This window comes from Lentzea sp. NBRC 105346 (genome assembly GCF_030269605.1).
Lineage (GTDB): Bacteria > Actinomycetota > Actinomycetes > Mycobacteriales > Pseudonocardiaceae > Lentzea.
Window position 1 is genome coordinate 1 of the sequence record NZ_BSTQ01000004.1, and the last position, 461,373, is coordinate 461,373.

Genomic DNA, 461,373 nt, shown 5'->3' on the forward strand with positions numbered 1-461,373 from the left:
TCGCATCGCACCTGAGGCAGCCGCATCCGAGACCCCAGGTCAAGCGAAAAGCGTGCTTGACCTGGGGTCTCGGATGCGGCAGGGCTTCGCCTGCGATGCGACGGGAGGGGCCCACCACCTGGTGGTTTTGTGCGCTGGCGCGCGGCTTGCCTGGCGGTTCCGTAGGTGGTTGCTCGCTTCGCGTCGCGAGTCGTGCGTTCCCGGCCCCCGAGCTGTACGTTCCCGTGGCTCGCGCTTCGCGCGTCGTGTGGGGGCGGAACCCTTGGCGGGGCTCCTGCGTTCTGGTAGGCGGGACCGAGGTGCGAGAGGGCGCGCGAAAGGCGTCTGACCTGGGCATGTGTGGCTACGCGCCGCAATGTGCCTGTGTCTGTGCGCACACCTTGGCGACTTGCCTACGATGGGCAGGGGAAAGGCGCCCGTGGTGGGCGCGTCGCGATGAGGTAATGAGGTCAAACCGAGATGGTGCTGTCCCGACTGCTCCGCGCCGGCGAGGGCAAGATGCTCAGGCGCCTGAGCAAGATCGCAGACCACATCAAAGACCTCGAGCCCGAGGTAACCGACCTCACCGACGCCGAGCTGCGCGCCAAGACCGAAGAGTTCAAGAAGCGCTACGCCGACGGCGAGAGCCTCGACGAGCTGCTGCCCGAGGCGTTCGCCGTGGCGCGGGAGGCGGCCTGGCGCGTGCTCGGGCAGAAGCCGTACCCGGTTCAGCTCATGGGTGGCGCGGCGTTGCACCTCGGGCAGATCGCCGAGATGCGCACCGGTGAAGGTAAGACGCTGACCTCGGTCATGCCGGTGTACCTCAACGCGTTGTCCGGCGACGGCGTGCACGTCGTCACGACCAACGACTACCTGGCCAAGCGCGACGCGGAGTGGATGGGTCGTATCCACCGCTTCCTCGGGCTGAAGGTCGGCGCGATCCTGTCCGAGATGACGCCCGTGCAGCGGCGCGAGGCCTATCACGCGGACATCACCTACGGCACGAACAACGAGTTCGGCTTCGACTACCTGCGCGACAACATGGCGTGGAGCCTGGACGAGTGCGTGCAGCGTGGGCACAACTTCGCGATCGTCGACGAGGTCGACTCGATTCTCATTGACGAGGCGCGCACGCCGCTGATCATTTCTGGGCCCGCCGAGCAGTCGGCGCGGTGGTACGTCGAGTTCGCGCGCCTCGCGCCGCGGATGAAGCGGGACACGCACTACGAGGTGGACGAGCGCAAGCGCACGATCGGTGTGTCCGAGCAGGGCGTTGCGTTCATCGAGGACCAGCTCGGCATCGAGAACCTCTACGAGGCCGCCAACACGCCGCTCGTCGGGTACCTCAACAACGCGCTCAAGGCCAAGGAGCTCTTCGCCAAGGACAAGGACTACATCGTCCGCAACGGCGAGGTCATGATCGTTGACGAGTTCACCGGCCGCGTGCTCGCCGGGCGTCGTTACAACGAGGGTATGCACCAGGCGATCGAGGCCAAGGAAGGCGTCGAGATCAAGGCTGAGAACCAGACTCTCGCCACGATCACGCTGCAGAACTACTTCCGGCTCTACGCCAAGCTCGGTGGCATGACCGGTACCGCCGAGACCGAGGCGGCCGAGTTCCACCAGACCTACAAGCTCGGTGTGGTTCCCATTCCGACGAACCGCCCGGCGCAGCGCAAGGACCAGCCCGACCTGGTCTACAAGAGCGAAGAGGCGAAGTTCGAGGCCGTCGCGGACGACATCCAGGAGAAGCACGAGAAGGGGCAGCCGGTCCTCGTCGGTACGACGAGCGTCGAGCGGTCCGAGTACCTCTCGAAGCTGCTGGTGCGGCGCGGCGTTCCGCATGAGGTGTTGAACGCGAAGCACCACGAGCGCGAGGCGTTGATCATCGCGAAGGCCGGGCGCAAGGGTGCTGTCACCGTCGCTACGAACATGGCCGGTCGTGGTACCGACATCGTGCTCGGCGGCAACCCGGACATCATCGCGGACCACGAGCTGCGCGAGCAGGGGCTCGACCCGGTGGAGACGCCGGAGGAGTACGAGGCCGCGTGGAAGAAGCTCACCGAGGAGCTGAAGCCCGAGCTCAAGGCCGAGGGCGACGAGGTGCGCGCCGCGGGCGGCCTCTACGTTCTCGGCACCGAGCGCCACGAGTCGCGTCGCATCGACAACCAGCTGCGCGGCCGCACCGGTCGTCAGGGCGACCCCGGTGAGTCGCGGTTCTACCTGTCGCTGCAGGACGAGCTGATGCGCCGGTTCAACGCGTCCATGGTCGAGATGGTCATGAACCGTCTCAACGTGCCGGACGACGTGCCGATCGAGCACAAGATGGTCACGCGGGCCATCCGCAGCGCGCAGACGCAGGTCGAGCAGCAGAACTTCGAGATCCGCAAGAACGTCCTCAAGTACGACGAGGTCATGAACCGCCAGCGCACGGTCATCTACGACGAGCGCCACCGCGTGCTCGCCGGCGAGGACCTGCGGGAGCAGGTCGAGCACATGATCGAGAGCGTCGTCACCGAGTACGTCGCGGGCGCGACCTCCGACGGTTACGCCGAGGACTGGGACTTCGAGAAGCTCTGGACCGCGCTGAAGACGCTCTACCCGGTCAGCGTGGACTGGAAGGACGTCGTGGAGAGCGACGAGGACGTCACCCGCGAGTACCTCACCGAGGTGCTGGTCGAGGACGCCCTGAAGGCCTACCAGGCGCGTGAGGCGGACATCAACGGCCGCGTCGGCGAGGGCGCGATGCGCGAGCTGGAGCGCCGCGTGCTGCTGTCCGTCCTGGACCGCAAGTGGCGCGAGCACCTCTACGAGATGGACTACTTGAAGGAGGGCATCGGCCTGCGCGCGATGGCGCAGCGCGACCCCCTTATCGAGTACCAGCGCGAGGGCTTCGACATGTTCAACGCCATGACCGAGGCGTTGAAGGAAGAGGTCGTCGGCTTCCTGTTCAACCTGCAGGTCGAGGCGGCCGAGCCGGAGCCCACGCCCGAGCCCGAGGTGCCGGTCCTGCTGGCCCAGACGCCGCAGACGCTGCCGAAGGTCAACTCCGGATCCCGCTCGCGGGCCCGTGCCGCGGCGGCCGCGCAGCAGCAGCGTCAGCAGCAGCCCGAGGTCGCGGCCGGACCGGCCATGGCCCAGCTGCAGGGCAACGCCATCCCGCCGGCCCTGCGCGGCAAGGGTCTTGGTGGACCCGGCCAGCAGAGCCTGAACTACAGCGGTCCCGCCGAGGGCGGCGGCGTCGAGCAGCACGGCGACGCCTCCGAGGACGGCGGGCAGGGCGGCACGCGCAAGGAACGCCGCGCCGCGCAGCGCCAGCAGGCGAAGAACCAGCGCCGCAGCCGCTAGCCGGACGTCGAACGGCCCCCTCGGTGACGCACCGAGGGGGCCGTTCGTGTTCACGCCCAGGAGTGGGTCGTTGGCTGTTCAGGGCTCGTGAGTGGGCCATCGGCCTTTCAGGGCTCGTGAGTGGCCGTTGGCTGTTCACGCCCAGGGGTGGGTCGTTGGCTGTTCAGGGCTCGTGAGTGGGCCGTTGGCTGTACTGAGGGTGTGGTTGCCTGTTTCAGGCTCCTGAGTGGTTGGAGGGGTCTCAGCACCTCCAACCACTCACGAGGCATCGGACTGTCAGACCCGCTCACTAGGCTCGGCTCCGGGGGTGCTCAGCCCTGGAACGGACGGAGCACGGACTCCCGGATCCGAGCGTAGCCGGGGGCACCGACAGTTCCGGTGCCGTCATTCGAGGACGTCGAACTCGACCAGCCACCACCTCCCACCACGCCACTCCGCCCGCGCGGCGACGGCGAGCACGCGGTCGTCCCGCCGCACGGTCGCGGTGAGCTCGGCGACCAGCCGCGCCGGATGCGACACCCGGAGGCGTAACAACCGGGTCGACCGGATCCGCGTCCGCGAGCGCAGCCGCCCCATCACCGGCGGCCGGGCCATCCCGGACAACTGTCCGACGGGTCTGCGTCCGTCGAGCACTTCCAGGGCGAACCGGACCAGGCGGTGCGCGTCGAGCGGCGGTGGCGGGGGTTCCGGCGGCGGAACCCATCTGGGGCGAGGGATCACCGGAGCGGTGATCCCGACCGGCGGCTCGTAGGCCGCCAGCCGTCTGATCACTGGGGACATGCGAGAACGAGCGGCGACCGGCGGAATCGGGACCGGATTCACCCGATAGGTTCACGGGGTGCTGCGAGGACTGGTGCTCGACTACGGCGGCGTGCTCACCGACCACGGCGAGGACGGGGCGGTGGAGCCGCCCCTGGTCACGGCGCTGCGCAAGGCCAAGAAGCACGGGCTGCGCACGGCGGTGCTGTCCAACGCGGACGGCTGGTGGGCGCCGCCGATGGAGTGGAGCCCGCTGGTCGACGTCACGATCACGTCCGGCTCGGTGGGCATCGCGAAGCCGGACGAGGAGATCTATTTGATCACCGCGCGCCGGATGAACCTGAAACCCGAGGAATGCGTCTTCGTCGACGACCTCGCGGTGAACGTCCGGGGCGCCGCCCGCGCCGGCATGGTCGGTGTCCACCATCGGTCGACACGATCCACCCTCGAGGAACTCGAGATCCTGCTAGCCATCGCTCTCCGCGATTAACGGTTCACCGCTCCGGTTAATTGCCGGTCATTCGGCTGCATCAGTAGTTTAAACCCCGCCGGTAGCCGAAAACATAGGGGATGAAATGCGAAGACTCGTCGCTGGTTTTGTGCTGGCCATTGCCGCGACGGCAATCGCCGTGCCCGCCTCGGCCGTGCAGCACGGATGTTTCGAGGAGTACCGGGATGGCCGGACCATCTCGGTCTACTGCAGTGATCACGGTCGCCCTTCGTCGTTCCAGGTGGTCGCCCACTGCCGCACCAGCCTCACGGCGTGGGACGAGTACGGCAGCATCGGGCGCACCAACCGCAAGGCCTCAGAGGCCGTGTGCCCGTCAGGCATTCTCGGCTCCTCCTGGGTCGACGGGTATCACATCAACTGGTTGTAGCCCGCCGCACCAGTTCGAAACACAGCACGGCGGCCGCTGAGGCCACGTTCAACGACTCGACGCTCGCCGCCATCGGAATGGAAAGCCATTCGGTGATGTGCGGGCGTACGTCGTCGGTGATTCCGGAGGTTTCGCTGCCGAGCACGAATGCGGCTCGCGAACCGAAAGAAGCGCTGAAAACAGAATTGCGCGCGTGGGAGTCCAATGCGAAAAGCGGGTAACCCGCCGTGCGCAGGGAAGAGGCGGCGTCGGCCGCGGTGGCACAGCGCAGCACGGGCGCTCGGAACGCCACCCCGGCCGACGCCTTGACCACGAGCGGGTCGATCGACGCGACACCGCGGCGCGGCACCACGATTCCCTCGATCCCGGCGGCCGTCGCGGTGCGCAGGATCATCCCGACGTTCGCGGGCGTCGTGATGCCGTCCAGTACGAGCACCGAACGCGGGTTGTCGCGCAGCCCGAGCTCCAGTGGGCGCATCCGCGGCGCGACGACGTCGGCCAGCACGCCCTGGTCCTGCTTGCCGTTGCCCGCGAGCACCTTCACCCGCTGCGCGGTCGCCCGCTGCACCTGCACGCCGCGGTGGCGCGCGGCGTCGAGGATCTCGCGCGCGGCCGACCCGCGGGCGGTGTCCGCCAGCACCACCTTGTCGACCTCGAGCGCGGGGTCGTCCAGCGCCTCGAGCACGGGCTTGCGGCCGTAGACGGTGACGAAGCGGTCCTTCGGCGAGATTTCCACGCCGATCAGTGTCTCGTACCCGATTGGGGCTTGCTTTCGGGCTGTCAACCATGATGATCGTCACATGACCTCCCGTATGCGCAGCGTCGCGCATGGTCAACATCTCGCCAGCGGCCGTGAGTCGGACGTCTACCTGCGCCCGGACGGGTTGCTGGTCAAGCGCACCCGCACCGGCCGTGACCTGCGGCAGGAGGCGGCGCTGATGCGGTACCTGAGCCGCCACGGCGTGCCGGTGCCGCGCGTGCACGACGTCACAGCGGACGAGTTGGTCATGGAGTACGTGCCCGGACCGCGCATGTCCGAGGAGGTCGGCGCGCATCCGTGGCGGGCCGGCGCACTCGGCCGCGACCTCGCGCAGCTGCACCAGCGGCTCGACGAGGTGCGGGCACCGGACTTCCTCAGCGGCAGCGGAAAGCTGCTGCACCTCGACCTGCACCCCGGCAACGTGGTGCTCGGGCCGGACGGACCGGTCGTGCTCGACTGGGCCAACGCCATGAAGGGCGACCGCAAGGTCGACGTGGCGCTGAGCTGGCTGAGCATGGCCGTCGCGAGGCTGAGGCCGTCGCGCAGGCTGGCGCGGTGGCGGTTCCTCAAGTCGTTCCTCGCCGAGTGCGGGGACGTGCAGGAAGCGCTCCCGGAGGCCGCGGAGATCCGCTTGGCGCGCCACGTGCGCGATGAAGCCGAGCGAGACGCGCTGCGAAAGCTGGTAGCCCTGCATCGCCGATAGGGTGGGGGCATGCCGGACCGACTGTCAGCGCTGGACGCCTCGTTCCTTTACCTGGAGGACTCCACGACGCCGATGCACGTCGGTGGCGTCGCGGTCTTCCGCAGGCCCAAGTCGGGCTTCGACTACGACAAGCTCGTCAGCCTGATCGAGCAACGCCTGTCGCTCGTGCCGCGCTACCGGCAGAAGGTCGTGCACGTGCCCGGCCGCATCGCGCGGCCAGTCTGGGTGGACGACCCGGACTTCGACGTCACCTATCACGTGCGGCGCAGCGCGTTGCCCAAGCCGGGCAACGACTCGCAGCTGCACGACCTCGTCGCGCGCCTGATGTCCCGGCCGCTGGACCACCACCGGCCGCTGTGGGAGATCTACCTCGTCGAGGGCCTCGCCGACGACCAGGCCGCAGTGATCACCAAGACGCACCAGGCCGTGGTGGACGGCATCGCCGCGCTGGAGATCGGCCAGGTCATGCTGGACGTGTCGCCGTCGCCACGCGGGTCGGTCGAGAACCTCTGGATGCCGCAGCCGGAGCCGAGCGGCCTGCAGCTCATCGCGGACGCGGTCACCGAGGCCGTGCAGCGGCCCGGCGTGATCATCGAGAACGTCCGCAGCGCCGCGCTCGACACGGTCGCGACGGTCGAGAAGGTGTTCAGCGCGCTGGGCGGCGTCGCGTCGGCGTTGCGCACGGCCGTGACGCCCGCGCCGGGCAGCCCGCTCAACGTCCGCATCTCCACGCAGCGCCGCTTCGCCGTGGCGCGCGCGAAGCTCGACGACCTGCGCGCGGTCCGCAAGACGCACGGCGGCACGGTCAACGATGTCGTGCTCGCCGCGTTGTCCGGCGCGCTGCGCAACTGGCTGCTGTCCAGGGGCGAGGTCGTCACCGGCGGCACCACGATCCGGGCGATGTCGCCGTTGTCGGTGCGCGAGGCGGACCCGGACTCGGGCAACAACGTCTCCGCCTACCTGGTCGATCTCCCGGTCGGCGAGCCGAACCCGGTCGTGCGGCTCCACCACGTCAGCCACGCCATGCGCGGGCACAAGGAGTCCGGCCAGGCCGTCGCCGCGGACGCGCTGGTGCGGGTCTCCGGCTTCGCGCCGCCGACGTTGCACGCACTCGGCGCGCGGGCCGCCAGCTCGTTCTCGCGCCGCCTGTTCAACGTGATCGTCACGAACGTGCCGGGCCCGCAGGTGCCGCTGTACGCCGCAGGGGCGAAGATGGTCGAGATCTTCCCCGTGGTGCCGCTCGCCAAGGGACAGGCGCTCTCGATCGGTGTCACTTCCTACGACGGCGGTGTTTACTTCGGGCTGAACGGCGACCGCGACGCCATGTCCGATGTGGACGTTCTCGCGGCCATGGTCGAGGAGTCGGTGGAGGAACTGATGGGAACGGCGGCGTCATGAGGGTCTACATCCCGGCCACCGTCGCCATGCTGCGCGACCTCGTCGGCACCGGCGAGCTCGCCCCGCTGGGCGGCACCGCGTTCGCGCTCACCCCGGCCCTGCGCGAGTCCTACGCCGCCGGCGACACCGAGGAGCTCGAGTACGCGGCCATGCTCGACGCCGCGCGTGCGTCGCTGCGGCTGCTCGCGGCCGACGAGAAGTCCGAGCCACGGCGCGCGGTCATCGCCGCCGACTTCGAGAACGTGGACCTGCGGCCCGACCTCGACCACTCGGTCGTGAAGGTCAGCGGACCCGTGACGCTCAAGCAGATCGCGTCCGTGCACCTCGACACGGCCGAGGCCGAGGAGGATGTGCGCGCGGCCGCGGACGTCATCGACGCGGCGGATCTCGGTGACCCGGACGCGGAGTTCACGCTCGGCAGCGCCGAGGACCACGAGCTGGCCTGGTACGCACCCCAAGAACTCGCGTTCGTACTCGAACTCATGTGAGTGCTATGGGGGGAGCTTTCCAAAGCGCTGACCGCTTGGAAAGCTCCCCCCATAGCAACGCGCTACATGCCCTCGGCGGGCTCCCAGAGCTCGATGCGGTTGCCCTCCGGGTCCACGCACCAGCCGAACCGCCCGAACTCGGAGTCCTCGTGCTCCGGCAGCACCTCGACGCCGCGCGCCTTCAGCTTCGACAGCAACGCGGCCAGGTCGTCGACCCGGAAGTTGAGCATCGCGCGCTGGTCGGGTTCACCGATGTAGTCGGTGTCGTTGGCGAACAACGCCATCGTGGTCGTGCCGGGGTTCTCGTGCGTCGCGTGGTCGGCCCAGTGGAACGTCACCGTGCCCCGGTCGCTCATCGGCACACCGAGATTGTCGCGATACCAGGCGGCGAGGCGAGCGGGGTCCCTGGAACGAAGGAAGATGCCTCCGATTCCGGTCACCTGCGCCATCCGACAGACCATAGTGGCGCGTGCCACCATGAGGGAATGGACGCCGTAACGTCTGTACCCGAACCGGTCAACGAGCCGGTGCGCACGTATGCACCGGGCAGCGCGGAACGCGCATCGCTCCAGCGGCGCATCGCTGAGCTGGCGGACATCCGGCACGAGCTCACGTCCACGATCGGCGGCACCGAGCGCATGGCGGGCGGTGACGAGATCACCGTCGTCCAGCCGCACGACCGCCACCACGTCCTCGGCACCACCGCCCAGGCCACGACCTCCGACGTCGCCGCCGCGCTGCGGGCCGCCCAGCACGCGGCACCGGCCTGGCAGGACCTGTCATTCGACGACCGTGCGGCCGTCGTCCTCAGAGCCGCCGACCTGCTGGCCGGGCCGTGGCGCGACACGTTGAACGCCGCCACCATCCTCGGTCAGTCGAAGTCCGCGCAGCAGGCCGAGATCGACTCGGCCTGCGAGCTGATCGACTTCATGCGGTTCAACGTCGCGTTCGCCCGCCGCGTGATCGAGGAACAGCCGATCTCCTCGCCGGGCGTGTGGAACCGCCTGGACTACCGCCCGCTGGACGGTTTCGTCGTGGCGATCACGCCGTTCAACTTCACCGCCATCGCGGGCAACCTGCCCCTCGCGCCCGCGTTGATGGGCAACACCGTCGTCTGGAAGCCCTCACCCACCCAGCAGCTCGCCGCGCACTACACGATGCGCCTGCTCGAAACGGCCGGCCTGCCGCCCGGCGTGATCAACATGGTGACGGGCGACGGCCACGCCGTCTCCGAGGTCGCTTTGACGGACCGGTTCTTCGCCGGTCTGCACTTCACCGGCTCCACGCGCACGTTCAAGACGCTGTGGCAGACCATGGCGTCGAACCTCGACCACTACCGCGCCTACCCGCGCATCGTCGGCGAGACCGGCGGCAAGGACTTCGTCGTGGCCCACGCCTCCGCCGATCCCGCGGCGTTGGTGACCGGGCTGGTGCGCGGCGCTTTCGAGTACCAGGGCCAGAAGTGCTCCGCCGCGTCCCGCGCGTACGTCGCACGGTCGCTATGGGAAGGCGGCGTGCGTGAGCACCTGCTGGACGTCACGAAGTCCCTGTCGTTCGGCGACGTCAGGGACTTCTCCAACTTCGGCGGCGCGGTGATCGACGCGCGGGCGTTCGAGAAGCACAAGGGCGCCATGCTGATGGCGAGCGCGTCCACGTCCGTCGAGGTGCTGGCGGGCGGCACGTGTGACGACTCCACCGGATACTTCGTCGATCCCACGGTCCTGCTCGGCACCGACCCGCACCACGAGATCTTCACGACCGAGTTCTTCGGGCCGATCCTGTCCGTGCACGTCTACGAGGACAACGACTTCACGTCGATCCTCGAGACCGTCGACAACTCGACGCCCTACGCGCTGACCGGCGCCGTGTTCGCGCGTGACCGGTCCGCCGTGGCCACCGCGCAGAAGGCCCTGCGGTTCGCCGCCGGGAACTTCTACGTCAACGACAAGCCCACCGGCGCGGTCGTGGGGCAGCAGCCGTTCGGCGGGTCGCGCGGGTCGGGGACGAACGACAAGGCCGGCGCGATCTTCAACCTGCAGCGGTGGGTCAGCCCGCGGTCGGTCAAGGAAACGCTGGTCCCGCCGACCGACCACACCTATCCGCACATGGGTTAGTACAACTCCGTCGCCGCGTACCGGGGCCGCCAGCCGGTGGCCTCGGTCAGCTTGTGCGTCACGACGCGTTGCGAACGCCCGAACACGCCGGCGAACCGCGCGAACACCTGCGGCAGCCGCCTGAGCGGCATGTCCTTCTTCAACACCGGATCCGCGCCCACGTTGTAGATGCCCGGCGGGGCGTCCAGCACCGCGATGGCGGCCGCGGCCGCGTCGGCCGGATGCACGGCGGACACCCAGCCGTTCCCGACTAGGAACGGCGCCTTGGCCGCATCACCGCCCTGCAGCAGGCCGATGCGCAGGAAGATCCCGCCGGGGTGCCGCAGCACGTTCTCCTGCGCCACCATGGAGCTCCTCGTCTGCGCGATCGCGTCGACCGGGGCCGTCTCGTCGAGCTCGCGGTCGCCGCCGTCGGCGTAGACGAACGAGATGCCCTCCTGGACGACGACCCGCACGCCCGCGGCTTCGGCCGCTCGCGCGACAGCGGCGCTGCCCGATGTGCGGATGCGGTCGTTCTCCGCCCAGCCCTTGGCGGTCAGGCCCTTCAGGCTCAACGGGATGCGCGTCGCCAGGTTGATCACGGCGTCGTAGCCGGTGAGCGCGGCCGTCAAGGCCTGCTCGTCGAACATGCTCGTCGTGCGCCGGTCCAGCAGGCCCACCTCGTGGCCGAGCGCGCGCAGCTGCGGCACGGCCTCGCGGCCCAGGACACCGGTAGCACCGATCACGTAAACCTTCATGCCGTGGAGACGACGCAGCGCCGAACTATGTGACAGGCAGGCGCCGCAACGTCTTCGGCAGCCACTCCTTCGCCAGCTGCTGAACGCGTTGCGCCGATGCCTTCGGCTGCCGTACCGACACCCGCAGCACGTTCTTCTCGGTCACCGCCGCGGTGGACATGCACCACAACTCCCTGTCGTTGGGCTCGCACGACGACCAGACCGAGTGCCCGTCGACGATCTCTTCAGATCCCTTCGGCTCGCCGAAGACCACGTCCTTGTACTTCCTCGGGATCACCTGGACATAGACCGTGACGAGTTCCTCGGAACCGTCGTCGACGGCGTATCGGCAGCTCTTGAATGCCGGCGGCTGCCCATCCGGATTATCGGCCGGCTCCCGGTAGAACGGACCGACGCTCCGCACGTCCTCGGCGGTGAGGAGCTTGCAGGCGTCGATGTCCTTCACGTTGCGCGGGGTGTCGATCCGCGCCGTGGTGGTCGCCGGGGTAGCGGACGTGGTGGCCGGCGTGGACGCCACCGGAGGGGTCGCCGTGCAGGCGGCCAGCAGCAGCAACGGCAGCAGGCGAGAGATCACCGGACGAGTGTGCGGTCACCGCCCGCGTCACCCCGTCGTTTTGGCGAAGTCAGGCAGGAGGCAGGTTGCCCAGCGCCCGGTGCGCCAGCTGGTCGCTGAATGCCGCCAGTTGACTCTCGTTGGCTCCAGGCTGGCCCACAATGATGTTCATCGTGTACTGCGCGGACACGGCGATGACGCGGAGACAGGCCATTCCTTGATCGGAGGTCGGACAGCCGGAGAACGAGGAGTGTCCCTCGAAATCGACCTCTTCAACGTCTCCGTTGACCTTCGCATACAGCTCGATCCACTCGCGGAACGTCGGTCCGAACTCGACGCGAACGTCCAGCACGCCCGCAGGATTGCTGTTCTGGACGTCATAGTTGCATGGCGTGCTTTTGCCCTGTTCCGACTTCGGGGCGGTGGTGAGCGGGCCGATGGTCGCGAAGTCGTCGGCCTTCAACACCTCACACGGGTCGATCATCGCTCTCGGTTTCGCGACTCGTGCGGTCGTCGTCCGTGCGGTCGGCTGCGTCGTCGGTGAAGACGGCGGAGACGCCGGCGTGCTCGTGGTGCACGCGGTGAGTGTGAGCAGAAGAATCCCCAGTCGAGCCCTCATGCCTGAGGAAACTAGCCGAGTCAGTCCGGGTGCTCGTCCAATCCCGCTCGCGACGACAGCAGCCGCCGCAACGACGCCAGGCGCCCGGCGGACGTGGTCACCTCGTCGAGCATGCAGTCCGGATCCTCCGGCGCACCCAGGTGACCGCACCCGGACGGACACTCCTCGGCCGCCTCGGCGAAGTCCGGGAACGCCTTCACGATGTCGTCCGGCGTGATGTGCGCCAGGCCGAACGAGCGGATGCCCGGCGTGTCGATCGCCCAGCCGCCCGCGGGCAGCCGCAACGCCACGGCCTGCGTGGACGTGTGGCGCCCCTTGCCGACGCCGGACACGACGCCGACCGCGCGGTTGGCGTCCGGCACCAGCTTGTTGACCAGCGTGGACTTACCGACCCCCGAGTGGCCGATGAGCGCGGAGACGCGGCCGTTGAGGCGGGACTCCAGCTCGCGGGGCTCCTCGTCGAACCGCGTCACGACGACCGGGACGTCCAGCTCGGTGTACAGCGCGAGCAGGTCGTCGGGGGAGGCCAGGTCCGACTTCGTCAGGCACAGCAACGGTTCCAGGCCACCCGCGTAGGCGGCGACCAGGCAGCGGTCGATGAAACCCGTGCGCGGCTGGGGATCCGCGAGCGCGGTGACGATCACCAGGGTGGCGGCGTTGGCGACGACGACGCGTTCGAAGGGGTCCGTGTCGTCCGCGGTGCGGCGCAGCACGGACGAGCGTTCCTCGACGCGGACGATGCGGGCCAGCGTGTCCGGCGCGCCGGACGTGTCGCCGACCAGGCCGACCCGGTCGCCGACCACGACCGGCGTGCGGCCCAGTTCGCGGGCCCGCATGGCGGTGACGACCACGTCCGAGTCGAGCGCGCACGTCCAGCGGCCCCGGTCCACTCCGATGACCATGGCCGTCGATGCGTCGGCGTGCTCGGGACGGCGCTTGCTGCGCGGCCTGCTGCCCTTGCCGGGGCGCACCCGGACGTCGGTCTCGTCGAGCTTGCGCCAGTCGCGCCGGGCCACGTCAGTTCCCCAGCATCTTCGTCCACATCCCTGGGAAGTCCGGAATGGTCTTGGTCGTGCTGCCGATGTCGTCGACCGCGACACCCGGCACCACCAGGCCGATGATCGCGCCCGCCGTCGCCATGCGGTGGTCGGCGTAGGCCTTCCACACCCCGCCGCGCAACGGCTTCGGGTCGATGATCAGGCCGTCGTCGGTCTCCGTCGCGGCACCGCCCAGGCCGTTGATCTCGTTCACCAGCGCGGCGATGCGGTCCGTCTCGTGGCCGCGGATGTGTGCCACGCCGCGAACACGCGACGGGCCGTCGGCCAGTGCCGCCAGCGCGCACACGGTCGGCGTCAGCTCGCTCTCGTCGTGCAGGTCGATGTCCACACCGGACAGACGGTCCGGGCCGCGCACGGTCAAACCCTGCTCCGACAACGACACCGTGCAACCCATGCGTTCCAGGATCGAACGCACCGCGTCGCCGGCCTGCGTGGTGTGCGCGGGCCAGCCGGGGATCGTCACCTCGCCGCCGGTCGCCGCGGCCGCCGCGAGGAACACCGTCGCGTTCGACAGGTCCGGCTCGACGTGCCACTCACGCGAGGCGATCGGACCCGGCAGCACGCGCCACACATCTGGCGATGTCTCGACCGTGACGCCGACCGAGCGCAGAACGTCGACCGTCATGTCGATGTGCGGCAACGAAGGCACGGGCGCGCCGACGTGCCGCACGGTCACGCCGTTCTCGAACCGGGCGCCGGAGAGCAGCAGTCCGGACACGAACTGCGACGAGCCGGAGGCGTCGATCGTCACCTCGCCGCCGGGCACGGAACCCTTGCCGCGCAAGGTGAACGGCAAGGCGTCGCCGTCGACGTCCACGCCGAGCGCGCGCAGGGCGCCGAGCACTGTGCCCATCGGGCGGGTGCGCGCGTGCGGGTCGCCGTCGAACCGGATCTCGCCCGACGCGAGTGCGGCCAGCGGCGGCAGGAAGCGCATGACCGTGCCGGCGAGCCCGCAGTCGACGTCCACCGGGCCGCGCAACGGGCCGGGCTGGACGTGCCAGCTGCCGTCCGGTCCGTCTTCGACCGACACCCCGAGCGACGCGAGCGCACCGGCCATCAACACGGTGTCGCGGCTGCGCAACGGCGCGTGCACCGTGGACGGTCCATCGGCGAGCGACGCGAGCACCAGCACGCGGTTGGTGATCGACTTCGAACCCGGCACGGGTACCGTCGCGTGGACGGGGCCGGCCGCACTGGGGGCGGACCACTGCACAGTCATGCCCCGAATGATCCCGCATCGGCCGGAGGGTGGCTCGCACCGGCCTTGCCGACGTGCGACGATGACAACTTCGGAGGTGATCGGTTTTGTGCGGTAGGTACGCCTCCACCAAGGACCCGGCCCTGCTGGCGGCCGAGTTCGACGCGGTGGACGGGACCGGCGACGAGGCGCCGGGAGCCGACTACAACATCGCTCCCACGAAGCACGTCCTCGCCGTGGTCGAGCGCAAACCTTCTGAGGAAGAGGACGTCGAGCGCAGCATCCGGGTGATGCGCTGGGGCCTGGTGCCGCACTGGGCCAAGGACCTGTCCGGCGCCGCCAAGATGATCAACGCGCGGGCCGAGAGCGTGCTGGAGAAGCCCGCGTACAAGCAGTCCGCGATCAAACGGCGGTGCATCCTGCCCGCCGACGGCTGGTACGAGTGGCAGCCCGGTGAGGGCCGCAAACAGCCGTACTTCATCACTCTCGGCGACGGCGCGTCGCTCGCGATGGCGGGCATCTGGTCGGTGTGGTGGAAGGACGACGTGCCGACCGTGACGTGCGCGGTGCTGACCACGGACGCGATCGGCGCGATGACCGAGGTGCACCACCGGATGCCGTTGCTGCTGCCGCACGACCGGTGGTCGGACTGGCTGGACCCGGCGAACACCGACCCGTCGAAGCTGCTGGCCTCCGAGCCGTCGCTGGTCGACGCGCTGGAGCTGCGCCCGGTGTCGACGGCGGTGAACAGCGTGAAGAACAACGACCCGTCCCTGATGAAGCGCGTCGGACTGGCCGAGGACGAGAAGCCCGCCCCGACGTTGTTCGAGCTGTCGTGACCAAGATCCTGGTCGAGACGCCACACGGCCCGGCTCGGGCCGAGCTCCACTGCGCCCACGAGCCGCGCGCCGCGCTGCTGCTCGGTCACGGCGCGGGCGGCGGCATCGAGGCGCCCGACCTGGTCGCGGCCTGTCACGCGGCCAACGCGGTCGGCGTGCACGTCGCGCTGGTCGAACAGCCCTACCGCGTGGCCGGCCGCCGCGCGCCGGCTCCGGCCAAGCAGCTGGACGCGGCGTGGCTGGCGGTCGTCGACGACCTGGGCGAACGCTGGTTCGACGGCCTGCCGCTGGTGTTCGGCGGCCGCTCTTCAGGTGCGCGCGTGGCGTGCCGGACCGCGTCGGAGGGCCAGGCCGTCGCGGTGCTGTGCCTCGCGTTCCCGGTGCACCCGCCGGGCAAGCCGGAGAAGTCGCGGATGCCGGAGCTCGACGAGGTCGAGGTCGCGACGCTGGTCGTGCAGGGCGAGACGGACCCGTTCGGCCGGCCGGAACCGGCGCACCACCGCGAGATCGTGCTGCTCGAAGGCGACCACTCGCTGAAGAAGTCGGTCGGCGACGTCGGCCGGGCCGTGGGCGAGTGGCTGGACCGCGTGCTGCGCCCGCTCGACTAAAGTCATCGGATCTGAACGTTTCTTGACACGGCAAATCCCCTGATTCGACACTGTGAGAGTGATCTCACACCCTGCGAAGATCCGATGTCTGCTGGCCGCCCTGCTGATGCTGGTGGCTGTGCCGGTTCCTTCGGTGTCGGCGGCTGAGCCCACCTGGTTCTCGAAGGCGTCGATCGGCTGGTTCCCGCACTGGGGTCTCGGCACCGGCCGCCCCGCGGACCGGGTCGAGGGCTCGAACTACGTCTACCGCAACGCCGAGGAGTTCGAGCGCGCCGCGGAGACCGCCGGTTGGAGCGCCGACCGGATGGTGAACGTCGCCAAGCGCATGCGGGCGTCGTACATCACCATCGCCTCGCTCCACAGCCGGCTCGGCTACGTCAAGATCTGGCCCTCCGGCGTGCCGGGCAGCGTCGCCACCAAGCGCGACTTCCTCGGTGAGCTCATCGCCGCCGCGGACCGCCAGGGCATCAAGGTCGTCGTCTACATCACCGGCGACCCGTTGTGGTGGAACGACAACCGCAACGACCAGCAGGCACCGCCGCCCGCGTGGCTGCCGTACGGCGACACCGGCTGGCTGGACGTCCGCGGCTACCAGGCCTACAAGGGCGACCCGTCCATCGACATCCGCAGGCGCGTCGACTGGAAGCGCCACTACGCCAAGGACGTCATCGACGAGATCATCACGCGCTACCCGAAGGTCGCGGGCTTCTGGTTCGACGGCTGGGGCGCCTCCGGCGCCGAGGGCCAGGCCGCGGTCGAGGTGTTCAACCACATCCATTCACGGCTGCCAGGCGCGGTGACCATCAAGAACAACGGCAGCGGCGTCGCCGTCGAGGGCGAGGACGTGCCCGCGATGGAGGACTGCGCGTCCTGCCTGGACCGCAAGGAACCCGACTACGACATCACCACGCAGCACGCGACCGGTCCGTACCGGTTCGAGAGCGCCTTCGAGACGCTCGGCTGGTGGTACCGCCACTCCGACACCGCGGCGTGGACACCTCAGCAGTACGCGTTCCACCTGAAGAAGCCGATCGTGTCGATCGCGAACGGCTGGGTGCCCGGCTGGGGCATCGGCAACGACATGAGCGGCGGCCTGCCGCCCGCGCCCGAGGGCATGGTCGCGCAGATGGACAAGTACATGTCCTGGGCGTCCGAGTCGCTCGTCGGCGTGCGTGGGGGCGGCTACGCGTTCGGTGGCTTCGACCCCGGTTACTGGAACGACGGCGCATACGGCGTGACGACGTTCCGCGGGCGCAACACCCACTACCTGCACGTGCTCACCCCGCCTTCGGGCAAGCAGCTGGTCGTGCCCGACTCCGGCTACGACGTGCTGTTCGTGCGTGACCTGAAGACGGGCCGCTTCCTGCCGTTCAAGCAGGCGAACGGGAAGCTGACCGTCGACGTGCCGTCGTGGGACGGGGCGCTCACCGAGGCGTCGACGGTCCTGAAGGTGCAGACGTTCCGCAACCGCGCGCTGCCCACCACGGGCTGGCCGGCTTCGGCGGCGGTCGACGGCGACTACAACACCGTGTTCCGGTCGGCCGACAGCGCGTTCACCGTGGACATGGCTCAGGCGCGGAAGGTTGCCGGACTGCGGGTCGTGCAGCCCGAGGAGAGCAAGATCACCGCGAGCACCCGGATCAAGGACTACACGCTGTCGGCCTCGTCCGACGGCGTGACCTGGACGCAGGTCGCCGCTGGTCAGCTGGCCAACCAGCGCGGCAGCCAGACGATCTCGTTCGACCCGGTCAGCACGCGGTACCTGCGCCTGTCCGTCGGAAGTCTGCAGAACGGCGCCGCGGGCAAGATCGCCCTCGCGGAGGTGAAGGCGATCGCACCTAGGTGCTGATCGGCGCCACCACGGCGTTGGTGAGCCGGATCAGGTCGGCCGGCGCGATCTCGACTTCGAGGCCGCGCCGGCCGGCACTGCAGAACACCGTCTCGAAACCCTGGGCCGAGGCGTCGATCACCAGGGGCAACCGCTTCTTCTGACCGAGCGGCGAGATCCCGCCCGCGACGTACCCGGTGGCGCGCTCGGCGGCGGCCACCTCGGCCATTCGAGCCTTCTTGCCCTTCAACGCGGCCGCGAGTCCCTTGAGGTCCAGCTGGCCGGTCACGGGCACGACGCCGACCGCGAGGGCTCCGTCCACTTCGGCCACGAGGGTTTTGAACACCCGTTCCGGGGCAAGCCCGAGAGCCGAGGCCGCTTCGAGGCCGTAGGACTCGTGCCGAGGGTCGTGCTCGTAAGCGTGCAAGGTGTGCGCCACGCGCTGCTTGTCCAGCAGAGCTGTGGCGGGCGTCCCACGTCCGGCCATGGTGGGAATGTGTACCACCGTGCCGCTGTTGGAAAGCCACGTGGTGACAACGTTGCTCGAGCGGCCCCGCGTATCCTCGGACGCGACCCTGATCCGGTGGGAAGGGAGCGCGGTGCCCGCCACCCGTACTGAAACGTCGGCTGAGCGCGCCGCGCGATTCGAGCGCGACGCCATGCCGATGCTCGACCAGCTCTACTCGGCTGCCCTGCGCATGACGCGCAACCCCGCGGACGCCGAAGACCTCGTGCAGGAGACGTACCTCAAGGCCTACGCGGCGTTCGACTCCTTCTCGGAGGGCACGAACCTCAAGGCGTGGCTGTACCGGATCCTCACGAACACCTACATCAACGGCTACCGCAAGAAGCAGCGCCAGCCGATCCAGCAGCCGACCGACGAGATCACGGACTGGCAGCTGGCGCAGGCGGAGAGCCACACCTCGACCGGGCTGCGCAGCGCCGAGGTCGAGGCCATGGACAACCTGCCCGACACCGACGTCAAGGAAGCATTGCAGCGACTGCCGGAGGAGTTCCGGATCGCGGTCTACCTGGCCGATGTCGAAGGCTTCGCCTACAAGGAGATCGCAGACATCATGGGCACCCCGATCGGCACCGTGATGTCCCGGTTGCACCGGGGCCGCCGCCAGCTTCGCGACCAGCTCGCCGACACCGCGCGTGAGCGCGGCTTCCTGCGGAACAACGGCTCGGAGGCGTCGTCATGAACTGCGGCGAACCCCACGAGACCGACTGCTCCGAGGTCCTCTCCGAGGTCTGGCTCTTCCTGGACCACGAGTGCGACGCGAAACGGCGTGAGGCGCTCCAGACGCACCTCGACGAGTGCCACCCGTGCCTGGAGCAGTTCGGGCTCGAGGAGCACCTGAAGGCCCTGCTCGCCCGCAAGTGCGGCGGCGAGCACGCGCCGGAGAACCTCAAGGCGCGGATCAGAGCCACGATCGTGGAGATCAAAACCGAAACAAGCTGAAACAAAAGGCCTGGTCACCGCGGTGACCAGGCCTTTTATCACGCGTTGGGGCGCTTCCCGTGGTTCGCGCCGCCCTTCTTGCGGTCGCGGCGCTTGCGGGCACGCTTCGACATCGGTATCTCCTTGGGATTGAACTGCTCAACCCCCAGTGTGACACGGAGGGCTCCGCAGATGTCCAAGCAGGTCTGCGCCGATATCGTCGGCAGCGTCATGCGTGTTGTCGCCCACGAAGGTGACACCATCACCCTGGACACCGACCTCGTCATCCTCGAGTCGATGAAGATGGAGATCCCCGTGCGCTCGGAGTTCGCGGGGACCCTCGTCGAGTTGAAGGTGCATGAGGGCGATGTCGTGCAGGAAGGCGATGTCATCGCGGTCGTGGAGGAGTAACACCTGAGCACGCTCACGGATCTGCTGGCGGAGCACACCAAGCTCTCCGGCGCGGCGGTCGACCACCTGCAGCTGGTCGTGGCCGAGTGGCAACTGCTGTCGGACCTGTCGTTCGCGGACTTTCTGCTGTGGGTGCCGCTGGACGAGGACAGCTTCCTGTGCGTCGCGCAGGCCCGGCCCACCACGGCGCCCACCGCGCACCCCGAGGACGTCGTCGGCAGCACCGTGGTGGTGGAAGAGCACCCGCAGCTGCGCCGCGCCATCGACGAGTCGCGCATCTGCCGCGAGGAGGACCCGCGCTGGCACCTGGGCGTGCCCGTGCGCCGGGAGACGATCCCGGTGCGCCTGGGCGACCGGGTCATCGCCGTGCTGTCGCGCAGCACGAACCTGGCCGTGCCGCGCGTGCCGTCACCGCTGGAGATCTCCTACCTCGGCAGCGCCGCCGACCTGTGCCAGATGATCGCGGACGGCACGTTCCCGACCACCGAGCCCTCGCCGGACGTGCACACCAGCCCGCGCGTCGGCGACGGTCTGATCCGGCTCGACCCGGCGGGCGCCGTGGTGTTCGCCTCGCCCAACGCGCTGTCGGCCTACCACCGCATGGGGCACGCGTCCGACCTGGTCGGCGTGCACCTGGCGCCGTTGACGAGGTCGCTCATCGGCGACCCGTTCGACGCGACCGAGGTCGCCCAGCGGATCCGTGCGGCGCTGGACGGGCAGCCCTCGATGCGCATGGAGGCCGAGTCACGCCGTGGCGCCGCGGTGCTGTTCCGCGCCCTGCCGTTGCGTCCGCGGGGGCAGGCGGCGGGCGCTCTGGTGTTGTGCCGCGACGTGACGGACGTGCGCCGCCGCGACCGGGCCTTGATGTCCAAGGACGCGACGATCCGCGAGATCCACCACCGCGTGAAGAACAACCTGCAGACCGTGGCCGCGCTGCTGCGGCTGCAGTCCCGGCGGATGACGAACCCGGAGGCACGCGAGGCGCTCGCCGAGTCCGTGCGCCGGGTGACGTCGATCGCGCTGGTGCACGAGACCCTGTCGATGTCCGTCGACGAGCGCGTCGACCTCGACGATGTGGTGGACAAGGTCATCCCGATGATGGGCGACGTCGCGGTCACCGAGACCCAGGTCGTCGTGCGGCGCGAGGGCGAGTTCGGCGTCGTGCCGGCCGAGATCGCGACGCCCCTGGTGATGGTGCTGACCGAGCTCGTGCAGAACGCGTTCGAGCACGCCTACGCACCCGGCCAGCGCGGCGAGGTGGTCGTGGTGTCCGAGCGGTCCGCGAAGTGGCTGGACGTCTCCATCCGCGACGACGGGCGCGGCCTGCCGCCGGGGTTCTCCCTGGAGCGCACCGAGCGGCTCGGGCTGCAGATCGTGCGCACGCTGGTGGACTCGGAGCTGCGCGGGTCGCTGAGCCTGCGGCGGCGTGAACGCGGCGGCACGGAAGCGGTGCTCCGGGTACCGCTGCGTCCGCGGCGCTGACCACAACATCGAGTGGTCAGATGTGCTTGCGAAGAGGGCTACGACGCGGTAATGGGGCCGAGTTCAGACCCCGCGAAAGTCAACGCTAAACTCACGTCGTGCACACGTGATGGTCAGCCTCAGCGGCGTCACGTGGTCATGCGGGAGGGTGTGCAACAACCAGAAGAGCCCGACACCTGGCACGGTGTCGGGCCCTTCTTTTAAGACAAACACTGCTGCACTTCAGTTCAGCGGCAGCACGGCCGCCTGACGGGAGGTCAGGCGTTGCTGCGAGCCCGCGTACGGGCGTTGCGGCGCTTGAGAGCGCGTCGCTCGTCTTCGCTCATACCGCCCCAGACGCCGGCGTCCTGGCCGCTCTCGAGCGCCCACGCGAGGCAGTCGGAGACGACGGGGCAACGACGGCAGACGGTCTTCGCCTCGGCGATCTGCAGGAGCGCAGGACCGCTGTTCCCAACGGGGAAGAACAGCTCGGGGTCCTCGTCGCGGCAGATCGCGCGGTGGCGCCAGTCCATTGGAACTACTCCTCAGCTAGGCGCGCCAGGGCACGCCGGTTGTCAGCGGTCGGTTTGGGGTGCTTGTGAATGCTTTCACGAACGGCTGGGATGTCAAGGGGTTAGCACTAACCCGGTGAGTGAACTCACCCAAACGATCGACGTAGTTCACCTGCGGTTTCACGCAGCGCGGTCAGCCGATTGCCGAACATCCCGGATGGGTAGCGAGACGGTCACGCGCCGATCACGGACAGTCAGATGCAGACTGTCAGCGCCTCGGGAACCGCTCGGAACTCCACCTCGGTCGTCGTGCCGAGGAAGTCGCCGTCGACCTGCAGGTTGGCGGGCTCCTCGCACTTCACTTTGACATAAGAAACGTCATCACGCCGAACGAGATTCCCGCCTTTTGGATTCCCGTGCGCCAGGATCTGCGTGACGTACCTCGCCACGGTGGGAACGCGCAGCGTACGCAATGCGGACAACCCGAGTCCGCCGTCGAAACCGGTGCTCGGGTTGAGACGGATCGCCTTGTCGCCGAAGTACGTCCACGGGTCGGTGTTCGACACGAACACCATGCCGAGGTCGGTGAAGGCGTCCTCACCCGGAATCTCCACCGTGAAGCGCGCGGGAGTGCGCAGCAGCTTCGCGTAGGAACGCAACGCGGTGGTCAGGTACAGCAACGGGCTGGCCTCGCGGCCCTTCGCGCGCTTGCGCTCGACACCGGCGACGACGTCGGCGTCCAGGCCGACTCCGGCGTTGAAGGTGAACCAGCGGTTCTGAACCTTGCCGAGCCCGATGCGGCGGCTCGTGCCGTGCTCGATCGCCTGCAGCAGGCGGTGCGTGGCCTCGACCGGGTCGCGCGGCAGTCCCAGCGCGCCCGCGAAGACGTTCGCGGAACCGCCCGGCACGATGCCGAGCATGGGCGCGCCGGCGATGCCGTCGCGCAACAGGCCGTTGACGACCTCGTTGACCGTGCCGTCGCCGCCATGGGCCACGACCAGGTCGAAGCCGTCGACGACCGCCTGGGCGGCGGCGTCGGCCGCGTGCCCGCGGTAGCAGGTCTCGACGATCTCCAGCTTCACGTCGCTCGCGAGGGCGTGCGCCAGCACGTCACGGCCCGCCGGCGTAGTCGTTGTCGCCTGCGGGTTGACCACTAGTAGAGCGCGCACCACTGCAGAGTAGGACAGTGCGTGACCGTTCGCGGCGCGCATGTCCTCCCTCAGGGTGGCTCGTCCCTCACGAAAGTGGCGCAAGTCTCCCTTCCGCTCGGTCCAGCAGCGCGCCTTGCGAAGCGAGTGCACCCCGGCCCGACCGCCGGCTCGCTGAGAAAGGCCCCTTGATCTTCCCCCGAGCGACCGTCTCGATGAGACCTCCAACCGGGTGGCCTACGATCCGTGACCGGTACGCAACGTGAAGAAAGGCCGTTCTCGTGCAGGTTCCTCGCGCGGTGCGGATCGCGGCGGCACTCACCGCACTACAGGGAGTCGGCGGGATCGCGCTCGCGGTCGCGCTCGTCGTGCGTGTTCTCCAGGGCGTGCCGTCCGGCGGCAAGATCCTCGGCGCGGCCGGGCTGCTGGTCCTGCTGTTCGCCGGCGTGCTGGCGGCCGCTTTCCTGCTGTGGCGCGGAAAGCACGGCGCGCGCAGCCCGGTGATCGTCACGCAGCTGCTGCTGATCGGCTGCGCCTGGTACGCCTACGGGCCGTCCAACCAGCAGCTCATGGGAGCGCTCGCGGGCCTCTACTGCGTCGCGGTGCTCGTGCTGCTGTTCACGCGCGAAGGGCGCGCCTGGGCGATGGGAACCGAAGCCGACTAACGGCGGGTGTTCCAGGCCACACCATCGAGTGATGCTGTGAGTGGTGACTTCACCACTCCCTGCACTCATGAGGTGACCATTCATGCGCGTTATCACCGCGATCGCGGGCGCCTTCCTGGCGGCGCTCGCCTTGACCCCGGCCGCCCACGCGGCCCCGTCCTCCACACCGGACGGTGACGTCCAGCCGTTCATCATCGGTGGCGGCAACGCCTCCAACGCACCATGGGCGGCCCGGTTGTTCGTCAACGGCCGGGAGAACTGCTCGGCCACGATCATTGCGCCGACCTGGATCCTGACCGCATACCACTGTGTCGCGAGCTCCGGCACGTACACCTTCCGCATCGGCAGCCTCGACCAGACGTCCGGTGGCACCACCGCGACCGGCACGCAGATCGTGCGGCACTCGTCCGCCGACATCGCGCTGGTGAAGCTCAACAGGTCGGTGCCGGCGACGTACTCGCCGCTCGGCACGACGGCGAACGTCCACGTGAACGACACCGTCCAGCTCTACGGCTGGGGCGCCACCTGCACCGACCGGCCGGAGATCCAGTGCCAGTCGCGCTACCTCAAGGTCGCGAACACGGTCGTGACGTCCGTGTCGTGCAGCGACTACCGCGGCGGCGTAGCGGTGTGTGTGCGCCGTGGCAACGGCATCGCCGCCGGCGGTGACTCGGGCGGCCCGATGTTCGCCGGTGGCAAGCAGGTCGGCGTCGCGTCCACGTCGGACCGTGCCACCCGCTCGGCATACACCAACATCACCCGCTATCGGCCCTGGATCCAGTCGGTCGCAGGCGTCTGACAGGTAACGCGGGAGCCCGGCGCTCGCGTGGGCTCCCGCGTTATCAAAACGCGTCTCAATCACCCTGCGTGTTCACGAATGGTGGATGGACACGAACGGAGTAGCCAGCTACCGTTCTGCCAGCGTTCGCGCCGCTCCGGGAGCAGGGTGAGGTGCGCAGTGCAGGACCGCCCGAAGCGGGTGACGACGAATGGCGATTCCGAGCGCCCGAATGTCGCCCGGTTGTTCGACTACTACCTCGGTGGTGCGCACAACTTCGCCATCGACCGGAAGCTCGGCGAGGAATCCAGCGACTTCCCGGCCGCCGAGATGGTGCGCAGCATCCGCTCGTTCCTGCGCCGCGTGGTGAAGATCTGCGTCGAACGGGGCATCCGCCAGTTCCTCGACCTCGGTAGCGGCATCCCGACCGCGGGCAACGTCCACGAGATCGCGGTCCCCCTCGACCCGACGTGCCGCGTCGTCTACGTCGACTTCGACCCGGTCGCCGTCGCCCACTCCCGGACCATGCTGCGCGACAACAAGTCCGCCACGATCGTCGAGGCCGATCTGCGCGACGCGCGCGCCGTCGTCAACCATCCCGAGACACGCAGCCTCATCGACTTCAACGAGCCGGTCGCCGTGTTCCTGATCGGCGTGCTGCCGTGCCTCACCGGTCCGTCCGAACCGACCGAGGTGATCGAGGCCTACCGTGCCCTGCTGGCTCCCGGCAGCATCATCGCGGTCACGCACCTGACGAACGACGTCGAGCCCGAGCTGATCGACAAACTGATCAAGGTGGCCGACATGACCGACACTCCGCTGGTGCCTCGGTCCAAAAAGGACGTTGAGGAAGCGGTGGCTGGGTTGGAACTGCTCGATCCCGGGCTCGTGCTGGCCGCGCACTGGCGGGCTGATGGTGATCTGCCCAGTCCGAGCCCGGCGGCGGACGCGACCAGCTACGGCGCCGTCGGAGTGGTCCGCTAGGACATTTGGTCCGGTACGGTTGTCGGCTCACGCCGCAGTCGTACAGGGGCATCGATGGATTCACGCCGCACGTCCGTCCTGGTGATCGAGGTTGTTCTAGTCGTTGTCAGCGGCCTGTGGATCAACGCGGCGAGCGAGCACTTTCCGGGGTGGATGCAGGATCCGGTATTGGTGTGGGTCGGACTGCTCGCCTTGCTGTTGTTCATGATCGCGTTCACCATCGCGCCAGTCCTCGCTGATGCGGTGGGGTCCCGGCCGCAGGTGTGGAACACGCCGGCGCGCAACCCGAACTTCACCGGCCGCCAGGAGGATCTGCGCCGGCTGCGCGACCTGCTCAAGGGCAACCGAACCGTTGCGGTGCACGCGGTTCGCGGTATGGGCGGTGTCGGCAAGACACAGCTGGCCGTCGAGTACTGCAACTGGCGCGCCAAGGACTACGACCTCGTGTGGTGGATCTCGGCGGAGGACCTGGCGCTGGTTCCCGGTCAGCTCGCGCAGCTCGGCAAGGAGCTCGGACTCGTGCTCTCCGACAACGCCGCCGAGTCAGTGTCGGCGGTGATGTCCGCGCTGCACAACAGGGATCGCTGGTTGCTCGTGTTCGACAACGCGGAGACCGCGGAGGGCATCCGCCCGTTCATCCCGACCGGGTCCGGCCACGTGCTCGTGACGACGCGTCGGTCCGGTTTCGATGCGATCGGCGACGTGATCAACCTCGACATCCTGCCGCGTGTCCGGTCGATCGAGCTGGTGCAGCGGCGAGCACCTGCGGTGTCGGATTCGCAGGCCGAAGAACTAGCCGAGTTACTGGGTGATCTGCCGCTCGCACTGGAGCAGGCCGCCGCTTATCTGCGCCAGTCCAACTGTCCGATCGACGATTACCTCGACGTTCTGCGCCGCGTGCCGGAAGCGGTCGCCGAACGTGGACAGGACGCGCATCGCCGGAGCCACCAGAACACTCTGAAAACCCTCTGGTCGGTCAGCCTGGGGTGGATCGACGAACACCATCCGGCCGCCGCACAGTTGCTGGCGGTATGCGCCTACCTCGCTCCGGAAGCGATCCCACTGGACCTGTTCACCGACAACGCGAACGTGCTGCCCGAGCCTCTGGCCACAGCAGCGGCGAGCACGTCTGGAGACTTCAGTGACGTCGTCGGGGTGCTGGTCGACCATTCCCTGGTACAGCGAGTGGACGGGCAGCTCGTGATGCACCGGGTGGTCCAGCTGGCGGTGCGAACCCACGCCACCCTGGATCCGCATCCAACAGCCATTGCCGCCGCACTGCTCAGAACAGCGCTCCCGTCCAACCTTGAACTGGAACCGAAGTCGTGGCCGCGCTGGCGGCAGATGTTGCCGCATGTCCTTGCCGTGGTGGATCACGATCAGGCGGATGCTTTGGCGGAACCCGCGACGATCAGTTGGTTGCTCGAAAGGGCGGGCAGCTACCTCAGGGAGCTCGGACAGGTGGCTGACGCCAAACCCTTGTTTGAGCGCGCACTGGCCATCGAAGAAGGCCGCCACCGTCCTGACGACCTGCGGATCGCCGTCAGGATCAACAACCTCGGTAGAGTGCTCTACGACCTTGGTCAGCCGAGCGAAGCCAAGCCGTTGTTCGAACGTGCGTTGCGCCTCATCGAAGCCGAGTATGGTCCGGACAGCCCCAAGGTCGTTCCGTACCGGAACTCTCTCGCGAGCGCGTTGCTCGATCTCGGTCGACCAGCCGAGGCCAGGACCCTCTTCGAACGAGCCCTCGGGCTGGTCGAAGCCGATCCTGATCGCGACGATTATGTGCGGGCCGCGTGTATGAACAACCTCGCTTTGGCGCTGGGCGACCTTGGGGATGCCGAAGGCGCGGCCTCGTTGCTCGAACAAACGCTGCGGATCACGGAAACGAGCAACGGTCCGGAGCACATCACCGTCGCGATCTGCTTGACCAACCTTGCGGCGGCCTATTGCGACCTGGGTCGGCTGATTGATGCCAAACCGATTCTTGAGCGTGCGTTGACGATCAGGGAGGCCTGCTACGGCCCAGATCACCCGGCGACCGCCCGTGCCCTGCAAAACCTCGCCGAGGTACTGGGCGGCCTCGGCGAAGCGGCGGCCGCGCGGGCGGCTCGCGACCGGGCCCAACAGATCGAGGATCGTCAGGCCCGGCGCTGATCCTGGCGCTAGCTCGCCTTCACCCGCAGCGCCTGGCCTGAGGTCGACGAGCTGTTGGTGACCTGCTGCCCGCTGCTCTTGCGCCACAGCACGTCGTTAGACCCGGTGGACCGCTCGACCTTCACCCCGTCCAGGGAAACGCCCTGCACGTCATCGGTGACGAACGCAGGCCGCCCGTCAGCCTTGTCGAACTCGATAGTCGACCCGACGAACTTCACGTTCTTGGCGTGCCGCAACCAGAATCCGAACGCGGGCCGCGCACCGAAGATCCGCGGCGGGTACTCCTTGGTGACCTCCGGCGGGACCCGACCAGCGTCGGATTCCTTGTGCCCGCCTGGAACTGAGAACCGAACGTTGTCGAACGTGAGACCCTCGATGGCCGAGTTGGTGTGGCCGGAGATGGTCGACGCGTACTCGGGGTCACCGGGGATGTCGCGTGGCGCGGTGAGGTTCGTGCCGGTGATGTTGCGGTAGGTGATGTTGCGGATCTTGCCCGCCTTGGGGCTGCCGGGGCAGCGGCCGCGCTCGCCGATGTGCAGGAAGATCGGGGACGCGGTCTTCGTCAGCTGGATGTTCTCGTAGGTGACGTTCTCGATCGTCGCGCCGTCCATCGAGACGATGCCGAGGCCCGCCTTCGAGGCGCCGGTGACCTTGAGGTCCTTGAAGACGATGTTGCGGAAGCTGCCGCACGTCTCGGAGCCGAACTGGATGGCGTTGTTCTCGGTCGACTGGATCGTCGAGTTGCGCACCACGTTGTTCTCGCTCAGGAACGTCTTGCCCGTGGCGAAGTCGCTCTTGAACGCCACGGCGTCGTCGCTGGCGATGATCGTGGAGTCGGCGAGCTCGATGTTGGCGCTGTTGATGAAGTTGATGCCGTCGCGGTCGTCCGGGCTGTCGACCTTGATGCGGTTGAGCTTCATGCCGTTGCAGCCGTTCACGATGATCGCGAAGTGGCCGGCCTCGCGGAACGTGACGTCGCTGATGTTGACGTTCTTGCAGAACTTGAGCGACAGCATCTTGTCGCCCTTGCCCGCCGGGATGTTCTCGCCGGTCTCCAGCTTGTTGGCGCCGTCGATGACGCCCTTGCCGGTGAAGCTGAGGTTCTCGACGTTCTCGCCCCAGAGCAGCGCGTTGCGGAAGTGGCTGTGCCCGAAGTCCTGGTACTTCGAGTTCGGGTTCGACTCGGGTGCGTCGATGCCGCTGCCCGACGCGACGATCCGCGCGCCTTCCTGGATGTTGATCGTGACGTTGCTCTTCAGGTGGATCGAGCGGGACAGGTAGGTGCCGGGCGGGATCTCGACGACGCCGTTGCCCGCCGCGCTCGCCGCGGCGATGGCCTTGTCGATCGCCGCGGAGTCGACGGCCTTGCCGTCGCCCTTGGCCCCGTAGTCCTTCACGTTGAACGTGGCCGCGTTGGCGACCCCTGGAACGCAGAATGCCGCGCCCGTGACTAGCGCCAGCAGCGCTCCGGTCGTGCGACGCCTCATCGTTGAGAGGTCCTTCCTCGTGTGCGTCGAGGCGGCGGACTCGGCGTCGATGAAACACACTGAAAACGGTTTCAGAGCTGAGCCTAATAGTGGCCGGGCCCACAGTCCAGGCCCGGCCACGTGGAACGATCAGGCGGTGGCGGCCGCCGGACCGCGGTACTGCGCGTCGCCGAAGCCCAGGATCAGGTAGCCGATCAGGCTGAACAGCCACAGGCCGACGACGCCGAAGCCCGTGCCCTTGCCGAACGACTTCGCGAGGTCGATCGACACGATCAGCAGGATGATGACGTTGACGAACGGGATCAGCAGCAGGACCAGCCACCAGCCCGGACGGCCGACGATCTTCAGCAGGATGTAGATGTTGTAGAACGGGATGATCGCCGCCCAGCCCGGCTGCCCGGCCTTGGTGAAGATCTTCCAGTGCGCGGCGATCGCGATGAGCGCGACGACCGCGGAGATGATGCCGATGGTCACCAACATGCCCGTCAGGGCGGCGGTGTCGACCGAAGTGGTCGTGACGTCAGTGTCCACAACAAGTTCCAATCTGGCGGCGGGTCGCGGGCGCTGCTCGCCCGCGGGTCGGGGGTCCCGTCGCTGGATCCGGCGCGGGACGCTGCCAGCAGGGTGGACTCGTCCGTTGTGGATTGCCCGTTTCGTGAGCCGTTCGAGACCGGCTGTCAATCTTGCGGGTGACCCAGAAGGTTCAGTGCCGCACCGGTTACCCGCATACCGAGCCATTCCGGCGTCGGAACCGCGCCCAGCGACTTGTAGAAGTCGATCGACGGTGTGTTCCAGTCGAGCACCGACCACTGCAGCCGCGTGTAGCCGTTGCGGACGCACTCCGCCGCGAGCTCCTCCAGCAACGCCTTGCCCAGCCCCGATCCGCGCTGGCTCGGCGTCACGTAGAGGTCCTCGAGGTACAGGCCGTGCACGCCGTCCCACGTCGAGAAGTTGAGGAACCACAACGCCATGCCGACGACTCGGCCGTCCACTTCGGCCACGTGCCCGAACAGCTTCGGCTCGTCGCAGAACAGCGCCTTGTGCAGCTGGTCCGGCGTCACGTGGCACTCGTCGCGCGCCCGCTCGTACTCGGCGAGCTCGTAGACGAGGTTCGTCACCGCTTCGACGTCTTCCTCGCGGATTCGCCGGATCATCAGACCTCTTCCCATGCTGGAACGTTCAGCCGTCGTATCTGTGGATCGCCGCGCTCGTCACCGAGCACCGTGATGCCGGCCGGGTCGAGTCCGAAATGGACCCCCTGGCTCGGCGGGAGGTTCAGCCAGGCCGCGATCAGCACCCGGCTGAAGTGGCCGTGCCCGACGAGCACGACGTCGCCCGCCTGGAGTGCTTCCCGTGCTGTTTTGAGTACTGCCTTGGCTCGTTGCTCGACCTGTTCGGCCGTCTCGCCGTGGGGGATCGGGTGCGTCCAGACGGTCCAGCCGGGCACGGTCTCGCGGATCTTCGGGGTCGTCACGCCCTCGTAGTCGCCGTAGTTCCACTCGGCGAGGAGCTCGGTGGTCTCGGTGACGTGCAGCCCGGCCAGCTCCGCCGTCCTCGTGGCGCGCTGCCGGGGACTGGTCATGACGAGCCGCGGCGGAACGTCCGTGTTCCGCAACCGGGCGAGCACCGCGCCGGCTCGTCTGGCCTGCTGTTCGCCCTCAGGGGTGAGCGGGATGTCGGTGACGCCCGTGTGCCTGCCGCTCTCCGACCACTCGGTTTGACCGTGTCGCAGCAGGTAGAGGTGAGTGCTCACGTGTTCGAGTTTAAGTAGTGACCCTATTCACGTTTGGGCGAGCATGGTGGTGAGGTATCCGGTCGGCCATGGCTGCCGATCATCCGGACCCGCGCCCACCTGACGAGGTGGATGCACGCGAGATCCGCGCGTCCTTCGGCGTCCAGATCGCGCGGATTCGCGCCGAGCTGACGTCGACCTGGAACAAGCTGCGCCAGGTGGAGGAGGGGCCGCAGGACGAGGAAAGACCCGCCTGAGCCGCGGACTGGGGGCGCCGGTCGGTTCGGTCGGCGCTTTTTGGCGCGCCGCTACCACGGGCGGCGCCTCGTGCGTGGACTTCGCGCTGTTGAGACGTTGCGTTCCAAAGGGAACGGTGACTTATTCCGCACGGCCTGGTAACTCTGGGTGCAGGTGATCACCTCGGACCAATTCCGACACCATCAGGAGAGCTGCATGGACCACGTCCTGAACCTGCAGGCGCTCGACGTCGAACGAGCCGAGGCCCCCGATCTCGCACCGTCGGGCCTGAGCCTGCTCATCTGCGAAGACTGACGAACGTGAACGGCCCGGCGACACGCGTCGCCGGGCCGTCACACGAAACGATGCTGCTCAGCCCTGCTTCGTCTCCCAGAAGATCTTGTCGATCGAGGCGATCAGGTCGAGCAGTTCCTGCCCCTTGGCCGGGTCCATCGAGCCCTTGGTGCCGGACGCGCCCGCGGCCTTGGTCGCCCGGTTGAACAGGTCGTGCAGCTCGGGGTACTTCTCGAAGTGCGGCGGCTTGAAGTAGTCCGTCCACAGCACCCACAGGTGGTGCTTGACGAGCTCGCTGCGCTGTTCCTTGATGAGAACGGCGCGCTCCCGGAACTCCGGGTCCTCGTTCGCCTGGTACTTCTCCTGGATCGCCTTGATGGACTCCGCCTCGATGCGGGCCTGCGCGGGGTCGTAAACGCCGCACGGGAGGTCGCAGTGCGCGGTGGCCTCAAGACGAGGGCGGAGAATGCGCGACAAGAGTCGCATCGTTCCTCCCTGACAAGTGGATGCTCCGACGTTACGGACCCTACTCCGGCTACCCCAGGTGGTGATCGTTGACACCGGCGTTCAGACGAGTCCTGATCAAGGGACCGTCCATGGTTCCAACCCTCTACGACGGCGACATCGTGCTGGTCAGGTGGGGTGGGGAGATCCGGCCGGACGACATCGCACTGGTGCGATGGGCGTCACGTCCGGATCAGCTGTCGGTGAAGCGCGTGTCTCACCCCGTGGATCAGGAGCACTGGTTCGTGACGAGCGACAACCCGCACGGGTCGACGGACTCCAAGGATCTCGGGCCCGCGGAGGCCGTCGCCCGCGTCGTCGCGCGGTTGTGGCCGCGGCCCAAGCTCATCCCTTGAGCGTCGCGTAGAACGCCAGGCAGTCCTCGTAGCGCGGCAGCAGGCCGGAGGCCAGCGCCGACTCCAGAGACGGGGCAGTGCGGTCCTTCTCGGACAGCACGAGCTCGAGATCGGACGGCCACGGCAGCGCCAACGTGGCGTCGAGCGGGTCGATGCCGTGCTCGGCGCCGGGGTTGAAGCCCTCGGAGCACAGGTAGCTCATCGTCGTGTCGTCCTCGAGCGCGACCATCGCGTGGCCGAGGCCCTCCGGGATGTACACGGCGTTGCAGATCGAGTCGGTGAGCAGGACGGTGTCCCACTGGCCGAAGGTCGGGGAGCCGACGCGCACATCGATCACGAAGTCGAGCATCGAGCCGCGCGGGCAGAAGACGTACTTCGCCTGCGACGGCGGGACGTCGGCGAAGTGGATGCCCCGGACCACACCGCGCCGCGACACGCTGTGGTTCGTCTGGCGGAGTCGCAGCGAGTGACCCACCGCCGCCTCGAAGGCGGCCGATTGGAACGGGGCCACGAAAACGCCGCGGTCGTCGGGAAACGTCCGGGGAGTGAACTCGAAGGCCCCGGAAATTTTCAGTTCACTCGCTTGCATGAACATCACCCTAGGGGGCGCCTGCGTCTTGACCGATCGGGTGCTCCCTGCCTGCGGAAACCGACCGGTCGGTGCAGAAAACCGGACAGACGTTTTGGTAAACAGCCTCTGACCTGCGCAGAAGGTGTGATCCCCGCCGCAGACACGAGGCGCCGACCCTGTCACACTCCTTCACACCGCAGCTCCGGCCGGTGCTTCGGCGTACCTCAAGCCGAACGATCGACCGATTTTCCAGGCCCCGTGGATCCAGTGCGACAACGCTGGAACGGTGCGCCGACTGGTGAAGAACCCGTGCCCTCGGGTTTCGCCGCCCGCACCGCAGGAGGGACCCCGTGACAGCATTGAACGAAGCCGCTACCGACCCCATCCAGCTCACCGACGACGAGATCTTCGAAGCACATGTCGGCGGAAAGCTAGAGATCGGCGTGACCGCTTCACTCACCGACCCCAGGGCGCTTTCCATCGCGTACACGCCGGGTGTCGCGAAGGTCAGCAAGGCCATCGCCGAGAAACCGGAACTCGCGGCCAAGTACACCTGGACGCACCGGCTCGTGGCCGTCGTCAGCGACGGCACCGCGGTGCTCGGTCTCGGTGACATCGGCGCCGCGGCGTCGCTGCCCGTCATGGAGGGCAAGGCCGCGCTGTTCAAGACGTTCGGCGGCCTCGACTCCATCCCGCTGGTGCTCAACACGACCGACGTGGACGAGATCGTCGAGACGCTCGTCCGGCTGCGCCCGTCGTTCGGCGCGGTCAACCTCGAGGACGTCGCCGCGCCGCGCTGCTTCGAGCTCGAGCAGCGGCTCATCGAGGCGCTCGACTGCCCGGTCATGCACGACGACCAGCACGGCACGGCCGTGGTCGGCCTCGCCGCGCTGCGCGGCGCGAACACCGTGCTGGGCAAGGACATCGCGAACCAGCGCGTGGTCATCTCCGGTGCGGGCGCCGCGGGCATCGCGATCGCCAAGATCCTCATCGCGGCCGGCGTCGGCGAGATCACGCTGGTCGACTCGCGCGGCATCGTGATCGACGGCCGGGACGGCCTGAACCCGGTGAAGGCGGAGATCGCCAAGGTCACCAACCAGAGCGGCCTCAAGGGCGACATCTCCGACGCGCTGCGCGGTTCCGACGTCTTCATCGGCGTTTCCTCGTCGAAGGTGTCCGAGGAGCAGATCGCCAGCATGGCGGCTGACTCGATCGTGTTCGCACTGTCCAACCCGGACCCCGAGGTGCACCCGGACGTCGCGTCGCGGCACGCCGCGATCGTCGCCACCGGGCGCAGCGACTTCCCGAACCAGATCAACAACGTGCTGGCGTTCCCCGGCATCTTCCGTGGCGCGCTGGACGCGGGTGCGCGGCGGATCACCGAGGGCATGAAGCTGGCGGCGGCCGAGGCCATCGCGGCCGTGGCGAGCGACGACCTCGGTCCGGACCGGATCGTGCCGAGCGCGCTCGACCCGCGGGTCGGCCCGGAGGTCGCGGCGGCAGTTGCTTTGGCGGCAAAGAATGACGGTGTTGCATAAAGCGGGCGATAAGTTCCTGAAGATCGGCTGAAGAACGACATCGCTGAAATTTCACCCCATCGCGCGGAACCACGAACGTGGCTGTTCGTTAACCCGTGCAGGGGTGGGCGATGACGCTCCGAAGCGCTACCGTCCCTCTCCTCGGGAGAACACCCGAGGAGAGGGTTCGTATTTGCCGCCGTTCGGGTGCCGCCTAACCGGCCACCCCGTTTGCCGTGGGCGGCGAATGCGGGAGAGGGTGGGCCGGTGCCCAAGTGGGTAGGACGCGCTCCGGTGGTGGAAGGGCGCGGTCGCCGGACCGCGACCAGGCATGCCGTCACACTGGACGGTCTCACCCTGCCCGACGCGCCGTCCGTGCTCGTCGACCCCAAGGGCGTCGTCATGCAGGCCAATCCCGCCGCCGTCGAGGCGACGGGCGCCAGATCCGCCGAGGAACTCGTCGGCCGGCCGTTGAGCGAACTCCTTCTGGGCGACCAGTCCGACCTGAGGCTGAGCCGCGTCGACGGCAGTGAGCTGCCGGTCCGCGTCGCCCGTCACCCCGTGCCCGGCACGAGCCTGCAGGCCGTGCTGATGATCGACGTCTCCGACCTCGCCACCGCCGCCGACGACCTGCGGGACGAACAGCGCCGGCTGCGAGAGGTGCAGCGGGTCGCGGAGATCGGCTCCTGGGAGTTCGATCCGGCGACCGGCATGACCGTGTGGTCGTTGACGCACTACGACCTGCTCGGCCTGGAACCCGGCACGGTCGTTCCCGGCGCGCAGGCCGTGCTGGACGTCGTGCACCCCGACGACCTGGAGATGGTCGCCAGCTACTGGGCCAACCGCGAGATCACCGGCGACCCGATCGACATCGAGTACCGGATCCTCCGGCCGGACGGCCAGCTGCGCTGGATCCGCGGTGTCGCCGAGGCCCAGCTGCGCCCGGACGGCACGCTGCACCGCATCACCGGCTACATCCGTGACATCACCGAGGCCAAGCGCTGGGCCACGGACCTCGCGACCGAACGGGCCCGGCTGCTGGAGGCGCAGCGCATCGCGCGCATCGGCAGCTGGTCCTACGAGTTCGAGACACGGGCCGTGCACCGCAGCGAAGTGCTGCTGGAGATGTACGCCGACATCAACACCGAGCCGGACGAGGACCTGCTCTGCGGCGTCCACCCGGACGACCGGCCGATCCTGGAGGAGCTGCGGCACAAGCTGTTGCAATCCAAGGACGGCGAGCCGGTCGAGGCCGAGACCCGCAGCCACGACGGTGAGCACGTCTACATCTGCCGCGCCCGCGCCGAGCTCGGGCCGTCCGGCCAGCTGGAACGGGTGCACGGCACGATCCAGGACGTCACCGAGGCCCGCGCGCTGGAACGGCAGATGCGCGACGACCGGCGCAGGCTCGCCGACGCCCAGCAGGCCGCGAGGCTCGGCACGTGGGAGTGGAATCCCGCGACGGGCGACGTCGTGTGGTCGGACATGCTCTACGAGCTGTACGGCGTGCCGCGTGAGGAACCGCCCGGCTACGACGCCTACCTCGACCTGGTGCACCCCGAGGACCGCGGCTGGGTCGACGACCTGTGGAAGCAGCTGGCCGCGGACGAGGTCCCGGTCCAGTGCGAGCACCGGCTCGTCCGTCGCGACGGCGTGGTCCGCGTGTTCCGCTGCCACGGCATGGTCGTGCACGACAAGCACGGCAAGCAGCTCGCCGTTGGCACCGCGCAGGACATCACCGAGCAGCGTGCCGCCGAGACGCGGATGAAGCGCTCGTCGCAGCGGTTCGCGGACCTCGTGTCCGTGACACCGGTCGGCATCGGCCTGTTCGACGAGGCGGAACGGCTGGTCGACGCCAACGACGCGCTGTGCGACCTGCTCGGCATGGAGCTGGAGCAGCTGCGCGGCATGACCGCCGAGCAGCTCACCCACCCCGACGACACGTCCGTGGGCCTGCGGTCCGTCGACTGGGCGTCGTCCGAGCGCACGCACAAGATCCCGCAGCGGATCCTCGTACGGCCCGACGGCGAACGCGTGTACTGCGAGCTGCACATCGCGTTGTCCGTGCAGGACGACGGCCGCCGGTTCTGGCTGATCGCGTTCCTGGACATCACCGAACGCCGCCGCACCGCGGAGGCGTTGCGCCACCAGGCGACGCACGACGAGCTCACCGGCCTGCCGAACCGCGCGCTGGTCAAGGAGATCCTCGGCAAGCTGCTGGAGAGCGACAAACGCTCGAAGGTCGCGGTCTTCTTCTGCGACATCGACAACTTCAAGCGCGTCAACGACTCCCTCGGCCACGACGCGGGCGACGAACTCCTCGTCGCTCTGGCGCGACGGCTGGAGGGCGGCCTGCCCGACGAGTGCACCGCGGCCCGGTTGTCCGGCGACGAGTACGTGATCATCTGCTCGGACATCGACGCCGTGGGCGGGGTCGACGCACTGGCCACGCGCGTGGCTTCCTTGCTGCGCACGGCTGTTCCGGTGCACGGCCAGTTGGTCCGGGTCTCCGCGTCGATCGGCGCCGCGGTGCCGAACGGGTCCCGCGCGAACGGCGCGGACCTGCTGCGGTTCGCCGACGCCGCGATGTTCGAGGCCAAGCGGTCCGGGGCCGGGCGCGTGTCCTTGGCTTCCGCCGCGCTGATCGCGTCCGCCGACCGCCAGGTGCACCTCGAAGGCCAGCTGCGCGAGGCGTTGCAACACGACGGGCTCGCGCTGCACTTCCAGCCGGTGGTCGGGGTGGACGGTGCCGTGCTGACCGCGGAGGCACTGGTGCGCTGGCCGCATCCGGACCGCGGGTTGCTGCCGCCGGACGTGTTCCTGCCCGTCGCCGAACAGGGCGACCTGATGCGTGAGCTGGACCGCTGGGTGCTGCGCACGGCTCTGCGCGAGGCCTCGACGTGGCCCGCGCCCGACGGCCGGCCCGTGTCCGTCGCGATCAACCTCGCCGGGCTCGTGCCGGGCGACCCGGAGTTCGTCGACATCGTGTCGAACGCGATCGTCGAGTCCGGCGTGCCGTGGGACCGCGTCGTGCTGGAGCTGGTGGAGACGGCTCTGGTCGACCTGCCGTCGCGGGTGCGTCAGTCGATGGACGAACTGGTGCAGCGCGGCGTGCAGTTCGCGGTCGACGACTTCGGTACCGGCTACTCCTCGCTGGCGCGTCTGAAGGACCTGCCCGCGCAGATCATCAAGGTGGACCGCCGGTTCGTCTCCGGTGTGGGCAACGACTCCTCCGACTTCGCCGTCGCGCGCGCGGTCGTCGACATGGCCCGTGCGATGGGCCGGAAGTGCGTCGCCGAAGGTGTTGAGACGGCGACGCAGTTCCACGTGCTGCGCGGGGTCGGCGTGGACGCCTACCAGGGCTGGTTGTTCTCACGTCCGGTGCCGCCCAAGGAGTTCCGTGCGGTGCTAGCCCTCGGACCGTTGCACATCCCCCGCAACGGCTGACGCTATGAAGGGAGCTTTCCAAGCGCTGGGCGCTTGGAAAGCTCCCTTCATAGCGTTACCGAGGTGGCGATCACCGGCAGCAGCTCCGCGATGCGGTGCTTCGGCAGGTCGATCAACCGCAGTTCCAGGTCGTCCGAGTTCGGCGCCGCGTTCTCCACGACCTCCCGCGCCTGCCGCTTGGTCAGCGCCCCGCGTGATGCGGTGATCAACGCCTCGCGCCACACGTTGCCCAGCTTGCCGTGCGCCTTCATCAGCACCTCGCGCACGACCAGGTCACCGGGTTCCAGCGTGCCGGCGAGCACTTGGTCCGCGACCACGATCGTGTGCTTGTTGTCCGGGTTGTTGCGCAGGAACTTCAACGAGAACCGCGTGCGCACCAACGACTGCAGCTCCTGCTGACCCGCCGCCGAGGACACGGCCGGGTGGTTGTTCGGGACCAGCGCGGCGAGCCGAGCGGGCGACGACGCGAGCATCGAGCGCAGCAGCCAGGGGCCGGGGTCGGCGGTCAGGTCCAGCGCCAGGGACGCGGCGCCCTTGCCGATCGGCTCCGCCCAGCCGGGCCCGCGCGGCTTCGGCGGCGGGGACGACTCGGGGCGGGGTGCCAGGTCGCTCAACGTGGACAACGCTTCCCGCGACGGGCCGCTCGACTCCACGGACTGCGCGCCGTGCGTGTAGATGCGGGTGCCCGACGACACGGTGCGGCGCGAGGTGGGGCGGCACACGTACAGGTCGGCGGCGCTGCCGATCGCCTGTGCGCCGTCGAACCGGTTGAACGCGGGCAGGATCGCCTCGAAGACCAGGCCCAGTCTCTGCAGTTCCTGCTGGACTTTCAGGCCCAGCGCCGGGGTGCGGTCGCTGAACCCGTACGCGAGCAGGATGCGGCCGGAACCGGTGTCCTCCAGCGCCTCGATCGCGCGGCCCGCGAACAGGCCCATGCCCTCCGGGGTGTACGGCGGGTCGCTGAACACCAGGTCGGCCGTCTCCACGAGGGACGGCGGCAGGCCGAAGCGGAAGTCGGCGTGCAGGGTGCGGATGCGCCAGCCCCGCTGAGACGTCTTGTGGTCGATGTATTCGAGCAGGCGGTCGTCCAGGTCGACGACGGTGACGGTCACGTCCGGGTTGACCGCGCACACCGCGAGCGAGGTGAGATCGTGATCACCCAGGCACAGCAGGTGCCGTCCGCCCAGCTCGTAGGTGTTGTCCAGCCACAGCGCGCGTTTCAGCGCGGTCTGGGCCGTCGCCTGCACGTGGTCCAGCGCGGACAGCGGCGCGGGCACCTCGGCGATGTCGGCCAGGATGAGCCGCAGCTGGTCGGTGTGCCGCGGGACCAGCGCGTCGACCGGGTCGGCGACGTCCTCGGTCAACCCGAAGGCGGCCCGGTAGTCCGCCTGGCGAGCGGGGTTCACCCGGTAGCGCTCGCCGTCGACGTCCAGGTCGTCGGCGATCGCCTTCAGCAGTTCCTGCACGGTGCGGCGGGGCACCGCGGGCAGGCGCACCAGCTCGGCCAGCGGGTGCCAGTCGGCACTGAGCAGCGCGAGCACGCGCCGCAGCTTGCGGGCGTGCACACCGTGGCCGGTCAGCAGCAGCCGCACCTGATCGATCGTCACAAGCGGGAAACCATAGGCCTGCCACATGCTGGAACGCTGTGCCGGGGTACGCCGAACGAGTTAAGGTCTCAGGGATCTACATCCAGGGCGGCCGGCGAGTGGCCGTCACGACCGGAGGGATCTTCGGGTGATCGAGTTCCGGGCCGTCACCAAGCGGTTCGAGGACGGGACCATCGCTGTCGACGAGCTCGACCTGACGGTCGAGGCGGGGACGATCACGGTGTTCGTCGGCCCCTCCGGGTGTGGCAAGACGACGTCGTTGCGCATGGTCAACCGTATGATCGATCCCACGTCCGGGACCATTCTCGTGGATGGCAAGGACGTGCTGTCGGTCGATCCGCCGACGCTGCGGCGCGGCATCGGGTACGTCATCCAGCAGGCCGGTCTCTTCCCGCACCGCACGGTGCTGGACAACGTCGCGACCGTGCCGCTGCTGTCCGGTTGGGACAGACGGCGGGCCCGCACACGTGCGGCCGAGCTGCTCGAGACCGTCGGGCTGCCCGCCGAGTTCGGAAAACGTTATCCGGCCCAGCTCTCCGGTGGTCAGCAGCAACGTGTCGGTGTCGCCCGCGCGCTGGCCGCGGACCCGCCGGTGCTGCTGATGGACGAGCCGTTCAGCGCGGTCGACCCGATCGTGCGCGAGGGGCTGCAGGACGAACTGCTTCGCCTGCAAGCGGAAATCGGCAAGACGATCGTGTTCGTCACGCACGACATCGACGAGGCGCTCAAGCTCGGCGACAAGGTGGCGGTGATGCGGACCGGCGGGCACCTCGCCCAGTACGCGAAGCCGGCCGAGCTGCTCAGCGCACCCGCCAACGACTTCGTCGCGAACTTCGTCGGCAAGGACCGCGGCTACCGCACCCTGACGTTCCTCTCGGCGGACGTGCCGGTGCACGAGATCGACGCGGTCAAGGTCGGCGACACGGTCACGTCCAACAGCTGGAAGCTCGTGGTCGACGACACGCGCAGGCCGCTCGGCTGGCTGTCCCCTGTGGACGGTTCGGTCGAGGTCACCGCGGACCGGCTGATCGCGGGCGGCTCGCTGTACGACGGTGGCACGTTGCGCAGTGCGCTGGACGCGGCGTTGAGCTCGCCGTCCGCGCTCGGCGTGACCGTCGACGCCGAGGGTGCGGTGGTGGGCGTGGTGCACGCCGACGACGTGCTCAAGGCGCTGGCCGCGGCCCGTGCGGCGGGTGAGGTCCCCTCGTGACCTGGATCTTCGAGAACTGGGACAAGTTCCTGGAAGCGAGCGGTGTGCACCTGCGCCTCGCGGTGATTCCGGTACTGCTCGGCCTGGTCGTCGCGATCCCGCTCGGATGGCTGGCGAACCGGTCGAGGTCGGCGAGCGCGGTGCTGATGCCGTTGTCGAACGTTCTTTACACCGTCCCTTCGCTGGCCATGATCGTGATCATGCCGGTGCTGCTCGGCAGCAAGATCCTCGACGAGATCAACATCATCGTCGCGTTGACGATCTACACGGTCGCATTGCTGATCCGCAACATCGCGGATGGGCTGCACTCGGTGCCCGGCCACGTCGTGGCCGCGGCGAATGCGATGGGATTCCGGCCGCTACGCCGGTTTTTGACCGTCGAGCTTCCGCTCGCCGTGCCGGTCACCATCGCCGGACTACGAGTGGCGATGGTGTCGAACATCAGCATGGTGAGCATCGGCGCGTTGATCGGCCTCGGTGGTTATGGGCAGCTGTTCATCCAGGGCTTCCAGTCGAACGAGGACATCATCTGGGCGGGACTGATCGGCACGCTCGTGCTCGCATTCATCGGGGACGTGCTGCTGCAACTGGCCGGAAGGGTGCTCACGCCCTGGGTGCGGGCGGGAAGGTGAGCGATGGGCTGGCTGTTCGACCCCGCGCATTGGAGCGGTAGCACCGGAATCCCGGTGCGGATCGTGGAGCACTTCACCTACACGTGGTTGACGCTGTTGATCGCTGCGGTGATCGCGGTGCCGTTGGGCGCGTTCGTTGGCCACACCGGCCGCGGAGGCTTCCTGATCGTGGGACTCACGAACGGCCTCCGTGCGTTGCCGACGCTGGCGGTGCTGATCATCGTGGTGCTCTGGGCCGGTATCGGCGACGTGCCGGTGTACACGGCGTTGGTGCTGCTCGCCGTCCCGCCGATCATGGCGGGCACGTACGCCGGCATCCGCGCCGTCGAACCGTCTATTGTGGACGCTGCGCGCGGAGTGGGCATGCACGAGGGTGGCGTGCTTCTGCAGGTAGAGCTTCCGAACGCTTTGCCGCTCGTCTTCGGAGGCTTTCGCGGCGCCGCGCTGCAGGTGGTGTCCACCGCCACGATCGCGGCGTATGTCGGCGCGGGAGGGTTGGGCCGGTTCGTCTTCGACGGGCTGGCGTTTCAGGAGTATGACCAGATGCTCGGCGGGGCGGTGCTCGTGGCAGTGCTCGCCGTGCTCGTGGACCTGGTGTTCGTCGGGCTGCAGAAGCTGACGGTGTCGCCCGGCGTCGTCGGAGCAGGAAGCGGAGGAAATCGATGAAGCGCATCGCCACGGCCGTCGCGGCGGTCATGCTCCTTGCGGGGTGTGGAGGTGATCCGCTGTCCAGTGGCGGATCCGGGCAGTCGTCCTCCGACACCATCGTCGTGGGTTCGGCGAACTTCCCGGAGTCGCGGCTGATCGCGGAGATCTACGCGGAGGCGTTGAGCGCCAAGGGCGTCAAGGTCACCAAGAAGCTCAACATCGGCAACCGCGAGCTCTACTTCAAGGGCGTGCAGGACGGCTCGATCGACCTGATCCCCGAGTACACCGGCGTGCTGCTGCGGCACGTCAAGAAGGAGTCGACCGAGGTCGCGCCGGACGAGGTGTACGAGGCGCTGAAGAAGGCGCTGCCGTCCGGGCTGATCGTGCTCGACAAGTCCACGGCCGAGGACAAGGACGCCGTGGTCGTCACCAAGGCGACCGTCGCGCAGTACAGCCTCAAGTCGATCGAGGACCTGGTGCCGTACTGCAAGAACCTGGTGTTCGGCGGCCCGCCGGAGTTCCAGCAGCGCCCGGACGGCCTGGCCGGCCTCAAGGCGAAGTACAACTGCGAGTTCAAGGAGTTCAAGGCGCTCGACGTCGGCGGTCCGGTGACCGTCGCGGCGCTGAAGGACGGCTCGGTGCAGGCCGCCGACCTGTTCACGACCGACTCCGCGATCTCGGCCAACGACTTCGTGGCGCTCGAGGACCCGAAGAACCTGTTCGCGGCGCAGAACGTCACGCCGTTGATCAACGAGAAGAAGGCGTCCGAGCAGGTGCGGTCGATCCTCAACGCGATCTCCAAGAAGCTCGACACCAAGACCCTGCTCGACCTCAACGCCAAGCTGTCGGCGAAGCAGGAGGCGGACAAGGTCGCGAAGGACTGGCTGGCCTCGGCCGGCATCTGACGTAACGCCGTCGGGGGCCTGTTCGCTGCGTTTTCCGTGGTGAACAGGCCCCCGACGGCGTATCAGCCGGGCGCGGGGTGACCGCCGATGCGGTTGGTCAGTTCGTCGGCCGCCCGGCGGGCCTCGGCGGCCAGCTCGGGCCAGGTCTGGCCGCACAGGGTGTCGCACATGTGCCGGAACGTGAGCGTGATCGCGGCGATCGGGCGTTCGCCGTGGTCGAAGACCGGCGCGGCGACGGACGCGAACCCGGCCGTGACGAACCCGTCCTCGACCGACCAGCCCTGCCTGCGCTCGGTCTGCAGCATCCGGCGCAGCGCGGGCAGGTTGTGCGGGCCTCGCCCGGTGCGGTCGACGAACCCGTCGACGGACGGGAAGAGTGCCCTGACCTGCGCCGCGGGCAGGTGGGCGAGCATCGCTCGGCCGGACGCCGTGAGGTGCGCGGGCAGGCGCACACCGACGTCGGACACGATCGTCTGCGGCTGCCGCGGCTGCTCGCGGACCAGGTACAACGCCTCGGCGCCGTGCAGCACGCCGAGGTGCGCGGTCTTCTCGACGCGGTCGACCAGCCTGCGCAGCAACGGCCGCGCGAGCCGCTCCAGCGGATCGTGCCGCAGGTACGCCGAGCCGAGCTCGAACGCCGCCACGCCGAGCCCGTACCGCTTCTCCTCCGGGAAATGCGTCGCGAAGCCCGCATCCGTCAGTTCGGAAAGCAAGTGGTAGGTCGTCGACCTGGGTAGATTGAGCTCACGCGCGACGGACGCGGCCGACACGGGTCCTGGTCGGCTCGCCAACAGACGCAGTACCGCGAGGCCTCGCCGCAGCGCGGGTACGTCACTGCTGCTGCCCACCTGGTGATTTTCGCACTTTGGAACCGTTGCGAAGTCCATCCAACGGGCGACTCAACAAATATGGATGACAGTGCGTCTCTGGGGGTGTGACGGGTGGAAGAGGGGGCGGGATTGACACCGAGCTTCGATGACTTCGTGGCCGCACAGGTGACCCCGTTGTTGCGGTACGCGACCGTGCTGACCTGCGATCCTCACCTGGCGCAGGACGTGGTCCAGGAGGTCCTCCTGCGTGCGCAACAACGGTGGGACCGGATCAGCCGGGTCGACCTGCCCGCCGCCTACGTCAAGCGCATGGTCACGAACGAGTTCCTCTCGTGGCGCCGCCGCCGTGAGGCGAAGAACGTCGCCCTCTCGACCGACACGCTGGAGCACATCAGCCCGGCGGTCCCCGACACGAGCCACCACTACGACGAGCGGGAAGCGATGCTGCAGCGCATCTCGCAGCTGCCTCGCAAGCAGCGGGCCGCGATCGTGCTCCGCTACTACGAGCACTACGACGACGCCGAGATCGCCAAGACCCTGGGTTGCGCCGAAGGCACCGTGCGCAGCCACATCTCCAGGGCGCTGGCCACGCTTCGTCTCGACTACTCGCCGGAACCCGCCGCCGCGGGGCTCCGGCTGCAGGAGGGCCTGTCGTGAACGACACCGAACAGTTGATCTCCGATGCCCTGAAGCGGCAGGCGGAGCGGGCACCGCATCCGGGGCCGACGCTGGCCCGGCTGCGCCGCCCGGCGCGCAGGCGCAGCAGGTCGTCCCTGTTCCTCATGGTCGGAACCGCCGTCGCGGCCGCCGCCGTGCTGTTCACCGCCGGCGTGATCGTCGGCCGGGGACCCAGCCCGGACGACGGTGCGGCAGCGTTGCTGCCGACCACAGCGCCCGCGCAGACACACCTCAAGTACAGCCCCGGCTGGCTGCCGGACGGGTTCGTCGAGGTCTACCGCTCGGCCGGCCCCGAGGGCATCGTCCGCGCGTGGACGTCGCAGCCTTCCGCGAACCAGCCGTTCGCGACCGGGCAGCCGATGGTGTCGTTGAGCCTCGACGGCGGCAGCCCCGCGGGCTACGAGACGTGGGAGCAGGTCCAGCTGCCGGGCGCGACCGGCTACGTGCAGGTCGCCGACGGTCAGTCGGGCAAGGCGGCGACGGTCGTCTGGAAGGCCCTCGACCTGCTCACGGTCACCGTGCGCGGCTTCGCCGACGTGAAGGCGACGGCCCTCCAGTTCGCCGGGTCGGTCAAGCCGGACGAGAAGAGCGCGGTGAAGTCGGCGCTGGAGTACCACGGCATGTCCCTGCCTCGGGTGTGGGGCGCCTCGCCATCGAAGTGGACATCCGAGATCCGGGTCGAGCCGTTCACCGCACAGGTGTCGACGGAGAAGCCGGACCTCACCGGCGGCCGCCCGGTCGAGGTGCGCGGCAAGCAGGGCACCTACGTGCCGGGCCGGTTCGTGGCCGTGTTCGACCACGACGTCTGGGTGGTCGTGCTGGGTGACCTCGACGAGGGACAGCTGGTCAAGATCGCCGGGGACCTGAAGGTCGACGCGAAGCCCGACTTCTCCTGGATCGGCCGATAGTCTCGGATCTCAGACGCTGTCGGCCGAGCCTGGGTCGCCGGAAGCACCTGGGGGCGCTGTGATGTCCCTATGCGACAACTGGTTGAGGTGGGTCCGAAACCGCTGACCCGTGAGGACGTCGAGGCCGTCGCCCGCGACGGCGCCCAGGTGACGATCACCGAGGCCGCGCGTGAGGCGGTCACCGCCGCCCGGCGCCACATCGACCAGCTGGCCACCGCGGAACGACCGACGTACGGCGTGTCCACCGGCTTCGGCGCGCTCGCCGTCCGGCACATCCCGCCGGACCGTCGCGCCCAGCTGCAGCGGTCGCTGGTCCGTTCCCACGCGGCGGGCTCGGGACCGGAGGTCGAGCGCGAGGTCGTGCGGGCGCTGCAGCTGCTGCGGCTGCGCACGCTGGCGACCGGCCACACCGGCGTCCGGCTGTCCACTGTGGAGGCTCTGGCCGGGATGCTCAACGCGGGCATCACGCCGGTCATCCACGAGTACGGCTCCCTGGGCTGCTCGGGCGACCTGGCGCCGCTGTCGGCGTCCGCGTTGGCGCTGATGGGCGAGGGACAGGTCCGTGACGCGTCCGGCGCGCTCGTACCGGCGGCCGACGCGCTCGCGGCGGCGGGGATCGAGCCCGTGCAGCTGGCCGAGAAGGAGGGCCTCGCGCTGATCAACGGCACGGACGGCATGCTCGGCATGCTGGTGCTGGCGATCGCCGACCTCCAGCGGTTGCTGGACATCGCGGACCTCACCGCCGCGATGAGCGTCGAGGCGCTGCTCGGCACGGACCGCGTGTTCGAACCCGAGCTGCACCAGCTGCGGCCGCACCCCGGCCAGTCCGTGTCCGCCGCGCGGATGCTCGCGTTCCTGCGCGACTCCGAGATCGTGGCGTCGCACCGCGGTCCGGACTGCACCCGCGTGCAGGACGCGTACTCACTGCGCTGCTCGCCCCAGGTGCATGGCGCCGCACGTGACACCGTCGCCTATGCCGCGACCGTCGCCGAGCGCGAGCTGGCGTCCGCGGTCGACAACCCCGTAGTGCTGCCCGACGGCCGGGTCGAGTCGAACGGCAACTTCCACGGCGCGCCCGTCGCGTACGTGCTGGACTTCCTCGCCATCCCGCTGGCGGACGTGGCGTCGATGGCCGAACGCCGCACCGACCGCATGCTCGACGTGGCCCGGTCGCACGGGCTACCGCCGTTCCTCGCCGACGACCCCGGCGTCGACTCCGGGCACATGATCGCGCAGTACACGCAGGCCGCGATCGTGTCCGAGCTGAAGCGCCTGGCAGTGCCCGCGTCCGTCGACTCGATCCCGTCGTCGGCGATGCAGGAGGACCACGTCTCCATGGGCTGGTCCGCCGCGCGCAAGCTGCGCAAGGCCGTCGACGGTCTCACGACCGTGCTGGCCGTCGAGCTGCTGACCGCCGCTCGTGCCCTCGATCTCCGGGCTCCGCTGAAGCCCGCCCCCGCGACCGCCGCGGCCGTCGAGAAGTTGCGGGTCACCGTGCCGGGTCCCGGCCCGGACCGGCACCTCGCGCCCGAGATCGCCGCCGCCGAAGCCCTGATCCGAAGTGGAGTTCTGTAATGGTTCGCGCCGCCCGTGGCACTGACTTGACCGCCCGCAGCTGGCAGACGGAAGCCGCGCTGCGCATGTTCCACAACAACCTCGACCCGGACGTGGCCGAGCGCCCCGACGACCTCGTCGTCTACGGCGGCACCGGCAAGGCCGCGCGCGACTGGCCGTCGTTCGAGGCGATCAGCCGCGAACTGGCCACGCTGGCCTCGGACGAGACGCTGCTCGTGCAGTCCGGCCGCCCGGTCGGCGTGATGCGGACGAACGAGTGGGCGCCGCGCGTGCTGATCGCCAACTCCAACCTGGTGCCGGACTGGGCCAACTGGCCCGAGTTCCGCCGGCTGGAGGCCGAGGGCCTGACGATGTACGGCCAGATGACGGCCGGTTCGTGGATCTACATCGGCACCCAGGGCATCCTGCAGGGCACCTACGAGACGTTCGCCGCGGTCGCCAACAAGCGGTTCGGCGGTTCTTTGAAGGGCACGCTGACCGTCACCGCCGGGCTCGGCGGCATGGGTGGCGCGCAACCGCTTGCGGTCACCATGAACGAGGGTGTCGCGCTGTGCATCGAGGTCGACCCGCACCGCGCGCAGCGCCGCGTCGAGACGCGTTACCTGGACGAGGTCGCTCCCTCACTCGATGCTGCTCTCGAGCGGGTGCTGGCCGCGAAGGCCGCCGGTGAGGCGCTTTCCGTCGGTGTGGTGGGCAACGCGGCGGAGATCCTGCCCGAGCTGCTGCGCCGTGAGGTCGCGGTCGACATCGTGACCGACCAGACGTCCGCGCACGACCCGCTGGCGTACCTGCCGATCGGTGTCGCGCTCGAGGACTGGGCGTCCTACGCCGCCGCGAAGCCCGAGGAGTTCACCGACCGGGCTCGCAAGTCGATGGCGGCGCACGTCGAAGCCATGGTCGGCTTCATGGACCGCGGCGCCGAGGTGTTCGACTACGGCAACTCGATCCGCGGCGAGGCGCAGCTCGGTGGCTACGACCGGGCGTTCGCGTTCCCCGGCTTCGTGCCCGCGTACATCCGGCCGCTGTTCTGTGAGGGCAAGGGCCCGTTCCGCTGGGCCGCGCTGTCCGGTGACCCGGCGGACATCGCCAAGACCGACCAGGCGATCCTCGAGCTGTTCCCGGAGAACGAGCAGCTCGCGCGTTGGATCAAGATGGCGGGTGAGCGGGTCGAGTTCCAGGGCCTGCCGGCGCGCATCTGCTGGCTGGGCTACGGCGAGCGGCACCTGGCCGGGCTGAAGTTCAACGAGATGGTCGCGTCGGGCGAGCTGTCCGCGCCGATCGTGATCGGCCGCGACCACCTCGACTGCGGTTCCGTGGCGTCGCCGTACCGCGAGACCGAGGCGATGGCCGACGGCTCGGACGCGATCGCCGACTGGCCGCTGCTGAACGCCCTGGTGAACACGGCGTCCGGCGCGACCTGGGTGTCGATCCACCACGGTGGTGGCGTCGGCATCGGCCGGTCGATCCACGCCGGTCAGGTGACGGTCGCGGACGGAACTCCGCTGGCCGCACAGAAGATCGAGCGCGTGCTGACCAACGACCCCGGCATGGGCGTCATCCGGCACGTCGACGCCGGATACGACGAGGCCAGGTCGGTCGCGGCCGAGCGCGGTGTGCGCATCCCGATGGAGGGCTGATGCTCGACCAGATCGCGGACGTCGGCAGAGACGCCAGACGCGGCGGCTACTCGCGGCACGCGTTCGACGCGCCCGAACTGGAGCTCCGGCACTGGTTCGTCGAACAGGCCGTGCGGCGCGGGCTCAACGTCGAGACCGACCGCAACGGCAACCTGTGGGCGTGGTGGGGCGACCGCGGCGAGAACGCGGTCGTCACCGGCAGCCACCTCGACTCGGTGCCCGGCGGCGGCGCGTTCGACGGGCCACTCGGCGTCACGTCGGCGCTGCAGGCCGTGGATCTGTTGCAGGCGCGCGGTTTCACGCCTCGCCGGCCGCTCGCGATCGCCGTGTTCGCGGAAGAGGAAGGCGGCCGGTTCGGTGTCGCGTGCCTCGGTTCGCGGTTGCTCACCGGTGCGATCTCCCCGGAAATGGCGTTGAATCTCAAGGATCCCGATGGGATCACGTTCGGCGAGGCCATGGCGAAGGCGGGCTACGACCCGACGCTCGCCGGCCGCGACGACAAGGTGCTGAGCCGCATCGGGCAGTTCGTCGAGCTGCACGTCGAACAGGGGCGCGGCCTGTCCGTGCCCGTCGGTGTGGCTTCGAGCATCCTGGCGCACGGCCGGTGGCGCTTCACGTTCACCGGCGAGGGAAACCACGCGGGCGCGACGCTGATCTCCGACCGGCGCGACCCGATGCTGCCCGCGTCGCAGCTCGTGCTCGCCGCCCGCCGGGCGGCGCGTGACGGTGGGCGGGCGACGGTCGGACGGCTCGTGCCCAACCCCGGCGGCACCAACGTCATCGCGTCCACAGTGGACGTCTGGCTCGACGCGCGCGACTCCGACGACGCCCGCACACGGGCGATGGTCGCGGAGATCACCGAGGCGGCGGCTCTGGCGGCCAAGGAGGAGGGCTGCGAGGTCCGGGTCACCGAGGAGTCCTATGGCGACACCGTGTACTTCGATGCGGCGTTGCGTGATGAGCTTGCCGGTCTGTTGGGCGGTGTTCCGGCGCTGCCGACCGGTGCCGGGCACGACGCGGGCATCCTCGCCGCGCACGTGCCGACCGCGATGCTGTTCGTCCGCAACCCCACCGGTGTGAGCCATGCGCCGGAGGAGTTCGCGGAGGAGGCGGACTGCGCGGCCGGCGTTGAGGCTCTGGCCAAAACGCTCGAACACCTGAGTTCGTGAGACGGCGTACCACTGTGATCGCTAACGTCCGCCCATGCGCAAATGGGGGATCGTGCTGGTGCTCTTGCTGACCGCGTGCTCGGAGCCGCCGCGCTATGACGGCCCCGAGCCGACCACCCCGGCCCCCGAGCCGCCCGCCCAGGGCGCGCTCTACGGCCGGGTCATCCACGAGTCCGGCACCGGTGCGCCGAGAGCGGCCGTCGGGCTGCGGCAGTGGACCGACGGCGAGGTGTTCGCGTTGCTGTTCACCAGCGGGCTCTCCTGCGTGATCACCTGCCCGCAGGCCGACTACGTCAAGCAGACGCCCGAAGGGGCGTACAGCTTTCCCACCGAGAAGGTGCAGGGCAAGGAGCTGTCGATCGTGGCGCAGTACCCCGGTGGCGCCGAGGCCGAGGTGTTCTTCGAGAAGAGCGCAAGTCCGCAGCGCGTGCCGGACCTCGTGCTGTGGGAACCGCGGCCCCAGGTCAAGAAGATCGGCAACTACGCGCTGGTGTCGTGGCCGAACCGCAAGGGCAGCACGTTCACCGTCTACGCGGACAAGAACGGCCAGGTCAGTCGCCCGACGCGAGGTACGGCGAGGTTGGTGCCGGACTGGCGGCTCGGCAGCGACGTGTACGTGCGCGCGGCGAGCAAGGATGGCGACGTGAAGTACCTGCACCGCACCATCGCGGTGCCGGCACCGGTGACCAGGCGGCCGCAGACCGGCGGTGACTGCCTCGAGGTGACGAACCGGCGCCGCGCGGTGCTGCCGTACGGCGACTCGATTCAGATCTCGCGAGACGGTAAGACTTTCACCACGACGAAGGTGCCCGACCCCGAGTGGGGAGTGCGGAACACCGTGCTGTCGGAGGACGTCCGGTACGTGTGCGGTCGAGAGGTGGCCCTGTGGTGAACTTCTGGTGCGAGCGGGCCTGGCTGCCCGACGGCCTCGCCGAGCGCGTGCTGGTGCGCGTCGAGAACGGCCTGATCTCGTCGGTGTCCACAGTGGACACGATTCCGCTGGGTGTGCGGCGGCTGCACGGGGTGGTGCTGCCAGGTTTCGCGAACGCGCACTCGCATGCGTTCCACCGGGCGTTGCGCGGCCGGACGCACGACGGCGGCGGTACGTTCTGGACGTGGCGCGAAGGCATGTACGCGCTCGCTTCGCGGCTGACCCCGAAGAGCTACTACCGGCTGGCCCGCGCGGTCTACGCCGAGATGGCGCTGGCGGGCGTGTCGTGCGTCGGCGAGTTCCACTACCTGCATGACCGCTCGAACGAGTTCGGTCACGCGTTGCGCGAAGCGGCCTCGGATGCTGGCATCCGCCTGACGCTGCTCGACACCTGCTACCTGTCCGGTGGCATCGACACCCCGTTGAACGAGGTGCAGCAACGGTTCTCGGACGGCAACGCCGAGGCCTGGGCCGTGCGCGTCGCCGAGCTGTCCGACGACCCCGTGATGCGCGTCGGCGCGGCGATCCACTCGGTGCGTGCGGTGCCGCGGTCCGAGCTTTCCGTTGTGGCGTCGGCGTTCCCGGACAAGCCGCTGCACGTGCACCTCTCCGAGCAGCCCGCGGAGAACGAGGCATGCATGAACGCGTACGGCCTCACGCCGACCGAGCTGCTGTCGGAGGAAGGCGCGCTGTCGACGCGCACCACCGCCGTGCACGCGACCCACCTGACCACGCACGACATCGCGCTGCTCGGTGAGTCCGGCACGGGCGCGTGCTTCTGCCCGACCACCGAGGCCGACCTGGCCGACGGCATCGGCCCGGCCCGCGAGCTGGCGAACGCCGAGAGCCCGCTGTCGCTGGGCAGCGACCAGCACGCCGTGATCGACCCGCTGCTGGAGGCGCGGGCGTTGGAGCACAACGAACGCCTGCGCACCGGCGAACGCGGCCGCTTCTCGCCGTCCGAGCTGCTGTCGGCGTTGACCAACCACGCCGCCCTCGGCTGGCCGGAGGCGGGCAGCATCTCGGTCGGGGCGCCCGCGGACCTGGTGGCGGTGTCGCTTCGTTCGGCGCGGACCGCGGGTTCGTTGCCCTCACAGGTGATGCTGTCGGCTACGGCGTCCGATGTGGACACCGTCGTGGTCGGTGGCCGAGTGGTGGCGTCCGGCGGAAGGCACGAGACTCTGGGTGACGTCGGCGCGCTGCTGGCGGAGGCGATCGAGGAGCTGTGGGCGTGAGCACGCTGATCACCGGAATCGGTGAGCTGACCACCAACGACCCGTCCGTGCACGGCGACGCACTGGTGATCGAAGGTTCCACGATCGCCTGGGTCGGTACCGGTTCCCCGGCCGCGGACACGCGGATCGACGTCGGCGGCCGGGCCGTGCTGCCCGGCTGGGTGGACAGCCACACGCACCTGGTGTTCGCCGGCGACCGCACCGCCGAGTTCGGTGCTCGCATGGCCGGAAAGCCTTACAGTGCAGGCGGAATCGCCGTCACCGTCGGTGCCACCCGTGCCGCGTCGGACGACGACCTGTCGGCTGTCGTCTCGCGGCACGTGGCCGAGGCGGTGGCGCAGGGCACGACGTTCATCGAGACCAAGACGGGCTACGGTCTGACCGTGGCCGATGAGTTGCGGTCCGCTGTCGTCGCGGGTTCGCATGCCGACGAGGTCACCTTCCTCGGGGCGCATTTGGTGCCACCCGGTGCGGACGCCGACGAGTACGTCTCCCTGGTGTGCGGCGAGATGCTCGACGCCGTCGCGCCGCACGTCCGGTGGGCCGACGTGTTCTGCGAGACCGGTGCGTTCGACGAGGACCAGTCGCGTGCGGTGCTGACCGCCGCTGCTGGGCGGGGTTTGGGCCTGCGCGTGCACGGCAACCAGCTCGGACTCGGCCCTGGGGTCCGGCTGGCCGTCGAACTCGGTGCCGCGTCGGTCGACCACTGCACGTATCTGTCGCAGTCCGATGTGGACGCTCTGGCGGCTTCGGACACGGTCGCGACCTTGCTGCCGGCGTGCGATCTGTCGACCCGGCAACCTTTGCCGGAGGCGCGCAAGCTGCTCGACGCGGGTGTGACCGTGGCGCTCGCGTCCAACTGCAACCCCGGTTCCTCTTATACGTCTTCGATCGCTTTCTGCGTGGCCACCGCCGTGCTGCAGATGCGGATGAGCGTCGAGGAGGCCGTCCGCGCCGCCACCTTGGGTGGTGCGCAGGCGCTCCGGCGTGACGACGTGGGCGTGATCCGGCTCGGTGCGCGCGCTGACGTGCACGTGCTGGACGCGCCTTCGATCACGCATCTGGCGTACCGGCCGGGCGTCCCGTTGACGCACGCGGTGTGGCGGAAGGGCGTACAAGTCATCTGATCGCGTCCCAGCTGACGCCAGTTGCACGCTCGATCATGAGGATGACGATGTCGTGCATCAGCCGGCTGTGTGAGGCCAGCGCGCCGAGGTAGTCGTTGGCCTGGTCGATCTTGCTGTCGTCGATGCGACCTTGCACGAGCAGTGGCCATACAAGCTCGCAGTGCTCGATCGCCTCGTTGCGGATTGATTCGCTCACATGCCTGCCGTCCGGCATGACTTCGACCGTACTGCCTTTCGAATAAGGTTACAACGACCTCAATGGTGGATGCCCCGTTAGGCTGATCTCGTGGACGAGCCGACGTGGGTAGATGTATCGGCGCCGTACCTGACGGCACGGGCGGCAGGTCAACCCGACGCCTGGACGGACGAGACCGCGAAGCAAGGACGTAAGGGCACCCAACGCCTGCGCGAGGTCGTCCAGGTGGTGCCCCCGGAGGACGTGGCCCGTGCATTGGACCTTCCGACTGGCGATCCGGTGGTGGTCCGGCGCCGCACGATGTTCCTCGACGATCGCCCGTACGAGCTGACCGATTCGTACTATCCGCTCGCCATCGCGGGCGGAACCCCGCTGGCGGAACCGCGAAAGGTACGGGGTGGTGCGCCAACTGTGCTGGCCGAGTTGGGACGGCAACCGAGGAAGATCCGGGAGGACGTGTCCACCCGCCCGGCCACCGCCGAGGAACGCGAGTTGCTCGAACTCGGCGAAGATCAGTGGGTCCTCGTCCTGATGAGAACCGCTATGGCGGAGGATGGTGCGCCGGTCGAAGTGAGTGTCATGACCATGGTGCCCACGGATCGACGGCTGAGCTACGAACTGTCCCTGTGACGAGGGGAGCCGGCGTGGTCAAAGGAACGGACGGTCGTCCGCGGCATCAACAGGTCGCGGCCCACCTGCGTGCCCTGATCATGTCGGGCGAGCTGCCACCGGGATCGCAGTTGCCGTCCACGTCCCAGCTCGTCGAACGCTACGAGGCGGCGAACGCGACGATCCAGCGTGCGCTCACCGCGTTGAAGGACGAGGGGTTTCTGCACAGCCGGATGGGCAAAGGCGTCTACGTCCGTGACCAGGCGCCGCTCACCGTTGAGGCCGCCGCGTACTTTGCCCCGTCCGAGAGGGGCTACACCTATCGGCTCCTGGAAGTCGGTGAGGTGACGCCACCTGTGGACGTCGCGGAGCAGATCGGCGAAGCGGCTGTCATGCGGCACAGGTTGTTGCTACACAACGATGATCCAGTCGAGCTGTCGTGGTCGTACTACCCGGCCAAGATCGCGAAGGGAACGCCGCTGGCGGGGCGCGGCAAGATTCCAGGTGGCGCGCCGAGGGCGCTGAACGATCTCGGGTACCCGCAGCGCGACTTCGTTGACCGGGTGTCCGCACGACTCCCGACGACCGAGGAGATGGAGACGCTCGCGCTGCCGGACGACGTGCCGGTTATTCGCCAGTTTCGGGTCGTGTACTCGGACGATGGTCATCCGGTCGAGGTGTCGGTGCTGGTCAAGGGTGGACACATGTATGAGCTGCAGTACCGCGACCGCGTGAGCTGAGTTGGGCCCTTCGGCCCCGGCGAAAACCGGAAAGAAGGCTCACAATCCACCTGTGGAAAACCGCGGGCCGCTGCTCACGTTGCTGGTCGTCGCGGCGCTGGCGGCGGTGGTGCTCGGCATCAACATGAGCCGGGAGGCCACGCCCGCGTCGGCGCCCGGCCCTGCCACGCTCAGCGCGGCGCCGACGACCACGACTACGACCACCACCACGACGAAGGCTCCGTTCGAGGAGATGTACGTCGGCAAGGTGGACACCGGCGCGGCGATCGCCGTAGCGGTGAAGAACGAGAAGGCCGTCGCGTACCTGTGCGACGGGCAGCAGGTCGAGTCGTGGCTGGAGGGGACGCTGCAGGAGAGCACGTTGTCCCTCAAGGCCAAGAACGGCGACGAGCTCACCGGCACCATCCAGGGCGACCAGCTCAGCGGCACGGTGATCAAGCACGGGTTCACCGCGGCGAACGTCGACCCGCCGGCGGGCCTGTTCCGCGCCAGCGCCGGGGTGCTCGACCGGGTCGGCTGGATCGTCGAGAAGGACGGCACCGTCACCGGGCTGCGGCTCAAGGACGGAGCGGTCCAGCAGGCGCCCGCGTTCTCGCCGGACAAGGTCACGATCGACGGCAAGGACGTGCCGGTCGAACGGGTGGCGCCATGACGACCATCGATCGGAAAACCGCCACGGTCGTCGTGCCGTTCGCCATCGGGGCGGCGGTGTCGGTGGCGCTAGGCGTGTACGGCGGGCTGCACCAGCCGCAGGGGTACTCGATCAACATCGCCGGGTTCTCCAGCACGCAGGCGGTGAAGTCGTGGCTCGCGACCGTGGCGTTCGTGCTGGCATTGGTGCAGCTGACCAGCGCGTTGATGGTCTACGGCAAGATCAGGGGGCCCAAGTGGGTCGGCGTACTGCACCGCTGGTCCGGGCGGCTGGCCGTGCTGGCGACGGTGCCGGTCGTGGTGCACTGCCTGTACGCGCTGGGGTTCGATCCGTCGTCGCCGCGCGTGCTGGCGCACTCGTTGCTAGGTTGCTTCTTCTTCGGCGCGTTCACCGCGAAGATGCTGGTGCTGACCCGCAAAGGCGTGCCGGGCTGGGCGTTGCCACTGGTCGGCGGGGCGGTGTTCACCGGGCTCGTCGCGCTGTGGCTGACCTCGTCGTTGTGGTTCTTCACCACGGTCGGCGTGAAGTTCTAGGAGGCAACGGATGGGCCTGTCCCGACGAGCCGTGATCGCGGGCGCCGGGCTCGCCGCCGCGGGGTGCAGCACGTACGGCAAGCCGCCGTCGACGCCCACGCAGAACCCGACCGGTGAGCTGGTCAAGACCTCGGCGGTGCCACCGGGTGGTGGTGTGATCATCGGCGACAAGCAGGTCGTCGTGACGCAGCCGCAGCAGGGCACGTTCAAGGCGTTCAGCGCGATCTGCACGCACCAGGGCTGCACGGTGGCGAACGTCCAGGGCGAGACGATCAACTGCGAATGCCACGGCAGCAAGTACAACATCGCCGACGGCTCGGTGGCCGAAGGGCCGGCGACGCAGCCGCTTGCGGAGAAGAAGATCTCCGTGCAGGGGGACGCCATCCGGCTGGAGTAGCTCCACGTGGCCACGACCTGTCAACCGGGGCAGGCTGGAGGCATGGAGTACACCCACCTCGGCCGCAGCGGCCTGTCCGTGTCCCGGCTGTGCCTAGGCACGATGAACTTCGGCCCGGAGACGTCGGAGGCCGACAGCCACGCGATCATGGACCGGGCCCACGAGCACGGCATCAACTTCTTCGACAGCGCGAACGTCTACGGCTGGCAGAAGGGCGAGGGCGTCACCGAGCAGATCATCGGCCGCTGGTTCGCCACCGGTGGTCAGCGCCGTGAGCGCACCGTCATCGCGACCAAGCTGTACGGCAGCATGGGCGACTGGCCGAACGAGACCTTCCTGTCCGCGTTGAACATCCGCCGGGCGTGCGAGGCGTCGCTGCGGCGGATGCAGACCGACTACATCGATCTCTACCAGATGCACCACGTCGACCGGTCGACTCCGTGGGACGAGATCTGGGAGGCGTTCTCCGTCCTGCGCCAGCAGGGCAAGGTCATCTACTTCGGATCGTCCAACTTCGCGGGCTGGCACATCGCTCAGGCGCAGGAGGCTGCGCGGGATCGGAACTTCCTCGGGCTGGTCAGTGAGCAGTCGATCTACAACCTGTTGACTCGGTGGATCGAGCTCGAGGTTCTTCCTGCTGCCCGGCACTACGGGCTTGGTGTGATTCCGTGGTCGCCGTTGCACGGCGGGCTGCTCGCTGGGGCGTTGCGCAAGCATCGCGAGGGGGAGGGGTCGCGGAGCAAGTCCGGGCGGTCGGGGCAGGCGCTCGAGCAGCATCGGGACACCATCGATGCCTACGAGAAGCTCTGTGCTGATCTTGGGGAGGATCCCGCGAACGTCGGTCTCGCCTGGTTGTTGCATCAGGAGGGCGTGACCGCGCCGATTATTGGGCCGCGGACCGGGGCGCAGTTAGACGGGTCGTTGCGGGCGGCGGAGTTGAAGCTCGATGACGACGTGCTGGCCAAGTTGGACGAGCTGTTCCCGGCGCCGGCGCCCAACGGGTCCAAGCCTGCGCCGGAGGCTTACGCCTGGTGAGGCCGGCTCGCCATCGTGAGGGTGTCTTGCGGGGGTGAAGGGGTCTAACGAACGGGACTGGTTCTGCGGCCTTGCGGTGGCGAGTGTGTCTCGCGATCGTGAGGCCGCTTAGCAGGTGTTAGAGGGTCTAACGGACGGTGCGGGGTCTCGCTCTCGCGACGGTGAGGGCGCCTAGCGCGAGTTAGAGCCTCTAACGAACGCTATGGCGTCTCGCCCTCGCGACCGTGAAGCCGCCTTGCGGAGGTTAGAGGGTCTAACGGACCGCCCGCGAGCCCGCCTCGCGTTCGTGAGGGCGCCTCGCGGGGGTTAGAGGGTCTAACGAACCGCCCGCGAGCCCACCTCGCGTTCGTAAGGGCGCCTCGCGGAAGTTAGAGGGTCTAACGAACCCGCACGGGATACGTACGCCTGGTAGCGGATGACCGCCCGACGTTCGATGATGGCGGTGTGGTGGCGAGGGGGTGAGGGGTGGTGACCCAGCCTGTTCCCGTGCTGCACCGCCTCATCGCCGTCGTGGACGTCGAAGGCTTCAGCGACCCGGCCCGCACCGAGCTACACCAGGACGCGGTCCGCCGAGGCCTGTACGAAGCCCTGCAGCTGTCACTGAGCGAGATCGGGATCGACCCCAACGCGTGCACGATCGAGGACCGCGGCGACGGCGCCCTGATCCTCCTGCCGGTCACCGCCTCCGCCGTGACCGTCGCGGAACAACTCCCCGCCCGCCTGGTGTCGGCGTTGAAACGGCACAACGCGGTGGCGGCCGGCCCCGCCACGATCCGCCTGCGCGTGGCACTGCACGCCGGCCAGGTGCGCGAGGACCGTCAGGGCTTCGGCGGCACCGCGGTGATCCACACGTTCCGGCTCGTCGACGCGACCGAGCTCAGAACCACCCTCAGGGAATCGGACGGGGTGCTGGCGCTGATCGTGTCCGACGAGTTCTACCGGGAGGTCGTGGCGAGAGACCCGGCCAGCGAACCGGAGGTCTACCGCCGCGTCGACATCCAGGTGAAGCACACCCGAGCCCCGGCGTGGCTGCGCACGTTCGACGGCCGACCTAGGAAACAAGAACAGCAGGGCGACCTCGTCGAACTGGTGGACGCGTTGCTCGCCGTACCGACGCTCAGAAGCGAGGACGGCCGCCGCACGTTGCTCGAACTGCTCCGGCCGGAGATCGCGAACGCGGTGCCGTACAACCCGCGGCCGCGGTTGCAGGTGATCGGACTGCTCCGCACCTGTTTGGAATACGAGCGCGGCCTGGAGAACCTGATGGCGACGCTGCGCGACATCGAGGGAGGTGAATCGCTGCCTATCCGTCGTCTGGGGGAAATCGTGCGTCACTGGTTGAGCGACTGAGCGACCGTGCGTTTTTCTGTGTGATCCGTAGCGAGGCAGGGGGTACGGGTGCGTTGGGCCGAGCGACCTCTGTCGGTGGACGAGCTGGAGAGGCTGTGCGACGCCTTTCTCCGGCTGCCCGGCATGCGCGATCGGGCCAACCGCGACCTGTACGTCGAGGCGATGGGCGACCTCTCGCTCACCCGGCACGCCGACGCCTACCACGATGTGTGGTCTCTACTCGTCTCGTGCCTGTCCCAACGGGATGGCGTCACCCGGCTGATGAGCGTCGTGAACGTCTTCCACAAGCACAGCAAGCCGATGAGCGAGCTGGAAGCGCTGATCGACTTCCTCTTCCCGGACGCGCTGCTCGACCAGACAGAGCGTGAGCAGCTCGAAAGCCTGCTCGGGAACGTCGACCGGCGAACACTCGCGCTCGCCTACCGGCAGGCCAGCCCGCCGGCGTGGTGGAACGTCGAGTTCGACCGGGGTGATGTGGACGCGGTCGTGCGGCACCTCGAGACGTGCACCTCGGCGGAGGGCGAGCCGCCGCCGCTGCTGGCCTTCGTGGACTGCGTCGCCCACCAGCTCGACTCGGGCCGGCTCGCCTGTCACCGGTGGCTCGACGCCGTCGGCGCCCGGCTGGGCATCCCGGACAGTGCCATGGCGCGGCTGTGCACGAGGACGGCCGAGTGGCTGGCGGACGCGGAGGAGCCCTGCTACGTCACGGTCGGGCTGCAGCCGGACCTGATCGACCCGAGCCGGTTCCTGTTGTCCGTGTGGTTGCAGCACAACAGGTTCCCGGCCGAACCGTTGCACCGCGACGACGTGTCGCGGACGCTGCCGGAGATCCCGGTGATCCTGTCGCGACTGTTGCACGACGTCAGCGCGGACAACGTGACGATCGAGTTCGTGCTGCCGCGGTCGCTGCTCGGCCACCCCATCGACCAGTGGCAGATCGACCAGGACCTCTTCCCACACCGCATCGGCACGCGATATCCGGTCGTGGTGCGCAGCCTGGACCGCATGCGCCGTGGCGACCTGCACAGCCACTGGCGGCGCAAGTGGCGCTGGGTCAACCACAACGGACACGACCCCGAGCCCACGGCACTGCACTGGGTGCGGGAATCGGACACACCGGACTCGCTCTACTCGATGCTGCTGCTCGACAACGTGCCCGTCGCCGTGGCGCTCACCTCGCCACCCGACGACAGCGCACGGCTCGGCCCGGACGTGCTCACCGCCGCGCTCTACGCCGGGGTGCCGATCGTGTTCTGGTGCCGCAACCGGGAACTGGCGGAGTGCTTCGAACGTGACATGACCGCGAGGCTGACGGATCGCGGGGTCGCGGAGCTGCCGCAGCAGGTGCTGCGGCTGCGCAGGCAGGTCACCGGCGAAGCCGAGCGACCGCTGCTGGGGGAACACCTGACCCTGCTCTGGGACGACGCCGATCGCATCCCGGAGTCGTTCACCCGATCCACGCGGCTACGCGCACCAAGATGATTCGAGGCATGGCATGACCGACTGGTTGATCTACCGAGGAACCGGCGAGCCGCACGACGGCGTCGACCGTCTCCCCGAGCCACCGCCGTGGCGCCGGTTCGACGGCGGACCGGTCACCGCCACGCCGGACTGGGACGACTCGGTCGGGGGACGGCCGGGCGTGACGGACCGGGCCCGCGTCTACCGGCCGGTCGCCGAGGTCGTCGAGATCGTGAACGCCGCCCTGTACCTGCGCAGGCCATTGCTCGTGACCGGCAAGCCCGGCACCGGCAAGTCCACTCTCGCCTACAGCGTCGCCTACGAGCTCGGCCTCGGCCCGGTGCTGAACTGGCCGATCAGCAGTCACTCCAAGCTGGACGACGGGCTGTACCGCTACGACCCGATCGGCAGGCTCGAGCAGGCTTCGCTGGAACGCGACGGCAACGCGCCGCCGGACATCGGGCGCTACCTGCGGCTGGGACCGCTCGGCACGTCGTTCGTGCCGGGCCGCCGGCCGCGGGTGCTGCTGGTCGACGAGTTCGACAAGAGCGACATCGACCTGCCCAACGACCTGCTCAACGTCTTCGAGGAAGGCGAGTTCGAGATACCCGAGCTGAGCCGGCTGCCCGACGACCAGGCCGAGGTCGAGGTGATGACCGCCGATCCACGGCGGACCGCGGTGATCCGGCACGGGCGGGTGCGTTGCGCGGCCTTCCCGTTCGTGGTGATCACGAGCAACGGCGAACGCGAGTTCCCGCCCGCCTTCCTGCGCCGGTGCATCCGCCTCAACATCCAGCCGCCCGATGCCGAGAAGCTCGCCGAGATCATCGAGGGCCACCTGGGACCTGACGCGCTCGACGGCACGCGGCACCTCGTCGAGCAGTTCGTGGAGAAGCGCGACCTCGGAGACCTGGCGACCGACCAGCTGCTCAACGCCATCTACATCGCGACGTCCGGCGTCCGGCCCGAAGCCGCCACCCGTGAACGCCTCACCGAGCGGTTGTTCCGGCCGCTCGACAGCTCGGGTGGCCCCTGATGATCGACCGGCTGGTGGCGTGGGCCCGCGAGGCGGATCCGGACGTCACCGCCGAGGAACTCGCTGACGCCTTGTGGCTCGCCGGTTTCATGAACCGGCTGCCGCGCGCGCCGGTCGAACCGGAGCTGCCCCCAGCCCTTGAAGGCCGGCCGCCCGCACCGGAACCACCTGAGCCGCAACGGCTTCCGCGCCCGCCGGATCACGCCGGTGAGCACACTCCGTCCACCGAGGTGGCGTCGTACCGCCTGCCGCCGCCCGGAAAAATGATCGACGGCGAGTTCGGCGTGATCACCCGCAGTCCCGCCATGCCCGCGATCCCGGACGTGCTGGCGCTGTGCCGCGCGCTGCGGCCGTTGCGCCGCAAGGCGCCGTCGCGCACGGAACGCGATCTCGACGAGGAGCTCACCGCGCGCCGGATCGCGGAGACCGGGCTGTGGGTGCCGCGCACCCGTCCGGTCCTGCAGCGCTGGATGGACCTCGCGGTCGTGGTCGACGCGAGCGCGTCGATGGTGGTGTGGGACCGCATGATCGCGGAGCTGCACGCGATGCTGCGCCGGCTCGGCGCGTTCCGTGACGTGCGGGTGTGGCGCTTCGACGGCGACGCCGAAGGCGCCTGCGTGCTGCACGGCACGCTCTCACCAGCGGGAACGGGACACGACCCGCGTGAGTTCGTCGATCCGTCCGGCCGGCGCATGGTGCTGGTCGTGAGCGACTGCGTCGGCGCGGCGTGGGCCGACGGGACGGTCGCGGCGGCGCTGGAACTCATGGCGCGCGCCGGTCCCGTCGCCATCGCCCAGGTCCTGCCGCAACGGTTGTGGGCGGGCTGCGGGCAGGAGCTGCAACCGGTGCGCCTGCGCTCCGGCGTGCCGGGCGAGCCGAACGCGCGGTACGCCGTCGAACCGCGCGAGCCGTTCGCGGACCTGTCCGGCGCCGGGCTGCCGGTACCCGTGTTCGAGCTGGAACCGCGGTGGCTCGCGGCGTGGACGGGCCTGGTCACCGGGACCGGTTCCTGGGACAACCACATGGCGTTGTTCACCGGGCTGCGCGGCGACCACGAGCCGCTGCCGGAGGCGGCCGGCACCGCGGTGCCGCCCGAGGTCCTGGTCCAGCGGTTCCGTTCCAGCGCGTCCACCGAGGCCTACCGGCTCGCGGTCTGCCTGGCGGGCGCTCCGCTCTCGTTGCCCGTGATGCGGCTGGTCCAGGGCGCGATGCTGCCCGCGTCGCGGCCGTCCCACCTGGCCGAGGTGTTCCTCAGCGGCCTGCTGGTGCGTAGCGCCGATGACGACGAGCATGGCGGTCGGTCACCCGACGAGGACCAGTACGACTTCCGTCCCGGCGTGCGCGGCGAGCTGCTCGCGGACCTTTCCAGCCCGGACGCCCTGCAGGTGCTCGCGAAGGTGTCTGACTTCGTCACCCGCCGCCTCGGGTCCACATTGGACTTCCGGGCGCTGCTCACCGGGACGGCGCCGGTGCCCGGCCTCTCCGAGCTCGGCCGGCCCTTCGCCGAGGTGGCACAGGAGGTGCTGCGCAGGCTCGGTGGACGCTACGCCGACGCCGCCGCGCGTCTGGACCGCGTGATCTCGCCCGAGAAACCGAGCGGCCGCAACGGTCGTTCGCAGCCCGCGATCATGGGCGGAGTTCCGCCGCGCAACCCGAACTTCACCGGCCGCCGCGAGCTGCTGACCCGGTTGCGGCGGCTGCTGACCTCGAACGGCGCGCGCGTCGCGTTGCTGCCCAGCGCGTCGCACGGTCCGGGCGGCGTGGGCAAGACCCAGCTCGCGATCGAGTACGTGCACGCGTACGCGGGAGACTACGACCTGATCTGGTGGATCCGGGCCGATGACGTCACGCAGATCCGCGCGTCGTTCGTCGAGCTCGGCGCCCGGATGGGGCTGCCGCGCACCCGCGACGCCAAACGCGCGGTGGCCGCCGTGCTCCACGCGCTGCGAGCCGGTACGCCGTACCGGAAGTGGCTGCTGGTCTTCGACAACTTCGATAAGTTCGACGCGCCGGAGCTGCGCAGGCAGTTCGTGCCCGAGGAAGCCGGCCACATACTGATCACTACGCGCAACCGTTCTTGGTCGATACTTGCCACCTCGGTCGAGGTCGACGTGTTCTCCCGCGCCGAGAGCGTCGAACTGGTGCGTCGCCGTCGGCCCGACATCACGGCCGACGAGGCCGGTGAGCTCGCCGACCGCCTCGGTGACCTCCCGCTGGCGCTGGAACAGGCGGCGGCGTCGATCGCCGAGACGACCATGCCGGTCGCGGAGTACCTGAGGCTGCTGGAGCAGCAGTTCGGCACGCAGGAACGCGGACCCGGCGACAACTATCCGCCGTCGGTCGCCGCGACCTGGGCGGTCGCGTTTGCGGCGCTGGAGAAGGGCGCGCCCGCCGCGGCTCGGCTGCTCGAACTGCTCGCGTTCTTCGGGCCCGCGCCGATCTCGTTGCAGCTGTTGCGCGACGGCAGCACGGCGGATCTACCAGAACCCCTGGCGGAGACGTTGCGCAGCGACGTCCGTCTGCACGCGGCGGCCGAGCAAATCGCCAGGTACGCGCTCGCCCGGCTCGACCTGATGCGCGACCGGATCGAGGTGCACCGGCTCGTGCAGACGGTGGTGCACGGCCGGCTCCCATCTGGGCAGCACACGCGGTTGCGCGAATGCGTGCACGAGATCCTGGCCGCGGTGAATCCGGGGCATCCGGACGATCGGAGCACGTGGCCGCGGCACCGCGAGATCGCCCCGCACGTGGTGCCTGCGGCGATGATCTATGCGAACGGGTCGGCCGTGCGCACGGCCGTGCTGGACCAGCTGCGCTTCCTGTACTCGACCGGCGACTACGAGGGCAGCCGCGCCCTGAGCAAGCTCGCCGTGATCGCGTGGCAACGCGGGTTCGGGGCCAACGATGAGATCACGCTGGTGGCCACGAGGAACTGGGCCAACTCGCTGCGCGCGCTCGGCGAGGTCGAGACGGCGTGGCAGCTCGACCAGGACACCCACGACCGGTTCGCGCGGATCTTCGGGCCCGACCACGAACACACTCTGGCCAGCGCGAACAGCGTGGGTGCAGACCTGCGCGCGATGGGCCGGTTCGCCGAGGCGCGGCAGCTCGACGAGGCGAACCTCGCCCGGCACCGCCGGAAGTGGGGCGACCTGCACCCGTTGACGTTGCGCACCGCCAACAACCTCGCCGTCGACCTGCGTCAGCTCGGCGACCCGATGGCCGCGTTCGAGCTCGACCAGGGCACCGTGCGCCGGCGCGAGGATCTCGACGGCCCGGACGACCCGGCCACGTTGTGGGTGACCAGCAACCTCATCCGCGACCTGCTCGGGCTCGGCCTGTACGCGGAGGCGTTGCGCCACCAGGAAAGGGTGCTCCCGGTGCACCGCGAGGTGCTCGGCGGCAACAACACGCAGGTGCTGCTGGCCATGCGCAACGTCGTGATCGCGCTGCGCAAGACCGGCGACTTCACCCGCGCGTTGTCGCTGGCGGAGGAGAACTTCCACGCGACGTGCCGCAGGCTCGGCGACGACCACGAGCACACGCTCGCCGCGATGATGAGCTACTGCAACGCGTTGCGCTGCGCCGGCTCGATCGCCGAGGCGCTGCGGATCGGTCGCGAGGCGTACGGCCGGTACCGCGCGCACTACTTCGGCGAGCGGCACCCGTTCACCCTCGCCTGCGCGGTGAACCTCGCGATCGTGTTGCGGCACAACGGCGATGTCGCCGAGGCGCGGGAGCTCAACGCACGCACGCTCGAGGACCTGGACACCGTGCTGGGCCGCGACCACCCGACGTCGCTGTGCTGCGCCACCAACCTGGGCAACGATCTGGCAGCGCTCGGCACACCCAACACGTGGCTGGACTTCGACACGCTGCTGCGGTCGCGGCGGACCAGGGGTGACCACCATCCCGACACGCTCATGTGCGCCGTGAACGCCGGAGAGGTCGAGGAAGGGGTGCGCGAGCTGGGACTGCGGCTCGGTGTGTGGCACCCCGATGTCGTCGCCGCGGCGGCGGGCCGCCGGCTGGACTGCGACGTGGAGCCCGCGCCGAGCTAGGCGTTGGCGGCCTGCCAGGTGGTCCAGTGGCGTTCGACAGCGGCTGTCGCCTCCGGCTCGTCGGGCACGGCCCAGCTGTCCACAGTGGACCGCATGCCGCGGGCGAACCGGCGCCCGGACTCGGTGAGCCGGGTGGTGTCGAGGACGTCCAGCGCCCGGCGCAGCTGCTCGGCCGTGTGCGCGAACTCGAACCGGTTTCCTTCCAGGCGCCAGAACTCGGCGACGCCCAGGAACGCGTAGGTTCCATGCAGCACGCCCCAGTTCGGGCGTGGATCGGCGCGCCAGGGGGAGTAGTAGCGGCGGGTGTCCGACGGGTCGTACAGCTCGACGAGGTCGAGCAGCGCGTCGAGCTTCGTGTGCTGGCACTCGTGCACGAGCGTCACCGCGAAGTCCGTGCCGCCGGTCGGCGTCGTCAGCGCGACCGCGCCGAACGCGTCGCGCGCGGTCGCGCTGAACCGCTGCTGTGCGTTGTGCTGCAAGGGAACCAGCGAGACGATGCACGACGAGATCTCCGCCGCGTGTTCCGCGTGGTCGCGCGCGAGGATCGTCCACGCCTCGGTGAACATGTCCTGCCAGAGGCTCACGGCGTCGTCCGGCAGCCGGCCGGCCGGTGGTAGCCGCGGCAGGTCGCGGTAGGGGCTGAAGTCGTTGAGCAGCAACGAGATCACGTCGTCACCGAACCGGGCTGACAGGTACCTCCGGTGCTCCGGCTGGGAGAGGACGTCGCCTAGGTCCGCCTTCGCGGCGGAGCGCAACGTCCGGGCCGCCCACGCGCCGAAGTGCGGATCGGACACGATCTCGGTGAAGCGGTCGGGAGACAGCTCCTCGAGCGCGTCGAGACACAGGTCCGTCTCGGTCTTCACCAGGCGCAGCAACAGCATGTGCTTGCTGAACTGGCCCGCCTTGAGCGTGGCGAGCGACCGCGCGTCGCTGCGGCCCGTGGCCAGCAGGTCGAACGCCTCCCAGCTGAGCGGAATCCGTTTCACGGCTGGATTCTCCGCAGATCCGCGTGCACTCGGCCGGCGACATGCTTGATCAGCCGGGTGAGGTCCGGGCAGTACACGGATGGGTTCCGGAAGCCAATGCCCTCCCGGTAGCGGTGCGGGTAGTAGCCGCCACCGCAGATGTCGAGGATGTCGCACGACAGGCAGGCGTCGGCGAGCGCACGCGTGCCGATCTGGCGCGCTGCGATGGCCGGGTGCGCGAGCGCGGTGTCCATGCTGTCGTCGAAGACGTTCAGCCCCGTCCGCGCGGCGCCGTGGTACGCCGAGCGCAGCGAGTCGACCTGTTCGAACGAGCCGCCGGTGTCGACGACGAGCAGGGCGACGGGACTCAGGCCCACGCTCTCCACCCGGCTGCTGCCGCCGAGGAACAGGTTGATGATCTCCTCGAACAGCCGGATGCTCGTGCGCCTTGTCGGAGCGTCGTACCAGCGGTCGAACACCGCGGCGAGCCAGTCGCCGTAGCCGCGCCGCGGCGGCGTCGTCCAGTTCGCGTGCGGCAGCAGCAGGTCGATGGCGGGCGGCTCGTGGTCGAGCAGCGCGTCGTAGGTCCGGACCGGGTCCGTGTCGAGCGGGATGACGCACAACAGGCCGCCGTACAGGTGCCGGAACCGCTTGTCCCGCAACAGTTCCAGACCTTTGGCGGTGTGCGCGTGGCTGCCGCGCCCGTCCGCGAACCTGCGGTTGGCGTCGTGCGCCTCCGCCGGGCCGTCGATGCTCACCCCGACCCGGATGTCATGTTCGGCGAACGTCGTCAGCAGTTCCTCGTCGAGCCGCACGGCGTTGGTCTGCAGGCCGACCGTGACGGGCGCGGGCACCCGCGCTCTGAGCGTTGCCGCCGCGGTGGCGAGGAACTCTCCACCGGCGAGCAAGGGTTCACCGCCGTGCAGGGTCACGTCGATTCGCGGCAACCCGTGTCGTTCGACGTGCTCGGCGATACGTGCGGCGGTTTTCTCGAGAACCGTGAACGGCATCCGGCCCGCCGTCGAGCGCCACGTCTGGTCCGCCATGGCGTAAACGAAGCAATACTCGCAGCTCAAGTCGCACCGGCTGTGCACCTTGAGCACGAACTGCTGGAACGGAACCGGCCGGAAACCCCGGGCCAGCAGGGCATCGACGTCCAGTAGATCCGTCGGCCACTCGGCACCCATGATCAGATGCGGTTCTGGAAGCCCGCTATCGCCTCTTCGGGATTGTCGAGCTCTCGTCGAATCCTGCGCAGGGCGTGCGCCAACGCCGAGTCCTCGAGCGTCAGCAGCTCGGCGAGAGGGACGTTGGTGAGGTCGACCAGATCTGTCGACGGCCCGTGCGCAGCACTCACCGCGCGAAGACTAGCTTATTCGGTCCTAGTCTTCGGGGTCATCCTCGTCATCGCGTGCGAGGTAGGTCGCGAAACGCTCGATGGCCGTCTCGAAGTCCGGATTGGCGTCGACGAAGCTGCGGAGCTTGTCGGCGAGCCACGCGAGGGTGACCTCCTCGTCGCCGCGCCGGTCCTCGAGCTCCTCGATGCCGCGATCGGTGAAGTACATCGTGTCTCTCCCTGAAGTGCCGTTAGGGGCACCCTTGCGACGCGGAACGTCGTGAGGGTGCCCCTAACGGCAGAGAACTAGTCGAAGGCGCGGGTAATGATCTCGCGCTGCTCGACCTCGTGCACCTTGCTCGAGCCCGCGGACGGCGCGGCCATCGGCCGGCGCGACACGCGGCGGACGTTGCCCAGCTTGCCCTCCAGCAGCTCGGGCAGGGCCAGGCCGTAGAACGGCCAGGCGCCCTGGTTCGCCGGCTCCTCCTGGACCCACCGGATGTCGGTGAGGTTCGGGTAGCGCTCGAGGATCTCGGTCAGCTTCTTCGCCGGCACCGGGTACAGCTGCTCGACCCGCACGATCGCGGTGTCCTTGGCAGCGCGCTTCTCCCGCTCCGAGTGGAGCTCGTAGGAGATCTTGCCGCTGCACAGCAGGACCTTCGTGACCGCGTTGACGTCGCTGACGGTCGGGTCGTCGATGACCGACTGGAAGCGGTCCTCGAGGAACTCCTCGACCGGGCTGACCGCGGCCTTGAGGCGCAGCATCGACTTCGGCGTGAACACCACCAGCGGCCGGTCGACGCCGTCGAGGGCGTGGCGGCGCAGCAGGTGGAAGTAGTTCGCCGGCGTCGACGGGACCGCGACGGTCATCGAGCCCTCGGCGCACAGCTGCAGCCAGCGCTCGATGCGGCCGGACGTGTGGTCCGGGCCCTGACCCTCGTGGCCGTGCGGCAGCAGGATCACGACGTCGGAACGCTGACCCCACTTGGCCTCACCGGACGAGATGAACTCGTCGATGATCGGCTGCGCGCCGTTGACGAAGTCGCCGAACTGCGCCTCCCACAGGACCAGCGCCTGCGGGTTCGCCACCGAGTAGCCGTACTCGAAGCCCAGCGCCGCGAACTCCGACAGCACCGAGTCGTAGACCATGAACTTGCCCTGGTCGTCCGACAGGTTCTGCAGCGGCGTGTACTCCTCGCCGGTCTTGCGGTCGACCAGGGTCGCGTGGCGCTGCACGAACGTGCCGCGGCGCGAGTCCTGACCGGCCAGGCGGATCTTGCGACCCTCCATCGCGAGCGAGCCGAACGCCAGCAGCTCCGCGAACGCCCAGTCGATGCCGCCCTCGCGCGCCATCTTGGCGCGGCGCTCCAGCACCGGCTTGACGCGAGCGTGCGGCGTGAAGCCCTCGGGCAGGTTCACGTGCGCGTCGGCGATGTGCTCCATCATCTGGCGGCTGATGCCGGTCGACAGCTTCGCCGGGACCTGCTGCTCCGCCTCGACCGACGGGCTCGCCTTGATCGGATGCTTCTCCAGCTCCCGGACCTCGTTGAACACGTGCTCGAGCTGGCTGGAGAAGTCCTGCAGCGCCTTCTCGGCCTCTTCGACCGTGATGTCGCCGCGGCCGATCAGTGCCTCGGTGTAGGTCTTGCGGACCGAACGCTTCTGGTCGATCACGTCGTACATCGCCGGCTGGGTCATCGAGGGGTCGTCGCCCTCGTTGTGACCGCGGCGGCGGTAGCAGACCATGTCGATCACGACGTCCTTGTGGAACTTCTGGCGGTAGTCGACCGCCAGCTTCGCGACCCAGTAGCACGCCTCCGGGTCGTCGCCGTTCACGTGGAAGACCGGCGAACCGATCATCTTCGCGACGTCGGTCGAGTACTTGGACGACCGCGAGTGCTCCGGCGCGGTGGTGAAGCCGACCTGGTTGTTCACCACGATGTGCACGGTGCCGCCGGTGCGGTAGCCGCGGACCAGCGCCAGGTTCAGCGTCTCCGCGACGACACCCTGGCCGGCGAACGCCGCGTCACCGTGCAGGGCGACCGGCAGGACGGGGAAGAAGTCACCGCCCTTGTCGATCAGGTCCTGCTTGGCGCGCACGATGCCCTCGAGCACCGGGTCGACCGCCTCGAGGTGCGAGGGGTTCGCGGTCAGCGACACCTTGGTCTCGCCGTCGCCGAACATGCGGAAGTACTTGCCCTCGGCGCCGAGGTGGTACTTCACGTCGCCCGAGCCGTGCGCCTGGCCGGGGTCGAGGTTGCCCTCGAACTCGCGGAAGATCTGCGAGATCGGCTTGCCGACGATGTTCGCCAGGACGTTCAGGCGGCCGCGGTGCGGCATGCCGATGACGACCTCGTCCAGCTCGTGCTCGGCGGCCTTGTCGAGCACCGCGTCGAGCAGCGGGATGACGGTCTCGCCGCCCTCCAGCGAGAACCGCTTCTGGCCGACGTACTTCGTCTGCAGGAACGTCTCGAAGGCCTCGGCCGCGTTGAGCTTGCTGAGGATGTACTTCTGCACGGTGGCCGGCGGCTTCTCGTGCGGAACCTCGACGCGCTCCTGGATCCAGTTGCGCTCCTCCGGCTCCAGGATGTGCATGTACTCCACGCCGATCGTGCGGCAGTAGGAGTTGCGCAGCACACCGAGGATGTCGCGCAGCTTCATCCGCTCCTGGCCGGCGAAGCCGCCGACCGGGAACTCGCGGTCCAGGTCCCACAGCGTCAGGCCGTGGCTGAGGACGTCGAGGTCCTCGTGGCGGCGCTGACGGTAGTTCAGCGGGTCCGTGTCGGCCATCAGGTGGCCGCGCGTGCGGTAGGCGTCGATCAGCTCGATGACGCGGGCGGTCTTGTCGACCGCGCCCTCGGGGATGTCGGCGACCCAGCGGATCGGCTCGTACGGCAGCCGCAGCGACGTGAAGATGTCGTCGTAGAAGCCGTCCTCGCCCAGCAGCAGCTGGTGGATCCGCTTGAGGAACTCGCCCGACTCCGCGCCCTGGATGATGCGGTGGTCGTACGTGCTGGTGAGGGTGATGATCTTGCTGACACCCATGTCGGTCAGGGCCTGCTCGCTGGTGCCCTGGAAGTGCGCGGGGTACTCCATGGCGCCGACGCCGATGATCGCGCCCTGACCGGCCGTGAGGCGCGGAACCGAGTGGTTCGTGCCGATCGTGCCGGGGTTCGTCAGCGAGATCGTCGTGCCGGAGAAGTCCTCGGCGGTCAGCGAACCGCTGCGGGCCTTGCGGATCAGGTCCTCGTACGCCTGCCAGAACTGCGTGAACGTCATGTTCTCGCAGCCCTTGATCGACGCGACGACCAGGGACCGGCTGCCGTCCTTGCCGGGCAGGTCGATCGCGAGGCCGAAGTTCACGTGCTCCGGCGTGACGACGAACGGCTTGCCGTCGACCTCGGCGTAGTGCCGGTTCATGTTCGGGTACGCCTGCAGCGCCCGGACCACCGCGTAGCCGATCACGTGCGTGAAGGAGACCTTCCCGCCACGCGTCCGCTTCAGGTGGTTGTTGATCACGATGCGGTTGTCCGCGAGGAGCTTCGCGGGCACGGCGCGCACGCTGGTCGCGGTCGGAACGGTGAGCGAAAGCTCCATGTTCTTCGCGATCGCGGCGGAGGCGCCGCGCAGCTGCTTCTGCTCGGGACCCGCGGAGGCCTTCACCGGAGCCGCCTTCGCCGCCTGCGCGGGAGCGGGCTTCGCCGCCGCCGGCTTCGCGGCGGGGGCCTTCGGGGCCTCCTGCGGCTTCGGTGCGGTCACCGTGGTGGTCGCCTTGCCGTTGTCGGCCGGCGGCGTGGTGGGCGCTGCTGCGGAGGCGGCAGCGGTGTTCCCGTTGCCCGCCGCGCGCTGCGTCGGCTTGTAGTCGGCAAAGAAGTCATGCCATGCCGGGTCTACGGATGACGGGTCCGCGAGGAACTGCTCGTACATCTCCTCGACGAGCCACTCGTTCGGCCCGAATTGTGACGCAGGACTGCTGCTGGACACGGCTGGCGCTCGCCTCTATCCATCTCGCTCTTGGTGATTACTCATGCGCTAGTCAGGCTAGTCCCCCGTCGGCTGGGCTTCATACACGGGAGCGGCCTGGCAAGGAGTGCTCTGTCACAGGATCGATCAGGACGGGGCCGGCGTCAGCCGGGCTTGAGCATTTCTTGATGTGTGTCTCAATTCGTCTGCCCTTCCTCGGTCTGTGGATCATCCTGCGGGGTTGTCGGGGGATACGCACGGTGGGCTTCCGTGCGTTCACTCTTCGTGGGTGTGGGCTGGGTTTCTTCGGGCCTCGTGCCGCGCGTGGCTTTCGGATTGCGGCTAGTGCGACACCTGCTCGCGTTCGGCGTTGTGACGATTGCTGGAACCCAAGCTGGACCGGTACGGCTTCGTGTCTTGGGGTGCTCCTGAGCTCCAGACCCCGAGGCTGCTTCGCGTCTCGGGGTGCTCCTGGAGCTCCGCCCCAGACCCCGGCACAGCTCCGAGAGGGGACCGGGGCTGGGTTTGGGTGGTGGGTTGCTTTGGTGGCGGGCCCTCCCGTCGCAGCGCACCAGAGGCGGCAGGGCTTCGCCTGCGCTGCGACGGGAGGGGCCCCATCACCTGGGGGCTTTGCGCGCTGCGCGCGCGTGGGGCTTCGCTTCGCTCGCCCGTTGCGTTGCGTAGTGGGTTGGGATTAGGCGGCTTCGTCTGTGTCTGTGGTGCCGTGGTGCCATAGGTGGGCGTAGGCGCCGTTGGCCTCTAGGAGCTCGGCGTGTGTGCCCTGTTCCAGGACGCGGCCGTGCCCTAGCACGACTATGCGATCCGCCCTTGCCGCCGTTGCCAGGCGGTGCGCGACTACGAAGGTTGTGCGGCTGCCCGATAAGTGGTCGCTTGCCGCCAGCACCGCCGACTCGGTGGACGGGTCCAGGGCTGCGGTCGCCTCGTCCAGGAGCAGGAGATCCGGGTCTACCAGTTCGGCTCTCGCCAGGGCGATCAGTTGGCGCTGGCCCGCCGACAGGGCGTTGCCGCGTTCGCCGACCTGCTGGTGGAAGCCGTTGGGTAGCGAGGCGACCATTGGGAGGGCGCCTACGGCTGTGGTGGCCTGCTGGATTTCGTCGCGAGTGGCCGTGGGGCGGCCGTAGCTCACGTTCTCCGCTACGTCGCCGCCGAAGAGGTGGGCCTCCTGAGGGACTACGCCCAGGCGTTGGCGGTACGCCGACAGGTCGTAGTCGCGGACGTCCACGTCGTCGATCAGGACCTGGCCGGACGTGACGTCGTAGAAGCGGGCGACCAGTTTGACCAAGGTTGACTTGCCCGCACCCGTGGCGCCTACCAGGGCGACGGTTTCGCCTGGGGTGACGGTCAGGTTGATGTCGTCCAGGGCTGGGTGGTCCGTGCCTGGGTACTGGAAGGTGACGTTGCGGAGCTCGACCTTGCCGCGTAGGCGAGGGGGGACCGGGATCGGGGTCGTCGGGGGCTGGACTGTGCTCGGGGTGCGCAGCAGGTCGCCGATTCGGCGTAGACCGACACGTGCCTGCTGGTAGCCGTCGAAGACACCCGACAGGGATTGGACCGGGGCGAAGAAGAGGCCCAGGTACAGCAGGAACGCCAGCAGGACGCCTGGGGTCAGGGTGCCGGTGGCTACCCGGTGGGCGCCTACTGCCAGGACTACCGCCTGGGCTACGCCCGAGAGCATTGCCACGAAGGGGAAGTACGTGGCGATGTAGCGCTGGGCCCGTAGGCGCGTGACTCGGTAGGCGTCGCTGCGCGCTGCGAAGGCGTCGGCTGAGTGTTCCTCCCTCGTGTAGGCCTGGGAGACGCGTAGGCCGGAGACGTTCTCCTGTAGGTCGGCGTTGACTGCGCTTACGCGCTCGCGGGCTTCGGCGTACGCGACTGAGGAGAGGCGCTGGAAGATCACTGTTGCGGCCAGCAGGATCGGGACGGCCGCGAGGGCGATCAGGGATAGCGACGGGTCGGTTGCTACCAGGGCGATCGTGATGCCCACGACTGTGATCAGGCTGATCACTGCGGTTACCAGGCCGGTTTGCAGGAACGTCGACAGCGCGTCCACGTCCGTCGTCATCCGCGTCATGATGCGGCCGGCCATCTCGCGCTCGTAGTAGTCCAGGCCCAGGCGTTGCAGGTGGGCGTAGCTGCGGACTCGGAGCAGGTAGAGCTGGCGTTCGCCCAGGCGGGCGGCCAGCACCGAGCTGGTCGTCGTGGTCAGCCAGTTGATCGCTACCAGTGCCACGCCCAAGGCGGCGGCCAGCCACAGGGTGGAGGTGCGGCCCTGGACCACGCCGCCGTCTACGCCCAGCCGGACCAGGGCGGGTAGGCCCATGCCGACCAGGGCGTCGATCACCAGTAGGGCGCCTACCAGCAGCAGCGCCCAGCGGACCGGGCGGAGCAGGGTGCGCAGGCTGAAGGCGGGGTCCGGGGCGCTTGGGTCCTCGGTGCCCAGCGACGGTTGCTCGGTGGCCGGGGGGAGGGCGTTGACCTTTGCCAGGAGTTCTGGCGTCGGCGGGCCGCCCGCCAGGGCCGCGTTGGTGCCTCCGCCGCCCTTGCGGCCGGAGACGGTTGGGGCGGCCCGGTGGTGTTCGACGATTTCCTGCGTTGGCCCCGGCCACAGGTTGCCGGTGGGGGCGGCGGCCGGGGCCTCGATCGCCTCGCCTGGGCCGGCCAGTAGCTCGCGGTACAGGGCGCAGCGCGCGGTCAGTTCGGCGTGTGTGCCGATGTCTACTACGTGGCCCTTGTCCAGGACCGCGATGCGGTCGGCCAGAGCCAGTGATGAACGGCGGTGGGCGATCAGCAGGGTGGTGCGGTCGGCCGTGACCGAGGCGAGGGTGGCGTGGATGGCCGCCTCGGTGGCGGTGTCCACTGCGGACGTCGCGTCGTCCAGGATCAGGACTCTCGGGTCGGACAGCAGCGCGCGGGCCAGGGCTACTCGTTGGCGCTGGCCGCCGGAGAGTGTGAGGCCTCGTTCTCCTACGACCGTGTCGTAGCCATTCGGGAGGGCGGTGATGAAGTCGTGGGCCTCGGCGGCTTTTGCCGCGCGCACGACGTCTTCCGTCGAAGCGTGCGGGCGGCCGTACGCGATGTTGGCGAACACCGTGTCGGAGAACAGGAAGGCTTCCTCGAAGACCACGCCGACGGTGCCGCGCAGCGAACCCAGCCGCAGCGTGCGGACATCTACGCCGCCGACCCGGACCGCACCTTTGTGGACGTCGTAGAACCTGGGCAGCAGCAACGAGACCGTCGACTTGCCGGAACCCGCCGTGCCCACCAGTGCGAGGGTTTCGCCTGGGGCCACGGAGATCGAGAAGTCGCGCAGCACCGGTTCGCTGCGCGTGTAGCCGAACGTGACGTCGTCGAACTGCAGGCCCACCGGGCCGGTGGGCACCTCGCCGGGACCGTCTACCACCTCGGGCTGTGAGTCGATCAGCTCGTACACGCGCTCGATGCCCGCTCGGGCCAGCTGGGCGTTGACGACCATGCTCGACAGCAGGCGCGTCGGGCCGACCAGCGTGGCGACATACGTGGCGAACGCCAGGAACGTGCCCAGGCTCACCTGCTGGTGCAGCGCCAGCCAGCCGCCCAGCGCGAGGACCGCCACCTGCCCCAGCGCGGGCAGCGCCGTGACCGTCGCCATCGGCTTCGCGGTGAGCTTCGCGGCCCGCATGCGTTCGGCGAACAGCTTGCGCGAGTGTTCCTCCAGCCGGGACACCTCGCGGGCCTCCTGACCGAAGCCCTTCACGACCCGGACGCCGGTGACCGTCTCCTCGACGTGCTGCGCCAGGTCCGCGGCCCGTTGCTGGGCCGACCAGGTGGCCGGGAAGAGCGTCAGGCGGCTGCGGCCCGCCATCCACGCCACGCAGGGCAGGACGATCAGCGCGATCACCGTCAGCGGCGGCGACAGCCAGACCATCGCGCCCAGCGCGGCCAGCGCGAACGCCACCGTGCCGATGGCCAGCGGGACCATCGACAGCAGTGAGTGCACCAGCTGCAGGTCGGTGATCGAGCGGGACACGATCTGGCCGGTGCGCATCGCGTCCTGCTTCGCGCCGTCCAGGCGTTGCACCGAGCCGAAGACGCGCTGCCGCAGGTCGTGCTGGACGTCCAGCGCCAAGCGGCCGCCGAGGTAGCGGCGCAGGAACGCCGAGCCGAACGTCAGCAGCTCCAGGACGACCAGGCCGATCATCAAAGGCACAAGTCGACTTGTCCGCCCGGCCGCGGAGTCGTCGATAGCGGTCTTGAGGAGCAACGGGCCCGCGGCCTGGAGTCCGACGCCCACGACGGCAGCGGCCACCGACAGCACCACCAAGCGCCGGTGCTGCCAGCACGCTGACCAGAGACGTCGGATCCAGCCTTGTTCCACGAACGACAGGCTACGGACGACCTCTGACAAAAGCAGGTTTCAGCAGGTCACGTGATGTCTTTGCGGGCCGTGGCCGCCCACCCGCCGACGAACACGATCGCCGTCCACGACAGGAAGATCAGGCCCGAGAGCCACCAGTCCATCGCGCCCATCGAGCCCGCGACGACCCGCAGCACCTGCTCCAGCTCCGACGGCACCACACCGGCCGACTTGAGGAACAGGTCGACCGCCACGGACCCGGTGAGGCCGTTGACCGACCCGTTGGGCAGGAAGCCGATGATCTTGTCGACGCCCTGCGACGCCAGCACGAGCTGCAGGCCGTTCTCGATCAGCAGCATGTACAGCAGCAGCACGACGGTGGTGCCGACGACGCTCGTCATCAGCGCGCCGACACCGACGCCGAACATGGTCATCAGGATCGACGCGACGATGCCCGCGATGCCCAGCGCGAGCCAGCCCTCGAAGTCCGGCAGCAGGCTCGACGGGCTGCTCAGCGACACGCCCAGTGCGACCGACAGGACGATCACGAGACCGTAGATCGCGCCCCACAGGATGTAGACCAGCATTTTCGCGGTCAGCGCGGAGACGCGGGACGGCGCGGTGAGGAACGTCGTGGTGATCGTGCGGCGGTTGATCTCGTTCGAGATCGCCAGGCCACCGAAGATCATCGGGAAGATCGTGGCGATGTTGATGCTGCGGGCGATGCCGAACAGCGACACCTTCCACTGGTCCGGCGTCACGCCGAGCAGGTCGGACAGCTGCTCCACGTCGGCGTTGCTCGCCAGGTCGACGAACCCCTTGCCGACGAACCCGGCACCGAGCGCCCAGCCGAACGCGAGCAGCACGGTCGGGATGAGCAGGCCCCACCACAGTCCGGTGGTGATCGTCTTGCGGAACTCCGACTGCAGAAGGTTGCCCATCACGCCCATCCGCCCTGCTGAGGGGGCACTTGTTGCTGCACGTAGTAGCCCGGCGCGGCGTACTGGCCGCTGGTGAGCTGGAAGAACAGCCGCTCGAGGTCGATCTGCTCCTCCTGGATGCCGTAGACGGACACCCCGGCCTTCAGCGCGGTGTCCGCGACGTGCTTCGACGTCACGCCCGCGATCGCGATCCGGCCGTCCGGGAGCTGCTCGATCGACGTCACGCCCTCGGCCCGCAGCGCGGTCACCAGGCCGTTCACATCGGACGGTTGCACGATCACGCGGCTCTGCTGCGACTTCCGCAGGTGGTCCAGCGGGCCGTAGTACATGGTCTGGCCGCGGCTGATGATCACCACCTGGTCGACGGTCTGCTCGACCTCGGCCAGCAGGTGGCTGGAGATCAGCACCGTGCGGCCGCTGCGCGCGAACGACTGCAGGAACGAACGCAGCCACGCGATGCCTTCGGGGTCGAGGCCGTTCGCCGGTTCGTCCAGCACGAGCACCTGCGGGTCGCCGAGCAACGCCGTCGCCAGCGCGAGGCGTTGCTTCATGCCCAGCGAGTAGCCGCCCACCTTGCGGTCACCGGCGGCGCCCAGCCCGACGAGCTGCAGCACCTGGTCCGCGCGCCCGTCCGGCACACCGACCGCCGAGGCGTACACCCGCAGGTGGTTTCTCGCGGTCCGCTTGGGGTGGAACCCCTGCGCCTCCAGCACGGCACCGACCACCCGGCCCGGTTGCCCGAGCCGGCCGAACGGACTGCCGTTGATCGTCGCGAACCCGGCCGTCGGCGTGACGAGACCGAGCAGCATGCGCAGGGTCGTGGTCTTCCCCGCGCCGTTGGGCCCGAGGAAGCCGGTCACACTGCCCGGTTCCACCGTGAAGCTCAGGTTCTGCACCGCGGTGACCGGACCGAACTGCTTGGTCAGGTTCTGCACCACAATGCGGCCGCTGCCGTCGTGCATGCGGCCATCCTGCCAAAGCGATCGCCGATTCAGTCGGGAAGCGCGTGTTTCGGGCGGTTCACGACCGGCGCGCGATGGATCTGCGGCGGTTCGTCGGTGATCACGGGCAGCTCGGTCGTCATCTCCGCTTCGGAGATCACACCGCTGCGCGTGAACGGGTTGCGCAACGGACGGCGCCGGTCGCGGTGCGGCAGCCCCTCGCCGATCAGGTGCTGATGCGCCATGTTCCAGACCTGACAGGGCCACTTGCGCCGCCGCAACCAGCCCGGACACGCCTTGCATCGCCCGTCGTCATCCGGTTGGTGCACGGTCAGCAGCAGCCGCCAGCCGTCCGCGAGCCGGTGGATCTCCGCACGGGCCAGCGGCACGAGCGCCTCGGCCTCACCGTGTTCGGCGACCTTGTCGAGTAGAGCCAGCCTCTGCAGTACCGCGTCCCGCAACGTCTGGTCCACGGCGGTCACATCTTCGTCGACGCTTGGTCGAGCAGACTCTGCAACCTGCGGGTCTGGGTGGCGGACATCACAGCCGCCTCACCGGGCGGTGCGACGAGCAGAACTCGGTCATTCTCTACCAGAACGGTCATGGACCGGTCCCGGCCGAACGGGTCGTGACAGTGGATCCACCCCTGTGGTTCAGCCACTTGATCTCCTTCGAGGTACGCCCGACTGGTGGTTTATCGGCCGAAGCACCGGGTAGGCGCACCGTCCTCAGGCGGAATTCACTCGTTTGCTTGAGTCGCCAACTCGGGCAGTGGTCCAGTTGGGGAAACTTTTCGGTCCCGATTCGTGGGGGGTGCTGGGCGGCGCGCCAGAGAGCCCGCTAAGCTTGGTGTCGGCGGCCCGCTCCCAGTGACCCCCAGGCTGGTTGAGCGGGTCGCCCTTTCTCGTTCTCGGCCAGGCTGCTGCGGGCTCGGCTTCGCCATCACCCTCCGCCGCCAGGCCGAGAAAGGTGTCTTCTGGGGGTCGAGCCCCCGGACCCCAGCCGGGGGCTTCGCCCCCGGACCCCAGCCGGGGGCTTCGCCCCCGGACCCCAGCCGGGGGCTTCGCCCCCGGACCCCAGCCGGGGGCTTCGCCCCCGGACCCCCGGCCGGCTCGGCTTCGCCATCGCGGCCCCCCTTTGACCGGCTCGGGGTCGCCATCGCCGCCTTTCTTTTGCGTCACGCGGGAGCCCCGCGATGCATGACACGCATCGCGGGGCTCCCGCGTGACTGGCTTGCCTGCTGATCCCTTACGGCGTACGGTGCTCGTACGACGTAAGGGGGACGTACGGTGTCAGAGACTTTGCAGGCCGCACCGACGGTCGCGCCACACCCGCAGCGGTGGGCCGCGTTGGGCGTGCTGTGCCTGTCCGTGATGGTCGTGGTGCTGGACAACACCGTGCTCAACGTGGCGATCCCGTCGATCTCCACGGGTCTGGGCGCGAGCACCGCCGACATCCAGTGGATGATCAACGCCTACTCGCTCGTGCTCGCCGGCCTGCTGCTGACGACGGGAGCGCTGTCCGACCGCTTCGGCCGCAAGCGGTCGCTGCTGGGCGGACTGGTCGTGTTCGGCGCCGGAAGCGCGGTCGCGGCGTACGCGGGCTCGTCCGAGGCACTCATCGCGGCTCGCGGCTTCATGGGGCTGGGGGCGGCGTTCCTCATGCCGGGCACGCTCGCGGTGCTGATGCAGCTCTTCGACGACAAGGAACGGCCGAAGGCGATCGGCATCTGGGCAGCGGTCACCAGCCTCGGTTTCGCGGCCGGGCCCGTGATCGGCGGATTCCTGATCAACCACTTCTGGTGGGGCTCGGTGTTCCTGATCAACGTGCCGGTGGCGCTGCTGGCCATCGCGGCGGTGGTGGCACTGGTGCCGGAGTCGAAGGACCCGGCCGTGCGCAGGCCGGACCTGCTGGGCTCGGTGCTGTCGACGGTCGGCATGGTCGCGCTCGTCTGGGCGATCATCTCCGTGCCGGAGCACGGCTGGGGCTCGTGGCAGGTGCTCACTTCAAGCGCGATCGGGCTGGTCGCGCTGACGGGGTTCGCGGTGTGGGAACTGCACACGCCGCACCCGATGCTGGACCTCGGGTTCTTCCACAACCGCCGGTTCACCGGCGCGGTGGCCGCGGGCATGCTCGCGTCGTTCGGCATGGGCGGGTCGCTGTTCCTGCTCACCCAGCACCTGCAGGGCGTGCTCGGATACTCCCCGTTGGAGGCCGGTTTCCGCGTGGCGCCGATGGCGATCGCGCTGCTGGTCACCAGCAACGTGCTGGGGCCGTTGACGCTCAAGCTGGGGTCGGCGAAAGCGATGCTGCTCGGCATGGCGATCACCAGCGGTGGCGTGGTGTTCCTCGCCTACGGCAGCACGTACGGGCCGACGCTCGCCGGGCTCATCCTCATCGGCGTGGGTGTCGGGATCGCGCAGCCGGTGGCGGTCAACGCCCTCATGGGTTCGATCCCGCCGGAACGCGCGGGCATCGCGTCCGGGCTCAGCGGCACGCTCACCGAGCTGGGTAACTCGTTCGGCATCGCGGTACTGGGTGCCCTGCTGAGTGCGAGGTTCGCAAAAGAGCTGCCGGACGGCGTGCCGTCCCGGAGTCTCACCGAGGCGCTCCACTCGGGTGCGGACCTGACCGTGGTGCGCGAGGCGTTCGGCAACGGGATGACGATCAGCCTGCTGATCGGCGCGGTCGCGGTGCTGCTCGGTGGCGTGGCCTCCGCCGCGCTGCTGAGGCGTGCCTAGGATCGACCACGTGAGCGTGTGGTTCAGCGAACCGAAGTCGGGCGGCGGTCAGCACCTCGGGCTGAGCCGGGAGCTGATCGTCCGCACCGCCGTGCGGATGCTGGACGAGGAGGGCCTCGCCAAGCTGTCCATGCGCAAGCTCGCGGGACAGCTCGGCGCGGCCCCGATGTCGCTCTACTGGCACGTGCCGACGAAGGACGCGTTGCTGGAGCTCTGCCTGGACGAGCTGTACGCGGAGATCGAACCGCCGGACGACGACGTCGAGTGGGACGTCGCGTGCCGCGGGTTCCTGTACTCGTTGCGGTACATGGGGTTGCGGCACCCGTGGTGCATGCAGCTGCTCGGCAAGTACGTCGGCGTGGGACCGAAGGCCGTCGCGATGTCCGAGGCGCTGCTGAGCAAGCTCGTGGCCGCCGGCATGTCGCACATCCAGGCGTCGCGCGCGGCCAGTTCGATGTCGAGCTACGTGATCGGCTGGACGCTCGCCGAGTCGAACTGGCAGACCGAACAGAACGAGTTCGACACCAAGCCGCTGCGGGAGAAGTACGCCGAGCGGTTCCCGATCTGGACGTCACTGCTGGCCGAAGCCGAACTGTGGTCTCTCGACAAGCAGTTCGACTTCGGCCTCGAGTGCGTCATCGCGGGCGTGAAGGCCCGCGTGCCGATCAGATGACCTGCTCCAGCGGGGTGTGCACGAGGCCGGTGGCCTCGGCGACCGGGCCGTTGGTCAGCAGGCCCTCGTGGGCGTTGAGGCCCAGCGCCAGCGAGCGGTCGTCCTTCAGCGCCTGCTCCCAGCCCTTGTCCGCCAGCGCGACGGCGTAGGGCAGCGTGACGTTGGTCAGCGCGTAGGTCGAGGTGCGCGGCACGGCGCCCGGCATGTTGGCGACGCAGTAGAAGACCGAGTTGTGGACCTCGTAGGTCGGCTCGGCGTGCGTGGTGGGACGCGAGTCCTCGAAGCAGCCGCCCTGGTCGATCGCGATGTCGACGAGCACCGAACCCGGCTTCATCTGGCTGACCAGGTCGTTCGAGACGAGCTTCGGCGCCGCGGCACCGGGCACGAGGACCGCGCCGATGACCAGGTCGGCCTCGCGGACGGCCTGCTCGATGGCGAAGCTGTTGGACGCCAGGGTGCGCAGCCGGCCCTGGAACTGGGCGTCGATCTGGCGCAGGCGGTCCACGTTCGTGTCGAGGATCTGCACGTCCGCGCCCATGCCGACGGCGATCGTGGCGGCGTTCAGACCGGCGACACCACCACCGATGACGACGACGCGCGCGGGGGCGACACCGGGGACGCCGCCGGGCAGCACCCCGCGGCCACCGGAGGGCTTCATCAGCGAGAACGCGCCGACCTGCGGGGCGAGACGGCCCGCAACCTCGGACATCGGGGCGAGCAGCGGCAGCGACCGGTTGGGCAGCTGCACGGTCTCGTAGGCGATCGCGGTCGTGCCGGACGCCAGGAGCGCCTCGGTCAGCGGCTTGTCGGCCGCGAGGTGCAGGTAGGTGAAGAGGGTCTGGCCCTTGCGCAGCCGCGGGTACTCCTCGGCGATGGGCTCCTTGACCTTGAGCACGAGGTCGCCCTCGTTCCACACGTCGTCGGCGGTCGCGAGGATCTTGGCACCGGCGGCCAGGTACTCCTCGTCGGTGATCGCCGAACCGAGGCCGGCGCCGGTCTCGACGAACACGTCGTGACCGCGGCTGGTCAGCTCGTGGGCACCGGCGGGGGTCAGGGCGACGCGGTACTCGTGGTTCTTGATCTCGCGGGGAACGCTGATCCGCACGGTGGCTCCTCTCAGCACTACTGGGTCAAACCCAAAGGTGAGGCAGCGCGGAACCGGTGTCACCGTGCGGACAGCACTATCTAGGGGGTCATTCGTTGTTCGGTTAGGACAATCCAATTCTGAACACCCACGCATGTTGCAGCGTGTTATCCGGAACGTCGATGACTAGTTTTCCGGCGTCCTGGCGCCACTTCAACGGTCCGTCGTGGCCGAGCAACGTCACCTCGTCGCCCTTCCTGATCGGCACGGGTGCGTCGACCACCAGCCGGGATCCGGGCCGCTTCAGCGAGGTGATGTAGAACGCGTCGTTCGGCTTCACCGCGAACCGCAGGTCGCCCAGCTGGGCCATGGTCGGCCAGTACGTCGTGCCGTAGATCGACTCGCCGTTGGTCCGCAGCCACGCCCCGGTCTCGCGCAGGCGTTGCTGCATGATCTCCGGGATGGTGCCGTCGGCGCGCGGGCCGATGTCCAGCAGGAAGTTGCCGTTCTTCGACGTCGTGTCGACCAGCGTGTCCACCACCTCGTCCGCGGTCATGTACATGCTGTCCGGCGTCGCGCGATTCCAGCCGTACGAGCGCGGGTCGAGGCCACGCGACGCCTCCCACTTCTTCACCACGGTGTTCGGGTACGTGGCGTACTCGGGCGTGGTGTAGTCGTGGGTCGGGATGCCGCACCGGTCGTCGACCGTGACGTCCTTGGGCCTGGGGCGGTTCTTGGCCTTGTTGAAGTAGTCGGCCATGACGCGGCGGCTGTCGTTCGCGCCGCCGATGTCGCACCAGATGACGTCCGGGTCGTAGCCGTCGACCAGTTCGGTCATCTGCGGCCCCTGGTAGTCCTTCACGAAGTCGCGCCCGGACTGATAGCCGGTGTACGGCTCGGGCGCGCCCGTGTACGGGTTGCGCGGCGCGTGGCCCTTCCACGGCTGGTCCGGGTTGAACCACTCCGGCATCGAGAAGTACAGGCCGTTGCGCAGACTCGGCGTGTACTTGCGGGACGCGTCGAAGAGCTCCTTCACCAGGTCGCGCTTCGGGCCCAGGTCGACGGAGTCACGGCCGGAGACCTTCGAGTCCCAGAGCGCGAAACCCTCGTGGTGCTTGGACGTCAGCACGTAGTACCGGGCGCCGGCCTGCTGGAACAGTTCGACCCACGCACGCGGGTCGAACTTGTCCGCCGTGAACTGCGGGATGAACTGGTCGTACGCGAAGTCCTTGCCGTACGTCTTGGCGTGGTAGTCGTACACGGCGTTCTTCGGGTTCTGCATCCACTGCCAGTACCACTCCGCGTACTGCTTGCCGGGCGGTGACCAGGCGGGCACGGAGTAGAGGCCCCAGTGGATGAAGATGCCGAACTTGGCGTCGTCGAACCAATAGGGCGACTCGTGTGTGCCCAGCGAGGCGTCCGTCGCGAGGTAGTCCGGGGTACCGAGGGTGAGCTTCGCTCGTTGCGCGGCCTTCACACCCGCCGCCAGGGCGAAGACCGTTCCCTCCACAGTGGACTGCTTCGTCGAGCGGATGCCGATGCGCACGCGCGTTTCCTCGCCCGGAGCCAGCCTGGTGATCATGGCCGGCGAGATGGTGATCGCACCGGGAGCGTTCACGCCGACCGCCACGTTGGTGATCCACTCGTCGCCGAGGTTGACCACGGTCGCCTCGACCGACTGCGTTCCCTTGGCGGGCAACTTGTTCGTGGAACGGGCTCCGCGGACCACGAGCGCCTTGCCGTGCGCGACCGGCTGCATCGTGAGCGCGAACACGTGCAGTGCGGACTTGCCCGCCTCGGCCGGTTGCGTGACCGGCAGCGTGATCGCGACGGCCTCCCGCTTCGGGTCGGCCCACACCTGCGCGGTGCTGATCGACACCGGGTGGTGGTCGATCCCGGTCCGCGTGTAGCGGTACGAAGCCTTCACCGAGCCGCTGCCCGAGTACCAGTCCGCGGAGCCGAGCAGCGCGGTCGTGGTCGTGCCGTCCGCGTAGTGGACGGTCGCCGTTCCGCTCGCGCCGTCCCAGCTCGACGCGACCAGGAAGTGGGCCGAGAAGTAGTGCCCCTTCGGCAGGTCGACGCGTTGTCCGAGTGCGACGACGTTGTTCTTGCCCTGGTGCGCGGGGAACAGATGGGGCAGGCCGTCGACCGTGATCGGCCCGGTCGGCAGTTCCTCGCTGGGGAACGTGTGGCCGTCGCCGTCGAAGTCGCCGTCCCTGATTTGTGCCGTGTCGATGCCGTCGTTGTCGAAGTGGCGGCTGATGTCGATCGGAACCGGTTCGGGCGGTGCGGCGGCTCGTGCGGTGGTGGCGCTGACGAGCGAGGCCAGTAAAGCCACGCTCAACGCGAACGCTCGTTTCATGACTGCTTGTGTACTGAGTGATCACTGGTTGTCAATACCGGTCGCGTTGACACCTGATCGGGCGGGGACATATTTTTTGCGCGTTCGGCCGCGGTGCTCCAGGCACCACAACCCGAGCGGGAGAGACCCCGGACCAGCCGGGGCGCCGAAGGGGCAAGCCTCCCGCACACTCTCAGGCAGCGAGACCGCTCGGGTGAGGCGACTCTGGGGTACACCGCCCCGGACGGGGCCGACCATGGAGTGTTGTGATGACCTTCCCCGAGAACCTCCTGTACACCCCCGAGCACGAGTGGGTCGACTGGACGCCGGGCACCCAGGACCCGCTGACGTGCGGCATCACCTCCTACGCGGCCGACTCGCTCGGCGACATCGTCTTCGTGCAGCTGCCCGAGGTGGGTGACCACGTCGAGTCGGGCAAGGTGTGCGGCGAGCTCGAGTCGACCAAGTCCGTCAGCGACCTGTTCTCCCCGGTCAGCGGCACGGTGATCGCGGTCAACGACGCCGCCGTCGCCGACCCCGGGCTGATCAACTCCGACCCGTACGGCGAGGGCTGGCTGTTCCGGGTCGAGGTCGAGCGGGCCGAGGGTCTGCTCACCGCCGCGAAGTACGCCGAGCTCACCGAGGACTGATCGTGGCGATCAGCGTCTTCGACCTGTTCTCGGTCGGCATCGGACCGTCCAGCTCGCACACGGTCGGCCCGATGCGGGCCGCCGTGATGTTCGTCGACCGGCTGCGGTCGCGCGGGCTGCTCGAGTCGGTCGACCGCGTGCACGTCGAGCTGTTCGGCTCGCTCGGCGCGACCGGGCACGGCCACGGCAGCCCGAAGGCCGTGCTGTTGGGCCTGGAGGGCAACCACCCCGAGCTCGTCGACCCCGCGGCCGCCGGTGTGCGCGTCGAGGAGATCGTGTCGTCCGGCCGGCTGCTGCTCGGCGGTTCGCACGAGATCTCGTTCCGCCACGACGTCGACCTCGTGATGCACCGGCGCAAGTCGCTTCCGTTGCACCCCAACGGCATGAGCTTCGAGGCGTTCGCCGGTGAGTCCGCTGTGGACCGTGCGGTGTACTACTCGATCGGCGGCGGTTTCGTCGTCGACGAGAACGCGACCGGCACGGACCGGATCAAGCGGGACACGACGCCGCTGCCGCACCCGTTCCTCACCGGTGACGAGCTGCTGGCGCGGACCCGCGAGACCGGGCTGTCGATCAGCGACCTGATGCTCGCCAACGAGCAGTCGTGGCGGTCCGAGGCGGAAATCCGTTCGGGTCTGCTGCACATCTGGTCGGTCATGCAGGAGTGCGTCGAACGCGGCTGCACCGAACAGGGTGTGCTGCCCGGTGGCCTGAAGGTGCGCCGGCGGGCCGCCGAGATGCGGTCCCGCCTGGAGAAGGAGCACTTCGCGACGGACCCGTTGCGCGTCATGGACTGGGTGACGCTCTTCGCGTTGGCGGTCAACGAGGAGAACGCCGCCGGCGGCCGCGTGGTGACCGCGCCGACGAACGGCGCGGCGGGCATCGTGCCCGCGGTTCTGCACTACTACACCAAGTTCGTGCCCGGTGCGTCCGATGACGGCGTCGTGCGGTTCCTGCTGACCGCGGGCGCGATCGGCGTGCTGTTCAAGGAGAACGCGTCCATCTCGGGCGCCGAGGTCGGCTGTCAGGGCGAGGTCGGTTCGGCGTGCTCGATGGCCGCGGGCGGGTTGGCCGAGGTGCTCGGTGGCACCCCCGAGCAGGTCGAGAACGCCGCCGAGATCGCCATGGAGCACAACCTCGGCCTGACGTGCGACCCGATCGGCGGTCTGGTGCAGATCCCTTGCATCGAACGCAACGCGCTCGCGTCGATCAAGGCGATCACCGCGGCCCGCATGGCTTTGCGCGGGGACGGCTCGCACTTCGTGTCGCTGGACAAGGTCATCAAGACCATGCGCGACACCGGCAAGGACATGTCGGTGAAGTACAAGGAGACCGCGCGTGGCGGGCTCGCGGTGAACGTCATCGAGTGCTGACGTCGCGCGTTCAGCGCGCGTCGTAGCGCTCCTGCGCCGCCAGCACCTCGGGCATCCGGGTGTGCACAAGTTCGATCAACGCCATCAGCCGCTCGGCCGTCTCCTCGCCGAGCGGCGTGAGGCTGTAGTCGACGCGCGGCGGGTTCGTGGGCTGCGCCTCGCGGTGCACCAGCCCGTCGCGCTCCAGCGCGTGCAGCGTCTGGGCAAGCATCTTCTCGCTCACCCCGTCGACCCGGCGGCGCAGCTCGTTGAACCGCAGCGGGCCCTCGCGCAGCGCGCCCACCGTCAGGCTGCCCCACCGGCCGGTGACGTGCTCCAGCGTGGGCCGCGACGGGCACCCGCTCGCGAACACGTTGAACTCCATGTCACGAGGATAGCGCTAACTAGAAGTTTGCGCTTTCTGATAGTTAGTGCTCTACTGAGGGCGACCAACGACGAACAAGGAGTCAACGATGATCGTGTCGATCGCCTACCACTCGGGCTTCGGCCACACGACCGTGCTGGCCGAGGCCGTGCGCGACGGCGCGCGGGACGCCGGCGCGACGGTTCACCTGATCCCGGTCGACCAGCTGACCGACGAGCAGTGGGAGATCCTCGACGCCTCCGACGCCATCGTGTTCGGCTCGCCGACCTACATGGGCACGGCGTCCGCGGCCTTCCACGCGTTCGCCGAGGAGTCGTCGAAGCGCTGGTTCACGCAGGCGTGGCAGGACAAGCTCGCGGCCGGGTTCACCAACTCCGGGTCCAAGAGCGGCGACAAGCTGAACACCCTGCAGTTCTTCACCGTGCTCGCGGCGCAGCACGGCATGCACTGGGTCAACCTCGGCCTGCAGCCCGGCTGGAACAACTCCGCGGGCTCGGAGCACGACCTGAACCGGCTCGGGTTCTTCCTCGGCGCCGCGGCGCAGACCAACGTCGACGAGGGTGTGGAGGCCGTGCACAAGGCCGACGTCGAGACGGCCCGGCACCTCGGCCGCCGCGTCGCGCAGACCGCGGGCCGGCTTCAGGCCGCCTGAGCGACGATCAGGCTGGTCGCGCCGTTCAACGGCAGGTGCCGGTCGAACGTCCAACCGGCCTCGGTCAGCCAGCCGGTCATCTCCTCGGCGCTGTGCAGGCGCCCGGACTCGCTGGACAGCAGGAACTGCGCGCCGGTCAGCGCGGCGATCATCGGCTGCGTGTGCGTCGGGTCCGTCCAGAAGTCGATGAGCAGCAACGTCGCGGCGGGGTTCGCGGTGCGGATGCGTTCCAGCAGCTTCACCACGTTGCCCGCGGACAGGTGGTGCATCACGTTCGCGACGATGACCGCGTCGTGGCCGGGCGGCAGGGGGTCGACGAGGAAGTCGCCCGCGACCAGGTCGACCCCCGTCCGCGCCAGCGCCATGACCTCGGCCCGTTCGAACAACGTGCCCTGCACGTGCGGGTGCCGGCGGATGATCGCGGTGAGGAACGAGCCGGTGCCGCCGCCGACGTCGAGCACCCGCTGGTGCGGCGTGAAGTCGTACACGGCGGTGAGCGCGGCGGCGGTGCCCGCGTTGATGGCCTCCATGCCCGTCGAGTACACGTCCGTCGGATAGTCCACAGTGGAGCCTTCGCCGGTGCGCGCGGCGTTCTCCAGGTCGCCCCACTGCGGGTAGGTGATGCGGTTCATGAACCGCAACATCGGTCTCAGGTCCGCGGGTGTGGTGCCGCTGAGGAACTTCCGGGACACCTCGCTGTTGCCGTACCGGTCCCCGGCGAGCTCGACGAACCCGAGAGCCACCATGGCGTTCGCGAGCAGCGAAGCCGAGCGTTCCGGCACGCCCATCCGTTCGGCCAGTTCGTCGGACGTGAGCGTGCCCTCGGCCAGCGCCTCGAACATGCCGAGCTCGCTGCAGGCGAGCAACGTCTTGGCGGCGGTGAACCCGTAGGCCACCTGGAAGATCGCGTCCGGCGTCACTTCAGCCTCCTGCGCAGCATGTACCCAACACCGACCATTGCGAGGAAACCGACGGCGGAGATCATGACGATCTCCTCGACGGTCTCGGCATACGAGCCTGCGACCACGTATGCCACGCAGATCGGCACGGTGCCGAGCAGCGTTAGCCAGAAGAACCGGGAGAACGGGGTGTGGCTGATGCCCGCGGAGACTCCGACGGTCTCCGCCATCATCGGCACACCGCGCGCGACGGCGTAAAGCCACCCTCCGTAGGTGTTCCACCAGCGGCCCATGTCCCGCATCTCCTCGAGCGAGATCACCCGGCGCACGAGCCATGGGCGCGCGAACCGGCCCAGCGCGTACGCCGCGGCGCTGGAACCCATGGATCCCGCCACCGCGAGTGCCACGCCTGCCGGCACGCCGAGCGCCGTACCGGCGAGCACGATGAGGGGCGTGCTGGGCACCGGCAGCAGCACGTCCACGACCAGCAGCGCGAATATCACCGCCGCCGTCGTGACCGGATCGACCGCCCGCACCTGCTGCACGACGCCTTCGAAGTCGATGAGCCCGAACGCCTCGAAGACGATCCAGCTCAGCAACACGATGCCGAGCACCACGAACGGGAGCACCTTCCAGCGCACGCCCGTCTCATAAGTCATCGGCAGATGGTCACCCGGCTGTCTTCGCAGGACAAGCCGCCAATAGCTCAGACGTGCAGAGGTCGGGTCACCCTCACGTTCACGTCCATGAATGACCCTTGACGACGTGTCGTGCGTCACGAAAGATCCGATGAATCGCCGCTCCCCGCACGACGAAGTGAGGTGCCCACGGTGGTTGAGGTGAACCGACGCACGCTGATCGGCGGGGCGTTGGCCGGTGTCGCTGGAAGCGCGCTCCTCCCCGGCATCGCGCACGCGGGCGACGGGTTCAGCTGGAAGGACTTCATCGGGTCGGCGGACCTGATCTGGAAGAAGATGCCGACGACGTGGTTCGACGGGCCTTTCCTCGGCAACGGGTTCCTCGGCTCGGGCATCTACCGGGAGCCCGGCGCGAACGCGATCCGGTTCAACGTGCAGCACTCGCAGGTGCAGGACCACCGGCCGGAGTTCGGCGCCCTGTTCGGCCTCGCGCGGCTGCCGATCGGCTACTTCACGCTCGAACCCGTGGGCGCGATCACCGCGATCGACTGGCGCCTCGACATCTGGAACGCCGAACTGGTCGGCACGATCACCACGGCCGCGGGCAGCCTGCGACTCCGAGCGTTCGTCCAAAGTAGACGCGACGTGCTCGCGATCGACGTGCAGGCGAGTGAGGGGGAGCGTGCCTTCAAGTGGGTCTTCCACCCGCTGAAGGCGATCAGCCCGCGCACCGACCCGAAGTGGAATCGCCCGGCACCCGCCGGGTTCACCGGCAACCCGCCGGTGCAGCTGACCAACAGCGGTGACATCCAACTGGCCGTGCAGCCGTTGAACGCCGGCGGCGAGCACGTCACGGCGTGGCGGGAGACGACCAGGGGAACGCGGCGCACGCTCTACACGACCGTCGCGTGGTCGCACCCCGGCAAGACGAGCGTGCGCAAGGCGCTGCGGACGCTGGGCTGCGGCTCGATCGAGGCGCTGGCCGTCGAGCATCGCATGTGGTGGCACGACTACTACCGCAAGAGCTTTCTGTCCATTCCGGACAAACGCCTGCAGGCGTTCTACTGGATCCAGTTCTACAAGCTGGCGAGCGCGGCCCGCAAGGACGCGCCCGCGATGGCGACGTGCGGCCCGTGGTTGGAGAACACGCCGTGGCCCGCGACGTGGTGGAACCTCAACGTGCAGCTGGAGTACTGGCTGATCCACGGCTCGAACCACCTCGAACTCGACGCCGTCACCTACTCAATCGACCGCTACCGCCAGGCGCTCGTCGACCAGGTGCCCGCGGAGTACCGGCACGACTCGGCGGGAATCCCGCGCACCACGGACATGTGGGTCGACAACGGCGCCGGCATCGGCAACAGCGGGTACGGCGTCGGCATCCCGGGCAAGGACGTGCCCACGCCCGAGGTCGGCAACCTGACCTGGACGATGCACAACATCTGGCTGACCTACCGGCACACCATGGACGACCGCGTGCTGCGCGACGTCCTGTTCCCGATCCTGCGCCGGGCGATCAACTACTACTTCCACTTCCTCACCAAGGGCGCCGACGGCAGGCTGCACCTGCCGATCACGTTCTCACCCGAGTACGGCGTCAACGCGCCGGACACCAACTACGACCTCGCGCTGATCCGCTGGGGCTGCAAGACGCTGATCGACTCCGCGAAGCTCCTGCGCATCAACGACCCGCTGGCGGGCAAGTGGCGCGAGGTGCTCGACACGCTGACGCCGTACCCGACGGACCAGAACGGCTACATGATCGGCGCGGGCGTGCCGTTCGCGAAGTCGCACCGGCACTACTCGCACCTGCTGCAGGTCTACCCGCTGTACGAGGTCACGTGGGAGAACCCGGCCAACCGCCAGGTGATCGAGACGTCACTGAACCACTGGATCAGCTTCGAGGGCGCGCTGCAGGGCTACACGTTCACCGGCGCCGCGTCGATCTCGGCGCAGATGCTGCGCGGCGACAAGGCCGAGTTCTACCTCGGTGAGCTGATGCGCCGGTACATCCAGCCGAACACGATGTACAAGGAGAGCGGCCCGGTCATCGAGACTCCACTCTCCGCCGTGCAGTCGATGTACGACATGCTCGTGCAGAGCTGGGGCGACGTGATCCGCGTGTTCCCGGCCGTGCCCGCTTCGTGGGGCGACATCTCGCTCGACAACTTCCGCACGCAGGGCGCGTTCCTGCTCAGCGCTTCCCGGCGGGGTGGCGTGACGAAGTGGATTCGCGTGCGCAGCGAGGCCGGGGCGCCGTGTGTGCTGCGGACGGACATCAAGGACGTCGTGGTGCGGGACCGCTGGGGCCGGCCTAAGCGGTTCACCGTGTTGCCCAACGGCGACCTGCGGATCGAGCTGCGGCGCGGTGAGGAGGCCGTGGTGCACCAGCGCGGTGACCGGCCCGACCTGGAGGTCGGACCGGTCCCTGGCGCTCCGGCCGTTCCGTGGGGACTGCCGGCATAGGCATCGCCGGGGTCCGACTGCGACGGCGGTGCGGTCGGACCCCGGCGAGCAGAACGCCCCCCACACCATTAGAGATGCGAATAGGGAGCCAGATACACGCCTAGAAGCGGAAAACCACTCCCAGGGCTGCGTTCATCGAACAACGGTTGGGGTACTCAGCGCTGCTCCACGACACGGGCTTGCCCTGCCACCGGCCCCTGGCCGACGCCTTGACCGGCTGGAACTCCATCGTGCAGAACTGCAAGTCCGGATCACCGGGGAGCTTCGAGAAGTCACCACCGGCGGTGGTGAGATCGCGGCAAGCGGCCGCTGCGTTGGTGTGCTTGCCGCCGGGTGGGTCGCATTTCAGCTGCGTCGACTCGAGGGTGCCCAGCTGGGTCCCGCGGATCGAGAGCACGAGGCCGGTCTTGCCGTCGGCCTCGGCGGTGGGAGCGAGCGCCATCGGGGCGACCAGCAAGGCGCACGCCAAAAAGATTCGGGTTCTGGCCATGCCCACACAGTGGACCGGCCAGAACCCGGATCTCCAATCAACTCAGGGGTAATACCGGATCGAGTTACCGTGCGAACACGACCGAGGCGACCTGGTTACCGACCGCTGCCATGCCCGCCGCGTTGGGATGGACGGGGAACGCGGGCGAGGTCGGGATGATGCCCTCGACCCACTTCTTCCACGGCGCCGCGCACACGTCGCGGCCGAGGCTGATGTCGTACGGGTTGACGAACGTGGCGCCGGCGAGCCGCGCCTGCGTGCCCAGCATGCCGTTGAGCTGCTGCTGCAGTCCGTCGAGGTAAGGCACGTCGCCCTTCGAGATTGGCACGACGGGCCAGCAGCCGTGCGAGGGCGGCATGATCCGCAGGTAACCGACGACGACCACCAGTGCCTTGGGAGCGCGTTCCTTGATCCCGGCGAGTACGGCCGCCACCTTGGGCCCGGTGGCGGCGATCCGGGCCGCGATCTCGTCGCCGTACTGGCGCTTGCACGGGGAGCCGAGTGGGTCCAGGAGGCTGGCCGTGCCGCAGTTCAGAATGATGCCGTTGTACCCGATGTCGTTACCGCCGATGGACACCGTCACGAGGTCGGTGTCGGGCTTCAACGCGGACAGTTGGGCGACGGACTGACCGGGAAAGCCTTGCTGCGGCGCGAACATGTCGGACGTGTCGGCGCCGCCGCAGGAGATGTCGGTGAAGTTCGTGACCCCGAGCTTTCTGGCCAGGACGGACGGGTAGTTCTGAGTCGATTTGAAGCAGCTCAACGGATCGGTGCGCTGGAACGGGATGAAAGGCCCGGATACGAACGAATCACCGAGCGCGACGTAGTTGCGGTACCGGGGCGCCGCCTGGGCGGTGGGCACGACCAATGCGGCAATCAGTGCTGTGAGCAGGGAGACCACAGTGACTCGGCGCGTCATTGCTACCTCGTTACTCTGCAGTAGGTACGTCTGATCGAGAGTGGCCGCGTGGTCACTCTCTGTCAAGGCTTGACTGATCCAGCACGATTGGGTGATGACCGGTGTACGGAAAGTAGCCCTGGCTAGTGCGGCGGGAAACGCGATCGAGCTCTACGACTTCCTGCTGTACGGGACAGCTTCCGCGCTGGTCTTCGACAAGCTCTTCTTCCCGGCGTTCGACAGCCGCATCGGCGTGCTGCTGGCGTTCGCGACGTTCGGCGCGGGCTTCCTCGCCCGGCCGCTGGGCGGTGTCGTGATCGGGCACTTCGGCGACCGGCTGGGCCGGCGCGCGATGCTCGTGATCACGCTCTCCGCGACCGGCCTGGCGACCGCGTTGATCGGCGTGCTGCCGACGTACGAACAGGCGGGCCTCGCGGCGCCGTTGTTGCTGGTGCTGCTGCGAGTCCTGCAGGGGTTCTTCATGGGCGGCGAGCAGGGCGGCGCGTCGCTGATGGCCGTCGAGCACGCCCCGCCGGGACAGGCCGGCTGGTACGGCAGCTGGATCTTCCTCGGCTCACCGCTGGGCATGATCCTGGCGAACCTGTCCGTGGTGTTCGCGACGAACGTGTCCGGGCCCGACTTCCTGGTGTGGGGCTGGCGGGTGCCGTTCCTGCTCAGCCTGGTGCTGGTGGCGATCGGGCTGTACGTCCGGCTGTCGGTGTCCGAGAGCCCGGTGTTCTCCGCGGACGACGCGGTTCGCCTGCCCATCGCCGACGTGCTGCGCAACTCGTGGCGCACGGTGCTGCTCGGCGCCGGCGTCAACCTCGGGTTCAACATGTTCATCTTCGTGCTGTCGGCGTTCGCGCTCTCCTACGGGCGCAAGCAACTCGGCATTCCGCAGAGCACGCTGCTGTGGGCGGTCGTCATCGGCTGCGTGGGGCAGGCGATCGCGGTGCCGTTGTTCGCGCGGCTGTCGGACCGGATCGGCCGGCTGCCGGTCATGCTCGGCGGCGCGATCTTCATCGGTGTGTTCGCGTACCCGTTGTTTTGGTTGCTGGACGCCCGGCTGGTGCTCGTCGCGATGGTGCTCGGTCTCATCGGCTCCGGCGCGTTGTTCGGGCCGATGCCGGCCTACTACGCGGAGCTCTTCCGCACCCGCGTGCGCTACAGCGGGGTGTCGCTGAGCTACCAGCTGGGCGCGGTCCTCGGTGGCGGGCTGTCGCCGTTCATCGCGACCGCGCTACTCGGCTACGGGACGTGGGCGATCTCGCTGTACCTCGTCGTGGGTGCGGTGGTGAGCGCGGTCTGCCTGGTCGTGATCGGGTCAGCGCACGAGGCGGAGCCGGCGCGCGGTGAGCCGTTGGCCCCAGTCGAGGCGTAGGAGCGGGCGTGGCGTTGAGGGGCATAGATGTCCTCGAACGTTACGTTCGCTGTGGTCCATCACGGTGTGCGGGTCAGCGCACGAGGCGGAGCCGGCGCCCGGCGAGGCCGACCGTGAGCCGCTGACCCCAGCCGAGGCGTAGCGCGTCGCTCTCGATGCCGTCGCCGAACGCCACGAGGCCGTCGGACTCGACGTCGATGTCGAGCGGTTCGCCGACTTCGCCCTCGGTCTGGGTGACGCCGGTACTCGGCGACGGCCACGCCTCGCGCACGAACCAGACGAGCCGTTGCTCGGTCGGTGTGGGCAGGGTGAGAGCGCTGTTGCGCTCCTGCCACACCGACCGGCACCAGCCCGTCGCGCCCGTGCCCGTGCCGATCAGCACGCCGCTGGACGCCTGGCGTTCGCCGCGGACGGTGTAGCGCGCGGTCTGATGGCTCGCATGACCGACGTAGATCTCGTTGAGCGCCAACAGGGTCTGGCCGTCGTCGGTCGACGCCTCGACCATCGTGCGTTCCTCGACCTCGCGGCTGTGCAGCAGCTCGGCGGCGTCCTGTGGCGAGTGCTTCGCGAGGACGCCCGGCGAGGGGTTGATGCCGATCACGGGCTGGCCGTCGAGGTACTTCGCGACGTTGGCGACCAGCCCGTCCTGTCCGACGATCACGACGACGTCCTCCGGCGCGAACAGGAACCGGCTCAGGTCGTCGCGTTCCACCACGCCGCGGCGCCAGTCCAGCGGGATGGCCGCCTCGACCGTCCGGCGGGCCTGGCGCACGTCGTGATCACGTTGCTCCACTTCCTCGAGGCTGCGGTCGCGCGACCGCAGGAAGAACTCGACCTGTCCTCTGGTGCCGTGCCGCGCGAGCAGGTCCGTCAGCTCGGTGCGCCGGTGCACGAGCACGATCCGCGGGGCGAGCGTCATTTCGTCAGCTTCGTGATCAGCGGGGCCAGGAGGTCCGGCGTGATGGTCAGGTTGTCGATGTCCGGCAGGTTCTTAGCGAACTCCTGCGCGGCCAGGCCGAGCAGGACCTTCTCCGGCAGGTCGCGGTAGGCGTTCAGGCGCGCGGCCTCACCGGCGGCCTCGGCCTCGGCGAGCTTGCGGATACCCTCGGCCTTGGCGTCGTCGGCGATGCGGCTCGCGTTCGCGTTGTCCTGCGCCTGCTTCAACGCGTTCGCGCCGCGCTGCACGACCAGTTGCTCCTCGCGGCGGGCCAGCTCGATCTGGTTCTGCAGCTCGTTCTCGCTGATCGCGCGTTCCCGCTCGACGGCGAGCGCGCGGCGTTCGTACGTCGCCCGGTCCGCCTCCTGCTGGACCTTCTCGCGCACGGTCGTCCGCAGCGCCTTCTCCATGTCCGAGTCCGGCCGGATCGCGACGACGCGGACGTCGATCACCTGCAGCCCGGTCTGCTCGAACCGCGGGTCGGCGCCCAGGTTGCCGGTGACGTTCGTGCGGACCGCTTCGACGCCCTCGGTGAGCGCGGTCTCGAGGGTCGCCTGGGCGAGCGTGCGCAGGGCGTGTTGTTGCGTGCTCTCGGTCAGCAGACCGGCGACCTGGTTCAACGGGTCACCGCGCCACGAGCCGCCATCCGGGTCGATCGAGAAGTCGATGCGCGCGGCGGCCGTCTCCGGGTCGGTGAACCGGTACGTGACGGTCAGCTGGACCGTGACGTCCTGGAAGTCCCTGGTGCGCGCGTGGAAGAGCATCGGCAGCTCGCGGTCGTCGACCGGGATCTCGCTGAGCACGGCGGTCCGGGGTCTGAACCAGAAGCTGAGTCCGGTCCCGGCGTGCACGACCTTGCCGTTGCGGACGTGTCGCACGTGGACCGTCGGGGCGCCGCGCAGGTGCCGGAGTCCGGGGTAACCGCTGATGTCGGCCATCGCTCTCTCCTTATCGTCAACTTGACGATAACACTACGATGGGTCCCGTGTACCAGCCAAGTGACTTTCCTCCCTTCGCGGTAACGGTCGACCTCGTCGTGCTGACCATCCGCGACGATCGGCTGTGCGCGCTGCTGGTGCGGCGTGGTTCGGCGCCCTACAAGGGAAAATGGGCGCTGCCGGGCGGGTTCGTACACGTGGACGAGTCGCTGGACGCCGCCGCGGCACGCGAGCTGGCCGAGGAGACCGGCGTCTCACGAGTCCACTTGGAACAGTTGGGCAGCTACGGCGACCCGCGCCGAGACCCGCGCATGCGCGTGGTCAGCGTGGCGTACCTGGCCCTGGCGCCGGACCTGCCGACCCCGGTGGCGGGCACGGACGCGGCCGACGCGCGCTGGTCACCCGTGGACGATCCCGGCAGGCTGGCGTTCGATCACGCCCAGATCCTCGCGGACGGCGTGGAACGCGCACGGGCGAAACTGGAGTACTCACCGCTGGGCACGGCGTTCTGTTCCGAAGAGTTCACGGTCGCGGAGCTGCGGCGCGTGTACGAGATCGTGTGGGGCACGCCGCTCGACGCGCGGAACTTCCACCGCAAGGTCACCGGCGTCACCGGCCTCCTGGAACCGACGGGTGGCACGACGACGCGTGACGGCGGCCGTCCCGCGCAGCTCTACCGCCGCGGCCCGGCCGTCGCGCTCCACCCGCCCCTGGTCAGGTCGTGAGTGGTTTCCGTCGCCATGGCGACGGAAACCACTCACGACCGCTGGTCAGAGGGGGACGACTTGGCCGTTTGCGGCCGACTGCCGGGCCGCCTCGATGACCTCGAGCCCCGTGACCGCGTCCTGCGGCGGCACGGGCGCCTCGCCCGCGGCGATCGCCGCGTAGAAGTCCTGGTAGGCGCCCGGCTCGGTTTCGATCGGCTCGCCGCCGAGCGTGCCCCACGCGTCTTTCTGCTCCGCACCCCAGCCGGGCCCACCGGGCGTGACGCCGGCCTTGAGGAGCTCCTCCTGCGGGTCCATGCCGTACTTCACGTACGCGGCCTGGTCGCCGAGCACGCGGAAGCGCGGGCCGAGGTCCGCGACCAGCGCGCCCATCCACAGGTGCGAGCGCACCCCGTTCTCATGCGTGAGCGCGACGAACGCGTCGTCGTCGGCCTTGGCGTTTTTGCGCAGTGTTCTGATTTCGGCGTAGACGCTCTCGGGCCGTCCGAAGAGCGCGACCGCCTGGTCGATCAGGTGCGTGCCGAGGTCGAACAGGATGCTGCCCAGGTCCGCCGGGTCGCCCGACTCCTTCCAGCTGTCCTTGACCTCCGGGCGCCACCGTTCGAACCGCGACTCGAACCGGTGGACGGTGCCGAGCTTGTTCAGGTGTTTCTGGACCGTCCGGAAGTCGCCGTCCCAGCGGCGGTTGTGGAACGGCGCCAGCAGCAGGCCCTTCTGTGCGGCGAGGCTAGCCAGCGCCCGCGCTTCGCCGGCGGAGCCCGCGAACGGCTTGTCCACCACGACTTTCCGGCCGTGCTCCAGCGCGGCGCGGGCGTGTGATGCGTGCAGCCGGTTCGGCGTTGTCACGACGACCAGCTCGTAGTCGTCCCGCCAGACCTCGTCGAGGTCGTTCAGGATCTTGGTGTCGGGGTAGCGCTCGTTGACTTCGGCCTGGCGCTGCGGGTTGGCCGTGACCACCGCGGACAGCTCCAGGCCGGGCGTCGTCGCGATGAACGGGGCGTGGAAGGCCGAGCCGCCTAGGCCGTAGCCGACTAGAGCTGTGCGCATATCGATCACACTACGGCTGGTCGTCCAAGGAGTCAGTGATCCAGGGCGCAACCGGGAGGTCTCTCGTTTCACACTCGATGGCCAGTTTGAGGGTCCATCTGAGTGCTTGGAGTACGACCGTGGCCAGCTCCTGCGGGGCTCCGTTGGCCAGCGCGATCTCGATCTGCTCGCTGGCCGCCTCCTGGTCGCCGTGGACCTCGGCCAGGAGGGCTCGGATGGCTGTTCTCACCGGCGGGTCGGCGTCGTCGATCTGGACCTCGCGGCCGTCCTCGTCGAAGACCTGCATCTTCACCGGGGTGGCGCCGCCGCTGCCTAAGGAGCCGACCATGGAGCTGCACTCCGCGAAGAGGAGCAGGACCAGCTCGCGGATCTCCTCGTTGCCCTCCGGGGAGCCGCTCAGGTAGCCCGTGACCAGGTCGACCGCGACCGCGTCCTCGCCGGCCTTGGCGGCGGCCAAGGCCTCTCCGGCCACGGCCGTCAGCCTTGACCAGCGGTCTGGATCTTGCTGCGGTCGCATCGCCTCGTCTTTCGGGTGGGCGGGTCTGTGGTCTCGGGTGTCCAGTACTGCCTACCGCTTGTGCTTCCGGTGCCGCAATGCCCCATCTTGATCAGGCCTGGTGGTTCGGCGCGAGTCGTACGTTCGCGGCCTCTGTGTCGTACGTTCCCGGCCTGCGGGGTGGACGGTTCCGCCGCACTCCGTTCCCGTTGCCCGTCTCCGCTCTCGTCGCCGGTCTCCGCCCCGGCGAACCGCTTCTGTCGCTGCTCCCGATCTTGTCGGTGTGGCGTGCTTGGATATTTGCAAGGGGTGCTTCTTGCGGGGGGACCCCTGGCTGGCCGTTGTCCGGCCTCCGCCTTTCGCTTCCCGCCTCTGGCTGCGCCCCTCCCGCCGCGCCCCTCGGCCCCGCCTGCCGGTTTCGTGCGTGGTCGCCTTTCCTTGGCTGCCGGTTGTGTTGGCGCGGCGGCTTTCGTGGGTGGTCCGGTTTGTGTTGACGCGCTGACTTTCCTTGGCTGCCGGTTGTGTGCGTGGTCGCCTTTACTGCTCGGGGCTCCGCCCCGGACCCCGGCTCAGCTCAAAGAGGGGCCCAGCCCTGGGTTGCGTTTCGTAGTGGGTCGCTTTGGTGGCGTGCCCCTCCCGTCGCATCGCACCTGAGGCAGCCGCATCCGAGACCCCAGGTCAAGCGAAAAGCGTGCTTGACCTGGGGTCTCGGATGCGGCAGGGCTTCGCCTGCGATGCGACGGGAGGGGCCCACCACCTGGTGGTTGTGTGCGCTGGCGCGCGGGCTGGTGGTCACGGGGCTCGCGCTTCGCGCTTCGTGTCGTACTGGGGTATGTCACTCCGTGGTTCCATGTGCGTTGCGTTGTACCGGCCTAGCATCTTGGCGTGATGCGCACCCTGCTTCAGGTCGTGCTGCTGCCGGACCGGACTCGGGTGTTCGCCCAGCTCTTCGGACGGTATCGGCGGTTCGGGTACGCGGCGATCGGGATTTACGGGTTCGTCGTGGCGATTGTTGGTGCCACCGAGTTCGTCAAGTACGACGGTCCGGACGGCCTTTGGCCCGTGCTGTTCCTGCTGACGGCGGGTACGTACGCGTTGATGATGCGGTCGCCGCTGGACGCCTGGCGGTTGGCGTTTGTGGCGTTCGTCTTCGAGCACTTGGTTATCGACTACACGCCTGTTGCCACGTGGCAGTGGCTGGCGGTGCTCCCGAGCCTGGCGTTCGTGGCGTTGTTCTACTCACGCGGGGTTGTCGGTTGGGTGACGGGGTTGTCCGCCGTGCTGCTCGTGTGGTGGCCGGGCGAGTTGCAGCCACTGTTGTTCGCCCTCGTTATTGCCGTGGTGGGGTACCTCGTTGGGGCGCGCGGGCGGGCTGAGCAGCGCGTTGAAGAGGAGCGGGCTGCCAAGGGTGCGCTTGTTGAGCGCGCTCGGATTGCTCGCGAGATGCACGACATTGTGGCGCACCACATGTCCAACGTGGTGGTGCGTTGTGAGACCGCGCCTTATCGGATCAGTGGGTTGTCTGAGGACGCTCGGCGCGAGTTCGGGGAGGTGGGGGAGGCTGCTCGTAGTGCTATCACCGATATGCAGCGGCTGCTCGGCGTGTTGCGGGCCAACGGGGACGTTGCCGATCGGGAGCCCTTGCCTGGGATTGAGCAGATACCTGGGTTGGCGCGGAAAAGCGGTGTGGTGGCGGAGGTTGACGCCGACGGCGTGCCCGAGGCCGTGGGGTTGACTGCGTTTCGGGTGGTGCAGGAGGCGATTACCAACGCGCAGCGGCATGCGCCTGGGGCGGACGTGGCGGTGCGGGTCGTGCGGGACGTTGGGGGATTGGACGTGTCCGTGCGGAATACTGCTGGCGGGGCTTCGCTGGGTGGCGGCGGCGGGCACGGGTTGGCCGGGATGCGCGAGCGGGTTGGTGTGCATGGGGGCAGCCTGGAGGCGCACGGGACTGAGGATGGCGGCTTTCTTGTGCACGCTCGGATTCCATTGGGGGGATAAGTGATCAGGGTTGTCGTCGTCGACGACCAGGAGATGGTTCGGGACGGGTTCTCCGCGTTGTTGAACGCGCAGGACGATATTGAGGTGGTTGGGGCCGCCGGCAACGGGCGTGCTGCGGTGGAGTTGGTTCGTAAGGTGTTGCCGGACGTGGTGTTGATGGACGTTCGGATGCCTGAGATGGATGGGCTCACGGCTGCGAAGCTCTTGCTGGAAAGGGCTGACGGGCTTCGGGTTTTGATGCTGACCACGTTCGACCTTGATGAGTACGTGTACGAGGCTTTGCGCGTGGGGGCCAGCGGGTTTCTGTTGAAGCATGCCTCGGCCGGTGAGTTGCTTAACGCTGTTCGCGTTGTGGCGCAAGGGGATGCGTTGCTGGCGCCCTCGATTACCAAGCGGCTCATCGAGGACGTTGTGCGGATGCGGAGGATTGAGAAGGTCAAGCCGGTTGGGTTGTCCGGGTTGACTGAGCGGGAGACGCAGGTTCTTGTGCTGGTGGCCAAAGGGATGTCCAACGCTGAGATTGCCGACCATCTCGTGTTGGCCGAGCAGACGGTTAAGACGCACGTTAGTCGCGTGTTGATGAAGCTGGGGTTGCGGGATCGGGCGCAGGCTGTCATTGCGGCGTATGAGAGTGGGCTTGTAGTACCTGGGTAATGGCTCTGGGGAGTGACGCGTTCGGCGGGGTCACCTTCCTAGCTTCGGGCTATGCCCAAGGCGATTCTCCTTCTGTTGCTGGTTTTCGCGGCGCCGCTGACTCGGACGGTCGGGGACGTCGAGAAGAAGGTCACGGTTATTGGTGACCTTGGCTCTGCGCGCCATATTGCGGTTGTGGTTCCTGGGTCCGATGTGGACATTCCTCGGTTCGAACGCACTGTTGGGCGGATGGCTCGGGATCTATTCAACGAGGCTGGGCGGTCGGATCTGGCTGTGGTGGCCTGGCTCGGGTATCGCACGCCGCAGGGGCTTGGGGTGGATGCGGCTACCGGGCGGCTGGCCGAGGCTGGGGCTCGGGAGCTGGTGGACTTTGTGCGGGCGTTGCCCGCTACAGCGCACGTGCACGTGTTTGGGCACAGCTACGGGTCTGTGGTTGTTGCGTTGGCGGCCAAGGACATGGCTGTGGACGACATTGTGTTCACCGGGAGTCCTGGGGTGCGGGCGGCTTCTGTTGCGGAGCTTGGGACTACTGCGAACGTGTGGGCGGCTCGGGCGTCCGGGGACTGGATGCGGTTCGTGCCGAAGGTGCGGCTTGGGGACCTCGGGCACGGTAGGGATCCGGCTTCGCCTGGGTTTGGCGCTCGGTTGTTCGCGGCCGAGGGGAGTCATGACTCGTATTACGCGCCGGGGAGTGCTTCGTTGCACTCGCTTTCGTTGATTGAACCGCCCCGTCTTTCGTGGAGCTTGATCAGTTGTGTGTTCCAGCCGGGGTTGGCTGGTGTTGACGGTAGTAGAGGGTTTCGATCTCGGTCGGGGTGTGGTGGCCGATGCCGCTGTGCAGGCGTCGGTTGTTGTACCAGTCGAGGTATTCCAGGGTGGCGTATTCGACCTGGTCACGCCCCTGCCAGTGATCGCGTTTGCTGATCAGTTCGGTCTTGTAGAGGCCGATGGTGGATTCGGCGAGGGCGTTGTCGTAGGCGTCGGCGACCGAGCCGACCGAGGCGTCGATGCCGGACTCGAGCAGGTGGTCGGTGAACGCGATCGAGGTGTACTGGCTACCGGCGTCGGAGTGGTGCACCAGCCCCGCACCGACCGGGCGGCCGGTGCGGGCGCGGGTCCACAACCCCATCTCGAGTGCGTCGAGCACCAGCGTGGTGCGCATGCTGGTGTCGGCCTTCCAGCCCACGATCCGCCGCGAGAACGCGTCGAGCACGAACGCGACATAGACGGTGCCCGAGCCGGTGGGCACGTAGGTGAAGTCCGCGACCCACAACGCGTCCGGCCGGGCGGCGGCGAAGTTGCGGTCCACCAGATCGGTGGCCCGGCGCCCGTCGCGGGCCGCGATGGTGGTGCGACGGGGTTTGCCGCGCACCGCGCCGGTGATGCCCAGTCCGCGCATCAGCCGCTCCACCGTGCACCGGGCGACCGGGATACCGGTGCGGCGCAACGCGTGCCAGACCTTGCGCGCCCCGTAGACCCGGTAGTTGTCCTCCCAGACCATCCGGATCTCGGCCTTCAGCACCGCGTCCCGCGCGGCCCGCGCCGAGACCGGGCGGGACTTGGCCGCGTAGTAGCTCGACGGGGCGATCGCCACACCCGCATCACGCAGGACCCGGCAGATCGGCTCGACCCCGAACCGCTCACGATGCGCGTCGATGTACTGGATCACTACTGGCCGGGGCGGTCGAGCTCCGCCGCGAAGAAAGCCGCCGCGGACTTGAGGATCTCGTTCGCCCGCCGCAATTCCGCCACCTCCCGCTTGAGCCGGCGCAGCTCCGCGGACTCCTCACTCGTGGTGCCCGGCACCTGGCCGGCGTCGACCTCGGCCTGGCGCACCCACTTGCGCAGCGTCTCGGTGCTGACCCCGAACTTCGGCGCGATCGAACAGATCGCCGCCCACTGCGACGAGTACTCCTCCCGATGCTGCTCAACCAGCCGCACCGCCCGTTGCCGCACCTCAGCCGAATGCGGTGACGCTCCTGCCATGGACTCCATCCTCCTCAAGGAATGGAGCTCCACCAAAGCTGGGGCGGTTCAGATCGCTGTGGGGGAGCGGCCTTGAGGAATCCGTTTGTGGACGGCGTGCGGTTCGTCGCGGTCGTCGGGGTGGTGTTGGGTCACTGGTTGGTCACCGCGTTCGTGCAGGGTGGCGACGGGTTGAGTGTGGACAGTCCGTTGCGGTGGATGCCTGGGCTCGTGCCGCTGACTTGGGTGTTGCAGACGCTGGGGTTGTTCTTCTTTGTTGGTGGGTTTGCGTCGGCACGGTCTGAGACGCCCTGGTGGGTGAGGCTTCGGCAGCTTGTGGTGCCGGTTGTGGTGTTGCTCGGATGCTGGGTGCTTGTGTTCGCTGGGCTGGCTGTGCGGGGGATCTCGCAGCAGACCGTGATGGCGGTCGGGTACATCGTGACCACGCCGTTGTGGTTCCTTGGGGTGTACGTGGTGCTGCTGGCGTTGCGGCCCGTGGTGCGGTGGCTGGACCAGTACTCGTGGGGTGTGCTGGTGCCGGTTGTACTGGTGTTCTTTGTGCCGTACGCGGTGTGGTGGGCTGCCTGGCAGCTCGGGTATGCGTTGGCGCGTAAGCGGATTCCTGGGCCACCGTTGCTGGTGGGTGGGGTTGTGGCCTACCTGTTGCTCGTGCGGTTCGGCGGGTTTCCCGTCAGCGCGGTGGGGATTCCGGGGGCGGCGTTGTCCAACCTGTCGCCGCCCACCTTTGCGGCGCTTGCGCTGGCGTTCGCGCAGATCGGGTTGGTGTTGACGATCGCGCCGGTGCTGACACGGCTTGGAGAGTCATCCACTAGCCGATGGGTTAACGCTCGGGCGTTGCCGATCTTTTTGGTGCACCAGAGTGCGTTGGTGGCGGTTTCGTTGCTTGTCAGAGCGCCGGGGCTGAGCTCGCCACCAGATCATCCGGGGTGGGTGTGGCAGCGGCTGGCGTGGTTGCCGGTGTTCGCGCTGGTGGCCTGGGGATGCTTGCCAGCAGCGCGATGGCGATCGTGGCGGCGTGCGGCACCACGATCAGTGCCGTCGGCTCCAGCACCAGCAGCGGCGGAACGCACGCCAGTGCCGTGAGCAGCCACGGCAGGCGCTTGTGGCAGGTGCCCGTGCGCGCGATGTGGATCAGGTACCAGCCGAGCAGCAGGTGGATGACGTTCTGCAGCGGGTCGACCGGGAACACGACCAGCGTTGCCTCGTCGCCCAGGAAGCCGGTGACTACGAAACCGAGCACGCCCAGCACCCCGTAGACCGCGCCCAGCGCGGTGGCCAGGCGGGTGCGGTGGGACTCGTGGCTCAGCTTGGGGAACCTTGCGTGCTGCGTCTCGAAGCGGTGGAAGACCAGCAGCAACGGTACGAGCGTCAGCACCAGCGCGACCGGGGCCTTCACGAAACCGAGCAGCGCGACCACCACGCCGAGCACCGCCAGGTACGCCAGGTAGATCGTCATCGGTGCGGTGCGGGCGAACTGGACGACCCGCCACGACCGGCCGTCGAGCCAGCGCGTCACCGGGCCGCGGACCAGCAGGGCGAGGCAGATCTGGCCCAGCCCCAGCACGATGACGCTGCGCGGGTGCCCGCCGTAGTGCACGAGGAGCGCGAACGCGGGGATGGTGACGCCGGTGACGACGGCAAGCGTCCGCTTGGAGATGCGGTCGAGGCTGCCGTCGGCGTAGAAGAAGCCGTACTGCTGCATGAGCAACGCGCCGAGCAGCAACGTCACGTAGCCACCGGTGCGCCACTCGAGGCAGGCGCGCGCGATCTCCACGCCGAACGTCGCCGCGGCCAGCACCGCGGGCGTGGTGAGGCGGCGGTTGCGGTGCAGCCACGCCATCAGCGGCGTCGCGCACACCGCGAGGATGTAGACACCCAGGAACCACAACGGATGCGTGATCAGCCTGCTGTACGCGTCGACCTGCACGTCGAGCAGGTTCAGCGCCGCGAAGAGCACCACCCACAGCAGCACGAACGCCAGCACCGGCCGCAGCAGCCAGCTGATCCGGCTGGACACGTAGCAACCGAAGCCGCCGCGATGCTCCTGCCAGCTGAGCAGGTTCGCGTGCCCGCCCGCGAAGAAGAAGATCGGCACGACCTGCAACGCCCACAACCAGCTCGCGTCGAACCCGGTCCAGTGCGCGACGGTCGCGATCGTCTCGCTGACCACCAGCAGGCCGAGGCTCGCGATGCGCAGGAACGTCGCGTACCGGTCCTGCACCACGGGCAGCGGCGCGGTCGGCTGTTCCCGGCGCCGGTGGCTGGTGCGGGCGAGCAACAGGAACACGACGACCGCGCACCCGAACGCCCACGCGACCGCGGGCTCGTGCCCCGGCGGACCCCAGCGCTGGCGCCAGGAGTTGAACTTCAGTCCCTGCGCGTAGGCGAACGCGACGGCGTGGCAGGTGGTCGCGGCGCCACGCGGGTTGAGCTCGCACTGGGTGTGCAGGTCGTCGGTGAGCCGGTCGTCGAGCGCGCGCCGCGCGTCCTGGCCGAGCGGCTGACCCTTGTGTTCGGCGTACCGGAGCAGGTCGTACCCGAGGTCGTGCGCGCGGCAGGCGACGCTGAAGTCCCACTCGGTGTCGCCGGCGGGACCGGAGCAGCCACCGCCGTCATCGGCGACGCGCAACGTCTTGTCGGGCGCGATGACCGTCTTCGGGTCGCGGTTCTGCTCCTTGGCGAAGTCGCGCGGCAGATCCTGGCGCGGGTCGTGGGCGGGCGACGGGTGCGCGAGGGCGTCAACGGCCCGCGCGGCCTGCGCGACGTCACCGGTGGGCGGCGTCTGGTCGCCCGCGCCGGGCGGACGGCTGAGGACCACGCCGCACACGAAGACGGCGAGCGTCAGCAGCGTGAACCGGAACCACACCGGCAGCCGGAGGAAGTGTGTGCGCGCGCCCATTGGCGAGCCAGGTTACGGAAGCGCAACGGCGCCTCGCCAATTTCGCAGGTCGGAGTGCCGTTATGGCCACCTTCACGGACCTCAGGTCCGCCATGGTGGCCATAACGGCACCAAGGTCAGCTGGCGACCGCGGCGAGATCGGCGGTGGTTAGGGAGGCGAGGGCCATGCGGGTTAGCAGGGTCGCCATCTGGTCGCGGTCGAGATGTGCGCTGTGCGGCGTCGAGTTGATCAACCCGAACACGGCGTGCGCGGCCGCCCGTGCCGTGGGCTCGTCCGCCTCGGGCACCGTGCGCCGGATCGTCTCCACCCACACCTCGACGTAGCGCCGCTGCAACGTGCGCACCCGCCGGCGGTCGGGATCGGTGAGGTTCGCGAGGTTGCGCATCTGCACGGTGATCAGCGCGGGGTCTTCCAAAGCGAAGTCGACGTGCCACCGCACCAGGGCGCTCAACGCCTCCGCGGCGTCGCCCGCCGCGTCGACGCGTGCCTGCCCGCCGTCGAGCAGTCGTTCGGAGATGGACGTGAGCATCTCCCCGAGCATGGCGTCCTTGCTGCGGAAATGCCGGTAGAGGGCGGGCCCGGAGATGCCGACGGCCGCGCCGATGTCGTCGATGCCGACCCCGTGGAAGCCGTGCCGGGCGAAGAGCTCGGCCGCCGCGGTCAGGATCTGTTCGCGGCGGGACGGTTTGGCTGTCTCAGTGGACGACACACCGGCAGGTTAGCAGGCGTTCACATCCTGGAAAGTGAGGGAGTTTCGCCTGGTGTAGGCCGTCCGGGTTGACTATTGACGAATACTTCACACGGGCCTTACTCGTCGGTAACACTTGCTGTGCCCTGCATCACCCCTGCGTTGTCCTCTGTTAAGGAGGCCTCGATGCGCCCTGCCCGAATTATCCTGTCTGCGGCAATTGCCGCCTTCGCATCGCTCGCTTTCGTTCAGCCCGCCAACGCGGCCACGAACTACGTCGCCCTGGGCGACTCGTACTCCAGCGGCGTCGGCACCGGCAGCTACATCGGTTCCAGTGGCGGCTGCAAGCGCAGCAACTACGCCTATCCCGCCCTGTGGGCCCAGGCCCACGGCGCCACGTTGACCTTCGTCGCCTGTTCCGGCGCGCGAACATCCGACGTGGTGAACAACCAGCTGTCGGCGTTGAACGCGTCCACCGGGATGGTCACGGTCAGCGTCGGCGGCAACGACGCCGGGTTCACCGACGTCATCACGACCTGCACCTTCGGTACCGACCAGGACTGCATCAACCGCACCAACCAGGCCAAGACGTACGCGCAGAACACGCTGCCGGGCCTGCTGGACAACGTCTACGCGCAGATCCGCAACCGCGCGCCCAGTGCTCGGGTGATCGTCATGGGCTACCCGCGCATGTACAAGGTGCCCGGCTCCTGCCAGGCCGGCCTGAGCGAGACGAAACGGTCCGCGATCAACAGCGCGGCGGACGTCCTCGCCACCGTCATCGGGCAGCGGGCGGCCGCGAAGGCGTTCACATACCGGGACATGCGCGACGCGTGGACCGGGCACGAGATCTGCTCGTCGGACTGGTGGCTGAACAGCCTGAGCTGGCCCGTCGAGGAGTCCTACCACCCCAACCGCAACGGGCAGTCGAAGGGCTACTTGGCGCAGCTGAACGCCGTGACCGGCTGATATCCGAGGCTTTCGGCCCCCGCGAGGTATGAACTCGCGGGGGCCGAGGTGTGAACTCGCGGGTTCTGGTGGAAAGTGTGGTTAGGGAGCGTTAACATCTGTAGTTAACGACCGCTAACCCGACCGAGGAGCCCATGGACGCCCCAGTCCTGCGCAGCGCCGCGGAGCCATCCGACCGCTACGCCAAGGAGCACGCGGCGCTCGTCGACGAGCTGCGCGCGAAGCTGGCCGTCGCCGCGCGCGGCGGGCCGGAGAAGGCACGTCAGCGGCACGTCGACCGCGGCAAGCTGCTGCCCCGCGACCGCGTCGACGACCTGGTCGACCCCGGTTCGCCGTTCCTGGAGCTGTCGCCGCTGGCGGCGAACGGTATGTACGGCGACGAGGCGCCTGCCGCGGGCATGATCACCGGCATCGGTCGCGTCGAGGGCCGGGAGTGCGTCATCGTCGCGAACGACGCGACGGTCAAGGGCGGCACCTACTACCCGATCACGGTCAAGAAGCACCTGCGCGCGCAGGAAGTCGCGCTGCAGAACAACCTGCCGTGCATCTACCTCGTCGACTCCGGCGGCGCGTTCCTGCCCAAGCAGGACGAGGTCTTCCCGGACCGCGAGCACTTCGGCCGGATCTTCTACAACCAGGCCACGATGTCCGCGCGCGGCATCCCGCAGATCGCGGCCGTGCTCGGCTCGTGCACCGCGGGCGGCGCGTACGTGCCCGCGATGAGCGACGAAGCGGTCATCGTCCGCAACCAGGGCACGATCTTCCTCGGCGGCCCGCCGCTGGTGAAGGCCGCGACCGGTGAGGTCGTGACGGCCGAGGAGCTGGGCGGCGGCGAGCTGCACTCGCGCACGTCCGGCGTCACCGACCACCTCGCGGAGAACGACGCGCACGCGTTGCGCATCGTCCGGTCCATCGTCAGCACGCTCGGGCCGCGCACCGCCGCCCCGTGGGAGCGTTCGAAGACCGAAGCGCCGGCGATCCAGGACGACCTGTACGGCGTCGTCCCCACGGACAGCCGCACGCCGTACGACGTGCGCGAGGTGATCGCGCGGATCGTGGACGGCAGCCGGTTCCAGGAGTTCAAGAAGGAGTTCGGCCCCACGCTCGTCACCGGGTTCGCGCGCATCTTCGGGCACCCGGTCGGCATCGTCGCGAACAACGGCATCCTGTTCGGCGAGTCCGCGCAGAAGGGCGCCCACTTCATCCAGCTGTGCGACCAGCGCAGCGTGCCGCTGGTGTTCCTGCAGAACATCACCGGCTTCATGGTCGGCCGCGAGTACGAGGCGGGCGGCATCGCCAAGCACGGCGCCAAGATGGTCACGGCCGTCGCGTGTGCGCGCGTCCCGAAGTTCACCGTGATCATCGGCGGCTCGTTCGGTGCGGGCAACTACTCGATGTGCGGCCGGGCGTACTCGCCGCGGTTCCTGTGGATGTGGCCGAACGCGCGCATCTCCGTGATGGGCGGTGAGCAGGCCGCGTCGGTGCTCGCGACCGTGCGCCGCGACCAGCTCGGAGACGAATGGTCCACTGAGGACGAAGAGGCGTTCAAGGCGCCGATCCGCCAGCAGTACGAGGACCAGGGCAACCCGTACTACTCCACGGCCCGGCTGTGGGACGACGGCGTCATCGACCCGAAGGACACCCGCATGGTCCTCGGGCTGGGGCTGTCCGCGGCGGCGAACGCCCCGATCGAACCCGTTTCCTACGGCGTCTTCCGGATGTGAGCCCGATGTTCGACAGTGTCCTGGTTGCGAACCGCGGCGAGATCGCCGTGCGGGTCATCCGTGCCCTCAAGGCGAACGGCATCCGGTCCGTCGCCGTCTACAGCGACGCGGACGCCGACGCGCTGCACGTGCGGCTCGCCGACGAGGCCGTGCGCATCGGCCCGGCCGCCGCGCGCGAGAGCTACCTCTCGATTCCCCGGATCATCGACGCGGCGCTTTCCAGTGGCGCACAGGCGATCCACCCCGGCTACGGCTTCCTCGCGGAGAACACCGAGTTCGCCCGCGCCTGTGAGCAGGCCGGGATCGTGTTCGTCGGACCACCCGCCGGAGCGATCGACGCCATGGGCGACAAGATCCGCGCCAAGCTGACCGTCGAGGCGGCCGGCGTGCCCGTCGTGCCCGGCCGCACGAAACCGGGCATGTCCGACGACGACTTGGTCGACGCGGCGCTGGAGATCGGTTTTCCCGTGCTGCTCAAGCCTTCCGCGGGCGGTGGCGGCAAGGGCATGCGGCTCGTGCACGCCTCGGAGGAGCTGCGTGACGCCATCGAGTCGGCCCGGCGCGAGGCGCGCGGGTCGTTCGGCGACGACACGCTGCTGATCGAGCGGTTCATCACGAACCCGCGGCACATCGAGATCCAGGTGCTCGCGGACCGGCACGGCAACGTGATCCACCTCGGTGAGCGCGAGTGCAGCCTGCAGCGGCGGCATCAGAAGATCATCGAGGAGGCGCCGTCGCCGTTCCTCTCCGTGGTTCAGCGTGAGGCGATGGGCCGGGCCGCGGTCGAGGCCGCGCGTTCCGTGGGCTACGTCGGCGCGGGCACCGTCGAGTTCATTGTGGACGGTTCCTCCGGCGACTACTTCTTCATGGAGATGAACACCCGGCTCCAGGTCGAGCACCCGGTCACCGAGATGGTCACCGGCGTCGACCTCGTCGAGTGGCAGCTCCGCGTCGCCGCCGGTGAGGTGCTGGACCTGGACGTGTCGCTGACCGGCCACTCGGTCGAGGCGCGCATCTACGCCGAGGACCCGGCCCGCGGCTTCCTGCCGACCGGTGGCCGGGTGCTTTCCCTGTCCGAGCCGGGGGATGTGCGCGTGGACTCGGCGTTGCGCGTCGGCCTCGTCGTCGGCTCCGACTACGACCCGATGCTGGCCAAGGTGATCGCGCACGGCCGCACGCGCGCGGAGGCGTTGCGCAAGCTCGACGCCGCGCTCGGCCGGTTCGTGCTGCTCGGCGTCACGACGAACATCCCGTTCCTGCGTTCGTTGTTGCGCGATGAGGATGTCCGCTCGGGCGCGCTGGACACCGGTCTGGTCGAACGCAAGCTGGAGTCGTTGGTATCGAACGAGATTCCCGACGAGGTCTATGTCGCGGCGGGTCTGGAACGTTCGCTCGTGCCGCCCAGTGGAAACTCAACTTTGGACGACCCGTGGGAGCTGCCCGGCGGCTGGCGCGTCGGCGAGCACGCGTGGACCCAGTGGCGCATCAACGACGTCGACGTGCGGGTGCGCGGCGACGAAGTCGTTGTCGGCCAAGCGGATCCGGTGTGCGCCGCCGCACGACTCGAAGGCGACGACCTGATCGTCGGCACGCGCCGCTACGCGATGGCCCGCGAGGGCGACGTGCTGTGGCTCGGCCGCGACGGCCACTCGTGGGCGCTCACCGAGGCCGAGTTCCTGGTCGGCGCGTCCGGCCCGGCCGCCGGTTCGGGCGGTCCGGTCAAGTCGCCGATGCCCGGCACCGTGCTCGTCGTGCGCGCCGCCGCGGGCGACCACGTCACCGCCGGCCAGGCCCTGTTCGTGGTCGAGGCCATGAAGATGGAGCACACCGTCACCGCACCCGTGGACGGCGTGCTCACCGATGTACAGGTCCAGCCCGGCCAACAGGTCGCCCTGGACCAGCCCCTTGCCGTTGTGGTCCCCCACGAGGAGTGACACCCATGTTGGACTTCCGCCTGCCCAGCGAGTACGAGGAACTGCGCAAGACCGTCGAGGAGTTCGCGCACGAGGAGGTCGCGCCGGTCATCGGCGACTTCTACGAGCGCGAGGAGTTCCCGTACGGGATCGTCGCGAAGATGGGCCAGATGGGCCTCTTCGGCCTGCCCTTCCCCGAGGAGTACGGCGGCATGGACGGCGACTACTTCGCCCTGTGCCTCACCCTCGAGGAACTCGCGCGCGTCGACTCGTCGGTCGCGATCACCCTCGAGGCCGCGGTCTCACTCGGCGCAATGCCGTTGTACCGCTTCGGCACCGAGGAGCAGAAGGCCCACTGGTTGCCGCAGCTGACCACGGCGTCGCGCCTCGGCGCGTTCGGCCTCACCGAGCCGGGCAGCGGCTCGGACGCGGCCGGCCTCACGACGACCGCGAAGCTCGTCGACGGCGAGTGGGTCATCAACGGCACCAAGGCGTTCATCACCAACTCCGGTACGGACATCACCGGTCTCGTCACGGTCGCCGCGGTCACCGGCGTCGGCGCGGACGGTCGCAAGGAGATCTCGTCGATCATCGTCCCGTCCGGCACGCCGGGCTTCTCGGTGTCGAAGAAGTACTCCAAGGTCGGCTGGAACGCCTCCGACACGCGTGAACTGTCCTTTTCGGACTGCCGTGTTCCGGAAGCGAACCTGCTCGGCGAGCGCGGCCGTGGCTTCGCACAGTTCCTGCGCACGCTGGACGAGGGCCGCATCGCGATCGCGGCGCTGTCCGTCGGCCTGGCGCAGGGCTGCATCGACGAGTCGCTGAAGTACGTGAAGGTGCGCGAGGCGTTCGGTGCCTCGATCGGCACGTACCAGGCGATCCAGTTCAAGATCGCCGACATGGAGGCCCGCGCCCACACCGCGCGCCTCGCCTACTACCAGGCGGCGGCGAAGATGCTGCGCGGCGAGCCGTTCAAGAAGGAGGCCGCGATCGCGAAGCTCGTGGCGTCCGAGGCGGCGATGGACAACGCGCGTGAGGCCACGCAGATCTTCGGCGGGTACGGGTTCATGAACGAGTACCCGGTCGGGCGTTTCTACCGGGACGCGAAGATCTTGGAGATCGGTGAGGGCACCTCGGAGGTCCAGCGCATGCTGATCGCGCGGGAGCTGGGCCTGTAAGGCCGCTCACTGGACAATGGGGCCGACGGTTCGTATCGTCTGTCCGCGATCCTCTACTGGGGGAGGATCCATCACGCTGGGGGGCGTCCGCACGCTGCAGTCGATCTTTCGTGATCGGCTTCTTCGTGCTGCTCGTCGCGTGATGAGGACAAGTGAACTGGGGCACCGAAGTGAAGAGACTTGCTCGTTTGGCCGCGGCGTTCGCCATGGTGTTTCCCGCGGTGCTGGTGGGTACGGCGCAGCCCGCGTCGGCCCAAAACGACCTGAGGGCATCCTGCGGCGAGGGTTACTACTGCACCTACAACGATGCCGGCTGGCGCGGGTGCATCGCACTGTTCGAGGGCAACGACGCCAACTACTCCGACAACGCGTGCTACGACGGCTATGTCCCCTTCCCGGTCGACAACCGCATCACGTCCGTCTACAACCACGGTTATCCCGGTTCGCCCGACGACATCCGCTCGTTCCGGCACCCGAACTACGTGGAGATGATCTGGTTCGTCCCGCAGGGTTGGTACTACTCGAACGTGGACGAGTGGTGCGGCGCGTTGCCGTGCAACGACCAGGCGTCCTCGCACATGTGGGTGTGAACCACTTGAAGGCGGTGGTGATCGGGACGGTCCTGTGCGCGCTCGCCGCGTGCTCGACGCAGTCTGGTGAGACAAGACCCGAGCCCGCACTGGGACCGGTCCCGGTCATCCAGGTCGACGCGGACGTCAGGTTCCCGCTCGACGACTACCTGCTCTCGCCGGAGCGGCGGGTCACGCTCCGCAGGGGGCAGGATCTGTTGGTGCAGAAGTGCCTGCGCCGACTGGGCTTCGAGATGAACCTGCCGGACCGCGAGCCGGACGAGGTGAAGGGCCGCGTCATCGGTGTCGTCGACGACGCGGAGGCGGCGAAGTACGGCTACTCCGATCCGGAGACGCTCGAAGCCGTTCGCAGGGCCGAGCAGATCAGGAAAGAGCAGAAGCCCTGGCCGGCGCAGATGATGGTCGCGTTGAACGGTGGTGGGCCGAACGCGCCGAAGAAGGGCGACATCCCGCAGGGCGGCTGCACCGGCGAAGCCCGCCGCGCCCTCGGGCGCGCGTCGCAGCAGGCGGACCAGGCCGGCGACGAGAACTTCGTGATCGGTCTGTCCGGCCGGTCGACCAAGCTCGCCGAGGCGGACAGCCGGTTGAAGGCCGTCTGGGGCAAGTGGAGCGCGTGCATGAAGGAGTCGGGCTACGACTACGCCGACCCGTGGGGCCCCAACGACGACAAGAGGTTCGCCGGTGACGACGCCTCGCCGGAGGAGATCGCCACGGCCCGTGCCGACGTCGCCTGCCGCAGGAAGCACGACGTGAACGGCATCTGGGTCGCGGTGCGGACCGCCTATCAGAACCGGCTCATCGGCGACAACGCCGAGGCCCTCGACAAGCACCGGCGGCTCGTCGACGAGCAGGTGCGCAAGGCGGCCGAGGTCGTGTCGGGCAAGTGACGAGGGTTACGCCGTTCTATGTAAAGAATCCTGAATCGGTCGACTCCTATTGACGGATCCGGTTACCGTCGGCTGCCTTCCGCGCGGCGAAGAGGGAACAGATGACAGGTAGTCGGCCCGAACCGGTCTTCCCCGGATTACGAGAACTCCTCGAAGTCATTCGGGGACTGTGCGACCGACCCGGCTTCTTCTACCGCAGCAAGACCGAGGAAGTGGTGGGTGACCAGCCACTTCCCTTGCTGTACCTGGAGAGTGAAGCCAGTCCGACGCCATTCCTGCGTGCCCTCGAGGCGAAGCTCGACGAAGGTGTTCCGCAAATACCGCACGCCTACGTCGACGCCACGACCGCGAGTGCGGAAGTGGCCAAAAGATGGCCATCCGAGGTGCGGGAAACGCAGCCGTTGCTGCCATTGCTGGACGAGCTGCGCCATCAGCTCGCGGCGGTCAGTGTCGGCGGCGAGCGGCTGACGCGGTTCGACCACTACCGGCTCGTCGACTGGCTCACCGGGCAACGGCTGCCGCGCAAGTCGGGGCGTGACGAGCGGGCCAACGTCATCGGGCTGATGCGGCGCTGGACCGGGAGGACCGACGAGAACGGTGACGCGGTCAACCGGGCGGTGGACGCGTTTGTCCCGAACCTGGTGACCAGGCTGGGGCTCGGGCTCGTCGCGTGGGTGGGCGGCAAGATCGGGTTCCGCTGGCTGGGCAAGCGAGTGCCAGGGCTGTCGCGTGAGGCGAAGTGGTTCATGCGCAAGCAGAACTTCGCGTTGCCCAACCACTCCATCGAGTTTCTCGGGTTCGCCGAGCGGCTCACGCTCGGCCGGCGCGAGTGGGAGAACACCGAGCAGATCAAGCTGCTGCTGGTGCACGCGTTCCTGGAGGATCTGCGCATCGCCTACCGGCGGCGGCGCTGGCGGTTCGTGCCGCGCCGGGCCGGGTGGCGGCGCACCGCGTACATGCCGGTGCTGCTCGACGGCGTGTCGCGGGACAACGGCGGCTGGGAGCTGCTCGAGCTGATCAACGTGGTGCGCAACGAGACCGGCGAGCTGGACCCGTTGCTGGTGATCGCGGCGAGCGCGGCGCAGCCGAAGCTGTCAGCTCAACTCGGTGCCACGCCCGTGTCGCCCGAGGAGGCGGCCGAGGCGCTGGCGACGTGGCGGGAGGAGCTGCCGCGCAAACGGCAGATGCTCGCGCCGGACGCCCGGTACCTGCTGATCGAACTGCCGTTCCCGCACACCGCGAAGCGGCAGCGGTGGACCGGGGTGCCCGTCTTCCAGGCCGCGCCCGTGCACTGGCTGGCCCGGTCGCGCCGGCTCGAAGCGCTCATCGCGGCGGCGGCCGTCGTGTTGCTGGTGCCCGGTTTCATGACCGTGCAGAGCCATTGGTCGGCGAACTGTGCGTTCGTCGGTTCGGCGGTGTCGAGCGGTGTGTCGACCCGGCTCGTCGACATCGACGGGAACGCCGAGTGCGTCGGGTACAGCGACAACAGCGCCCAGGTCTTCGGGTCCAACGAACGGCTGCGGTGGACGCAGCTCGCGGTGTACGCGCAGAACGAGGAGGCCGAGCGCCTGCACGCCGCCGACCCGGCGCGGCCGTACGTCACACTGCTCTACTTCTCCAGCCTTACGCATCCCGACACCAACCCCGACGCCGACCACTCCAGGGCCGAGGAGCTGGAGGGGATGCTGCTCAAGCAACGGCAGCAGAACGACAAGTCGCAGTCCGAACCGTTGCTGCGCATCGTCGTCGCGAACGGCGGGTCGGCGATGAAGCGGGCGCCCGAGGTGTTGCGCGACATGCTGACCCCGTTGCTGGAGAACGATCCCGGCATCATGGGCGTGGTCGGCCTCGACCGCAGCGTCCAGGAGACCAAGGAGGTCATCACCGAGCTCGGTGTGCTGGGTGTGCCGACGATCGGCACGACGCTCACCGAGGCGTCGCTGCCGAACCGCTCGGCGTTGTACTTCCAGCTGATCCCCGGCAATCTCCGGCAGGCGCAGCTCGTCACGAAGTACGCGCAGCACGTGCGGGCGACCAAGGTGACGATCTACCACCCGCCGTTGAACCGCGGCGACATCTACCTGACCGACCTGGTCGGCGAACTGGCCGAGGAACTGCCGAAGGTCGTGCCGCATCAGGACTTCCCGTGGAACGCGAGCGCGCAGGAGCTGCCGTCGTTGTGCACGGAAGACCACGGCTCCGAGCTCGTCTTCTACGCGGGGCGCGAGGAGGGCTTCGGTGACTTCCTGCGGGCGATCGGCAAGGACTGCTACGACAAGAACCGGTTGCCGCGCATCGTCGCCGACGACGCGGTCATGCGGTTCGTCGCGCAGAAGGTCAACCGCGTGCACGACTCGTTGGCCGGCATGCGCGTCGCGTACGTGAGCATGGCCGGGCTCGTCGTGCTCGCGGGCAAGTCGTGCCTCGACGGCGCGCCGGACCCGAAGGTGCGCGGCGGCCGGCCGTTGGACGTCTTCTGCGCCGGGTACAGCAAGCTGCACCAGGAGATCCAGCAGGCCGCGATCCCGGACGAGGACAAGCCGAGCAAGCCGTGGCCGGGCGAGCACATGGGCGTTTCCTATGACGCGACCGGACTCTTCCTGGAGGCCGTGCGCGAGACGCAGCGGCGTCTCGACGGCCTGCCGGGCCGCATGCCGCAGCGTGGCGCGGTCGGGCAGGAGTTCCGGGAGCTGAAGTTCAACGGCGCCACCGGTCGTACGGACTTCGGCACCTCACGCGTGGGTGAGCGGCGCAACCTGTCCATCCTCGAGATCGCCAACATCCACGACTACGACCAGCAGCCCACATGCGTGTTCCTCACCGGCGATCTCTACGACGAGAACTCACCGCGTCAGCCCAACGGTTGCCCGGTGGTCGGCTAGCGTCACGCGGCCGTCTTCAATGCGGCCGCCGCCGACGTGTCGATCATGGAGTCCAGGACGTCTCGGTGGTGCGACGGGCCGGCGAGCTGATGCAGCAGGTCACGAGCCTGGTTCCGGAAGGCGACGAGCCTGCCGTCATAGCCGCTCGTGATCCGCGGGTCGAGCAGCATGCGGCGAAGTTCCGTTAGCGCGCCGGGATCCCGGCGGGCGAGGCGGCGGACCGTGTTCAGCTCGGCCGGCCGGTCCGTCACCTCCAGCGCGTGAGCCAGCAGGAGGGTCGGAGTGCCGTTGCGGATGTCCTCCGCGAACGCCTCGGGTCCGCCGTTGTCGTTGTGGACCTGGCGCAGCACGCCGAACATCCGTCCGAACGAGCGCCAAGCGTGCAGCACCCGCTCGTCGGCGGTCACCAGCCGTGCGGCCATCGCCGCGTCGCCGCCGTACGCGGCCCCGGTCTTGCCGACGTAGGCCCGGATGACGCTCGGCCACGTGATCTCGGTCCTCGCCAGGTCGGCGAGCTGGCCCTCGGCCGCGTGCACGGAGTAGGCGACGAGCTCGCGGCGCCAGAATTCGCGGACCTCGCCGGACACGTCAGCTTGTGTGATGACGACTTGTGGGAACAGGGTGAGGCAGGGAATCGCCGCCAGCAGGGACTTCTGGTCCGTGTCCTGGTCGATGAGGTCGTCCAGCGCCTCGGCTCCCGCCCACCAGAACCGGGAGATCGCGCTGATCGGAACCGCCGCGCTCGGGTCGCCGGTCAGTGATCCGAGCACGCCCAGTGCGAACTGTCGAAATACGTTCCGATCGTTTTCCCGGAGAATTTCGACGGCGCGCGCATTCAGTTCGCCAGGGTGCGGACAGGTTTCTTCGAGTGCGCTCTGCACACACGTCGAAACCTGTCCGCTCCACTGGCTGAGCGGCGCTGTCAGCACCCTTCGGAGGCCCGGAAGTGGATGGTCAGCTCACCGTCCACCTGGGCGGACGGGGTCTGGCCGGCCAGGCTGTCATCGATGGCTGTCAGCGCTTCGGAGAAATTCATGTGCGAAACCTTTCTTGAGGTGTCGCACAAGTGGACATTTGTTTGTTTGCGATGTCAACGGTGACCAGATGAGATGTATCTTTTGGCTCATCGGGTCGGGGATTTTCCGCATTGTTACTGATTCTTGGGAACCGTGCGGTCGAGAATGGCGGCGAAGTCGGTGCCGCGCGGCAGCGTGCCGAACGCGACGCCCCAGTCGCCGCCCAGCCGTGACGCGCAGAACGCGTCCGCGACCGCGGGGTGTCCGTGCTTCACCTGCAGGGCGCCCTGCAGGATCAACGCCATCCGCTCGACCAGCCGTCGCGCCTGCGATTCGTCCACATCGGACAGAGACGCCTTCAGTGCCGCGACCGCCGCGTCCACTCGGTGATCGACGCCGGTGACGAACTCCAGATACCGCTCGACCTCTTCCGGTTCCTTGGTCATGGCGCGCAGCACGTCGAGCGCGGCGACGTTGCCCGAACCCTCCCAGATGGAGCTGAGCGGCGACTCGCGGAACAGCCGCGGCATGCCCGAGTCCTCGATGTACCCGTTGCCGCCCAGGCACTCCAGCGCCTCGGCCGCATGCGCGGGGGCGCGCTTGCACACCCAGTACTTCGTGACCGCCAGGCCCAGCCGTGACTTCGTGGACGCCAGCCACATCGCTGTCGTCGTCGCCGCCTCGGACTCGACGGCCAGGTCCGCCAGTACGTTGCGCATCGCCGGCTGGTCGACCAGGTACGCGCCGAACGCCTTGCGGTGCGCGGCGTGGTGTGCCGCCTGCGTGACTCCCAGCCGCATGCCGGACGCCGAGCCCAGGACGCAGTCGAGCCTGGTCATGTTGACCATCTCGATGATCGTCCGCACGCCGCGGCCCTCCTCGCCGACGAGGTGGCCGACCGCGTTCTCGTACTCGATCTCGGCCGAGGCGTTCGACTTGTTGCCCAGCTTGTCCTTCAGTCGCTGCAGGAAGATCTTGTTCAGCGTCCCGTCCGGCAACACGCGCGGCACCAGGAAGCACGACAGGCCGCCCGGCGCCTGCGCCAGCGTCAGGAACACGTCCGACATCGGCGCCGAGGTGAACCATTTGTGGCCCGTCAGCAGGTAGCCGTCCTGGGTGGGCACGGCCGTGGTGGTGTTCGCGCGGACGTCCGAGCCGCCCTGCTTCTCGGTCATCGACATGCCCGCGATGAGCCCGGACTTGGTCAGCGGCGGCCGCAGCCCGAAGTCGTACGACCTGCTGGCGAGCAGCGGTTCGTACTGGCTCGCGAGCTCTGGGTTCTGCCGCAGTGCCGGCACGCTCGCGTAGGTCATCGAGATCGGGCACCCGTGCCCGGCCTCGACCTGGCTCCACACGTAGAACTTCGCCGCGCGCAGCAGGTGGTCGCCCTCGCGCCACGGCGCCGCGTGCAGGCCGTGCGTCACCGCCACGTCCATCAGCTCGTGCCAGGCCGGGTGGAACTCGACCTCGTCGATCCGGTTGCCGTACCGGTCGTGGGTGTGCAGGACCGGCGGGTTGGCGTTGGCCAACCGACCCTTGTCCTGCCACTCGGCGGTGCCGGCCAGTTTGCCCAGGGCGCGCAGGTCCGGCTCGTCCACCCAGGTCAGGAGGGCGGGGTCGGCGGAGACGTCGTGGCCGGCCAGGGGCGGCACCTGGTTCGTCACTGCGTGGGTCGCCATGACGCCCACGCTACTACTGGTCGGTAACTTCGGACAGGGTTCGCCGGTCAGGCGGCCGGTCGCACAGGGTTCGCCGGTCAGGCGGCCTGTCGCGAGTTTGGCCGACGGCTGGTGCCACGCCGGTGTGGAACTCGACGCCCGCCCGCCGCGGCGTCACGCCCGCCGCGCCGCCCCGGAACCGCCCGCCGCGCCGCCCCGGAATCGCCCGTTGTACGACGCGATCTCCGCGTAGAACAACCTCCCAGAGCCAGGCCCGGTCGATCATGTCCACTCGATCGACGTACCCGCGATGCCCGGCCACGTCTCGCTGCCCACGTCACGCCCGCCAGGTCGTGCCAGCCGCCGCGCCACCTGCCAGGTCATGCCCGCCACGCCGCCCGGCCCGCTGTCCGGCCCGCTGTCCGCCGGGTCACGTCCGCCGGGTCACGCCCGCTACGTCACGCCCGCCGCGCCGACCGCCCGCCACGCCGCGCCCGTGCGCTCCGCCGATCACGCCGCGCCCGCGCGCTCCGCCGATCACGCCGCCTCGGCCCGCCGTCGTCTCGTCCGTGCCGCCCGCTCACACCGCTCTGAACGCCGCTCGCCCCGCGCGCTTCATATTTGCTCAAGCGTACCGCCGAGGTCTGACAATTTTGCGTTACCGCAGGTCAGAGAGCTGATCAATTACCGCCTGAGTCCGAATCCGCCCCAGATGGTGCCCGCTCTGAAGGTGCAGAACCATGGCCTCCGAAGCGTATCGCCGAGCCTGATCGGCATCCCCGGACTGAAGACAGATCTCGGCGAGCGCGGTCAACGCCGAAGCCTCCAGCAACTTGTACCCGACCGCCCGGGAGATCGACAGCGACTGCAGCGCGGGCACGACATCGCCCAAAGACTGAGCGAGACCGATCAGTGCGGCCGCCTCGCCGTGCCGGTACCCGGTGCGCCGGGCGAGCGTGATGGCACGTTGGAAGTGATCTCGGGCCTCGGGAGAACGGCCGGTCAGCACGAGTACGGAGGCGATGCTGGTGCGGGCGTCGGCCTCCGCGCCGGGGTCGCCGATGTCGAGGGCGATGTCCAGGGCCTCGTGGCCGGTCCGCAGGGCGAGGTCGTAGTGGCCGGCGTCGCGGCACGCCCACGAGAGGTCGTCGAGCATGTACGACGCGTGCGAGCGCGCGCCGTGCTCTTTCAACACCCGCACCGACTCGGTCATGTGCGAGATCGCGGTCTCGACGTCGCCCAGGTCGCGCAGCGGGCCGCCGACCACGCCGAGGTAGAAGCCGATGAAGTACGCCGAGCCGTCCTGCACCGCCAGCTCGTGCGCCTTGCTGTGGAACTCGTACGCCTCGGCCAGTCGGCCCTGCTGCCAGCACGTTGCGCCGAGACCGAAGTAGTTGGACGGCAGCCCGTCGTGCAGGCCGTTCTCGCGGTTCAGATCGATGGCCTCGGTGTAGTACGCCAGCGCGGTGTCCACGTCACCGATCTCGCGGTAGACGTGCCCCAGCGAGTTGAGCACGCGGGCGCGCGCGGTGGGCCACGCGATTCGCAGCGCGGCCTCGCCGTACTCGATGGCCTTCTGGTGCTGGCCGCGGCTCCAGTGCACGTTGCTGAGGTTGTGCAACGCGGTCAGCCGCCCGCGGTCGTCCGGAGCGTGGTCCAGGGCGGCCTGGGCTACGGCGAGCCAGTCGGCGCCGTGCCTGCCCAGTTTGAAGAAGCCGTGCAGGTGGTCGGCCAGCAGCACCTTCACCGAGGGTGGGCTGCAGGCGCTCACCGCGACCAGGTTCGCGCGCTCCGACTCCAGCCACGCGAGTGCGTCCGCGCTGGAGCCGAAGCGGGACGACTCCGGCGCCTCGGAGAGGTGCATGAACTCGGGGCCCGCGAACTTCGCGGCCTGCAAGGTCATCGAGAGGTACCAGTCGTAGAGCCGCTGGCACGCATCGCGGCGGTCCGACGAAGTGTCGTCGGTCTGAGCCCGGTCGTAGGCGTAGAGCCGCAGCAGGTCGTGCAGCCGGTACCGCGAGCCGTGCTGTTCTACGAGATTCGCGGCTACGAGCTCGTCCAGCTGAGCGTCCTCACCGGCGAGGCAGGTGGCGGACTCGGCGGTGAAGTCCAGGCCCGGCACCAGCCCGAGGCGCCGGAACACTCGGCGCAGACCTGGGCGTAGCGCCTTGTACGACAGGTCGAACGCCGATCGCACGGCGACCTGCTCGTCGTCTTCGATCGCGAGTGCGGCCAGCCGGTTCTCCTCGCGCAGCTCCGCGACTACGTCGGCGATCGGCATCAGCGCGGCGTTGGCGGCGGCGATGCGCAGCGCGAGCGGCAGATAGCCGCACAGCCGCGCGAGCTCACGAGCGGCCGCCGGCTCGTCGTCGACGCGTTCGCCGAGCACCTCGCGCAGCAGCGCGACGGCCTCGTCCGGGTCGAGCACGTCGAGGAACAACGGGTGCGCGTCGAGGTCGGCCAGGCGGTTGCGGCTGGTGATCAGCACGAGGCACGACTCGGTGCCGGGCAGCAGCGGGCGCACCTGGTCCGCGTCGGCCGCGTTGTCCAGCAGCACGAGCAGGCGCCGGTCCGACAGCAGCGTCCGGTACAGCGCGGCCTGCTCGTCGAGGCTGATCGGCACGCGTTCGGGTTTGATGCCCAGCGCGCGGAGGAACTGCGTCAGCACCTCCGCGGGACGCAACGGCCGCACGTGCGGGTCGAAGCCGCGGAGGTTCACGTACAGCTGCCCGTCCGGATACCGCTCGGGCAGGCGGTGCGCGAAGTGCAATGCCAGTGCCGTTTTCCCGACGCCGGCGGTGCCGTCGATCGCGGTGATCACCACGGTCTCCGCGCACTCGGCGAGCTCGTTGAGCTGTTTCTCCCGGCCGGTGAAGTCCGGGATCGACGCGGGCAGCTGGTGCGGCACCATCGTCGGCGCCACGGGCTCGGACTCCGCCTGCGCGAGTTCCTCCTGTGCCGCCTGGCGTTCCGCGAGCAACGCCGTGCGAACCGAGTCCCACCACGGGGTTTCGGGCAGACCCGAAAGGGGTGCGCCCTGCCACAGGCCGAGCGCGGAGCGCAGCAGCTGAATGGTGAGCGCCGGATCGTCGCTCGTCCGCGCCTCGGCCAGCAGCCGGCGGAACCGGTGCAGGTCGACGAGTCCGGGATCGATCTCCAGCGAGTACCCGTCACCGACCGTGGCGAGTGTGATGTCACTGGTGTCCGCGAGCGTGCGCCGCAATCGGTGGATCTGCGTGCGCAGGGCGTTCTGCGGCGTGGACGGCTGATCGTCGCCCCACACCGCGGCGAGCAACCGCGGCACGGGCACGGCCCGGCCCGGCTCCAGCAGCAGTGCGGTGAGCAGACAGCGTTGCCGAGTGGTCAGCGGCGTGCCCTGGACATCGACGCTGCCGAGCAACTGGATGTGCACCCTCCCATTCAAACATCAGGGTGACATCGGCTCATTAGGACATTTGGGCGTGCCAACGGGGCTGACGCGGAATAACGTCGAGACCGTGAGCGAGTCTGAGACTGAGCACGGAGCGGCCGTCACGGCCGTCAGCGCGCAGTTCGCCGCCATGCGCGAAGGAGCGCCGGTGCGGCTGGCCAAATCGACGTCGAACCTCTTCCGCTTTCGCGCCGACCAGTCCGGCGGCCTGGAGGTCGCGAAGCTGAACCGGGTGCTGTCGGTGGACCCGGTGGCCCGCACCGCGCAGGTGCAGGGCATGACCACCTATGAAGACCTCGTGGACGCCACGCTGCCGCACGGCCTCATGCCACTCGTGGTGCCACAGCTGAAAACGATTACGCTCGGCGGCGCGGTCGCCGGGCTCGGCATCGAGTCCACGTCATTCCGCAACGGTCTGCCGCACGAGTCCGTTCGGGAGCTGGAGGTCCTCACCGGCGAGGGCCAGGTCGTGGTCGCGAAGCCGGACGACGACCTGTTCCGCGGATTTCCCAACTCATACGGCACACTCGGATACGCGCTGCGACTGGAGATCGAGCTCGAACCGGTCAAACCATTTGTCCGGTTGCGACACCTTCCGTTCGGTTCGGCCGAGGAATGCGCCGCTGTCATCGAGCAGGTGTGCGCCGACGGCTCCGCGGACTTCGTCGACGGAACCGTGTTCTCCCGCAACGAGATGTACCTGACGCTCGGAAACTTCGCCGACATCGGTGGGAAAACCTCCGATTACACGGGCAACCAGATCTACTACCGGTCCATCCAGTCGCGCCGCCACGACAGTCTCACCATCCGGGACTACCTGTGGCGCTGGGACACCGACTGGTTCTGGTGCTCCCGCGCGTTCGGCGCACAGAACCCGGTCGTGCGCAGGCTGTGGCCGAAGCGCTACCTGCGTTCGGACGTGTACCGGCGGCTGGTGGCGCGCTACCGCCGGTTCCGGCCGCCGTCGACCCGCGAGCCGGTGATCCAGGACGTGGAGATCCCCGTGTCGCGGCTAGCGGAGTTCCTCGACTTCTTCCACCGCGAGGTGGGCATCTCGCCGATCTGGCTGTGCCCGGTGCGGTTGCGTTCGACCGACGGGTGGTCGCTCTACCCGATGGATCCTTCGGTGCTGTACGTGAACGTCGGATTCTGGTCGGACGTCGAGTTGCGGCCCGGCGAACGGATGGGCGACCGCAACCGCCTGATCGAGGCTGAAGTGGCCCGGCTGGGTGGCCACAAGTCCCTGTACTCCGACTCCTACTACGAGGAGTCCGACTTCTGGGACAAGTACAACGGACCGGTCTACCGATCGTTGAAGTCGAAGTACGACCCGATGAACCGGCTTCCGGATCTCTACGCGAAGTGTGTGAGGGGGAGATGAGCTCGATGCGGTTGGCGAACATGTTCCAGCGGATCACCGGCGGCGGATCCGACGTCCAGTTCAGCGCCTACGACGGCAGCGAGGCCGGGCCCGCGGACGCGCCCGTCAAGATCGAGGTCCGCACGCCTGAAGCCTTGTCCTATCTGGCTTCCGCACCCGGTGAGCTCGGGCTGGCCCGCGCCTACGTGACCGGGAACCTCGAGATCATCGGCGACGTGCACGGAGCGCTGGCGCAGCTGTCGGAGTTCTCGCTGCGGGAGATCCCCTTCGCGGAACGGTTGGGGCTGCTCAGTTTTCTCGGCAAGGTGCGGCTGAACAACCGGGTCGCGCCCCCGCCCCAGGAGACCCGGCTGCACGGGTTGCGCCACTCGAAGGAACGCGACCGGCAGGCGATCGCGCACCACTACGACGTCTCCAACCAGTTCTACGAGTGGATCCTCGGCCCCTCGATGGCCTACACCTGCGCGGTGTACCCGGCCGCTTCGTCCACTTTGGAGGAGGCACAGTTCGCCAAGCACGACCTCGTCGCGAAGAAGCTCGGGCTGAAGCCCGGCATGCGGCTGCTGGACGTGGGCTGCGGCTGGGGCGGCATGGTCATACACGCCGCCCGTGAGTACGGGGTGCGCGCGATCGGCGTGACGTTGTCGCGCAACCAGGCCGAGTGGGCGCAGAAGGCGATCATCGACGCCGGGCTCTCCGAGCTGGCCGAGGTCCGCCACCTCGACTACCGCGACGTGCGGGAGACCGGGTTCGACGCCGTCAGCTCGATCGGGCTCACCGAGCACATCGGCAAGGCGAAGCTGCCCGCGTACTTCAAGTCGTTGTACGGCAAGCTGAAGCCGGGCGGCCGGCTGCTCAACCACTGCATCACGCGGCCGAACAACCTGCAGCGGGCACGGACCGGTGGCTTCATCGACCGGTACGTGTTCCCGGACGGCGAGCTGGTCGGGCCGGGGCACATCGTGTCGTTGATGCACGACGTCGGGTTCGAGGTGCGGCACGAGGAGAACCTGCGCGAGCACTACGCGCTCACGCTGGCCGCGTGGGGCCGGAACATCGACGCGCACTGGGACGAGGCGGTCCGGGAGGTCGGCGAGGCACGCGCCCGCGTGTGGCGGCTGTACCTCGCCGCCTCCCGGTTGGGCTTCGACCGCAACAACATCCAGCTGCACCAGGTGCTGGGCGTGCGCCTGGACGGCGTGCGCTCGCACATGCCACTGCGGCCGGACTGGCTCTCCTAGGGGGCGGGCACGGGGAAGGCGGCCGGGCTGCGTTTGCCGTCCTTGCCGATGGCGCGCACACCGAAGAACGCGTTGTCCTTGGACAGGTTCACGGTGTGCGCCGTCGTCGCGCCGACCGGGATCCGGTGGGTCCAGTCGGAGGTGTCCGTCGGACGCCACACGACCTCGTACTCGCGGCCCGGCTCGCCGTCCCACACCAGGTCCGTCTCGTTGGTGAGCCGGTTGGTGCGGATGCGCACGTTGCGCGGCGTGCCGGGCCCGCTCGCGAGTGACCACATCACGGCGGCGTTCACCTTGGTGACGCGCAGCAGGTAGGGGAAGTCGCAGAACTGCACGAGGTCGCCGTACTGCACGCCGTTCTCGACGCGCACGTTCTGGTGCTGGTGGGCGTAGTCCTCGTGCGGCTCGGTGAAGCGCGCGGCCGGGAAACCCCGCTCCAGGAACGGAATGTGGTCGCCGCCGCGCAGGTAGCGGTCGCGTCGATGGATGACCTCGACGGTCATGTCCGTGGCCGAGTTGCTCGCGACGTCGGTGACGAACCGGGCGAGCTGCCGGCTGGGCGAGTCGTTCTCGCCGCCGACGGACCGGCGGATCGCGGCCTGTTCCGGCGTCTCCGCCGTCGGGACGCCCTCGGCGAAGAGCCGCAGCACGTTCGTCCTGGACGCGCCGACGATGTCGTTGGTGAACATCGCCTGCAGGTTGCGGCCCTTGAGCTGCTCGGCCAGGTGCGCCGCGCCCAGGAGCCCCTGCTCCTCGCCGGCGACGGCGGCGAAGATGATCGTGGCCTCGAACGTCCGGGTCGCCAGGACCCGCGCCAGCTCCATGACGGCGGCCACGCCGGACGCGTCGTCGTCGGCGCCGGGGGCGTCGCTGGTGAAGTCCATGACGTCGCCGGCGCGGGAGTCGTAGTGGCCCGACACCACGTAGACGCGGTCCGTGGTGCCCGGCAGGGTCGCCAGGACGTTCGTGATGGTCGTGGGGACCGGAACTCTCGGCGTTGGTTGCTGCAGGTAGGACTGGAGCTCGACGGTGAGTCTGCCTCCGTAGCTCTTCAGTTCGTTGAAGATCCAGTCGCGGGCGGCGCCGATGCCGCGCGCCGGGTCCGTCTGGCTGGACAGGGTGTGCCGGGTGCCGAAGCTCGCCAGCTTGCGGACCGTGGCCTCCAGGCGGCGCTGGTCGATTTCGGCGAGCACCCGGCGTAACTCGCGGTCCGGCTGCTGCGGGCGGTTGGGCAGGCCGGGGCCGGTGGGCCAGTCGCGTTCGGCGGCGGTCGCGCTCGTGACGGGGATTGCCGCGACCGCGGGGCTCAGGGCCGCCGCGGTCATGAACTGTCGTCGGTTGGGCATGCCCCTGGTCTAGACCTGGTCGCGACGGCGGGCAAGGGCTTTCCCGGCCCAGCCGCAGTTGGACCGTTGAGGGGAACCGCGAGCCGTCTGATCTCGGTATGAACTATGACGAGGGCACGGGGGGTGCCCAATGACGCCATGGGGGGCTCATGAGACCAAGAGGGTTCATTCAGCGCGCCGTTTTACTGGTGGGAGTCGCGGCGGGCTGTGCGTTGCTGGGGGCGGTGCCGGCGACGGCGCAGCCCGTGACCAGCGGGTCGTGGACGTTCGGCGGGGATCCGGGCGACTACATCAGCGGTGGTCAGGACTACAAGTACTCGCCGCAGAACGGTGACGTGCTGACGGTCGGCGCCAGTGAGGACCGCAACCACATCGGTGTGCGCGTCAGCGGCGTGCAGGGCGACTGGTGGGACGTCGACTTCGCGGCGCCCAGGGGCGAGCCGCTGACGGCGAAGACGTACGAGGGCGCGACGCGGTATCCGTTCCAGGGAGCCGGGCCCGCGCTTTCCCATGGCGGCAACGGGCGCGGCTGCAACACGTTGACCGGCACGTTCACCATCCAGAACGTCGTGTTCGGGCCGCACGGCTACGTCGAGAAGCTCGACGCGACCTACGAACAGCACTGCGAGGGTGGCCCGGCCGCACTACGGGGTGAGATGCACCTTGCCAACGCGCCCGCGCCCGCCGAGCTGGCGCTCGACGCCACCATCGCCGACGAGGGGAAGGCCAATCCGGTCAACGGCAAGGCGATCGTGTCCGGCACGGTGTCGTGCAACGTTCCGGTCAGCGTCACCGTCAGCGGTCAGGTGACCCAGGTGAAGAACAACGTCATCATCCGGGGTGGCTACTGGACCTCCGTGGCCTGCAAGCCAGGCGACCCGGTGCCGTGGACCGCGCAGGCGGAGCCGTCGGGCACCACGCCGTTCCAGAAGGGCAAGGCCGAGGTGCACACGAAGGCCAGTGCACAGGACCCGAACTACAACGTGCCCGTGGCCAAGGAGAGCACGAAGGTCGTAACCCTGAAGAAGGGCACGACGGGACAGTCCACAGAGGAGTGAGGCGGGAGGGGCCGGGGAGCACCCGGCCCCTCTTCGCTAGATGTCCAGGTACACGCGGGAGAACACACCCGAGATGGACTGCGTGACGCCGCCGCTGACCACCGACACCTCGCCGTAGGACATGCTGACGAGCACCACGTGCTGGCCCTTCGGGCACCGCAGCGTCGGCGTGGGCGGGTTGATGGTGAGCGTGCCGGCGACCTGGCCCAGCAGGTCGACCTTGAAGGTGCCCGCGGCGGCGACCGAGCTGACGACCTGCGTCTTCTTCGGGTCGGACGGGAAGTTGCCGCCCTCGTTCTGGCAGGCGTAGACAGCCGTCATCTTCGCGGTCGTCTTCACGGTCACCGTCGTGCCGACGATGAGGCCGCCGATCTTGAAGCTCACCTGCAGCGCCCCGCTGTCCGTCGGGGTGGACGCGGTGGCGCTGAGGAACACCGGGGAGGCCGAGGCCTGCGGCGCCGCGAGAAACGCGAGCAGCGCCGCGCTCAGCACCGTCAGAAATGCACGCATGGGAGAAACCAGCTCTCGTTCGGGGGATCAAGCGGAGTGATCCTAAGGACGAACGGAGCTCCATCCGGGATTTGGTGATCACCGGATCGGTTGTATTTCAGGAAAGGCGGTCGACGATCTTCTGCGCCTGGTTGCCTGGGATAGCGAACCCGATGCCGACGCTGCCCGCCTCGCCGCTGCCGGACGCGGGCGAGTAGATCGCCGAGTTGATCCCGATGAGTTCCCCGTTGGCGTTCACCAGCGGGCCGCCGGAGTTGCCGGGGTTGATCGACGCGTCGGTCTGGATCGCCTGGTACGAAACCGAAGAATGGCGGGTCTCGCCCTGCACGGTCACGGTTCGGTCCAAAGCGGACACGATGCCGGAGGTCACGGTGCCCTGCAGTCCGGACGGCGAGCCGACGGCCACGACGGTGTCGCCCACGCGCACGTTGTCCGAGTCTGCGAACGTGATCGGCGTCAGTCCGCTGACACCGGATGCCTGCAGCACCGCGAGGTCGCTGGACGGGTCGGTGCCGACCACTGAAGCCGCGACGGTCCGGCCGTCGTTGAACGTCACGGTGATCTGGCCGTTGCCACCGGACACCACGTGGTTGTTGGTGAGGATGCGGCCGTCCGCGGACAGCACGACACCGGAGCCGACGGCGCCGGGCAGGTTCACCTGCACCACACTCGGCAGCACCTTCGCCGCGATCGACGACACGTCCACAGTGGACGTGTTCGACGCGGTCTGTGCGGTGACAGCGGGACTGGAAGCCGTGGTCTCGCCCCCGATCAGGGCGCCCGCCACGCCGCCGAACAGGCCGGCGACCAGTGCCGCCGCGGTGACCACACCGGCGGTGCGGCGGCGCCAGAACTTCGGTGCGGGATCCGCGGTCAGCGATCCGCTCATCGCGGGGAAGCTCTTCTCGGTCATGACTCCACTGTGGGCCGCCCAGATGTGAGCAACCTGTGGATTGCCACGGGGGTTTGCTAAGAACCCACCAGCAGGTCGTGGACCTCGGCCGCGGTGAGTGCCGGCCCGAAGAACGGCCCCTGGCCGCCGGAGACGCCGAGTTCGGCGAGGCGGCGCGCCTCGGTCTCGGTGCGGATGTCCTCGGCGTAGCGCGGCACCCGCAGGACCTTCGACCACTCGAGCAGCGCGACCGACGCGCTCTCGTCGACGTGGTTCGCGCCGTCGGCCAGGCCGTGCACGGCGGTGCCGGAGAACTTGACGCCGGTCAGCGGCAACTGGCGGATTTTGTCGACGCCGACGTTGCCGCCGCCCATCTGGTCGAGGACGAGCTGGATGCCGCGCTCGGCGAGGATGGTCAGCTCCTCGATCTGGTCCTCGTTGAGCAACGCGGGCAGGTGCTCGTGCAGCTCGAACCGCAGCAGCGTGGCCGGGAGCCTGGTTTGCTCGAGGACCCGGACGACCTCGGCACCGAGCTCGGGTTCCTGGCACAGCCGGGGTGGCAGGTCGATGCTCAGCACCGGGGTCGACTCACCCAGCTCGGTGAACCACTCGCCCGCCTGGGCACACGCGTGTTCCAGCGCCCAGTGGATCAGGCGCACGATCAGGCCGGTGTCGGCGGAGAGACCGAGGAACTCCTCGGGGCACAGGAGGCCGTATTCCGGGTGGTCCCAGGTCAGCTTCGCCTCGACGGCCAGGACTCTTCGGTCCCGCAACGAGTACACGGGCAGGTAATCGACGCGGAACTGGCCCTCCTCCAGCGCGCCGGGGATGGACGCCGCCAGCGCGAACCGCTCCCTGTCGCGCCGGTCGCGCATCGGGTCGTACAACGCCCACTGCGCCTTGCCGTCGCGCTTGGCCCAGCCGACCGTCACGTCCGCCGCACGCAACAGGTCCGCCGCGTCGCCGCCGCGGGCCGCGCGGGCGACGATGCCGACGCTGGCGGTCACGCCGACGCCGTGGCCGTCGTCGACCCAGACCGGCTCCTCCAGCCGGCTCGTGAACGCGTCCACCAGCGCGATCACGCTGGGCACGTCCACCGGGTCCTTGATCAGCACGCCGAACTCGTCCTCGCCGATGCGCGCGAGCTGGCCCGCGGCACCGAACACCGATCTCAGGTGGTTCGCGACGGTCGTCAGCACGCGGTTGCCCGCGTCGTGGCCGAACGCGTCGTTCACCACGCGGAACCCGTCGATGTCGATCTGGACCAGTGCCAGCGTCTCCGGTCCCTGCGTGCCGACCGCGCTCTCCAGCCAACCGAGGAACTGCGGGCGGTTCGGCAGGCCGGTCTGCACGTCGTTGAGCGACTGCCGGACGAGCTGCGTCTGCAGCGCCCGCACCTCGTCCAGGTTCTCGATCATGGTGACGAAGTAGGCGGGGGTGCCCTTCTCGTCGCGCACCAGCGACACCGCGACCAGCACGGCGATCGTCTCGCCGTCGCTGCGCAGCATCCGCGACTCGGTACGGAAGTGTTCGCCGTCGGAATGGATCAGCCGCTCCGCCAGCTCCCGCGTGGACCGGCGGTCGTCGGGGTGCAGCAGCTCGCGCCCGCTCATCGCCCGCAGGTCGTTCGCGGAGTAGTCGAGCAGGCTCAGCAACGCCTCGTTGAACTCGACGATCTCGCCGTCCAGCCCGCTCACCACGATCGCGACGGGCGACGAGCGGAAGATCGCCCGGAACTTGGCCTCGCTCTCGCGCAGGGCCAGCTCCGCGCGCCGCATCGCGTCCATGGCCGCGGTCCGGCTCATCTCCTGCTGGTCCAGCGTCCGGTCGCGCAGCGCCTCGGTGAACCCGGCCGCCAGCGCCCCGAGCAACGCCGGACGCAGCGGCGTCTGCTCACCGAGGAACCGGATCGACCGCTCCAGCGTGTCCGACGAGATGATGTCGTGCTCCACCATCGAGCGACCGACCTGCCGCGCCGCGGCGAGCTCGTCGGTGAGCAGCGTCTCCACATACTTCGTCAGCAGGTCTTCGACCTGCCGGGGGCTCATGTTGACGAGGAGGTTGTTGGAGATCGCCGCCGCCCAGCGAACGGCGGGCTCTCGGCTGTCGACCATGTTCATTCAGCTCTGGTGGCCATTCCTGGGGACCTTGTGATCCGCTGTACCGGACGTTGTGAAGCGTTCGATACCAGTTCGCGATCGCTCGCCCGCCGGATTCCGCCGAACGAGTGAAAACCGTTTGGTGCACATATACCGAATGTGCGCCGACCATCGAGCTTACTGATCTCGGCCGTCCTGTCCAACCGACCTGGCACTGCCGACCGGGCATCGGCGAAGGATGCCCGGTCGGCGACCGCGTCACGCGATTCGCTTCTCGAACGGCAGGGGCCCGATCGTCAGCGGATCGGCGGACACGTCGAAGAGCGGTGTGTAACCGCTTGCCAGGTACAGGCCGCGTGCTTCCGGCTGCCGCGGCCCGGTCGTGAGGTACAGGCGGCGGTAGCCGAGCTCCTTCGCCTCGCGCTCCAGCTCTGTCAGGACGCGGCGGGCAAGCCCGCGCCTGCGGTGGTGCGCGTGCGTCCAGATCCGTTTGAGCTCGGCCGTGGTCGCGTCGAACCGGCGGAACGCTCCGCCCGCAATCAGTTCCGTGCGGTCGAAGAGGAGCAGGAACGCGCCGTGCGGCGGTGCGAACTCCTCGGGCGGGTGCGCGGTCATCTCGCTCCGGCCCGGTTCGCCGTACCGCGCGGCGTAGTCCTCTGTCAGCGCTTCGATCAGCGGTGCGGCTTCCGGATCCGTTGTGCGGGCCGGCCGGACGTGCAGCACCTGGACAGTCCCGGGCTCACGCGGCGGCGCGGTCGCGCTTGGCGACCTCTTCCCGCACGATCGGGATCACGTGCCGGCCGAAGTCGATCGCGTCGCCGAGCAGGTCGTATCCGCGCGCGGACAGGATCTCGACGCCGAGGTCGTAGTAGTCGAGCAACGCCTGCGCGACGGTCTCCGGTGTGCCCACCAGGGCGTTGGAGTTCCCGGCGCCGCCCGTGGCCGCGGCCGTGGGTGTCCACAGTGCACGGTCGAAGCGCTCACCGCGGTCGGCGACCGCCAGCAGCCGTTGCGAGCCGGTGTTCTGCGGGTTCTTGCGCGCTGGCGTGTGCGCCTTGATCGCGTCGAGCGTGCGGTACGCCTTCTCCCACGCCAGTTCCTCGGTCGGCGCGATGATCGGCCGGAACGCGACCTGGATCTTCGGCACGTCCGTGCGCCCGGCGAGACGGGCGGCCTCGCGGACCGACGAGATCTGCTGCGCGGTCTCCTCCAGCGGTTCGCCCCACAGGCAGAAGATGTCCGCCTCGGCACCGCCCGCCGCGTACGCCGCAGGCGACGATCCGCCGAACGACACGCGCGGACGTGGTTGCTGGACAGGAAAAACATCGCTGACGAAGTCGGCGAACCGGTAGTGCTCGCCGTCGTGGGAGAACCGTTCGCGCGAGGTCCACGCCTTCTTGACGATCTGGATGTACTCCCGCGTGCGGCCGTACCGCTCGTCCTTGGTCAGGTAGTCGCCCTCGCGCTGCTGCTCCTGATCCGTGCCGCCGGTGATGAAGTGCACCGTGATCCGGCCGTCGCTGATCTGGTCGAGCGTGGCGAACGTCTTGGCGGCGAACGTCGGGTACGAGACGTTCGGCCGATGGGCCAGCAGAATCTGCAGTTTGTCCAGTTTGGCGGCGAGATACGCGGCCGCCGCGGCGGGTTCCGGCGCGCCCGAGTGGTAGGCGAACAGCACCCGGTCCCAGCCGTGGTCCTCGTGCGCGCGGGCGAGCCGCACCGTGTAGTCCTTGTCGAACGAACCGCCCGAACGCGCCGTCGTCTCCGACCCGTTGTTCGTGGCGGCGATCCCCAGAAACTCGACCGGCATGTCCCCCATGGCACTCCTGGCGGAGCGGGACCGTCAACGGCGTCCACCTGTCGGGATCGCTTGCCAGTCAGGGGAATTTCGTGCGGTGATCGACGTATGGGGGTGCTGGTTGTCGTCGGAGGCGGGCCGCGGGCCGCCGGGTTGATCGAGCGCATCGGCGCGAACGCCTCGCTGTTCGACGGACCACTGGAGATCCACGTCGTCGACCCGTTCCCCGCGGGCGCGGGCCGCGTGTGGCGGCACGAGCAGTCGCCGTTGCTGCGGATGAACTCGATGGCCGAGGACGTCACGATGTTCACCGACGAGAGCTTCGCCGGCGACGGACCGGTCGTGCCCGGACCGTCGCTCGCCGAGTGGAACCCCGGCCTCGAGCCGACCTCGTTCCCCAGCAGGCAGGTGCAGAGCGCGTACCTGGCGTGGTTCTTCGAGCACGTCGTGAACTCCTTGCCGGACAACATCTCCGTGCGAGTCCATCGCAACCGCGCGGTGCGCCTGTCCGGCCGCAGGGTGTGCCTCGACGACGGATTCCACCTCGACGCCGACGTCGTCGTGCTCGCGCTGGGGCACCTCGACGCGGAGATCGAACCCGAGCACCGCGAACTGCTGGACCACGCATGGCGGCACGGGCTGTTCTACCTGCCGCCCGCGTACTCCGCGGACGCCGACCTGTCCGCGGTGTCCGGCGACGTGGTGCTGCGCGGGTTCGGCCTCGCGTTCATCGACCTGATGGTGCTGCTGACCGAAGGTCGCGGCGGCCGGTTCGTCGATGGCCGGTACATCCCGTCCGGGCGGGAACCACGGATCCACGTCGGATCGCGGCGTGGCGTGCCGTACCACTCCAAGACGGGATACCGGCTCCAAGGTGCCCGGCCCGACCTGCCGAGGTTCTTCGCCGCCGACGTCGTGGAGCCGTTGCTGACCAAGCGGCTCGACTTCCGGGCGCACGTGTGGCCGTTGCTGGCCAAGGAGATCGCGTGGGGTTACTACCACGAACTCTTCACCGGTCACCCCGAACACGTGGACCTGGAGCTGGACGAGTTCGTTGCGGCGTACGCGAAGTTCGACTGGTACAGCGACGAGATGCGCGCGTTGATCGAACGCGCGGTGCCCGATCCCGGCGACCGGATCGACTTCGAGCGGCTCGACCGGCCGTTGGACGGGCTCACCTTTTCTTCCGGAGACGACTTCCAGTCGTACCTGCGTGACTACGTGCGCGCGGACATCGACCGCCGCTCGGATCCCCGGCACAGTGCGGATCTCGGCGCGTTCATGGCGCTGCTGTCGGTCTTCGGCCAGCTGCCGCGGGTGGTGCCGTGCCTGGAGCCGGCGTCGCGGCTGCGGGACGCCGACGGCTGGTGGTACGGGTTCTTCAGCTATCTGGCCTCCGGGCCGCCGCCGGACCGCCTGGAGCAGCTGCTCGCGCTCTCGGAAGCCGGTGTCGTCCGGTTCCTGGGCGCGGACATGTGGGTCGAGGCGGTCGACGGCGGGTTCCTCGCGGGCAGCGCGACCACGCCGGACGTCGTGCGCGCGTCCGGGCTCATCGAGGCGCGGCTGCCCGTGCACAGCCTGTCCCGCACCGAGGATCCGGTGCTGCGTGGTCTGCACGCGGCCGGCGAGATCGTCGAGGAGGTCCTCGACGACGGTGTCACGACCGGGCTGGTCCGCGTCTCCGCGGAGGGCAGGTTGATCGACTCGGCCGGCCGCGAGGACCCGTTTCGCTTCGCGCTCGGGCCTTACACGACCGGGCGCGCCTTCGCGGCGTTCGCCCGGCCGCGCACGAACGCGCCCGCGTTCCGGCAGAACGACGTCATCGCACGGGCGATACTGTGTCAATTGGGGCGGGCACCAGCGCCCTGAGGGCGTCGGCGTCGAGCAGCTCGACCAGCTGTGCGGTGAGCTCCACGGGTGACACAGTGAGCGCGGACTCGTTGAGGAAAATGCCTTGTCCCGCAACGCGTCCGCCGAGCTCGACCAGCAGCGGCCGCAGGTGCAGCTCGACCGCGAGCGCGTGCCGGTCGGACGCGGCGACCTGCAGCGGCACGACGACCTTGCCGCGCAACCAGCCCGATGGCGCCTGGTCCAGCACGGCCTTGAGCAGACCCGTGTACGTGGCCTTGTAGGTGGGGGAGGCGACGATCAGGACGTCGGTCCGGCCCAGTTCCTCCAGTACGGCCCGCACCCTCTCGCCGCCGGGTGCGAACACCTCCTGGGCGAACTCGGCCGCGTCGACGAGCGGACCATCACCGGGAACGTCGAGCACCTGGCGCACGGCGTCGCGCAACGCGAGCGCCGCGTGCCAGGTGCGGGAAGCGGGACGCGGGTTGCCGACCAGCACACCGATCTGAGTCATGGGCCCAGGACATCGGCCGCCGCGGGAAGCGTCAACCCGCGTCCACCACGCGGGAGCTATTGCGTCCTGATCCAGGCCCGTGCGGCCGAGACCTTGGCGTACACCGCGGGCACGTTCGGCGTCGCGCACTTCTCCGGGCCGAACGAAACGACGCCGACGAGCTTGCCGCCCGCGATGAACGGACCGCCCGAGTCGCCGCGGCACGAGTCGTGCTTGCCCGTGTTGTCGCCCGCGCAGATCATCACCTTCGCGTCGTAGAGGTCGACGCCACCGGTGTCCTTGCCGTAGTAGTCGCGGCACGGCCTGTCCGGCTGGACCGGCACGGTCGTCTTCATCAGCAGCGGCGAGTCCGGGTTGTCGTTGACCGTGCGGCCCCAGCCGAGCACGGTGAGCCGCTTGCCGACGGCGTGCAGCCCGGAGTCCTTGGTGGTGGCCAGGGGAATGGCCTGGAACGACAGCTTGCGGTCCAGCGTCAGCACGGCGAAGTCGTTGGCGAAGCCGTCCCATTTCGGGTGCAGCGCGACCTTCGTGACCTTGGCCAGGACGCCGGCGTTCGTGCGTTCGTCGTCGCGACCGGCGACGACGTTGATGTCCGCGGGCGGGGTCGGGTTGCCCTCGTCGTCGTCCGCACAGTGGGCCGCGGTGAGGATCTTGTTCGGGGCGATGACGCTGCCGCCGCAGAAGTTGGTCTTGACGCCCGGCCGGACCAGGAAGACGGCGAACGGGTAGTCCTTTGTGGACGCTGTTGTCCCGCCGATGATCTGGGCCGAGACGTCGTCGGCGACGGCCGTGCCGTTCACGGTGAACAGCACGGCCGCCGCCAGCAGGGTTCCGGTGAGTAAGCGCATGCCGCCTACACGTGAGAGCCCTCTCATGAAGTTCAGCGATGTATCTCTTGGTTCACCCAGTTGTTGATGGCGTTGGTGCGCGTGTAGATTGCCGGCGCGTTCGGGCGGGCGCAGCCCTGTCCGGCCTTGACCAGACCGATCAGCTTGCCGTTCTCGACGAACGGGCCGCCCGAGTCGCCCTGGCATGCGTCGATGCCGCCGGCCATGACGGCGGCGCAGGTCATCGACTTCGTCTGGTAGACGTCCACGCCGTCCTCGAACTTGCCCCAGAACTTCCGGCAGTCGTTGTCCGGGAGGATCGGGATCCGCGCCTTGAGCAGGAACCGTGACGAGCTTCCGCCCTCGGTGGTGTCGCCCCAGCCCAGCACGGTGGCCTTCTTACCCGGCTGGTAGAGCCCGGAGTCGAGCGGTCCGGCCAGCGAGATCGGCTTCTGCGGCAGCCTGCGGTCCAGCGTCAGCACGGCGGCGTCGAAGAACCAGCCGTCCCACTTCGGGTGCAGCACGATCTTGGTGACCCCGGCGACCACGCCATCGCCGGTGTCCTTGTCGTCGCGGCCGGCGACGACCTGGATCGACGACGGCGGCACCGGCTTGGGGCCCGTCTCGCCCTCGTCGACGCAGTGCGCGGCGGTGAGGATTTTGTTCGGGGCGATGATGCTGCCGCCGCAGAAGCTCGACTTCTTTCCGGTTTTCGCGAGGAACACGGTGAACGGGAAGTCCTTTGTAGACGCCCGGCTGCCGCCGACGACCTGGGTCGAGACGTCACCGGGGTCCGCCGCGGCCGTGCCCGTCAGTGTGACGAGCGCGGCCGCGACCGCGATTCCAGCCCGTAAGAGCATGGGTTGTTCCTTTCGCAAGCAAACAGTTGGATGCGAAAGGCACGTGACTTTCGTTATCTCAGTTCAGCTCACGTCTTGACTGGCGGCCCGGCCCGCCACGCGACCCGAGAACAGGCAGCCGCCGAGGAAGGTTCCTTCCAGCGCCCGGTATCCGTGCACGCCGCCGCCACCGAACCCGGCGGCCTCGCCCGCGGCGTAGAGACCGGCGATCGGCTTCCCGTCGTGGCCGAGCACGCGCGAGGACAGGTCGGTGTGCAGTCCGCCGAGCGTCTTGCGGGTGATCACGGACAGCCGCACGGCGATCAGCGGCCCGGCCTTCGGGTCGAGGATGCGGTGCGGTTCGACGACGCGGATCAGCTTGTCCGTCAGGAAATGCCGCGCCTCGCGGATCGCGTTGACCTGCATGTCCTTGCCGAGTCCCGCGGTGACCTGGCGGTCGCGTTCGACGATGAGCTTCTCGAGCGCGGCGGCGTCGATCCGGTCGTCGCCGGTGAGCTCGTTCATCTTCTTCCCGAGCTCGGTGACGCTGGTCGCCTCGATGAACTCCTTGCTGCGCTTGGCGAACTCCTCGACCGGCGCGACGGCGCCCGGCAGCGCGCGCTTGAGCACCGCCTTGGTGTCCTTGCCGGTGAGGTCCGGGTTCTGCTCGGACCCCGACAGCGCGAACTCCTTGCCGATGATCCGCTTGTTGAGGATGAACCAGGAGTACTCGTGGTTGTGCGTCGTGATGTGCTGCAACGCGCCCAGTGCGTCGAAGCCGGGGAACAGCGGGATCGGCAGGCGCTTGCCGTCGGCGTCGAGCCAGAGGGGCGAGGGGCCGGGCAGGATCCGGATGCCGTGCCTGCTCCAGATCGGCGCGTAGTTCGCGATGCCTTCGGGGTAGTGCCACATGCGGTCGGCGTTGATGATCTCGCCGCCGGCCTTGTTCGTCACCTCGAGCATGAGCCCGTCGACGTGGTCCGGGACGCCCGACAGCATGTGCTTCGGCGGCGTCCCCATGCTCTTGGGCCAGTTGCGGCGCACCAGGTCGTGGTTCGCGCCGATGCCGCCGGACGTGACGATCACGGCCTGTGCGGTGAGGTTGAAGTCGCTCTTCACCTGGCGGGAGCTCGGCTCGCCCCGTTGTGCCGTGCTGTCCTCGAGGATCTCGCCGCTGACGCCGTCGACCTTGCCCTCGGTCGTGGTGATCTCGGTGACGCGGTGCCGGAACTTGAGGGTGACCAGTCCCTTGGCCACCGCCTCGCGCACCCGTCGTTCGAACGGCTCGACGACGCCGGGCCCGGTGCCCCACGTGACGTGGAAGCGGGGCACGGAGTTGCCGTGCCCGTCGGCGAGGTAGCCGCCGCGTTCCGCCCACTGCACGAACGGGAACCAGCGCACCCCCATGCCGTGCAGCCAGGCGCGTTTCTCGCCGCTGGCGAAGTCGACGTAGGCCTCCGCCCACCGGCGCGGCCAGTGGTCGCATTCCCGGTCGAAGGCGGCGCTGCCCAGCCAGTCCTGCAACGCCAGGTCGTGCGAGTCCTTGACCCGCAGCCTGCGCTGCTCGGGTGTGTCGACCATGAAAAGGCCGCCGAACGACCAGAACGCCTGGCCGCCGAGCGACGCCTCGGGCTCCTGGTCGAGCAGGATCACCTTGCGGCCCGCGTCCGCGAGCTCTGCGGTGGCGACGAGGCCTGCCAGGCCTGCGCCGACGACGATGACATCCGCGTCATGTGCCATCGGCCGAGTCTAGATCCACCGCTGGTCACGCACGAGACCTGAATAGGTTTCAGATTTGTCGCGAGCGTGAACGGACAAGTCAGAGGTGCTGAGTGGGCGACACCAGCACCGCCTGAGGTGCGAAGTCGTCGGGCTCGAACGTACGGCTCGGGGGTCCGGAACGTACGACACACGGGGTGGGAACGTAAGACACGCGCCCGCCTGGTTGTGGGGCGCCGTCGGCCGGGACCGGAGAGGGGGGAGACCGGTTCGGCCGACGGCTGGCTGCCCTCGGGCGAGCGGGGTGCTCAGTGGGGCGCGCTGGCTGGGGGTCCAGCGGTTCCCGGCACCGGGCTCCAGCTCCGAGGGCAACCACTAGTTGAACGCGCAACGAGGCGAGAGTGTTCCGCCCAAATTCGGGTATTCGCCGGATTGTGACCCAAGACATGCCCACGCTGCGCACGCTGGACGACCTGGCGGCACTCGTCGAGGGCCGCGAGGACCTCTATGTGCGCTGGTCGAAGGGGCCGGACGAGGACGCGGCCGAGGCCAGCAAGGACGCGCTGACCGGCGTCGAGCTGCCCGGCCTCTCGGCCAACCCGCTGGCCGTCGAACCGTGGTGGGAGGACCGGCCCGTGCGGCTCTGGGTGGCGCGGCGCCTCTACGACTACCGCCACCTGCGGGAACTGCGCGGCCCGGACGTCCGCGCCTGGGTGCTGGCCGGCCGGGAGCAGGGCCGCGGCCCGGACAACGAACCGCTCGTGACCTGCGACGAGGCCGTCGCCTGGATCGCGGACGAGGCGCTCGCCGAGTGCGAGCAACTGGTCGGTGACTGGGGACCGCTCAGTCGGTGAGCTCGGCCAGCTTGCGGGTGGCGGTGGCGTGGGCCTTCGCCGCCGTCTTGACCTGGCGTTTGGCCTCCTCCAGCTGCTCCAGCGCGCGGTCGTGGGCCCGTTTGGCCGCGCTCTCGCCCAGCTTGGCCTCGCGCAACGCCTCCTCGGCCTCCTCTACCGCCGCCGTGGCCTCGGCGATCTTGCGCTCCTGGCGCTCACGGCGTTTGCGCGCCAGGGCGTCCTCGCCGGCCGGTGGGGCGGGGGCCGCGAACACCTCCGCCGCGCCGAAACCGGAGTACTCCAGGCCCTTGGTGAGCCGTCCCGCCCGCACCTGGTCGGCGAGCTCCGGCTCGGCCATCGCGGCACCCAGGGTCGACCGCACCTGTTCCAGCGCGGCGTCCGCGAGCGGGCCCGTCAGCTCCAACGTCCGGTAGGTCAACGTCTCCAGCAACTGCTTGCGGCGCTTGCCCAGCTCCCGCATGTCCAGCCCCGCCTGGCTCAGGCCGAGCGCCTCCACGAGCTCCTTGGGGTTGTCACGCGCGAGCAGGTTGACCGCCCACGCGCCCACGGTCGGCTTGCGCAGATCGGTGATCGCCTTCGCGAGATCCTTGTCCTTCGCCTCGCGGGCGCGCTGGTTTCTGACCGCGGTGAAGTCCTTGGGCGTCAGCCCGTAGAGCTCGTTGGCGACCGAATCCAGGTCCATGCGCGCAAATTATCGTGTCCGAACGTTTCCGGCATGCTTCGATGACGCCGATGTTGGTGGAACTCGCTGTCGGTGACGCATACGGCGCGTGCTTCGAGTACGCGCCCGCGAAGTTCGTCGCCGAGCACAACACGTTGCGCGGCTACGTGCCGCACCCGACGCACCTGGAAATCACCCCCGGCGCGTACACCGACGACACCCAGATGACGCTCGCGATCGCCGAGCTCCTCGCCGAACGGGCCGACTGGACACCGCGCACCCTCGCCGACCGGTTCGTCGAGGTCTTTCACCGCGACCCACGCGCGGGCTACGCGGGAAGGTTCCACGCCTTTCTCCAGGAAACCACCAGCGGGACCGAGTTTCTGCGCAGGATCCGCCCGGACAGCGACAAGAGCGGCGCCGCGATGCGCGCCGCCCCGATCGGCCTGCTGCCCACCACCGCGGAAGTCCTCGAACACGCGGCGGTCCAGGCCCGCGTCACCCATGACACGCCATCGGGAATCGCGAGCGCTCAGGCCGCCGCGCTCGCCGTGCACTACTGCCACCGGAAACTCGGCCCGGTCGGCGAAACCGCCGGGTGGGTGGCGGAACTGCTCGGCCGCGAGTGGGCCGAGCCGTGGCGCGGCAAGGTCGGCTCGAAGGGCTGGATGAGCGTCCGGGCCGCGCTGACCGCGCTCACCACGTCCACGAAGCTCAGCGAGATGCTCAAGACGTGCGTCGCCTTCACCGGCGACGTCGACACGGTGGCCACGATCGCCCTCGCCGCCGCCTCCAGGTCCGCGGAGATCGAGCAGGATCTGCCGCGGAACCTGGTGGACGGCTTGGAGGACGGGCCCTACGGACGCCAGTACCTCGAAGCGCTCGACGCCCGGCTCAGTGCGGCGTGAGCACCGCCATCGGGATCTCCCGCTCGACCTTCGCCTGGTAGTTCGCGAAGAACGGCGCGCGGCCGACCAGCTTGTCCCACAGCACCTTGTGCTGCTCGGGGTCGGCGACGTGCACGTCGACGTCGATCTTCCGGTCCCCGACCTCGATCACGGCGTGCTCGGCGCGGCGCACGTTGCGGAACCACTGCGGCTCCACCGGCTGGCCACCCGCCGATCCGGTCACGACGTAACCCCCGGCGTCCTCGAAATAGGAGACCGGAGTCGTGTGCTCCGCTCCCGTCTTCCGGCCCTTCACCGTGAGCAGCAGCACCGGGACGCCCCGGATCTTGCCCATCACGCGGCCTTTCGAGGCCCGGTACAGCCACACGTTGAGCGCGGTCATGGCCCGCCAGACCGCTTTCCCTACTGCCATCGCGCCCTCCTCAGCTGGGACGACGCGTTAATTGTGCTCCTGAACGCCGCGGTCAGCCGAGCCAGCGGACCATGTCGAACACGAGATCGGGCCCGTCCTGCTCGCCGACCTTCTGCCTGAGCTTCAGCCACACGACGTTGTCGCGCGTCGTCACCACGCAGAACGCCTTACCCACGGTGAGGTCTTCCTTCATGACCCTCGCGAGCGCCTTGCTCTGGGCCGCGCGCTGACAGTCCTCGCCCGACGCGGGCTCGGTCTCGGGGCCCACGCCCAGCGAGGTGAAGTCGTAGTGGCTGAGGCTGCCGGTGTAGCCGCAGGACTCGTACATCACGTCGCTGTCGCCGGTCTTCTCCGTCATCTTGGGGACGTCGAGGTCGACCCACGTGTAGCAGGACGGGAACGGTACCCGCAGCTCCGTGACGGCTTCCTTGTGGAACCGCGAGGAAGCCGTCGTCGGAGCAGCGGAGGTGGGCGTGGAAGCACCACCGGTCGTTGTCGCCTGCGCCGTCGTCTGCACCGTTGTGGTGGTCGCCGTCGAAGCGGGCTTGTCGGCCATGCACTTCGTCAGCGTCACCGTGAGGATCGTCGTGATCACCCCGAGCGCGCCCGCCGTCAACCAGAACGTCTTGACCGCGCTGTGCTGCTTGGTCGTGCCGGGTGGCTGGTACGCCACAGCTCTCCCCCTGTCGCCTGAGATAGCGACAGATTTTTCCGGTATGGCCGCAACGATGACAACGAAGTTGCTCCGTTCACACGAACGGAGCAGTCACGGCCGGCTGGGACCCCAACCCGCGCCCGTGCGCTCGATGGCCTCGGCGATCTCGGAGATGTCCTCGGCGGACAGCTCCAGCGACGCCGCCGGCAGCCAGCCGTCGATCTGCGCCGGCCGCCGCGCGCCGACGATCGCGGCCGTCACGCCGGGCCACGCGAGGGTCCACGCCACGGCGACGGCAGCGACCGGCACGTCGTGGCGAAGCGCGATCGGCTCCAGTGCCGCGGCCAGTTCGAGGTTCGCCGCGAGGCCCGTGGAGAAGTCGGGCGACTGACGCCGCCAGTCGTTCTCCGGCAGCGATGCCACTCGCGCAGCCGAGAACGCGCCGGTGAGCAGCCCGGACTGCATGGGGGAGTAGACGATCACACCGGTGTCGTGCTCGGCGCACCACGCGATCTCCGGCGCGTTCTTGCGCTGGATCGCGGAGAACGGCGGCTGCAGCGAGTCGACGTGCGAGACCTTCTCCGCCAGGTCGAGCGCCGGAACGTCGTGATTGGACAGACCGATGTAGCGGACCTTGCCGGACGCCTTGAGGTCCGCGAGCGTCTGCCAGTACTCCTCGATCGGCGTGCCGTCGTCCGTCGGCCAGTGCACCTGGTAGAGGTCGATCGTCTCGACGTTCAGCCGGCGCAACGAGTCCTCCACCTCGCGGCGGACCGACGACGGCGCCATCACGCGGGCCGGTGGCTTGGCCGTGGGCGACTCGGCGTCCCAAACGAGACCGCACTTCGTGAACACGAAAGGACGATCGGCGTCGGACAAGCCCGACAAAGCACGCGCGACGACTTCCTCGGAATGCCCGAGCCCGTAGACGGCCGCGGTGTCGATCCAGTTCACGCCTTGCTCGATCGAGTAACGGATCGCGGCGATCGACTCGGCGTCGTCCTGCTCACCCCAGCCGTAGGCCCAGTCCCCGCCGCCGACGGCCCAGGCGCCGAACCCGACGCGGGTGATGTGCAGATCCGTGTTGCCGAGGCGGTTGGTGGGCAGGGACACTTCGCGCTCCTTTGCGCTCGAGGCTGTGGTGCCCAGCCTCGTCGCGCGAGCCCGTTCGTGTCCAACACAAATAACTGCTCGGACCGAGCAGTGGTGGCGATCAATGCATCGGCGGTAGTGTCGAATTCGTTACCCGGCAAGCATGTTCACCGTTAACAGCGGTTGACATTCCCGCCCATCAGCTCTTGACTGGATGGTAGTTGCGCGTTCCACGGAAACGCAGCATATTCTTGCGTGTCAAACAAGACGCTGAACAGTCCAATGTGGAATTCCGCATTGCTCCACCTGTCTGATTGATCGCCCACGCGCGGGGAGATGTGCTTGCCGCATTCTCTCCCCACGAAGGGTTTTGCGCCGTGATCAACTCAACGTCTCGGTGGAGACACCGCACCGGAGCGGCCCTGCTCGCCGCGGTGCTGGGTACTTCCGGGCTCGGCTTCGCCGCCACCCCCGCTCTCGCGCAGGAGCAGCCGCAGCAGACCGAGCAGAAGCAGCTCGACAAGAACGACCGTGAGCTTCTCGCCGAGGCCGCCGCGCAGGGCAAGCCGACGGTCGACCTGCTGGTCGCCGCCGAGGACGGCAAGACCGACGCCGCGGTCAACGAGCTGAAGGCGCTCGGCGCCACGGTCCAGAAGACCGAGAAGGACGTCGACTACGTCAAGGTCACGATTCCCCGGGACAACGCCGAGAAGGCCGCCAAGCTGAAGTCGGTCGAGTCGGTCGACGTCGACGGCCTCATCGCGCTCGACAACCCGAAGCCCGAGGGCGCGGAGAACCCGCTGCCGCAGACGCCGCCGAGCGCGTCGACGCCCAAGGACAACCCGTACATGCCGATCGGTGACACGAAGGCATCGGACTTCACGGCGGCGAACCCGAAGTGGGACGGCCGCGGCACGACGATCGCGGTCCTCGACACCGGTGTCGACCTCGACACCCCGGCGCTGGCCACCACCAGCACCGGCGAGCGCAAGATCATCGACTGGTACAACGCGAACGCCACGAACTCCGGTGACGGCAGCTGGGTCGCGATGACCAAGACCGGCACGACCGGCAAGTTCACCAACGGCGGCCGCGAGTGGACCGCGCCGTCCACCGGTGGCCCGTACTCGTTCGGTCTGTTCAAGGAGACCGCGGGCGACTTCGGCGGTCCGGGCAGTGAGACCGGCGGCGACATCAACCGCGACGGCGACCGGCTCGACTCGTGGGGTGTCCTGCAGGACATCACCACGAAGGAGGTCTTCGTCGACCTCGATGGTGACGGCAACTTCACCAACGAGAAGCGGATGATCGACTACAAGGTCAAGCAGGACTTCGCGTTCTTCGGTACGGACAACCCGGCGACCCCGGTGATCGACCGCATCGCGTTCGTCGTGCAGACCGACCGCTCGATCTACGACAACGCGGGCACCCCGTACGTCAACCTGGGCATGTCCGCCGCCGCGCACGGCACCCACGTCGCCGGCATCACCAGCGGCAACAAGCTGTTCGACGGCAAGATGACCGGTGCCGCCCCCGGCGCGAAGATCATGGCCGTCAAGGTCTGCCTCTCCACGCCGTCCTGCACCAGCTCCGGCCTGATCGACGGTGTCCTCTACGCCGCGCGCAACGGCGCCGACGTCGTGAACATCTCCATCGGCGGTCTGCCGGCCCTGAACGACGGCAACAACGCCCGTGCGGAGCTCTACAACCGCACGATCAACGAGTACAACGTCCAGCTGTTCATCTCCGCGGGCAACAGCGGCGCCGGTGCGAACACCGTCGGCGACCCGTCCGTGGCGACGGACGCGGTGAGCGTCGGCTCGTACATCACCAAGCAGACCTGGCTGTCCAACTACGGATCGGTCACCAAGGACACCCAGAACCTGCACGGCTTCTCCTCGCGTGGTCCGCGTGAGGACGGCGGGTTCAAGCCGAACATCGTCGCGCCGGGCTCGGCGATCTCCACCACGCCGCGCTGGCAGGCCGGTGGCCCCGTCGCGGGCACCTACGCCCTGCCCGCCGGGTACTCGATGTTCAACGGCACGTCCATGGCCGCCCCGCAGGCGACCGGTGCCGCCGCGCTGATCGTCGGCGCCTACAAGGCCACGCACAACGGCCAGCGCCCGACCTCGGCCGCCGTGCGCTACGCGATCCAGGGCAGCGCCTCGTACGTCCCGAACCTGGGTGCCTACGAGCAGGGCGCGGGTCTGTTCAACACGATCGCGGCCTACAACCTGCTCAAGAAGGACCCGAAGCCGAACGCCATCAAGACGGCCGTTCCGGTCAGCACGGTCCAGTCGAGCCAGCTGGCCACGCCGAACGTCGGTGTCGGCATCCACGACCGCGAGGGTGTCGAGGCGGGCAAGTCCTACACCCGCACCTACACGCTGACCCGCACCAGCGGTGCGAGCACGCCGGTCACGCACTCGGTGAAGTGGAAGGGCAACGACGGCACGTTCAGCTCCGCCAAGACGGTGCTGCTGCCGCTCAACCAGCCGGTCCTCTTCCCGGTGACGATCAACCCGAAGTCCGCCGGGGTGCACTCCGCGGTGCTGGAGATCAACGACGTCATGACGTCGGGCGTTGACATCCAGACGCTGAACACGGTGTTCGCGACGACGAACTTCTCGGCCGCCAACAAGTTCGCGGTCACGAAGTCCGGCACGGTCAGCCGCAACAAGACGCAGCACCTGTTCGTCAACGTGCCCAAGGGCACGAGCGCCCTGAAGATCGACCTGCAGGGTGGCGGCGCCGAGGCCGGCAAGGGCCAGGTGCGATTCCTGCGCTTCACCCCGCAGGGTGTGCCGCTGGACAGCACCGCGTCGACCAGCTGCTACAACCCCGACGCCGGGGCCGGCTGCGCCGGTGGCACCGCCACCAGCCGCACGCTGACCAACCCGCTGCCGGGTGTGTGGGAGATCGTCGTCGAGGCGCGCCGGACGTCCGACACCCTCGACGCGCCGTACACGGTGACGGCCTCGGTGCTCGGCACGACCATCAGCCCGAACCCGGACGTCATCGCGTCCGCGCAGCTGGGTGTGCCGCTGAACCGCAGCTACACGGTCAACAACACGCAGGCCGCGTTCAACGGTCGCCTCGCGGCCGGTGCGGTCGGCAGCGCGAAGACGGCGCGCCCGTCGATCGCGAACGGTGCGACGACGATCTACGACGTCACGGTTCCGGCCGGCGCCTCGGCGCTGACGGCGACCATCGGCAACCCGTCCGACGCCGCCTCCGACCTCGACCTCACCGTCCTCAACTGCACGACCGGCACCTGTGTGCAGGCCGGGCAGTCGGCCGACGGCGACTCCGAGGAATCGGTGACGGTCGCGAACCCGGCGGCCGGTGCGTGGAAGGTCGTGATCGACGGTTACGCGGTGCCCACGGGCAACACCGACTACGACTACTTCGACATCTACACGTCGTCGTCGCTCGGTTCGCTGACCGTCTCGGACGCCAACGCCGACCGCGCCGCCGGTGCGTCGTGGAACGTCGCGGGCGTCTTCACGGCGAACGGTCAGCCGGGCGCCGGGCGCGTCCTGCGCGGTGACCTGGAGGTCCGCACCTCCGGCAACGACGTCGTCGGCCGCGGTGCCGTCATCGTCCAGTCGGTGAGCTAGTCCGGTAGTGCCGTTAAGGCCACCTTCACTGCGTTGAGCGCAGTGAAGGTGGCCTTAACGGTGTTTCTAGGGTTCGGGATCGCGGTAGCTGAGCGGTTCGTCGACGTCCACCTTGGACACTCCCGGCAGGCCAGGGACGGCGTCGGCCTTTTCGATCGGCACCTCGGCCCGTACGTAGCCGATCTTCGGGTCCTGGGCCTCGACGCTCGCGCCCAGTTCCCTGAGCGCCTTCACGACGTCGTCGTGGCGTCCCTCCTTGACCGACACCATCACCGTGACGGACTTCGCGCCGTCACGTCTGGCCTGGTCGACATTGGTCTTGTTGATCGTGGGCGGCACGGTTGCGGTCACCTCCTGGGCCGGTGTGGCCTTGCTACCACAGCCCGAGAGCGTGAGCACGCACGCTGCGGCGACGAGCGCTCTTCTCATGCCTCCAGGACGGAGTCGCGCGTCCCAGTGGTTGCAGCGAGGAACCGGTTGATCCTGTCCGCCAGCAGCTCGGGCGCGAGCCGGTGCGCGATGTGGCCCTGCCGCGGCAGCACCTCGAGCGTCGCGTTCTCGATGTCCTGCTCGAGCACCCGCGCGGCACGGCCGTAGATGAGCTCGGGCCGGTCGCTGGTCTCGCCGAGCAGCAGCAGCGTCGGCACCTTGATCCGGCTCGGCGTGCTCGGGTCGTAGTCGAACGCGTCGACGGCCCGCAGTTCGGTGAACGTGCCGGCCATCAGCCCGAGCATCTCCGCCCAGCCGCGCGGATCCTTGGCACGGAACAGCTCGACGTACATTGGCGGGTCGCCGACCAGGTCGACCGCCAGGATCGAGAACGCCTCGTCGAGGTCGTCCCGGTCCATCGCGGCCTCGATCCGCCGCAGCGCGTCTCGGGCGAACGGCCCGTCGACCGGAACAACCGGTTCGTAGAGGACCAGGGCCGTGAGATCGTCGCGTTCGGCGGCGGTGAGGAACGCGATCAGGCCGCCGTAGCTGTGCCCGATGAGGACGGGGTTGCTCTTCGTGTCGAGAACCTGGTGGAGATCGTCGATCTCGGTCCGCAGCCCGTAGCTCTCTCCGTGGGGTTCGCTCTGCAGGCGGCCGCGCCGGTTGGGAACCGTGACGTCGCCGGGCAACCGGCCCGCGACCTCGGCCCAGTGGTCGGCGACGGTCTGCACGCCGTGGGTGATGACGATGTCCATGACGGCCAAAGTAGGCCTTGCCATTAGTGTCAAGGTCAAGCCGTGGGGGTGATTTGTGCTGATAGGTGAACTGTCGGCGCTGACGGGGGTCAGCGCCAGGTCGTTGCGGTACTACGAGCAGGAAGGTCTGCTGACCTCGGCGCGGGACGGCAACGGCTACCGGGCGTTCGCGGAGGGCGACGTCGAGACCGTGCTGCGCATCCGCTCGTTGCTGAACGTGGGCCTGCCGTTGCGCACCGTGCGCCAGATGCTGCCGTGCGTCATCGACGCCTCGCCGCGCCTGGACCCGTGCTCGGAGCTCCGGCAGACGTTGCACACCGAGCTCGAACGGCTGGACGCCGCCGCCGCGGAGATCAGCCGGTGCCGCGACCTGATCACCGGCATCCTCGACCGGTCCGCTCCAGCATGATCCCAATCGGGCCCCAACCGCGGGCGGTTTCCTCTTGCCGCGTGCGCGACAGGACGGAGACCGCCGCATGACCTGGTTCGCGGACCTCACCCCGTACGAGTACCTGCGCTCGGTGCCCGGCATGGTCAACGTCGGCTGGCTGAGCAAGAAGGCGCCGTTCCCGACGGGCCCGGTGCCCGACGGCGTGCTGCCCGCGTTGCGCACGCTCGCCTCGCAGCGCACGCACGTCACGCGCGGCTGGCACTGGTGTGAGTTCTGCGGCGGGCATCGCGACGAGCGGGCGCGCGGGCACATGGAGATCCACGTTCCAGGGGCGGACGGGCGGAGCTACTCGGCGCCGGATCTCCTTCCGCACTACATCGAGGCGCACTCGTACCAGCCGCCGCTGGAGTTCGTCGAGGCCGTGCTGGGGTTCGCCCGGTTGTCCGAGATATCGGCTCCGGTCGCTTTCGGGTCGGTCACCTGGGATGTCACTCCGCCGCTGGAGCTGTTGCGGCTCACCGCGGTGCAGCTGGAGGGCGGGTTCCCGGTCAGCGTGCTGTTGCAGCCCGATCCGACCTGGGCGCAGGTGCGGGTCGGTGCGTTGATCCGGGAGTTGGTGCCTCCGTTGGCCGAGGGAGTGGAACTGTCCGTCGTGGAGGGTGCCGACGTGGTCGGTGTGTTGCGGATCTACTCGCCGCGCGGGTGTTGACCGCGTCCCGCACGGGTACCCGCCCGTGAGGGAGGTGATGACGCATGCCCGAATCCGTGCGTCTGCTGGTCACCGTCGGCGGCTCCGTCGCCCTCGCCCTGGTGATCGTGGAGATTGTCCACCGTGCACTGCAGCGGTTCGCCCACTCCGGACGGATGTACCGCCCCGGCCAGTTGTTCGGCGCCGTCCTGGCGGCACAGATAAGCCTGAGTGTGTCAAAGACCACCGGAGAGTGGAAATCACCGGTGTTGCACGTGCTGGGCGTCGTGCTCATCGCGGCCGGCGCCTGGTTGCTGGTGGCGTTCGTGACCACGATGGAGGACGTCGCGCTGGCGAAGATTCCGACGAACGTCACGGACAACCGGCACGCGCGCAAGGTGCACACGCAGATCACGCTGGTGCGCCGCGTGGCGACCGTGGTAATCGGGGTGCTCGCGATCGGCGCGGTGCTGATGACGTTTCCGAGCGTGCGAGCGATCGGGACGACCGTGCTGGCCAGTGCCGGTGTGATCGGTGCGGTCGCGGCCCTGGCGGCGCAGTCGTTGCTGGGTAACGTGATCGCCGGCGTGCAGATCGCGTTCAGCGACGCGATCCGGCTGGAAGACGTTGTGGTGGTGGAGGAACAGTGGGGGCGAGTCGAGGAGATCACGCTCACCTACGTGGTGGTGCACCTCTGGGACGACCGGCGGATGATCATGCCCACCAGCTACTTCCTGAAGACCCCGTTCGAGAACTGGACGCGCACGCAGTCCGCGTTGCTCGGCACGATCGAGCTGGACGTCGACTGGTCGGTCAGCGTCGAACAGATGCGGCACGAGTTGCGGGACATGTTGGAGCACAACGACCTGTGGGACGGGCGGGTCTGCGTGTTGCAGGTTGTCGACGCCACCTGGGGACGAGTGAGAACCCGTGCGTTGATCAGTGCACCGGACGCCGGGAAGTTGTGGGACCTGCGGTGCCTGGTGCGCGAGCACCTCGTCGACTGGGTGCGGCACAACAACGCGATGCCGCAGGTGCGCACGCAGAACGCCGGGCGGAGTCCGGTCAAGCCGCGCGAACAGCGGGATCAGCACACGGACGCGCGCGTGTTCGGGGACAGCCCCGACGGACAGCAGCGCGACGAGGTGTTCTCCGGACCTAGGGCAACTTAGGGGCGAACAGCCACCGGTTGAGCAGGTCGCGGTGGCCGGCGAGGGACACGAAGTCCTCGGTGGTCACCGTGCCGTGCCGGTGCCGCGAGGTCCACTCCCGCAACAGGGAGAAGAACGAGTCGTCACCCAGTTCCACCCGCAGGGCGTGCAGCGTCAGGGCACCCCGCTTGTACACGCGGTCGTCGAACCAGTGTTCCTCGGCCGGTGACCCGATCAGGATGTCCTGTGGCAGCACTGAAAGCAGCGTGCGGGCGCGTGCGGCCATCACCTCGGCGGTGGGGCCGCCGGACGCCTCGGACCACAACCACTCGGCATAGCAGGCGAAACCCTCGTTGAGCCAGATGTGCTCCCAGGCCGCGATGCCGACACTGTTGCCGAACCACTGGTGCGCCAGCTCGTGCGCGACCAGGCGTTCGGAGCCGCGGCGTCCGTCCACGTGGTTCGCGCCGAACGTCGACAGGCCCTGGGCCTCGATCGGCACCTCCAGCTCGTCGTCGGTGATCACGACCGAGTAGTCCGCGAACGGGTAGGGGCCGAACAGCGAGGAGAAGACCTCGATCATCCGCGGCTGCCGGGCGAAGTCGAACGCGGCCGCACGACGCAGGCGGGCGGGAGCGAACACCCGCGGCGCGACCTCCACGTACTGTCCGATCTGGACGGACGCGAGGTAGGTCGCCATCGGCTCGGTGGACGAGTACACCCAGGTGGTCGTGCTGCCGCCGACGTGACCGTCCACCAGAACACCGTTGCACACCACGGTGTACGGCGACGGCGCGGTCATCGAGATCCGGTACGTCGCCTTCTGTGAGACGAGATCGACGCAGGGAAACCACGACGGCGCACCGAAAGGCTGCGAGGCCACGATCGCGCCGTCGGTCAGCTCGTCCCACCCGAGGTCGCCCCAGTGGCGGGTGTGCACCGGCTGCGGCTTGCCCGAATACCGCACCTCGACGGTGAACTCGCCGCGCACCGCCGCCTGGACCCGCAGCTTGCCCGCCCGGTGCGTGTACCGGGCGGGTTTGCCGTTCACCAGGACCTTGGCGATGTGGAACGGCCCGAAGTCCAGGACGAACGGTCCATCTCCGGCAGCCGTCAGCACCGCGCGCCCACTCAGGCGCGCGGAGTGCGGTTTGTAGTCCAGCTCCAGGTCGTAGTGGCGAACCGTCACCACGCGGAGATCGGGTTTCCCAGCCATCGCGTTCCGGACGGTACCTGCTCGCCGCGCATCACGAGTGAAGCGGGGCCGACTGTCGTGTGTGCACCGATCGACGCGCCGGGCAGCACGATGCCGTGCGGGCCCAAGGTAGCGCCGTCGAACAGGGTGACCAGGTCCATGCGCAGGATGCGGTCGTGGAACAGGTGCGTCTGCACGACGCAGCCGCGGTTCACGGTCGCACCGGGAGCCAGCCGCACCAGGTCCGCCTCCGGCAGCCAGTACGACTCGCACCACACGCCACGGCCGATCGACGCACCGAGGGAACGCAGCCAGAGGTTCATGATCGGCGTGCCGCCGGAGAACCCGGCCAGCCACGGCACCGCGAGCACCTCGACGAACGTGTCCGCCAGCTCGTTGCGCCACACGAACGCGCTCCACAGCGGGTACTCACGCGCCTGGAACCGGCCGACCAGCGTCCACTTCGCCAGCAGGGCGACCAGACACGCCAGGACACCGGCGCCGAGCAGCACCACACCGGACAGCAGCACCGCCCAGACCCCCAGTGCCTTCAACGCGAACAGCACCAGCACGACCAGCGCGACGTTCAGCATCACCGGGACGAACCGGCACAACTCGACCAGGCCGCGTGCCCACATGAGGTGCCGCGGCGGGTCGTAGGTGCGCGAGTCGTCGCCCTCCGACACGTTGCGCGGCAGCTTCATCGGCGGCATGCCCAGGTACGAGTCACCGGCCTTGGCCCGCTTCGGCGCGGCCGACAGCACGCCGACCAGACCGCCCTTCGGCACCGCGCGGCCGGGCGCGGTCATGCCCGAGTTGCCGAGGAACGCGCGCTTGCCCACGCGGGCCTGCGCGATCCGCAGCCAGCCGCCACCGAGCTCGTACGACGCGACCATCGTGTCGTCCGCCAGGAAAGCGCCGTCGCCGACGCGGGTCATCTTCGGCAGTGCCACGACCGTGGACGCCTCGACGCGACGGCCCACGCGCATGCCCAGCGCGCGCAGCCACACCGGCGTGAACAGGCTGGCGTACATCGGGAACAGCGCGGTGCGCGCGTTGTTCATCAGCCGCTCGGTCGTCCACGCCTGCCACGCGATCCGGCTGTGCACGGGGTGATACCCCTCGCGCAGACCGATTCCCAGCAGCCGCACCGAAACCAGCACGAGCAGCGCGTAGGTGCCGAACCAGATGGCCGACGCCGCGGGCACGTCGAGCAGCGCCGAGCGCAGCGTCACCTCGTGCCGCAGCACGAACAGGCCCGCGGGCACCGCCGCCAGCAACGGCAGCGCGGCCAGCAGCGAGGAGCTCACGCCGTACATCAGGCTCCAGAACTGCGAGCGGGCCGGACGGCGCCGCGGCCAGTCCCGCGCCGCCTTGCCGATGCGAGTAGCGGGCACACCGGCCCAGCGCTGGCCCGTCGGGATCGAGCCGGTCACACCGGAACCCGGCGCCACCTCGGCCCGCTTGCCGATCCGAGCGCCGGGGAACAGCGTGCTGCGCGCGCCGACCGTGGCGCCCGCGCCGATGCGGATGCGGCCGACGTGCAGCACGTCGCCGTCCAGCCAGTGCCCGGCGAGGTCCACCTCGGGCTCCACGGCCGCGTTGCGCCCGATCTTGAGCATGCCGGTGACCGGCGGCAACGAGTGCAGGTCCACGCCGGGGCCGATCTTCGCGCCCAGCGCGCGGGCGTAGTGCGTGACCCACGTGCCGTGCAGCTCGGTCGCCTTCGACAGCTCGGCGATCTTCTCGGCCGTCCACAGTCGCAAGTGGACACCGTGGCCGCGCTGGTACTTGCCGGGCTTGATGCCGCGCAACAACAGGCGCGCGGAGCCGGCGGAGATCGCGAGCCGGCCGGCCGGGCTGATGAACACCGCCCAGCCCGCGGCGATCCACCACCACGAGACGTGCGTCCAGCCCAGCACGTTCGACAGCGCCGCCAGCAACGTCACCCAGCGGGCGCCGGAGATCGTCAGCAGCGGAACCATCAGCAGCGTCTGCACGAGACCGGTCCAGCGCGGCGTCGGCACGACGACGCGTTCCTCGGCCTGCTCGGCGTCGAACTGCTCCAGCCGTTTCGCCAGCGCCCGCAGCGTCGGGTACTGGTAGACGTCGCTGACCGACCCGCTCGGGTACCGGGTGCGGATCATCGACACCAGCTGTGCCGCGGAGAGGCTGCTGCCGCCGCTGGAGAAGAAGTTCGCGTCCTCGGCCGCCGGGCCGCTGCCCAGCACCGCGGCCCACTGCTCGGCCAGCCAGCCCTCGACTCCGGCGAAGACCGGGGTCGAGTCGTTCATCGAGTCCAGTGGCCACGGCAGGGCGGCGCGGTCGACTTTGCCGGAGGTGCGTGTCGGCAACGTGTCGACCAGCGCCAGCAACGGAACCAGCGCGGCGGGTAGCTCGTTGCGGAGCTGTTCCACGGCGAGGGCCTGGTCGAACTCCGGGGAGGCGACGAGGTAGCCCACGAGGATCTGGTTGCCGCCACGCGTGGTCCGCACCGCGGCGGCCGCGCCGGCGACCTCGGGCAGCGCCTGCAGCGCCGCGTCGACCTCGCCCAGTTCGATGCGCCGGCCGCCGAGCTTGATCTGTTCGTCCGCGCGGCCCAGGAAGATCAGGCCCTCCGGCTCGGCGCGGACCATGTCACCGCTGCGGTACGCGCGGTCCCAGCCCATCGACGGCAGCGGCGCGTACTTCTGCGCGTCCTTCTCGGCGTCGAGGTAGCGGGCCAGGCCGACGCCGCCGATGACCAGCTCGCCGGACTCGCCCATCGGCACGACCTCACCGGTCGCGTCGACGACGACAAGCTCCCAGCCGTCCAGCGGCAGACCGATGCGTACCGGACCCTCGCCGGTGAGCTGCGAGGCACACGCGACAACGGTCGCTTCCGTTGGGCCGTAGGTGTTCCAGACCTCGCGGCCGTCGACCGCGAGCCGCTCGGCCAGCTCGGGCGGGCACGCCTCGCCGCCGAAGATCAGCAGCCGGACGTCGTCGAGCGCTTCGACCGGCCACAGCGCGGCGAGCGTCGGCACCGTCGAGACGACGGTGATCTCCTGCTCGACCAGCCACGGCCCGAGGTCCATTCCCGTGCGCACCAACGAACGCGGCGCGGGCACGAGGCAGGCGCCGTAACGCCACGCGAGCCACATCTCCTCGCAGGAGGCGTCGAACGCGACGGAAAGCCCTGCCAGGACACGGTCTTCCGGACCGATCGGCTCGTCCCGCAGGAACAGGTTCGCCTCGGCGTCGACGAACGCGGCGGCGGAACGATGCGTGACCGCGACGCCCTTGGGCTTCCCGGTCGAACCGGAGGTGAAGATGATCCACGCGTCGTTGTCCGGGCCGGGCTCGCCCTCGACGCCGATCGGCGCGCCCTTCATCTCGATGGACCGCCCGGCACCGAGAACGGCGCAGACGCCGGCCTCGCCGAACACGAGCTCGGCGCGCTCGTCCGGGTCCTCGGCGTCGACCGGGACGTACGCGGCGCCCGCGGCGAGCGTCGCGAGGATGCTCACGTACAGGTCGACCGTGCCGGACGGCACGCGCACGCCCACCCGGTCACCGACGCCGATGCCCTCGGCGGCGAGTTTGGCCTTGAGGTCGCTGATCTCGACGAGGAGCGCGCGGTACGTCAGCGCGGTGGTTCCGTCATCGACGGCAAGCGCGGCCGGGTGCTCGTCGGCACTCGCGCGCAGGATGTCCAGCAGGGTGCGCGGCTCGGCGGCCGGGCCTGCGGTGAACATCGAACGGACTACGGGCTCCAGGACAACGGTCACAGCGCGGCCACTTCCGCCTTTCGAAGTTTGGGTTGACCAGGAACTTTACCGCGCTGTAACCGTTGATCACGTGGTTGGTGCGCCGTCTCACACCCGATTCACCTGTATGGGCGGACGTTTTCGCATGAATTCGTCGGCGGCTGGGCAGCCAGCAGCGCGCGTCCGGTGGACCGGCTGAGGTTCCAGTGCCGGAAGTCCTCGGGCCCGTCCGGCGCGAACCTCGCCGGCCAGATCGCGCAGCTGCGCAACGGTTCCGGCAGCTGGTAGATCGCGGGCAGCGCGTCGGCGGACAGCTCCGACAGATAGTACGGGTCGATCTTCCCCGTTTCCTGCCAACGGGTCACGTTGTGGGAAGCGACGATGCCCTCGGGGTTCAGCACGGCGAGCGACAGGAAGAACGCCACACCGGTCGCCACGATGGTGTTGGGCAGCCACTTCGCCTCCATCCGGATCCCGGCGAAGATCACCAGCAGGTACACCAGGCCCAGCCACAGCTCGAACGCCTCGACCACCAGGCGCAGCACGGTGAACCCGTACGCCTGCTGGTAGAACCACATCCGGCTGATCGCCGACGCGACGATCACCAGCGTCAGCACCGCCAGCGCGCCGAGCAGCCCGCGCAGCCACGTCCGTTCGCGCGCCTCGTCCTTCCGGGCGAACCGCGCCACGAACCCGATGACCGCGAGCGTCAGCACGGTCACCCACAACAGCTGCCAGAAACCCGACCGCGCGTACTCGGAGTAGGTGACGGTTCCGGGCGCCTGCACATAGGCGTCACCGCCGAAGATCACCGCGAGCTGCGTGCAGATGAACACCGCGAACAGCACCACGAGCGCGCCGACCGGCAGCGCGTAGTCCTCCGGGCGCAACCGTCCCGGCCCGCGGTCGTCGTTCGCCTTGATGTGAGCGGGTGCCGCGAGCAGGTAGCAGGCACCGAACGCGCCGAACCCCGCCGCGCCGAACAGGAAGATCCACCAGCTGACCGTCGCCTCGTCGAGGTCGGGGACCATCCGCTGCACCAGCCGGTCGAACGCCGCGTCCGCGCTCGTCAGCAACGATCCGAAGATCAGCAGCAGCACCACGCTCACCGCGAGCGACACCAGGATCCGGGCGTTGCGCGGCCGAGCCTTCCCGATCCCGCGCGCCACCCACGGGATCGACCGCAGCGCCGCCAGCGGCACGGCGATCGCGCTGAACCCCAGGTGCAGCACCGATCTTCCGCTCGTCACGGCCAGCGAACCGCACAGGATCGAGGCCATGACGCACAACGGGAACAGCCAGTCGGCGTCCCGCAGTGCGCCGATGCCCAGCAGCGCCAGGGCCGCCGCCAGCCACAGCGACTGACGCGGCGTCGGCCGTCCGATGTGGACGACCAACGCGATCGTGCCGACGAGTCCCCCGAGGAACCAGCCGACACCGATCACCCAGGGGGTCAGCGCCGCCGCGCCGAGACCGGCCGCCGCGCCGGTCCATAACACCCCGATGGGCGCGGACTCGGCCGGCGGCTTCCACCACGGGAACATCGGGGCGGGCGGCTGCAACAGCACCGGCCCCGCCGCCGGGTACACGGGCACGGTCTGCACGCGTTGCGCCGGCTTCGGCCCGGCCCACTCGTCGGCGAGCTTCGCCGCCGTCGCGTCGGGCTTCTCGTCACTCACATCCGTCTCCAGGGTGTGCGTCATCGCCGGTCGTGAGTGTTTTCCGTTGCCATAGCGACGGAAAACACTCACGACCGCTTTTGGCTTTTTCAGTAGCGAGGCAGGGTGACCCGGATGCGGGATCCGGGGTCGACCACGGCGATGGTGCCGCCGTGCAGGTCCACCACCCAGCGGGCGATGGCGAGCCCGAGTCCCGTGCCGCCCCCGCCGGCCCGTTCTCCTCGGGTGAAGCGCTCGAAGATGCGGCCGCGGTCGGCCACGGCGATGCCAGGCCCCTCGTCGCGCACCTCGATCACGATCGAGTCGGCGGTGCAACCACCGACGACCTCGACGTGTCCCCCGCGGGGCCCGTGCCGCGCGGCGTTGTCCAGCAGGTTGACCACGACCTGGTGCAGCCGTTCGCCGTCGGCCATCACGGTCAGGTCCGGCGGTTCGACGGTCACCGTGAACCGCGCCTCGGGTGCGGCCACCTTCGCCTCGGCGACGACGTCGGCGAGCAGCACGTCGAGGAAGAGCTCCTCCCGGTTGAGCGTGAGCGCGCCGGCGTCGATCCGGGACAGGTCGAGCAGCTCGGTCACCAGCCGCCCCAGCCGTTCGGTCTGCGCCAGCGCCGTGCGCATGGTCGCCTCGTCCGGCGCGGCGACGCCGTCGACGACGTTCTCCAGCACGGCCTGCAACGCGGAGATCGGCGTGCGCAGTTCGTGCGACACGTTCGCGATCAGCTCGCGGCGCTGCTGGTCGGCGGTGGCCAGGTCGTTGGCCATCAGGTTGAACGCCTCGGCGAGCTCCCCGACCTCGTCGCGGGACGTGGCCCGGATGCGGCGCGTGTAGTCGCCCTGCGCCATCGCCCGCGCCGCGCTCGTCATGTCGCGCAACGGCGAGGTCATGCCGTGCGCGAGCAGCTGTGACGTGATCAGGCCGATGACCAGCGCCGACACCGTCGTCGTCGCGGGCAGCCAGCCGATCTTGTACCGGAAGAACGCGAAGCACGCCGCACCCGACGCGATGATCACGATGCCCAGCTTGAGCTTGATCGACCGGATCGGGTCGAGCGGCCGGGGCAGGAGGTCCTTCATCGGGGCACCTCGAGTGCGTACCCGACCCCGTGCACGGTCCGGATCAGGTCCGCGCCCAGCTTGCGCCGCAACGCCTTCACGTGGCTGTCGACGGTCCGCGACGACGCCCCCGCGTGCCAGCCGCAGACCTCGTTGAGCAGCCGTTCCCGCGCCTGCACCGCGCGCGGCCGTTCGGCGAGGAACACCAGCAGGTCGTACTCGGTCGGCGTCAGGTGTGCCTCCGCGTCGCCCCGGTGCACGCGCCGCTCGGTCAGGTCGATCCGCAGTTCCCCCAGCACAATGCGGCTACCAGCGGAAACACGCTCGACCCTGCGGAGCAGCGCGTGGACCCGTGCCGCCAGCTCGCGGATCGAGAACGGCTTGGTGAGGTAGTCGTCCGCCCCCACGGCGAGCCCCACCAGCAGGTCCGTCTCGTCTCCGCGAGCCGTCAGCATCAGCACCGGCACCGGCCGTTCCGCCTGGATCCGCCGGCACACCTCGAGGCCGTCGAAACCGGGCAGCATCACGTCCAGCACCACCAGGTCCGGCCGCAGCTCCCGCGCCTTGTCGACGGCCGACGGCCCATCGTGCGCGAGGTCCACGACGAACCCCTCCGCCCGCAGCCGCGCGGCGACCGACTCGGCGATCGTCAGCTCGTCCTCGACGACGAGAACCCGGCGCTGTCCCCCTGTCATGGCACGGACTCTATGTGGAGGTCATGGAGGCCGCTGGTGCAACTTGTGAAGGTCCTGTGCAGGCTCCCGGAAGAGCGAACGTGACATCGGGGGACATAGATGTCCCTGAACGTCACGTTCGTTGGCAGAGGTAGGTTGGCGGCGTGAATCCGTCGGTCCTCGAAGCGGTGCTGGAACGCATCACCTACGCCAACGAGGACAACGGGTACACGGTCGCCAAGGTCGACACCGGGCGCGGCGACCTGGTCACGGTCGTCGGCGCGCTGCTCGGCGCCCAGCCCGGCGAGTCGATCCGGATGCGCGGCCGGTGGGGCAGCCATCCCCAGTACGGCAAGCAGTTCCACGTCGACGACTACACGACGGTGCTGCCCGCGACCATCCAGGGCATCCGCCGCTACCTCGGATCCGGCCTGATCAAGGGCATTGGGCCGGTGCTCGCGGACAAGATCGTCGAACACTTCGGGGTCGACGCCCTGAGAGTCATCGAGGACGAGCCGCAACGCCTCATCGAGGTGCCGAAGCTCGGTCCGAAGCGGACGAAGCTCATCGCGGACGCGTGGGAGGAGCAGAAGGCCATCAAGGAGGTGATGGTCTTCCTGCAGGGCGTCGGCGTGTCCACGTCGTTGGCGGTCCGCATCTACAAGCAGTACGGGGACAAGGCGATCGACGTTGTCAAAGACGAGCCGTACCGGCTGGCCGCCGACGTGTGGGGCATCGGGTTCCGCACCGCCGACGTGATCGCCAAGGCCGTCGGCATCCCGCACGACAGCCCGCAGCGGGTCAAGGCCGGGCTGCAGTTCACGCTGTCCGAGGCCACCAGCGACGGTAACTGCTTCCTGCCCGAGCAGGAGCTGATCTCCGACGCCATCAAGATCCTGCAGGTCGACACCGGGCTGATCATCGAGTGCCTGGCCGAGCTCGTGCAGGAAGAGGGCGTGGTCCGCGAGGAGCTGCCCGACGAGCTGACCGCGATCTACCTGGTTCCGTTCCACCGCGCGGAGATCTCCCTTGCGTCTCAGCTGAGGCGACTGCTGAACGGGCCCGAGGACCGGATGCCGTCGTTCCGGGACGTGAACTGGGACAAGGCGTTCGCGTGGCTCGGGACGAGTCTGGAAGCGCATCAGGCCGAGGCCGTGAAGCTGGCGCTGACCCAGAAGGTCGCGGTGCTCACCGGTGGGCCGGGCTGCGGCAAGAGCTTCACCGTCAAGTCCATCGTGCGGCTGGCGCGGGCCAAGAACGCGAAGATCGTGCTCGCCGCGCCGACCGGCCGGGCCGCGAAACGGCTGACGGAGCTGACCGGTCACGAGGCGAAGACCGTGCACCGGTTGCTGGAGCTCAAGCCTGGCGGTGACGCTGCGTTCGACCGCGACCACCCGCTCGACGCCGACCTGATCGTCGTCGACGAGGCGTCGATGCTCGATCTGTTGCTGGCCAACAAGCTCGTGAAGGCCGTCGCGCCCGGCGCCCACCTGCTGCTCGTCGGTGACGTCGACCAGCTGCCGTCGGTCGGTGCGGGTGAGGTGCTGCGCGACGTGCTCGCGCCGGACAGCCCCATCCCGCACGTGCGGCTGACGCACATCTTCCGGCAGGCGCAGGAGTCCGGTGTCGTCACCAACGCGCACCGGATCAACTCCGGCGACTACCCGATCGTGCAGGGCATGCCGGACTTCTTCCTGTTCGCAGTCGACGAAGCGGAAGAAGCGGCCGCGATGACAGTGGACGTCGTGGCGTCGAGAATTCCACGCAAGTTCGGCCTCGACCCGCGCAAGGACATCCAGGTTCTGGCCCCGATGCACCGCGGCCCGGCCGGCGCGGGCGCGTTGAACGTCGTGCTGCAGGAGGCGCTGACGCCATCACGGGAGAACTTGCCGGAGAAGCGGTTCGGCGGCCGCGTCTTCCGCGTCGGCGACAAGGTCACGCAGATCCGCAACAACTACGACAAGGGCGCCAACGGCGTCTTCAACGGCACGCTCGGCGTGGTCACCGCGCTGGACCCGGTGGAGCAGAAGCTCGTCGTGCGCACCGACGAGGACGAGGACGTCGACTACGACTTCAGTGAGCTGGACGAGCTGTCCCACGCGTACGCCATGACCGTCCACCGGTCGCAGGGCAGCGAATACCCGTGCGTGGTCATCCCGATGACGACCAGCGCGTGGATGATGTTGCAGCGCAACCTGCTCTACACCGCGGTCACGCGCGCCAAGAAGCTCGTGGTGCTGGTGGGGTCGAAGCGGGCGATCGGGCAGGCGGTGCGCACGGTCGGCGCGGGCCGCAGGCACACCGCGCTGGCGCACCGGCTCAGGTCAGGAACTCCGTGATCAGTGCCGCCCACACGGCGGCCTTCTCCAGCGCGGTGGCGTGACCACACGGAATGTCGGCGAACTTCGCGTCCGGCACCAGATCCGCGACCTCGCGTGCCAGCCCCGGCGACAGCAGCTGGTCGTACTTCGGCCCGATCACCAGCGTGGGCACGGAGATCCGCCGCAGGTCCGCGGTGACGTCCACGCGCAGCAACAGCTCGATGTGGTCGGCGGCCCCCGGCGGCACGCTGGCGGCGATCAGCTCCGCGAACCCCTCGAACTGCTCCGTGGACAACCGGTCGAGGTAGTCCGGGCTGACCATCAGCTTCAGCACGTAGCGCGCCAGCTCGTCGCGCGGCCGGTCGAACAGGTCGTGCCAGCGGTCGATCTTCGCGCGGCTAGGCTCGTCCAGCGTCGGGAAGGCCGCGGTGAGCACGAGCCGGGTCACCCGATCCGGGTGTCGTACGGCGGCTCGCACGGCGATCGCGGTGCCCATCGAGAAACCGGAGAGCGCGAACGTCTCGTGGCCCGCGTCCACCGCGCAGGCGACGACCCGGTCGGCAAGATCATCAAGATCCAAAGGCGTGGTGGAACGCGGTGACGCACCGGAACCGGGGAGGTCCGGTGCGATCACCGTGAACTTCTTCGTGAGAGGTGCGAGTACCGGGCCGTAATTCGACACGACACTGCCACCCGCGCCGTGCACGAGCAGCAACGCCGGGCCGCTTCCCCTGACCACGCTCGACAACCCGGACGTGCTCAGTTCGGCTCCGGACATGCGCAAACCCCCTAGTCCATGCTCCGCACGATGTGCGGCTCCAGGCCTTCGTCGTCGTCAGCCTGCCACCCACGCCATGCAGAATAGAACCGATCGGGGATCGCGTAGTAGGAAATCTCGCCGACGCTGTGGTCGAGGTAGAGATGGTCCATGACGCACTCCAAATAAGATATCGACGGCCCCCGGCGATTGGGCGATGCAGTGATGGCAATAAGATTAGCCGCGAGATTCTGATAAGAATACTATTGTTTTACTACCGCCGGGTCGACTTTCGTCTCACCTCGTCCCAAGAACCGGACGGTAACCCCAGTCGTCCGTAGGTGGTGGATGTGCGGTCGCTTCGTTCATCCTCGATGATCATCCCTGCCTAGGAGGATCACTTGTCGAAACGCCCGGACTCTGGGCGGCGAAAGCCGCTCGCACTCCTGGTCGCCTCCGTGACCAGCGTTGCGTTTCTGTTCGGTACATCCACTGGCGCCGCGGGACCGACCCCTGCACCGGCCGCGCAGCCAGGACCGACGTACGTCTACCGCGTGCCCGCCCCGTTGGGGCAGAAGGCGCAGGACCTGCTCACCCGTGGGTTCGACGTGCTCGAACAGCGCGACGGGAACGACCTGTTCGTGCTCGGTTCCCAAGACGTGCTGGGCCAGCTGCGCACCGCCGGATTCGCGCCGGCCATCGAATCGGTCATGGAGGCGCCGCAGTGGGCGCCGCCGCCCGTGAGCGCGCGGGCGTTGGACGTGAACGAGACTTACTACGGCGGCTACCACACGCTGAGCGCGCACTTCGCGCATCTCGACCAGGTGGCCTCCCAGCATTCGAACCTCGCCACGGTGGTCGACTACGGCGACTCGTGGAAGAAGACGCAGGGCGCCGGCGGTTACGACCTGAAGGCCATTTGCATCACCAAGAAAAATGCCGGTGACTGCGAACGGCGTACCGACGCGCCGAAGCCGCGGTTCTTCGTGATGGGCCAGCTGCACGCGCGGGAGATCACCACGGGCGACATGGCGTGGCGCTGGATCGACCACCTCGTCAACGGCTACGGCACCGACAGTCAGGTCACCTCGCTGCTCGACTCCACCGAGGTCTGGGTGGTGCCGATCGCCAACCCGGACGGCGTCGAGATCGTGCAGTCCGGCGGTGACTCGCCGAAGCTGCAACGCAAGAACGCCGACAACGCCAACGGCAAGTGCACGTCCAGCGGCCAATCTGGCATCGACCTGAACCGCAACACCGGCTCGCACTTCGGCGGCACCGGCACGTCGACGAACCCGTGCAACGAGACCTACCGCGGTCCGTCCGCCGACTCGGAGGCCGAGACGAAGGCGCTGGAGTCGCTGTGGCGCTCGATCTACCCGGACAAGCGCGCTCCCGGTGACACCGCGCCCGCGGCCGCCGACACGCGCGGCGTCGTGATCTCGATGCACAGCTACTCCAACCTGGTGCTGTTCCCGTGGGGCTGGAGCACGGCCGACACCGGCAACGACGCGCCGTTGCGGGCCATGGGCAAGGAGATGGCGCGGTTGGCCGGTGGCTGGCGGTACGGGCAGCCCGGCGAGGTGCTCTACAACGCCGCCGGCGCCACGGACGACTGGGTGTACGACGACCTCGGCGTCGCCAGCTTCGTGTGGGAGATCGGCGCGCAGAGCGGCAGCTGCAGTGGCTTCCTGCCCGCGTACTCGTGCCAGGCGTCCACGCACTGGCCGAAGGTGAAGCAGATGCTGCTGTACGCGGCGGGCAAGGCCGCCGCGCCGTACAAGTAACCCCTAAGGGAACGCGACGCCGAAAGACGGACGCGCGCTCGCCCAGGGCCCGGCAAGGTGGGGTCCATGGGGAAACGATTACTGGCAACAGCGATGGTCATCGGCCTGCTGGGCCTCACCGGGGGAACCGCTCTCGCGGAAGCGGAGAGCGTTGACCGCAAAGAGGTCCAGCAGGCGCTGGACAAGCTCACCCACGGGGGAGGGGCCCTGGGTGCGCAGGCCCGCGTGACCAACGGACGTGACCGCGTCCTGGCGCGTTCGGGTGTCGCGAAGCTGGACACCGACGAGCCGGTGCCGCTGAACGGCCGGTTTCGGGTCGGCAGCATCACCAAGACGTTCGTCAGCGTGGTGTTGTTGCAGCTCAACGCCGAAGGCAAGCTCGACCTCGACGCGCCGGTGGACAAGTACCTGCCCGGACTGATCGACAAGACCATCACGGTCCGGCAGGTCCTGCAGCACACCAGCGGGCTCTACGATTACACGAGGGCGTTGCCGCTCAACGACTTCGAGTCGATCCGCTTCAAGCACTGGGAGCCGAACGAGCTGCTCAAGCTCTCCACCAGCCAGCCGCTCGACTTCCCGCCCGGCACGAAGTGGAGCTATTCCAACAGCAACTACATCGTCGCGGGCCTGCTGGTCGAGAAGCTGACCGGCCGGCCGTACGAGCAGGCCGTGCAGCGGCGGATCCTCACCCCGTTGCGGCTCAACGAGACCGTGGTGCCGGGTGACCGGTCCGGTATTCCAGGCCCGCACGCCCACGGGTACTACACGGTCAAGGACAAGCCGGTCGACGTGACGCGGATGAACCCGTCGGTCGCCTGGGCGGCCGGAGAGATGATCTCGACGACGGGGGACCTCGACACCTACGTCACCGCGCTGGCCAAGGGAAAGCTGCTCAAGAAGGCCCAGCTGGACGAGATGACCAAGACGACCGCGGTCAGTCCCGACTACGGCCTGGGGCTGGGCATCACCAAGCTGCCGTGTGGCGTCACGGTCTGGGGCCACGGCGGCGGCATCTTCGGGTACCTGACCGAGATGATGACGACGCCGGACGCGTCGAAGCGGCTGGAGGCGTCGCTGAGCACGGCGCCCACGCCCGGTAACAACGACGGCTACGAGGATCTGATCAAGGCCGCCTTCTGCTAAACGCTATGGGGGGAGCTTTCCAAGCGCCCAGCGCTTGGAAAGCTCCCCCCATAGCAACTTGCGGGGGACGAAAAGGATCAGCCGAGACCGTTCTTCATCGCGGTGATGAGCTCACCGTTGGTGGTGTCACCGGTCAGCTCCCAGAAGAAGGCACCGCCGAGACCCTGGCCGTTGGCGTAGGACATCTTGCCCGCGATGGTGGCCGGGGTGTCGTAGCTCCACCATTCGCTGCCGCACTTGGCATACGCGGTGCCGGCGATGGTGCCGGTCGACGGGCACTTGGACTTCAGGACCTTGTAGTCCTCGATGCCCTGCTCGTACGAACCCGGCGCCGGACCCGTGGCGGTGCCGCCCGGAGTCGCCTGCGTGACGCCGGTCCAGCCGCGGCCGTAGAAACCGATGCCCAGCAACAGCTTCGACGACGGGACGCCCTTGCCCTTCAGCTTCTGGATCGCCGCGTCGGAGTTGAAGCCCGCCTGCGGGATGCCGCTGTAGGAGGTGAGCGGGGAGTGCGGGGCCGTCGGGCCCTGCGCCGCCCAGGCGCCGAAGTAGTCGTAGGTCATGACGTTGTACCAGTCGACGGACGCCGAGGCGCCGCCGTAGTCCGCGGCGTCGATCTTGCCGCCGGACGAGCCGTCGGCGGTGATCGCGGCGGTGATCAGGTTGCCCGAGCCGAAGCGGGACCGCAGGGCCTGCATCAGCGTCTTGAACGAGGCCGCACCGCTCGTGTCACACGACAGGCCACACGCGTTCGGGTACTCCCAGTCGATGTCGATGCCGTCGAACACGTCCGCCCAGCGCGGGTCCTCCACCAGCCGGTAGCAGGAGTCCGCGAACGCCGCCGCGTTGGCCGCGGCCTGGCCGAAGCCGCCGGACCAGGTCCAGCCGCCGAACGACCACAGGACCTTGATGTTCGGGTAGGCCTTCTTCAGCTTGCGCAGCTGGTTGAAGCTGCCGCGCAGTGCGCCCGCGTCCCACGTGTCCGCGACACCGTCCACACTGGACGCGGCGTCGTAGAACTTGTCGTAGTCGGCGTAGCTGTCACCGATCGCGCACTGGCCGTTGGTCACGTTGCCGAACGCGTAGTTGATGTGCGTCAGCTTCGCCGCGGAGCCACTGGTGACGATGTTCTTGACGTGGTAGTTGCGCTGGTAGACGCCCCACTCGACGAAGTAGCCCAGGTTCTTCTTGCCGCCGGGGCCGGGGTTGTTCGACGTGGTGGTGGTGGTCGTCGGACCGGTCGTCGTCGTGGTCGTGGTCGTCGTGGTGGTGGTCGTGGTCGTCGGCGGCTGACCGCCGGCGTCGCACGAGCCGCCGTTGACCTTGCAGTTCGACGGGGCCGAGTACGCGCCCGAGTAGGCGACGTTGAAGCCGAAGCTCGCCGAGCCGCCCACGTTGATCGTGCCGTTCCAGGTGCCCTTGACCGTCACGGTCTGGCCGCTGGTGGTGTAGCTGCCGTCCCACAGCGAGGAGATGCGGTGGTTGGCCGGCAGGGTGAACTCGACGGTCCACGACGTGAGCGTCGCGGAGCTGCCGTTGGTGATCGTGTACTTGCCCTCGTAGCCCGTTCCCCAGTCAGACCCCTTGGAGAACGTCGCGGAAACGCCGCCGGCGCCACTGGCCGCCGGGGCCACCGCCAGGCCGAGGACCATCGCGGCGACGGCCGCGAATAGAGCCGCAAGATGCAGTCGATGCTTGGACATCGGACTCCTCAGTCGCAGGGGTGCGAGAAACATGTGGTTTAGACCACTTCGGAGTCAAGGTCTAGACCTTTGGTGTCACTCGAACGGAGTAGTCCGAAATCGTTTACATCGAACCCCTGACTGAGTCAGCCGATGGCCTTCTCCGCACCCCAAGCCGCGACGTCCTCACGCGACGAAAGTCCGAGCTTCTCGCGCAACCGCTGCAGCCGCGACGCCACCGTGCGGACCGAAAGTCCCAGGCGGTTGGCGATCTGCTTGTTGGTCAGCCCGGTCGCCAGCAGCGCGACGATCCGGCGTTCCTGGTCGTCCAGTTCGTCCTCGGCGGCGTCGGTGCGGTCCAGCCACAGCTCGTCCTGGATGAACGCCTCGGTCTCGGTCGGGGTGAGCGGCGTCCACGCGGCGGCGTTGGCCTCCTGCGCGCTCAGCATCGTGCGCGCGGTGCGCATGGCGCCCGACACCTTCTGCTCCCAGAACGGGTCCGCGACGACCCCGACGGTCCGGCGCATCGCGCGGCCCGTCGCCTCCAGCCGCAGCGCCCGCTCGGCCTGGCCGCGGCTCAGCGCGATGATCGCCAGGCCCTCCAGCGCGTCCGGTCCGCTCATCGGGTTCTCGCCGTCGATGCGCAGGCACTCGTGGAACGCGTCGCCCGCCTCCTCGAGGTCGCCCTGCATCAGGGCGATCACGCCGAGCGTGTTCAACGCACTCGCCACGCGAGCGGGGATGCCGGACGCGCGGCACAACGGCAGCGCCTTCGTCACGGCCTTCATCGCGCGGTCGGTCTTGCCCAGCCGCAACGCCGTGCGCGCCAGGTCCACCAGGCACGTGGCGCGGGCCAGCGGTTCGCCGAGCATCTCCGCCACGCGCAGGCACTCGGTGCGGTTCTCGGCGGACGCCTCCAGCTCGCCGCTGGACTGCTGGACCGCGGCCAGCGTCGACCGGCAGCTCATCACCAGCGCCGGGTGGTCCAGTTCGCGCACGAGCCGCGCCGCCTCACCGGTCAGCTCCAGCGCCTCGTCGTGGTCGCCCTGCACGGCCGCGAACCATGCGGCGTGGTTCAGCGCCACGCAGCGGTAGTCGCCGCGCGTGAACGGCCGGCGCAACGCGTCGCGCAGCAACGCCCGCGCCTGGCCGACCCGCCCGCGCCGGGCCGTGCAGTCCGCCAGGGCCGAGGTCAGCAGCAGCAGTCGTTCGTCACCGCGGTCGGCGGCCCACTCCACGGCGGCCAGCAGGCTGTCCACATGGTCGTCGAGCTTGCGCTGCACCTCGGCGGGCACGGACAGCGGCGCGGTGATCAGCACGTCGCTCAGCTCGGTGAACCACCGGGCGAGCGCCTCGAACGCCGTGTTCGTCTCGCCCGCGGCGACCAGCTTCTCGCGGGCGTGCAGGCGGATCGTCTCCAGCTGCCGGAACCGCGTGGTGCCGGGGATCGCGGTGAGCAGCGACTTGGCCTGCAGCCGCGACAGCACGTCCAGCACCGGCTCGGCGGACCGTTCGGTCGAGCACACCTCGGTCGCCGCGGCCAGGTCGAACCCGCCGTCGAACACGGACAGGCGGCGCAGCGCGAACTGCTCGTCCGGCGCCAGCAACCGGTAGCTCCAGTCGATCGCCTCGCGCAACGACCGCTGGCGCGGCGAGGTCTTGCGGCAGCCGAGCGTCAGCAGTTCCAGCGGCTCGTCCATGCGGTCGCAGATGTCGGAGACCGGCAGCAGCGGCACCCAGCGCGCGGCCAGCTCGATCGCGAGCGGCATGCCGTCCAGGCGGGCGCACAGCAAAGCGACAGCCGCCGTGTTGTCGGGCGTGAGCCGAAAGTCGGGCTTGCGTTCGCGCGCGCGGTCCACGAAGAGCTTCACCGCGTCGTTGCGCGGCGCCACGGTGGTCACCAGGTCCTGGTCCGTCGACGGCACCGGCAGGCCCTCGACGTGGAAGCTCACCTCACCGGTGATCCACAGCGCCTCGCGGCTCGTCGCCAGCACGCGCACCGCGGGACAGCGGTTGAGCAACAGGTCCACGAGCTCCGCGCACGGGTCCAGCAGGTGCTCGCAGTTGTCCAGCACGACCAGTGCGCGCATGTTCCGCAACGTCTCAACAACGGTCTGCCCGATGGGCTCATCGCCGTGTTCCGTTACTCCCAACGCCGCAGCCACAGCCGGCATGACCGATCTGCTGTCCTCGACGTCGCCCAGTTCGACCAGCAGCACGCGGTCCGTTCGGCCGCGCCGCAGCCGTTCCGCCGCCTCCAGGGCGAGACGCGTCTTGCCCGCGCCGGCGCTTCCGACGAGCGTAATGAGACGGTGGCGCCGAAGCAGCTGATCGATCTTGGTCAGCTCCTGCTGACGGCCGATGAAACTGTCCCGCGCGGCCGGGAGATTGCTCAGCACACGGGCGTTCTGCCTGGGCAAAGGCGTCGGCGGAGGGGATGCGACACGCTTGCGGTAGGCACGTTGCCTGCAGGCGTTCGAACAGTAGGAGCGTCGTTGCTCCGACGTCGACGGTGGCAACGCAACGTCGCACGTCACACAGCGGGCGATGCTCGACATGTTCTGTCTCCCATGGTGTAACGGCCTACCGAACGCCGTCGCAACGTTGCGACGCCGCAGGTCGGGGGTGGTGACCTGACGTGTGCAACCCGTTACACGTACGCGCAGCCGAGACGGTTCGGTAGGTGCTCGTTATGCATGCCTTTTCCCGCACCTCGTTCGGGAACAAACTGGTGCCTGGTCCGGTCTGACAGGGAGTGCGTATGACGCTGGCGACGAGCACCTCGTCGGAATATTCGTGGGCGGGTGCGGGTCTGCAGTTGGTGGACAAGCCGCGCACGATCACGGTCGGCATCGCCGACGACGAGGTCCTTATCCGTACGGGAGTCCGCGGTGTGCTGGAGCGATCCGGCAACGTCGTGGTGGTCGGGGAGGCGGGGGACGGCAACAGTGCCGTCGAGCTGGCCCGCAGGCACCGGCCCCAGGTGCTGCTGATGGACGCGTCCATGCCCGGCATGGAAGGCCTCGGCGCGGTGCGCATGGTGCGCAGGCACGTGCCCGGCACGCAGGTCATCATGTTGTGCACGCCCACCACCGAGGAGATGTTGTTCCCGGCGCTGCGTGCGGGCGCGGCCGGGTTCCTGTTCAAGAACGGTGAGCCCGACTCGCTGGTCAACGCGGTTCGCGTGGTCGCCGCGGGCGAGGCGATCCTCTCGCCGTCCGCGACGCGCAGCCTGGTCGACCACTTCACCGGTGCCGACTCGGAGCGCAGGGACGCGGCGCGGTCGCGGATCTCGCTGCTCACCAGGCGTGAGCAAGAGGTTCTCGTGTACCTCGCGCAGGGCATGGCGAACGCGCGGATCGCACGGCTCATGTACCTCTCCGAGGGCGCGATCAAGGCTCATGTGTCCAGGCTGCTCACCAAGCTGCGCTGTGACAACCGCGTACAGGCTGCTCTTATTGCCAGGGACGCCGCTCTTCCCTGTTGATGTCTGAATTTCGCCAGCGTTCCAACTGAGACGCGGCGATGCTTGGAGCATGTTCGAGGACACGGAGCGTAGCGTCCGCGCGGTTCAGTCGAAGGACGCCCGCTTCGACGGGTGGTTCTTCACGGCGGTGACGTCCACCGGCATCTACTGCCGGCCGTCCTGCCCGGCCGTCGCACCCCGCGTCGAGAACATGCGGTTCTATCCGACCGCTGCAACGGCGCAGCAGGCCGGATACCGCGCCTGCAAGCGATGCCGGCCCGACGCCGCTCCGGGATCACCGGAGTGGAACCACCGGGCGGACCTCGTGGCACGCGCGATGCGCCTGATCGCCGACGGTGTGGTCGACCGGTCGGGAGTGCCGGGTCTCGCCGCTCAGCTCGGGTACAGCACCCGCCAGGTGCAACGTGCCCTCGTCGCCGAGCTGGGCACCGGGCCGCTGGCACTCGCACGGGCGCAACGCGCGCAGACGGCCAGGCTGCTGATCGAGACCTCGTCCCTGCCGATGGCCGAGGTCGCGTTCGCGGCGGGTTTCGCGTCGGTGCGGGCGTTCAACGAGACCGTCCGCGCGGTGTTCGCGCTGTCGCCGTCCGAACTCCGGGCGCGGTCCGCCCCGGCACTGGTGCCGGGTGTGCTGTCGCTGCGGTTGCCGTTCCGGCCGCCGCTGTGCCCGGACAACCTGTTCGGGCATCTGATCGCGACGGCGGTGCCGGGTGTCGAGGAGTGGCGCGACGGTGCCTACCGGCGGACGCTGCGGCTGCCGCACGGCCATGGCGTGGTGTCGTTGCGGCCGTTGCCCGATCACGTCGCGTGTCAGTTGGCGTTGACCGATCTGCGCGATCTGTCGGTCGCGATCAACCGGTGCCGGTGGATGCTCGACCTGGACGCCGATCCCGTGGCCGTGGACTCGGTCCTGTCGGGCGACGAGTTGCTGGAACCGTTGGTGCGCAAGGCTCCCGGCCGCCGGGTGCCGCGCACGGCCGACGGAGCCGAGTTCGCCGTGCGGGCCGTGCTCGGCCAGCAGGTGTCGACCGCCGCCGCGCGTACGCACGCCGCCCGTTTGGTGCAGGCCTACGGGACGCCTATCGAGGACTCGTCGTTGACGCACCTGTTTCCTTCGGCGTCGGACATCGATCCGTCGTCGCTGGCGATGCCCGCGTCGCGGCGGATGACGATGGCGGCGCTGATCGAGGCGCTGGATTCCGGGCTGGACCTCGGGGCCGGCGCGTCGTGGGACGAGGCGCGGGCCAGGCTGTCGGCGTTGCCGGGGTTCGGGCCGTGGACCGTCGAGGTGATCGCGATGCGGGCCCTCGGTGATCCCGACGCGTTCATCCCGACGGATCTCGGTGTGCGCCTGGCGGCTTCAGGGCTGGGACTGCCGTCGACGCCCGCGGCGTTGATCAAGCGGTCCGCGGTGTGGCGGCCGTGGCGTGCCTACGCCGTGCAACACCTGTGGGCCACCGGTGATCACGAGGTGAACCGGATCCCGGCCTGACCCGCGTACATGCGCACCGGGCTCGGTCCCGGTTCCAGGAAGCCGGGCAGCGGCGGCAGATCCGCGGTGTGCGCCCCGAGCTTGTTGAAGGTCGCGACCGCGTTGGCCGGCCGGGCGTCGGGGTGCTTCTCGAGCAGCTGCAGCAACAGGTCGTTGAGCTCGTCGGAGATGCCCGGGACGCGGGGCGGCTCCTCCTTGACGTGCCGGTCGAACACCGCGTAGGCGGTCGGCCCGGTGAAGAGTTGTTGTCCCGTCAGCATCTCGTGCAGTACGCACCCGAGTGCGTAGAGGTCGCTGCGCGGCTCGGCGAACCCGCGCTGGATCTGTTCGGGCGCCATGTAGGCGGGCGTGCCGACGATCTGGCCGGCGCGGGTGAACTGGGCGACGTCGCTGTCGCGCAGCACGGCGAGGCCGAAGTCGAGCACCTTGACGCCGCCGTCCGGGCAGAGCATCAGGTTGTTGGGCTTGAGATCCCGGTGGCAGATCGACAGCCGGTGGGCGGCGAACAGCACGGCGCACGTCTGCGCGGCGATCGTGACCGCCCACGGCACGGGTAACGGGCCGTGCTCGCTCACGAGGTCCGCGATCGTGACGCCCTCGACGTACTGCATCACCTGGAACAGCGAGTGCTCGTGCATGCCGAAGTCGTGCAGCGTGGGTACGCCGGGGTGTTCGAACCGGGCCAGGATGCGTGCCTCGCGGACGAACCGCTGCGCCAGCTCGTCGTCGGGTCCGCCGGAGCGCAGCCGCAGCAGTTTCACCGCCACGCGCCGGTCGAGATGCTTGTCGTGGCCGCGATGCACGGCGCTCATGCCGCCGGTGCCGAGTGGCAGGTCGTCGACCTCATAGCGATCGGCGATGAGCATCTGCACCCCCTTACGGCCCGATGCGGCCGCCCAGCAGTCCAAGGAAGCCTAGCCGGACCACTTCGGCCCCTTGACCGAGCGCTTCCTCCATGGCCCTGAGCTGCCGAAACGCCTTTCCGTATCGCTGTTGTTCGGCGAACGGCAGGCTCGGTGCCTGGGTCCGCCGCAGGTCCAGCCGGCTCGACCCCGTCGGTGTGCTCGCGAGTGCCGCTCGCAACAGCCCGTCCAGGAAGTCCGGGTCGAGCCTGTCCGGGTCGATCTCGTAGACCGTCCCGGTCGGTGAGGTGACCGGGGTGGTGCCCGGCGCCCTCCGGACGAGCTCGCCGATCGTGGTCATCGGCGGCGTCTCCCGTTCGTCGAGCTGCGGCGGTGCCGGCAGCTCGAACCGTTGCCGCGCTTCGAGAAACGCCCGCCCGACGTCGGCGTCGCGGCGCCGGGCCGGGCTGATGTCGACGTCCTCGTCGAGCAGGTCGATGATCCGCGTGTTCGGTTGTTCGTCCGCGTACTCCTCGAGCAGGAGGACGCTTTGCGGTGGGGTCGCGTTGGCTTCGGGCTTCTTCAGGACCCAGATGTCGCGGCCGCCGGCGACCGTGATGACGGCCTCGATCGCCCCCGCGCGCAACAGGTTGGCGCGAATCCGTTTGCCGGGCCGCCGGCTCGCGGCCGCGCCGGGCATCAGGATCGCGACCTTCCCGCCGGGCTTGACGAGGCTCAGGCAGTGCTGCGCCCACGCCAGCTCGGGTTCGCCGCGCGGCGGCTGGCCGTACGTCCACCGGGCGTCGCCGACCAGTTCCTCGTGCCCCCACGACCGCTCGTGGAACGGCGGGTCGCAGACGACGGCGTCGGCTGTTTCGATCTGGTTGTGCCGCAAGGAGTCGCCGGTGTGGATCTCCGCTTCGGGCAGCCTCCTGCGCGCGATCTTCGCGCTCGTCGGGTCGAGCTCCTGGCCCAGCTTTCGCCCGCCGGCCTTCATGAGCAGCGATCCCGTACCGCACGCCGGGTCGGCGACAGTGCCCTTCTTCGCGTTCGCCAGGTGCACCATCAGTTCGGCGATGTCGTCCGGGGTGACGTTGAGCTGCCGTGAATGCGCTTCGGCGTAGCGCTGGTAGAGGAACTCGAAGGTCTCGCGGTCGGTGTCGGTTTCAGCTACGCGTTCACCCAGTTTGAGATCGTCGCCGCTGAGCCGCTGCCAGAGCCGCTCGGCGGGGGAGACGTGGAAGCTCTTCCCGTTGCGCCGCAACCACTTCTCGACGTCGGCGAGCGAGAACAGCGGACTCGACGCGGTCCCGCCGACGGGCTGCGGGAAATCGTCGTAGCGCTTGCGCCAGTTGCTGACGGCCGCGCGCCCCACGTTGACGAGCCGCGCTATGTCGCCAGCGTTCACCGTCTCGTCCATGTCTTCGAGACTAATGCTTGTGAACTCAGTTCACAACTGCTTCACTGGTGCCATGACACACGAGCTGCTGGTCGCGGCCGCGTCCGACGTCGGACTGCGCAGGGAGCACAACGAGGACGCGTACTTCGCGGGTCCCGACCTGCAGGCAGTCGCCGACGGCATGGGCGGCCACGCGCTCGGCGAGGTCGCCAGCGCCATCGCGATCGACGTGCTCGAGTCGTTCGCGGGCGATCTTTCCGATGCGGTTCTTGAAATCTCCCGCCGCTTGAATTCGGAAGTGCCCGAAGGGACCGGCACGACCCTGACCGCGATGCGCTGGGATGGTCTGACGTTTCAGTTGGCGCACATCGGCGACTCGCGCGCTTACCTGTTGCGCGACGGGGTGCTGCACCAGTTGTCGCACGACCACACCATGGTGCAGGCGCTCGTGGACGCCGGCCGCATGACGCCCGAGGAGGCGCTGAACCACCCGCGGCGCGCGTATGTCATCAAGGTTCTGCAGAGCGGTGCCGCGCACTCGCCCGATATCTCGGTGCACGAGGCTCGACCTGGTGACCGTTATCTGTTGTGCTCTGACGGACTCACCGACTATGTGTCCATTGAGGACGTTGGTTCCACGCTGGTGTCCTTTGAGGATGGTTCGGAAGCCGCGTGGCGGTTGGTGGCGCTGGCCAACGGCAACGGGGGGCCGGACAACATCACATGCGTGATCACCGACGTGGTTCGCCGGCCGTGGTTTCGGCGATGAAGTCTTCTAGTGCTGCGTTGAACTCTTTTGGTTGCTCGAGGTTCGGCAGGTGGGCGGCTTTTTCGATCACGTGGATCCCCGCGTTGCGCATGCTCTGCTGGAGGTTCGCCGCCTCGGGTACGGGTGTGTAGGTGTCGTCGCTGCCGACGATGATCAGCGTCGGCACGTCGGTGTTCCTGAGCATCTCGCGGTAGTCCGGACGTTCGGCGCGCGCTTCCTGTGCCTTGGCGGCGCCCTCCGGGCCTGTCGCGAGCATCATTTTCTCTATGTACGCGTGAGCTTCCTCGTTCTGTGGCAACACCATCCGGTCGATGTTCTCCCTTGTGTACGGCGCCATGCCCTCTTTCCTCAGTCTGGCGGCCATAGCTCGTCGCATGGCCTTGTTCTCCTCGGCTTTGGCCGTGGTGGCAACGAGAACCATGGCGCGCACGCGTTCCGGGTATAGGCGGTGGAACTCCATGACGACCTGACCACCCATCGACAGTCCGATCATGATCGCTTTTTCGGTCTCTTTCGCGAGGTCGTGGGCGAAGTCCGCGAACGTGTCCGGGCTGGTCCGGTTCTGGCCGTAGCCGCGCAGGGTCGGTGCAATTACGCGATTGCTCTTCTTGAAGTGCTCCACCTGTGGCTGCCACATGGTGGGGTCGAACGGGTGTCCGTGCACAAATACGAGGTCCATGGCTCGAAACTAAGCGCTAAGCTGACCTGTAGCAATGCTCTCAATGTACTCGGAGCAATTCATGGACTTTCGGGTCATCGCCGACCGCATCGCGTCGGACATCGCGTCAGGCGTGCTGCGCCCCGGCGAGAAGCTGCTGCCCCAGCGCACCTTCGCGCGCCGCCACAACCTGGCCCCCTCGACCGTCGCCCGCGTATACGGCGAACTCGTCCGCCGCGGCCTGGCGGTCGGCGAGGTGGGTCGCGGCACGTTCATCCGCGCCGCCACGGATTCCCCCGAGCTACCGCTGGCCGAGCCCGCGACCCTCCAGGTGGACCTGGAACTCAACTTTCCCGTTGTGCCACAACAAACCGCGCTGATCTCGACCGCGCTGAACCGCATGCTGCGCCCCGACGTTCTAGCGACATCCCTGTCACCCGTTGGTGTGACCGGCACCCCGCAGGCCCGCCTGGCCGCGTCCCACCTGATCCCCCTGGACCGCCGATTCGTGTTCACCGGCAACGGCCGCCAGGCCATCGCGGCCGCGATCGCCGCCCTGGTCCCGGCCGGCGAACGCCTAGGCGTCGAGCGCCTGACGTACTCGGTCGTGAAGGGCATCGCCGCACGCCTAGGCGTGCAGCTGGTCCCGCTCCCCGTCGACGACGAAGGCCTTGTCCCACAAGGATTCGACGGCGTGCGCGCCGTGTACCTGCAGCCCGCCCTGCACAACCCGCTCGGCGCGTCGATGTCCCGTTCCCGGCGCGCCGCGGTCGTTTCAGCCCTGCAGGACAACGGGATCTACGCCATCGAGGATCGCGTCAACAGCTTCCTGCACGACGAACCCCTGCTGGACAGCCCGCGCACCGTCGTCGTCGACAGCCTGTCCAAGCGCGTCGCACCAGGCCTGACGCTCGGCATCGTCGCGGCCCCCGCCGAGGTCGCCGACCGCGTCGTCACCGCCGTGCGCAGCGGCGGCTGGGCGGCCCAGCGCTTCGCGCTCGACGCCGCGGCCGGCCTGGTCAACGACGGCACGGTCGCCTCGATCGTCGCCCTGAAGCGCCAGGACGCCGCCACCCGCCAGGCGATCGCGGGTCGCGTGCTGGACGGGTTCACCGTCCGCCGCGACGTGCGGGCCTACCACCTGTGGTGGGAGCTGCCCGACCCGTGGCGGGCCGAGACCTTCGTGGCGGCCGCCGCCCGCCGCGGCATCGCCGTCACGCCGGCCGCGGCGTTCGCCGTCGGGTCTCGCACGCCCAACGCGGTCCGCCTCGCTCTCGCTTCGCCGCCGCTGGAGCTGCTCGAGTCGGCCCTGACGATGCTCGCCTCGCTGGCTCGTTCGGCGCCCGACGCGGTCGATTAGACGTTCGCCGCCCGCGCGCTTTCGATATGCACTAAGCGTACCGATCCGGTCTGACAGTTTTGCTTCGCCGCAGGTCAGAGGCATGATCAAATGGTGTGATCGGCGCGCCTCAGTCCAACAGGTGAACAGCGCCTTTCTCAGCCCAACAGGTGATCGGCGCCCCAGCCTCGCGGGCCGGCGCCCGACAGTCGCGCTGGCAGCATCCCCGCGGGACAGCGCCCCGACAGCGCTCGACAGCCCAAAGGTCAGCGTCCAGCAGCAGTCCCCGCGAGGGAGCGCCCGTCAAGCCGACGCCTAGCAGCCCACCGGGCAGCAGCCCCAACAGATCAGCGCCCGACAGCCCCGGAGGCCAGCGGCCGACAGGCCGTCAGGCCAGCGGTTGCCAAACCGTCAGGCCGCGGCCAGCCGCCGCAGCGCGAACAGCATCATCGCGTCGAAAGCCCGGTCGGACAGCACCCGCCGCAGGAACAGAATCGGCCGCGCCCCGCCCCCGATCGCGTACCGCGTCCGCGGCCGCCGCACGGAAACAGCCTTGAGAATCGCCGAAGCGACCACGGAAGGCGAAGAGGCGCGATCCGCGAACCGCTGCAGGCGCGTCATCGCCTGCGCGGTCGAGGCGTAGGCACCAGAGCCCGATGTCTTCAGCAGGTTGTCCATGGCGATGTCGGCCCACTCGGTCTTGATCGCGCCCGGCTGGATCACCACGACGTCCACGCCGAACGGCTTCAGCTCCACCCGCAGCGAGTCGGACAGACCCTCGACCGCGAACTTCGTCGAGTGGTACCAGCCGCCGAGCGGTTCGTAGATCTTGCCGCCGATCGACGACACGTTCACGATGCGGCCACTGCCCTGCGCGCGCATGTGCGGGGCGACGAGCTGCACCAGGCGCGCCAGGCCGAACAGGTTCACTTCGAACTGGTACTTGCCCTCTGATAGCGGCACGTCCTCGAACGCGCCGAACGACCCGTACCCCGCGTTGTTGACCAGTACGTCGATCCGCCCGGCCTCCTCCAGGATCTGCGACACCCCGGAGACCATCGAGGAATCAAGAGTCACGTCCATCGACAGCACGCGCACGCCCCGCGCGGCCAGGTCGTCCATCCGGGAGACCCGGCGCGCGGCCGCGTAAACCGTGTAGCCCGCCTCGTGCAACGCCAGCGCCGTGGCCTCGCCGATGCCGGACGACGCCCCGGTGACCAGTGCGACCTTCGTCATGACCCGCTCCTAACTAACTGGTTGGTTACAACGAACCATGCCACTGCCCAGACTGGCTGTCAACCAACTGGTTGGTTAGAATCCCAGGCGTGAGGGACAAGGAAGAGACCAAGCGAAAGCTGCTGGTCGCGGCCACGCAGGAGTTCGCCGAGCACGGCATCGCCGGCGCGCGCGTCGACCGCATCGCCAAGAACGCGGGCTGCAACAAGGCGATGATCTACGCCTACTTCTGCAGCAAGGAGAACCTGTTCAACGAGGTGCTCAAGATCCAGATCGAGGACGCGATCAAGAACGTCCCGATCACGCCCGACGACCTGCCGGGCTACGCGGGGCGCCTCTTCGACCGGTACCGCGAGCAGCCCGAGATCCTGCGGCTCGCCGCGTACCACCGGCTGGAGAGCGGCACCATGCCGGAGGCCGAGCAGGAAGCACACAAGGAGAAGACCAAGGCGATCGAGAAGGCGAACCTCGACACCCGGTGGAGCGCCGAGGAACTGCTGAACCTCGTCATCCACATGTCGACGATCGGCCTCACGACACCGAACGCCGACCGGCAGCTCGTCGAGAACGCGGTGGCTCAGCTCCTGCGCAGCAAGTAGGTGTCCATGATCCACCCCTTCTCCGCGCGCAACGCGGCCCGCGTCGCCACGATGCGGTCGGCCACGTCCCCCACGCGCCCGGAGATCAGGGTCTCGTCCGGCATCCCGAGGTAAGCGCCCCAATAGACCACGACATCCGGGTCCACGTCGGCGAAGGCGCAGTGGGCGTCCAGCATCACGGCCACATCGTCCACATCGGATGGCCACCCTGAGGCAAGGCGCCGCCCGGTGGTGATCTGAACCGGACGACCCGTCCGGTTCAGGTTGACCCGATGCGCCGCGGTCAGCGCGGCGACCGACGTGATGCCCGGAATCACCGAGTACTCGAACGCCATGCCGCGCGCGAGCAGGTCTTCCAGGATGGGCAGCGTGCTGTCGTACAACGACGGATCGCCCCACACGAGGAACGCGCCGACCTCGTCTGGGCCAAGAGACGAAACGAGCTCGGCGCACACGTCGGCGCGCCGGCGACGCCAGTCGTCCACCGCACCCACGTAGTCCGAAGCGGTGCGGTCGCGCTCCGGGTCACGGCCTTCGAGTACCCGGTACTGCCGCGTGACGTGTGCGTCCAGGATCGACTGACGCAGGTCGACGAGCTCCTGCTTCACCTCGCCCTTGTCCAGGACGAAGAACACGTCGACCGTGTTGAGGGCCTTGACCGCCTGCACCGTCAGGTGGTCGGGGTCGCCCGCGCCGATACCGATGACCAGGATCTTCCGCACCCGGAGACTCTAACTCTGCCCGAACCCAGGCCGTTTCAACAGTTGGTGGGTGATGCCGATGTCCGCGGGAGTGAACACCGAATGACGGATCGTCACTGTGGACTGTCCGCGCGCGGAGAGGTCTTCCACGGCCACATGACGAGCCCGCCGACGATGCCCGCCAGGATGAACAGCAGCATCGTGGCGCCGTCCCACGGCCTCGGGTCGTAGTCGTCGCGCGCGGTGGTCATGTTCGACGGGGTGGTCCTGCGCGAGCTCAACGACACCATCGGGATCGACTTGCCGACGTCGTCCGGGGTCAAGAGGGATGAGCCGTTGCGGAACGGGTGTCGCGTGCCGTCGGACATCACGAGGGTCGCGGTGCACTTCCAACGCGTGCCGAGCACGATCCAGTTCCGGTCGCACGCGATGTCGGTGGCCTGCGCGACGACCGGCCGATCGCCCGCGTTCCGCGGTGACCGGCGAAGTAGAAGCCGGAGAAGGTCAGCCCGTAAGCGCAGAACAGGACCCACACCAGCGCCCTGATCCGCTTGCGGTTCCTCACTTGCGATCCTTCTCCGGTCGTCCAGGCGGCGGGGTATGGTGTGCCCCTTCTGGGGGAAGGACCATTATGCGTCAGGTGATCATCACCGCGGCCGCGGCGATCGCGCTGTCCGCTTGCACAGCCACCGTGACCAGCGGCGAACCGCCGGTCGCGACCATCGCACAGCCGAGTGTCACCACGACCACGACGACGCCGCCGTTGTCGAAGGAAGCAGCGGCCAAGCACTACCTAGCCATCGTGAAGCCGTACAACGAGGCGCTGGAGCGGCTGGAACAGGCGATCAACAACGGCAAGCCCATCGACGTGCAGCGCGGTGCGGCCACCGAAACCCTGCAGGCGAACGAGGAGCAGATCCGGCAGCTGAAGGCCGCACTGTGGCCCGAGGACATCCGGACGGCGGTGGACGAGTTGGTCGCCGAGTCGGGCAAGGCCCAGGAGTTCTGGCGCAAGGCTTCTGAGGCCCAGACCCGAGACCAGGTGGTGGAGCAGGTCCGCGCCGCCCTGAAGCACGACGGGACCGCCGCCGCCAAGACGATCCGTGAGCGGCTCGAGCTGGCCAAGTACGACGAGCGGGACTACGGCGGGTCGTGAGTGGTTTCCGTCGCTATAGCAACGGAAACCACTCACTAGCTCAGCCTCGCACGAGCGACACCCCGAACGCGCCGAGCACCTCAGCGACCGGCTGGAACATCAACACGCTGCCGTTGGCGCACGAAGCGGTGCCGCCGGACACGATGCCCTGCGCCTGGTCGCCCGCGTACACGGCACCGCCCGAATCGCCGGGGTTGGTGCACGCCGTGGCCCGCGTCAGGCCCTCGACGATGACGCCGTTGCCGTAGTTCACCGTGACGTTCTTCGCGGTGATCTGGCCGCAGGTGATCTTCGTGGTGCTGCCGGACTTGCAGACCGACGTGCCGACGGCCGCCTCACGCGCGCCGCGGATCGTCACGTCACCCTTGCCGTAGCCGTTGACCAGCGGGGTCAGCACGAACTCGGCGGAGGTCACGTCGACCTTGCCGTAGTCACCCCTCTTGTCGAAGTGGCCGCCGCCGCTGACCGACCCCATCGTCGTCAGCGTCGTCGTCGAACGGGCGGTCGCGCCCGCGGTGGGAGTGCAGTGGCCGGCCGTGATGAAGGCCCGCCGGCCGCCCGCGCCCGTCACCGAGAACGCCACGGAGCACCTGGCGGTGCCGTTGTGCCAGCCGTCACCGCCCTTGACGTCGGTGGCGGCGATCAAGCGGGGCTCCTCGATCACTCTTGAAGCGCCCATGGCCGAGATGAATCTGTCCGTCGCCGCGGTGCGGGTCGCGGCATCGACGGTTACTACGAGGCCTTCCGGAGTGGTCCACCAGCTCGTCACCGAGTCCGGCACCACGACAGAAGCCTGGGCGGGCGCTACCAGAACGCCCGCCAACACAGCGGAAATGAGTGCGATCACCGCGACCGCACGGCACGATCGGGTGAACAGTTCGTCTCAACCGGCCACTGTGGCCGAAAGACGCGCGGGCTCGCGCAGCCGGCTGAGCACGAAGCTCAGCGCCAGCAACCCGAAGCCCTGCAGCAGGCACAACGTCTGCGCGTTCACCAGGTCGCCGAAGGCGCCGAACGTCAGGAACGCCACCGGGAACGTGAGCGACACCGACGCCATCAGCGCCGCGAAGAACCTGCCCTTCGCGGAGTTCGGCACGACCTCCTGGAACAGCGACGTGAACTTGACGTTGCACACCCCGAGGAAGAACCCGCTCACGAACAGCGTCCCCACATAAACGAGAGCGGACACCGCCACACCGGGCACCGCGAGGAACACACCGAACAACGCGACGCACACAGCACCGAACCGCGTCACCGACCCGGACACCTTGACCCGCGGCGCGACGAACGCCCCGACGAGCAGACCCAGCCACAGCGCGGCCTCCAGCGAGGCCAGCACGGCAGGACCCAGGCCCAGCACGGACTTCGTGTACAGCGGCAGCACCAGCAGCGTCGGCGCCGAGAAGAAGTTGACGAAGGCGAAGCACAGCAGCAGCGGCCGGATCCCCGGCAGCGTGCCGAGGAACGCCCACGTGCCGCGCTCGGGTGGCGGGGCCGCGGGCAACTCCCGGAACCGGGCCAGGGAAATGCAAACCACTGACACGCCATAGGAAAGAGCGTTGATCAGCACCGCGCCGGGGAAGCCGACCGAGGCCAGCAGCAGCGCGCCGAACGCCGCGCCCGCGAAGTTCGCCACGGACTGCGTGGACGTGCCGTAACCGACCGCGCGCTGGATCTCCGGCGCGGGCACCAGCTCCGGCAGCGACTTCATCAGCGTCGGGTCGAAGAACGCCTGGCACGTGGCCAGCACCAGCCCCACGACGTACACCGACCACACCGGCACGGCGTCCCGGTAGGCCGCAATCGCCAGCACGGCAACGAAAACGAAGGCGATCAGTTCGGCCCGCAGCATCACGGTCCGCGACGGCACTCGGGAGATCAGCCGGCCGATCTGCCCGACCAGCACGACCGACGGCAGCGCGCCCACCACGAGGAACGCGCCCGCCGCGAGCCCGCGCGACGACGCGGGCAGCTCGCCGAGCAGCCACCACAGCAGCGCGATCTGGTAGCAGCGCGTGCCGCCCTGGCTGAGGACCTGGCCCAGCCACACCAGACGGAAGTCGCGGGACATCTACGACACCGGCCGTTCGTCGATCAGCCGGATCGTCTTGCCGGTCCGCGGGTTCGCCTGCAACGCCTCAACCCACTCGACGACGAGCGGGTTGATCACGCCGCGCCGCACGTGGTCCGCGAACCGCGGGCTGATCCGGTCGACGCCCGCGGAGATCGCCTGCTCCAGCAACTCACGGTTACCGGCCGCACCGGCGACCCGCAGCACCAGCTGGTCCTTGGCGTCCACCCGGCGCAGCACGACCTGGAAACCGGTGAACGACCGGACGGTCTCCGCCACCACCGAACGCAGGTAGTCGAGGTGCAGCGTCACGGGACCGCAGCGCGCGCCCTCGTCGGACCGGCCGAGCAGCCGGAACGTGCCCTCCTCGAACGAGACCCACTCGGCCAGGTCGCCGACCGGGTAGCGGATCATCGGCATCAGCTTGCGCGACAGGTCCGTCACGAGCAGCTTGCCGGGACGGCCGGGCACCTCGATCGGCTCGTTCGTGTCGACGTCGACGATCTCCAGCAGCCGCGTCGGCCGGAACGCGCGGAACACCCGCGGGTCGTCGGAGTCCACAACGGACGAACCGAGGATGCCGCCGTCCACGCTCGCGTAGCCGATCGAGCGGATGTCGGCGTTGGGGAACGCCCGCTCCACAACCGCGCGCTGGTCGCCGTAGAACGCCTCGCCGCTGAACAGCACGAGCCGGACCTCCGGCAGCGCGCCCGCGTTGTCGAGCACGTACTCCGCGAGCCGCACGAGCGACGTCGGGAACGCCGCCACGACGGTCGCGTGGAAGTCCTGCAGCGTCTGCAGGGTGAAGTCCAGCGGCGCGCCACCCGCGATGGGCAGCTGCACGGTGTTGACCAGCTCGAGGGTGTTCATCGTGAAGATGAAGCCGGAGTACAGCTCACCCGCGTAGTACAGGTTCGCGACGCGGTCGCCGTCGCGCACGCCGGCGGCATGCAGGCCGGTCGCGAAGACCTCGCCCATCGACCGCCACTCGTCGCGGGAGTACCAGGAGACGCGCGGCGCGTTGGTCGTACCGCCGGTCTTGAACACGATGCCGTTGGTGTGTGGACCGGTCATGACCTGGTTGTCCTGCAACGTGTTCGCCGCCCAGAACGACGCCTGGTCGATGATCGGCAGGTCCGCCAGCGTCCAGTCGGCCGGCAGCTCGGCGTAGAGCTCCTTGTAGAACGGGGAGTTACCGCGCGCGTGCTCGACGAGAGAGCGCAGCACGTCCTGCACCGAAAGAGAATATGTCATCAGAACGCCCTGCCTCGCTGGTCGACGACCGTGATCAGCTTGCCGCTGTTCGCGGTGCGGTGGAACTCGTTCAGTGGCACGGCCTGCACGTGCAGCCGGATCAGGCGGTCGTGCTCGACGCCCTCGGAGAGCTCCGGGTAGGCGAGCAGCGCGCGTTCGGCGGCCTCGATGTCGATCACCTTGCCCTGTTCGAGCAGCACGGTCAGCTGCTCGGACTCGACGTGCTCGCCCAGCACGACCTGCAACGCGCCCGCGTAGCCGAACCCGTCCTCGGCGGCGCGCACCAGCTTGCGGTAGTTCATCGTCTGCGCGCCGATGCGGAACACGTCACCGACGCGGCCGAGCAGCTCGAACCGCGGCGTGCGGCGGCCACACGCGCAGTCGCCCGGCACCCAGCGGCCGAGGTCGCCGATCTCGTAGCGGTCCAGGCGCTGGCCGCGCCGCGTGTGCGCGGTGAACACGAGCCGGCCGGGCTGCGAGCCGGACACCGGGCGGTCCGAGTCCTGCTCCAGGATCTCCAGCGTGTGCAGACCGGTGAACAGGTGGTGTACGCGCGCGGGGGAGTGCGCGCACTGGTACCCCATCGGGCCCGCGTCGACGCTGCCGTACGCGGCGGACCTGATCACCTCGACGCCGAACTCGGACTCCAGCCAGCGGACCTGCTGTTCGGCGAAGTGCTCACCGGCGTAGAAGATCTTGCGGACGCCGCCGTACTTCTTCAGCAGCGCTCCCTGCTCGGTGAACAGCTTCTGCGCGAACGACGGCGCCGTCAGAAGCGTGTTCACCTTGTTGTCCACAATGGACTGGGCGATCTGGTCGAGCTGGTGCCACTCGCCGCCCATCGGGAACTGCACCGCGCCCATCCGCTCCAGCGACGAGAAGAAGCTGATGAAGCTGCCGTACATGTGGCCGCCGAAGAACAGGTTCATCACCCGGTCGCGGCGCGGGTCGAGCCCGGTGGCCAGCAGCGACTCGGCGCCGAAGCGCATGTGCTCGTCGTAGTCGGCCCAGGTGAACGCGGACAGCTTCGGCGCGCCGGAGCTGCCGCCGCTGCGGAAGAACACCTCGCCCGCGCCAGACTGCAGCGTCTCGAACTCGGCCTTCGGCGTCACCGCCACCCGCGGTGCCGGGAGTTGGTCGGCGATGTCCAGGTCGTCGAGGCTGGCGTCGTGCGCGAACCGCTCGTCCAGCCGCACCGCGACGCGGTTGCTGTAGCGCTGCAACGCGTAAACGCCGTCGTGCGGCTCGCCGCTGTAGCCGTCCTGCATCGCGCCCGGCACGGTGATCCGCTGCGCGCCGACCGACACGAACATCCGCGCCAGCACGGCCGTCTCGGGCCGCGACGCGGCGAGCCCGACGGTCTGCAGGTAGCGGCGCATCGGCCGCAGCGTGGCGGCGATCTGCTTGCGCGGCAACGGCTTCACCCACACCGTGCGGTACAGCGGCGACGCGCGCAGCGCCGACCGCGTGTCCGCGAGCACCCGCCAGTGGTCACCGGAGTGGACCTTGGTGAGCCCGAGGTGCTCCTCCAGGCGCGTCACGACGACGGTGTTGTTGATCTCCGCCCACTCGGCCGACGACGGCTCGATGGACGGCGGGCCGACGAGGTCCATCGCCACGCCGAACCGCTCGGCGAACGCGAACACGTCCGCCTCGTGCTCGGTGTCCAGGTAGATCACCTGCGGGCTGGAACATGCCTGCTGCTCGTTCGTGCAGATGTCGTAGGCCAACGCGCGCAACGTCTCCACGTCGGACCAGTGATCCTTGGTGAGGTACGCGAACGACAGCTTCGGGCCCCAGTCGACGAGCCGCGTGCCGGGCTTGACCAGCTCCGCGACACCCGCGACGGCCTCCTCGCCGCCCCACACGGCCACGGCGTCCGCGGCGCCGCACATGCGGCTGAGCCACTCGCGGTTGCGCGACGAGAAGTGCAGCACGATCAGGCGCCGCGCGATCTGGCCGGTCGGGTCCTCGTCCGCCAGCATCGCCAGCACGTTCGCGGTGAAGCCGTCGTCGTCGCTGCTCACCTTGATGACGTTGAGGTTCCCGCTGAGCAGGCCCTCGACGCCGCTGAGCACACCGGCCGCCGCGGCGTTGCCCGCGGTGACGTGCGCGAGCAGGCCGAGCGGCACCCACGCCTCGTAGGTCGGCTGGCGGAAGTCGAAACGCACCAGGCGAGCCGGGTCGACGCCGCCGAGCTCACGCGTGACCTTGCGCTCCAGCTCGGGGCGGCTGAGTGCGAACCGCAGCACCGGGTCCTCGAGCTTGGGAATGAGCCGCTCGGCGGCCGCCATGATGGTGAGCGGGCTGAGCCGCGGACCGGCGATCACCTGCTGCGTGCGCTCCTCGAGCGTGTCGAGCCGCGCCCCGGCCTCCTCGTCGGAGACCCATTCACCCTGCCAGTAGTGCTGGTTCATGCCTTGCCCTTCAGAAGTTCAGCGGCCGCGACGGCACAGGATCGGTTGCGGGAGACGCCGGCGCGGCCGAGGATCTCGAACCACGGGGTCTCGGCACCGCAACCGCATTCCTCGTGCAGCACGGCGAGGTCGCCCATGAGCACGCTCTGCGCGGGCGCGGAGGTGATGTACGGAGAGACGAACTGGAGGTAGCCGGGCTTACCGAACCCGTTGACCTGCAACGTCTTCACGTCGCGGGTCAGTGCCCGCGACCAGGTGGGGACGTGCAGGTTGTGGTGCGCGCACTCGAGGTACGGGATCGAGTGCTCGACCGAGCCGTAGCCGTCGCGGATCCGCTCGTCCGGGATGCCGAGCTGGTCGATGATCTTCGCACGCATGTCGGCCTTGCTGATCTGCTTGTCCGCGTTGGTCTTCCAGCCGCCGCCGAACAGCACGAGCGACCGCTCGTTCAACCGCAGTGGCGGCAACCCCATGGCGCGCATCCGGTCCAGCGTGAAGCTGAGGAACGCGGGGAAGCCGAAGATCCGCACCGGCAGGCCGTCGTCGGCGAACCGCTGCAGCGCGCGGATGGCGCCGAACGCGTCGAACTCGTGCCCGCTGCCGGTGTGGGCCAGGCCGTAGTCGACCGACGCGACCGGCGCGAAGTCCGTCATGAACTGGCCGGTGAACGAGCTGCCGAGCTGCACGTTGGGCGTCGGCTGGTTGGTGTAGAGCAGGTAGTGCACGGGCTCGCGGTCGTCGATCCAGCCGTAGTGGTCGTAGATCCGCGCGACCATGCGCTGCCCGGCCTTCAGCGTCCAGGAGTCCCAGAACATCTGCGACTTCTGCCCGGTCGTGCCCGAGCTGGTCGCGTGCACCGCGACCTGGCTGTGCGGGATCGACATGATCTCGTGCATCTTGAAGAAGTTCGCGTGCACGTAGGGCTGTTCGGAGACGTGGTTGACGGGCAGGCCGTTCCACAGCGAGCGGAAGAACGGCGACCGGCGGGCGTGCCACTGGTTCGACTGGTCCATCGCCTGCAGGAACAGCGCGTCGTCGCTGTGGTCGTACGGGTCGGCGATGTCGCACAGCCGTTGCACGGCACCGAGCTCGCCGAGGTCCGGCACGGTCACCGGGCCGAGGTGGGGGTTCACCGGAAGACTCCGTTGGTGTTGAGGAACTTCTGCGTCCACAGGTCGATGTACTGCTCGGCGAACGGCCGGAACGCGGCGTCGATCTGCAGGCCGCGGAAGTCCAGCGGCTGCATGGTCCGCGCCATGACGACGTAGTCGTGCCAGGCGTCGCCGTCACGGCGCATGCCGGGGTACATCGCGACGGGCAGGAACCCGTGCCCCAGGAACGTGGACAGCTCGTGGAAGGAGTAGAGCGGGACGAGCGTCTCGATGTAGAACGCGCCGAAGCCGTTCAGCTCGTCGATCAGCTTGTCGAGGTGCGGCGCCACGTCGTGCGGAGACGGGGTCGCGCCGATCAACGTGCAGTAGCCGTCCTTGCGGCTCAGGTGCGCGTACACCTGGTACTCGCCGCCGGCGGCCGCGAGCAGCACGTTCGGCTTGTGCAGCGGGTAGAACCGGCGCACCGGGTCGATCATGGTGCTCTCGAAGTGCCGCAACACGAACTGCGGCGCGTCGATCAGTTCGATCGGCCCCGAGCTCTCGGCGGACGTGGTCTCCGTCTCCGGGACCAGCTCGGGGAACTCCGGCAGGCCAACGGTCTCGTGCACGGTCCTGAGCAGCGGGCCGAGGCTCGCGGGCGCCTTGTGCACCGGGTGGCGGTTCTCCAGCACACCGTCGCGGTAGCGGGCCAGCAGCGCCATCGTCTCGTGCCGCTCGGCCTTGCGCAGGTTCGGGAAGATCCCGAGCGCGTGGAATCCGTTGCGCAGGCAGATCCGCTGCGGCGCGGTCGCGGTGGTGCGCGCGGTGCCGTAGACCGAGTCGACGTCGCCGTCAGCGAGCATGACGTCGGCGAGCCGGCCGACCGCGTGGTGCGCGATGCCGCCGCCGCGGTGCTCCGGGTCGACGACGAGACCCTGCAGCTTGCCCATCCGGTCGGCCGGCTCGACCGTGCCCATGATGGAGGCGACGATCTTGCCGTGCTCGCGGGCGACGAGCCAGGTCGTCGTCGGGTTGCCGATCTCCTTCGCCATGACCTCGGGGTCGGTGCCCAACGGCAGGGCGTACGTGGCGCCGTACACGCGACGGTAGAGTCGCAATAGTTGATCTAGGTCATCGAGCCTGGCAGGCTCGAACTCGGGTACCAAAGCCATTCCTCCGGGGGGCGAGGTTGGCGCGTTTGTTGCGCACGAAATAAGCCGGCACACCGAGAGGCCGACTCGACTTGCTGGGGTTATTTCAACCTTACCGGCGGGTACTACCGCCGTTCGTGTGAGGAAAGCGCGGGAGCTGCTCTAATTCTTCCCGAGCGCGAGGCAGATCACAGGAATGCTCAAGCGAAGGTTAAGTCCGTTTGGTGACGCTGCTGCGGATGGCGGAACGTGCGCGGTTTCCGTCTCGTTCGCAGTCACTTGCTTGGCCTGCGACTTTCGTAGTCGCCCAAAGGCGGGATCCTCGGTTGGAAAGTCTGGGTGTTTTACCAGATAACTTTGGTGTAGGCGACCGAGGGGTGTGCCGGTCTCTGGTTGACTTTTGACAGGTGTGCGAGACCGCTTCCATTCCGGTTGTCGCGGGCGTGAATTTGGACGGGCGGTACCAGCATGCGGACGCCTGGATGAGTTATCCGGGAACGCTGTCGCAGTTCCTTGCGTGGCTGGCCCAATTCTTTTTCAGCGCGACTGAGCGTCAGGACCGGATGTCGTCAGGCCGCGATCACGTGATAGATCCGGACCGGCTTGCGCGGCAGCCCGTCCGGCTCACCGTTCGGCCCCGGCACGATCCCGGCCGCGACGATCCGGTCGAGCACGTCCATCCCGCGCACGACGTGCCCGAGCACGGTGTAGACGGGCCGGATCAACGCCTGGGAGTGCACGATGAAGAACTCGCTGCCGTTGGTGCCGGGCCCTTGGTTGCCCATGGCGATCGTGCCGCGCGGATACGTCTCACGCCCGGTGACCTCGTCGGCGAACCGGTAGCCGGGCCCGCCCTCCTCGGCCCGGATCAGGTCACCGCACTGCAGCACGCCGAGCCGGTCGTAGTTCGTCAGCCGGAAGCACTGCGTGTGCGTGTAGAAGAAGCTGCGCGCGAGGTGCGCGAAGTTGTGCACGCCGCACGGGGCGTTGGCGCGGTCGAATGATGCGACCACGGTGCCGTAGTTGGTGAAGATCGTGACGCGGACGGTGCCGGACGACGGCGCGTGCGGTGACGGCGGGTGCACCGGACGCGCCGCCGGCCGGTCCGGCGTCGGGATGAAGTCGCAGCGGGCCGCGGGCGAAGCGTGGGCGGCCGGGGTCAAAGCGAACAACAGCGACAGCGCGACAAGCAGCTTCATGCACTGGAAGTTACCGGCTGACGACGCTTCGTCGTCACCTTCTTTCGGTCCAGCCACCACTGGCTGATCAGCAGCGGCACGGTCCACCCGAGCCACGTCGCGATCCCCGGCACCGCCTGTGCCACGGAAGCCTCGGGCAGCACCGGCGTCAGCACCAGGAACGCCACCACACCCCAGATCCGGTTGCTGATGATCGACAACGTCAGGGCGAAGTTGCGGATCATCCACCGCCGGTGGTCGCCGAACCGACGCTGCAAAGCCGCCCTCAGGCCACAGACAGCCGTGATCAACCAGAGCAGGGCCAGCATCACGTTGCTGACAAGAGCGACCGGACCGAACGGCGTGGTCGCACCGACCACCAAGCCGGCGACACCGGCCGGGAACACGCCGAGGAAGAAGTAGATCCGCCCGATCCGCCGGTGCCACAAGGGAAAACGCGACCGGAACCACGGCCACACCTGCAGCCCGCACGTCAGCAGCGCCACCGAACCGCACAGCACGTGCACAACGAGGAACGGGTAGTGCAGCGGCCACGTCGGCGGCACGCGCGACCGGGCCGGGTCCAGCGACAGGTACGGCGGGATCGAGAAGGCCAGGAACACCAGCACCACGAAGCCCAGCGGTGCGATCCAAGGTCGTTTCCACATGGCGCAAGCACAGCGAAACCCGCTTACCGCGCACGCACCGCGCGCTGACAACCCCGCGCGAACGTAACCGCCGTCACGCCCTCACAACGAGGTGTCAGCAAAGTGTCAGTGGCGCTGACCAGCGAAAACACGCTGAAGATCGGCCAAATGACCGACGACAACGCTGACACCGGGCGCGGAGCGACTGTCAGGTCACTGTCAGAACGGCTGAGCAAAGTCGGCGCCATGACCGGATACGTCACCGACTGAAAAGGGAAGTGAAGATGTTCAGCAAGATCGCCAGCGTCCTCGGAGCGGGTGTGCTCGCCGTCGGTGGCATGGTCCTCGCGGCGTCGCCCGCCACCGCGGCGGAGACGAACCCGCACTGCGCGCAGTCGACCAAGATCGGCGACACGGGCGCCATCATGAGCGGCGGCGTCCAGATCGGTTCCGTCAAGCAGTTCAAGGGCTGCGGCAAGAACTGGTCGTACACCTACGTGTGGGACGGCTTCCGCTCGTCGCACTCGAACTTCCAGGTGTGCGTCAGCGTCGCCTCCGGCCGGGGCCCGCGGTTCGACCTCGAGGACCTGAGCTGCTTCGGCAACAAGAAGGACAACTGGTCGAGCGGCGCGGACACGCTGACCAAGTGCACGCACGCCGTCGGCACCATCAGCTGGGGCTCCAACGAGAAGAGCGGCAAGACGGACATCCGGTGCTGACGATGAAGAAGACGATTCTCACCGCACTCGCGGCCGTCGCGGTGCTGGCGCCGATGGCGCAACCCGCGCAGGCCGAGGTGCGTTCGTTCCCCATCACGACCACTTTGGACGGTCGCACGGTCAAGGACCCCAACGTGCCGGTCGGCAAGCAGCGCGTCGCCGACATGTACGACAAGGGCACCAAGGTCAAGATCGTCTGCCAGGACAAGGGGCCGGAGTACGGCGGCAAGGACATCTGGGACCTGACCGTCGAAGGCCTGTGGATCCCGGACGGCTACGTGCAGACCGGTTCCGACGGCATGGTCATGCCCAAGTGCACCAGCCCGAAGAAGTACCCGGCGAAGACGGACCTCAACGGCCGCAAGAACAAGGGTGACGCGGCCAACGCGCCCGGTTCGGTCGCCGACAAGTACCAGGCCGGCGACCAGGTTCCGGTGAAGTGCCAGGCGCAGGCCGAGGGCGGCACGATCTGGGACCTCACCACGGACAACCTGTGGGTGCCCGACCAATACGTCAAGACCGGCGTCGACGGGTTCGTGCAGGGGCTGCCGCGGTGCGACACCGACGGCATCGACGACGGCAACGACACCAAGGTCCACGGCCGCAGCAACGGCCCGGCCGGTCCTGCCACGGGCACCAACGCGCAGAAGATCCAGCGGGTCATCGACGCGGCGAAGTCCCAGATGGGCAAGGGATACAACTACTCCTGGGGCGCGGGTGGCAAGGGCGGTGCCTCCTACGGCATCCACCACTACCCGGACAACGACCCGAGCCAGGGCGACGACTACAACCGCCTCGGCTACGACTGCTCCGGCCTGACGCTGTACGCGTTCTGGAAGGGCGCGGGCATCGACATCGGCAGCTGGACCGGTCCGCAGAACGAGAAGGGCCGCGCGGTCGCGCTGGCGAACCGGCAGCCGGGCGACCTCGTCTTCTGGGGCAGGTCGGACAACGACTCGGACTCGACCACGCACGTCGCGATCTACCTGGGCGACAACAAGATCCTGGAAGCCGCTCCGCCGCGCGACGGCAAGAGCGTGCGCATCAGCGACCTGTACCGCCACGGCAACCCGTACACCAAGGTCCGCCGAATCATCGGATAAGGGGAGAGTAATGAAGCTCGGCAAGATGCTGTCCGCGGGCGTGGGCCTCGCGATCAGCCTCGGAGTACTGACGATCGGCGGCCCGCAGGCCAACGCCGCCACCAACTTCCAGATGCCGTTCCCGTGCGGCCAGGTCTGGGAGGGCCAGACCCGCACGAACCACAGCCCGGCCAACGCCGTCGACCTGAACCGCAACGGTGACGAGGGCGACCCGGTCGTCGCGTCGGCGTCCGGCACGGTCACCAAGGTCCGCAACGAGGGCAGCACGTCCTACGGCCGGTGGATCGAGATCAGCCACGGCGGCGGCTGGACCACCCGCTACGCCCACCTCTCGGCGCAGCGCGTGTCGGTCGGCCAGAACGTCTCGCAGGGCCAGACCATCGGCAACGTCGGCAACACCGGCGGTTCCACCGGTGCGCACCTGCACTTCGAGGAGCTGCTGAACGGCACCCCGCAGAAGATCAAGTGGGACGGCGCGCAGATCCTGTACTGGGGCTCGAAGTCCTACAAGTCCAAGAACTGTGGTGGCAACGGCAACCCCGGCAACCCGTACTCGCCGGAGGAGATCTGCGGCGACGGCTACAAGGTCGTCGACTCGCACGCCGTGACCGGTGGCAAGGTCTACCTGCTCTACAGCTCGGCCAACGGCAACAACTGCGTCACCACGGTCAAGTCGACCAACCTCGGCCGGGAGACGAAGGTCTCGGCGATGCTGCAGGTGCAGGACGCCGCGGCCACGAAGGACGAGGGTGACTACGGCTACTACGCCGGCCCGATCCGCAAGAAGGCGCCCGGCAAGTGCGTGAAGTGGGGCGGCCAGGTCGGTACCTCGGGTGGCTACACCTCGGGCTTCGAGCACTGTGGCTGATCATTGGGGCTGATCATCGGGGCTGATCACTGAGCACTGATTCCAACAGATTGTCCCGACGCAAGCCGGGCGTGCCGAGCAGTTCGGCCGCCCGGCTCGCGTGCTGTTCGTCCCCGAGGAGCTTCGCGAGCTGACGGTGTGCCGCCCCTTCGCCGTAACGGTCACCGCGCGCACTCGTCAACGCCAGGCACTCCTCGGCATCCGCCGGCTCCCCAACGACTTCCGAGCGGCACAACAGGGCCTGCCACAGGTCGTTGTGCTCACCGGTGATCCGGCACAGTTCGACGCACTCGTCCAGCGCGACGCGCGCCGCGTCCGGATCGCCGAGCTTCAGCTGGGCCTGCCCGACCGACGCCAGCGCGTACGCCGCGCCCGCCGGGTCGTCGTGTTTCCTGGCCAGCGCAAGGCTTTCCTGAGCGCACTCCAGCGCGTCCGCGTACCGGCCGGCCAGCTGGTGCACCTGGGCCAGCGCGCTCAACGCCACGCGTTCGGCGCCGTCCGGGCCGTGCTCGACGACGAGCGAGACGGCCTCGGTGAGACACGCGAGCGCCTCGTCCAGCTCACCCAGCTCGCGGTGGATCGTGCCGATGCCGGTCAACGCGCGGCCGCGGCCGAACGGGTCGTCCGCGCGCATCTCCAGCACCTGTCGCAACTGCTCACGCGCGAGGGTGAACTCGCCGATCAGGCGGTTCGCGGCCGACTGCACCAGCAGCGCGGTTTCCATTGCACCGCAACGTTGTGCGGCCACACCGGCGATCCGGCCGAGCTCGACCAGGTCGGCCGTCCGGTCCTGTTTGTACAGGTGCGGGTAGAGCATGTGCGCGATCGTCAGCGCGTACTGCGCGAGCCCCTCGGTGTCCGCGACCGCGCGGGCGGCGGCGAGCAGGTTGTCCGCCTCCTCGGTGATCCAGCGCAGCGGCGAATCGACCGTGTTGGTGTGCGACACCGTGCTCAGCGCGCCGAACGCGTGCGGCCGCAGGCTGGCGTGCACGGCGGCGAGCGTGTCGCGGTAGTACGCCATAGCGCGCTGCAACGCGGCTTCGGAGGCGTCCACGGGAATCTCGGTGCCCAGCAACCGGATCAGGTCGTGCATCCGGTACCGGCCCTCGGTCGCCTCGACCAGCCGCGCGTCCACCAACGGATCCAGCACGCGTTCGGGTGCGTCCAGCAACGCGACGGCGACCTCGGCGCTCACGGACGGGACGTGCAGCCGGCTGAGCAAGGCGAACGCGCGGACGGCGTCAGCGGGCAGTCCCTCGACGCTCAGCTGCAGGCTGGAGCGCACGGCGAGGTCGTCGAAGTGCAGCTCGTCGAGCCGGTGCCGCTGGTCGGCGAGTCTTCGGGCCAGGGTGTCCATCGTCCAGTCCGGCCGGCTGCGCAGCCGGGCCGCCGCGATGCGCAACGCCAGCGGCAGGTGGTCGCAGCTGCGCGCCACCTCGGCGCCACCGCGCTGGCCGGACAGGGTCTCCAGCAGCTCGACGGCCTCGGCCTCGGGCAATGGCCCCAGCGCCAGGTGGCGTCCGTCCACAGTGGCCAGAATGCGCCGACTGGTGATCAGCACCGCGCACGACGGGGTGCCCGGCAGCAGCGGCACGACCTGTGCGGCATCCACCGCGTTGTCCAGCACCACCAGGACTTTGCGGGGCGCGAGCACCGACCGGTACAGCGCGGTCGCCTCCGCCGCGTCCGTCGGCACGGCGAGCGGTGGCGTGCCGAGCGCGCGCAGGAACCGCCGGACGACCTCGGCCGGCTGCAGCGGTGCGAGGCCGGGGGAGGCGCCCTGCAGGTCCGCGTACAGCTGGCCGTCGGGGAAGCGGTCCGCGACCCGGTGCGCGACGTGCAGCACGACCGCCGACTTGCCCTGGCCGCCCGGTCCGTGCACCGCGACGGTTCCGTGTTGCTCCAGCGCGGCCAGGAGTTCGGTGATCTCGGCCGTGCGTCCCACGAAAGAGGGAGGCTGAACGGGCAACTCGCGGGGGCTGAGTGGGGAACTCGCGGGGGTTTGGAGGATTGACGCGTGGAGGGATTGGAGGGTGGGGCTCGGATCCAGGCCCAGTTCGTCCGCCAGGAGGCGGCGGCCCTCGGCGTAGACGGCCAGGGCGTCGGGTTGGCGGCCGGAGCGGTGCAGGGCCAGCATCAGGGCGCCGCGCAAACGTTCGCGTAGCGGATGAGCTGCTAGTTCTGCGGTGAGGGGGCCGACCAGGGCGTGGTGTTCGCCCGCATTGAGCCGGGCCTCGGCATGGGTTTCGACCGCGGCCAGGCGTTCCTCCTCCAGCGCGGCGGCCAGGCGCAGGCCTCGGCTGGTGTCCGCGAGATCCTGCAACGCCGGGCCGCGCCACAACGCGAGCGCCGGACCGAAGTCGCCGGAGGCGACCAGCTCGCGGAACCGGTGCAGGTCCAGCGAGCCCTCGGGGATGTCGACGCGGTAGCCCTGCCGGGATCCGGTGAGCGTCACGCCCGGCACGTCCGCGAGGACGCGACGCAGTTGAGAGACGTGCACCTGCACGGCTTTCCGTGCGCTGGGCGGCGATTCGTCCTCCCACAGCGCGCTCATCAGGTGGTCGATCGACACGACCTGACCGGCGTGCAGCAACAGCTCGACGAGCACCTTGGCGGGCTGTCCGGGCGGAATGCGAAGTTCCCGTTGCCGGTGGGTGACCAGCAACGGGCCCAGTATTGCGATCCGGACGTCCACGAGGATCAAGATAGGCGAGAATCGGCGGCGTGTTGTTCGGCATCCTGGGCCCGCTGGAGGCGCGTTCGGCGGACGGCCCGGTCGCGCTCGGCGGACCGCGGCCGCGGTCGCTGCTGGCGTTGCTCCTGTTGGAGGCCGGGCATGTCGTGCCGACGGACCGCCTGATCGACGGGCTGTACGGCGAGGATCCGCCCGGTGACGCGGCGAACGCCTTGCAGGGCCAGGTCTCCCGGCTGCGCCGCGCGCTCGGCTCGGGTGCGCCGATCGAGTTCCACCCGGCCGGCTACCGGCTCGTGGTCGATCCGGACGATGTGGACGCACACCGGTTCCAGCACCTTGCCGCGGCCGGCCGCCAGGCGCTCGAGGCCGGTGACGCGCGCGCCGCGTCCGACGTGCTGCGCGAGGCCCTCGCGTTGTGGCGCGGGCCGGCGTTGGCGGACGTGACAGTCGCCTCGGGGCAGGCCGCGCGGCTGGAGGAACAGCGGCTCGCCGCGATCGAGGACCGCGTGGCCGCCGACCTGCAGCTCGGCGAGGGCGCCTCGCTCGTGCCCGAACTTCGGGAGCTGGTGTCGGCATTTCCGTTGCGCGAGCGTTTGCGCGGGCACCTGATGCGCGCGCTGTACGCGGCCGGGCGGCAGGCGGAGGCGTTGAGCGTCTACGAGGACGCCCGTCGCCTGCTCGCCGATGAGCTGGGCACGGATCCGTCGCCCGAGCTGGCCGAGGTGCACCTCGCCGTGCTGCGCGGCGAGACCGCGCACCGGCAGGCGTTGCCCGCGCAGCTGACGAGCTTCGTCGGACGCGACGCCGAGCTGGCCCGCATCGCCTCGCTGTTCGAAGGCTATGAAGGGAGCTTTCCAAGCGCTGACCGCTTGGAAAGCTCGCCCCATAGCACCCGGCTGGTCACGCTGACCGGGCCCGGTGGCGCGGGCAAGACACGGCTCGCGATCGAGGCCGCCACCCGTGACCTGCGCGAATCATGCTTCGTGGACCTGGCGCCGGTGCGGTCCGCCGTGCCGCAGGCCGTGCTCGGCGCCTTGGGACTCCGTGAGTCCGCGCTGCCGCAGGACCCGTTGCAACGGCTCGTCGCCGCGTTGTCCGACCGCAAGGTGCTGCTGGTGCTGGACAACTGCGAGCACCTGGTCGACGAGGTCGCGCGGCTGGTGTTCGACCTGCTCGCCGCCTGCCCGGACCTGCGCGTGCTGACCACGAGCCGGGAGGCGCTCGGCATCACGGGCGAGTCCCTGTGCGCAGTGCCGCCGCTGGCCCCGGAACCGTCGGTGCGGCTGTTCGCCGACCGCGCGGCGGCGGTGCGGCCGGGCCTGGTGGTCGACGACTCGGTGCACCGGGTGTGTGCGGCCCTGGACGGTCTGCCGCTCGCCATCGAACTGGCCGCCGCCCGCCTGCGCACGTTGACGCCGGCCGAGCTGGAGTCCCGTTTGGACGATCGCTTCCGGCTGTTGTCCCGCGGCCCCAGGACGGTCGCGCCGCGACACCAGACGCTGCGCGCGGTGGTCGAGTGGAGCTGGGACCTGCTCTCGCCGGAGGAACAGGACCTCGCCGCGCGGCTGTCGGTGTTCGCCGGAGGTGCGACGCTCTCGTCGGCCGAGGCCGTGTCCGACTCCGGCGATGTGCTGGACCTGTTGGCGGGCCTGGTGGACAAGTCGTTCGTCGAGGTGACCGACGGCCGCTACCGCATGCTGGAGACGATCCGCGCGTTCTGTGCCGAACGGCTGGTGGACGCCGATTCCGTCGCCCGGCGGCACGCTTCGTACTTCCTGTCGCTCGCGGCGGCGGCGGACCAGCACCTGCGGAAGTCGACCCAGCTGGAGTGGCTGGACCGGCTGCACGCCGAGCACGCCAACCTGCGGGCGGCGCTGCACTGGGCGGTGTCCGCGGCGCCCGACCTGGCCGCGGACCTGTTCCGCGAGCTGTCCTGGTACTGGTACCTGCGCGGGGTGCGGACCGAGGTGGTGCCGCTCGCCGTCCGGCTGCTGGAGTCGCTGGAACCGGCGCCGACCGAGGAGTACCTGATCGTCGCCGCGTACGGCGCGCCGGATCGCGTGATGGGCCTGTTGCCGCAGCTCACCGGCCCGATCCGCCAGCCGTTCGTGTTGGTGGCGTGGGCGATGCTGGCCGGTCCACCGAAGGCGGACGCCCCGGAGATCGCGCTGAAGGCCGAGATCGAGTCGAGCAGCGACCCGTGGCTGCAGGGGCTGCTGGGGTTCAGCACCGGCTACACGTCGTGGCTGATCCACGGCGACCGCGAGTACGCGCAAAGAGCCTGCCTCGAGGCGCTGGAGAAGTTCCGTTCGATCGGCGAACGCTGGGGCATGGCACAGGGCCTGGACGCGCTCGCGAACATCGCCACCGACCCGGCCGAGGCACTGGCACTGACCGACGAGGCCCTGACCGTCGTCACCGAGCTCGGTGCGTCGGAGGAGCTCGCGGAGCTGCGCTGCCGCCGGGCCGACCGCCTGGTGTTGCTCGGTGATCTCGTTGCGGCACAACGGGACTACGAGCTGGCTCTCGAACTCGCGCGCCGCGCCGGCCTGGCCGCCACTCGCGCGCTCGCGCACGCCGGTCTCGGTGAGCTGGCTCGGCGGCGCGGTGATCTCGGCGAGGCACGCCGGCTGTTGGAACAGGCCGTGCTGGAGACCGGGCCGGGGTGGATGCACGACGCCGCGCGGGACCAGGTGGACGCCGCGTTGCGCAGGCTCGCGGAGGACGAGCGACCGGTCAGGCCCCCCGGCTGAGGAGCAGTCCGATGAGGGCGTCGCCGAGCCATTCCTCGTACCGCTGCGCCGACCACCCTTGCCGGACAACGAGTTCCTGGTACAGGTGGCTGCCGGTCATCGTCCAGAGCACGTCGAGCGCCTCCTGTTCGGACAGGCCCGGCGTGAGGCGCCCGCTGCCGGCCAGCAGTTCCGCGAAGTGCTGCTGCTGGTCCCGCCGCCGCGACTCGACGTCCCGGTGCTCGGCCTGGAGCTCCGGATCTCCCGACTCCTGCAGGAAGCGCAGCAGTTCGCCGAGCCGTTCGTTGACGACCTGGGAGATGTGCGCCGCCGACCGCAGCCACGTCTCGGGGTCGGGGGCCGCGGTCGCCTCGGCGATCAGGTGGTGGACGCCCTCGACGTCGAACGTGGTCCAGATGATCTCGTGCGCCACCCGCTTCTTGTTGCCGAACACGGCGTAGACGGTCTGGTAGGCGACCCCGGCCTCGGCGGCGATCTCGGCCATCGTCACGACGTGGTAGCCGCGCGCCACGAACAGGCGGCGGGCGGCCTCGGCGATGCGGCGCCGGGTCTGCCGTGCCTGCTCGGCCCGCAGTGACGTGTTGTAGGCCCGTCTTGGCTTGACCACTTCCTCCACGCGACATACCTTACCCATATCCAATAGAGGCAGCCTCTATTGAAAGTGAGGTGCCGCGATGCGCGTCGACTCAGTGCCCGCCACGGCGTTCGAGCAGGCCGAGGCCGGTGCCTTCGCCTGCTACGGGCTGCGACCACGAAGCCGATGGATTCGGCTCGCCGGGCCTGAGGTGCGCCTTCGGGCACTCGAGGTCGGCGAGGGGAACGAGGCGGTCCTGCTGCTGCACGGCTTCAGCCTGGGCGTGGCGCACTGGGCACCCCTGCTCGCGCGGCTGCCCGGCCGCCGCCTGGTGGCGCTGGAGATGCCCGGACACGGTGAGTCCAGCGGCGTCGACTTCCGCGGTGTCGACCTGCGGGCCTGGTTCGCGACCGCACTCGGCGGCGTCCTGGACGAGCTTGGTCTCGGCGCAGTTCACGTGATCGGCCACTCCCAGGGCGCGATGCTCGGCCTGTTCCTCGCCCTCGACGCGCCTGAGCGCGTGCGATCGCTCGTGGCGGTCGGCACGCCCGCCGTCGCGTTCGGCGCCGAGCTGCCCGGCCTGCGGATCCTCGCGCGACCGGCGTTGGGCCCCGCCCTGCTGGGGATGCCGAAACCCGATCGGTCGTACCGCAAGATCCTGAGCGGCACGGTCGGCCGTACGGCCGTGGAGGCGATGCCGCCCGAACTGATCCGCGCGACGTATCTCGGCGTGCGGCGCCGCGCGTTCGGGACGACCGTGTCGACCTACCTGCGCGAGATGTTCCGCGGCGCGCGGCCGTCCCGCTACGTGCTCTCCGGCACCGAGCTCGCGGCCATGTGGCCACCGGTCCTGGTTGTCCTCGGTGAGCAGGACGGTTTCGGTATCGGTGCGGCGGAGTGCGTTGCCCGGATGCCGCGCGGACGGTTCGAACAAGTGCCCGGCGGGCACGAGCCGTGGATGGAGGAGCCGGACCACTGCGCCATGCTGATCGGGGACTTCCTGAGTGCTCACCGGACTTGAGGTGGACGAGCGTAGTCGGGAAGCGTGATGTTGTTGGCCGCCTTGATGTCCATCCGCGCGAACATGCCCTCCAGCGGCAACCGCGCCATGACGCCGAACAGCCGGTTCCGCAACCAGAGTCCGGGTTTCGTCGCCGGAGCGAGGAACGGGCCGGGATTTCCCTGACACCCCTTGGCATACGGCCGCACGAGGGATTCGTACTCCGCGAACGCCTCGGTGTGGGACCGGTGGGTGGCAAGCGAACCCGCCAGCACGTAAGCGGAAACGATCGCGAGCCCCGTGCCCATGCCACCGAACGTCGTGCCATACGCGGCGTCGCCGATCAACGCGACGCGCCCGCGCGTGATGCGGTCCATGCGCAACCGGCTGACCGGGCCGAAGAAGAAGTCGTCCGACTCGCACATCGTCCGGACGATCTCCGGGACGCGCCACCCGACCCCGGCACACGCGTCCGCCACGATCTCCTTCTGTGCCAGCAGATCCCGGCGGTCGTAGGTCAGCTCCGCGGACTTGAAGATGATGAGTCCGTCGCCGATGAGCCTGCCGGGCACGTTGCAGTACTCGTGCCCGTCGGAGGCGAAGCCGGCGACGTGGTAGCCGAGGAAGTCGAGTCGACCGGAGAACACCTGCCCGCGCACGGCGGAGTGCATGCCGTCCGCGCCGATCACCAGCCCGAACCGGCGGGGCGGTGCGTGCTGGAACGTGACGTCGACCCCGGACTCGTCCTCGGCGAGCGACGTGATCGTGTCGCCGAACAGGTACTCGACGTCGTCGCGCGTGGCCTCGTAAAGGATCCGTGACAGCCGGCCGCGCAGGATCTCCACCTCGCCGGCGGTGAACTCGGCGGGCAGCACGGCGCGGCGCCTGCCGTGCTCGTCGACGAACACCATGTCGGCCGGGGTCGTCTGCTGACGGCGGATCTCGTCGAGCAGGCCCATGCGGCGCAACACGGTCATGTGCGCGGTGCCGCGGAAGTCCACGGCCTGGCCGCCGTCGCGCGGCGCCGGTGCGCGCTCGACGACGGTGACGGCGAACCCGAACCGCCGCAACCAGAAGGCGAGCGACGGGCCGGCGATGCCCGCGCCCGAGATGAGGATGTCCATGCGGACACCTCACGCCGGGGCGCTGACCAAACGCTTACGAACCGTTGACCATCCCGATCAGCCGGCCGACCTGGGCCTGCCTGGACTGGGCGACGCGGTCCGCGTACGCCTTCAGTTCGGGGTTCGAGCCGTCCTTCAGCTCCGTGCGCGCCATCTCGACCGCGCCGCCCTGGTGACCGTTCATCAGGTTGATGTAGGTGGCGTCGAACTCCGTGCCGCTGAGGTTCCCCAGGTTCCTGATCGTGTTCTCGTCGATGAGCGGCAGGCCGCCGTGGTGCGCGTGCGCGTTCGGGTTGTGGTCCGTCGTGGTCGGCACACCCCAGGTCTGCAGCCAGCTCTTCAACGTGGTCAGCTCGTCGCGTTGCGTCGCGTCGACCGCGCCCGCGAAGTCCTTCACGTCCTGGCGGGTGGACTTGGCCTTCGCGACCTGCGCCATGTCCACGCCCTGTTCCATGTGCGCGATCATCATCTGCGCGAACATGACGTCCGCGTCGTTGTGCGTGGACGACACCTTGGCACCGGTAGCGGGTGGTGCGGCGGCGGGCGTCTGCCCACCGCCGCATCCCGCGAGCACCAGAACCGCGGCGAACGTCGCGATCAGGTTGTGCCGCATGGGTTTCAGATCTTCTCCCAGAGTGCCGGGGCGTTGGGCGGCTCCCAGCCGGTGAGCGAGGTGTGCGCCTGGCGGCAGCGGTACGTCGAGCCGTTGTAGGTCACGGTCGCGCCGGTCGCGTAGTACGTGTTCGGAGCCCACGTGCCACCGGCGGGCGGCGGCGTGGTGGTCGTGGTCGTCGTCGGGGGTTTCGTCGTCGTGGTGGTCGGGGGTGTCGGGTTGCCGCCACCGCCGATGTTCACGTCGATGCAGGAGTAGAACGCGTTGACCGTGTCGCCGATGTTCCAGCGGGCCATGATCTTCTGCCGTCCGCTGAACCCGCTGAGGTTCACGGTGTGCACGACCGGGTCGACCGGTGCGGCGTTGCCGCCGTCGACGAACGCGACGCGGGTGCCGCCGATGTAGTACTCGTAGTCGCGCGTCCGGTGGTACGCGGTGAACGTCCAGCGGAACTGGACCGAGGTGCCGACGTCGTAGACCTTCCAGCCCTTGTTGTCGTCGTTGAGTTCCTTGAAGTCGTCGCGGCCACCGCTGCAGTAGAACTGCCCCTTGGGGCCTTCCGCGCTCTGCGGCTCCCACTGGGCGCCGCCGGTGCACGAGACGGTCTTCTGCGCGCACTGCGCCTGCCGACTCGCAGGTGAGGACACGTAACCGTGTGCGCTGGCCGTGACGGCCGGAAGGGTGAAAACGAGCAGGGGAGCTAACCCTGCGATCACAGCGAGTTTTCGTTTCCAAGGCATGGTGAAGCTCCTTCTGGACTGTTCCCAGGCGGGGTGGACCCCGAGCAGGGGCGGGAACCGGTGCAGGGCACCGATCCAGTTGTGGTCTAGACCATAAACCTGACTCCGGAAAGGGGTCAAGGACTCACATTCCGGGTGTTGGTTCCGGTGAATTCCTGGGTATACCGGTGCGCGAGGAGGTCTTATGCGCGACTTCGACGAACCGCAGCGCGCGGCGGGACCTGGTGTGGTCGTAGAAGGGCCGCCCCACGCGCCGACCGTGCTCGTGATCGACCCCGCGGGCGCGGGCAGCCACGGCGAGATCCCGGCGACGTGGCGGGAGCTCACCGAGCACCTGCGCGTCGTCTGGCTGCGCGCTCCGGCTGCGCCCGCCTGGGTGTCCACAATGGATGAAGTTCTTACGCGGCACCGGCGGGACAAGGCTTCGCTCGACATAGTCACGAGCGGGCCTATCGCCGCGGAGGTGCTCTCGCTGGCTTCGCGGCATCGGGAGCTGATCCGTGCCGTGTTGCTCGTTGATCCGGAGGTGCCGGATCTCTCGGCGGAGGGGGTGGACGTCCGGGTTGTCGCGGCGCACGGTGATGAGTCGCCGCTGCCGCTTGGGCATCCCGACGTGGTGATCGCCGTGGTGCGGTCGCTGCTCGCTCTGGACGAGGGGGAGGACCTGGAGCCTCGTCGGTCCGGCGCTTCGCTCGTTTGGCAGGCCGTGTACGCGGTCTGGGAGTCGTTGGCGCAGCGCGCGTCGTCCCGGAAGTGAACCGCTGACCTCGGTGGTCCGTACTCCCTCGGCGAGGAGACCGCTGAGGAGGATGGATGCGCGCGCTCGTTTTCTTGATCGGGCTGCTGACTCTGTTGACTGCCGGGTGCTCGACGTTCGGCGGGGCGGAGGAGGCGACCGCGAACGAGGCGGACGCTACGTTCTCCTTGCGCATGATTCCGCATCATCGGCAGACCATTGAGATCGCCGGGCTTGCGGCCTCGCGGTCTACTGATCCGTTCGTGACCGGGATCGCGGACCAGATCGCCAACGCTGAGTCTGCCGAGGTCGACCAGATGGCCGCGTACCTCAAGTCGTGGAACATCCAGGTGCCTGGGGATGATGCCAAGGCCACGCACGCCATGGCCGGGATGTTGACGGCTCGGGATGTCGAGGCTCTTTCGAAGGCGTCGGGGCCGGCCTTCGACCAGTTGTTCCTGCCCACGCTGGCCAAGCACCTGCGTAGTGGCGTGGCTATGGCCAAGGACGCGCAGGCCAAGGGGATCCATGCCGGGTCGCGGGTGCTGGCCGGGAAGGTCATCGAGTCGCAGTCTGCGGTCATCGATGAGATAGCTAAGCGCGGTAAGGCCTGAGGGTTCCGCTAGATCTGCTCAGCTGCTTCGTGCGCGGTCGCTTGGCTGCCGGTTGCGTGCGTGGGTGGTTGGCTGGCGGTTGCGTGCGTGTCTTTGGCTGCCGGTCCCGTGCGTGGTTGCTTGGTTGGCTGCCGGTTTCGTGCGTGGTCGCCTTTTGTTGGCTGCCGGTGTCGTGGGGCGCTGCGTCTTCCGGGGGCGCCTTCGGCGCCGCGATTGGGGCTTGACTTGGGGCCCCTCGCGGCGTGGTGGGCCGGCTCCGCCGGCAGATTCAAGATCTGCCGGCCCAACAAGGGCTACCACGCCGCACCCCAAGTCAAGCCCCAATCGCTTTCGTAGTGGGTCACCAGACGCGCCCCACTCTGGGTGCGTGGTCGCTTCCTCGGCTGCCGGTCCCGTGCATGGTCGCTTCGTTGGCTGCCGGTTCCGTAAGTGGTCGCTCGCTTGGCTGCCGGTTCCGTACGTGGTCGCCAGCTTTCGTGCCGGTGCCGTACGTGGTCGCCTTCGTGTCGGTCGCTCGTGCGGTAGATGCCCAAACGGCTCGCGCTCCGCGCCTCGCGCGACACCGGGGGCCTCAACCGGGCGCGAGTCGTACCTTCCCGCCCCCTGAGCTGTACGTTCCGACCGCGAGTCTTACCGTCCGGACCCCCGAGTCTGACGCTCCCGCCCCCCGAGTCTGACGCTCTCGCCCCCGAGTCTGACGCCCCCGCACCCGATGCGCGCGAGTCCTCATCCCAGCCCCGGCGAGTCCTCATCCCAGCCCCGGCGAGTCGTCATCCCAGCCCCGCGAGTCCGCACTTCGCACCGCGCGTCGCCCGCTCCGCCCCCGCGTGTCGCCCACCCAGCCCCGCGCGAGTCGTACGTTCCCGCACCCCGAGTCGTACCTTCCCGCACCCCGAGCCGTACCTTCCCGCACCCAAAACCGCCGGCCCCGGAACTGTCGGTCCCCATCGCTAGCCTGAGATACGGGGGCAGCTCACAACCACGGCGCGCCGACACACCCCCAGCCGACCGTAGCGCCAAGGTCCGACAATCCCAGGGGCCTCACCAACCCCGGATCTGTGGCCGCCTCAGCCCGGCGCCGCTGGCCCCTCGTAGCGGATCCGATCGCGGAACGGCCGGCGCTCCAGCAGTTCGATGGCCTCCGCCACCAGCTGCGACAGCGGGTACGCGAGCTCCGCGTCGAACTCTGCCCGCGCGGCCTCCGTCGCGGCCCACTCAGCATCCATGATCGGGATCAACGCCAGTGCTCGCGGCGTCAGTTGGGCGATTCGTTGTCGCGCATCGGAACCCGGTCGCAGCTCTACCAGGCCGTCCTTCGCCATCTGGTTGACCGTCTGGCTGGCCGCGCTGTGCGTGACCCCCAGGGCGGTCGCCAGATCGCGGATCGACAGACCCGAAGACGAACGCAGCGCGCGCACCACGGGGACGTACCGAGGCCGCAGGTCGGTGAGCCCTAGTTCCGAGTAGATCTTCATGACGTCACCGTCCAGCAGCTCTAGCAAATGGCGTAGCTGGGTCCCTAGCACCGCGCTAATCTAACAGCACTGTTAGATCGGAGGCGATGTGTACCCGGAGATCGAGCCGCACGAGCACGGCATGCTCGCTGTGGGCGACGGCAACGTCATGTACTGGGAGGTCAGCGGCAACCCGCGCGGCAAGCCCGCGGTGGTGTTTCACGGCGGGCCCGGATCCGGGTCGCGGCCGTCCATGCGTCGGTACTTCGACCCGGAGAGGTACCGGATAGTGCTGTTCGACCAGCGCGGATGTGGGCGTAGCACGCCCAGTGCAGGTGGTCCGAAAACGGATCTTGCCACCAACACGACCGCGCACCTGATCAAGGACATCGAGCAGTTGAGGGAAGCGCTGGGGATCGAGAAGTGGCTCGTGATGGGTGGCTCGTGGGGGTCGACCCTTGCGCTCGTCTACGCCGAGCAGTACCCGGAGCGGGTGACCGAGCTGGTCATTCCGGCCGTTACGGCCAGTCGGCGCTGCGAGTTCGAGTGGATCACTGGCGGGCTGCGGATCTTCTTTCCCGACCACTTCGAGAAGTTTCAAGCGGGCGTGCCCGGAACGCAGGACAACCTGCCCGCCGCGTACCAGAAGCTGCTCAACGACGAAGACCCGGAGGTACGCGCCAAAGCCGCCTGGGACTGGTGCAAGTGGGACCTTGCCACGGTCACCGGCGGCGACAACGAGTTCACCGGGCGGTTCGCGGACGCGGACTTTCCGGTACCTGTTCGCACGCCTTGTGACGCACTACTGGGGGAACTACTGCTTCCTCGAAGAGGACCAGGTGATGCGGGACATCGGCAAACTAAGCGGGATTCCGGGCATGCTCATCCACGGGCGCAACGACCTTGGCGGGCCGTTGGATACCGCTTGGGAGATCAAGAAGGGGTGGCCCGACGCCGAACTGGTGATTCTGAACGACGCCGGGCACATCGCCGAGGAGAGTTCGAGCATGGAACGCGCGATCCTCGACGCCCTCGACCGTTATGGGGCTACCGGGCCCGGTTTGTAGTACAGGTTCTCGCCTGCCCAGTGGATCTTGTCATTGCTCACCGAAGGGCGGTACGGCAGGAAGTTCGACGCGTCGTCGATGCTGCCGGTGCCGTCGTACCTGGCGGTCAGCGGATAGGGGAACACCGGGCGGGTGCGCTTGACGTTGCCCTGTGCGTCGCGACCCTCGGCGATGATTCTGCTCGGCGTGGTGCCGCGCTCGACCCAGGCCACCAGGGCTGCCGTTGGGTCGAAGTCGGTCAGAGCTGAGCCGCCCTGGCAGTGGTACATCGTTGGCACTACGAACAGGCGCGCCCAGTTCTGGGGGAGGCCGTGCGTCAGGCGTTGCCAGTAGTCGAGTGTGCCGGCGAACGGGATGGCCTCGTCGCTCGCCCCGTGCCACAGGATCAGTTTGCCGCCGGAGCGTTGGAAGCGGCGTAGGTCGAGGCTCAGTGCGTTCGCCTTGACCAACTCCGGCTCCAAGCGGCGTAGTTCGGGCACGGTGAACTTGAAGTCCTGCAACGAAGAGTGCGGCTTGCCGATCGGGTATGTCAGGTTTCGAAGGGCGTTGTCGGCTAGTAGAGCCGAGATCGAGCCGCCGAACTCCGGGATCGGTGTGACCCAGCCCGCCCACGCCAGTTCGCCGCCGTACGGCTCGCCGCCTGGGTATAGCCGCTTGCCGTGCTCGTCGGTGGGGCCCGCGTACAGGGCGCGCACGTTGTCCACCTCGGGCTGCGTCAGGCAGGAGGCTTGGTCGGCGTCGGCGCACAGCAGCTTGGCCGGGTCGTACGAACACCGCCGCGGGTCGTCGATCTGGTTGTCCGCCAAGCCGTCCAGGGTGTCGCACGCGGCCATTACGGCGTTGTGCAACGGGGTTAGCTTGGCGTCCGGGATCGCGTGCCTGGCCAGCCAGGCCTGGTAGGCGACCAGTGGGCCGAAGTAGTTGCCCGGCGCGGCGGCGATGATGCCGTCGAAGTCGTCGGGGTAGCGCTGCGCCAGTAGCAGTGCCTCGCGGCCGCCGTTGGAGCAGCCGTTGAAGTAGGACTTGCGTGGGGCGGTGCCGTAGTAGGTGGTGATGAGTTGCTTGGCGGCCTTGGACACTACGTGCGGCGCTCGGTAGAAGTAGTCGTCGCGGGCCGCCTGGTTCGTCTTGGCCCACGTGGTGTCGAAGCCGAACTGGTCGGGTGCCTGGTGACCGTCGTTGGTCACCGCTACCGCCGCGTCACCGGAACCAGGACCGCAGTTCGGGAACGGCGCCGGGAACAAGATTCCGCAGAAGCCGCCGCAGCCGTACTGCAGGTACCGGCCCTGGTAGGTGCTGACCGGCAGCTTCACCTGGAAGCCGATGTCCGGCTCGATTGTGCCGCGCACGTCGCAGTGTTCCGCCTCGGCGCCCTTCGGGACGACGACCGCGGACTTGACGTGCGTCTTCGCGTTCGGGATGTCGAAGTCACGGACCAGGTCGGCGCACTGGCGCACCGGCCGGATGGTGGAAGTCGTTGCTGCCGCGGGAGGTACCAGTCCTACTGCGACAGTCGCTAACGCTACGGCTGAGACCAAAACCTTGCGTGCCAAGGAAAACATGGCTGTCCTCCCCCATCTGTCGGACGGGGGTCAGCCTACGTGAATACCTGGCCTGCGCGCGGGGTCTTCGTCGGCCGTACGAAGGATTTCGCGCACCACAGGGGGAGTGTCGCCGCGACCGAGGATCAGGTAGCGGAACAGGTGTCCCAGCGGACTTCCCTCCGACCACTCGAAGTGCGCGTGTGGCCGCACTCCCGTGGCGTCGCGCAACGCCAGCAGGATCGCCGCGATCGCGTTCGGCGCGGCCGGGGCGTTGGCGCGCAGCACGCGGTGACCGTCCACCTCGACGCCGCGCACGCACAGCACGTTGGAGAACTGCGACGGGTCGGTGATGTCGATCTCCAGGAAGATCACGTCCGCCGCGCCCGGCACCGGGTTCATGCCGCGCTGCTCGGCCTCCTTGGCGTCGTACTCGGCCTTGTCACCGGCCTGCCGCCGGTTCGCGATGAGCGTGATCGCGCCGTCGTGCGCGATGGTGTCGGTGATGAACCGGCGTGCGGGCTCGTCGAACTCGATCGCGTCGACGCGAAGCTCGGTCGTGCGTGAGACGCGGGAGATCAGCGAGATCACCACGATGCCGAGGATGAACCCGGCGGAGATCGTGATGCCGTCCGGCTTCTCGATGACGTTCTCCGCCAGCGCGTAGAGCAGGATCAGCGTCAGCACGGTGAACCCGATCGTCGCGCCGCGCTGCTTGTGCCGCCACGCGGAGATCGTCACGGCGATGCTGCCGGACACCATCATCGCCAGGATCCCGGTCGCGTACGCGCCCGCCTGCGCGTTGACGTCCGCCTTGAAGATGACCGTGATCAGGATGCAGATCGCGGTGTACACGAGCACGACCGGCCGCACCGCGCGACCCCACTCCGGCGCCATGCCGTAGGACGGCAGGTAGCGCGGCACGATGTTGATCAGACCGGCCATCGCGGACGCGCCCGCGAACCACAGGATCAGGATGCTGCTGATGTCGTAGACCGTGCCGAACGCCTCGCCGAGCAGCTCGTGCGCGAGGTACGCGAGCGCACGCCCGTTGGCCGGTCCGCCCGGCGCCACCTTGTCCTGCGGCACCAGCACGGTCGTGATGAGGCTCGTCGCGATCAGGTACACCGACATGATCAGCGCGGCCGCGGTGAGCAGCTTGCGCGTGTTGCGGACGCGGCTCTCCAGCTGTTTCTCGGGCGTGTCGCCCTCGGCCTTGACCAGCGGCATCATGCTGACGCCCGTCTCGAAGCCGGACAGGCCCAGCACCAGCGCGGGGAACGCGAGGATCGCCGGCCCGATCACCCCGCTGAACCCGCCGCCGCCCGCGGTGAGCGCGTCCAGCCAGCTCTGCACCGACGCCGGCTCGGCGATCAGCTTGCCGAGCCCGACGACCGCGACCACGGCGTTGAGGAGGAGGAACACACCGACGAGCGGGATCGCCACGCCGACGGCCTCGCTGAAGCCCATCAGGAACACGCCGCCGAGGATCAGCAGCAGCACGATGGTCACGATCATCTCCGTGCCGTGCAACGACTCCGGCACGTACGGGTTCTCCAGCGCGTGCACCGAGGCGTCCGCGGCGGACAGCGTGATCGTGATGATCCAGCTCGTCGCGACGAACCCGAGCAGCACCAGTACGAAGATCTTCCCGCGCCAGAACGGCAGCAGGTCCTCGAGCATCGCCACCGAGCCCTGGCCGTGCGGGCTCTCGTGGGCGACCCGCCGGTACATCGGCAGCATGCCGAGCAACGTCAGCGCGACGATCAGCAACGTCGCCAGCGGCGACAGCGCGCCGGCGGCGAGCACGGCGATACCGGGCAGGTAGGACAGGGTGGAGAAGTAGTCCACGCCCGTCAGGCACATGACCTTCCACCAGGCCTGCGGCTTCGCGTGCGCCTCTTCGCTCTCCGGCCCCACCGGCTGAACCCGCTGCGCCAGCATCCACCTGGCCAGGGGCGACTTCGGGGCCGGGTGGCGCTCCGGGCTGTCCACCCGCGCAGGCACCGCGTACTCAGGGGTCGTGCTCATGGCGCACACAATGCCAGCCCGACCCGATCATGGCATCCGACCTTCGTCGAATTGAGAACTCAGGGGTGCCGACTGGGGAACACGCGGGGGCTGGACGGGCAACACGCGCGTGTTGCCCACCCAGCCCCGGTGAGTTGGCCGTTCAGGCTCGCCAGTCGCCTGGGTAGACCGGCTCGTGGACCTGCAGGCCTGGGGTGCGCATTGTGCCGATCGCGCTCTGCGTGTGCAGATCGAGGAACAGGTCGACCACGTCCGGGTCGAACTGCTTGCCGCGCCCGTTCCACAGCTCGCGCCGCGCCCGGTTCTCGTCCATCGCGGTCTGGTGTGGACGGTGCGAGCGCATCGCCGCCCAGGCCACGCACACGGACAGGATCCGCGCCTCGGCCCGGATGTCCGCGCCGCGCAACCCGTCCGGATACCCGGCGCCGTCGTAGCGTTCGTGCTGCTGCCGGATGACGTGCGCGACACCGGCGAATCCGGGCACCATGCGGGCCAGGCGGTAGCCGAAGTCCGGGTGCTGGCGCAGCAGCCGCCACTCCTCGTCGGACAGCGCGCCGGGCTTGGTCAGCACCACCTCGGGGATGATGATCTTCCCGATGTCGTGCAACCGGCCGGCGAGCTGCGCGACCCGGATCGTCGAGTCGTCCAGCCCGAACTCCGCGGCGGCGACCCCGGCCCACCGGCTCACCGCGCGGCTGTGGTCGTACCGGTGCAGCCACCCGTCCACGCGGTCCGCCACCTGGCACAGGAACTCGGCCATCGCGCCGTCGGTGTCCGGGTCGACCGCGGGCAGCGGCTCCGGGCCCACCGCGATCCGGTTGCGCCCGGCCGCCTTCGCCGCGTACAGGGCGCGGTCGGCGATCACGACCAGCTCGTCCGGGCCCTCGCCGTGGATCGGGAAGCTCGCCGAGCCGACCGACACGGTCACCGCCAGGTGCACGTCGCCGTCCACCGGGATCGGCGACGCCGCCACGCGTTCCCGCAGGCGGTTGCCGATCGTCGACAGCCGGGCCGGCCCGGCGTCCGGCACCAGCAGCGCGAACTCCTCGCCGCCGTAGCGCGCCAGCACCTCACCGGCCCGCGACGCCGACCGCAGCCGCGACGCGACCTCCATCAGCACCTGGTCGCCCGCGGGATGGCCGTAGTTGTCGTTGATGGACTTGAACCGGTCGACGTCGATGATGAACACGGCGACGGACCCGTCGGCCCGCCGCGCCCGCGCTATCTCCAACGGCAGTTGTGCCTCGAAGAATCTGCGGGTGTGCAGGCCGGTCAGGCCGTCGGTGATCGCGAGCCGGCGCTGGTCCGCCACGAGCCCCGCGAGCCGGGCGATGATCAGCAACGACAGCAGCGCCGACCCGGCCGCGATGACCAGGACGTCCTGCCGCGACTCGCTGACGTCGTGCAGCAGCATCAGCACCGGCGCGGCCAGAGCGGCCGAGACGAGCGCGATGATCCGGCCGCGGCTGAGCCCGGACTCCTTCACCACCGCGCGGTCGACCAGCCGCGCCATCGTCGGGTGCAGTGCCGCGGCGCCCATCATCAGGTTGCCGGACAGCCAGATCGCGTCGAGGAAGTTGCCCGCCTGATAGCTGTTGTCCAGCCGCTGCACCACGTACAGCGTGTCCGCGGTCAGGATCATCAGCAGGTTGCCGGTGAGCAGCAGGAACGCGCGCGGCCGCGGCCCGGCGCCGAAGATCAGCCGCAGCGCCACGACGAACAGCGCCAGGTCCATCATCGGGTAGAGCATCGACGCGATCTTCACCAGCGCGGGCGAGGTCAGCCGCGCCTGCGGGCCGATCAGGTAGAGCCACGACGCCATGCCGGCGACGACGGCGAGCACCGCCGCGTCCAGTAAAGACGGCAGGTCGAGGCCCGGTGTGCGCCGCCGGATCAGCAGGATCACGCCCGCGACCAACAGCGGGTAGTGACTGAGGTAGAGCACATCCGCGAACGACGGGTAAACCGTGAAGTCGAACAGCAGGTGGGAGACGTAGAACGTCAGGTCAGCCAGTGCGTAAACGACCTGGCTGGCGCCGAGCAGCATCCACGCCCTTCGCCATTGCGGCTTGTTGCGTGATACGCCCGCGAATACCGCAATCGCACCCGACATGCTGATCGAGCAGTACACGATCACGCGGATGAGCGTCCCGGTCGGTGTCAGCGGAACCAGGTAGTAAACCGCCAGCAGCACATGCCCTGCCAGCAGGTAGGACAACCACGCTCCGTTCGAACCGGCACGGAAGATGGTCATGCGACCACGTGACCCCTCATCTGCGTTGTCCTCGGCAAGCCGCTTGATGATGCCCGACCAGGCATGTCGACGACACCGTCGTTACTCCAATGAGGTGACCTAACAATACGCGAAGCACATCGGTGTGAATTCGGTTTTCCGTTTCTTGCGGTCAAATTTCCGGACGTCTCGCCTCGACTGTGATCTTGTGCACACAGATCACCGAGCGTAGCGGCCGGGGCTCACTCCGAGCATCCGCCTGAAGTGTCTAGTCAGATGTGACTGGTCGTAAAACCCCGCCATCGACGCCACGTGTGCGGGGGAGTGCCCGGCCAGCAGCAGGCCGCGCGCGAGGTCCACCCGGCGGCCCGTCAGGTATCGGTGCGGCGGCATGCCGTACTCGCGGCTGAACGCGCGGACCAGGTGCGTCGGCGCGACGTGCAACAGCCGTGCGGCCTCCTCGAGCGTGACGTTCTCCGGTGCGCGGGCGTCGAGCAGCTGCCGGAACCGGTCGGCCGGCCGCGGATCCCGCAGTACGCGGGGTTCGTCGCCGGTGAAGTGGTGGCGCAGCCGTTCGGTGATCAACGCGAGCCGGCTCTCGGCCTCCAGGTCGTCGTCTTTCAACGCCAGGTGCAGCTGGTGCACCCGGTGGCGCAGCAACGGGTCCGCGAGCGCCGGGGTGTCCACCGCGCGGCCAATGAGGTCGGCGCCGAGCACCTCGGTCTCCAGGTACAGCACGCGTTTGCGGAACCCGTCCGGCAACGCCGACCGCCCGTCGTGCGGCACATGCGGCGGCAGCAGCGTGACCTGCTCCCGCAGGGCGCCGTGCTCGTGGTGGTCGAGCTCGTAGCGCACCGCGCCGTCGTCGATGATCAGCAACGTCCAGGCGTCGTGCGTGTGGGCCGGGTAGGCGTGATCGGTGAAGGAGGCATGGAAGACCTCCCGGATCCCGCTCACCGACGGCCGCCAGGCCGTGACATCGGTGCCCACGTCAAGAACGTACAAGACCCGCGTAACCGGCGTCGGGGACCGTTGGCCCGTGCAGACCTTCGACACCAAGATCGCCGTGCTGCTCCGGGACGACCTCGTGGGCTGGCAGCGGCTCAACGTGACCGCGTTCCTCGTCAGCGGCATCGCGGCGGGCAACACCGACCTGATCGGCGCGCCGTACGAGGACGCCGACGGCACGCAGTACCTGCCGATGTTCCGCCAGCCGGTGCTCGTCTTCGCGGGCTCCAAGGAGGTGCTCACCGCGGCGCACACCCGCGCGCTGGGCCGCGGCATGCGGATCACCGTGTTCACCTCGGACCTGTTCGGTACCGGCAACGACGACGACAACCGCGCCGCCGTGCGCGCTGTGCCGCGGGACCAGCTCGACCTGGTCGGCATCGCGGTGCACGGCGCGCGCAACGCGGTCGACAAGGTGCTCAAGGGAGCGCGCATGCACCCCTAGCTCGTCCATGAGGGGAGCCTTCATAGACGTCAGGTCCATGAAGGCTCCCCTCATGGACCAAATTGGCCCAAGAATCGCCGCTGAACTTGGCCCGTGAACGGAGCCACTTCGGGCCATAGCGTGAACCCATGTCCCGGCTCCTGGCGCTCGCGCAGCTGACGAACTCGATCGGCGACGGCGGCTACTACGTGTGCTCCGCGCTGTACTTCACGCTGGTCATCGGCCTGTCCCCGGCTCAGGTCGGCGTCGGTCTGACGCTCGCGTGGGGCGTCGGCTCGGTCGCGGGCGTGGCGCTGGGCCACGCCGCCGACCGCTTCGGCCCGCGCCGGACCGCCGTGCTGCTCGCGCTCGCCACGTCGGCGGCGATCGCGCTGTTCCTCGTCGTGCGGTCGTTCCCGGGGTTCGTCCTCGCGGTGGTCCTGTACGCGACGTTCCAGTCCGGTCTGCTCGCGGCGCGGCAGGCGTTGCTCGCCGCCCTGGTCGCACCGGAGGAGCGCACCCGGATCCGCGCGCGGATCCAGTCGACGAGCAACGCGGGCATCGCGATCGGCGCCGCGCTGGGCGGCCTCGCCCTGCAGACCGGTGCCTACCACGCGGTGTTCGTGGTGGACGCGGTCAGCTTCCTCATCGCCGCGGCGATTCTGTCGCGGCTGCCCGAGGTGGCCGCCGCCCCACGGACCAAGGGCTCGCTGACCGTCCTCAAGGATCGCCCGTACGCGCTGATCTCGTTGCTGCACGCGATCCTGCTGCTCAACCTGCCGCTGCTCAGCCTGATCATTCCACTGTGGATCGTCCGCAATACCCAGGCGCCCGCGTGGATGGCGTCGTCGTTACTCGTACTGAACACGATGAGCGTCGTGCTGTTCCAGGTCCGGATCGCCCGTCGCGCAACGGGTCTGGGCAAGGCCGCCGGGCTCGTCCGGCACGCCGGTGTGCTGATGTTGTTGTCCTGCGGCGTGTTCGCACTCACCGCGATCAACGCCGGGCGCTGGACCGCGGCGGTCCTGTTGCTCGCCGGCGCGGCGCTGCAGGTGTTCGGCGAGATGATGCTCGCCTCGGGCGCCTGGGAGATCAGCTTCACCCTCGCGCCCGCCGACAAGGTCGGTCAGTACCAGGGTTTCTTCGGCGCCGGGCTCGCTGTCGCGCGCATGGTCGGACCGGTGCTGCTCACCACGGTCGTGCTCGGCGGTGGAGCGCTCGGCTGGCTGGTGATCGGGCTGGTGTTCCTCGGCGCGGGCTACGCCATGGGGCCGGCGGTGCGCTGGGCGCGGGTGAAGAACTCGACCAGCTCGGGCGCCATGACCTCCGGCTTGACCATGTGCGTCTGATTGTCCAGCGACCGGAACTCGCAGTCCGGCAGCACCGTCTGCACGGCGCGCATCGCGGTCTCGTAGTACGCCGGGCTCTTGCTGCCGGTCATCGCGAGCGTCGGCATCGTCACCCGGTTCCACGCCTCGGACGGCAACGGCCGCCCCTGGGCGTTGTGGAAGATGATCCGCATGTCGTTCGGGACGGTGTGCGCGATCGGCAGGAGCTTCCGCCACGTCGGCGTGAAGATCACCATCGACAGCAGGAAACCCGGCCAGCCCGCGCTGCGCAGGAACGTCTTGAGCACCTCGCCGGGGTTGCCGGCCTTGAGCATCGCTTCCAGGTTCGGGATGAAGTCGGCCGGGATCGGCACGTGCGCGTCGTCGACGATGAACGGCGCCTCGTACAACGCGAGCCGGGTGACCCCGTCCAGCCGCTGCGCCGCCTCGAGTGCGAGCGCCGCGCCGATCGAGATGCCGTAGAGGAACGCCTCGCCGCCCGCTACCTTCAGCAGGGCGGCGATGTCCTCGATCTCCCGGTCCAGCGACCACGGCGTCTCGCCGTCACCCGTCTCGCCGCGGCCGCGCCGGTCGTAGCTGAACACCGTGAAGTGCGGTGAGAGCAGCTTCGACAACGGCTGTGCGGGCCCGAACCCGCGCCAGGTCAGCGCGCCGTTGACCTGGATGACGGGCGGGCCCGATCCCTCGACGGTGTAGCCGATGCGGGTTCCGTCAGCCGAGACGACAGTGGGCATGGACGCCTTCCGTGGTCAGTTGCGCGTGAAGAACTCCACCAGCACGGGCGCCACGACCGCGGCCTTGACCATGTGCGTCTGACCGTCGAGCGTGCGGTACTCGGCGTCCGGCAGGATCTCCGACAGCGACCGCACACCGTTGCGCATGTACACCGGGCTCTTGCCGCCGTCGATCGCGAGCGCGGGCATCGTAGCGCCCGCCCACCGGTCGGTGGGCAAGGGTTTTCCGGAGCCGGTGTCGCCCATGATGCGCAGGTCGTTCGGCAACGTGTGCGCGACGGCCTTGAGCTTCTTCCAGACCGGCGTGAGCTTCATGACCGCGATGGCGAACCCCGGCGCGCCCACGGTCTTCATGAACGTCTGCACGGCGTCGCCCCGCCGGCCGGCGGCGATCATCGCGTCCATCTTGTCGATGTAGTCGTCCGGACGGGCGGGGTGTGTGTCGTCGATGATGAACGGCGGCTCGTACACCGCGACCTTCGTGATGCCGGGGACGCGGCACGCCGCGTCGAGGGCCAGCGCGCCGCCGGACGAGGCGCCGAACACGTATGCGGTGCCGCCCGCGTCCTTCACCAGCGTCTCGATGTCCTCGACCTCGTGTTCGAGGCTCCACTCGCCGCCGGTCTCGCCGCGGCCGCGCCGGTCGTAGTAGTAGACGGTGAAGTGCGGTGCCAGTGCCTCCGCCAGCTCCTTCATCGGGCCGAAGTCGCGGTAGCACATCGCCCCGTCGACGAGGATGAGCGCCGGGCCGGTGCCGATCTTCGTGTAACCGACGGCCGTGCCGTCCGGGGAAACCACGGTGCTCATTTCGCCTCCAAAGTCTCGGTCAGCCAGTTCTGCCAGGTCTCTTCGGTCTCCGTGCCTTCGAAAATGTGGTGCGCGGCGATCATCGGACCGAAGAAGCCGCGCAGGAAGCGGTACAGCGCGTGCTCGGTGCGGATGCCGAGTGTGTGCGGGTTGCTGAAGTAGACGACGCCCTCGGTGCCCGCGATCTCGACGCGATCGCCTTCCTCGCTGCCACCGATGGCGTTGTGGATCTTTTTCCAGGCCTCGTCCCAGTTCTGGATCATCGGGCCGAACACGGTGAGCGGCGTCGCCGTGCGTCCCGCGAAGTGGTGCAGGTACGTCACGAGCGTGGCGAAGAACAGCTGGCCGCCGTACGTCATCGCCTCGAACTCGTCAGCCCAGTCGTCGCCGGGCAGGAAGCCGCTGGTGACCAGGCGCAGCACGGTGCTCGCGTGCTCCCGGCCCTCGACCAGGAACTCGTAGGCGATGAACCGGCCGTCCGGCGCCTTGCCGCTGTCGTGCGCGAAGTGGTGCGGCGGGTCCCATTCGGTGATCGTCGAGGTGGGCTGGTAGTCGCCGAACGCCATGCGCACGTGGCCGTCGGCCACCTCGTTGCGGCCCATGTACCACGAGTCGATGCCGGGTCCGGTGGCGATCGCCGCCCAGACCTCCTCGACCGAAGCGGGCACCTCGGCTTCGTTGTGCCCTTCGAACAAGTGGCCCATGTGGCCTCCTCCTCGCTGACGTGATGAGCCTACTCTGCTGCCGAAAACTTTTCTTGTCAAGACTGCATCATGTGTCTTGACAACTTTGTTTGTCGGTAGGACCGTTGTCGGCACCCAACTCGAAGGAGAACCGTCATGAACGCTCGACTGATCGCCGGTGCCGTGGCCGGCCCGCTGTACCTGACCGTCGCCTACGCGCAGGCCTTCACCCGTGAGGGTTTCGACCTAACGAAGCACCCGTTCAGCATGCTGAGCCTGGGTGATCTGGGCTGGATTCAGATCGCGAACTTCGTGGTCAGCGGGTTGTTGTTCGTTGTCGCCGCCACGGCCGTGCGGGAGAAGTCGCGATGGGGCGGCCGGTTGATCGGCCTGCTCGGGGTGGGGATGATCGCGGGTGGGGTGTTCACCGCGGACCCGGCGCTCGGGTTCCCGCTCGGCACACCGGACGGGGTGCCCGCTTCGATCAGCTGGCACGGCATGTTGCACGCCGCCGCGTTCGGGGTCGCGATGATCGGCTGGATTGGGGCGTGCTTCGTCCTCGCCCGTCGGCTGGGTGGCGTGTGGGCGGTGCTCAGCGCGGTGACGGGCGTGATCCTGATCGTGCCGATGGCGTTCCTCGGCAACCCCGGCGGGACGCTGGTGCTCTACGCCGCGGCGACCATCGGCTGGCTGTGGACCTCGGCGGTCTCGGTGCGCCTATCCACCGTGTAGGTCAGGGGACCAGAATGCCCTGCGAGGTCGCGTCGGTCGTCCGGTTACCCGTTTCCGTCGAACCGGCGGAGCGCTAGCGGAGCCCGTTCGGCGGAAACCGGTGGCCGGACGACCGACTTCCCGGCGACCTCGCCGCCCGAGCGAAGCGAGGGCCATCAAACACAGCTCAAGGGCTCATGGCCACGTGACCGTGCTCGACGAACTCCTTGTACCGCTCCAGCGCCGACCGGATGCTCGCGGCCACCAGCCCGGTGGCCGCGGCCGCCTGGTCGAGGACGCCCTCGGGTTCGGTCTGCAGCGACAGGTGGATCCGGGTCGAGCCGTCGTCGACGCGTTCGAAGCGCACGCGGCCGGACTGGTCGGGGCCCGAGGTCGACCGCCACACGATCAGTTCAACCGGACGGCGCTCCACGACCTCGCCGCGGGTGCCGAACCACGGGAAGGCCTCGAAGGAGGTCCAGTTGTGGTAGGCGATCGCCACCGGCACCGCCACGTCCATGCTTTCCTCGTACATGCGCACGCACAGCACCTCCTCGTGCTGATCCGCCGTTGCTGAGGAAGACTTCGAGTATGGCAGAGGAATCCGGCGAACCCGCCTGCATGCTGAACGAGGTGTGCCCGGAGTGCGGCCGCGTCAGGTCCGACGAAGCCGCCCCCGGATGTCCCGCCTGCCGCCCTAGTGCTGGTGCGGCTGCTGAACCTGCGGCTGGAACACCTGCTGGGCAGGCGCCGGCGCCTGCTGAGCGGAAGCGATGAGCTGCTCGGCGTGCGTCTTGTCGATGTCGTAGGCGACACCGCAGAAGGCGCACTGCAGGCCGTACTTCCGGCTGATCGGGAACAGCGGGATGAAGAACAGCGTGAACTTCGTGACCCGCTTGTACAGGTTGTGCGCGGCCGGGTTCTGGCAGCGCGAGCAGACGAGCGTCAACATCAGCAACTGGTGCACGTACGTGCGCCATCCCCAGATCAGAAGCATGCGCGACAGTGTGCATGAATGCGGGCCGCTTCACGTGGGTAATCGGAAGAAATGAGCGGCCTCCAGGACGAGTTGCTGCGGACGTTGACCAAGGTGGCGAGCGCCCTGCGTGGGGCGGGGATCCCGTTCGCCCTGACCGGGGGTTGCGCCGGGTACGCGCGCGGCGGGCCCGCCACCGAGCACGACGTGGACTTACTGGTCCGTGAGGAAGACGCGCACAACGCGGTTTCCGTGCTGGTCAAGAAGGGTATGCGGGCGGCCGAGGCGCCCGAGGACTGGTTGCTGAAGGTCTACGACGGCGACCACCTCGTCGACCTGCTGTTCCGGCCCAACGAGCGGCCGGTCACCGACGAGGTGCTGGCGATGGCCGAGGAGCTGCCGGTCGGCAGCGTCGTGCTGCCGGTCATGTCGGCGACCTTCGTGCTGGAGAGCAAGTTGCTCGTGCTCGACGGGCACCGCTGTGACTTCAGCGAGCTGCTGCCGTTCGCCCGCGCCCTGCGCGAGCAGATCGACTGGGAGCACGTGCGCGTCACGACGAAGAAGTCGCCGTATGCCGAGGCCTTCCTCGTCCTGATCGAGCGGCTCGACATCCTCGAGAGGAGCGCCTGATGACTGCCGAGCAGTACCTCGCCGCCGACCTGCGCAGGGCGATCGCCGAGGACCCCAGAACGGCCGAGCTCGGGGTACGGGTCACGGTGCGCGGCAACCACGTGCTGCTCACGGGTGACGTCACGTGCGAGGAACGCCGCGCCGCGCTGGAAGAGGTGCTGCAGGACGTCGCGCCCGAGCTGCACGTGATGAACGACGTCTGCGTGACGCCCGCGGGTGAGCCGGTAGGGGAGGAGGAGCTTCGATGATCCGCATCGCCGCCGTCGGCGACGTGCACCTCGGAGAGGACGCGCGCGGCCGCCTGCGACCAGCGCTCGAGAAGGTGGGCGAGCATGCCGACGTGCTGCTGCTCGCCGGTGACCTGACCAGGCACGGAACGGTCGAGGAGGCGCACGTCGTCGCCGACGAGTTCGCCGACCTCCCGGTGCCCGTGATCGCCGTGCTCGGCAACCACGACCACCACTCCGACTGCGCCAACGAGGTGTCGGACGTGCTGACCGGCCACGGTGTGCACGTGCTGGAGGGCACCGCCGTGAAGTTCCAGCTGAACGGCTGCAGCGTCGGCGTCGCCGGGGTGAAGGGCTTCGGCGGCGGGTTCGCCGGCAAGTGCGGCAGCATGTTCGGCGAGCGCGAGATGAAGTCGTTCATCGGTCACTCGATCGAGGTGTCCGGCATGTTGAAGGACGCGCTCTCGTCGCTGCATACCGACATCAAGATCGCGCTGACCCACTACTCGCCGGTGCCGGACACGTTGCGCGGCGAGCCGCCGGAGATCTACCCGTTCCTCGGCTCGTACCTGCTCGGCGAGGCCGTCGACGAGACCGGGACCAACCTGGCCGTGCACGGCCACGCCCACTTCGGCACCGAGCAGGGCCTCACGCCGGGCGGTGTGCGCGTGCGCAACGTCGCGCAGCCGATCATCCGCAGCGCCTACAAGGTCTACTGCGTCGAGCCGGCGGTGGTCGAGTCGTGAAGATCGGCTACTTCCTGTCGTCGGAAGAGCTCGACCCGATCGACATGGTGACGCGCGCCCGCACCGCCGAGGAGCACGGGTTCACCGGCCTGTGGATCTCCGACCACTTCCACCCGTGGAACGATCGGCAGGGCCAGAGTCCGTTCGTCTGGGGTGCGATCGGCGCGTTGTCGCAGGTGGTGCGCCTGCCGATCACGACCGCGGTGACGTGCCCGACGATGCGGATCCACCCGGCGATCATCGCCCAGGCCGCCGCGACGGCGGCAGTGCAGTGCGACGGCCGGTTCACGCTCGGGGTCGGCAGCGGCGAGGCGTTGAACGAGCACATCTACGGCGACGCGTGGCCGTCCGCCGGTGTGCGGCTGGAGATGCTGGAGGAGGCGATCGACCTCATCCGCACGCTGCACGAGGGTGGCGAGGTGACCCGCCACGGCAAGCACTACACCGTCGAGAACGCCCGCGTGTACACGCTGCCGGAACGGCCGGTGCCGATCTACATGTCGGCCTTCGGGCCCAAGGCGCTCGCGCTCGCGGCCCGCGTCGCCGACGGGTTCATCAACACCGGGCCCGCAAAAGACCTGCTGCGCGACTACCGCGACCAGGGCGGCCGCGGCCCGGCCCAGGGCGGGTTCAAGGTCTGCTACGCGCCTTCCGAGGACGAGGCCCGGCGGATCGCGCATCGCTTGTGGCCCAACGAACAGCTGCCCGGCGAGCTGGCGCAGGTGCTGCCGACGCCCAAGCACTTCGAGCAGGCGAGCACGCTCGTCACACCCGAGATGATCTCGGTGCCGTGCGGACCGGACCCGGCGCCGTACGTCGAGACCGTGCAGTCCTACGTGGACGCCGGGTTCGACGAGGTCTACGTCCAGCAGATCGGCCCGGACAACGGGTTCTTCGAGTTCTGGAGCCGCGAGGTCGCACCCAAGCTGTGACTCGCGCCACGTCCGGAATGCCGTCCGGCCAACGGAGGTTGAGGCAGAACGAACGTTCTTTCTCTTCAACTCAAGGAGTCGGACGATGAACCCCACGGTGGTCCTGGTGCACGGCGCTTTCGCGGACTCGTCGAGCTGGAACGGCGTTGTGGAACGCCTGCAGGCGGCGGGATATCCGGTGATCGCGGCGGCGAACCCGTTGCGCGGCCTGGCCTCCGACGCGGACGCGGTCGCGCAGGTCGTGGAGAGCGTGGACGGGCCGGTCGTGCTCGTCGGGCACTCCTACGGCGGCGTGCTGATCTCCGCGGCGGCCCGCGACAACGTCAAGGCGCTTGTGTACGTGGCGGCCTTCCAGCCCGACACCGGTGAGAACGCGCTGGCGTTGTCCGAGGACGGCAAGCTGGGGCCGGACACCACCCGCACCATCGGTGGCGACGTCTACATCAAGCCGGAGAACTTCGCCGACGTCTTCGCCGCCGACGTTCCCCAGGCGGCCGTGCTGGCCGCGACGCAACGCCCGGTGTTCGGCGGCGCGCTCGGTGACGCGTTCCCCGGTGAGCCGGCCTGGAAGCGGATCCCGTCGTTCGCGCTGATCGCCTTGGAGGACAACGCGATTCCGGCGGCGGCACAGCAGCGCATGGCGAAGCGGGCCGGGTCCGAGATCGTGGAGGTATCCGCGTCGCACGCGGTGTCGGTGTCGCAGCCGCAGGCGGTGTTCGAGCTGATCGAGCGGGCCGCTACCGCGTGACGTCCCGGATGGCGCGGCGCAGGGTCTGACTGACCACGGCGGGGTCGTCCAGCTCACCGCCCGCCAGCGCGCCGTCCCGCAGCAGTACCAGCACCCCGGCCGCGTGATCAGGGTCGGGGTGCCCGGCGTCCGCGGCCAGCTTCCGCAGCTCGTCGTGGAACCACGCCCGGTGCGCCGAGATCACCTGCCGCACCGGGTGCGCGGGATCGGGGTACTCGGCGGCCGCGTTGATGAACGGGCAGCCGCGGAAGTCGTGCCCGCACGTCTCCTCGGCGACGAAGTCGACGACCGACACCAGAGCGTCCCGGCCGGAACGTCCCGTGCGCGCGGAGTCCACTCCGGACCGCACCCGCTCGTGCTGCGAGCGCAGGTACTCCGCGACGAGGTCGTCCTTGGTGCGGAAGTGGCGGTAGAACGTGGCCCGCGTGACCCCGGCCTCGGTGACGAGGCGGTCGACGCCCACGGTGTGGATGCCCTCGGCGTAGAACAACCGGGATGCGGTCTCCACCAACCGGTCGCGTGGACTGAGCGTCATGCCACGAGCGTAGGTGAAGACGGCAGCGACCGAGCTCAGCGGCCGAAGCCTGCGAGCTACGAGGTCGCTGCCGTGTGGTCCTCCCCTGCGGACAATGGTGTCAGGGCGTCAACGTGAAGTCATCCGAATTACTGAACGCCACCAGCGCGCGGGCGGCCGGCGACGACGGACCCGTTGCCCGCCAGGCGAAAGCCAGGTAGCTGCGCAGTCCCGGCACGACGATCGCGTGTAGCCGGTCCGCGTACGCCGCGGCCAGTGACGACGGCAGGATCGCCGGGCCCAGGCCACGGCACGCCAGCTCGGCGAGCATCGTCGGGTCGCTCGCCTCGAACGCGACGTGCGGGCGTGCGGCGAGGTCGTCCAGCGCGGCGCGCATGCCTGTGCCGGACGGCAGGCTGATCAACGAGAGCCGGCTCAGTTCCTTGGCGGACAACGACCTCCGGCGCGCGAGCGGTGACGACGGCAGCACCGCCACGACCAGTTGTTCGTCGACGACGACTCGCAGCGTGACCCCATCGGGTGGCGTGGCGTACCCGATCAGCGCCAGGTCGAGATCCCCGGACAGCAGCGAGCGCACGAGCTCGTCCGAGTTCGCCTCGGCCAGCGTGATTTCGATGCCCGGATGCCGTTCGTGGAACGCCGCCAGCAGCGCGGGCAGGTCGAGCGAGCCGCACGACGTGATCATGCCGACCGCCACCCGGCCGCGGAGCAGACCGGTCAGCTCGTCCACGGCCAGCCGGGCGTCGGACACGGCCGACAGCGCGGCACGGGCGAAGGGCAGCACCGCGGCGCCGACCTCGGTCAGCCGCACGGTCCGGCCGGACCGGTCGAGCAGCTCCTGGCCGAACTCCCGTTCCAGCCGCCGGATCTGCGCGCTCACTGCGGGCTGCGCGACGTGCACCCGTTGCGCGGCACGGGTGAAGCTCGCCTCCTCGGCGACCGCGACGAAGTACTCCAGCTGGCGAAGTTCCATAACGACAGCTTATGCCGGTCAGACGATCTATATCTTGGACTTATGGAGCGAAGGGGCCCAGGCTGGAGGTATGGAAACGTTCTTCCCCGGTGACCAGGGCTACGACGACGAGCGCGGCGGCTTCCAAACCGCCTTCCGGCACCGTCCGGAGGTGATCTTCGGCGTGGAGAGCGCGGACGACGTTCGCAAGGCCGTCCAGTACGCCACGGACCACGACCTGGCCGTCACCGTCCAGGCCACCGGCCACGGCACCCAGCACGAGCAGTCCGGCGTCCTCATCACCACGAAGCGCATGACCGGGGTCCGGATCGACCCGGCCACCCGCACCGCGCGGGTCGAGGCGGGGGCGTTGTGGCGGCACGTGATCGAGGCCGCCGCACCGCACGGCCTCGCACCGCTCAGCGGATCGTCGCCGGACGTCGGCGTGATCGGGTACACGCTCGGCGGCGGCATCGGGCTGCTCGCCAGGGAGTTCGGCTACGCCAAGGACCGCGTGCGCAACGTCGAGAAGATCGGCGACGTGATCACGGCGATCGAGATCGACCTGCTGCCGATCGAGCGGATCTTCGGTGGCACCATGCACTTCCCGCGCTCACGCGAGGTACTGGACACCTTCCTGCGGTGGACCGAAGCGGCACCCGAGACCGTCACGACCTCCCTCGGGATCGTCGGCGACACGATGCACGTGCGGTTCGCGAGCACGAAGGAACTCGACCTGAGTGCGTGGCGCGGAGCCACGGTGAACACCGTGCGGTGGATGCCGTTCACCGAGAGCGGCACGGTCTACAACGACCCGACGACGCCGCACGGCTACTACGGCGACAGCGTCCTGGTGTCCGAGCTCGACCCCGAGGTGATCCTCGGGCCCGCACCCGTCTTCACGATCGTCGACATCCGGCACATGGGCGGCGCGCTCGGCGGGCCGGGGAAGTACCTGCTGCGCCTGATCTCCCCGGTGGACGACAACGTGTCCGAAGTGGACGCACACCACCGGAACGTCTTCGCCAGGGTCCAGCCGGTCGGGCACGAGCCCACCTTCACCTACGGTCCGCACTGACCGAGGCGTCGGCGCCGATGCTGCGCCACCACGTGGCCTGGGTGCGCGACGCGACGCCGTCGACGATCACCGTGGCGCCGGCCAGGTGCGCGGTGGTCACCAGCTCGGCCAGCATGCGCGTGACGAGACCGGGTTCGCCCGCGGGCTGCGGGATCCGCACGGACCGCACGGGCAACGATTCGAGGCACGCCACGTCGTCGGACGTGGTGCCGCGGATCGCCGTGCGCACCCCGGAGTCGTACAGCAACCGCAGGTTCTCGGCCGCGTCGTCGGTGCGCAACGCGGCGCCGGGCATCGTCAGCCACAGCCGTTCCGGCGGCTGGCCGGTGTCCTTCAGGATCGTCAGCACGGCGCCGACCAGATCGGGATCGATCGACTGGTTCGTGGACAGTCCCACGTGCACGGGCACCGGGGCGCCACGGGTACAGGCCTCGCGCAACAACCATCGGCCGAGCTTCATGATCGCGCCGGTCCGTTCGGCGAGCTCGGTCAGCGCGGCGGAATCCGTGTGCGGCCAGGAGAGCACGGCGTCCAGGCCGATGACCTCGTCGTTGCCCAGCCGCCGGATCTCGCGCCAGCCGACCGTGAGCTGCCCGCGTTCGAAGGCGTCGGGCACGGACGCGGCGAGGCGGAAGTCCGACCGGTCGTACGCGTCCTGGGTGGGGTCGAACAACGCCCACTGCGCGCGGCCGTTGCGCCGCGCCCGCGCCAGGGTGAGGTCCGCCGCCTCCATCAGCTTCGCCGCCGGCATCTCCAGCGGCGGCCGGTCCACGACGCCGATGCTCGCCGACACGGTGACGCTCTGGCCGTCCACCGGCATGGGCTCGGCGAGCGCGTCGTAGACGCCGTGGATCGTGGTGACCGGATCCGGTGTGGTGGCCGAGTTCTCGACCAGCACGGCGAACTCGTCCGCGCCGAACCGCGCCACCATCGCCTCCGGTCGGGCGAAGAAGCGTTGTAATCGGTCCGCGACGGCCTCCAGCAGCACGTCGCCCGCGCGCCGGCCGAGCCCGAGCGTGATCACCGAGAACGCGTCCAGGTCCAGCTGGTAGATCGTGACGCCGGTGGCCGGGTCGGCGTGCCGCAGCACGCGTTCGAGGCGCGTCGTGAAGTACTGCCGGTTCGGCAGCCTGGTCAGCATGTCGTGCAAGGCCTGGTGGTTCAGCTGACCGTGCAACAGGTTCAGCTCGGTGTGGTCCTCGACCACCGTTATGTACCGGTCGTCCGGCGAGCGCGACAGTGACATCGACACCCACGCGTTCTCGCCGTCTCGGCGGCGCAACCGGTGCTCGGTGCGGATCAGCTGCGTCCGGTCTTCGAGCTCGGCGAACGACTCGTGCAGGTCCGGCAGCTCGTCGGGGTGCACGACATCGAACAACGTCTGCTCCGCGAACTCGCGCGCGGAGAACCCGAGGATCTCGCCGAGCCGCTCACTGGTCCACTGGAACCGGCCCTGGCGATCGGTCAGCGCGACACCGCTCGCCGTGCCGGTGACCACGTGCTCGAACTGCGTCTTGAGCGTGGACAGGTGCTGCCGCGCGTCGTCGAGCGCCCGCATCAGCGCCCGGCTCATCGTCTCCTGCTGCTCCAGGGTCGACTCGCGCACCGCTTCGGCGCAGCCGCCGGCGAAGGCGGTCATCGTCAGCACGACCTTCTCACCCACCTTCGGCACGGCGGTGAGCTCGGGCAGCGCGAGCAGGCCCTTGGCGAGCAGGGCCAGGCCCGGCGTGAGCACCGCCGGGCCGGCGCAGTGCAGTTCGACGAGCCGGCCGCCGAGGTCGTGCGCGGTGGCGGGGTCGCCCAGCACCGCGCCGACCAGTTCGTCGAGAAGCGATTCCAATTGGCGATGGAATTCGGCAGGTGGGAGTGGCACATACGTCGACGCGGAGATGAGGGTCGCCCATTTGCGAGCAAGCTTCGCTCGTTCGTGTGAACCTGTGCCATGGATCGGTTCGTTCGGTACCGGTCCAATCATGTGCGGAGAAATTACCCGTGCTCTTGAGTCCATACCAGTGGTTTCACTCGAAATGCGACGTGAGCCATCCGTCAACCGCCGAACGGTACGCGGGCGCACCGGTCGACAGCGCGAGCGAATGCCCAGCGTTCGGCAGTAGGACGACGTCCAGCCCGGAGGTGAAATACGGTGCCTCGGCGTTCAGCAAGTCCGTGCTCGACGTGCAGTGGAAAGCGCAGAACAACGTGTCCTGCGTGCCGTTCGCCATGAGCACGGGAACGGTGATGGCGCGCGACAGCGTGCTCGTGAACGCGAGCGGCACGAGGTCCGGGACCATGGTCGAGGACACCTGGTCCTTGGTCGTCTCGTCGGCCGTGAGCACGCCCGGCTCGTAGGTGCCGGGGTCGTGGAAGAAGTGCCGGGCGCCGGGGATCGTCGTGATGTAACCGGCGTCGCCGCCGCGACTTGCCAGCAGCGGGTCGAGGATCGCCGGGTGGATGCCGTCGACGAAGATCGTGGTCAGCATCAGGGCGTCCATCGAGTGCGTCATTCCGGTCAGCACCACGCCGTCGACGTCGTGGTACGACGTGGCCTCGACGATCGCGATCCCGGAGCCCATCGAGTGCCCGACCAGCACGATCCGGTCGAACGGCAGGCCGAGCACCTGCCCGGTGCGCAACTTCGACACGACCTGGTGGACGACCGAGGCCTGCGTGATCCCGGTGAGCAGCGTGCTGAGCGGCTGCGAGCTCGTGCCGCTGCCGAGGAGGTCGATCGCGAACGTCGCGCGGCCGAGCCGCCCCATCTCGCGCTGGTAGGAGTACTCGCCGTACGGCAGGTCCCAGTACCTGCCGCTGTACGTGCCGCCGTGCACCAGCAGCTGGACCGTGTCCGGTGTGATCCCGACCGGTCTGCACAGCTTGCCGTGGACGGTTTGCGGCAGCAGCGTCAGCGTGACTTGGATATTCGTATCGGTGCAGCTCACAGCGGTGGCGGAAGCCGGAGCCACATTGATTAGTGCGCACGAAACAATTGCGATCAATGTCGCGATGAGACGCACGTCTGATCCTTTCGGATTGGCGGAGGCGTGCATGCTACAACCGATGCGTTGGTCCGAACGGGTGCAGTTTCCCCGTTCTCTTGGCGGAGGAACTAGCGTTTCAACGCATTTTCCGTCGGTGTTGATGGGACGAGAACGTGAGCAGCTGGATTCCGCCGGACATCGATCTGGAACGAGCGTCGCCGGCGCGCGTCTACGACTACCTCCTCGGTGGCGGCTGGAATTTCGCCGTGGACCGAATCATGGCCGACCAGGCCATTCAGGCGATGCCCTGGGTGCGCGATCTGGCGCGGTACAACCGGCAGTTCCTCGGCCGTGCGGTCCGGTTCTGCGCCGAGGCCGGCGTCCGGCAGTTCCTGGATCTCGGCTCGGGCATGCCGACCGCGCAGAGCGTGCACGAGATGGCCCAGGAGGTCGACCCGTCGTGCCGGGTCGTCTACGTGGAACGCGAGCCGGTCGCGGTCGCGCACAGCGAGCTCATCCTGAGCACGGTCGAGGGCGCGGGCATCGTCGAGGCGGACCTGGCCGACGTCGACGCCGTGCTGCACGATCCCGTCACCCGCAAGCTGTTCGACCTCACCGAGCCGGTCGCTGTCGTCATGGCGTCGTCGCTGCACTACGTCCTCGACGCCGACGTCGCCGCGCAGACCGTTGCCGCCTACCTGGCAGCCGTGGTGCCGGGCAGCTACTTCGTCCTGTCCCACATCACCGACAACCAGGCCGATGGGTCGGACGAGGTGAAGGGGCTGGTCGAGCTGTCGAAGACGACGTCGGCGGCGGGTGTCGCCCGGTCCCGCGAGTGGATCACGGGGTTGTTCGGCGGTCTGGAGTTGGTGGCGCCGGGGGTGGTGTACACGTCGCAGTGGCGGCCGGACGATCGGCTGAAGCTGGTGACGGATCTGCCCGCGCACGCTTCTCTGCTGGCCGGGGTGGCCCGCAAGCCCTGACAGCCGAGGTGTAGGGGCTGGTCCGGCCCCACGAGTGGATCACTGGTGCTGTTCGACGGTCTGGAGCTGGTGACGGATCTGCCCGCGCACGCTTCTCTGCTGGCCGGAGTGGCCCGCAAGCCCTGACAATGGACCGGTGACCGCACCGGGACGGATACCGCTGCTCGGGCACGTGCTCCGCATGGGCCGCAACCCGATCGCGTTCCTGCAGGAGCTGCGCGGGCATGGCGACGTCGTCGCGTTCTACGTCGGCCCGCGCCGCATCCACGTGGTCAACTCGCCGGAGCTGATCCGCCGCGTGCTGGTCACCGACGCGCACCACTTCCAGCGCGGTGAGGTGTTCGCCAAGGCGCGCATGCTGCTCGGCGACGGGCTCGCCACCGCGGACGAACCCGTCCACATGCGACAGAGACGCGTCATGCAACCGGCGTTCCATCACGACCGAATCGCTTCCTACCGCGATGTCATGCGGGCGGAGGTCGAAAAATTCGTGTCCACTTTGGAGCATGGTCGGCAGGTCGAGTTCGACCAGGCGCTGCAACAGCTGACGTTCACGGTCACCGCCAAGGCGTTGTTCAGCACGGCGCCGGACGCCGTCGACGAGGTGCGGCGCTCGCTCGGCCCGGTGCTCAACGGGATAACCGTGCGGGCCGTGCTGCCGTTCTACGAACACATCCCGACGCAGGCGAACCGCCGCTTCGAGGACTCACTGCGGCGCATCACCGCCGCGGTCGACGGCGTGATCGCCGCGTATCGAAAGACCGGAACCGACCACGGTGACCTGCTGTCGATGCTGGTCGTCGCGATGGACGACGACGACGTTCGCACACAGGTGATGAACATCCTCATGGCGGGCACCGAGACGACCGCCACCACGTTGTCGTGGGCGTTCTACGAGCTCGCGCGAAACCCGGACGTCCCGATGGAACCGGACCGGGTGCTGAACGAGACGCTGCGCCTGCACACGCCGATCTGGCTGCTCACCCGGCGCGTGGCCGAGCCGATCCGGCTCGGCGACACGGAACTCGACGCGGGCGCCGAGGTGCTGGTCAGCCTGCCGACACTGCACCGCGACCCGGAACTGTTCCCCGACCCGATGCGCTTCGACCCGTCTCGCTCGTTCGACCAGGCCTTCCTGCCGTTCGGCGCCGGGCGGCACAAGTGCATCGGCGACCGGTTCGCGTGGGCGGAGATGACTGAGGTGCTGACCAGCGTCACGGCCCGGTGGCGGATGGAGATCGCGCCGGGCCGTGAGATCCGCGAGGTGGCGCGGGCGTTCCTGCGGCCCAACGCCTTGCCGATGATCCCGAGATCAGTGTGACGCGACCTCGACGCACGAGCCCTCGCCGTTCACACCGTCGACGAACGCGCGCACGCGGCCCGGCGTGAGGTCGCCCTGCACGCACGCCGCGCCGACCCGGAAGGCGTAGAAGACGCCGGGCGAACCGTCGCGCAGGCCGTTCACCTGCGGGTCGGTGAACCCGGCGTCGGCCAGCGCCCGGCGGGTGGCGTCGACCGTGAAGTTCTCGTTGCCGCACAACGACTCGAGCGGCTTGCGGATCTTCTCCACCGCCGTCGCCCCGGCCTGGCGGTCGTCGGGCGAGAGGCCCTTGCGGACCTTCCAGCCGTTGTTCTCCACCTCGTGCGGCGCGATGTCGCCCGGCGGGTTGGCCCGCGTCGGCCCCGGCGAGGAGGTCGGGGTCGACGCGGGCTCGGGAAGCCTGACCTCGGTCGGGCACCGCGCGGCGGTGTTCGCCGATGCGCCGTCCGACCCCCTGAGCTCGCTCGTGCACCCCGTGAGGAGTGCGAGAGCCAGCAACGGAACGGCAAGTCTGGTCACGTCTCAAGACACTGGCACATCCCGTTGCACCGCGGGGGTGATTTCGGCTAACGCCAACGCGTCGCCGGCTCACACGTCTTCGGGTCCACCTTCTCCCTGACCTCGGTAATGATGGTTCCGTCCGGGGTCGCGTAGCAGTAGATGTCCGACCGCTCGGTGGTCTTGAGGAGGCGGCCGTCGTGGTCGTACGCCCGGATCACCGTGCTGGGGACGCCGGTGGGGCTCCAGTCCGTGGGATGCAGGATGCGGGCGACGAACGTGCCGTTGGCCAGCACCGCCTCCACCGTGGTGCTGCCCGAGGTCAGCGTCAGTCGTGCCACGTCCGGCGTGATCCGGCCCATCGCCAGCTCGGACCCGAGCTTTCCCCGGTACACCGGGTGCCGGTAGCTGGCGTCGCCACCGGCCGACGCGCCGAGGTGGTCGATCGCGAAGGCCCCCGGCAGCCAGCTCAACGGCAACCGGCCGTGCAGCCCCGAGTTGTACTTGATGTTGGGACCGTCGATCTCGCAGGGCAGTGCGGTGTCCTCGGTGTAGACCAGCGCGTGCTTGGTGTCCTCGGTGCTGACGTAGTTGTAGAGCACCGGCTTGCCGACGGCGCCCGCCGACTCACGGCAGCCCTCCGCGATCGCCGCCTGTTCCGCGGGCGACAGTTCGGGGATCACCGGGGTGGCCGGGATCGGTGCCGGGGGCGGGAGAACGGCGGGTGCGGCCTCCGGCCGCCACGGTACGAAGAACGCCACCAGTCCGATGACGCTCAACGCGGCCACCGCGGTGATGATCGGCGCGAAGCGCAGGCGCCTGCGGTTCATGTCCCGCCGCAGCGCGGCGCGGATCTCGGCGTGCCGGCCCGGCGGAAGCTCGCGGGGCGCGGGAATCATGCTGGTCATCGGCCCTCCAGAACGAGCTCGTCGCTGAGCAGCTCGGCGAGGCGCGCTTTGGCCTTGCTGACCCTGGCGCGCACGCTGCTCTCGGTGATGCCGAGCGCCTCGGCGGCGTCGGCGTAGGACACGCCGGACCACACGCAAAGCGCGAGCGCTTCCCGTTGGTTGCGCGGCAGCTTCTCGACGGCGGCCAGCACGACGGCCATCCGCCGCTGGTCGTCGACGCGGCCGGCCACGTCGTCCGCGTGGTCGGGCACCGGCGCCGTCGCGGCGACGCGCCGGACCAGCCGCATCCGGCGCAACAACCCCCGCCGGTCGTTGCGGACCACGTTCGTCGCCACGGTCAGCAGCCATGGCAGCACGTGGTCCGGCATCGAGTCCCGCTTGCGCCACGCGATCAGGAACGTGGCCTGCAAGTGGTCCTCCGCGGCCGCCCACGACGCGGTGAGCCGGAAGCAGTGGTTGTAGACGGCCCTGGCGTACTGGTCGAACAGCACGCCGAAGCCGTCCGGATCGGTCGTCATGTCCTGCTATGTCCCCCCGAACATCCCCCGTTGCCTCAAGGATCGCCGAAGCATTCGGGTGACGTCCATTTCCGGCCGAAGTGGATTGGGGGATCCTGACGCAGGGTCGGGGCCTGAGTACTGAGAGGCACCGATGCGTCACTTCCGAATGCGAGCAAAACTCGTATCACTGCTGGTGGGCGGCCTGATCGGCGCGAGCGTGGTCGCCGCGCCACCCGCACTCGCCGACAGCTTCGTCTCGACGACCTTCGGGCCGACGGGCGGCGAGCAGACCTACACGATCCCGGCCGGCGTGACCAAGCTGCACGTCGTCGCGGTCGGCGCACCTGGCGGCAAGGGTGCGGACGGAGGTGACGGATCCGGTCCGGGCGGTAGACGCGGGCACAAGGTGACCGCGGAGCTGGTGGTGCCCGCCGGGATCACGAAGCTCGTCGTCGCGGTCGGCCAGCAGGGCGGCGACGGTGACGGCGTCAACGGCGGTGTGCCCGGCTTCGGCGGCGGTGCGCGCGGTGGGTCCGGTGCGCCGTTCGCCGGTGGTGCCGGTGGTGGTGCCAGCGACGTCCGGACGTGCTCGGCCGCGTCTCCGTGCGACAGCCTCCCCACTCGGCTGGTCGTCGCGGCCGGTGGCGGTGGTGGCGGTGGCCGGTGCTTCGCCATCAGCTGCGCGCCGAGTGACTCCGGCGGCGACGGTGGCGACAACTCGGGCGGCTCGCCCGGCATCCCCGGACCGGGCGGACTCTTCGGCCTGCCGGGCTTCTTCGGCAACGGCGGCGCGGGCGGACCCGGCAACCCCGCGACCGCCGGTGGCGGCGGAGGTGGCGGTGGTGGCGGCGGCTGGTACGGCGGCGGAGGCGGCGCGTCCGGCTTCCAGGCGCCCCTGCCGCCGTTCGTCGCGGCCGACGGAGGCAAGGGCGGCAACGGTTCCGACCACGCCGGTCCGGGCACGTCGAACGCCACCGTGGAGGAGACCGACGAAGGCCCGTCGGTGACGATCAGCTACCTCGTCGAGTCCACCTCGATCGCCTACACCGGACCGGCTTCGGGCTTCACCGGCGACCCGGTCACGTTGTCCGCCCGGCTGACCGCGACGACCACCGGCGCACCGGTCCGCGGCCCGCTGACGTTCCGGCTCAACGGCACCGAGACCTGCACCGCGCAGACGGACGCGAACGGCGTGGCGTCGTGCTCGATCACGCCACAGGAGAACGCGGGCACTTACCCGCTCGTGATCAGCTATCCCGGTGACGTGGTGCACCACCCGTCCAGCACGCAGATCTCCTTCGAGGTCACCAGAAAACCGACGACCCTGACGTACACGGGTGCGCTGGCCGGTGACTACCACGACCCGGCGACGGTGTCCGCGAGACTGACCATCACCTCGTCCGGGGCGCCCGTTGGGGACCAGCCCGTCACGTTCAAGCTCAACGATGCGGAGACGTGCACCGCGCAGACCGACCTGAACGGTGTGGCGTCGTGCCAGATCACGCCGCAGGAGAAGGCGGGCACCTACCCGTTGAAGGCGGAGTTCGCGGGCAGCAAGGGACTGCTGCCTTCGCAGACCGTGGTCGACTTCGAGGTGACCAAGGAGGAGACGAGCCTCGTCTACACCGGCGACGCGAAGGTCGCCAACAACGAACCCGCGACGCTGGCGGCGAAGCTGACCGAGGACGACGGCACGCCTGTCGAGGGCCGGACCGTCTCGCTGACGCTCGGTGGCACGCAGTCCTGTGTGGACACAACGGATGCCGCCGGTGTCGCGTCCTGTGGCATCGCGTCGGTCGACCAGCCGTTGAACGCGACGGCCACGGTCGCCGTGACCGCGAAGTTCGCCGGTGACGATTACTACGAACCGAGCCAGGTGGACGCCACCGTCGGCCTGCGGTACCTGACCGGCCGTGGTTTCGGGGTCGGGGCGGCGCCGCTGCTGCAGCCCACCCCGGACACCGGCCAGGTCCGCGTCGCCCGCGCGACCACGACCTCGCCGCCGTGCGTTGCCACGATCAGCGGCGTGATCACCGCTCGCGCGGTGTGCGCGTCGGTCGTGACGACGCTGGCGCCGGGCACGTCGACCGCCACCGCGTCGGTCGCGCAGCTCAGCGTGGGTGTCGTGGCGTTGCGGGACATCACCGCGACCTCGCGCAGCACGTGCGGTGGTTCCACGGGCAACGTCACGCTCGGCTCGCTCACCGTGGCCGGCCTTCCGGTCGGCTTCACGACCGCGCCGAACACGACGATCCCGTTCCCCGGCGGGCGGATCGTGCTCAACGAGCAGGTGCCCGTGCCGGGTGGCCTGACGGTCAACGGGGCGCACATCGTGCTGCCCGGTGTGGACGTGGTGGTCGCCTCGGCCACCAGTGACATCCACAATTGCTGAGTACGGTGAGGACGTGGACGTCGAACGGCTGCGCGAGATCTGCCTCGCCCTGCCCGAGGCCTACCAGGAGCAGGCCTGGGTGGGCACCCGCTGGTGCGTCCGGAAGAAGAACTTCGCCCACGTCCTCACCATCGCGGACGGCTGGCCGCCCGCCTACGCGCGGGCGGCCGGTCAGGACGGCCCGGTGACGGTGCTGACGTTCCGCGCCTCCGGGCAGGAGCTCGACGCGCTGGCGAACGCGGGCCACCCGTTCTTCAAGCCGGTCTGGTTCCCGGACATCGTCGGGATGGTGCTCGACGCGGCCACGGACTGGGCCGAGGTGACCGAGCTGCTCACGGAGAGCTACTGCCTGCTGGCGCCGAAAACGCTGGTCGAGCGCGTGCGACGGCCGTGACGATCCTCACAGCGAACGGGTTCGGCATACTGGCGGTTCCATCCCCGGTGAAACCCATGAGGTGTGACCACACGTGTGCGGAGTCCTTGGCCTGATCTGCGCCACCGAGTCCGAGGCGGCCGCGGCGCGCAACGCCGTGGCGTCGGCGCTGCGGTGCCAGCGTCACCGCGGCCCCGACGAGCAGGACACATGGGCCGACGCCGAGATCGTGTACGGCTTCAACCGGCTCGGCTTCATCGACCTCGAGCACTCGCACCAGCCGCTGCACTGGGGACCCGACGAGGCGCCCGGCCGCTACACCATCAACTTCAACGGCGAGATCTACAACTTCCAGGAGATCCGCGCCGAGCTCACCGCGAAGTTCGGTGCGAAGTTCAAGACCGAGGGTGACGCCGAGTCCATCGTGGCCGCGTACCACTACCTCGGCGCGGACGCGGTCAAGAAGCTGCGCGGCATGTTCGCGTTCATGATCTGGGACGCCCAGGAGCGCATCGTCTTCGGCGCGCGCGACCCGTTCGGCATCAAGCCGCTGTTCTACGCGGCGGGGCCGGGCGGCGTGGCGTTCTCCAGCGAGAAGAAGAGCCTGCTGGAGCTGACCGGCGTGCTCGGCATCCGCGAGCAGCTGGACCAGAAGGCGTTCCAGCACTACCTCGTGCTGCAGTACGTGCCCGAGCCCGAGACGCTGCACCAGAACATCCGCCGCGTCGAGTCCGGCACGTCGTTCCGGCTGGAGCCGGGCGGCCAGATCGAGTTCACGCGGTACTTCCACCCGGTGTTCGCGCCGAAGCCGGTCAACGGCGAGGCCGAGGCCGAGGCGCTGTACGAGCGCATCGCGGACGTCATGCGCGACTCGGTCGCGAAGCACATGATCTCCGACCCGGACGTCACGGTCGGCGCGTTCCTGTCCGGTGGCATCGACTCCACCGCGACGGCCACGCTGGCCAAGCAGCACAACCCGAACCTCATCGCGTTCACCGCGGGCTTCGAGCGCGAGGGTTACTCCGAAGTGGACGTCGCCGCCGAGACGGCCGCCGCGATCGGCGTGCGGCACGTCGTCCGCACGGTGTCCGCGGACGAGATGATGGAGACGTTGCCGCTCATCATCTGGTACCTCGACGACCCGGTGGCCGACGCGGCGCTGATCCCGTTGTGGTTCATCGCCCGCGAGGCACGCAAGCACGTCAAGGCCGTGCTGTCCGGCGAGGGCGCGGACGAGCTCTTCGGTGGTTACACGATCTACCACGAGCCGTTGTCGCTGGCGCCGTTCGAGAAGGTGCCCGGCGGTGTCCGCAAGCTGATGGGCAAGGTCTCCACGAAGATCCCCGAGGGGACGCGCGGTAAGGACCTGTTGCGCCGCGGGGCGTTGACCCTGGAGGAGCGCTACTACGGCAACGCCCGCAACTTCCAGGACCACCAGCTGCGCGCGGTGCTGAAGAACGTCCAGCCGGGCGTGGGCTTCATGGACGTCACCGCCCCCTGGTACGAGCTGTCGCGTGACTGGGACCCGGTGGCGCGCATGCAGCACGTCGACCTGTTCACCTGGCTGCGCGGCGACATCCTCGTCAAGGCCGACAAGGTGACCATGGCGAACTCGATCGAGCTGCGCGTGCCGTTCCTCGACCCGGAGGTCTTCAAGATCGCCGCGTCCGTGCCGCTCGACCAGAAGCTCACCGAGGGCACGACGAAGTACGCGCTGCGCCGGGCGTTGGCGAAGATCATCCCGCCGCACGTGCTGAACCGCCCGAAGCTCGGCTTCCCGGTGCCGATCCGGGTGTGGCTGCGCAACGAGATGTACGACTGGGCGCGCGGCATCATCGCGGACTCGCAGACCGACGCGTTGATCGACAAGAACGCCGTGGTGGCGCTGCTGGAGGAGCACAAGCAGGGCGAGTTCGACCGCAGCCGGCAGCTGTGGGCGGTGCTGTGCTTCATGCTCTGGCACGGCATCTTCGTGGAGAACCGGATCAAGCCGGAGATCCCTGAGCCGGTCTATCCGGTGAAGGTTTAGTCTTCTTTTTCGCTGAGAGACTGGCGCGCGTGGTCCTCCAGGCGCGCCAGCATCTCCACCAGCAGGATCTTCTCGGCGTTGCCCAGCACGGCGAACGTCGCGTCCGCGTGCGCGCTGTGCAGCTCCTTGATCTCCGCGAGGTGCTCGCGGCCCTTCGCGGTGATCTCCAGGCGGGTCGACCGGCGGTCGTCCGGGTCGGCCTTTCGCTCCAGCAGTCCGTCCTGCTCCAGGCCGTCTACCAGCGACGTGATCGAACGTCCGGTGACGCCGAGCTGCGTGCGCATGTCGCCCATTCGCGGCGTGCCCGCCTCCTCGATCGCCAGCATCAGCAGTACGCGTGAGGTCGACCAGCCGCGCTGCTGGTAGGGCTGGCCCGCGTACCTGCGCAGCGTGTGCGACGCGCGCATCAGCGCGTTGGCCAGGTCCGCGCCGCTCGGCACCCGATCCCGATTATGGGTTGACACCTCCTCAGGATACTAACAATCTGGATAGGCGAAATTGACACTATCTGGCCTTGGGGGAAGTCGTGTGGGAGCGGAACTTCACGCTGGCACTGGTCAGCACGGTGATCTCGGCGTTCGGTACGGCGGCCGCACCGGTCGCCTCGGCGTTCGCGATCATCGATGCGGGCGGGGCGGGGAGCGAGATCGGCCTGGTGTCGGCGGCCGGGATGGTGCCGGCGGTGCTGTTCTTCCTGGTCGGCGGGGTGATCGCGGACCGGTTGCCGCGGCACCGCGTGATGGTCGGGGCGAGCCTGGTGAGCGCGCTGGCGCAGGCGTTGTTCGCGGTCGCCGTGCTCACGCACTCGGTACGGCTGTGGGAGCTGGTGGTGCTCGCGGCGTTGAACGGGCTGGCCACCGCGTTCGCCATGCCCGCGGCCGAGGGGCTGCTGATGCAGACGGTCGGCCGGGAGCAGGCGAGTAAGGCGTTCGCGGTCTTCCGGACCGGGCTCAACGTGGCGCAGATCGCCGGTGCCGCGTCCGGTGGCCTGCTCGTCGGGTTTCTGGGGCCGGGCTGGGTGCTGGTGCTCGACTCGGCGACGTTCGTGGTCGCCGCCGCACTGCGCGCGCTGATGCGGGTCGAGGGGAACATGCGGCGCCGCGAGGGCATGGCGGTCGAACTGCGTGCGGGCTGGTCGGAGTTCACCGGGCGCCGGTGGCTGTGGTCGAGCGTGCTGCAGTTCGCGGTCGTCAACGCGCTCGGCGTCGGTGCGTTCGCCGTGCTCGGCGCGGTGGCGGCGAGTCAGTACCTCGGCGGTGCGAAGGCGTGGGGGCTGGTGCTGGCGTGCGACGCGGCCGGGATGGTCCTCGGTGGACTGATCATGATCCGGCTGCGGCCGGTGCGGCTGCTCGTCTCCGCGTTGTCGGCGGTGTCGTTGCTGGCACTGCCATTGCTGGCTCTGGCCTGTGGGGCGCCGTTGCTCGTGGTGTGCGCTTCGGCTCTGCTGGGCGGAGTCGGCGTCGAGGTGTTCGGTGTCAACTGGATGACCGCGCAGCGGCAGGAGATCCCGCAGGAGATGTTCTCGCGGATCGCGGCCTACGAGGCGGTGGGCTCGTTCGGCCTGGCCCCGCTGGGCGCCGCGCTCGCGGGCCCGGCGGGGGACCGGTTCGGAGTCGGTGTCGTGCTGGGGTGTTCGGCCATCGCCATCGGTGTGGCGACTGCGCTGGTGTTGTCGGTGCCGGAGGTACGCGGGGTACTCCGGCACCGACCGGTGGATCAGCTGAGCAGGTAGCTCATCGACCTGGCCATCACCGTGTTCCGGATCGCTTCGGTGGAGATGCCCTCGAAGCCGAACCCGAAGTAGAGGGTGTCGGCGGTCTTCACCACGGCGCCCTCCGGGAACCCGGCGGCCGTCGTGCGGGTGAAGTTGTTCCCGTTCGGGGCGCTGCCGGGCGGCGGACCGGTCACGGTCCAACCGTCCAAACCGGACTCGAACGAGGTGGAACCCTCACCGGTGCTCACGACGATGTCGTCCAGGAACACACCAAGCCCCTGCGTTGCCCAGTCGCTCGCGTAGGCGATGGAGACCTCGACCTGCTTGCCGGCGTAGGCGGTCAGGTCGACGTTCCACTGCTGCCAGCCGCCGGAACCGCCGGACGCCGCGTTCCACGAGCCGGTGGTGCCGGTGGGCGAGCAGCTGCCGTCGGCGTTGATCGTCTGGTAGTGGTCCAGCTGCGGGTGCAGCGTGTTCCAGCCGGCCGGGCAGCTCTGGCCGGTGCTCTGCGAGGTGTGCCCGTTGGTGTCCGGCAACGTCGTCCAGTCGTTGCCGCCCGCGGTCCTCGCCTCGACGAACACGTGGTCCCACTCGGGTTCGGTGTCGTACGACGTCCAGAAGGACATCTGGGCGCCGCCCGCCGGGACGGTGAGCGTCCTGGTGAGCCGCTTGTACGACACGTCGCTGATCTGCGAGTACAGGTAGAACTCGCCCGTGTGCGGCGCGAACGGCCCGCCCGGCCGGTCCCACGCCGCCGCGACGTTGCTCGCGAACTGCGGGTACTGGTTGACCGGCAGCAGACCACTGGTCGTCAGGAACGACGCGGTGTGGTCCTGGTTGTTCGCGCTGCCGTCTCCGTTGAGGCCCCACGTGAGCCCGGTGTACGGGTCCGTGATGCCCTTGACGGGGAACGTGTCGCCGTTCTCGTCCTGGCCGGTGCCCTCGTTGATGATCGAGGCGCCGAACCAGTACTCGATGACGTCGTTCACGTTGTCGCCGGACCCGGCCAGCGGACGGCAGCGCGTCGCGCGGTCGGCCAGCTGGCTGCACTGCTTGTTCTCGAACGGGTCGTAGAGCTGCGTGCCGTGGCCCGTGGCGTACTGGTGCCCGGCGTACTTGCCGGTGTAGAGCACCTTTCCGCCCTCGTTGAGGAAGTCGCGGACCTCGAACAGCTCGGTCTGCGCGAGGCTCGACGCGTTGCCCGCGCCCCAGCCCGGTTCGCGCGTGATGACGTCGTCGCCGGTGTACCAGACGACGGCCTTGTAGTGGCTCAGCACGCCGAGCGCGTCGGGTGCCTTGCGGCCGCGGGCGTCCACGTCGTACACGTCGTGGCCGATGCCGTTGGCGTTGAGCGCGTTGGTGTAGTACGAGAGGTACTTCGGCGCGGTGACGCCCTGGATGGGTGAGGCGCCGGTGTAGTCCTCGGCGGCGAGCACGAGAACCTTGTTGGTGGATTCGGAAACCGCGCGGTAGGTGAACGAGCTGCTCGTCTGCCCGCCACCCTCGAACCACACCTTGACCTGGTCACCGGGGTTCGTCCCGGTCACCGTGCCGCGCACGACGTGGTAGTAGTTCGAGTTGCCGACGCCGTAGCGTTCGCCGCCGGTCCACTCACTGGTCGTGGTGCTCTGCACCGGGCCGTTGCCGACCTGCCACTTGGCGGTGACGGCGCCGAGCGACTTCTTCGCCAGAACCCGGACCTCCTGCGGGTCGCCGTAGGACACGTCGAACGTGAAGTCCAACATGGACAGCGGGCTGTTCTCCTGGTCCAGGTCGGCCTGGTCGAGGTAGAACGGCTTGACGTCGATACCGACACTCGACTTCGGGTTCGCCGGGTCGATGGCGGACTTCGCCAGCGACAGCGAGAACGGCAGCGTCTTCTGGAACTCGGCCTCGACGAGCGCCTCGTCGTCCGGGAAGACGAAGCCGCAGCCATCACAGCCTTCGGACAGCTCCGGGGTGAACGCCACGGTGCCGTTCTTGGAGTCGGCGTAGTCGGTGGTCTCGCCGTTCGTCACGTACAGCTCGTCGGAGCTGATGCCGGGGTCGAACCCGGCGATCGCGGGCTTGGCGTCGGTGCCGGCCAGCGCGACGTAGATCGGGTTGTCGGCCTCGGGTGAGCCGGTCTGCCAGCCCTGCGGGTAGAGGATCCACTGTCCTGCGGAGTGCCAGTTGGACTGGAACTTCGGCTTGATCCGGTCCAGGAGTCCCTGCATGGCCTTGGTCTCGGGCTCGGATGCCGCTCCCGGTCCGCGGTAGGTGTCGCTCGCGGTCGCGGTCGACGAGCCCTCGTTGTCGTAGTTGAAGTGCTCGTTGAAGTTGCGGTTCGGGTCGACGCCGTCCCCGACGGTGATCACCCCGTTGCCGTCGTTGTCGCGCAGGTTCTTGCGCCACAGTCGTTCCGCGTCGAACGTGTACTGGTAGCCGTCCGGGTTGGCGACGAGGACGAACCAGAGCTCGGTGTTCTTGAGCAGCTCCTTGATGTCCTTGTCGTTGGCCTTGAACCGGTTCACATAGTGGTTGAGCGTCCGCCGGTTCACCTCGGTGCTGATCCACTCGCGCGCATGCTGCGTCGACGAGTACAGCACCGCCGGTCGTGCGCCGTCCGGCGTCTCGTTCGCGGCCTGCGTGACCTTCACCGCGATGATCTCGCGGCCCTGCCCGGTCTTGCCGAGCACCTCGAGCTTGACGAGGTTCCGGTTGTCCCGCGCGATCTGGTAGAGCTGGTCGCGGATGCCGCCCTTCTCGTCGAACGACCGCCACACGGTGAACCCGCCGGCGGCCTGCTCGGCGGCGAGCTGCCGGGTGGTCTTGCCGTCCTTGGTCTTCTTGACCTGCACGTCGACGCCCTGCCTGGTGAGCGTCTTCCACTCGCGGTCGGAGAGCACCAGCTCCAGCTCGACCTTGTCGCCGGCGGTTCTCCGCTCGGCGATGTCCAGCCCTTGTCTGGACAGGTCACCCGCCTTCTCAGGGGTCACCTGGGCGATGTAGACGTCAAGGGGTTCCTTTTCCGGCGCCGCGTGGGCGGGTGACACCACCGCGCCGCCGAGGACGAGAGCCAATGTGGACAGGACTGCCACGGACCGCTTCATTGCGTTCCTCCGGGACGTGCGTGGTCGACGCAAGACCAGCTGACGCTACGCCGATTGGTCGTTACATCACCAGGCCCTTCGGCCCTAGTCCTTGTGGTACAAGGGTTTGCGCCCCGTGATCGAGCGGGTGCGCGGCGTGAAACCGATCTTGTCAGACCCCCTCGGCACAATGGGTTCATCACGCAAAGGAGCAACCCATGTGCATTGAGTGCGACAACCCCGGCATCGACAGCCTGGCCCTGGTGCGCGGGATCATTCACGACTACGGCTGGTTCGTTCAGGGGGTCGAGGGCGATCCGCCGTGGGCCTACACCGTCGGCCTCTGTGAACACGACCGGCCCGAGTTGGTGCTCACCGGTATGCCGTTGGAACGCGCCGCCGCGTTATTGAACGCTGAGGCGGCGTATCGACTGCACTTCCAGGAACCTGTTGCTGGGCAACGGTTCCGGCTTCGGGATGGGCCTGCGGTGGAGGTCGTGTCGGTCGCGAGGCCTTGGGCGCATCTACACACGGCTGTCGGGCTGTATGGCCCGGAGGTGTCGGCCGCGCAGCTCGTGCATGCCGACGATCGTGGTCACTGGCCTTGGGAGCCTGGTTACCGGAGTGTCCGGGGTGTCCGGGGTGGACAGCCGGTGCTGGGGGTGCGCGTGGCGGGGTGATCGGTCCCTAGTGGTACCGATAAAGATGGTTGGCTGCCGCCGTGCCCCAGATCCTGTCCAGGCCTGCGTTGTCCGGTGCGGCTGCGGCGTGGCCGGGATGAGTGGCCAGAGTTTCGTTGTTTTGAAAGTACGTACGAAACATGAGCCACACATCGCAGCCACGCCCGCAGGCCGAAGGCCACGACGCAAAACGACCTCGGATCGGGACCACGACGGCAGACAACCTGCCCTTCTCGGTACGAGTGGGCCGACGAAGTCGGTCCACTCGTGTCGCGGCCGCAGGCCGCGTCCACCGCACTAGGAGGTGCACTGCTCACTCGCGGGCAGGCCCGCGTACTTGTCCCCCGTGAAGTAGATGGCGCTAGCCAGCCACCGCCCACCGTCCTGCCGGCTGACCATGATCCAGACGTTGTTGCTGATCCCGAAGTCGGACACCGTCTCCCCGTCGGTCCAGCAGTAGGCGATGTGCGTCTCGCCCTCGCCGATGTGCCCGACGACGGGACACGACAGCGACTCACACGAGCGGATGTTCACGTCGTGCCAAGCGGTCACGCGGTAGATCTCACCGGCGCTCGCGGTGGCGGTACCACTGACGAGCGCGGCAGCGGCGAGCGCGGAACCGGCCAAAGCCTTGAGCATCGTTTCTCCCAGTTGTCGATGTGTTGAGTGGCCCTCGCTCCGCTCGGGCGGCGAGTTCGCCTGCCTTGTGGGTGGGCTGAGCCCACCCACGCGAACTCGCGGTTTGTCGATCACTGACAGGAAACGGTGGTTGGGCGGATGTGGTTGCACGACAAAGGCCGGCCCGAAGGCCGGCCTTGGGGAAAGTCGTTCAGCGGGTGGCGCGCAGCACCGAGCGGAAGGCGTCCCGGTTGACCCAGGCCAGGTAGACCTCGGCGGCCGACACGATGACGGCGAGCACGAGACCGGAGGGCTCCAGGAACACGTGGAACAGGAAGATGTTGACGACCATCGGCGCCAGCATCGTCAGCGCGAGCGGCACGTACCGGTTGGTCAGCAGCAGGATGCCGGCGATCAGCTGCACGGCGGAGCTGAGCTGCACCATGTAGCCGGTCTCGGCCAGGGCGATGCTGAACTTCAAGGCACCGGCGGACATCGCGGAGGGGTCGCCGGGCATGAAATTCAGGAAGCCGTTGGCCCCGGTCATGGTGAACAGAAGCCCGATGATCACCCGCACCGTCGCGGTCGTGATGCGGGCTGCGTGGGAAGAGACGGAGGTGGTGACGGCGGCGGGGGCGGTGGTCGTGGTGGCCATTGTTCTGCTCCTTCGAGTTCGTCTTCTATCCAGGCGTCGGATGGGCGACGCCTGGATCGACAAACTCGCGGAAAAACCTTCGAAGATCTTTTCACCGGGCTACTGACCAGCGGTTATACGTCCAGGTCCACGTCGGTCAGCGGGTAGGCGACGCACGAGTGCGTGTACCCGTAGGCGGCGTCGGTCAGCCGGAGCTTGGCCTCGGACGCGTTGTGCACGGTGCCCGAGCAGACCCGGACGCGACACAGGCTGCACTCGCCGGACCGGCACGCGCTCTCGGGCTGGATGCCGTTGTCCTCCAGGGCATCGAGCAACGGCCGGTTGCGCGGCGTCCGGAACGTGCGCCCGCGCGCGGTCACGGTCACCTGTTCGGTCGGGTCCGCGTCGGCGGGCCAGTGCGGCTGACTCGTGGGGTCGGCCGGTGCCCCGTTGGCCTCGAACCGGATGCGGCGCCGCGGGTGGCCGAGCGCGGTGAGCTGCTCGAGTGCGAACGGGTACATCTGTTGCGGTCCGCAGACGTAGACCATGCGGTTGTCGAGCGGGCCGGCGAGTGCGGTGATGACGTCGGACGTGAGCAGGTCGCCGATGACGTGGTCGACGGTGATGTTCGGGTGCGCGACGGCGAGTTCGTCGAAGAAGATGATGTCCGACTCGTCGCGCGAGCCGTAGATGAGGTGCAGGCGGCGGTCCAGGCCGTGGTCGACGATGTCGCGGATCATGCTCATCGCGGGGACTACGCCGGAGCCGCCGGCGAGGAACACCACGCTGTTGCCGTGGAAGAGCGGGTTGTGGTGGAACGTGCCCATCGGGCCGCTCGTGGTGACCGTGTCGCCTACCGACAGCTCGTCGAGCAGTAGATTGCTGATCCGTCCATTTAGGACTCTCCGGATGGTGAGGTCGTAGTGGCTGAGTCGTGCGGGGCTGGATGCGATGGCGTATGGGCGGTTGGTGCCGTCGGCGAAGAGTGCTACGTACTGGCCCGCTAGGAACGGAGGGAGGTCGGTGTTGTCGGGGCGGCTTAGGCGGAACGTCTTGGTGGTGGGGGTTTCTGGGATGACCTCGGTGACTTTGAGGGTTAGGCGGCGTGGGTGGTAGGTGTTGATGATTTGGGTGGTGCCTGCCAGGTGGTCGGTCGTGTCCGGGACTCGGGCCGCGATGTCGGCCAGGACGTCGGCGGAGTGGTCGAACCGGTCGGTTAGGGGGTGCTTCACGAGGTCTCCTTGGTGCGCGGCAGGGGCTTGCGTGGATGGTTGGCTGCCGATTGCGTGCGTGGTCGCCGGCTTTCGTGCCGGTTGCGTGCGTGGTTGGTGGTTGCGTGGTGGGCCTTGGCTGCCGGTTCCGTGGTTGCTCGCTTGGCTGCCGGTTCCGTGCGTGGTCGCCTTTTGTTGGCTGCCGGTGTCGTGGGGCGCTGCGTCTTCCGGGACGCGCTTCGCGCGTGCGATTGGGGCTTGACTTGGGGCCCCTCGCGGCGTGGTGGGCCGGCTCCGCCGGCAGATGCAAGATCTGCCGGCCCAACAAGGGCTACCACACCGCACCCCAAGTCAAGCCCCAATCGCGTTCCGTACGTGCCCACCAAACGCGCCCCACTCTGGGTGCGTGGTCGCCACCTCGGCTGCCGGTCCCGTGCATGGTCGCTTCGTTGGTTGCCGGTCCCGTGCATGGTCGCTTCGTTGGTTGCCGGTCCCGTGCGTGGTCGCTTCGTTGGTTGCCGGTCCCGTGCGTGGTCGCTTCGTTGGTTGCCGGTCCCGTGCGTGGTCGCTTCGTTGGCTGCCGGTCCCGTGCGTGGTCGCCTTCGGCTCGGTCGCCGGACCCGCAGATGCCCAAATCGGCTCGCGCTCCGCGCATCGCCCGGACCCGGCCCATCCGACCCGCGCGAGTCGTACGTTCGCGACCCCCGAGCCGTACGTTCCCGACGCCCGAGCTGTACGCTCCCGACCCTCGAGCCGCTGGCCCGAGAACTGTCGGTCCCCCTCGCTAGCCTGAGATACGGGGGCAGTTCACAACGCCAGCGCGTCGACACACCCCCAGCCGACTGTAGCGCCAGCCTCCGACAATTCCGGCCCACACCAACCGACCCGCGCGAGTCTTACCGTCCGGCCCCCTGTGTCTGACGCTCCCGCACCCCGGTGCGCAGCAGGCGGCGGGCGACTCGGACTCCGGCCTGGAGGGTGGGCTGGAAACCGCCCGCACCCGCCCACGACCCGGCCAGGTGCAGCCCAGGCACACCGGTCTCGCGTTCGCTGTCCCGGAACAGCCACCCCTCGGTGGCGTCCTGGTCATAGCCGTAGATCGCGCCACCGGGATGACCGAGATAGCGGGCCATGGTCAGCGGCGTGGCGACGTCGACCTCCTCGATGGCGTCGCGGATACCGGGCGTGAGGTGTTCGACGACGTCCAGGAGTGTCTCGGCGTAGGCGAACTTGGTGCGCGCGTAGTCACGGGGCGAGAGCTTGGACCAGATGTCGCCGTACTGCAGCGTCATGAGGCTGACGTGCGTGGCGCCGGACGGGGCGAAGCCGATCGGGGCGACGTCGTAGCTGGAAACGCAGACACCGCGCGCGGGTGACAGGGTGTGCATTGCCGCGTAGGTGCGTTCGGGGTCCGCGTCCAGGTTGACGAAGCTGGTGCTGGTGGTGAAGCCGAGTTCGGCGGGCGTGGCGTCCAGGCCCATGTGCATGACGAAACCGGACACGCCTAGTCGGCGCGTCGACAGGTCGTCGCGTACGGCTGCGGGAACGTCGGGCAGCATCCCGTAGGTCGTTGGCAGGGAAGCGTTGGAGACGACGTGGTAGGCGCCGATGTCCGAGCCGTCGTCCAGCCGCACGCCGGTGACGGCGCCGTTGTGGGTGAGGATGTTCGTGACGGCGGTGTTGAAGCGGACCTCGCCGCCCGCCCGTAGGAACGAGTCGAGGATCGCGGTGGACATCGCCTGCGAGCCGCCGCGTACGTGCCACGGCTTGAACTCCAGGTACGCGAACAGCATCAAAGCCATGTCCTGGAACGGCAATGCCGACGGCGGCTGGCCCATGTACGTCCAGTAGACGCTGAGGGCGGTCTTGATGCCCTCGTCGTCGAAGTACTCGTCGAGCACGTCGCGTGTGGGGCGTAGCGCGTAGCGGAACAGCATCGGGTCGATGCCGTCGGCCGACTTTGCCCGCATGGCGGTGATCTGCCAGAAGGTCAGCGTCCGGACCAGGTCGAAGAACTTCGCCACGCGGTCCTTGTTGCCGGGGAAGGCTTCTTCGAGTGCGTCGACGGCGCCGGCCCAGTCGGCGGGCAGCGTGACGTCCAGGACGCCGGGCACCTTGATGCGGTACAGGTCGTGTTCCTCGACGAAGTCGAGGTTCACGTCCAGCTCGTCGAACAGCCCGCGCAGCGAGAACGGCTGGCCCTCGTGGCCGATGCCGGACAGCTGGTGCAGCGCCACCTCGAACTCGTAGCGCCCGCGCCGGAACGACGTGGCGCAGCCGCCGGGCACGTTGTGCCGCTCCACCAACAGGGTGCGCGCACCTGCCCGTTGCAACGTGGCGGCGGCGGTCAGGCCCGCGTTGCCCGCGCCGACGACGATCGCGTCGTAGTCGGTCATTCGCCGGTCACTTCCCGGACGATCTGGGGGAACCGTTCCGCCATCGCCTCGGACAGCGCCATGGCGGCCGACAGCGGGCGCACCATCACGGTGAAGTCGCTGATCTTTCCTTCCGCGTTGACGTGGATGAAGTCGCAGCCCTGCAGCTCCTTGCCGTTCACCCACGCCCGGAAGACCAGCGCGTGCTCCGGCCCGTCGTTGATCTCGCGGATGTAGGTGAAGTCCTGGAAGACCTCGCTGACGTGCCTGAGGATCGCCGCGGTGACGGCCTTGCCGGGGTAAGGCTTGAAGGCCACGGGACTGGTGAACACGACGTCGTCGGCCAGCAGCTCGCGGATGGTCTCGTGATCGCCCGCTTCGACGGCCTTGCGGAATGCCTCCACGACTCCCACCTCTTACTCAATTTGTTGACTAGGTGTGGAGTAGAGTATCGACGTACCCGGCCGCTGGCTAGAGATAGGTTTCCGCCATGGCACTGCGTCACGCGGTTATGGCCGCGCTCCTCGAGGGGGAGGCGTCGGGGTACGACCTGGCCAAGGGCTTCGACGCCTCGGTGGCCAACTTCTGGATGGCGACGCCCCAGCAGGTCTACCGCGAACTGGAGAAGATGGAGGCCGACGGGCTGATCAGCGCCCGGATCGTCGAGCAGGAGCGCCGGCCGAACAAACGCCTGTTCTCGCTCACCGAGACCGGCCACGAGACGCTGCGCCGGTTCATCGCCGCGCCGGCCAAGCCGGGGGCGATCCGGGAGGAGCTGCTGGTCAAGGTCCAGGCCGTGGACGCCGGTGATCCAGAGGCCGTCGAGGCGACGCTCGCGCGGCGGCTGGAGTTCGCGCGCGCCAAGCTCGCCGGGTACGACCGGTTGCGCGACCGGCTGCTCGACGGTCGTACCGAGGAGGACTACGTGCGGAGCGCCGACCGCATCGGTCCCTACCTGACGCTGATGCGCGGCCGGGCGTTCGAGCAGGAGAACATCCAGTGGATGGAGCGATCCCTGGAGATCCTTCGCCTGCGGGAAAAACGCTGAGGGCACCCCCGCGGGGGTGCCCTCAGCACAACGTCAGCGGTTCGCGTCGACCCCGAAGGACTTCGCCAGGTCGTCGAGGATCAGGTGCGCGGCCTGGACACCGATGCCGGAGATCCAGATCTCGTCCTTCACCTCGTACACCTTGCCCGCCTTGACCGCGGACATCTGCGCCCACAGCGGGCTCGCCTGGGTGGCCTGCTTCTGGGTCTTCTCCGGCGACACGGCGGTCGTCACGAAAACGGCGTCGGCGTCGGCCTTGTCGATCAGCTCGGGGCCGATCTCGTTGTCGAACTTGTCCTCGCTCTGCGACGCCGGGCGGGTGACGCCGGTGTCGGCGAGCACGGTGCCGGGGAAGTTCGCCTTCTGGTACATGCGGATCTTGCCCGCCATGAAGCGCGTGATCGAGACGGTCGGCGCCTTGCCGCCGTTCTTCGCCACGATCGCCTCACCGACCTTCTTGGCACGGGCCTCGTAGGCGGCGAGCAGGTCTGCCGCCTCCTTCTCCTTGCCGAGCGCCTTGGCGTGCACGGCCAGGTTCGCCTTCCACGGCGCGCCGGTCGTCTCGGTCAGCACGGTCGGGGCGATCTTCGACAGCTGGTCGTAGATCTTGTCGTGGCGCACCTTGTTGGACAGGATCAGGTCCGGCTTCAGCGACGCGATCAGGTCGAGCTTCGGCTCGGCGCTCGTGCCGACCTCCTTGGCGTCGCCCACCTTGTCCTTGAGGTACTCCGGGAAGCGCGCCGCGTCGGACAGGTGCGGCGGGATCGCGCCGACCGGCTTGATGCCGAGCAGAGTCACCGAGTCGAGCTCGGCGGTGTCGAGCACGACGACGCGTTCGGGCTTCTTCGGGATGCTCACGTCACCCTTGGCGGTGGTGACGGTGCGCGGGAAGACCGCGTCGGAGGCGCCCGGCGTGGCAGTGGACGGGGCGGCGTTGCCACCACCACAGGCGGCGGTGAGGGCGACGAGGCCTACGGCGGCCAGCGTGCCGAGGGTGCGGCGGAGCATCACGGGTTTCCTTCCGGGGAACGGGGAATGGGCAGAACCAGAGGCGTGTCCGAGGTGGGATCGGTGATGATCTTGCAGTGGACGCCGAAGACGTCGTGGACGAGTTGTTCCGTCAGCACGTCCTCGGGCGGGCCCGCCGCGGCGATCCGTCCGTTGTGGACGACGACCAGGTGGTGCGCGTAGCGCGCGGCCTGGGCGAGGTCGTGCAGCACGAGCACGGTGGTGCGGCCGTCGGCGGCGTTGAGCTTCGCGACCAGGTCGAGCAGGTCCAGCTGGTAGCGCAGGTCGAGGAACGTCGTGGGCTCGTCCAGCAGCAGGTACTCGGTGCGTTGCGCGAGCGCCAGTGCGATCCACGCGCGCTGCCGCTGCCCGCCGGAGAGCCGGTCGACGGGGCGGGTGCGCAGCTCCGTGAGGCTGGTGCGTTCCAGTGCCGCGTCGACGGCCTCCTGGTCTCCGGCCGACCACGGCGTGAGGAACTTCTGGTACGGGTGCCGGCCGCGCCGCACCAGCGCCTCGACCGACACACCCGTTGGTACGACCGGGGATTGCGGCAGCAGCGCCAGCTTGCGGGCCAGCTGCTTGGGCTGGATGCGGCGTAGTGCCGTGCCGTCGAGCGTGACCTCGCCCGCGGTCGGCTTGAGGATCCCCCCGAGGGCCCGCAGCAGGGTGGACTTGCCGCACCCGTTCGGCCCGACGACAGCGGTGATCCGGCCTTGGGGCACCTCCAGATCCACGCCGTCGAGGACGGTGCGGGACTGGTAGGCGAGCGTGAGACGCGACGCCGCGAGGGTCATGCCGCCGTCCTTTCCTTGCGGGTGGAACGCAGCAGCACCCAGCAGAACCAGGGGGCGCCGAGCGTCGCGGTGACGACGCCGACGGGAATCGGCCGGGCGAGCGCCGAGGTGGCGATCAGGTCGGAGCCGACGACGAGGACCGCGCCGAACAACGCGCCGAGCAGCAAGATCCCGCCCGACGGCGTGCCCGGCTTCGTCGGGCCGGAACACGCGCGGGCGAGGTGCGGCACGCCGAGCGCGATGAATGCCACCGGACCCGCCAGCGCGACACCGGTCGCGGCCAGCCCGACCGCGGTGACGAGCAACAGCAGCCGGGCGCGGTTCGGTGGCAGGCCGACTGAATGCGCGAGGTCGTCACCGAGTTCCAGCACCGCGAGCCGCTGCAGCTGGCCGAACGCGAACGGCAGGATCACCAGTGCGGCGACGGTCGCGACCCCGACCTCCGCCCACGTGCGGCCGGCGAGCGAGCCGGTCGTCCACAGAAGTGCTTGCTGGGCAACGGAGAGCGGGAACGTCACCACCGCCCACGTGATCACGGTGAGCGCGATCGCGGACAGGCCGATGCCGACGAGCACGATCCGCTCGCCGTCCAACCCCTTGCGCCACGCCAGGAGCACGAGCGCCGCGGCGGCGGCCAGCGCACCGCCGAAGACGCCGAGCGGGACGAGTGCCGCGGGGACGCCCGCGGCGATCGAGAGCACCGCGCCGGCGGACGCGCCGTGGGAAACGCCGACGACGTCAGGGGATGCGAGCGGGTTGCGCAGCAGGCCCTGCAGCAGCGCGCCGGACGCGGCGAGACAACCGCCCGCCAGTGCGCCCGCCAGCACCCGCGGCAGCCGGAACTCGAAGATGATCAGGTTCGTGCCGCCGTCGGCCTGCTGGAAGGCGCCGGCGATCACTTCGGCCGGCGTGAACCGGACGTCGCCGAGGCTGAGCGCCAGCACCATCATGGCGAGCAACGCGGCGAAGGCGACGGCGCAGAAGACGGCCGACCGCAGGGGTGACGGCATGCCGGGCACACCGATGAACCGCTTCGCCTGAGGGCGTTCGATCGTGATCATCGCCCGTCCGCCTTTGGGCGTGCCCTGAAGGGCACCCTCAGGACGTCAGACGCCCTGAGGGTGCCCTTCAGGGCGTCTGGTGCCGTGAGGGTGCCCTTCAGGGCACTTTCGTCGGTGGTCATCGGCCCTCCGCGCGGATGGTTGAGGCGCGGCGCGCGAGCACGATCAGCACCGGTGCGCCGATCAACGTGGTGACGATGCCGACCTCGAGCTCGGCGGGCCGGGCGACCAACCGCCCCACCACGTCGGCCGTCAGCAGCAGCACGGGGCCGAGCAGCGCACAGGCCGGCAGCAGCCGCGTGTGCTCGGCCCCGGAGACGAGCCGGATCAGGTGCGGCACGGCGAGTCCGACGAAGGCGATCGGCCCGGCCGCCGCGACGGCCGCCCCGGCCAGCAGCACGACGGCGAGTGCTCCCACCAGGCGGACGCGCGTCGGGTGCACGCCGAGCGACACGGCCTGTTCGTCGCCGAGCGCGAGCGCGTCCAGCGAGCGTGCCAGCCCGAACGCGATCAGCAGACCGGCGATCACCAGCGGCGCGCTGTAGACCATGATCCCGGGATCACGCGCGACGAGTGACCCGGCGAGCCAGTGCCTGGCCTCCTCGAGCGTGCGACCGGAGAGCACGAGGATCGTCGTCGTCCACGCCGACAACATCGTGGCGATCACCGCGCCGGCCAGCGCGAGTCGCGTCGGTGCGGCGGGCGCGCCGGCGGTGGCCAGCCCGTACGCGAGGACGGCGGCGATGGCGGCGCCGGCGATCGCGGCGCCCGCGTAGCCCGCCGCGCTCGCCACGCCGAACACGTGGATGGCGGCCACGACGGCGAACGACGCGCCGGCGTTGATGCCCAGCACGCTGGGGGAGGCGATCGGGTTGCGGGTGATGCCCTGCATCACCGCGCCCGCCACGGCGAGCCCCGACCCGGCCAGCAGGCCGAGCCACGTGCGCGGGACGCGGATGCCGTTGACGACCAGGTCGGCGGTGCCGCCGTCGGGCTCGGTCAGCGCGCGGACGACCTCACCGAGTCCGAGCTCACGCCCGCCCAGGAACAGGCTGGCCGCGACGGCGGTGCCGAGCAGCACGAACGCGGTGAGCCATCCGGCCGCGGTGCGCACCCTCACGAGCTGCTCCCCTCAGGTGATCAAGGTCTGGCCCGATCGGGGCCAAACGGGCGCGAATCTAATTAGGTAAGGCTCGGTTAAGCAAGGGCCTGCGGCGTGTTGATTGTCATGACCGATCGGTTTGCCAAATTAGGGCACACTTATTTAGGTATGCCTAGGTTAAGGTAGACAACGTCGAGGGGGACGGATCGTGCCGATCTACATCACCGCGCTGAACCCCACGGACGCGGTCACGGTCGGTCTGCTCCCCGCCGCGCACCGGCTCGGACTGGAATCGGTGCTGCTCACGAACCAGGTGGACGATCACCTGAAGGCGTACGAGAACGGCCCCGCGCCGATCGCCGTGATCGACACCGACGTCCGCGACGCCGGGGCGGTCGCCGCTCGGGTGCACTCGCTCGTGGCGCGATTCGGGCGTCCGGACGCGCTGCTGAGCAACAGCGATCACCTGCAGACCGCCACCGCGCTGGCCGCGGAGCTGCTCGGCCTGCCGGGCAAATCGTGGCAGGCGGCGCTGCGGTGCAAGAACAAGTTCCTCACCCGCCGCACGCTCGCCGAGGCCGGGCTCGACGTCGTGACGAGCGTAGAGATCGGCCCGCGGGACGATCCCGCGTCCATCGACATCCCGTTCCCGGCGGTGGTCAAGCCGCGTGAAGGCGTGGCCAGCGAGGACGCCTCGCTCGTGGCCGATCACGCCGAGCTCGTCGCGACCGTGGGCGAGATCCGCGGCCGCAAGCCCGGCCTGACGCTCGTGGCCGAGGAGTACCTCGCCGGGCCGCTGCGGACCTACGAGACGCTCGGCGACGGAACCTCGTTGCACCACTTCGGTTCCTGGCGCACCACGCTCGGCCCGCCGCCGCGGTTCACCGAGGACCGCCTGGAGTGGGACCCGGTGCTGCCCGCGCCGGTGACGGCACACCTGAGGGCACAGCTCGACGCGCTCGGCGTCGGCTTCGGAGCGTGTCACACGGAGTTCGTCGCCGACGGCGACCGCGCGCGGATCATCGAGGTCAACTACCGGCTCATCGGCGACACCATGGACCTGATCACGTCCGAGCTGCTCGGCGTCGACCTGTTCGCCGAACTGATCAAGCTGCACCTCGGCGGGACGCTCGGTGAGCTGCCCGATCCCGCGACGATCGCGCGGCACGGCCGCGTGGACTACGTCATGGCCGACCGCGCCGGAACGCTCGTCGACGCACCTGCCGCGCTGGTCGAACAGGTCGGCGAGGTCCGGATCGGGCACCGGCCGTTGCGTGAGATCGGAGTCACCGCACCGCTGCACGGCACCAACCGCGACTACCTGGCGGCGGTGCACGGCATCGGTCCCGACGTGGCCACCGTCGACACCGCGGTCGACGGCTTCCTCGCCGACCACAAGTGGGTGATCGCGTGAGTGCCGAAAGCGATCTGCTGCTGCGCGTGCTGGACGCGTTGTGGCGCGAGGACCATCTCGGGCTGCACACCAACGGTTCGCTGACCGGGCAGTGGTGGGAGGCGCCGTTGCCGGACGGCCGGGTCGTGCGTTTTCCCGTGCGCCCGGACGGTTTCCTGGCCGATCATGCCGTCGCCGAACCGCGGCTCGTCGTCGGGGAGCGCGTGCTGACGACGCTCACCGAAGTGCTGGCGGAGCTCGCGCCCCGGAACGACGAGGAGGCGGAGGCGGGCTGGGCGTCGTTCACCGAGGAGTGCGCGCAGACCCTGGCCACCGTCCGCCTGCACGACGCCGCGCGTCCCGAGCTGTACGCCAAGGTCGATCCCGGGGCCACCGGCTTCAGCGGCCTGCTCGACTTCGAGGCGCTGGCGGCGCTGCGCGACCACCCCGTGCATCCGACCGGCCGGTGCCGGTGGGGGATGAGCGAAAGCGAGTTACGCCGGTACGCACCGGAGTTCCTGCCGTCCTTCCGGTTGCAGTGGACTGCGGTCCCACGAGAGAAGCTCAACCTGTCGCCCGCCCTCGCCGGTGAACTGCCCGGCTGGTGGCCGGACCTCGAAGGCGACGACTTCGCGGTCCCGGTGCACCCGCTCACGGTCGAACGGCTCGGTTTGTCCACTGTGGACCTGCCTGGGCTCGATGTGACGCCGACGCTGTCGACCCGCACGGTCGCCCTGCACGCCGAACCCGGCACGCACCTGAAGCTGCCGCTGCCGACGGCGACCCTGGGCGCGCGCAACAAGCGCAGCATCAAGCCGGGGACCCTGGCCGACGGCGACGCCGTGCACCGGTTGTTGCAGAAGATCCTGGATCGCGAATCCGGGCTGGCGGCGAACGTGCTGCTCGCCGACGAGTCCGCCTGGCTCGACAGCGCCGACGAGATGCTCGCCGTGCTCATCCGCCGGTACCCCGCCGAGATCGCGAACGACACGCTCGTGCCCGCCGCGGCCCTGCTCGCGGAGGACCCGCACCGGCCGGAGAGCACCCTGCTCGACCGGTTCTCGGGCGGTGACGTCGAGGCCTGGTTCGACAGCTACCTGACCGCGTTGCTCGACTGGCACGTCGCGCTGTGGTTGCGGTACGGCGTCGCGCTCGAGTCGCACCAGCAGAACATCACCGTCGCGTTCGGACAGTCGGTGCGCCTGGTCTACAAGGATGACGACGGCGCCCGCATCGACCGCGCCCGCCTGGAGGCCGCGCTCGGTGAACCGGCCGGGCCGTTCGCCGACGAGCGCATTGCCGTGTCCGATCCCGCCGAGCTCGCGGACATGTTCACCACGATCACGCTGCACCTGTGTGTCGCAGCGCCGATCGTCGCGTCCGGCCGCCGCTCGCTGTTCGCCCTCGCACGCCGCCGCCTCGAGGAGGCGGTCGAGCGCTGGCACGATCCCGCGGACGCGGGCTCGCGGGCGGCGGTGGACCTGTTGCGCCGCAAGGTCCTGGACGCCGATCGGTTGCCGATCAAGGCAATGGTCACGTCCGGCACGCTGCTGCCGAAGCACCGGCTGGGGTGCACGGACATCAACAAGCACTACCGGTACAGCGGGCCGAACTACCTGCGGGGTGGTTCCGATGTCCGTTGAGACGATCGCCCGGCCACAGGCCCTGCGCCGAGGGCACGTCGGGGCGGTGACCGTGGCGCACTGCTCGGCCGCGTTCGCCGCGCTCGGCCTGCCGCCCTACCTGCCGCAGCTGCTGCCGGAGCTCGGTGACCCGCAGGCGCGCTGGGCCGGCGTCTTGTACGTCGTGCCCACGCTGTGCACGGCGGTGGCCGCGCCGATCTGGGGCCGGCTCGCCGACCGGTACGGCCGGCGCACCCTGCTGGTCCGCGCACAACTCGGGCTCGCGCTCGCGTTCACGCTCGCCGCGCTGGCGGACAGCCTGCCGATGCTGGCGGCGGCACTGGCCGCACAGGGCCTGCTCGGCGGCACCTTCGCGGCCAGCGCCGCGTATCTCGCGTCCGGTTTGGACGGTCAGCCGCTCGCGCGGGCACTCGCGTTGATGCAGGGCTCGGCCCGGGCCGCCCTGGCGGGCGCGCCGGTGCTGGCCGGGCTGCTGGCCTCGGAGCTGTCGGTCCGCCAGATGTACGGCCTGGCGGCGTTGCTGCCGCTGGTCGCCGCCGTGGTGACGCTCGTGCTGCCGGAACCGGGCACGCGCGCGGAGCCGGTGACCGAGAACGAACCCGAACCGGAACCGGACCGCCGGTCGCGGATCAGCGTGCGGGGCCTGTGCCTGGCCGAGGCGGGGTTCGTGCTCGCCACGGTCGTCACGTTCCCGTACTTCCTGCCGCTGGCGGCGAAGATCGCTCCCGAGCTGCCGCCATGGGCCAGTGCCCTGCTGTTCGCGTTGCCCCACCTGTGTTACCTGCTCGCCGCCGCCCCGGCGTTGCGCTTCCTGCGCGACCGGGCCCGTGCCGGCCTGCTCGTGGGGTACGCGTGCGCCGCGATCTCCGCGCTGTTGCACCTCGTTCCGGTCTTCCTCCCGGACGCGGGGCTCGGCTGGCTGATCGCCGGCCGGGTACTGCTCGGCGCGGCCCTCACCTGCGGCCTGACCGCCCTGTCCCAGCTGTCCGCCGAGGCGGCACGGGGGCGGGCGCCGGGCCGGTTGTTCGGCACCGTCGAGGCGTGGTCCAAGGGCGGTGCCGTGGTCGCCGGCGTCGCGGCTTCCGCACTCGCCGCCTGGGGCGCCGCCGCCCCGCTCGTCGTCGCCGTCGTCACCGGCGCCGTGCTCGCGACGAGCGTCTTCCGCATCACCCGTGCCACCGCAGAGAGCCGGAGTTGACCGTGACCGTGTCCCTCACGGAAAAGAGTTCACGACCGGCCACGGCCGATCTCCTGGCGGGCCACACACTCCTCGGCACGCTGGTGCGGGAGGTCGCGGGCCCGCAACAGCAGACCACCTTGGTGGATGGCCACCTGCTGGTCCGCCTGCCGCACAGCGGACGGTTGCTGCGGGCGCGGGTGCGCCGCGCCTCGACCGTCGCCGCGCACCGGTTCACCGGACCCGTGCAGGTCCACGACTCGGCGGACGACTGGGACGACCTGACCATCGACGAGCTGGCCCGGCTCATCGGCGCCGAGCTCACCTACCGCAGCGGCTACCGCAACGACGAGTTCGTCGCCCAGGTCACCGCGAGCCGCGACACCCTCGCCGACATCCTGCTGACACGGCCCGCACACCCACAGCGGCCGGTCGGCGGCGTCGCGGGCGACTACCTGGACTCCGAACAGGCCCTGCTCGCCGGGCACCCCCGGCACCCGGCGCCGAAGTGGCGGTCCGGGGACCCGGCCCAGTGGCGGCGCTTCGCACCGGAGACGCGCACCGCGTTCCCGTTGCGCTGGCTCGCGAGCGACCAGGTCCTGGAGCACGGCGACTTCGACCGGCATGCGGGAGTCCCGGTGCCGGGCGCGATTCCCGTTCACCCGTGGCAGTTCCAGCTCGTCCGGCAGGACCCCGAGCTCGGCCCGGTGCTGCGCGCGGCGTTGCGCGACGGCGTCCTGCGCGACCTGGGCGAGATCGGCCCGGTGTTCCACCCGACCGCGAGCGTCCGCACGCTGTACCAGCCCGAGGCGGACCTGTTCCTCAAGACCAGCCTCAACGTCCGCATCACCAACTGCCTGCGCAAGAACGCGGCCTACGAGCTGGCGGGCGCGGTCGTGCTCACCGATGTCCTCAGTGGACCGTTCGCGGCCGTCACCGCCAAGTACCCGGACTTCGGTTTCCTGCCCGAACCCGCCGCCCGCAGCGTCGCGGTGCCCGAGCTCGTCGAGGCGTTCGGCACCATCGCGCGCGGCGGCCTGCGCGAGCACCTGCGTCCGGGGGAACGGGTGCACCTCGTGGGCACGCTGGCCGCCGAACACCCCGACCCGGCGGGCACGTGCACGCGGCTCGCCGACCTCTGCGATGTCGCCGATCAACGCGCCTGGGCGCAGCGGTGGTGGGAGCGTTACGTCCGCATGCTCGTACCTCCGGTGCTGCGGTTGTGGGCCGAGCACGGCGTCGTCCTCGAACCGCACCCGCAGAACGTCCTGGTCGCCGTCGGCCCGGACCGGATGCCGTCCCGCGTGCTGGTCCGCGACCTGGAGGGCACCAAGCTCATCGGCGACCGGCACACCGCCACGCTGGCGGCCATGCCGGCGGACGTGGCGCTGGCCGCGGGCTACGACGACGAACGCGGCTGGAACCGCATCGCGTACTGCCTCTTCGTCAACAACCTGACCGAGGTCGCCGCCGCGCTCGCCGACCTGGCGCCGCACCTCGAGGACGACCTGTGGTCGACGCTCTCCGACGTCGTCGCGGAGACGAGCGCCGAGCTCGGCCACCCGCCGCGGCTGCGGGCGCTGCTCGCCGGTGTTCCGTTGCCCGCCAAGACGAACCTGCTCGTGCGCTGGGAGCGCCGCGCCGACCGGCACGCGGGTTACGTGCCGTTCCCCAACCCGCTCGGCCAGGGGGAGTTCCTGTGACCACAACGATTCCCGCGATCCCGGTGACCGAGGCCGTCACGCGCGCAGCGCTGGAGGTATCCGGACCGGCGTACCTCTACGACCTGGCGCACCTCGACGCGCACGTCGCCGCGATCCGCGCCCGGACCACGGGCCTTGAGCTGCTGCACGCGGTCAAGGCCAACCCGGATCCCGGTCTGCTCAAGGTGATCGCCCGGCACGCCGACGGCCTGGAGGTGGCCAGTGGCGGCGAGCTCGCCCACGTCCGGGAGCACGTGCCCGGCGCGCTGCTCGCGTTCGGCGGCCCCGGGAAGACCGACGCGGAGCTCGCGGCGGCGGTCGCGGCCGGTGTGCACCGCTACCACGTGGAGAGCTTCTCCGAGCTGCGCCGGCTCAACCGGGCCGCGGCGGAGGCCGGCGTGGTCGCTTCAGTCCTGTTGCGCGTCAACATCTCCACCGGCGACACCGGCGGGGGCGTCCTGACCATGGGTGGCGTGCCCAGCCCGTTCGGCATGGATCCCGTCGAGGCCGACGCGTGCGTCGCGGCGTTGCCCGACCTCCCCGCGATCGACGTCGTCGGCGTGCACGCGCACCTCGCGAGCGGTCTCGACGCCGAGGCGTGTGCTGCGCAAGGTGGCGCGATCCTGTTGTGGGCCACGGAGTTCGCGCGACGGCACCGGCTGGGGCTGCGCGAGGTCAACGTCGGTGGCGGCATGTCCGTCGAGTACGGGCGGCCGGCCGAGCTGTTCGACTGGCAGAAGTACTCGCGTCAGCTGCTTTCCCTTGTCCCGCAAGGGTTCGACGGTGTCGTCCGGGTTGAACCGGGCCGGGCCGTCAGCGCGTACTCGGGCTGGTACGCGAGCCGTGTGCTCGACCTCAAGCGCAGTCACGGCGAATGGTTCGCGGTGTGCGCGGGCGGTACCCACCACCTGCGGACCCCGGCGGCGAAGGGACACGACCAGCCGCTCGTGGTCGTGCCGGTGGAGTCGTGGACCGAGCCGTGGCCGCGGCGGGCGACCGAGGAGGCCGTCACGTTCGTCGGCCAGCTGTGCACCCCGAAGGACGTGCTGGCCCGGCGGATCGAGGCGGGGCCGGTGCGGGTGGGTGACGTGGTCCTGTTCGCGATGGCGGGCGCATACGCCTACAACATCAGCCACAGCGACTTCCTCATGCACCCGCGGCCCGAGGTCCGGCACGTGGGAGCTCGGTGACCGGCCGGCTTCCCACCCCCAGTGGGAAGCCGGCCGGGAAGCTCAGCAGCTGTACCAGTTGCTCCAGCGGCGGCCGTCGCCGTTGACGCAGTACATCCCGTCGGTCCCGTAGACCTTCAGGGTGATCGAGGTGACCCGGCCCGCGCCGTTGACCGAACGCCTCAGGACGCGGATTCCGGCGCCGGTGTGGCTGTTGGCGACACCGTTGCCGAGTTGAGTCCAGTGCGGGTTGTTCGGCACCGTGCGGACGATCTTGTGGTCGGTTTGGACCATCACCCACTCCCTGGTGCCCGTCGCCCAGTCGATCTGCGCGAACGACTGCCCGTTCGTGCAGGCGGCGAGCCTCTTGTCGCTCGGGTAGGGGCCGGTCAGGATCCACCAGGTGTTCCAGCACGGCCACAGGGGACCGCTCCAGAACACGCCCTGCGAGTTAGTCACGTCGGCGTACCAGGCGTCCGCGCTCGCGGTGCCGGTCGAGAGACCGCAGAACAGGACCGCGGCGACCATCGCCGTCCAGCGTCGGGCTTTCGTCGTGAGCATGGAATTTCCTTTCGTTCCAAGACGAACCGAGTCTCGCCGCGCCGAACCGCGGTGCGGAGGGATCCCTCGGGGGAGGCTTCCTTGACACGCTGGGCCGAACGGCGTCACCGTGTACGGGGAGTCACCACGTCGTCAGGGGAGGCCGACGGTGACAGTGCGCAACACCCGGCTGAGGACTGCCCGCGAACAGGCGGGCCTGACCCGCGACGAGCTCGCGGAGCTGGTCAACGCCCACGTCTGGAACATCCACGGACGCCAGGTCGAGATCGACGCCAACTACGTCGGCAAGCTCGAACGCGGCGTCATCTGCTGGCCATCGGAGGACTATCGCGAAGCGCTGCGGGCCGTGTTCCGCGCGGCCGAAGACGGCGAGCTCGGATTCCGCAACACCCGCAAGGCCGAGCGGCCGGCCGGAATCGCCGTGACGTCATGGGACATCGCGCAGATCGGGAAGACCGCGGAGATGTTCACCGAGCTGCAGCACACCTACGGCGGATGGTCGATGCGCGAGCTGGTCACCGCCGGGATGCGGCAGGCGGAACACCTGCTTCAAGCGTCCTGTCCGGACGACCTGCGCGCGTCGCTGCACCACGCCGTCGCGCAGCTCGCGCACACCACGGGCTTCTCGGCGTTCGACGCCGGCGAGCACGACGTCGCGCGCCGGTACTTCGACTTCGCGCTGCGCTGTGCCGAGGAGAGCGGCGACTGGCACATCCGCGCCTACGTCCTGTCGTCGCTCGCCCGTCAGGCGACGTGGAGCGGTGACGCGGACGCGGGGCTGACGTTCGCCGAACGCGGGCTGGTGCGAGCCGACCGGCTGACTGCCACCGAACGCGCGATGCTGCACGCCGCGCGCGCCCGCGCGTTCGCCGCGATGCGCGACGTCCAGGGCACGATCGACGCCGTCGGCGTGGCCGACGAGCACTTCGAGCGGTCCTCGCCCGCCGAGGACCAGCCGTGGATGGCGTACTACGACCGCGCGCAGCACTGCGGTGATACCGGCGCCGCACTCGTCGAACTCGCCCTGCGCGGCGACCGCGTCGACGAGGCGCGGGAGCGGATATCGACCGCGGTCGCCGGACACGGCGAGAACCGGGCGCGGTCCCGGCTGCTCGCACGCCTCCTGCTGGCCCGGCTGGCGATGGCCGAGGGCGAGGTCGCGGAGGCGGTCACGATCGGCAGCGACGTGCTCGGCGTGTTCGACTCCGTGCGCTCGCGCCGCGTCGTCGACCAGCTGCTGCTGCTCGACGAGCTCGCCGCCGAATGGCAGCACGTGCCCGCGGTGCAACGGTTCCGCGGCCAGGTCTACGCAGCCAGGCCCCCGCAGTGCCGGCGGGCGATTGATCAGCGAACGGCCTGACCTACCGCCGCACCGCGAGCCGCAGCACGGTCGCCGCCGTCAACGCACCGGCGCCGACCATCCAACGGTGCTGCCGCAACCAGAGCAGCGGGCTCCGGCTGTGCGCCAGCCGGTCGAACTCGCCGTGTGCGCCGTGATCGGCTACGGCGTCGACCGCCGAGTAGAGGTTGTCCGGCGCGTCGGGATCACGCGGTTCACCGGTCTGCTGGGACCGGTAGCCGGTGCGGGCCAGATAGCGGTCGAGCAGCCCAGGCGCGATCTTGTTGGCGGTCACGGTGAGCACGGTCGACGCCCCGAGCAGGTACTCGCGATGGCGGGGGTTGTCGGCCGCGTAGACGATCGCCTGGGCGGCGACCTCGGGTTGGTAGATCGGCGGCACGGGCTGCGCGTGGCGCGGCAGCCGTGAGCGGACCCAGCCGAACTGCGGGGTGTTCACCGCGGGCAGCTGCACCATCGTGATCCGCACGTTCGACCGGTCGTGCAGCAGCTCGCAGCGCAGTGACTCGTAGAGGCCGTACTCGGCGTGCTTCGCGGCGCAATAACCGGTCTGCAGCGGGATGCCGCGCCGGGCCAGCGCCGAGCCGACGAACACGATCGTGCCGCGGTCGCGCGGCTTCATCCGCGCCAGTGCCGCGCGGGTTCCGTAGGCGGCGCCGAGGTAGGTGACCTCGGTGGTGCGTTTGAGCTCGGCGGGCGTGATGTCGGTGAACGAGGCGAACACCGACGAGAAGGCGTTGTTGACCCAGACGTCGATCGGCCCGAGCTCGCGTTCGATCAGGTCGGCGGCGGCCTCCACCGCCGCGGCGTCGGCGATGTCCAGGCTGATGGGCAGTGCCCGGCCGCCCAGCGCCTCGACGTCCCTCGCCGCGGCGGCGAGGCCTGTCTCTCCACGTGCGAGCAATGCCACGAGGTCCCCGCGGCGGGCGAACTCGCGCACCGTCGCACGCCCGACGCCCGCGCTCGCCCCGGTCACCACGACGACGCGGGTCATGACTGCTTCTTGATCGACTCACGCGCCGCGTCGTAGCCGATCTGCAGGGCGTCGGAGACGCCGATGGCGGTCAGCATGGTGGCGACGAGCCGGGTGAGCCGCGGTGCGAACACCATGCCCGCGGTGAACCCCGTCGACACCCAGACCGCCAGGCAGAACGGGCAGGTCAGCAGCTCACCGGCCGCGTGGCGGACACCGCGTCCGCGCACGGACTCGTTGACCTCGCCCATGCCGGTCTCCTCGTCGAACTCGGCGAACGGCGCGCGCAGCGGCGAGGTGACGGCGTCCTTGGTGAGCAGCCGGCTCGCCTTGTGCGTCGCGGTACCGAGCAGCAATGTGTCCGGCCACGTCAGGCGGTCCGGTAGCCGCACCCCGAAGGCGCGGCCGAGCAGGCCCAGCGCCGACACGGTCAGGGTGTAGGTCCCGAGCACCACCGCGTAGCCGCGCACCGGACGGTCCGCGTGTCCCGCGTACTTGCGCGCCATCCTCCGCGTGGGAGTCGTCATCGGCCCAGAGCTCGTTGCAGTTGCTGCTTGGTCATCCTCGAGCGTCCCTTGATGTTGCGCTTCTTCGCCTCGTTGTAGAGCTGTTCCTTCGTCGGTCCCTTGGGACCCTTGCTCCCGGACCGCTGCCCGCCCCGGCTCTGCGGCGACTTGTCCTTTGTGGACGAGCGACTGGCGGTCTTGGACTCACCGGACTGCGCGCGGTTCTTGTTCACCGTGCGCGCGGCGATCTCCTCCGCGCGGTCCTCGCCCGCGCCCCGCTTCTTCGCCGAGGACTTGATGTGCTTGTACTGACGTTCGCGTTTGTTGCTCCAGGCCTGCGGCATGTCTCCTCCCGACCACTGAACCGGCCTTTCCGGATGGCTACCCGCAACCGGCCGGGGGTACGCACGATCAGGACAGCAGTTCCCGCGCCTTCGTCTTCGCGCCCTCGACCATGAGGTGCCAGGCGGCCGGATCACCCCGCAGGATCGCCTCGGTCAGCGACTTGACCTGCTCGAACGTCGCGTGCGGCGGGATCGGCGGCACCTCGGGGTCGCAGCGCACGTCGAGCACCGTGGGCCGGTCGGCGGCGAGCGCGAGGTCCCATGCCGGCCCGATCTGTTCGGGCTCGTCGACGTTGACCGCCTCGAAGCCGAGGGAGCGCGCGAACGCCGCGTAGTCGACGTCCGGCAGCGTCTGCGACTCCTCGAACTTCGGCGCTCCGCCCATCGCGCGCAGCTCCCACGTGACCTGGTTGAGGTCGTTGTTGTGGAACACGCAGATCACCAGCCGCGGATCCGACCACCGGTCGGCATAGCGGCGGATGGTGATCAGCTCGTTCATGCCGTTCATCTGCATCGCGCCGTCTCCGGCGAGCACGACGACCGGCCGGTCGGGATGCGCGAACTTCGCGCCGACGCCGTACGGCACCCCCGCGCCCATGGTGGCCAGCGTGCCGGACAACGACCCGCGCATCCCGCGGCGCATCCGCAGGTCGCGGGCATACCAGTTGGTGGACGAACCGGAGTCCGCGGTCACGATCGCGTTCTCGGGCACGCGGCTGGACAGCTCCCACACGACCCGCATCGGGTTGACGGGATCGGCGGCCACCATGGCCTGTTGCTCCATGGTGTCCCACCATCCGGCGACGTTGCGTTCGATCTTCTCGCGCCACGCCCGGTCCGGCTTGTGCGCAACGAGGTCCGCCAGCCGCGTGAGCGTCGTCTTCGCGTCGCCGACGAGGTTGACCTCGGTCGGGTACCGCATGCCGATGAACTTGCCGTCGATGTCGATCTGGATGCCGCGCGCCTGGCCGAACTCCGGCAGGAACTGCGAGTACGGGAAGTTCGAGCCGACGATCAGCAGGGTGTCGCAGTCACGCATCAGCTCGTAGCTCGGTCGGGTGCCGAGCAACCCGATGGAACCGGTCACGTACGGCAGGTCGTCGGGCAGCACGTCCTTGCCCAGCAAGGCTTTCGCTACCCCGGCACCGGTGAGCTCGGCGATCCGCTCGACCTCGGCGGCCGCCGACCGCGCGCCCTGGCCGACGAGGACGGCGACCTTCTCGCCGGCGTTGAGGATCTCCGCCGCCCGCTGGAGTTCCTCCTGTGGCGGCACGACTTCCGCCCGCGGCGCGCTCGGCGGGCTGGACGGGATCTGCTTGAACGCGTGTTGTGGCGGCGTGTATTCCGCCTCCTGCACGTCACCGGGAATGATCACAACCGTGGGGCAGCGCTCGGCGAGCGCCACGCGGATCGCGCGGTCGATCGCGTTGGGCAGCTGGGCGGGGACGTTCACCTCGACGAGGTACTCGCTCGCGACGTCCTTGCACAGCGACTGGAGGTCGACCTCCTGCTGGTAGCTGCCGCCCATGGCGCTGCGCGCGGTCTGCCCGACGATCGCGACGACCGGCACGTGGTCGAGCTTCGCGTCGTACAACCCGTTGAGCAGGTGGATCGCTCCGGGACCCGACGTGGCCAGGCACACCCCGACCCGGCCGGAGAACTTGGCGTACCCGACCGCCGCGAGCGCGGCCATCTCCTCGTGCCGGACCTGGATGAAGCGGGGCCGGTCCTCCGCCTTGCCGAACGCGGCGACGAGGCCGTTGATCCCGTCACCCGGATAGGCGAACACCTGATCGACCTGCCAGTCCCGCAACCTGGACAGCACGTGGTCGGCGACCGTCTCGGGCATGGTTTCCCTCCAAGTTCGCTCGTCCTCCGGGCCTACCCCCTCAGCTGATCGTCAACACACACCCGGTGCGGATGCACCGGGTGTCTGTCCTCTCTGGACGGGGATTACGTGAACGACCACCGCTGGTTGGCGCCGGCGTAGCAGTCCCAGAGCTGCAGCCGGGTGCCGTCGGCGGAACTCGGTCCAGTCGCGTCAAGGCATCTGCCGGACGCGGGGTTGCGCAGCGTGCCGTCCGCCTGCGCCTGCCACTGCTGGTTCGGGGCGCCGGTGCAGTCCCAGATCTGCGTCACCGCGCCGTTGGCCGTGCCGGTAGCGTCCAGGCACTTGCCGAGCGCCCTCAGTGTTGTGCCGTTGCGGCTCCACTGTTGTGCGTTGGTGCCGTTGCACGTCCACAGCTGCACCGCCGTGCCGTTGGCGGAGTTCGCGCCCGCGACGTCGACGCACTTGCCGCCGTAACCGGTGATCGTGCCACCGGTGCTGCCGGAGGCGGTCTCGAAGATCGCGCTGAGCAGACTCGTGCTGCCGCTGGTGTCCTGCGACAGCTCCCAGTTCATGATTCCGCCCGCGTTGCCCACCGCCCACTGCGTCTTGCGCCGGATGGTCGGCAGGCCGTTGTAGCACTGCTGCTGGCCGTTGACGGTCGTGCAGTCGCGGTTGGCGTTGGCGGGGTCAATCTGCACAAGCTGCGCGTAGGTGAGGTAGGTCGGGCGGCTGTAGAACGGCACGCCCAGAACCGCTTTGCTCGCGGGCAGTCCGCGCCCCTTCCAGAAGTTCACGCTGCCGATCGACCAGTCGTAGTTCGCATGTGGGCTGCCGCCGTCGTACGCCATGATGTTGAGCCAGTCGACCGCGCCGAACACGGCCGGCTGCACCCCCTCCGCCGTGCCGCCCTCGCTGACGACCGCGGCGGTCAGCAGCTTGCCCCGGCTGTGCATCGCGCTGCTGAGCTGCTGCATCAACGCCGTGAAGTTGTTGCCCGACTGCCCTGGATCCGGGTACTCCCAGTCGATGTCGACGCCGTCGAGGCTGTACTGGTTGATCGTGCCGACCACGCTGTTGACGAACGTGGTGCGCGCGTTCGCGTTGCCGGCCAGCTGCTCGAACGCCGAGTCGTTGCCGTCGTTCCAGCCGCCGATCGCGAGCGAGACCTTGACCCCGTTCTGGTGCCCCAGGCTTACCAGTTGCTGGAGCTTGCCGGGGTCGGGGATCGCCTGCAGCGTGCCGTTGGAGTTCGGCAGCGCGAAGGCGTAGTTGATGTGCGTCAGCTTGCCGTACTGGATGGCGCTGACGTTGCCGGACCACGACGGCAGGTAGCCGACGCTCTTGAAGCCCGGCGGATACGCGGCTTGCGCCGCCGGTGCCGTGATCGTCATTGTCGCCGCGGCGGCCGCCAGCGCTAGGCCGGCCGTGGCGAGGCGGGAGATTCGCATGCGGGGTTGCCTTCCACTCCGTGCGCCCGACTGGCGACGGTAGGGGTCTAGACCCCTGGCAGGAAGATCGTTCCGGGACCGGAACGGATTCCGGTACGGCGCTCAGCTTCGCCACGTACACAAGGGAAGCGATTCCGCTTGAGAAGTGCTAGCGCGGGCTGATCTTGACATTCCCCGAACATCGCCCGAACCCGAAACGATCACGGGCCCGGCAACGTATCGCCCCGAACGGTTTCCGATCATCGAGGGGATGACATGACACGCTACAGACGGGTTTTAGCCGGTTTGCTGATGTCGGCAGGGCTGGTGGCAGGGCTTGCTCCAGCGTCGGCCGATCCGGGGCCGGCCGCGCTGGGGCGGCTGTCGGTGTCCGGTGCGGACATCGTCGATCCGGCCGGGCACCCGATCGTGCTGCGGGGGTACAACTGGGGCCAGTGGGGCACGGTCCAGCCGCAGGACCCCGGTGACAACGTGGCGGCGGGCGCGAACTCGGTCCGCATTCCGTTGCGCTGGTGGGGCGAGTGGAAGGACGGCGTGGACAGCCGTGACCCGGACGCGCCGGGCCACATCTCGCCCGCGCACCTCGCGACCCTCGACCAGACCGTCGCGTGGGCGAGCAGCCACCACATGTGGATCACGCTGTTCGTCGACTCGGACTACGGGCAGGGGGCCGGTGGCCGTCCGGACAACTTCTGGACCAACCCGGAGAAGAAGCGGGAGTTCGCCGAGGTCTGGCAGTTCCTCGTCCGGCGGTACAAGTCGACCGCGTACATGGGCGCGTTCGAGATCCTGCCCGAGCCGAAGCCGATCGGCGTCGACGACGCCGGGGTGCGCGCGTTCTACGACGAGATGATCGGCGTGATCCGCGGTATCGACCGCCGGACCCCGGTTGTGGTGGGGCCGAACGACAACTACAACTGCGGTCACCTCGCGGGCGCCTACACCACGGTCGACCCGAAGGTCATCTACACCTGCAACTACTTCATCTTCGACAAGCCGCTGAACCGGATTCCGGGCATCGTCGACTTCCGGAACACCCATCACGCGCCGGTGTGGATCAACCAGGTCGGCATCGAGAGCGGTGACACCGACGCCAAGTTGAAGGCCCGCACCGTGCTGCGCGCGTTCGAAGACAACAACATCGGCTGGGCGTGGTGGACGTACCGGATTGTCGGTACCAACCCGAACACGCACGGCATCTACTACCGCGACCCGTCCGATCCCAACGCGTGGATCGTGAAGGCGGACTGGCTCGCTCTGGTGAACGGCTTCCTCGCCGCGTAACGCCGAACGGGCTCACCAAGGCGAACACGGATCGCCTTGGTGAGCCTTTCGGCCGGATGAGCGATTCAGGCGCCGGCCAGTGCCGCGGCAGGGGGCCGCAGCAGCGACTTCAGCTCTGGACCGCGGTCGGGATGCACCTCGATGCACCCGCCGAACTGCCCGTGCAGAGCCGACTCGATCTCGGTCAGCAGCTGGGCCATCAGGCGGGCTGCCCGGTCAGCCGTAGCGGCCCTGGCGACGACGTGCGACCGGGCACCGGATGGCCCGATGTCGTCACTCAGTTGCACCAGTACGACGTGGTCGCGGGAGAGTCGCATCGACACCCGGTCGCATCTGCCGGTCCAGATCCTCGTGACCAGGTCGGCGCGCACCACGCCGCTCTCCTCGGTGCGCAGCCACACCCGTGCTGACGTCGGGAAACGGCGCTCGCTGGGGCTCATACCCAACCTCGATTCCAACCCGTTCGGTGACTTATACCCACCGGTGTCGACTGTGCACAATGAGTGAGCATCCTGGGAAGTCTCGAGCGGCGCCCAAGGTGTTGAAAACCCGGCCGTGTTGAACACCGGAGGGCTGGTCATGCGGCGGCGAGTCCCGAACGTGCAGCTCCGCCTGCTCCTGGCCGAGGCGGGCTGGACCGGCGAGGCGCTGGTCCGCACGGTCAACGAGCTCGGCGTCGAGGCCGGTCTCACGCTCGGTTACCAACGATCGTCGGTCACCCAATGGTTGTCAGGCGTTCGACCGAGGTCACCAGTCCCGGAACTCGTGGCCGAAGGACTCTCCCGCGCGCTTGGACGTCGTGTCACGGTCGGTGACACCGGACTCGGCCGGACCGGCGAGACCGATCTGAGCGCATGGTGGGGGGATGCCGTGGAGAGGCTCGCTGACGCGGGGCGCAGAGCGCTGCTCAAGGGCACGACGTACACCGTCGCGGCCCTCGCCGTGCCCACGTGGGCGGCCGTGAGCTCGTCCCGGCTCGGCGGCGCCGGCCAGGCGGCCGGGGACGGCACGCCGGTGGGGCGCGCGGAAGCGGAGTCGGCGGCGGCGATGATCCGCGTCTTCTCCGACAGCGACACGGCACTCGGCGGTGGGTACGCCCGGCAGGCGCTGGCCGGTTACCTGAGCACCACCATCGCGCCCTGGCTCCGTGCCGACACGGCTCCGGCCGTCCACCGTGAACTGCTCACGACCGCGGCGCGACTGAGCTATCTGTGCGGCTTCATGTGCTTCGACGACGAGTTGCACGGCAGTGCCCAGCAGTACTACCTGACCAGCCTGCGCCTGGCGGCCGAAGGCGGCGACGGGTACGGCTACGCCATCGCGTTGCGGGCACTGAGCGTTCAGGCGCACCACCTGGGGCACCACCCGCAGGCGCTCGACCTGGCGGAGAGCAGCGTGCGAACGGCCTCGGCCGCGCCCGCGCACAGCCGCGCGTTCCTGTTGGGACAGCTGGCGGTGGCCCAGGCCGCCGTCGGCAACCGCCGCGACGCCATGGCGACGCTGGCCGCCGCGGACCGGCACCTCGCCCGCTCCTCCAACTCCTCACCGGCCGTGGGCGCCTACCACCCGGCGTCGCTGGCGCACCAGCACGCGGCCACAGCCGTCTCCCTGGGGGATCGCGCGACGGCGATCCGGGCGCTGGCGTCCTCACTTCGGTGCCGCCCACCCCACGAACGTCGCTCCCGTGCCATCACGCTCGCCCAGCTCGCGGAGCTCCAGATCGCCGAGGGCCGGCTCGAGCGGGCCTGCTCGACCTGGCAGGACTTCCTCGACGACTACCCGCTGCTGAGTTCGCGGCGAGCCGACCGGGCAATGGCCTCGTTGCGAGCGCACGCGCGGGCGCATCAGCGCAACCCGGTTGCCCGTGCGTTGCTGGAGCGGGCGCGCAGTCTGGTGACCGCGTCGCGCCGGTGATCCACCTCGGCGGCGTACGACGCCGGGTGCCTCAGCGCGTCCCGGTCGCCCGTGCGTTGCTGGAGTGGGCGCGCAGTCTGGTGACGGCCTCACGTCGGTGAGTCACCTCGGTCGTCACCCGACGGCGTACGACGCTCAGGGGTCCGAGGCCGCGCAGCACTTCGATCACCTCGTCGACCAGGGCCGGATCACCGGGCGCGATCCCGACGGTCGCCGCCTGAACCAGCCAGTGCGCGCGGAGCCGGCCGACATCCGACAGCTCCCGCACCTGGCCGTGCGTGTGCGGGACGTCCTCGGTCCACCCGCACACCAGCAGAAGATCGCTGGCACTCGCCACGGACCGCAGCGCCTCCCGCCGATCCGATGCGGCATAACAGAACTCGTCGGGATGCTGGCCACGCAACCGTGGAAACCGCCGCCGCAACGCGGCGAGGATCACCGCGGCGTCCTCGACGGGGATTCCGGGCAGCACCACGAAGGACAGCCGCTCCGGATCCACACCGTCCACTGTGGCCACGTCCTCGACTCGGCTGACCAGAACGGTCGCCACACCGGTCAGCGGAGCGGCCCGGCGGCCGATCAGGATCACCGTGTCACCGCGCGCGGCGAACTCGCGGACTCTCACCAGCGCGGTGGCCAAGGGCGAGTCTTCCGGCGTGGTCGCGGCGATCAGCACCCGCCTGGTGCGCAACACGGCCGACCACGTCTCGACCAACTGCTCCGCCGCGTCCAAACCGGACTCGTCGTCCTCGTGCGCGGCGACACCCAGTCCGCTCACGCCGTCTTGGCCCAGCCACGTGGTCGCGAAGAGCACGGCGTCGCCGGTGCCGACCCGGACCGTGCCCCGGCGCACCCGGCGGTCAGCCTGGCGCAGGCCCGCGGCGAGCAGCGGAGCCGCGCGACACTCGGCCCATCCGCGCCGGGGATGGGCGAATCCCGTGGCTACTACCACTTCACCCGGTGCGACACCGGATGCGGACAACCTCGCGCGTTCAACACTCCGGTTCATGTCGGCAGCTTTCTCCGGTGGTGCCGGTGAACTACTGGCCGCGATCGGTCTACCGTGAGTAGACCGGGCCTGCAACCAGCGCTCCCGATCGGGTGAACCGGACGGGCCTCCCCAGGTGACCGAGGAGGCCCTTCCCGGTCAGCCCTCGACGCGGTGCGACGCCCAGAACGGCGTCAGGTCCGTCGAGCCCGCAGCGGCCTGCGCCGCCGCCTTGAACTCGGCGGTCGTCGAGACGCCGTACCAGTGCGACTGGGCGTAGGACTTCATCAGGTTCGCCATCGCCGTGTCACCGATGAGCCGACGCAGGTCGTGCAGCGTGCACTTGCCGTAGTTGTAGACGACGGTGGAGTAGCGCGAGGAGTGCGCGTCCCAGTACGCCATCGAGTTGCTCAGCTTCTCCGCGCTCGACTGCCAGGTGATGCCGCAGCCGCTGCCGCTGATACCCCGGTAGAGGTCGGTGGCGTAGTCGGTGAAACTTTCGTCCAGCCACGGCGAGTTGTACTCGTCGTTGCCGACGATCCCGTAGAACCACTGGTGCGCCAGCTCGTGCGGGAGGGCCACGTTCGACACCAGGTCGAGCACGAACCCTGGGTACTCCATGCCGCCGAACCAGAAGTTGTTGTCCAGTACGACATCCATCTCCTGGTACGGATAGTCGCCGAACCGGCCGGAGTGCACGTCCAGCGCGTCCTTCGCCAGCGTCAGCATCGAGTTCGCGCTCCCGCTCGAGATCCCGCTCGTCCCGTAGACGTTGACCTTGTAGCCCTTCGCCGACGTGCCGGAGATCTTGGAGAACGGACCGGCCGCCCACGCGAACTCTCGCACGTTGGCCGCGGTGGCGTGGGTGATCGTGTTGCTGCCGCTGACGGTTTCCGCCGACGTGCCGGTGGCCGGCGTGAGCAGTGCCGTCGGGTGCGTCAGGGTGACGTCGAAGTCGCTGATCAGCGCGTAGAACGACTCGCCGTTGTCGGTGTACGGGTCGAGGTGCCAGCCCGCCCCGTCGCGGACCGCGAGCACCGGCAGCGCGTTGCCGATCATGTTGTACGCGCCGTCGTGGCCGAACCGGTCGGCGCCGCTGGGCACGACGATCTTCAGGTCGAACCCGATGGTCGCGGACTGTCCCTGTGCCAGGGGACTAGGCAGGGTGATCTTCAGCGCGGTGCAGTTCACGCTCAGCGCGGACGGCGTGCCGCCGGTGACGTTGGTGACCGTGATCGGCGTCGACGGGCACGTGCCGTGGTAGTTGTCCCACAACCGCAGGTACACCTCGGGCAGAGCGGTCGGTGCGCCGTTGGTGAAGCCGACCGTCTGGTGGCCGGTCCAGGTGTCGCCCGCGGTGTTGGACGTCAGGTTGACCGTGTACTTCGGGCTGATCGGCGTCCGGGCGGAGTCCGGCGGCGTGCCACCGCCGGAGGTGGTCAGCGCGAAGTCGTCGAGCAGGAAGTTCGTCACCAGGCTGGAATCCTCGGATCCGGTCACCGTGAGCGTGACCGTCTGGCCGAGATACGCGGACACATCAACGGTCTTCTGCGCGTATCCGGTGTTCTTGTCCAGGTTGGAGTAGCTCGCCAGGGTGGCCGAACCGGCCTTCACGGTCAGCTTGTCGTACGCGACCGAGCCGGTCGTCTCTTTGGTGTCGATGTGGATCCAGAACGTCAGCGTCGCCGAGGAGCAGCCCGACGGCAGGGTGACGGACTGCGACAGGGTGTCGGTGTGGGTCGTGCCGTCGCCGCCGAGCCAGGCGTCGGTGTTCCCGCTGTGCGCGGGTTCCGCGGTGGTTCCGGCGGTGATGACGCCCGCGGTCTGGGTCCACGGCGTCGTCCCGTTCTCGAAGCCGCCGTTGACGATCACCTGGTCACCACACGTGGCGGCTTGCGCCGGCGTGGTGGACGTGGTGACGCCGAACAGGGCGACGGCGAACGCGAGCGCGGCAGGGAGCGCTCTTGTGGTCATCGGATATTCCTCTCTGCAGGGGCAGGCACAGGGTCATCCGATGGAAGGGTGTCCAGCAAGGCTCGGCTTTTTGACTGGTAACGAAGAAGACCGCTTTGTCCTCTGGTGTCCTGCTGTCGGTGGCTTTGCCGCTGCTCCGCTTGCGCAGCGGTCAAGGCTCTTTCGTTTCATGGTCGAACCAAGACCTGGCCGCCGCAGTGTTGTGGGGCATGAAGACTCTGCTCGCATTGGCACTCACCCTCGCTCCCACCCCGGTCCCGGCGCACGACGACGTTCAGCTGCAGACCGCGGGCAACTGCCGGTTCGGCACGATGTGGATCGTCACGGGCGACTGGGACGGCAAGGGCGGCGACGGCGTCGGCTTCGTCGACGCGTCCGGCTCCACCCTGAAGTGGACCGTTCGCAACGCGCTCAGCGCGGGGCCCGCCGACAAGACCTTCAACTTCGGCGAGAAGTCCGCGGCCCCGCTGGTCGGGAACTGGGACGGCGCGGCCGGCGACGGTATCGGCACCGCCGACACCAGCAAGGGCGCCGAACTGCAGTGGAAGATCAGGAACTCGGCCTCGGCGGGCGCGGCCGAGAAGACGTTCTCCTTTGGCCCGTCGAACTCTCGCTACGCCGTAGCCGGCGACTGGGACGGCAAGAGCGGTGACGGCATCGGCGTCGTCGTGGAGAGCGGGAACGACTTCGAGTGGCGCGTCCGCAACTCCGTCGGCGCCGGGAGCCCATCGAAGATCTTCCCGTTCGGTACCAAGGCCGAGAGCGCGGAGGTCGGCAACTGGGACGGCAGCAGCGGTGACGGAATCGCCACGGTCTCCCGCGGCGACGGGCTCGGGTTCAAGCTGCGCAACAACGTGAGCGCGGGATCGGCCAACCACTCGTTCAACTTCGGCAGCGGCAAGACCGACTGCCCGGTCACCGGTGACTGGGACGGCGACGGCGTCGACACCGTCGGCATCGTGCGACTGGTCCAGGTCGGCAACGACATCGTGCGCGAGTGGCAGCTGCGCAACAGCAACAGTGCCGGTGCCGCGGACGTCGTCTTCCGCTTCTGAGATCGTGAGTGGTTTCCGTTGCTATCACGACGGAAACCACTCACGACCCTGGGCCTGCAACCAAGCTGCACCCGACCTGCAACCGATCACTACCGGCCGGCGCCGCCAGGTGGCGCGAACCTGGTGGCGTCAGCCGGTAGTTGTGGGTTCAGACGGGAGATCCAAGTGCTCGGTGTACGCGTTGCCGTGGTGCTGGCCGCCGCCTCGATCGTGGCGTCCTCGATGGTGGGTGTGGTCGAGGCCGCCGGGGACCCCATTCGGCCGACCGGGGGAAACCCCGTCAAGGACCAGTACATCGTGGTGCTCGAGGACAACGTCTCCACGCCGTCGGAGGACGTCGGGTCCGAGCTCACCCGCAAGCACGGCGGCAAGCTGCGCAAGGCCTGGTCGGCCGCGCTCAAAGGGTTCTCGATGGAGATGACGGAGGAGAAGGCGCAGCGCCTGGCCGCCGATGACCGCGTCGCGTACGTGGAGCCGGTCATCGAGATGCAGGTCGAGGAGACGCAGTCCGGTGCGACGTGGGGGCTGGACCGCATCGACCAGAAGGCTCTGCCGCTGGACACCAAGTACAACTACGCGACCACGGCCGCGAACGTCACCGCGTACATTTTGGACACCGGCATCCGCTTCTCCCACACCGAGTTCGGCGGCCGGGCGGTCCGCGGGTTCGACGCGATCGGCGACACCTACAACGGTCAGGACTGCCAGGGCCACGGCACGCACGTCGCGGGCACCGTCGGCGGCATGACGTACGGCGTGGCGAAGCAGGTCAAGCTGGTCGCGGTCCGGGTGCTCAACTGCCAGGGTTCGGGCACGAGCGAAGGGATCATCAGCGGCATCAACTGGGTGACGGCCAACGCCGTGAAGCCCGCGGTGGTGAACATGAGCCTGGGCGGCGGCGTGAACTCCTCGCTCGACCAGGCGGTGCGCAACTCGATCGCCGCCGGCATCACCTTCGCGATCGCCGCGGGCAACGGCAACTCCTCGGGCGTGCCCCAGGACGCCTGCACGCTGTCCCCGGCCCGCGTCACCGAGGCGATCACGGTCGGCGCGATCGACAAGACCGACACCAAGGCGTCGTTCTCCAACTACGGCACCTGTCTCGACCTGTTCGCCCCCGGTGTGTCGATCACCTCGTCGACGATGACCAGCGACACCTCGTCCGGGCTGATGAGCGGCACGTCGATGGCGACGCCGCACGTCGCCGGCGCGGCGGCGCTGTACCTGGCGGCCAACCCGACGGCCACCCCGCTGCAGGTCCGGGACGCGCTCGTGAAGGCCGCGACGCCGAACATGGTCAAGAACCCCATGACGGGCTCGCCCAACCTCAAGCTCTACACCGACGGCCTGGCCGCGACGCCGCTGCCCTCGGTGTTCAGCAGCTCGACCGACGTGCCGATCCCCGGCACGGGCACGGTGACGAGCCCGATCACCGTGATCGGCCGGACGGGCAACGCCTCCACCACGCTCAAGGTCGACGTGAACATCAAGCACACCGCGCGCGGTGACCTGGTGCTCGACCTGATCGCGCCGGACGGCACCGCCTACCGGCTGCGGAACGCCGCGACGACCGACACCACGGACAACCTGGTGGGGACCTACACCGTCAACGCGTCGAGCGAGCTCGCGAACGGCCTCTGGAACCTGAAGGTGCAGGACGTGGCCCACATCAACGACAAGGGCTACGTCGACTCGTGGCAGCTCACCTTCTGATCATCCGATCCGGTGAGCACTCGAAATCCGGACGCCCGGGTCAGGTCTGCCCGATGAGCACGTGCCCCCGAAGCACACGTGCACAGGTGGAGGCCTGACCCAGATGCCCGACTCACGCACGCCCGTGCGCCACAGCTGGATGGCGCCCGCCGTGGCCTTCGCGGCCGCCCTGACCATCACGCTGGCCGCGACCCGGGACCAGCCGGTCGAGCCGGCCCGTGCCGACCTGGTGGTCGATGTCGACGACGAGGTCACCGAGATCGTCGAGGACCGGATGGTGACCTACCGGATCACGGTCGCCAACAACACTCACCGCGACCTCCACGGGCTCGAGCTCGCGGTGACGTCGTCCGCCAGCCTGGACGTGAGCCCGAGACGGCCGTGGCCGATCGACGTGGGTGCCGGCGCCACGGCCGTCGTCGAGGTGAACGGTGTGCTGCACGATCCGCCCCAGCACCTGGTCGAGGTCGTCGTCACGGCGTGCGTCTCGGGCGATGCCGCCCCCACGGTGTGCCGGTCCGACGTCGACAGCGTCCCCGCGGGGGACGACGGAGACGGCGGCTGGAGCTGGCTGATGATCGTGATGCTGATCGGTCAGCTGCTCGTGACGCTGCCGATCGTGGTGCTGGTGGGGGCGGCCGCGTTCCGGTCACGCAAGCGGTGACCTGCGGTTGATCTATGACCGGGCATACGTCCCGGTCAGTGTCACCCACACCGTCGTGGTGCGGTGAGCTGCTCGCCCGTTGTGCTACTGAGAATCATTTTCTCGCCGTGAACCACTCGATCGAGTGGAGGCATGACAGTGGTGCGTAAGCGTTGGAGGTGCGAGGGTCTGGCATCGTGTCCGGATTGCGCTGTTCGGCCTAATTGGAAACTGACGGGTTTCAATTGGTAATTTCGATGAGTTTTTCAAAGAGGTATACGTGCGTCTGATCCGGGTCGCGTTGGTCGAATCATTGCCGCTGATGAAGTGCGGTGTTCAGACGGTCGTCTCCGAGCATCCGTTGCTGGAATGGGCGGGCGCGGTGAGCACCACTCGCGAAGCCGTTGAGCTGTGCGAGTCGGCGCGTCCCGACGTTCTGCTCATCACGTCCGCCAGTGATCCGGGATGGCACCGCTGTCAGCTGCTGACCCGGCTGTTCCGGCAACTCACCGTGGTGGTGCTGCTCGGTGCGGACGCCCGCACCGCGGACCACATCGCGATGGCCCGCCTGCACGGCGTCCGGGCGCTCGTGCCGCTGGAGGCCGACCCCGGCCGGCTGGTCGCGGCGATCACCGCGGGCGTCTCGGCCGGTCACTTCGTCGATCCGTCGCTCGCGACGGGGGCGGCGAGCGTCTCGACGCGCGGGACCAAGTCACTGTCCCGCCGGGAGTACGAGGTGCTGCAGTTGATCGCGGAGGGGCGCACGGCGGTGCAGATCGCCCTGCGGCTGCAGATCACCGCCGAGACGGCGCGCACCCACGTGCGCCGCATCCTGCGCAAGCTCGAGGCGAGGGATCGGGCCCACGCCGTGGCGAGGGCCTACGAGCTGTCCGTTCTGTCGAGGTGAGATGTTCACGACGAGGTGGTGGCATGTGGTGCGGTCCCTTGACCCGCTGGTTGTTGTCCCGGCGGCGCGAGCTGGTCGTTCCTTACCGGGACGTGCGCGGCCGGCGGACGATCGCGGTGGTGCGCAAGAGCATGGGGTTCGTGCGGCTGGACGGGGACGGCTTCGGGCCGATCTACCTGTCGGCGTCGCGGGTCGACCAGCTGCGCGCGGCACTCAGGACGGCGGTGTTCGACCTCGATCGGCTCGACGAGCGGGACGCGGGGCCGGGTCTGGTGGTGGACATCCCCGCGCAGCGGACCGGCGAGGCGCGACCCGGAAAAGTCGATCACCCGGCGGGGTGATGGCACTACCCAATTTTTGGGACGTTCTTCGATGTTTGGCTGCTCGATCGTGTGTCCCTTCGCGCTTTGGTGATGTCGGCTTCCTTGCAAGATCAAGCGGTTGTACTTTGTGAGTCCACGTCGGGGCGAGGAATGAAGGGTTTTCACGACCACCTTGAGGCGGTGAAAATGGACGGCGAAGTCCACGACATCGAATTCGGCCTGGTAGAGGCGGTTCGGTCGGGGAACCGTAGTGCGTTCAGCGAGCTCTATCGGCGGAATTTCGCGGCCGCGCACGGCTTCGCGTGCAAACTGACGGGAACGGCGCAGGGTGCCGACGACCTGGTCGCCGAGGCGTTCGTCAAGGTGTTCACCCGGATCATCGCGGGTGGCGGCCCGACTTCGATGTTCCGCGCCTACCTGCTGACGACCATCCGCACCACCTACTACAAGCAGCTGGCCCGCGAGCGCATGGTCGACCGGTACGCCGAGGTCACCGACAGCATGCTGCCCGCGGACGACAGCGACCCGTTCACCGACCGGCTCGAGGCCCAGCTGGCGATGAAGGCGCTCGGGAGCCTGCCGGAGCGGTGGCGGACCGTGCTCGTGCTGCTGGAGCTGGAGCGGCTGACCACGGCGGCGGTCGCGGACCTGCTCGGACTGCGGGCGAACGCGGTCGCGGCACTGGCGTTCCGCGCCCGTGAGGCGCTGCGGGTCGCCTATGTGCAGATGCACGTCAAGGCCGCGGCCGAGGACGTGTGCCGGGAGTCGGTGAACAACCTGGCCGCGTTGTTCTGCGGCCGGCTGACCCGTGGCCGGCGGGACCGGGTGCGGGAGCACCTGCGGACGTGCGACGCGTGCGCCAGTGCCGCGACCGAGGTGTCCGAGCTGTTGGCGCAGCTCGCCCGGCGCGTGCCGCGCACCCGTCCACTCGCGGCCTGACGCCGATTCGCGAGAGGGTTCTCACTTCACGCTTGGGGTCACCCGATCGAGTTAACGCACACCAGTGGTCGGAAAATACCGATCCGCGTTGTCCCAGATCTGCGGTAGCGCTGTGTGTGCGCGGTTGAGAAACCTTGTCACGTTTCGGTTCGATGTGTTCTTCAAGCCACATCGATGTCCGGCGTTCCCCGTACTCTGCTCGCGAGTTGCGCGCCATAGGTCCAGGAAGGGGCGGGATCGGTAGTGCCCTTGCGGGATGTCGTCGGTCTCATGCAGGAAGCCGTGCTGTTGCTGGATGCCGACCGCCGAGTGGAGATGGTGAACAGAGCCGCGGCCGATCTTCTGGGTGACGAACGCATAGTCGGCCGCACGATCAGTGAGTTCCTCCCCGAGGACACGGCGGCGGTGCTGGGCGATCTATGTGACAAGGTCACGGAACCCGGTGCCTGCGTCGAGCACTTCGCCGCGGCACCCGATCCGCTCACCGACCTCGGCCGTGCTCCGTCGATCTCCGTGCGCGTCGCCCGCGTGGACGACGTCGTGCTGTGCACGTGGCTACCCGGTTGGGTTGGAGACGGAGGCGACCACGAGCAGGTCACCGCGGCGGATCGGATGGAGCTGGCCAAGGCCGCCGACGCGCTGGGCGACACCGGCTTCGGCCTGTTCTCGCTCGACCTCATGAGCGGCAGGCTGATCGGATCGAGCGGCCTGCGGGTGATCTTCGGTGAGTCCGATCTCGAGTCGGCCGTGTCGGGCTCCGCTGCCTGGCGGGCACTGATCACGCGCGGAGAGCCGATGGACGTCGAGATCGAGTTGGACTCCGAGCGCCGGGTGCGGGTGACCGGGCGGGTCGAGGCGGGTGCCGACGGCCATCCCGCTGTCGTGCGCGGGCTGTGCAGCGTCGTGCGGTCGTGAACCCGCGTTTCTGACGCGGCGCAAGCATTTCCGGGGCACGTCAGTCTTTCGTGTGTTCGCGGATAACCGACGCGCGGCGAACTGATCTGTCACTGCGTGCGCGAACTTCGGGAATGCAACGCGTCCGGCGCCCTCGACGCCACGAGACGCAGGCTCCTGCTGACGGGAATCGACGTGTCGGCGTGGGCGATCGCGATCACCACTGTGACGTGGTTCCGGCTCGCCCGGGATGCGACATACGTCGATGCCGTCCGGCTCCTGTGTTTCATCCTGCTGGTCCTCGCGATGGTCCCGGTCGTCGGCATGGCCGCGCGCCTTTACCAGGGGCGGGTGGGCGGCATCGAGGAGTCGGTGCGGCTCGCGTGGGTCGCATTGCTCACCGGAGTGCTGGCCGCCGCCATGGATTTCGTGGTTCCGCTGGTGCCCCAGGCGATCCCGATGAACGCGGCCCTCGTCGCGGTGGTCATCGGCTGGTCGGCACGGCAGGTGATCCGCCGCGACTACGCGAGCACGCGGCGAGTGATCGTCTTCGGTGCGGGTGACACCGGGGAGCGGCTCGCGCGCTCCATGATGGACGTACCCGATTGCGGGTACCAGCCGGTGGCGTTCCTCGACGACGCGCCGGTTCAGCGGGTGTCGCGGATCGGCGGCGTACCGGTCCGCGGCACCCGCCACGACATCGCGAAGGTGGCGGCGCGAACCGGCGCTTCGCTGCTCGTCCTGGCCGTGCCCTCCGTTGACGCCGAGGTCCTGCGGGCGGCGCACGACGCAGGCCTGGAAGTGCTGGCACTCCCGGACGACGCGCCCGAGGCGGATGTCGCCGACCTGCACGTGCTCGACGCCGTCGCACCACCCGCCGGTGCCGTCCGCGAACACCTCGCGGGCAAGCGGGTCCTGGTCACCGGTGCGGCCGGGACGATCGGTGCCGAGCTGTCCCGGCAGATCCACCAGGCCGGGCCCGCCCGGCTGTTCCTCCTCGATCGTGACGTGCCGGGGTTGCACGACGTGCGCGGGTCGATCGGCGGTGCGGACGTCCTGCCGGTCGACATCCGCGACTCCGAGGCCGTGCGCGGGGTGTTCGCGCGGTGCCTGCCCGAGGTGGTGCTGCATGCTGCGGCGTTCCAGCACGGGCGGTACCCGCTGGAAGCGTGGCGCACCAACGTGCTCGGCACGTACTACGTCCTGGAGGCGGCACTGTCGGCCGGTGTGCGCACCTTCGTCAACATCTCCGCGGACGAGGCCGCCGACGCGACGTGCGTCCTCGGCCGCTCCGAGCGCATCGGCGAACGCCTGACGGCCGACGCGGCGGCCCGCTCCGGTGGCGAGTACCTGTCCGTGCGGCTCGGCGACGCGAGCCCGGACGCGGTGCGGCAGGTGCTCACCCAGCGGCCGGCCGGGGTCGCCGCGCCACCGCTCGATCCCGCGCACCTGTTGTCGCTCGCCTTGGGGGACAACGAGATCGCCGCGATGACCGAGTGCGCGGGTATCGCCTCGTGAAGGTCGTTGTCACCGGCGGCGCCGGATTCATCGGCGCCAACCTCTGCCGTGAGCTGGCCGGTCGAGGGGCCGACGTGGTGGCGCTGGACGATCTCAGCACCGGGCGGCGCGAGAACCTCGCCGGACTCGATGTGGAACTGCGCGTGCAGTCCGTGCTCGACCGTGACGCGGTGATGTACGCATGCGGGGGTGCCGACGCGGTGGTGCACCTCGCGTCGGTCCCGTCCGCGACGCGGTCACTGGTGAATCCGCGGCACAGTCACGACGTCAACGCGACGGGTGCGCTGGAGGTGCTGGAGGCCGCCTGCGCGGCCGGAACCTCCGTGGTGCTCGGCTCTTCGGGCTCCGTGTACGGCCGCAACCCGGCGTTGCCCAGGTCGGAGGAAATGGCCTGTACACCGCTGAGCCCGTACGCCACGGGAAAGCTCGCGGCGGAGCACTACGCGTTGTCCTTCCAGCAGTGCTTCGATCTCCCGTGCGTCGTGTTCCGCTGCTTCAGCGTGTTCGGACCGTTGCAGCGTCCCGATCACCCGTACTCCGCGGCCGTGCCCGCCTTCATCTGGGCGGCGCTGCGCGGCGAACCGCTTGTCGTGTACGGAAACGGCGAACAGACCAGGGACTTCACGTTCGTGGACTCGGTCGTGGACGTGCTGGCCGAGGCCGTGCGGCTCAGGTTCAGCTGTGCCCGTCCGGTGAACCTGGCGTTCGGCACGCGCACGAGTATCAACGAGCTCATCGCACTGCTGTCCGCCCTGTTCGGCCGCGAGCTCGACGTCGTGCGCAGGCCGGCCCGCGCGGGAGAGGTGCGGCACTCCCAGGCGTCCGGGTCCGTGCTGCGCCGGGCGTTCCCGCGGGTCAAGCCGATGCCGCTGGAGATCGGGCTCAGCCGGACCATCGAATGGGCGGAACGGTTGCTGCACGCGGAGAACAGGTCCACCGCATGAGTTCAGCGTTGCGCGTTCTGCTGGTGTTCGAGACCGACCGGGGATGTGCGTGGGCGGTGCCGCAGGCCGACGCGTTGCTGCAGCGGGGACACGAGGTGGTCGCGTTGCTGCCGCCCGGTGACGGCGATCTGCGGCACGTGCTCGCCGAGCGAGGTGTGTCCGTTGTGGACAATCCGCTCGGCGTGCGGCCATCGATCGCCGGCGTTGTGCGGTTGCGGCGCACATTGCGGCAACTCGCGCCCGATGTACTGCTCCACCACCGGTTCACCTCGGCGCTCGCGATTCGGATCGCCGGTGCCGCGCTCGGGGTGGCGTGGGTGCGGATGGTCGCCGGGGCGAGCCACCTGGAGGCTCGATCGGCCCGAACCGTCGAACGGGTTCTCGCCCGGTTGGATTCGGTCACCGTGTGCGCGAACCGCTTCACGGCGCGGGCCTACCGGGCGATCGGCCGGCCGACCGGCCGGACTCCCATCATCCCCTACGGGGTGGACACCCGGCTGTTCCGGCCGGTGGGGCCGGCGGAACGAGCCCAGGTCCGCGTCCGGCTCGGCGTCGCCGACGAGGACTTCGTCGTCATCATGGTCCCGCCGGCCCAGTTTGGCCACAAAGGATCGCACGAGGTGGTGCTGGCGGCGTGGCGCAGGTTCCGCGTCGAGCACCCCGGCAGCCACCTGCTGCTCGTCGGCGCAGGTGAAGCGGGTGCCCGGCACCGGGCGAGGCACGCTGCGGCGATGCGGCCCGGTGAAGAGAAAACGGTGACCTGGCTGGACACCGTGGAGGACGTCCGTCCGTACTACGGTGCGGCCGACCTGAGCGTCTCTCCGTCGCGGTCCGGCTGCCACGGCAATGTGCTGGAGGCGAGCGCGATGGGTGTGCCCAGCGTGGTCGGCGACGCCGGCGGCCTGCCGGAGGCGGTCGACCCCGCCGCGTGCTGGGTGATACCGGCGGACGACCCCGGCGCGCTCGCGACCGCGCTGCACGAAGCCTGGGCGGAGCACCGGATCGGCGGCCTGTCCGAACGCGGGGAGGCCGTGCGCGACCGGGTCGTGCGGTGCTTCGACAGCACGCCGGCGGCGGAGGAACTGGCGGACGTGCTGGAGAGAAGCGCGGACCGTGGGCGGGTCAGCCTGTTCGCCGAGCAGAGGTGTGCCGGCGACTCCGAGGTCTACAGCGATCGGGTGCGCCTCTTCACGAGCCTCTCGGCGATCGTGCGCAAGGTGCTGCGGGCACGCGTGATCGTGGTGCGGCAGCCGGGCGCGATCGGCGTCGTGGCCGCGACCGTGTGCAAACTGTTGCGCCGCGAGTATTTCGCCGAGGTCGTCGGCGACCCGGCCGACGTGCCGACCACAGGCCTGCTCGGGCGGACGCTGGCACGTGCGCTGATGCGCCGGGTCGTGCGAGAGGCGTCGGCGGTGCGGTACATCCCGGACGGCCTGTTGCAGCGCCGCTACCCGGCGGCTCCGGGACGTTTCACCACGGGCGTGCCCGACGCGCAGGTGTGCCGCACCGAGGCGCGGGACTGGCGTCCCGCGCCGCACCAGATCATCGCGATCGGTGACCAGGACCGGCCGCACCACGGGCACGACGTGCTGCTCCGTGCCGTGCGCAGGTTGCTGGACGACGACCTCGACGTGCGGGTGGTGCTGGTCGGTGGCGGCAGGAGACGCGATGGTCTGATCGCGCTCGCCGGGAAACTGGGCCTCGCCGACCACGCCCACTTCACCGGACCACTGCCCTACGGCGAGGTCGTCGCCGGGCTGCTGAACTCCGCCGACCTCTTCGTGGCGCCGTGCGCGGCGGGAACGGCGCACTCGTTGATGACGGCGATGGCGTACGCGTTGCCCGCGGTGGGCACGTGCGCGGGCGGCATCCCGGACCTGCTCGAACCGGACTGCCTGGTGCCGCCGGGCGATGACGCGGCACTCGCGACGGCCGTGCGGCGGTTGCTGACGGACAAACGGGCGTGGGAACAGCAGTCCCGCCGCAACCTCGAGGCCGCCCGCGCGTCCGGCGGCCTGCCCGAGTGGCTGTCCATGACCACGACCTGGGAAAGGACGACATGACAACTCCCATCAAAGTGGTGCACGTGTTCGGCACACTCGACCGCGGCGGTTCCCAGATGATCGCGCTGAGGCGGTGCCGGGGCATTCCCCCTGAGCGGGTGCACCAGGTCTTCGTGACGATCGGCGCGCACGAGGGCATGCTGGCGCCCGAGTTCCGGGAAACGGGCGCCGACGTCGTCAGGTGCTCGTTCAGTCCCAAGTGGACTTTCTCGCTCCGGCTGTTTCGCCTGCTGCGTGCGCTGCGGCCGGACGTGATCGAGTCGCATGTGGACCTCAGGGGTGGCCTGGTCCTCGCGGTTGCCGCCGCCGCGGGCGTCCGGGTGCGGATCGCCAGGATGCGGGGCGACGGGGACGGGCAGCCCGACAGGCCGCTGCACCGGTTGCGGCGCAAGCTGTTGCGCGAGTTGATGTGCAACTCGGCCACCAGCGTCATCGGCGTGACCCGCGCCGCGCTGGCGTTCGCGGATCCACCCCCGCACGACTACCGGTACCGCGTGGAGCCGGACCAGGTCGACGTCGACCGGTTCGCCTCGATGCGCCGCGCCGTCCGGGATCGCTGCGCCGGGCCGGTGATGACCCACATCGGGCGCGCCACACCGGAGAAGAACCGCGCGTTCCTGCTCGGCGTGCACGCCGAGGCACGGCGGTTCCGCCCCGACGTGCGGCTGACGCTGGTGGGACCCGGTGGGATCGAGGACCTCGTTTCGGTGGAGCCTCGGGTTACGTCCGATCCCACGGTGCGCCTGCTCGGGCCGACCGACCACGTGGACGAGGTGCTGGCCAGGACCGACGTGATGCTGCTGCCGTCACGGCGGGAGGGACTCCCGAACGTGGTGCTGGAGGCGCTCGCGGCGGGGGTGCCCGTGCTGGCGTCCGACCTCCCCGGCCTGCGCGAGCTCGCGGCTCGGGTGCAGGGACTGCACCTGCTGCCGCTCGCGGCGGGGCCACAGGTGTGGGCGGAACGCGCGCTCGAGCTGGCGGGCACGCCGGACTCGGAGCGCGACCTGATCAGCGAGGCGATCCGTTGTTCACCGTATGCCCTGTCGCCGGGCGACCAGTCGTGGAAGGCGATGTGGTCGGCGCGGCGGTGAGCCGCTTCTTGGCGTGGCGCCGCCCGACGAGGGGCCGGGCGGCGCCACACCCGCGCTTCGGCACACACCGAAGGAGCGCGCCGTAGCTGTCAGGACCGGAGCGCGTGCCTGGCCGAGCCGGTACCGGGTGCGCAGAGCCGCCACGCGATCTCCAGTGAGGTGTCCAGGCAGCGGTGCAGTCGCCAGGGCGCGCCGGACGTCAACCGGGTCCGCTCGCCGGACACGGTGAGGTGGGTGCTTTCCGTTGTGCGGTCGCAAAAGGCGATTCGCAGTGCCTGGTCGCTGTCGCGCCGCGCTTCGCCGACGGTCATTCCGCAGAGCCGGGACAGGACTTCGAGGTGGTGTGTCGCTATCCGTCTACTGCCACCGGACAGCCCTAGTCGCCAACGGTGGCCCCGGTCGAGGAACGCGCACACCTCGGTGTCGACGAAGCGCAGGCTCCAGTGCGTGTCCAGGTCGAGCCGCAGTTCGTAGTCCCGTTCGTCGCTGTAGAAGACGAGGAAAGGGGTGCGCAGCCGCTCACCGACCTCGACCACGAAGGTGCCCGCCAATTCCGCTGGATCAGCCATCACAGTGCGACATTCTTACCTTGTCGTGCCTGGTGAATCGCGCTGCTTCACACGAACTCGTGAGATCTGCGATTCGTCCGTCATCGGTTCCTGATTCGCGGTCTTCATCCGGAGAACCACGAGTGGATGGAGCGGATCGATGACCTGGTGGACGCGGCTGACGGGAGTGTGCGCCGTGGCTGTGCTGCTCGCCACCGTGATCACACCGGCGTCGGTCATCGCGGCCGGCCAGGAAGCCAGGTCGGGCAACATCGCGAACACCCACATCCGGTCTCCGCAGACGTTCTTCGCCTACCTCGCACCCGGCCAGAACCTCGACGCGTCCTTCGTCAAGACCACCGACAACACCGGTGCCTCCGTCCGCGACGTGACGATCACCGTGCGCAGGCCCGGCGCTGCGCCGCTCACCTGTCTGGTGCCCGACACGCTTCCGGTGGGCAGCGGATGTTACTTCCCGGACCTGACCGGCGGTGCCGGGATCTGGTCGGTCGACTTCGCCATGTCCTGCGCGCCCGCGACCTTCTGCAGCGGCGACAAGTTCGACTGGGACGTGACGGTGCAAAGCGGCGCCACTGACGTGCCGGGTCGCGTGTGGACGGAGAAGTACGCGCTGAACCAGGGCGCCACGGAGGTGCCGGTCGACCTCTCGTTCTGGTACCAGAGCGAGTTCGGCTACACCTACCAGGGCAACTACCGGCAGTACAACGGAATCGACTCCACGGTCGCGGCGGACAACTTCGGCGTCGTCCAGACCGGAACGTGCACGCCCGCGTACCAGAGCAGCGCCAACCTGCAGGTGGCCGGAGGCACGTGCGGCGGCGTCTTCAAGGTGTTCTTCGAACCGCCCGCCAACGATCTCCCGGTGTCGGCGACGCGCTGGGACGGCGCCACCGACTGGATCAAGCCGCCCGTCGCGCCCGATCCGACGATCACCAACGCGACGTTCACACCCGATGCGCCGGGATCACGGTCGGGCGCGCTCACGTTCGACCTCAACGACTACAGCGGTGCCTTCAGGGTGACCGTGGACGCCAACGACGACGGCGACGTCTCCGATCCCGTCGACCGCACGATTCCGGTCACCGCGGCCGAAGGGCCGGTGTCCGTGCCCTTCGACGGGCGAGACGGCACGGGAGCGCCCATCCCGTCGAGCCGGTCGGTGTCGTTCCAGGTGATCGTGGACCGCATCGCCGAGATCCACTTCACCAACGCCGACGTCGAGTTGCGCGGCGGCATCGAGGTGACCAGGCTCAACGGCCCGCTCGCCGGCCGGAAGACGTTGTACTGGAACGACACCGGGTTCACCTATCCCGACCCTGGCAGGTGCAGCACTACGCCGGTCCTCGACGGCCGGGCCGGGATGGACAGCACCGGTGGCGTGCACGGCTGGGATCTCGGCACCTGCGGCAGCGTCGGCGGCGCGAACGGGACCGATGGCGGCTGGGGCAACAACCGGGTGATCGACGACTGGACGTATGTGCCCGTGCTGGTCGCGCAGACGGTGCGCCTGCCCGGCCACGACGTGCGCATCACCAAGACGGCGAGCGCGCCGACCGCGCGGCCCGGCGACGTGATCACCTACACGATCACGGTCGAGAACGCCGGTTCCTTCACCTACACCGCCGCCGATCCGGTGGTGGTGAACGACGATCTGATCGGCGTACTGGACGACGCGATGGTGACGGGCATCCCGTCGGCCACGACCGGCACCGTCGTGTACAACTCGCCGGTCGTGTCGTGGGCCGGTGCGATGGCGCCCGGCGACAAGGCGACGATCACCTACTCGGTCCGGGTGAACCAGCCGGACAACGGCGACCGGACGCTCGTCAACGCGGTCACGTCGGACACACCGGGGGCCAACTGCTTCACGGGAGCGACCGATCCGGCGTGCGTCACAACCGTCCGGGTGCCCGCACTCAAGATCACCAAGACCGCCGACCGCGCCGAGTACCACCCCGGCGACACCGTGGGGTACACCATCACGATCGCCAACGACGGCGAGATTCCCTTCACCGCGGCCGATCCGGCGTCGTTCATCGACGACCTCACCGACGTGCTCGACGACGCGGTGTTCACAGTGGACGATGTGACGGCCTCCAGCGGGACGGTCGGCTACACCTCACCCATCCTGTCGTGGTCCGGTCCGCTGGCGGTCGGCGAGTCCGCCACGGTGAGCTACATCGTCAATGCGAGCGAGCCGGACTACGGCAACGGCGTCATGCGCAACGTCGTCACCGGATCGCCCGGCGCGGCGATCAACTGCGTGGTGTGCGACGTGACGCTCGAGTCGCGCGTGGTTTCGTTGAGCAAGAACGTCGTGTCCACCACACCGAACGCCGACGGGTCGTTCACGATCGTCTACGACGTCACCGTCACGGGCGCCGGTTCGGCTCCCTCCACCTATGACCTCTCCGACGAGCTGCGGTTCGGTGCGGGCGTGACGGTGCAGGCGACCGATGTGATCGACCTGAGCGGCGACACCGTGAACGTCGGCTGGAACGGCGGCACCACGACGAGTGTCGTGACCGGCGTGAGCATCGACCCCGGCGAGAGCGACGTGTACCGGATGACGGTGACCGCCACTCCCGGCCCGGCCACGACCGGCGCCGCGACCGACTGCGCCACCGACACCGGTGAGACCGGCACGGGTTTCCGCAACACCGCGACCGTCACCGGCACCGGGGGCGAGGTGACCGCGCAGGCCTGCGCCCCGATTCCCCGGCTGGTGTTGAAAAAGCTCGTGCGACCGTTGCAGCACAACGGCGACGGGACCTACACGGTCACGTACCGGATCGACGTGGTGAACCTCGGGTCCGCTCCGGCCACCTACGACCTGACCGAGGCGTTGCGGTTCGGCACCGGTCTCTCCGCCACCGGCACCACGCTGGCCGCGAACCCGGCCTGGGACGGCGGGTCCACCCCGGCCGTCGTCACCGGCAGGGACATCCAGCCGGACGAGACGCACACCTATTTCGCCACGGTCGTCGCGACCGTGGATCCGGCGACGGCCGCCGCGGCCACCGACTGCACGCTCGATTCCGGCGAGACCGGCACCGGCTTCCTCGGCACGGCAACGCTCACGAGCGCGGGGCAGATCCTGACGAAGGACGCGTGCGTGGCGGCGCCGAACGTCGTGATCACCAAGCAGCCGGTCGGAGATCCGGTGCCGGGTAACGATGGCACGTTCACCCAGGTCTACGACATCACCGTGACCGACGTCGGTGCCGGCGCGACCAGGTATGACCTCGTGGACGAGCTGCGCTTCGGTGCGGGGGCCGAGGTGCGGGCGGCGTCGATGACGAACACCGCGCCGGGCACGGTGCCCGTCAACCCGTCCTGGGACGGTACGACGAACCTTTTCGCCGCGACCGCGATCACCATCGGCGGGGGCGTCTCGCACACCTATCGCGTCACCGCGACCGTCGCCCCGGATCCCCATGTGACCACCGGCGCCGCCGCGGACTGCGTCGTCGATGCAGGTGAGACGGGTACGGGTTTCCGCAACGTCGCGACCGCCACCCAGAACGGCAAAGCTTTGGAGGCCGACGCATGCACCGCGCCACCGGCCATCACGGTCGCCAAGAAGGTGACCGGCAGCGTGCAGAACGGCGACGGCACCCACACCGTCACCTACGAGGTCACCGTCGCCAACGGCGGTGCGGGCGACGGGAGCTACGACCTCGCCGACAGCCTGGAATACGGCGACGGTGTCACCGTCACCGTCGCGGGGGTGGCCGGGCCCGCGGGCACCAGCACCGCGTGGAACGGCGAGACCGATCCCATGCTGGCCGCCGACGTGCCGATCGGCGGCAACACCAGCCACGCCTACGTGATCACCGTGACGTCCGCCCCACCCGAGAACCCCGTTGCGGGCACACTCGACTGCACGCTCGATCCCGGTGAGAGCGGAACGGGAGCCCGCAACACCGCCACGCTGATGAGCAACGGTGTCAGCGACGTCGCGACCGCGTGTGCCGCGTTCCCGGACCTTTCGATCACGAAGCGCGTGCGGTCCGGTTCGCCGGTGTTCAACGGGGACGGCACCTACACGGTTCACTACGAGATCGACGTCACCAATGCCGGAGCCGAGGCGACGACCTACGACCTGACCGACGAACTGTTGCCCGGCAACGGGATCGCCGTCGTCTCGGCGACGTCGTCGGCGAACCCGTTGTGGAACGGCGCCGGCGTACAGAACGTCGCGACCGGCGTCGGTATCGCCGCGGGTGCGACCAACACGTATCTCCTCACCGTCACCTACACGGTCGATCCCACCGCCGCGTCGAGCGAGTCCATGGACTGCGTGCTGGACAACGGTGAGGAGGGCACGGGATTCCTCGGCCGGGCGGCCGCCGTCAGCAACGGGGTCGAGCGGCGGGCGGAGGCCTGCGCGGAGGCGACGCTGCTGTCGATCACGCAGAAGCTGGCGGAGCCCGTGCGGCCCAACGGGAACGGCTCCTACACCGCGGTCTACGACATCACGGTGACCAACGCCGGCGCGGGCGCGGCGACCTACGACCTCACCGACCGGTTGCGGTTCGGTGAGGGGGTGCGGATCGACTCCGTGCAGGCGAGCGCACTCGACGACGCGCCGATGCCGAGCGGCTCGTGGGATGGCCGGGCCAACGATCGATTGCTGGATGACGCCCTGATCGCGGGCGAGGACGAGCACGTCTACCGCGTCACGGCGATTGTGACACCGTTGGGTACCGGGAAGGCGACCGACTGCGTCCTGGACCCCGGCGAGACCGGGACCGGACTGCGCAACGTCGCCACGCTCACGAGCAACGGGATCGAGCAGGAAGCCGTTGCGTGTGAAGGCGTTCCCGCCGTCTCGGTGCGGAAGGACGTCGAGCGGGTGTCGCCACGCGGGGGCGGCGAGTACGCGATCGACTATCGGATCACCGTGGCGAACGACGGCGCGACCGGCACTTCGTACAGCCTGCACGACACCCTGCGGTTCGGTACGGGCACCGTTGTCGAGTCGGCTGCGATCGCCGGAGTGTCCGGTTGGGACGGACGGCTGACCACGTTGGTAGGCGCGGACATCCCGTTGGGTGCGGGCGAGCACCACACCTATACCGTGTCGGTCGTGGCCGCTCCACCCGCGGACGCCCGTGCCGACGCGTTCGACTGCGCGCTCGCCCAGGACGAGGAAGGAACCGGGACGCTGAACACCGCCGCGGTGGTGGTCAACGGGGTCACGACCACGGCCAACGCCTGCGCACCCTTTCCCGGCGTGACGGTGACCAAGGCCGTACTGCCCGGTTCCCCCGAGATCGGACCGGACGGCGAGGTCGTCGTCGGTTATCGGATCACCGTGACGAACAACGGAACCGTGGACACGGCTTACGACCTGGACGACGAGTTGCGGTTCAGTGACGGCGACACGATCACCCGCGCCACCGCGGAGCGGAGCGCAGGTGCCGCGTCCATGAATGCTGGCTGGAACGGGCGCACCGACCGGCGGGTCGCGAGCGAGGTCCCGCTGGCGGCCGGCGGCGTCGACACCTACATCGTTTCCGCGCACGTCAAGCGGGACAGCGCCCGGCCGGAGGTCATGGCCTGCGAGACCGGCGGCGGGTTGCGCAACGCGGCGGCGGTGACCGTCAACGGGACGCGGCGCAGCGCCGAGGCCTGTGCGCCGGCGCCGGCCGATTCCCTTGCGGTGACCGGGTTCGACGTCGGGCTGCTGGCCAGGCTCGGCGGTGTGCTGCTGCTTGGCGGGATCGTGCTGATGCTGGTCACGCGCCGCCGCAAGGGCTGACCGCGGTGGCTACGTGAGGTCCGGCTGGCGAACGTGGCGTTCAGGTACATCTATGTCCTCAGTCGTCACGTTCGCTACGTCGGCCGGCCCTCGCTACGTGAGGTCCGGCTGGACGTAGTGACCGATCTCGATGGCAGCGCGGATCGCCTCGCGCAGGCAGTCGGCGTCGGTGTTCAGGCCGACGAGGCCGTGCACCCCGTGCAGCCGGGCCCAGGCCGCGGCCACCGCGGTGCGCGACTGCCTGCGCAGCAACGCGACGACGACCAGCGTGGGGAACATGGACGTCAGCAGCAGCGACATGTCCCACCGCGGGTCGTCGGCCGAGTCGACCAGCAACACGTCCGGGCATTCGTTGTGGCACAGATGGATCGCGGAGTCCGCGTCCGGTGCCGAGCCACGCCACGTCAGCTCCGGACTTTCCCTGATCACCTGGGCGACCCCTCGTTCCAGCGACGGCTGGGAGCTGACGAGGGCGACGCGCAACACACGCGTCGGCACACTGCTGATCACGACTCAGATCCTCCTGCGGAGATGGACAACGTCGTTGGTAGAGACCGCGGGCGGACCCGCATTACGCGCGGATGCCGAGGTTCGCTCGCTCCGGTGAAATCGCGATCTCGCGCGTAAGCGGTTCGGCGGCTGAGGTCATCCATCGTGATGCGTTCGAACGATCAACGCACGGGGCAACGATGGTGAGGAGTGGGGCATGTCGCGCCGCAGGGCAGCGGGCAAACACCGATTGGTACCGCCGGGAAAGAAGCGGTCCAAGTGCACCGACTGCACGAGGAGGACACTCTTGGCCGCGCTTCTCGTGCCGCTCGCGGCCCTCATCGGCGGGGTGTTCGACTCCGTGTCCAGGGGACCGGACGCCGTCGCGAACGTCATCGAGCCCGCGCGGGTGCAGGTGCCCGAACACGTGGTCACCGTGACCGTGCCACCGGCGCCGCCGGTGACCGTGACAGCACACCCGTCCGCGGCCGCCGCGCCCGCCGCGGCTGCCGCACCCGCCGCGCCGGTCGTCTCCACCAACTCCCCGGTGGAGCGCCACCAGCACAGCACGGCACCGGTTCCCGCGCGCTGCACGACGCACGTGCGTCCCACGGTGCCACCCGCGGCCGCCATGTCGGTCGGCGTGCTGCCCGGCCGCGGGCACCAGCCGGTGAAGTGCGAGTGAGCACGGTAGCGGCCACCGCGGAGACGTTCGCCCATCGGCGGCTCAAGGTCGCGCTGATCGACTCGGTGCCGTTGCTGCGCCGGGGTGTGCAGACCGTGGTCGGCGCCGATCCCGCGCTGGTGTGGGTCGACGCCGTGAGCGGTGCGCGGGCGGCCATCGAGCTCTGCGAGCGCCAGGAGCCGGACGTCGTGCTGATCAGCTCGCGCAGCGATCCCGGCTGGAAGCTGTGCGAGCTGCTCACCCGTCTGTTCCGGGACCTCACCGTGGTGGCGTTGCTCGGTGACGGCGCGCGAAACGCGGAGGCGATGGCGCGGGCACGGTGTCACGGCGCCCGCTCGCTGGTGCCGATCGAGGCGGACGCCGACCGGCTCGTCGCGGCGATCCGGCTGGGCGTCGACCTCGGCGACTTCCTGGACCCGCAGCTGCACGCGCGCTTCGGGCCCGTGTCGTCCGTCTCGGCCACCAGGAGCAAACCGTTGTCCCGCCGCGAACTCGAGGTGCTGCACCTCGTCGCGGAAGGACGTACCGCCGTGAACATCGCCGGCCGGCTCGGCATCACGCCCGAGACCGTGCGCACGCACGTGAACCACCTGCTGCGCAAGCTGGAGGCGAGGGACCGTGCGCACGCCGTGGCCAAGGCGTTTCAGATGTCGCTCCTGTCTGGATAACGCACCTCCGGGTGACGCCGCGACGTGACTCGTAATGCGTGCGACACCGTGGGGTCCATATTCAGGGCAACGGACATGCCCCGCCACGGCTGGTGAATCTTCGGGCAGCCGACCGTGGCTTCCGTTGCCGCGAGGGGCCGTGGCGGTGGGTCATTCTCCTTCCCCGCCGCCGCGGTCCTGTCGTCCGTCGTCCGACCGACGAGGAGCTGGTTGTTCGTGAGTCATCGCTGCCGGAAAGTGTCCCTCTCGTCGATTCTGGCGCGGTGGAGGTCGCGCTGGGAATCCGCCTCCCCGCCCGAGGGCGACGGGTCGGACCGGCGGTGTGATCCCGCGATGGTTGTTCGTGTCGGTCCGGGATGCGTTGCGCTGGAAGGAACTTCCTTCGGGCCCGTGTACCTGTCGCCGCTGCAGGTCGGCCGCCTGCGCGCGGCGTTGAAGACCGCCGCGGCACAGCTCCCGCTCGACGAGCTAGCCCTCGAGCCGGTGGCGCGGTGGTCGTGACCTCCAGGCCATGTACGAGATCGTCGAGCACTACAACTTCGTTGCCACACACGAAATCCCGGGACTGCGTCCCACCCACCCCTGTCACGGTGTCCACATGCACCAGTGGTCGGTCGAGGTGGTGCTGCTGTCGGCCGCACTGCTGCCGACCGACGGCCCGGCCGAGACCGCGGCGCTGGAACCGTTGCGCAGATACGTGACGAGCGAACTCGAGGCACGCCACCTCAACGACGTGCTCATTGGTGATCCGACGCCCGTACGGCTCGCGGGCCATCTCGTCAGTTGGTGCCGATGCCACCTGCCCGGCTTCGTGGCCGAGACGCTGCACAGCGTCTCGGTCTCGGCGGGGCGCGCGACGCGCGGACGCTGCATCGTCTCGCGCGGTCAGGGTGGTCTTCGTTGATCGGAGGCGAAGTTGGGTGGTCCGCAGTTCTGGGAAGCACTCCGTCAGCACCCGTGTCTGGCGGAACTGGCCGAGCTGGCGCGGCCGGGACGTGGCTGGGTGTTCCTGCCCGCGTTCTGCAACGGCGTCGAGTGCCTCTTCGGCGTGCACGTGGGCGAGTTCGTCAGCGAGACGATCATCGTGCGGTCGGAGGAGGACGTGACCGTCGCGCGGCTGCGCAACGACGACTTCCTCGAGCCCCGGCGTTCGGGCATGCCGCAGGTGGTGCTGTGGGAGTACACGGGAACGCTCGTCGACGCGCTCCAGGAGCTGCGCGAGCTGCCCGGCCACGACCACCCGGCGGCGCCCAAGCTGCTCCGGCCCGCTTCCTCGATGTTCGTCATCGCGGACAAGTGAATTCGATTGTGTCGCGGAGCGAACGAATTGCACTACACCGGGCTCCCTTCATCACCGCATCGGGGTACGCCTCCACAATTTTCGGGATGCGACGTCGTGGCCGTGTAACCACCCTGGTGCCGGTTAGGTGGAAAAGCCATCGGAATGGAGACTCGTGCACTGCGTTTCACCTCGGCTCGTTGTAGCTTTATCACGCGTGGAGTACCGGACGAAGGGGCAGGTGAGATGAGCGACGATCGTGACGCCGACGAACGGGGTGATATCGACACCTATCTCCTGAATGCCGTGCGACGTGGCGATCGGGAGGCTTTCGGCATCCTGTATCGCAAATACCACTCGTGTGCGCACAGCTTCGCCTGCCGCCTGCTGGGCGGCTCCCAGGGTGCGGACGACCTCGTCGCCGAGGCCTTCACCAAGGTGCTCAGGAGGATCACCTCCGGCGGAGGTCCCGCGGTCCTGTTCCGGGCCTACCTGCTCACGACGGTGCGCACCACGTTCTACAAGCAGCTGGCGGGGGAACGCCTGGTCGACCGGCAGGTCGAGCTGTCCGACCTGGTCGAGCCGACCCTCGAGCGCGACCCGCTGATCGAGAAGTTCGACGCGGACCTCGCGGTGCGGGCACTGGAGAGCCTGCCGGAGCGGTGGCGGAACGTGCTGGTCCTGCTGGAGATCGAGAAACGACCGACGAGCGTGGCGGCCGCCATGCTCGGCCTGCAGCCCAACGCACTCGCCGCGCTCGCGTTCCGGGCGCGCGAGGGACTTCGCGTCGCGTATGCGCAGATGCACGTCAAGGCGGCGGCGAACGAGGAGTGCGCGTTGCCCGCGCGGAACCTCGCCGCGTGGTTGTGCGGCCGGCTGGGCCGCGGCCTGCGCGTCCGCGTCCAGCAGCACATCGACTCCTGCGACCTGTGCTCCGGCGCCGCGATCGAGCTGTCGGACCTCCTCGCGCAGCTGCGCCGGTCCGCGCCGTTGTCGATCTCGCTGCCCTCGCCCGCCGACCGGCGCGCCGCACACCATTCGCTCACGCTCGCATCGGCGTTCTGAGTAGCGGTATCCCCAAAAGCCGGTTCGGTCATCCCCACAATTGATGACTCGCCTTGTTTCTCGCTTTCTTTTGTCGCTAGCGTTCGCTCGGCGCCTGGCCTGAGTTCCGGCGCCGTCCTGAGTCAACGAATTGGCTGCGGTGATCCAGGTACATCTCTCGTCGAGCGACGAGTCACTCGCTCTTGTCAAAGTCTGAAAAAGGAAACGGAATGCAGAAGAAGTTGTACAGGGGACTTCTCACGGCAGCTGCGGCTAGCGCCGCGGTGCTGGCGAACGGGTTCTCGACCGCGAACGCCCAGGTGCAGGCGGAGAACCCCGCGCCGGCCACCCAGGAGGCTCCGGCCGCCGCGCAGAGCCAGCCCGCGTCCGGTGCGTCGGCCATGGGGCTCCCCGAGGAGGTGACCGGCCCCGTGGGCGGCGCCCCCACGGTGTTCAACGCGGCGAGCTCGCACGACGAGCCGATGGTGTCGATGGCTTCGGGACAGGGCATTCCGGAGGACGAGATCCCGGTCGTCGACGCCACGAACGTCGAAGAGTCGAACGCCACCGGGAGCGTGCAGACCTCCGCGAACGCGACCGGGACCGGGACCGCGACCGCGACTGGGACCGCGACCGCCACGGCGAACGGGGGTGTGGCGGCGGCCGCGGCCGCCGGGCTCGACGCGCAGGCCGCCCTCGGCCTGGCCCTCGCCGCCGACCTGGACCTCGACATCGACGCCTCGCTGGCGGCCGCGCTGGGTCTGGCCCTGGGCCTCGACGCCGACGCGGATGCCGACGCCGGCGCTGAAGCAGGCGCTGAGGCGGGCACCGAGACGGGTGCCGAAGCCGGCGCTGAAGCGGGCACCGAAGCGGGCGCCGAGGCCGGTGTCGACGTGAACGGCGCACACGTGATCTCCGGCGTGGTGCTCGACGTCGCCGCCGGCACGGGCGTGCACGTGGTGGTGAACGGTGGCGCCGGTGCGGTGGCCGGTGTCGACGTGAACGCTGACGCGGACGCCGGCATGGAGACCGGCGCCGAAGCCGGCGCTGAAGCGGGCACCGAAGCCGGTGCCGAAGCTGGTGTCGAAGCCGGTGCCGGCGCGGTGGCCGATGTGGACGCGGGCGCCGGTCTCGGTCTCGCGCTCGCCCTGGCCGCCGACGTGGACGCCGCGCTCGCGGTCGCCGCGGACGTGGATGCGGCAGTGGCCGCGGACGTGGACGCCGCGCTCGCCCTGGCCGCCGACGTGGAGGCCGCACTGGCCGCGGACGTCGACGCCGCGCTGGGCCTGGCCGCAGCTGCAGCCGCCGGTGTCGCAGCGGATGTCGACGCCGCGCTGGGTCTGGCCGCTGCTGCAGCCGCAGATGTCGACGCGGGCGCCGGTGTTGGCGGGACCGCCGGTGTTGGTGCGAACGCCGGTGTCGGCGGGACCGCCGGGGTGGGCACCGGATCCTGACCGGAGTCCCCGGTCCGGCCAGCAGGTTTTCCTCAGACCGGCCGGCGGTCGGCCGGTACAGCGGGTGCGGCGAGCTCAGGTGCTCGCCGCACCCGTGTCAGATTCCGCTCGTCCAGAGGTGAAACGCAATGGCTGTACAGATCATCGTCCGCAAGATCGACGACCTGGACGGAACCTCCGGCGAGGACGTCTCAACCGTCCACTTCGGACTAGACGGGATCCGTTACGAGATCGACCTCACCCCGGCGCACGCGGAGGAACTGCGCGCCATCCTGGCGGAGTTCATCGAGGCGGCCCACCAGGGACAGGCGGTCGCGGGTGAGCTGGCGTACGTCGACCGCAGAGAACTGCCCGGCATCATCAGGAACTGGGCGGTACAGAACGGCTTCAACCTCTGCGGCCGCGGCCGGATCCCGAACGCCGCGATCGTGGCGTTCAAGTACGCGCACGACGACGGTCCCGACTCTCTCAAGCTGATGTGCGACGACCTGCTGGACGAGCGGCATCTGCCCTGACCGCGGGTCCACGCCCGCGCTGACGCGGCACCCTGACCCGAGTTCGCTGCCGGGCCGGCCTGCGGCGGGTGGCGATCAGCAACGCCGTTCCGCACGCCGTCAGCACCAGTCCCGCGATCACCAGGTGGTCGAGGGGCATGCTCAACGGCGACAGCAATCCCAGCGCACTACTCAACGAAACTCCGTGGTCACATTTTTCCGGTCGTAAAAATGCTAGCTCGCGCGGCGGGTGACGCGCCTTCGCGAAATGGTGTGACCGAGTGGTTCGCAGCGTGGCTGTCGCCGGGCCGGCGGCAGTCCGGTGTGACCCGTGCGGGTGGTGAACTCACATATTCAGTTCACACTTCGTCGTAAATCATTTGTGGCGGGAGAGAACCGCCCATCCGTGAAAGTGTTCGGGATTGCGGTCGGGCACGTCGACCTGGTCGGGCCGCCACAGCGGCGTTGGCACGACCCCAGGTTCGAGAATCTCGAAGCCGTCGAGCAGCCGGGCGGCGTCGCCGACCGGCCGGAAGTGGAACGACGGGAGCGGTTGCGCGTAGATGTCGGAGAAGAGCCGGAGGGCGTCGTCCATCCGCTCGTCCGGGCACGTGTGTGACACGGCGATGTGGGTCCGCGGGCCGAGCCCGTTCGCGTAGCCGGCCAGCAGCCGGGCCGGATCGGCCGAGTCGGAGACGAAGTGCAGCACGTCGATCGCCAGTACCGCGACGGGTTGCGTCAGGTCGAGCAGCGGCCGCGCCGCATCCAGCACCTGCTCCGGTTCACGCAGGTCAGCGCACAGATAGGCGGTGTCCTTCCAGCCGGCGAGCAGCTGGCGGGACTCGTCGGCGACGACCGGATCGAGGTCGGTGTAGACGACCCGGCAGCCGGGCTCGGCGCGGTCGGCCACCTCGTGGACCTGGCCGCAGGTCGGCATGCCCGAGCCCAGGTCGAGGAACTGCCGCACGCCGGTGCGGACGAGGTGCGTGACCACCCGGCGCAGGAACGCGCGGTGGGTGCGCACGAGATGCGGCAGGTGCGGTGCGCAGAGCGTGAACTGGTCGGCCAGGTGCCGGTCCACGGCGGTGTGGTGCGTCCCGCCGAGCCAGTAGTCGCGGACCCTCGCGGTGTTCGGCGTGTCCGGGCCGTTGCGGCCGGGCGCCCAGATCGGCTGTGAATTCCTCGTGTTCGGTTCGATCACGGAACGCAGTATGTTCGGCACACCGTTTGCGCGAAAATGGCCAAAATGGAGGACGACCTCATTTTTCGAAGGTCATTACGTGCGTTCCTTCCAACGTGTCACGCACGCCTCGCGGTCGTGTTCCTCGCGATATCATCGGCCATTCCCACAAGTGATCACGAGACGAGTTCGACATGATCGATGGGGGCAGGGGCCGGCGGCTGCGGGGAGGTGTGTTCGGGTCGCTGGCACGCCTCGACCTGATCATTCTGGTCTCGCTGGTCCTCGCGTGGTCGCCGCTCGGGATCGCCGCGTTCTACACGTTCGTCGGCAGCAACACGGGCAACACCTTCAGCACGCCCGCCTGCCCGCAGGCCAAGGTCGCCTCGACCCAGTCGGGCACGGAGGTCACGACGACCGCGGGCACCGTCACGGTGAACATCACCTCGGTCGACCCCGCGAAGTCGTTCCTCCAGTTCAGCACGTCGTCGAACAGCAGCCGGCCGGTCGGCTCCACCATCCGCGGCCGCATCGCCAGCGCCACCACGCTCGAGTTCGCCAGGGTGACCGACGAGGTGTCCCCGCCGACGATCACCGTGCGGTGGTCGGTGACGCAGTACTCGTGCGGCGTGCAGGTCCAGCGCGGCGCGGTCACCCAGACCGCCGCCACGACGGACGTGCCCATCACGCCGGTGGCGTCGACCAACCGCGCGTTCCTGAGCTGGTCGAAGACCGTGGATCCGACCGAACAGGACTGGGGGCCCGCCGACCAGACGGCCGGCAGCCTGACCGCGACGAACAACATCCGGTTCGAGTCGAACACCGCGCAGGGCGGCAGCAGCGGGTCGGAGGTCTCCTGGTACGACGCGACCTGGCTGTACCGCAAGGTGCTCACCATCGACCACACGAAGGTCACCGGCACGCACACGAACTTCCCGGTGCTCGTCAGCATCACCGATCCGGACCTCGCCTCGTACGCCCAGGCGGACTCGGACGACATCCTGTTCACGTCGTCGGACGGCACCACGAAGCTCAGCCACGAGATCGAGACGTTCAACTCCGGCACCGGCCAGCTGGTCGCCTGGGTCAAGCTGCCCACCCTGCCCAGCTCGACCGACACGGCGCTGTACCTGTACTACGGCAACGCTTCCGTGAGCAGTCAGCAGGCCGCCACGGCGACCTGGCCCAGTCAGTACAGGTCGGTGTGGCACCTGAAGGAGGATCCGACCGGAACCGCGCCGCAGTTCAAGGACTCCACCGCCAACGCCAACCACGGCACCAACCAGGGCGCCATGCCCGTGGGCTCTCAGGTGGCGGGCAAGGTCAACGGCTCGATCACGCTCGACGGCGGCAACGACTACATCTCCACGGCGAACCAGCAGACCAACCCGCAGAACTTCGCGATCGGCGGATGGTTCAAGACGACCACCGCCTCGGGCAAGAAGATCATCGGGTTCGAGACGGCGCAGACGGGCACGTCCACGAGCGCCTACGACCGGCAGATGTACGTAGGCACCGACGGCAAGCTCCGCTTCGGTGTCAACAGCGTCAACGGCAACGACCTGATCATCTCCACCGGCACCGTGACCGACGGCAACTGGCACCACGCCGTCGGCTACCTCGACCAGGCCGGTGCCACCCTCGGCCTCTACCTGGACGGCGTGCTCCAGGGGACCAAGTCCAGCCCCAACGCCGAGGCCTACAACGGCTACTGGCGTATCGGTTCCTACTGGGCTCCCGAGCCTTTCTGGCCGCTGGGCGTCAACGGCTACTTCCCCGGCAGCGTCGACGAGTTCCGCGTCACCGACACGGTGCCGACCGCGGGGTGGATCAGCACCCAGTACAACAACCAGAACTCGCCGTCGACCTTCATGACGCTCGGCAGCGCCGAGTCGCAGTCCACGGCCCCCTGGTACAGCTCCAGCTGGCAGTACCGCAAGGTGCTCACCGTCGACAAGACGAAGGTCGCGGGCTCGCTCACGGACTTCCCGGTGTTGGTGAGCATCACGGCCACCGACCTCGCCACGTACGCCCAGTCCGACGCCGACGACATCATGTTCACGTCGTCGGACGGCACCACCAAGCTGAGCCACGAGATCGAGTCGTACAACTCCGGTACCGGCGCGCTGGTCGCCTGGGTCAAGGTTCCGTCGCTGACGAGCGCCGCGAACACGAGACTGCACATGTACTACGGCAACGCGTCGGTCGCGAGCCAGCAGAACGCCACCGCAGTCTGGGACGCGAACGTCAAGACCGTGTTGCACCTCAAGGAGAACCCGACCGGTACGGCACCGCAGTTCAAGGACTCCAGCAGCAACACCAACCACGGCACCGCGCAGGGCACGATGCTCGCGGGCGCCCAGGTCTCCGGCAAGATCAACGGCTCGCTCACCCTCGACGGCACCGACGACTACGTCTCCACCACGAACCAGCTGTCCAACCCGCAGAACTTCATGGAGAGCGTCTGGTTCAAGACGACCACGGCGTCGGGCAAGAAGGTGCTCGGCTTCGAGCAGGTGCAGGTCGGCACGGGCGCGGGCAGCTACGACCGGCACATCTACGTCGGCACCGACGGCAAGGTCTACTTCGGAGTCAACGACGGCGCGGGCACGAACGTCGCCATCGCCTCGACCGGCACGGTCACCGACGGGCTGTGGCACCAGGCCGTGGGATACCGCGACGACGCCAGCGACACGATCGGCCTGTACCTGGACGGGACACTGCAGACGACCACGGCCAGCACGCAGGCGCAGCCCTACGACGGTTACCTGCGCATCGGCGCCTACCGGTCGCTCGGGCCGAACTGGCCGCAGGCCGGCGGGCACGGCTACTTTCCCGGCAGCGTCGATGAAGTCCGGTTCCACGACATCGTGCGCAGCTCGGCGTTCATCAGCACCCAGTGGAACAACCAGAACTCGCCGTCGACCTTCCTGTCCGTGGGAGCGGCGCAGACGCAGTCGAACTGGTACAGCAGCAGCTGGCAGTACCGGAAGCCCGTCACGATCGACAAGACCAAGGTCGGCGCGGGCACGCACACCAACTTCCCGGTGCTCGTCGGGCGGACGGACTTCGGTCTCGTCGGCCGGACCCAGTCGCAGGGCCAGGACATCCTGTTCACCCTGGCGGACGGAGTCACGAAGCTCGACCACCAGATCGAGTACTACAACTCGGCCACCGGGCAGATGTACATCTGGGTCAGGATGCCGACGCTGACCAACGTGGCCAACACGACGATCTACATGTACTACGGCAACCCCGGCGCGAGCAGCCAGCAGAACGCCGCCGGGGTGTGGGGCAGCGACCACTACGGTGTCTGGCACCTGAACGAGACGGTCAACACGAACACGGGCGGTTTCCAGGACTCCTCGTCGGCGGCCAACCACGCGACGTACCGCGGCACGTCGGGCGCCACCAACAACTCGGACTTCAGCCTCGCGCTCGACGGCACCGACGACTACCTGTCGACCACGAACCAGCACACGGGCAGCGGTCCGCAGGTCGTCACCGTCGAGGCGTGGGCCAAGACCTCGAGCGCGTCCGGCAAGCCGATCGTCAGCCTCGACGGAGGGCAGACGGGCACCGCCTCCGGTCTCTGGGACCGCCAGCTGTACATCGGTACCGACGGCAGAGCCCGGTTCATGATCTACAACGCCGCGTACGCGGTCGCGGTCAGCACCAACTCCACCTATGCCGACGGGAACTGGCACCACCTCACCGGCACCTACAGCAACGTCAGCCAGACCGTGACGCTCTACGTGGACGGCGTGGCGCAGACACCGGTGACCGGCGTCACGTCAGCCGAGTCCGATCCCGGCTGGTGGCGCATCGGCAGCTACCACGCGTCGAGCAGCGTGGCCGGCGCGAACGGCTACTTCCCCGGCAGCATCGACGAGGTGCGGGTCGCCTCCGTGGTCCGGTCGGCGGGCTGGATCCAGACCGACTTCAACGAGCAGAACAATCCTTCGGTGTTCACGATTCTCGGCTCCGAGCAGACCAGGGTCGTCCAGCCGCACACGATCTGGTGGCAGGTGGTCGAGTTCACCAACGCCGCCGACATCAACGTCCAGCGCGGCACCACCTCGCTGACCGGGACCACACTGTCCACTCCGGTCACTCTCGCCACGGCGGTCGACCTGAGCCGGACGTTCGTCACCGCCGAGTTCACCAGCAGTGGCGTGGGCGCCGACATCGGCGCCCGCATGATCCGCGCGCGGCTCACCGGCACCACCACGCTGACGATCGACAGATCCGTGTATGGCACACCGGATTCGATCGAGCTGATCACCTGGCAGGTGGTCGAGTTGAAGGACGGCTCGCGGGTGCAGTCCGGCTCGGCCTCGTTCGCCAACGGCGCGCCCACGGCGACCCCGACGCTGACGGCGGTCGACACGTCCAGGGCCACGGCGTTCGCGTCGGTCCGGATGGCCTCGGGGCTCGCCGCGGGCCGCTCGGACTACGTCGGTGACGACAATCTCGGCGTGGCCTCGGCGACGGTGACGGTCACGTCCGCCACGCAGCTCACGCTGACGCGCGCCAACCTGTCCGGTGCGGCCGACATCGCGTGGTTCGTGGTCGAGTGGGGTGGTCCGACGTGGTGGAACGCGAACTACGCGCAACGTCACGTCATCACGGTCACGACCACGACCGCCGCCTCACCGGCCGACTACACGCAGTCCGTCACGTTCGACCACGCCGCCATGGTGTCCGCGGGTACCGCGCAGGCCGACGGCGACGACGTGCGCGTCCTCTACTGGAACGGCTCGACGTGGACGGAGCTGGACCGCGTGCTCGACGACTACTCGTCGTGGAACAGCACGACCACCCAGCTGTGGTTCAAGCTGCCCACGGCCATCGGCGCGAGTTCCAGTGACGGCAGCTATTTCCTCTACCACGCCAACCCGTCCGCGGCGAGTCCGCCGGTCACCAAGTCCAATGTGTACGTTTACGCGGACGGCTTCGAGAGTGGGCTGACCAACTGGAACGCCTGGTACGACAACAACTGGCAGTACCGCAAGAAGATCACGCTCACCGCGGCCCAGATCTCCGGCACGAACACGGACTTCCCCGTGCTGATCAGTGCGACGGACTCGGCGCTGATCACCAAGGCGCAGACCGACGCCGACGACATCCTGTTCACCGCGGGCGACGGCGTCACCAAGCTCAAGCACGAGGTGGAGAAGTACACATCGGGCACCGGGCAGATCATCGCGTGGGTGAAGATGCCGACGCTGTCCAGCACGTCGAACGAGCTGTACATGTACTACGGCAACGCTTCCGCGTCCGCCCAGTCGGATCCGGCGAACGTGTGGACCAACGGCTTCGCCGGTGTGTACCACCTCAAGGAGAACCCGACGAACCCCGGTACCAACGAGATCAAGGACAGCACGGCCAACGGCTACCACGGCAGCTCGAGCGGAAGCATGACGTCGTCGAACCAGGTGGCGGGCAACATCGACGGCTCGGTCAGCTTCGACGGCACCGACGACAAGATCCCCACCGCCGACTACGCGGACGGCGCGAGCGTGAGCCAGCTCAGCATCTCCGCGTGGGTTTCTCCCGCCGTGGCGAAGAACCAGCGGCTGATCGCCAAGTCCACCACCGCGTCCAACACCGTGGCCAACGACTGGAGCTGGGCGCTCGGCATCGACGCGACGAACATCAAGGCCTCGGTCGGCACCGCGAGCAACGGCGGCATCCCGATCGAGCTCACCCTGGCGAGCGCCGTTCCGCTGACGCCGACCTGGACCTACATCACGATGACCTACGACGGCAGCACTATCAGGGCGTACAAGAACGGTGCGGTGCTGGGCTCCGCCGTCCAGACGGGCACGGTCACCGACATCACGCCGCGGGTCACGCTCGGAAACTACGACGGCACCACGGACCGCTACCTCAACGGCAGGCTCGACGAGGCGCGCGTCGCCACGACGGCGCGGTCCGCCGGGTGGTTCCTGACCGAGTACAACAACCAGAGCAACCCGGCCGGGTTCCACACGTTCGCGTCCGAGGAGACGCCTGGGAGTGGGACCGTCTACACCGTCGCGAGCGACCAGGTGCACTCCGGCGCCAACGCCCTCAAGGTGCTGCCGACCGCCGTCGCGGGAAACCTGCTGACCGCGAAGAACGTGAGTCTGGCCGACGTCGAGTTCGACGCGTTCTGGCGGCTGTCGTCGACCAGTTCGTTCGACGTGGCGCAGAGCGTCCGCGCGGGCATCTCGGCGCCCTCCAACGGGTATCTCGGCTCGCTGTCCTCGACCGGATTCCTGAGAACCGGCAAGGACATCAACGGCACGTACTCGACGTTCGCCACGGCGAGCAGCAACACGTGCCCCGGCGCCGGCGGCTGGGCGAAGGTGAGCGTGAAGATCGTCGGCACGACGCTGAACGTCGTCTGCCGCACCCCTTCGCTAGCGCTCGCCGTCGGTCCGTCGAGCACCGGCGCGGAGCTCACGTCCGGAACCGTCGGCTTCCGCACGTCGGCCGTGCCGGCGGGGCAGAACCTGTGGGTGGACGACGTCACCGTGCGCAAGCTCATCAGCCCGGAGCCGGCCGCGACGGTGGGTGCCGCGGACCGACCTTGAGCAAGTCCACTCGTTGTGGTGAAAGAACTTCGGCGTCCGTAATGAGGTCCCCTTAACGAGGTCTGGGTGGTCATCAGCAGAGGTGTCTCTGCCCCTCATCAGGTGAACGGAGCGCGATGTGACGACTCCAGCATCAGTCGACCAGGAGGGCAGGTCCGACCGGCGACGGCTGCGCCGATCGATCCTCACCCTCACCATCTCCCTCGTGTCGGTCGGTGTGGCGCTGGTTTCGGCGCTCTACACCTTCACGGCGACCAACACCGGCAACACGTTCTCGACGGGGACCATCCACCTGTCGCTGACGCCGGCCACCGCGATGTTCACCTCGACCCTGAACCCCGGTGACACGGTCAACCGCAACATGAACGTCAACAACGACGGCACGATGCCGTTGCGCTACGCCATCACCGGCCTGACGACCGCGTCGAGCGACGGGGTCGTCCCGGACCCGGACAGCCCGACGGTCAACACGCTGGCCGACGCCTTGCTGCTCACCATCAGGTCGGGAATCACGTCGGGCGCGTGCACGTCGGGCGACTACACGGGCGCGACCGTCGAGTACGGCCCGGGCCCGACCAGTGGCCTCACCGCGCTCGCGCTGGTCGGCAGCACGGCCCAGGGACAGCAGGACCCCAACGGCGCCTCGTTGCCCGGTGCGGACCGCGTGCTGGCGAACGGTGCCAGCGAGGACCTGTGCTTCACGGTCAGCCTGCCGTCCAACAACACGCTCCAGGGCTACAGCACCACGGTGACCTTCTCCTTCGTCGCCGAGCAGACGGCGAACAACCCGTGATCGAGCGCTAGAACGTGTCGCCGAGCGTGCACAGGACGACTGTCCGGACCGCACGGGTCCGGACAGTCGTCGGCGTTTGCGTCGAGATCGTGGGGTGGGTGCTGACCGGTGCCGTGGTCGCCCTCCTGATCGCGACGCTGATCCTGATGGCCCGTGGCTACCGGATGGTCGCGGTGACCAGTGGCAGCATGCGTCCCACCTATGACGTCGGCGACGGCGTGCTGATCCGGCCGGGCGACGACGAGCCCATCAGGGTCGGTGATGTCGTGATCTTCAGTGCCGGCGAGAACATGGTGCCGACGATCCACCGGGTGGTGGGCGTCCAGGACGTGTTCGAGCGCGGACTGCACTACCGCACGAAGGGCGACGCGAACGCCGAGCCCGACCCGCAGTTGCTGAAGCCCGATGCCGTTCAGGCCAAGGCTTATGGCGTCGTTCCGTACGCCGGGCACGTCTTCGGCGCACTGTCCTCCACCACGGGACGCCTGGTGCTCATCGGGTTCCTGCTGCTGTGCGTCGGCCGGGAAATCGTGATCATCGTGCAGGTCAACCGGCGGCGGAGGCGGCGGGCCGCGGCACTGGCCGCTAAGACTCTTGTGGCGGAACCGGATCAGGACATTCCGGTGCCCGCGCCACGAGCGGACACCCCATCCCGCAAACCGGTCAGCTGAGTGCCGTTAGGGGCACCCTTGGGACGTCCCACGTCGCAAGGGTGCCCCTAACGGCACTTGAGCTTCGTGAAGGGGCAATGCTAAAAGTGCCGTCAGGGCCGCGAGTGCGGCCCTGACGGCACCGGGGAACGCCCGCGCGGCACGGTGCGCGGGCTCACCATTCACGGTCGGTCATGACGCCACCCTCCTCGTGCCGCGCAGCCCGAACCAGACCGCGGCACCGAGCAGGGCGACCGCGAAGACGCCTTGCCACGCCGTGGGTTCGGCTGCCATCAGGAGGAGGTTGGCCGCGGCGAGCAGCCCGTAAACGCCGGTGAGAACCCAGCACTTTCCGTTGCCGGACATGGCGGATCTCCTCAGCGCTCGGCGTGGCCGGTGGTGCCGCTCTGCACCCGGTGGCGCGACTGCGCCGGCGGGCGGTAGCGGTAGCCGACGCCGCGCACGGACTCGATCGGCGAGCTCGCCGAGTCGTCCCAGCCGAGCTTGCGGCGCAACCGGAGCACGGTGAACTTGACCCGGTCGGCACCGATGCCGGTGGGGTCCTCCCAGGCCTCGGCGAGGAGCTTGCGGGACGACAGCGTCACCCCCGCGTTGCGGGTGAGCGTGTTCAGCAGCCGGAACTCGATCGGGGTCAGCGACACCTCGCGTTCGTCGACGTGGACGAGCCGCGCCATCGGGTCGATGCGCAACGTCCCGTCGTCGTAGACGCGTTCGGCCCACTGGGCTGGGCGGGCCCGGCGCAGCAGCGCTTCCACCCGTGCCACCAGCTCGCCGTTGGTGAACGGTTTGGTCAGGTAGTCGTCGGCGCCCGCACGCAGGCCGCGGATCTTGTCGGACTCCTGGTCGCGCGCGCTGAGCAGCAGCACCGGCACGTCGCTGAGATCACGGATGCGTTCGAGGGCGTCCAGCCCGTCCATGCCGGGGAGCCCGATGTCGAGCACGACGAGGTCCGGTTTGGACTCGAAGACAGCGCGTAGTCCCGAGCGTCCATCGCCTGCGCGCTCCACCTGGTAGTTGCTCCTGGCCAGGAGCAGCGCGACGATCCGGGCGATGTCCGGGTCATCCTCGACAACGAGCACCCGCGGCATGGTTCCTCCAGGGCGATCAACTTCTTGTCCAACGTATGTCGGCGCCAGTAAGATCACGTTCTCGTCACCCGGTCGAGTTTTGCGAATGTTCGGAGGGTGACGGTTGGGGTGAGAACCGTGGGACTGTCACGCGGGTGAGCGACATGGAAGGTGTCGCCAAGGGGTGTGTTTCAGCCGAGAGTCACGAATAGCGCCACGAAAGTGCCATAGACCATGAACGGTCCCAACGGTAGATCGCTGCGGAGGGTGACGCGTCTCGTCACCACCAGTGCCAGGCCCGTGAGTCCACACAGGACGAATGTCAGCACGGTCGCGAGCAACACGGCGGTCCACCCCATCCACCCGAGCGCCATGCCCAGCAGGCCCGCCAGCTTGACGTCGCCGAGGCCCAACTGCCCCGGTTTCATCAGCGCCAGCAGCAAGTAGTACACGACGAGCACGAGAGCCGCGAGCACCGCGTGGAACAACCGCTCGGGCGCGTTCAACGCCGCCGCGGTGAACAGGGCGGCGAGCACCGGGTAGGTGGGCAGCGTCAGCCGGTCCGGCAGGCGGTAGACCAGCAGGTCGATCGTCGCGAGTGCCACGCACACCACGGCCAGCCAGGCGAACGCGATCACCTCCGGTCGCGGTCCGGCCACCAGGGCGATCGAGCCGAGCAGTGCCGCCGTCAGCACTTCCGTTGTCCCGCAGGACAATGCGACGCGCGTGCGACACGACGGGCAGCGGCACGAGACGGTGGGGCTCAGCGGGAAACCGCAGCGGGGGCACGTCGTCCGCTCCGGCGCGTCCGCGGGAACCGACAGCCGGAAGACGGCCGCCCTGACCCAGGGGCCGGCCAGTGCTCCGGCCGTCGTCGCAAGCGCCACGGTCATCAAATACACGCCTGGGACGGTAGGTGAGGTCCACTCAGGACACCCGCCATGTCGGTCATTCGTACTACAAGCCGTCGTTCGCATCGGGTGATCACCGAAAACATGTGGCCGATCACCCGCTGTCCCGCCTGGTCGCGTCTCCCGCACAGTGGTCGTCGTCGGCGGCGCGAAGCCGCCCCCACACCAACAGGGAGAACGAAATGCTCGCACTCTACGTTTACGTGCAGACCTGGATCAGCGACCGCCTGGATCGCGATCGCGGCGCCACGGCGGTCGAGTACGGCCTCATGGTCGCGCTGATCGCTGTCGCCGTGATCGGCATCGTGGCGGTGCTCGGCAAGCAGCTGGGCGCCATGTTCACCGAGGTGAACGACAAGCTGCCCACCGTCTCCGCCACCCCGTGAGGGTGTCGTGGGTCCGCGGTCAGGGGCCGATCGTCTCGTATCGGCCCCTGCGGACCGGGGAGCCGCGGTGGTCGAGTTCGCGCTCGTGCTGCCGCTGTTGCTGCTACTCGTGTGCGGGATCGTCGACCTCGGCCGGGCGCTGCACGCACAGGTCGTGCTGACCCAGGCGGCGCGTGAGGGCGCCAGGCTGGTGGCCCTCGGTCAGACGGACGCGGTCCCCAGGACGCTGTCGGCCGCGGCGCCGGTGTCGCCCGTGCAGATCGCTGTGACGGCCTGTCCGGCGAACCTCTCGACGGCCGACGCCATCGTCACCGTCCAGCACCAGTTCAAGTTCGTCACACCCGTCGGTGCGTTCGCCGGATCGCTCGGCGCTCCGATCACGCTCACCGGAAGGGGAGTCATGCGATGCCTCGGCTGATGGCGCGGTTGCGGCATGACGCCGACCGCGGCGCGATCACCGCTCTGGTCGCCATCCTGTTCGGCGGCGGGGTGCTGCTCGGCACGGGCGCCCTCGTCGTCGACGTCGGGCGGCTCTACTCGGAGCGGGCCCAGCTGCAGAACGCCGCCGACGCCGCCGCGCTGGCGGTGGCACAGGCGTGTGCGAAGGGCGCCACCGGCTGCGGGACGAGCACCGCTGTCACGTACGCGAACAACAACTCGAACGACAATGCGTCCTCAGTGGACGTCGTGTGCGGCAGCGACACCCGCCACCTGCTCCTCACCTGCCCCGCGGGCGGCGCGCCGGGATGCACGACCGCGCGCCCGTCCAGCGGGAACTTCGTCGAGGTGCGCACGAGCACCCGGCAGCCGAACGGAAAAACGCTGCTGCCGCCCTCCTTCGCGCAGGCGATCGTCGGCGCGGCCCGCTCGGGACTCCGCGTGGCCGCCTGCTCCCGCGTGGGGTGGGGCGGTCCGGCCGCGGCGTACGGGTTCGGCATGACGCTCTCGATGTGCGAGTGGCAGAGCGCGACCGCCGGCGGTACGTCGTTCGCGCCGAGTTCGTCCGTGCCCGCGTCGTATGAGCGTGTACTGAAGCTGCACACCACCTCGGGCACGACGTGCCCGCTCGGTCCGTCCGGCTGGATCCTGCCGGGCGGGTTCGGCTGGCTCGCCGCCGCCAACGGCAAATGCGAGACCAAGGTGGACGCGAACGGCGACTACCTCGGCGACACCGGCGTGAGCGGATCGACGGCGTGCAAGGACGAGCTGACCAAGGCCAGGAACGACAAACGGGTCCTGCTGGTGCCGGTGTACGACGGCGCGGGCGGTGCCGGCCACGAGGGCCGGTTTCACCTGAAGGGCTTCGCCTCCTTCGTCGTGACCGGCTACTACCTGCCCGGCCTGAAGGTGGAGTCCTGGTTGACGACCAAGAACCTGTGCAAGGGCGACGACAAGTGCGTCTACGGCTACTTCACGGCCGCCTTGTTGCCCGCCGACGCCGTCCTCGGCGGTCCGGAGATGGGTGCCACGGCCGTGCGGGTCGTCGGGTGACCGAGGGAGGGGAGTCATGAAACGCCGCATGCTGACCATCGGTCTCACGCTGCTCCTCGCGGCGGTGGGCACGGTTTCGGTGCTGCTCTACGTCCGCAACGCGGACGCGCGGGCACTGGAGGGCAAACGCGCCGTGTCCGTCGTGGTCGCCGACCAGCGGGTGCCCGCCGGGACGACCGCGAGCGGCGCACAGCAGACCGGCCTGCTGCGGCTGGACAAGATGCCCGCCGAGAGCGTGCCCCAGAACGCACTGACCCAGATCGACGCCGAGCTGGCGAAGCTGGTGGCGACCGCCGACATCCAGCCCGGCCAACTGGTCCTGAAGTCCATGTTCGGCGAACCGAAGTCCGCCGGGGCCGGCCTGCCGATCCCGGACGGCCAGGTCGCGGTCACCGTCGAGCTCGGCGTTCCGCAGCGGGTGGCCGGCTTCGTCAAGGCCGGGTCGAAGATCGCGGTGTTCGACACCTACACCGCGGTCGACGACAAGTCCCGTACCCCGTCCGGTGCCGGTCAGGCCGCGGCCCTGCAGGTCACCCGGCTGCTGCTGCCGAAGCTCGAGGTCCTGGCGATCGGCGAGCCGACGGCCTCCGGTGAGAAGTCGTCAGGCGGTGGAGGGGGCAGCGCCCTGGTCACCGTCGCCGCGACCCAGGCCGAGGCCGAACGCCTCATCCAGCGCTCGCAGTTCGGCACGCTGCACCTGGTGCTGCTCACCGACAACTCGCAGGTCACGAGCGGCCTCGGCACCGACAGCAAGACCGTCTTCGACCCCGTGAAATAGAAGTGGAAAGACCATGCCCATCCTGTGCACCAAACTGATTCAGGCGATCCCGCCGGTGTCGCGGGCGATCGGCGGCGAAGTGTCCCTTGTGGACGAACTGACCTCCGTCGAGCACCTGCTCGCCTCGGATCCGCTCGAGACGCTCGTCGTCGTCGGCCCGGACGTCGACCTCGACGAGGCGCTGGCCTTCACCGCGGCCCAGCGGCTCGCCCGCCCCGCCCTCGGCGTCGTCCTGCTGCGCGACGCCTTCGAGGTCAAGGTGCTCGCCCTCGCCATCCGTGCGGGCGTCCGTGAGGTCGTCCCGGTGAGCGATCTGGATCTGATCGCCGAGGCCTGCACGCGGTCGCTGGAGCTGTCCAAGGCGACGCCGGCCGGCCTGAACCTCCCGATCCAGCAGGGGGTGGAGGGAAAGGTCGCCGTGGTCTTCGCGACCAAGGGCGGTTGCGGGAAGACCACGACCGCCACGAACCTCGCCGTCGCGTTGCACGCGGGCGGCGCCAGCCGGGTCTGCCTGGTCGACCTCGATCTCGCGTTCGGCGACGTGGCCATCTCGTTGCAGCTGACGCCGGCCCGCACGCTGGTCGACGCGCTGGCGATGGACGGCGGCCTCGACGAGACCGGCGTGTCCGGGTTGCTGACCCGCTACCGGCCGGGCCTCGACTGCGTGCTCGCGCCCGTGGAACCCGGTGACTCCGAGCAGATCCCGGCGTCGCTCATCACGGACCTGATCCTGGTGCTGCGCCGCATGTTCGACTACGTCGTCGTCGACACGCCACCGCAGTTCAACGAGCACGTGCTGGCGGTGCTGGACGAGGCGGACCACCACGTGCTGCTCACCACGCCGGACGTGCCGACGCTGAAGAACCTGCGGCTGACCCTGGACATGCTCGACATGCTGTCCTACCCGCGGGACCGGCGCAGCATCGTGCTGAACCGCGAGGACCCGCGGGTCGGGCTCACCGTGGCGGACGTGGAGAGCGTCGCGCGGACCAACGTCACCGCGCGGATCCCGGCCAGCCTGGCCGTCCCGGCGTCCATCAACCGCGGCGTGCCGATCACCATCGAGTCGCCCGACCACGCCGTCAGCGTGGCGATCAAGGAGATCGCCACCCGGACGATCGTGGGCGCCAAGCACGAGCCGCCCGCGAGCAAGCGCGGGTTCCTCGGGTTGCGCAGGAGGTCCGGATGACCAGGCTGAGCGACCGGTTGGTGCAGCGCACCGCCACCGTGCCGACCGTGGAGGACGCCGCCCCGCAGGCCGCCCCGGTGGCCGAACCGCGGCGGCACAACGACCACTTCGGCGCGGTCAAACGCCGCGTGCACGGGGCGTTGCTCGACACGCTGGGCCCCAAGCTGCACGACGAACGCCTGGACGAACACGAGCTCGAACAGCGCGTCCGCACCACCCTGCAGACGGTGCTGGAGCACGACGAGACCCCCATGACGCTCGCCGACCGCGGCAGGCTGGCGGTCGAGGTCGCCGACGAGATCCTGGGCCACGGCCCGCTGGAACCGTTGCTGCGCGACCCCGACATCAGCGAGATCATGGTCAACGGACCGGACCAGATCTACGTGGAGCGCAAGGGAAAGCTCCAGGTGGTGGACGCCACCTTCAGCGACGAGGTGCACCTGCGCCGCATCATCGACAAGATCGTGTCGCGGGTGGGCCGGCGGGTGGACGAGGCCAGCCCCATGGTGGACGCGCGCCTGCCGGACGGCAGCCGCGTCAACGCCGTGGTCCCGCCGATCGCGCTCGACGGCTCGTCGCTCACGATCCGGAAGTTCTCGACGGACCCGTTGCAGGTCGAGGACCTCATCCGGTTCGGCACGATCAGCCCGGCGGTGGCCGAACTGCTGTCGGCGTGCGTGCGCGGCCGGCTCAACATCCTGGTCAGCGGCGGCACCGGCTCGGGTAAGACGACGACGCTCAACGTGCTGTCGTCGTTCATCCCGGCCGACGAGCGGATTGTCACCATCGAGGACGCCGCCGAGCTGCAGCTGCGCCAGGACCACGTGCTGCGCATGGAGTCCCGGCCGTCCAACGTGGAGGGTCGTGGTGCGGTCAGCATCCGCGAGCTGGTGCGCAACTCGCTGCGGATGCGGCCCGACCGGATCGTCGTCGGCGAGGTCCGCGACGGCGCGGCGCTGGACATGTTGCAGGCCATGAACACCGGCCACGACGGGTCGTTGACCACCGCCCACGCCAACACGCCACGCGACGCGCTGGCCCGGTTGGAGACCATGGTGCTGATGGCGGGCGTCGATCTGCCCAGCCGGGCGATCCGCGAGCAGGTCAACTCGGCGCTCGACCTGATCATCCAGCAGGCGCGGCTGAAGGACGGCTCCCGTCGCATCACCCACATCACCGAGGTCATCGGGATGGAGGGCGACGTGATCACGTTGCAGGACCTGTTCGTCTTCGACTACGCGGCGGGTGTGGACGAGAACGGCCGGTTCCGCGGCTCACTGCGCTCGACCGGGCTGCGCCCGACGTTCGCGGACCGGCTCGCGGACCACGGCATCACGTTGCCCGCCGGGCTGTTCTCGTCGGCGAGGTGACGTGATGATCCTGCGTGCGCTGCTGGCGGCCTCCCTGGCACTGGCCGCTTCGGAACCCTCCGCCGAGCTCACCGATGTGCGGACCGAGGAGGGCAAGCTGTATGCCACCCTCGTCGGCCACGACCTGGTGACGCCGTTGGACCCGAGCAGTGTGCGCGTGGAGCTCGATCGCGGGTCCGTGCCCGCGACGGCCAAGACCATCGGCGAGCCCGAGCCGCCCGGTGCGGCCCTCGTCGTGGTGGACGCCACCGGCACCATGGCCGGAGCGTCGATCGACCGGGCTCGCGCGGTCGTCGCCGGCTATCTCGCCGCGCTGCCCGCGGATGTTCAGGCCGGTCTCGTGACCTTCGCAGGCACAGCCGCGGTGACCGTTCCGCTCACGCTCGACCGGCAGCGCGTCGGCGCCGCGCTCGCGCAGGTCCGGCCGGACGGCACCAGTGCGCTCAACGACGCGGTGCTGCTGGCCGCGCGCACCATCGCCGCCGTGCCGGGGCCGCGCAGGCTCCTCGTGTTGTCCGACGGTGAGGACGCGGGCAGCGTCGAGGCGGCCGACGACGTCGCGCGGCACCTGACGGCGGCGGGCGTCAACGCCGATGTCGTGGCGCTGGACCTGGCGGAAGGGGCAGCCGCGGCCGGCCGGGACCAGATCGCACGGGCCAGTGGGGGACAGGTGCTCGCGGCAGGAGATGCCGCCGCCATCGCTGCCGGATCGTTTGTACGACCAGCGGTCCGGCAGCTCGCGGTGACCGCCGAGGTACCCGACCGCCTGGCGGGCTGGGACGTGCGCGTGACCGTCCGGGCGTCCGCCGGCGGACAGCAACTCGCCGTCGAGAACGCCACCGTGCACCTCGCGGGCCATCGCGGCGAGGTGGTGCCCAGGACGCCGTCCTGGCTGCTTTTCGTGGTACTGGGTGTGGTATTCACCGTCCTCCTCGGAATGGCGTGGATGCTGTTCGGCCGCCGCGGGTTCGCCCTGCGCGCGCGGCCGCAACGGTTGACCGAAGTGCTGCGCTACCGCCTGGGCGAAGAGGAGGTGGCGGGACGGAAACCGCTGGCGATGCGGTCGCTGCTGACGTTGAGCGAACGCTTCGTGAACCGGCCCGGTATGCGGGAACGGATCGAGCTCGACCTCGACCTGGCGGGTATCCGGCTGCGGCCCGCGGAGTGGCTCCTGCTGCGGGCGGGCCTCGCCGTCGTGATCGGCGTGGTGTTCGGCGCGGTCACCGGAGCGATGATCATCTGCGGACCGCTCGGGACGCTGCTCGGCTGGTTCGGCACGCGGTTGTTCCTGAAGGTGCGCGTCGGGATGCGCCGCGCGGCGTTCGGCAACCAGCTTCCGGACACCCTGCAGCTCGTCGCGAGCGCGTTGCGGTCCGGGTTCTCGCTGCCGCAGGCGCTCGGCAGCGTGGTGCGGGAGGGCACCCAGCCCATCGCGGGCGAGTTCGCGCGCGCCCTCGCGAAGACCAGGCTCGGCATGTCCATTGAGGACGCACTGGACGCGGCCGCCGAGCGGATGAAGTGCCAGGACCTCTCGTGGGTCGTCATGGCGATTCGCATCCAGCGCGAGGTCGGCGGAAACCTCGCCGAACTGCTGCTGACGACCGTGCACACCATGCGGGAGCGAGCCGCCATGCGCCGGCAGGTCAAGGCGCTCACCGCGGAGGGCAGGCTGTCGGCGTACATCCTGATCGGGTTGCCGGTGGGCCTCGGCCTCTGGATGTTCATCAGCCGCCGCGACTACATCGAGCCGCTCTACACCCGGCCGCTGGGCTGGGTACTGCTCGGCATCGCGTCGATCTGCATCACCGTGGGCTGGTTCTGGATGAGCCGGTTGATCAAGGTGGAGGTCTGAGATGCTCCTGCTCGTGGTGGGGCTTTCCGCCGTCGGCTCGGCGCTGGTGCTCGTGGGACTCCAGTTCGCCTCGCACAAGACCGTCCTGTCCCGGCGGCTCGCCCACATCCAGGCCACCTACGGTCGTGGTGCGACGCGAGCCGACGCGGGGGACGAGGGCGAGCTGCCGCCGTTGCTGGACCGGTTGCGCGCGCTGGCCGACCGGCTCTCGCCGGGCGAGACGATGGCGTCGCTGGAGCGCAGGCTCGACCTGGCGGGCAACCCGGCGCGCTGGACCCCGGAACGGGTGCTCGCGTACAAGGGCGCCGGTCTGTTCGTGCTGGCGTCGATCGGCGTCCTGTACGGGCTGGGCTCCGTGCTGACGGTCCTCGGGTACGCACTGGCCGGCGCCGCGGCGGGGTTCTTCGTGCCGGACCTGCTGCTGTACAACGCCGCCACCAAGCGGCAGGCGGAGATCGCCAAGGGGCTCGCGGACGTGCTCGACATGCTCACCGTGTGCGTCGAGGCGGGACTGGGCTTCGACGCGGCCGTCTCCCAGGTGGCCCGCAACACCTCGGGGCCGCTGGCGGAGGAGTTCGCCCGGATGCTGCAGGAGATGCAGCTGGGCAAGTCCAGGGTGGAGGCGCTGCGGGCGCTGGCGGCCCGCACGACCGTCAACGAGGTGCACACGTTCGCGTCCTCGCTGGTGCAGGCGTCCGAGCTGGGCATCCCCACCGCGCGCGTACTGCGTGAGCAGGCGGGCGAGATGCGCGTGAAGCGCCGTCAGACGGCCGAGGAGAAGGCGCAGAAGGTACCGGTCAAAATCCTGTTTCCGCTGCTCATGTGCATCTTCCCGGCGTTGTTCATCATCATCATCGGACCGGGAGGCATCGCCATCTACGACACGTTCACCAATCGCTGATCGCAACCGTTCGGCAACCGTTCCCGACCCGTTCCCGCACCGCGCGTGCTGCTTCATGGAGTCGTACAACGCCACTTGTAAGGGGACGGACATGGCGATTCGACTCGTGATTGTGGACGGACAGCCTCTCGCCCGGTTCGGGCTCGCGCAGCTCCTCCAAGCCGAGTCCGACATCGACATCGTCGGTGAGGCCGACACCGCGGCCGGCGCCGTCGAACTGATCGCTCGTACGCGGCCCGACGTGGTGAGCGTCGACGTGACGCTGCCCGACGGCAACGGCCTGACCCTGGCTCGTGAGCTGCGGGACCGCTGGCAGGAGCTCGGCATCGTGGTGCTCACCTCCAACGGCGAGGACGACGTGCTGTTCCGCGCCATGGAGACGGGCGTCTCCGCGTTCGTGCCGAAGACCTCGGCGCTGACCGAGATCGTCGGCTCCATCAGGCACGCCGCCGTCGCCGCCTCCTCGTTCACCGCCACCGGGCTGGCCGACGCGTTCACCCGCATGCGGGACGCACGGGCGCGCTCGCCGCTCAGCCCGCGCGAGGCCGAAGTGCTGCGACTGTTGCAGGACGGGCTTTCCGTGCCCGCCGTGGCGCGGACGTTGCACATGAGCACGTCGACGGCGAAGACGTATGTGGCGCGGCTGTACGAGAAGCTGGGCGCGTCGAGCCGGGCCCAGGCGTTGATGAACGCGTTGGATCGAGGACTGATCGGCCTGCGCAGCGCGTGACGCGATCGTCAATATGCGGTATTCGCCGCGCTGCCAACGATTTCACCGTGCCAGCATCGCGGCGACGCGCAACAGCCCGGAGGTGACTCGTGGTCGTGAAGGTGCTCGTGATCGAGGACGACCAGGACATCCTCGGCCTGCTCGAATGCCACCTGCGCGGCATGGGGCTCGACGTCGCGCTGGCCCGCAGCGGGGAACAGGGGCTGGAGCTGGCCAGGGCCGACCTGCCTGACGTGGTGGTCGTCGACATCGTGCTGCCGGGCAAGGACGGCCGCTGGGTCATCCGTGAGCTGCGGTCCGACCCGAGAACCAAGCACTGCCAGATAGTCGTCACGTCGATGCTCGACGCCGACGACATCGGTGTCGGCGACGTGGACGCGTTGCTGCTCAAGCCGTTCGACCGAGCCGCCGTGCGGGCGGCGCTGAAGGACGTCTCATGACCGTTGTCGTCGTGGCGGAGGATGACGCCGACATCCGCGACCTGCTGGTGTTCAAGCTGACGCAGGGCGGGTTCGACGTCACCGCCGTCGGTGACGGGTCCTCCGCGCTGTCGGCGATCGCGGACGTCGAGCCCGACCTGGTCATCCTCGACGTGATGATGCCCGGTGTGTCCGGCCTCGAGGTGTGCCGGCGGTTGCGCTCCGATCCGTCCACTGAGGACCTTCCGGTGGTGATGCTGACCGCACGGGCGCGAGAGGACGACATCGAGACCGGATTCGGTGTCGGGGCCGACGACTATCTGACGAAGCCGTTCAGCCCCAACGAGTTGATCCACCGCGTCCACACCCTCCTGTCCCGCTTCGAGCCATGAACACCACCGGTTCGGGGCAGACGTTCCGGCAGATGCTGCTCCTCACGTTCGGGCCGCTGGTGGTCCTGGTGCTCGTGCTGCTGGCACTCGGGATCAGCGCCATCTCGGCGGCCGCCGAGCCGGTCGAGCAGCTCGTGTCCCGCGTCCAGCCGCTGCAACGCGCGAACGCGGACCTGCGCGCGACCATGCTGGACAGCTCCCGCGGCCTGCGGGGCTTCACCTACAGCGGCGACGTGGCGTTCCGGGAGGCCTACGACCGCGGCCGCCAGAGCTATTCCCGCTCGCGGGACGAGGTGGCCCGGCTCGCGTCGAGCGGTGAGGAGCAACAGGCGGCGAGCCGGTTGCGCGATCTGACCGACCGGTGGTTCGCGCTGACCGCGCCGATCCGCGAGACCCGGCCGGGACCGGAGGAGACGGCCAAGGTGCTGTCGTACGGGTCCGAGGTGCTGGAGGAGTTCCTCAACGCCAGCACGGAGTTCGAGGACAACCTCGACGTCACGAGCGCCTCGCTGCGGGAGACCAGTGCGGCGAGCCGCGGGCAGGCGCAGCTCGTGCTGCTCACCTGCGCCGTGGTCGCGGTGCTCATCGCGACCACGAGCTTCGTCGGCACCGTGCGCAGGCTCGGCGACTCGTTCAGCGGGCTGCGCGACACGGTGACGAGGTGGGCGGCGGGTGACCGGGACGCACGCGTGCCGGAGGACGGGCTGACCGAGATGCGGGAGGTGGCCCGGTCGATCAACGCGCTCGTCGAGGAGGCCGCCCGCCTGCACGACGTGGAACTGGAGCGCGAGCGCCACCGGGACGTCGCGGCGAACATCGGCGTGCTGATCCGCGAGCACCTGGAGGTGTCGGAGGTCATCCGGATCGCCACCGCCGAGATCGGCACGCACTTCGGAGCCGGCCGCGTCCTGGTGTTGCTCGCCCAGGACGACACCGACGCCGAGTGCGCCGAGCCGGAGTGGTGCGCGCCGGGCCTCGAGCGGCTCGAAGAGATCCGAGTGCCGATCGCGCCGCTGCGCGCGTGGTACGCCGAGCACGTTTCCCAGGTGACGCAGGCGAAGGAACTGGGTCTGCCGGCCGAACTGGGCGAGGTGCTCGTCGTCCCCTTCGGACGCGGCGAGGTCGTGCTCGGTGCGCTCGTCCTCGTCCGTCCCGACAACGCTTGGCGGCAGGTCGAGGTGGACGCCCTCGAAGCGATCGCGGCGGACCTCGCGCGAGGTGTCGACCAGGCCCGGTTGTACCAGGAGCAGCAGGCACTCGTTCGCGAGCTGCGCGCGTTGGACCGCAGCAAGAGCGAGTTCGTCTCCAACGTCTCCCACGAGCTGCGTACCCCCATGACGAGCATCGCGGGCTACGTCGAGATGTTGCGCGACGGCGACGGTGGCCGGATGAACGCCCACCAGCGCAGGATGCTGGAAGTCGTGCACCGCAACGCGATCCGGCTGCGCAAGCTCATCGAGGAACTGCTGCTGCTCGCCAAACTCGAGTCCGGCTCGATCTCGATGGCGGAGGAGACCGTGGACGTCGGCTCGCTCCTCGAGGGGGTCGTCGACACGCTGTGGCCCGCCGCGCAGGTGGGCGGAGTCCGGCTCGACCGTGAGCACAACGGCGAACTCGTGGTGATCGGAGACCCCGGTCACCTCGACCGCGCGTTGACCAACCTCGTGTCCAACGCCGTCAAGTTCACGCCCGCGGGCGGCGAGGTGCACGTGAGCTCCCGCCGGTGCGGTGACGACTGGGTCGAGGTGGAGGTGACCGACACGGGCATCGGTATCCCGAAGACCGAGCAGGAGGCCATGTTCACCCGGTTCCACCGCGCCACCAACGCCACCCAGAAGGCCATTCCCGGTTCGGGGCTGGGGCTCGCCATCGTGCAACAGATCGTGCAGCGCCACGGCGGTCAGGTCGCGCTGGTGTCGGCGGAGGGTTCGGGCACGAAGGCGACGGTGCGCCTGCCGGCGGCCAGGACGGGAGAGTCCGGATGAACCTGCTGCAGGATGTCGTCCTCGCGGAGGGCCAGTTCGGTTCCGTCGCACTGATGGCGGCCGCGCTCGGCCGGGTGCCGATCTCCGGGGTGGCGCTCCTGCGGGACGGCGTGCTGCGGCTGCGGGACGTGGTCGGGATGCCGCCGCTGCAGCAGGCCGAGCTGCTGCCGTTGTGCCGGCAGACCGTCGAGGCCGACGACATGGTCGTGTTCGCGCAGGTGCGGCGGTCCAAGGGACGAGTGGTCCACTACTTCGCGGGCATCCCGATCCGCTCGGACGACCGGCGGCCGGTCGGCGTCGTGTTCATCGCCGCCCACGACGCCAGGCACCTGGAGTCGTTCGTCCACGACGCGTTGTGGGTGCTGGGGCATCAGATCGAACGGGAACTGCAGGCGCAGCGCGCGCAGCGGGACGCCGGACTGCTGAAGCGGGTCGCGGCGTCGGCACACCAGGCGACCGACGTGCGCACGATGCTCGGCGACTGCCTCAACGAGCTCTGTGCGCACCTCAGGTGGCCGCTCGGGCACGTGTATCTCAGCGATGGTGAGAAGCTGGTGCCGTCCGGGCTGTGGCACGGCGCGGAAGATCCCCGGTTCGCCCGGCTGCGCGACATCACGGAGTCGGCGCCCATCCCGGTGGGCACCGGTCTGCCCGGCGAGGTGGCGGCGACGTCGCGTCCGAAGTGGATGGACTGCCTCGGCCTGCCGGAGATCGGGATCAGCAGTGCCTTCGCGTTTCCCGTGTGTGTGGACGACTCCGTGATCGCGGTGGTCGAGCTCTTCCACGACGAGTACCGGCCGCCGAGCCCGCGGTTGCTCGACCTGGCGAGCGCGCTCGGCGGTGAGCTCGGTCGTGCGGCGGGGTGGATCGCGTTGCGGGACACCGAACGCCGCCTGCGCGAGATCGTCGACGCCACACCGGACGCGTTCGCGGCGGTGGACGGCGAAGGCGCGGTCACCGAGTGGAACGCCGCGGCGGAGCGGATGTTCGGCTGGTCGCGCGGCGAGATCCTGGGCCGGTCGCTGACCGGGACCATCGGGATCACCGCATCGGCGGGCGTCAGCACGGCGGTCCGGGCGAACGGGCAGGAGTTTCCGGTCGAACTGGAGGTGCGGCCGTGTGGTGAGGGCACGGTCCTCCGCGCGCACGGCGAGCCGGGGACGCGGAACTTCATCGCCGCCATGGCCCACGAGCTGCGCACCCCGCTGACCTCCGTGGCCGGGTACATGGAGCTGCTGGTGGACGAGGAGCTGACCACCGAGCAGCGCGAGATGGCGTTGATCGTGCAGCGGAACACCCAGCGGGTGCAGCGGCTGGTCGAGGACGTCGTGACGGTGGGCAAGATCGACGCGCGCGAGCTGCGGCTCACCCCCGAGCCCGCCGATCTCGGCCCGCTCGTGGCCGGCGCGGTGGGGGACGCGGAACCGGTGGCGGTCCGCAAGGCGATCAACCTCGTCAGCCAGATCGGTCCGGATCCGGTGCCCGTGCTGGCCGACCCCGACCAGCTCGGACGCGCGCTGCGACACCTGCTGGACAACGCGATCGAGCTCACCCCGCCCGCCGGCGCGGTCGCGATCCGCGTGCGGCGCGTGGGTGACGAGGCGCGGATCACGCTGGCGGACACCGGGGTCGGCCTGACCGACGAGGAGCTGCCGATGCTGTTCACCCGGTTCTTCCGCCCCTCGCTCGCGCTCGGAACCGATGCGCGGAGCACCGGGCTCGGGCTGGTCATCGCGAAGCACGTGGTCGAGCTGCACCGCGGCCGGGTGACCGCGAGGTCGCGGGCGGGGCAGGGCACGATGATCACTGTCGTGCTGCCGATTGTCACGCAACCGTAGGACAACCGGTCACGAACGGGCCGCGCTACCGGCCCGGCCGAACCTTGTGCACGTCGGGGAAACGATGTGCATGAGGGAGAACGAAGTTGAACACAGCTCGGTTGGTGGCGGCGGTCGGCGCCACGATGATCGGCCTGGCCGGTACCGCGCACGCTGCCACCACTGAGGGGCAGATCCGCGAGGTGCCCGGAGCTGAAGTCGTTGCGGGCCGCTACATCGCGGTCTTCAAGAACGACGGGAACGCGGCGGACGTCGCGGGGCGGTTCGGTGGCCGCGTCCGGGCGGCCTGGTCGTCCGCGCTGAACGGCTTCTCGGTCGAGATGAGCGAGGGGCAGGCGCGCAGGCTCGCCGCCGACCCGCGCATCGCGTACGTCGAGCCGGTCACCATGGTGCGTGCCTCGGACACGCAGCCGGGCGCGACCTGGGGCCTGGACCGGATCGACCAGCGCGCTCTTCCGCTGGACGGTTCTTACACCTACGGCATGACCGCGAGCACCGTCACCGCGTACATCCTGGACACCGGAATCCGCACCTCGCACACCCAGTTCGGCGGCCGGGCGAGCGTCGGGTTCGACGCGGTGGGCGACGGGTACAACGGCCAGGACTGCCACGGCCACGGCACGCACGTGGCGGGCACGGTCGGTGGCACCACGTACGGCGTGGCGAAGCAGGTGAGGCTCGTCGCGGTGCGCGTGCTGAACTGCCAGGGTTCGGGCACCAGTGACCAGATCGTCAACGGCATCAACTGGGTCACGCAGAACGCGGTGAAGCCGGCCGTGGTGAACATGAGCCTCGGCGGTGGCGTGAACTCCACCATCGACCAGGCGGTGCGCAACTCCGTCGCGTCGGGCATCACCTACGCGGTCGCCGCGGGCAACTCCAACACGGACGCCTGCACCTCGTCGCCCGCCAGGGTGGCCGAGGCGATCACGGTCGGCGCGACGGACAAGACCGACGTCCGGGCGTCCTTCTCGAACTACGGCAGCTGCCTGGACCTCTACGCGCCCGGTGTGTCGATCACGTCGTCCACGTTCACGAGCGACACCTCGACGGGCCTCATGAGCGGCACGTCGATGGCCTCCCCGCACGTGGCGGGCGCGGCGGCGCTGTACCTGGCCGCGAACCCGGCGGCGACGCCGCAGCAGGTCCGCGACGCGCTCGTCGCCGCAACCACTCCGGTCGCGGCGGGCAACCTGCTCTACACCGGTACGACGGCTCCGGCGGTCACCTTCGCCAACGCGACGGACATGCCGATCCCCGGTCGTGGCACGGCGACGAGTTCCATCACCGTCAGCGGTGTGGCGGGCAACGCGCCCGCGACGCTGCGGGTCGGCGTCGACATCAAGCACACCGCCCGCGGTGACCTGGTGCTCGACCTGATCGCGCCGGACGGCAGCGCCTACCGCCTGAAGAACGCCTCGCTGTCCGACTCGACGGACAACCTCGTCGCGACCTACTCGGTCAACGCGTCGAGCGAGCTCGCGAGCGGCACGTGGAAGCTCCGCGTGCAGGACGTGTACCACTCCAACCAGAGCGGCTACCTGGACTCCTGGCAGCTGACTTTCTGATCCGCGGCAACCGTTCTGCACCCGTCGAGGTCCCGGTGTTCTCACCGGGACCTCGCACTGTTTCTCCATGGCAACGGTCACAGCACTGGTGGAGAGCCACCTTTCGTTGGTGCGAAGGGAAGTCCGGTCGCTCGCGCGCCGGCTCCCGGCGCACGTGGACCGCGACGACCTCGAGTCGGCGGGTATGACGGCACTGGTCGCGTGCGCCCGGTCCTACCGGGGCAACGGGTCGTTCGTGCAGGTCGCCACTGTGCGCGTCCGTGGCGCGCTGCTCGACGAGCTGCGCAGGCTCGACTGGGCCAGCCGCTCGGTGCGGGTCCGGGCACGCGAGCTGGAGTCCACCGAGGACGACCTCACCGCGACCCTCGGCCGCGCACCCACCGCCACCGAGGTCGCGCACGCCCTGGGCGTCGGAGTCCGGGAAGTCGCCGCGCGCGTCGACGACGTGCGGCGGGCGGCGACGTTCAGCCTGCAGGCCGTCGCCGCGGAGCTGGTCGTCCACGAACCCTCGCCCGGACCGGAGGACCAGCTGTTGCTGCGCGAGCGGATCGGTTACCTGCGTGACGCGATCGCGGCGCTGCCCGGACAGCTGCGCACCGTTGTCGTGCGCTACTTCCTGGAGGAGCGCCCGATGGCCGAGATCGCGGCCGAGCTCGGTGTGACCGAGTCCCGCGTGTCCCATGTCCGCGCCGAGGCTTTGGTGTTGCTCCGCGACGGAATCAACGCCCAGCTCGACCGGGACCTGCTCGCCGAAACCCGGTCCGGCCGAGCGGGCCGCAAGCGGGCGGCTTATTTCGCCGCGATCGCCGCCCGCGGCAGTCTGCGCACCCGCCTCGCCGCCTGAACAACTGCAAGGGTGCCCCTAACGGCACTCCCTCCTCGCCGCCTGAGGAAACCGTTATGGCCACCTTTACGGACCTCAAGTCCGTAAAGGTGGCCATAACGGCATTCCGGTCACGCGGCTGGAGCGAGGACGACCACGGAGTTGTGACCGCCCATCCCGAGCGACGACTTCACGATGATCCCGTCGGCGAACGGCGTGGGCCCGTCCAGCAGCCGCGGGTGCGCCGCCGCGACGATCGGCGACGCGGGCACCAGTCCGCGCGCGTTGCCCAAGGCGGCCGCGGCCACCTCGATCGCCGAAGCCGCGCCCTGGCAGTGCGCGGTGAGCGGCTTCACCGAGTAGATCTCCGTGTGCGGCGAGAAAAGCTGCTCCACCACGGCGGCCTCCGCCCGGTCGCACTGCTGCGTACCGGGACCGTGTGCGTTCAGGTATCGCACGGACGCGGCGTCCACCCCGGCGTTCGCTAGTGCATCCTGGAAACAACCGAGCACCTGTGTCAGCTGCGGGTCGATCGACGTCACGTGGTGCGCGTCGTGGGACATTGCTCCGCCGAGCAGGTTCAGGTACGGGTCCGCGCACCGCCGCGACAACACCATCGCGACCGACGCCTCGCCGACGGTGAACCCGCGGCTGCCCTCCTGGAACGGACGGCACGCGTCCAGCGGATCGGCGTCCGTGATGGCGACACCGAGCCGGACGAAGTGCCCCACGTTCTCCGGCGTCGCCGAGAGGTCGGTGGCGACGAGCACCACGTCGTCCACGACGCCCGCGTCGATCCACGCCTTCGCGGTGATCAACGCGGCGTTCCCGGAGGCGCACATCGCCGAGACGTTCATCGCCGGGCCGTGGAATCCGTACTCCTGCATGAGCGTCGACATCGGCGTCGACGGCATCAACCCGAGGAACTCCCGCACCGGCACCCGCATGTCCCGTGCGGTGTAGAAGTCCCGCCAGAGGTCGACCTCGCCGAGCACGACGGCGTGCAGCAGCCCGACCCGGCGGCCGGGACGCCAGCCGCGCGCGCCGGCGTCGGTGATCGCCTCGCGGGCGGCGGCCCGCATCGCCCGCGCGAACCGGCTGGGTCCGTCCTCGGGGTCGCCGCCGTCCGGCACGAGCGCGACCCACGCCTCGTGTTCGCCGTAACCTCCCACGAGCTGGGCCGCCGGTTTGCCGCCGACCAGCCCGTCCCACAACGGCTCCCGGCCCCAGCCGTAGCCGCTCACCACTCCGATTCCACTGATGCCGATCATGTCCGTTCTCCCTTCCTCACCTCCTCTTTGCGGAACCGGGGGCGGGGGCCTGCGGAATGTCGTGGGGCGGGCTCGTGTTGCGGTCGAACGAGCGCAGCCAGTCCCGCACGGTCGTCTCGGGCAACCCCATGCTCAGCGCGATCCGCCGATACCCCTTGCCACGGGCGTGCGCCGCGATCGCCTCCGCCACGACCGGTGCCGCGTACGCCCGGCGCGCGAGCATCCACTCGGGCAGCAGGACGTGGGTCCGGTGGCACTTCACGCATCTCGTCCGATGTGGACGCACCTTCAGATCCCCGGCGTCACCGAGCCGGACGACGCGTTCGCGGGCCATTCCCCACGGCCGCAGCGCTCCCCGGCACGCCGGGCAGCGGAGGCGGCCGTTGTCGAGGTCTAAGGCGGTTCCCGTCACCACGCCCCATTCTCGTCAGGTATACGGCGAACCTGCCGTATCGACGGGTATGGACGCTGATGTGAAGCTCGCCGACCTGGCGCCCTCCACCGACTCCGCGGTCATGTGGTGGTTCGACCTCACGACCAACTCCGGCACGTGGATGCCGGGCATGAGCGACCTGCTCGGCGTGGCCGGGGACCCGCTGGTCCGGGAACGGCTGGAGGAGCTGGTCGAACCGCTCGTCGTGGCCGCGCGCACCGCGTCGGTGTGGCAGGACTTCACCCTCGAACAGCCGTATCCGCTGCCCGACGGGTCGACGAGGTGGATCCAGCTGCGGGCGTGCGTGTCCGGTGACGCATGCGCGAAAGGCCTGACCGGCGTCGCCACCGACGTGACGAGGCGGCACTCCGACCAGCGGGCGCTGGCCGACCTCGCCGACCGCTACCGCCTGCTCGTAGAGCTCAGCCCCGACGCGATCGCGGTGCACGAGAACGGCGTCCTGACTTACACCAACCCGGCCGGCGTCCGGTTCCTCGGGGCGGGCTCGGCGGCGGAGATCGTGGGCCGGCCCATCACCGACTTCGTCCACCCCGCCTCGGTTCCGGACATGCTGCGACGCATCGACGCGCTGGACACGCCGGGTGCGGCGTCCGAGCCGGCCGAGGCCACCATCGTGCGGTTCGACGGCGGCACCGTCGACACCGTGGCGGTGTCCGTGCGGACGACGTGGGAGGGACGGCCCGCGTTCCAGGTGATCCTGCGCGACGTCACCGTGCAGAAGGCCGCCGAGGCGACGCTGCACTACCAGGCGGCGCTGGTCGCGCACGTCAGCGACGCGATCATCGCGACGACCGCGGACGGCGTGGTGACGACGTGGAACCCGGCCGCCGAGACCGTGTACGGCCGGCCGGCCGTGGAGGCGGTGGGCAGGCACGTGGGCACGGTCGTCGGCGCTCCGCTCGACCCGCCCGGGATTCTGCGGCTGGGCGGGCTGACCCGTGCCGTGCACCGGCGGTCCGACGGATCGACGCTGCTCATGCGGGTCTCCGTCGCGGAGATGGACGGCGGGTACGTTCTGGTCTGCGCGGACGAGACCGCACGGCGTCGCGCGGAGCAGCACTTCACGACCGTGGTCGCCTCGCTGGAGGAGGGTGTCCTGGTCGTGGGGCCGACCGGTCTCATCGAGTCGGCCAACCCGGCGGCGGTCCGCATCCTCGGTGTCCACGAGGACCAGCTCGTGGGTACGCCGACGACCGCCCTCGAGGTGTACGACGAGCGCGGCGCGCTGTTGGCTGAAGCGGACCACCCGTCCGTGCGGACCCGGCGCACCGGACTGCCGCACAACGGGCAGGTGGTGCGGGTGCGCACGCCCGACGGGCGGGACATCTGGCTGGCCTTGAGCTGCCGGCCGCTCACCCACGTCACCACGTTCCCGCCCGCCGTGGTGGTCTCGTTCACCGACATCACCGAGCGCAGGTCGATCGCCGCCCGGCTGGAGCACGACGCCACGCACGACACGGTCACCGGACTGGCCAACCGCGCCGTCGTGATCCGCCACCTCGACGCGCGCTCGAGCGGCATGTCGGTGCTGTTCATCGACCTGGACAAGTTCAAGGTCATCAACGACTCGCTGGGCCACTCGTGCGGCGACAAGGTGCTGCGGATCGCGGGAGAGCGGTTGCGCAGCCGGTCCAGGCGAGGCGACCTGGTCGGCCGGCTCGGCGGCGACGAGTTCGTGGTCGTCACCAGCGCCACCACCCACGGCGACGTGTGCGCACTCGCCCAGAACCTGCGGGACGCGATCGCCGCGCCGATGCTCGTGGACGGACGGCAGCTGCACCTCGACGCCAGCATCGGCATCGTCACTGTCGAACGCCGCGACGCGCGGGACGGCGAGGACATCCTGCGCGACGCCGATGTCGCCATGTACCAGGCGAAAGCACAGGGCCGCGGCAGGCACGTGTTCTTCGACGTCGACCTGCGCGAACGCGTGCAACGCAGGCTGCAGCTTGAGCAGGACCTCCGCGACGCCGCGCGCAACGACCAGCTTTCCGTTGTGTACCAACCGATCGTGGACCTGCGCTCGGAGCGGGTGGTGTCGTTCGAGGCGCTGCTGCGGTGGACGCACCCCGTGCAGGGCGCGATCTCGCCCGCCGAGTTCATCCCGCTCGCCGAGGAGAGCGATCTGATCAACCTGCTCGGCCGGCACGTGCTGCGGACGACGGCGGACCAGGTGACCGGCCTGCGGGCCCGCGTCGGCGACGGTTGTCACCTCGCGGTGAACCTGTCCCCGAGGCAGCTCGACGATCCCCGGCTCGTGCCCGCCGTACGGGAGGTGCTGCACACGACAGGGCTGGCCCCAGGCACGCTGTGCCTGGAGATCACCGAGAACGCCCTGATGAAGGACCCGGCCGTCGCGGCCCGCACGGTCAGCGCGTTGCGTGACCTCGGGGTGCGGCTCGCCATCGACGACTTCGGCACCGGCTACTCGTCGCTGGCCCAGCTGCGCAGGCTGCCACTGGACCAGCTGAAGATCGACCAGTCGTTCGTCGCCGCGCTGGGCGACTGCCGCGACGCCGAAGCCATCGTCGGCAGCATCATCGGGATGGCGCACGCGGTGAACCTCACCGTCGTGGCCGAGGGCGTCGAGACCGAGCGCCAGCTCGACGTCCTGCGGCGCCTGGAATGCGACCAGGTGCAGGGCTTCCACATCGGCAGGCCGGCCCCGCTCTAGGTACGCAGCTCCACCTGCCAGACCTGCTGTCCGGGCTTGCGCAGCAGCTCCATGCCGCCGACCATCCGCAACCGGATCCGACCCATCGCGTCCGCGCCGACCGCGCTCACCTCGCCGACGGGCCCGGCCGTGCCGTAGAGCCGGATCTGTTGCCCCGTGGTCAGTTCCGCGGCGGGCGTGCGCTGCGTGTTCACCGCTTGCGAGGCGGGCAACCGGCGCGTACACAACTTCCACAGCAGGTAAGCCAACGGCGGTGCGACGACCGGCAGCGCCGGCGCCGCCGCGGCCAGCGGCACCGCGGCCGACAAAGCCGCCAGCGCGGCCCAGACCCCGGAGCTCACCGGCATGTTCCCGAGCTGCACACCCGCGGTCGCGCGCACCGTGCCGTCCGGCCGCAGACCCTCCGGCGCGGTTCCGTCTGCTAACCGCACCTCCGGCGCCATCTCGACGGTCGCCTGGTCCGAGGTGGCGAGCTCGACGAGCTTGGTGTCCGCCGTGACACCGTGCCCGCAGCCGGTGCAGGCGAGGCGCAGCCCGGTCGGCGACTCCGCGTCCGGCCACACGCGCAGCACGCCGTGCCCGCCGGGGCAGTGGTACGCGGCCGGACCCTGCTGCAACCTGTGCAACGCCTGGGCGGCGGGACTCTGCATCAGCCTGCGGGTCACATCTTCCTCCAGCGCAGGTCGCCGTTTCCGGTCAACGCGCACACCGTCGGAGCACTGTCCGCGTACGCGGCGATCTCGCCCTGGTAGGTGCACGGAGCACCCACTTGCGTGGTCGTCGACGGTGCCGGCTGCTGTTGCTCAGTCACCACAACGGTCGTCGGCTGCTGCACGGGGGGCGGCGCGGCCGTCACGACCTTCGTCACCGCGCCCGCCGCGGTGCCGCGCGGGTTCGCGGCCGGGGCCTCCACCACGACCGGCGGAGCCGCCTTGGTGCTCGGCACCGGCCGTGGCGTCACCGGAGCGAGCGCCTCCGCGGCGTGGTGCGCCGGAGGCTGCGGCGCGGACATGGACATGAACGCGATCGGGGCGAGCAGGGAGCCGCCCAGCACCGGCAGTACACGGGACCAGGTCGGCAGGCGCCACCACATGCGCAGGATCGCGGGCGGCGTCTCGTGTTGCTGAATCAAAGTGTCTCCAGGGACAACTGTGTTGTTGCCCGCGAGATCGATCACGAAGCGCCGTGCGTTATCCAATCCGAAGATGATCACTCATTCGAGTGGCAAGTGGACAGTCCGATGTAGATCGGAGGCAACCGAGGTGCTCCCGTGACGCGACCGCCACCACAACGGCGTCGGGTCGTACTTGAACGGCCACCGGAACGGGTGGTGTGCGGACACTCGGCCCGAAGGGATCTCATGAACCAGCAAACGGCTCCCCAGGATCTTTCGTTCGTCCCCACCGTTGTGCCGCCCCCGGTTCTTCAGCCCTCACCCAGGCCCCGCCGGCGCTGGCCGTGGGTGGTGGCGGTGGCGGTGGCTCTGTTCACCGGGGTCGGGATCGGCGGCGCGGCAGAGAGCACGGAGAACATCGGTGTGGCGCAGCAGTCGGCCCCGGTGACCATGACCGTCACCGCCCCGGCGAAGACGATCACGCAGACTGTCACCGCCCCTGCGCAGACGATCACGCAGACCGCGACGGCGTCGAAACCGGCCGAAGCGCCCGTCGTCGCGGGCACGCGCACCGAGTTCGGGGCGGGCACCTACGAGGTCGGCACCGACATCAAGGCGGGCAAGTACAAGACGTCCGGACCGGACGGGTCGGGGTGGGTTCGGTCGTGCTACTGGGCGCGCAACAAGGACTCGTCGGGCTCGTTCGACGCGATCATCGCGAACGACAACATCGAAGGGCCGGGCACGTTGACCGTCAACAGCGGTGAGGTGCTCCAACTGTCGGGTTCGTGCGTCTGGAAGCTGGCGGGCTAGGCGCGCCGCCTTGCGAAGACGCGCAAGAGCACGCCCGCCCCCACCAGTAGTAGGCCGATGGCCAGCAGCGGCCAGATGTCGTCGCCGGTCACCGCGAGCGGCGCGCTGGCCGGTGGTATCGGCGTCGGTGCCACCTCGGCGCTCGCCGAGTCGGGCGGGATCACGACCGGTGGCTCTCCGGGTAGCGAGTAGGTCGCGGTCGCCGTGTTCACGACGCCCGCGGTCAGTCCCGCGGTCGCGCAGTAAACGGTCTTCTCGGCCCCCGAGGCCAGGGCGAAGGCCGGCGTGACGCAACCGGGCTCGATCGCGTCCTGCACGGTCACCTCGCCGAGGTCGACCTCACCGGTGTTGACGACGGTGATGCGCCAGTCGGCCGTTCCGCCACTGTGGACGGTCACCAGCTCGCCCCAGAGGTCGCAGGCACCCGCCAGGCAGACCTCCTTCCGCACGGTCAGGTCGGCCACCCGCACCCTGGCGTCGTCGGGTGGAGTGGACAGCGGTGGGGTGGTGGCGGGCGCGCCGGGTGGCACGTACTGCCCGGTCACCGTGTTCGTCATCCCCGCCGTGACGTTGGTGGTCGAGCAGGTGAACGTCGTGGACGCGCCGGCCGCGAGGTCGATGCCGCCGGTCGAGCACGACGGCTCGACGGCGTCGTCGAGCATGATCCCGGTGAGGTCGACCTCGCCGGTGTTCGTCACCGTGATCCGCCAGCGTGCGGTGCCGCCCCGCTGGATGACGTGGTCGTCACCCCATGTCGTGCAATCCGCTGACTGGCAGATGTCCTTGCGCACCAACAGATCCGACACCTTCGCGGTCGCGTCGGCCGGAGCGGTGACGATCGGCGGGGTGCTGGGCGGTGAGCCCGGCGGGACGTACGCCGCGGTCACCGCGTTGGTCTTGGTCGCGGTGACGTTGGCCGTCGAACAGTAGACGACCTTCGACGCGCCCTTGGCCAGATCGAACGCCGCCGGGACGCACGACGGCTCGGCCGGATCGTTCACCACGATGCCCGTGAGGTCGACGTCGCCGGAATTGGTCACCGTGATCCGCCAGTGCGCCGTCGCGCCCTTCGGCAGGGTCGCCGTGTCCACCCACGGGCCGGTGCCGCAGTCCGCCGCGGTCAACGACGAGCAGATCTCCTTCTGCACCTGGAGATCCGTCACGTTCACCGACGCCTCGGCGTCCTCGGTGACGTCCGGCCACCCCATCATCCCGAACGTTGCCGTGACCTCGTTCGTCACGCTTCCCGTCACGCCGTCGGTCGAGCAGTAGAACGAGGCCGACGCACCGACCGCGAGATCGAACACCGTGTCACAGCTCGGCTCGTCCGCGTCGGTCAGGGTGACACCGGTCAGGTCGACATCACCGGTGTTGGTCGCGGTGATCCGCCAGTGCACCGACGAGCCGCTCGGGATGTTCGCGACGAGGCCCCACGGCCCCGGACCACCTGGTCCGCAGTCGGTGTCGCTCAGTGACGCGCAGACCTCCTTGACCAGCTCCAGCCCGTACACGTTCGCGGTAGCGCTCGCCGGCGCCGTCACGACCGGTTCGGTGCTCGGTGGCGCACCCGGCGGTACGTACTGCGCGGTCGCGCTGTTGGTCGTGTTCGTCGTGAGGTTCGTGGTGGAGCAGTTGACCGTCTTCGACTCGTTCACGGCCAGGTCGAACGATGCCCCGGCGCACGATGCCTCGACGGGATCGTTCAACGCGATGCCCGTCAGTCCGATCTCGCCGGTGTTGGTCACCGTGATCCGCCAGTACGCGGTCGAGCCCGTCATCAGGCTCGCCGTGTCGCTCCACGGACCGTCGCCGCAGTCCGTGTCGGTGCAGACCTCCTTGTCCACAGCCAGGTTCGTCACGACGACCGTCGCCGAGTCGGGCGGGGTCGTCGCCGGCGTTCCCGACCCCGGCGGCACGTACTGCGCGGTCACGGTGTTCGTCCGGCCGGTCGTGACGTTGGCCGTCGAGCAGTAGAACGCCTTCGATTCGTCGACGGCCAGGTCGAACGAGGTGACGCACGACGCCTCGGCCGGATCGTCCAACGTGATGCCGGTCAGGTCGACGTCACCGGTGTTGGTCACCGTGATCCGCCACTGTGCGGTCGACCCGCTCGGCAGGTTCGCCGTCTCCGCCCACGGGCCGGTGGTGCCCGAACAGTCCACCGCGGTGCAGACTTCCTTCGCCACGGCCAGGTTCGTCACCTTCACCGTCGCGGAGTCCGGTGCCGTCGTCTGCAGAGCACCGCCCGGCGGCGTGAACGTGGCCGTCACCGTGTTCGTGACGCTGTCCGTCACCCCGGCCGTCGAGCAGTAGAACGTCTTCAGCTCACCGACGATCAGGTCGAACGACCCCGCGGCTGTCGCACACCCCGGTTCGGCCGCATCGTTCAGCACGATGCCGGTCAGGCCGACGTCGCCGGTGTTGGTGGCGGTGATCCGCCAGTACGCGGTGGAGCCGCTCGGAATGTTGGCCGTCTCGACCCACGAACCGCAGGTCGCCGAGGCGCAGGCCTCCTTCGCCAGCACGAGCCCGAAGACCGTCGCGGTCGCGCTGTCCGGACCGCTCACAACAGGTTCCGTGTCCAAGGGAGCACCTGGTGGCAGGTACTGCGCGGTCACGGTGTTCGTCTTGTTCACGCTGAGGTTCGCGGTGGAACAGTTGACCGTCTTCGATTCGTTCACGGCCAGGTCGAACGGCGCCGCGACGCACGATGCCTCGGCGGCGTCGTTCAGCGTGATGCCGGTGAGGTCGACTTCGCCGGTGTTGGTGACCGTGATCTGCCACTGCGCGGTCGAACCGGTCGGGAGGGTCGCCGTGTCACCGCAGTCGGTGGCGGTGCAGATGTCCTTGGCTACGGTCAGGTTCGTGACTTTGACGGTCGCGGAGTCAGGAACCGTGGTCACCTCGGTGCCACCAGGCGGGGTGTACGTAGCGGTGACCGTGTTCGTCCGGCCGGTTGTGACGTTGGCTGTCGAGCAGTAGAAGACCTTCGACGCGCTCACGGCCAGGTCGAACGAGGTGACACACGTGGCCTCGGCCGGATCGTTCAACGTGATGGCGGTGAGGTCGACGTCGCCGGTGTTGGTGGCGGTGATCCGCCAGTACGCGGTGGTGCCGCTCGGGATGTTGGCGGTCTCCACCCAGGGACCGGTCGAGGCACAGTCCGCCGCGACGAGCGAGGAGCAGACTTCCTTTGCCAGCACCAGACCGAAGACGGTCGCGGTCGCGCTGTCCGGAGCGCTCACAACAGGTTCCGTACCCAGGGCAGCGCCTGGTGGCAGGTACTGCGCGGTCGCGGTGTTCGTCTTGTTCGTAGTGACGTTAGCGGTGGAGCAGTTGACCGTCTTGGACTCGTTCACGGCGAGGTCGAACGGCGCGACGACACACGATGCCTCACCGGGGTCGTTGAGGGTGATGCCGGTGAGGTCGACTTCGCCGGTGTTGGTGACTGTGATCTGCCACTGCGCGGTCGAACCGGTGGGCAGGGTCGCGGTGTCGCTACAGCCGACGCCGGTGCAGATGTCCTTGACCACAGCCAGGTTCGTGACTTTGACGGTCGCGGAGTCAGGGACCGTGGTCACCTGGCTGCCGCCGGGCGGGGTGTAGGTCGCCGTGACCGTGTTCGTCAGGCCTGCCGTCACCGTGGTGGTGGTGCAGTGGAACGTCTTCGTCGCACCGGCCGCGAGGTCGAACGAGGTGATGCACGAGGCCTCGGACGGATCGTTCAAAGTGACGCCGGTGAGGTCGACATCGCCGGTGTTGGTGGCGGTGATCCGCCAGTACGCGGTGGAGCCGCTCGGGATGTTGGCGGTCTCCACCCAGGGACCGGCCGAGGCACAGTCCGCCGCAATGAGCGAGGAGCAGACTTCCTTCGCCACCACGAGACCGAAGACGGTGGCGGTCGCGCTGTCCGGTGCGGTCACGATCGGCTCGGTGCCGGACGGAGCGCCTGGCGGCAGGTACTGCGCGGTCGCGGTGTTCGTCTTGTTCACGCTGAGGTTCGCGGTGGAGCAGTTGACCGTCTTGGACTCGTTCACGGCCAGGTCGAACGGCGCGACGACACACGATGCCTCACCGGGGTCGTTGAGCACGATGCCAGTGAGGTCGACTTCGCCAGTGTTGGTCACCGTGATCCGCCACTGCGCGGTCGAACCGGTCGGCAGGGTCGCGCTGTCGCTACAGCCGACGCCGGTGCAGATGTCCTTGACTACAGCCAGGTTCGTGACTTTGACGGTCGCGGAGTCAGGCGCCGTGCTCACCTGGCTGCCGCCGGGCGGGGTGTAGGTAGCGGTGACCGTGTTCGTCCGGCCGGTTGTGACGTTGGCCGTCGAGCAGTAGAAGACCTTCGACGCGCTCACGGCCAGGTCGAACGAGGTGACGCACGAGGCCTCGGCCGGATCGTTCAAAGTGACGCCGGTGAGGTTGACGTCACCGGTGTTGGTGGCGGTGATCCGCCAGTAAGCGGTGGAACCGCTGGGCAGGTTGGCCGTTTCCACCCACGGCCCCGAAGCGCATCCGGTCAGCGCCGAGCAGACCTCCTTGGCCAGGACGAGACCGTAGACGTTCACGGTCGCACCGTCCGGCGCCGTCACCACCGGGGCCGTGCCGGCCGGCGCACCCGGCGGCACGTACTGCGCGGTCGCCGTGTTCGTCCTGTTCGCCGAGACGTTCGCGGTCGAGCAGTAGAACGTCTTGGTCGCACCCGCGGTCAGGTCGAACGACGCCACGGCACACGATGCCTCGGCCGCGTCGTTCAGCGCGATCGCGGTCAGGTCGGCTTCGCCGGTGTTGGCCACCGTGATCCGCCAGTAGACGGCCGACCCGGCCGAGGCGGTCAGGTTCTCCTGCCACGGACCGGTTCCGCCGGCGACGCAGTCGGCCGCGAGCGACGACCCGCACACCTCCTTGGCGACGGTCAGCCGGGACACCCGTACGCGCGCGTCATCGGGCGCGGTCACCACCTGGGACAAGCCCGGCGGGGTGTACTGCGCGGTGACGGTGTTCGTGCTGCCCGCGGCCACGTTCGCGGTCGAGCAGTAGAAGGACGCGGAAGCCCCGGCGGCCACGGAGAACGGCCCGGTGGCGCAGGCGGGGTGGGCCGCGTCGTTGATCGTGATACCGGTGAGGTCGACGCTGCCGGTGTTGGTCACCGTGATCTTCCAACGGACCGTGGTGCCCGCCGGGATCGTCGCGAGCTCCACCCACGGCCCCGCCCCTCCCGCACCACAGTCCGCCGCGACGAGCGAGGAACAGACCTGCTTGGCGATCGTGAGCGCGTGCACGTCGGCGCGTGCGGTGTCCGGTGCGGTGTCGACGGGTGGTGAACCCGCCGGCGCGCTCAGCGGCACGAACCGGGCCGTCACGCTGTTCACCAGCGCCGTGGTGAGGTTCGGCGACGAGCAGTAGAAGGTGAGGGTCTGCCCGGCGAGCACGGTGAACGTCCCCGCCGCGGTCACGCAGGAGGGCGCCGCCGGGTCGTTCAGCGTCACCCCCGGAATGTCCACAGTGGTCGGATTGCTCACCTTGATCCGCCAGTACGCGGTGCTTCCCGACGGGATGAGGGTGTTCTCCGCCCACGGACCGGTGCCGCCGGAGCCGCAGTTCGCCGGTGTGGTGGAGGTGCACACCTCCTTCACCACGTTCAGCGTGGGCAGTGGAACGGAGAACGCCACCTGCTGGGCGAGGTAGGAGTCACCGGTGGTGTTGAGCTGCAGCGTGAGGCTGTTCGCCCCGACGGGCACCGTGCCCGCCGGCAGCACGAAGTCCTTGGCGTCGACCGAGAAGTTGTTGGGGGTGTTGGGATTCACCGGCCCCGCGGCGCTGTCGACGAAGAAGTTCCCCGAGCCGGTGCCGGTGGGTTCGGCGATCGGGGTTCCGTTGATGAGGAACTGGTCGCCGCTGATGCCCCAGTCACCCTCGTAGGCCGTGACGCCGGCGCGCAGCGGGCCGCCGGGGTACCGGAAGCCGCTGATCGGCACGGTAGTGGGAGGCTGCAGGCTGTCCTGACGGACGTGGCCGTCGTAGATGAAGATCTCGCGCGGCACCGGTGCGTAGGTCGGTTCGGGCTGCGGATACGTGTACACGAGGGTCAACGACCAGCCGCCGAAGCAGTTGTATCCCTCTGGCGTCCAGACATTTCCCACCGTGACGGTGATCGGGGACCCCGTCGAGGCGCCGGAGAAGAGCGAGGTGATCTCGGCGGACGCGCTGTAGTACTGGGCCTCCGTCAGCGCGGCTACCGGCTCGTTCACGAATGTCTGCGGAGCCACGGCGGTGGTCGTGCCGGTGCCCAGCCGGACGCTCACCGACTGGGTCTGGGGAGTTCCGGGAGGCGGGGTCGCGTACTCGCCGATCGACAGGCCGTTGCCGCTGCACAGCGGATAGACGAGTGTGCCGTCGGAGTCCGTGTAACGGCCGGTGTCGCCCGCCCAGTACAGGCGGACGTAGTCGATCGTCGCGCCGGGCGGGACGGTGACGCTCGCCGAGCTCGAGTCGAACGTCGCCGGGTTCGAGTCGATGTCGGCCCACGCCATCGCGTACTCGTCGTTCACCGCGTCGGTGTCGATCCGGTTGGCGCCGTCCGAGCAGGGGACCGAGGTGAGCGGGGACGCCGTGGCCGGGCACTTCGTCACCGAGTTGCCGATGATGTTGAAGTCGCCGTAGACGACCTTGTCGTACACCTGGGTGAACGGGGTGACGATGCCGGCCGAGGCCGAGCCGGTCGTCACCGTCGCAGATCCGGCGACCAGGACGAGGATGACCAGCAGGCGCGTCACCGACCGGAGCACGCGGGAGCCTCGCCGTGCGGGCATGTGGTGCCTCCGGTCCCCGCCGACCCGGCGGTCGTGTGGACTCGTACCCAGGTACAGACCCGAAAACGATCAGCGGATGACGTGGCAATACCGCAAATGCGGGATTCCCTATTGACGTCGACGCTCATTACGCGTGTTTTCGGGGGATTTTGTTCACGCGATGAGGTGGGATTCCTGCAATGGTGTGAGATCAAGACCGGAAGTAGCATTTCGAGTCAGACCGGCTGACCTGTGGCTGTCGTCAGTGGTCCTCGTGTAGAACGACAATGAGAGGCTTGCCATGCAAATTGGTACCGGTTATAGGCTTCGAACCGCATTTGGTGCATTGGTCGCCGCGACGGCCATGGCAGTGCTCACCGCCGGTCCGGCCGGCGCCGCTGACACCACGACGACGTTCACCGTCACCGGTGGCGCTCTGCTGATCACCGCACCGGCGACGGCGGACCTCGGCAGCGGTGGGCCGGGATCCCCGATCAGCTCGGCTCTCGGAGCCGTCACCGTCACCGACGGGCGGGCCCTGCTCGCTCCCACCTGGGCGGCCACGGTCACCTCCGGCGACTTCACCACCGGTGGCGCGACGGCCGATGAGACGATCGCCAACACCCTCGTGGACTACTGGTCGGGACCCGCGACCGCGACGACCGGCTCCGGCACCACGTTCGCGCCCGGACAGGCCAACGCCGCCGCCGCAGTGCCGCTGAGCGAGACCCCGACGGCGTTCGCCCTCACCGCCGGTGTCGGCAACAACTCGGCGACCTGGAACCCGACGCTGGTCGTCAACGTCCCGGCACAGGCGGTCGGTGGCCTCTACACCGGAACGGTGACGCATTCGATGGCGTGACCGGGCCGCTCGGCTGTTCGTAGTACTCGTGGTCGCCGCGCTCGTGCAGAGCGCGGCGACCACAACATGTTGGTCTGCGACACCGGACGGGAAGCCCGGCGACTCAATCGGAATCAAGCTGCTCGATGCCCCTACGAACAGGCGGGACGACCCCAGGGCCAAGACCTACATCATCGACTTCCTGCCGCCCAACTCCGTGATCCAGAGACGGGTGGAGGTATCGAACACCACGGACGAGACGAAGTCCTTCGATGTCTATGCGGCCGCGGCCGACATTCGGGACGCCAAGTTCGTCTTCGGCAACGCTCGCACGGCCAACGAGCTGTCCAGCTGGGTTTCGTTCGACCGCACCCACTTCGACCTGCCCGCCCACAGCACGACCACGGTGCTGGCGACGATCACGGTTCCCCTGCACGCGACAGGTGGAGAGCAGTACGCCGTGATCTGGGCGGAGGTCGCCGCGCCACCCGGCGCCTCGGGGAACATCGGCATGATCAACAGGGTCGGCGTTCGGATCTACCTCGACGTCGGCCCCGGTGGCGAGCCCAAGACGGACTTCGAGATCGAGAGCATCACCCCGGCACGGACCGACGACGGGCGACCCGAGATCCGCGCGCAGGTGCACAACACCGGTGGGCGGGCGATCGACGTGAGCGGAACGCTGTCGCTGTCGGACGGGCCGGGAGCGTTGAGCGCGGGCCCGTTCAACCTGTCCGTCGGCACGACGATCGGGCCGGGAGGCAGGGCGGAGGTCAAGGTCCTGCTCGACAAGCGACTGCCGGTCGGCCCCTGGAAGGCGGAGCTGAGCCTGGCGAGTGGTCTCATCACCCGGACCGTGAACGCGGTGATCACCTTTCCCAGCTCGCCCGGTGTCGGCGAGACGGTCACAACGCAGTCGCCCTACCCCAAGCTGTTGCTGATCGGACTGGCGGGGCTCCTCGCGGTGGCGTGCACGGCATTGCTCTGGATCGGCATTCTCGCGTGGCGACGTCGCCGACGGGAACGCGAAGAGGCCAAGCAGTGGTAGTCATTTTTGATTATGGCGAAACCGTGAAGATCACTCCTTTTGGTGGTTGGCCGGATAGGTCAATGCACAGGGGGATGGGGAACTAAATAATCCCTCTGGTTGTGCGAGCGGAGAGCGGTCGGCAACGGCTCGCGCGTCGTTTCCTGACGAGTTGGGGTGGTGGCGTTGCAGCGGCGGGTTTTGGCCAGGCTGGTGGTCGCGGTCTTGCTGGTGACTTGCATGCCTCTCGTCTTTCCCGGCATGTCCGCGGCGGCCACCCCACTCGTGATCACGAGCGCGGACCACGCTCGGTTCTCGGTGGGGCGGTCGGACGCCTTCACGTTCACCGCGACCCGTTCGCTGTCACCAGAGCTCACCGCGGCCGGCGCGTTGCCCGACGGCGTCGAGTTCACCGACAACGGCGACGGAACGGCAACGCTGTCCGGAACGCCCAGGACCGAGGGCACGTACCCCCTGACCATCAACGCCGAGGACCCCACCGGTCGAACCACCGAGCAGCGGTTCCTCCTGGCCGTCGGGGAGGGCTGGTACAACGCGAGCTGGACGCGGCGCAAGCCGATCACGATCAGCCGCACCATGGTGTCCGGGACGGTGACCAACTTCCCCGTGACGATCCGGAGGTCCTCCGACTCCGACCTGGCCGCCAGGGCGCAGGCGGACGCCGACGACATCCTGTTCACCGACTCGGACGGGGTCACCAAGCTCAACCACCAGATCCAGTCGTACACGTCGGCGACCGGGGTGCTGTGGGCCTGGGTTCAGGTGCCGTCGTTGACCGACACTGCCGACCACACGCTCTACATGTACTACGGCAACGCCTCGGCGACCAGCCAGCAGAACGCCACCGCGGTGTGGGACTCGAACCACAAGTCCGTCTGGCACCTGTCCGAGGCCGTCAGCGCGACCGCGGGCAACTTCAAGGACTCCACCAGCAACGCCAACCACGCGTCGTACCAGGGCTCGACCGGCATGACCACGGACGCCGAAGGCGGCGTCGTCCTCGACGGCGTCAACGACTACCTGTCGACCACGACCCAGCAGACCAACCCGCAGGTCTTCACCATCGAGGCATGGGTGAAAACCAGTACCGCGTCGGGTAAACCGATCTTCAACTTCGAGTCGACGCAGACCGGTACCGCGGCAACGCTCTTCGACCGGAACCTGAACATCGGCACCGACGGCAAGGCCTACTTCGCCCTGTGGGACGGCACCGCCGGTCACGTGGCCTCCGGCGGCACCAACCTGGCCACCGGCGTCTGGCACTTCCTCGTCGCCACGTACGACACCACCGGTGACGCCATGAACCTTTACGTGGACGGCAACCTGGTCGGCACCAGCACCAGCACCCAGGCCGAGACCAACAACGGGTGGTGGCGCCTGGGCAGCTACCACGTGTCCGACAACACCGCCGGCGTCGACGGATACTTTCCAGGCACCATCTCCGAACCCCGTGTCTCCAACGTCGTCCGCAACGCCAACTGGGTGACCACCAACTTCCGCACCCAGAACAACCCCTGGGCGTACACGACGTTCGGCACGGAGCAGTCCCTCTCCGCACCGGCGATCACGAGTGCGACCAGCACCAGCTTCGCCGACGGCGCGGCGGGCACCTTCACCATCACCACGACCGGTGGCCCGACACCGGTCATCACCAAGACCGGCACGTTGCCCGCCGGAGTGACCTTTGTGGACAACGGCGACGGAACGGCCACCCTGTCCGGAACAACCACCAGCGTCGGCGCGTACCCGCTGACCATCACCGCCAGCAACGGGGTCGCGCCCAATGCCACGCAGAACTTCACCCTGAACGTCGTGCCGTCCTGGTACAACGCGAGCTGGCTCTACCGCAAGGCGATCACGATCGACCACACGAAGGTGCCTGCCAACACGACCACCTTCGCGGTACTTATCAGCAGGACTGACTCCGATCTCGCCGCACACGCCCAGTCCGATGCCGACGACATCCTGTTCACCGACACGGACATGATCACCAAGCTCCCGCACGAGATCGAGTCCTACACCTCGGCGTCCGGAATCCTGGTCGCCTGGGTGCAGGTGCCGTCCCTGTCCAGCACGGTCGACAAGACGATCTACATGTACTACGGCAACGCCTCGGCGGCCAACCAGCAGAACGTCAGCGGCACGTGGCGCTCGGAGTACAAGGGCGTCTGGCACCTGTCGCAGAGCCCGACCGCCACCGCGCCGCAGTTCAAGGACTCGACCAGCAACGCGAACCACGGCACCAACCAGGGCTCCATGCCCGCGGGCTCCCAGGTGGCCGGCAAGATCAACGGCAGCATCACCCTCGACGGCAGCAACGACTACATCTCGACCGCCGTCCAGCAGACCAACCCGCAGTCGTTCACGATCGAGGTATGGGTGAAAACCACCTCCCTCCTCGGTAAGCCCATCGTCAACTTCGAGGACATCCAGACCGGCAGTACCGCCACCAACAACTACGACCGCGTCATCTACATCGGCACCGACGGCAAACCCCGGTTCGTCCTGTGGGACGGCAACGCGGATACCGCGGTGGGGCCTACCAGCATCGCGGACAACCAGTGGCACTACCTCGTGGCCACCTACACCGGCACCACGATGAACTTCTACGTGGACGGCGTGGCCGTCACGCCGGTCACCAGTAACAACGCCCAGGTGTACAACGGCTACTGGCGCTTCGGCAGCTACCACGTGGCCCCCTACACCGCCAGCGCCGACGGGTACTTCGCCGGCAGCATCGACGAGGTCCGGGTGTCCACCGGGGCCTGGTCGGCGACGGCCATCACCGCCAGGTACAACAACCAGAGCTCGCCGTCCACGTTCGTCTCGGTCGCGGGCGAGGTGGCGTACAGCGTCGCACCGACGATCACGAGCGCGAACAGCACCTCCTTCGGTGCGACGCTGCCGAGCACCTTCACCATCACGACGACCGGCGCACCGACACCGACGATCAGCATGACCGGCACGCTGCCCAGCGGTGTGTCCTTTGTGGACAACGGCAACGGTACGGCCACCCTGTCCGGCACGCCCGTGTCGACCTCCATCGGCACGTACCCGCTGAGCTTCACCGCCGCCAACGGGGTCAGTCCCAACGCCACGCAGTCGTTCACCCTCACCGTCGTACAGGGGTGGTACAACTCCAGCTGGCGGTATCGCAAGGCGATCACGATCGACCGCACCAAGGTCGGCGCGACCCTGACCAACTTCCCGTTCCTGGTCAGCAGAACCGACTCCGATCTCGCCGCGGACGCCCAGTCCGACGGTGACGACATCCTGTTCACCAGCTCGGACGGCACCACCAAGCTCAACCACCAGATCGAGTCCTTCACCTCGGGCACCGGTGTGCTCGTGAGCTGGGTCAACGTGCCAACGGTGTCCAACACCACGGACACGATCATCTACATGTACTACGGCAACGCCTCGGCGGCCAACCAGCAGAACGCCACCGCGGTCTGGGACTCCGGCTACGACGCCGTCTGGCACCTCTCCGAGGGGCCCACGAGCACGGCCCCGCAGTTCCAGGACTCCACCAGCAACACCAACCACGGCACCGCGCAGGGCCCGATGGCCGCGGGCGCGCAGGTGTCGGGCAAGGTCGACGGTTCGCTGACGCTGGACGGCACCGACGACAACGTCACCACGACGAACCTGCTGACGAACCCGCAGAACTTCATGGAGAGCGTCTGGTTCAGGACGACCTCGACGGCGGGCAAGAAGGTGCTGGGCTTCGAGCAGGTGCAGAGCGGAACGGGCTCGGGCAGCTACGACCGGCACATCTACGTCGGCACCGACAGCAAGGTGTACTTCGGCGTGAACGACGGCGCGGGCAACAACATCACCGTCAACACCGCGGGCACGTACACCGATGGGAACTGGCACCAGGCCGTCGGATATCGCGACGACACCAACGACATCATCGGCCTGTACGTGGACGGAACTCTGCAGGCGACCTCGGTCAGCACGCAGGCGCAGCCCTACAACGGTTATGTGCGCATGGGTTCCTACCGGTCGCTCGGCCCGAACTGGCCGTCGGCGGGCGGTCACGGTTACTTCGCGGGCAGCATCGACGAGGTCCGGTGGGGCAGCACCGTGCGCAGCTCGTCGTACGTCAGCACCCAGTACAACAACCAGAGCTCGCCGTCGACCTTCTTCGCGACGGGCAGCGAGGTGGTCTACACGGCCGCGCCCGCGATCACGAGCGCGAACAGCACGACCTTCACCGCGGGCTCGGCGGGCACCTTCACGGTCACCACGACCGGCGTGCCGACACCGGCCATCAGCAAGACCGGCACGTTGCCCACCGGTGTGACCTTTGTGGACAACGGGGACGGCACGGCGACGCTGTCGGGAACGCCGACGCTCGCGGGCACCTACCCGCTGACGATCACCGCCAGCAGTTCGACCACTCCCAACGCAACCCAGTCCTTCACCCTCACCGTCGCCGGAGGCTCGCTGACGATCAGCCTGCCCGGCACGGCGAACCTGGGCAGCGGCCTGATCGGCAACACGGTCAGCGGTGCGCTCGGTTCGACCCAGGTCATCGACAACCGAGGCGTCGCAAGCGCATCGTGGACCGCCTCGGTGTCCTCCACCACCTTCACCAGTGGCGGCCGGACGGTTCCGCTCGCGAACCTGAAGTACTGGTCCGGGCCGTCCACCTCGACCACCGGCAGCGGCACCTTCACCCCGGGACAGAGCAACTCCGGGGCCGCGCAGGACATGACCACATCCCGCACCGGCTTCACGCAGGCCGGTAGCAACGGCATCAACCAGGCCACCTGGAACCCGACATTCATGGCCACCGTGCCGATAACGGTCATCCCCGGCTCCTATAGCGGAACCGTCACGCACTCCGTCGTTTAGAAACCGGCCTCAGACTTCGAACGAACCAACGCTAGGAGCGTGTTGTGTTTGGCATACGTAGTGGATCGCTGATGGTGGGCGTCGCCGCCGTCGCGGTCGGCACCGCCGTTCCGGCGAACGCGGTGGACTCCACCGTGACGTTCTCGACCACGGGCGGCACGCTTTCGGTGGCGGTGCCCGCTTCGGCGACGCTGACCGGTGGCACCACGGTTCCCGGTGGGACGGTGACCGGCGCGATGGGAACCGTGACCGTGACCGACACGCGCGGCAACGCCACCGGGTGGACGGCCAGCGTGTATTCGACGACGGGGTTCACCTCCGCTGGAAGTACCGCGATCGCCAACAGTGGCATCACTTACACGCCGGGGTCGACGACGAGCACGACCGCTCCGGGCAGCCCGACCATCACGGCGGGAACGGCTGGGTCTCCCGGTGCGAACGCCGGGGCGGCGCTGACGGCGTACACGTACGCCAACGCGACGGCCGGAGGTAACACGGTCGCGTGGAACCCGAGCCTCGCGGTCGTCATTCCCCTTACCGCACAAGGAGGTGCGACCTACTCCGGGACCGTCAGTCACCAGGTGGCGTGACTGCTTCTCAGCTCAACTTCGAGGATTGGGGATGTCGTGAGTACCAAGCGCATTGGCTTTCTTGTCGTGGGTGTCGCGGCCATCGCCGTCGGCGCCGCCGTCCCGGCGAACGCGGTGGACTCCACCGTCACGTTCACCGCGAGTGCCGGCACACTTTCCGTGGCGGTGCCCGCTTCGGCGACGTTGAGCGGTGGCAGCACGGTTCCCGGCGGGACGGTGACCGGCGCGCTGGGAACCGTGACCGTGACGGACACGCGGGGTAGTGCCGCCGGTTGGACGGCGAGTGTGTACTCGACGACGGGGTTCACCGCCACCGCGAGCACCGCGATCACCAACAGCGGCGTCACTTATACGCCCGGAGCGACCACGAGCACGAACACTCCGGGCAGCCCGACCATCACTGCGGGAACGGCCGGCTCGCCGGGCGCCAGCGCCGGGGCCGCGCTGACGGCGTACACGTACGCCAACGCGACGGCCGGAGGTAACACGGTCGCCTGGAACCCGACCATCGCCGTCGTCATTCCCGTCACCGCGAAGTCGGGTGCGGCCTACTCCGGGACGGTGAGCCATCAAGTGGCGTGACCAGGCCGCTGTCCTGCTCACCTGCCTGTTCGTCCTCGTGAACTCGGGGACCGGCGCGCCGGCGGAGGAGGACAACGCCAAGAACAGCATCGGCATCCGGCTGCTCGAGATGCCGGTCAACCGTGCCGACGACCCCCGCGCGCAGGTCTACATCGTGGACCACCTCGCGCCGGGTGCCGTCATCAAACGGCATGTGCTGGTCACGAACAGTTCCCCGGCGCCGCAACACATCGAGGTCTTCCCCGGTGCGGCCGGCATCGACGACGACGCGTTCAACGCGCTGGCCGGACGCGCCACCAGCGAGCTGACCAGCTGGATCTCCCTCGATCGCACCGCCGTGGACCTGCCGCCGGGAGGCAGCGAGAAGGTACTGGTGACGATCGCGGTCGACCCCATCGCGTCGACCGGCGAGCGCTACGGCGTCATCTGGGCGGAGACCAGCGCTCCGTCCAACACGCCGGACAACGTCCTGATGGTCACCAGGGTCGGCGTCCGGATCTACCTCGACGTCGGGCCGGGCGGTGAGCCGCCGCCGAGTTTCGACGTCGGCAGCCTCACCCCGTCGCGCGACGGCGACCGCAGGCCCGCGGTGGTGGCCAGCGTGCACAACACCGGCGGTCGTGCGTTGGACATGGTGGGCGAGCTCTCGTTGTCCGACGGCCCTGGTGGGGTGAGCGCGGGCCCGTTCCCGGTCTCGACCGCGGTCACGTTGCTGCCGGGCCGCACCGCGGGCGTGCGCACGGTGCTCGACCAGCACCTGCCGGACGGGCCGTGGAAAGCGCGGCTGACGTTGCGCAGCGGCTTCATCGAAAAAGTGGTGACGGCCACGATCACCTTTCCGGCCTCCGCCAACACGGTGGGTGGACCGGTCCGGCCCGAGAACTGGTTCGAGAGACACCCTTTGCTGTCGGCTGGTCTCGGGATGCTGGTCGGGGCCGCGTTGGTCGGAACGTTCTTCGCGCGCCGGTGGCTGGTCTCACGCCGGCGAACGCGCGATGAGGAGTCTCCACAAGGGAGTCTCATCGAGGTGTGACCGGTCCCCATCGGCAAGTGTTCGATTGTTGAGCGTGGCTCGGAGAGGGGCTCATGTGTTCGGCAACCGCATCGGAACAGTCCTCACGGCCGCAGCCGCGGTCGTGATCTTCGCTGTCACTCCGGCGAACGCCGCGGACAGCACCGTCACGTTCGCGACGACCGGCGGCGTGCTGTCCGTCTCGGTGGCCCCGGCGGCCGCGCTCAACACCGGCAGCGCCACGCCGGGCACGACCATCAGCGGCCTGCTCGGAGCGGTGACCGTGACCGACGCGCGCGGCACCGCCGAGGGATGGGCCATCGGCGTGTACTCGACCACGGGGTTCACCGCCACCGGGAGTCCGTCCATTCCGAACACCGGCATCACGTACACGCCGGGTGCGGCCACCGGAACGGTCGCACCGGGAACCCCGGCCATCACCCCTGGCGCCGCTGGATCGCCGGGCAACGACCGCGGCTCCGCCCGGACCGTCTACACCTACGCCAACGCCACGGCGGGCGGCAACCGGGTCTCCTGGGTCCCGACCCTCGCGGTCGCGATCCCCAGCACCGCCCGTCCGGGCGCCCTCTACAGCGGGAAGATCACTTACCGGGTGATGTGAAACGTTCAGCCCCAATGCCAATGGAGACTTCATGCTTGCGGGACGCGTCAGAATGGTCGTGGCCGGTGTCGCCGTGCTCGTTTTCGCCGTCGTGGCCCCGGCGTACGCGGAGGATCCGGACGACGTCGACACGACCGTGACGTTCATGGTGAACTCGGGGACGGAGACGACCTTCGAGGTCCTGAGCGGCCCGCTGTCCGTCTCGGCACCGGAGTCCGTGGCGCTCGGGGATTCGGGCCCGTCGTCGTCGATCACCTCGACCCTCGGCACCGTCACCGTCACCGACATGCGCGCCCTGATGAATCCGACCTGGACCGCCGAGGTGTCGTCCACCGACTTCACCACCGGTAGCGGGACGGCCGGTGAGACCATTCCCGCCGAGGACGTGGCCTACTGGTCCGGCCCGCAGACCTCGTTCTCGGGCATGAACACGATCACCGCGCCAGGACAGTTGAACCAGTCCAACCGGGTCCCGATTCACGAGCGGAAGCCGGCCTTCGCGCTCACCTCCGGCAGGGGCAACAACTCGGTGAGCTGGAACCCGACCCTCGTCATCACGATCCCGGACGCCGCGGTCGCCGGTGAGTACACCGGAACGGTGACGCACTCGGCAGCCTGACCGCTCTCAGTTCTTCCTGACCGCGTTCAACCGCGTGACGACGGCACCACCGTCTCGCGGACCGAACGAGGTACACGCCGTGGCCCAGTCGAAGCGGCTGCAGGCGTTGGACTGCGCGACAACGTCCTGCTCGTTGTTCCAGCCGGTGCCGATGACGTTGCCAGCGGTGGACGCCCACTTCTTCGTCACCGGGTTGTAGCTGTGCCAGAGCAGGTTGCCGGTCGAGGAGTCCACCGCGTAGAACACCTCGCCGCCGGGCGAGCTGATGTTCTTCAGGTTCTGCCAGCCCGTGGTGACCTGTGCGACCGGTCGCACCCAGGTCGGGTTCGTACCGGACCAGAAGTCGATGTGGTAGCGGAACATCGCACCGGCCGTCGTGCGCATGTACACGACTCCCTTGCTGGTGGCGACGATCGCGTTGTACTGCGTCAGCCCGGTGTCCAGCAACGCGCCCTGCACCGCCCACTGGTTCTTGGCGAAGTTGTAGTAGTGCGCTTTGAGGTTTCCGCTGGTGTCCAAGGTGTACAGAACGCCGTCCTCGTCGACGGAGATCCGGTTCCGGGTGTTCGCCGCGGTGTAGGACCAACCCTGGCCGAGCACCTTGTACTCGCCGCCGCCGGGAAAGCCGTCCCAGCGGGTTCCGTTGTAGTGCAACAGTCTCAGCTCACCGCCGGTGGTGATGCCGAACATCCACCCGCTCGGACCGGCGAGCACGCGGCCCAGCCAGCCGCCACCGATCTGGTAGCTCTCGCCCCATGTGAACGCGCCGTTGGTCGGCGCCTCGTGCTCGAACAGGTACAGGTCGCCCGCGGCGTCGCACGGGTAGACCGGAGCGAGACCGTAGCGGGCCGTCAACGTGGTGCTTGGTCCTGCCATTGCTCTCTCCGCTCAGAGGTTCATGAGTTTCGTGCACGCGTCGAGGACGACACGCTCCGTCGTCCCGGCAGCGGCGGCGCCAGTGGAGAAGGCCAGCGGTGCGGGCCATCCGTAGGAGTTCGTCCACGTACCGGGGCCGGACATCGTGTTGTCGTCGGTCCAGCCGGCCTCATAGCCGAAGTGCTTCACCTCACCGGCCTGCAGGACGTCGTTGGCCGCGACGTAACCCTCGGTCTCGTTGGCGTACGCCATGACCCACAACGAGCCCGATGTCTGGGCCTGCAGCTTCACCTCGTACGCCGAGAGCACCTCGTGTGACAGCGCGAGGACGTTGAGGCCGCCCATGTTCCAGCGCTGGATGGGCATGGGGAACACGCGCGGCAACCCGGCGCCGCCGATCTGGCCGAGCATGACCTCGGCGTGCCGGTACGCGAAATCGTCGCTGGGATGGTTGTCGAGCCGCTGGAGGTAGGCCTTGCGGGCTCTGACCACCGCGGCCGGATCGCCGAAGTCCACGGACAGCGGCAGCTCGACCTCGGTGTAGTAGGTCTTGATCGGGCCGTTGACGGCGATCCAGCTGCCGGAGTTCACCATGCTGACGACCTTGTTGCCCAGCTGCGTGCCGAGAGTGGTGACCTGGCCAGGCGAGTGGGGGTCGTTGGGTTCCTGGTCTCCCGCGGCGCCCTGGAAGAACAACGCCTGCACGCCGAGCGCGTTGGTGATCACGTCGGTGGCGGCGCCGGGGTAGTCGCTGCAGAACACCCGGTCGTTGCCCCGCGACACGGTGTGGCACGCGTAGCCGAACAACACGGCGAACAGGCCGTTGTTGCTCTGCCGGCGGGCGATCAGCACCGAGACCGTGGTGAGGACGTTGGTCCCGTCCGCCCGGTTGTAGCCGATCGTGGTGTTGCCTTCCTTGTACCACAACGTGACCGGCGTTCTGGTCATGGCCAGGGTCTGCTGCACCAGCGTGACCATCTGGCCGATGAAGACGGTCGTGGTGGCCTCGATCGCGGCGACGTCCGCGGGCGTGAGGCCCATCATCACGTACGGGTCGGGCCGGGTGGTGCCGATCATCGGGCCGGAGTGCGTGTGGCTGCAGATGATCAGGAAGTTGCCGTTGTTGTTGCCCACCAACGACAACACTTTGGATCTGATCGCCTGGTGGACGTATCTCGGGATGCTGACGACGTCGATGCGCAGCATCACCTTCGGCCCGTAGCCGTCGTCGATGACGACGCACTGGGCGCGTAGCCTGCGGTCCACCTGGCCCTGGTTGCCGCGCGGCGCACCGGCGTACCCGCCCATCCAGAGGCTGGGGTAGGTGGGCCAGGACGGGGTGTAGTCCAAGGTCTTGACGGCCATCGAGAACGGCATCGCGGTTCCTCCGGGTGGGTCAGGCGGTCTCGACGAAGGCGACGCAGGTCGGCTTCTCGGAGTTGGGAGTCGGCAGCGAGTTGTCCGGCTTGCCGGTCGCGATGTCCGCGGAGGTGGCCTTGCGGTTCTCCTGGTCGAGCACGAACGCCGTGCCGCCGTCGTGGTTCAGTGCGACCGGGCCGTACGCCCGACCGTTGTCCCACCGGGTCAACACCTTGCCGGAGTTGACGTTCACGACCACCAGCGCCGCCGGCGACGTGCGTCCGGTGTGGACACTGACCACCGCGAAGTTCCCGTTCGGATGCACCGCGAGTCCGCCGGGTCTGCCCTCCAGCGCGGTCACGCCGGACGCGTTGCCCGTGCCGAGGTCGAACGTGACCAACTCCCGCTGCGTGGTGACGTACAGCCGCTTGCCCTTGGGATCGATCGCGAGCTGCAGCGGGGTCTTCTCGGTCTTGAACGACCCGGAGACCTGCTGCTTCGCCGTGTCGATCACCGTGACGCCCTTGGCGCGCTCATCACCGACGAACAGGCGCCTGCCGTCCGGTGTGATCGCCAGGTGGCTCGGCAGCAACCCCGCCTGGATCCTCGCCTTGACCTCACCATTCGCCGCGTCGACCACGGCGACGTGACCACGTGAGCCGCCCGCCCCGCTGGAGCCGCTCGCGACGTAGACCACCTTGCCGTCGGGCGAGACGACCGCCTGGTTCGCGAACCCGCCCACCCCGATCTCGCCGGTGACCCGGCGGGCACCGATGTCCACAATGCTCAGTCCCGGCCCGGACTGCGTTGCCACGTAAGCACACAGCCCGTCCGGCGTGCCCGCGATGTCGTTCGGCCGGCCGTTCACGGCGAGCGAAGCCGGTGTCCCGGTCAGACCGGGGTCGGACAGCAGCAGGAGCCCGTTGCCCAGCCCGTCGACGGTGCCGACCAACAGCTTGGGTCCTTGCTCCGCGGCAGCCGCACCGGCGATCAGGCTCTGGCCGGCGATCCCGGCGGCCGCACCTCCCAGTGCGGCGGTCAGGAGCGTGCGCCGGGAGACCGGTCGGTACTCGGTCGTCATGCCAGGCCCCTCTCGTCTCACTCGACTGGCTGAAGGAGCGACCGGAGAGGGCGGCTCTTTATCACTAGGAGTGACCAAATGGCAGTTCGTTATGCAGCTGTGACCCTCGTTGGCGCGAGGCACTTGGTGCGGCTCTCTTGACCTGGTCACACAGAGTGCCCACCTGGCTGCATTGCGAAGTTTCTTCAGGTTTTCCTCAGTCGGGCACTGACGCGACCGCAATTCACGTCAGGAACAGGTCGTCCGCTGGGTGCTTGGAGGGTCGGATGTTCGGTCGCCGCGGTGTGCGCCGGTTGGGCTTGGTCGTGGCCGGGTTGGTGGGCCTGCAGGTGGCCGCGGTGGTCACCACGGAGACGGCCGTCGCGGCGGTACCGGCGTCACCACCGGCAGCTGTGAACCCGGCACCCGTGGTGCGGACGGTGACCACGCCCGGCCCGACCGTGGTGTCGAACGGCCTGATCGCGACGGACACGGTGTGGGGCCCGCTGGGTTCGCCCTATGTGCTCAAGGGGCGGCTGAAGATCGAGGAACGGGCGTCGCTGACGTTGTTGCCCGGCACCGTGATCAAGCTCGACAGCGGCACCGACCACTACGCGGAGATCTCGGTCGACGGACAGCTCCTGTCGCTGGGGACCCCGGCGCAGCACGTGGTGATCACCTCGATCAAGGACGACACGGTCGCCGGTGACACCAATGGCGACGGTTCGGCGTCGCAGCCCAAGGCCGGGGACTGGTACCAGGTCAGGCTGTACGGTTCCTCGCTCGAGCCGGCGACGAAGCGGCCGGTGTCGGTGCTGGACTACACCGATGTCCGCTACGGCGGCTGGGGCTCGAGCATCGCGTGCCAGTCCTATGCCGCGGTTGGGACGAACTCTTCTGCCGCGCGGTTGATCGTGTCGAACTCGTCGATCACCGATTCGATGATCAACGGGCTGTCCACGAACGCCGATCCTGCCGCTCTCGGGTTCGTCGGGGTGTACAACAGCCGGTTCGCGCGTTCGCAGTGTGGTATCTCCGCGATGGGTGGCGCGGTCGACGCGGTCGGGAACACCTTCGAGAACTCGTTCAGCATGCACGGGTTCTTCGCACTCGGTGCGAAGAAGTCCCGGTTCTGGTTCAACACCGTCAACAGCAGGATGGCGGTGTCCGCACCCGGCACGGCGCCGACCCGTGCCATGGTCGACGTGCGGTACAACCACATCGCTGGTGGCATCGGATCGTACGGAGCGTCGTACGAGCAGCTGCAGGACTACTCGACCAACTGGTGGGGCTACAACCTCAACACGCAGAAGCCGCCCGCCTGTGCCACCACCTCGGAGGCCTCGGCAGCTAGTCCACAGTGGACGCTCAACACGGCGACCCAGTGCCCGGACGGCTCGAGGGGCAAGTACCCGGTGACGGGGTACGTCAAGGCCGTGCAGCCGGCTCTGTCGGGTGCGCCCGCGCCGGTGCCCGGCGGCGTGAACGAGACCTCGGCGCCGCGGTACGGGCCGGTTGACGCGCAGTCCGGCGTGCTGACCTATCAGGCGAGCGACCTCGCCGTGCAGGACGCGGGCAAGCAGGTGACCGCTACCCGCACCTACCGCTCCGACACGACGTCCGGTGACGCCGGGGCCGGCTGGAGCTCGGCGTTCTCGGAGGCGTTGTCGACGGTGAACGGCACGGCGACGATGTCCACCGCGGACGGTCGTTCGGTGTCGTTCGGCATGGATCCGGCGGCGGGATACACGCCGGCACCGGGCGTGTCGGCGGGATTCTCCAGTGACGCCAACGGTTCCCAGGTGACCACACCTGGGCAGGACACCTACCAGTTCGATCCGGGCGGCGCGTTGACCGGGATGCTGCTGGGGGATGCGGGGCACAAGGTCGACATCGCCCGCACTGAAGGGCAGCTGGACCGCGTCACCGGAGTCTCGGGCCGGTTCCTGGCCTACACGCGTTCCGGTGGGAAGCTGCGTTCGGTCAACGACGCCACCGGCCGGTCGGCGGGCTTCGCCTACACCGACGACCGCCTGGCCGCGGCGACCGGCGTGGACGGCAAGACGGAAACGTATTCCTACGACGGCAACGGCCGGCTGACGAAGGTCACCACGCCGTCGGGCCGCACGAAGCTCGCCGCCGAGTACGACGCCAACGGCAAGGTCGTATGGGTCGAGCAGGAGGGCACCGGGCGGTCCACCTTCCACTACGACCCGGCCAACCGGCGCACCACGATCGACCTGCCCGACGGATCGCATGTCCAGCAGGACTACGACGCCGGCGGCCGGCTGGTGGTCGACCAGGTCGTGGGCGGCAGCGGCCGGCACGTGGTCTACGACGGCGAGGGCCGCGCGGTCACCGTGGTGACCGGTGTGCCGACGGTGCCGATGACCGGCTACGGGCCGGCCGCGAGCACGACTCTCTTCGACAGCAACGGCGATCCGGCGACGAAGGTCGACCCGCAGGGCCTGGTCGTGCGATCGACGTTCGCCGCGCACCAGCCGCTGGTGACGACCTTCGGCGACGGCACCACGATCACCCGCACCTACGACGGTGCGGGCCGGTTGGCCACGGTCACCGACCAGCGCGGCAAGCTGTGGCGCTACGCGTTCAACTCGCGCGGGCAGCTGATCGGCCGCACGGATCCGTTGGGCCGCAACGCGACCTACGACTACGCCGCCAACGGCGACCGGGCCGGCGTCACCGACGAGACCGGCGCCGTCACCACCTACGACAACGATCCGCAGGGGCGCCCGGTCGCGACCACCGACCCGCTGGGCCGCCGGCGCACGATCACGTACACGACGTGGGACGAGCCGGAGCGGATCACGCAGCCCCGCGGCGGCACCTATGCGATCACCTTCGACGAGGACCGCCGCAAGACCACGTCCAGCGACCCGTCGGGAACCACGCGCTACGAGTACGACGGTGCGGGCAGGCTCGCCGTGTCGATCGATCCCGCGGGCGGCCGCACCACGGTCGAGTACGACGCCGCGGGACGGCCGGTCAAGGTCACCGACCCGCGCGGCGGCGTCGTCACCCGCCAGTACTCCGTCGAGGGCTGGCCCACCCAAGTCACCGATCCGGCGGACGCGGTCACCAGGACCGAGTACGACCCGGCGGGCCGGTCGATCCGGATCATCGACGCACTCGGGCAGGTCGTGCAGACGATGTACGACCGCGCGGGCCGCGCGGTGAAGGTGCAGACCCCGGACGGGGCGACGCGCTCGTTCGCCTACAACCTGCTGGGCCGGCTGACCCAGTCCACGACCCCGCTGGGCCGCAAGTGGCTGCAGGCCTACGACGCGGCCGGAAACCCCACTGTCACAACGGATCCGCTGGGCAAGACGGTCGTCGTCGCCTACGACGACCTCGGTCGCCAGATCAGCCGCACCGACCAGGCCGGCGTGGTCAGCACGATCGGCTACGACGATGCCGCGCGCACCACGACGGTCAGCGACCCGCTCGGCGTCGTGCAGATGACCTTCACCGACGCCGCAGGTCAGGTGATCAGGACCGTGGACGGCCGAGGCGCCGCCACGACGATCGAGTACGACGCCGACGGCAACCTGGTCAAGCAGACCGATCCGACCGGCGCGCCCACGAGCATCGGCTACGACCTGGCCGGGCACGCCACGTCGGCCGCCGATCCGCTCGGCCGGACCACGAGCGGCGAGTACGACAGCCTGGGCCGGCTGACCAAACGCACGTGGCCGGACGCCGCCGTGGAGACGTTCGCCTACGACGCGGTGGGCAACCTGACGCGGCGCACCGACCGCATCGGCGCCGCCTGGACCTACGCCTACGACGCGGCCAACCACGCGGTTGGCGCGAAGGATCCGCTGGGCAACGAGACCAGCTACGCCTACGACGCGTTGGGGCGGATGACCAGGTCCACCGATCCGACCGGTGTCGTGCAGGCCATCGGATATGACCCGGCGGGGCGGGCCGCGGTGCGCAGCGACGCCACCGGAGCGTCCTGGGTGGACACCTACGACCTGGACGGCAACGTGCTCACCAGCACCGACCCGGCCGGCGTCAAGGTCACGAACGTCTACGACGTCCTCGGCAGGCTGACGAAGGTCACCTCGTTCGGCTATGCGCGCGAGTCCACCTACGACGCGATGGGCCACCTCGTCGCCTACGACGACGAGTACAACCAGATCAGCAAGTTCGAGTACGACGTGCGAGGCCGGCAGACGGCGAGCGTCAACCCGTTGCAACAGCGCACGACCTACGGCTACGACGCCGCTGGAAACGTGCTGACCGTGACGCCACCAAGCGGCCACACCCGGACACGAACCTATGACCAGGCCGGCCGCGTGCTCACCGCCGCGGACGCCCTGGGCAACACCAGCCGTTACACCTACGACGCGGCAGGCGAACTGACCACGCTGACCCTGCCCCGCGGCGGCACCTACACCTACTCCTACGACGCGACCGGCCGCACATCGTCCGAAGTGGATCCACGCGGCGCGACCACCCGGTTCTCCTACGACGGCGCGGGCAGGCTGACCGGCACCACCTACCCGTCCGGCCGAGTGGTAGCCAACAACTACGACGCGGCGGGCAGGCTGACCCAGCGCATCGCAGGCACGGACACCCGCACCTACGGCTACGACGCCGCTGGCCGACTGACCTCCGCGGGCAACCTGGGGTTCGGCTACGACAACCGCGGCCTGCTCAGCCGCAGCACCGACGCCCTCGGCGACACGACCTACGCCTACGACGCCGCACAGCGCCTGTCGGCCCGCACCCCGCCGGGCGGTGCCACCACGACTTTTCTTTACGGCACCTCGGGCCTGCTCTCCCAGGTACGTGGCGGCACCAACCTCAACTACACCTACGACTACAGCCTCCGCCAGGTCACCAAGACGTCGGTCAGCCCGACCGCAGGCAACGAGACCCGTACGCTGGACGCCGCCCGCCGACCGACGTCGGTCAAGTCCGGCGGCGGCACGTACGTCGTCAGCGCGCAGTACTCGCCCGACGGCCAGATCAGCAGCCTCACGCAAACCATGCCCGGCAACGCGGCGAGCAACACCACCGCGTTCGGCTACGACGACGCCGGCCGACTCACTTCGGCCGGCACCACGACCTACGCCTGGGACGCCGACGGCAACCGCACCAGCGCTTCCGGAGTCGTGTCCGCCTACGACGAGGCCGGCCACCTGACCGGCGCCTCGGACGGCAGCACCTACACCTACGACGCCGACGGCAACCTGACCGACGCCACCCGGTCCGGCGTGAGCACGCACTACGACTACAACGCCTTCGGTGAGCTCACCTCCGCCCGCAACGGCACGGTTTCCGTCACCTACGGCCGCGACGCCCTGGGCCGCACCAGCACCAGCCGCGGCAACGCGTTGTCCTACAACGGCACCTCGACCGAGCTGTCGCAATACCGAGCCGGCGGCACGAAGACCGATCTGGTGCGGGATCCGTCCGGTGCCCTGCTGGCCGAGGCCACGCAGAACGGCGGCAGCGCACGGGTCTGGCAGACCCTCCACGGCGACATCGGCATGCTCGCCAACGCTGCAACCGGTGCAGTGCAACACACTTCGGTGTACGACGCCTTCGGCAACGCCACTAAAACCGGTACAGCACCGGTCCCGCTCGGCTTCCAGTCAATGCTCACCGACTCGGGCCTCGTGGACATGGGTGCCCGCAGCTACGACCCCGCGACCGGCCGCTTCACCACTGTCGACGACGTGGTGGGCGACCTGACGTCGCCGGTCACTCTCAACCGCTACACCTACGCCAACGCCGACCCGCTCAACTACTTCGACCCCGACGGCCACTGGAGCCTGCCCAGCTGGAACGACGTCACCAGCTTCGTGAAGCAGGCGGCGGACTGGGTAGGCGACCGCCTGGACGAGGCCGGTTCCGCAATCGGTGAGGCGGCCACCCAGGCCGGCTCCGCTGTCTCGGAAGCCTGGAGCGCGGCACGCGGCGCCGCCTCAACGGTCGCCGACGTGGTGCAACACCACGCCGCGCCAATCGTCACCAACATCCAGAACACCGTCTACCACCTCACCCACGACCCCAAGGCCGCACTCGCCACCGTCGCGTCGGTCGCCGCCGGTGCGGTGACGTTCCTCGGCTGTGCGGCACTGACCGCCGGCGTCGGCTCTTTCGGTTGCGTGGTGGCAGCGTTCACCGTGGGCGGGGCGGTCGGCGGCGCACTGGACTGCCCGGACGGGCAAGCGATCCTGAGCTGCGCCGCCGTCGGCGGAGTGTCCGGCGCCGTCAGCGGAGTCGTCGCCTACGCGACCGGCGGCATGGGCACCGTCGCCGCCGGTGCGCTGTCCAGCGCCGCGGGCAGCGCCGCCGGCCAGTACCTGACCACCGGTCGGGTCGACCTCGACCAGGTCGCCGCGGGTGCCCTACTTGGCGCGGCAATGCCCGGCGCCGGCAAACTCGCCGGCCCGGCAAGAAACATGACGAGCCGGGCTACCGCCGCCGCAGGACGTACCTGGAGTGGACTGAAGGACCGCGCAGGAACTGTTCTGGCAAACGACCGAGGATCCATCCGGCTGGGAGGTGGGGCCGGCACGCCACGGCGTGATCCGATCTTCGCTGATACCGACCTTATGGTGAATGCACAAAAAGGACACCAGGGCGCACTCGACGAGATCCGCGCTGGAACGACCTACGTGACGCCCAACCAGTACCGCGAGTTCCTAGCGGGTGGACCCGGCAGGCGCGAGTTCATGCAGGAGGAAGGCATCGAGCTGTTCGATGGCGCACGCGCCGCTCAGGTTGCGGGCACGTCGGAGTTCCAAACGGCGTTCAACTCGGTGCGGGACGCCCAGGGACGTGGCGACGCAGCGCTCTGTGCCTTCGCCTGCGCGACCGGCTATACCGCGGTGACAATGGAGAAGAGACTGTTCAACTTCGTGACGAAGACACTCAAGAACTCGCCCATCCCGATCCGTAGGGTCATGCCATGAGCATTTACAACTACCTTGAGGTGACGGCACCGTGCCCACACTGCGGCGTCGTCTCGACCCTCAACGCCGAGTTCAGGTTCGGATTGCGCGAGTTGACCTCCTACCGCGTGGGCGACCAGCTCACCTGGGAAGGCAAAGGAGTCCGTACACCCACCCATCGCCCGGAGAACGGGAATTTCGCGGGCGAGGCATACGCGGAGTGCCCGGCCTGCGGGCGCGACTACTGGCTCAACGTGCGAGTCGAGCATGACGTGATCATCTCGTACGAAGTGGACGCCGACCGTCCGGGCTACGTGAAGCCCGATGGGGCGGGCGAAGCTGACGCCTGATGGCGGAGGGGTGAACTCGTCCGGCCACTCGGAGGTTCGAGCGAGTGTCGATCCTCATGGAGGCACAACGAATCGGTGTGAACACATCAAGTCCTTCGGCACGCCTATAAGGCCGAGGAAGGGTGCACGCCAATCCGTCTGCGCGGGTTGGCAGAGCGAGCATTCACCTGCTCAACCACGCCGTCCGTCGTTGGTCTGATCACCGATGTGCCGGATAACTCCTTTTCCGTCGTGAAATCGGCTTGCTCAACGTCCTCCGTCGCGATTATCCGACAGTATTCGACCGGTCACGGAGCGAAAAGTTTTCACGTTTTGCTCAGATGTGTACCCGATCGTCCGCAGTTCATGTTGAGCCGGCACGTCTCGCCGCAATAGATCGAAGGGGTGACCAAGATGGGCATCGACGTGGAACAGCCGCTCGACGGGCGAGACCTGAGGTCGCCCTCGTCTGTGGCCACAGGTTTGGACTTCGAGACAAAGCTGAACCCGTGCGACGCCGAGGTGGGCGCGGCCGCTAATGGCGACCTTCGGGCGATAGAGCGCCTGCTGGCGAGCATTCGTCCCCTGGTGGTGCGGTATTGCCGCGCCCGTGTCGGCAGGCAGGAACGGTCTTTCACGTCGGCGGACGACGTGGCCCAGGAAGTGTGTATGGCGGTGCTGAAGGCATTGCCCACCTATCGCGACCAGAAGCGATCCTTCATCGCGTTCGTGTACGGCATCGCGGCGCACAAGGTCGCCGACGCGCATCGGTCTGCCGCCAGGAACCGCTCGGAGCCGGTCCCGGAACTCCCGGACGCTCCGGGGATCGAGGCCGGTCCGGAGCAGCGGGCTCTGCGGAGTGAGCTGTCGGATCAACTGGCTCAGCTCCTGCGAATCCTCTCGGAGCGGCACCGAGAAATCCTCCTGCTGCGGGTGGTGGCGGGCCTGTCAGCCGAGGAGACCGCCGAGGCGGTCGGACTGACGCCGGGTGCGGTCCGGGTAGCGCAACACCGCGCGCTGGTCCGACTCCGCGAATCCCTGTCAGCACAAGGGTTCCCAGGCGCCTTTGACCGCGTTCGCGCAGGGCAGGAATGCTGATCAAACGTAATGCCCCACGCGGGAACCAAACCCACGGACCAGTCAAACCACCATGGGGGTCCGGGGGTTAGGCCCCCAGAAAACACTCGAAGGGCGACGAGGTTCGCGCTTTCCGCGAACACACGCCGCCCTTCGGTCTTCGATGCCCCCGGCAGGATTCGAACCTGCGCACCCGCCTCCGGAGGGCGGTGCTCTATCCCCTGAGCTACGGGGGCTCAGTGACGTTGTAGATCCTAGCAGTCTGGCCGGAGCGGTTTTCACCGCCTACCCTCCGAAGTATGGATCCGGTACGCGAGCGTTCCGTAGACGTCGGTGACCTGCGGCTTCACGTCCGCGAGGAGGGCAACGAGTCCAACCCGACGGTCCTCCTGGTCCACGGCTACCCGGACAACTCCACCATCTGGGACGGACTAGCTCGAACCCTCAGCAAGGACTTCCACGTAGTCCGCTACGACGTCCGAGGCCACGGCAAGTCAGACAAAGCGACCAGCTACACCCTGGACGAGCTCGCACAGGACATGGCGAGGGTCATCGGCGACCGGAAGGTGCACCTGGTCGCTCACGACTGGGGCTCGATGCAGTCGTGGCACGCCGTCGCGAAGTACCCGGACCTGTTCCTGAGCTTCACCAGCATCTCCGGCCCGAGCATCGCCCACGTCACCCACTGGATGCGCCGGCACCCGGTCAAAGCGATCGGCACCGCGCTGCACTCCTGGTACATCGCGCTGTTCCTGATCCCCAAAGCCGCAGAGATCGGCATGTGGCTAGTCCGCAAGCGTTTGCGGGCAACGTGGAGGGACGCGAAGAACGGCCTGAACCTCTATCGCGCCAACATCTTCAAGGCGAAGACGCCGCTAACGATCACCACGAGGACGCTGCAGGTCCAGTTGACCAAGGACCCGTTCGTCACCAAGCATCACCTCGAGGCCGCGGAGCCGTTCGCCAAGAACCTCACCAGGACCAAGCTCGTCAGCGGCCACTGGGCGCCGCGTACGCACCCCGAGCAGGTGGCCAGGATCGTCAAGGAGTTCATCAACGACGAGCGGCCACAAAGGACGGTGCTGATCACCGGTGCGGCGAGCGGGATCGGCAAGGCGACCAAGGAAGCCTTCAACAGCCAAGGATGGAAAGCCCTTGGTGTCGACAAAGAGACGAGTGACTACCAGGTCGACGTGACCGACAGCGAGGCTGTCCACGACCTCGCCAAAAAAGTCATCGAGGAGCACGGCGTGCCGGACGTCGTGATGGCCAACGCCGGGATCGCGGTCGCGGGGTCGTTCCTGGAGACGTCCGAAGAGAGTTGGCGCAAGGTCGTCGACGTCAACCTCTGGGGTGTCGTCCACACGGTCAAAGCGTTCGTGAAACCTATGGTCGAACGGGCGCAGGGCGGGCACATCGTGATCACCGCGAGCATGGCCGGGTACTTCCCGACGACGGCGCTGCCGGCCTACTCGACCACCAAGGCGGCGGTGCTCATGCTCGCCGAATGCCTGAACGCCGAACTCAAAAAGCACGGAATCGGCGTCACGGCGATCTGCCCAGGGCCGGTCAACACGAACATCACCACGTCGGCGACGTTCGCCGGTGACCAGCAGAAGAAGCGCCAAGCGGTGAAGAGACTCTACGAACTTCGTGGCTTCGGGCCTGAGAAGGTGGCGAAGGCCGTGCTCAAGGCGGTGGAGACCAACCGGAGAGTTGTGCCCGTCACCCTGGAGTCTCATCTGGTGCGCGCGCTGAACCGGATTTCGCCTGGTCTCGTGCGTCTGGCGGCCAAACTGGCCGATCGGATCTGGCAACGGTAATTGCACTCATGCGCATATCGCTATATGTTTGACCCGTGGGTCACGGACACAGCCACTCCGGCGCGGGTCAGCACGTGAGCAAGCTCTGGATCGCGTTCGGGATCGGCGCGGTCTTCATGGTCGTGGAGTTCACGGTCGGGTTCGCGACCAAGTCGCTGGCCCTGATCTCGGACGCCGCACACATGCTCACGGACGTGCTCGGCATCGGCATGGCGCTGGCGGCGATCATGGTGGCCAGGCGCACCAAGGCCGGCCGCAACCGGACGTTCGGGCTCTACCGCGCGGAGGTGCTGGCGGCGCTTGCCAACGCCGTGCTGCTCTTCGGCGTGGCCGGGTACGTCGTCTACGAAGCCATCGGGCGGTTCGCGAACCCGCCGGAGGTGCCTGGACTTCCTGTGCTCATCGCTGCGAGCCTCGGTCTGGTGGCCAACATCATCTCTTTCGCAATACTGCGAAAAGGTGCCGAGGAGAGCATCAACGTCAAAGGCGCGTACCTCGAGGTGCTGGCCGACCTCATCGGGTCGGTGGGCGTGCTCGTCAGCGGCGCGGTGACGCTGATCTTCGGCTGGCGGTACGCGGACCCGATCATCGGTGTCGCGATCGGCCTGTTCGTGTTGCCGCGCACGTGGAAGCTCGCGAAGAACGCGCTGCACATCCTGTTCCAGCACGCGCCCGAGCGGATCGACGTGCGCGAGGTGCAGAGCGCGCTCGCCGGACTCAAGGGCGTCGTCGAGGTGCACGACGTGCACGTGTGGACGCTCACCAGCGGCATGGAGGTGGCCACGGCGCACCTCACGATCCGCAAGCCCGCGGTGCACGCTGAAGTGCTCGAAGCCGCACAGGATCTGTTGCACGATAAGTACGGCATCGAGCACGCCACGCTCCAGGTCGAGGCCGGCGACACCGCGGAACGGTGCCGCGAGCTCTCCTGGTGATCGATCAGCGCAACCGGTACGCGTCGTACACGGTCTGGTCCAGCGAGTTGCCCTGGACGTCGGTCACCTGCACGCGCAACGCCACCGAACCGCTGCGCGGGTGGAACACCATGCCGCGGTAGGAATCACCGCTGTGCAACAGGTGCGGCACCGGCCGCCACGTCCGGCCCCGGTCGAACGACACCCCCACACTGACCTCCTTGATGGGCACCAGCGGTGCGCCGTATTGCGTCGCCGGTGAGAGCTTCAGGACGAACGGCAGGCCGCCCGGCGCGGTGTTGTTCCCGTCCAGGTTCAGATCCCACCGGTTGATCAACACCGGGAGGTAGGCCCGTTCAGGTGATCGCTGCGACCGGAACGTCCACACCGAACGGCTTTCGGTTGAAACGTTCCAGTCCTGCGCACCCTTGCGGACATCCATCTCCACCCGGTACACCGCCGGATCCGGCCCGGCGACGCCGTTGAAGATCCCGCGCGCGTTCGTGCCCTGCCAGACGAGGGCGTCGTCGCGGTACACGCGCACGGCCTTGTCGAGCGCGGTCGCCTCCAGTGCGTGGCCGGAGAACGAGTCGGTGAACTCGGAGAAGTTCAGCAGGAACTGGTCCTTCTCCCGGTACATCGGGTAGTGCACCTCGGTGCTGCCCGGCATGAGCGGCCCGCGGAACCAGTCCTCCGCCGCGCGCTCGCGCGGTGCGTACGTGCGCATCCGGAGCACGGTCGACTCGAACGGGAAGCGGCCCCACACGAACTGGCCGTAGGTCGTGTCGCCGGCGAGCACGTACTTGGTGACGCTGCGCGGGAACGGCACGTCCACGCGCGGGATCAGCGACGACACGTCGTACGGCCGGCGTGCGGTGGCCGCGTACGAACCGGTCTGGTTCGGCCGGGTCGCGTGGAACGACGTCCGGACCGACGCCAGCTGGGACCGGCTGTAGCGGGGAACCTGGCCGTGTGACGGGACGACGAGGTGGTAGTCGGTGTGCTCGCCGACCAGCCACGCGCGCGTCGTGAGCTCGAAGTCCGCCGGACCGTCGACCGGCACCACGGACATGCGGGCCGTGGGCGTCACGCCGCTCAGCACGGTCAGCTTCCCGCGATGCATGCCGAACTGCAGCGCCGCCGGCTTCACCCGGTGCGGCACGGTCCACGACACCGGTTTGCCGAGCCGGGCGTCGAGCACCACCTCGGTCTCGCCGGTGACCTGCAACGCCGGCAACGGAACCGCGGTCTGCTCGACCTCGGCACCATCCATAGTGGACACGAAACCGGCCAGCGTGTACTCGCCGAGCTCGCGCACCCGCACCTGGCCGTTGCCCTGCAACGACAACCGGGCCGAAGCACCCGCAGCGTTCGCCAGGATGACGTTCGCCCGACCGGGGTTACCGTTGCGGTCGATCGCCTTCACAGTAACGCCGTACGTGCGGTCCTTGTGGAACGCCACGACCGTGCGCAACCCGCCCGCGACGAGCTCGCCGGTGAACCGGCCGAGCTCGCCCTGGTTCACATCGAGAGTGACCGTCACGGAGGCCGATCCACCCGCGGGAACCTCCACCGAAGCGGGCGAGACGGTGACCGCCGACGAGCCGTTCCACGCGAGGTCCAGCCGAACCGGCGCAGCGGAATCGTTGCTGTACAACACCTTTTTGCTGATCGGCGGCACGGACCCGTACGGCCCGGCGAAGTAGCCGAAGTTCACCACGCCGGTGGCCCGCACCGGCGACCCGACAGCCTTGCGCAGGTCCACCCGGCCGGTGCCGCGCGTGAACGGGTCACCGGCGATCACGGCCGTGGAGCTGGTCAGCGCGGCCTTTAGATCCTCGCCACGCCACGACGGGTGCGCGGCGGCCAGCAGAGCGGCCGCGCCGGCCACGTGCGGCGTCGCCATCGACGTGCCGGACATCCCGACGTGGCCGCCCGCCAGCCCGGCCGACACGATGCCGACACCCGGCGCGGCCAGGTCCGGCTTCACGGCACTGTCGCCGAGCCGGGGACCGGTGCTGGAGAACGAGGCGACGACGTCGTTGCGGTCCACCGCGCCCACGGTCAGCGCCGCATCGGCGGCCGCGGGGGTGCCCAGCTTGCCCGGACCGCTGTTGCCCGCGGCGACCACGAACAACGCGCCGGTCTGCGCGCTGAGCTTGTTCACGGCCTGCGACAACGGATCCGTGCCGTCACTCGGCGCGTCGTTGCCCAGCGACATGTTGACCACGCGCGCCTTCGACGCGGCCCACTCCATGCCCGCGATGATCGCGTCGAACGGGCAGCCGGACGCCGTGCAGACCTTGCCGCTCAACAACGTCGCGTCCGGTGCCACCCCGCGGTAGGGGGCGCCGTTGGACGCGATGATGCCGGCGACGTGCGTGCCGTGACCGTGCTCGTCGTTCGGCGACGTACCGGTGAAGTCCTTGGCCTCCAGCACCTTCCCGGCGAGGTCGGGGTGGTCGGCCTTGATGCCCGTGTCCAGCACGGCGACGGTCGCGCCTTGCCCGCTGTAACCGGGCACCGGGCCGCCGATCTGCGCGACGCTGCGGTCCAGCGCCGGCTTCGCCATGCCGTTGAGCCAGATCTTGTCGAACGACTCGACGTCGCGCCAGAAATCGGCCTGCTGGGTGACATCGATGACCGACGCGCCGATGCTCGGCAACGACCGCTTGACCGACATGGTCCCGACGCCACCGGTCACGATCACCGGCGTCGACCGCAGGTGCCCCTCGGCGACGAGGCGCGTGACGTTGAAGAGCTCCCGGTCGACGCGCCCGGAGTTGACCAGACCGGCCGCCTTGTTCGGCACCACGTAGACGTCGTCACCGACGGTCTCCTGGATCCACCCACCCGATGGTTCCCCGACCAGACCGGCCGGCTTCCCGTCCGGGCCCCTCATCACGGTGAGAACGTCTCCCGTCACCAGCGTGAGGGTCTCTGAAGACTGTGACGGCTCTTCCGAAGCGTGAGCCGGTGTAACGACAGTTAGAAGCAATAACAAAGGTAAGAGGAGCTTGCGCAAGGGAATCCCCCTGGTAAGTGCCGTTAAGGCCACCTTCACTGCGCTGAACGCAGTGAAGGTGGCCTTAACGGTGGTTCGCTATCGGGCTACAGGTTGGTGCACTGGCCCGCCTTGGGGCCCTTCACGTCGTTGGCGAGACCGTTGTTCACCGGCTCCGGGCTGTTGCCCGTGCAGGAGAGCGGTCCGCCGACGGACGTCTGAGCCACGACCGTGCGGGTCTTGTTGTTGGTCAGGCTGACGGGACCGGCCACGGAGGCGTTCTCCAGGGCGACCTCGGTCGTCCCGCCGTCGATCGACACCGGGCCGCCGACGCGGGTCCCGACCAGCACCACGGACGCGGCGTCGGACGCCGACAGCGGGCCCTTGATCTCGCCGCCGAAGAACAGCAGCGTCGCGCCCTTCTGCACGGTCACCGGACCGCCGATCGTCGCGCCCTCCACGCACGTCACGCCGGACACCGAGAGCGAACCGGTGTTGGCCGTGATCGTCGTGGTGCACGCCGGGTTCGGCTTGGCCAGCAGCTCGAACTCGGCCAGCGCCACGTCACCGGAGAACTCCAGCTTGTAGTACTGGTACCGGCCCGGCGACGCGATCTTGAACGAGCGCGTGTACGGCCGCCACTGGAACTGTTCACCAGAACGGCTGTCCACAGTGGTCCACGTCTTGTTGTCGTAGGACGCCTTCAGGGTCCACGACGACGGGAGCGCACCCTCCTTGGCCGAGGTCAGCGTGTAGAACTCCGCCTTCTCCTTGGAATCGGGGAGCTTCACGTCGACCGCGCGAACGACCGCCGAGGTGCCGGAGTTGTTGTCCACCAACGCCTTGTGCGCCACACCGGCCGAGATGTCCCGCAGCGGCCTGGCCACCTCGGTGCCCTTGGTGATCGACTCCGGAGCGGCGTCCGGAGACGTACCCCACGACGAGGGCGAGGAGCCCATGTCGAAGTCGATCGTGGCACCGTTCGCCAGCACGTCGTGCGGCAGCCAGGTCTTGTTGTACGCCTGGCCGTTGACCTTCACGGACTGGACGTAGATGTTCGACCGGCTGTTCTTCGGCGCGTTGATGACGAGCTTCTTGCCGTTCTCCAAACGAACGGTCGCCTTGGTGAACAGCGGCGAGCCGATCGCGTAGGCCGGCTTGCCCATCTGCAGCGGGTAGAAGCCCAGCGCGCTGAACAGGTACCACGCGGACATCTCGCCGTTGTCCTCGTCACCGGCGTAGCCCTGGCCGATCTCGCTGCCGATGTAGAGCCGCGACAGGATCTCCCGCACCTTGGCCTGCGTCTTGGACGGCTGGCCCACGTAGTTGTACATGTACGCGATGTGGTGCGACGGCTGGTTGCTGTGGCCGTACTGGCCCATCCGCACGTCCCGCGCCTCGAGCATCTCGTGGATCGTGCCGCCGTACGAACCGGGGTACTTCGCGGTCTCCGGCGTCGACCAGAACGTGTCGAGCTTCTGCGCCAGCTTGTCACGGCCGCCGTAGAGGTTCGCGAGACCGTTGCCGTCCTGCGGCACCGAGAACGCCATGTTCCACGCGTTCGTCTCGGTGTAGTCGCCACCCCAGTCGAGCGGCTGGTACTTGTCGGGCTCCGCGCGCCACGACCCGTCCGGCTTGCGGCCCTGGAAGAAGCCGACCCGCGAGTCGAAGATGTTGACGTAGTTCTGCGCGCGGTTGAGGAAGTACTCGTGCTCCTCCAGGTACCGCTTCTCGCCGGTCTTGTCGTACAACGCCTTCGCCATGTTCGCGATGCCGAAGTCGTTGATGTAGCCGTCGATCGCCCACGACATGCCCTCACCGGTGGCGGTGGAGGTGTAGCCGTTGAAGATCGACGTGTCCAGGCCCTTGCGGCCGACCTGCGCGTTCGGCGGCGCCACCGAGGCGTTGCGCACCGCGGCGTCGTAGGCCGCCTTGGCGTCGAAGTTCGTGACGCCCTTGAGGTAGGCGTCGGCGAACGCGACGTCCGAGCTCGTGCCGGTCATCAGGTTCGCGTAGCCCGGCGAGGACCACCGCGAGATCCAGCCGCCGTCCTTGTACTGCTGGACGAACCCGTCGGCCATCTCGCCCGCCTTGGACGGGGTGAAGAGGCTGTACGCGGGCCAGGTCGTGCGGTAGGTGTCCCAGAACCCGTTGTTGACGAAGATCTTGCCGTCGACGATCTTCGCGCCGGTCTGCGTCGGGGTGTTCGAGCCCGTCGCCGGGGACACCGGGGACGCGTACTTGTTCGTGCCGCCGACGTTCTCGTAGCCCGAGTTCGGGTACAGGTACAGCCGATACATGTTGGAGTACAACGTGATCAGCTGCTGCTCGGACGCGCCCTCGACCTCGATGATGCCGAGAGTCTTGTCCCACGCGGCCTGCGCCTTGTCCCGCACCGACTCGAGCGGCTCGTTCGCGCCGATCTCCTGCTGCAGGTTGGCCTTCGCCTGGTCGACGCTGAGCAGCGACGTGGCGATGCGCAGGTTGACCGTCTTGTCCGCGAACTTGAAGTAGCCCGCGGTGTTGTCGCGGCCGGCGCCGGTCAGCTTGCCGCTGCCCGTGACCGGCTTGTCCACGACGCCGTAGACGAACAGGCGCGTCGCGCCGGTCGACAGACCGCTCTTCACGTCGGTGAAGCCGGTGACGACACCGTTGGCCTGGTCGAGCGTCAGACCACCGTTGTTGTTCACGTTGTCGAAGATCAGGTTCTGCTGGTCGCCGGTGAACGCGAACCGCAGGATCGCGGCGTGGTCCGTCGGCGCGATCTCCGTGCGCATGCCGTTCTCGAACTTGACGCTGTAGTAGTGCGCCCGCGCGATCTCGTTGTCGTGCCGGAACGCCAGCGCGCGCGCCGCACGGTCCGCGGTCGGCGCCGCGTTCGTCGGGAACACCTGGAACGTCTGCCGGTCACCCATCCACGGGCTGGGCTCGTGGCTCGCGGTGAACGCTTGCAGCGTCGGCAGGTTCTGCGCGTTGTTGCGCTGCTGGTACTCGTACAGCCAGCTGATCGAGCCCGCGTTGGTCATCGGGGCCCAGAAGTTGAAGCCGTGCGGCACCGCGGTCGCCGGGAAGTTGTTGCCGCGCGAGAAACCACCGTTGGAGTTCGTGCCACGCGTGGTGAGCACGTAGTCCGACGGCTTCGCGTAGACGTTGCGCGGCGGGTTGGCCGTGATCGAGATGTCGTCGACCCAGCCGCCGAACGCCGTCGGGCCCTTGGGGCCGTCGTACGCCACGAGGATGCGCTTGATCGTCTTGCCCGCGGCCACCGCGCCGATCGTCGAGACGATCTTGTTCCACTGGTCGGTGTACAGGAACTTGCCCGCGCCCTGGCCCTGCGGCGACAGCACCGCGCCGTACTGGTCGACGGCCTTGAGGTCGCTCAGGTACGTGCCGTCGGAGAACGCGAGGTCCACCGACGAGTACGTGCTCGGGTAGTTCAGGTTGTCCTGGACGTGGTCCGGGAAGATCAGGTACGACAGTTCGGTGGTGGGCGCCACCGCGATGTCGACGTCGAAGACCTTGTTGTACGAGTACGCCCGGCCCTCGGCGGTGTGCGTGCCCTGGAAGCGGAACGAGTGCAGACCCGTCCAGCCCGCGCGGGCCTTCGACGCGTAGCCGCCGGTCGGGCCCGAGCCCACGACGCTGCGCATGTTCGGCGGCGGGACCGTGGTCGAGCCGTCCGAGAGCAGCCAGTCGGCGAGCTGCACGATGTCGGTGCCGTGGTTCGCCGTGATGTCGAGCTTGTAGTAGAGGAACGACTGCGGCGAGGCGATGTCGTAGATCTTGGTCTGGAAGCGCTCGGTCCAGCTCTGCCCGGTCTGGGTGTCGATCGTGGTCCACGCCGTGCCGTCGTTGGAACCCTGGAGCGTCCAGTCCTTGGGGTCACGTTCGGGCACGTCGTTGGCCGACGTCAGCGCGTACTTCTTGACGGTGACCGCCTCGCGGAGCCCGTACCGCACCCACCCCGTCGTGCTGAACGTCAGCCACTTCGTGTTGGCGCTGCCGTCGGTGAGGTTGTCCGCGACCTCGCCCGCCTCCTCGTTCTCCGAGTTGGCCTGGACCGCGTTGACCTTGTCCATCACGCTGCCGGGGAGGCCGGACGAGTCCGCCCCCGTCACACCGGACGTCTTGCGGTTGCCCGCCGAGTCGGTCTCCACCGTGTTCGCCCACGCGGGCTGTGGTTGACCGTCCTCAAAGGACGACGAAAAACTCACGCCCGACTCCTCCGGTGCGGCGGCCGCGAGGCCGTTGTTGCTCATCCCGCACACCAGTGTCGCAGCGATCGCAGCGCTGACCAGCGCCGTTCGTCTTTTTATCGAGTAGTGCCTCATTGCACGCCTTCCGCCGCCTACCCAGCCCCCATTCGCGCGACAGACAATCCGGGACGTGACATCGTTGTCAAGATAGGCGGACAAAGTTGTCTCCGAACCTGTCTATTCGCTGCTCCAAGCGGACTTGGAGGTTTCTCGATCTAGACTCTTCGGGTGACCGACCGCAAGCCGCCAGAGGTAGGCACACCCGCCGGAATGCGCGCGCTCAACCAGCGTGCCGTGCTCGACCGCTTGCGCGTGCTCGGTGCGGCCACCCGGCCGCAGATCGCGAAGGACACGGGCCTGTCGAAACCGACCGTCGGTCAGGCGCTCGTCGACCTCGAACGCGACGGCCTCGTCCGGCCCATCGGCCGCACCTCCGCGGGTCCGGGCCGGTCAGCCGTGGTCTACGAGCCGGACCCGTCGGCCGGCTACGTGCTCGGCATCGACATCGGGCGGCAACGGATCCGTGCCGCGGTCGCCGATCTGGCGGGTGCGGTGGTGGCGCGGGTGGACGAGCGCAACCGGTGCCGCAGCGCGGGCGCGTTGGTCCGGTTGGTGTCGGAACTGGTGGGGCGCACCGTGTCCGACGCGGGGCTCACGCTGGCGGACGTGGTCGTCAAGGTCGTCGGAACGCCCGGCGTGCCGCGCGGCCGCACCGTGCACCACGCGCCGAACCTGCCCGGCTGGGAGCGGACCGGCCTGCTCGGCGACCTGGAGGCGGCGCTGGGCACGGGACTGGTCGTGGAGAACGACGCGAACCTCGCGGCCATAGGTGAGTACGCCTCGGGTGCGGCGCGCGACGCGCGCGTGGCCGTGTGCATCACGGTCGGCACGGGCGTCGGCATGGGCATCGTGGTGAACGGCGAGCTGTTCCGCGGCGCGAACGGCGCGGCGGGCGAGATCAGTTACCTCCCGTTCGGACAGTCCACTGAGGATGTCCAACGCGGACAGTTCGAGGACGCGGCCGCGGCGGAGTCCGTGGTGTCGCTGGCCCAGTTGCACGGGGTGCCCGCCCGGTCCGCGCGGGAGGTGTTCGACCTCGCGCGGGAGGGCGACTCGCGCGCGTTGGCGGCGGTGGGGGAGGAGGCCGCGCGGCTGGCGTTCCTCGTCGCGGCGGTGACGGCCGTGGTGGACCCGGAGCTGGTCGTGCTCGGCGGCGGGATCGGCGGCAACGTCGATCTGATGCGTGAGCCGATGGAGGCCGTGCTGCGCCGGACGACACCGTTGGTGCCGCGGATCGTGCCCGGCGAGCTCGGTGACGGCGCGGTGCTGACGGGGGCCATCGCGGTCGGGCTGGAATCGGCGCGTGAGCTCGTTTTCCATCGACGGGGCGCAGTTACTCTCTGAGAGTAGTCGAATGCCCCTGACCTGGTAATTCACTCAATTGTCGTAACTGTGAACGGGCGTGAGTGGCTTAGCGTTACCACACCTCCACCTGGAGGGTGTTGTGTCCTTCCGTTGCAAAGGGGAGTCGGGAGGGGGATGCGGGGGACGTAGCCCCCTTCCGACCGTAGCCCTGAGCAGGCGCCGCGCCCGCAACACACCTGCTCAGGGCAACACCTAAGCGATCACCCACCGGCCCATCTGCGGCATTCCGCCGCGGTCCAGGTCGAGCTCCCGCGCACCACGCAGACCGAGGTGCTCGCGGTGACCGTGAACGTGCACGGCTGACCGACGTTGATCACTCCGGTCGGGCAGCCCAGCCATCTGACCGGCCCGAACGGGTCCGTGCCCGGTGCCGGTACCTGCACCGTGAGCGTCACACGCGTGCCCGTGGACACCGGCACCAGGCAGTTGTCGGACGCGGTGACGGCCCGGCAGCTCATGCCCGCCGGAGCGACGGCGATGGTGTGGCCGCTGCCGGGCGTCACCCAGAGGTGCAAGCCGACCGGCGACCTGCTCTGGCCGATCTTGAACCGCTCCAGCACGCCCGGTGCGAACTTGCTGATCAACGTCACGGCCAGGACGAACATCGCCACCTTGCCGAGGAAGTCGGCGACGCCGCTGCCCGCCTTGGTGTAGATCGGCGCCTGCATGGCCGCGACCAGCGCCGGGTCGATGGTCGGTCGGCGCTTGTCGTCCGGGTCGGTGTCCTCCTTGATCCGGGCGTAGACCTCCGCCGGGACGAGGATCGCGAAGAAGACCGGCAGCAGCTCCAGCGTCTTCTTCAGCCGCTCGCGGTGCTCCTGGCAGCGCTTGCACTGGTCGACGTGGTTGATCAGGGTGCGCGCGAGCGACTCGCCGAGCGGCCCGCTCTGCCAGTGCGCCTCGGCGAGCATCTTGCGGAAACCGCGGCACGGCCGGCCGGACCTGCCGCGGGCCATCATGGTCACCGCGACCGTGTCGTAGAGCTGCGGATGGCCTTCGGAGCGCCACCTCGAGGCCTCCCGCGCGGTGAGGCCGAGCAGGCCCGCGAGGTCCTTGCCGGTGGCTCCCGTGGCGAGGTGGGTGCGCAGGACCTTGCGGTACTTGACGGGCATGCTGTCGATGGCGTCGCCGAGCAGTGCGACGAACCAGTCCCAGTCCGCCCGCATCTCGGCCGCCCGCAGCGCGCCGACGGAGAAGTCGTTCGCGCGGAAGACCTCGTCGTCCAGGCCCAACGTGACGTGCTCGCGGTCGGCGACCCGGCGTTGGACGTACGCGTAGAGCTTGTTGCGCGCGATCCGGAAGAGCCACGGCCGGAACCGCCGCGGCGGCTTCTTCAGCAGCTCGAGCGACTGCCACGCGCCGAGCATCGTCTCCTGGGTGAGGTCGTCGACGGATGCGGGATCGCCGGACAGACGGGCCGCGAAGAACCCGTGGATTCGCGGCGTCCACAACAGGTACAGCTCGACCCAGGCCGTGCGGTCCTTGGCCAGCACGGCGCGGGCCAGCTCCTCGCTGCCGGCGTTCGACCACTCAGTCATCGGCACTCCCGGTGGAGTGCTCGGTCGTCACCAGCAGCGCCTCGACCGCCAGTTGGCCCAACAGCAGCACGAGATCCCGCGAAACCCCGTCGCCCAGCACCAGGGTCGTCAACACCACGAGCCCGCACAGCACGGCCACCCGCAGTCCGGCCAGCACAACTCCAGACACAGCAACCTCCTCACGTCCCGCGAGTGCGGGTCGTGAGGAGGTGTGTGGATCGGGACCCGATATCCGGTCAGGTCCCCAGAAATTTCCGGGCTATCGCGGCGTCGGCCGGTGCACGTTCTCGACCTCGGTCGCGCGATGCGCCGAGTCGGCGATCCACGGGCCCGGCGTCGAACAGTCGAGGACGCCTTCCTCCAGCCACGTGTACCGGCCGTCGAGGACCTGCTTGGCCAGCTTGCTGTCGGTGTCGTCGGTGTTCGTCCACAGCCGTTCGAACATCTCGTCCACCCGCACGCGGGCCTGCGCGCAGAAGAAGTCCGCGAGCTCCCTGGCCGAGTCGTCCATGCGCGCGGCACGGACGCACGTCGCGCTCATCGCGAACAGCTCGGCGCCGATGTCGACGATGCGGGCGAGGAAGCGCTGCTTGCGCTCCATCTTTCCCTGCCAGCGCGACATGGCGTAGAAGGTGTTGCGGGCGAGCTTGCGGCTGGCGCGTTCGACGTAACGCAGGTGCGTGGCGAGCTGCTTGAACTCCCCGTACGCGGCGGGCACCTGGCCCTTGCCGACGACGAGCGTGGGGAACCACTTGGCGTAGAACCCGCCGGCCCTGGCGAACGCCTTGGCCTTGTCGCCGCGGCCCTTGTCCGGGTCGATGATGTCGCCGGCGACGCTGAGGTGCGCGTCGACCGCCTCGCGCGCGATCAGCAGGTGCATGATCTCGGTCGAACCCTCGAAGATCCGGTTGATGCGCAGGTCGCGCAGCACCTGCTCGGCGGGCACGCCCTTCTCGCCGCGGGCCGCCTGCGACTCGGCCGTCTCGTACCCGCGGCCGCCGCGGATCTGTACCAGCTCGTCCGCGACGAGCCAGGCCATCTCGCTGGCGTAGAGCTTGGCGAGCGCGGCCTCGATGCGGATGTCGTGCTTGCCCGCGTCCGCGAGCTCGCTGGACAGGTCGAGCACGGCCTCGAGCGCGAAGGCCGTCGCCGCGATGAACGCGATCTTCCCGCTGATCGCCTCGTGCTTGCCGACCGGCAGTCCCCACTGCACGCGGGCGTTGGACCACTCGCGGGCGATCCTGAGGCACCACTTCGCGCTGCCCGCGCACAGTGCCGGGAGGCTGAGCCGGCCCGTGTTGAGCGTGCTGAGGGCGATCTTGAGCCCCTGCCCCTCGCGGCCGATGAGGTTCTTCTTGGGCACGCGGACGTTGTGGAACCTCGTCACGCCGTTTTCGATGCCCTTGAGGCCCATGAAGGCGTTGCGGTTCTCGACCGTGATGCCCTCGCTGTCGCCTTCGACGACGAACGCGCTGATGCCCTTGCCGGGCACCTGTGCCATGACCACGAGGAGGTCTGCGACGACGCCGTTGGTCGTCCACAGCTTGACGCCGTTGAGGACGTACTCGTCGCCCTCTTCGACGGCGGTTGTGCCCAGGCGGGCCGGGTCGCTGCCGACGTCCGGTTCGGTGAGCAGGAACGCCGTGATCTCGCCGGCCGCGCACCTCGGGAGGAACTCCTGCTTCTGCTCCGGCGTGCCGAACATCGCGATCGGCTGCGGGACGCCGATCGACTGGTGCGCGCTCAGCATCGCGCCGAGCGACGGGCAGGCGCTGCCGACCAGCATGAGCGCCTTGTTGTAGTAGACCTGGCTGAGACCGACGCCGCCGTACTCCTGCTTGATCTTCATGCCGAAGGCGCCGAGCTTCTTCAGGCCCTTCAGCACGTCGTCGGGGATCAGCGACTCTTTCTCGATCTTGGCGCCGTCGATCTCGGACTCGCAGAACTTGCGGAGTTTCTCGAGGTACGCCTCGCCGGTTTGCCTGGTGGTCTCGTCGCCCTCGGGGTGCGGATGGATGAGGTCCAGGCGAAAGTGGCCCAGGAACAGCTCCTTGCCGAAGCTCGGGTGCTTCCACTTGGTCTCACGGGCCTGTTCGGCGACCTGCCTGGCCGCGCGCTCGTCGACAGTCATGGGGTTACCTCCCGGTAGCTGTGATCCACGTTACTACCGGCGGGTAGCCGCCAACAGACCGAACGCCCGCGACTCCGAAGAGTCGCGGGCGTTCGTCGGGCTGCTCGGATGAGCGTCAGACCACCGTGGCGCAGGGCGCCCCGCGCAACGTGAAGTTGCCGCCGCCGTTGTTCTGCCAGCCGCGGCCACAGTACGACTGCACGTTGATGCCCTTCAATGCCCAGACATCGATCCTGAAGGTGGGCGCGGGCTGCCCGGTTCCACCGTTCCAGCTGTTCCCGGTCCACTCATCGCGGATCTGGTGGTGGCCGTAGTAGCTGCACCGGCTGTTGATGTTGCTGACCTCGACCCACTTCACGTAACGCGAACCGTTGTGGTTCGTGCCGTCGTACTCGATGTGGATGAAGGTGCAGCCGTTGGAGCCACCGTTACTGGCCATCGCCGCCGGTGCGAAGGACATGGTCATACCCAGTGCCGCCAGCAGGGCGGCAAAGGTCAAGCCGAGTCGCTTGATCATTGAAACTCCCCAGAAATGGACGGCCCCCTGCCGTCATGCGGGGAATGTTAGCGACCAAACAGAGGCCTGTTCGCGGAATCGGGAAGTTTGTTGTCTTACTCTCACAACGGCTGAGCGCCACGCTCCGTGAGCATCGTCTTCATCACGTCGACCTCATGGCCCTGCGACTTGATCATGTTGTCCGCGAGCGTCTGGACGACGTGCTGACCGGCGTGCTGCCGTGCGTACTCGGCCATCGGCGCGCCGCCCAGGTGGTGGCGAAGCATGAGTTGCAGGAAGTAGACATCGAGGTCCTTGCCCGTCAGCGAGCGCAGCTTGGCGAGCTCGGTGCTGGTGGCCATGCCGGGCATCAGCGTCACCGCGCTGCCCTCCGACGGTCCGGTCGAGTGCGCGTGCCCGGTGCTCCCGGCCATCCACTTCATGTGCTCGCCGGTGTTGGACTGCTCCGGCTGGCTCCACAGCATCAGCCAGCCCTTCATCCGGCCGGTCTGCTCCAGCTGGGTCGAGGCGATGTCGAAGGCGAGTCCCTTGACGGCCGGATCGGTCGACTTGTCGCGGGCGATGTTGGCCATCTGGACGGCCTGCAGGTGGTGCGACGACATGTCCTGGCAGAACCCGACGTCGACCGAGTCTGCCGCCGGGTACGACGGCTCGGAGTTCGGGATCTTGATCAGGAGGCCGACCGCGGCGCCGAGCAGCAGAACAGCCACAACCGCCACCGAGACGACCAACGTCCGGGCGAGATTGCCCCGCCCGGACGTCGATTCGGGAGTGCTCATGTCAGCTGCTGGGCGGGGTCGAGGCAGTCGGCGGGGTCGGGGCCTCCGACGGGTCGGTCGTGCCGCCGGTCATGGGCTCGGCATCGGCACCGGGCTTGTCGGCGACGAATGGGGCCGGGTTCTCCAGGAACGCCGAGTTGTCGCACGGCGAGCCGACCTCGGGGTAGGTGTACTGGTTGCGGCGCAGCGAGCTGATGAACTGGTCGATGCGTTCGTCGTCGGCCGAGTCCAACTTGAGCTGGTGGCTCCACGACTGCAGCGAGATCGGCTTGTCCAGGCCTGGGAACGGCGACAGCATCGTGAACTGCTGTCCCTCCGCCTTGGACTTCAGCTTGTTCAGGGCCTCGTCCTTGATCTGGTCCGGGTTGTACGCGATCCAGACGGCACCGTGCTCCAGGCCGTGGACCATGTTCTCCGTGCGGACGGCTTTCTCATAGACGACACCGGTGCAGTCGGCCCACGTCGCGTCGTGCGGGCCGCCATCCGGCGGCCACTTGTCGTACGCGACGCGCTTCTCGGCCGGGACGTGCTTGCCCGCCGGGTAGGCCGGGTCCTGGATCTGGATGCCGGGGATCTGCTTGGACGGGTCCTTGTTCTCCTCGGACGGCTTCCACTTGGCCAGCGCGGCCTCGCGCTCGTTGTTCGCGTGGATCTTCGAGTACGCGTAGCCGAACACACCGCCGGCGAGCGCCAGGACGGCGATCACCGCGATGATCGTGCCCCACGGCTTGGGCTTGGCCGCCACCACCGAGGAACGCGCGGCCGCCACGCTGTTGCGTGTGGCCTTCGTCTTCTTGCCGCTGGTCATGTCCGCCTCAGATGTCGTCCGGGTCAATCGGCGCCAGTTTAGGGACCCGGTGTCTGATCACTGTCAACGCACCGTGCTACGGCGTTGGCGTTAACACTTGCCGTCTCACCCTCCGGGACCGGGTAACCCGGTCGAGACCAGCGATAACGCTTCCCTAGACTCTCCGAGGTGACCCCCGCAGCTCTCGCCGAACTGGTACGCACCACGGCCGTGGACGTGCTGTCCGGCCGCGGCCTCGACGCGGCCGCGCTCCCGGCCGCGGTGACGGTCGAGCGGCCACGCAACCCCGAGCACGGGGACTATGCCACGAACGTGGCCCTGCAGACTGCGAAACGGGTCGGAGTCGCTCCGCGTGACCTCGCGGGCTGGCTGGCCGAGGCGCTGGAACAGCAGCCCGCCATCGCCACCGCCGAGATCGCCGGACCGGGGTTCCTCAACCTGCGCATCGCCACCGAGGCGCAGGGCGCGATCGTGCGGGACGCGCTCGAAGTGACCTACGGCACGGGCGCCGAGCTCGGTGGCAAGAAGATCAACCTGGAGTTCGTGTCCGCCAACCCGACCGGGCCGATCCACCTCGGTGGCGCGCGCTGGGCCGCGGTCGGCGACGCGCTCGGGCGGGTGCTCGAGAAGCGCGGCGCGGCCGTGACGCGCGAGTACTACTTCAACGACGCCGGTGCGCAGATCGACCGGTTCGTCCGCTCGCTCATCGCCGCGTCGAAGGGTGAGCCGACGCCCGAGGACGGCTACGCGGGCACGTACATCAGCGACATCGCCGCCGAGGTGCTCAAGCGGGAGCCGAGCGCGGACTTCGAGACGTTCCGGCGCGTCGGCGTCGGGCTCATGTTCGACGAGATCAAGCGCAGCCTGCACGAGTTCGGCACCGACTTCGACGTGTTCTTCCACGAGGACTCGCTGCACTCGTCGGGGCGCGTCGAGCAGGCGATCGCCAAGCTCAAGGCCAACGGCTCGTTGTACGAGAAGGACGGCGCCTGGTGGCTGCGGTCCACGGACTTCGGCGACGACAAGGACCGCGTCGTCATCAAGAGCGACGGCAACCCCGCGTACATCGCGGGTGACATCGCCTACCTCGTGGACAAGCGCGGCCGCGGCTTCGACCTGTGCATCTACATGCTCGGCGCGGATCACCACGGCTACATCGCACGCCTCAAGGCCGCGGCCGCCGCGCTCGGTGACGACCCGGACAGCGTCGAGGTGCTGATCGGCCAGCTGGTCAACCTCGTCAGCGAGGGCCAGCCGGTGCGGATGAGCAAGCGCGCGGGCACCGTGATCACCATGGAGGACCTCGTCGACGCGGTTGGCGTGGACGCCGCGCGGTATGCGATGACTCGGTCCAGTGTGGACTCATCCCTGGACATCGACCTGGACCTGTTGCGCAAGCACAGCAACGACAATCCGGTCTACTACGTGCAGTACGCGCACGCCCGCATCGCGGCGGTGCTGCGCAACGGCACGGACCTCGGCGTCACGCCGGGCGACGACTTCGGTCTCCTGACGCACGACCGCGAAGGCGACCTGATCCGCACCATCGGTGAGTTCCCGCGCGTGGTGGCCACCGCCGCCGAGCTGCGCGAACCGCACCGGGTGGCGAGGTTCCTCGAAGAACTCGCGGGGACCTACCACCGGTTCTACGAAGCGTGCCGCGTGCTTCCGCGCGGCGACGAGGAGACGACTCCGTTGCACCAGGCAAGGCTTCAGCTCTGCACGGCCACGAAGAACGTGTTCGCGATCGGCCTCGGGCTGCTCGGCGTCACGGCACCGGAGCGCATGTGATGCGAGCACATCCCGCAGGACCCCGGCACGCCGACGTGCTGGTCCCCGGCAACACCGCCGGCGACCGGCCCGTCACCCCCGATCAGCTCGACCTGCTGCACCAGCACGTGTGGCCGCGCAACGCCCGGCGCAACGCCGCCGGCGTCGTGGAACTGGCCGGCGTGGACGTGCGCGAGCTGGCCGAGACGTACGGCACCCCGTTGTTCGTCATGGACGAGCAGGACTTCCGCGCCCGCTGCCGCGAGCACGCCGCCGCGTTCGGCGACCCGGCGCTCGTGCACTACGCCTCGAAGGCGTTCCTCAGCGTGCAGGTAGCGCGCTGGGTCGCCGAGGAGGGCCTCTCGATCGACGTCTGCAGCGGCGGCGAGCTCGCGATCGCGTTGAAGGCCGACTTCCCGGCCGAGCGGATCGCGTTGCACGGCAACAACAAGAGCGTCGCCGAGCTGACCGCGGCCGTCGACGCGGGCGTGGGCGGCGTCGTGCTCGACTCGTTCCACGAGATCGCCCGGCTGGACCACATCGCGCGCGAGCGCGGCGTCGTGCAGCCGGTGCTGATCCGCGTGACGGTCGGCGTCGAGGCGCACACGCACGAGTTCATCGCGACCGCGCACGAGGATCAGAAGTTCGGCTTCTCGCTGACGTCCGGTGACGCGCACGAGGCCGTGCGCCGCGTGCTGAAGGCGACCGGCCTCAAGCTGGTCGGCCTGCACAGCCACATCGGTTCGCAGATCTTCGACGCGAGCGGCTTCGAGGTCGCGGCGCGGCGCGTGATCGGGCTTTTGGCCCAGCTGCGCGAGGAACACGGCGAGATCGCCTCACTGTCCGTTGTGGACCTCGGCGGTGGCCTGGGCATCGCGTACATGCCGGAGGACGACCCGCCGCCGCCCGCCGAGCTGGCCCGCCAGCTGCACAACATCGTGCAGAAGGAGTGCGAGCACAACGACCTGCCGATGCCGCGCATCGCGGTCGAGCCGGGCCGCGCGATCGTCGGACCCGGCACCGTCACGGTGTACGAGGTCGGCACCATCAAGGACGTCGAGCTGGACGGCGGCGCACGGCGCCGCTACGTCAGCGTCGACGGCGGGATGAGCGACAACATCCGCACCGCGCTGTACGACGCGGTGTACGACTGCCGTCTCGTCTCCCGTGCGGCGGAACCGGAGTCGCGGGCCGTGCTGTGCCGCGTGGTCGGCAAGCACTGCGAGTCCGGTGACATCGTAGTCCGCGACTGCTGGTTGCCGGACGATCTTGCTCCGGGTGACCTGGTCGCGGTAGCAGCAACCGGGGCGTACTGCTACACGATGGCAAGCAGTTACAACCGGCTTCCGCGGCCCGCTCTGGTCGCGGTACAAGAGGGGGAGGCGCGGCTGATGCTGCGCCGCGAGACCGAGGACGATCTGTTCCGTCTGGAGGTATGAGGTGCCGGAAGTGAAACCGATCAGGGTCGCCGTACTGGGCTGTGGCACGGTGGGCACCGAGGTCGTCCGGCTGCTCACGGACCAGGCAGAGGACCTCAGGCACCGCATCGGTGCTCCCGTCGAGCTGGCCGGCATCGCGGTGCGGCGCCTCAACAAGGACCGCGACGTCCCTCGCGAGCTGCTGACGACCGACGCGGCCGGCCTGGTCACGTCGGACGACGTGGACGTGGTCGTCGAGGTGATCGGCGGCATCGAGCCGACCCGCACGTGGCTGCTGGACGCGTTGCGGTCCGGCAAGTCCGTCGTCACGGCGAACAAGGCGCTGCTCGCCGAGCACGCGGCCGACCTGTTCGAGGCGGCCGACTCCTCCGGTGCGGACCTGTACTTCGAGGCAGCGGTCGCCGGCGCGATCCCGTTGCTGCGCCCGTTGCGCGAATCCCTTGCGGGAGACCGCATCACGCGCGTCATGGGCATCGTGAACGGCACGACGAACTTCATCCTGTCCGCGATGGACGCCACCGGCGCCGGCTACGGCGAGACGCTGGAGGAGGCCTCGCGGCTGGGTTACGCCGAGGCGGACCCGACCGCGGACGTCGACGGCTTCGACGCCGCGTCCAAGGCCGCGATCCTTGCGTCCCTTGCGTTCCACACGCGGGTGACCGCGGGCGACGTGCACCGCGAGGGCATCGCGCAGGTGTCCGCGGCGGACATCGCGGCCGCGAAGGGCTTGGGGCGCACGGTGAAGCTGCTCGCGATCTGCGAGCGGGTCGTGGCCGACGGCACGGAATCCGTTGCCGTGCGGGTGCATCCGGCGATGATCCCTCGTTCGCATCCACTCGCCAGCGTGAACGGCGCGTTCAACGCGGTGTTCGTAGAGGCGGACGCGGCCGGCGAGATGATGTTCTACGGCCGTGGCGCCGGTGGCGCGCCGACCGCGAGCGCGGTGCTGGGCGACCTGGTCGCCGTGGCGCGCAACAAGGTCGCGAGCGGACGCGGCCCGCGTGAGTCGGCGTACGCGGCACTGCCCGTGCAGCCGATGGGCAACACGCCGACGCGCTACCACATCAGCCTCGACGTGGCCGACAAACCCGGTGTGCTGTCGCAGGTCGCGGCCGTGTTCGCCGAGCACCACGTGAGCATCGCGGCCGTGCGCCAGGAAGGCCGCACGGAGGACGCGAGCCTGGTGATCGTGACCCACGCGGCGTCCGACGCGGCGCTTCGGTCCACTGTGGACAAAATTGGTGGCCTGCCCGTCGTGCGCGAGGTCGTCAGCGTGATGAGAGTGGAGGGCGAGGAATGACCTGGCCGGGCATTATTCGCGCATACGCTGACCGGATCGGAGTTCCCGAGGGCGCCGAGATCGTCACGCTGCACGAGGGCGGCACGCCACTCGTGCACGCCAAGCACCTGTCGTCGCTGACCGGGTCGGACGTGTACCTCAAGGTCGAGGGCATGAACCCGACCGGCTCGTTCAAGGACCGCGGCATGACCGTGGCGATCACGCACGCGCTGGCGAACGGGTTCAAGGCGGTGATCTGCGCGTCGACGGGCAACACCTCGGCGTCGGCCGCCGCGTACGCCGCGCGCGCCGGGATGACCGCCGCGGTTCTGGTGCCCAGCGGCAAGGTCGCGATGGGCAAGCTCGCCCAGGCCGTCATGCACGGCGCGCGGATCCTGCAGATCAACGGCAACTTCGACGACTGCCTGGAGCTCGCCTCCAAGACGGCGGCCGAGTACCCCGTGGCGCTGGTCAACTCGGTCAACCCGGTGCGGTTGCTCGGGCAGCGGTCCGCCGCGTGGGAGGTCTGCGACGTGCTCGGCCGCGCGCCGGACGTGCACTGCCTGCCGGTCGGCAACGCCGGCAACATCACGGCGTACTGGCAGGGTTACACGGCGTACGAGCAGGGCCTGCCGAAGATGTTCGGCTTCCAGGCCGCGGGTGCCGCGCCGCTGGTCAGAGGGACTCCGGTGGCGAATCCGGAGACCATCGCGACCGCGATCCGGATCGGCTCGCCCGCGTCGTGGACCGGTGCCATCACCGCTCGCGACGAGTCCGGCGGCCTGATCGACGCGGTCACCGACGACGAGATCCTGGACGCGTACCGCCTGCTCGCGCTGCGTGAGGGCGTCTTCGTGGAGCCCGCGTCGGCCGCATCCATCGCCGGTCTGCTGAAGGTCGCCGCGGACGGCCGGCTCCCGAAGGGGTCGCTGGTGGCCTGCACGGTCACCGGCAACGGCCTCAAGGATCCGGACACGGCCCTGCTGGGCGTCACCGAGGTCGAGCCGGTGCCGGTCGACCCCACTGCCGTGGCGCACGCGCTGGAGCTCGTGTGAGCTTCCTCGTCACGGTCCCGGCGTCGACGGCGAACCTCGGTTCGGGGTTCGACGCGCTCGGCCTGGCCCTCGGGCTGTACGACGAGGTCGAGGTCCGGGTCGCGGACGAACTCTCCATCGAGGTCACCGGCGAGGGCTCCACCGGAGTTCCGTTGGATGAATCACATCTCGTCGTGCGCGCCATCCGTGCAGCCGGATACCTGGGTGGGCTCAGCCTGACGTGCCGCAACTCCATCCCGCACGCGCGGGGTCTCGGGTCGTCCGCGGCCGCCATCGTGGCGGGCGTGGCGGCCGGATATGCCCTGGTCGGTCGCGAGTTGGACACGGACGCGTTGCAAATCGCCGCCGAGTTCGAGGGCCACGCCGACAACGCCGCCGCCAGCCTGATGGGCGGCGTCGTGGTCGCGTGGAGCGAGGGAGAGCGCTTCCGCGCCGTGCGCAAGGACCCGCACCCGGATCTGCGGCCCGTCGTGCTGGTGCCGTCCGTGGAGTCGTCGACCAAGACGACCCGCGGTCTGCTGCCCGCCGAGGTGCCCCACGGCGACGCGGCGTTCGCGGCCGGCCGGGCGGCGCTCGCTGTGCACGCGCTGACGACCGACCCGTCCGTTCTCCTTGCGGCGACAGAGGATCGGCTGCACCAGCAGTACCGCGAGCCCGCGTGGCCCGACACCGTTCGGGTGATCAACGATCTTCGGAAGCTGGGAGTTCCCGCGGCCGTCTCGGGCGCCGGACCGACCGTCCTGGCGTTCGGCGACGTACCCGCCGAGGTCGACGTGCACGGCTTCGACGTGCGACGACTCGACGTTGACACATCCGGCGTACGGGTTCGTCCGTTGGGCTGACACGCGGGTACCCGGTTGTTGCATGGGATGGGACCGGCGTCTACCCTCAGGGGCGATCAGTCACCGAGCGCACGGGCGCCGGTGTCGCGCCCGGACACTCGTTCCGGGTCGCAATCCTTTTGCGTTCCGGCTCTGTGCCGTGCGGGCGGGGCGGACGCGGGGAAGGCACCCGATCGCCGTGTGATCTGAGAAAAGTCCCGTGCTTGCCGGAAGCCGCCTGCGCTTCCGTCTTCATCGGACTTGACCGCTGTTCCCCGTTTGGCGGGAACGCGGGTCCGCTGGGCCACGTAGGAGGCGGGGCCTGGTCAGGAAGGACTTGTGTGAGCAACACCGATTTGCTGAGCAGCGAAGTCGCAGCTGCTTCTGGTTCTGGAGCCGAGGAGAACGCTCTGTCCACCCCAACGAACGGCACGACGCCGCGCCGCCGCGCGGGTCTGTCCGGCATGGTGCTCGCCGAGCTGCGCGAGCTGGCCACTGAGCTGGGTATCACCGGAACCGCTGGTCTGCGCAAGGGCGACCTCATCGCGGCGATCAAGGAGAAGCAGGGCGGCGGGTCCGCCCGCGCCAAGGAAGCTCCCGCCGCGCCCGCCGAGAAGCCGGCGAAGGTCGTCGAGAAGCCCGTAGCCGAGGCTCCCGCGGCCGAGAAGCCTGTTCAGCAGCAGCTCGAGGTCGCCGAGCGGCCCGCGGCCGCCTCGTCCGCCGAGGGCGGTGAGGAGGGCGGCCGGCGCAACAACCGGCGTCGCCGGTCCGGCCGCGGTGGCGGCTCGGAGGGCGGCTCCGAGGGCGGCGAGGCCCGCCAGGAGCGTGGCGAGCGTCAGGAGCGTGGCGAGCGTCAGGACCGCGGTGACCGCCAGGAGCGCGGCGACCGTGGTGACCGGGGCGACCGTCAGGACCGTGGTGACCGCGGCGACCGGGGTGACCGGAACCGCGACCGCAACCGTCAGGGCGGTGACCAGCGCCAGGGCGGTGGCCAGGGCCCGGACGACGAGGACGGCGACCGTCGTGGCCGCCGGTTCCGTGACCGCCGCCGTCGTGGCGGCCGCGGCGAGGGTGGCGGCGGCGACAGCCGTGAGACCGAGGTGCGCGAGGACGACGTCCTGCTCCCGGTCGCGGGCATCCTGGACGTGCTGGAGAACTACGCGTTCGTCCGCACCTCCGGCTACCTGGCCGGCTCGAACGACGTCTACGTCTCGTTGTCGCTGGTCCGCAAGTACGGCCTGCGCCGTGGCGACGCCATCACCGGCGCCGTCCGTCAGCCGCGCGAGGGCGAGCAGCAGCGCCAGAAGTTCAACCCGCTGGTCCGCGTCGACAAGATCAACGGCCTGGACCCGGAGGAGGCGCGCAACCGCCCCGACTTCACCAAGCTGACGCCGCTGTACCCGAACGAGCGCCTGCGCCTCGAGACCGAGCCGCACCGCCTCGGGACCCGCGTCATCGACCTGGTGATGCCGATCGGTAAGGGTCAGCGTGCGCTGATCGTGTCGCCGCCCAAGGCCGGTAAGACCACCGTGCTGCAGGACATCGCGAACGCGATCACGACCAACAACCCCGAGTGCCACCTGATGGTGGTGCTGGTGGATGAGCGTCCCGAAGAGGTCACCGACATGCAGCGTTCGGTGAAGGGTGAGGTCATCGCCTCCACCTTCGACCGGCCGCCGTCGGATCACACCACGATCTCTGAGCTGGCGATCGAGCGGGCCAAGCGTCTGGTCGAGATGGGCCACGACGTGGTCGTGCTCCTGGACTCGATCACGCGTCTTGGGCGTGCTTACAACCTGGCTGCTCCGGCCTCTGGTCGGATCCTGTCCGGTGGTGTCGACTCCACGGCGTTGTACCCGCCCAAGCGGTTCCTGGGTGCGGCTCGCAACATCGAGGGCGGTGGCTCGCTGACCGTCATCGCTACCGCGCTGGTCGAGACCGGGTCCGCCGGTGACTCCGTGATCTTCGAGGAGTTCAAGGGCACTGGTAACGCTGAGTTGAAGCTTGACCGCAAGATCGCGGACAAGCGGACGTTCCCGGCCGTTGACGTGGACGCTTCCGGTACTCGTAAGGAAGAGCTGCTGCTCTCGCCGGACGAGATGGCTGTTACGCACAAGCTGCGTCGCGTGCTGCACGCTTTGGATGGGCAGCAGGCTATTGATCTGCTGCTCGACCGCCTGCGTAAGACTCGGACCAACATCGAGTTCCTGATGCAGGTGGCCAAGACGACGCCTGGGGCTGAGCAGGACTGATCTGTTCGCTCCTTGGGCCCCTTCACGTGGTGGAGGGGCCCTTGGCGTTTCTGCCTGTTTGTGTGACGCGGCGGCTTTCGTGGTGGGTTGCGTTTGTGTTGACGCGGCGGCTTTCGTGCTCGGGGCTCCGCCCCGGACCCCGGCTCAGCTCAAAGAGGGGCCCGGCCGTGCCTTCTTTTCGTAGTGGGTTGCGTTGGGGTGGTGTGCCCCTCCCGTCGCATCGCACCTGAGGCAGCCACATCCGAGCCCCCAGGTCAAGCGAAAAGCGTGCTTGACCTGGGGGCTCGGATGCGGCAGGGCTTCGCCTGCGATGCGACGGGAGGGGCCCACCACCAGCTGGTTTCTTGCGCTGGCGCGCGGCGTGGGGCTCGCTCGCTTCGCATCGCGAGTCGTCGTTCCCGGCCCCCGGGCCGTACGTCCTGACCTGCGGGTTCTACGTTCCCGTGGCTCGCGCTTCGCGCATCGTGTGGCGCGAGTCGTACGTTCCCGACCCCCGTGCCGTACGTTCCCAGGCTCGACCGCGCGAGTCCTACGTTCCCGCACCCTGAGTCTTACGTTCCCGACCGGTACGCGGGGGTTAGGAGGCGGTCTTCGGGCTGGTCAGGCACTGCGCCACCAGCACGAGCAGCACCGGGATACCCACCAGCGTGCACAGCGCGGCTGGTACCTCGTACCCGCTCACCAGCACGCCACCCGCCAGCACGACCGCCAGGTAAGGCCAGCGCAGCCACGTCCGCTGCCACGGCGCGTGCCACTTCACAGTGCTGCTGGTGGCAACTGCGACGGCCGTCGCGGCGCCTGTGACCACGGCGGAAAGGGGTATGGCGGCGAACGACCCGGTGGCCAGTCCCGCTACGCCCAGCAGGCCGTACACGGCGCTGGCGAACAGGAACGGCACGGCGAGCCACCTGGAGAGGCTCAAGGGACGTTCGGCTGTGCAGAACACGCACACAGTGTGGGTGCTGTGGAGGGGCTCTACTGCCTGTATGTGGTCGAACGGTTACCCCTTGCGCCAAACGGCCGATCCCAGGCGACGAACGGTTGTGACTTCAACCACGGGAACAACCACGTTTTGGCCGGTGTTGGACGGTCTGGCAAACTAATCGGTCGAGTCCGGCTCCGGTTCACCCGTGATGCCCGCACGCATGCGGACGGGACCCGGCGGCCACATCAGAAAGGGCGAGACGTTGAAGTCTGGTATCCACCCGGAGTACGTGACCACCGAGGTCACCTGCGGTTGCGGCAACACCTTCACCACCCGGAGCACCAAGACCTCCGGCTCCGTGCACGTCGAGGTCTGCTCGAACTGCCACCCGTTCTACACGGGCAAGCAGAAGATTCTGGACACCGGTGGCCGCGTTGCGCGCTTCGAGGCCCGCTACGGCAAGCGCAAGGGCAAGTAGCTGCGTAAACGGCGCCCGCACCGGAGTTGTCCGGGCGGGCGCCGTTGTCGTCTCCGCCTACCTTCAAACAGGAGCCTGAAGTGACGCAGCCGTTGGACGCCCTGCTCGCCGAGTACGACGAGCTCGAGAAGAAGCTCGCGGACCCCTCGGTCCACGCCGATCAGGCTGGGGCGCGCAAGCTGGGTAAGCGGTACGCCGCGCTTGGGCCCATTGTGAAGACGGCTCGCGAGATCGAGCAGACCAAGAGCGACCTTGAGGCGGCCAAGGAGCTGGCCACCGAGGACGCCGCGTTCGCCGACGAGGCCAGGCAGCTCGAAGAGCAGCTTCCCAAGCTGGAGGAGAAGCTCACCGAGCTGCTGTTGCCGCGTGACCCGCACGACGGGGACGACGTGTTGCTCGAGATCAAGTCCGGTGAAGGCGGCGAGGAGTCCGCACTGTTCGCCGGGGACCTGCTGCGGATGTACACGCGGTACGCCGAGCGGCAGGGGTGGAAGGTCGACATTCTCGACGGCACCGACTCCGACCTTGGCGGGTTCAAGGACGTCACGGTTGCGATCAAGGCCAAGGCGGCCGGCCCGGACGGGGTCTGGAGCAGGCTGAAGTACGAGGGCGGTGTGCACCGCGTGCAGCGCGTGCCGGTCACCGAGTCGCAGGGACGGATCCACACGTCTGCGGCCGGCGTGCTCGTGTTCCCCGAGGCCGAGGAGGTCGCCGGGGAGGTCGAGATCAACGAGAACGACCTCCGCATCGACGTCTACCGGTCGTCCGGCAAGGGGGGACAGTCGGTCAACACGACTGACTCCGCCGTGCGCATCACGCACCTGCCCACGGGCATCGTCGTGTCGTGCCAGAACGAGCGGTCGCAGCTGCAGAACAAGGCTCGCGCGATGCAGGTGCTGCAGAGCCGGCTCGCGGCGCTCGCCGAGGAGCAGAAGCAGCAGGAGCAGTCGGACGCGCGGCGCACGCAGATTCGGACCGTGGACCGGTCCGAGCGGGTTCGGACCTACAACTTCCCCGAGTCACGCATTTCCGATCACCGGGTCGGGTACAAAGCACATAATCTTGACCAGGTGCTCGACGGTGACCTGGACGCGGTGCTGGACGCGCTTGCGGCCGCCGATCGGGCGGAGCGGCTCGCAGGCGGGTGACGTGAGAGGGGCGCGCGATGGCCGAGATCCTGGTGAACCCGCAGTCAGCGCCCCTGGACACGGATCTGGACATACTCGTCGTCGGACTGCCGCCGGACGAGAAGGTCACCGTCCGGGTGAACACCGGCGATCGGTCGTCGCACGCGACGTTCCTCGCCGACGAGCGCGGCTGCGTCGATCTGACCAGGCACGCGCCGATCGAGGGTAGCTACCACGGCGTTGACCCGATGGGGTTGTTCTGGTCGTTGGAGCACACTGGCGGCCAGCCTGGGCCGACCGTGCTGTCCGTGGACGACGTCGGCGAGATCGAGCTGAACCGGCAGAAGGTGCCCACCGGCGTTCGGCGCACAGAGGTGAACGAGAACGGCCTGGTCGCCGTGCTGTTCGAGCCGGATGACGAGGACTCGTACCCCGGCGTCATCGTGCTCAGCGGGTCCGAGGGCGGGCTGCACGAGCTCGACGCGGCGTTGCTCGCCGGGCACGGGTTCGCCGCGCTGGCACTGGCTCACTTCGGCATGCCGGGTCTGCCCGAGCACCTCGTGGACGTCCCGTTGGAGTACTTCGGCACCGCGATCGAGTGGTTGTCCGAGCGCGCCGGTGACATCGGCGTCGTGGGCGCGTCGCGTGGCGGCGAGCTGGCGTTGCTGGTCGGCGCCCACTACCCCGAGGTGCGGGCGGTCGTCAGCGTGGTGGGCAGCGGCGTCGTGACGCAGGGGATCGGGCCGGGCACGAACCTGATCCAGAAGCTGTCCTATGAGGCCGCGGCGTGGACATGGCAGGGCGAGCCGCTGCCGTACCTGCCGTACTACGTGTCCGACGAGCTGCGCGAGCACATCGTGAACGACGAGCCCGTGCCGTTGCGGCTCGCGTTCGACACTTCGGACGGCATTCCCGAGGAGTGCGAGATCCCGGTCGAACGCATCGTTGGCGGTGTGTTGCTCATCTCGTCCGCGCTCGACGACGGCTGGCCGTGCGAGGAGCTGAGCGAGGTCGCCGAGACACGGCTGGCGGCGCACAGTCACCCGTTCCCGTACGAGCACATCGTGTACACCGAGGCAGGACACCTGATCGCGGGCCCGCCGCACCGGCCGGCAACCGAACTGCTGGGTCCGGGGCCGGGTGTCACGTTCTCCTACGGCGGGTCGCCCGAGGCCAACGCGGCCGCGAACGCCGACGCGTGGAAACGGACGGTTGAGTTCTTCACCGAACAGCTCGCCAACTAGTGTCTGTGCCCATGAGCGCACACTTTGATGTCGTCGTCGTGGGTGCGGGTCCCGGCGGGTACGTCGCCGCGATCCGGGCGGCTCAGCTCGGGCTGAAGACCGCCATCGTCGAGGAGAAGTACTGGGGCGGCGTCTGCCTGAACGTCGGCTGCATCCCGTCCAAGGCGCTGCTGCGCAACGCGGAGCTGGCGCACATCTTCACCCATGAGGCGAAGACGTACGGCATCAAGGTCGACGGCTCGGTCAGCTTCGACTACGGCGAGGCCTACCGGCGTTCGCGCAAGGTCGCGGACGGGCGCGTCAAGGGCGTGCACTTCCTGATGAAGAAGAACGGCATCCAGGAGTACAACGGCTGGGCGCAGTTCATCGACGACCACACGCTGACCGTGAACGGCGAGACCGTCACGTTCAACAACGCCATCATCGCCGTCGGCGCGACGACCAAGATGCTGCCGGGCACGTCCAAGTCGGACCGCGTGGTGACCTACGAGGAGCAGATCCTCACCGAGGACCTCCCCGGTTCGATCATCATCGCCGGGGCGGGGGCCATCGGCGTCGAGTTCGCCTACGTGCTGCACAACTACGGCGTGAAGGTGACCATCGTCGAGTTCCTCGACCGGATGGTGCCGCTCGAGGACGCCGAGGTGTCCACCGAGCTGCTCAAGCGCTACAAGAAGCTGGGCATCGACGTGCGGGTCGGCACTCGCGTGGAGTCGATCGACGAGTCCGGCCCGTCGGTGCGCGTGACGGTGTCCAAGAACGGCTCGCAGGAAGTCCTGGAAGCCGACAAGGTGCTGCAGGCCATCGGTTTCCAGCCGCGTGTCGAGGGCTACGGCCTGGAGAACACCGGCGTGAAGCTGACCGACCGCGGCGCCATCGACATCGACGGCTTCTGCCGCACCAACGTGCCGCACATCTTCGCCATCGGTGACGTGACCGCGAAGCTGATGCTCGCGCACGCCGCCGAGTCCATGGGCGTCATCGCCGCCGAGACCATCGCGGGCGCCGAGACCATGGAGCTCGACTACGTGATGATCCCGCGGGCGACCTACTGCCAGCCGCAGATCGCGTCGTTCGGCTACACCGAGGCGCAGGCACGGGAGAAGGGCTTCGACGTCCAGGTCGCGAAGTTCCCCTTCACCGCCAACGGAAAGGCCCACGGCCTCGGCGACTTCGGCGGTTTCGTGAAGCTGATCAGCGACGCCAAGTACGGCGAGCTGCTCGGCGGCCACATCATCGGCCCCGAGGCGACCGAGCTGCTGCCCGAGCTGACCCTGGCGCAGCAGTGGGACCTGACCGTCCACGAGGTCGCCCGCAACGTCCACGCGCACCCGACCCTCGGTGAAGCGGTGAAGGAAGCGGTGCACGGCCTCGCCGGGCATATGATCAACTTCTGATGATCTCCTCTAGGCAGCCGCTCCGCCTGGCCATTCTGGAAGCCGAGCGCATGTTGTCCGCGGCCGGCGTCGACTCCCCGCGAGTCGACGCCGAGCTGCTGGCGGCCCACGTGCTCGGGGTCGAACGCGGCCGGCTGCCGTTGATCCCGCTCGTCGACCCGCCGGTGATCGAGGCGCTGCACAAGCTGGTGCGGCGCCGCGCGTTGCGGGAACCACTGCAGCACATCACCGGCTGGTCGGCCATGGGCGCCATCTCGGTCTCCGTCGGGCCAGGAGTCTTCGTGCCCCGGCCCGAGACCGAGCTGCTCTTCGAGTGGGCACTTTCGGTGCTGCCGGACGCCCCCCCGGTGATCATTGACCTCTGCACGGGGTCCGGTGTGCTGGCCCTGTCGCTGGCCAACGCTCGTCCCGACGCTCGGGTTTACGCCGTGGAGCGGTCCTCGTCCGCCCTGTCGTGGGCGCGGCGCAACGCCGATGAGCGGAGGGCCGCCGGAGACACGCCGATCTCGTTGCTGTCCGGGGACGCGTGCGATCCCACTCTGCTGTCCGATCTGGACGGTTCGGTGGATCTCGTGGTGTGCAATCCTCCTTATGTGCCAGAGGGAACCGACGTGCAGCCCGAGGTCGGGGTGCACGATCCGCACGAGGCCGTGTTCTCCGGCGCGGACGGGCTGGACGTGATCCGTTGTGTCGTGTCCGCTGCCGCCCGGTGGCTTCGGCCCGGTGGGTACGTCGGGATCGAGCACGACGACACGCACGGTTCGTCGGTGCCTTCGCTGCTGGCCGCTCGGCGGGTGCTCACGGATGTGCAGGGGCACAAGGACCTGGCGGGCCGGCCGCGGTTCGCGACCGCCCGCAAGGCTTGAGTGTTCAGCGCTGGCTGGTCAGTGAGAGTACCTGGCTGAGCTGGCGGGCCAGACCGTTGTTGTCGGCCGGTGCCACGGTGATCCACTCCGGCGTGCGGCCCGGCGTGTTCAGGTAGCGGCCCGCCTCGGTGTCGATCCACGTGACCGGCGGGAAGTTCTTCTTGGTGCGGCCCTGTTCCAGGGTGACCGTGAAGTGCCCGGTGCCGATCGGCGGGGTCGACATCATCTGCCGGAACAGCTGGACGTCCTGGTTCGCGGTGCTGCGCACCGTCTGCCGGATGCCTTGCTGCTCTTGGGGTTTGAGCGCCTCGATCGGCAGCGTCACGGGCTTGCCGGGGCCGGGGCGCATCGGCGGCAGCAGGTTGACGAGCGCGGGGATGAGCGCGTTGTCCGGCACCAGGCTCAGGTTGACCGCGCGGTCGTCCTGGGTGGCGAGGACGGCGTAACTTCCCCGTGCCACAACGGATGCGCGCAGCAGCGTGTCCGCGCTCGTGTCCGGCATGCCCAGCGCGACGATGCGCAACTCCGGGCGTGCCAGCAACATCAGCGCGTCCTCCAGCTCCGGCTCGGGACGGCCGCGCCTGGCGAGGTTGCGGCTTTCCAGGTCGGAGTGGACGGCCTTCTTGATGCGGGCCCGTTCCTCGACGGTCTCGCCGTGCGACTGGATGTCGAAGGGGTGCGGGATGCTCCCCGCCCGCAGGTCCTCCCAGAGAACCTCGAACGCGGGCAGGGAGAGCGTCGCTATGTTCCTCATCCGCCGATCACCGGGGGAGCGACCATGCGGTCGTCGTCGAAGTACTCGTCGGACGGCAGCAGGTACGTGGACCTGTGTTCCTTGTCCTCCGCGCCCTGCCCGTGTCCGCCGCCGCCACCCATGCCACCTGGCGCGCCTTGCTTTCCAGCCGTGCCACCGCGACCGGCAGCCGTCCCTTCAGGACCGTGTGCACCCGTTCCAGCACCAGGGTTTGCGGGGCCGAACCCACCTGCCTTGGCGCCGGGGTTTGCCGGGCCGAACGCGCCCGCGCCGCGACCACCGGGGCCGCCCATGCCTCGGCCACCAGGACCACCCGGCATGCCGGGACGTCCTCCGGGGCCACCGCGCATCGGGTTGCGCGGGTCGTTCGGGTTGAGGCGTCCGCCCGGCGGGATGAACGGACCCGGCTGGTTGACCGGAGGCCGGTTGCCCGGCGGGATGCCCGGATTGCCGGGCGGGGTCGACGGCGGCGTGACGGGCGGCGCGGTCCACGAGGGGCGCGTCGAGTTGTCGCCCGTGCCCGGCGGCATGCCCGTGAACGGCTGGTTCGAGTTCACCGAGCTCGTCGTCGTGCCGTAGGTCGTGCTGCTCGCCTGCGTTGTGCCCTGCTGCTGGTTGGTGACCTGCGGTGTGTCCTCGAACGTCGGCATCTGCGCCGCCGCGGCCGCCATCGAGTTGTCCCGCTCCTGCATGACGCGCTCGGCCTCGGCCTTGGCGGCCTGGGACTTGTCGCGCTGCTCCATCATGTCGAAGGGCAGCGTGGCCATCTTGAACGGGTTCATGCTCGTGGCCGCGTCCTTGAGCATCGCCTTCGGGTCGTACGGCTCTTCCTTGGGGAAGCTGTTCTTCGCCTTCTCGGCCGCGTCCGCCTGGGACTGAATCGAGTTGCCGGTGGACGTGAACGTCTCCGACATCTTGTCGGTGAAGTTGCCTACCTTGGTGAGCGCCTGCCGAGCCGCCGTACCGGCCTGACCGGTCCACCCCGCGCTCAGTCCATTGACGACGGTGTTGAGTCCGACCGCGACCTCGGTGAGGTCGCTCGCGATCGCCTTCCACTCGGCGGCGATCTCCCCAGCCGCACCAGGATCGTTGTTCTGACTGACCTGCTGGTTCATCGCCGCGTGGCTCTGACCTGGGTAGTGCGCGTTGGGCGGTGGAACCCGCGGTGTGTTGTGCGCCATCGTGCATCCCCCCTCGGGATATGGCTTCGATCAGAGTTTGGCGGCGACCAGTTCAGCTGACTTGGTCGCGAGTTCGCACGCCTTCTCGGTGTCCGGTGCGCTCAGCGACGTTTGACCGACCAGCAGCACGCTCGACGAACCCGTCACTGCGATCACCACGTCGCAGACTCCCTTGTCTCCCTTGGCAGCGGGCACCTTGTAGCCCTCGTACTTCCCGGCCTTCACTGGGACCTTCGTGTCACCCGCGAAGTTGTAGTCATCGGCGCCCTGCTTCAGGTCGATCGAAACCGTCAGCCCTCCGCGGTTGGTGCCGGTCCATTCGCAGGTGTCGGTGCCGGCCGCACGCCGCGCTTCTGGTGACTTGAGTTCGAGCGTGGTGGCCTCACTGCTGCTGATCAGCTCGCAAGGTTTGACGCTCGCGAGCTTCCCGTCGCCGGCTGCGCTGCTGGTGGACGTAGGCGTGTCCTGGGTGGGGGTGCCTGTCGTCGCGCTGCCCTCGGTCTTGCCGCCCGTGCAGGCGGTGGCGAGCAGCGCGAGTCCGACAATGGCGATACGAGTGCGAATCATGACTTCCTGTCAGAGTTTGTTGAACGTGTCGGAGTGCGCGGCTTCCACGTTGTGGTAGGACTTGCGGCTCTTCTCGATCTCAGCCTTGAGCGCGTCGATCGCCTTGTTCAGGTCGGGGACGACCTGGGTTCGTGCCAGCTGCCCAACCTCCTGGTTCACCCCGGCAACCTGGTCGGCGTAGCCGCCGCCCAACGGTGTCTTGACCGCGAGCACATGCGACCGGCGCTGGATTTTCTCCAGGACTCCCTGGAACTCGTCGAGCTTCTTGATCGCGCTGTCGATGGCGTGTGGATCGGTCGCGAGTGCGCCGGCCTCGTTGGCCGCGGCGATCGACTTCGTGGCCGCGATGATGGTGCTGATGCCGCCGGTCATGAAGCCCATGAAGGGGCCACCGGACTGCTCGTTGTACTGCTCGAAGGCGTAAGCCTGTGAGCTCTCCTGCGGACTGGACTGCGCGGTCACAGTGCGGACCCTCCCCGGTTGCACTCTGTGTTCGGCACTTGACCATACAGCGATGCACCCGGATGGGGGATGAGAACTACTACTTACAACCGTTTGAGCTAAAACTTTCTCCTGGTAAGGGAACCCGCGAACACCGGAAGTGAGAACGCAAGCGCAGCTCCACGGCGTCCACGTGGAACACCGTTGCGCACCCGGCAAAACCGTAGGACTACCCTCTGCGAGGTGAGCACGGTCTACGACTGCAGCGAACCGAGCAACCGATCGGCCGGCCTGGCCGCCGCCGCGGGCGCGGTGCGCAGTGGGCGCCTCGTCGTCATGCCGACGGACACGGTGTACGGCATCGGGTGCGACGCGTTCGACGCGGAAGCGGTGCGGAGTCTGCTGGAGGCCAAGGGGCGCGGGCCGGACATGCCGGTGCCCGTGCTGGTGGGTTCCTGGACCACGATCGACGGACTCGTTCTCAGCGTGCCGCGGCAGGCGCGGGCGCTCATCGAGGCGTTCTGGCCGGGTGGACTCAGCATTGTGCTGCCGCACGCGCCGAGCTTGGCGTGGGACCTCGGGCAGACGCGCGGCACGGTGATGCTCCGCATGCCGCTGCACCCGGTGGCGCTCGAACTTCTCCGCGACGTCGGCCCGATGGCCGTGTCCAGTGCGAACAAGACGGGGCACCCGCCGGCCGCCAGTGCACAGGAAGCGCGCGACCAGCTCGGCGACAGCGTTCCGGTCTATCTGGACGGTGGGCCCAGCGGGGAGAACATCGCCTCCACGATCGTCGACCTGACCGGGCCCGACGCGCTCGTCCTGCGCGAAGGCGCGGTCAGCACAGCTGAGGTCAACGAGGTGCTCGGCATCGAGGTCCAGGTCGCCCAGTAGTGGATCTTGGTCTGCGCGGTAGCGTAGGCCGGACAGACCACATCGATAGATTGGTAGAACCTTCCCGCCGTGGGTGCCTCGAGTTTCGTCCTGCCGGTACGGGAGTACTTCCTCGTCGGCCTGACCGCCGCCGTGGTGACCTTCCTGCTCACCGGCATGGTTCGCCTGCTCGCGTTCCGCATCGGCGCGGTCGCGTACCCGCGGCAGCGCGACGTGCACGTGCAGCCGATGCCGCGCATGGGCGGGCTCGCGATCTACGGCGGCGTGCTCGGCGGCATGTTGCTGGCGCACCAGCTGCCGGTGCTGCGGGCCGCGTTCGACTTCTCCAACGACCCGATCGGCGTGATCATCGCCGGCGGCGTCATCGTGCTGGTCGGCGTCATCGACGACCGGTTCGAACTGGACTCGCTCACCAAGCTCGCCGGGCAGGTGACGGCCGCGGGCATCCTCGTGCTGTTCGGTCTGCAGTGGATGCTCGCGTGGGTGCCGTGGGGTGGCGGCGCCACGATCTCGCTCGACCAGAACCAGGGCGCGCTGCTCACCGTGCTGCTCGCCGTCACGATGATCAACGCGATGAACTTCGTCGACGGGCTGGACGGGCTCGCGGCCGGCATCGGGCTCATCGCGGCCGGCGCCACGTGCGCGTTCTCCATCGGGCTGCTCGTGCAGAACGAGGGCTCGGTCGACGCCTACCCGCCCGCGCTCATCGCGGCCACGCTCGCCGGCGCCTGCCTGGGCTTCCTGCCGCACAACTTCAACCCCGCGCGCATCTTCATGGGCGACTCGGGATCGATGCTGATCGGCCTCATGCTCGCGGCCGCCACCACCAGCGCCTCCGGCAAGATCAACGTGGGCAGTCGGCCCGCGGCCGACCTGCTCGGTCTGCTCAGCCCGCTGATCGTGGTCGCGGCGGTGCTTTTCGTGCCCCTGCTGGACCTGCTGATGGCCGTCGTGCGGCGCACCGCCCGCGGCCAGAGCCCGTTCTCCGCGGACAAGATGCACCTGCACCACCGGCTGCTGGAGATCGGTCATTCACAGCGGCGCGCGGTGCTCCTCATCTACCTGTGGGCCGGCGTGCTCGCGTTCGGTGCCGTGGCGCTGACGCTGTTCGACCCCATCATCGTGGTGACGTTCCTGGTCATCGGCCTCATCGTCGCGGTCTTCGTCTCCGCGATCCCGAGGCTGCGTGAAGCGCGGAAGTCGTGACTACCTAGACTCTGAACCCATGAGCGACGACGACGTCACGCACGCGAGGGTCGTGCAACGGCTGGCCGGCGAGATGTTCAAGGCAGCCGTGTGGGTCGCGCTCGGCACCGTGGTCGTGGGCGTGATCGCGTCGACCCTCATCTGGGGAACGCGCGGTCTGTTCGGTGCCCTCGTCGGCGGTGGCATCGCCTGCGCCTCGGCGCTCGCGACTCTGTTTCTGATGCGCAAGACCGCGGATCTCGATCCGATGATCGTCATGGGTGCGGCGCTGGCCGGGTTCATGGGGAAGCTGATCGTGTTGTTCGTGGCGTTGCTGCTGTTGCGCGGCCAGGACTGGCTGCATCCGACGGCACTCGGTCTCACGATGGCGGCGACGGTCATCGTGACGGCGTACATGGAGGCCAGGGCCTCGAAGCGGTCCCGGAGCCAGATGGTCGTGCCCACCTCAGATGGTGTCTGACCCCCGCTGATAAGGTCCGCCCATACCAGGGACACCCGCCTCAGGGGGTGCCTCTGGCAGTCGCTTGCGAACCGTAAGGTACGTTAAGTCCAGATCGTGACGATTCCCCCGGCGGAGTGAACGCCGGCCGGGAGAACCGGAAGGAACACAGTGACCAAGTTGGTGCTGGCTGCCGAAGAGTTCACCCCACCCGGTGTGCAGGACTTCTTCCCTCCGGCGATCTTCGGCAGCGTCACGAAGCCGATGGTCCTCCTGGTGCTGTCGATCCTGATCATCGGCGCTTTCTTCGTTGCCGCCACCCGCAATCTCAAGCTGGTGCCCGGCAAGTTCCAGTTCGCCGCCGAGTCGCTCTACGACGTCGGCCGCAACGGCATCGCCCGTGAGCAGATCGGTGCGAAGGACTTCAAGCCTTTCGTTCCGCTCATTATCACGATGTTCACCTTCATCCTGGTGAACAACATCTTCGGACTCATCCCGTTCATCCAGTTCCCCACGATGGCGCACATCGGGTTCCCGCTGGCGGTCTCACTGCTGGTCGTCTACCCGGTCTACCACTTCGTCGGGTTCAAGCGCCACGGATTCCTGGGCTACCTCAAGCACCAGACGATTCCGCCGGGCACGCCCTGGTTCGTGCTGCCGCTGATGATTCCGATCGAGTTCTTCCAGAAGTTCATCATGAACCCGCTCACGCTGGCGATCCGAGTTTTCGCCGCCATGTTCGCGGGACACCTGCTGCTTCTGGTGTTCACGCTCGCGGGTGAGTTCCTGCTGCTTCACGGCGGAGCGATGATCGTCGTCGCCCCGGTCGCGTTCATCTTCGCCATCGCGCTGACCTTCCTCGAAGCGCTGATCATGGTGCTGCAGGCATACATCTTCGCTCTGCTGTCGGCCAGCTACATCGGCATGGCGCTGGCTGAAGAGCACTGAGAGATAACAACTAAGCCTCCGATCCGCGAGCCTTCGCGGACCGAGTTGGAAAGGGAACAGCACAAGTGAGCGCAGCTATCGTTCTTGCCCAGGGCGCTGAAGTCATGAGCAACAAGGGCCTTGCCGCCATCGGTTACGGCCTCGCTGCGATCGGCCCCGGCATCGGCGTCGGTCTGATCTTCTCCTCGGTCATCAACGGCACCGCCCGTCAGCCCGAGGCCCGCGGCGTTCTGCTCGGCCTCGCCTGGACCACCTTCGCCATCGTCGAGGTGCTCGCGCTGCTCGGCTTCGTCGTGTACTTCATCGCGACCGGCGGCTGATCAGCACTTCCTCGCGTAAGGAGACGTCGTGGTGAAAACCCTGATTTTGGGTGCGGAAGGCGGGATCAACCCGGTCATCCCGCACACGGCAGAGATCATCCTCGGCCTGATCTCGTTCCTGCTCCTGCTCTTCGTCATCTCGAAGTTCGTTTCCCCGAGGTTCGAGGCGCTGTACGCGGAGCGGACGGCCAAGATCGAGGGTGGCATCGAGAAGGCGGAGCGGGCTCAGGCCGAGGCTCAGAAGCTGCTGGCGCAGTACAAGGAGCAGCTGGCCGAGGCTCGTGCCGAGGCCGCGCGCATCCGCGATGACGCGCGGGCCGAGGGCCAGCAGATCATCGACGAGCTGCGGGAGCAGGCCCAGGCCGAAGCCGCCCGGATCGTCGCGCAGGGCCAGCACCAGCTGGACGCGCAGCGCGCCCAGATCGTCGCGGAGCTCCGCGCCGACCTCGGCCGCACCGCCGTGCAGCTGGCCAGCAAGGTGGTCGGCGAGTCCCTCGAGGACGAAGCCCGCCGCCGCGGCACCGTCGACCGCTTCCTCAACGAGCTGGACGCCGTCGCGGCGCCGGCAAGCAAGTAGAGGCAGCCGATGACGTTGCATGCCGCAAGTCGTGAAGCTCTGGCAGCCGCGGAACTGCGGCTGCTGGAGCTGGCCGACGCCACCAAGGACACCGGTGAGCTCACGAAGCTCGGCGAAGAGTTGTTCGCCGTGCTGCGCGTGCTCGCCGAGCAGCCGCAGCTGCGCCGGGCGTTCGCCGACGCGTCGTCCGACCCGGCCGGCCGGGAACAGCTCGTGCGCGGCCTGTTCGACGGCAAGCTCCAGGGCTCGACGCTGCAGGTCCTGGTCGCGGTGGTCACCGCCCGCTGGTCCAGCCCGCGGGAACTGCTCGACGGCATCGAGTCGCTGGGCCGCACCGCGCTGCTGGTGCGCGCCGAGCGCGACGGCCGCCTGGACGCGGTCGAGGACGAGCTCTTCCGGCTCGGCCGCATCGTGGCCGGCAACCAAGAGCTGGAGCTCCTGCTCGCCGACCCGGCCGCCTCGGCCGAGGGCAAGGCCGAGCTGATCGACTCACTGGTCGAGGGCAAGGTCGAGCCGGTCACCAAGACCCTGGTCGACCAGCTGGTCCGGCTGCCCCGCGGACTGCGCGTCGTCGACGGGCTCACCGAGCTCGCCGAACTGGCCGCGAAGCGCCGCGAGCGGTCCGTCGCCCACGTCACCAGCGCGGTCGAGCTGACCGCCGAGCAGGTGGACCGACTGACGGCGACGCTGACCACGATCTACTCGCGCCCGATCGCGCTGCACGTCGAGGTCGACCCCGCACTGCAGGGCGGACTGCAGATCAAGATCGGCGACGAGGTCATCGACGGAAGCGTCGCAGGCCGGTTGGCGGCAGTGCGCCGCAACCTCGCCAGCTAGCCCACGAGCCCTTTTCCTAGAACGAAGAAGTGAGAGCAGGAACGACATGGCGGAGCTGACGATCTCGTCGGACGAGATCCGCAGTGCGATCGAGAAGTACGTCTCGAGCTACTCCCCGGAGGTCAGCCGGGAAGAGGTTGGTGTCGTCTCCGAGACCTACGACGGCATCGCCATCGTCGAAGGCCTCCCGGGCACGATGACCAACGAGCTCCTCGAGTTCCCCGGTGGTGTGCTCGGCGTCGCGCTGAACCTCGATGTTCGCGAGATCGGCGCGGTCATCCTCGGTGACTTCGACAAGATCGAGGAGGGCCAGGAGGTCCGCCGGACCGGCAAGGTCCTCTCGGTGCCGGTCGGCGACGGCTTCCTCGGCCGCGTCGTGGACCCGCTGGGCAGCCCGATCGACGGCCTCGGCGACATCGTCGCCGACGACAACCGCGCCCTGGAGCTGCAGGCGGCGACCGTGCTGGAGCGTCAGCCGGTCGGCGAGCCGATGCAGACGGGCATCAAGGCCATCGACGCGATGACCCCGATCGGCCGCGGCCAGCGCCAGCTGATCATCGGTGACCGCAAGACCGGCAAGACCGCGGTCTGCATCGACACGATCATCAACCAGAAGAAGGCCTGGGAGTCGGGCGACCCCAAGCAGCAGGTCCGCTGCGTCTACGTCGCCATCGGCCAGAAGGGCTCCACCATCGCGGGCGTCAAGACCGCGCTGGAGGAGGCGGGCGCGCTCGAGTACACGACGATCGTCGCCGCCCCGGCTTCGGACTCGGCCGGCTTCAAGTGGCTGGCGCCGTACACCGGCTCCGCCATCGGCCAGCACTGGATGTACCAGGGCAAGCACGTCCTGATCGTGTTCGACGACCTGACCAAGCAGGCCGAGGCGTACCGCGCGATCTCGCTGCTGCTGCGCCGCCCGCCGGGCCGCGAGGCGTACCCCGGTGACGTCTTCTACTTGCACTCGCGCCTCCTCGAGCGTTGCGCGAAGCTCTCGGACGAGATGGGCGCCGGTTCGATGACCGGTCTGCCGATCATCGAGACCAAGGCGAACGACGTGTCGGCGTACATCCCGACCAACGTCATCTCCATCACCGACGGTCAGTGCTTCCTCGAGTCCGACCTGTTCAACGCCGGTGTCCGTCCGGCCGTGAACGTCGGTATCTCGGTCTCCCGCGTCGGTGGCGCCGCGCAGATCAAGGCGATGAAGGACGTCGCGGGCTCGCTGCGTCTGGACCTGTCGCAGTTCCGCGAGCTGGAGGCGTTCTCCGCGTTCGCGTCCGACCTCGACGCCGCGTCGCGCGCCCAGCTGGACCGCGGTGCCCGCCTGGTCGAGCTGCTCAAGCAGCCGCAGTACTCGCCGGTGCCGGTCGAGGAGCAGGTCGTCGAGATCTTCCTCGCCACCAAGGGCCACCTGGACGACGTGCCGGTCGCCGACATCCGCCGGTTCGTCGCGGACTTCAAGGACTCGATGCGCCGCAACAACGCGGACGTCCTCAAGGACATCGTCGAGACCAAGAAGTTGTCCGACGACGCCAAGAAGCGCATTGTCGACGCTGTCAGCGAGTTCAAGAAGCAGTTCACCGCTTCGGACGGCACGACGATCGTGAACGAGGCGCCGGCCAAGGCGATGGACGCGGACAAGGTCGGGCACGAGTCGGTGAAGGTTCACCGCCCCGAGCCGGCGAAGAAGTGAACTGAGCCATGGGCGCACAGATTCGCGAGCTGCGTCAACGGATCCGAACGGTCAACTCGACCAAGAAGATCACGAAGGCGTACGAGCTCATCGCCACGTCTCGCCTCGCCAAGGCGCAGACCAGGGTCGCGGCCTCGCGTCCCTACGCGGACGAGATCACCACGGTGCTCTCCGCGTTGGCCGAGGCCTCGGCGAACCTCGACCACCCGCTGCTGACCGAGCGCAAGGACCCGAAGCGCGCCGCGGTCCTCGTCGTGACCAGCGACAAGGGCATGTGCGGTGGCTACAACGCCAACGTGCTCAAGGCGACGGAGCAGCTCATCTCGCTGCTCCGGTCCGAGGGCAAGGAGCCGGTGCTCTACGTGCTCGGCCGCAAGGGTGTCGCGTACTACTCGTTCCGCCGCCGCCCGATCGCGGGCTCGTGGAGCGGTTTCTCGCAGACGCCGCAGTACGTCAACGCCGTCGAGGCGACCGAAGAGGTCATCGAGGCGTTCATGCGCGGCAGTGACGACGAGGGCGACCACCCCGGCCCCGACGGCGTGCTCGGTGTGGACGAGGTCCACGTCGTGTACACCGAGTTCCAGTCGATGCTGAGCCAGGTGCCGACCGCCAAGCGGATCGCCCCGATGGAGGTCGAGTACACCGGCGAGCGTCCCACCGGGCCGCGCGCGGTGTACGACTTCGAGCCCAGTGCCGAGGCGCTGCTCGGCGCGATGCTGCCGAAGTACATCAAGACCCGCCTGTTCTCCGCGATGCTGGAGGCGGCGGCGTCGGAGTCGGCGGCGCGCCGCACGGCCATGAAGGCCGCGACGGACAACGCGACGGAGCTGGTCCGGAACCTCACCCGGCAGGCGAACTCGGCCCGTCAGGCCCAGATCACCCAGGAGATCAGCGAGATCGTCGGTGGCGCTGCCGCGCTTACCGGTGGCGCAGGAAGTGATGAGTGACATGAGTGCTACTGCCACCACCACCCGCACCGGCCGTGTGGTTCGGGTGATCGGCGCGGTCGTCGACGTGGAGTTCCCGCGCGACGCCGTGCCCGAGCTGTTCAACGCCCTTCACACGGAGATCGCCTTCGAGGCGGTCGCCAAGACGCTGACCCTCGAGGTCGCGCAGCACCTCGGCGACAACCTCGTCCGCTGCATCTCGATGCAGCCGACCGACGGTCTCGTCCGTGGCGCGACCGTGACCGACACCGGTGCCGCGATCTCGGTGCCCGTCGGTGACGTCGTCAAGGGCCACGTCTTCAACGCCCTCGGTGACTGCCTCGACTCGCCCGGCCTCGGCCGCGACGGCGAGCAGTGGGGCATCCACCGCAAGGCGCCCGCCTTCGACCAGCTCGAGGGCAAGACCGAGATCCTCGAGACCGGCATCAAGGTCATCGACCTGCTCACCCCGTACGTCAAGGGCGGCAAGATCGGCCTGTTCGGTGGTGCGGGTGTCGGCAAGACCGTGCTCATCCAGGAGATGATCACGCGTATCGCGCGTGAGTTCTCCGGTACGTCGGTGTTCGCCGGCGTCGGTGAGCGCACCCGTGAGGGCACGGACCTCCTCCTCGAGATGGAGGAGATGGGCGTGCTCGGCGACACCGCCCTGGTCTTCGGTCAGATGGACGAGCCGCCCGGCACGCGTATGCGTGTCGCGCTGTCCGCCCTGACGATGGCGGAGTATTTCCGCGACGTGCAGAACCAGGACGTGCTGCTGTTCATCGACAACATCTTCCGGTTCACCCAGGCCGGTTCCGAGGTGTCGACCCTGCTGGGCCGCATGCCTTCGGCCGTGGGTTACCAGCCGACGCTGGCCGACGAGATGGGTGAGCTGCAGGAGCGCATCACCTCGACGCGCGGTAAGTCGATCACCTCGCTGCAGGCCATCTACGTGCCCGCGGACGACTACACCGACCCCGCGCCGGCGACGACCTTCGCCCACCTGGACGCGACGACGGAGCTTTCCCGTCCGATCTCCCAGAAGGGCATCTACCCGGCCGTCGACCCGCTGTCGTCGTCGTCTCGAATCCTCGAGCCGGCGATCGTGGGCGAGGAGCACTACCGGGTGGCCCAGGAGGTCAAGCGGATCCTGCAGAAGTACAAGGAGCTGCAGGACATCATCGCGATCCTCGGTATGGACGAGCTCTCCGAGGAGGACAAGGTCCTCGTCGGTCGCGCCCGTCGCCTGGAGCGCTTCCTCGGCCAGAACTTCATCGTGGCCGAGAAGTTCACCGGCCAGCCGGGCTCGTTCGTGCCGATCAAGGACACGATCGAGGCGTTCGACCGCGTCTGCAAGGGCGAGTTCGACCACTACCCGGAGCAGGCGTTCTTCTCCTGCGGCGGTCTTGACGACGTCGAGGCCAACGCCAAGAAGCTCGCCGGCAACTGAGCTTTGCCGCTGACCGAAGGGCCGTTCCCCGCAAGGGGAGCGGCCCTTCGGCTATCCGACGAGGCTGATGGCGGTGTAGCGGCGGCCGTCGGAGAACCGGAGCTGCGTGGCTTCCACGGGCAGCACGTCGGCATCGGCCTTGGGCGGTGACCACGGTTCGCCTGCCTTCGTGCGATAGCTCAGCTGCCTGCCCAGGTCCACCACGACCCAGCCGCGGCGGGGCAGCGGCAGCACGGCGGGCAAGGACGACGTCGCCACAACCGGGCTCACGTGCACCTCGTCGACCGCGTCGGCGGTCCGGTACAGCGCGCCGACCAGACGCACGCCGTCGTGGCTGAAGAAGCTCGTCACCAGCACGGACTCCCCGTTGTCCAACGACGCCGTCAGCCGCCACAGGTCGACCCGCTGCACGCCGGCCGCCTGCAGGATCGCCTTGTCATCGGGCGGAGGCGCGGGCGTGCCGACCACGAACCTCGCGGCGTCCCGCGGCAGGGGGAAGTGCGCGCGCTCCGGCTCCGCGCCGAGGCCCATCCGGTCCGCATCGCCGCTCGGCACCACGCCGGTCGCGCCGCCGGTGTCCGATCGCCACTCGTGGCCGATGCCGAAGCCGACGAGGCCGGTGACGACCGCGATGACGGCGGCGAGCCGGACGCGGTTGCGGGTGCGTCGGCGCCGCGCGCCCGTCATGACATCCCCGATGAACCCCGGCCGCACGTCGATGTTGTCCGTCGCGGCCTCGAGAGCGTCTTTCAGTTGCACGTCAGCACCTCCTCACCCATGAGCTCCCGCATCCGCGCCAGACCGCGTGAGGTCTGGCTCTTCACCGTGCCGATGCCGCATCCGAGCGCGGTGGCCGTCTGGGCCTCCGTTAGGTCGTCGAAGAACCTGAGCACCAGCACCGCGCGCATCCCGCGTGGCAGCTCGGCGAGCGCGCGTACGACGCTGTCCTGGTCGACCACGCGCTGTTCGTGCCCTCGTGCGGCGGGGTCGCCCGCGTACTCCAGCGGCGCCTCGGGTCTGCGTGAACGCCACCGCCAGCGGTTCGCGGCCGCGTTGGCGAGCGCGGACCGGGCGTAGCCCTCGTGGTTGCCGCGGATGCGTTTCCACTTGCCGTACAACCGTTCCAGGACGTCCTGCAGCAGGTCCTCGGCCGCCGCCTGGTCACCGCCGCACAGCAGGTAGGCCGTGCGCAGCAGGGCCTGCGACCTCAGTGCGACGAACTCCTCGAAGTCCTGCACGCGTCCCTCCCCGAGCCGCTTGGTCCAGTAGACACCGCGGCGGCTCGAAAGGTTGCCAAGACCCGATTGGCGGTAGCGACCGAGCCAGGTGATACGGCCACACTCGTCGAGGAGCCGGTTCATGCGCGACTGCGGTCCGTGACCGTTTAGACTGCGCTTTGACTCCAGACGACGAGGGAGATACGCGTGGCCGAGATGACCGTGCAGTTGGTCGCCGTGGAACGCCGCCTGTGGTCCGGCGTGGCCACTTCGGTGTCCGCACAGACGACCGAAGGCGAGATCGGCATCCTGCCCGGCCACGAGCCGTTGCTCGGCCAGCTGGTCGAGGGTGGCGTTGTGCGCATCCGCACCACGGACGGCGAGTTGGTTACCGCCGCGGTGCACGGAGGCTTCCTCTCGGTGACCGGTGAGGGCGTCAGCATCCTCGCCGAGGACGCCGAGCTGGCCGGCGAGATCGACATCGAGCGGGCCCGCCAGAAGCTCCAGGACGCCGATGAGGCGGAGCGGGCACGAGCGGCCGCGCAGGTGCGCGCCGTGGAACAGTCGGCCTGAGCACGGACGCGGGCGAGCAGCCGTGGGGATCACCGAGATTGCCGGACTGATCCTGCTGGGCGTCGCACTCGTCATCGGGTACTTCGCCTGGCGCCGCATCCGGCTGCTCCGTGAGGGCGGCGTCCACGTGGCGCTGCGCCAGCGGTTCGACGACAAGGGCAGGGGCTGGCACCTCGGTGTCGGCCACTACCGCGGCGACGAGTTCGCCTGGTTCCGCGTGCTCAGCCTCGGCTCGGGCCCGGACCGGATGATCTCGAGAGATGGCTTGGAGATCGACACCCGGCGTGAGCCCACCGGACCGGAGGCGTACGCCATGCCCGCGGGGGCGACCGTGCTTCGCTGCCGCAGCACAGTGGGTGAGGTCGAGATCGCGATGGGCCCGGACGCGCTCACAGGATTCCTGTCCTGGTTGGAGTCAGCGCCTCCGGGCCGTTCCATTCCCTGGGCTTCCTGACTAGGCGTGTGCCCCCGGCTGCCACAGCACGTCGCCGTCGGGGTTCGCGATCCGGGCCAGGATGAACAGCAGGTCTGACAACCGGTTGAGGTACTTGGCCGTCAGTACGTTCGTGTGTTCCGGATCGGCATCCAGCAGTGCCCACGTGCGACGCTCGGCGCGTCGCGCGATGGTGCGCGCCTGGTGCAGCAGGGCCGCGCCGGGCGTGCCGCCGTTGAGGATGAACGACTCGAGCTTGCCGAGCCGCTCGTTGAACTGGTCGCACCAGCCCTCGAGCCGGTCGACGTACGCCTGGGTGACCCGCAACGGCGGGTACTTCGGGTCCGGGACGATCGGCGTGCAGAGGTCCGCGCCGACGTCGAAGAGGTCGTTCTGGACCTTCCGCACGACCTCGTGCACGTCCTCGGCGAGATTGCCGAGCGCGAGCGCCACGCCCAGGGACGCATTGGTCTCGTCGACGTCCGCGTATGCCTCGATGCGCGGGTCCGTCTTGGACACTCGCGAAAAGTCGCCGAGGCCGGTCGTCCCGTCGTCGCCGACGCGTGTGTAGATCTTGGTCAGATGCACCGCCACAACCACACCCTAAGCCGGATCCGTAGGATTGCCGCGCAGGGGCAACAGCTAGGAGTTCTTTGGTGAGCGAGCACTTCCGGGTACACGGCGGCGCGCGGCTGGTCGGCGAGGTCGACGTCGTCGGCGCCAAGAACAGCGTGCTGAAGCTGATGGCCGCGGCCCTGCTGGCCGAGGGCACCACGACCATCACGAACTGCCCGGAGATCCTGGACGTCCCGCTGATGGCGGACGTGCTGCGCAGCCTCGGCTGTCATGTGGACATCGAAGGCGACGTGGCGAGGATCACCACCCCGGCCGAGCTCAACCACATGGCGAACTCCGAGGCCATGGGCAAGCTCCGTGCGTCGGTCTGCGTGCTCGGCCCGCTGGTGGGCCGGTGCAAACGGGCTGTTGTAGCGCTGCCCGGCGGTGACGCGATCGGCTCACGCCCGCTGGACATGCACCAGAACGGCCTGCGCAAGCTCGGTGCCACCTCCGAGATCGAGCACGGATGCGTCGTCGCCGAGGCCGAGGGGCTGCACGGGGCGCAGATCTGGCTCGACTTCCCGAGCGTCGGTGCCACCGAGAACATCCTGATGGCCGCCGTGCTGGCCAAGGGCACCACGATCATCGACAACGCCGCGCGCGAGCCGGAGATCGTCGACATCTGCGTGATGCTGCAGCAGATGGGCGCGCAGATCGAAGGCGCGGGCACGTCCACGCTGACCGTGCACGGCGTCGACGCGCTGCACCCGACCGAGCACCGCGTCATCGGCGACCGCATCGTCGGCGCCACGTGGGGCTTCGCCGCCGCGATCACCCAGGGCGACATCCGAGTGCGCGGCGTCAACCCGCACCACGTCGACCTCGTGCTGGAGAAGCTCCGCATGGCGGGCGCCGAGGTCACCCTGTTCGAGGGCGGGGACGACGAGGGCTTCCGGGTCGTCATGAACGGCCGGCCGAAGGCCGTCGACTTCGTGACGCTGCCCTACCCCGGTTTCGCGACCGACAACCAGCCGTTCGCCATCACGCTGTCCGCGGTGTCCGAGGGCACGTCGATGATCACCGAGAACCTCTTCGAGTCGAGGTTCCGGTTCATCGAGGAGATGATCCGGCTGGGTGCCGACGCGCGCACGGACGGCCACCACGCGGTCGTGCGCGGCGTCGAGAAGCTGTCGTCCGCGCCCGTGTGGGCGTCCGACATTCGCGCCGGCGCCGGTCTCGTGCTCGCGGGCCTCGTCGCCGACGGTGAAACCGAGGTCTACGAGATCTTCCACATCGAGCGCGGCTACCCAGGCTTCGTCGAGAACCTGCGCAAGCTGGGCGCGAACGTCGAGCGGGTCAGTTCCTAACCGTCACCGGTACTCGCTGGGCCATGTTGTTCGACATGCCCTGCGAGTTCCACGGCTGGTCGACCGGCTGCTGGTGGCCGTCGGCGTCCGTCGCCCGAACGGACAGGACGTAGTCACCCGGCCGAGCATCCCAGCCGTACTCCCAGCGCTGCCACGCGTACCGCTCCGGCGGCGGGGCGACCTTGGCGTCGTGCCAGGTCAGGTCGTCCGTCGTCACCTCGACCCGGATGATCGGCGCGCGCCCTGACCAGGTTCGGCCGGTCAGGGTCGTATGGCCGGCTTCGACGATTCGATGCCGGCTCATGAAGTCCGGGAAGCCGGGCGGGATCATCAACGCGCGTGGCTGGATCCGGGTGACCGGTTGGTCATCGATCCGGTAGGCCACCGCCTGCTGGAAGCCCCGGAAGGGCTCGGTCGAGAACTCGATGCGGCGCAACCACTTCACGTGCGTCATGCCGTACCAGCCGGGCACGATCAGCCGCACCGGTGCACCGTGCTGCGGCAGCAACGGCTGACCGTTCATCTCGTACGCCAGCAGCACTTCGCCGCGTTGCGCCTCGGCGACGGACAGTGCCCGCTGGTAGTCCTGCTCGACGCCGCGGTCCAGACCGTGGTCGGCGCCGGTGAACACGACGTCGACGGCGTCGTCGGGCACTGGATCGAGCAGCGGCGCCAGCGGCGTGCCGGTCCAGGTGGCGCACCCGACGGCCTCGTCCAGCCACGGCTGGCTGATCGGTCGTGGGGTGAGGCGCGCCCGGCCGTTACCCGCGCACTCGAGCGTGACGGTCCGGCTGACACGGGGCAGCGCCCGTAGTTCGTCGAGGTCGACGACGCGATCCGGCAACTCCAGCCGCCACGTCGACGGGTCGGCGAACGGGATGTCGTAGTGGATCAACAGGTAGTGCAGCCCGGCGGGGGTGACGTCGTATCGCAACGCTTCCAGCGGCATGCCGTGGTTGCGGGTGGCGAGTCGCAACTCGTCGACCGTGATGCCCTCACCTAGGTCCGCGATGCGTGCGGTCATGTCTGTCACTCGCGCAGAACCAGCCTGGCGTTAGCAACGTCGGCTGGAAAAACCATGATGCGATAGGGCGTGTGCCGCGATCGGGTCGCGCGCACGCCGTTGTCCTTGAGCCTGCGGACCAGCACGTTCGCCGCTTCCTCGGTCGGCACGACGGCGACCTCGCTGAGCAACCCGAAATCGGTGCCGTCGAGGTCCGGGACGGGTCTGCGGTCGTCGCCGAACACGTACTTCAGCAGCAGGACGAGCGCTCCGATGACCACGCTCAGGATCAAGACCTGGTAGATCCCCGTCACCCTTCCATGATGCTCCGAGTGTTCGATTCAGTGAGCAATCGCACGCGCCGCGTTGGTTACCGGCCAGTACCCTTCTAGGAATCGAACGCAGCTTGCAACAACGTTGCTGCTTTTTGGGAGGTTGTCGTGCCCTACCCGGCCGACCGAGAGCGCGACCGCCCCTGGGTGATGCGCACGTACGCGGGTCACTCCTCGGCGGCGGCGTCCAACGCGCTGTACCGGCGGAACCTCGCCAAGGGGCAGACGGGTCTGTCCGTGGCGTTCGACCTGCCGACGCAGACCGGTTACGACCCCGACCACGAGCTCGCCAAGGGCGAGGTCGGCAAGGTCGGCGTGCCGATCAGCCACATCGGCGACATGCGCCAGCTGTTCGACCAGATCCCGCTCGCGGACGCGAACACCTCGATGACGATCAACGCGACGGCCATGTGGCTGCTCGCGCTGTATGTCTCGGTGGCCGAGGAGCAGGGCGCGTCGGTGTCGGCGCTGTCCGGGACGACCCAGAACGACATCATCAAGGAGTACCTGTCCCGCGGCACGTACGTGTTCCCGCCGGGACCGTCGCTGCGGCTGATCACCGACATGGTCGCGTGGACCGTGTCGAACGTGCCGAAGTGGAACCCGATCAACATCTGCAGCTACCACCTGCAGGAGGTCGGCGCGACGCCGGCGCAGGAGGTCGCCTACGCGATGTGCACCGCGATCGCGGTGCTCGACTCGGTGCGTGACTCCGGCCAGGTGCCGCAGGAGAAGTTCGGCGACGTCGTTGCCCGCATCTCCTTCTTCGTGAACGCCGGCGTGCGGTTCATCGAGGAGATGTGCAAGATGCGCGCCTTCACGCGGCTCTGGGACGAGATCACCCTGGAGCGCTACGGCGTGCAGGACCCCAAGCACCGCCGGTTCCGCTACGGCGTGCAGGTGAACTCGCTCGGCCTGACCGAGGCGCAGCCCGAGAACAACGTCCAGCGCATCGTGCTCGAGATGCTCGCCGTGTCGTTGTCGCGCGACGCCCGCGCCCGCGCGATCCAGCTCCCCGCGTGGAACGAGGCGCTCGGCCTGCCTCGGCCCTGGGACCAGCAGTGGGCGCTGCGCATGCAGCAGGTGCTCGCCTACGAGACGGACCTGTTGGAATACGAGGACATCTTCGCCGGTTCACACGTGATTGAGTCCAAAGTGGATGAGATCGTTCGTGGTGCCCGCGAGGAGATCGACCGAGTGCAGGCGATGGGCGGCGCGGTCGCTGCCGTCGAGTCCGGCTACATGAAGTCGCAGCTGGTCTCCTCGTTGGCCGAACGCCGCCGCCGGATCGAGGCGGGCGAGGAGATCATCGTCGGCGTCAACAAGTTCGAGACGACCGAACCTTCTCCGCTGCAGGCCGAGGGTGCGTCCGCCATCGAGACGATCGATCCGATCGTCGAGCTGCACGCCGTCGAGGCCCTGGCCGAATGGCGTTCTTCCCGTTCCTCGGCAGCGGTTTCGTCTGCTTTGGACGCACTGCGCGCCGCGGCGAAGACCGACGAGAACCTGATGAACGTGACGCTGGAGTGCGCCCGCGCGGGTGTGACGACCGGCGAGTGGGCCGCGGCGCTGCGTGAAACGTTCGGCGAATACCGTGCTCCCACCGGTGTTTCCGCCGCGTCCGCCTCGGGCGAGGCGGGTTCGGAGATCGCCCGCGTGCGCGACCGCGTGCGGTCCACGGGCGAGGAGGTCGGCGAGCGCCTGCGGATGCTGGTCGGCAAGCCGGGCCTCGACGGCCACTCCAACGGTGCCGAACAGGTCGCCGTCCGCGCCCGCGACGTCGGTTTCGAGGTTGTGTACCAAGGGATCCGGCTCACGCCCGCGCAGATCGTCGCGGCCGCCGTGCAGGAGGACGTGCACGTCGTCGGCCTGTCGATCCTCTCCGGTTCGCACCTCGAGGTCGTGCCGGCGGTGGTCGAGGGCCTGCGCGAGGCGGGGGCGGGCGACATCCCGGTCATCGTCGGGGGGATCATCCCGCCCGACGACGCCGAGAAGCTCATTTCCCGTGGTGTGGCAAGGGTTTTCACGCCGAAGGACTACGAGCTGACGCAGATCATGGACGAGATCGTCACCGTGATCCGGCAGCAGCACAAGCTCAGCTGACGCTCCCGGCAGGTTCAGCTCGGTACGAGCGAACGTGACGTTCGTGGACGTCTATGTCCCCGCATGTCACGTTCGCTCGGTCGGGAGCGAACCTGGCGGCCGAGAACGTCACGGCGATCCGCACGCAGCTCGAGGCCGCCTGAACGCTCCCGCAGGGGTCCCCTCCGGGGGACCCCGTGGGGTGGGGGGAGGCTGAGCTCCCCACTCCAATCGTCCCACGAGGGTCCGACGATTCTGCGCTCGTCAGCGCGTGAACGGGCCGTTCACGCGCTGAATTGCCGGTGCGCTGACGGCAGCCACATCAGCACCACCGAGGCGATCGGCAGCGCACCGGCCACGAGCACAGCCCGGAGGAACTCGACCGGAATCCGCTCGGACACCAGCAGGATCGCCATCGCGACGACCACGGCGGCCGCGGCCGAGCTCAGCATCAGCCGAGCCCAGTTGCGGCCGCGGCACGCCCGGAACGTGACGATCAGGTAGCACGTCAGCGCGACGCCGACGAACCCGCCGACGACGAAGTCCCCGACCTCCAGGCCGAGTGCGACTCGCTCGCGGAACGCCGCGAACAACTGCAACACCGCGAGGACGACGGCGGCGACAGCGAGCCAGAAGGCGATGCGGAGAGGCACCGGGTCACGATCAGGCCCAGGACACCCAGCGGCAAATCCGTTCACCCAATGGTGGCCAGGACCTCCTCCGTCGTGGTCACCTCGGCGAACCCCAGTCCCACGAGGTTAGTCGCGGTGGCGGCCGCCAGCTGGTCCGCGGTCAGCTCACCCATGTCGAACGTGAACGTCGCGTCCAGCGCCACGCGCACCCGGTAGCCGAGGTTTCCGCCGACGCGCGCGGTGGTCTCGACGCAGCCGTTGGTCTGGATGCCGGCCAGCACGAACGACTCGATCCCGTGCCGCGTCAGCCATCCGTGCAAATCGACCTCGCCGTGGAACGCCGAGTGCACGCTCTTGGTCACCAGCAGGTCCGGGCGCACGGACGCCACCTCGGGCTTGAACAGGTTGCCGGGCGACGAGGGCGCGAGGGGCGAGTCCGGCTCGGTCGAGTCGTGACGCACCAGGACGATCGGGCCCTGCCACGCCCGCACCAGCGCGGCGATGTTGGCCTCGGCGTCGGGGTTGTTGCGCTTGCCGAAGTGGTCGGCGTCGTCGAAGCCCTGCTGCACGTCGATGAGGATCAATGCCGTTGTCATGGCTCCAAGACTCGCCAAGACGAACGGTCCGAGCGAGTGGCAGGAGCTGCGCGATGCGGTACTTTCCTGCCATGCGCGTCGTGGGTGTGCTGGTGCTGCCGGGCAGCCGGATGTTCGACATCTCGGTCGCCACCGAGGTGTGGGGCATCGATCGGAGCGACTCCGGGGTGCCCGAGTTCGAAGTCAGGCTCTGTTCACCGGGAAAGACCGCGCAACCGCTGTCGCCGGTCGGGCGGATGCCCGCCACGCACGGGCTGGCCGGGCTGAAGGGGTGCGACGTCGTCATCGTGCCCGGCAACGGCACGCCGCTCGCGCCCGCGACGCCGGCGGTCGTGCGTGCGCTGCGCAGCTCGGAGGCGACGATCGCCGGACTGTGCTCCGGCTCGTTCCTGCTGGCCGCGGCGGGCCTGCTCGACGGTCGTGAGGCCACCACCCATTGGCGGCTCATCGACGACCTGCGGCAGGCCGCGCCCAAGGCGAAGGTGCGGCGGGATGTGTTGTTCACCCACGACAACGGCGTGCTCACGTCGGCCGGCGTGCTGGGCGGCGCGGACCTGTGCCTGCACCTGGTACGCCAGGCGCACGGCGCGACGGTTGCCGCCGCCATCGCGCGGCGGATGGTCATGCAGCCCGCCCGTGCGGGCGACCAGCGGCAGTTCGTCGAACCCGCGATGCCAACGCGCCCAACACGTTCGGGCATCGCGTCCACTGTGGACTGGGCGGTGAGCAGGCTGGCCGACCCGATCGGCGTCGGCGACCTGGCCGAGCACTCCGGGCTGAGCGAGCGGACGTTCCACCGCTCGTTCGCCGCCGCCACCGGCAGCACGCCGGGGCGATGGTTGCAGCGGCAGCGCGTGCTGCTCGCGCAACGTCTCCTCGAGACGACCGACCTGTCGGTCGAGCGGGTCGCGGAACGGTCGGGCCTCGGCACGTCCGCGAACCTGCGCCGCCGGCTGCGCGCCGAGGTCGGGGTGTCGCCCGACAGCTACCGGCGCACTTTCCGCGTACCGTCGCAGCATGGTTGACGTGCAGAGGGACGGCGACACCGTCCGCATCACCATGAACCGCCCCGCCAAGCGCAACGCGCTGTCGTTCGAGCACCTCGAGGAGCTGCTCCACGCGTTCGAGGAGGCGGCCGAGACGGATGCGACCGGCATCGTGCTGGCCGCCGAGGGACCGGTGTTCTCGGCGGGTCACGACTTCTCCGACGTGGCGTCCCGCGACGCCGAGGGGGTGAGGGAACTGCTGGAGCTGTGCACGTCGGTGATGCGCACGATCCAGTCCGTGCCCCAGGTCGTGATCGCCCGCGTCCACGCACTGGCCACCGCGGCGGGCTGCCAGCTCGTGTCGTCGTGCGACCTCGCGATCGCCGCGGACACGGCCGGGTTCGCGCTGCCCGGCGGCAAGGGCGGCTGGTTCTGCCACACGCCCGCCGTGCCGGTCGCGCGGTCGATCGGCCGCAAGCGCCTGATGGAGATGGTGCTGACCGGCGACGTCGTCGACGCCACGACCGCGGCCGAGTGGGGACTGATCAACTACGCGGTTCCCGCGTCCGAGCTCGACGCGGCTGTCGATGAGCTGCTGGCGCGGGCGACGCGGGGGAGCAGGTCCAGCAAGGCGCTCGGCAAGCGCACGATCTACGCCCAGCTCGACCGGCCGGAGATCGACGGGTACGAGGTCGCGCTCAAGGTCATGACCGAGGCGTCCCAGTCGCCCGCGGCGAAGGAGGGAATGGCGGCGTTCCTGGAGAAGCGGTCGCCCGTGTGGCCGGACTAAATCCGGTGCGGACGGCCGGAGCGTTGGTGTGTGATCGAAGCCATGGTGACCGTGTTGGGCGTCGGCGGGCTGAGCGCGGCCGTGGACGTGCTGCGGGAGTGGCAGTACGACGAGGCGCCGATGCAACTGCATCCGGGTGACGTGGGCTGGTTCTGGCGGTTCGGTGCGGAGGCGACGGCCGTGGCGGTCCGGACCTGGAGCCGGGACGGGCGCATTCTCGCCGTCGGGCTGCTGGACGGCCGCGAACTGTTGCGGCTGACGATCGCGCCGGACGCCCAGCGGGACGAGGAGCTGGCGAGGCAGCTGGTCTCAGATGTGAGCGGCGTACTGCCCGAGGGGAAGGTCTGCGTCGAAGTCCCTTCGGGCGTGCTGGTTCAGGAACTGCTGCTCGCCGCCGGCTGGAGTCTTGACGAGCCGTGGACGCCGCTGCGCCGCGATCTCACCGAGCCGGTCAAGGATCCCGGTGTGCGGATCGAGGTGATCGGGCCGGAGCACGCGCACGTGCAGGCCGCCGTGCTGCGGGCATCGTTCGACGGATCGACGTTCACGTCCGAGCGCTGGCACGCGATGGCGGCGGGACTGCCGTACGCCGACGCGCGGTCTCTGGTCGCGTACGACGACCAAGGTGATGCGGTGGCGACGGTGACCGTGTGGTCGGCCGGTCCGGGACGGCCTGGGTTGATCGAGCCGATGGGTGTGCACCGAGACCATCGGGGGCACGGTCACGGCAAGGCGATCACCGTCGCCGCGGCGGCCGCATTGCGGGAGATGGGCTCGTCTAGCGTCTTCGTCTGCACCCCGAGCTCCAACGTCGGTGCCGTCGCCACCTACGTGTCGGGTGGGTTCGAGCGACTGCCGGAGCGACGGGACCTGTGCCGCGAGGTCTGACAGTTCCGGGCCGGTCAGGGCTGACTGTGCTCGTGCAGCAGCAGCAACGTGTAGGCGGCGATCGACTGCGCGTCGGTGATCTCCCCGCGCGAGATCATCGCCTCGAACTCGGCGCGCGGGAACCACGCCGAACGCATGTCCTGCTCCTCGTGCTCCCGCTCGTGGAACCCCTCGGTCAGCTCGGTCGCCAGGAACACCCGCCCGCGCTGCGACGACATGCCGGGCGCGACGTCCAGCAGCCCCAGCTCGATCAGGCGGCCGGCCCGCAGCCCGGTCTCCTCACGCAGTTCGCGCGCCGCGAGGTCCAGCGGGTCGGCGTCGGCGCGGTCGGGCGCGGTGCCCTGCGGGAACTCCCAGCGCCGCATGCCCAGCGGGTACCGGAACTGCTCGACGAGGCGGATGCGTTCGCCGTCGAGCGGGATGACCAGGGCGTAGTCCGGCTTGTCGACGACGCCGTAGATGCCCGTGGTGCCGTCGGCCCGGCGGATCGGGTCCTCGCGGACGGTCATCCACGGGTTGGCGTACACCTGCTTGGAGCCGAGCGTTTCCACGCCACGAACGTACCTGCCCGCGATTTGATGGACGCACCCCGTAGCCTGTCGCGGTGCGTCTAGTCATTGCTCGCTGCCAGGTCGACTACGTCGGACGTCTCACCGCGCATCTGCCGATGGCCCAGCGACTCCTGCTGATCAAGGCCGACGGCTCGGTGTCGATCCACTCCGACGACCGCGCCTACAAGCCGCTGAACTGGATGAGCCCGCCCTGCTGGCTGATCGAGGACCCGGACATCTGGACCGTGCAGAACAAGCAGGGCGAGAAGCTGATCATCACCCTGGACGAGATCATGCACGACTCCAAGCACGAGCTGGGCCCCGAGCCCGGCCTCGTCAAGGACGGCGTCGAGGCGGATCTGCAGAAGCTGCTGGCCGAGCACGTCACCACCCTCGGCGACGGCTGGACCCTGGTGCGCCGCGAGTTCCCGACCGCCATCGGCCCCGTCGACCTGATGTGCCGCGACGCCTCCGGGGTGTCCGTCGCGGTGGAGATCAAGCGGCGCGGCGAGATCGACGGCGTCGAGCAGCTGACGCGGTACCTGGAGCTGCTCAACCGGGATCCGTTGCTGGCGCCCGTGCAGGGCGTGTTCGCGGCGCAGCAGATCAAGCCGCAGGCGCGCACGCTGGCGGAGGACCGCGGCATCCGGTGTGTCGTGCTGGACTACGACGCGTTGCGCGGCATCGAGCCGGACGAGTTCCGGCTGTTCTGACGCCGCGGGCCCGAAATTGTCGGTGCCCGCTGGGAGAATTGAAACCGGGGGTCCCCCAGCGGCGAGGGGATGCCCGCGCGAGCGCGCGCCACGATCGCCCACCTGGGCCGGGCGGCGCCTAGCCGGGATCGCCTCCCTTTGCCGGGTGGCGCATGGCCAAGATCGCTCACTGTCTGCCGGGCGGTGCACGGCCAAGATCGCTCACGGTCTGTCGGGGCGGCACCAAGATCGTCCACCGTCTGCCGGGCGGCGCATGGCCACGATCGCCCACCTTTGCCCGGCGGCGCGTCGCCAGGATCGCCCACCTTCTGCCCGGCGGCGCATCTCAGCTCGTGGTTTTGTGATCACACCAAGGGGGTAACTGCGGGCACACCTGGAGTAATGTCCCCTCCTGGTCGTTGATGTTGAACTCTGTTCGGTCGGGGAGGTGGGGCGGGTGTCGGTGCTGGCCCAGGCGGATCTGCGTCTCGACGCGGGACCGCTGGACTACGCGTTGCTGGTCATCTACTTCGCGGTGGTGCTGGGGATCGGCTTCATGGCCAGAAGGTCCGTCTCCAGCAGCCTCGACTTCCTGCTCAGCGGCCGGTCGCTGCCCGCCTGGGTCACCGGCCTGGCGTTCATCTCGGCGAACCTCGGCGCGCTCGAGCTGATGGGCATGACGGCCAACGGCGCGCAGTACGGCATGGCGACCGTGCACTATTACTGGATCGGCGCGATCCCGGCCATGGTGTTCCTCGGCCTGGTGATGATGCCGTTCTACTACGGCTCGAAGGTCCGGTCCGTCCCCGAGTTCATGCGCCGCCGCTTCGGCAACGCCGCGCACCTCGTCAACGCGATCAGCTTCGCGGTCGCGCAGGTTCTCATCGCCGGCATCAACCTGTACGCGCTCGCGGTGATCATCAACGCCCTGCTCGGCTGGCCGTTGCCGCTGTCGATCGTGATCGCGGCGCTTGTGGTGCTCGCGTACACGACGCTCGGCGGGCTGAGTGCGGCTATTTACAACGAGGTGCTGCAGTTCTTCGTGATCGTCGCCGCGCTGGCGCCGCTGACGATCGTCGGGCTGATCAAGGTCGGTGGCTGGCAGGGGCTCGTCGACAAGGTCACGAACCCCGAGCAGCTCAGCTCGTGGCCCGCCACCGATCTCACCGGCATCAGCAACCCCGTGTGGAGCGTCGTCGGCCTGGTGTTCGGGCTCGGGTTCGTATTGTCGTTCGGCTACTGGACGACGAACTTCGCCGAGGTGCAGCGCGCGATGTCGGCGAAGTCGATGTCCGCGGCGCGGCGCACACCGATCATCGGCGCGTACCCCAAGGCGCTGATCCCGTTCGTCATCATCATTCCCGGCATCATCGCCGCGGTGATCATCCCCGAGCTGAGCGCGCTCAAGGCGGGCGACACGTCCAGCGGCGTGCGGTTCAACGACGTGCTGCCGCTGCTCATGCGCGACCTGCTGCCCAACGGCATCCTCGGCATCGCGATCACCGGTCTGCTCGCGAGCTTCATGGCCGGTGTCGCGGCGAACGTCAGCTCGTTCAACACCGTCTTCACGTACGACCTGTGGCAGGACTACGTGAAGAAGGACCGCCCGGACGAGTACTACCTGCGGATCGGGCGGCTCGCCACGGTCGGCGCGTGCGTGCTCGCGATCGGCACGGCGTTCATCGCCGCGGCGCTGGGCGGGTCCAACATCATGGACTACATCCAGGCGCTGTTCTCGTTCTTCAACGCACCGCTGTTCGCCACGTTCATCGTCGGCATGTTCTGGAAGCGGATGACGCCGACCGCCGGTTGGGTCGGCCTGCTCGCCGGCACGTTCACGGCGATCACCATCTACGTGTTGTCCGAGCCCACCATCGGCGTGCGGGTGATCGAGCTGCCCGGCCAGGGCGCCAGCTTCCTCGGCGCGGGCCTGGCGTTCGTCGTCGACGTGGTGGTCAGCGTCGCGGTCAGCCTCGTGACCAGGCCCAAGCCGGACAGCGAGCTGGTCGGGCTGGTCTACAGCCTGACGCCCAAGAAGGATCGCACGCACTCCGCCACCGGCGAGGACGCGGGCTGGTACCGCTCGCCCGCGCTGCTCGGCGGCGGAGTGCTGGCCCTGACGACCGTCCTGTACATCATCTTCGGCTGAGGGAGGCCACGGTGCGACTGTTCGACCTGCGGATCATCATCGCGTTCCTGTTCGGCCTCTACGGCGTGATCCTCGTGGTGACCGGGCTCGGTTTCACCTCGACCGAGGACATCGACAAGGCCGCTGGCGTCAACATCAACGTGTGGGCCGGGGCGGCCATGGTCGCGTTGTCGCTGGCCTTCACCCTGTGGGCCTGGCTGCGGCCGCTGCCCCTGCCTACCGGCGAGGGAAAACAGGATTGAACGCCTCGAGCGTCCAGGCGTCGAGCCAGTTCACGGCGCGACGGATGCGCTTGCGCATGTTCGACTCCTTTCTCTCGTCTCACCCCGTACATCGCGATGATGTTCTGAATCGTTCCCGAAGCCGGCCGTGACCTCGAACACGGCCTTCCGGCCACGAATTTCGGAGATCACCAGTACCGTGCACGTCGTGTCCAGAATCCGCGCCGTACTGGCGATCGCCGCCGCTCTCGTGACCCTGGCCGGCTGCGCGTCCGGGCCCGGTCTGGACAAGCACGTCTCGAACCGCCGCACCGTGCCCGCGAACGCCGCGAACACGGCGAACACCGTCGACCCCACGTCCGGGCAGTCCTCCGGGAAGCCGGTCGACCCCGCGTTCGCGGTGGAGAAGCTGCGGCTGGTCGACCCGTGCAAGCTGATGAGCAAGGACCTGCTGGAGCCGTTCGGCAAGCCGGACACGCGGTACAGCGGCAGCGCCTACACCCGGTGCTCCAACTACATGAAGGACACCTCGGGCAAGGACCTCAACTTCAGCGTCGAGGTCGGCTACCAGATGTCGTACGAGCTCAGCAAGGCGACCAAGCAGCTCGCCGGGCTGAAGAGCTACGAGCAGAAGCTCGACTCGGGCGCGTGCTTCATCTCCGCGATCACGCAGGAGAACCCGCCCATCGGCGTGCGCATGCAGGTCGGCTACAAGACCGGTGACGCCTGCGAGGCCGGGCGCAAGCTGCTCGAGTCCGTCATCAAGAAGCTCAAGAGCAACCCGCCGAAGTACACGGTGAAGAAGGGCTCGCCGATCGAGCTCGACCCGTGCACGGTGCCGGACCAGGCCGCGATCAAGGAGGGCTCGGGCGAAGGCGCGCGCATGCTCCTCTACGGCCTGCACTCGTGCGGGTGGAACACGCGCACGGTCAACCTGACGCTCGACTTCCGGCTGACCTACGTGCCCAAGGACAACAAGTTCGACGACAAGCAGACCGAGGTCGACCTCGGCAACGGCGTCAAGGGCTACCAGACGCTCCAGGAGACCGCGTACCCCACGTGCAACCTGCTCGTGCTGCTCACCAAGGACGGCAACGGCAACGGCGAGGTCGTCGCGATCTCCGTGGCGGGCTCGAAGGAGGACCAGTTCGACCGCTGCGCGAAGGCGCAGGCGTTCGCGAAGGCGTTGCTGCCCAAGCTCCCCAAGGCGTGACCGGCACGCCGGGAGGCGATACTGTCAGGTTACTCGCGAGTACCTGGAGGGCCCGATGACGCAGACCGCTCCCAATGCCACCACCGCTGCGGAGCAGCTGTTCGCCTCGATGGACCCGAGGACTGGTGAGGTCGTCGCGCAGCACCCGGTGCACACCGAGGCCGAGGTCGTCGACGCGGTCGCGTCCGCACGCCCGGCCGGCGAGTGGTGGGCGGGTCTCGGATTCGAGGGCCGCAAGGCGCGCCTCGACACGTGGCGCAAGATCCTTGTCGGCAAGCTCGACGAGTTCGGCGCGTTGATCAGCTCGGAGACCGGCAAGCCCGCCGACGACGCGAGAACCGAGCTGGCGCTGGTGATCGACCACCTGCACTGGGCGGCGCGGCACGCCGGCCGCGTGCTCGGCAAGCGTCGCGTCTCGCCGGGCATGCTCATGTACAACCACAGCGCGACGATCGAGTACAAGCCGCTGGGCGTGGTCGGCGTGATCGGGCCGTGGAACTACCCGGCGTTCACGCCGATGGGCTCGATCGCGTACGCGCTGGCCGCGGGCAACGCCGTGGTGTTCAAGCCGTCGGAGTACACGCCGGGCGTCGGCACGTTCCTCGCCTCGACCTTCTCCGAGGCGGTCCCCGAGCACCCGGTCTTCCAGGTGGTGACCGGCTTCGGCGAGACCGGCGCGGCGTTGTGCCGCGCGGGCGTGGACAAGCTCGCGTTCACCGGTTCGACCGCGACGGGCAAGCGCGTGATGGCCGCGTGCGCGGAGACGCTCACGCCGGTGCTGGTCGAGTGCGGCGGCAAGGACGCGCTGATCGTCGACTCGGACGCGGACCTCTCGGCCGCCGCGGACGCCACCGTCTGGGGCGGGGTGTTCAACGCGGGCCAGACATGCGCGGGCGTCGAGCGCGTGTACGTGGCGGAGGACGTCGCGGACGAGTTCATCGCGCTGGTCACCAAAAGGGTGCAGAAGCTCAAGCCGGGTGGTGAGCCGGGCGCCGACCTCGGCCCGATCACGATGCCGAAGCAGGTCGACGTGATCCGCTCGCACGTGCAGGACGCGCTGGCCCGTGGCGGCAAGGCGCTCGTCGGCGGTCCCGAGTCGATCCGGCCGCCGTTCGTGGAGCCCGTGGTGCTGGTCGACGTGCCCGAGGACTCCAAGGCGGTCACAGAGGAGACCTTCGGGCCGACGCTCGTGATCAACCGCGTGTCCGACGCCCTCGAGGGCGTGCGTCGCGCGAACGCGGGCAGGTTCGGGCTCGGTGGCTCGGTGTTCTCCCGGTCGCGCGGTGAGGAACTGGCGCGGGCGATGCGTTGCGGCATGGTGTCGGTCAACGCGGTGCTCGCGTTCGCCGCAGTGCCCGCGCTGCCGTTCGGCGGGGTCGGCGACTCCGGCTTCGGCCGCATCCACGGCGAGGACGGCCTGCGCGAGTTCGCGACGCCGCAGGCCGTGACGCGCAAGCGGTTCTCGGCGTTGCTGAACCCGATGACCTATGACCGCAGCTCGCACACGGTCAAGAACGTGCTTCGCCTGGTGCGCATGCTTTATGGCCGTTAGGCCGTAGCGGATTTCCCCGGCGGAACGACAGACATGCGTTAGGTCTGTCTGCCGAGGGGATTGCAGTGATCGACCCGGTGAGCCTGATCGTCGGCGCGTTGGTCAACGGCCTGGTGGCCGGTGTCGAGGCCTCCGCGCAGGAAGCCGTCACGGACGGATATCGCTCGCTGCGTGACTCGATAGCGCAGCGGTACGGCCGTCGCGTCGAGGCGAGCATCGAGCAGTTGGAGCGGGAACCGGGCTCCGAGCAACGGCAGGCGGCCGTCGCGTGGGAGCTGCGACATGCCGGTGCGGCAGGCGATCCGGTGCTGATCGGGCTGGCGGAACGCCTGCGCGATCTCATCGAGCACCCCGAGAAGGTCTGGGCCGTGCCGGACCGGGTCGAGCACGTGCAGCGGACCAGTGCGCTGGGCGTGATCACCAGGGTGTTCAACGACCACATCGGCCAGGTGCTCGCCGTGCGGTCGCAGTACAGCACCAAGGACACCGATCTGCTGACGGCGAACGTCGCGCGCAACGGCGACATTCCCGCACCGGTGCGGCAGGGCCTGGGCGGGCTGCACGACCGGATCAGGCTGATCATCGAGCAGGTCGCCGCGAAGATCGAGAGCGACCGCTACCGGGACGTGGAGGACGCGGTCGCGAACCTCCAGGCGGGAAAGCTCGAACGTGATTTCGCGCAACGGCTTGTCGTCACCGAGAAGCAGATGCAGCTGTCCTACGAGACCCTGCGGCTGACCGTCGAGTTCCTGGGCGCCCTGAACAACAACATCGTGGCCGCGATCGAACGCGAACCTCCGCAGCGGCAGCTGGCCAACCTCATGTTCGGCAACGCCATCATGCTCTACGAGCTGTCCGACTTCGTGATCGGTTACATCGGGAACTTCTCGCTCGGCGGTGAGTTCGACGGGTTGCACCGGGAAGCCAAGCGGAAGGCCGAGGAGAACCGCGAGCAGCACCGCGCGTTCGCCGAACAGGTGCGCAACAAGAACATTCCGGAGGAAACCCGTCAGCAGTACCTCGACCGCGTCCGCGAGCGGGAGAACGCACTCAAGATGCTCGACGAGGAATGGGACCGGTATCTGGACGAGGTGCGCGAGGTGCGCGCGAAGATCGACCGGGCGCACGACATCGTTCCCACGCTTGAGTTGATGCGTGAGGACGCCCGGTTGCAGATCCAGACCCTGCAACAGGTCGCGATGCTCGGTGTGCTGAAACAGAACATCGCGTCCATCAGGGGAACCGTCGACGCGTTGCAGGGATTCCGGCTCGCACCCATGACCCCGACTCGTGTTCGCCGACTGCTGGGAATCTAGGAATGGACAAGAGATACCGAAATCTCCCCACCGCCGAGCTGGAGAGCCTCCTGCGCAGGCCGGACACTTCGCCCGCGGAGCAGCAGCTGATCTCCAGCGAGCTGGACCGGCGATACACCGAGGAGTGGCTCGGTCCGCAGGAACCGGTTGTGACACCGCAACCCGTCGCGCCGCCGCCGCAACCCGTTGCGCCGCCACGACAGCCTTACACGCCGCCACCGCAGGCCGCGCCGCCCGGCCCCGTGGCGCCGGCACCGGTTCCGGCCGCCCCGAAGAAGTCGTCGGCAGGGCAGGCGCTGGCTGGGTGCGTGGTGGCGTTCCTGGTCGTGATCGCCGCCGGTGTGGTGCTGGCGATCATCAACGGCTCGTCCAGCGAACCCCAGACCGGCAACGTCTGTTACGTCCAAGGGGGATCGTGCCCGCTCGCCGCGGCGGTGCCGCGCGGAAGTTCCTGCTACTGCACCGACGGCTTCAACACCGCGTACGGGGTCGTCGGCTAGTCCCGGAGGGTCCTGCGCAGCGCCTCGGCGATGGAACGCCCGTCGCCGCCGTCGAGCGCCGCGTAGAGCAACGCCTGCACCGACTCGGCGAAGATCTCGCCGCCGTAGGCGGACTCGTCGCCGGTGCCCGCGGTGTGCTGCGCGAATCCCGATGTCAGCGCGGAGAGCATCGTGCTGAGCTTCTTGGCCGTCATACCGGGACGGAACCGGACGTTCAGCAACCGCAGGCCTTCCTCGTAGACCGGCACCCAGCGTTCGGAATAGGCGTCGAGCAGTTGCTGATAGGCCGCCGTCGCAACGTCCTTCCACTTGGCGTCGATGGTCAGCGAGAGCTGGAACAGCCAGTACTTCGCCAACCGCGTGCGCATTCTCAGATCGTGCTTGGCGATTCGGGCCACCATGTCGCCGAGCTCGATCTGGCCCGTGCGCACCTTCGGCAGTTCGGCGAGTGCCTTGCGCGGGCCGTAGTCGAGGAAATGGCTCCACCTCGGGGCCGTGCACGTGTACTTCACGAGGCACATGAAGAAGTTCGCCGTGCCACCGAGTCCGGGCCAGCGGTCCTTGAACCCGCCGTCGCCGACGCGCACTTTGTACGGGAGTTCAGCGGCCGCCTGCGCCGCGCGTTTCACGACGATGCCGCGGGTGAGGCGGGCGCCGGCGAGCTCGTCGCGGCTGTGCCTGCTGCGGCCGGAGAGCTGGTCCTCGACCTCCCGCAGGCCGCCTTCGAGGAACAGCATCGTGGTGACGTAGACGCGGCGTTTCGGATTGTGCGGATCAGCGAGGCTCGGCCGGGAAATGTGCGCCCCGAACACGGCCGGCCAGTCGACTTCGTCGTTGAAGTTCATCGCGATTTCATGCCAGCACAAGACGATGCCGCGCGCAACGTCCTGAAGCGGACGATGCGCGCGGCTCGTTCCCGGCGCTTCACTGGGAGCGGGCCTCGATCAGCCGGGAGGAACGTCGGATGTTGTTGTTCGTACGGGTCGCGGAAGTGTTGTCCGTTGTCTTGTTCGCCGCGGTGTGCGCGCTCAGGCGGTCAACTGATGCTCGAGGTCGGCGAGGACCTCGTTGGCGGCGAGGACGCCGAGGCCGAGGAACCAGGTCTCGTCGGTGACCGGCTTGGCGTGACCCGCCTTGACCGCTGCCAGGCCGGCCCACAGCGGGCCACCGAGCACGGCCGCCTGAGCGGTCTTGCTGGTGTCGCCGTAGTTGGCGTACAGGATGAAGTCGCCGTCGGCCTTGCCGATCTCCTCGGTGCTCACCTCGACGGCCAGGTCGTCCTTCTGTGACACCTCGGGCTGCGGGATCTTCGCGTCGATCAGGAGGGTGCCGATGAAGGACTTCTTGGCGTAGAGGCGGGTCTTGCCCGGCATGAAGCGCAGCATCGTGACGGTCGGGCGCTTGCCGAGCTTCTGCTCGATCTTCCTGCCGGTCTCCTCGGCCCGCTTGGTGTAGTCCTCCAGCATCTTCGCGGCCTCTTCGACCTTGTCCAGCGCCGCGGCGTTGAGCTGGAAGTTCTCCTTCCAGGTGTAGCCGGGACGCACGGAGAAGACGGTCGGTGCGATCGCGGAGAGCTTCGGGTACTGGGCCTCCGCGCGCAGCCGCGAGCCGAGGATCAGGTCCGGCTTCAGCTTGGTGATCGTCTCCAGGTTGAGGCTGGTGATGCTGCCGACGTTCTCCGGCTGCCCGGCCTTGTCGCCGACGTACCTCGGCATGGTGGGCGAGCCGTCGGTGTATGCGATGCCGACCGGCTTGATGCCGAGGGCGACGACGTTGTCCAACTCGCCGGTGTCGAGCACGATCACCCGTTCGGGCTTCTTCTCGAGCTTGGTCTCGCCCAGCGCGTGCTTGATCGTGCGCGGGAACTCGCCGGGCTTGGCCTTCGTGCCGAAGCCGTTGCTGAGCTCGCCCGCCTTGCCGAAGTCCGAGCCGCCCTGGGCGACCGCGGGCTTGTCCGCCGGTGCGCTCTGGCCGCACGCGGCCAGGCTGAACGCGGCGAGGACCGCGAGCGCCGTTGCTCTCTTCGACACGACGTGTTCCCTCCGTCACTACCTGCGCTTATTAGGGTCACCTAACTGTAGCTGAGGCCTTTCGCCGGTTCCGAATGTCAGACCCCCGGAGTAATAAGGAACACGCGATCAGCGTCGATCGGAGGGCATGATGAAGAAGATCATCAACGATCCGGAGACCGTGGTACTCGAAGCCCTGAAGGGCATGCAGGCGGCCCATGCCGACCTGCTCACCGTGCACACGGACCCGGCCGTGGTCGTGCGCGCGGACGCGCCGGTCGCGCGCAAGGTCGCCGTGATCTCCGGTGGCGGGTCGGGCCACGAGCCGATGCACGGCGGGTTCGTCGGGCGCGGCATGCTCGACGCCGCGTGTCCGGGTGCGGTGTTCACCTCGCCGACGCCGGACCAGGTGGCGGAGGCGGTCAAGCTGACCGACGGCGGCGCGGGCGCGCTGTTGATCGTGAAGAACTACACCGGTGACGTGCTCAACTTCGAGACCGCCGCCGAGCTGGCCGCGGCCGAGGGCATCGAGGTGCGCAGCGTCGTGATCGACGACGACGTCGCCGTGAAGGACTCGCTGTACACGGCCGGTCGTCGTGGCGTCGGCGGAACCGTGCTGCTGGAGAAGATCGTCGGGGCGGCGGCCGAGCGCGGCGTCAAGCTGGAAGACCTGGAGTCGTTGGCGCGCAAGGTGATCGGCCAGGTGCGGTCGATGGGGCTCGCGCTGACGTCGTGCACCGTGCCGCATGTCGGTGAGCCGAGCTTCGCGCTGGCCGACGACGAGATGGAGATCGGCATCGGCATCCACGGCGAGCCAGGGCGCCAGCGCGTGCCGGCCGGGACCGCGGACGACATGGTCGCCGCGCTGCTGAACCCGATCGTGGAGGACCTGCCGTTCTCCTCGGGCGACCGGGTGCTGCTGTTCACGAACTCGATGGGCGGAACGCCGCTGATCGAGTTGTACTTGGCGCACGGCATCGCGGAGAGACTGCTCGCGGAACGGGGGATCACGGTGGAACGAAGGCTGGTCGGGCCGTTCATCACCAGTCTGGAGATGCAGGGGATGAGCCTGACCCTGTTGAAGCTGGACGACGAGCTGGTCGAGCTGTGGGACGCGCCGGTGCACACGGCTGCCCTGCGGTGGGGGGTCTGACGTGGGCTGTACCGCCTCGGACGTCATCGCGGCACTGCGGGCCGCCGCCGTGGTGATGGCCGAACACCGCGACGAGCTGGTCAACCTCGACCGGGCCATCGGTGACGCCGACCACGGCGAGAACATGCGCCGCGGGTTCACCGCCCTGTTGTCCAAATTGGACAGTTCACCGCCGGAAACCCCCGGTGCCGCGCTGAAGCTGCTCGCGACCACGCTGATCTCGACCGTCGGTGGTGCCGCGGGTCCGTTGTACGGCACGGCTTTCCTGCGCGCGGCCACCGCGGTCGGCGATCTTGCGGAGCTCGACGGCGCGGCGGTCGCCAAGGCGCTGCACGCGGCGCTGGACGGTGTCGTGGCGCGCGGCAAGGCCGAGGTCGGCGACAAGACCATGGTCGACGCGCTGGTCCCGGCGGTGTCCGCCGCCGAGGCCGCCGGTGGTGAGGTGGACGCGGTGCTGAAGGCCGCCGCGGACGCCGCCGCGTCCGGGGCGGAGTCGACCGTGCCGCTGGTGGCGCGCAAGGGGCGCGCGTCCTACCTCGGTGAGCGCAGTGCCGGGCACCTTGATCCCGGGGCCAGGTCGACTTCTCTGCTGCTGCGTTCGTTCGCTGACTCGGCCAGGGTTGCGCGGTGAGGCCCGTCGAGGAGCCGAAGGTCGGCCTGGTGATCGTGTCGCACAGCGAGATGCTGGCGAGCGGCATCGCCGAGCTCGCGACGCAGATGGCTCCGCAGGTGGACGTGGAAGCCGTCGGCGGCACGCCAGACGGTGGCCTCGGCACCGACTACGACTCCGTGTGCGCGGCCCTGGTCAGTGCGGACTCCGGTGCCGGCGTCGTGGTGTTGTACGACCTCGGCAGCGCCAAGATGACGGCCGAGATGGCGGTCGAGTCCGCGGACGACCCGGCCCGGTTCGCCCTGGTCGACGCCCCTGTCGTCGAGGGCGCCGTGGCCGCCGCCGTCGCTTCGCAGGGCGGCGCGCACCTGCGTGACGTCGCCGCCGCGGCCGTGGGCGCGTCCGGCGAGGCCCCGGTCCAAGCTGCACCGGCGCGACCGGCCCTGCACCTCGTAACAGACCCGCTGAGCGTGGAGATCGAGCTGACCAACGACGTGGGCCTGCACGCGCGCCCGGCCGCGCTGCTCGCCCGCACGGTCGCGGAGCTCGACGCGGATGTTCTTGTCCGGTACCGGGATTCCGAGGCGAACGCGGCGAGCGTGCTGGCGCTGATGGGCCTCGGCGCGCCGGGCGGGGAGTCCGTCGAAGTCATCGCGACGGGGAAGGACGCGCGGGAAGCCGTACGGCGGATAGAAGAACTGGCGGAGAGGGGGTTCGATGATTAGTTGACCGCTGTGTTTGTTTGCGCTTGCTCCGCTCGCGCGGCGAGGTCGCCGGAAGTCGATCGTCCGACGCGACCTCGCAATAGCGTGGCGGTTTGGCGCGGGTGGGGGTCGGCCGAGCGGGTCTTAACCGTTTACTGACTCGATCCGGATGGCGAAGCTCACGGGTATCTCCGCACGTGGGCGTGGCATAGTCGCCCGCAAGTTACCGATAGGTAGCTCACGCTTAACCTCTGGAGGTAGGCAGTGGCGCGCGAACTCAACACCATTGGTGTGGTCGGTCTCGGCACGATGGGTGCGGGCATCGCCGAGGTACTCGCGCGTACAGGGCTGACCGTCAAGGTCGTCGACATCGACGACGCGGGTCTCGCCCGCGGCCTCGGGCACCTCGCCCACTCCACCGCACGGGCGGTCACCAAGGGCAAGCTGGACGAGTCGGGCAAGGCCGAGCTGCTCGGCCGGATCAGCACGTCGACGACGCTCGCCGACCTCGCGGACTGCGACCTCGTGATCGAGGCCGTGCCGGAGCAGATCGAGCTGAAGGCGCAGATCTTCGCCGAGCTCGACAAGATCCTTGCCCCGGAGGCGATCCTCGCGTCGAACACCTCGTCGCTGTCGATCACCGAGATCGGTGTCCACACGGGACGGCCGGGCAAGGTCGTCGGCCTGCACTTCTTCAACCCGACGCAGGTGCTCAAGCTCGTCGAGGTCATCCGCACGGTCGTCACCGAGCCGGACGTGATCACCGACGTGGTGGCGTTCATCGAGCGGCTGGGCAAGACGCCGGTCGTGATCGGCGACCGCGCCGGGTTCATCGCGAACGCGCTGCTCTTCCCGTACCTGAACCACGCGGTGAAGATGCTGGAGGCGAAGTACGCGACGCGCGAGGACCTCGACGCGGCGATGCGCTACGGCTGTGGTTACCCGATGGGCCCGCTGGCGCTGCTCGACCTGATCGGGCTGGACACCGCGTACGAAATCCTCGACACGATGTACCACCAGTCCCGCAACCGCCTGCACGCCCCGGCGCCGCTGCTCAAGCAGATGATCACGGCCGGCCTGCTCGGCCGGAAGACCGGCCGCGGCTTCTACACCTACGACGCCGCGGACTCGCCGACCGTCGTCGCCGACGCGCAGACCCCGGTGAGCTCCGAGGAAGGCGTGCCCGCGCGCGACGTGCAGCGTGTCGGTGTGATCGGCACCGGCACGATGGCGACCGGCATCGTCGAGGTGTTCGCCAAGCGCGGCTACGACGTCGTGCTGCGGGCCCGCAGCCTGGAGAAGGCCGAGGGCGCGCTGGGCAAGGTGCGCAAGTCGCTCGACCGCGCGGTGTCGAAGGGCAAGCTCTCCGAGGCGGACCGCGACGCCGTTCTGGGTCGCATCACGCCGGCCGTCGAGTTCGTCGAGCTCGCGGACTGCGACCTCGTCGTCGAGGCAGTCGCCGAGGAGCTCGCGATCAAGAAGGAGGTCTTCGCGGCTCTCGACGAGGTGTGCAAGCCCGGCGCCGTGCTGGCCACGACGACGTCCTCGCTGCCCGTCATCGAGTGCGCCGCCGCCACCTCACGCCCCGGCGACGTGGTGGGCCTGCACTTCTTCAACCCGGCGCAGGTGATGAAGCTCGTCGAGATCGTCGAGACGATCTCCACCGGAGCCGACGTCGTCGCGACCGCCCGCAAGATCTGTCTCGACCTCGGCAAGGTGCCGGTGCACTGCGGCGACGTCGCGGGCTTCATCGTGAACGCGCTGCTGTTCCCGTACCTCAACGACGCGGTGAAGATGCTCGAGGCGCACTACGCCGAGGCCGACGACATCGACAACGCCATGAAGGTCGGCTGCGGCCTGCCGATGGGCCCGTTCGAACTGCTCGACGTGGTGGGCCTGGACGTGTCGCTGGCGATCGAGCGCACGCTGTACCTGGAGTTCCGCGAGCCGGGCTTCTCGCCTGCGCCGCTGCTGGAACACCTCGTGACGGCGGGCCGGCTCGGTCGCAAGACGGGCAAGGGCTTCCGCGACTACTCGTGACCACCCGAGGTGGGCGGTCGCGGTCGTCTTTGGCAGAGTGGGTTCATGAGGCTGGTCCTGTCGGCAGTGCTGGTGTTGCTCGTCTCGGGCTGTTCCTATGCGGTGCAGGGCAAGCCGGTGGGCGGTGACGTGCTGAACGTGTCGCCGCCGTTCTCCGAGGAACGCCCCACACCGTCCCCGTCGGACTCCAACGACCCGACCTCGCCGATCGACGGCGAGGCGGGTCGCGTGTGCTCGGTGCTGCAGTGGAAAGACCTGCCCTACAAGAACACCAACCCGACCGGCCCGCCGACGCAGATCAACTACGACAGCACGTTCGACGAGTCCTGCAAGTGGCAGACCAAGGAAGGCTCGACCGAGGTCGGTGTCTCGCTGCGGTTCCGCGAGGCCAAGCCGATCACGCTGGAGAAGACGACCGGCACCTACGACGTGAAGGGCCGGAAGGTCACCTACTACGACCGCACCGACGATCCCGAGGTGCAGCCGTCGTGCGTGCTCGTCGTGGACTACGCGGGTGGTGGGCTCGGCATCATCGTGATCGACGGCTCGAACAAGTTCGGCTCGATCTGCGAGCAGGGCAAGCACATCGCCGAGATCATGATGAGCAAGGAGCCCACCTAGCCCGTCACGGGAAGACGTGCAGCGTGGTCAGGTCGCCCTTGAGTGTGGTGATCTTGAACGTCGCGCACCTGAGCACCGCGTCGAGGAAGAACGGCTGGTTCCACACCGTCGAGTAGTCCAGCTTCATCCCGGTCTGGTAGCCGCCCGTGATCTGGCCCTGCACGACCATGCCCTTGTCGGTGATGTCGACGGTCGACGCGGTGAACGAACTGGTCGCCGTCGATCCATCGGTCGCATACCAGGTGACGCTGCCGGAGAGCTTCTCGTTGCTGGCCTTGATGCTGCCGAGCAACAGCAGGCACTTGGCGTCGGCGGAGCCGTTCACGGTCACGCTCGCTCTGTCGAAGGTGACCTCGGGGTTCTCGGGGAGACACTTGGTGCTGTCGGCCTTGCCACTGAGCGCCTGCTTGGTCTGCAGGATGCCGACACCGGGCTTGAAGTTGACGCTGGCGGTGTCGCCGACGCAGGTGATCTCACCGGCGGGCGGGGTGTCGGCCTGGGCGCCGATGGGGGTGATCGCGAAGAGCAGAGCGAGTGTTGAAGCGGCGATTGTCCTTACTCGCATGAGTCCATCTCCTGATTCGGGGGAAAGTGGCGGGGGCCACTGAACCAGGCGTACCTGGCCCGATCAATAGATGCTCGGGCTATCAATTTCAAGGTGAATTTCGTTACTCACCATTCGGGGGATGTCCACACGGGACTACCCGCAACAGCCGCCCCCACAGCACCCGCCACCGCCCGCGGGCGCAGCCGCGGTACCCGCGATGCCGGCCATCGACAGCAGCTTGACGGTGTCCTCGTGACCGGCCGGGCACGGCGCCGGATCACCCGACGCGCTCATCGGCCGGTTGACCTCGAAGGTCGACTCGCAGGACTTGCAGCGGTACTCGTACATAGGCACGCCCACATTCTGCCCGAGGCCGCGTTGTTACCGTGCTCGTCGTGCCCCGCCGCAACCAACCCAAGCGTGACGAGCCCCGCCAGCTCGGCGGCGGCACCGGCTGGGCGCGCGCCGAGTCCGCCGACGACGGCGTCTGGCTGGTGCGCAACGTGTCGGGCGCGCAGACCACCAAGACCTACCGATGCCCCGGCTGCGACCACGAGATCCGCCCCGGCACACCGCACGTGGTGGCCTGGCCGGCCCACGACTACGGCACGGTCGAGGAGCGCCGGCACTGGCACCAGGGCTGCTGGTCCTCGCGCGGACGGCGAGGGCCCACCGCCCGCAGGTGGTGAGCCCTCGCGCCTTACTCGCGTTCGACCTTGATCCACAGCTCGGCTTCGGCCCGCGTGCCGTCCGCTGACAGCGTGGTCCGCAGGATCTCCGGGCCGGGCGCGGTGCGATACGGGTTGGACGGGAACCACTCCGTGAACACGTCGCGCCACATGTACTGGAGCGCGTGCGGGAACTCGCCCTCGCTTTCGAAGACCGCCCACGTCCCGGCGGGAACGGTGACGCTCTCCATGTCGTCCGGCGCGTTGTGGTTCGTCACCACCCCGTGGAAGTAGTCGAGCTCGGTGCCCTCGGCCCGGCCGTCCGCGATGTTGTCGCTGACGTTGACGATGCCGCGAGGCTCCTGATCGGACAGTTGCTCGAGCCGTTGCAACGTGTCCTTCCCGATTCCGCGCACGAACTCGACGATCGCCGGGTTCATCCCCTCGTGAACCAGTGGCACACGCGCTTTCCTGCCCACAAGGTTGAACTGATCTTTTTCGACAATGCGATATCGCATACTGCTGTTCCCTTCGACGATGAGCCGGAAGGACATGCGAGGCTGGGACCGCAACGCCGCGCCGGTCTGCCGGGCTTCGCCGGGACCGACGCCGTGCACCGCCTTGAACGCGCGGGCGAACGCCTCGCCCGACCCGTAACCGAAGCGCACCGCGATGTCGAGCAACGTCTCCTGCCCAGCGAGCACAGCCGCACCCGCGACAGTGAGCCGCCGGCGCCGGATGTACTCGGACAGCGGCATGCCCGCCAGCGCGGAGAACATCCGCCGGAAGTGGTACTCCGACGTGACGGCGATCCGCGCGAGCTCGGCCACATCGATCTCGGCGTCCAGGTGCCGCTCGATGTGGTCCATGGCCTGGTTCAGGCGGTCCAGCACTCCACCACCCCTTCCTTCCTGATCACCACGTTAGGAATCGGACACCCCGCCGGACCCGACAAGCTATGCCCGACTCGGTCGGGTCGCGCGTGGTGGGCCGGGTTGGTTTTGGGGTGGGGACGCACTCGCTGGTCGGGGTCTGGGGCGTGCGTCGCTGGGCGGGGGTGGGTATGCGGGGTGGAGGCGCGCGTGCTGGCAGGGGCTGGGACGTGCGTGGCTGGGCGGGGCGCGCCTGCGGGTCGAGGTCTGGACGAGGGGGCGTGGCGGAGTGGGGCGCACATGCTGGTCGGGTCTGGCGGGTGTGTGGCGGGGTCGGGTGGGACGTGGCGGATGTGTCCGATGGGGCGGGCGCGTGCGTGCGTGGCAGGGCCTCGCGGGGTTTCCGGCGTGGCTGGTGACGAATGCCGGACTGGGTCTGGCGGGTGTGTGGCGGGGTCGGGTGGGACGTGGCGGATGTGTCCGACGGGGCGGGCGCGTGCGTGTCTGGCAGGGCCTCGCGGGGTGTCCGGCGTGGCCGGTGACGAATGCCGGGCTGGGGCTGGCGGGGTGTCCAACTCGGTCGGGTTGCGTATGCCGGGACGGGTCTGGCGAATGGCGGGGTTTCCGGGCCGGATCCGGCGAGCGGTCTCCGCTTCGGCCGTCCTGCTGCCCGCCTGGGTGTGGCGAGTTGTGCGTGCCGAGCTCGGGCGCGGTTGCCGGGGCAGGGTCTGGCGAGCTGGGCCTGCCTGTGCCGGGCACATATGCCCGGCTGCGCCTGGCGGATTTGTGCTGCCTTCGCCGGGATGCGTGTGCCTGGTCGGACCCGGCGTGTTGTGCCTCCCTCGTTCGGGTCTCTCGACTGGCCCCGGCGGGCTGCGTCCGCCTCGGCCGGGCCACACTGGCCCGCATGGGGCTTGACGGGTTCGTGCACTGCAGGTGCTGGCAGGACGGGAAGATGACGCCACCGGCCTGCCTGGCCGGGCTCATCGTGCAGGAACCGGAAGGCTTGACCCTCTCGGTTCCCTACAAGGACAACACCGAGCTGTACGACGTGCTCGACGAGTGGCAGAGCGAGGCGTGTCCGCACGATGACATGACCGCCGCCCTCGAGTCCGTGGGCAACTGGGCGTCGTACCGCGCTTTCCAGCACGCCGTGGCCGGGCAGGGGTTTCCCGTCCTGAACGACGTGCTGCCCAACGGCAACGGCGGCATCGTGGAGGCGGCGGAGGCGGCCGCGGCGCTGGACGAGTTGCGGCGGTTCGCCCGGCACAGCGACTTCGGCGAGGAGGCGGTCCTCTGCGACGCTGTCACGGGCGCGGTGGTGTGGCAACAGATCCGCGCGTTCGGCGGTGCGAACGTGATGTCCGCCGAGGCCGAGATGGGGGTCGACCTCGACGGGTTCTTCGTGCGGCGCGGCGACGTCGAGGTGTTCCGGGCCGTGCGGTTCAGCCAAGAGGTGGTCGACGGTGGCCAGGTGAGGTTCAGCGACGGACCGGTGGCGGTGACGCTGCCGGTCAAGCCCGTCGCAGGGCAGGCCGGAGTGCCCGGCGACCTGGTGGTGCGGTCCCGGTTGGTGGGTGCGGGCTCGTTCACGCCGGTCGTCGGCGCCCTGGTCCGGCTGTTCGAGGCGTCCGTCGAAACCGGGAATCCCGTTGTCTGGTGCTGAGCGGATGGTCGAGATCCGGGCCAACACGGTGCTGCCCGCGCGGCGTGAGCGAGTCACGCTCACCACGGCCGACGGGTTGCGGCTCGTGGGCGAGTTGGCGTTGCCCGACGGGCGGGCGCCGTTGGCCACGTTGATCTGTCTGCATCCGCTGCCCACGCACGGCGGCATGATGGACTCCCACCTCTACCGCAAGGCGGCGGCGCGGTTGCCCGCGCTCGCGGGGCTCGCGGTGTTGCGGTTCAACACGCGCGGGACCGCCAGCGAAGCCGGGTGCAGCGAGGGCGCGTTCGGCCACGCGGAAGGTGAGCGCCATGACGTCGCGGCGGCCATCGGGTTCGCGGAGCAGCGGGGGCTGCCCGGTGTGTGGCTCGTCGGGTGGTCGTTCGGCACCGACCTCGCGCTGATGCACGGGTGCGACCCTCGCGTGCGCGGGGCTGTGTTGATCTCACCTCCTCTCAAGTGGAGCACTGCGGAGCAACGCAGGGTGTGGGCCGGCACGGACAAGCCCGTGGTCTGCCTGGTACCCGAGCTCGACGACTACCTCCGGCCACCGCAGGCGCGGGAGCGCCTCGGGGAGGACATCCCGCACGCCGTGGTGATCGACTTCCCCGGCGCGAGGCACCTCTTCGTCGGACGGGCCGACGAGGTGCTCGACGCGATCGTCACCGCGGTGGTGCCGGAGGTGCCGACGCCGTTACCGCGTCAGTTCGTCATGACCTCCTGACGCCGGTAGACGATGTCCGTGCCGTACTCGGCTTCGTGTTCACCGGTGAACACGAAGCCCAGCTTTTCCGCCACGCGTTGCGCCGGCATGTTCGGGGGCTGGGTCACGATCACCACCGGCCGGTGCGGGTGTTCGCGATCAGCCCACGCGATGGCTGCCCGCCCCATCTCCGGTGCATAGCCCTGGCCCCAGGCGGCCGGGGTGAACCGGTAGAACAGGTTGAGCGTCGCCTCCTCGGCGAGGTACTCGTGGCGCAGACCACCGAAGCCGATCACGGCACCGGTCTCGGCCAGCTCGATCGCCCAGTAGCTGACGCCGTCCGTCTGCCAGCTGCTGATCCAGTTCTGGAGCATGGTCTCGACCCGTTCCGCGCTCGGCGTGCCCATGGGGTTGAAGCGGTTGGTCTCGGGGTCGGCCATGATCTGGACCGCGGTCTCCAGATCAGTGATCGACACCGGCCTGAGCAGCAACCTTTCGGTGCGGATGGTGGTCATGGGGTCACGGTACGGCGCAGGTCTGACAATTTCCGGGCAGGATCTCTCCATGGACCTCGTGCTGCTCCACGCGTTCCCCCTCGACTCCGCGATGTGGCCCGCCGGACTGCGCGCGATCACCCCCGACCAGCGCGGTGGGGACCGCGAACCCGACCTCGAACACGTGGCGCGCGACGTGCTGGCCGAGGTGAACGCGCGCGGGATCGACCGGTTCGTGCTCGGCGGCTGTTCGATGGGTGGCTACGTGGCCATGCAGGTCCTGCGTATCGCGCCCGAACGCGTCGCGGGGCTCGTTCTCGTCGACACGAAGGCCGACGCGGACACCGAGGAAGCCCGCGACAACCGGCTCGCCATGGCGAAGCGGGTGGAGGAGGAAGGCGTCGACTGGGTGCCCGACGCCCTGCTGCCCGCCCTGTTCAGCGACAACGCGCCGGAAGAGGCGGTCAGCAAGGCGCGGCGGATCATCCGGCGGCAGTCACCCGAAGAGGTGACCTGGGCACAGCGGGCCATGGCAAAGCGGCCTGACTCCACCAAGCTGCTCGAACGCACGACGGTTCCCGCGCTGGTCATCGTTGGCGAACACGACGCGCTGACGCCGCCCGCCAAGGCGCGGCAGATGGCGGACCTGCTGCCGAACAGCACGTATCGCGAGATCCCCGGCGCGGGTCACCTCGTGCCGCTGGAGGCACCAGAGGCGTTCGCCGAGGCCTTCGTCAGCTGGCAGGCACGTCAGACTTGGCAGCGTCTGACTTGACGGCCGGCTTCGCGAGCTTGTCGGTCGGGCCGTCCGTGGCCGGTGCGGCCGACTCCTTCTCCGCCTCCAGCGGGTCGAGCAGCGGCACGACCTCCTGCAACGCGCTGCGCACGCCATGCAGCTGGTGCGACAGCCGGTTGCGCAGGTTGCGCAGCTGGTCGACGCGCTGCGTGGCCTGTGTGATCCGGCGGTTGGCCTCCTCGGTGGCCTCACGGACGCGCCGGTTCGCCTCGTCGGTGGCCTCCTGCACGCGCGCGGTCGCCTCGGTGATCGAGTCGTGCCGGCGCTTGTTGGCCTCTTCGGTCGCCTCGCGCACACGGCGTTCGGCCTCGGCCTTCGAGGTGGCCTGCTCCTGCTGAACCGCCGTGCGGATCCGAGTGGCCTCGTCGGTGGCCTCGCGCACCCGCCGTTCGGCCTCGGCCTTCGACGAGGCCTCCTGCGAGGCGAGCGTGGCCATGGCCTCGTTGCGCCGCGCGGCCATCGCGATCTCGAAGTCCTCCTCGACGGTGACGCGCCGCTGCTCCGCCTCGTCGGCGATCTTGCGGGCGGCCGCCTCGGCCTCGCTGGTGATCTTCTCCGCCTCGGCGCGCGCCGTCTCCAGCACGCCCTTGTGCTCGGCCTCCATGGCGGTGCGGCGCTCGTCCAGCTCGGCGATCAGCTTCTCGTATCGCTGCCGCAGAACGCCCGCGTCCGCCTCGGCCTTCGCACGGATGTGACCGGCCTCGGCTTCGGCCCTGGCCTTGATCTCGTTCGCCTCGTCCTGCGCCAGGCGCAACATCCGCTGCAGGCGCTCGGAGAGCCCTTCCAGGGTGGTCGGCGGCAACGAGAGCCGCTCGACCTGGCCGCGCAGTTCGGACATCTCCGAACGCGCGGCCTCCAGCTGCCTGGCGAGGTCGTTCGTCTGGGACACCGCGGCATCGCGATCCGCGGCGAGCAGCCGCAGGTCCGAGTCGAGGCGCTCTAGATGATCCTCGACCTGGGCGCGGTCGTAACCGCGCTTGACGATGTCGAAGCCGGATCCCAGTGGGACGAGGTCACGGTCGTCGGCGAGGCCCATGCCCTCAAACTACCCGCTTCCGGGTGAACGTTGCCTCACACACCCCGGAAACGGTTGATAGCAGGCAGATGCTTCTCGCGCAGCTCGTGATCCAGCACACCCAGACCCTCCTGCGGCGCAAGGGTGAGCACGCCCACCTTGCCCTGGTGCGCGTTGCGGTGCACGTCGTGCGCGGCCTGCCCCGTCTGGTCCATTGAGTACACCTTGGACACTGTGGGGTGGATCTTTCCCTTGGCGATCAAGCGGTTCGCCTCCCACGCCTCGCGGTAGTTCGCGAAGTGGGAGCTGATGATGCTCTTCAGGTTCATCCACAGGTAGCGGTTGTCGTACTGGTGCATGTACCCCGAAGTCGAGGCGCACGTGACGATCTTGCCGCCCTTGCGCGCGACGTAGACGCTGGCACCGAACGTCTCCCGGCCGGGGTGCTCGAACACGATGTCCGGGTCCTCGCCGCCGGTCAGCTCGCGGATCTTGGCGCCGAACCGCTTCCACTCCTTGGGGTCCTGCTCGTGCTCGTCCTTCCAGAACCGGTAGCCCTCGGCCGAGCGGTCGATGATCAGCTCCGCGCCCATGGACCGGACGATCTCCGCCTTCTCGGGCGAGGAGACCACGCACACCGGCGTGGCACCGCCGTTGAGCGCGAACTGCGTGGCGTACGAGCCGAGGCCGCCGGACGCGCCCCAGATCAGGACGGTGTCGCCCTGCTTCATGTTGGCGCCGTTGGTGGAGACGAGCTGGCGGTAGGCGGTGGAGTTCACCAGGCCCGGCGACGCCGCCTCCTCCCACGTGAGGTGCTTCGGCATCGGCATCAGCTGGTTGGCCTTGACCAGCGCGACCTCGGCGAGGCCGCCGAAGTTCGTCTCGAAGCCCCAGATCCGCTGCTGCGGGTCGAGCATCGTGTCGTTGTGGCCGTCCGGAGCCTCCAGCGGCACGTCCAGACAGTGCGCGACGACGCGGTCGCCGGCCTTCCACGCGGTGACGCCCGGACCGGTGCGCAGCACGACGCCCGCGAGGTCGGAGCCGACCACGTGGTACGGCAGGTCGTGCTTGCCGCCGAGGCGCTTGAGGAAGCTGAACGTCGAGAGCGGCTCGAAGATCGAGGTCCACACGGTGTTGTAGTTGATGGCGCTGGCCATCACCGCGACGAGCGCCTCGCCGGGCCCGAGTTCGGGCGTGGGGATCTCGTCGACGTGGAGCGACTTGCGCGGATCCTTGTCCCTGGTCTCGAGGCCATGGAACATCTCCGCCTCGTCCTTGTGCACCGTCACACCGCGGTAGCTCTCGGGGACGTCCAGGTGGGCGATCGCGTCCAGTTCGTCCGCGAGAATCGCGTCAAGGATCTTCTGCACGGCATTCCTTCCCGAGGAGGGGATTGTCGCAGGTTGCCGGATGTTACCGACCAGTAAACGATCCAGAGCCCACCTTGTGAGGGATTCCACTTCTTGACCGGGCGGCCAACCAAGCGCACCATCGAATTGTCCGAATCACAGGACGGAGGTACGGATCATGACCAAGGCGTGGACCAGGTGGCAGGACTGGGTCGAGGTGGGCCTCGGCGTGCTGGTGCTGCTCGCCCCGTTGGTGGTCGACACCTCGAACGCCGCCATGTGGACGATGATCGTGCTCGGCGCGCTGATCGCCATTGACGGCCTGTTGTCGCTGGCCATGCCGGCGATGGTCTACGGGGAGTACGTACAGATGGTGCTAGGTGCCGCTCTGTTCATCTCGCCGTGGGTGATGGGCTTCTCCGACATGATGGCCGCCTCGTGGGCGTGCTGGATCGGTGGCGTCCTCACCGTCGCCGCGGGAGCACTGGCGATGCCCGCCGCGAACGCCGCCCACTCCTCCGGGCTGGCGGCCGGTTCGCACTGAATGAAATCGTGGGCCCACTTCGAGTGGGCCCACACCTGGTGGAGGAACGCGGTGGACGATTCGGCGCGTGAACGCATCCTCGCGGCCGCCGAGGAACTCTTCGCCGAATCCGGTTTCGACGCCACGCCGACGTCCCGCATCGCCGAACGTGCTGGGGTGCCCAAGGGGTTGGTGCACTACTACTTCCGGCGCAAGGCTGACCTGTTGGCCGCTCTCGTTTTGCGGCTGCCCGATGGGACTGTTGACCAGAAGCGCGTCGTCGTCGTTGGGGATATCGCGGAGAGTCTGCGTCGTCTCGTCGCTGCTTTGGATGCGCGACTGAACGCCTCGCCCTTGTTGTCGCACCTGTTGTGGCGCGAGGCCGATACGCACAGCGCTGTGCGGGATGCGTTGCATGAGCGGTATCGGGCTGTCGCCACGCAGATTCGGAACGTCATCCTCGCTGCTGGTGGGGCTGCGGTGGCGGCCAAGGATGTTGACAGTGCTGCCGCTTTGGTGGCTTTGGCGGTCAGTTATCGGCATTCGGTGGCGCGGCTGGCTGTGGAGGACGACCGGATGGATCAGGAGCTGACTTTCGTGGCGGAGGCGCTTAGGCAGCCTGAGGCGGAGTGACGCGGGACTTGCCTAGGGCGGGATTGTCGGACCCTGGCGATACGGTCGGCTGGGGGTGTGTCGGCGCGCCGTGGTCGTGAGCTGCCCCCGTATCCAAGCTAGCGAGGGGGACCGACAGTTCCGGGATCGGCGACCGAGCCCGAAGGTGGGCACACAGGGGACCGGCAGCTAAGCGAGCGACCACGTACGGGACCGGCACGAAAGCTGGCGACCACGCACGGGACCGGCACGAAAGCTGGCGACCACGCACGGGACCGGCACGAAAGCTGGCGACCACGCGCGGGACCGGCAGCCAACGAAGCGACCACGCACCAAGAGTGGGGCGCGTCTGGTGACCCACTACGAAAGCGATTGGGGCTTGACTTGGGGTGCGGCGTGGTAGCCCTTGTCGGGCCGGCAGATCTTGCATCTGCCGGCGGAGCCGGCCCACCACGCCGCGAGGGGCCCCAAGTCAAGCCCCAATCGCACGCGCGAAGCGCGTCCCGGAAGACGCAGCGCCCCACGACACCGGCAGCCAACAAAAGGCGACCACCCACGCAACCGGCAGCCAAACAAGCAACCACGCACGCAACCGGCAGCCAAACGAGCAACCACGGAACCGCCAGCCAACAAAGGCGACTACGCACGGGACAGGCAGCCGAGCGACCACGCACCGGCACCAGCCGGCGGACGCCGGGATCAGTGATCCGCGGCCGGCTCCACCAGTTCGATCAACACGCCGCCCGCATCCTTGGGATGCACGAAGTTGACGCGGCTGTTGGAAGTCCCGCGCTTGGCCGAGTCGTACAGCAACCGAAGACCACGCGAACGAAGAGCCGCAGCAGCGGCGTCCACATCGGACACCCGGTAGGCGAGCTGCTGCAACCCAGGCCCAGACCGCCCAATGAACTTCGCGATAGTGGACTCCTCGGACAACGGAGCCAGCAGCTGAATCATGGTCTCACCGGAACCGGCCCGGAGCATGGCCTCCCGAACGCCCTGCTCCTCGTTGGTCTCCGTGTGCGCGACCGAGAGCCCGAAGTTGTCGACGTAGAACGCCACGGCGGCGTCGAGATCCGGCACGGCGATGCCGACGTGGTCGATCGCGGTCACGAAGGGCTGGAGAGCGTCCATGCCGGCGAAGACTAGTTCCCTGATCGGTGCAGGTGCTCCTGTGCGGGGTCTCACAGCATTACCGTCAAGTAACCGCGGGTATCGTGCAGGGTTAACGACCGTTCGCACCCCATAGCTGGAGGCCGCTGTGTCCGGTTCCGTCATCGTCGCCGGGGCTCGTACCCCCATGGGCAGGCTCCTCGGCTCGCTCAAGGACTTCTCCGGCGCCCAGCTCGGTGGCGTCGCGATCAAGGCGGCGCTCGAACGGGCGGGCGTGCAGCCCGAGCAGGTTCAGTACGTGATCATGGGCCAGGTGCTCACCGCGGGCGCGGGGCAGATTCCTGCGAGGCAGGCCGCGGTGAACGCGGGTATTCCGATGAGCGTGCCCGCGCTGACCATCAACAAGGTGTGTCTGTCCGGCATCGACGCCATCGCGCTCGCCGACCAGCTCATCCGGGCGGGTGAATTCGACATCATCGTGGCCGGTGGCCAGGAGTCGATGACCCAGGCGCCGCACCTGCTGCCGAAGTCGCGCAGCGGGTTCAAGTACGGCGACGTCACGCTGACCGACCACATGGCCTACGACGGCCTGTTCTGCGCGTTCGACCAGGTCGCGATGGGTTCGTCGACCGAGAAGTACAACACCCGGTACGGCCTCACGCGTGAGGAGCAGGACGCGTTCTCCGCGCGTAGCCACCAGCTCGCAGCCAAGGCCGCCGAGAACGGCGTCTTCGACGAGGAGATCGCGCCCGTCGCGATCCCGCAGCGCAAGGGCGACCCGATCCTGTTCAGCACCGACGAGGGCATTCGCGGCGACACGACCGTCGAGACCCTCGCGAAGCTGCGCCCGGCGTTCGCCAGCGACGGCACCATCACGGCCGGGTCGGCCAGCCAGATCTCGGACGGCGCCGCGGCCGTCGTCGTGATGAGCAAGGCCAAGGCCGAGGAGCTGGGCCTCACGTGGATCGCCGAGATCGGTGCGCACGGCGTCGTCGCCGGCCCCGACGCGAGCCTGCACGAGCAGCCGGCCAACGCCATCAAGGCCGCCTGCGCCAAGGAGGGCATCGAGCCGTCCGACCTCGACCTCATCGAGATCAACGAGGCGTTCGCGGCGGTCGGCATTGTTTCGGCTCGGCAGCTGGGTATTGCTGAGGACAAGGTCAACGTCAACGGCGGCGCGATCGCGCTCGGCCACCCGATCGGCATGTCCGGCGCCCGCATCGCGCTGCACCTCGCGCTCGAGCTGAAGCGCCGCGGTGGCGGCATCGGCGCGGCCGCGCTGTGCGGTGGCGGCGGGCAGGGCGACGCGCTCATCGTCCGGGTGCCGAAGGCCTGACCACACGACCGGTGTGGAAAGGTCGGGACGGTGGCACGCACCGTTGACGTAGCAGGACTGGTCGGCCGCGCGCGTGATGGTGAACCGCGCGCGGTCGCCAGGCTGATCTCGCTGGTCGAGGACGGCAGCCCGCAGCTGCCCGAGGTGGCCGCGGCCCTCGCGCCGTTCACCGGGCACGCCAAGGTCGTCGGCATCACGGGTGCGCCCGGTGTCGGCAAGTCGACCTCCACCAGTGCGCTGGTCAGCGAGTTCCGCAGCCAAAACAAACGGGTTGGCGTTCTGGCCGTGGACCCGTCGTCGCCGTTCTCCGGCGGCGCGCTGCTGGGCGACCGGGTGCGCATGCAGGAGCACGCGACGGACCCCGGCGTGTTCATCCGCTCCATGGCCACGCGCGGGCACCTCGGCGGCCTCTCCTGGGCAACGCCTCAGGCACTGCGCGTCCTGGACGCCGCGGGGTGCGACGTCGTGCTGGTCGAGACCGTGGGGGTCGGGCAGTCCGAGGTCGAGGTCGTGTCGCTCGCGGACACCACGCTCGTGCTGCTCGCGCCCGGCATGGGCGACGGCATCCAGGCCGCCAAGGCCGGAATCCTGGAGATCGCGGACGTGTTCGTGGTCAACAAGGCCGACCGTGACGGCGCGGACGTCACTGCCCGCGATCTCAAGTACATGATCTCGCTCGGCCGCCGCGACCGCGAGGGGCCGCTTTGGCGGCCGCCCATCGTGAAGACCGTCGCCGCGCGCGGCGAGGGGGTCGGCGAGGTCGTCGAAGCGATCGAGCGGCACCACGAGTGGATGGCGGAGCACGGCGAGCTCGAGGAGCGACGCATCCGCCGCGCGAGCGCCGAGATCGAGGCCATCGCCGTCGAACGGATGCGCAAGCGGTTCGGGAACACCGACCAGCTCGCGAAGCGTGTCGTGGCCGGAGAACTTGACCCGTTCGGAGCAGCTGAACAGTTGATCAGCAGTAGCCTCGACGAATGACCGTCATCGACATCGGCACCCGTGACACCCGGCGAGTGATCATCGGAGGTGCGGTCTCCGGTGCACTCGGCATCGCCGCGCTCGTGGGCTCCGTGTCGGCGTTCGCGGACGGCGAGCCGGTCGGCGGGATCATCGCGGGCCTGATCGGCGTGGCGCTCACCGGCATCGCGGTGCTCGCGATCGTCAACTGGAAGAAGGTCTCCCGGCCCCGCAAGCTGATCATCGAGGCGCCCGGCGTGCGGTGGGACGACCCGCAGGGCACGCCGTGGGCCGTGGCGTGGCAGGAGCTCGGCGCCGTGTCCGTCTCCCGCACGCAGGAGCGGGTCGTGCAACTCTCGGATGCCTTGACGCGCAAGACGATGGTGCGCCTGGACCTGTTCCCGCGTGATCCACAGCGGTTCCGCGCCACGCACCCGCACATGGAACACATGTGGGAGTTCCACACCGTGCGCAACGGCTACCGGCTGCCGCTCGGCGACGCCGCCAACCTGGTCCCGCTGCTGGACAACTCGCTGCGGCACTTCGCCGGACCACTTTATCGAGGTGTGCAGGACGAGGGCTTCACGGTCGGTCTCGTCTGATCCGGGGGCCGGGTCTGAGGTCTAACGACTCTGTCCATCGCCAGATGAGACGCGCAACGTCGTCTGCATGCCGCTGACCCGCGAGGAGTGCCTCGGACTACTCCGATCGGCGCGTGTGGGTCGCATCGTCTTCACCCAGCACGCGCTGCCCGCGGTGCGTCCGGTGGTGTTCCGAGTGGACGGTGGCGTGCTCGTCGTGCGGCTGCCCGAGGACGTGCCGTCGTTCGCGGCACACGACACGATCGTCGCCTTCGAGGCCGACGACGTCACCCAGGACCTCGCCACCGGGTGGACGGTGACCGTCGTCGGTCACGCGGTCGAACATCCGGAACCGGACCACCCCGGCCGCTGGTTGATGATTCCCGTCGAGATGGTGTCCGGCACGAGAATGCTCGAACACTGTACGCACTCAGAGTAATTTCGAGTGTAACCACTTGCGGTGATGCTCTCCCCTCCGACTACACAGTGGAGTTACCCTCAGTCGTTCGACGTGTCGGCTCCCTCCCCGGAAGGGGTGAAGCTGTGGGCGGTTCGGTGAGCACGGACCAGCGCTTGCTGGACGCCATGCTGTCGCTCGCCAACGATCTCCGCCTGTCGGACGTGCTGCACCACGTCGTCCAGGTCGCCTGCGAGCTCGTCGGGGCGCGCTACGGCGCGATGGCCGTCGCCGGGCCGGACCGGCAGGTGCTCGAGTTCTCCGCGGGCGACGAGGGGATCCACTTCCCGGCCGGGGACCCGCGGTCGATCACCACCGACGACCTGCCCGGCTTCCTCGCCGTTCCGGTCCACGTGCGCGGCGAGGAGTTCGGCAGCCTCTACCTCGCGGGCAAGGCCGAGTTCTCGCAACGGGACGAGGAGATCGTCGCCGCGGTCGCGGCCACGGCCGGCGTCGCGATCGAGAACGCCCGGCTGTTCGAGAAGGCCCGCCAGCGCGAGACGTGGCTGCGCGCCACCACCGAGGTCACCACCGCGATGCTCACCGGCACCAGCGGTCGCGACGCGCTGTGTCTCGTCGCGAACCGGGCCCGCGCGGCGGCCGGTGGCATCGTCGCCACGCTGATGCTGCTGAACGACGACGACGAGCTCGTGCTGGAGGTCGTCGACGGGGGCCGCGGCGTGCTCGCCGAGGGACAGGTCGTGCCGCGCCGGCCGGACAGCCTCACCTACGAGGTCTTCGACAGCGGCGAGGCCCGCCACTCCGCCGAGGCGGGCGCGTGCCTCGTCGAACCACCGGGCGCGGTCGGGCCGGGCGTGCTCGTCCCGCTGTCGGCCGGCGAACGCATGCTCGGCGTGCTGCTGGTGTCGCGGCCGGCGGGCGAGCCCGTGTTCGACGAGACCGACATCGAGCTCGTGGAGTCGTTCGCCGGGCAGGCAGCGCTGGTCATGGAGCTCACGCGCGCGCAGAGCAACGCGCAGCGGCTCGCCGTGCTGGAGGACCGCGACCGGATTGCGCGCGACCTGCACGACCTGGTGATCCAGCGGCTCTTCGGGCTCGGACTCGGCCTGCAGGGCCTGACCGGCTCGGTCGAGCGGCCGACCGCGGCGGAGCGGATCACGAAGTTCGTGGAGGAGGTCGACGCGACGATCCGCGAGATCCGCCGCACGATCTTCTCCCTGCAGGAGCCGCCGTCGCCGAACATCAGTCTGCGCGGGCAGATCATGCGCGCGGTGCAGGAGACGGCCGGGCTGACGGGGTTCGAGCCGGCGCTCTCGCTGCAGGGCCCGCTCGACTCGCTGGTGCCGGACGCCCTGCGGCCCGATCTGCTCGCCACGTTGCGCGAGGCGCTCACGAACGTGGCCCGGCACGCGCTGGCGGAGCGTGTGCAGGTCACCGTCGTCGTCGATCCGTCGGCCGCCCGGCTCGGGCTGGTCGTCCGCGACGACGGTGTCGGCCTGTCCGACGAACCACCCCACCGCAGCGGCGGTCTCGCGAACATGGCCGCGCGTGCCGCGCGCTGGAACGGCAACTGCTCGATCGAGTCCGTTCCGGGAGAAGGCGTGCGGGTTTTCTGGTCCGTTCCGCTCGTGCAGGAGGTGCCATGGCGATCGCGGTGATGCTGGTCGACGATCACGAGATCGTGCGCAGGGGCCTTCAGCAGCTCCTCGCCCAAGCCCCCGACATCGACGTGGTCGGAGAGGCCGACAACGCCACGTCCGCCGTCGCGCTCGCCCCGCAGGTGCGGCCTGACGTCGCGATCATCGACGTCCGGCTGCCCGACGGCGACGGCGTCACGGTGTGCCGGGAGATTCGCTCCATCCTCGAGCCGCCGCCGGCGTGCCTGATGCTCACGTCCTATTCGGACGACGAGGCGCTGTTCGGCGCGATCATGGCGGGCGCGTCCGGGTACATGCTCAAGGAGGTGTCGGGCAACGACCTCGTCGCCGCCGTCCGGACCCTCGCCGACGGCGGCTCACTGCTGCACGCCGGCGTCACATCCACTGTGCTGCAACGACTTCGCGGCGGCCCGGAGGAGGACCCGCGCTACGCCGCGCTCAGCCCGCAGGAACGCCGCATCCTCGACCTGATCGCGGAGGGCATGACCAACCGGCAGATCGCGAACCGGCTGTACCTGGCCGAGAAGACCGTGAAGAACTACGTGTCGTCGTTGCTGCACAAGCTCGGCTTCGACCGGCGGACCGAGGCGGGCGTCTACGCGGCACGGCGCAGACGGACCCATCCCGGTTCGTTCTAAGCGGCCTTGACGACCGGTTCCTCCACCAGACGCTCGGTCTTCGCCCACGCGTTGCGACCGGCGAAGTGCCGGAACAGCGCGCGCAACGTCGAAATCGAGCCCAGCACGAGAAAACCGGGATAGGCGAGCCCGACGAGCAACGCCCGCCACAGCGGCTCGTCACCGTGCTTGAGCCGGTGCACCAGACCCCAGATGACGCCCGGCACGACCAGCGCCCCGAGCCACAACAGCATCGCGAACGCGGCCTCCGGCCCGATCGCGACGAGCCCGAACACGTCGTCCCGCGCGATCTGGCCGTACACGTTCAGGCCCAGCAACGCACAGATCACCAGCGTCATCGGCGCCACCAGCCACGGCGTCAGCAGGTACTGCATGAACTCGATCAGCGCGATCGACGAGATGTGCCTGGCGCGCAACAACTTCGGTACGTATGAGAGGCACTGCAGGTTGCCCTGGCCCCAGCGGGTCCGCTGACGCAGCAACCGGTTCACGTCGATCAGGCCCTGCTGCGTGATCGTCGCCCGCGTCGCGTACCGGATGCGCTGGCCGTCCAGGTGGATCCGCAGGCCCAGTTCCAGATCCTCGACCAGACAGGCGGACCACGGCGCGTCGCCGAGCCGCATCAACGTGCTCAGCCGCACGAACTGCCCGTTGCCGCCCAGCCCGACCGTGCCGACGACGTCGCGCAACGACTGCGACGCGTCCACGACACAGCTGAATTCCAGGTCCTGCAGGAAAGCCAGCATGTGACCGCGGTTGTGGATGCGCACGCGGCACTGCACCGCGCCCACACTGCGTTCCGCGAAGTACTGCGTGATCTCGCTCAGCATGCCGGGTGCGCCACGACCGTCGCCGTCGATCACGCCGATCACCACGCGGTGCACGAGGCCCTCGCGTTCGGCGATCTCGCGGATGTAGCGATACGCGTGGTTGAGCGCCTCGCCCTTGCCCTTGCGCGCGTTCGGCGGCTCGCGCCGGATCACGTGCAGCCGGTGGTCGTCGATCTCCGCGAGCACATGCGGTGTCCGGTCGTCCGATCCGTCGTCGACCACGACGACCTGAACGGGCGTCCGCGCGCCGTCCAGCGCGAGTGCCGACCGGACCGTGTTGGCGACGACTCTTTCCTCGTTCAGAGCCGGAATGATGATCCAGTACTCGAGAGGATGTTTGCTCGCGACATCGCTCTGACCTGGCTTCGGGCGCCACCAGACGAACAGCGCCAGAACAAGGTTGTAACAGGGCCAGAACGCGAGGAGGACGAGCATGAACGTCGCGAATTGTGTGGTCTCAGTCATATTACTGGCCAGTTGGAGAAAGAAATTGCATGGGCAACGAGTTGCGCGCACCGACAGGGACTTGGCGCATTCAAACTCCCGGTAACGAAGCGTGGGGCCTGTGCGAGATACCAGACGGCAAGCTCAGAAGCTGGGGTTCCGGCTGGAGGTTAGGGGCAGGGGACAGGGGCGTCAACTGACCTAATCGAAGGTGCAAGACAACTCGTTACACGCCACTTCGTGAAGCTAATCACCGCAATGGCGGTACCCAGCTTCCGTAGTTGCGAAATGGTATTTACACACCGCTGTTCATTACCTGATACGCACGTACTGCCGCCGCGTGCATAGAGCCAAAGAGGTAGAAGATGGGTCTTAGTGCCCTTGTCCCGGGTCCGCGGGAGATCGGGCCCGGCGAGGAGCCTGAGGTGTTCCTGATCGCGGGCACACGCCCGGAAGCGGTCAAACTGGCACCGGTGGCAGCGGCCATGTTCGCCGGGGGTCGCATGCGTCCCGTGCTGGTGAACAGCGGGCAGCATCCGCAGATGGTGGACCAGGCGCTCGAGTCCTTCGGGTTCAGCGCGGACATCACGATCAAGCTTTCGAGAGTCACGGGTGCCCAGGCCGAGCTGACCAGCCAGTTGCTGGAGGAGCTCGACCGGATCTACACCGAACGCCGCCCCGCCGCGGTGCTGGTCCAGGGCGACACGACCACCACGCTCGCCGGGGCGCTCGCCGCGTTCTGGCAGCAGATTCCGGTCGTGCACCTGGAGGCCGGGCTGCGGTCCTACGACCTCACCTCGCCGTTCCCGGAGGAGGGCAACCGCCGGATGGTGGGGCAGATCGCCTCGCTACACCTCGCGCCGACCCGTGAGTCCGCGGCGAACCTCGCCGAGGAGTCGTTGGCGGGCAACAACGTCCTCACGATCGGCAACACCGTCGTCGACGCCGTGCTCGACGTCGCCGCGCGCCGTGCACCTTATGGCGACACCCGTCTGCAGGAAGTGGAGACGAAAGTCCACAACGGACAGGCGCGCCTGGTGCTGGTGACGACGCACCGGCGAGAATCCTGGGGCGAGCCGCTCGACCGCGTGCTGCACGCCGTGGCAGATCTCGTCGCCGCGAAGCCGGACATCGAGGTCGTGCTGCCCGCGCACCCGAACCCGGCCGTGCGCGAGCAGGTCATGACCGTCCTCGGCGGGCTGGACCGGGTGACGATCACCGAGCCGTTGCCGTACGCGCAGCTCGCGCGGTTGCTGTCGGCGTGCACGCTCGTGCTCTCCGACTCCGGCGGCATTCAGGAGGAGGCGCCGAGTTTCGGTATTCCGGTGCTGGTGCTGCGGGACGTGACCGAGCGGATGGAGGCCGTGCACGCGGGGTGCGCGGTGCTCGTGGGCACCGACCGCGACCGCATCGTGTCGCTCGCCTCCGACCTCCTCGACGACTCCGCCGCCCGCGCGGCCATGACCGCGGACGGCAACCCGTTCGGCGACGGCCTGGCCTCCGTGCGCACCGAGCAGGCGTTCGCGTGGCTGCTCGGCCTGCAGGACCACCGCCCCACCGAGTTCGCACCACTCCAGAAGGTAGACGTCGGATGAAACTCTCCAAGCTGACGCTGGGAGCCGTCGGCACCGTCGCGGCTCTCGTTCTGACGGCGTCGCCCGGCGTGCAGGCGGCACCGATCTCGCTCGGAACCGGCCCGCAGTCCGTCGGTGAGCTCGCGGACCGGCTGCTGCCCGGCCCGCCGAAGCCCGCCACGTCGAAGCCGGCTGCGACGAACGTCGAAAAGCGCAAGGACCAGCCGGGCGTGCTGAGCACCGTGCTGTCGCCGCTGGTCGGCCAGTCCTCGACGGCCGCCGCCGCGGCGTCCAACGGCAAGGCCGCGCCCGGTGCGCCACTGTCCCGCAAGACGCTGGTGCTGTACGACAGCACGGGCTCCTGGGCGTGGCTCGGTGAGGCCTACGCGGTCGTGGCGGCCAACCTCGTGTCGCACGGCAGCGCCTACGTCATGCACCCGGTGAGCAGCTACGCCGCGGGCGAGATGGCGGGCTACACCGGCGTCATCTACATCGGCTCGACCTACGACGAGCCGCTGCCGACGGCGTTCCTCGACGACGTGCTCGCGGGCAGCCGCCCGGTGCTGTGGATGGCGCACAACATCTGGCAGCTCTCGGCGCGTGCGGCGAACTTCACCGCGCAGTACGGCTGGAACTGGTCCGGCTTCGACTTCGGTGAGGCCACCGAGGTGACGTACAAGGGCGTCGCGCTGAACCGCGACGAGCTCACCGTGGCGTCCGGCCTGATGGTCACGCAGATCAGCGACGCCACCAAGGCCGCGCCGCTGGCCGTCGCGAACGGCAGCGCCGCCGGGCCGATCAACTGGGCCACGCGGTCGGGCAACCTCACCTACATCGGCGAGATCCCGTTCAGCTACGTCGGCCACGGCGACCGCTACCTCGCGGCCGCGGACCTGATCAGCGACATCGCCAACCCGGCCGGTCCGGACCGCAAGCGCGCGCTGGTGCGCATCGAGGACGTCGGCCCCGACGCCGACCCGGCCGAGCTGCGTGCGGTCGCGGACTACCTGTACGCGCAGAAGGTTCCGTTCACCGTCGCGGTCTACCCGCAGTTCGAGAACCCGCTCGGCGCCGAGAACGGTGGCGTGCCCGAGTCGTACTCGCTGGCCTCACGGCCGCAGGTGATCACCGCGCTGCGGTACATGCAGAACCGCGGTGGCACGCTGCTGATGCACGGGTACACGCACCAGTTCGGCAAGATCAAGAACCCGTACGACGGCATGTCCGCCAACGACTTCGAGTTCTACCGGGCGCACATCGACCCGAACGACAGCGTGATCTACGACGGCCCGGTCCCCGGTGACTCGGCGGCGTGGATGCAGGGCCGGATCAACTCGTCGCGCACGGGGTTCATGCTCGCCGGCTTCGCCGCGCCGACGATCTTCGAGCCGCCGCACTACGCCGCGTCGGCCGTGGACTACCAGGTGATCCAGAACAACTTCGGCAAGCGCTACGACCGGGGTCTCTACTTCGGCGGGTACTGCCCGAACGGCGCGTGCGGCACCGGAATCCCGCAGTACGACCGGATCTTCGGCCAGTACTTCCCGTACCTGGTGCGCGACATCTACGGCTCGGTGGTGGCGCCCGAAGGTGTCGGCAACGTCGAGCCGGAGCCGTTCAACCACCACCCCGCGCGGCTGCCCGCGGACCTGATCGACACGGCCCGCAGCATGAAGGTCGTGAAGGACGGCGTGGCGAGCTTCTTCTACCACCCGTACCTGGGCACGTCGTACCTGCAGCAGACGGTGTCCGGCATCAAGGCGCTGGGCTACCAGTTCGTTCCCGTCAACACCGTGATGGCAGGCTGAGTTTCCATGGGCGGGGCACGTCGGCTGTCGTTGCTGATGCTGACGTGCCTCGCCGCGTGTTCGACCGTGGAGGGCTCGCCAACCGGTGTGCCCACCACCACGACCACGCCGCCAGTGGTCACCACCACCGCGCCATCGACGACCACGATCCCGCCGACAACACCGGTTCCACCGACGACCACCACTGCCGTGGGGCAGCAGTCGGCCGGCTGGACGATCACCGTGTACTACACGGCGGTCGAGTCGTTCCACAGCGGTGAGCGCAAACGGGTGCGCGGCTGTCCGAAGATCGACTGCGCCAACGGGTCGGATGACCTGGGCAGCTATCCCGCCGACTTCGTCGAGGCGGTCGAGAGCGAGGGGACCGGCCGCACCGCGTCCGGCAAGTACCTGAACTGGTCGCACGACAGTGGTTTCTGGCTGGACACCGCGCCGCGCGACACGAACGGCGGCGTGCTCGAACCCTTCGTCTCCGCGGCGGCCGACGGTCTGCCGAAAGGCGCGCGGGTCAAGATCGTCTCTTGTGGACAGACGGACGTGTGTGCGAAGTTCCGGTCGGCGAGCTGGGTGATCAAGGACTCCTTCACGCCGGGACTGGGCGGTACCAAGCACATCGACCTGTACCTGGGCGAGGAGAACGGCCCGCGCTTCACCGAGAGCGCGTGGTACACGACCTTCACGCAGGCCGTTCTCCTGATCGGCTGACTACCAGCCGACCTGCCGGGCGTAGGCCTCGGCGTCGCCGATCGGGTTGCCGCCCTGCTCGGCGCCGGGTGCGGGCAGGGGGACGCCGGGACACGTCAGATCCCGTTGCGGCACAACACCATCGACGACGAAGCTCTCGACGATGTCGTTGACACATGGGTTCGCGCGGCCGTAGATGCCGTGGTCGCCCTCGTCGTTGACCGTGAGCATGCGGCTGCCGGCGAACCGCGCGTGGGCCCGTTGCGCGCCTTCGAGCGGCGTGGCCGGGTCGCGTACCGACTGCACCATCAGCACCGGCGGAACCCCGATTCCGGTGGGCCGCTTGAGATGCACGTTCGGGCGGTCCCAGAAGTGACACGGCCCGGCGATCGCGTAGTAGCCGACGAGCGGGTACTGCTTGCCGAGCTCGGTGAACCGCCGGTTGAGGTACTCCCGGCCGCCGTGGAACGGCGTGTCGTTGCACAGGATCGAGTACTGCGTGCCGAGGCTCGCGTCCGGATAGGACGCCTGGGCGGTGAACTGGTTTCCCTGCAGCATCACGAGGAACTGCGTGCCCTGCGTGAAGTTCAGCTTGTTGTACTGCGTCTGGATGAGCACGAGGTCCAGCAGCGTCGGCGTGACGACCGTGCCGTCCGGCAGCGTCACCGGCTGTTCGGCGAGCCTGGCGCGCGTCTTCTCGTAGACCTGCCGGACCTGTTCCGCGGTCGTGCCGAGGTGGAACACGTTGTCGTACTTGGCCACCCACGGCAGGTAGTCCGTGCGGAAGCGCCGCTCGAAGCCCGGTCCGAACGCGCTGAACACCGTCTGCCAGTCCGAGGTGAACTCGGCGTTGGAGTCGAGGACGAACTTGTCGACGGACCGCGGGAAGTACGTGGCGTAGTAGGCGCCCATCCAGGTGCCGCCGGAGTAGCCGATCCAGCTGACCTTGTCCCGGTTCAGCAGCTGCCGCAACAGATCCAGGTCGCGGACCGTCTGCTCGGTGGTGACGAACGGCCCCAGCTCGCCGGACTTGCGCTGGCAGAACTTGGCCTGCAGCTCGTAGGTGTCGTTGAGCAGGTCGAGGTTGTCACGGCTGCGGTCGCGCGGGTCGACCTGGCCCAGCGCCTGATAGCCGCCGCACGTGACGTTGCTGCTGGCGCCGGTGCCGCGGACGTCGATGCCGATGATCTCGGTGTTCTGCAGCAGCTTCGGGCGGTTCAGGAAGGCCAGTGGCAACGTGCGGCCCGCGCCGCCGGGGCCGCCGGGGTTGGTGAAGACCGTTTTCTTCGGGGTGCCGACGCTGAGCCGGCTGACCGCGATCGTGATGGCCTTGCCCGGTGCCGCCCAGTTCATCGGGGTCTGGAACGTGCCGCACTCGAGCTTCTCGGCGCCCGGCGGTAGACCCGGTGGCGGCGGGTTGAAGCACGGTTTCCAGTCGATCTTCTGGGTGCTGAAGCCGGCCGGGAGGCCGGCGCTGGCCGGAGGACTGACGACGGCCGTGACGGTCAGCGCCGTGAGCAGGGTGATGAGCAACTTCCTGCGCATCCGTTTCCCCCTTCTGATGCGTGGCGTGCCGAACACTCCATCGCGTCGAGGGGAGCGCCACAACCACACAAAGGCGGAGGGCGGGACCGACTCTTGGCTTACGCCGAACGGGGGGCGCGAACGTAAGACACGAGGGGCCGGAGCGTAAGACTCGCGCGAGTCTTACCGTCCGGCCCCCTGTGTCTTACGTTCGCGTCAGCACTTCTGCTTGTAGAAGTACTTCTCGTTCTGCGCGGCGTCGTCCTTCGTGATCGCGACCAGGTTGGTCTCGATGTTGCGCTTCACTTCCTTGCCGTCGATGGCCGCGATGGCCTGCTCGACGCCCTGCTTGCCGATGGTGGCCGGGTCCTGCGCGATGAGCGCCTGCACCACGCCGCCCTGGAGGTCCTGGACCTGCTTGGGCGAGGCGTCGAAGCCGACCAGGTTCACCGCACCGGTCTTGCCCGCGCTCTTGAGGCCGGTCGCGGCACCCTCACCGGTGTTGAGGTTGGTCGCGAACACACCGATCAGGTCCGGGTTGGCCGCCAGCGTCGCGGTGAGCTTCGACGCGGCCTGCGCGGGCTCGTTGTCGGTGTACTGCTGGCCCAGGTACTTCAGGTTCGAGTACTTCTTGATCTCGTCCTCGAAGCCCTTGGCGCGCGCGTCGGTCGTGGACGTGCCGGCCTTGGTGTTGAGCACCAGCACCGAGCCGGACTTGCCCGCCGCGAGCTTGTTGATGGTCTGCGCCGCCAGCTGGCCGCCCTGCTCGTTGTTCGACGAGATCGTGGACGCGGCGATCGAGGCGTCCTGCAGCTTGGTGTCGACCTCGATGACCTTGATGCCCGCGTCCTTGAGCTGCTTCATCGGGCCCGCCAACGCCTTGTCGTCGGTCGGGGCGATCAGCACGGCGGCCGGCTTGTTGGCCAGCACACCGGTGACGATCGGGATCTGCTGCGGTGCGTCGAACTTCGCGGGCGCCTGGGTGTCCACCTGGTACCCGGCGGCCTTGGCCGCCTCCTCGAAGCCGCACTGCATGGAGATGTAGAACGGCTCCGCCTGGATGCCCGGGATCAGCACCATCTTCTTGTTCGTCGCGGCGTTCGTGGAACCGGAGTCACCGATCTTGCCGCCACCGCCACAGGCGGTCAGCACCAGTGCGGCGGTGGCGAGCACCGCGACAGAGCGAATCTTCATTGATTCCAGCACCTTTCCCTAACGTTGGTTGCGCGCCCGACGCCGTGACTGGTCGAACCAGACGGCGACCACCAGGACGATCGCCATGGCGATCGGCTGCCAGAACTTGTTGACCTCGACGAAAACGAGACCCTTCGACAGCACGGAAGGGATGAACACACCGAACACCGAACCGACGATCGAACCGACGCCGCCGAACACGCTCGTGCCGCCGAGGACGGTCGCCGCGATCGCGTTCAGGTTGTCGGTCTCGTGGCCGGTGACCGAGGCCGTGCGGTAGTACGCCAGTGCCATGAACCCGGCGAGCCCGGACAGGACACCGGCCAGGAGGTAGACCCGCGTCAGGTGGCCGGTGACCGAGATACCGACCCGGCGGGCCGCCTCCTCGTTGGAGCCGACCGCGTAGGTGTAGCGGCCGAACCGCGTGGTGTTGAGCACCAGTGCGCCCACGATGGTCACCGCGGCCGCGATCAGCACCATGTTCGGGATGCCGAGGTAGGTGCCGAACCCCACCGTGTCGGTGAGGTTCTCCGGGATGTTGCCGACGTTCGAGCCGTTGTTCAGCAACAGGGCCGCGCCCGTCGCCGCGCCGAACGAGCCGAGCGTCACGATCAGCGGCGGGATCTTCGCCCGCGCGATGAGGGTTCCGTTCAGGAAGCCCCACGCCGCACCCGAACCCAGTGCCACCAGCAGGCCGGCGAAGACCACATCCCAGCCCGCTTTGGTCGCGTCACCGTCGGACAACGCGTTCATGGTCTGCGCCGCCGCGACACCGGAGAACACCAGCACCGAGCCGACCGACAGGTCGATGCCGGACGTGATGATCACGTACGTCATGCCGACCGCGAGCACGAGCAGCACGGACGTCTCGGCGAGTGTCGTCTGGAATGTCACCTGGTTGAACACCGCGTCCGGGCGCAGCGCGCCGAACACCGCGATCAGCAGCACCAGCACGACGCCGATCCACAGGGCGTTCGCACCGGCCAGGCGCTTCAGCAACGGCGTCTCGTCCGATGTGGACAACGTTGTCTTCTCGGTCGTGCTCATGCCGCGTCCTCCTGCGAAAGCGCGCCCGTCATGGCGCCGACGAGCTCCTCGACGGTCGTGTCCGGGCCCTTGAAGCGCGCCACGCGCCTGCCCAGGCGCAGCACCTCGATCCGGTCGGACACCGACAGCACCTCGGGCATGTTGTGGCTGATCAGCACGACCGCGATGCCCTGGTCCCGCACGCGCTTGATCACATCGAGCACGCGTTCCCGTTGCACCACACCGAGTGCGGCCGTCGGCTCGTCCATGAACACGAGCTTCGACGCCCACGCCACCGACCGCGCCACGGCCACGCTCTGCCGCTGACCGCCGGACAACGCCGCGATCGGGACGTCGATCGACTGCAGCGACACGCCCAGGTTGCGGAAGTGCTCCGCGGCGTGCCGGCGCATCTCCTTCTTGTCCAGCACGCCGAACCAGCCCAGCGGCCCGGACCTCTTCAGCTCCCGGCCCAGGTACAGGTTCGCGGCCGGGTCGAGGTCCGGTGCGACCGCGAGGTCCTGGAACACCGTCTCGATGCCCAGGTCGCGCGCGTCGGTCGGCGACGACAGCGTCACCGGCTCGCCCTCGAACAACAGCTCGCCGTCGTTCGGTTGCTCCACACCGGAAAGACACTTCACGAGGGTCGACTTGCCCGCGCCGTTGTCGCCGATGAGCGACACGACTTCGCCGGGATACGCCGTGAAGGACGCGCCGCGCAGCGCCTCGACGCTGCCGTAGTGCTTGACGAGATTGCGCGCCTCCAGCAACGGTTCACTCACTTGAAGAACCCTCCACACTGGACAGCAGTGGCGGCCGGCATCGGATCGCCACGAGGTCTCCCACCAGTCCGGTCTCGCCCGCCGCGTGCGGCACGACGACCGTACTGCCCTTCTGCACCGGCAGCGAGCCGAGCGTTCCGCTGCCCTCCAGCACCACGAGCACGGCGAACGACGGTTCGAGACCGAAGGAGCCGTCGACGTGCAGCCGGTCCGCCTGGAAGAACGGATCGGCGTCGGCGCTGAACAGGTTGACTGACGACGTTGTCATACCGCCGGTCTCCCGCACGAGCGAACCGAGGTTCGCGCCCCAGCCGGTGCGGTCGACGCAGTCGAGCGCGGTGTCGTACCCGAGCCCGAGGTGGCCGATGTCCGCGTTGGCCAGGAAGCCCTGCCACTCCAGCGTGACCGAGAAGTCGGTCGGCTGCTGGAGTTCGACGATGAACACGCCCTCACCGATGGCGTGCGGCAGGCCGGCGGGCACGAAAACCGTGTCGCCTGCCTTGACCCGCACCGGGTTGAGCGCTTCGAGCATCGCCGCAGTGTTCTGAGTGGACACCCAGTTGGCAACGGTCTCGGCCGAAACGTTATCGCGGAATCCGATGTAGACGGTCGGGTCCGCGCCCTGCGTCCCCACCACGATCCACGACTCGGTCTTGCCGTGCCTGCAGTTCAGGTGCTTCGACGCGAAGGCGTTCGACGGGTGGCAGTGCACCGGCAGCCGCTGCCCGGCGTCGAGCAGCTTGACCAGCAACGCCGTGTCCGCGCCGAAGATCTTGACGTGGTCGGCGCCGAGCCAGCTCTCCGGGTCGGCCCGCACGGCGTCGCGCAGCAGCCGTCCGTCGGGCAACGTCGACAACCCGGCCAGGTCGCGGCCGTAGAGCGTGGTGGTCGACGCTACCCAGTCCTCGGGGCCGAACTCGGTGGCCTCATCGAAACCCCGCAGCTTCGCGATGGCCTCACCACCGCGGTAGAACTGCTTGGGCTGGTTGGCCGGTAATTCGACAGGCCGGTTCACGCACGGACCTCCCCTGATCCTCTCGGCACCAAACGCACCGGCAGCACGACGCGGCGCGGTGGTGAGTTGTCGCCGTCCAGTCGGGCGAACAACAGATCCGTGGCCGCCTTGCCCAGCGCGCTCGCGTCGTGCGCGATGACGCTGACCGGCGGGCTCAGCAGGTCGGCGAGCTCGAAGTCGTCGAAGCCGACCAGCGCCGGGCGCTGCGCCGACCCCGCGAGCGCGCGCAGCACGTGCACGGTGATCCGGTTGTTGCCGGTCACCAGGGCGGTGGCGGGCTCGCGCCCGTTCTGCAGGCGGTGCAGCGCGGCGGTGACCGTGCGCTCGTCGTGCGGGCCCATGACCACCAGTTCCTCGTGGTACCCGATGCCCGCCCGCACACAGCCCTCGCGGTAGCCGCGCAGGCGCTCGTTGGCGGTGAAGATGTCCGGCGCGTCACCGAGGAACGCGATGCGGCGGTGGCCGTGCGCGGCGAGGTGCGTGACCGCCTCCACGGTGCCGCCGATGTTGTCCACCAGCACGGTGTCCGCGACGACGTCGCCGGCGGGGCGGTCGAGGAAGACGACCGGCGTGCCCGCGCGCATCTCCGGCACCAGGTAGCTGTGCTGCAGCCCGGCGGGCACGATCAGCAGCCCGTCCACGCGGCGTGAGCAGAACTCCAGGGCCAGCTCGCGCTCGCGGCCGGGGTCCTCGTCCGATGACCCGGAGATCACCTGACGTCCGCGCAACCGGGCGATCTCCTCGACAGCGCGCGTCACGCCGGAGTAGAACGGGTTGCCGACGTCTTCCAGGACGAGGCCGATGGTGCCGGTCGACGAACCGCGGCGCAGGTTGCGCGCGCTGAGGTTGCGCCGGAAGCCGAGCTGGTCGATGGCGGCGAGCACGCGCTCGGCCGTCGACGGATGCACGCCCGGTTCGTCGTTGACCACGCGTGACACGGTCTTGATGCTGACGCCCGCGAGACGCGCGACGTCGTTCATCGTCGCGCGGCGGACCTTGCGCGGACCGACGGCGGTACCGCCTGGGGACAACGTTGTCATAGTGGCGGAATCACACACCGTCTCATCAGCCCTTGTCAACAGCTTCGGAACCGGTACAGCGTTGGTTCCTTTGCCTGCGGGGTGTCCAAAACGGGACAGAACCCTTGACGCGGCGGGGACACGGCGCGCAAGGATCCGAACACGGACAGCGTTGTCACCCTGCATCTGGAGTAGCCATGAGGAACCTGCCTCGGCGCACCCTGCTGTCACTGCTCGGAGCGGCCGGTCTGACCGGTGTAACCGGCACCGCGTGGGCCACACCGCCCTCTCCGTCGGCTCCACCTCCCGAAGGCTCCGGCGTCACGGCCGCTGATGTGCCTGCTGTGTTCGCCCCGCCGCCCGGTGGGTGGCGTGCCGTCGCCGAGGACGTGCGGCGCGAGACGCAGTGGTCCTGGCGGTCCTATGTGGACCGTGCGTTCGGACATGACCAGATCAAGCCGGTGTCCGGCGGTTACGAGGAGTTCTTCGTCGACGGCCACCCGATGGGCCTCACCGTCGTCGAGGCGCTCGACACGTTGTGGCTCATGGAGCTCGACGAAGAGTTCGCCCAGGGCCTCAAGTGGGTCCACGACAACCTGAACTTCGACGTCAACGCCTCGTTCCAGGTCTTCGAGACCAACATCCGCATGCTCGGCGGCCTGCTCTCGGCCTACCACGTGAGCGGCGACCCGAAGCTGCTGTCGCTGGCGCGCGACCTCGGCGACCGGCTGCTCGTCGCGTTCACCAAGTCGCCCACCGGAATTCCGTACCGCTACGTGAACCTGCGCACGGGTGCGGTGTCGTCGCCGGAGACGAACCTGGCCGAGACCGGCACCTACATCACCGAGTTCGGCGTGTTGTCGCGCTGGACCGGCGACCCGAAGTACTACAACGCGGCCAAGAAGGCGTTCCGCGTGACGTTCGACAAACGGTCCTCTTTGGACCTGTTGCCGTGGGACGTGCACGCGGAGACCGGCGAGTGGCGCAACCGCACGGCGACCGTCGGCCCGCCCGCGGACTCGTACTACGAGTACCTGTGGGACGGCTACCGGCTCTTCGGCGACACCGACCTCAAGCGCTGGTACGACGTGCTCATCGCGGGCATCAACCGCCGGCAGGCCGAGACCGTGAACGGCCGCCTCTGGTTCGCGCAGGTCGACGCATTCACCGGTCGGCGCACCTCCCGTTCGCAGAGCGAGCTCGCGTCGTTCTGGGCGGGTCTCGCGGCCGAGGGCGGCGACGTCGCGCGCGGCCGGGCGTACCACGACTCGTGGACCGCGGTGCAGGACCGGTACGGCGTGCTGCCCGAGGGCATTTCGTATCCCTCGTTGAACGCCACCTCGGTCGGCAACCAGCTGCGGCCCGAGTACGCGGACGCCGCGTTCGTGCTGTGGCTCAAGACCGGGGACGAGCTGTACCGCAACCGTGCCTACACGCACTACCAGCAGATGAAGAGCTCTTCGAAGACCCGGTACGGGTACACGATCATCGCCGACGTCACCACGACGCCGAAGCGCAAGGGCGACTTCTGTCCCGGCTACTGGTGGTCGGAGCAGCTGAAGTACTACTGGCTGATCTTCGGTGACGCCAAGCGGTTCGACTACCGCGACAACTACCTGTCCACGGAAGGCAACATCTTCCGCGGCGCCCGCAGGTAGGAGACTCCGGGAGCGGCCCTCGAAGACGGCGGCGGGAGGGCCGCTCCCGGTCCCTTGTGAACTGCCGTTAAGGCCACCTTCACTGCGTTGGACGCAGTGAAGGTGGCCTTAACGGCACACCTCAGCAGGCCACGATCAGGCCCGTCAGGGCGTGGCAGGTGGCCGACGAGAGGTTGTTGGCGGCCTTGGTGTCCACCGGGCTGCTGCCGTACACCTCGCCGCGCACGGTCAGTGGGCCCAGCGCCAGCAGGTCCGGGTCGGCGGTCAGCCGGACGTCGGCGGACGTTCCGTGCTGCACGCCCAGGTAGCAGTAGGCGGTCCGTTTGCCCGGCAGGCGCAGGCAGTCGCGGCTGCCGCCCCACGACAGGCCGTCCGGCCACGTCACGCGCACCCGCACGGCGCCCAGATCGCCCACGCCGTCGAGGTTGTGCGCCGTGACGCGGAACGTCAGGCCGCCGCCGATCGGCACGGACACGCCGCGTGGCGCCGAGACCGTGACGCCCCAGTCGCCCAGTTCGGGCGGGAAGACGTCCCGGCCGACGCAGGCGCCTTCGCCTACCGAGAACACCAGTTCGCCTGGGCAGCGTTCGTAGCGGGCCTTCCCGGCGCCCAGGCAGCGGTAGAAGCCGTCGGCGCCAACGGGGTCGGCGGTCAGCTCCGAACCCGTGCACTCGGCGGCGATGCCGGGATCCGGTGGGGGGAACGCGTTGGCTGTGGGGGTGAAGAGCAGAAGCGCGGCGACCGCCGCGATGAGCACGCGCATGGCGCCCATTGACCTGCATGGGCGTCCGGGCGGGCAATGGGGTGAACGGGTGGTCGTACCGCTCCAATTGAGACGCCGTGAGTCCTCAACTCAGCACCCGCGAGCCGCCCTTTCAGCCCGGTGCACCCTCGGCGGAGCCGGGATTGTCGGACTCCGGCGCTACGGTCGGCTGGGGGTGTGTCGGCGGTGCGGTGGTTGTGAGCTGCCCCCGTATCCAGGCTAGCGAGGGGACTGACAGTTCTGAGGCGCTTCCGGCGTCAGGAGCGCAGGATTTCGCCCTGCAGGCGGCGTAGCTCGGGGCCGCTGCTGATGCCGTATTCGGTGGCGAGGCGGTGGCTCAGCCGGCGGTACGTCTCCAGGGCGTCGGCGGCCCGCCCGCTGCGGTACTGCGCCAGCATCAGCAGGCCGTGCAACGACTCCCGCACCGGGTGCTCGCCCGTCAGCCGCGCCAGCTCGGGCACGACCGAGCGGTGCCGGCCGAGGCGCAGCTCCAGCTCGATGCGCGTTTCCAGCGCGTGCAACGTCTCCTCCTGCAACGCGTGGCGCAGCTCGGGCAGCTCGACGTCGGCGAGCGGCACGCCGTGACACCACGTCAGCGCCTCGTTCAGCAGCATCACGGCGTCCGCGGGCGGTGCGGACCGGGCCTGCTCCGCCAGCGACCGGAAGACGAACAGGTCGACGGTGGTGAGCGGTACGTCGGCCACGTAGCTCTGGCCGCGCGTGACCACTGAGATGCCCGCGCGGCGAAGGTCCGCGACCAGTCCCTGCACGCGGTTGCGCGCGCTGGCGGGTGGGGCGGAATTCCACAACAGGTCGATGATGCGGTGTACCGGTACGGGTCTTCGGGCCTCCAGCAACAAAATCGCCAGCACCGCCCTGTTCTGCGGCCCACCCAGCCGTACTTGCGAATCGTTGGCCCACGCGGAAACTTCCCCCAGCACGTGGAATCGCATGATCGCTCCCCCTCAGCGGATTCTCAGCGCTCCATAAGGCTTCTCTTCAAGGCTTCCTCCGTCGTTACCCGAATTGAGGGGGAAACCAATGATTCGTACCGGTATGCGGATCCTGCTCGCCGCGCTGGCCGGGTTGTCGCTCGTCGCGACGCCCGGCCTGGCGAGCGCCGGTGCGCCGAAGGTGCTCGACGCGGCGGACCTGGCGGCGAACGGGGTGCAGCCCAACGCGGTCTACCAGGTTCGCAACAGGAACAGCGGGAAGTGCCTGGAGATCTACGGCTGGTCGACGGCCGACCAGGGCGACGCGGTGCAGTGGACGTGTCATGGCGGCAACAACCAGCTGTGGGACTTCCGGCCGTCCGGCGACGGTGTCACGTGGTACATCGTCAACGTGCACAGCCAGAAGTGCCTGGAGATCTACGGCTGGTCCACCGCCGACCACGGCGACGCGGTCCAGTGGGGCTGCCACGGTGGCAACAACCAGCGCTGGTACTGGAACGCGAACGGCACCAACGCCTGGTTCACCAACAAGCACAGCGGCAAGGTGCTGGAGATCTACGGCTGGTCGACGGCCGACCGCGGTGACGCGGTGCAGTGGACCTGGCATGGCGGGGCCAACCAGCTCTGGTACTGAGTGATCGGCGGGCGCGGCCGCTATCGTGGGATCGTGGCCGCGCCCCAACCGCCAGAGGCGATCGAGTCGGTGAACACGTTCATCGGCACCCAGGACGAGGGCAACACCTTCCCCGGCGCGTCGATGCCGTTCGGCAAGGCGCACTCCAGCCCGATCACATCTCATTACGCGGGCTTTCGCTACGACGACCAGGTGATCCGCGGCTTCGGGCACTTCTTCCTGTCCGGGGCCGGCTGCTGGGAGCAGGGCGGCCTGGTGTCGATCCTGCCGATGTACGGACCGCTGCCCGGCGTCTTCGACCAGCGCCGCTACGGTGCCCGGTTCACCCACGACGGCGAGATCGGCAAGCCCGGCTACTACAAGGTGCGGCTGGACCGCGACATCACCGTCGAGTGCACCGCCACCACCCGGACGGGCGTCGAGCGCTACACGTTCCCGAGTGGCATCAACGGCACGTTGCTGGTGAACGTGGGACAGGCCAACGAGAAGGAGCCGGTCTCGGCCAGTTCCGTCAAGATCCTCGGCGACCGCACGATCGTCGGAACCGTTGAGTCCCAAGCGT

The 461,373-nt window shown here is 68.9% G+C and carries 407 protein-coding genes, 1 tRNA gene, 3 pseudogenes, 1 riboswitch and 1 other annotated feature (1 of these 413 only partly in view); of the genes and pseudogenes, 228 read left to right on the forward strand and 183 right to left on the reverse strand.

The genetic code is table 11. The features are described 5' to 3' along the window. Positions 1-459: 459 nt before the first annotated feature. On the forward strand, positions 460-3,327 hold the full coding sequence (gene secA / locus QSK35_RS09990; RefSeq protein ID WP_285744510.1) for a preprotein translocase subunit SecA: 2,868 nt from the start codon (positions 460-462) through the stop codon (positions 3,325-3,327). 384 nt (positions 3,328-3,711) lie between these two features. Here secA and QSK35_RS09995 read toward each other — a convergent pair whose 3' ends face one another. Beyond that, positions 3,712-4,098 (reverse strand): Rv3235 family protein, encoded by a 387-nt coding sequence (locus QSK35_RS09995; protein ID WP_285744511.1) that lies wholly within the window; start codon positions 4,096-4,098, stop codon positions 3,712-3,714. 67 nt (positions 4,099-4,165) lie between these two features. Between QSK35_RS09995 and QSK35_RS10000 the strand changes: the two genes are divergently transcribed. Then, positions 4,166-4,576, forward strand: coding sequence for an HAD-IA family hydrolase (locus tag QSK35_RS10000; protein ID WP_285744513.1), 411 nt, complete (start codon positions 4,166-4,168; stop codon positions 4,574-4,576). An 85-nt stretch (positions 4,577-4,661) separates the two neighbouring features. Next, complete coding sequence (locus tag QSK35_RS10005; RefSeq protein WP_285744515.1) at positions 4,662-4,964, forward strand: hypothetical protein; 303 nt, start codon at positions 4,662-4,664, stop codon at positions 4,962-4,964. Here the strand turns inward: QSK35_RS10005 and QSK35_RS10010 are convergent. After that, positions 4,951-5,700, reverse strand: coding sequence for a TrmH family RNA methyltransferase (locus QSK35_RS10010; RefSeq protein ID WP_502881638.1), 750 nt, complete (start codon positions 5,698-5,700; stop codon positions 4,951-4,953). The two genes, QSK35_RS10005 and QSK35_RS10010, sit on opposite strands and share 14 nt — an antisense overlap. A 64-nt stretch (positions 5,701-5,764) precedes the next feature. Here QSK35_RS10010 and QSK35_RS10015 point away from each other — a divergent pair, with 64 nt between their 5' ends. From QSK35_RS10015 to QSK35_RS10025, 3 genes are read left to right on the forward strand one after another with little or no spacing between them, the layout of a single operon-like run. Then, entirely contained in the window at positions 5,765-6,427 is a 663-nt protein-coding gene (locus tag QSK35_RS10015; RefSeq protein ID WP_285744517.1) for a phosphotransferase, read from the forward strand. 9 nt (positions 6,428-6,436) lie between these two features. Then, entirely contained in the window at positions 6,437-7,825 is a 1,389-nt protein-coding gene (locus QSK35_RS10020) for a WS/DGAT/MGAT family O-acyltransferase (protein WP_285744519.1), read from the forward strand. Then, complete coding sequence (locus QSK35_RS10025) at positions 7,822-8,313, forward strand: DUF6912 family protein (RefSeq protein ID WP_285744521.1); 492 nt, start codon at positions 7,822-7,824, stop codon at positions 8,311-8,313. The genes QSK35_RS10020 and QSK35_RS10025 overlap by 4 nt, the downstream gene beginning before the upstream one ends. 62 nt (positions 8,314-8,375) lie before the next feature. On the opposite strand, the gene QSK35_RS10030 is transcribed toward QSK35_RS10025, so the two are convergent. Then, positions 8,376-8,762 (reverse strand): VOC family protein, encoded by a 387-nt coding sequence (locus QSK35_RS10030; protein WP_285744523.1) that lies wholly within the window; start codon positions 8,760-8,762, stop codon positions 8,376-8,378. Positions 8,763-8,798: 36 nt separating this feature from the next. Here QSK35_RS10030 and pruA point away from each other — a divergent pair, with 36 nt between their 5' ends. Further along, complete coding sequence (gene pruA, locus QSK35_RS10035) at positions 8,799-10,427, forward strand: L-glutamate gamma-semialdehyde dehydrogenase (protein WP_285744525.1); 1,629 nt, start codon at positions 8,799-8,801, stop codon at positions 10,425-10,427. Here the strand turns inward: pruA and QSK35_RS10040 are convergent. Genes QSK35_RS10040 through aroA form a run of 5 tightly spaced genes read right to left on the reverse strand, consistent with a single transcriptional unit; the run spans position 10,424 to position 14,613 of the window. Next, complete coding sequence (locus QSK35_RS10040; RefSeq protein ID WP_285744527.1) at positions 10,424-11,164, reverse strand: NAD-dependent epimerase/dehydratase family protein; 741 nt, start codon at positions 11,162-11,164, stop codon at positions 10,424-10,426. The two genes, pruA and QSK35_RS10040, sit on opposite strands and share 4 nt — an antisense overlap. Before the next feature lie 25 nt (positions 11,165-11,189). Then, complete coding sequence (locus QSK35_RS10045) at positions 11,190-11,738, reverse strand: DUF3558 family protein (protein ID WP_285744529.1); 549 nt, start codon at positions 11,736-11,738, stop codon at positions 11,190-11,192. A gap of 49 nt (positions 11,739-11,787) precedes the next feature. Next, positions 11,788-12,336 carry a DUF3558 family protein gene (locus QSK35_RS10050; protein WP_285744531.1) on the reverse strand — a complete coding sequence of 183 codons (549 nt, stop codon included), beginning with the start codon at positions 12,334-12,336 and terminating at the stop codon, positions 11,788-11,790. 20 nt (positions 12,337-12,356) lie between these two features. Continuing rightward, positions 12,357-13,352: a ribosome small subunit-dependent GTPase A gene (gene rsgA, locus QSK35_RS10055; RefSeq protein WP_285744533.1), complete on the reverse strand. Its 996-nt coding sequence runs from the start codon at positions 13,350-13,352 to the stop codon at positions 12,357-12,359. Between the two features lies 1 nt (position 13,353). Next, a complete protein-coding gene (gene aroA / locus QSK35_RS10060) occupies positions 13,354-14,613 on the reverse strand; it encodes a 3-phosphoshikimate 1-carboxyvinyltransferase (protein WP_285744535.1) in 1,260 nt (419 codons plus the stop codon). Between the two features lie 86 nt (positions 14,614-14,699). Here aroA and QSK35_RS10065 point away from each other — a divergent pair, with 86 nt between their 5' ends. The 3 genes from QSK35_RS10065 to QSK35_RS10075 are packed head-to-tail and all read left to right on the forward strand — an operon-like array spanning position 14,700 to position 17,888. Then, positions 14,700-15,431 carry an SOS response-associated peptidase gene (locus QSK35_RS10065; protein WP_285744537.1) on the forward strand — a complete coding sequence of 244 codons (732 nt, stop codon included), beginning with the start codon at positions 14,700-14,702 and terminating at the stop codon, positions 15,429-15,431. Next, a complete protein-coding gene (locus tag QSK35_RS10070) occupies positions 15,428-16,039 on the forward strand; it encodes an alpha/beta hydrolase family protein (RefSeq protein WP_285744539.1) in 612 nt (203 codons plus the stop codon). The genes QSK35_RS10065 and QSK35_RS10070 overlap by 4 nt, the downstream gene beginning before the upstream one ends. 58 nt (positions 16,040-16,097) lie before the next feature. Next, positions 16,098-17,888 (forward strand): discoidin domain-containing protein, encoded by a 1,791-nt coding sequence (locus tag QSK35_RS10075; RefSeq protein ID WP_285744541.1) that lies wholly within the window; start codon positions 16,098-16,100, stop codon positions 17,886-17,888. On the opposite strand, the gene ybaK is transcribed toward QSK35_RS10075, so the two are convergent. Next, entirely contained in the window at positions 17,878-18,354 is a 477-nt protein-coding gene (gene ybaK / locus QSK35_RS10080; protein WP_285744543.1) for a Cys-tRNA(Pro) deacylase, read from the reverse strand. The two genes, QSK35_RS10075 and ybaK, sit on opposite strands and share 11 nt — an antisense overlap. A gap of 88 nt (positions 18,355-18,442) precedes the next feature. Between ybaK and QSK35_RS10085 the strand changes: the two genes are divergently transcribed. Continuing rightward, positions 18,443-19,072, forward strand: coding sequence for a sigma-70 family RNA polymerase sigma factor (locus QSK35_RS10085; protein ID WP_502881641.1), 630 nt, complete (start codon positions 18,443-18,445; stop codon positions 19,070-19,072). Next, entirely contained in the window at positions 19,069-19,332 is a 264-nt protein-coding gene (gene rsrA / locus QSK35_RS10090; RefSeq protein WP_285744545.1) for a mycothiol system anti-sigma-R factor, read from the forward strand. Before QSK35_RS10085 ends, rsrA begins: the two co-directional genes overlap by 4 nt. Positions 19,333-19,370: 38 nt before the next feature. Here rsrA and QSK35_RS42825 read toward each other — a convergent pair whose 3' ends face one another. After that, positions 19,371-19,445: a 50S ribosomal protein bL37 gene (locus QSK35_RS42825; protein ID WP_096498094.1), complete on the reverse strand. Its 75-nt coding sequence runs from the start codon at positions 19,443-19,445 to the stop codon at positions 19,371-19,373. A gap of 58 nt (positions 19,446-19,503) precedes the next feature. On the opposite strand from QSK35_RS42825, the gene QSK35_RS10095 reads away from it, so the two are divergent. Next, positions 19,504-19,722 carry a biotin/lipoyl-binding carrier protein gene (locus QSK35_RS10095; RefSeq protein ID WP_285744547.1) on the forward strand — a complete coding sequence of 73 codons (219 nt, stop codon included), beginning with the start codon at positions 19,504-19,506 and terminating at the stop codon, positions 19,720-19,722. Between the two features lie 3 nt (positions 19,723-19,725). Continuing rightward, positions 19,726-21,204: a PAS domain-containing sensor histidine kinase gene (locus QSK35_RS10100; protein WP_285745284.1), complete on the forward strand. Its 1,479-nt coding sequence runs from the start codon at positions 19,726-19,728 to the stop codon at positions 21,202-21,204. Positions 21,205-21,461: 257 nt separating this feature from the next. Here the strand turns inward: QSK35_RS10100 and QSK35_RS10105 are convergent, their stop codons facing one another. Then, positions 21,462-21,716, reverse strand: a complete 255-nt coding sequence (locus tag QSK35_RS10105; protein ID WP_015104912.1) for a WhiB family transcriptional regulator — start codon at positions 21,714-21,716, stop codon at positions 21,462-21,464. A gap of 233 nt (positions 21,717-21,949) precedes the next feature. Beyond that, positions 21,950-22,864 carry a diacylglycerol/lipid kinase family protein gene (locus QSK35_RS10110; RefSeq protein ID WP_285744549.1) on the reverse strand — a complete coding sequence of 305 codons (915 nt, stop codon included), beginning with the start codon at positions 22,862-22,864 and terminating at the stop codon, positions 21,950-21,952. A gap of 260 nt (positions 22,865-23,124) precedes the next feature. Between QSK35_RS10110 and QSK35_RS10115 the strand changes: the two genes are divergently transcribed. From QSK35_RS10115 to fxsT (QSK35_RS10130), 4 genes are all read left to right on the forward strand, one after another. Beyond that, positions 23,125-23,508 carry a hypothetical protein gene (locus tag QSK35_RS10115; RefSeq protein ID WP_285744550.1) on the forward strand — a complete coding sequence of 128 codons (384 nt, stop codon included), beginning with the start codon at positions 23,125-23,127 and terminating at the stop codon, positions 23,506-23,508. Positions 23,509-23,590: 82 nt separating this feature from the next. Next, positions 23,591-24,307 carry a S1 family peptidase gene (locus QSK35_RS10120; RefSeq protein ID WP_285744551.1) on the forward strand — a complete coding sequence of 239 codons (717 nt, stop codon included), beginning with the start codon at positions 23,591-23,593 and terminating at the stop codon, positions 24,305-24,307. Positions 24,308-24,466: 159 nt separating this feature from the next. Beyond that, on the forward strand, positions 24,467-25,270 hold the full coding sequence (locus tag QSK35_RS10125) for an SAM-dependent methyltransferase (protein WP_285744553.1): 804 nt from the start codon (positions 24,467-24,469) through the stop codon (positions 25,268-25,270). Between the two features lie 54 nt (positions 25,271-25,324). Further along, a complete protein-coding gene (gene fxsT, locus QSK35_RS10130) occupies positions 25,325-27,427 on the forward strand; it encodes an FxSxx-COOH system tetratricopeptide repeat protein (RefSeq protein WP_285744555.1) in 2,103 nt (700 codons plus the stop codon). An 8-nt stretch (positions 27,428-27,435) separates the two neighbouring features. On the opposite strand, the gene QSK35_RS10135 is transcribed toward fxsT (QSK35_RS10130), so the two are convergent. From QSK35_RS10135 to QSK35_RS10150, 4 genes are all read right to left on the reverse strand, one after another. Beyond that, positions 27,436-28,914 carry a glycoside hydrolase family 28 protein gene (locus QSK35_RS10135; RefSeq protein WP_285744557.1) on the reverse strand — a complete coding sequence of 493 codons (1,479 nt, stop codon included), beginning with the start codon at positions 28,912-28,914 and terminating at the stop codon, positions 27,436-27,438. A 129-nt stretch (positions 28,915-29,043) separates the two neighbouring features. Further along, the gene (locus QSK35_RS10140; protein ID WP_285744558.1) at positions 29,044-29,445 is read right to left on the reverse strand and encodes a DUF5684 domain-containing protein; all 402 of its coding nucleotides are present in this window, start codon (positions 29,443-29,445) and stop codon (positions 29,044-29,046) included. A 146-nt stretch (positions 29,446-29,591) separates the two neighbouring features. Next, the gene (locus QSK35_RS10145) at positions 29,592-30,083 is read right to left on the reverse strand and encodes a GNAT family N-acetyltransferase (RefSeq protein ID WP_285744560.1); all 492 of its coding nucleotides are present in this window, start codon (positions 30,081-30,083) and stop codon (positions 29,592-29,594) included. After that, positions 30,068-30,667, reverse strand: a complete 600-nt coding sequence (locus QSK35_RS10150) for a histidine phosphatase family protein (RefSeq protein ID WP_285744562.1) — start codon at positions 30,665-30,667, stop codon at positions 30,068-30,070. Before QSK35_RS10150 ends, QSK35_RS10145 begins: the two co-directional genes overlap by 16 nt. A 68-nt stretch (positions 30,668-30,735) precedes the next feature. On the opposite strand from QSK35_RS10150, the gene QSK35_RS10155 reads away from it, so the two are divergent. Further along, the gene (locus QSK35_RS10155) at positions 30,736-30,903 is read left to right on the forward strand and encodes a hypothetical protein (protein ID WP_285744564.1); all 168 of its coding nucleotides are present in this window, start codon (positions 30,736-30,738) and stop codon (positions 30,901-30,903) included. A 352-nt stretch (positions 30,904-31,255) separates the two neighbouring features. On the opposite strand, the gene sodN is transcribed toward QSK35_RS10155, so the two are convergent. Continuing rightward, positions 31,256-31,663 carry a superoxide dismutase, Ni gene (gene sodN, locus QSK35_RS10160; RefSeq protein ID WP_285744566.1) on the reverse strand — a complete coding sequence of 136 codons (408 nt, stop codon included), beginning with the start codon at positions 31,661-31,663 and terminating at the stop codon, positions 31,256-31,258. 68 nt (positions 31,664-31,731) lie between these two features. Here sodN and QSK35_RS10165 point away from each other — a divergent pair, with 68 nt between their 5' ends. After that, complete coding sequence (locus QSK35_RS10165; RefSeq protein ID WP_285744567.1) at positions 31,732-32,037, forward strand: S24/S26 family peptidase; 306 nt, start codon at positions 31,732-31,734, stop codon at positions 32,035-32,037. Here QSK35_RS10165 and QSK35_RS10170 read toward each other — a convergent pair. Then, positions 32,027-32,626: a dTDP-4-dehydrorhamnose 3,5-epimerase family protein gene (locus QSK35_RS10170; protein WP_285744569.1), complete on the reverse strand. Its 600-nt coding sequence runs from the start codon at positions 32,624-32,626 to the stop codon at positions 32,027-32,029. The two genes, QSK35_RS10165 and QSK35_RS10170, sit on opposite strands and share 11 nt — an antisense overlap. Positions 32,627-32,958: 332 nt before the next feature. Between QSK35_RS10170 and QSK35_RS10175 the strand changes: the two genes are divergently transcribed. Together QSK35_RS10175 and QSK35_RS10180 are read left to right on the forward strand one after the other, a co-directional pair. Continuing rightward, positions 32,959-34,146, forward strand: a complete 1,188-nt coding sequence (locus QSK35_RS10175) for an NAD(P)-dependent malic enzyme (protein WP_285744571.1) — start codon at positions 32,959-32,961, stop codon at positions 34,144-34,146. 246 nt (positions 34,147-34,392) lie between these two features. Continuing rightward, positions 34,393-37,572 carry a bifunctional diguanylate cyclase/phosphodiesterase gene (locus QSK35_RS10180; RefSeq protein WP_285744573.1) on the forward strand — a complete coding sequence of 1,060 codons (3,180 nt, stop codon included), beginning with the start codon at positions 34,393-34,395 and terminating at the stop codon, positions 37,570-37,572. Positions 37,573-37,619: 47 nt separating this feature from the next. Here the strand turns inward: QSK35_RS10180 and QSK35_RS10185 are convergent, their stop codons facing one another. Next, entirely contained in the window at positions 37,620-39,179 is a 1,560-nt protein-coding gene (locus QSK35_RS10185) for a bis-aminopropyl spermidine synthase family protein (RefSeq protein ID WP_285744575.1), read from the reverse strand. Between the two features lie 127 nt (positions 39,180-39,306). Here QSK35_RS10185 and QSK35_RS10190 point away from each other — a divergent pair, with 127 nt between their 5' ends. The 4 genes from QSK35_RS10190 to QSK35_RS10205 are packed head-to-tail and all read left to right on the forward strand — an operon-like array spanning position 39,307 to position 42,574. After that, positions 39,307-40,389 carry an ABC transporter ATP-binding protein gene (locus tag QSK35_RS10190; protein ID WP_285744577.1) on the forward strand — a complete coding sequence of 361 codons (1,083 nt, stop codon included), beginning with the start codon at positions 39,307-39,309 and terminating at the stop codon, positions 40,387-40,389. Beyond that, positions 40,386-41,021 carry an ABC transporter permease gene (locus tag QSK35_RS10195; RefSeq protein ID WP_285744579.1) on the forward strand — a complete coding sequence of 212 codons (636 nt, stop codon included), beginning with the start codon at positions 40,386-40,388 and terminating at the stop codon, positions 41,019-41,021. Before QSK35_RS10190 ends, QSK35_RS10195 begins: the two co-directional genes overlap by 4 nt. 3 nt (positions 41,022-41,024) lie before the next feature. After that, complete coding sequence (locus QSK35_RS10200; RefSeq protein WP_285744580.1) at positions 41,025-41,687, forward strand: ABC transporter permease; 663 nt, start codon at positions 41,025-41,027, stop codon at positions 41,685-41,687. Next, positions 41,684-42,574: an ABC transporter substrate-binding protein gene (locus QSK35_RS10205; protein WP_285744581.1), complete on the forward strand. Its 891-nt coding sequence runs from the start codon at positions 41,684-41,686 to the stop codon at positions 42,572-42,574. Before QSK35_RS10200 ends, QSK35_RS10205 begins: the two co-directional genes overlap by 4 nt. 62 nt (positions 42,575-42,636) lie before the next feature. Here QSK35_RS10205 and QSK35_RS10210 read toward each other — a convergent pair whose 3' ends face one another. Beyond that, complete coding sequence (locus tag QSK35_RS10210; protein ID WP_285744582.1) at positions 42,637-43,422, reverse strand: IclR family transcriptional regulator; 786 nt, start codon at positions 43,420-43,422, stop codon at positions 42,637-42,639. Between the two features lie 111 nt (positions 43,423-43,533). Here QSK35_RS10210 and QSK35_RS10215 point away from each other — a divergent pair, with 111 nt between their 5' ends. From QSK35_RS10215 to hutI, 8 genes are all read left to right on the forward strand, one after another. Then, positions 43,534-44,061, forward strand: a complete 528-nt coding sequence (locus tag QSK35_RS10215) for a SigE family RNA polymerase sigma factor (RefSeq protein ID WP_285744583.1) — start codon at positions 43,534-43,536, stop codon at positions 44,059-44,061. Continuing rightward, positions 44,058-44,990 (forward strand): hypothetical protein, encoded by a 933-nt coding sequence (locus tag QSK35_RS10220; protein ID WP_285744585.1) that lies wholly within the window; start codon positions 44,058-44,060, stop codon positions 44,988-44,990. The genes QSK35_RS10215 and QSK35_RS10220 overlap by 4 nt, the downstream gene beginning before the upstream one ends. 69 nt (positions 44,991-45,059) lie before the next feature. Next, positions 45,060-46,565, forward strand: coding sequence for a histidine ammonia-lyase (gene hutH / locus QSK35_RS10225; protein WP_285744589.1), 1,506 nt, complete (start codon positions 45,060-45,062; stop codon positions 46,563-46,565). Then, the gene (gene hutU, locus QSK35_RS10230) at positions 46,565-48,202 is read left to right on the forward strand and encodes a urocanate hydratase (protein WP_285744591.1); all 1,638 of its coding nucleotides are present in this window, start codon (positions 46,565-46,567) and stop codon (positions 48,200-48,202) included. Before hutH ends, hutU begins: the two co-directional genes overlap by 1 nt. Further along, positions 48,202-49,371, forward strand: a complete 1,170-nt coding sequence (locus QSK35_RS10235; RefSeq protein ID WP_285744593.1) for an allantoate amidohydrolase — start codon at positions 48,202-48,204, stop codon at positions 49,369-49,371. The genes hutU and QSK35_RS10235 overlap by 1 nt, the downstream gene beginning before the upstream one ends. A 34-nt stretch (positions 49,372-49,405) precedes the next feature. Next, positions 49,406-50,263: a hypothetical protein gene (locus tag QSK35_RS10240; RefSeq protein ID WP_285744594.1), complete on the forward strand. Its 858-nt coding sequence runs from the start codon at positions 49,406-49,408 to the stop codon at positions 50,261-50,263. Continuing rightward, the gene (locus QSK35_RS10245; protein WP_285744595.1) at positions 50,257-51,537 is read left to right on the forward strand and encodes a formimidoylglutamate deiminase; all 1,281 of its coding nucleotides are present in this window, start codon (positions 50,257-50,259) and stop codon (positions 51,535-51,537) included. The genes QSK35_RS10240 and QSK35_RS10245 overlap by 7 nt, the downstream gene beginning before the upstream one ends. After that, the gene (gene hutI / locus QSK35_RS10250) at positions 51,534-52,664 is read left to right on the forward strand and encodes an imidazolonepropionase (protein ID WP_285744597.1); all 1,131 of its coding nucleotides are present in this window, start codon (positions 51,534-51,536) and stop codon (positions 52,662-52,664) included. The genes QSK35_RS10245 and hutI overlap by 4 nt, the downstream gene beginning before the upstream one ends. Here hutI and QSK35_RS10255 read toward each other — a convergent pair. Next, entirely contained in the window at positions 52,657-52,878 is a 222-nt protein-coding gene (locus tag QSK35_RS10255; protein ID WP_285744599.1) for a hypothetical protein, read from the reverse strand. The genes hutI and QSK35_RS10255 overlap by 8 nt on opposite strands. Positions 52,879-52,950: 72 nt before the next feature. Here QSK35_RS10255 and QSK35_RS10260 point away from each other — a divergent pair, with 72 nt between their 5' ends. The 10 genes from QSK35_RS10260 to fxsT (QSK35_RS10305) all read left to right on the forward strand — a co-directional run bounded on the left by QSK35_RS10260 (position 52,951) and on the right by fxsT (QSK35_RS10305) (position 64,734). Continuing rightward, positions 52,951-53,490 carry a UTRA domain-containing protein gene (locus QSK35_RS10260; protein WP_285744601.1) on the forward strand — a complete coding sequence of 180 codons (540 nt, stop codon included), beginning with the start codon at positions 52,951-52,953 and terminating at the stop codon, positions 53,488-53,490. Between the two features lie 14 nt (positions 53,491-53,504). Further along, positions 53,505-54,209, forward strand: a complete 705-nt coding sequence (locus tag QSK35_RS10265; protein ID WP_285744603.1) for a GntR family transcriptional regulator — start codon at positions 53,505-53,507, stop codon at positions 54,207-54,209. Between the two features lie 52 nt (positions 54,210-54,261). Beyond that, positions 54,262-54,861 (forward strand): hypothetical protein, encoded by a 600-nt coding sequence (locus QSK35_RS10270; protein ID WP_285744605.1) that lies wholly within the window; start codon positions 54,262-54,264, stop codon positions 54,859-54,861. Further along, positions 54,858-55,394: a DUF6529 family protein gene (locus tag QSK35_RS10275; RefSeq protein WP_285744607.1), complete on the forward strand. Its 537-nt coding sequence runs from the start codon at positions 54,858-54,860 to the stop codon at positions 55,392-55,394. The genes QSK35_RS10270 and QSK35_RS10275 overlap by 4 nt, the downstream gene beginning before the upstream one ends. A 10-nt stretch (positions 55,395-55,404) precedes the next feature. Beyond that, positions 55,405-55,791: a Rieske (2Fe-2S) protein gene (locus QSK35_RS10280; RefSeq protein WP_285744610.1), complete on the forward strand. Its 387-nt coding sequence runs from the start codon at positions 55,405-55,407 to the stop codon at positions 55,789-55,791. Positions 55,792-55,833: 42 nt separating this feature from the next. Further along, complete coding sequence (locus tag QSK35_RS10285) at positions 55,834-56,826, forward strand: aldo/keto reductase (RefSeq protein ID WP_285744611.1); 993 nt, start codon at positions 55,834-55,836, stop codon at positions 56,824-56,826. Between the two features lie 468 nt (positions 56,827-57,294). Beyond that, entirely contained in the window at positions 57,295-58,176 is an 882-nt protein-coding gene (locus tag QSK35_RS10290) for an effector-associated domain 2-containing protein (protein WP_285744613.1), read from the forward strand. 75 nt (positions 58,177-58,251) lie between these two features. Further along, positions 58,252-59,658, forward strand: coding sequence for a VMAP-C domain-containing protein (locus QSK35_RS10295; RefSeq protein WP_285744615.1), 1,407 nt, complete (start codon positions 58,252-58,254; stop codon positions 59,656-59,658). 13 nt (positions 59,659-59,671) lie between these two features. After that, a complete protein-coding gene (locus QSK35_RS10300; protein WP_285744617.1) occupies positions 59,672-60,673 on the forward strand; it encodes an AAA family ATPase in 1,002 nt (333 codons plus the stop codon). Next, entirely contained in the window at positions 60,673-64,734 is a 4,062-nt protein-coding gene (gene fxsT, locus QSK35_RS10305) for an FxSxx-COOH system tetratricopeptide repeat protein (RefSeq protein ID WP_285744620.1), read from the forward strand. Before QSK35_RS10300 ends, fxsT (QSK35_RS10305) begins: the two co-directional genes overlap by 1 nt. Here the strand turns inward: fxsT (QSK35_RS10305) and QSK35_RS10310 are convergent. From QSK35_RS10310 to QSK35_RS10355, 10 genes are all read right to left on the reverse strand, one after another. Next, a complete protein-coding gene (locus tag QSK35_RS10310) occupies positions 64,731-65,720 on the reverse strand; it encodes an aKG-HExxH-type peptide beta-hydroxylase (RefSeq protein WP_285744622.1) in 990 nt (329 codons plus the stop codon). The genes fxsT (QSK35_RS10305) and QSK35_RS10310 overlap by 4 nt on opposite strands. After that, a complete protein-coding gene (locus QSK35_RS10315) occupies positions 65,717-66,886 on the reverse strand; it encodes an FxsB family cyclophane-forming radical SAM/SPASM peptide maturase (RefSeq protein WP_285744624.1) in 1,170 nt (389 codons plus the stop codon). Before QSK35_RS10315 ends, QSK35_RS10310 begins: the two co-directional genes overlap by 4 nt. A 2-nt stretch (positions 66,887-66,888) precedes the next feature. Further along, a complete protein-coding gene (gene fxsA / locus QSK35_RS10320) occupies positions 66,889-67,056 on the reverse strand; it encodes an FxSxx-COOH cyclophane-containing RiPP peptide (protein ID WP_285744626.1) in 168 nt (55 codons plus the stop codon). Positions 67,057-67,081: 25 nt separating this feature from the next. Further along, complete coding sequence (locus QSK35_RS10325) at positions 67,082-67,264, reverse strand: DUF6104 family protein (protein ID WP_285744628.1); 183 nt, start codon at positions 67,262-67,264, stop codon at positions 67,082-67,084. Positions 67,265-67,341: 77 nt separating this feature from the next. Next, positions 67,342-71,019: a multifunctional oxoglutarate decarboxylase/oxoglutarate dehydrogenase thiamine pyrophosphate-binding subunit/dihydrolipoyllysine-residue succinyltransferase subunit gene (locus tag QSK35_RS10330; RefSeq protein ID WP_285744630.1), complete on the reverse strand. Its 3,678-nt coding sequence runs from the start codon at positions 71,017-71,019 to the stop codon at positions 67,342-67,344. A 673-nt stretch (positions 71,020-71,692) separates the two neighbouring features. Beyond that, positions 71,693-75,310, reverse strand: coding sequence for an ABC transporter ATP-binding protein (locus QSK35_RS10335; protein WP_352243706.1), 3,618 nt, complete (start codon positions 75,308-75,310; stop codon positions 71,693-71,695). 110 nt (positions 75,311-75,420) lie between these two features. After that, positions 75,421-76,293: a hypothetical protein gene (locus QSK35_RS10340; RefSeq protein ID WP_285744632.1), complete on the reverse strand. Its 873-nt coding sequence runs from the start codon at positions 76,291-76,293 to the stop codon at positions 75,421-75,423. Next, a complete protein-coding gene (locus QSK35_RS10345) occupies positions 76,293-77,255 on the reverse strand; it encodes an ABC transporter ATP-binding protein (RefSeq protein WP_285744634.1) in 963 nt (320 codons plus the stop codon). Before QSK35_RS10345 ends, QSK35_RS10340 begins: the two co-directional genes overlap by 1 nt. A gap of 29 nt (positions 77,256-77,284) precedes the next feature. Further along, on the reverse strand, positions 77,285-77,707 hold the full coding sequence (locus tag QSK35_RS10350; protein WP_285744636.1) for a hypothetical protein: 423 nt from the start codon (positions 77,705-77,707) through the stop codon (positions 77,285-77,287). A 5-nt stretch (positions 77,708-77,712) separates the two neighbouring features. After that, on the reverse strand, positions 77,713-77,895 hold the full coding sequence (locus tag QSK35_RS10355) for a hypothetical protein (RefSeq protein WP_285744638.1): 183 nt from the start codon (positions 77,893-77,895) through the stop codon (positions 77,713-77,715). A 628-nt stretch (positions 77,896-78,523) separates the two neighbouring features. Here QSK35_RS10355 and QSK35_RS10360 point away from each other — a divergent pair. After that, the gene (locus QSK35_RS10360; protein WP_285744640.1) at positions 78,524-79,975 is read left to right on the forward strand and encodes an MFS transporter; all 1,452 of its coding nucleotides are present in this window, start codon (positions 78,524-78,526) and stop codon (positions 79,973-79,975) included. 10 nt (positions 79,976-79,985) lie between these two features. Then, positions 79,986-80,648: a TetR/AcrR family transcriptional regulator gene (locus tag QSK35_RS10365; RefSeq protein ID WP_285744641.1), complete on the forward strand. Its 663-nt coding sequence runs from the start codon at positions 79,986-79,988 to the stop codon at positions 80,646-80,648. Here the strand turns inward: QSK35_RS10365 and ald are convergent. Together ald and QSK35_RS10375 are read right to left on the reverse strand one after the other, a co-directional pair. Further along, positions 80,641-81,753 (reverse strand): alanine dehydrogenase, encoded by a 1,113-nt coding sequence (gene ald, locus QSK35_RS10370; protein ID WP_285744643.1) that lies wholly within the window; start codon positions 81,751-81,753, stop codon positions 80,641-80,643. The genes QSK35_RS10365 and ald overlap by 8 nt on opposite strands. Positions 81,754-81,856: 103 nt before the next feature. Beyond that, positions 81,857-84,094, reverse strand: a complete 2,238-nt coding sequence (locus QSK35_RS10375) for an alpha-L-fucosidase (RefSeq protein WP_285744645.1) — start codon at positions 84,092-84,094, stop codon at positions 81,857-81,859. A 107-nt stretch (positions 84,095-84,201) separates the two neighbouring features. Next, a riboswitch (glycine riboswitch) is annotated at positions 84,202-84,292 on the forward strand. Positions 84,293-84,342: 50 nt separating this feature from the next. Here QSK35_RS10375 and gcvH point away from each other — a divergent pair. Both gcvH and QSK35_RS10385 read left to right on the forward strand, forming a co-directional pair. Then, entirely contained in the window at positions 84,343-84,723 is a 381-nt protein-coding gene (gcvH, locus tag QSK35_RS10380; RefSeq protein ID WP_285744647.1) for a glycine cleavage system protein GcvH, read from the forward strand. A 2-nt stretch (positions 84,724-84,725) separates the two neighbouring features. Continuing rightward, positions 84,726-86,096 (forward strand): L-serine ammonia-lyase, encoded by a 1,371-nt coding sequence (locus QSK35_RS10385; RefSeq protein WP_285744649.1) that lies wholly within the window; start codon positions 84,726-84,728, stop codon positions 86,094-86,096. A gap of 10 nt (positions 86,097-86,106) precedes the next feature. On the opposite strand, the gene QSK35_RS10390 is transcribed toward QSK35_RS10385, so the two are convergent. After that, complete coding sequence (locus QSK35_RS10390; protein ID WP_285744651.1) at positions 86,107-86,460, reverse strand: winged helix-turn-helix transcriptional regulator; 354 nt, start codon at positions 86,458-86,460, stop codon at positions 86,107-86,109. An 88-nt stretch (positions 86,461-86,548) separates the two neighbouring features. On the opposite strand from QSK35_RS10390, the gene QSK35_RS10395 reads away from it, so the two are divergent. After that, entirely contained in the window at positions 86,549-87,112 is a 564-nt protein-coding gene (locus QSK35_RS10395; protein WP_285744653.1) for a flavodoxin family protein, read from the forward strand. Here the strand turns inward: QSK35_RS10395 and QSK35_RS10400 are convergent. Together QSK35_RS10400 and QSK35_RS10405 are read right to left on the reverse strand one after the other, a co-directional pair. Beyond that, entirely contained in the window at positions 87,100-88,032 is a 933-nt protein-coding gene (locus QSK35_RS10400; RefSeq protein ID WP_285744655.1) for a methyltransferase, read from the reverse strand. The two genes, QSK35_RS10395 and QSK35_RS10400, sit on opposite strands and share 13 nt — an antisense overlap. Next, positions 88,029-88,670, reverse strand: a complete 642-nt coding sequence (locus QSK35_RS10405; protein ID WP_285744657.1) for a TVP38/TMEM64 family protein — start codon at positions 88,668-88,670, stop codon at positions 88,029-88,031. Before QSK35_RS10405 ends, QSK35_RS10400 begins: the two co-directional genes overlap by 4 nt. A gap of 171 nt (positions 88,671-88,841) precedes the next feature. On the opposite strand from QSK35_RS10405, the gene QSK35_RS10410 reads away from it, so the two are divergent. After that, on the forward strand, positions 88,842-91,115 hold the full coding sequence (locus QSK35_RS10410) for a glycosyl hydrolase family 95 catalytic domain-containing protein (RefSeq protein ID WP_285744659.1): 2,274 nt from the start codon (positions 88,842-88,844) through the stop codon (positions 91,113-91,115). 100 nt (positions 91,116-91,215) lie between these two features. On the opposite strand, the gene QSK35_RS10415 is transcribed toward QSK35_RS10410, so the two are convergent. Together QSK35_RS10415 and QSK35_RS10420 are read right to left on the reverse strand one after the other, a co-directional pair. Next, the gene (locus QSK35_RS10415; RefSeq protein WP_285744661.1) at positions 91,216-91,605 is read right to left on the reverse strand and encodes an SSI family serine proteinase inhibitor; all 390 of its coding nucleotides are present in this window, start codon (positions 91,603-91,605) and stop codon (positions 91,216-91,218) included. 64 nt (positions 91,606-91,669) lie between these two features. Continuing rightward, complete coding sequence (locus QSK35_RS10420; RefSeq protein ID WP_285744663.1) at positions 91,670-92,524, reverse strand: SGNH/GDSL hydrolase family protein; 855 nt, start codon at positions 92,522-92,524, stop codon at positions 91,670-91,672. 94 nt (positions 92,525-92,618) lie between these two features. Between QSK35_RS10420 and QSK35_RS10425 the strand changes: the two genes are divergently transcribed. Continuing rightward, positions 92,619-93,884, forward strand: a complete 1,266-nt coding sequence (locus QSK35_RS10425) for an MFS transporter (protein ID WP_285744665.1) — start codon at positions 92,619-92,621, stop codon at positions 93,882-93,884. Between the two features lie 73 nt (positions 93,885-93,957). On the opposite strand, the gene QSK35_RS10430 is transcribed toward QSK35_RS10425, so the two are convergent. Together QSK35_RS10430 and QSK35_RS10435 are read right to left on the reverse strand one after the other, a co-directional pair. After that, entirely contained in the window at positions 93,958-94,803 is an 846-nt protein-coding gene (locus QSK35_RS10430) for an NAD(+)/NADH kinase (protein WP_285744667.1), read from the reverse strand. After that, positions 94,800-95,759, reverse strand: coding sequence for an SPFH domain-containing protein (locus QSK35_RS10435; RefSeq protein ID WP_285744669.1), 960 nt, complete (start codon positions 95,757-95,759; stop codon positions 94,800-94,802). The genes QSK35_RS10430 and QSK35_RS10435 overlap by 4 nt, the downstream gene beginning before the upstream one ends. Before the next feature lie 47 nt (positions 95,760-95,806). Between QSK35_RS10435 and QSK35_RS10440 the strand changes: the two genes are divergently transcribed. Continuing rightward, complete coding sequence (locus QSK35_RS10440; RefSeq protein WP_502881639.1) at positions 95,807-96,484, forward strand: NUDIX hydrolase; 678 nt, start codon at positions 95,807-95,809, stop codon at positions 96,482-96,484. Positions 96,485-96,529: 45 nt separating this feature from the next. Here the strand turns inward: QSK35_RS10440 and QSK35_RS10445 are convergent, their stop codons facing one another. Together QSK35_RS10445 and QSK35_RS10450 are read right to left on the reverse strand one after the other, a co-directional pair. Further along, a complete protein-coding gene (locus QSK35_RS10445; RefSeq protein WP_285744680.1) occupies positions 96,530-97,531 on the reverse strand; it encodes a Gfo/Idh/MocA family oxidoreductase in 1,002 nt (333 codons plus the stop codon). 10 nt (positions 97,532-97,541) lie between these two features. Beyond that, positions 97,542-98,048, reverse strand: a complete 507-nt coding sequence (locus QSK35_RS10450; protein WP_285744682.1) for a hypothetical protein — start codon at positions 98,046-98,048, stop codon at positions 97,542-97,544. 867 nt (positions 98,049-98,915) lie between these two features. Between QSK35_RS10450 and QSK35_RS10455 the strand changes: the two genes are divergently transcribed. The 3 genes and pseudogenes from QSK35_RS10455 to QSK35_RS10465 all read left to right on the forward strand — a co-directional run. Further along, positions 98,916-100,028 (forward strand): sensor histidine kinase, encoded by a 1,113-nt coding sequence (locus tag QSK35_RS10455; protein WP_285745287.1) that lies wholly within the window; start codon positions 98,916-98,918, stop codon positions 100,026-100,028. After that, positions 100,029-100,682 (forward strand): response regulator transcription factor, encoded by a 654-nt coding sequence (locus QSK35_RS10460; protein ID WP_285744684.1) that lies wholly within the window; start codon positions 100,029-100,031, stop codon positions 100,680-100,682. A 51-nt stretch (positions 100,683-100,733) separates the two neighbouring features. Then, positions 100,734-101,258, forward strand: a pseudogene (locus tag QSK35_RS10465) (alpha/beta hydrolase); the annotation flags it as partial. A 172-nt stretch (positions 101,259-101,430) separates the two neighbouring features. Here the strand turns inward: QSK35_RS10465 and QSK35_RS10470 are convergent. Then, a protein-coding gene (locus QSK35_RS10470; protein WP_285744686.1) for an IS3 family transposase occupies positions 101,431-102,668 on the reverse strand; the annotation gives its coding sequence in 2 pieces (ribosomal slippage) (positions 101,431-102,389 and positions 102,389-102,668; 1,239 coding nt in all). After that, positions 102,262-102,390: a sequence feature (AL1L pseudoknot), on the reverse strand. Its footprint overlaps the gene before it by 129 nt. 21 nt (positions 102,669-102,689) lie before the next feature. Between QSK35_RS10470 and QSK35_RS42695 the strand changes: the two genes are divergently transcribed. Then, a complete protein-coding gene (locus tag QSK35_RS42695) occupies positions 102,690-103,751 on the forward strand; it encodes an acyltransferase family protein (protein ID WP_352243611.1) in 1,062 nt (353 codons plus the stop codon). A 49-nt stretch (positions 103,752-103,800) separates the two neighbouring features. Here QSK35_RS42695 and QSK35_RS10475 read toward each other — a convergent pair. Together QSK35_RS10475 and QSK35_RS10480 are read right to left on the reverse strand one after the other, a co-directional pair. Further along, a pseudogene (locus tag QSK35_RS10475) lies at positions 103,801-105,567 on the reverse strand (phospholipase A2); the annotation flags it as partial. A 116-nt stretch (positions 105,568-105,683) separates the two neighbouring features. Further along, complete coding sequence (locus tag QSK35_RS10480; RefSeq protein WP_285744690.1) at positions 105,684-106,277, reverse strand: SACE_7040 family transcriptional regulator; 594 nt, start codon at positions 106,275-106,277, stop codon at positions 105,684-105,686. Between the two features lie 165 nt (positions 106,278-106,442). On the opposite strand from QSK35_RS10480, the gene QSK35_RS10485 reads away from it, so the two are divergent. The 7 genes from QSK35_RS10485 to QSK35_RS10515 all read left to right on the forward strand — a co-directional run bounded on the left by QSK35_RS10485 (position 106,443) and on the right by QSK35_RS10515 (position 116,399). After that, a complete protein-coding gene (locus QSK35_RS10485; protein ID WP_285744692.1) occupies positions 106,443-107,225 on the forward strand; it encodes an SGNH/GDSL hydrolase family protein in 783 nt (260 codons plus the stop codon). A 134-nt stretch (positions 107,226-107,359) separates the two neighbouring features. After that, positions 107,360-108,949, forward strand: a complete 1,590-nt coding sequence (locus QSK35_RS10490) for a carboxyl transferase domain-containing protein (protein WP_285744694.1) — start codon at positions 107,360-107,362, stop codon at positions 108,947-108,949. 5 nt (positions 108,950-108,954) lie between these two features. Continuing rightward, positions 108,955-110,883 (forward strand): acetyl/propionyl/methylcrotonyl-CoA carboxylase subunit alpha, encoded by a 1,929-nt coding sequence (locus QSK35_RS10495; protein WP_285744696.1) that lies wholly within the window; start codon positions 108,955-108,957, stop codon positions 110,881-110,883. 5 nt (positions 110,884-110,888) lie between these two features. Next, entirely contained in the window at positions 110,889-112,040 is a 1,152-nt protein-coding gene (locus tag QSK35_RS10500) for an acyl-CoA dehydrogenase family protein (protein WP_285744698.1), read from the forward strand. A 170-nt stretch (positions 112,041-112,210) separates the two neighbouring features. Beyond that, positions 112,211-112,630: a peptidase inhibitor family I36 protein gene (locus QSK35_RS10505; RefSeq protein WP_285744700.1), complete on the forward strand. Its 420-nt coding sequence runs from the start codon at positions 112,211-112,213 to the stop codon at positions 112,628-112,630. Then, entirely contained in the window at positions 112,627-113,517 is an 891-nt protein-coding gene (locus QSK35_RS10510) for a hypothetical protein (protein WP_285744702.1), read from the forward strand. The genes QSK35_RS10505 and QSK35_RS10510 overlap by 4 nt, the downstream gene beginning before the upstream one ends. Before the next feature lie 101 nt (positions 113,518-113,618). Continuing rightward, positions 113,619-116,399 (forward strand): hypothetical protein, encoded by a 2,781-nt coding sequence (locus QSK35_RS10515; RefSeq protein WP_285744704.1) that lies wholly within the window; start codon positions 113,619-113,621, stop codon positions 116,397-116,399. Positions 116,400-116,401: 2 nt separating this feature from the next. Here the strand turns inward: QSK35_RS10515 and QSK35_RS10520 are convergent, their stop codons facing one another. The 3 genes from QSK35_RS10520 to QSK35_RS10530 form a co-directional block, all read right to left on the reverse strand. Continuing rightward, positions 116,402-117,169 carry a polyprenyl synthetase family protein gene (locus QSK35_RS10520; RefSeq protein ID WP_285744706.1) on the reverse strand — a complete coding sequence of 256 codons (768 nt, stop codon included), beginning with the start codon at positions 117,167-117,169 and terminating at the stop codon, positions 116,402-116,404. Positions 117,170-117,549: 380 nt separating this feature from the next. Continuing rightward, positions 117,550-119,094 (reverse strand): acyl-CoA dehydrogenase family protein, encoded by a 1,545-nt coding sequence (locus QSK35_RS10525; protein WP_285744708.1) that lies wholly within the window; start codon positions 119,092-119,094, stop codon positions 117,550-117,552. Positions 119,095-119,731: 637 nt separating this feature from the next. After that, the gene (locus QSK35_RS10530) at positions 119,732-122,485 is read right to left on the reverse strand and encodes an ATP-binding protein (protein ID WP_285744711.1); all 2,754 of its coding nucleotides are present in this window, start codon (positions 122,483-122,485) and stop codon (positions 119,732-119,734) included. 148 nt (positions 122,486-122,633) lie between these two features. Here QSK35_RS10530 and QSK35_RS10535 point away from each other — a divergent pair, with 148 nt between their 5' ends. Continuing rightward, complete coding sequence (locus tag QSK35_RS10535) at positions 122,634-123,884, forward strand: FAD-binding oxidoreductase (RefSeq protein ID WP_285745289.1); 1,251 nt, start codon at positions 122,634-122,636, stop codon at positions 123,882-123,884. A gap of 5 nt (positions 123,885-123,889) precedes the next feature. Further along, on the forward strand, positions 123,890-125,125 hold the full coding sequence (locus tag QSK35_RS10540) for an SAM-dependent methyltransferase (RefSeq protein WP_285744713.1): 1,236 nt from the start codon (positions 123,890-123,892) through the stop codon (positions 125,123-125,125). Here the strand turns inward: QSK35_RS10540 and QSK35_RS10545 are convergent. After that, on the reverse strand, positions 125,122-126,471 hold the full coding sequence (locus tag QSK35_RS10545) for a M28 family metallopeptidase (RefSeq protein ID WP_285744715.1): 1,350 nt from the start codon (positions 126,469-126,471) through the stop codon (positions 125,122-125,124). The two genes, QSK35_RS10540 and QSK35_RS10545, sit on opposite strands and share 4 nt — an antisense overlap. Before the next feature lie 188 nt (positions 126,472-126,659). Here QSK35_RS10545 and QSK35_RS10550 point away from each other — a divergent pair, with 188 nt between their 5' ends. Next, positions 126,660-127,529, forward strand: coding sequence for a hypothetical protein (locus tag QSK35_RS10550; protein WP_285744717.1), 870 nt, complete (start codon positions 126,660-126,662; stop codon positions 127,527-127,529). Between the two features lie 36 nt (positions 127,530-127,565). Here QSK35_RS10550 and QSK35_RS10555 read toward each other — a convergent pair whose 3' ends face one another. From QSK35_RS10555 to QSK35_RS10575, 5 genes are all read right to left on the reverse strand, one after another. After that, complete coding sequence (locus QSK35_RS10555; protein ID WP_285744719.1) at positions 127,566-128,039, reverse strand: hypothetical protein; 474 nt, start codon at positions 128,037-128,039, stop codon at positions 127,566-127,568. 97 nt (positions 128,040-128,136) lie between these two features. Continuing rightward, positions 128,137-128,952, reverse strand: a complete 816-nt coding sequence (locus QSK35_RS10560) for a S1C family serine protease (protein ID WP_285744721.1) — start codon at positions 128,950-128,952, stop codon at positions 128,137-128,139. 56 nt (positions 128,953-129,008) lie between these two features. Then, on the reverse strand, positions 129,009-131,045 hold the full coding sequence (locus QSK35_RS10565; protein ID WP_285744723.1) for a putative bifunctional diguanylate cyclase/phosphodiesterase: 2,037 nt from the start codon (positions 131,043-131,045) through the stop codon (positions 129,009-129,011). 243 nt (positions 131,046-131,288) lie between these two features. Continuing rightward, positions 131,289-131,753, reverse strand: a complete 465-nt coding sequence (locus tag QSK35_RS10570) for a GNAT family N-acetyltransferase (protein ID WP_285744724.1) — start codon at positions 131,751-131,753, stop codon at positions 131,289-131,291. A gap of 16 nt (positions 131,754-131,769) precedes the next feature. Then, entirely contained in the window at positions 131,770-132,840 is a 1,071-nt protein-coding gene (locus tag QSK35_RS10575) for an LLM class flavin-dependent oxidoreductase (RefSeq protein WP_285745290.1), read from the reverse strand. 96 nt (positions 132,841-132,936) lie between these two features. Here QSK35_RS10575 and QSK35_RS10580 point away from each other — a divergent pair, with 96 nt between their 5' ends. After that, positions 132,937-134,697, forward strand: a complete 1,761-nt coding sequence (locus QSK35_RS10580; RefSeq protein WP_285744726.1) for an FAD/NAD(P)-binding protein — start codon at positions 132,937-132,939, stop codon at positions 134,695-134,697. Here the strand turns inward: QSK35_RS10580 and QSK35_RS10585 are convergent. The 4 genes from QSK35_RS10585 to QSK35_RS10600 all read right to left on the reverse strand — a co-directional run bounded on the left by QSK35_RS10585 (position 134,648) and on the right by QSK35_RS10600 (position 138,596). Next, positions 134,648-135,190 (reverse strand): NADPH-dependent FMN reductase, encoded by a 543-nt coding sequence (locus QSK35_RS10585; protein WP_285744728.1) that lies wholly within the window; start codon positions 135,188-135,190, stop codon positions 134,648-134,650. The genes QSK35_RS10580 and QSK35_RS10585 overlap by 50 nt on opposite strands. 56 nt (positions 135,191-135,246) lie before the next feature. Next, positions 135,247-136,038 (reverse strand): S1 family peptidase, encoded by a 792-nt coding sequence (locus tag QSK35_RS10590; protein ID WP_285744730.1) that lies wholly within the window; start codon positions 136,036-136,038, stop codon positions 135,247-135,249. Positions 136,039-136,070: 32 nt separating this feature from the next. Continuing rightward, positions 136,071-136,877, reverse strand: coding sequence for a S1 family peptidase (locus tag QSK35_RS10595; protein ID WP_285744732.1), 807 nt, complete (start codon positions 136,875-136,877; stop codon positions 136,071-136,073). 63 nt (positions 136,878-136,940) lie between these two features. Further along, positions 136,941-138,596: an FAD-binding dehydrogenase gene (locus tag QSK35_RS10600; protein WP_285744734.1), complete on the reverse strand. Its 1,656-nt coding sequence runs from the start codon at positions 138,594-138,596 to the stop codon at positions 136,941-136,943. 413 nt (positions 138,597-139,009) lie between these two features. Between QSK35_RS10600 and QSK35_RS10605 the strand changes: the two genes are divergently transcribed. Continuing rightward, positions 139,010-139,429 (forward strand): DUF6098 family protein, encoded by a 420-nt coding sequence (locus tag QSK35_RS10605; RefSeq protein ID WP_285744736.1) that lies wholly within the window; start codon positions 139,010-139,012, stop codon positions 139,427-139,429. On the opposite strand, the gene QSK35_RS10610 is transcribed toward QSK35_RS10605, so the two are convergent. Further along, the gene (locus QSK35_RS10610) at positions 139,419-140,111 is read right to left on the reverse strand and encodes a hypothetical protein (RefSeq protein ID WP_285744738.1); all 693 of its coding nucleotides are present in this window, start codon (positions 140,109-140,111) and stop codon (positions 139,419-139,421) included. The genes QSK35_RS10605 and QSK35_RS10610 overlap by 11 nt on opposite strands. A 50-nt stretch (positions 140,112-140,161) precedes the next feature. Between QSK35_RS10610 and QSK35_RS10615 the strand changes: the two genes are divergently transcribed. After that, a complete protein-coding gene (locus QSK35_RS10615) occupies positions 140,162-140,998 on the forward strand; it encodes an ADP-ribosylglycohydrolase family protein (protein WP_285744740.1) in 837 nt (278 codons plus the stop codon). Here the strand turns inward: QSK35_RS10615 and QSK35_RS10620 are convergent. The 3 genes from QSK35_RS10620 to QSK35_RS10630 form a co-directional block, all read right to left on the reverse strand. Then, positions 140,985-141,410 (reverse strand): nitroreductase/quinone reductase family protein, encoded by a 426-nt coding sequence (locus tag QSK35_RS10620; protein ID WP_285744742.1) that lies wholly within the window; start codon positions 141,408-141,410, stop codon positions 140,985-140,987. The two genes, QSK35_RS10615 and QSK35_RS10620, sit on opposite strands and share 14 nt — an antisense overlap. Before the next feature lie 52 nt (positions 141,411-141,462). Beyond that, positions 141,463-142,083, reverse strand: coding sequence for a hypothetical protein (locus QSK35_RS10625; protein ID WP_285744744.1), 621 nt, complete (start codon positions 142,081-142,083; stop codon positions 141,463-141,465). A gap of 93 nt (positions 142,084-142,176) precedes the next feature. After that, a complete protein-coding gene (locus QSK35_RS10630) occupies positions 142,177-143,178 on the reverse strand; it encodes an aldo/keto reductase (protein ID WP_285744746.1) in 1,002 nt (333 codons plus the stop codon). A gap of 356 nt (positions 143,179-143,534) precedes the next feature. Here QSK35_RS10630 and QSK35_RS10635 point away from each other — a divergent pair, with 356 nt between their 5' ends. After that, positions 143,535-146,777, forward strand: coding sequence for a S8 family serine peptidase (locus tag QSK35_RS10635; RefSeq protein WP_285744748.1), 3,243 nt, complete (start codon positions 143,535-143,537; stop codon positions 146,775-146,777). A gap of 66 nt (positions 146,778-146,843) precedes the next feature. Here the strand turns inward: QSK35_RS10635 and QSK35_RS10640 are convergent, their stop codons facing one another. Continuing rightward, positions 146,844-147,206 carry a putative periplasmic lipoprotein gene (locus QSK35_RS10640; protein ID WP_285744750.1) on the reverse strand — a complete coding sequence of 121 codons (363 nt, stop codon included), beginning with the start codon at positions 147,204-147,206 and terminating at the stop codon, positions 146,844-146,846. Then, complete coding sequence (locus QSK35_RS10645; protein WP_285744751.1) at positions 147,203-147,964, reverse strand: alpha/beta fold hydrolase; 762 nt, start codon at positions 147,962-147,964, stop codon at positions 147,203-147,205. The genes QSK35_RS10640 and QSK35_RS10645 overlap by 4 nt, the downstream gene beginning before the upstream one ends. 55 nt (positions 147,965-148,019) lie before the next feature. On the opposite strand from QSK35_RS10645, the gene QSK35_RS10650 reads away from it, so the two are divergent. From QSK35_RS10650 to QSK35_RS10660, 3 genes are all read left to right on the forward strand, one after another. Further along, positions 148,020-148,373 carry a MerR family transcriptional regulator gene (locus QSK35_RS10650; protein ID WP_285744752.1) on the forward strand — a complete coding sequence of 118 codons (354 nt, stop codon included), beginning with the start codon at positions 148,020-148,022 and terminating at the stop codon, positions 148,371-148,373. Positions 148,374-148,440: 67 nt separating this feature from the next. Next, positions 148,441-149,064, forward strand: a complete 624-nt coding sequence (locus tag QSK35_RS10655) for a DUF7919 family protein (protein ID WP_285744754.1) — start codon at positions 148,441-148,443, stop codon at positions 149,062-149,064. A 44-nt stretch (positions 149,065-149,108) separates the two neighbouring features. Beyond that, on the forward strand, positions 149,109-150,215 hold the full coding sequence (locus QSK35_RS10660; RefSeq protein WP_285744756.1) for a mechanosensitive ion channel family protein: 1,107 nt from the start codon (positions 149,109-149,111) through the stop codon (positions 150,213-150,215). Here the strand turns inward: QSK35_RS10660 and QSK35_RS10665 are convergent. From QSK35_RS10665 to QSK35_RS10685, 5 genes are all read right to left on the reverse strand, one after another. Then, a complete protein-coding gene (locus QSK35_RS10665) occupies positions 150,202-151,386 on the reverse strand; it encodes a M1 family metallopeptidase (protein WP_285744758.1) in 1,185 nt (394 codons plus the stop codon). The two genes, QSK35_RS10660 and QSK35_RS10665, sit on opposite strands and share 14 nt — an antisense overlap. Next, the gene (locus QSK35_RS10670; protein WP_285745292.1) at positions 151,380-155,126 is read right to left on the reverse strand and encodes a Pls/PosA family non-ribosomal peptide synthetase; all 3,747 of its coding nucleotides are present in this window, start codon (positions 155,124-155,126) and stop codon (positions 151,380-151,382) included. The genes QSK35_RS10665 and QSK35_RS10670 overlap by 7 nt, the downstream gene beginning before the upstream one ends. Before the next feature lie 131 nt (positions 155,127-155,257). Then, complete coding sequence (locus tag QSK35_RS10675; protein WP_285744760.1) at positions 155,258-156,817, reverse strand: DUF4153 domain-containing protein; 1,560 nt, start codon at positions 156,815-156,817, stop codon at positions 155,258-155,260. An 89-nt stretch (positions 156,818-156,906) separates the two neighbouring features. Then, positions 156,907-157,893 carry a HAMP domain-containing sensor histidine kinase gene (locus QSK35_RS10680; protein ID WP_285744762.1) on the reverse strand — a complete coding sequence of 329 codons (987 nt, stop codon included), beginning with the start codon at positions 157,891-157,893 and terminating at the stop codon, positions 156,907-156,909. After that, a complete protein-coding gene (locus tag QSK35_RS10685; RefSeq protein WP_285744764.1) occupies positions 157,890-158,567 on the reverse strand; it encodes a response regulator transcription factor in 678 nt (225 codons plus the stop codon). Before QSK35_RS10685 ends, QSK35_RS10680 begins: the two co-directional genes overlap by 4 nt. Before the next feature lie 143 nt (positions 158,568-158,710). On the opposite strand from QSK35_RS10685, the gene recD2 reads away from it, so the two are divergent. Beyond that, positions 158,711-160,885 (forward strand): SF1B family DNA helicase RecD2, encoded by a 2,175-nt coding sequence (recD2, locus tag QSK35_RS10690; RefSeq protein WP_285744766.1) that lies wholly within the window; start codon positions 158,711-158,713, stop codon positions 160,883-160,885. Here the strand turns inward: recD2 and QSK35_RS10695 are convergent. Continuing rightward, a complete protein-coding gene (locus tag QSK35_RS10695) occupies positions 160,866-161,645 on the reverse strand; it encodes an alpha/beta fold hydrolase (protein ID WP_285744768.1) in 780 nt (259 codons plus the stop codon). The genes recD2 and QSK35_RS10695 overlap by 20 nt on opposite strands. A gap of 11 nt (positions 161,646-161,656) precedes the next feature. Further along, on the reverse strand, positions 161,657-161,797 hold the full coding sequence (locus QSK35_RS10700; protein WP_285744770.1) for a hypothetical protein: 141 nt from the start codon (positions 161,795-161,797) through the stop codon (positions 161,657-161,659). Positions 161,798-162,178: 381 nt separating this feature from the next. Here QSK35_RS10700 and QSK35_RS10705 point away from each other — a divergent pair, with 381 nt between their 5' ends. Beyond that, the gene (locus tag QSK35_RS10705) at positions 162,179-163,411 is read left to right on the forward strand and encodes a M14 family zinc carboxypeptidase (RefSeq protein WP_285744772.1); all 1,233 of its coding nucleotides are present in this window, start codon (positions 162,179-162,181) and stop codon (positions 163,409-163,411) included. Between the two features lie 66 nt (positions 163,412-163,477). Then, positions 163,478-164,557 (forward strand): serine hydrolase domain-containing protein, encoded by a 1,080-nt coding sequence (locus QSK35_RS10710; protein WP_285744774.1) that lies wholly within the window; start codon positions 163,478-163,480, stop codon positions 164,555-164,557. A 77-nt stretch (positions 164,558-164,634) separates the two neighbouring features. Here QSK35_RS10710 and QSK35_RS10715 read toward each other — a convergent pair whose 3' ends face one another. Both QSK35_RS10715 and QSK35_RS10720 read right to left on the reverse strand, forming a co-directional pair. Next, positions 164,635-166,260 carry a glycosyl hydrolase family 18 protein gene (locus QSK35_RS10715; RefSeq protein ID WP_285744776.1) on the reverse strand — a complete coding sequence of 542 codons (1,626 nt, stop codon included), beginning with the start codon at positions 166,258-166,260 and terminating at the stop codon, positions 164,635-164,637. 125 nt (positions 166,261-166,385) lie between these two features. Next, positions 166,386-168,638, reverse strand: a complete 2,253-nt coding sequence (locus tag QSK35_RS10720) for an ATP-binding protein (RefSeq protein ID WP_285744778.1) — start codon at positions 168,636-168,638, stop codon at positions 166,386-166,388. 362 nt (positions 168,639-169,000) lie between these two features. On the opposite strand from QSK35_RS10720, the gene QSK35_RS10725 reads away from it, so the two are divergent. Both QSK35_RS10725 and QSK35_RS10730 read left to right on the forward strand, forming a co-directional pair. Next, entirely contained in the window at positions 169,001-169,726 is a 726-nt protein-coding gene (locus QSK35_RS10725) for a response regulator (RefSeq protein ID WP_285744780.1), read from the forward strand. Between the two features lie 49 nt (positions 169,727-169,775). Continuing rightward, positions 169,776-171,218, forward strand: coding sequence for a DNA-3-methyladenine glycosylase 2 family protein (locus QSK35_RS10730; RefSeq protein WP_285744782.1), 1,443 nt, complete (start codon positions 169,776-169,778; stop codon positions 171,216-171,218). Here the strand turns inward: QSK35_RS10730 and QSK35_RS10735 are convergent. Next, positions 171,191-172,084 (reverse strand): serine/threonine-protein kinase, encoded by an 894-nt coding sequence (locus QSK35_RS10735; protein ID WP_285744784.1) that lies wholly within the window; start codon positions 172,082-172,084, stop codon positions 171,191-171,193. The genes QSK35_RS10730 and QSK35_RS10735 overlap by 28 nt on opposite strands. Positions 172,085-172,094: 10 nt before the next feature. Next, the gene (locus QSK35_RS10740) at positions 172,095-173,480 is read right to left on the reverse strand and encodes an N-6 DNA methylase (RefSeq protein ID WP_285744786.1); all 1,386 of its coding nucleotides are present in this window, start codon (positions 173,478-173,480) and stop codon (positions 172,095-172,097) included. On the opposite strand from QSK35_RS10740, the gene QSK35_RS10745 reads away from it, so the two are divergent. Continuing rightward, a complete protein-coding gene (locus tag QSK35_RS10745; RefSeq protein WP_285744788.1) occupies positions 173,452-174,228 on the forward strand; it encodes a PP2C family protein-serine/threonine phosphatase in 777 nt (258 codons plus the stop codon). The two genes, QSK35_RS10740 and QSK35_RS10745, sit on opposite strands and share 29 nt — an antisense overlap. Here the strand turns inward: QSK35_RS10745 and QSK35_RS10750 are convergent. Further along, the gene (locus QSK35_RS10750) at positions 174,191-174,907 is read right to left on the reverse strand and encodes an alpha/beta fold hydrolase (RefSeq protein ID WP_285744790.1); all 717 of its coding nucleotides are present in this window, start codon (positions 174,905-174,907) and stop codon (positions 174,191-174,193) included. The genes QSK35_RS10745 and QSK35_RS10750 overlap by 38 nt on opposite strands. Positions 174,908-174,968: 61 nt before the next feature. Between QSK35_RS10750 and QSK35_RS10755 the strand changes: the two genes are divergently transcribed. Further along, the gene (locus tag QSK35_RS10755) at positions 174,969-176,246 is read left to right on the forward strand and encodes an aminotransferase-like domain-containing protein (protein ID WP_285744791.1); all 1,278 of its coding nucleotides are present in this window, start codon (positions 174,969-174,971) and stop codon (positions 176,244-176,246) included. Positions 176,247-176,636: 390 nt separating this feature from the next. Here the strand turns inward: QSK35_RS10755 and QSK35_RS10760 are convergent, their stop codons facing one another. Continuing rightward, the gene (locus QSK35_RS10760; RefSeq protein ID WP_285744793.1) at positions 176,637-177,461 is read right to left on the reverse strand and encodes an oxidoreductase; all 825 of its coding nucleotides are present in this window, start codon (positions 177,459-177,461) and stop codon (positions 176,637-176,639) included. 89 nt (positions 177,462-177,550) lie between these two features. On the opposite strand from QSK35_RS10760, the gene QSK35_RS10765 reads away from it, so the two are divergent. Continuing rightward, a complete protein-coding gene (locus tag QSK35_RS10765) occupies positions 177,551-178,060 on the forward strand; it encodes a TetR/AcrR family transcriptional regulator (RefSeq protein ID WP_285744795.1) in 510 nt (169 codons plus the stop codon). On the opposite strand, the gene cobF is transcribed toward QSK35_RS10765, so the two are convergent. Continuing rightward, entirely contained in the window at positions 178,039-178,782 is a 744-nt protein-coding gene (gene cobF / locus QSK35_RS10770; RefSeq protein WP_285744797.1) for a precorrin-6A synthase (deacetylating), read from the reverse strand. The two genes, QSK35_RS10765 and cobF, sit on opposite strands and share 22 nt — an antisense overlap. A gap of 92 nt (positions 178,783-178,874) precedes the next feature. Continuing rightward, positions 178,875-179,294: a DUF6346 domain-containing protein gene (locus QSK35_RS10775; protein ID WP_285744798.1), complete on the reverse strand. Its 420-nt coding sequence runs from the start codon at positions 179,292-179,294 to the stop codon at positions 178,875-178,877. A gap of 107 nt (positions 179,295-179,401) precedes the next feature. Between QSK35_RS10775 and QSK35_RS10780 the strand changes: the two genes are divergently transcribed. Beyond that, entirely contained in the window at positions 179,402-179,917 is a 516-nt protein-coding gene (locus tag QSK35_RS10780; protein WP_285744800.1) for a hypothetical protein, read from the forward strand. A gap of 40 nt (positions 179,918-179,957) precedes the next feature. On the opposite strand, the gene QSK35_RS10785 is transcribed toward QSK35_RS10780, so the two are convergent. The 8 genes from QSK35_RS10785 to QSK35_RS10820 form a co-directional block, all read right to left on the reverse strand. Then, complete coding sequence (locus QSK35_RS10785; RefSeq protein ID WP_285744802.1) at positions 179,958-180,701, reverse strand: S1 family peptidase; 744 nt, start codon at positions 180,699-180,701, stop codon at positions 179,958-179,960. A gap of 99 nt (positions 180,702-180,800) precedes the next feature. Then, a complete protein-coding gene (locus QSK35_RS10790; RefSeq protein WP_285744804.1) occupies positions 180,801-181,988 on the reverse strand; it encodes an MFS transporter in 1,188 nt (395 codons plus the stop codon). Beyond that, complete coding sequence (locus QSK35_RS10795; protein WP_285744806.1) at positions 181,989-183,242, reverse strand: phenylacetate--CoA ligase family protein; 1,254 nt, start codon at positions 183,240-183,242, stop codon at positions 181,989-181,991. Then, positions 183,242-185,659, reverse strand: a complete 2,418-nt coding sequence (locus QSK35_RS10800) for an acyl-CoA reductase (RefSeq protein ID WP_285744808.1) — start codon at positions 185,657-185,659, stop codon at positions 183,242-183,244. Before QSK35_RS10800 ends, QSK35_RS10795 begins: the two co-directional genes overlap by 1 nt. After that, entirely contained in the window at positions 185,656-186,792 is a 1,137-nt protein-coding gene (locus tag QSK35_RS10805) for a LuxE/PaaK family acyltransferase (protein ID WP_285744810.1), read from the reverse strand. Before QSK35_RS10805 ends, QSK35_RS10800 begins: the two co-directional genes overlap by 4 nt. Further along, a complete protein-coding gene (locus QSK35_RS10810; RefSeq protein ID WP_285744812.1) occupies positions 186,789-187,850 on the reverse strand; it encodes a GNAT family N-acetyltransferase in 1,062 nt (353 codons plus the stop codon). Before QSK35_RS10810 ends, QSK35_RS10805 begins: the two co-directional genes overlap by 4 nt. Positions 187,851-188,470: 620 nt before the next feature. After that, a complete protein-coding gene (locus tag QSK35_RS10815) occupies positions 188,471-189,100 on the reverse strand; it encodes a peptidylprolyl isomerase (protein WP_285744815.1) in 630 nt (209 codons plus the stop codon). After that, positions 189,097-189,747, reverse strand: coding sequence for a DUF2306 domain-containing protein (locus tag QSK35_RS10820; RefSeq protein WP_285744816.1), 651 nt, complete (start codon positions 189,745-189,747; stop codon positions 189,097-189,099). Before QSK35_RS10820 ends, QSK35_RS10815 begins: the two co-directional genes overlap by 4 nt. Positions 189,748-189,849: 102 nt before the next feature. Here QSK35_RS10820 and QSK35_RS10825 point away from each other — a divergent pair, with 102 nt between their 5' ends. From QSK35_RS10825 to QSK35_RS10840, 4 genes are read left to right on the forward strand one after another with little or no spacing between them, the layout of a single operon-like run. After that, complete coding sequence (locus tag QSK35_RS10825; RefSeq protein WP_285744818.1) at positions 189,850-189,996, forward strand: hypothetical protein; 147 nt, start codon at positions 189,850-189,852, stop codon at positions 189,994-189,996. Positions 189,997-190,010: 14 nt separating this feature from the next. Next, a complete protein-coding gene (locus QSK35_RS10830) occupies positions 190,011-190,445 on the forward strand; it encodes a hypothetical protein (protein WP_285744820.1) in 435 nt (144 codons plus the stop codon). Between the two features lie 2 nt (positions 190,446-190,447). After that, on the forward strand, positions 190,448-191,548 hold the full coding sequence (locus QSK35_RS10835; RefSeq protein WP_285744821.1) for a C40 family peptidase: 1,101 nt from the start codon (positions 190,448-190,450) through the stop codon (positions 191,546-191,548). Positions 191,549-191,558: 10 nt separating this feature from the next. Further along, positions 191,559-192,416: a M23 family metallopeptidase gene (locus QSK35_RS10840; protein WP_285744823.1), complete on the forward strand. Its 858-nt coding sequence runs from the start codon at positions 191,559-191,561 to the stop codon at positions 192,414-192,416. Between the two features lie 13 nt (positions 192,417-192,429). On the opposite strand, the gene QSK35_RS10845 is transcribed toward QSK35_RS10840, so the two are convergent. After that, positions 192,430-195,111 (reverse strand): AfsR/SARP family transcriptional regulator, encoded by a 2,682-nt coding sequence (locus QSK35_RS10845; protein WP_285744825.1) that lies wholly within the window; start codon positions 195,109-195,111, stop codon positions 192,430-192,432. 29 nt (positions 195,112-195,140) lie between these two features. Between QSK35_RS10845 and QSK35_RS10850 the strand changes: the two genes are divergently transcribed. Then, positions 195,141-197,864, forward strand: a complete 2,724-nt coding sequence (locus QSK35_RS10850) for an AfsR/SARP family transcriptional regulator (protein ID WP_285744827.1) — start codon at positions 195,141-195,143, stop codon at positions 197,862-197,864. Here QSK35_RS10850 and QSK35_RS10855 read toward each other — a convergent pair. Beyond that, a complete protein-coding gene (locus QSK35_RS10855) occupies positions 197,848-198,480 on the reverse strand; it encodes a TetR/AcrR family transcriptional regulator (RefSeq protein ID WP_285744829.1) in 633 nt (210 codons plus the stop codon). The two genes, QSK35_RS10850 and QSK35_RS10855, sit on opposite strands and share 17 nt — an antisense overlap. 58 nt (positions 198,481-198,538) lie before the next feature. Here QSK35_RS10855 and QSK35_RS10860 point away from each other — a divergent pair, with 58 nt between their 5' ends. Next, entirely contained in the window at positions 198,539-199,459 is a 921-nt protein-coding gene (locus QSK35_RS10860; RefSeq protein WP_285744831.1) for an alpha/beta fold hydrolase, read from the forward strand. Here QSK35_RS10860 and QSK35_RS10865 read toward each other — a convergent pair. Genes QSK35_RS10865 through QSK35_RS10875 form a run of 3 tightly spaced genes read right to left on the reverse strand, consistent with a single transcriptional unit; the run spans position 199,447 to position 201,915 of the window. Further along, complete coding sequence (locus QSK35_RS10865; protein WP_285744833.1) at positions 199,447-200,562, reverse strand: FAD-dependent monooxygenase; 1,116 nt, start codon at positions 200,560-200,562, stop codon at positions 199,447-199,449. The two genes, QSK35_RS10860 and QSK35_RS10865, sit on opposite strands and share 13 nt — an antisense overlap. A 34-nt stretch (positions 200,563-200,596) precedes the next feature. Then, positions 200,597-201,175 (reverse strand): DUF305 domain-containing protein, encoded by a 579-nt coding sequence (locus tag QSK35_RS10870; protein WP_285744835.1) that lies wholly within the window; start codon positions 201,173-201,175, stop codon positions 200,597-200,599. A gap of 5 nt (positions 201,176-201,180) precedes the next feature. Further along, complete coding sequence (locus QSK35_RS10875) at positions 201,181-201,915, reverse strand: lytic polysaccharide monooxygenase (RefSeq protein WP_285744837.1); 735 nt, start codon at positions 201,913-201,915, stop codon at positions 201,181-201,183. A 184-nt stretch (positions 201,916-202,099) separates the two neighbouring features. On the opposite strand from QSK35_RS10875, the gene QSK35_RS10880 reads away from it, so the two are divergent. Together QSK35_RS10880 and QSK35_RS10885 are read left to right on the forward strand one after the other, a co-directional pair. Further along, positions 202,100-202,672, forward strand: coding sequence for a hypothetical protein (locus QSK35_RS10880; protein ID WP_285744840.1), 573 nt, complete (start codon positions 202,100-202,102; stop codon positions 202,670-202,672). Positions 202,673-202,728: 56 nt separating this feature from the next. Beyond that, positions 202,729-203,265, forward strand: coding sequence for a DUF305 domain-containing protein (locus QSK35_RS10885; protein WP_285744842.1), 537 nt, complete (start codon positions 202,729-202,731; stop codon positions 203,263-203,265). Positions 203,266-204,332: 1,067 nt separating this feature from the next. Here the strand turns inward: QSK35_RS10885 and QSK35_RS10890 are convergent. Then, positions 204,333-204,740, reverse strand: coding sequence for a MarR family transcriptional regulator (locus QSK35_RS10890; protein ID WP_285744844.1), 408 nt, complete (start codon positions 204,738-204,740; stop codon positions 204,333-204,335). A gap of 232 nt (positions 204,741-204,972) precedes the next feature. Here QSK35_RS10890 and QSK35_RS42700 point away from each other — a divergent pair. Beyond that, positions 204,973-205,254: pseudogene (locus QSK35_RS42700) on the forward strand (alpha/beta fold hydrolase); the annotation flags it as partial. 259 nt (positions 205,255-205,513) lie between these two features. After that, complete coding sequence (locus QSK35_RS42705) at positions 205,514-205,786, forward strand: alpha/beta hydrolase family protein (protein WP_352243710.1); 273 nt, start codon at positions 205,514-205,516, stop codon at positions 205,784-205,786. On the opposite strand, the gene QSK35_RS10900 is transcribed toward QSK35_RS42705, so the two are convergent. From QSK35_RS10900 to QSK35_RS10915, 4 genes are all read right to left on the reverse strand, one after another. Further along, positions 205,759-207,243: a tannase/feruloyl esterase family alpha/beta hydrolase gene (locus QSK35_RS10900; protein ID WP_285744846.1), complete on the reverse strand. Its 1,485-nt coding sequence runs from the start codon at positions 207,241-207,243 to the stop codon at positions 205,759-205,761. The two genes, QSK35_RS42705 and QSK35_RS10900, sit on opposite strands and share 28 nt — an antisense overlap. A gap of 135 nt (positions 207,244-207,378) precedes the next feature. Beyond that, on the reverse strand, positions 207,379-209,358 hold the full coding sequence (locus QSK35_RS10905; RefSeq protein ID WP_285744848.1) for an APC family permease: 1,980 nt from the start codon (positions 209,356-209,358) through the stop codon (positions 207,379-207,381). A gap of 142 nt (positions 209,359-209,500) precedes the next feature. Further along, positions 209,501-211,612 carry a bifunctional diguanylate cyclase/phosphohydrolase gene (locus tag QSK35_RS10910; RefSeq protein ID WP_285744850.1) on the reverse strand — a complete coding sequence of 704 codons (2,112 nt, stop codon included), beginning with the start codon at positions 211,610-211,612 and terminating at the stop codon, positions 209,501-209,503. 198 nt (positions 211,613-211,810) lie between these two features. Further along, complete coding sequence (locus QSK35_RS10915; protein WP_285744852.1) at positions 211,811-212,581, reverse strand: helix-turn-helix transcriptional regulator; 771 nt, start codon at positions 212,579-212,581, stop codon at positions 211,811-211,813. A gap of 49 nt (positions 212,582-212,630) precedes the next feature. Here QSK35_RS10915 and QSK35_RS10920 point away from each other — a divergent pair, with 49 nt between their 5' ends. Beyond that, positions 212,631-213,044, forward strand: coding sequence for a DUF2000 domain-containing protein (locus QSK35_RS10920; RefSeq protein ID WP_285744854.1), 414 nt, complete (start codon positions 212,631-212,633; stop codon positions 213,042-213,044). A gap of 128 nt (positions 213,045-213,172) precedes the next feature. Next, positions 213,173-214,372 carry an MFS transporter gene (locus QSK35_RS10925; RefSeq protein WP_285744856.1) on the forward strand — a complete coding sequence of 400 codons (1,200 nt, stop codon included), beginning with the start codon at positions 213,173-213,175 and terminating at the stop codon, positions 214,370-214,372. Here the strand turns inward: QSK35_RS10925 and QSK35_RS10930 are convergent. From QSK35_RS10930 to QSK35_RS10940, 3 genes are read right to left on the reverse strand one after another with little or no spacing between them, the layout of a single operon-like run. Continuing rightward, positions 214,282-215,106: an alpha/beta fold hydrolase gene (locus QSK35_RS10930; protein WP_285744858.1), complete on the reverse strand. Its 825-nt coding sequence runs from the start codon at positions 215,104-215,106 to the stop codon at positions 214,282-214,284. The genes QSK35_RS10925 and QSK35_RS10930 overlap by 91 nt on opposite strands. A 15-nt stretch (positions 215,107-215,121) precedes the next feature. Continuing rightward, positions 215,122-215,913 carry an alpha/beta fold hydrolase gene (locus QSK35_RS10935; RefSeq protein ID WP_285744860.1) on the reverse strand — a complete coding sequence of 264 codons (792 nt, stop codon included), beginning with the start codon at positions 215,911-215,913 and terminating at the stop codon, positions 215,122-215,124. Continuing rightward, on the reverse strand, positions 215,910-216,617 hold the full coding sequence (locus tag QSK35_RS10940) for an SRPBCC family protein (protein WP_285744862.1): 708 nt from the start codon (positions 216,615-216,617) through the stop codon (positions 215,910-215,912). Before QSK35_RS10940 ends, QSK35_RS10935 begins: the two co-directional genes overlap by 4 nt. Before the next feature lie 135 nt (positions 216,618-216,752). Here QSK35_RS10940 and QSK35_RS10945 point away from each other — a divergent pair, with 135 nt between their 5' ends. Beyond that, positions 216,753-217,328 (forward strand): DUF998 domain-containing protein, encoded by a 576-nt coding sequence (locus QSK35_RS10945; protein WP_285744864.1) that lies wholly within the window; start codon positions 216,753-216,755, stop codon positions 217,326-217,328. A 166-nt stretch (positions 217,329-217,494) separates the two neighbouring features. On the opposite strand, the gene QSK35_RS10950 is transcribed toward QSK35_RS10945, so the two are convergent. Beyond that, entirely contained in the window at positions 217,495-217,848 is a 354-nt protein-coding gene (locus QSK35_RS10950; RefSeq protein WP_285744867.1) for an SRPBCC family protein, read from the reverse strand. A 156-nt stretch (positions 217,849-218,004) separates the two neighbouring features. Next, positions 218,005-218,304 carry a zinc-ribbon domain-containing protein gene (locus QSK35_RS10955; RefSeq protein WP_285744869.1) on the reverse strand — a complete coding sequence of 100 codons (300 nt, stop codon included), beginning with the start codon at positions 218,302-218,304 and terminating at the stop codon, positions 218,005-218,007. 51 nt (positions 218,305-218,355) lie between these two features. Between QSK35_RS10955 and QSK35_RS10960 the strand changes: the two genes are divergently transcribed. The 5 genes from QSK35_RS10960 to QSK35_RS10980 all read left to right on the forward strand — a co-directional run bounded on the left by QSK35_RS10960 (position 218,356) and on the right by QSK35_RS10980 (position 221,566). Further along, complete coding sequence (locus QSK35_RS10960) at positions 218,356-218,913, forward strand: nucleotidyltransferase family protein (RefSeq protein WP_285744872.1); 558 nt, start codon at positions 218,356-218,358, stop codon at positions 218,911-218,913. Next, positions 218,913-219,161, forward strand: coding sequence for a BON domain-containing protein (locus tag QSK35_RS10965; RefSeq protein ID WP_285744874.1), 249 nt, complete (start codon positions 218,913-218,915; stop codon positions 219,159-219,161). Before QSK35_RS10960 ends, QSK35_RS10965 begins: the two co-directional genes overlap by 1 nt. Next, positions 219,158-219,886 (forward strand): metallophosphoesterase family protein, encoded by a 729-nt coding sequence (locus tag QSK35_RS10970; RefSeq protein ID WP_285744876.1) that lies wholly within the window; start codon positions 219,158-219,160, stop codon positions 219,884-219,886. Before QSK35_RS10965 ends, QSK35_RS10970 begins: the two co-directional genes overlap by 4 nt. Then, entirely contained in the window at positions 219,883-220,818 is a 936-nt protein-coding gene (locus tag QSK35_RS10975) for a TIGR03557 family F420-dependent LLM class oxidoreductase (RefSeq protein ID WP_285744878.1), read from the forward strand. The genes QSK35_RS10970 and QSK35_RS10975 overlap by 4 nt, the downstream gene beginning before the upstream one ends. An 85-nt stretch (positions 220,819-220,903) precedes the next feature. Then, positions 220,904-221,566, forward strand: coding sequence for an alpha/beta fold hydrolase (locus QSK35_RS10980; RefSeq protein WP_285744880.1), 663 nt, complete (start codon positions 220,904-220,906; stop codon positions 221,564-221,566). Here QSK35_RS10980 and QSK35_RS10985 read toward each other — a convergent pair. Together QSK35_RS10985 and QSK35_RS10990 are read right to left on the reverse strand one after the other, a co-directional pair. Beyond that, the gene (locus tag QSK35_RS10985; protein WP_285744882.1) at positions 221,556-222,101 is read right to left on the reverse strand and encodes a TetR/AcrR family transcriptional regulator; all 546 of its coding nucleotides are present in this window, start codon (positions 222,099-222,101) and stop codon (positions 221,556-221,558) included. The two genes, QSK35_RS10980 and QSK35_RS10985, sit on opposite strands and share 11 nt — an antisense overlap. A gap of 100 nt (positions 222,102-222,201) precedes the next feature. Then, on the reverse strand, positions 222,202-223,074 hold the full coding sequence (locus QSK35_RS10990; RefSeq protein WP_285744884.1) for a LysR family transcriptional regulator: 873 nt from the start codon (positions 223,072-223,074) through the stop codon (positions 222,202-222,204). Positions 223,075-223,144: 70 nt separating this feature from the next. Here QSK35_RS10990 and QSK35_RS10995 point away from each other — a divergent pair, with 70 nt between their 5' ends. Next, positions 223,145-224,131 (forward strand): FAD-binding oxidoreductase, encoded by a 987-nt coding sequence (locus tag QSK35_RS10995; RefSeq protein ID WP_285744886.1) that lies wholly within the window; start codon positions 223,145-223,147, stop codon positions 224,129-224,131. Here QSK35_RS10995 and QSK35_RS11000 read toward each other — a convergent pair. Further along, the gene (locus tag QSK35_RS11000) at positions 224,112-225,971 is read right to left on the reverse strand and encodes a diguanylate cyclase domain-containing protein (protein ID WP_285744888.1); all 1,860 of its coding nucleotides are present in this window, start codon (positions 225,969-225,971) and stop codon (positions 224,112-224,114) included. The two genes, QSK35_RS10995 and QSK35_RS11000, sit on opposite strands and share 20 nt — an antisense overlap. A gap of 178 nt (positions 225,972-226,149) precedes the next feature. Then, positions 226,150-227,070 (reverse strand): alpha/beta hydrolase, encoded by a 921-nt coding sequence (locus QSK35_RS11005; protein WP_285744890.1) that lies wholly within the window; start codon positions 227,068-227,070, stop codon positions 226,150-226,152. A gap of 212 nt (positions 227,071-227,282) precedes the next feature. Here QSK35_RS11005 and QSK35_RS11010 point away from each other — a divergent pair, with 212 nt between their 5' ends. Both QSK35_RS11010 and QSK35_RS11015 read left to right on the forward strand, forming a co-directional pair. Continuing rightward, positions 227,283-228,092 carry an SAM-dependent methyltransferase gene (locus tag QSK35_RS11010; protein WP_285744892.1) on the forward strand — a complete coding sequence of 270 codons (810 nt, stop codon included), beginning with the start codon at positions 227,283-227,285 and terminating at the stop codon, positions 228,090-228,092. 136 nt (positions 228,093-228,228) lie between these two features. Further along, a complete protein-coding gene (locus QSK35_RS11015; protein ID WP_285744894.1) occupies positions 228,229-229,413 on the forward strand; it encodes a cytochrome P450 in 1,185 nt (394 codons plus the stop codon). Here QSK35_RS11015 and QSK35_RS11020 read toward each other — a convergent pair. From QSK35_RS11020 to QSK35_RS11030, 3 genes are read right to left on the reverse strand one after another with little or no spacing between them, the layout of a single operon-like run. After that, on the reverse strand, positions 229,405-229,932 hold the full coding sequence (locus tag QSK35_RS11020; protein WP_285744896.1) for a hypothetical protein: 528 nt from the start codon (positions 229,930-229,932) through the stop codon (positions 229,405-229,407). The two genes, QSK35_RS11015 and QSK35_RS11020, sit on opposite strands and share 9 nt — an antisense overlap. A 47-nt stretch (positions 229,933-229,979) precedes the next feature. Continuing rightward, positions 229,980-230,819: a hypothetical protein gene (locus tag QSK35_RS11025; RefSeq protein ID WP_285744898.1), complete on the reverse strand. Its 840-nt coding sequence runs from the start codon at positions 230,817-230,819 to the stop codon at positions 229,980-229,982. Beyond that, positions 230,816-231,337, reverse strand: coding sequence for an RNA polymerase sigma factor (locus QSK35_RS11030; protein ID WP_285744900.1), 522 nt, complete (start codon positions 231,335-231,337; stop codon positions 230,816-230,818). The genes QSK35_RS11025 and QSK35_RS11030 overlap by 4 nt, the downstream gene beginning before the upstream one ends. Positions 231,338-231,470: 133 nt before the next feature. On the opposite strand from QSK35_RS11030, the gene QSK35_RS11035 reads away from it, so the two are divergent. The 3 genes from QSK35_RS11035 to asnB all read left to right on the forward strand — a co-directional run bounded on the left by QSK35_RS11035 (position 231,471) and on the right by asnB (position 236,113). Continuing rightward, positions 231,471-233,711: an Ig-like domain-containing protein gene (locus QSK35_RS11035; RefSeq protein WP_285744902.1), complete on the forward strand. Its 2,241-nt coding sequence runs from the start codon at positions 231,471-231,473 to the stop codon at positions 233,709-233,711. 13 nt (positions 233,712-233,724) lie between these two features. Beyond that, positions 233,725-234,105, forward strand: coding sequence for an MmcQ/YjbR family DNA-binding protein (locus QSK35_RS11040; RefSeq protein ID WP_285744904.1), 381 nt, complete (start codon positions 233,725-233,727; stop codon positions 234,103-234,105). A gap of 73 nt (positions 234,106-234,178) precedes the next feature. Then, positions 234,179-236,113, forward strand: coding sequence for an asparagine synthase (glutamine-hydrolyzing) (gene asnB, locus QSK35_RS11045; RefSeq protein ID WP_285744905.1), 1,935 nt, complete (start codon positions 234,179-234,181; stop codon positions 236,111-236,113). Here the strand turns inward: asnB and QSK35_RS11050 are convergent. Then, positions 236,110-236,577 carry a MarR family winged helix-turn-helix transcriptional regulator gene (locus QSK35_RS11050; RefSeq protein ID WP_285744907.1) on the reverse strand — a complete coding sequence of 156 codons (468 nt, stop codon included), beginning with the start codon at positions 236,575-236,577 and terminating at the stop codon, positions 236,110-236,112. The two genes, asnB and QSK35_RS11050, sit on opposite strands and share 4 nt — an antisense overlap. Positions 236,578-236,627: 50 nt before the next feature. Between QSK35_RS11050 and QSK35_RS11055 the strand changes: the two genes are divergently transcribed. Beyond that, positions 236,628-237,845 (forward strand): MFS transporter, encoded by a 1,218-nt coding sequence (locus tag QSK35_RS11055; protein ID WP_285744909.1) that lies wholly within the window; start codon positions 236,628-236,630, stop codon positions 237,843-237,845. Here the strand turns inward: QSK35_RS11055 and QSK35_RS11060 are convergent. Next, complete coding sequence (locus QSK35_RS11060) at positions 237,830-240,919, reverse strand: M14 family metallopeptidase (RefSeq protein WP_285744911.1); 3,090 nt, start codon at positions 240,917-240,919, stop codon at positions 237,830-237,832. The two genes, QSK35_RS11055 and QSK35_RS11060, sit on opposite strands and share 16 nt — an antisense overlap. 197 nt (positions 240,920-241,116) lie before the next feature. Between QSK35_RS11060 and QSK35_RS11065 the strand changes: the two genes are divergently transcribed. Beyond that, positions 241,117-241,578 (forward strand): DUF4262 domain-containing protein, encoded by a 462-nt coding sequence (locus tag QSK35_RS11065; RefSeq protein WP_285744913.1) that lies wholly within the window; start codon positions 241,117-241,119, stop codon positions 241,576-241,578. A 297-nt stretch (positions 241,579-241,875) separates the two neighbouring features. On the opposite strand, the gene QSK35_RS11070 is transcribed toward QSK35_RS11065, so the two are convergent. From QSK35_RS11070 to QSK35_RS11090, 5 genes are all read right to left on the reverse strand, one after another. Next, positions 241,876-242,217: a hypothetical protein gene (locus QSK35_RS11070; RefSeq protein WP_285744915.1), complete on the reverse strand. Its 342-nt coding sequence runs from the start codon at positions 242,215-242,217 to the stop codon at positions 241,876-241,878. Between the two features lie 190 nt (positions 242,218-242,407). Continuing rightward, positions 242,408-242,851 (reverse strand): DoxX family membrane protein, encoded by a 444-nt coding sequence (locus QSK35_RS11075; RefSeq protein WP_285744917.1) that lies wholly within the window; start codon positions 242,849-242,851, stop codon positions 242,408-242,410. 113 nt (positions 242,852-242,964) lie between these two features. Next, positions 242,965-244,062 carry a 2Fe-2S iron-sulfur cluster-binding protein gene (locus QSK35_RS11080; protein ID WP_285744919.1) on the reverse strand — a complete coding sequence of 366 codons (1,098 nt, stop codon included), beginning with the start codon at positions 244,060-244,062 and terminating at the stop codon, positions 242,965-242,967. Positions 244,063-244,937: 875 nt separating this feature from the next. Beyond that, on the reverse strand, positions 244,938-246,437 hold the full coding sequence (locus tag QSK35_RS11085; RefSeq protein WP_285744921.1) for a phytoene desaturase family protein: 1,500 nt from the start codon (positions 246,435-246,437) through the stop codon (positions 244,938-244,940). Beyond that, entirely contained in the window at positions 246,434-246,820 is a 387-nt protein-coding gene (locus QSK35_RS11090; RefSeq protein ID WP_285744923.1) for a nuclear transport factor 2 family protein, read from the reverse strand. The genes QSK35_RS11085 and QSK35_RS11090 overlap by 4 nt, the downstream gene beginning before the upstream one ends. 86 nt (positions 246,821-246,906) lie before the next feature. Here QSK35_RS11090 and QSK35_RS11095 point away from each other — a divergent pair, with 86 nt between their 5' ends. Next, the gene (locus QSK35_RS11095; RefSeq protein ID WP_285744925.1) at positions 246,907-247,464 is read left to right on the forward strand and encodes a PadR family transcriptional regulator; all 558 of its coding nucleotides are present in this window, start codon (positions 246,907-246,909) and stop codon (positions 247,462-247,464) included. 33 nt (positions 247,465-247,497) lie between these two features. On the opposite strand, the gene QSK35_RS11100 is transcribed toward QSK35_RS11095, so the two are convergent. From QSK35_RS11100 to QSK35_RS11115, 4 genes are all read right to left on the reverse strand, one after another. After that, positions 247,498-248,472: an ABC transporter substrate-binding protein gene (locus QSK35_RS11100; RefSeq protein WP_285744927.1), complete on the reverse strand. Its 975-nt coding sequence runs from the start codon at positions 248,470-248,472 to the stop codon at positions 247,498-247,500. Then, on the reverse strand, positions 248,472-249,266 hold the full coding sequence (locus tag QSK35_RS11105; protein ID WP_285744929.1) for an ABC transporter ATP-binding protein: 795 nt from the start codon (positions 249,264-249,266) through the stop codon (positions 248,472-248,474). The genes QSK35_RS11100 and QSK35_RS11105 overlap by 1 nt, the downstream gene beginning before the upstream one ends. Continuing rightward, entirely contained in the window at positions 249,263-250,327 is a 1,065-nt protein-coding gene (locus QSK35_RS11110; protein ID WP_285744931.1) for a FecCD family ABC transporter permease, read from the reverse strand. Before QSK35_RS11110 ends, QSK35_RS11105 begins: the two co-directional genes overlap by 4 nt. 118 nt (positions 250,328-250,445) lie before the next feature. After that, a complete protein-coding gene (locus QSK35_RS11115; protein WP_285744933.1) occupies positions 250,446-251,447 on the reverse strand; it encodes a FecCD family ABC transporter permease in 1,002 nt (333 codons plus the stop codon). 190 nt (positions 251,448-251,637) lie between these two features. On the opposite strand from QSK35_RS11115, the gene QSK35_RS11120 reads away from it, so the two are divergent. From QSK35_RS11120 to QSK35_RS11140, 5 genes are read left to right on the forward strand one after another with little or no spacing between them, the layout of a single operon-like run. Beyond that, the gene (locus tag QSK35_RS11120) at positions 251,638-252,843 is read left to right on the forward strand and encodes an ATP-grasp domain-containing protein (RefSeq protein ID WP_285744935.1); all 1,206 of its coding nucleotides are present in this window, start codon (positions 251,638-251,640) and stop codon (positions 252,841-252,843) included. After that, entirely contained in the window at positions 252,840-254,465 is a 1,626-nt protein-coding gene (locus QSK35_RS11125) for an IucA/IucC family protein (RefSeq protein ID WP_285744937.1), read from the forward strand. Before QSK35_RS11120 ends, QSK35_RS11125 begins: the two co-directional genes overlap by 4 nt. Further along, positions 254,455-255,663, forward strand: coding sequence for an MFS transporter (locus QSK35_RS11130; RefSeq protein ID WP_285744939.1), 1,209 nt, complete (start codon positions 254,455-254,457; stop codon positions 255,661-255,663). The genes QSK35_RS11125 and QSK35_RS11130 overlap by 11 nt, the downstream gene beginning before the upstream one ends. Before the next feature lie 2 nt (positions 255,664-255,665). Continuing rightward, complete coding sequence (locus QSK35_RS11135; RefSeq protein WP_285744941.1) at positions 255,666-257,345, forward strand: IucA/IucC family protein; 1,680 nt, start codon at positions 255,666-255,668, stop codon at positions 257,343-257,345. After that, positions 257,342-258,535 (forward strand): type III PLP-dependent enzyme, encoded by a 1,194-nt coding sequence (locus tag QSK35_RS11140; protein WP_285744943.1) that lies wholly within the window; start codon positions 257,342-257,344, stop codon positions 258,533-258,535. Before QSK35_RS11135 ends, QSK35_RS11140 begins: the two co-directional genes overlap by 4 nt. Before the next feature lie 42 nt (positions 258,536-258,577). Here QSK35_RS11140 and QSK35_RS11145 read toward each other — a convergent pair whose 3' ends face one another. After that, positions 258,578-259,075 carry a hypothetical protein gene (locus QSK35_RS11145; protein ID WP_285744945.1) on the reverse strand — a complete coding sequence of 166 codons (498 nt, stop codon included), beginning with the start codon at positions 259,073-259,075 and terminating at the stop codon, positions 258,578-258,580. Between the two features lie 148 nt (positions 259,076-259,223). Between QSK35_RS11145 and QSK35_RS11150 the strand changes: the two genes are divergently transcribed. After that, a complete protein-coding gene (locus QSK35_RS11150; protein WP_285744947.1) occupies positions 259,224-260,435 on the forward strand; it encodes a helix-turn-helix domain-containing protein in 1,212 nt (403 codons plus the stop codon). Position 260,436: 1 nt separating this feature from the next. On the opposite strand, the gene QSK35_RS11155 is transcribed toward QSK35_RS11150, so the two are convergent. The 5 genes from QSK35_RS11155 to QSK35_RS11175 all read right to left on the reverse strand — a co-directional run bounded on the left by QSK35_RS11155 (position 260,437) and on the right by QSK35_RS11175 (position 265,534). After that, complete coding sequence (locus QSK35_RS11155) at positions 260,437-261,426, reverse strand: SDR family oxidoreductase (protein WP_285744949.1); 990 nt, start codon at positions 261,424-261,426, stop codon at positions 260,437-260,439. Further along, positions 261,423-261,932, reverse strand: coding sequence for a DUF1360 domain-containing protein (locus tag QSK35_RS11160; protein ID WP_285744951.1), 510 nt, complete (start codon positions 261,930-261,932; stop codon positions 261,423-261,425). Before QSK35_RS11160 ends, QSK35_RS11155 begins: the two co-directional genes overlap by 4 nt. Continuing rightward, positions 261,929-262,255, reverse strand: a complete 327-nt coding sequence (locus QSK35_RS11165; RefSeq protein WP_285744953.1) for a plasmid stabilization protein — start codon at positions 262,253-262,255, stop codon at positions 261,929-261,931. The genes QSK35_RS11160 and QSK35_RS11165 overlap by 4 nt, the downstream gene beginning before the upstream one ends. A 67-nt stretch (positions 262,256-262,322) precedes the next feature. Further along, a complete protein-coding gene (locus QSK35_RS11170) occupies positions 262,323-264,104 on the reverse strand; it encodes a thiamine pyrophosphate-requiring protein (RefSeq protein WP_285744955.1) in 1,782 nt (593 codons plus the stop codon). 104 nt (positions 264,105-264,208) lie between these two features. Next, entirely contained in the window at positions 264,209-265,534 is a 1,326-nt protein-coding gene (locus QSK35_RS11175) for a glycosyl hydrolase family 18 protein (RefSeq protein WP_285744957.1), read from the reverse strand. A 291-nt stretch (positions 265,535-265,825) separates the two neighbouring features. Between QSK35_RS11175 and QSK35_RS11180 the strand changes: the two genes are divergently transcribed. Beyond that, complete coding sequence (locus QSK35_RS11180) at positions 265,826-266,818, forward strand: glycoside hydrolase family 5 protein (RefSeq protein ID WP_285744959.1); 993 nt, start codon at positions 265,826-265,828, stop codon at positions 266,816-266,818. A gap of 65 nt (positions 266,819-266,883) precedes the next feature. Here QSK35_RS11180 and QSK35_RS11185 read toward each other — a convergent pair whose 3' ends face one another. After that, the gene (locus QSK35_RS11185) at positions 266,884-267,258 is read right to left on the reverse strand and encodes a hypothetical protein (protein WP_285744961.1); all 375 of its coding nucleotides are present in this window, start codon (positions 267,256-267,258) and stop codon (positions 266,884-266,886) included. A 115-nt stretch (positions 267,259-267,373) separates the two neighbouring features. Here QSK35_RS11185 and QSK35_RS11190 point away from each other — a divergent pair, with 115 nt between their 5' ends. Further along, entirely contained in the window at positions 267,374-268,732 is a 1,359-nt protein-coding gene (locus tag QSK35_RS11190; protein ID WP_285744967.1) for a tetratricopeptide repeat protein, read from the forward strand. Between the two features lie 31 nt (positions 268,733-268,763). Here QSK35_RS11190 and QSK35_RS11195 read toward each other — a convergent pair whose 3' ends face one another. Beyond that, complete coding sequence (locus QSK35_RS11195) at positions 268,764-269,741, reverse strand: hypothetical protein (RefSeq protein WP_285744969.1); 978 nt, start codon at positions 269,739-269,741, stop codon at positions 268,764-268,766. 138 nt (positions 269,742-269,879) lie between these two features. Continuing rightward, complete coding sequence (locus QSK35_RS11200; RefSeq protein ID WP_285744970.1) at positions 269,880-271,694, reverse strand: M1 family aminopeptidase; 1,815 nt, start codon at positions 271,692-271,694, stop codon at positions 269,880-269,882. Positions 271,695-271,903: 209 nt separating this feature from the next. On the opposite strand from QSK35_RS11200, the gene QSK35_RS11205 reads away from it, so the two are divergent. The 11 genes from QSK35_RS11205 to QSK35_RS11255 all read left to right on the forward strand — a co-directional run bounded on the left by QSK35_RS11205 (position 271,904) and on the right by QSK35_RS11255 (position 283,784). After that, positions 271,904-272,749 (forward strand): hypothetical protein, encoded by an 846-nt coding sequence (locus tag QSK35_RS11205; protein ID WP_285744971.1) that lies wholly within the window; start codon positions 271,904-271,906, stop codon positions 272,747-272,749. Positions 272,750-272,914: 165 nt separating this feature from the next. After that, positions 272,915-274,462, forward strand: coding sequence for a S8 family peptidase (locus QSK35_RS11210; RefSeq protein WP_285744972.1), 1,548 nt, complete (start codon positions 272,915-272,917; stop codon positions 274,460-274,462). 103 nt (positions 274,463-274,565) lie between these two features. Then, a complete protein-coding gene (locus QSK35_RS11215) occupies positions 274,566-275,126 on the forward strand; it encodes a hypothetical protein (protein ID WP_285744974.1) in 561 nt (186 codons plus the stop codon). A 259-nt stretch (positions 275,127-275,385) separates the two neighbouring features. Continuing rightward, positions 275,386-276,012 (forward strand): response regulator transcription factor, encoded by a 627-nt coding sequence (locus tag QSK35_RS11220; protein ID WP_285744976.1) that lies wholly within the window; start codon positions 275,386-275,388, stop codon positions 276,010-276,012. A gap of 38 nt (positions 276,013-276,050) precedes the next feature. Continuing rightward, positions 276,051-276,353, forward strand: coding sequence for a hypothetical protein (locus tag QSK35_RS11225; RefSeq protein WP_285744978.1), 303 nt, complete (start codon positions 276,051-276,053; stop codon positions 276,351-276,353). 168 nt (positions 276,354-276,521) lie between these two features. After that, positions 276,522-277,274 carry a sigma-70 family RNA polymerase sigma factor gene (locus tag QSK35_RS11230; protein WP_285744981.1) on the forward strand — a complete coding sequence of 251 codons (753 nt, stop codon included), beginning with the start codon at positions 276,522-276,524 and terminating at the stop codon, positions 277,272-277,274. A gap of 243 nt (positions 277,275-277,517) precedes the next feature. Then, positions 277,518-278,189 (forward strand): PAS domain-containing protein, encoded by a 672-nt coding sequence (locus tag QSK35_RS11235; RefSeq protein WP_285744983.1) that lies wholly within the window; start codon positions 277,518-277,520, stop codon positions 278,187-278,189. Positions 278,190-278,285: 96 nt separating this feature from the next. Next, positions 278,286-279,686 carry a polysaccharide biosynthesis protein gene (locus tag QSK35_RS11240; RefSeq protein WP_285744985.1) on the forward strand — a complete coding sequence of 467 codons (1,401 nt, stop codon included), beginning with the start codon at positions 278,286-278,288 and terminating at the stop codon, positions 279,684-279,686. Continuing rightward, the gene (locus QSK35_RS11245; RefSeq protein WP_285744986.1) at positions 279,683-280,630 is read left to right on the forward strand and encodes an NAD-dependent epimerase/dehydratase family protein; all 948 of its coding nucleotides are present in this window, start codon (positions 279,683-279,685) and stop codon (positions 280,628-280,630) included. Before QSK35_RS11240 ends, QSK35_RS11245 begins: the two co-directional genes overlap by 4 nt. Next, positions 280,627-282,693 carry a glycosyltransferase gene (locus tag QSK35_RS11250; RefSeq protein WP_285744988.1) on the forward strand — a complete coding sequence of 689 codons (2,067 nt, stop codon included), beginning with the start codon at positions 280,627-280,629 and terminating at the stop codon, positions 282,691-282,693. The genes QSK35_RS11245 and QSK35_RS11250 overlap by 4 nt, the downstream gene beginning before the upstream one ends. Continuing rightward, a complete protein-coding gene (locus tag QSK35_RS11255; protein WP_285744990.1) occupies positions 282,690-283,784 on the forward strand; it encodes a glycosyltransferase in 1,095 nt (364 codons plus the stop codon). Before QSK35_RS11250 ends, QSK35_RS11255 begins: the two co-directional genes overlap by 4 nt. An 89-nt stretch (positions 283,785-283,873) precedes the next feature. Here QSK35_RS11255 and QSK35_RS11260 read toward each other — a convergent pair whose 3' ends face one another. Further along, positions 283,874-284,353: a hypothetical protein gene (locus QSK35_RS11260; protein ID WP_285744991.1), complete on the reverse strand. Its 480-nt coding sequence runs from the start codon at positions 284,351-284,353 to the stop codon at positions 283,874-283,876. Positions 284,354-284,492: 139 nt separating this feature from the next. On the opposite strand from QSK35_RS11260, the gene QSK35_RS11265 reads away from it, so the two are divergent. Continuing rightward, on the forward strand, positions 284,493-290,120 hold the full coding sequence (locus QSK35_RS11265; RefSeq protein WP_285744993.1) for a DUF7927 domain-containing protein: 5,628 nt from the start codon (positions 284,493-284,495) through the stop codon (positions 290,118-290,120). Between the two features lie 93 nt (positions 290,121-290,213). On the opposite strand, the gene QSK35_RS11270 is transcribed toward QSK35_RS11265, so the two are convergent. Continuing rightward, the gene (locus QSK35_RS11270) at positions 290,214-290,630 is read right to left on the reverse strand and encodes a response regulator (RefSeq protein WP_285744995.1); all 417 of its coding nucleotides are present in this window, start codon (positions 290,628-290,630) and stop codon (positions 290,214-290,216) included. Positions 290,631-290,916: 286 nt separating this feature from the next. Here QSK35_RS11270 and QSK35_RS11275 point away from each other — a divergent pair, with 286 nt between their 5' ends. The 7 genes from QSK35_RS11275 (at position 290,917) to QSK35_RS11305 (ending at position 296,254) form a co-directional block, all read left to right on the forward strand. Then, on the forward strand, positions 290,917-291,294 hold the full coding sequence (locus QSK35_RS11275) for a hypothetical protein (protein ID WP_285744997.1): 378 nt from the start codon (positions 290,917-290,919) through the stop codon (positions 291,292-291,294). Next, positions 291,291-291,962 (forward strand): response regulator transcription factor, encoded by a 672-nt coding sequence (locus tag QSK35_RS11280; RefSeq protein ID WP_285744999.1) that lies wholly within the window; start codon positions 291,291-291,293, stop codon positions 291,960-291,962. The genes QSK35_RS11275 and QSK35_RS11280 overlap by 4 nt, the downstream gene beginning before the upstream one ends. A 511-nt stretch (positions 291,963-292,473) precedes the next feature. Continuing rightward, positions 292,474-292,866 (forward strand): 6-carboxytetrahydropterin synthase, encoded by a 393-nt coding sequence (locus tag QSK35_RS11285; protein WP_285745001.1) that lies wholly within the window; start codon positions 292,474-292,476, stop codon positions 292,864-292,866. A 12-nt stretch (positions 292,867-292,878) separates the two neighbouring features. After that, positions 292,879-293,262 (forward strand): hypothetical protein, encoded by a 384-nt coding sequence (locus QSK35_RS11290; protein WP_285745003.1) that lies wholly within the window; start codon positions 292,879-292,881, stop codon positions 293,260-293,262. Between the two features lie 225 nt (positions 293,263-293,487). Beyond that, a complete protein-coding gene (locus QSK35_RS11295; protein ID WP_285745005.1) occupies positions 293,488-294,306 on the forward strand; it encodes an RNA polymerase sigma factor in 819 nt (272 codons plus the stop codon). Positions 294,307-294,515: 209 nt separating this feature from the next. Next, the gene (locus tag QSK35_RS11300; RefSeq protein ID WP_285745006.1) at positions 294,516-295,739 is read left to right on the forward strand and encodes a hypothetical protein; all 1,224 of its coding nucleotides are present in this window, start codon (positions 294,516-294,518) and stop codon (positions 295,737-295,739) included. A 128-nt stretch (positions 295,740-295,867) separates the two neighbouring features. Further along, positions 295,868-296,254 (forward strand): histone-like nucleoid-structuring protein Lsr2, encoded by a 387-nt coding sequence (locus tag QSK35_RS11305; protein ID WP_285745008.1) that lies wholly within the window; start codon positions 295,868-295,870, stop codon positions 296,252-296,254. A gap of 355 nt (positions 296,255-296,609) precedes the next feature. Here QSK35_RS11305 and QSK35_RS11310 read toward each other — a convergent pair whose 3' ends face one another. Further along, positions 296,610-297,434, reverse strand: coding sequence for an SAM-dependent methyltransferase (locus QSK35_RS11310; RefSeq protein WP_285745011.1), 825 nt, complete (start codon positions 297,432-297,434; stop codon positions 296,610-296,612). 173 nt (positions 297,435-297,607) lie between these two features. Here QSK35_RS11310 and QSK35_RS11315 point away from each other — a divergent pair, with 173 nt between their 5' ends. From QSK35_RS11315 to QSK35_RS11325, 3 genes are all read left to right on the forward strand, one after another. Continuing rightward, complete coding sequence (locus QSK35_RS11315; RefSeq protein WP_285745013.1) at positions 297,608-303,994, forward strand: DUF2341 domain-containing protein; 6,387 nt, start codon at positions 297,608-297,610, stop codon at positions 303,992-303,994. A gap of 118 nt (positions 303,995-304,112) precedes the next feature. Further along, on the forward strand, positions 304,113-304,787 hold the full coding sequence (locus QSK35_RS11320; protein ID WP_285745015.1) for a TasA family protein: 675 nt from the start codon (positions 304,113-304,115) through the stop codon (positions 304,785-304,787). A gap of 89 nt (positions 304,788-304,876) precedes the next feature. Next, positions 304,877-305,458, forward strand: coding sequence for a signal peptidase I (locus tag QSK35_RS11325; protein ID WP_285745017.1), 582 nt, complete (start codon positions 304,877-304,879; stop codon positions 305,456-305,458). 171 nt (positions 305,459-305,629) lie between these two features. Here QSK35_RS11325 and QSK35_RS11330 read toward each other — a convergent pair whose 3' ends face one another. From QSK35_RS11330 to QSK35_RS11340, 3 genes are all read right to left on the reverse strand, one after another. Beyond that, entirely contained in the window at positions 305,630-305,803 is a 174-nt protein-coding gene (locus tag QSK35_RS11330) for a hypothetical protein (RefSeq protein WP_285745019.1), read from the reverse strand. An 11-nt stretch (positions 305,804-305,814) separates the two neighbouring features. Further along, the gene (locus QSK35_RS11335) at positions 305,815-306,546 is read right to left on the reverse strand and encodes a response regulator transcription factor (protein ID WP_285745021.1); all 732 of its coding nucleotides are present in this window, start codon (positions 306,544-306,546) and stop codon (positions 305,815-305,817) included. 170 nt (positions 306,547-306,716) lie between these two features. Further along, positions 306,717-307,418 carry a prepilin peptidase gene (locus QSK35_RS11340; RefSeq protein WP_285745297.1) on the reverse strand — a complete coding sequence of 234 codons (702 nt, stop codon included), beginning with the start codon at positions 307,416-307,418 and terminating at the stop codon, positions 306,717-306,719. A 200-nt stretch (positions 307,419-307,618) separates the two neighbouring features. On the opposite strand from QSK35_RS11340, the gene QSK35_RS11345 reads away from it, so the two are divergent. The 15 genes from QSK35_RS11345 to QSK35_RS11415 all read left to right on the forward strand — a co-directional run bounded on the left by QSK35_RS11345 (position 307,619) and on the right by QSK35_RS11415 (position 323,179). Further along, the gene (locus QSK35_RS11345; protein ID WP_285745023.1) at positions 307,619-307,822 is read left to right on the forward strand and encodes a Flp family type IVb pilin; all 204 of its coding nucleotides are present in this window, start codon (positions 307,619-307,621) and stop codon (positions 307,820-307,822) included. 67 nt (positions 307,823-307,889) lie between these two features. Next, complete coding sequence (locus QSK35_RS11350) at positions 307,890-308,240, forward strand: TadE/TadG family type IV pilus assembly protein (RefSeq protein WP_285745025.1); 351 nt, start codon at positions 307,890-307,892, stop codon at positions 308,238-308,240. Further along, complete coding sequence (locus QSK35_RS11355) at positions 308,228-309,313, forward strand: pilus assembly protein TadG-related protein (RefSeq protein WP_285745027.1); 1,086 nt, start codon at positions 308,228-308,230, stop codon at positions 309,311-309,313. Before QSK35_RS11350 ends, QSK35_RS11355 begins: the two co-directional genes overlap by 13 nt. A gap of 16 nt (positions 309,314-309,329) precedes the next feature. Beyond that, a complete protein-coding gene (gene cpaB, locus QSK35_RS11360; RefSeq protein WP_285745029.1) occupies positions 309,330-310,091 on the forward strand; it encodes a Flp pilus assembly protein CpaB in 762 nt (253 codons plus the stop codon). A 13-nt stretch (positions 310,092-310,104) separates the two neighbouring features. After that, complete coding sequence (locus QSK35_RS11365) at positions 310,105-311,280, forward strand: CpaE/TadZ family protein (protein ID WP_285745030.1); 1,176 nt, start codon at positions 310,105-310,107, stop codon at positions 311,278-311,280. After that, positions 311,277-312,650, forward strand: a complete 1,374-nt coding sequence (locus QSK35_RS11370; protein ID WP_285745032.1) for a TadA family conjugal transfer-associated ATPase — start codon at positions 311,277-311,279, stop codon at positions 312,648-312,650. Before QSK35_RS11365 ends, QSK35_RS11370 begins: the two co-directional genes overlap by 4 nt. Before the next feature lie 4 nt (positions 312,651-312,654). Beyond that, positions 312,655-314,502, forward strand: a complete 1,848-nt coding sequence (locus QSK35_RS11375; protein WP_285745035.1) for a type II secretion system F family protein — start codon at positions 312,655-312,657, stop codon at positions 314,500-314,502. Position 314,503: 1 nt separating this feature from the next. After that, on the forward strand, positions 314,504-315,403 hold the full coding sequence (locus QSK35_RS11380) for a type II secretion system F family protein (RefSeq protein WP_285745037.1): 900 nt from the start codon (positions 314,504-314,506) through the stop codon (positions 315,401-315,403). A gap of 91 nt (positions 315,404-315,494) precedes the next feature. Then, complete coding sequence (locus QSK35_RS11385; RefSeq protein WP_285745039.1) at positions 315,495-316,133, forward strand: response regulator transcription factor; 639 nt, start codon at positions 315,495-315,497, stop codon at positions 316,131-316,133. A 95-nt stretch (positions 316,134-316,228) separates the two neighbouring features. Next, positions 316,229-316,573, forward strand: a complete 345-nt coding sequence (locus QSK35_RS11390; protein WP_285745041.1) for a response regulator — start codon at positions 316,229-316,231, stop codon at positions 316,571-316,573. Next, entirely contained in the window at positions 316,570-316,944 is a 375-nt protein-coding gene (locus QSK35_RS11395) for a response regulator transcription factor (protein WP_285745042.1), read from the forward strand. Before QSK35_RS11390 ends, QSK35_RS11395 begins: the two co-directional genes overlap by 4 nt. Beyond that, complete coding sequence (locus tag QSK35_RS11400; protein ID WP_285745044.1) at positions 316,941-318,929, forward strand: ATP-binding protein; 1,989 nt, start codon at positions 316,941-316,943, stop codon at positions 318,927-318,929. The genes QSK35_RS11395 and QSK35_RS11400 overlap by 4 nt, the downstream gene beginning before the upstream one ends. Further along, positions 318,926-320,767, forward strand: coding sequence for an ATP-binding protein (locus tag QSK35_RS11405; protein ID WP_285745046.1), 1,842 nt, complete (start codon positions 318,926-318,928; stop codon positions 320,765-320,767). Before QSK35_RS11400 ends, QSK35_RS11405 begins: the two co-directional genes overlap by 4 nt. 125 nt (positions 320,768-320,892) lie before the next feature. Continuing rightward, positions 320,893-322,335: a S8 family serine peptidase gene (locus tag QSK35_RS11410; RefSeq protein WP_502881642.1), complete on the forward strand. Its 1,443-nt coding sequence runs from the start codon at positions 320,893-320,895 to the stop codon at positions 322,333-322,335. A gap of 67 nt (positions 322,336-322,402) precedes the next feature. Beyond that, complete coding sequence (locus QSK35_RS11415) at positions 322,403-323,179, forward strand: sigma-70 family RNA polymerase sigma factor (protein WP_285745051.1); 777 nt, start codon at positions 322,403-322,405, stop codon at positions 323,177-323,179. 110 nt (positions 323,180-323,289) lie between these two features. Here QSK35_RS11415 and QSK35_RS11420 read toward each other — a convergent pair whose 3' ends face one another. After that, the gene (locus QSK35_RS11420) at positions 323,290-324,429 is read right to left on the reverse strand and encodes a beta-ketoacyl synthase N-terminal-like domain-containing protein (protein WP_285745053.1); all 1,140 of its coding nucleotides are present in this window, start codon (positions 324,427-324,429) and stop codon (positions 323,290-323,292) included. Positions 324,430-324,445: 16 nt separating this feature from the next. Further along, positions 324,446-324,841: a DUF6431 domain-containing protein gene (locus tag QSK35_RS11425; RefSeq protein WP_285745055.1), complete on the reverse strand. Its 396-nt coding sequence runs from the start codon at positions 324,839-324,841 to the stop codon at positions 324,446-324,448. Between the two features lie 49 nt (positions 324,842-324,890). Here QSK35_RS11425 and QSK35_RS11430 point away from each other — a divergent pair, with 49 nt between their 5' ends. Continuing rightward, positions 324,891-327,557, forward strand: a complete 2,667-nt coding sequence (locus QSK35_RS11430) for a sensor domain-containing protein (protein WP_285745056.1) — start codon at positions 324,891-324,893, stop codon at positions 327,555-327,557. Here QSK35_RS11430 and QSK35_RS11435 read toward each other — a convergent pair. Further along, on the reverse strand, positions 327,554-328,222 hold the full coding sequence (locus QSK35_RS11435; RefSeq protein ID WP_285745058.1) for a hypothetical protein: 669 nt from the start codon (positions 328,220-328,222) through the stop codon (positions 327,554-327,556). The two genes, QSK35_RS11430 and QSK35_RS11435, sit on opposite strands and share 4 nt — an antisense overlap. Next, the gene (locus tag QSK35_RS11440; protein ID WP_285745060.1) at positions 328,219-328,689 is read right to left on the reverse strand and encodes a hypothetical protein; all 471 of its coding nucleotides are present in this window, start codon (positions 328,687-328,689) and stop codon (positions 328,219-328,221) included. The genes QSK35_RS11435 and QSK35_RS11440 overlap by 4 nt, the downstream gene beginning before the upstream one ends. Positions 328,690-329,028: 339 nt before the next feature. Here QSK35_RS11440 and QSK35_RS11445 point away from each other — a divergent pair, with 339 nt between their 5' ends. After that, positions 329,029-329,484: an Rv1352/Rv1906c domain-containing protein gene (locus tag QSK35_RS11445; protein ID WP_285745062.1), complete on the forward strand. Its 456-nt coding sequence runs from the start codon at positions 329,029-329,031 to the stop codon at positions 329,482-329,484. On the opposite strand, the gene QSK35_RS11450 is transcribed toward QSK35_RS11445, so the two are convergent. Then, positions 329,481-336,296 (reverse strand): DUF7617 domain-containing protein, encoded by a 6,816-nt coding sequence (locus tag QSK35_RS11450; protein ID WP_285745064.1) that lies wholly within the window; start codon positions 336,294-336,296, stop codon positions 329,481-329,483. The genes QSK35_RS11445 and QSK35_RS11450 overlap by 4 nt on opposite strands. Positions 336,297-336,639: 343 nt before the next feature. On the opposite strand from QSK35_RS11450, the gene QSK35_RS11455 reads away from it, so the two are divergent. The 8 genes from QSK35_RS11455 to QSK35_RS11490 all read left to right on the forward strand — a co-directional run bounded on the left by QSK35_RS11455 (position 336,640) and on the right by QSK35_RS11490 (position 346,452). Next, entirely contained in the window at positions 336,640-337,137 is a 498-nt protein-coding gene (locus tag QSK35_RS11455; protein ID WP_285745066.1) for a hypothetical protein, read from the forward strand. A 28-nt stretch (positions 337,138-337,165) separates the two neighbouring features. Then, positions 337,166-338,164 carry a hypothetical protein gene (locus QSK35_RS11460; RefSeq protein ID WP_285745068.1) on the forward strand — a complete coding sequence of 333 codons (999 nt, stop codon included), beginning with the start codon at positions 337,166-337,168 and terminating at the stop codon, positions 338,162-338,164. A gap of 219 nt (positions 338,165-338,383) precedes the next feature. Continuing rightward, on the forward strand, positions 338,384-343,027 hold the full coding sequence (locus tag QSK35_RS11465) for a DUF2341 domain-containing protein (RefSeq protein ID WP_285745069.1): 4,644 nt from the start codon (positions 338,384-338,386) through the stop codon (positions 343,025-343,027). Between the two features lie 71 nt (positions 343,028-343,098). After that, positions 343,099-343,617, forward strand: coding sequence for a WxL domain-containing protein (locus QSK35_RS11470; RefSeq protein ID WP_285745071.1), 519 nt, complete (start codon positions 343,099-343,101; stop codon positions 343,615-343,617). A gap of 36 nt (positions 343,618-343,653) precedes the next feature. Next, a complete protein-coding gene (locus QSK35_RS11475; protein WP_285745073.1) occupies positions 343,654-344,199 on the forward strand; it encodes a WxL domain-containing protein in 546 nt (181 codons plus the stop codon). Between the two features lie 37 nt (positions 344,200-344,236). Then, positions 344,237-345,232 carry a hypothetical protein gene (locus tag QSK35_RS11480; protein ID WP_285745075.1) on the forward strand — a complete coding sequence of 332 codons (996 nt, stop codon included), beginning with the start codon at positions 344,237-344,239 and terminating at the stop codon, positions 345,230-345,232. Between the two features lie 55 nt (positions 345,233-345,287). Further along, on the forward strand, positions 345,288-345,833 hold the full coding sequence (locus QSK35_RS11485) for a WxL domain-containing protein (RefSeq protein WP_285745077.1): 546 nt from the start codon (positions 345,288-345,290) through the stop codon (positions 345,831-345,833). Positions 345,834-345,864: 31 nt separating this feature from the next. After that, positions 345,865-346,452: a hypothetical protein gene (locus tag QSK35_RS11490; protein ID WP_285745079.1), complete on the forward strand. Its 588-nt coding sequence runs from the start codon at positions 345,865-345,867 to the stop codon at positions 346,450-346,452. A gap of 6 nt (positions 346,453-346,458) precedes the next feature. On the opposite strand, the gene QSK35_RS11495 is transcribed toward QSK35_RS11490, so the two are convergent. The 3 genes from QSK35_RS11495 to QSK35_RS11505 are packed head-to-tail and all read right to left on the reverse strand — an operon-like array spanning position 346,459 to position 349,768. After that, positions 346,459-347,328 (reverse strand): tachylectin-related carbohydrate-binding protein, encoded by an 870-nt coding sequence (locus QSK35_RS11495; protein ID WP_285745080.1) that lies wholly within the window; start codon positions 347,326-347,328, stop codon positions 346,459-346,461. Between the two features lie 12 nt (positions 347,329-347,340). Further along, complete coding sequence (locus QSK35_RS11500) at positions 347,341-348,705, reverse strand: hypothetical protein (protein ID WP_285745082.1); 1,365 nt, start codon at positions 348,703-348,705, stop codon at positions 347,341-347,343. A gap of 19 nt (positions 348,706-348,724) precedes the next feature. Beyond that, the gene (locus QSK35_RS11505) at positions 348,725-349,768 is read right to left on the reverse strand and encodes a YncE family protein (RefSeq protein ID WP_285745084.1); all 1,044 of its coding nucleotides are present in this window, start codon (positions 349,766-349,768) and stop codon (positions 348,725-348,727) included. Between the two features lie 266 nt (positions 349,769-350,034). Between QSK35_RS11505 and QSK35_RS11510 the strand changes: the two genes are divergently transcribed. The 3 genes from QSK35_RS11510 to QSK35_RS11520 all read left to right on the forward strand — a co-directional run bounded on the left by QSK35_RS11510 (position 350,035) and on the right by QSK35_RS11520 (position 358,106). Further along, positions 350,035-356,700, forward strand: coding sequence for an RHS repeat-associated core domain-containing protein (locus QSK35_RS11510; RefSeq protein ID WP_285745086.1), 6,666 nt, complete (start codon positions 350,035-350,037; stop codon positions 356,698-356,700). Continuing rightward, positions 356,697-357,029 (forward strand): hypothetical protein, encoded by a 333-nt coding sequence (locus QSK35_RS11515; protein WP_285745088.1) that lies wholly within the window; start codon positions 356,697-356,699, stop codon positions 357,027-357,029. The genes QSK35_RS11510 and QSK35_RS11515 overlap by 4 nt, the downstream gene beginning before the upstream one ends. Positions 357,030-357,422: 393 nt before the next feature. Next, on the forward strand, positions 357,423-358,106 hold the full coding sequence (locus QSK35_RS11520) for a sigma-70 family RNA polymerase sigma factor (RefSeq protein WP_285745090.1): 684 nt from the start codon (positions 357,423-357,425) through the stop codon (positions 358,104-358,106). 143 nt (positions 358,107-358,249) lie between these two features. On the opposite strand, the gene QSK35_RS11525 is transcribed toward QSK35_RS11520, so the two are convergent. Further along, positions 358,250-358,321 (reverse strand) — tRNA-Arg (locus tag QSK35_RS11525). Positions 358,322-358,384: 63 nt separating this feature from the next. On the opposite strand from QSK35_RS11525, the gene QSK35_RS11530 reads away from it, so the two are divergent. Both QSK35_RS11530 and QSK35_RS11535 read left to right on the forward strand, forming a co-directional pair. Continuing rightward, positions 358,385-359,908, forward strand: a complete 1,524-nt coding sequence (locus QSK35_RS11530; RefSeq protein WP_285745092.1) for an SDR family oxidoreductase — start codon at positions 358,385-358,387, stop codon at positions 359,906-359,908. A 35-nt stretch (positions 359,909-359,943) separates the two neighbouring features. Then, positions 359,944-360,843: a cation diffusion facilitator family transporter gene (locus tag QSK35_RS11535; RefSeq protein ID WP_285745094.1), complete on the forward strand. Its 900-nt coding sequence runs from the start codon at positions 359,944-359,946 to the stop codon at positions 360,841-360,843. A 4-nt stretch (positions 360,844-360,847) separates the two neighbouring features. Here the strand turns inward: QSK35_RS11535 and QSK35_RS11540 are convergent, their stop codons facing one another. Continuing rightward, positions 360,848-363,748 (reverse strand): S8 family serine peptidase, encoded by a 2,901-nt coding sequence (locus tag QSK35_RS11540; protein ID WP_285745096.1) that lies wholly within the window; start codon positions 363,746-363,748, stop codon positions 360,848-360,850. A gap of 185 nt (positions 363,749-363,933) precedes the next feature. Further along, complete coding sequence (locus tag QSK35_RS11545) at positions 363,934-368,085, reverse strand: GH92 family glycosyl hydrolase (RefSeq protein ID WP_285745098.1); 4,152 nt, start codon at positions 368,083-368,085, stop codon at positions 363,934-363,936. Positions 368,086-368,352: 267 nt separating this feature from the next. On the opposite strand from QSK35_RS11545, the gene QSK35_RS11550 reads away from it, so the two are divergent. Then, positions 368,353-369,486, forward strand: a complete 1,134-nt coding sequence (locus tag QSK35_RS11550) for an ROK family transcriptional regulator (protein ID WP_502881643.1) — start codon at positions 368,353-368,355, stop codon at positions 369,484-369,486. 221 nt (positions 369,487-369,707) lie between these two features. On the opposite strand, the gene QSK35_RS11555 is transcribed toward QSK35_RS11550, so the two are convergent. From QSK35_RS11555 to QSK35_RS11580, 6 genes are all read right to left on the reverse strand, one after another. Next, complete coding sequence (locus QSK35_RS11555) at positions 369,708-371,045, reverse strand: RNA polymerase sigma factor (protein ID WP_285745102.1); 1,338 nt, start codon at positions 371,043-371,045, stop codon at positions 369,708-369,710. Continuing rightward, entirely contained in the window at positions 371,038-371,214 is a 177-nt protein-coding gene (locus QSK35_RS11560) for a hypothetical protein (RefSeq protein WP_285745104.1), read from the reverse strand. The genes QSK35_RS11555 and QSK35_RS11560 overlap by 8 nt, the downstream gene beginning before the upstream one ends. 90 nt (positions 371,215-371,304) lie before the next feature. Beyond that, positions 371,305-373,176 carry an acyl-CoA dehydrogenase family protein gene (locus tag QSK35_RS11565; RefSeq protein ID WP_285745106.1) on the reverse strand — a complete coding sequence of 624 codons (1,872 nt, stop codon included), beginning with the start codon at positions 373,174-373,176 and terminating at the stop codon, positions 371,305-371,307. Positions 373,177-373,291: 115 nt separating this feature from the next. Next, complete coding sequence (locus QSK35_RS11570; protein WP_285745108.1) at positions 373,292-373,693, reverse strand: hypothetical protein; 402 nt, start codon at positions 373,691-373,693, stop codon at positions 373,292-373,294. A 101-nt stretch (positions 373,694-373,794) separates the two neighbouring features. Further along, positions 373,795-374,472, reverse strand: a complete 678-nt coding sequence (locus tag QSK35_RS11575; RefSeq protein WP_285745110.1) for a DUF305 domain-containing protein — start codon at positions 374,470-374,472, stop codon at positions 373,795-373,797. Position 374,473: 1 nt separating this feature from the next. Continuing rightward, on the reverse strand, positions 374,474-375,280 hold the full coding sequence (locus tag QSK35_RS11580; protein WP_285745298.1) for a thioredoxin-like domain-containing protein: 807 nt from the start codon (positions 375,278-375,280) through the stop codon (positions 374,474-374,476). 168 nt (positions 375,281-375,448) lie between these two features. Here QSK35_RS11580 and argS point away from each other — a divergent pair, with 168 nt between their 5' ends. From argS to rho, 6 genes are all read left to right on the forward strand, one after another. Continuing rightward, positions 375,449-377,071 carry an arginine--tRNA ligase gene (argS, locus tag QSK35_RS11585; RefSeq protein WP_285745111.1) on the forward strand — a complete coding sequence of 541 codons (1,623 nt, stop codon included), beginning with the start codon at positions 375,449-375,451 and terminating at the stop codon, positions 377,069-377,071. Then, complete coding sequence (lysA, locus tag QSK35_RS11590) at positions 377,071-378,489, forward strand: diaminopimelate decarboxylase (protein WP_285745114.1); 1,419 nt, start codon at positions 377,071-377,073, stop codon at positions 378,487-378,489. The genes argS and lysA overlap by 1 nt, the downstream gene beginning before the upstream one ends. A gap of 1 nt (position 378,490) precedes the next feature. Beyond that, the gene (locus tag QSK35_RS11595; protein ID WP_285745116.1) at positions 378,491-379,789 is read left to right on the forward strand and encodes a homoserine dehydrogenase; all 1,299 of its coding nucleotides are present in this window, start codon (positions 378,491-378,493) and stop codon (positions 379,787-379,789) included. Further along, the gene (gene thrC, locus QSK35_RS11600) at positions 379,786-380,823 is read left to right on the forward strand and encodes a threonine synthase (RefSeq protein ID WP_285745119.1); all 1,038 of its coding nucleotides are present in this window, start codon (positions 379,786-379,788) and stop codon (positions 380,821-380,823) included. Before QSK35_RS11595 ends, thrC begins: the two co-directional genes overlap by 4 nt. Then, positions 380,820-381,665 carry a homoserine kinase gene (thrB, locus tag QSK35_RS11605; RefSeq protein ID WP_285745121.1) on the forward strand — a complete coding sequence of 282 codons (846 nt, stop codon included), beginning with the start codon at positions 380,820-380,822 and terminating at the stop codon, positions 381,663-381,665. The genes thrC and thrB overlap by 4 nt, the downstream gene beginning before the upstream one ends. A gap of 320 nt (positions 381,666-381,985) precedes the next feature. Further along, a complete protein-coding gene (gene rho, locus QSK35_RS11610) occupies positions 381,986-383,896 on the forward strand; it encodes a transcription termination factor Rho (RefSeq protein ID WP_285745123.1) in 1,911 nt (636 codons plus the stop codon). Positions 383,897-384,473: 577 nt separating this feature from the next. Here the strand turns inward: rho and QSK35_RS11615 are convergent. Further along, positions 384,474-384,842 carry a hypothetical protein gene (locus tag QSK35_RS11615; RefSeq protein ID WP_285745125.1) on the reverse strand — a complete coding sequence of 123 codons (369 nt, stop codon included), beginning with the start codon at positions 384,840-384,842 and terminating at the stop codon, positions 384,474-384,476. A gap of 241 nt (positions 384,843-385,083) precedes the next feature. Here QSK35_RS11615 and rpmE point away from each other — a divergent pair, with 241 nt between their 5' ends. The 5 genes from rpmE to prmC all read left to right on the forward strand — a co-directional run bounded on the left by rpmE (position 385,084) and on the right by prmC (position 389,933). Continuing rightward, positions 385,084-385,299, forward strand: a complete 216-nt coding sequence (rpmE, locus tag QSK35_RS11620; protein ID WP_146349832.1) for a 50S ribosomal protein L31 — start codon at positions 385,084-385,086, stop codon at positions 385,297-385,299. Positions 385,300-385,379: 80 nt separating this feature from the next. Continuing rightward, entirely contained in the window at positions 385,380-386,447 is a 1,068-nt protein-coding gene (gene prfA / locus QSK35_RS11625; protein ID WP_285745127.1) for a peptide chain release factor 1, read from the forward strand. Positions 386,448-386,464: 17 nt separating this feature from the next. Further along, positions 386,465-387,670 carry an acyl-CoA thioester hydrolase/BAAT C-terminal domain-containing protein gene (locus QSK35_RS11630; protein ID WP_285745129.1) on the forward strand — a complete coding sequence of 402 codons (1,206 nt, stop codon included), beginning with the start codon at positions 386,465-386,467 and terminating at the stop codon, positions 387,668-387,670. A gap of 11 nt (positions 387,671-387,681) precedes the next feature. Next, complete coding sequence (gene lpdA / locus QSK35_RS11635) at positions 387,682-389,067, forward strand: dihydrolipoyl dehydrogenase (protein ID WP_285745131.1); 1,386 nt, start codon at positions 387,682-387,684, stop codon at positions 389,065-389,067. Further along, a complete protein-coding gene (gene prmC / locus QSK35_RS11640; protein ID WP_285745133.1) occupies positions 389,067-389,933 on the forward strand; it encodes a peptide chain release factor N(5)-glutamine methyltransferase in 867 nt (288 codons plus the stop codon). Before lpdA ends, prmC begins: the two co-directional genes overlap by 1 nt. Before the next feature lie 4 nt (positions 389,934-389,937). Here prmC and QSK35_RS11645 read toward each other — a convergent pair whose 3' ends face one another. The 4 genes from QSK35_RS11645 to QSK35_RS11660 are packed head-to-tail and all read right to left on the reverse strand — an operon-like array spanning position 389,938 to position 392,897. Continuing rightward, positions 389,938-390,687, reverse strand: coding sequence for an ESX secretion-associated protein EspG (locus tag QSK35_RS11645; RefSeq protein WP_285745135.1), 750 nt, complete (start codon positions 390,685-390,687; stop codon positions 389,938-389,940). Next, positions 390,684-391,868, reverse strand: a complete 1,185-nt coding sequence (locus QSK35_RS11650) for a WXG100 family type VII secretion target (protein ID WP_285745137.1) — start codon at positions 391,866-391,868, stop codon at positions 390,684-390,686. The genes QSK35_RS11645 and QSK35_RS11650 overlap by 4 nt, the downstream gene beginning before the upstream one ends. A gap of 30 nt (positions 391,869-391,898) precedes the next feature. Beyond that, complete coding sequence (locus QSK35_RS11655; RefSeq protein WP_285745139.1) at positions 391,899-392,435, reverse strand: DUF3558 family protein; 537 nt, start codon at positions 392,433-392,435, stop codon at positions 391,899-391,901. 9 nt (positions 392,436-392,444) lie between these two features. After that, a complete protein-coding gene (locus QSK35_RS11660) occupies positions 392,445-392,897 on the reverse strand; it encodes a hypothetical protein (RefSeq protein WP_285745141.1) in 453 nt (150 codons plus the stop codon). 222 nt (positions 392,898-393,119) lie between these two features. Between QSK35_RS11660 and QSK35_RS11665 the strand changes: the two genes are divergently transcribed. The 10 genes from QSK35_RS11665 to atpD all read left to right on the forward strand — a co-directional run bounded on the left by QSK35_RS11665 (position 393,120) and on the right by atpD (position 402,166). Further along, the gene (locus QSK35_RS11665; protein ID WP_285745143.1) at positions 393,120-393,770 is read left to right on the forward strand and encodes an L-threonylcarbamoyladenylate synthase; all 651 of its coding nucleotides are present in this window, start codon (positions 393,120-393,122) and stop codon (positions 393,768-393,770) included. 69 nt (positions 393,771-393,839) lie between these two features. Continuing rightward, positions 393,840-394,976 carry a glycosyltransferase family 4 protein gene (locus QSK35_RS11670; protein WP_285745145.1) on the forward strand — a complete coding sequence of 379 codons (1,137 nt, stop codon included), beginning with the start codon at positions 393,840-393,842 and terminating at the stop codon, positions 394,974-394,976. Positions 394,977-394,995: 19 nt separating this feature from the next. Next, entirely contained in the window at positions 394,996-395,436 is a 441-nt protein-coding gene (locus QSK35_RS11675; RefSeq protein ID WP_285745147.1) for a Cg1360 family ATP-synthase-associated protein, read from the forward strand. Between the two features lie 150 nt (positions 395,437-395,586). Beyond that, on the forward strand, positions 395,587-396,363 hold the full coding sequence (gene atpB / locus QSK35_RS11680) for a F0F1 ATP synthase subunit A (protein ID WP_285745149.1): 777 nt from the start codon (positions 395,587-395,589) through the stop codon (positions 396,361-396,363). Between the two features lie 104 nt (positions 396,364-396,467). Continuing rightward, positions 396,468-396,683 (forward strand): ATP synthase subunit C-like protein, encoded by a 216-nt coding sequence (locus tag QSK35_RS11685; RefSeq protein WP_146349996.1) that lies wholly within the window; start codon positions 396,468-396,470, stop codon positions 396,681-396,683. A gap of 31 nt (positions 396,684-396,714) precedes the next feature. Beyond that, positions 396,715-397,260, forward strand: a complete 546-nt coding sequence (locus tag QSK35_RS11690; protein ID WP_502881644.1) for a F0F1 ATP synthase subunit B — start codon at positions 396,715-396,717, stop codon at positions 397,258-397,260. 9 nt (positions 397,261-397,269) lie between these two features. After that, positions 397,270-398,097: a F0F1 ATP synthase subunit delta gene (locus QSK35_RS11695; RefSeq protein WP_285745157.1), complete on the forward strand. Its 828-nt coding sequence runs from the start codon at positions 397,270-397,272 to the stop codon at positions 398,095-398,097. Positions 398,098-398,143: 46 nt separating this feature from the next. Then, on the forward strand, positions 398,144-399,790 hold the full coding sequence (gene atpA / locus QSK35_RS11700) for a F0F1 ATP synthase subunit alpha (RefSeq protein WP_285745159.1): 1,647 nt from the start codon (positions 398,144-398,146) through the stop codon (positions 399,788-399,790). An 8-nt stretch (positions 399,791-399,798) separates the two neighbouring features. Further along, on the forward strand, positions 399,799-400,737 hold the full coding sequence (locus tag QSK35_RS11705) for a F0F1 ATP synthase subunit gamma (protein WP_285745161.1): 939 nt from the start codon (positions 399,799-399,801) through the stop codon (positions 400,735-400,737). Next, complete coding sequence (gene atpD / locus QSK35_RS11710; RefSeq protein WP_285745163.1) at positions 400,730-402,166, forward strand: F0F1 ATP synthase subunit beta; 1,437 nt, start codon at positions 400,730-400,732, stop codon at positions 402,164-402,166. Before QSK35_RS11705 ends, atpD begins: the two co-directional genes overlap by 8 nt. Before the next feature lie 51 nt (positions 402,167-402,217). Here atpD and QSK35_RS11715 read toward each other — a convergent pair whose 3' ends face one another. Continuing rightward, positions 402,218-402,925 carry a hypothetical protein gene (locus tag QSK35_RS11715; RefSeq protein WP_285745164.1) on the reverse strand — a complete coding sequence of 236 codons (708 nt, stop codon included), beginning with the start codon at positions 402,923-402,925 and terminating at the stop codon, positions 402,218-402,220. Then, positions 402,916-403,404, reverse strand: a complete 489-nt coding sequence (locus QSK35_RS11720; protein WP_285745166.1) for a SigE family RNA polymerase sigma factor — start codon at positions 403,402-403,404, stop codon at positions 402,916-402,918. Before QSK35_RS11720 ends, QSK35_RS11715 begins: the two co-directional genes overlap by 10 nt. 186 nt (positions 403,405-403,590) lie before the next feature. On the opposite strand from QSK35_RS11720, the gene QSK35_RS11725 reads away from it, so the two are divergent. Together QSK35_RS11725 and QSK35_RS11730 are read left to right on the forward strand one after the other, a co-directional pair. After that, a complete protein-coding gene (locus QSK35_RS11725) occupies positions 403,591-403,956 on the forward strand; it encodes a F0F1 ATP synthase subunit epsilon (RefSeq protein ID WP_285745167.1) in 366 nt (121 codons plus the stop codon). Between the two features lie 22 nt (positions 403,957-403,978). Next, positions 403,979-404,410 (forward strand): DUF2550 domain-containing protein, encoded by a 432-nt coding sequence (locus QSK35_RS11730; RefSeq protein ID WP_285745168.1) that lies wholly within the window; start codon positions 403,979-403,981, stop codon positions 404,408-404,410. Here the strand turns inward: QSK35_RS11730 and QSK35_RS11735 are convergent, their stop codons facing one another. Beyond that, complete coding sequence (locus QSK35_RS11735) at positions 404,411-404,983, reverse strand: cob(I)yrinic acid a,c-diamide adenosyltransferase (protein WP_285745170.1); 573 nt, start codon at positions 404,981-404,983, stop codon at positions 404,411-404,413. It abuts the gene before it with no gap. A 62-nt stretch (positions 404,984-405,045) separates the two neighbouring features. On the opposite strand from QSK35_RS11735, the gene murA reads away from it, so the two are divergent. Next, the gene (murA, locus tag QSK35_RS11740) at positions 405,046-406,314 is read left to right on the forward strand and encodes a UDP-N-acetylglucosamine 1-carboxyvinyltransferase (RefSeq protein WP_285745172.1); all 1,269 of its coding nucleotides are present in this window, start codon (positions 405,046-405,048) and stop codon (positions 406,312-406,314) included. Here the strand turns inward: murA and QSK35_RS11745 are convergent. After that, a complete protein-coding gene (locus QSK35_RS11745) occupies positions 406,304-407,338 on the reverse strand; it encodes a molybdopterin-dependent oxidoreductase (protein ID WP_285745174.1) in 1,035 nt (344 codons plus the stop codon). The genes murA and QSK35_RS11745 overlap by 11 nt on opposite strands. 5 nt (positions 407,339-407,343) lie before the next feature. Then, positions 407,344-407,631, reverse strand: coding sequence for a hypothetical protein (locus tag QSK35_RS11750; protein WP_285745176.1), 288 nt, complete (start codon positions 407,629-407,631; stop codon positions 407,344-407,346). 126 nt (positions 407,632-407,757) lie between these two features. On the opposite strand from QSK35_RS11750, the gene QSK35_RS11755 reads away from it, so the two are divergent. After that, positions 407,758-409,752 carry an ethylmalonyl-CoA mutase gene (locus QSK35_RS11755; RefSeq protein WP_285745178.1) on the forward strand — a complete coding sequence of 665 codons (1,995 nt, stop codon included), beginning with the start codon at positions 407,758-407,760 and terminating at the stop codon, positions 409,750-409,752. Positions 409,753-410,015: 263 nt separating this feature from the next. Here QSK35_RS11755 and QSK35_RS11760 read toward each other — a convergent pair whose 3' ends face one another. Both QSK35_RS11760 and QSK35_RS11765 read right to left on the reverse strand, forming a co-directional pair. Then, the gene (locus QSK35_RS11760; RefSeq protein WP_285745180.1) at positions 410,016-410,384 is read right to left on the reverse strand and encodes a hypothetical protein; all 369 of its coding nucleotides are present in this window, start codon (positions 410,382-410,384) and stop codon (positions 410,016-410,018) included. Positions 410,385-410,425: 41 nt separating this feature from the next. Next, positions 410,426-410,959: a cysteine hydrolase family protein gene (locus tag QSK35_RS11765; protein WP_285745182.1), complete on the reverse strand. Its 534-nt coding sequence runs from the start codon at positions 410,957-410,959 to the stop codon at positions 410,426-410,428. Between the two features lie 71 nt (positions 410,960-411,030). Between QSK35_RS11765 and QSK35_RS11770 the strand changes: the two genes are divergently transcribed. Genes QSK35_RS11770 through QSK35_RS11780 form a run of 3 tightly spaced genes read left to right on the forward strand, consistent with a single transcriptional unit; the run spans position 411,031 to position 413,623 of the window. Then, positions 411,031-411,984, forward strand: coding sequence for a GlxA family transcriptional regulator (locus tag QSK35_RS11770; protein WP_285745305.1), 954 nt, complete (start codon positions 411,031-411,033; stop codon positions 411,982-411,984). Further along, on the forward strand, positions 411,977-412,735 hold the full coding sequence (locus QSK35_RS11775) for an enoyl-CoA hydratase-related protein (RefSeq protein WP_285745184.1): 759 nt from the start codon (positions 411,977-411,979) through the stop codon (positions 412,733-412,735). The genes QSK35_RS11770 and QSK35_RS11775 overlap by 8 nt, the downstream gene beginning before the upstream one ends. A 42-nt stretch (positions 412,736-412,777) precedes the next feature. Next, positions 412,778-413,623 carry a GNAT family N-acetyltransferase gene (locus tag QSK35_RS11780; RefSeq protein ID WP_285745187.1) on the forward strand — a complete coding sequence of 282 codons (846 nt, stop codon included), beginning with the start codon at positions 412,778-412,780 and terminating at the stop codon, positions 413,621-413,623. 14 nt (positions 413,624-413,637) lie between these two features. Here the strand turns inward: QSK35_RS11780 and QSK35_RS11785 are convergent, their stop codons facing one another. Next, entirely contained in the window at positions 413,638-414,174 is a 537-nt protein-coding gene (locus tag QSK35_RS11785) for an NUDIX domain-containing protein (protein WP_285745189.1), read from the reverse strand. 53 nt (positions 414,175-414,227) lie between these two features. On the opposite strand from QSK35_RS11785, the gene nucS reads away from it, so the two are divergent. From nucS to QSK35_RS11820, 7 genes are all read left to right on the forward strand, one after another. Beyond that, positions 414,228-414,887 (forward strand): endonuclease NucS, encoded by a 660-nt coding sequence (gene nucS, locus QSK35_RS11790; RefSeq protein WP_285745191.1) that lies wholly within the window; start codon positions 414,228-414,230, stop codon positions 414,885-414,887. Between the two features lie 436 nt (positions 414,888-415,323). Beyond that, positions 415,324-417,015, forward strand: coding sequence for a sodium:solute symporter family protein (locus tag QSK35_RS11795; protein ID WP_285745193.1), 1,692 nt, complete (start codon positions 415,324-415,326; stop codon positions 417,013-417,015). 11 nt (positions 417,016-417,026) lie between these two features. Continuing rightward, positions 417,027-417,257: a hypothetical protein gene (locus tag QSK35_RS11800; protein ID WP_285745195.1), complete on the forward strand. Its 231-nt coding sequence runs from the start codon at positions 417,027-417,029 to the stop codon at positions 417,255-417,257. A 187-nt stretch (positions 417,258-417,444) separates the two neighbouring features. Continuing rightward, on the forward strand, positions 417,445-418,449 hold the full coding sequence (locus tag QSK35_RS11805) for a DUF3558 domain-containing protein (protein WP_285745197.1): 1,005 nt from the start codon (positions 417,445-417,447) through the stop codon (positions 418,447-418,449). A 55-nt stretch (positions 418,450-418,504) separates the two neighbouring features. Next, positions 418,505-420,001, forward strand: a complete 1,497-nt coding sequence (locus tag QSK35_RS11810) for an aldehyde dehydrogenase family protein (RefSeq protein ID WP_285745199.1) — start codon at positions 418,505-418,507, stop codon at positions 419,999-420,001. A 65-nt stretch (positions 420,002-420,066) separates the two neighbouring features. Next, entirely contained in the window at positions 420,067-421,317 is a 1,251-nt protein-coding gene (locus QSK35_RS11815; protein ID WP_285745201.1) for a Het-E N-terminal domain-containing protein, read from the forward strand. 2 nt (positions 421,318-421,319) lie between these two features. Next, positions 421,320-421,817 (forward strand): hypothetical protein, encoded by a 498-nt coding sequence (locus tag QSK35_RS11820; RefSeq protein ID WP_285745203.1) that lies wholly within the window; start codon positions 421,320-421,322, stop codon positions 421,815-421,817. Here the strand turns inward: QSK35_RS11820 and QSK35_RS11825 are convergent. Continuing rightward, positions 421,814-422,662, reverse strand: a complete 849-nt coding sequence (locus QSK35_RS11825) for a hypothetical protein (RefSeq protein ID WP_285745204.1) — start codon at positions 422,660-422,662, stop codon at positions 421,814-421,816. The two genes, QSK35_RS11820 and QSK35_RS11825, sit on opposite strands and share 4 nt — an antisense overlap. 183 nt (positions 422,663-422,845) lie before the next feature. Then, entirely contained in the window at positions 422,846-423,847 is a 1,002-nt protein-coding gene (locus tag QSK35_RS11830) for an ABC transporter substrate-binding protein (RefSeq protein WP_285745205.1), read from the reverse strand. A 130-nt stretch (positions 423,848-423,977) separates the two neighbouring features. Here QSK35_RS11830 and dhaK point away from each other — a divergent pair, with 130 nt between their 5' ends. The 5 genes from dhaK to QSK35_RS11855 all read left to right on the forward strand — a co-directional run bounded on the left by dhaK (position 423,978) and on the right by QSK35_RS11855 (position 428,954). Further along, positions 423,978-424,979: a dihydroxyacetone kinase subunit DhaK gene (dhaK, locus tag QSK35_RS11835; RefSeq protein ID WP_285745206.1), complete on the forward strand. Its 1,002-nt coding sequence runs from the start codon at positions 423,978-423,980 to the stop codon at positions 424,977-424,979. Between the two features lies 1 nt (position 424,980). Beyond that, a complete protein-coding gene (gene dhaL / locus QSK35_RS11840; RefSeq protein ID WP_285745208.1) occupies positions 424,981-425,610 on the forward strand; it encodes a dihydroxyacetone kinase subunit DhaL in 630 nt (209 codons plus the stop codon). Then, a complete protein-coding gene (dhaM, locus tag QSK35_RS11845) occupies positions 425,607-426,314 on the forward strand; it encodes a dihydroxyacetone kinase phosphoryl donor subunit DhaM (RefSeq protein ID WP_285745210.1) in 708 nt (235 codons plus the stop codon). Before dhaL ends, dhaM begins: the two co-directional genes overlap by 4 nt. Before the next feature lie 243 nt (positions 426,315-426,557). Continuing rightward, positions 426,558-428,333, forward strand: coding sequence for a 3-hydroxyacyl-CoA dehydrogenase family protein (locus QSK35_RS11850; protein ID WP_285745212.1), 1,776 nt, complete (start codon positions 426,558-426,560; stop codon positions 428,331-428,333). 45 nt (positions 428,334-428,378) lie between these two features. Continuing rightward, positions 428,379-428,954, forward strand: coding sequence for a DUF3558 family protein (locus QSK35_RS11855; RefSeq protein WP_285745214.1), 576 nt, complete (start codon positions 428,379-428,381; stop codon positions 428,952-428,954). A gap of 4 nt (positions 428,955-428,958) precedes the next feature. Here the strand turns inward: QSK35_RS11855 and QSK35_RS11860 are convergent, their stop codons facing one another. Together QSK35_RS11860 and QSK35_RS11865 are read right to left on the reverse strand one after the other, a co-directional pair. Then, positions 428,959-429,519 (reverse strand): hypothetical protein, encoded by a 561-nt coding sequence (locus tag QSK35_RS11860; protein WP_285745216.1) that lies wholly within the window; start codon positions 429,517-429,519, stop codon positions 428,959-428,961. A gap of 135 nt (positions 429,520-429,654) precedes the next feature. After that, on the reverse strand, positions 429,655-429,855 hold the full coding sequence (locus QSK35_RS11865; protein WP_285745218.1) for an FmdB family zinc ribbon protein: 201 nt from the start codon (positions 429,853-429,855) through the stop codon (positions 429,655-429,657). 41 nt (positions 429,856-429,896) lie between these two features. Between QSK35_RS11865 and QSK35_RS11870 the strand changes: the two genes are divergently transcribed. Next, on the forward strand, positions 429,897-430,190 hold the full coding sequence (locus QSK35_RS11870) for an Rv1322 family protein (protein ID WP_285745220.1): 294 nt from the start codon (positions 429,897-429,899) through the stop codon (positions 430,188-430,190). 11 nt (positions 430,191-430,201) lie between these two features. On the opposite strand, the gene QSK35_RS11875 is transcribed toward QSK35_RS11870, so the two are convergent. After that, positions 430,202-431,062, reverse strand: a complete 861-nt coding sequence (locus QSK35_RS11875) for an AraC family transcriptional regulator (protein ID WP_285745221.1) — start codon at positions 431,060-431,062, stop codon at positions 430,202-430,204. Positions 431,063-431,948: 886 nt separating this feature from the next. Between QSK35_RS11875 and QSK35_RS11880 the strand changes: the two genes are divergently transcribed. Then, on the forward strand, positions 431,949-432,707 hold the full coding sequence (locus QSK35_RS11880; RefSeq protein ID WP_285745223.1) for a hypothetical protein: 759 nt from the start codon (positions 431,949-431,951) through the stop codon (positions 432,705-432,707). A gap of 4 nt (positions 432,708-432,711) precedes the next feature. Further along, complete coding sequence (locus QSK35_RS11885) at positions 432,712-433,431, forward strand: alpha/beta hydrolase (protein WP_285745225.1); 720 nt, start codon at positions 432,712-432,714, stop codon at positions 433,429-433,431. Here the strand turns inward: QSK35_RS11885 and QSK35_RS11890 are convergent. Further along, on the reverse strand, positions 433,410-433,925 hold the full coding sequence (locus QSK35_RS11890; protein ID WP_285745227.1) for a GNAT family N-acetyltransferase: 516 nt from the start codon (positions 433,923-433,925) through the stop codon (positions 433,410-433,412). The genes QSK35_RS11885 and QSK35_RS11890 overlap by 22 nt on opposite strands. Before the next feature lie 49 nt (positions 433,926-433,974). On the opposite strand from QSK35_RS11890, the gene QSK35_RS11895 reads away from it, so the two are divergent. Beyond that, positions 433,975-434,679, forward strand: coding sequence for an alpha/beta fold hydrolase (locus tag QSK35_RS11895; RefSeq protein WP_285745229.1), 705 nt, complete (start codon positions 433,975-433,977; stop codon positions 434,677-434,679). On the opposite strand, the gene QSK35_RS11900 is transcribed toward QSK35_RS11895, so the two are convergent. Both QSK35_RS11900 and ccrA read right to left on the reverse strand, forming a co-directional pair. Further along, positions 434,639-435,736: a coiled-coil domain-containing protein gene (locus tag QSK35_RS11900; RefSeq protein ID WP_285745231.1), complete on the reverse strand. Its 1,098-nt coding sequence runs from the start codon at positions 435,734-435,736 to the stop codon at positions 434,639-434,641. The two genes, QSK35_RS11895 and QSK35_RS11900, sit on opposite strands and share 41 nt — an antisense overlap. A 35-nt stretch (positions 435,737-435,771) precedes the next feature. Beyond that, positions 435,772-437,085 carry a crotonyl-CoA carboxylase/reductase gene (gene ccrA, locus QSK35_RS11905; protein ID WP_285745233.1) on the reverse strand — a complete coding sequence of 438 codons (1,314 nt, stop codon included), beginning with the start codon at positions 437,083-437,085 and terminating at the stop codon, positions 435,772-435,774. 157 nt (positions 437,086-437,242) lie between these two features. Here ccrA and QSK35_RS11910 point away from each other — a divergent pair, with 157 nt between their 5' ends. Beyond that, positions 437,243-437,608, forward strand: coding sequence for an SPW repeat protein (locus QSK35_RS11910; RefSeq protein ID WP_285745235.1), 366 nt, complete (start codon positions 437,243-437,245; stop codon positions 437,606-437,608). Next, positions 437,609-438,220, forward strand: coding sequence for a TetR/AcrR family transcriptional regulator (locus QSK35_RS11915; protein ID WP_285745236.1), 612 nt, complete (start codon positions 437,609-437,611; stop codon positions 438,218-438,220). Positions 438,221-438,898: 678 nt separating this feature from the next. Here the strand turns inward: QSK35_RS11915 and mce are convergent. Next, the gene (gene mce, locus QSK35_RS11920; RefSeq protein WP_285745237.1) at positions 438,899-439,333 is read right to left on the reverse strand and encodes a methylmalonyl-CoA epimerase; all 435 of its coding nucleotides are present in this window, start codon (positions 439,331-439,333) and stop codon (positions 438,899-438,901) included. 127 nt (positions 439,334-439,460) lie between these two features. On the opposite strand from mce, the gene QSK35_RS11925 reads away from it, so the two are divergent. The 6 genes from QSK35_RS11925 (at position 439,461) to QSK35_RS11950 (ending at position 444,903) form a co-directional block, all read left to right on the forward strand. Next, the gene (locus tag QSK35_RS11925) at positions 439,461-440,648 is read left to right on the forward strand and encodes an acetyl-CoA C-acetyltransferase (RefSeq protein ID WP_285745238.1); all 1,188 of its coding nucleotides are present in this window, start codon (positions 439,461-439,463) and stop codon (positions 440,646-440,648) included. Between the two features lie 30 nt (positions 440,649-440,678). Continuing rightward, positions 440,679-441,629 (forward strand): methylmalonyl Co-A mutase-associated GTPase MeaB, encoded by a 951-nt coding sequence (gene meaB, locus QSK35_RS11930; protein WP_285745239.1) that lies wholly within the window; start codon positions 440,679-440,681, stop codon positions 441,627-441,629. Continuing rightward, entirely contained in the window at positions 441,626-442,210 is a 585-nt protein-coding gene (locus QSK35_RS11935) for a hypothetical protein (RefSeq protein ID WP_285745241.1), read from the forward strand. Before meaB ends, QSK35_RS11935 begins: the two co-directional genes overlap by 4 nt. A gap of 67 nt (positions 442,211-442,277) precedes the next feature. Next, positions 442,278-442,628, forward strand: coding sequence for a pyridoxamine 5'-phosphate oxidase family protein (locus QSK35_RS11940; protein ID WP_285745243.1), 351 nt, complete (start codon positions 442,278-442,280; stop codon positions 442,626-442,628). A gap of 104 nt (positions 442,629-442,732) precedes the next feature. Then, on the forward strand, positions 442,733-444,265 hold the full coding sequence (locus QSK35_RS11945; RefSeq protein ID WP_285745244.1) for a sensor histidine kinase: 1,533 nt from the start codon (positions 442,733-442,735) through the stop codon (positions 444,263-444,265). Next, positions 444,250-444,903: a response regulator gene (locus QSK35_RS11950; RefSeq protein WP_285745246.1), complete on the forward strand. Its 654-nt coding sequence runs from the start codon at positions 444,250-444,252 to the stop codon at positions 444,901-444,903. The genes QSK35_RS11945 and QSK35_RS11950 overlap by 16 nt, the downstream gene beginning before the upstream one ends. Here QSK35_RS11950 and QSK35_RS11955 read toward each other — a convergent pair. Beyond that, positions 444,900-446,168 carry a glycosyltransferase family 2 protein gene (locus QSK35_RS11955; protein ID WP_285745248.1) on the reverse strand — a complete coding sequence of 423 codons (1,269 nt, stop codon included), beginning with the start codon at positions 446,166-446,168 and terminating at the stop codon, positions 444,900-444,902. The two genes, QSK35_RS11950 and QSK35_RS11955, sit on opposite strands and share 4 nt — an antisense overlap. A gap of 374 nt (positions 446,169-446,542) precedes the next feature. Here QSK35_RS11955 and wecB point away from each other — a divergent pair, with 374 nt between their 5' ends. The 3 genes from wecB to QSK35_RS11970 are packed head-to-tail and all read left to right on the forward strand — an operon-like array spanning position 446,543 to position 450,264. Next, complete coding sequence (wecB, locus tag QSK35_RS11960) at positions 446,543-447,772, forward strand: non-hydrolyzing UDP-N-acetylglucosamine 2-epimerase (protein ID WP_285745249.1); 1,230 nt, start codon at positions 446,543-446,545, stop codon at positions 447,770-447,772. Further along, a complete protein-coding gene (locus QSK35_RS11965) occupies positions 447,769-449,559 on the forward strand; it encodes a DUF2334 domain-containing protein (RefSeq protein WP_285745252.1) in 1,791 nt (596 codons plus the stop codon). Before wecB ends, QSK35_RS11965 begins: the two co-directional genes overlap by 4 nt. 6 nt (positions 449,560-449,565) lie before the next feature. Then, complete coding sequence (locus QSK35_RS11970; protein WP_285745253.1) at positions 449,566-450,264, forward strand: hypothetical protein; 699 nt, start codon at positions 449,566-449,568, stop codon at positions 450,262-450,264. On the opposite strand, the gene QSK35_RS11975 is transcribed toward QSK35_RS11970, so the two are convergent. From QSK35_RS11975 to QSK35_RS12000, 6 genes are all read right to left on the reverse strand, one after another. Next, positions 450,265-451,788 (reverse strand): alpha/beta hydrolase, encoded by a 1,524-nt coding sequence (locus QSK35_RS11975; protein ID WP_285745255.1) that lies wholly within the window; start codon positions 451,786-451,788, stop codon positions 450,265-450,267. Between the two features lie 195 nt (positions 451,789-451,983). Beyond that, positions 451,984-452,961 (reverse strand): ABC transporter substrate-binding protein, encoded by a 978-nt coding sequence (locus QSK35_RS11980; protein ID WP_285745257.1) that lies wholly within the window; start codon positions 452,959-452,961, stop codon positions 451,984-451,986. Between the two features lie 18 nt (positions 452,962-452,979). Further along, complete coding sequence (locus QSK35_RS11985) at positions 452,980-454,008, reverse strand: ABC transporter permease (RefSeq protein WP_285745259.1); 1,029 nt, start codon at positions 454,006-454,008, stop codon at positions 452,980-452,982. Next, on the reverse strand, positions 454,005-454,769 hold the full coding sequence (locus QSK35_RS11990; RefSeq protein WP_285745260.1) for an ATP-binding cassette domain-containing protein: 765 nt from the start codon (positions 454,767-454,769) through the stop codon (positions 454,005-454,007). Before QSK35_RS11990 ends, QSK35_RS11985 begins: the two co-directional genes overlap by 4 nt. Then, positions 454,762-455,784: a class I mannose-6-phosphate isomerase gene (locus QSK35_RS11995; protein ID WP_285745262.1), complete on the reverse strand. Its 1,023-nt coding sequence runs from the start codon at positions 455,782-455,784 to the stop codon at positions 454,762-454,764. Before QSK35_RS11995 ends, QSK35_RS11990 begins: the two co-directional genes overlap by 8 nt. Continuing rightward, on the reverse strand, positions 455,781-456,764 hold the full coding sequence (locus QSK35_RS12000; protein ID WP_285745307.1) for a LacI family DNA-binding transcriptional regulator: 984 nt from the start codon (positions 456,762-456,764) through the stop codon (positions 455,781-455,783). The genes QSK35_RS11995 and QSK35_RS12000 overlap by 4 nt, the downstream gene beginning before the upstream one ends. A gap of 236 nt (positions 456,765-457,000) precedes the next feature. Here QSK35_RS12000 and QSK35_RS12005 point away from each other — a divergent pair, with 236 nt between their 5' ends. Continuing rightward, positions 457,001-458,461, forward strand: a complete 1,461-nt coding sequence (locus QSK35_RS12005) for a glycoside hydrolase family 47 protein (RefSeq protein ID WP_285745264.1) — start codon at positions 457,001-457,003, stop codon at positions 458,459-458,461. 121 nt (positions 458,462-458,582) lie between these two features. Here the strand turns inward: QSK35_RS12005 and QSK35_RS12010 are convergent, their stop codons facing one another. Both QSK35_RS12010 and QSK35_RS12015 read right to left on the reverse strand, forming a co-directional pair. Further along, positions 458,583-459,224: a hypothetical protein gene (locus tag QSK35_RS12010; protein WP_285745265.1), complete on the reverse strand. Its 642-nt coding sequence runs from the start codon at positions 459,222-459,224 to the stop codon at positions 458,583-458,585. A gap of 257 nt (positions 459,225-459,481) precedes the next feature. Further along, complete coding sequence (locus QSK35_RS12015; protein WP_285745266.1) at positions 459,482-460,177, reverse strand: AfsR/SARP family transcriptional regulator; 696 nt, start codon at positions 460,175-460,177, stop codon at positions 459,482-459,484. 88 nt (positions 460,178-460,265) lie between these two features. Between QSK35_RS12015 and QSK35_RS12020 the strand changes: the two genes are divergently transcribed. Further along, entirely contained in the window at positions 460,266-460,811 is a 546-nt protein-coding gene (locus QSK35_RS12020; RefSeq protein WP_285745268.1) for an RICIN domain-containing protein, read from the forward strand. Then, a protein-coding gene (locus tag QSK35_RS12025; protein WP_502881640.1) for a GH92 family glycosyl hydrolase crosses the window boundary here: on the forward strand, positions 460,812-461,373 show its start. 1,682 nt of this gene lie beyond the right edge of the window; the window shows 562 of its 2,244 coding nt (coding positions 1-562); it begins with the start codon at positions 460,812-460,814; the stop codon falls past the right edge of the window.

Excerpts from the sequence above, each read along its gene's own strand:
- secA (WP_285744510.1), top strand. The coding sequence starts at position 460 with ATGGTGCTGTCCCGACTGCTCCGCGCCGGCGAGGGCAAGATGCTCAGG.
- QSK35_RS10005 (WP_285744515.1), top strand. The coding sequence starts at position 4,662 with ATGCGAAGACTCGTCGCTGGTTTTGTGCTGGCCATTGCCGCGACGGCA.
- QSK35_RS10015 (WP_285744517.1), top strand. The coding sequence starts at position 5,765 with ATGACCTCCCGTATGCGCAGCGTCGCGCATGGTCAACATCTCGCCAGC.
- QSK35_RS10020 (WP_285744519.1), top strand. The coding sequence starts at position 6,437 with ATGCCGGACCGACTGTCAGCGCTGGACGCCTCGTTCCTTTACCTGGAG.
- QSK35_RS10025 (WP_285744521.1), top strand. The coding sequence starts at position 7,822 with ATGAGGGTCTACATCCCGGCCACCGTCGCCATGCTGCGCGACCTCGTC.
- QSK35_RS10030 (WP_285744523.1), bottom strand. The coding sequence starts at position 8,762 with ATGGCGCAGGTGACCGGAATCGGAGGCATCTTCCTTCGTTCCAGGGAC.
- pruA (WP_285744525.1), top strand. The coding sequence starts at position 8,799 with ATGGACGCCGTAACGTCTGTACCCGAACCGGTCAACGAGCCGGTGCGC.
- QSK35_RS10040 (WP_285744527.1), bottom strand. The coding sequence starts at position 11,164 with ATGAAGGTTTACGTGATCGGTGCTACCGGTGTCCTGGGCCGCGAGGCC.
- QSK35_RS10050 (WP_285744531.1), bottom strand. The coding sequence starts at position 12,336 with ATGAGGGCTCGACTGGGGATTCTTCTGCTCACACTCACCGCGTGCACC.
- aroA (WP_285744535.1), bottom strand. The coding sequence starts at position 14,613 with ATGACTGTGCAGTGGTCCGCCCCCAGTGCGGCCGGCCCCGTCCACGCG.
- ybaK (WP_285744543.1), bottom strand. The coding sequence starts at position 18,354 with ATGGCCGGACGTGGGACGCCCGCCACAGCTCTGCTGGACAAGCAGCGC.
- rsrA (WP_285744545.1), top strand. The coding sequence starts at position 19,069 with ATGAACTGCGGCGAACCCCACGAGACCGACTGCTCCGAGGTCCTCTCC.
- QSK35_RS10095 (WP_285744547.1), top strand. The coding sequence starts at position 19,504 with ATGTCCAAGCAGGTCTGCGCCGATATCGTCGGCAGCGTCATGCGTGTT.
- QSK35_RS10105 (WP_015104912.1), bottom strand. The coding sequence starts at position 21,716 with ATGGACTGGCGCCACCGCGCGATCTGCCGCGACGAGGACCCCGAGCTG.
- QSK35_RS10120 (WP_285744551.1), top strand. The coding sequence starts at position 23,591 with ATGCGCGTTATCACCGCGATCGCGGGCGCCTTCCTGGCGGCGCTCGCC.
- fxsT (WP_285744555.1), top strand. The coding sequence starts at position 25,325 with ATGGATTCACGCCGCACGTCCGTCCTGGTGATCGAGGTTGTTCTAGTC.
- QSK35_RS10135 (WP_285744557.1), bottom strand. The coding sequence starts at position 28,914 with ATGAGGCGTCGCACGACCGGAGCGCTGCTGGCGCTAGTCACGGGCGCG.
- QSK35_RS10145 (WP_285744560.1), bottom strand. The coding sequence starts at position 30,083 with ATGGGAAGAGGTCTGATGATCCGGCGAATCCGCGAGGAAGACGTCGAA.
- QSK35_RS10155 (WP_285744564.1), top strand. The coding sequence starts at position 30,736 with ATGGCTGCCGATCATCCGGACCCGCGCCCACCTGACGAGGTGGATGCA.
- sodN (WP_285744566.1), bottom strand. The coding sequence starts at position 31,663 with ATGCGACTCTTGTCGCGCATTCTCCGCCCTCGTCTTGAGGCCACCGCG.
- QSK35_RS10170 (WP_285744569.1), bottom strand. The coding sequence starts at position 32,626 with ATGCAAGCGAGTGAACTGAAAATTTCCGGGGCCTTCGAGTTCACTCCC.
- QSK35_RS10200 (WP_285744580.1), top strand. The coding sequence starts at position 41,025 with ATGGGCTGGCTGTTCGACCCCGCGCATTGGAGCGGTAGCACCGGAATC.
- QSK35_RS10205 (WP_285744581.1), top strand. The coding sequence starts at position 41,684 with ATGAAGCGCATCGCCACGGCCGTCGCGGCGGTCATGCTCCTTGCGGGG.
- hutH (WP_285744589.1), top strand. The coding sequence starts at position 45,060 with ATGCGACAACTGGTTGAGGTGGGTCCGAAACCGCTGACCCGTGAGGAC.
- hutU (WP_285744591.1), top strand. The coding sequence starts at position 46,565 with ATGGTTCGCGCCGCCCGTGGCACTGACTTGACCGCCCGCAGCTGGCAG.
- QSK35_RS10235 (WP_285744593.1), top strand. The coding sequence starts at position 48,202 with ATGCTCGACCAGATCGCGGACGTCGGCAGAGACGCCAGACGCGGCGGC.
- QSK35_RS10240 (WP_285744594.1), top strand. The coding sequence starts at position 49,406 with ATGCGCAAATGGGGGATCGTGCTGGTGCTCTTGCTGACCGCGTGCTCG.
- QSK35_RS10255 (WP_285744599.1), bottom strand. The coding sequence starts at position 52,878 with ATGCCGGACGGCAGGCATGTGAGCGAATCAATCCGCAACGAGGCGATC.
- QSK35_RS10275 (WP_285744607.1), top strand. The coding sequence starts at position 54,858 with ATGACGACCATCGATCGGAAAACCGCCACGGTCGTCGTGCCGTTCGCC.
- QSK35_RS10280 (WP_285744610.1), top strand. The coding sequence starts at position 55,405 with ATGGGCCTGTCCCGACGAGCCGTGATCGCGGGCGCCGGGCTCGCCGCC.
- QSK35_RS10285 (WP_285744611.1), top strand. The coding sequence starts at position 55,834 with ATGGAGTACACCCACCTCGGCCGCAGCGGCCTGTCCGTGTCCCGGCTG.
- QSK35_RS10300 (WP_285744617.1), top strand. The coding sequence starts at position 59,672 with ATGACCGACTGGTTGATCTACCGAGGAACCGGCGAGCCGCACGACGGC.
- fxsT (WP_285744620.1), top strand. The coding sequence starts at position 60,673 with ATGATCGACCGGCTGGTGGCGTGGGCCCGCGAGGCGGATCCGGACGTC.
- QSK35_RS10315 (WP_285744624.1), bottom strand. The coding sequence starts at position 66,886 with ATGGGTGCCGAGTGGCCGACGGATCTACTGGACGTCGATGCCCTGCTG.
- QSK35_RS10325 (WP_285744628.1), bottom strand. The coding sequence starts at position 67,264 with ATGTACTTCACCGATCGCGGCATCGAGGAGCTCGAGGACCGGCGCGGC.
- QSK35_RS10340 (WP_285744632.1), bottom strand. The coding sequence starts at position 76,293 with ATGGGCAACCTTCTGCAGTCGGAGTTCCGCAAGACGATCACCACCGGA.
- QSK35_RS10345 (WP_285744634.1), bottom strand. The coding sequence starts at position 77,255 with ATGCACGACGGCAGCGGCCGCATTGTGGTGCAGAACCTGACCAAGCAG.
- QSK35_RS10375 (WP_285744645.1), bottom strand. The coding sequence starts at position 84,094 with ATGAAACGAGCGTTCGCGTTGAGCGTGGCTTTACTGGCCTCGCTCGTC.
- gcvH (WP_285744647.1), top strand. The coding sequence starts at position 84,343 with ATGACCTTCCCCGAGAACCTCCTGTACACCCCCGAGCACGAGTGGGTC.
- QSK35_RS10390 (WP_285744651.1), bottom strand. The coding sequence starts at position 86,460 with ATGGAGTTCAACGTGTTCGCGAGCGGGTGCCCGTCGCGGCCCACGCTG.
- QSK35_RS10395 (WP_285744653.1), top strand. The coding sequence starts at position 86,549 with ATGATCGTGTCGATCGCCTACCACTCGGGCTTCGGCCACACGACCGTG.
- QSK35_RS10405 (WP_285744657.1), bottom strand. The coding sequence starts at position 88,670 with ATGACTTATGAGACGGGCGTGCGCTGGAAGGTGCTCCCGTTCGTGGTG.
- QSK35_RS10415 (WP_285744661.1), bottom strand. The coding sequence starts at position 91,605 with ATGGCCAGAACCCGAATCTTTTTGGCGTGCGCCTTGCTGGTCGCCCCG.
- QSK35_RS10420 (WP_285744663.1), bottom strand. The coding sequence starts at position 92,524 with ATGACGCGCCGAGTCACTGTGGTCTCCCTGCTCACAGCACTGATTGCC.
- QSK35_RS10425 (WP_285744665.1), top strand. The coding sequence starts at position 92,619 with ATGACCGGTGTACGGAAAGTAGCCCTGGCTAGTGCGGCGGGAAACGCG.
- QSK35_RS10430 (WP_285744667.1), bottom strand. The coding sequence starts at position 94,803 with ATGACGCTCGCCCCGCGGATCGTGCTCGTGCACCGGCGCACCGAGCTG.
- QSK35_RS10435 (WP_285744669.1), bottom strand. The coding sequence starts at position 95,759 with ATGGCCGACATCAGCGGTTACCCCGGACTCCGGCACCTGCGCGGCGCC.
- QSK35_RS10445 (WP_285744680.1), bottom strand. The coding sequence starts at position 97,531 with ATGCGCACAGCTCTAGTCGGCTACGGCCTAGGCGGCTCGGCCTTCCAC.
- QSK35_RS10450 (WP_285744682.1), bottom strand. The coding sequence starts at position 98,048 with ATGCGACCGCAGCAAGATCCAGACCGCTGGTCAAGGCTGACGGCCGTG.
- QSK35_RS10455 (WP_285745287.1), top strand. The coding sequence starts at position 98,916 with ATGCGCACCCTGCTTCAGGTCGTGCTGCTGCCGGACCGGACTCGGGTG.
- QSK35_RS42695 (WP_352243611.1), top strand. The coding sequence starts at position 102,690 with ATGGAGCTCCACCAAAGCTGGGGCGGTTCAGATCGCTGTGGGGGAGCG.
- QSK35_RS10485 (WP_285744692.1), top strand. The coding sequence starts at position 106,443 with ATGCGCCCTGCCCGAATTATCCTGTCTGCGGCAATTGCCGCCTTCGCA.
- QSK35_RS10490 (WP_285744694.1), top strand. The coding sequence starts at position 107,360 with ATGGACGCCCCAGTCCTGCGCAGCGCCGCGGAGCCATCCGACCGCTAC.
- QSK35_RS10495 (WP_285744696.1), top strand. The coding sequence starts at position 108,955 with ATGTTCGACAGTGTCCTGGTTGCGAACCGCGGCGAGATCGCCGTGCGG.
- QSK35_RS10500 (WP_285744698.1), top strand. The coding sequence starts at position 110,889 with ATGTTGGACTTCCGCCTGCCCAGCGAGTACGAGGAACTGCGCAAGACC.
- QSK35_RS10515 (WP_285744704.1), top strand. The coding sequence starts at position 113,619 with ATGACAGGTAGTCGGCCCGAACCGGTCTTCCCCGGATTACGAGAACTC.
- QSK35_RS10525 (WP_285744708.1), bottom strand. The coding sequence starts at position 119,094 with ATGGCGACCCACGCAGTGACGAACCAGGTGCCGCCCCTGGCCGGCCAC.
- QSK35_RS10535 (WP_285745289.1), top strand. The coding sequence starts at position 122,634 with ATGCGCGAAGGAGCGCCGGTGCGGCTGGCCAAATCGACGTCGAACCTC.
- QSK35_RS10540 (WP_285744713.1), top strand. The coding sequence starts at position 123,890 with ATGCGGTTGGCGAACATGTTCCAGCGGATCACCGGCGGCGGATCCGAC.
- QSK35_RS10545 (WP_285744715.1), bottom strand. The coding sequence starts at position 126,471 with ATGCCCAACCGACGACAGTTCATGACCGCGGCGGCCCTGAGCCCCGCG.
- QSK35_RS10555 (WP_285744719.1), bottom strand. The coding sequence starts at position 128,039 with ATGCGTGCATTTCTGACGGTGCTGAGCGCGGCGCTGCTCGCGTTTCTC.
- QSK35_RS10560 (WP_285744721.1), bottom strand. The coding sequence starts at position 128,952 with ATGACCGAGAAGAGCTTCCCCGCGATGAGCGGATCGCTGACCGCGGAT.
- QSK35_RS10565 (WP_285744723.1), bottom strand. The coding sequence starts at position 131,045 with ATGGTCGACAGCCGAGAGCCCGCCGTTCGCTGGGCGGCGGCGATCTCC.
- QSK35_RS10575 (WP_285745290.1), bottom strand. The coding sequence starts at position 132,840 with ATGCCGGTCGAGTTTCTGGGGATCGCCGCCACGAACAACGGGTCGGAG.
- QSK35_RS10580 (WP_285744726.1), top strand. The coding sequence starts at position 132,937 with ATGGGGGTGCTGGTTGTCGTCGGAGGCGGGCCGCGGGCCGCCGGGTTG.
- QSK35_RS10585 (WP_285744728.1), bottom strand. The coding sequence starts at position 135,190 with ATGACTCAGATCGGTGTGCTGGTCGGCAACCCGCGTCCCGCTTCCCGC.
- QSK35_RS10590 (WP_285744730.1), bottom strand. The coding sequence starts at position 136,038 with ATGCGCTTACTCACCGGAACCCTGCTGGCGGCGGCCGTGCTGTTCACC.
- QSK35_RS10595 (WP_285744732.1), bottom strand. The coding sequence starts at position 136,877 with ATGCTCTTACGGGCTGGAATCGCGGTCGCGGCCGCGCTCGTCACACTG.
- QSK35_RS10600 (WP_285744734.1), bottom strand. The coding sequence starts at position 138,596 with ATGGCACATGACGCGGATGTCATCGTCGTCGGCGCAGGCCTGGCAGGC.
- QSK35_RS10610 (WP_285744738.1), bottom strand. The coding sequence starts at position 140,111 with ATGGACCTGGATTCGGTCGCCAACGAGCTCTACGGGCTGACGCCCAAG.
- QSK35_RS10615 (WP_285744740.1), top strand. The coding sequence starts at position 140,162 with ATGTTGGTGGAACTCGCTGTCGGTGACGCATACGGCGCGTGCTTCGAG.
- QSK35_RS10620 (WP_285744742.1), bottom strand. The coding sequence starts at position 141,410 with ATGGCAGTAGGGAAAGCGGTCTGGCGGGCCATGACCGCGCTCAACGTG.
- QSK35_RS10640 (WP_285744750.1), bottom strand. The coding sequence starts at position 147,206 with ATGAGAAGAGCGCTCGTCGCCGCAGCGTGCGTGCTCACGCTCTCGGGC.
- QSK35_RS10645 (WP_285744751.1), bottom strand. The coding sequence starts at position 147,964 with ATGGACATCGTCATCACCCACGGCGTGCAGACCGTCGCCGACCACTGG.
- QSK35_RS10655 (WP_285744754.1), top strand. The coding sequence starts at position 148,441 with ATGACCTGGTTCGCGGACCTCACCCCGTACGAGTACCTGCGCTCGGTG.
- QSK35_RS10660 (WP_285744756.1), top strand. The coding sequence starts at position 149,109 with ATGCCCGAATCCGTGCGTCTGCTGGTCACCGTCGGCGGCTCCGTCGCC.
- QSK35_RS10670 (WP_285745292.1), bottom strand. The coding sequence starts at position 155,126 with ATGTTCACCGCAGGCCCGGCCGCCGAGCCGCGCACCCTGCTGGACATC.
- QSK35_RS10680 (WP_285744762.1), bottom strand. The coding sequence starts at position 157,893 with ATGAAGGACCTCCTGCCCCGGCCGCTCGACCCGATCCGGTCGATCAAG.
- QSK35_RS10685 (WP_285744764.1), bottom strand. The coding sequence starts at position 158,567 with ATGACAGGGGGACAGCGCCGGGTTCTCGTCGTCGAGGACGAGCTGACG.
- QSK35_RS10695 (WP_285744768.1), bottom strand. The coding sequence starts at position 161,645 with ATGTCCGGAGCCGAACTGAGCACGTCCGGGTTGTCGAGCGTGGTCAGG.
- QSK35_RS10700 (WP_285744770.1), bottom strand. The coding sequence starts at position 161,797 with ATGGACCATCTCTACCTCGACCACAGCGTCGGCGAGATTTCCTACTAC.
- QSK35_RS10710 (WP_285744774.1), top strand. The coding sequence starts at position 163,478 with ATGGGGAAACGATTACTGGCAACAGCGATGGTCATCGGCCTGCTGGGC.
- QSK35_RS10715 (WP_285744776.1), bottom strand. The coding sequence starts at position 166,260 with ATGTCCAAGCATCGACTGCATCTTGCGGCTCTATTCGCGGCCGTCGCC.
- QSK35_RS10725 (WP_285744780.1), top strand. The coding sequence starts at position 169,001 with ATGACGCTGGCGACGAGCACCTCGTCGGAATATTCGTGGGCGGGTGCG.
- QSK35_RS10730 (WP_285744782.1), top strand. The coding sequence starts at position 169,776 with ATGTTCGAGGACACGGAGCGTAGCGTCCGCGCGGTTCAGTCGAAGGAC.
- QSK35_RS10735 (WP_285744784.1), bottom strand. The coding sequence starts at position 172,084 with ATGCTCATCGCCGATCGCTATGAGGTCGACGACCTGCCACTCGGCACC.
- QSK35_RS10745 (WP_285744788.1), top strand. The coding sequence starts at position 173,452 with ATGTCGCCAGCGTTCACCGTCTCGTCCATGTCTTCGAGACTAATGCTT.
- QSK35_RS10740 (WP_285744786.1), bottom strand. The coding sequence starts at position 173,480 with ATGGACGAGACGGTGAACGCTGGCGACATAGCGCGGCTCGTCAACGTG.
- QSK35_RS10750 (WP_285744790.1), bottom strand. The coding sequence starts at position 174,907 with ATGGACCTCGTATTTGTGCACGGACACCCGTTCGACCCCACCATGTGG.
- QSK35_RS10755 (WP_285744791.1), top strand. The coding sequence starts at position 174,969 with ATGGACTTTCGGGTCATCGCCGACCGCATCGCGTCGGACATCGCGTCA.
- QSK35_RS10760 (WP_285744793.1), bottom strand. The coding sequence starts at position 177,461 with ATGACGAAGGTCGCACTGGTCACCGGGGCGTCGTCCGGCATCGGCGAG.
- QSK35_RS10790 (WP_285744804.1), bottom strand. The coding sequence starts at position 181,988 with ATGTCCCGCGACTTCCGTCTGGTGTGGCTGGGCCAGGTCCTCAGCCAG.
- QSK35_RS10795 (WP_285744806.1), bottom strand. The coding sequence starts at position 183,242 with ATGACATATTCTCTTTCGGTGCAGGACGTGCTGCGCTCTCTCGTCGAG.
- QSK35_RS10800 (WP_285744808.1), bottom strand. The coding sequence starts at position 185,659 with ATGAACCAGCACTACTGGCAGGGTGAATGGGTCTCCGACGAGGAGGCC.
- QSK35_RS10815 (WP_285744815.1), bottom strand. The coding sequence starts at position 189,100 with ATGAAGCTGCTTGTCGCGCTGTCGCTGTTGTTCGCTTTGACCCCGGCC.
- QSK35_RS10820 (WP_285744816.1), bottom strand. The coding sequence starts at position 189,747 with ATGTGGAAACGACCTTGGATCGCACCGCTGGGCTTCGTGGTGCTGGTG.
- QSK35_RS10830 (WP_285744820.1), top strand. The coding sequence starts at position 190,011 with ATGTTCAGCAAGATCGCCAGCGTCCTCGGAGCGGGTGTGCTCGCCGTC.
- QSK35_RS10835 (WP_285744821.1), top strand. The coding sequence starts at position 190,448 with ATGAAGAAGACGATTCTCACCGCACTCGCGGCCGTCGCGGTGCTGGCG.
- QSK35_RS10840 (WP_285744823.1), top strand. The coding sequence starts at position 191,559 with ATGAAGCTCGGCAAGATGCTGTCCGCGGGCGTGGGCCTCGCGATCAGC.
- QSK35_RS10860 (WP_285744831.1), top strand. The coding sequence starts at position 198,539 with ATGCGCGTCGACTCAGTGCCCGCCACGGCGTTCGAGCAGGCCGAGGCC.
- QSK35_RS10865 (WP_285744833.1), bottom strand. The coding sequence starts at position 200,562 with ATGGACATCCTCATCTCGGGCGCGGGCATCGCCGGCCCGTCGCTCGCC.
- QSK35_RS10870 (WP_285744835.1), bottom strand. The coding sequence starts at position 201,175 with ATGCGGCACAACCTGATCGCGACGTTCGCCGCGGTTCTGGTGCTCGCG.
- QSK35_RS10875 (WP_285744837.1), bottom strand. The coding sequence starts at position 201,915 with ATGCCTTGGAAACGAAAACTCGCTGTGATCGCAGGGTTAGCTCCCCTG.
- QSK35_RS10880 (WP_285744840.1), top strand. The coding sequence starts at position 202,100 with ATGCGCGACTTCGACGAACCGCAGCGCGCGGCGGGACCTGGTGTGGTC.
- QSK35_RS10885 (WP_285744842.1), top strand. The coding sequence starts at position 202,729 with ATGCGCGCGCTCGTTTTCTTGATCGGGCTGCTGACTCTGTTGACTGCC.
- QSK35_RS10890 (WP_285744844.1), bottom strand. The coding sequence starts at position 204,740 with ATGAAGATCTACTCGGAACTAGGGCTCACCGACCTGCGGCCTCGGTAC.
- QSK35_RS10905 (WP_285744848.1), bottom strand. The coding sequence starts at position 209,358 with ATGAGCACGACCCCTGAGTACGCGGTGCCTGCGCGGGTGGACAGCCCG.
- QSK35_RS10910 (WP_285744850.1), bottom strand. The coding sequence starts at position 211,612 with ATGACCATCTTCCGTGCCGGTTCGAACGGAGCGTGGTTGTCCTACCTG.
- QSK35_RS10925 (WP_285744856.1), top strand. The coding sequence starts at position 213,173 with ATGTCCCGGCTCCTGGCGCTCGCGCAGCTGACGAACTCGATCGGCGAC.
- QSK35_RS10930 (WP_285744858.1), bottom strand. The coding sequence starts at position 215,106 with ATGCCCACTGTCGTCTCGGCTGACGGAACCCGCATCGGCTACACCGTC.
- QSK35_RS10935 (WP_285744860.1), bottom strand. The coding sequence starts at position 215,913 with ATGAGCACCGTGGTTTCCCCGGACGGCACGGCCGTCGGTTACACGAAG.
- QSK35_RS10940 (WP_285744862.1), bottom strand. The coding sequence starts at position 216,617 with ATGGGCCACTTGTTCGAAGGGCACAACGAAGCCGAGGTGCCCGCTTCG.
- QSK35_RS10945 (WP_285744864.1), top strand. The coding sequence starts at position 216,753 with ATGAACGCTCGACTGATCGCCGGTGCCGTGGCCGGCCCGCTGTACCTG.
- QSK35_RS10955 (WP_285744869.1), bottom strand. The coding sequence starts at position 218,304 with ATGCTTCTGATCTGGGGATGGCGCACGTACGTGCACCAGTTGCTGATG.
- QSK35_RS10960 (WP_285744872.1), top strand. The coding sequence starts at position 218,356 with ATGAGCGGCCTCCAGGACGAGTTGCTGCGGACGTTGACCAAGGTGGCG.
- QSK35_RS10965 (WP_285744874.1), top strand. The coding sequence starts at position 218,913 with ATGACTGCCGAGCAGTACCTCGCCGCCGACCTGCGCAGGGCGATCGCC.
- QSK35_RS10970 (WP_285744876.1), top strand. The coding sequence starts at position 219,158 with ATGATCCGCATCGCCGCCGTCGGCGACGTGCACCTCGGAGAGGACGCG.
- QSK35_RS10980 (WP_285744880.1), top strand. The coding sequence starts at position 220,904 with ATGAACCCCACGGTGGTCCTGGTGCACGGCGCTTTCGCGGACTCGTCG.
- QSK35_RS10985 (WP_285744882.1), bottom strand. The coding sequence starts at position 222,101 with ATGACGCTCAGTCCACGCGACCGGTTGGTGGAGACCGCATCCCGGTTG.
- QSK35_RS10990 (WP_285744884.1), bottom strand. The coding sequence starts at position 223,074 with ATGGAACTTCGCCAGCTGGAGTACTTCGTCGCGGTCGCCGAGGAGGCG.
- QSK35_RS10995 (WP_285744886.1), top strand. The coding sequence starts at position 223,145 with ATGGAAACGTTCTTCCCCGGTGACCAGGGCTACGACGACGAGCGCGGC.
- QSK35_RS11025 (WP_285744898.1), bottom strand. The coding sequence starts at position 230,819 with ATGACCAGCATGATTCCCGCGCCCCGCGAGCTTCCGCCGGGCCGGCAC.
- QSK35_RS11030 (WP_285744900.1), bottom strand. The coding sequence starts at position 231,337 with ATGACGACCGATCCGGACGGCTTCGGCGTGCTGTTCGACCAGTACGCC.
- QSK35_RS11035 (WP_285744902.1), top strand. The coding sequence starts at position 231,471 with ATGCGTCACTTCCGAATGCGAGCAAAACTCGTATCACTGCTGGTGGGC.
- QSK35_RS11060 (WP_285744911.1), bottom strand. The coding sequence starts at position 240,919 with ATGAAGCGGTCCGTGGCAGTCCTGTCCACATTGGCTCTCGTCCTCGGC.
- QSK35_RS11065 (WP_285744913.1), top strand. The coding sequence starts at position 241,117 with ATGTGCATTGAGTGCGACAACCCCGGCATCGACAGCCTGGCCCTGGTG.
- QSK35_RS11070 (WP_285744915.1), bottom strand. The coding sequence starts at position 242,217 with ATGCTCAAGGCTTTGGCCGGTTCCGCGCTCGCCGCTGCCGCGCTCGTC.
- QSK35_RS11075 (WP_285744917.1), bottom strand. The coding sequence starts at position 242,851 with ATGGCCACCACGACCACCGCCCCCGCCGCCGTCACCACCTCCGTCTCT.
- QSK35_RS11085 (WP_285744921.1), bottom strand. The coding sequence starts at position 246,437 with ATGACCGACTACGACGCGATCGTCGTCGGCGCGGGCAACGCGGGCCTG.
- QSK35_RS11095 (WP_285744925.1), top strand. The coding sequence starts at position 246,907 with ATGGCACTGCGTCACGCGGTTATGGCCGCGCTCCTCGAGGGGGAGGCG.
- QSK35_RS11100 (WP_285744927.1), bottom strand. The coding sequence starts at position 248,472 with ATGCTCCGCCGCACCCTCGGCACGCTGGCCGCCGTAGGCCTCGTCGCC.
- QSK35_RS11105 (WP_285744929.1), bottom strand. The coding sequence starts at position 249,266 with ATGACCCTCGCGGCGTCGCGTCTCACGCTCGCCTACCAGTCCCGCACC.
- QSK35_RS11110 (WP_285744931.1), bottom strand. The coding sequence starts at position 250,327 with ATGATCACGATCGAACGCCCTCAGGCGAAGCGGTTCATCGGTGTGCCC.
- QSK35_RS11130 (WP_285744939.1), top strand. The coding sequence starts at position 254,455 with ATGTCCGTTGAGACGATCGCCCGGCCACAGGCCCTGCGCCGAGGGCAC.
- QSK35_RS11145 (WP_285744945.1), bottom strand. The coding sequence starts at position 259,075 with ATGCTCACGACGAAAGCCCGACGCTGGACGGCGATGGTCGCCGCGGTC.
- QSK35_RS11155 (WP_285744949.1), bottom strand. The coding sequence starts at position 261,426 with ATGACCCGCGTCGTCGTGGTGACCGGGGCGAGCGCGGGCGTCGGGCGT.
- QSK35_RS11160 (WP_285744951.1), bottom strand. The coding sequence starts at position 261,932 with ATGACGACTCCCACGCGGAGGATGGCGCGCAAGTACGCGGGACACGCG.
- QSK35_RS11165 (WP_285744953.1), bottom strand. The coding sequence starts at position 262,255 with ATGCCGCAGGCCTGGAGCAACAAACGCGAACGTCAGTACAAGCACATC.
- QSK35_RS11170 (WP_285744955.1), bottom strand. The coding sequence starts at position 264,104 with ATGCCCGAGACGGTCGCCGACCACGTGCTGTCCAGGTTGCGGGACTGG.
- QSK35_RS11175 (WP_285744957.1), bottom strand. The coding sequence starts at position 265,534 with ATGCGAATCTCCCGCCTCGCCACGGCCGGCCTAGCGCTGGCGGCCGCC.
- QSK35_RS11180 (WP_285744959.1), top strand. The coding sequence starts at position 265,826 with ATGTCGGCAGGGCTGGTGGCAGGGCTTGCTCCAGCGTCGGCCGATCCG.
- QSK35_RS11185 (WP_285744961.1), bottom strand. The coding sequence starts at position 267,258 with ATGAGCCCCAGCGAGCGCCGTTTCCCGACGTCAGCACGGGTGTGGCTG.
- QSK35_RS11195 (WP_285744969.1), bottom strand. The coding sequence starts at position 269,741 with ATGAACCGGAGTGTTGAACGCGCGAGGTTGTCCGCATCCGGTGTCGCA.
- QSK35_RS11200 (WP_285744970.1), bottom strand. The coding sequence starts at position 271,694 with ATGACCACAAGAGCGCTCCCTGCCGCGCTCGCGTTCGCCGTCGCCCTG.
- QSK35_RS11205 (WP_285744971.1), top strand. The coding sequence starts at position 271,904 with ATGAAGACTCTGCTCGCATTGGCACTCACCCTCGCTCCCACCCCGGTC.
- QSK35_RS11215 (WP_285744974.1), top strand. The coding sequence starts at position 274,566 with ATGCCCGACTCACGCACGCCCGTGCGCCACAGCTGGATGGCGCCCGCC.
- QSK35_RS11230 (WP_285744981.1), top strand. The coding sequence starts at position 276,522 with ATGGACGGCGAAGTCCACGACATCGAATTCGGCCTGGTAGAGGCGGTT.
- QSK35_RS11250 (WP_285744988.1), top strand. The coding sequence starts at position 280,627 with ATGAGTTCAGCGTTGCGCGTTCTGCTGGTGTTCGAGACCGACCGGGGA.
- QSK35_RS11255 (WP_285744990.1), top strand. The coding sequence starts at position 282,690 with ATGACAACTCCCATCAAAGTGGTGCACGTGTTCGGCACACTCGACCGC.
- QSK35_RS11260 (WP_285744991.1), bottom strand. The coding sequence starts at position 284,353 with ATGGCTGATCCAGCGGAATTGGCGGGCACCTTCGTGGTCGAGGTCGGT.
- QSK35_RS11265 (WP_285744993.1), top strand. The coding sequence starts at position 284,493 with ATGACCTGGTGGACGCGGCTGACGGGAGTGTGCGCCGTGGCTGTGCTG.
- QSK35_RS11285 (WP_285745001.1), top strand. The coding sequence starts at position 292,474 with ATGTACGAGATCGTCGAGCACTACAACTTCGTTGCCACACACGAAATC.
- QSK35_RS11295 (WP_285745005.1), top strand. The coding sequence starts at position 293,488 with ATGAGCGACGATCGTGACGCCGACGAACGGGGTGATATCGACACCTAT.
- QSK35_RS11300 (WP_285745006.1), top strand. The coding sequence starts at position 294,516 with ATGCAGAAGAAGTTGTACAGGGGACTTCTCACGGCAGCTGCGGCTAGC.
- QSK35_RS11305 (WP_285745008.1), top strand. The coding sequence starts at position 295,868 with ATGGCTGTACAGATCATCGTCCGCAAGATCGACGACCTGGACGGAACC.
- QSK35_RS11315 (WP_285745013.1), top strand. The coding sequence starts at position 297,608 with ATGATCGATGGGGGCAGGGGCCGGCGGCTGCGGGGAGGTGTGTTCGGG.
- QSK35_RS11330 (WP_285745019.1), bottom strand. The coding sequence starts at position 305,803 with ATGTCCGGCAACGGAAAGTGCTGGGTTCTCACCGGCGTTTACGGGCTG.
- QSK35_RS11335 (WP_285745021.1), bottom strand. The coding sequence starts at position 306,546 with ATGCCGCGGGTGCTCGTTGTCGAGGATGACCCGGACATCGCCCGGATC.
- QSK35_RS11340 (WP_285745297.1), bottom strand. The coding sequence starts at position 307,418 with ATGACCGTGGCGCTTGCGACGACGGCCGGAGCACTGGCCGGCCCCTGG.
- QSK35_RS11345 (WP_285745023.1), top strand. The coding sequence starts at position 307,619 with ATGCTCGCACTCTACGTTTACGTGCAGACCTGGATCAGCGACCGCCTG.
- QSK35_RS11355 (WP_285745027.1), top strand. The coding sequence starts at position 308,228 with ATGCCTCGGCTGATGGCGCGGTTGCGGCATGACGCCGACCGCGGCGCG.
- cpaB (WP_285745029.1), top strand. The coding sequence starts at position 309,330 with ATGAAACGCCGCATGCTGACCATCGGTCTCACGCTGCTCCTCGCGGCG.
- QSK35_RS11365 (WP_285745030.1), top strand. The coding sequence starts at position 310,105 with ATGCCCATCCTGTGCACCAAACTGATTCAGGCGATCCCGCCGGTGTCG.
- QSK35_RS11370 (WP_285745032.1), top strand. The coding sequence starts at position 311,277 with ATGACCAGGCTGAGCGACCGGTTGGTGCAGCGCACCGCCACCGTGCCG.
- QSK35_RS11375 (WP_285745035.1), top strand. The coding sequence starts at position 312,655 with ATGATCCTGCGTGCGCTGCTGGCGGCCTCCCTGGCACTGGCCGCTTCG.
- QSK35_RS11380 (WP_285745037.1), top strand. The coding sequence starts at position 314,504 with ATGCTCCTGCTCGTGGTGGGGCTTTCCGCCGTCGGCTCGGCGCTGGTG.
- QSK35_RS11385 (WP_285745039.1), top strand. The coding sequence starts at position 315,495 with ATGGCGATTCGACTCGTGATTGTGGACGGACAGCCTCTCGCCCGGTTC.
- QSK35_RS11395 (WP_285745042.1), top strand. The coding sequence starts at position 316,570 with ATGACCGTTGTCGTCGTGGCGGAGGATGACGCCGACATCCGCGACCTG.
- QSK35_RS11400 (WP_285745044.1), top strand. The coding sequence starts at position 316,941 with ATGAACACCACCGGTTCGGGGCAGACGTTCCGGCAGATGCTGCTCCTC.
- QSK35_RS11405 (WP_285745046.1), top strand. The coding sequence starts at position 318,926 with ATGAACCTGCTGCAGGATGTCGTCCTCGCGGAGGGCCAGTTCGGTTCC.
- QSK35_RS11410 (WP_502881642.1), top strand. The coding sequence starts at position 320,893 with ATGATCGGCCTGGCCGGTACCGCGCACGCTGCCACCACTGAGGGGCAG.
- QSK35_RS11415 (WP_285745051.1), top strand. The coding sequence starts at position 322,403 with ATGGCAACGGTCACAGCACTGGTGGAGAGCCACCTTTCGTTGGTGCGA.
- QSK35_RS11420 (WP_285745053.1), bottom strand. The coding sequence starts at position 324,429 with ATGATCGGCATCAGTGGAATCGGAGTGGTGAGCGGCTACGGCTGGGGC.
- QSK35_RS11430 (WP_285745056.1), top strand. The coding sequence starts at position 324,891 with ATGGACGCTGATGTGAAGCTCGCCGACCTGGCGCCCTCCACCGACTCC.
- QSK35_RS11450 (WP_285745064.1), bottom strand. The coding sequence starts at position 336,296 with ATGCCCGCACGGCGAGGCTCCCGCGTGCTCCGGTCGGTGACGCGCCTG.
- QSK35_RS11455 (WP_285745066.1), top strand. The coding sequence starts at position 336,640 with ATGGCAGTGCTCACCGCCGGTCCGGCCGGCGCCGCTGACACCACGACG.
- QSK35_RS11465 (WP_285745069.1), top strand. The coding sequence starts at position 338,384 with ATGCCTCTCGTCTTTCCCGGCATGTCCGCGGCGGCCACCCCACTCGTG.
- QSK35_RS11470 (WP_285745071.1), top strand. The coding sequence starts at position 343,099 with ATGGTGGGCGTCGCCGCCGTCGCGGTCGGCACCGCCGTTCCGGCGAAC.
- QSK35_RS11490 (WP_285745079.1), top strand. The coding sequence starts at position 345,865 with ATGCTTGCGGGACGCGTCAGAATGGTCGTGGCCGGTGTCGCCGTGCTC.
- QSK35_RS11495 (WP_285745080.1), bottom strand. The coding sequence starts at position 347,328 with ATGGCAGGACCAAGCACCACGTTGACGGCCCGCTACGGTCTCGCTCCG.
- QSK35_RS11500 (WP_285745082.1), bottom strand. The coding sequence starts at position 348,705 with ATGCCGTTCTCGATGGCCGTCAAGACCTTGGACTACACCCCGTCCTGG.
- QSK35_RS11505 (WP_285745084.1), bottom strand. The coding sequence starts at position 349,768 with ATGACGACCGAGTACCGACCGGTCTCCCGGCGCACGCTCCTGACCGCC.
- QSK35_RS11510 (WP_285745086.1), top strand. The coding sequence starts at position 350,035 with ATGTTCGGTCGCCGCGGTGTGCGCCGGTTGGGCTTGGTCGTGGCCGGG.
- QSK35_RS11515 (WP_285745088.1), top strand. The coding sequence starts at position 356,697 with ATGAGCATTTACAACTACCTTGAGGTGACGGCACCGTGCCCACACTGC.
- QSK35_RS11520 (WP_285745090.1), top strand. The coding sequence starts at position 357,423 with ATGGGCATCGACGTGGAACAGCCGCTCGACGGGCGAGACCTGAGGTCG.
- QSK35_RS11530 (WP_285745092.1), top strand. The coding sequence starts at position 358,385 with ATGGATCCGGTACGCGAGCGTTCCGTAGACGTCGGTGACCTGCGGCTT.
- QSK35_RS11545 (WP_285745098.1), bottom strand. The coding sequence starts at position 368,085 with ATGAGCAACAACGGCCTCGCGGCCGCCGCACCGGAGGAGTCGGGCGTG.
- QSK35_RS11550 (WP_502881643.1), top strand. The coding sequence starts at position 368,353 with ATGCGCGCGCTCAACCAGCGTGCCGTGCTCGACCGCTTGCGCGTGCTC.
- QSK35_RS11555 (WP_285745102.1), bottom strand. The coding sequence starts at position 371,045 with ATGACTGAGTGGTCGAACGCCGGCAGCGAGGAGCTGGCCCGCGCCGTG.
- QSK35_RS11565 (WP_285745106.1), bottom strand. The coding sequence starts at position 373,176 with ATGACTGTCGACGAGCGCGCGGCCAGGCAGGTCGCCGAACAGGCCCGT.
- QSK35_RS11570 (WP_285745108.1), bottom strand. The coding sequence starts at position 373,693 with ATGATCAAGCGACTCGGCTTGACCTTTGCCGCCCTGCTGGCGGCACTG.
- QSK35_RS11575 (WP_285745110.1), bottom strand. The coding sequence starts at position 374,472 with ATGAGCACTCCCGAATCGACGTCCGGGCGGGGCAATCTCGCCCGGACG.
- QSK35_RS11580 (WP_285745298.1), bottom strand. The coding sequence starts at position 375,280 with ATGACCAGCGGCAAGAAGACGAAGGCCACACGCAACAGCGTGGCGGCC.
- lysA (WP_285745114.1), top strand. The coding sequence starts at position 377,071 with ATGCGAGCACATCCCGCAGGACCCCGGCACGCCGACGTGCTGGTCCCC.
- thrC (WP_285745119.1), top strand. The coding sequence starts at position 379,786 with ATGACCTGGCCGGGCATTATTCGCGCATACGCTGACCGGATCGGAGTT.
- QSK35_RS11630 (WP_285745129.1), top strand. The coding sequence starts at position 386,465 with ATGGCCGAGATCCTGGTGAACCCGCAGTCAGCGCCCCTGGACACGGAT.
- lpdA (WP_285745131.1), top strand. The coding sequence starts at position 387,682 with ATGAGCGCACACTTTGATGTCGTCGTCGTGGGTGCGGGTCCCGGCGGG.
- prmC (WP_285745133.1), top strand. The coding sequence starts at position 389,067 with ATGATCTCCTCTAGGCAGCCGCTCCGCCTGGCCATTCTGGAAGCCGAG.
- QSK35_RS11645 (WP_285745135.1), bottom strand. The coding sequence starts at position 390,687 with ATGAGGAACATAGCGACGCTCTCCCTGCCCGCGTTCGAGGTTCTCTGG.
- QSK35_RS11650 (WP_285745137.1), bottom strand. The coding sequence starts at position 391,868 with ATGGCGCACAACACACCGCGGGTTCCACCGCCCAACGCGCACTACCCA.
- QSK35_RS11655 (WP_285745139.1), bottom strand. The coding sequence starts at position 392,435 with ATGATTCGCACTCGTATCGCCATTGTCGGACTCGCGCTGCTCGCCACC.
- QSK35_RS11675 (WP_285745147.1), top strand. The coding sequence starts at position 394,996 with ATGAGCGACGACGACGTCACGCACGCGAGGGTCGTGCAACGGCTGGCC.
- QSK35_RS11685 (WP_146349996.1), top strand. The coding sequence starts at position 396,468 with ATGAGCAACAAGGGCCTTGCCGCCATCGGTTACGGCCTCGCTGCGATC.
- QSK35_RS11695 (WP_285745157.1), top strand. The coding sequence starts at position 397,270 with ATGACGTTGCATGCCGCAAGTCGTGAAGCTCTGGCAGCCGCGGAACTG.
- atpA (WP_285745159.1), top strand. The coding sequence starts at position 398,144 with ATGGCGGAGCTGACGATCTCGTCGGACGAGATCCGCAGTGCGATCGAG.
- QSK35_RS11705 (WP_285745161.1), top strand. The coding sequence starts at position 399,799 with ATGGGCGCACAGATTCGCGAGCTGCGTCAACGGATCCGAACGGTCAAC.
- atpD (WP_285745163.1), top strand. The coding sequence starts at position 400,730 with ATGAGTGACATGAGTGCTACTGCCACCACCACCCGCACCGGCCGTGTG.
- QSK35_RS11745 (WP_285745174.1), bottom strand. The coding sequence starts at position 407,338 with ATGACCGCACGCATCGCGGACCTAGGTGAGGGCATCACGGTCGACGAG.
- QSK35_RS11765 (WP_285745182.1), bottom strand. The coding sequence starts at position 410,959 with ATGACAACGGCATTGATCCTCATCGACGTGCAGCAGGGCTTCGACGAC.
- QSK35_RS11770 (WP_285745305.1), top strand. The coding sequence starts at position 411,031 with ATGCGCGTCGTGGGTGTGCTGGTGCTGCCGGGCAGCCGGATGTTCGAC.
- QSK35_RS11775 (WP_285745184.1), top strand. The coding sequence starts at position 411,977 with ATGGTTGACGTGCAGAGGGACGGCGACACCGTCCGCATCACCATGAAC.
- QSK35_RS11780 (WP_285745187.1), top strand. The coding sequence starts at position 412,778 with ATGGTGACCGTGTTGGGCGTCGGCGGGCTGAGCGCGGCCGTGGACGTG.
- QSK35_RS11810 (WP_285745199.1), top strand. The coding sequence starts at position 418,505 with ATGACGCAGACCGCTCCCAATGCCACCACCGCTGCGGAGCAGCTGTTC.
- QSK35_RS11820 (WP_285745203.1), top strand. The coding sequence starts at position 421,320 with ATGGACAAGAGATACCGAAATCTCCCCACCGCCGAGCTGGAGAGCCTC.
- QSK35_RS11825 (WP_285745204.1), bottom strand. The coding sequence starts at position 422,662 with ATGAACTTCAACGACGAAGTCGACTGGCCGGCCGTGTTCGGGGCGCAC.
- dhaK (WP_285745206.1), top strand. The coding sequence starts at position 423,978 with ATGAAGAAGATCATCAACGATCCGGAGACCGTGGTACTCGAAGCCCTG.
- QSK35_RS11855 (WP_285745214.1), top strand. The coding sequence starts at position 428,379 with ATGAGGCTGGTCCTGTCGGCAGTGCTGGTGTTGCTCGTCTCGGGCTGT.
- QSK35_RS11860 (WP_285745216.1), bottom strand. The coding sequence starts at position 429,519 with ATGCGAGTAAGGACAATCGCCGCTTCAACACTCGCTCTGCTCTTCGCG.
- QSK35_RS11880 (WP_285745223.1), top strand. The coding sequence starts at position 431,949 with ATGGGGCTTGACGGGTTCGTGCACTGCAGGTGCTGGCAGGACGGGAAG.
- QSK35_RS11885 (WP_285745225.1), top strand. The coding sequence starts at position 432,712 with ATGGTCGAGATCCGGGCCAACACGGTGCTGCCCGCGCGGCGTGAGCGA.
- QSK35_RS11890 (WP_285745227.1), bottom strand. The coding sequence starts at position 433,925 with ATGACCACCATCCGCACCGAAAGGTTGCTGCTCAGGCCGGTGTCGATC.
- QSK35_RS11895 (WP_285745229.1), top strand. The coding sequence starts at position 433,975 with ATGGACCTCGTGCTGCTCCACGCGTTCCCCCTCGACTCCGCGATGTGG.
- QSK35_RS11900 (WP_285745231.1), bottom strand. The coding sequence starts at position 435,736 with ATGGGCCTCGCCGACGACCGTGACCTCGTCCCACTGGGATCCGGCTTC.
- QSK35_RS11910 (WP_285745235.1), top strand. The coding sequence starts at position 437,243 with ATGACCAAGGCGTGGACCAGGTGGCAGGACTGGGTCGAGGTGGGCCTC.
- QSK35_RS11915 (WP_285745236.1), top strand. The coding sequence starts at position 437,609 with ATGAAATCGTGGGCCCACTTCGAGTGGGCCCACACCTGGTGGAGGAAC.
- mce (WP_285745237.1), bottom strand. The coding sequence starts at position 439,333 with ATGGACGCTCTCCAGCCCTTCGTGACCGCGATCGACCACGTCGGCATC.
- QSK35_RS11935 (WP_285745241.1), top strand. The coding sequence starts at position 441,626 with ATGACCGTCATCGACATCGGCACCCGTGACACCCGGCGAGTGATCATC.
- QSK35_RS11940 (WP_285745243.1), top strand. The coding sequence starts at position 442,278 with ATGCCGCTGACCCGCGAGGAGTGCCTCGGACTACTCCGATCGGCGCGT.
- QSK35_RS11950 (WP_285745246.1), top strand. The coding sequence starts at position 444,250 with ATGGCGATCGCGGTGATGCTGGTCGACGATCACGAGATCGTGCGCAGG.
- QSK35_RS11955 (WP_285745248.1), bottom strand. The coding sequence starts at position 446,168 with ATGCTCGTCCTCCTCGCGTTCTGGCCCTGTTACAACCTTGTTCTGGCG.
- wecB (WP_285745249.1), top strand. The coding sequence starts at position 446,543 with ATGGGTCTTAGTGCCCTTGTCCCGGGTCCGCGGGAGATCGGGCCCGGC.
- QSK35_RS11965 (WP_285745252.1), top strand. The coding sequence starts at position 447,769 with ATGAAACTCTCCAAGCTGACGCTGGGAGCCGTCGGCACCGTCGCGGCT.
- QSK35_RS11970 (WP_285745253.1), top strand. The coding sequence starts at position 449,566 with ATGGGCGGGGCACGTCGGCTGTCGTTGCTGATGCTGACGTGCCTCGCC.
- QSK35_RS11975 (WP_285745255.1), bottom strand. The coding sequence starts at position 451,788 with ATGCGCAGGAAGTTGCTCATCACCCTGCTCACGGCGCTGACCGTCACG.
- QSK35_RS11980 (WP_285745257.1), bottom strand. The coding sequence starts at position 452,961 with ATGAAGATTCGCTCTGTCGCGGTGCTCGCCACCGCCGCACTGGTGCTG.
- QSK35_RS11985 (WP_285745259.1), bottom strand. The coding sequence starts at position 454,008 with ATGAGCACGACCGAGAAGACAACGTTGTCCACATCGGACGAGACGCCG.
- QSK35_RS12000 (WP_285745307.1), bottom strand. The coding sequence starts at position 456,764 with ATGAACGACGTCGCGCGTCTCGCGGGCGTCAGCATCAAGACCGTGTCA.
- QSK35_RS12005 (WP_285745264.1), top strand. The coding sequence starts at position 457,001 with ATGAGGAACCTGCCTCGGCGCACCCTGCTGTCACTGCTCGGAGCGGCC.
- QSK35_RS12010 (WP_285745265.1), bottom strand. The coding sequence starts at position 459,224 with ATGCGCGTGCTCATCGCGGCGGTCGCCGCGCTTCTGCTCTTCACCCCC.
- QSK35_RS12015 (WP_285745266.1), bottom strand. The coding sequence starts at position 460,177 with ATGCGATTCCACGTGCTGGGGGAAGTTTCCGCGTGGGCCAACGATTCG.
- QSK35_RS12020 (WP_285745268.1), top strand. The coding sequence starts at position 460,266 with ATGATTCGTACCGGTATGCGGATCCTGCTCGCCGCGCTGGCCGGGTTG.